The following is a 461,373-nucleotide window of genomic DNA, read 5'->3' on the forward strand; positions in this document are numbered from 1 at the left end:
GCCTACGACGCGGCCCGAGCGGCGTCGAGCCAGGCGTCGACCGTGGTGCGGTTGTCTGCAATCCACGCTGTTGCCAGGTCGGCAGCTGCGGTGCCCTCGTCTTGTGCCACGTTGGCCAATGACACCTCGATCACCGACAGCGTCACAGCCTCGAAGAGTGCCTCGGCTGCAGGGTTGGCCTCGAGGAACTCGGTGTTGGCCGTGACGAGAATGTCTGCCGCGACCCATCCGATCGGGCACAAACCCTCAGCGTGGTCTGCGGCGGCGGGGCACAGGTCTGACCCGATGACGGCATAGCCACCGGTTCCGTCGGCACCCCGCTGATCGTGTGCCTCGCCGCCCTCGAAGCCGGTCGGATTCGAGTCGTCGAGAATCTGCTCCACGCCCAGCCAGTACACGTTGTCGCCGGGCCGAAGCAGGGTGATGTACGCCGACGGGGTCCACATGTAGATCACCATCGGAACACCCTCATCCGCGGCATCCACCGCCTGGGCGAACATCGCGTCGTAGCCGGCGATCGTCTGCGAAATGTTGTCCCAGCCCGAGAACGCGATCTGCGACTCGATGATGTTGTCGCAGGTCCACGACTCGGTACACCCGAAAATATCGGCAATGCCGTTGCCGGGCACCGGATCAGTCGCGTCGAACGCCGCGAGCGCGTCGGCGTTGCGGTTGAGCTCGTCCATCGTGTACACGCCGAACTCATCCGCGAAGGACTTGGTGATCAGGAAGCCTTGGATGCCGCCGGCGATCATCTGCTCGCCGACAACAGTCAGATAATCGCCGACAAGCGAACTGTCGGGCAGCTCGCCCGCGAGCCACGACAGGTGCAGCGGGTACCAGCTGTTCGTCCAGAAATCCATCTGGCCTTCTGCCATTGCGACATAGGCGAGGTTGGGACCGAGCTCCAGCTCGGCGGGATCGGACACGTGGTAGCCGAGTTCTCCGAGCAACTGGCGGAATATCTCGGCCTGGAAGTAACCGCTGTTCCAGTTGGCCCGGCCCAGGGTGACCGACACGCCCTCGCCCGGCGTCAGCGTGACCTCATCGGGCATGGCGGCCTCTGTCGGCGCAGGTTCCGCGGGAGCCGCTGGCGGTTGGCCGTCGCTGGAATCTCCGCACGACGCAACGAAAAGTGCTGCGGCTGCGATGAGCACCGCAACCCTGAAGATCCGCAAGTTCGTCACAGCGAAGCGCCTCCTCGAAGGTGAGGTTGCGACGCCTCGACTCGCGTATACGCCACCGCGGCGCCACACCCGACTCTAGGTCATGCCCTGACAGTGCCTCACTGCGATCCCTGGACCATCGCTTCGGCCGCTGCGTCGGCGGCGATGACATCGAAGGTCATGTTGACAAAGCGCCAGTCGAGCGCCGGCGCAGCAGCCGACACGGGAGCCGGCACGGCCGCAAAGCTTGGCCGCGCACGGCGTGGCAGTCCAAGCGACGCAAACATGCCGACCACGCCAAGCGCCGCCGACAGCAGGAAGACGGGCGTGAATGACCCGGCCGCGTCGGCAATGAACCCGCCGAGCTGCGGCGAGATCATCTGGGCGACGCCGAAGCAGAAGGTGGTGGCGGAGAACGCGGGTCCGTAGTCGTCGGTGGTGGTGTTGTTGACGACATAGACGGTCAGCACCGTGGGCATGGCAGCGAACAAGACGCCGATAGCCACCGACAGGACGATCGTCGGCACGAACCAGCCCGGCAGGATCAGCGTGGTGACGACGGCCCACCCCGCGAACGACATCGCCAGTGTCGGCCTGGGTCCGATGCGTTCAGAGATCGCGATGAACAGCGGTCCGCCGAAGATCATCGCCAAGCCGACGAGCGTGAACGCCAGTGCTGCCTGCGAGCTGGTCCAACCGCTGTCGTCCTCAAGCCGCGTGGTCAAGAACGCGATGACCATCAGGTACAGCAATCCGAAGGTGACGAATGCCCCTACGAGCGGAACCCAGCCGGGCATCCGCCGCAGTGCGCTGAATCCGCCGAGGCCTGTCCGTGACGCAAGCCGCTCTTGGCGATGGCCGATGAACAACAGCACGCCGGCCGCCACGATGGCGCCGATGATGAGCTGCACGAAGTACACGTTGCGCCAGGACGCATCGCCCATAGTGGAGCGAACGAAGCTTGCGAGCTGACCGGCGAAGACAACACCGAAACCCATCCCTGCGCCGAGGAATCCCACGGCTAGGCCGCGCCGCTCAGGAGCTATCGCATCGGCGGTGACCACCGGCGCGCGGATCCAGGTCAAGGCACCGCCCAGACCCTGCGTGAACAATCCGATGCCCAGAACCGCCGCCCCTGGGGCGATGGTCGCGAGCGCCTGACCGATGATGGCCAGCACCAGGCCGACCCGCATCACGGACAACAGTCGATAACGGCTGGAGGCCGCGGCGACGACCAGGGTGCCCAGCAGGTATGCCGCCATGTTGACGGTTGCGAGCGACCCGGCGACGGTGTTCGACAGGCCGAGATCGTCACGCACTGCGGGAAGCAGCACTCCGTAGGTGAATCGCCCGAACGACTGAGCGATGGCAGCGAGCAGCGCCATGAGGATCACGGCGGCCGCTCCCATCAGCCGGCGCCGATGGGATGTCGCGTCGCTGCCGAGGGCGGTCACGAGTGTCCATGCAACAGGCAATCGCTCTCTTCTGCACATGTCGCCCGTAGTCCGGGAGCCCGCGCCGGATGCGGGAGTCGCAAGATGGCGAAGGCGCACGCAGCCAACTGCGGGGATTCAGCCAGGCGGCGGTCTTCGAAGTACTCGGGTGCGACACTCTCGGGATGGACGCGATGCGCCCCGCCCGGCGGACAGGGCCATCACGGTTGGTCGTCGTGCGAGATCGGCGGCGCGTGCCGTGAGCCAGGAACAATTCGCCAACCTGGTGGCCGTCGTTGCCACGGCGGTGACGTTCATGCAAGTCGTTCCCCAGATCGTGCGGCTGGTGCGCCTGAAGCGGACCGAAGGCGCCTCGCCCGCCTGGGCAGCCATCGGCATGGTGATCAACATCGGCTGGACCGCGTACGTGATCGCCGAGGAATTCTGGGTCACCATTCCGGCGGTACTCGCCGCCGTCATCAGCTTCGGCCTCGTGCTGTACCTGCTCTGGCGCAACGGCGCCGACGTGCGTGTCGCCGTCATTGCCGGCATCGCCGTGGGGGTGGCATCAGTGGGCTTGCAGCTGGTCGCGGGCTGGACCGTCCTGGGCACGGTGCTGGGTTTGTCGAACGGCCTCTACCTCGGACCGTCTGTGTGGGCCGCATGGCGTTCGTACGCGCCGGTCGGCGTGGCCCCGCTCACCTGGGTGCTCACCGCCGGCGAAGGCATCTTGTGGGGCTACTACGGGGTGCTCGTGGAAGCGCTACCGATCATGGTGTACGGAAGCACGGCGTTCCTGCTTGCAGCGCTCATACTGCTGCGGCTGTGGATCACCCGCCACCGGATCCAGGCGGAACTCACCTCGCCCGACTGACGGGCAGGCATTCGCCTGCCCCGCTCTCGATGCCCGACTACGACGCAGGGATCGGGCAGGCGACGGCTCCGTAGGTACGTAGCCGCTTGCGCAGCGTCCACACCAGGAGTGCGACGGCAGCCAGCCCGACGAAGGGTTGCACCGGCGCCCACCACGACAGCGCCCCCGATATGCCCACGAGCGCAACGACCGCCTGGTTGCACACCGGACAGCCGACCGCAAGGAACGAGACCAGCCCGCCCCACAAGGTGGTGGTGCCCTGCCGTTCAACGGCCTCTTCGGTGCCTGTCTCAGCGCTCGGCGGCGGACGGATTGCCAGGATCAGCCCGATCAACGCCGAGGTCGTCGCCAAGATCACCCAGTCGAGCCACCGAGCGTCGATCGGTCGGCCGAAGATCGGTGTGTCGATCAGATCCGACGGAATCCCTATGAGCACGGCGGCCACTACGCCGTACACCACCGTCCTCGGCCACACCGCCCTCGGCAGCTCCCGCAGTTCGCTCAGCACCGAGGCGACGCTACCTCGCCCCCAGTCCCGCCCATCCGCGCCCCACCTGGCGATCGCAACAGGCCGCCGAGAAGTGCAAGGATCGCCGTCGTGACTGAGCACGCGTCACTGGATCCCCAGCAAACCTTCCTGCACCTCGCGCCCGACGGCGACGCCGTCCGGCTCGATGCCAGCGCGCCCGACTTCTGGCAGTCGCTCGCCGAGCGCAACCTCGTCGGACGCCTGACCGGAGTAGTTCACCTAGGACAGGACAGCCACTGGGAGATGCACCCGGGAGGCGATGAGATTCTGGTGGGGCTGTCCGGCTCGATCGAGATCATCCTTGATCACGGCAACGAGACCGAGTCCGCGACCCTCGAGCACGGCCGCATGTGTGTCGTGCCCCGCGGCACATGGCACCGCCTCGTCGTGAACGAACCCGGACGCCTCCTGTTCGCAACTCCAGGGCCAACAACCCAGCACAGAAGCCTCACCGAACACCACCAGCTCCGAACCCTCGACTGAGGTACGGACGTCTGATCAGCGGCATCGAAACACAGCGTCATCGGGCCAAGCGCTCAAGCAGCTCCTGATCACGCTCGATCTAGTCAGCGTTCGAGTTCTCGGAGGGTTTCGAGGAGGGTGGCGGTGTCGCGCATCCAGCTCACGACCCGGTCGATGCAATCCGGGCGGGTGACATCGAGCAGCAGCGTGGCGACGGCGACCGTGGCGCCCGACTCGTCATCGGCGACCATCGTGGTCGTCGGCCGGAGGCGTGCATCGGCGGCAACCAACACCCCAGCCGCACGGAGTTGACGGCGCTGCAGCTCACCGCCATCATCGTTCATGAGCTCATCTTCCATCTATTTCAAGCTATTTCATTATTTTCCAATTATCCAAGTAATTTTTGTGCGGGCGCAACGGGCAATAGCAGCGGCCCAATCTGAGGGCCGACGTGACGGGCGGCGGCGTAGAGTCGCTGGTCGATCAAGCCAACTCGCGGAATGAAATCGTCGTATGGCTGCAGACAATCCCGCTGACGACACCGAACCGGGCTCGGTCGCGGTTGGGCACCGGTTTGCGGCCGCGCTGCGGGAAGCTGGACTGTCGGTCATCGCTGAGATCAAACGGCGCTCGCCGTCTCGCGGGGCACTGAACGCCGATGCCGACGCTGCCGATCTGGCATCGGAATACAAGGCGGGCGGGGCGGCCTGCCTGTCGGTGCTGACCGAGAGCGAGCGATTCAGCGGCTCCCCCGAGGACTTGCAAGCTGCCAAGGCAGTGACCGGCTTGCCGGTGCTGCGCAAAGACTTCCTGCGCACGCTCGATGATGTGCGCGACAGCCACGCCATGGGCGCCGACGCAATGCTCGTCATCCTTGCCGACATAGACCCGGCACACCTGCCGTCCATGCAAGAACTGGCGCTGTCGCTGGGTGTCGACGTGCTCACGGAGGTACGCGACGAAGCCGAACTGGAGACGGCTGTCGGTCTCGGTGCCTACATGATTGCCATCAACCAGCGCGACAACCCCGAGTCGACCAAGTTCACCGTCGACTACGACAAGGCAGTCCGTGTCAGCCGCAGTTTCGCAGCGATCGACGACAGCATCCTGCTGATTGCGGCCTCAGGCATCGGCGTGCCCGGCGGCACGTCCATGCGAGCAATTGCCGAAGCCGGCTACGACGCCGCTTTGATCGGCGAAGCACTCGTGGTGGCCGACGACCCGCCCGAACTGCTCCGCGAGCTGCTCGCCGATTCCCGCAGCGAATAGCCGCTCCCCGATTAGCCGGGGGTGAGGGCGTCGGTCACGACGGCGTCGGGGATCGTGCCGCCTCCTGCTTGCTCTGTGCCATCTGCGCGAATCAGCAGCCATCGCGGGTGATAGATGACGCCAAGTGCTCTGGCGAGCTCGTTGTCCGGATCGGGCAAGTTCGGCATGTGGCCGAGTCCGTAGGAGTTCACAAAGCGTGAGATGGCCGACGCAGTGTCATGGCCCCCGACGCTGACGAGGGCCAAGTTGTTTCCGTGTTGTGTCTTCAGCGCTGCGACCGCAGGCGCCTCTCGCCGGCAGTTCGGTCACCAAGGCGCCCAGAACCACACCAGCACGTCGCGGCCAGCGAATGCACTGACGTCGAGCGTCGTGCCGTCGACTTGCGCGACGGCCAGCACCAGCACCTTGGGCCGATCCTCGGTGGGCTCGGGATCGGTGACAGCCTCTTCGGCGTCCTCTCCCTCTGGGTCTTGCTCGACCTCCTCGGCATCGCCCTCGTCGTCGGTGCTCGCAGAATCGTCTGCCTCGGCATCCTCGGCGTCGTCCTCCTCTTCAGATACCTCACTGCCGTCGGTCTCGTCCTCACCCTCGTCGGACTCATCGTCAGCCTCGTCGTCGGCTGGATCATCAGTGACGTCCTCAGTCGCTCCATCGTCGACATCGGCGCTCTCGTCGGCCTCGTCCTCACCCTCGTCGGACTCGTCCTCACCCTCGTCGTCGGCTGGATCATCAGTGACGTCCTCAAGCGGCCTCTCGTCGACATCGGCGCTCTCGTCGGTCTCGTCCTCACCCTCGTCGTCGGCCGGCTGTCCTGCGGTCTCGCTGGATTCGCTGTCGGCCGGTTCCGCCTGGTCCGCGGCGTCGCTTTCGTCGCTGTCAGTCTGGGCCTGGTCGTCGCTTGCGTCGTCGGGCTGCGAGGCAGCGGCCTGATCCGTGCCGTCGCCGACAGCCTCGTCGGCGGTTCCGGCGTCCTCTGCAGCGCCTTCGGAATCTGCTGACTCAGCAGACACGGGCTCCGTGGTCGGGCTCGCTGGCGGCTCGGTCGTCGCGACCGCTGGTGCGGCCGTGCTGGCGGCCACCGTCTGGGGTGTCTCGTCGCTGTCGCTGCTGCAGCCGGCCAGCAGGCCAGCACCCACGACGCACGCGACAGCCACCAAGGCCGTTCGGCGCAGTACCAGCATCACGCTGGCGAGCGTAACCCTCCCCTACACCGGCTCAGAAGCAGCACCAATCCCTGGGCCGAGTGTCTCCGGCACGCAGGCTCAGAGGCGGCATCGAGCCGGGGGCTGAGTGTCTCCTGCATGGCAGGAACACACCGCTAGGTTCGCGCCGTGCCGCGCCTGTTCGTCGCCGTGTGGCCGCCCCCCTCCGTCGTCGACGAACTGGCTGGGCTGCCAAGACCGTCGGCGTCGGGTGTCAGCTGGACCAAGCCACACCGCTTGCACATCACGCTCCGGTTTCTCGGCGAATGCGACACCGGTGAAGCGCTCAGCACCCTCGGTGCGCAGTCACTCGGCGAGACATCGGTAACGCTCGGCCCAGCGCCGGAGCGCCTCGGTCGAGGCGTGCTCATGCTCCCGGCCACCGGCGTCGACGAACTCGCCGCGTCGGTCATCGACTGCACCCGCTACATCGGCGACCCGCCGCCGGATCACCCCTTCGTAGGGCACCTGACCATCGCCCGCTTCCGCAAACGACGGCCGTCGGTCGACTGGCCGCGCCTCAGCGAGACGTTCGAGGTCACCGAGATCAGCCTGGTCGAGTCTGCTCCGTGGGGCGAATACCTGAACGTGGCGAGCTTCCGGCTCAACTAGCGCTGCTCGCCTAGCCGCCCGGGCGAATCGGCCTGCCGGAATGTGAGAGCCTTGCTGTGAATTCCGCAGCAGGGGGAGCCATGGGACTTCACCACGTCGCCTACGCAACACGGGACCTCGAGGCGACACACCGCTTCTACGAGGACCTGATGGGGTTCCCGCTGGTGCACGCCGAGCAAGCCGAGCGGCCGCACCCCGACGGCGGGCCGACAGGCCATATCAAGCACGTCTTCTACGACATCGGCGACGGCGAGTGCATTGCCTTCTTCTACATCCAGAACATGGGCGAGCAGGCCGACTACAGCACCGACCTCAGCGCGACGGTGGGGCTGCCGGTGTGGGTCAATCACGTCGCCGTCCGGGCCACGCCAGAGCAGCAAGAGGCTGCCCGCGAGCGCATGGCTGCCGCCGACATCGAACCGCTCATGGAGGTCGATCACGGCTGGTGCCACTCGCTCTATTTCGTGGACCCCAACGGGATCATGGTGGAGCTCTGCCGGGACACCACCGGCATCGAGCCCGATCCGGCCGAGGCGCTGGAAGTGATGCGCTCCCCCATCCCCACCGACGCAACGGCCTGAGCTCCGGGCTGGCCGACAGATGGGCATCACCCGCGAGTTCGTCGCGCTGCCGAGTGCCAGCGCCCCCCGGTCCGGCGTGGGCGGGCATCCTTGCCAAGGCGTCTACCACCGTCCCGAAGGACGCGAGCCGCGCACGGCGCTGATCGCGACCCATTACAACATCGATTTCAGCGAGCACTACCTGGCCAGCTACATCGCCGAGCGGGGCATGGGCTTTCTCGGCTGGAACACCCGCTTCCGGGGTGCGGAGCCCTACTTCCTGGCCGATCTGGCGCTCGCCGACATCGACGTCGGCGTCCGTTGGCTGCGCGACCAAGGCGTCGACTGCGTGGTGCTGCTGGGCAACAGCGGCGGCGGCTCGCTCATGGCCACCTACCAGGCACAGGCCACGGCGCCCAACCTGGTTCCGGAGTACAGCCGGCGAGGCCTGCACCCGGCGATCGAGGACTTGGCGGGAGGCGACCTGTACGTCTCGATCGTGGCGCACACCGGGCGCGCCGAGGTGCTGACCAACTGGATGGATCCGTCGGTGACCGATGAGAATGATCCGCTCAGCGTTGACCCGGCCCTCGACCCGTTCGGCGCCGACCGGCAGCCACCGTTCGACGATGAGTTCATCGCCACATACCGCAGCGCACAGCGGGCGCGCAACGAGCGCATCACCGCTTGGTGCAAGAACGAGCTGGACCGGCTCGCAGCAGCAGGGCACCGCGAGCGTCTGTTCGTGGTGCCGCGACTCTGGGCGGACCTGCGCATGCTCGACGGTTCGATCGACCCCAGCCAACGCACCGTGCCCGGCTGCTACCTCGGCGATCCGCGCCGGGCCAACTACGGAATTTTCGGCGTCGGGACGGTGAGTTCGCTGCGGACTTGGCTGTCGATGTGGAGCCTCGCCGACTCGCAGTGCAGCACCGATCAGGCGCAGCACATCGATCTGCCGGCGATCGTCATCGACGCCGATGCCGATACCGGCATCTTCTCCTCCGACACCGCCAAGATCGTCAACGCGCTGCGCGGCCGGCCTGGTGCGCCGGACGTCCCAGCGCACTCCATCTCTGGCGACCACTACCTGACGGAGCCCGCCGGTGCACGAGCCGAAGCCGCCGACCTCATCGCCGACTGGGTCCGCACCCACACCGGCTAGAGAACGCGATCGATGCCCGACTTCTTGGACACCGAGCACGCCGAGGTGCGGAGCGCTGCCGAGCGTCTGGCTGACGAGCTCGCGGCGCTGCCGGGCCGGGTCGCCGAGAGCGATATCGGGGCTGCGGTCCGGCAGGCGTCCAAGTCAGCCGGAGTCTTCGGCATGACTCAGCCGATGTCGGTTGGCGGCACCGAGGCCGGCGCGCTGGCGCTGGCCGTCGTGCGTGACACGCTCGGCAGCCGCAACGTGGGTCACCTGCCGGGCGTCTTCGGACCGTCGCCGGGAGTGCTCGCCGACGTCGGCGAGCCGCTGCGCAGCCAGTTCCTGCTGCCGTATCTCGCTGGGGACATGCGCAGCGGTTTCGGGTTCACCGAACCTGCGGATGCCCCGCGCCACACCTGGGCACGGCGTGACGGCGACGACTTGGTGGTGAACGGAGCGAAGTCATACGTGACCGGCGGCGCAGACGCCGACTTCATCAACGCTCTGGTCGAGGTGGACGGGACCGGGTCGGCGATGGTGCTCATCGAGACCGACCGCGCCGGCGTGACGCTCAAGCAGCGATTCGGCACTCTCGACGGCAGCCACCATGCCGCGTTCACGTTCACCGATGTGCGCGTGCCGGCCACCCACGTCATCGGCGAGGCCGGGCGCGGCCTGCGACGAGCGCTGGGCCAGATCAACGCCACGCGCATGGCCATTGCAGCCGATTGCGTCGGCCAGTGCCGATTTGCGATCGACCTCGTGGAGCAGACGCTGGTGGAGCGAGCGGGGCGGCACAGTTCGACCGAAGGGCCGGCACAGGTTGGCACCGACCTGGAGCGGGTGGCACTGGGAGACATGCGGATCGCCGCCTATGCGGCTCGCAGCGCGCTCTACCGGACGGCACGCCTGCTCGATGCCGGCGAGAACGCCGTCAACGAGGTAATGGCCGCAAAGTCGCTGGCCACCGAGACTTTGAGCCGGATCTGCGACGACGCCGTGCAACTCGTCGGAGGAACCGCACTCGTAGACGGCCATCCCCTAGCCGACATCTTGCGACGCGTGCGCGCCCTGCGGCTCGCAGAGGGGCCGACAGAGGTGCTGGCCGCGAATGTGGCCCGCGGTCGACTCGACCTCGGCCTCGGCCGCGTCTGACTACCGAGGACTCGAAGCTGCAGGCACCGATGCCATAGCTGCGGCGGTGGCAGGAGACTCTGCGACGTTGCGACCTGCTGGATCGCTGGTCGCTGAGGATTCTGTCGCCGCCGCAGCGGGCGCGCATGTGCACCCAACTGCTCGGCCGGGTCAGTCCCAGCCGAGCTCGTGCAGCCGGTCGTCGTCGATGCCGAAGTGGTGCGCGATCTCATGCACCACTGTCACCAGCACTTCTTCGACGACATCGTCGGCCGTCTCGCACATCTCCAGGATCGGCAGCCGGTAGATGACAATGCTGTCGGGCATCGCCAGGCCGCCGTAGTCATGGCGCTCGGTCAGCGGGATGCCCTCATAGACACCGAGCAGGTCCGGATCCTCCCCTCGGTCCTCCACGAAGATGGCCACGTTGTCCATCAGCGAGCGCAGCGCGTCGGGAATGTCTTCGAGCGCCTGTTCCACCAGGTTGGCAAAGCGGGCCTCGTCCATCTCGAGCACGCCCCCATCCTGCCGGGCCAGCCGGCCCGCGTCAGCGGCAAGGCACTGTCGGGGGGTCGGGCGCTGTGCTGGGGCCAGCAGTAAGTTGCAGGCATGTACGAGCTCGTCGTCACGGGAAATGATCCGGATGCTGCTGCGGACGTAGCGGCCAGCGTCGGGGGCGTGTGTTACGCGGCTGACCCCGACGATCGCCGCGAGTTCCCCTTCCGCACGCTCGTGCGCGCCATGACCGATTCCCCGGACCTGCTGACGCCCGCCGCAACGGTCGGCACCTACCTGGCGTTCTCACGCGTCATCCGCGAGCGCCCGCTGGGGTCCGACCCGGGCACTGCCTCGCCGGGCCTGACTGCCATCTTCCCGATGGTCCACCACCCACGGCTGACGCACGCGCAGGGAGACAGCCACTGGCGTGACACCCACGTGCCGCTAGCGCTGCAGCATCACCCCGGCATGTGGGACTACACCCAGCTCAGCGTGGTGGCCACACTCAACGGACCGTCCTATGACGGTTTTGCCATGGTCGCGTTCGCCTCGCTCGACGACATGCGTGAGCGCTTCTTCGGCGATGACCACGACCGCGACGTCATCCGTGCCGACGTGGCGAAATTCGCCGACACCGAGCGCTCGCCCCGGCGCGTGATCGCTACGGAGACCATCTACCGCCAGCGTCCCCCGCTTCCGGCAGTGACCTGGCCGCACGACTAGCTTGCGCGCCCCCAAGCGAGCCTCAGTCCGCCGCGCGCCATGAGCCAGCCAGCGAGTTCATCGTGACTGCCGCGCACCACGCCGAGGCGTTCAGCCCTGCGCGCCGGATCGGCACGCTGCTGACGCTGGCCGGGGCAGCGGCGGTGTCGCAATCGTTCGGCCGCTTCACCTATTCGCTGCTCTATGCCGACATGCGAGATGGGTTCGGCCTGTCCAACACCGTGGCCGGTGCTCTCGGCTCGCTGAACCTGCTGCTGTACGTGGTTGGCTCGCTGGTGGTGGCGCTGACTGTGGGACGCACCGGCCTGAGCGGTGCCGTGCGGATCGGCCTCGCGGGCAACGTGGCAGGCCTGGCGCTGCTGTCGTGGAGCCCGAACGTGGGCGTTGCGGCCTTCGCGCTCGCGTTGACGGGCTTCTGTGCGGCCGGCGTGTGGGTGGGCACTCCCGGGCTCGCCGCGGAGCTGCTGGGGCCCGAGCGGCGAGGCGCCGCTGCCGGCTGGATGACCGGCGGTGTCGGCAGCGGCATGGTCGCGGCGGCGGCCATCGACGCGCTGCTGAGCCGTACCGACGGCACCGAGCCTGATGAGGCGGTGCTGGTCGCGGCCGACCTCAGCCATCCGCGCAACGTGTACCGGGTCGAGCTCGTCATCGGCGCGGTGATACTGATCACTCTCGCCGTCGCCGTGCGCAGATGGGTGCGCACGCCTGGTCGCACGGGCTTCGGAGGTGCCCGCGCCGCACTCGCCAAGATTCCCCGGGCGGGCCAGCTCATCACCGCCTACACGCTGCACGCCTTCGTCGTCACGACAGTGATCACGTTCATCGTGGACCACCTCGAGGGCTACGCCGACCTCTTCAACGCTCGGGACGCCACGATCGCCTTTTCGTTGATCGGCGTCGGCAGCATCGCCGGCGGGCCGATCTTCGGACGCTCAGCCGACCGTCTTGGCCGGCGGCGCACCGTCACCATCGGGTTCTGCGTGTCGATGATCTCCATGGTCTTCATGACCGCGTACCCCCTGCTCGAAGTGGGCGGGCAGGCACTGGCGTGGACTGCGGCGTTCGTCTTCGGCACAGCGTTCACCGGCATCATCGCCTCGATAGCGGCCAGGGTCAGCGACAACCTCTCCGGCGACGAGTTCGGCGCGGCCTACGGGGTTGCCACGATCTTGTTCGGCCTCGGCTTGGCAGCAGGGCCGTGGCTCGGCGGCGTGACGGCCGACTGGTTCGACAGCTTCGGTCCCGCCTTCGGGCTCGCCGTCGCTGCGTGCGTGGCGGGCATCCTGCTCACCGGCTGGGGCGACGACCCAGTGCCCGCGGAGGGTTCCTAGGACTGAACCGGCTGACCCGAGCCAGCCGATCTGGGGTTAGCTGAATTCGGGTTCGTCCCACCAGGGGAAGTACTCGGGCAGGTCCTGCGTCGGCCGCAGCGAGAATTCCGGCGGCCGCTTCTCGAGGAACGACGCAACGCCCTCGTGGGCATCTGCACCACGGCCCAGGTGGAAGATCCCCCGGGAATCGATCTTGTGGGCCTCCATCGGGTGATCGGCAGCGAGCATGCGCCACAGCATGTGGCGGATCACCGTCACCGAGATGGCCGACGTGTTCTGGGCGATCTCGGCTGCGATGGCCCGGGCCGCCGGCAGCAGGTCGTCGGGCTCGTGCAGGCTGCGCACCAGCCCGCCTTCGAGGGCCTCGTCGGCGTCAAAGACACGGCCGCTGAAGCACCATTCGAGCGCCCGCGACAGCCCCACTACGCGCGGCAGGAAGTACGACGAGCAGGCCTCGGGCACCACTCCCCGGCGGGCGAACACGAACCCGATACGGGCCTTGGTGGACGCCAGCCGGATGTCCATCGGAAGCGTCATCGTGACGCCCACGCCGACTGCGGGGCCGTTGATCGCGGCGATCAGCGGCTTGTTGCACTCGTACAAGCGCAGCGTGAGCAGCCCGCCGCCGTCGCGCATCCATGCCAGGTCGCCGCCCTCGCCCCGCTCAGAGGCTCGCTCGGCCTTGCGCTCATCGGATTGGCTGTCGAAGTCGAAGGTGTCGGCGCCTCCGCTCAGATCGGCCCCGGCGCAGTAGCCACGGCCGGCGCCGGTGAAGATCACCGCCCTGACGTCGTCGTCGGCATCGACCAGGTCGATGGCGTCCATCACATCACGCAGCATCTGGCTGTTGAACGCGTTCAGGCGCTCGGGGCGATTCAGCGTGATGGTGGCGACGCGGTCGTCAACCTCGTACAGGATCGTCTCGAACTCCGGCACAGCGCCCCCTCAAGCAATGGCCGTCCGGGTGGCGGACGGCGGTGTCGGCGGCTTTTCTACACGCCCGGCCGCTGCCTACGTCGAGCGGCCAGTGGAGATCGGGCCCAGCTACACGTCGAGGAACCGGCTGGCTGCGAACGCCGAGCCGATCATTCCCACCAGCACACCGGCGATCACCGTGACGATCACCACGGTCGTGAACTGATCGGACGTGACCACGAACGACCGGAAGAACGCCAGGATGTCGGAGCGCGAGAACAGGCCCTCCACGTGACCTCGCAGCGCTCCTGCGGCAATCGCCCCGATGACGCCGCCGATGAGGCCGTGCAACATGCCTTCGAGCATGAACGGGAACCGGATGAAGCTGTTCGTGGCGCCGACCAGCTTCATGACCTCGATCTCGCGCCGGCGGGCGAACATCGCCACGCGGATCGAGTTGAAGATGAGCATCACGCTGGCGCCCGACAGCACGATCGACAGCAGCAGCACGATGCCCTGGAACGACGTGAACCAGGTACGAATGGCGTCGACCTCTTCTCGGCCTGTCTGGACTGACATCACGCCTGGCCGTTGTCGGAATTGGGCGGCCAGCGACTCGATCAGCTCTGCCTCGACCGACCGGGGCACCACGCGGTACGACGCCGGCAGCGCCTCGGGCGACACCTGGGCGAGCAGCTCGGGCTGATCGGCCATCTGCTGAGAAACCAGCGCGTAGGCCTCCTCGGCGCTGAAGAACTCGATGCGGTCGATCTCGGGGTGGGTCTGCAGCTCGATGCCGAGCGCATCGAGTTGGCTGGGATCGATCTGGGGGTTCAGAAACACCTCGAACTGGACGCCGCCCTCCCAGCGATCGAGAGCGTTCCCGCTGGCGTAGCCCGCCATCAGTCCCATGCCCACCAGCATCACGCCGACAGCCACGGTGAGGATCGCAGCAAACGTGAGCGTGAGATTGCGCCGGATGTTGGTCCAGGTCTCCCGCGCGAAGTAGCGGATCCGGCTCACGGACTCGCCCCATCCACAGGATGGACCCCGAGCGCCTCTGGCGAATCGGTCTCGCTGCCGTACGCGCCGCGCTGCTCGTCACGCACGAGCTCACCGTGACGCAGCGCGATCACCCGGCGCCGCATGCGGTCCACGATCGTGCGGTCATGCGTGGCCATGACCACGGTGGTGCCCGTGCGGTTGATCCGGTCGAGCAGCGAGGTGAGCTCTTCTGAGGTGTCGGGGTCGAGGTTGCCGGTGGGCTCGTCGGCGAGCAGGATCAGGGGCCGGTTCACGAATGCCCGGGCGATGCTCACACGCTGCTGCTCGCCGCCCGACAGCTCGTCGGGAAACCGCCGGTGCTTGTCCTCCAGGCCCACCAGCTCCAAGATGGCCGGCACCTGCGTGCGGATGACGTTCTCGGGGCGGCCGATGACCTCGAGCGCGAAGGCCACGTTCTGGTAGACGGTCTTGTTCGGCAGCAGCTTGAAGTCTTGGAAGACCGAGCCGATGTTCCGCCGCAGGTAGGGCACGCGCCAGCTGTTCAGCTTGGACAAATCCTTGCCGGCCACGTGGATCTCGCCGGCGGTGACCTTCTCCTCGCAGGTCATGAGGCGCAGCATCGTGGACTTGCCCGAGCCCGAGGGTCCCACCAGGAAGACGAACTCACCCTTCTCGATGTTGAGCGTCACGCCATTGACCGCCCGCGTCTCGCCCTTGTAGATCTTCGTGACGTTGTCGAAGCGGATCATGCGCGCCCCAGAGGCAGAGCCGAACGGTCATCAGTTGTGCGGCCGGTTCGCCCGCGCCGACATCACCAAATCGCTTCCCAAGGTACGCCAGCGACCCGCCGCAACCCGGTCACCAATCGGCTCAGTTGCCTAGGTCTCGGCGGCCGCGGGTTGCTGCGAGCGCTGCCAGCGCAGGTAGGCCTCCATCAGGCCGCTGAGGTCGCCGTCGAGCACGGCGTCGACGTTGCCGATCTCCAAGCCAGTCCGCAAGTCCTTGACCTGCTGGTACGGGTGCAGCACGTACGAGCGGATCTGGCTGCCCCACGCGACGTCGCGCTGCTCGCCGGCGAGGGCCGCTACTTCGGCCTCCCGCTCCTGCCGTTGCAGGTCGGCCAGCTTGGCCGCCAGCATCTGCATGGCCCGGTCCTTGTTCTGGTGCTGGCTCCGCTCGTTCTGGCAGGCAACGACGATCCCGGTGGGCAGGTGCGTGATGCGCACGGCGGAGTCGGTGACGTTCACATGCTGGCCGCCCGCGCCCGACGAGCGGTAGGTGTCGATGCGCAGATCGCTCTCGTCGATGGGCACCTCGTCTGACACCTCGTCGAAGAACGGCACCACCGACAGCGACGCGAACGCTGTGTGCCGGCGCGACTGCGAGTCGAATGGCGAGATGCGTACTAACCGGTGCACGCCCCGTTCCGCCGCAAGGAACCCGAACGCGTGCCGCCCCTTGATCAGGAACGTTGCGGAGCTGATCCCGGCTTCCCCGCCGTCGGTCGCCTCGGTCAGCTCCACGGTGAAGTCGTTGCGCTCGGCCCATCGCTGGTACATGCGCAGCAGCATCTCTGCCCAGTCGCAGGCGTCGGTGCCTCCGGCCCCCGAGTTGATCTCGCAGACGGCATCGTTCTCGTCGTGCTCGCCGCCGAACAGCGCCATCAGCTCGATGTCCGCGAGCCGGCCCTCGGCTGCAGTGACCACCTCGTCGATCTCGGGCAGTAGCTCTGGGTCGTCTTCTTCGGCGGCCAGCTCCACCAGCGCTGTCGCATCGTCGACTTCGGCGCGTGCCCGCTCCCAGCGCCCGATGTCGTCACGCACACGCGACAGGCGTGTGGTGACCGCCCGGGCCCTATCGGGCTCGTCCCACAGCGACGGCTCCGATGCCTCGGTTTCCAGCCCGTTCGCCACCGCACGCGCCTCGTCGATCCCGAGGTACTGATGCGCCTCGCTGACACGGCGATCCAAGTCGGTCAACGCGTCGGCAAGGTCGCTGAGAGATCGGCTCATCGCAGTGTCCCCGCAGCAGGATCTACTCGTCGCGTCACTTGTTGCTTTCCGCTCTTGTTCCGGTACTTCATGCGATTGGGCTCACGGGCCGTTCGGGCCACGGCTTCGCCATTCGGCTCAGCCTCCTAGCGGCCGCAGCAGTGCTTGAACTTGCGGCCCGATCCGCAATGGCAGGGATCGTTGCGGCCCAGCTTCTGCTGGGCCGACTTGACCACGGTGCCGGTCGACGCGGCGGCAATCCGGCGCGACTGCGACGGCCCACTGGGACCCCGCTGCGCCGACGGCGCGGTGCCGGCAGCCGTGGCGCCGTTGCCGGATCCGACAGTGGACGGTGTGAGATCCGGTGCCGAGTACTGCACGTCGGTCGCCCCGGCTGCGCCGTCGGCCGCCCTCGACCGTGACGGTCCAGCCGGCGGGGCCGCGCCTGCGGTGGCTGTCTCGCCGTCAGGCGACGCCGAGGTGACCTGCACGTGCATCACGTAGGTCACGAAATCGCGGTAGACGCGCTCGAGCATGGCGCCGAACATGTCGAAGCCCTCGCGCTGCCATTCCGCCACGGGATCCTTCTGACCGATGCCGCGCAGGTGGATGCCCTCGCGCAGGTGGTCCATGTCAGCGAGATGCTCGCGCCAGCGCTGGTCGATGAGGCGCAGCATCACCTGGCGCTCCACCTCGCGCATCGCCTCGGGGCCGATCTCGGCCTCCCGAGCCTCGTAGTGACGCTCGCCGTCGGCGCACACCAATTCGACTGCGTCGTCGACATCCCAATCCCGCTCGCCATCTCCCGACAGCTCTGCAACCGTGAGCTCGGTGGGCCAGTAGGTGCCGATCGTGGCGAGCAGGCCGTCGAGATCCCACTCGGCGGGGACCTCGCTCGCGCAGTGATCCAGCACCGCAGCTTCGGCGGCATCGCGCAGGTACCCCAGCGATTCGGTGCGCAGATCGTCGCCGCCAAGGATCTGCTCGCGCCGCGCGTAGATCACCTTGCGCTGCTCGTTCATCACCTCGTCGTACTTGAGGACGTTCTTGCGGACCTCGGCGTTCTTCTGCTCGACAGTGTTCTGCGCCCGCTCGATGGCCTTGGTGACCATCTTCGCCTCGAGCGGCACCTCATCGGGCAGCGTGCGGTCCATCACCCAGTTCACGGCACCCGTCGCGAACAGGCGCATCAGGTCGTCTTCCAGCGAGAGATAGAAACGGCTCGCGCCGGGGTCGCCCTGCCGGCCCGCACGGCCACGCAGCTGGTTGTCGATGCGCCGTGACTCGTGCCGCTCGGTGCCCAGCACGTACAGGCCGCCCAGCTTGCGCACCTCGTCGCCCTCGGCACGGCACTCGGGCTCGTAGCGCTCGGCCCGGGCCACCAGGTCCGCGGTGTTGTCGGGATCGTCGGGGTCGAGCTTCTCGCGCAGCATGTCGCGGCGCGCCAAGCCCTCGGGGTTGCCGCCGAGCAGGATGTCGACGCCGCGGCCGGCCATGTTCGTGGCCACCGTGACCGATCCCAGCCGGCCCGCCTGGGCGATGATCTCGGCCTCTCGCGTGTGCTCCTTGGCGTTGAGCACGCTGTGATCGATTCCCCGGCGTTCGAGCGCCGCCGACAGCTTCTCGGAATTCTCCACGCTGACCGTGCCGACCAGCGTGGGCTGCCCGGAGCGGATCCGCTCGGAGATGTCGTCGACGACCGCCTCGTGCTTGGCCGCCTCGGTCTTGTAGATCAGGTCGCCCTGGTCGTCGCGCGCCACGGGCAGGTGGGTCGGCACCGGCACCACGTCGAGCCCGTAGGTGCCGTTGAACTCGGCGGCCTCGGTGGTGGCCGTGCCGGTCATGCCGGCGAGCTTGTCGTAGAGGCGGAAGTAGTTCTGCAGCGTGATGGTGGCGAGCGTCTGGTTCTCCTCCTTGATCGCCACCCCCTCCTTGGCCTCGACCGCCTGGTGGAGGCCCTCGCTCCAGCGCCGCCCCTCGAGGATTCGGCCGGTGAACTCGTCGACGATCTTCACCTCGCCGTGTGAGACCACGTAGTCCTTGTCGCGCCGGTACAGCTCCTTGGCCCGCAGCGCTGCGTTCATCTGGTGGACGAGATTGGCCGAGACTTGGTCGTAGAGGTTGTCGATATTGAGCGCTCGCTCGACCTTGGAGATGCCCGGTTCGAGCACGGCCACGTTGCGCTTGTCTTCTTCCACCTCGTAGTCGACGTCGCGGGTCATCGTGGCAGCGATGCGCGCGAACTGCTGGTAGAGCTTGGCGGCGTCCGCAATCCGGCCGCTGATGATGAGCGGCGTGCGGGCCTCGTCGATCAGGATCGAGTCGACCTCGTCCACGATGCAGTAGTTGTGGCCGCGCTGGACCTGAGCGCCCCGGGCCGGCGCCATGTTGTCTCGCAGGTAGTCGAAGCCGAGCTCGTTGTTGGTGCCGTAGGTGATGTCGGCGTCGTACTGGCGGCGCTTGTGGGCCGCGTCGTAGGGGCCGGGCACCACAAGCCCCACGTCGAGCCCGAGGAATCGGTGGATGCGTCCCATCCACTCGGCGTCGCGAGCGGCCAGATAGTCGTTGACGGTGACCACGTGGACGCCCTTGCCGCTCAGCGCATTGAGGTACACCGGCAGGGTCGACACCAGCGTCTTTCCCTCGCCGGTGCGCATCTCGGCCACCCAGCCGAAGTGCAGCGCCGCTCCGCCAATGAGCTGCACGTCGTAGTGACGCTGGCCGATGACCCGGCGTGCGGCCTCGCGGGTGACCGCGAAGGCATCGACGAGGACGTCGTTGAGGTCGGCGCCACGTTCCAGCTCAGCGCGGAACTCGCCCGTACGAGCTCGCAGACCGTCGTCGGAGAGGCGCTCGATTTCCGGCTCGACGGCGTTGATCTCGGGCACCAACTCGGTCAGCAGGCGCAGCTTCTTGCCTTCCCCGGCACGGAGCACGCGCTGAAACAGAGCCACAAACGCAGGCTACCGCTGCCCCCCGACGCCAGAGCCGAGGATTATTCGCCTGCCGGCTCAGCCTCTCAGGAGTCGATCTCGATGAGGCCGGCGTCGCCGTCGGAGCGGAGGTACACCACGCTGGGCTTGCTGGTGTCTGCGTTCACAAAGAGGAAGAAATCGTGATCCAGCAGCTGCATGCGGGTCACGGCTTCGGCGGGATCCATCAGCTCCAGGTCAAAACTCTTGCGCCGCACGATGCGCGGCGCCCATTCGGGGTCGTCAGGTCCTGCTGTTGTCTCGGGGCCCGGAGCGCCGTTGACGAGGTCGTTCTCGAGGCGTGCGAGCGGATGATGCGCCTCGTCGCGGTGCAGATTGGGACGATGCCGGCGCACGACGCGGGTCTTGAGCTTGCGGAGCTGCTTGCCCAGTTTGCCGACCGCCAGATCGACCGCCTGGTGCTGATCCACGCCGGCGACCGAGGCCCGCACATGATGGCCATGGCCGAGCAGCGTTACCTCCACCTGCTCCCGCTCGGCGATGCGCGGATTCTTCTCTTCACGGAACACCACCTCGGCACGATCCAACCCGTTGACGAATCGATCCAGTGCCCCGATCTTCCGCTCCACCGCAGCCCGCACATCGTCGGGAACCTGAACTTTGCGACCCGTAATGGTGATCTGCATTGCCTCGGCTTTCTGAGCAGGTGCACAGCGGTTGCAGCCTTGCTCCAACTGAAGGGAGTGCCATGTTAGGCAGCCGCGGAGTTGCGGTCGCGACCCCGTCGAGCACACGCTGCCACATGGACGGCCGCTGCACCGGCATCCGTCAGCACGGCCGTTGCCGCCCGCAGCGTTGCCCCGGTAGTGACCACGTCGTCCACCAGCAGGATCCGGCGTCCCGCTGCGACGCGGCGGCAGTCGAAGCGAGGACCGGCCAACCGCTCTTCCCGGCTGGCGCCTGACTGTGCAGTGCCGCCAATCCGCCGCAACAATCGCATCGGACGTGCTCGCAAGGCCTTGGCAGTGGCCCTCGCCAGTGTCTCCGCCTGATCAAACCCCCGTGCTCGCCGGTGCGCCGCAGTAGTCGGCGCCCAAGTCACTGTGTCAATGGGCGCCAGCCCAGCCGCCGCCGTGTCAATAGGCGCCAGCCCAGCCGCCGCCGTGTCAATAGGCGCCAGCCCAGCCGCCGCCGTGTCAATGGGCGCGATCGAACGCAGCGCGGCGAGATGAGCAAGCGCCAACGACTCGCCCAGCCACCCGGCAATGGCCCGCTCGCCCCGGTACTTGAGAGCATGAATGAACTCGCGCCCGACGTCTGAATGCGAGAACAGCAGAGCTACTGACCGTGCGCCCGGAACCAATGCCGGCTCGGGATCAACAAGCGCCTCGATGCACGCCGAACAAGGGCACCAGCCCAACACCCCACACCCAGCACACCGAACCTCAAACAACACCCGCCCGACCGTACGCGCGCCGATTTCGACCACCAACGGCATTTCGACGCGGTCAGGTGAACGCGCAGACAGCCGAGCGGCGAGGGCGGCAGGGAACTCGGCGACGTTGCGACCAGCCGGATCGCTGGTCGCAGAGGGCGCTGCCGCCCTCGCAGCGGGCCCGCCAACAACGCGTCAGTAGCGGTAGCGATCCGCCTTATATGGACCGTCCACATCCAAACCGAGATACGAAGCCTGCCCCGGCGTCAACCGCGTGAGCTTCGCGCCCAGCCGATCAAGATGCAGCCGAGCCACTTCCTCATCCAGCCGCTTGGGCAGCACGTGAACATCGGCCTCCAGCTCCTCTGCATGCGCATGCAGCTCAAGCTGGGCAAGCACCTGGTTGGTGAAGCTCATCGACATGACGAAACTCGGATGCCCGGTCGCGCAGCCGAGATTCACCAAGCGGCCTTCGGCCAGCACGATCACCGACTTCCCGCTCGGGAACACGAACTCGTCCACCTGCGGCTTGATCGAACGGCGCTGGACATCGGACATCGCCGCCAGCCCCGCCATGTCGATCTCATTGTCGAAGTGTCCGATGTTGGCCACCACCGCCTGGTGCTTCATGCCCGACATGTGCTCAGCCGAGATGATGTCGCGGTTGCCCGTCGCGGTCACGTAGATGTCGGCGATGTCGAGCACGTTCTCGAGCCGATCCACCTCGAAACCTTCCATGGCGGCCTGCAGCGCATTGATCGGGTCGATCTCGGAGACGATGACCCGGCAGCCTTGGCCACGCAGCGCCTGCGCGCATCCCTTGCCGACGTCGCCGTAGCCCGCCACGAAGGCCACCTTGCCGCCCAGCATCACGTCGGTCGCCCGGTTGATGCCGTCAATCAGGGAGTGCCGGCAGCCGTAGAGATTGTCGAACTTGGACTTGGTGACCGAGTCGTTGACGCTGTAGGCCGGGAAGGTCAGCTCCCCACGTGCTGCCATCTCGTACAGCCGGTTCACGCCGGTCGTGGTCTCCTCAGAGACACCTCGCAGACCAGCCGAGATCTCAGTCCACAGGCTGGGCTCGGTGCGCTGGGTCTCGTTGAGCAGCTCGTGCACCGCCACCTCGTCGGGCGATGCCGCATCGGGGCCGTCGGCAGGCAGGCTCGGCACGCCGCCCTGGGACTCATAGCGAGCTCCGAGGTGAACCATCAGCGTGGCGTCCCCGCCGTCGTCGACGATCAGCGTCGGGCCTGGGCCGTCGGGCCAGCGAAGCGCGCGGAAGTTACAACGCCAGTATTCGGCGAGCGTCTCGCCCTTCCATGCGAACACGGGCACGCCTTGCGGGCTGTCCATTGTCCCCTCGCGCCCCACCACAACGGCAGCCGCGGCCTCGTCCTGTGTGGAGAAGATGTTGCAGGACGCCCAGCGCACCTGCGCGCCCAGGTCGACCAAAGTCTCGATCAGCACCGCTGTCTGCACGGTCATGTGCAGCGAGCCCGTGATGCGCGCGCCTGCCAGCGGTCGGGAGTCCATGTGCTGAGCGCGCAGCGCCATGAGCCCTGGCATCTCGGTCTCGGCCAACTCGATCTGGAGCCGTCCTGCAATCGCCAGACTCAGATCGGCTACGTCGAAATCATCGATCAGGCTCGACGTGCTGGAGCGTGCGCTAACTGGCGCACCTTCTCGTCGTACTGCCATTATCCCCCGCTCTTGTTCGCTGCGCTCACGGGCCGCTCGGGCCACGGCTTCGCCATTCGGCTCAGCCTCTTGCTCATGGGATCACCTCGTTCTTAGAGCGACAGCCTGCCGCCTCAGGCAAGGAATGCCTTCAGCTCTTCGAGCAGGGGGATCGGGCCGGGGTCGCGCAGGGCCGCTGCTGCGACACGAAGGCTCAGCACGTCGACCTGGTAGATGAGGTCGAACAGCTGCGCCATGGCGCCGTCGCCCGCCGCGTGCAGTTCGGCATGCGGCACGGCGATGCGAGCACGGTCGAGCACACCGTGGGTGAAGTCGTAGCGACGACCGAGCTGCGGATGCTCGAAACCGTGGCGCAGCGCGATCACCGCCAGCGGCGAGCCGTCGGCTAAGCGACCGGCTTGGTCCCATCCGGCCAATTCGTTGTGGCACAGCTCGGGCATGAAGCTGGCGAAGGCAGGGATCTTGGCGTTCTCGTTGATCTGGGCCTTGGCACGACCCGCAGCCACCGCACCGAGCGCACCTCCGCCGTAGAAGACGGGAGTCATCTCGCCGTTGCCCACCGCGCTCACGATGCCCTCAAGCGAATCTGCAGCAGTGCCGGTGCCGGCCTGACGTGAGCGCAGCTGGGCTACAGCTGCGTCGACCCAACCGGCGATGCCGGACAGCAGACCGGCTCGCTCAAGTGCGACGAGCGGAGCAACGCAGATCGCGCCCACCGCGGCCCGCGGCATCGGGATCGCCGTATCCACCTCGTAGAGCGGTGCAGCCCACTCGCCAGCCAGCTCGGCCAAGCGCCCGCCTGATGTGACGGCTACCACCGGGGCGCCCGCATCGTGGGCTGCCGTAGCGGCGGTGAGCGTCTCTTCGGTGTTGCCGCTGAATGAGACGGCGATGGCGAGTGTGGTCGGGCCGATGAATGCCGGACACTCGTAGCCCTTGGCAACCGTGACCGGCACCGGCATCAGGGGGGCTGCAAGCGCCGAGACGATGTCACCGGCGACGCCGGAGCCGCCCATGCCCATGACCACGACGTTGGCGATGCGGCTGCCGTCGACTGCTCCCGGTGTGGCTTGAGACGAGGTGAGTGCAGCCTCCATCTGCTCGGGCAGGCCAGCAACCGCACGCGCCAAATCGAGGGAATCGGGAACAGCCTCAGCAGCGGTCGTCGCCGAGACGTCATCGTGCGGTGATGTCATGGCTCGAACGTCGGGGTGAGCTCGCCGCTCGCAATGCGAGCGTCGAGCGCTGCGGCGGAGGCCGGTTCGGCATCGGTTGCCTCGTCGATCAACAGCACCGGAATGCCGCCGTCGACGGCGTACGTCTTCCCCAGGCGCGGGTTGTACAGCAGGTCGTCGTCGGGCACGAAGTAGAGGGGACCCTTGTCCTGCGGGCACGCCAACACTTCCGCCAAGACCGGATCAAGACCCACGCGTGCCTCCCGGGCGCGGCGCCGAGGGGCTGCGCCGGCGAGCGAGGCCGTGGCCCGAGCGGCCCGTGAGCGGATCCATGCGGCGATCATGCCAGCAACGCCCTGATCTCGCTCACACGCTCCGCGACGGCCTCGCTGTCAGGCGCCTCGAGATTCAGCCGCAGCAGCGGCTCGGTATTGGACGGCCGCAGGTTGAACCACCAGTCGCCGCCGTCGACCGTGAGGCCGTCGAGATGGTCCTGGGGGAACGGCGCGAAGTGTGCACCGACCCGGGGCAGCACCAGCTCGACATCGGCGACACGGGTGTTGATCTCGCCCGAGGATGCGTACCGGTCGAGCGGAGCCAGCAGCTCCGAGAGCGACATCTGCGCGGCGCTCAACTGCTCGAGTGCGATGAGCGCCGCGATGAGGCCGGAATCGGCCCGGTAGTTGTCGGCGAAGTAGTAGTGGCCGCTGTGCTCGCCGCCGAAGACGGCCCGGGTGCGTGCCATCTCTGCCTTGATGAAGCTGTGACCCACCCGGGTGCGTACGGGCTGGCCGCCCGCTTCGACGATCGCCTCGGGCACAGCGCGTGAGCAGATCAAATTGTGCAGGATCGGACCCGGCCCGTTGCGGCGCAGCATGGCTTGGGCCACCAGCGCAGTGAGCAACGACCCGCTGACTGCGCTGCCTCGCTCGTCCACGAGAAACACCCGGTCGGCATCACCGTCGAATGCCAGGCCCACATCAGCCCCGGTGCTGCGCACGCGCTCGCTCAGATCGACCAGGTTCTCCGGCTGGATCGGATCGGCCGGATGATTGGGAAAGGTGCCGTCGAGCTCGCCGTACATCAGCTCGCACTCGAATGGCAGCGGGTCAAAGACCGCCGGCACCACGAGGCCCCCCATGCCGTTCGCAGTATCCGCCACGACGCGCAGGGAACTGAGCCCCGAGACATCGACGAACGAGCGCACGTGGGCGGCGAACGTGTCGAGCAGATCGCGGCGCCTGCGCCGGCCGCCGCCAGGCGGCGACGAAGCACCCCGTGCCGCCCGCTCAGCGATCTCATCGAGCCCGCTGCCCGCACCCACTGGCGCAGCACCCGGCCCGCACAGCTTGATGCCGTTGTAGGACGCCGGATTGTGCGACGCCGTCAGCATCGCGCCCGGCAGGCCCAGGTGGCCTGAGGCGAAGTAGAGCAGATCCGTGGACGCCAGCCCGATGTCGATGACGTCCACGCCGGCGGCTTGAGCGCCATCAGCAAATGCCTCAGCCAGCGAAACACCGCTTGGGCGCATGTCGCGCGCCATGACGATCTGCGGCGCTGTGGACCACGCCGCAAAGGCGTAACCGATGCCGCGCGCCACTGTCGGGTCGAGCTCCTCAGGGCAAATACCACGTATGTCATATGCCTTGACAATGCCTGCCAAAATGCCAGCAGATACAGGGTCGATGCGGGCCGCCATACGCCTTCAAAGCCTAAAAGACCGCGCAGCAGTGCGCGGCCATCGCGCACAACCCCCTTGCAATCTGTACCCACTTTTCCCTAGGGTGGGAGCAGAGAGTGGGATGCGACCCTGCCTGAAGCATGCGAGAGAGGCGATGACGAAGAGCAAATACCAGCCAACAGAACGGGAACAATTGGTGCTTGGCGAGGTCGAGAACCCCAGGTACGACCGTCAAATTGTCAATGGTCTCGAACCTTTCATGAGTGGCTCCGCGCCTGAGGATTTCCGAACTTTCTATAGCGAGAAGGAACTCAGCGACTTAGGCAAACTACGCGGGACTGATCGTGATGTAGAAGACAGAATGCCCGTCAAACTGACACGGCATTACTTTGAAATGGCTAAGTTGAGCCCAGCACTTCAAAAGCTGGTCAAAGCATCGCCTGATGAAACTGTGGATCTTGAGGGCGATCCGGACCCGGCGAACCAACTCGACTACAGCCCCATCGAAGGACTGTTACACAAATATGAGATGGCGCTGCTGTATGTCATTTCAACCTGTTCCGCCCATTGCAGATTCTGCTATCGCGAGGAGTTGATCGGGCGCAAAGAGATTGAACGTTCGGATGGCTCGGTCAAGAAAAAGGGCCTTGCGCACGTCGGCGAGATTGTCGAGTACATCCAGTCACACAATGACGCCGTCGCGACGAACGGCGGTACCCATCCGGAGACCGGCAGGCCGAAACTGCGCGAGATTCTCTTGTCGGGCGGCGATCCCATGGTGCTGCCGAATTCCAAGCTGGCAGGATGGTTCACAGCATTGGCCGAAGCGGGCGCCGAAGCCATCCGCGTCGGCACCAAGGAGCTGGCGTTCTACCCCGACCGCTTCGATGACGCCTTCTTTGCAATGATCGACCGCTTCCATGAGGTGTATCCAAACGTCTCGATGCGGTTCATGGTCCACTTCAACCATCCGGACGAATTCCTGTTGAAGGATGCCGACGGGCGGTATATCGCCGATGAGAAGGGATTCCTTCAGTGGCGTCCGAACACGCGGCGCGCCGTCGACGCGCTGGTTGAACGCGGTTGGATCAGCGTCGAGAACCAGACTCCCATCATCGCTGGTGTCAACGACGACGCTGGTGCACTGCGAATCCTCCAGCGCACGCTCAAGGGCGTCGGCGTCGAGAACCACTACTTCTTCTGTGGACGGAACATCGTTGCCTACAAGGCATTCAATGTGCCCATCGAGACCGCGTGGCAGCTCCTCAACGATTCGCAGCGCGGGCTGTCGGGAGTGGAGTCACACGCCCGACTCACCATCGTGCACTACAAGGGCAAGACAGAGGTCTCTGCGGTGACCGATGAGCCGATTGCGGGCCTGCCGGGCGCCGAGAACGGCGTGGTGATCTTCAAGGTGCTGCGAAATCCGGCCCATGCGCCGGACCGAGGCAAGGTCACGATCGTCGGGCGGAACCCCGAAGCGCTGTGGTTCGACGAGTACGAGGACCGGGTGCTGCTCGACGAAGCGGGCCTGTTCTCCCAGACGCGTCCCAGCGGCGTGACCATTCCGCGCTCGCGCTCACGGCACCATGCGTCGCCGAAGGGGCGCACACCGGGTCAGGCACGGCCTGCTCCGCTCATGGCCGTCGTTGCGAGCAACGAGCGCCGGCCGCACCCCAAGAGCCCGGTCAGCGATCCCGCACCTGCAGTTCAGGACGCTCAAGCCTGAGGGACCGGGCCGGCAGGCATGTCGGCCGGGGTTACTCGAGGGGCGTCGTAGGCACCGGCAGCGGCGCGGTGACGGATGCGGCCGATGTCGGCCACCACTTTGAGCAATTGGGCCGCCAGCCGGACGGTGGTATCGGCTGAGTGATCCACGGTGACGGGCACTTCGGCGGCGGTCAGCTCGAGGTGCTCGACCAAGTAGAGCACCTCGACGTCGAAGGCGAACCCGTCAGTGACTGCGCGGCCGAAGATCTCCTCTGCAGCCTCGGCGGTGAAGCCCTTGAAGCCGCACTGCGTGTCTCGGTAGCGGCGCAGGAGCACGAGACGCGTGAAGGTGTTGAACATGCGGCTCGCGAACGCCCTGGCGGGCCGCGCCGGGCTGATCGTGCGTGCTTCGACGTGACGCCGGTTGCCCAGCGCGACATCGGCCCCGTCACGGAGCGCATCGATGAGCGAGGTGAGTTGCCCCGGCGGGTAGGCGAGATCGACATCGGTGAACAGGCGCAGACGGCCACTCGCTGCCAGCATCCCGGCGCGCACCGCCGCACCCTTGCCCCGGTTGGCCTCCAGCGACACCACCACATCCGCCCCTGCTCGCCGAGCCGCTTCTGCTGTGCCGTCGGTCGAACCGTCATCAACCACCACGATCTCGAGCGGGCCATCGAGCGCTTCGTGGCCACTCAGGGCAGCGTTGATCTCTGTGACGGCGGCGCCAACGAGGTGCGCTGCTTGGTACGCCGGCAGCACCACCGAGACTGCCGGCTCGATGCCGGTGGGAGGGTGCAGACGGGCCGGTCGGGGTGGAAGCTCAGCCTCCGGGCGGCGGCGGTCGAAGCGCACCGGGGGCCGTACGGCGACGAGCGCGAGCGCGGCCACGCCGAGCAGCGTCGCCAACCAGGCCAGATACTCCACCGCGGTGGCGCCATAGGTCAATTCGACATGCTCGTCGGTGGGGATCACCACCATCCAATTGGGTGTCACCCGGTACGGACCCTCAGCACCGCGCACCGACCAGTTTGGGAAGTACGACACCTTCACCAGCACCGGGACACCGGGTCGATCCACAGTGAACGACAGCCGATCCCGTTCCACCTCGGGGGGGCTGACGTTAACCGGGGGCAGGGCGCGCCTCGGTGCCGCACTGAATCGCGTCAACGAAGCGGGCGGCGCTCCGTCAGGGCTGGGGGGCCCCAGCAGCGACACCCTGGACCAGTGCTCGGGCCCGTCCGCAGCAATCGGCACAGCCCACGCCGCAGGGTCGTTCCACCAGATGGCAGCCGGATCGGTCCACGCCCGTCCAGCCTGCGACACCTCCTCCGCCACGGCCGGCTCGAACCTCAGCGGTGACACCAGATCGCTGTCAGCGACAAGGAAGATCGACCACGGTCCCGCCGTGGCAATGTGCCGCAGGTCGGCCGAGCCCAGTGCGGCGGCGGTGGCCTCGGAGCTGAAGGCCGCGTAGTAGCGCACGCCCGACATCTGCAGGTGGGGAACGCCCAGATCGAAGTTCAGGGCGTTGTAGGGCAGGCCGCGCATCGGACGCGACGGCGATGCCGACAGCTCCGACTGCATGAGGAAGTGGAACGGCACCGTGGGCGACGACTCGAAGTAGAGACCCTCCATGGAGGCGATGCAGCCATCCGTCCAGTGCGGCAGCAGCATCGGGGCCATCGGCGTGCCGTACGCGCCCACGATCTCCCGGTCGTACTCCCACAGCAGGCGCCCGCAGTCGTATTCAGGTGTCTCGCCGATATCGCTCATCGCAGTGACGAATTCGTGGTACTCGGGATACGCCGGGCGACCCTCGTAGCCGCGGAAATTCCAGCGGGCCCAGCCGGAGACGAAATTGCGGTCCTCTGCGGACACCGTGAACGGGCCCCAGCGATATGCGCCGTCGGCGTTGAGTGTCGCGCCGGGCGCGTTGCCGAGTTGCAGTGACAGCAGGCTTGCCACCACTACCAGCGCCACGACCGGAACGAGCATCCGCACCCAGTGCGATATGGGGGCGAGCTGGGCGCCTACGCCCCGGGGTCGAGCCGAGTCGTCCTGGGCCGAGTCTTCCTGGGCCGAGTCTTCCTGGGCCGAGTTTCTCTGGGTTGAACTCCTCTGGGTCAGAGCCTCAACGAGCAGCCAGAGGCCGATCGCCGCCAGCACGTACACCGCCAAGTACCAGAAGGGCAGGATACGTGCGTTCCACAGCCGATGCTGAGGCCAGTGGACAAACCCCATGGCCATCGTGAAGGCGATGACCGTCCACGTCAGGGCCGGGCGGTACCAGCGTGCGAGGCCGACGACGGCGCCGACGCCTGCGAGCACGAGCAGCCAGGTGATGCTGTGGTGCGCCCCGTCGCCGCTGATCTCGTCGGTGAAGAACAGATGCTCCCGGACCTCCGTGAGCCGCTCCCAGCCCATGTCGTTGAGATACGCCCGCCGGGCGATGAACGGCGCCGTCCAGAACGCCGACAGCGCGCCGCCGATGATGCCGATGACCAGCGCATGCCACGATCGACGCCACTCCATCACCACGAGCGCCGCAACGGCCGCCGCAGGCACCGCCAGACGAGCCAGCGGAGACTCGGAGAGGTTCCAGACGGCGGCCCACAGCATGGTCGCTGCGATGGCTGCACCCAGCGACGGAGCCCGGCCGATGCGGCCAGGCAGCACATGGAGGCCGCGCACCGCCACCATCAGAATGCTGGCGGCGACCGCGAATGCCAGCGGAATGGGATGGCACAGGGCGACGAACGCCAGCACCAGGCTCGCGCGGGCCCGCCCGGTCCCCCGCTCAAGCGAACGCCAAAGCATTCCCAGGTAGACGAGCGTCGCCGACAGCGCGATCGAGAATGCGAACTCGCCTGCCAACGTCGAGGCTGCGTTCCCGCCGTAGATCGTGAAGTTGACGTCGAAGACGAACAGCAGCAGCGCAGCGGGCAGCAGCATCCGCAGCGGCTGTGCCCAGCCCGCCAGCCGACCCATAAGCCAGGCCGCGGCCGGCATCGACACGACGCCGCTGATCGCCACGAGCTTGAAGGCCACGCCGAAAGGCAGCACCAGGTCCGCCGCCACAATCATCAGATACGGCAGCACCATGTAGAAGTGCATGGCGGGCATTCCCGCGTACCACTCGGGCGACCAGCCGCGCAGCGAGCCCGCAGGCAGCAATTCGTCGCGCAAGAACGCCGGGCCCCAGACGTGGGCACCCATGTCGCCGCCGGTCGGCGTCGACGCCGACACGATGCCACCAGGGTCGAGCCACGCCACCACGGCCACGCAGCTCGCCACGACCACCGCAGCTTCGACCCACGCTCGCAGCACCGACCCCGTACGAGGGTGGCGCGTGGTCAGTGCGGCCACCTGCGCAGGCTAGAGGCCGAGCGGAGAGGCGACGACACGAGCCGTTCGGCGGCGCGCGGCTACTGGTCGACGGACGGTCGCCATAGCATGAACCCATGGCATCTGAGGTGCCCTCGGGAGGGCGGCACTCGCGGGCTCGCAAGCCACGGGCGAGCGAGCCTCCAGACGCGCCGGCCGACGGCGACAGCGGTGCAGACGGCAGCTCGACTGAGCACTCCCGTCACAGTGGCCCGTCTCCGGCCGACTCCGGGCCCCGCCGGCGCAGCGAGCGCTGGCCGCGCTGGTCGATCTGGCTGCTCGCCATGGTGCTGCTGTCGGTGATGTTCCTGTCCGGTCTGCTGCGCAACGACGGCGGCGAGCCCATCGACTACAGCGCACTCATCGCCAAGGTGTCGTCGGGGACGGTGAGCAGCGTCACGGTCACCAACGGCACCGGCGCGATCACCGGCGAGTACATCAACGGCACCAAGTTCTCCTCCGAGGGGCCGGTGGAGCTTCCCGCGACCGATCTGGACTTGCTGCGAGAGCGCGAGGTGACCATCGAGTTCCATACCGACCGGCCCAACCTGCTCGTCAGCCTGCTGCCCTTCCTGCTGCCGTTCGGCTTGATCTTCCTGCTGTTCTGGTGGATGCAGCGGCGGGCGCAGGGCCAGATGTCGGGGATCATGTCGATCGGCCGGAGCAAGGCCAAGACCTACACCACCGAGCGGCCCTCCACGAAGTTCGAGGACATCGCGGGCTACGACGGCGTCAAGCAGGAGATCACCGAAGTCGTCGACTTCCTGCGAACGCCCGAACGCTTCACGGCGATCGGCGCGAAGGTCCCCAAGGGGGTGCTGCTGGTAGGCCCGCCGGGCACCGGCAAGACGCTCATTGCCAGGGCGGTTGCGGGAGAGGCCGGCGTGCCTTTCCTGTCGGTGACCGGTTCGGACTTCATGGAGATGTTCGTGGGCGTCGGCGCCAGCCGCGTGCGAGACCTCTTCCAGAGCGCCCGCAAACTGGGGCGGGCGATCATCTTCATCGACGAGATCGACTCGATCGGCCGCAAGCGAGGTGCAGGTCTCGGCGGCGGCCACGACGAGCGCGAGCAAACGCTCAACCAGATGCTGGCCGAGATGGACGGCTTCGAGGAGAGCGGCGGCATCGTCATGATGGCGGCGACCAACCGACCCGACATCTTGGATCCCGCCCTGCTGCGGCCCGGCCGGTTCGACCGCCAGGTGGTGGTGCCGCTGCCGGAGTTCTCCGAGCGGCTCGCCATCCTGGAGGTGCACTCGAAGGACAAGAAAACCGACTCCGACGTGCAGTTCGAGGCCTTGGCGAAGGGCACGCCCGGCATGAGCGGCGCCGACCTGGCGAACCTGGTGAACGAGGCGGCCCTGCACGCCGTCCGGCGCGACTCGGAGTCGATCGCCCAGGCAGACTTCGAAGCGGCGCGCGACCGGGTGCTGATGGGCCAGCGTCGCGAGTCGGTGGCGCTGACAGAACGAGAGCGAGAAGTCACCGCCTACCACGAAGGCGGGCATGCGCTGATTGCCACCCTGTTCCCGCACGCCGACCCTGTCCACAAGGTGACGATCCTGCCGACCGGTCAGGCGCTGGGTGTCACCATGCAGCTGCCCGAGGAACGCCACGCCTACAGCCAGGAGTACATCGAGGATCGGCTGGCAGTGCTGTTCGGCGGCCGCATGGCGGAGGAAACCGTGTTCGGCGTGACCTCGACCGGGGCGGCAAACGACCTCGTGCAGGGCACAGAGCTAGCGCGCAAGATGGTCTCCGAGTGGGGCATGAGCGACCGGGTGGGGCCCATGGCCTGGGGGTCGCACGCGCAGGTCTTTCTCGGCGAGGATCTCGTGTCGGGACGGGATTACTCCGACGAGACCGCCCGGGTCATCGACGAGGAAGTCGAGCGGATCCTGCGGACACAGCAGGACCGGGCACGCAATGCGCTCGTCGAGCACCGGGCGGCCCTTGACCGCATCGCTGCGGCCCTGCTCGAGCACGAGACCATCACGGGCGAGCAGATCACCGCGCTCGTGGCTGGCTAATCCTGAGAATCGGCGGGGCGCACAACCTGCGCTAGCGCCGCAGCCAGGCCCGACAGGTCGACGCTGCCGACCCAGCCATCGACTACGCGACCGTCGACGTCGGCCACCACCGTCGTCGGCACAGTGTCGATGCCGTGCTGACGATGCAGTTCCCGCCCGTCTCCGAACGGCACTTCAGCGACGGGCAGCCCCGCGCCAGCGGGACCCCGCACCACGGCGATCGCTGATTGACAGGTGCGGCAGGTCTCTTCGGTGAAAACCACTAGCGCCGGGCCTTCCGGGATGCCCACCGCCACAAGATCGACTGCAGGGGGCAGCTCCGACCTCGGCACCGCCGTGGCCGATGCGCCGCGGCGGTGCTGGGCGAGCGACGCGATCGCGATCGCGACCACGATCAGGACTGCGGCAATGACGAGACGCTCCATCAGCCGTTCACCAGGCCACCGGATGCGCCACGCTCAGGCCTGCATCGGACACTCGTGCCTGCCACAGCAGCACTGCGAACGGCGTGTCGGACACGAGGAGGCGCGCCGTGCCGCTGGCTAACCGGTGAGTAATCACACCCGATGCCGGCACGTCGATGACAGCCACTGTCTCGCGGCTCAGCGTCGCGACGACCACGCGGCCGTCGCCGCCTGCCAACGCAGCTGAAGCGCCGTCACCGGGGGCATCGGTTTCGGACGGCGCGGACGGATCCGTCATGATCGTCACAAACGCCTCGCCACCGGATTGCGGCGCAATGACGACCAGCCACCGGTCGCCCGTCTGGACAACACCTGGCACAAAAGCCAAGCCCGACCGCGCCCGCAGTACTGGCGGGCGGGCCTCGACTGCCGGCTCGTCGACAGCTTCGCCAGCGGCGCCAGGCTCGGTGGCGCCGTTTGCACCGCCAGTCTGGGCAACCACCGTGACGGACTCGTCCTCCGGCTCGGCTTCAGAGGTTGCATCCGGATCGGCCCTGAGGTCGGTGAGCGGGCTCGCCGCACTGCCCACCAGCGTTTCCGCCCACACGACAATGGGAACGTCATTCTGCGAGACAACCGACACCCCGAAGGGGGCGCCGGGCGTGGCGAGAAGCGTTTCCAGTCCCGGTGCCAGCTCACTGGGCGGGGCGACTGTCAACTCCACCACGTCGTGCGACGCCACGGCGAAGGCCAGATGGTCGCTGAGCGGGTCGTCGGACACGATGGACGCAGCGACTTCCGCCACATCGCCGGACGGGTTGAAGATCCGCACCCACAACCGCGTGCCGTCATCGATGCCGGCCACCGGCACAAGCCACCGCCGGTCGGCAGCCACGGACGCAAGCTCGGCAGCCAGGCCGCGGCGGCCAACGCTCCCGTCATAGGCCACGAGCGAGTCCACTGCAATTCGACCGGCGCGGGCCCGTATCGATGCGGCCACAACATCTCGACGGCGCGCATGCTCACCGATATCGACGGCGACAGTGCTCCACGCAGGTACTACGACCCCCGTCAGCGCCGGCGCCACAAACGGTCCGAATTCTGCTTCCGAAGCAAACGTGACATCGACGATCGCGTCCCGGGGCAGCGGATTCATGATGGCCAGCACCGCCAGCGCGTCGTTCTGCGTATCGCCGACGGGCACGTACCAATCCGGAGCCAGCACGCTCGAACAGCGAGCCTCGTCGATCCCGAGCGGCGAGACGAACCTGCGCGTCACTGCCAGCCCGCCCGACGAAGCCTCCACCAGTGCGCCGGTGACCTCGTCACGCACATAGTCAGACGTGCTGACCACTCCGGTGCTATGCGGCGCAACGTCGGCCATCACATACTGCCGTCCCGTTGTGCGTCCTCGGAACTCGACCGACACCGACGCCACCTCGGCCGTCATGTTCGTGAGCAGCACCTCAGTGGTGACCTCTCCGAAACGCTGGACTGGTCCCCGCATGCCGACGAGAGGGCAGAACCAGCTCGAAGTCAGCGCATCAGGGGGCGGCACTGCGACCTGCGTCTGCGCCTGCGGGCCTTCGGCCGCAACGGAGGCCGGCTCCCGGTCGTCGCGGGCGTCGATCACCAGCGCTGCCGCAAGCGCCAGCGGAATCAGCAGCCGCGGCAGCCACCGGATGACGCCCATCACCGCGCTGTCCTCATTGGTCCACCGCCGTACCGCCAGGAACGCCACGCCTCGCTGACAGCCTCGCCGTCCTCATTGGTCCACCGCCGTACCGCCAGGAACGCCACGCCTCGCTGACAGCCTCGCCGTCCTCATTGGTCCACCGCCGTACCGCCAGGAACGCCACGCCGCTGCGACCCCCGTGCCGCCCTTCTCATGAGCGCAGTGAGCCGGTCGGCAAGGGGCGTGGGCTGGCCGATCGCCACCCAGATCAGCGCCAGCCAGATCAGCACCTGCGCAGCGATCCGGTTGGACACCAAGACAGAACGCTCAAAGCGCAGCTCAGCCTGGCCGACTTGAGGCGGATCGAAGCGCATCGCCCAGCCCAGCGCCGGTGCCGGCTCGACTGCTGCAGCGCCCGCATTGTCCGCATTGTCGATGTGAAGTCGCCAGCCCGGATCGTAGGAATCAGCGACCAGCACGGTGCCGGCACCCACCGGTCCGAACTGACTGGTCGCCGACCGGTAATCGGTGAGCACGCCGATGCCGTCGGTCAAGTCGCTCACGACGAGATCCACTGGGTCCGCGGCGAAGCCGGCCGGGATCGGCCGGGAGAACTGTGACCGCGACGACCACCACGCCTCGTTGCGGAACACTTGCACCGAGGGATCTGCCGCCAGCGGGCGCAGATCGATCTGCGAGGCGAGCGCTTCGGAGACCGCTGCGGATACCGGTCGATCCCAGCCGTCGGTGTACGACGGTCCAGAGCGTTCCACCACCACGACGTATCTGATGCCGAAGGAACCCAGCAGCCGCCCTAACCGCAACGTGTCGCCCGCCAGCGCCACCCGTACGGCGTTTGCCAGGCGTTCATCGCCGGGTGACTGCGGCGTGGCCCACGAGTGCCGGATGTCGGGATACCCCCGCACCGACATCCCCGCAGCGAGCCCTTCGACGCCGAGGTCGGAGCCGCGCAACGGCAAGACCTCAGGGGCGCCGAGCCAGAGCACCCGGTAGTCCGGTCCGACGCCGCGATCGTCGACCAGTCCCAGCGGCACCCGGTGATCGAAGCTCGGGGCCGACCAATCGCCGTCGATCGACGCCCACGCAGTCGGGAGCACCATGGCACCCACCGCGATGCCGCTCAGCAAGACCATGGCACTGCGGATCCGGGGCGGTGCGTCTGCATCTGCGGTCGCCAGCGCTGCGGGTCCTGCTGCGGCGGCCCAGCACAGGCCGACTGCCCCGAACGCCAAGGACACTTCGGCGAGAGAGAGCCCCGGTGTTGCGCTGCTGACCAGCTGGTCAGCCCAGCCAGCCACGATGACCCATGCGAGTGCGAAGCCGGCCAGCGCTACCAGCCAGCCGCGCACCGCCAGCCACAGCCGGCTTCCGCTGCCGACCAGGAGCGGCACTGCCGCAGCAGCCAGCAGACCCCAACTGAGCGGCAGGTCGCCGAGCGGGCCGGTCTGGAACCGCAACAGCTCCCCCAGCGACGACGGCGTCGACGAGGTGCGGCCGCCGAGCGAGACATCAACAAAAGCGCGCAATGAACCGAACTCGAACAGCCAGGGAAGATGCGCCACCGCCGCGAGCGCCACGGCCACAGCAACCCGCAGCAGTCCAGCGACCGGCGCACCGAGCGGTTCGCGGCGCGCCATACGGCGCACCAGCTCGACAATGGTCAGGGCGACCCCCGCCGCGGCGGCCAGCACAACGATGAACGGCTCGAACGCTGCCGCAACAGCAAGGAGCAAGGCGAGCGAGGCCAGTCTGGCTGCGGTGCCACGCCGAGAGCCGTCGCGTGGCGGCCGAGCAGCCGAGGTGCCCACCAGGCGGCTGGTGAGCAGCACGATCGCAGGCGCAGTTCCGTATGCCAGCAGTACGTCCCAGCGGCCGGCCGCCAGCGCGTTGTACGGCAACGGGCACACGGCGTACAGCACGAGAGCCACCAGCCGGCCATTGCGGCTCGGCCCGTCGCCGCTCGACCCTGTGGCGCACAACCGCCACATACCGACGGGGCCCGCGAGCACCAGGCCCCAGATGGCGATGTTCCTCAGGAGCCCGACAGCACCCAGCAGCACAGCGCCAGCGAGGCCCAGCAGGCCCAGCGCGGGAGGGCCGATCCCGGCTGCACCGACCCCGCTGTCACGCCAGCCATCCAGGTACGCCCCGAGCATCGTGCCGGCATCGGGGAAGTGTGCCAACTGGCCGTATGCCCCGATGCCCCCCGTGAGCAGTTGGCGTGAGCCGAAGGCGATCAGCCCGAGCACCGCCAGCCAGACCACCCACACAGTCCGGTGCGCATTGCGTCGCCAGGTGCCCAGGATGCTCTCGTCGATCGTGGTCCGTGCCGCCAGCCCGCCTTCTGGACTCAGGCGATAGCGGAACCAGTCCGCGACACGCACCGAACCGCCCTGCTGCAATCGGCGCAGATCGGCATCTCGCACCCGCCGGTAGCGCTTGGCAGCGCCGCGTAGTGCGAACGTGCCGCCGAGGTGGCGGGCGTTCCACAGCCATGCCAGCGCCACGTCCGAGGCCTGGGCGAACCGCCCGCGCAGCGCGGCCAGCAGCACCTCGCCCGCAGCCAGCACTGCCGCAAGAAGCACTGCAGGCAGCAGGTGCACCCACCCGTAGCACTTCGCCATGGTGCGCAGCCGGGCTCGATGCTCATGCTGGCGCGCCGAGGGCCCGTGAGCGGCCGGCGCCGTATCTGACTGCACCGTCCCGGTTGCAGACGGCACCACCCGGACCCGCGCACCTGAGAGCTGGATCCGCCAGCAGAGATCGACGACGGCGCCGTCGCCTTCGAGCGCTGGATCGAAGCCGCCGACGATGCGGAAGATGTCCTCGCGCACCAGCATCGCCTCGGTGGGAGCCACGAACAGATCGCGGGCCTCATCGTGCTGTTCTTGGTCGAGTTCGTTCTGACCGGCGACGGGAATCCGGACCCCGAGGCGGTCAGCGGTGCCGCCAAGATCGCGCAGCGTCAAACCGTCGCCGGCGTCGAGCAGCTTGGGACCGGCGACACCGACGATCCGGCCCGGGACGTTCTCGGCATCGTCGACGAGCAGGCTGATGGCATCGGGCGCCAGCGCGACGCGATCGGTCAGGAAGAGGAGGTAGTCGGCTCCCCGGACCAGCGATGCTCCCCGATTGTTGACAGCACCCATCCGCCCGCGCTGCGCCCCGCGGATTCGACCCCGACGGGATGACGTGGGGTCGGCCACTGCGGCAGTGGGAAACAGCTCACGGACCCGGTGGCCCTGCTCGCCTTCTGCATCGCACAGCACCAGCACCGCGAGCCGCGGGTAGTCCTGCGCGGCGAGCGCCCGCAGGGTGAACTCGGTATCGGACCACTGCGAGCCTGTCGTGACGATGGCGGCAACCGCAGGCGGAGGTGCCAGCGGCTCCCCCGGGCTCGGCGAGTTCACTGCCAGCTCACTTCTCGCACGGCCGTCTAGCCCACCGATTCGGCAGCGACGACGCCGAGTCCCGCCCGGGAGGTGCGGTAATCCGGCGCGTCCCCGTAGTTGAAGCTGGTGCCGTCGCTCCACACCAGCCAGTAGCCGTTGCCGCTGGCGGTGGCGGCGAATCCGACCGCGCGTAGCCGGTTTTGGCGGTCGGCGCGATCGCCATGGTGGTCTGCCGCGCCAATGGCGTGCACTGCTGTATCGGCTCCGGCGAGCCAGTAGCCGCCGCCGCCCGGCGAGGCTGCAAGACCGATGCCGGCCATGCCCGAGCGCAGCAGCGGTCCGCATCCGAGATCGCGTGCGTCGCCGAATGCCAGCACGCGCCCGTCGTCGAGCGCCAACCAGTAGCCGTCGCCAGTCGGCGAGGCCTCGATGTCGACGACCTCCGCAGCCAGCCAGAGGTGCGCGACGGCGCCCCAGTGTCCGGCAGCTCCGAAGGCGAGCACGCTGCCCTGGCTGGTCGCGAGCCAGTAACCGTTCCCATCCGGATGGGCCGCCATCGCCACCACGGATTCGGCGCCTCGGGCACCGACCGCGTTCCCGTGATAGGTGGCGTCGCCGAAGGACTGGACATCGCCGCCGGAGGTCGCGAGCCAGTAACCGTCACCGTCCGGATGGGCCGCCATGGCCGTGAACCTGCCCGACGACGACACGGTTCCATTGCCGAGATGCTCTGCGGAGCCGTCGGCGAAGACGGTGCCGTCGGATTTCAGCACCCACAAGCCAGGGCTGTCTGTGTCTGACGGCGGATCCGGGGTGCCAGAGGCAGGCCGCTCGCAGGCCTGGCCGTCGGGGAACTGCGGGAAGCGGTACCAGTCCGACCGCAGGGAGAACCTCTTGCGGAACGGATCGCGTGCCCAGCGGTTCCACTGACCGTTCTCAACGCCGGAGTGCCCCTCGAATTCCTCGACGCCGTCGGTTCCCACGATGCGCATGCCGCGGGTCCGCCCGCCCCATGCGCCATTGCCATTGCGGTGGGTGATCTGGATGCAGACGAGGCTGCCGATGCTCGGATAGGCCGCCTCGATGTCCGATCTGCTGATGCGGAACTCCCATGCATGGTTGGAATTGCCAGCGGTCGAGTCGCCGAGATCCTGGACGCCAGGGAATCGGGAACCCTCGTCTAACCCGGCCGTCCAGCCGCCGCTCGACGCGTGAAATTCGGCGAAGGCAATCGATCCGTCGTCATGGACGCGAACATGGCCCGCCGTGTTCCGGATTGCGGTGTTGGTGTGGATGTACCGGGTTCCGTGATCGAGCGCGTTCCCGTCGCGGGCAGCGCCGCCGTACACCTGACAATTCCACCAGTCGCAGGTGTCGGTGAACCTCCCCTGGCTTCCGCTGCGTGCGCGCGAAGCTGCCAGCGAGAGCACATACGAGCGTGCCGCGATGGCCTGCGCTTCGAGCGCGGCGATGCCACGTCCGCCGCCCGCCGCGCCCCACTCGGGAATGCTCTCGCGGGGCACGACGCCGCGCAGATACTGCTCCAGCGGGACGCGGTTGAACGAGAACGGGCCGTTCTGGTCCACCACGCCGAGGGTGCCCCGGTAGGCGGTTCGCCTCGACTCCACCGCCGGGTCCCGGCTGTCGCAGTAGATCATCACCAAGAGCTGCGACTGGTCGTCCACGGTGTAGTCGCTGCCCGACGGGACAGCTTCGATGTACCGATCGCCGCGGCGGCTCGACGCGGACAGCCCATCGGCGGCGAGGTCGCCACGACGCCCGCAGCCGGCGTTTGAGCGCACCCAGAAAGCGCCGGAGCTGACGCCGATCCGCACGACGTCGCCGCCGTCGAACTGCTCGTCTGCCACGCTGAACGCCGAGGCAGACGTGACCAGCAGGTCGTTGCGGTCATTGCCCGTGAGATGCACCCAGACATCGGGATTGCTCGCGGAGGACCGGGTGGTGTTGCTGTAGTAGTGCTCGACGATCTGGTCGCTGGTCCAGCGATGGTCGACGGCATAGCCCAGCGCGCCCCACTGGCTGAGCCCGTTGCCATGCCCGAAACCCCGTCCCTCCACGACGATCACGCTTGGGGCCAGCTCCGCGGTCTGTGCACCTGCCGGCGGCACCGCGAACGCCATGGATCCAGCCGTCACGGCACACGCCACGGCGATGCCGGCGAGCCGGCGCCGCCTGGTCGCGGCGCGCCGCGACATCGGGAGTTCCCGCACCCCTGTAGTGGTACCGGCCTGCAGGTGCTGCCGGTCGGATATTGCGCCGGATGCCGCCCGCGCTCGCGCCCGAGCGCGCCGATGCCATTTGCTGCCCCTAGGGCAGGAATCCTGCAGTGGAACCGTCACTTCAGCTTGCGCCGCTCGATCTCGATGTCGTTTGTGACCATCGACGTCACCAGATCTTCGAATGACATCTGCGGCACCCACCCCAGTTCCCTCGCAGCCTTGGAGGCGTCGCCAACCAGCAGGTCGACTTCCGCAGGCCGGAAGAACCGGGCGTCGATCCGCACGTGACGCTCCCAATCGTCGATGCCGGCTGCGGCGAAGGCGAGCTGCACGAAATCGCGCACGGCGTGCGTTTGGCCCGTTGCGATGACGTAGTCATCGGGTTCGGGCTGGGAAAGCATGAGATGCATCGCTCGCACGTAGTCGCCAGCGAATCCCCAATCGCGCTTGGCGTCGAGGTTGCCGAGGGCCACCTCGTCCTGCAGCCCGAGCTTGATGCGTGCGACGGCGTTGGTGACCTTGCGCGTCACGAATTCGAGGCCGCGCCGGGGGGATTCGTGATTGAACAGGATGCCGCTGCAGGCGTACAGCCCATAGCTCTCCCGGTAGTTCACGGTGGTGTTGTGCCCGAACACCTTGGCCGAGCCGTAGGGGCTGCGCGGGTGCAGCGGCGTCAGCTCGTTCTGGGGTGTCTCGCGTACCTTGCCGAACATCTCGCTGGAGGAGGCCTGGTAGAAGCGGATCGGATTGTCTACACCGCCCACGAGCCGGATGGCCTCCAGCAGTCGCAGCACACCCAATCCGGTGACGTTGGCCGTCAGCTCGGGCTGCTTGAACGACAGCGCCACGAAGCTGATGGCACCGAGGTTGTACACCTCGTCGGGTTGGGTGTACTCGAGTGCCGCGATGAGCGACGCGAGATCGGCGAGGTCGCCGGGCACGAGCTCCACGTAGGGCAGCTCGGCCGCCATCGTCTCCGAGCGCGGATTGCGCTGGCCCGTGATCAGCCCGACCACCCGGTAGCCCTCGCTGTGCAGGTACTCGGCCAGGTACTGGCCGTCCTGGCCGGTGATTCCGGTGATGAGGGCCGTCGGCACGGGTCGGCTCCGGTTCTGCGATGGCAGGGCAGGCGTGTAGGGGCGCAGTTCAGGGTACGGGTCACCGCCGATGGTGTGAAGTCAGCATGAGATTCCCTGAAGGCCTCACCCGCAGTGTCGACGGGTTCCGGTACGGTGCCGCGGATGGCGCACCGCCCGCATCTCAGCTGGTTTCGCCCGTTGCGGGCGGCGGCGGCAGTGTTGCTGGCGGCTACAGCGATCGTCGGGACCGGAAACGCAACGGGAGCTGCGTCACGTGTCGATTCGGACCGGCTGTGGGGCGCCGACCGCTACGAGACCGCGGCGGAGATCGCCGAGGAATACGCAGCCGCGGCTGGACCCATCGACACAGCCATCGTGGCCTCCGGCGAATCCTTCGCCGACGCGCTGGCAGCCACCCCGCTGGCACGTGTGCGCAATGCACCGATCTTGCTGTCGCCGCCCGATGAGCTGCACCCGGCGACCCGCAGCTTCATCCAGCGGCACCGGATCGACGACATCATCATCGCTGGCGGCACCACTGCCATCTCCGACGACGTCGAAGATGCTCTGGCCGCCTTGATCAGCGGCAGACCCGAGCGGCTGGAGGGTTCCGACCGCTACCGGACCGTGGTCAACATCGCCCGCGAGATCGAAGTCCGCGAGATCGGTGACTACTGCGGGGACGGGCGCCGTACCGCCCTGCTGGCAACTGGGGAGAAGTTCGCCGACGCCCTGGCACTGTCGCCGCTTGCCTTCTCGGGCCCGCATCCCGTGCTGCTCACCGAGCCCGACCGGCTCCCGGCGTCGGTGAGGAACTACTTCGTCGATTACACGATCGAACAGGTGGTAATTGCCGGTGGAACTGCAGCGATCGCGGACTCGGTCGAGGCGGAGATTTCCGACCTCGGCATCAGGGTCGAACGCCTGTGGGGACGCGACCGCTTCGAGACCGCCGTGGAGATCGCCGATGCGCTGGCTGACCGCTGCTTCGGGTCCGATGAGTTCGGCCTCGCTGACGGCCGGAAGTTCCCCGACGCGCTGGTCGGCGGCCCACTGCTGGGTCTGCGACGGGCACCGCTGTTGCTGTCTGAGCCGGCTCTGCCAGATGCAACACGCAGGTTCCTGGCCGGCCCGGTTCCCGATGCGAGCACCGTACAGCTCACGATCTTCGGCGGGCCCGCCGCGGTGTCCGATTCCGCAGCGGCGGCGGCAACCGACGCACTGAGAGGCCTGGACCGCGAGTGCGATCCCCGCACCGACGCACCCGGAGTGCCGCGTGATGTGACAGTGCAGCCGCTCAACGGTGCCCTCCAAATCCGCTGGGATGCCCCGGCGGCAGTCGGCAGCAGCGGCCCGGACGGCTTCCGGATCAGGTACCGGCCTGTCGGGGGGCAGTGGATCACGATGCGCAATGTCAGCTCGCCCGCAACCATCTCGGGACTCCAGAACACTGCTCTCTATGAGGTGCAGGTACGCGCCGACGGCAGCGGCTATGAGGTGTGGAGCCCGAGCAGCTACGCAACGCCGTCGGATGCGGCGGGTGTCGCAGCACAGTCAGCCCCGGGCAGCACGAGCCGCAGCCTGCGTGCCGCCGCTGTGTCGCCGGCCGCCGGCCAGCAGGCCAACACGGCTGCACCAGACTGCCCACCCGGACCAGCCTCGGCATGATCGCCTCGAACTCTCGAGCCGTCGCCGTGCTAGCCGGCGGCGTCGGCGCCGCCCGGTTCCTCAGCGGACTGCTTCGCGTCTGCCGGCCCACCGATGTCACCGCAATCGTGAACGTCGGCGACGACTTCACGCTGCACGGCCTCGACATCAGCCCCGATCTCGACACGGTCACCTACACGCTTGCCGGCCAGATCAACCCCGAGACCGGCTGGGGCCGGGCCGGCGAGACCTGGCGCGTGCTCACCGAGCTGGGACGGCTCGGCGGGCAGGACTGGTTCAAGCTCGGCGACCTGGATCTTGCGCTGCACCTGTTCCGCACGCAGCGACGCAGCGAGGGCGCATCGCTGTCGCAGGTGACGGGCGAGATTGCTGCCAGCTTCGGGCTCGAGCTGACGCTGCTGCCGGTCAGCGACGATCTCATCGCTACCCGCATCACGCCGGCTGAACCCGACGGAGCAACCGAGATCGACTTCCAGGAGTACTTCGTGGCTCACCAGCACGGCATCGCCGTGCGATCGGTTCGCTTCGCTGGCATCGAGGGGGCCAAGCCGGCGCCGGGCGTGCTGGATGCCCTGAGCAGCGCCGGCACCGTGGTGGTCGCGCCGTCGAACCCGTTCGTCTCGATCGGCCCGGTCGTCGACGTGCCGCAGGTGCGCGAGACGCTGCGCGGCCGGCGCGACAGTGTCGTGGCCGTGTCGCCCATCGTGGGCGGCGCATCGATCAAGGGGCCTGCCGGCGCCATGATGCACGAGCTGGGCCACGAGCCCAGCGTCGTCGGCGTGGCGCGGCTCTACACCGGTTTCGCCGGCACGCTGTTGATCGACCACGCCGACGCCGAACTCGCTCCCGCCGTGGCCCAGGAAGGGATGACACCGGTGGTGACCGACACGATCATGGCCGACCCGGACCGTGCGGCCCGGCTGGCCACTGCAGCGCTGGAAGCCGCAGGCGCAAAGGAAAGCACATGACCATCGAACTGCACCCGCTCGAAGGCATCGGCGAGATCACGCTCGGTGCCGATCTCGGAGCCGTCATCGCGAGTGCCTGCGAGGCGTCACCCGCCGGCCTGCATGACGGCGATGTGCTCGTCGTGACGCAGAAGATCGTCTCCAAGGCTGAGGGCGCCATGGAGCAGATCGACCCCGACGATCCGCTGTCGCACAAGCCCCTCGTCGAGCGTGAGTCAGTCCGCATCCTGCGCCGGCGCGGCGACCTCATCATCAGCGAGACCAAGCACGGATTCATCTGCGCAAACGCAGGCATCGATCTGTCCAACGTCGAGCGGGGTAACGCCGCGCTGCTGCCCGACGACAGCGACCGCTCCGCCAACAAGATCCGAGACCGAATACGGGCGCTGTCGGGCCGGACCGTCGGGGTGATCATCTCCGACACCTTCGGGCGCCCGTGGCGGCGCGGCGTCACCGATGTGGCCATCGGCTGCGCGGGCATCGCCGCCGTCGTCGACCTGAAGGGCACTGCCGACGCGCTGGGGCGGGAGCTGATGGTCACCGAGGTGTGTGTGGCAGATGAGATCGCCTCCGCTGCCGACTTGGTGTGCGGCAAGGCGCGGGGCGTTCCGGTCGCGATCGTGCGCGGTGTCGACCCGAGTTGGCTGCGGCGTGCCTCGGTGCGCTCGGAGATCATCAGGGATCCCGCCGAGGACCTGTTCCGCTAGAGCCGCCGCGGCGTTGCTGCCGCTCATACGCGGCTCGGCCCACAAGTGCCGGGAGCTCGGCTCAGCCGCTCGGCCTGATCGCTCAGTCGGGGGGCGGTTGGCGCTGCGCACGCAGCACGGCCCCCGGTGCGACCTGCTCTCCGCTGCCGACCACCGAGAAGTCGCAGAGCGCTGCCCCCGCGCCCACGGCAACGCCCGGGCCGAGCACCGAGTCGATCACGATGGCGCCGGCGGCGAGGCGGCAGCCGTCCCCCACGACTGATCGCTGCACGACTGCGCCAGGTCCGATCTGGCACCCGCGGCCGACCACCGATGTGCGGATCTGTGCCTCGGGATGAACTCCTCCGGCCGGTTTCTCCAGTGGCGGTACGCCGGGAACGGCCCCACCGTCGACGACATGGGCGAGCGGCCGGCGCCCTTCGAGGACGTCGAGATTGGCAGCCAGATACTGCTGCGGCGTGCCCGTGTCGAGCCAGTATGTGTCGGCAACCAGCGCTGCCAGCGCCCCGTCCGCGACGATCTGGGGGAAGATCTCGCGCTCGATGGAAACGGGCCGGTCAGGCGCGATGCGAGCGAGCACTGCTGAGGTCAGCACGTAGGTACCGGCGCTGATCGTGGGCCGTTCGCCTGGCGGCAGCGCCGCGGGGGCAGAGCCCGGATCCGGCTTTTCCGAGAACGACAGCACCCGACCCGACGGATCGGCCACCACGAGGCCGTATGGCGATGGATCGGCGACCGGCTGCAGTGCGATGGCGGCTTCCGCCCCCGAGCTCGCATGACGGCTCGCAAGGGCGCCTACGTCGAGGTCGGTCAGCACATCGCCATTGAGAACCAGGAATGTGCCCGTGATACCGCAGGCCTCCGCGGCAAACCGCACAGCTCCCGCGGTGCCGCGCGGGTCGGGCTCAACTGCTACCTGGTATGCGAGCTGCCCGATGCGGCCGTGTGGGTAGGCCGCGGTGAACACCTCGGCCCGGTAGCCCAGCGAGAGCACGATCTCATCGACGCCGTGCCGGTGCAGGTGCTCGCAGACCCACTCGATCATCGGCCGCCCGCACACTGGCAGCATCTGCTTGGGGGTGTCGTTGGTCAGCGGGCGCAGCCGGGTGCCGAAGCCACCCAGCAGCAGGATCGCCTTCACTCAGCGGGCTCGGATGTCTCCGATGGCTCAGACGTGGCAGGAAGGTCGCCCTCGACCGGCTCGCTCTCGCCGCCGTCGTCAAGCACCGGTCCTTCTTCGGTCGAGCCGTCGATCAGCGGCTGATCCTCGGGCGGCAGATTGAGGTAGGCCCGCAGGAATGCGTCGTCGGGTCGTGGAACGTCCGCGTTCTCCACGCTCGGGTGGACGAATGCGAACACGAAGATCTGACCGTCGTCGAGGAAGCGCACATCGCGCAGGTCTTCATTGAACGCCAGCGCCTTCTCTGCCTGCAAGGTCTCCCAGCGCATGATGCGCAGCTCTGCCCCCGGTTCGGAGATGTCGGGATCGTCGCTGTCGGGATCGGGGGAGGCACAGCCTTCGTCGGACTCGTCGAGGATGGTCCCGTCGGGCAGCTCGAACCTCGAGTCGGTTAACTCGAACTCGATCTCGCGCATGAACGCACCGACTGTTGCGAACTGGCCCGTCACACCGGTGTGGAACGGGTGGATGTGGATGAGCCCGTCGCCATGCGTGTGGATGCCCGACTGGTCGTCGACATCGTTGGGGTACAGGTCGAGGATGAACTCGTCGCAGTCGTAGATCGCGTAGAGCGAGTGCCAGTGATCGCCGAGGCGCGGCGGGCCTGCCGGGGCATTCGAGGACCGCTCGTTGCGGGCCACCAGGATCAGCACCACGCCCAACAAGACGACGAGCAGCATCGCCGCCGGGAACAGGATGTCGCGCCGGGGGCGAAAGCTCCTGCCGCTTCCGCCGGCGCTCGCTGCTTTGGCAACTTTTTTGGCAGCGGCTGATCTCGCCATACGGGGCGACAAGCTACCGGCGCTCGCGGCTGATGGGTGCGCCCGCTGCGGGGGCGGCAGGTCCCTCTGCTCCCAGCGATCTAGCAGGTCGCAACGTCGCAGTGTTCCCTGCCGCCCCCGCAGCTATGGCATCAGTGCGTTCTCGTGTGCTCAGCGGCGACCGAGGCCCTCGTAGGTGAAGCCCGCGGCGCGTAGCTGGTCCGCGTCGAGCAGGTTGCGTGCATCCACGACGCGAGCTGCGGCCATCTCCGACGCGGCCCGCTCCCAGTCAAGGGCCGCGAACTCAGGCCACTCGGTCAGAACGACGGTTACATCGGCACCATGCAGGGCCTCGAACGCCGAACTTCGGACGTGCAAGGCCGCTGGCAGTTGCGAGGCGATGTCGGGACGGTCGTCGAGACTGCCCAGCGCCGGGTCGTACGCCACGAGGCGCGCGCCCGTCGCGCTCAGCCGCTCGGCAACCCGAAGAGCGGGAGAGCCGCGCAGGTCGTCGGTGCCGGCTTTGAAGGTGAGGCCCAGCATCGCCACCGTGACACCGTCAAGGTCGACAGTTCCCGCGGCTCCATCGCCGGCATCCGGATCCGTTACCTCGTCTGGCTCGCCCACGACCATCCGGGCGACCTTCGCGACCACCCGGTCGAGCTGCTGCTCGTTGACCGCGATGACGCCTTCGAGCAGGTCGAAGACGTAGCCGGCGTCGTTGGCGACCGACACCAGTGCACGGGTGTCCTTCGGCAGGCACGAGCCGCCCCAGCCGGGACCGGGCTGCAGGTAGGCCGAACCGATGCGGTGATCGGTGCCGACCCCGGCAAGAACTGTGTCGACGTCAGCGCCGACCGCCTCGCAGACGGCTGCGAGCGCATTCACGAACGAGACCTTGGCGGCCAGAAATGCGTTTGCTGCGTACTTGACAGTCTCGGCCGATGTGGGATCGCTGAGGATCACCGGCGCTGCCACGCCGGCATACAGCGCCGCAACCCGGCGTGCCACCGAGGGATCCTCAGCCCCGATGACGATCCGATCAGGTGACAGGAAATCGGCAACCGCCGAGCCTTCCCGCAGGAACTCGGGATTCGATGCCAGCGCCACATCGGTGCGCCCGAGCGCCGCGGCAATCTTGGGCGCGGTTCCCACCGGCACGGTCGACTTCGTCACCACGACCGAGCCTGGCTGCAGGCAAGACGCCACCGAATCGAGTGCCGCCAGCAAGTAGCTGAGCTCGGTCTCGCCGTCAGCACGCAGCGGCGTCGGCACGCAGACGAAGACGAAATCGCACGTGGATGCAACGGCTTCGGCCGAGATCACAAACCGGAGGCGACGCTCGGCAATGCCATCGGCGACGAGCCGATCCAGATCGGCTTCGCGAATATGCACCACGCCGGCCGACAAGGACGCCACCTTGGCCCGGTCGATGTCTGCGCAGATGACGTCGTGGCCGAGGTGGGCGAAACACGCGGCTGTCGTCAGTCCGACGTAGCCCGCACCGACGACGAGGATGCGGTGCTCGGGCGATGTGCCGCTCATGGCGCCAGCTGGTCGGCGGAGGGCACATCGACCCTCCGGTAGCCGGGATCGATGCGAAGAGGTTCGTCGCCGATGTGCAGGATCACCGTGGTTGCATCAAGCTCGGCATGGCCGGCGAATTCTGGCACAGGCAACAGATGACTGGCCAGCAGGCCGGCCGCGAGCCGTCCCTGCGGGGCCAGATAGACGACGGTGCCCTCGGGAACGCCCGAGATGCCATCGGGCATGGGCCCCGCCGCCTCCGCGTCGAACCCGAGTTCGCTCAGCCCTGCAGCCACCTGGTGTCGCGCCGTGCCGGTGACCTGCACCCGCACGCGCGACTCGACGATGTCGTCCCAGCCGATGCCCCGGAACACATCCAGCACCCGCTGATTGTGCTCAGCGCGCTGCGGATCGAGCCCGAGCGACCATCGCACCGGGTCGTGAATATCCACAACCCGCAGCTCGTAGTCCTCGACATCGGCGCCGACATCAACACCGACGAATCTGCCGGCGAGTCTCCGGCCATCGTTCACCACGCTCAGCGTGTCGGAGGTGGACAGGTGGTCGGCTGCAATGTCCAATACCGCGAGCAGGCGGATCGGGTTGGCCAACAACGCGGGTGCGACTTGGGCAACGGCAGTGCGCAAGAATGCCCGCTGCCGGTCGGTGCGGGCGAGATCGTTCCAGGCTCCGTGCCGCTGCCAAGTCCCGTCAGGCAGCTGCGCTTCGAGATGGCGACTGCGAACGAACGCGAGCGCCTGCCGGCCGTCGAGGAGATGGGTACCCGCCCCGGTAACGAACCCGCTGCGGCTGTCGGTCGGGTCGGTCGCATCCTCCTTCGGTTCGTCGCGCAACGGCCGGTCGAATGTCATCTCGACACCCCCGATGGCGTCAACCAGCCTCAGGAATGCCTCGAAATCCACCTCCACGAAATGCTGCAGGGTGATGTCGAGGTTCTCCTCGACGGTGTCGATCATGCGGGCGGCGCGTCCCGCCGTGGTGCGGTCGCGGTTGTAGGCGCTGTTGATCTTGGCGATGACGCCGGTACCTGCGATATCGCTCGTGCCGGCGATTTCGGCTGCCAAGTCCCGCGGGATGGACATCATCGCCGCGGTGCCATCGTCGCGCAGCCGGATCACCATGATGACGTCCGCCAGCCGGTTGTGGTCCGAGTGGCCGGCACGCAGCGGATCGTCGGCAGCGAGTCCCAGAGTGCTGTCCGTGCCGACAAGCAAGTAGTTCTCTCCGGTCGGGCCGCTCGGCAGGACAGGCTGACCAGCAGGCGGGTCAGCGGCACGTGACGGGTCCGACAAGGAGTCCGACCCGTCACCTGATACGACGCCATCACCTGCGATTCCCGCTTCGTCACTGCTGGCGCTGTCTGCGCCGGCAGCACTGTCAGTCTTCGCCGCGACTGCGGCCGACTGCCCAATCAGCACGTCGGCTGCTGTTACCGGCTGCTGGGGAGCAGGTGTCAGCACACCCGCCAGCTCATGTCGTTCGATCCGTCCGAGCTGCACCAGCACGTAGGCGGATACGCCGGTGGCAGCTGCGGTGACCAGGGTCAGTACCGCCAGCGCGACAAGAATGAGGCGAGTGCGCCAGCTGCGGTGGCTCACTCAGCTGCCTCGGAGAGGGCCTCGCTCAACGACGGATACACGAACAGGCTCTCGGCGATGTCTTGAACCCGCAGGTTCGCGCTGACAGCGAGAGCCACCACCGAGATCAGCTCGGCTGCATGCCGGCCCACGATGGAGCCGCCCAGCACCTGGCCGGTCAGCGGGTCGGAGACGATCTTCACAAAGCCGCGGGGGTTCTCCTCGATGAGTGCCTTGGCGTTCGCGCCGAACGGCACCTTCGTGACGCGGATCTTGCGACCGGTAGCGAATGCCTCCGCCTCGGCCAATCCGACATCGGCGATCTCGGGCTCGGTGAAGATGGCCGATGCCGCCTTGTCGTAGTCGAGATGGCGGTGCGGGCGGGTCTCGTGCAGGCCCATGGCATGCTCGACGATCTTGCGTCCCTGCATTGCCGCCACCGACGAGAGCGGCAGCTTGCCCGACAGGTCGCCTGCCGCATAGATGCTCGGCACCGACGAGCACAGGTTGTGGTCGACATCCACATAGCCCTCGCCGTCGACTCGCACCTCGGTGTTCTCCAGCCCCAAGCCGTCGCTGTTGGGAATCGAGCCGATGGCGAGCAAGGCGTGCGTTGCCCGTACCGTGCGACCGTCGCTGCACACGACCTCGACCGCGTCGCCGTCACGCACGATGTTCACCGCACGTGCGCCTTTCAGCATGGCGACACCGAGATCACTGAAGGTCTGCTCCAGCACCGCAGCGGCTTCGGGGTCTTTGTGGGGCAGCACTTGCTGACGGCTCACGATCAGCGTGACTTGGGAGCCCAGCGAGGTGAACATGTGCACGAATTCGACGCCGGTCACCCCCGAGCCCACCACCACGAGGTGTTCGGGCAGCTCTGCGGGCGGGTAAGCGTCGCGGGTGGTCAAGACCCGCTCGCCGTCGATGGGCGCCCACTCGGGGATGCGAGGCCGGCTGCCGGTCGACAGCACGACGACATCGGCTGACAGCTCCACGGCCCCGTCGGCGGTATCTGCGCAGACTTCGTTGGGCCCGAGCAGGCGGCCCGAGCCCGACAGGATCCGCACACCTTGGCTGACCAGCATCTGCCGGGCGACCTCAGCGAGACGGTCTTCGATGTCGCCGATGCGCTGGCGAAGGTGCGGGGTGTCCACCGATGTGGACACGTTGGCAAGGCCCAGCTCGTCGAGATGGCCCGCAAAGCTGAGCGCCGAGCCGGTGGCGATCATGGTCTTGGACGGCACGCAATCCCGCAGGTGCGCGGAGCCGCCCACGATGTCGCGCTCGATGAGCGTCACGTCTGCGCCGTAGCGCGCCGCATAGGTAGCCGCCGAGTGACCCGCCGGGCCACCGCCGATCACGACGAACCGCTTCTGGGCCATGGACCCGCAGCGTACCGGTGCCCCTCAGCCCGACTGTCGTCGCGGCGCTGTGCTGAGTTAGCTCAGCTCAGCGTGGGGCTGCAGAGGCCGTCGAGCTCGCTGACGGTGATGCGCTCGCGATTGGCATAGGTGACCTCGTTGGAGGGATCCGGCCGCAGCCGGAATTCGCGGAACGTCATCTCCAGCGAGTCGAAAGCGACGATGCGGCCCGACAGCGAATCACCGACGCCGAGGATCAGCTTGATGGTCTCGAGCGCCTGGATCGAGCCCACGATTCCCGGCAGCACGCCGAGCACGCCGGCCTCCGCACACGACGGGGCAAGCTCCGCCGGCGGGGGCTCGGGCAGATAGTCGCGATAAGTCGGCCCCTGCTGCGGGTCGAACACGGTGACCTGGCCCTCGAAGCGGAAGATCGAGCCGTGCACCACCGGTATGCCCAGCTTCACGGAGGCATCGTTGAGCAGGTATCGGCTCGGGAAGTTGTCGGCGCCGTCCACGATCACGTCCCAGCCAGGCAGGATCTCCAGCACATTGTCGGCGCCGAGCCGGGTGTCGTAGGTGACCACGTTGACGTCGGGGTTCAGCGCAGTCAGGGTCTTCTTGGCCGAGTCGACCTTGCGGTCGCCGACACGGTCGACGTTGTGGAGAATCTGGCGCTGCAGGTTGGACTCGTCGACCACGTCCATGTCGATGATCCCGAGCGTGCCGACACCGGCGGCCGCTAGGTAGAGCGCAGCGGGCGAGCCGAGGCCGCCTGCGCCGAGCATGAGCACCTTGGCGTCGAGCAGCTTGAGCTGGCCTGCCTCGCCCACCTCGGGAAGCAGCAGGTGTCGCTGGTACCGGTTGCGCTGCTCGGCACCGAGCGAGGCCGGCGTCGACCATGGCCGGCCCTCGTCCTTCCACTGACCGAAGCCGCCGTCCATGGACACCGCGTTCGGGTATCCCAGCTCAGCAAGCGTCTTCGCAGCAAAGGCCGAGCGCACGCCGCCGGCGCAGTAGACGATGACCTCGGCGTCGTGGTCGGGCAGCCGGTTCTCGATCTGTGCCTCGAGGTGCCCGCGCGGGATGTGGATCGCATCGGCGAGCGCACCCTGCTCGTACTCGTCGGGCTCTCGCACGTCGAGCACCACCGGTGCACGCTCGGAGATCCACTCGGCCGCCGTGGCCGTGGTGATCTCAGTGATCTCGCGCTTGGTCGCTGTCAGCAGTTCGCGGAACGAGGGCATCGGGGCCTCCCTGTTCGTCGCCCGGTGTCTGGAACGATGGTGTCGCGTTCGATGACGCCCAGTCCCCAGACCAGGCTCAGGCCCTAAATCCTACTCAACAGGTCGGGTTTTAGTGCCGCCGCCGATCACCGCAGATCTGGGGGAGGACCTCGGAGATGGATCGGCGGAGCACCATGTCGGCGAGATGGTCCATCTCGGTGGGCTCCGCATTGACGATCACGACACGCGCGCCTGCCGACTTCGCCGTCGGCACCACCGCAGCGATGGGATACACCGCCAGCGTCGTTCCCACGGCCAGCATCAGGTCGCAATTCTCAGCAGCAATCTGGGCACGCAGCAGGTCCCGCGCCACGAGCTGCTGGCCGAAACTGATCGTGGCGCTCTTGAGAATCCCGCCGCACACCGGACACGGCGGATCATCCTCGCCGAGCCGCACCCGATCGAGCACCACCCCCATGTCAGCGCGGTAGTCGCACTCCAGGCACGCAACCTCCCGGATGGTGCCGTGGACCTCCACGATCTTGTCGGGATCCGAGCCGGCGTCGTGGTGCAGCCCGTCCACGTTCTGCGTGAGCAGCGACACCAGCTTGCGGCGGCGCTCGAGCTGCACCAGGGCTCGGTGCCCGTCGTTGGGCTCGGCACCCCACGCACGGTGATCCATGCGCGCCCGCCAAGCCAGCACGCGCACCTCGGGATCAGCCAGGTAGTTCTGCAGCGTCGCCTGCTTCTCAGCAGCGGGGTTCTTGGTCCATACGCCATTGGGGCCGCGGAAGTCCGGGATTCCGGAGTCGGTGGAGATCCCGGCGCCGGTCAGCACCGTGATGGCGTTTGCCTCATCGATCCACCCGGCCACCGTTCGAACGTCGTCATCGGTGTCGGAACCCGCATCAGGCCCCCGGTCCGTCTCGGCTGGGCTCATGCCTCACAGTCTGACTGATCGCCGGGTACCGGGTTTGACGAAATGTGTGTAATTAAAAATATATTTCATGTTGTATAAATATTTTTTGATATACAACAGCTCAACCGCACACGAACGCCGGTCCCGGCCGGACGCGACACGACACGCTGAAGGAGACCTCGATGCGAACCGACCACATGCCGACGACTGCCCCGCCCCTGACTGCCAGCAGCGACGCTGCAGCGGCCAACCTGCAGCTCGTCGGCGGCACGGCGACGGTGCCGATCAAGCCGCTGGCCCCAGCAGCCACAAGCGAGCCTCTGCGTGTGCTCTTGGCGCGGCCGTGGGATGACCCCAGCTTGCGGCGCCGTGGCCACGATCCGCGTTCGGCCTACGTGGAACGCTTCTGGGTCGCCATCCTGGGCCCGAGCGCCGTCTGGTTTCTGCGTCTGCTCGCACGGGAGTTCGACGAACTGGCCCCAGGAGAAGACCTGCGACTCGATCTCGACTCCACCGCCCGGCGACTCGGGCTCCAGCACCGCGGCGGCCGCACAAGCAGCTTCATGCGCACTATCGACCGCTGCGCCATGTTCCACCTGGCGCAGTTCGCCGATGACGCCGTGCTAATGGTTCGCCGCCTGCTGCCGCCCGTGCCACGCCGGCTGCACGACCGGATGCCCCAAGAGCTGCGTGAGGAGGTCGGACGCTGGTCGCGTACCGACGGGCGTGCGGATTTCTCGGTCGGCGAGACCCGCCTGCTCGCGTCGTGCATGCTGATGCTCGGCCACGGCCTGCACGAGTCAGCCGAGCGCCTGGTGACGCTGGGGCTCGCGCCCAATGCCGCCAACGAGGCAACGGCATGGGCATGGGCGCAGCGATGCACGCGGCCTGATATGCGCCGCGGCTAGCGCCCGGTCACCAACCGCAGATCAGCTCCACCAGCGTGCGCACACCGAAGCCGGACGCTCCCTTGGACAGCTCGCCGGTGTCGGCGTCGGTACGCACCGGTCCCGCGATGTCGAAGTGCACCCACGGTGTCTCGCCCACGAACTCTGACAGGAACAGGCCTGCGTGGAGCGTGCCTCCGTAGCGGTTCTTGCCGATGTTGCGCAGGTCGGCGATCGGCGAGTCGAGCTGCTCGCGGTACTCCGGCGGCAGCGGCAGATGCCAGAGCAGCTCGCCGGCGGCGCTCGCCGCAGCCTGGGCACGCCCGATCGCTGCGGGGTCGTTACCCATGAGCCCGCCGTACTTGTCGCCGAGCGCCACCATGCAGGCACCCGTCAGCGTGGCGAGGTCGACAACCAGGTCTGGCTCCTCTTCGACCGAGAGCGACAAACCGTCAGCGAGCACGAGCCGACCCTCGGCGTCGGTGTTCAGCACTTCCACGGTCTTGCCGTTGCGGATGCGCAGCACATCGCCAGGCTTGGTGGCCGTGGGTCCGGGCTGGTTGTCGGTGCAGCAGCAGATGCCCGTGACCGCGACATCGGGCGCCAGCCGGATGATCGCGCTCATCGCGCCGATGACCGCTGCAGCGCCGCCCATGTCGATCTTCATCCACTCCATGCCCTCGAAGGTCTTGAGGTTGAGCCCGCCCGTGTCGAATGTGATGCCCTTGCCGACGAGGTGCACAGTGGCGCGCGGTTCAGCGGTCGGCTGCCAGCGCATGCGGATGAGCGCCGGCGGTTCTGTCGAGCCAGCGTTGACACCCAGGAGCCCACCGCATCGTTCCGCCTCCAGTCGTTCGCGGTCCCACACCTCCACCGATGCAGTGCCTGCCGCGGGATCGCCGTCTGCGGAGGCCGCCTCGATCGCCTCGGTTGCGGCGTCGGCCAGGCCGCTTGCGGTGAGCGCGCCGGCTGGCTGGTTGACGAGGTCGCGGGCCAGGGCAATGCCGCCGGCCACAGCAGCGGCACGGGCGACGGCTGCTGTCGTGTCGGTGCCGTCGGGCGCTGCGAGCACAACGTGGCCGAGCGCATGGGCTTCGGGCGGTTCGCCTTTGTGCTCGTTGAACCCGTAGGAGGCCAGGAGCATGCCTTCGACCACTGCCGCTAGTGCGACATCGGCACCGAGATCGTCAGCCGCAGCGGCCGCCAGTGCCGAGGTCAGCGAGTCAACCTTCGCTGCCGCCCGCCAAAGGTTCGCCGCCGCCTTGCGAACGTCCGCCGCAGTGAGATCGTCCGAACCGAGCCCGACGGCGATGGGCATGGTGTCCTCGGCAGTGTCGGCGATGCCAGCCATCAGCGCAGTGCTGCCGGCGGCACCATCGAAGCCGCTGGCTGCCAGGTAGTTTGGCGTGGCTCCCAGCGTGTCCAGCGCATCGCTGCGCACCGGCCTGTCCGCGGCGGCCGTGGGCGGCGCAGCGGCGGGGTCGGTCACCACCTCGAAGGCGTCGATCGAAACAGTCAGCGGCACAGCGTCCTCACTCTGTCGGGGGTGATACGAGCGACGGCAAGCGCGGCCCGCACTGCGGTTCTACCCGACGCCGACGCTCAACGCAGCAGATGTTTGTTCTGCGCTGATCGGGGCCCGTATTTCGCCTCACGCCGGGCGCAGGTGCACCACGTCGCCGACTGCCACCGTATGGACCGCCCCGGCATCGTCGGTGATCAGCAACCTGCCCTCAGCATCGAGATCGCTCGCCACACCTTCGAGGCTGCGCTCATCGTTTGCAGGCGCGTCTGTTGTGGCGTCAAGTGAGACGCGCACGCGATGACCGAGCGTGGCGGAATTCCGGCGAGCCTCGTCCAGCACGATGGCTGCTCCGGCGCCGTCAGCGGCCCGGCACAGCAGCTCGTAGCGAGCCTCCAGACCCTCGAGCACCCGGCGTGCCAGCAGCGTCCGGTCCACCGGAGCTCCCGATTCCAGGTTCAGGCTGGTCGCGACGCCTTCCAGTTCCGCGGGCACCTCCGGCCAGCCGGTATTGAGGCCCATGCCCACGACCACCGCAGACAGCAGTCCCTGCGTGCTGATGGACTCGGCCAGGATGCCCGCCAGCTTGCGATCGCGGCGGGCGGCGCCGTGACCGTCCGCGTCGTGGCCAGCCGATTCGCCGCCGGCAGAGTCACGGTCAGCAGGGCCAGCAATCACGAGATCGTTGGGCCACTTCAGCAGCGGCCGGACGCCGCTTACCTGCTTGCACGCGTTTGCGGCGGCCAGCCCGACGGCAAGCGTCACCAAGGCCGCCCGAGTCGGAGGCAGCGGGCCCGGCGGCGGGCGCAGCAGCACCGACATCATGAGCGAGGTGCCCGGCGGCGCCGTCCAGCGGCGGCCGCGACGGCCGCGGCCGGCGGTCTGCAGGTCGGCGATCAGCACCATCCCTTCGGGTGCCCCCCGGCGGGCCCGATCGAGCAGCTCAGTGTTGGTCGAGCCGATCTCGTCGTGCCACTCGACCTCGGCGAAGCGGGTGCCAGCGACCAACCCGAAGTGTGGTGAGTCGAATTGCGCCGGGTCGTCGGTGACAGGCACGCAGCGACAGTACCGGTAGCGAACATGAGCAGGGAGCAATAGCGTCGCCTGACCAGAGGCTGAGCCGAAGGGCGAAGCCGGGGCCCGAGCGGCCCGTGAGCGCAGCGAACAAGAGCGGGAAGCAACTGGTGACGCAACGAGAAATCTCTCATGTCCGCGCATTCGAGTCCCACGGCAATCTGGGGACCTGATCCGTGTTCAGCAAGCTCCTCATCGCCAACCGGGGCGAGATTGCCGTGCGTGTCATCCGGGCGTGCCGCGAGCTGGGCATTCCGTCGGTAGCGGTGTACAGCGAACTGGACCGTGACGCCATGCATGTGCGGCTCGCGGACGAGGCGTTCGCCCTTGGCGGTCAGACTGCGGCCGAGAGCTACCTCAACACCGAGGCAATTCTCGATGTCATCGCCCGGTGCGGCGCCGATGCGGTCCATCCCGGCTACGGCTTCTATTCCGAGAACGCCGATTTTGCCCGCGCCATTACCGAGCGCGGCGTGACGTTCGTGGGGCCGCCGCCCGAAGCCATCGAGGTGATGGGCGACAAGATCTCGGCGCGCCTGGCCGCCGAACGGTCCGGCGTCGCAGGCGTGCCCGGCACCACCGAGGTGATCACTTCCACCGACGAAGTCGCCGCGTTCGGCGATGAGCACGGCTACCCCATCGCCATCAAGGCGGCGTACGGGGGCGGCGGTCGCGGCATGAAGGTTGTCGACAGCCCTGAGGAGATCGAAGCCGCCTTGGCGTCGGCGCAGCGGGAGGCCGAAGCGTTCTTCGGGCGGGGCGAGTGCTACATGGAGCGCTACCTCACCTGGCCCCGCCACATCGAGATGCAGATCATCGCCGATCACCACGGCAATGCCGTATGGCTGGGCGAGCGTGACTGCTCTGCCCAGCGCCGACACCAGAAGCTGGTGGAGGAGAGCCCCGCGCCGCTGCTCGACGATGCCGTTCGCAAGGCGATGGGCGACGCGGCGGTGGCGGTGGCCCGTGGCTGCAACTACACGAATGCCGGCACGGTGGAGTTCCTCTACCAGGACGGCGAGTTCTTCTACCTGGAGATGAACACCCGGCTGCAGGTGGAGCACCCGGTCACCGAGATGGTGACCGGCATCGATCTGGTACGCGAGCAGATCCGCGTGGCCGCCGGTGAGCCACTGTCGTTCACGCAGTCGGAGGTGACATCGGTCGGTCACGCAATCGAGGCGCGCATCAACGCCGAGGATCCCGCGGGCGGTCGCTTCTTGCCGTCGCCTGGCGCTCTGACTTCACTGGTGGTGCCAGACGGTTTCGGCGTTCGCTGGGACGGCGGATATGAGGCAGGCGACACCGTCAGCCAGTACTACGACAACCTCATCGGCAAGCTTGTCGTGTGGGGCTCTGATCGCCCGACGGCCATAGGTCGCATGCAGCGGGCCCTCAGCGAGCTGAGCGTCGGCGGTGTCGCGACAACCGCCGCAGCACACGCACGGATCATGGCCTCAGAGGACTTCCAGGCCGGCATCCACAGCACCAAGTGGGTGGAGGAGCGGCTCGATCTGAGCGGTGTGACCGGCAAGACCGATTCGGAACCCCCCGCTGCGCCTGACAGCGACGACATGCCGCGCGTGCGACGCGATGTCGTGGTGGAAGTGGACGGCAAGCGGTTCTCGGTGAGCGCGTGGGTGCCCGAATCTGCACCAGCCGCCAGCTCAGCCAACACGGCTGCTCGCCCCCGTCGAGCGAGCGGCGGCACTTCAGCGGGCGCCGGTACGGGTCAGGTGACCGTCCCCATGCAGGGGACGATCGTCAAGATCCTGGTGGAGATCGGCCAGGAGGTCACTGCCGGAGAGGGGGTGGTGGTGCTCGAAGCCATGAAGATGGAGAACAGCATCAACGCCGACCGCTCCGGGACCGTCAGCGAGATCAAGGTCGAACCGGGCGACACCGTGGGCGCCGGCGACGTGGTGGTCGTTATCTCCTGAGCGCGCCCGCGATGAGGGCGCTCAGTGATGTGTGTCTTCGCCCTGCTGATGCTTCTTGAGTGCGCCGAGATCGAGTTCTATGGCGCGGACGCGGCGCAGTGTTCGTTCTGCGATGACACGGTTGGCGCGCAGCAGGTCAGCCAGAACGCCGAGCATCACGAGCTGCATGGCCACGAGCAGCGCGACGGCGCCGATGATGAGCGACTGCACATGACCTGAGCCGTCCGAGGTCACCAGGAACCACCCGAATCGGGCGAACAGGAAGACGCCGATCGCAGCGAACAGTGCCGCAGGCACGGCGAAGACCCGCAACGGTTCGTGCATCGCATAGACGCGGGCGATGGTGCCTGCCGCCCTGCGCACGTACTGGCGCTTCGACTTGAACAGGCGCGACGGCCGGGTGGTGGGATTCACCCGCACCGGCACATCAGTGACCGCAAGGTCTGACTTGCCGGCCTGGATCACCGTCTCGAGCGTGTAGGTGAAGCGAGATACGACGTTTGCTGCAAGTGCAGCCTCCCGGCTGTAGGCGCGGAACCCCGAAGTGACATCGGCAACGTCGGTCGCCGATGCCTGGCGAACCGTCCACGAGCCCAGCCGCTGCAGCCGCTTCTTCAGCGGCGAGAACTCGGGATGGTTGCGGATGTCCCGCGAGCCGATCACCAGGTCGGCACGGCCAGTAACGATCGGATCAGTCAGCTTGCTGATGTCGCCCGCGTCGTACTGGTTGTCGCCATCGGTGTTCACGATGACGTCGGCGCCCATGCGCAGTGCCGCATCGATGCCGCTGGCAAAGGCCACGGCGAGCCCCTTGTTCTGCGTGAGGCTCACGACGGCGTCGGCGCCGTGGTCGCGGGCCACCTTGACCGTGTCATCGGTGGAGCCGTCGTCGATGACCAGCCACAGCACCTCGCTGAAGCCGTCCACCTGGCGCGGCAGTGCGCTCAGGGTTGCTCCCAGTGTCTCCGCCTCGTTGAGGCAGGGGATCTGGATGACCAGCCGCACCAGCCCATTGTGTCGGGTGTGTCCGCTGCGGAGGCGACAGAACCCTCTGCGACCAGCGATCCAGCAGGTCGCAATGTCGCAGAGTCTCCTGCCCCCTCCGCAGCTATGGCAACCGGTTACCGGCGAAAGGTCAGTCGACGTTGAGACGGCCGAGGCGTACGGTGGCGAGGGCGAGGCTGACGGCTGAGACGCAGGCCAGCACGACGACCGCAGTGATGAGCCCGTAGGTGGTGAAGCCGAGATCGACGTCAGCGATCCGCGCGAGCAGCGCGCGGGCGTACCCGCGCAACGACAGGCGCTCGGCGAAGTCGCCGAGACCCACCGCCAGGCCCTCCCACAGCAGCACGTAGGCGATCCCCCACAGAACGGCTTTGCGGAACAGCAAGCCCAGCAGCACGAACAGGCACGAATAGGCGACGGTGCCCAGCGCCGCCGCAGTCAGCGCTCCCAACGCGACGCCGCCTGAGTCTGCAACAAAGTCAGTGGCGAACCAGCCGCCCAACGCGGTCGGAATGACGCACAGCGGCAGCGAAACCGTGACGGCCGCCGCGGCAGCAGCCACCACCAGCGGAGCGCGGCCCATGGGGCGCAGCCATAGGTACACGAGCGTGCCGTCATCGCGGACATCGCCCAGCGAGGCTGCGGCGAACACCAAGGAGACGATGGGAACGATGATGATCAGGCCGAAACCGTCGGCATAGCTGGCACCGTCGAACAGCGCCCCTTCATTGGCGGGAGCGCCGCCATTCGTCGAGTTGCCCACCACCCAGCCGACCACAATCATGACGGCGCCGAGCGCACCGAGCGCCGCCAGGCGACCGATGGAGACGATCTGGCGAATGAGTACCCGGTAGCACAGCGTCGTCGCCCGTACAGCGCCGACGCGGCGCCGCTGCTCTACGGGCCGTTGGGTGTCGGGCTCGGCGATCATCGTCGTTCCACCAAATAGCGGAAGACCGATTCGAGGTCTTCGTCGAGCGGGATGACCTGCCGCAGACGGGCGCCCAGATCTTTCGCCAGCGGCGCAATCTCGCGTCCTAGGCGGTCCACCTCCAGCGTGTCCGCCACCACCACATCGCCGTCGATGCGCACCCCCACCACGGCGCCCGAAGTGACCAGCGCGGCCGCGAGATGGCGAGGCTTGTCGGCCTCGATGCTGATGCGGTGCGGGCGGTCGTCCATCAGCTCGCGGAGCTCTCGATAGTCACCGCTGGCGACAAGGCGGCCTTGGGCGATCACCAGGATTCGCGATCCGAGCCGGGCGACTTCCTCGAGCACATGGGACGACACGAGCACGCAGCGCCCTTGCGCGCCCAGGTCCTCGAGCAACTCGATCATGCGGCGTCGCTGAACGGGGTCGAGGCCGTTGAGCGGCTCATCCAGGATCAGCACCTCCGGATCGTGAACGAGCGCGGCTGCCAGCTTCGTGCGCTGCCGCATGCCCTTGGAATAGCCCGATACCGGCCGACCATCGTCGGGGTCGAGTTCGACGATGCCCAGCGCGTGTCTCCCCGCCGCTTCGGGGTTCGCCACACCCTGCGTGGCGGCTGCGATCGTCACGAATTCGAGCGCGTCGAGCCGGTCGAACAGAGCGTCCTGCTGCGGTGACAACCCGATCCGGCCTCGTACATCGCGGTCGCTGCGGGCATCAGCTCCCAGCACGCGCACCGTTCCCCGCGACGGCGGGGTGAGCCCGCACATCATGCGGAACAGCGTCGACTTGCCTGCACCGTTGGGTCCCAGCAGTGCCGTGACGCCGGCACGGACGGCGAAAGTCACGTCGGACACGGCCACCACATCGCCGAAGAACTTCGACACACCGTGCACCTCGACCATGCCTGCGGGCGGCACCGCCGGCGCGGCGGCCCCAGCTGCCGACTCGGGCACCGGCTCGTCACCGGCAACGTCGGGTGTGGGTGCAGGCACAGGGCGAGGTCGGGCGTTCATCAACCCGCCTCGATGCGGCGATAACGCCACCACACGACTGCCGCTCCTGCCGCGACCCATGCGGCATTCACAGCGATGACGAACAGCGTCGACAGCTCGCTGATGCGCAGCCCCGGAGGCCCGTCGTCTTCACCCAATGGCGACGGCGGGCCGACGCCGAAGATCCGATCCTTGAGTGCGTCGCCGATCTCGCCCAAGTTGAACGCGTAGATGCGAGGATCCATCTCGGCCACTTCGACGAGCAGGCCGGTGACGATCTGTGAGCCCAGCAAGAGCAGGATGACGCCGATCACGGCGAATGCCCGCCGATCGGTCAAGCTCGAAATCGCCAGACTGGCCGCGGTGATGGTGGCAGCGATGACGATGCCCGAACCCAGTATCCGCACCAGCACGGTCAGCCAGTCGCCAATGCCGTCAGGACCTGAACCCTCCACGGTGTAGGCGACGAGCAGGAACAGCAACGGCCCCATGGTGATGACTGCCAGCGTCACCGTCACCGCGACAGCCTTCGACGCCAGGTAGCTCCACAAGCGCAACGGTGTGGACAGGTACAGCGACAGCATGCCGTTGCGGCGATCGGCCACCAGGATCTCGGGCACCACGATCCCGCAGTAGAAGAACAGCGCCACCTCGATGAAGCCGTAGTACTGGTGGTACTCGGGCAGGATGTTCTCAGAGATCAGATCGATATCGAGCACGATCGCAATGCCCACGAAAACGATGGCGGGAACCAGGGCGATGACCACGGCCAGCCACGGCAGGAACTTGTGGCGGGCCGGACGCCCGAAGCCGAGCGTGAATCTCACCGACGAGGCGACTACCGCGCGCATGGCGCCGGCGAGCCCGTGGCGGGCGCCGCTGTAGGACCGGTAGCGCTGGTCGAGAATCTGCGCGGCGCCGTCGTCAACTTCGGGCGCCTGTTCGCGAACGTCGACGGTTCCGGATGCGTCGCTCATGTCGCCGACACCTCGAACAAGTCGGCCAGCGTGCGCTGGCGCGCCTCGAGACGCCGGATGCGCGCCCCTGATTCGGCGACTGCATCACGCGCCCGATCGCTGAGCTCATCTCGCCCGGCTCCGCCGAGTCGCAACGTGGTGCCAGTGCGCTCCACTTCGATGCCGGCGCCGCGCAGCATGCGCTCGACAGCGTCAACCGTCCCAGCGGGCTTGACGATGTCGACCAGCTCCAGCGTGATGCCCTCACCGTCGCCGACAAGTTCGGCGATCGGCCCGTCGGCGACCAAGCGGCCCGCGTCGAGGGCGACGATGTGGTCGCAGACCCGCTCGACCTCTTCCAGCAAATGCGACGACAAGACCACGCTGACCGAGTGCTCATTGCTGATCTCGCCGATGAGCGTGAGCATCTCAGTGCGCTGCGTGGGGTCGAGCCCCGAGGTGGGCTCGTCGAGCAGCACCATCTCGGGGTCTGACGCGACGGCCTGCGCCAGCTTGACGCGCTGGCGCTGACCGGTGGACATGGTGCCGAGCGTGCGTGTGCGCTCCTCGCCGAGCCCGACCAGCCACAGGCTGTCCGATGCTCGGGTGCGGGCTTCGCTGCGAGGCAGGCCGCGTACCTGTGCCAGATGGCGCACGAAGTCGACGGCCCGCATCTCGTCGGGAAGCACGTCGCGTTCGGGGGCGAATCCCACCTTGGCCCGCAATGCGGCACCCTGGCTGCGGGGGTCGAGCCCCAGCACCGTGGCCGAACCAGAGGTCGGCGGGCGCAAGCCGAGCAGCGCGTTGAGCAGCGTGGTCTTGCCGGCGCCGTTCGCCCCGACGAGTCCGGTCACTCCGGGCCGCATCTGAATGTCGAGCGCGTCGAGCGCCACCGTCGATCCGAACCGCTGTGTCAACGCTGCCGTCGAGACGAGCACCGTCTCGGCAGCGGCAGCGTCGCTCACGCGCTCAACCTAAACCCGTTGGGCGGCTGCTAGCCGTCAAGCGGAGAGAACGACAGCTAGTGATCCGATTCGGCGAGACCCGCGACGGCCAGCGCCTTCTGCTTGGCGGCGTCGAGGTCGTAGTGCTTGCGCGTCACGATGCGCTGGGCATAGAGGCCACCGCCGGCCTGCAGATTGGTCACGAACTTCCAGCCGCCGTAGGAGTCGGCGGTGAGGTCCCGGATGGTGTGCATCAGGCGTGCCCGGTATTCGCCGTCGACGTCGTGGCGGGTGGACATGTACTTCCGTGCCAGCGCACCGACGTCGGGATTCTCGAAATCGGCCGGCACCGGCGAGGTGAGCACGGCGCCGCCGGCGATGTCGTGCAGGTGGCGCACCATGGCGCTGTAGTTCGCCGCCGCCTGGAACTTGCCGGCGTTGGTGTAGAGCTCGTTGGGGAACGCCGCGCCCTCGGGCCCGATCGAGCAGTGGGCGATGGCCGCTTCCAGCGCAGCTCGAATCAGCGTGGCGTGGATGATCAACTCGGAGATCTTCTCCTTGACGTGACCGATCCCCGCCGTGCCGTTGGCCTCGGCCACGAGCTGGGCCAACCCGACGAGCTGGTCGGCTTCCTCCACGAACGCCGACAGCCCGCCGAGGCGTTCCCACAGTCCCAGCGCATGGGCGAATACGGCGGCATAGTGCGTCTCGCCGTCGAGGAAGACGCGCTCGTGGGGCACGAACACGTCGTCGAAGATCACGAAGCCCTCGGGATAGTGGTGCTCGCCCGACACGGGGAAAGCCCGGGGATCCTCGTGGCGGGGCGCGTAGGTGGTGTTGATGATCTTGACGCCAGGGGCATTCACCGGCACCGAGCAGCCGATCGACCAGTCCTCCTCGCCGGGCTTCATGGCCTTGGTGGGAATCGTGAGCAGTTCATGGCCGAACGAAGCACCGGTGATGTGCAGCTTCGCGCCGCGGATCACCACGCCGTCCCGCTGGCGATCCACCACGCGCACATACGAATCCAGGTCGTCCTGGCGGGCCGGCGGCCGGCTGCGGTCGCCCTTGGCGTCGGTGATGCACTGCGTGATCCGCACGTCGTCGCGCTGCGCCTCGCTGATGAAGGCGTCCATCCGCTCGATGTAGTCGGGCTTGGACTATGTTGTACGTAGTATCTGCCTATTTGAGAGGGGTTTGAGCAGCAATGGACTTGATCCGGTCAAACCGTGGTTATAATGAAGGTCAGTCTAAAGGTCAGACATACAGGGGAGGAACAATGAGCCTGACTGACACGCAGATAGGGAAGCTCCGACGGGCGGGGAGGCACGGCGCTGGCAAGTACGGGCTGGCAGTGAACGTCCACCATGCCAAGAGCGGCGACATCACCCGGTCTTGGGTTCAGAGGGTCACTGTGAACGGCAAGCGGGTGAACCTTGGGCTTGGCCGCTGGCCGATTGTTGACGTGGCGCGGGCCGAGAGAATGGCGCTCGACAATCTGAGGATGGCGCTCGACGGCATAGACCCTCGCAAGCGCACGGGCACCCCGGCGCTGCCTGCTCCGGCTGCGCCTGCTGTGCCTGCCCCGGTCGTGCCCGCTGCCCCGCAGCAGACGCCTTCTGAGGATCGCTGGCAGTTTGTCAGCGGGCCGACGCTGGCAGGCGAGTGGGCTTCGTTCGTGGCGATGAAAGAGGCTGACGGGGACGTGAGCGCCAAGGTCGCCAAAGACTGGGGATCAACCTTCGACGCCTACCTGAGAGACGCGCTGGGCGGCAGGCAGGTCGCCAGCATCGAGAGCGGGGACGTGGTTGCCGCTATCAACGCCATCGAGTCGCCTTCCCGCAGGAAGCGCACGCTGAGCAGGCTCAAGTCTGTTCTGGCGTCATGCGCTGCCCGCGGGCTTGTGGGCACCAACGTTGCCGCCGATGTCGGGGCAGCCATCCGCAACGGCGACAAGGGAGGGCATCACGCAGCCGTTTCTATCGAGACGGCTCACGACGAATACGTGAAGGTTCTCGATGCCGAAGTGAACGAGAGCAGGCTTGTCCTGTTTCAGCTTGTGGCGCTCACCGGCTGCCGAGTCTCAGAGGCACAGCAGGCACGCTGGGCAGACTTCGACATCGAGGCAGGCACTTGGACAATCGACGCCAGCAGGACCAAGACAGAAACGGAGTACGTGTTCGCTCTGTCGGCTGAGGCAGTCAGGGTCCTGCGCTTCGCCAAGAGCCTGCAAGAGCGCCAAGGCATCGCTTCCGACTTCGCGGCAGTGCAAGCCAAGACCGGCAAGCCTCTGCCCGACTCATGGCCGCAGAGGCAAAGGCAGCGAGTCGAGGGCATCGAGTGGACTCACCACGGCTGGCGCACCTGCTTCGCAGGATGGGCGAGCCGGGAGGGCTACCCGCGCGAAGTCATCGAGCGCCAGCTTCAGCACGCAGAGAAAGGCGTGCAGGCGTGCTACTACCGAGACGACCTGATCGAGCGCAGGCGCGAGATGGTCGAGCGCTGGGCCGAGTACCTGACTGGCGGCTAGAGCGCCCGCAGGCGGCTTGTGCGCCTTCCCGCTGGGGCAGGCGCGTGCTCCCCTCAGAACCCCTCAGAACGTCTCCTAGAGGCTGCTGAGGGGTTCTGTCGATGTCGGGCGGGAGGGTCGTAGAGGGAGGCACGCGTCAGAAAGAAACCCGTCTCGGGAGTCGTGCTGCAACAGACAGCCGCGGGAACCCCTGCCCCGTCTCCTGCCTGCATGGCAAGGGTCGTAGAGGGAGGCACGCGGTCACACACTCTTGCGCGTCAGGCGAGGTTGTCGGGGTTGTGAGACGGCAGGGGTTCGGCAGGCTCGCAACTACTCGGCGGAGGGCCGGGAAAGGCACGAACGGAAGCGGCAGGCGAACTTGTTGGGGTTGCGAGACCGTAGGGGTTCTGCAACTTCGCAACTACGCGGGAGGGCAGCGAAGGCACAAACGGGAAAGGCGCAGATTGGCTTGTCTTGGTGCGGCTTGCTGGGGTTTCGGCTGCTCGGCGGGTGCGGCGGGGTGCTGGCAGGGTACAAACGAGTCACAAACGGGTTGGCGGGCGGCAGTGTCGTGGCGGGCGGGTTGCTGGGCTGTGTATCGTGATGTGCGTTCATCCTCTTGCCTGTTGTGATGACATTCGTTTCATGGTTCTGAACCCCGCTGGCTTCGGTCGGCGGGGTTCGCCATTTCCCGCCTTGGTGCTGCGGGCAGTAATCTGGCAGGCGAAGCAAAGCCGGGCCGTCGTGAAACAGCGGCCCGCACAACAGGCAAGGGAAAGAGGATGGCGACCAAGCCGAGACAGCAGCCGCGTCGGGCGCAGCCGAGACGTGCGCCGGAGTTCATGGATGGCTGGGCTATCCACAATCAGCGCAAGGGCGCGGGGCAGGTGAAGGCGCTCATATCCGCTGACGACGGGACGCCGTTGCTGCCGCGTTGCAGCATGGTTCTGGCAGGTCCGCCGAAGTGGGGCAAGAGCGCTCTTTGCTATGAGATAGCGCGCCGGGAGATGGAAGCGGGCGGACGCGTGCTGGTGCTTCATGGCGACGGCGACTCTGACCTGTTCCGCTGGCGCGACGGCATCGAGGCTGTCGGCGATGTCGCCTACAGCGACCCTTTGGACCATCCCTTGCGGGTGGGCCGCTATGGCGACTTCCGCGAGCTTGAACAGCGGGAGCAACGCAAGGCTGCAAGGTGGGCAACGCTGGTCATCGTTGACAGCGCCATGAGCGTTGCTCAGGCGCTCGGGCTGTCAGGCGTCAACGACGACAAGACAGCCGCCCACGTCAAGCAGGAGCTTGGGCCGCTGGTCAGGAGCGCCAAGAGCCTCATTCTGGTTCACCATGTCGCCAAGGGCAGCGGCAGCACGCCGTTGGGTTCTGTGGGCTGGAGCGCTCTTGCCGACGCGACAGTGATGCTCACGGGCGAGTCTCTTGGCGAAGCCGACACGACCGCGAGGCAGGAGCTTCGCAGCCGGGACCGCTTTGCTGGCAACTGGGGCGCATCGTTGACCATCACCAAGGGAACCAACGCCGACGGCGGGCCGACGCTGGCCTACCAATGGGCCGCGCTGAGCGCTGCGGCCAGCACGGCAGGCGCTCAGGACAAGAGAGACTTGGCAGCTATCCGCAGCGTCGTAGACGGCGCGGGAGGCAAGTACGACGCTGGCGAGTCGGGAATGAGCAACGCAACAGGGCTCAGCCGAGACCGTCTCAGAAGCCTGCGCGACAAGCTGGGCAGCGTCGGCATTCGATACCTGGGCAAGGGCAAAGGCTCGAAGGGCATCTACGAAACAGCCGACGACCAACCCGACCAACCCGACCAACCCGACCAACCCGACCAACCCGACCAACCCCATAGGTGGCACTTGGTGACTCCTAGAAGCGTGATGGCCGAGCACAAGCGCGGGCAGGTGATAACCCGACTCGGCTACGACCCTGCGGACATGGCCCGCACAGCGTGAGCGTTCGTCTCGGCTCAGACAGTCAGGCAGCCGACGCGGGCGCAACCCGGCTCGAAAGACAGCTCATCGAGTCCCGCAACAGCGGCGGCTAGGCGCGCCGCAGCCGCGCCGACAAGAGCCGAACGTCGCGCCGAGCCTGCGGGCAAGGGCTGAGCAACAGGCGCAAGACGACGCCGAGCCTGCCTCGATTGCCAACGCTGACCAACGGCGGCAGCAGACAGAAGCCGCGCGCCAACGGCGCTCAGAAACGGGCCGACCCTGCCAGCAGCCAACCCGCAGCCGTGAGCCTCAGCCGCCGACGAAGCGCCCACGGGCAGGAGCGCTGCCCACGACGCGCCAGAACGCAACAGCGGCGACCCTGCGGGCGCTGAGGGCAACCCTGTAGGCGGGCCAGCAGGGACGTGAGACGAACGCCGAGCTAGTCGATTCCGCAGTGAGCCGCTACACATCGAGCAAGCTCGGAGACGGTCGGCGCCAAGCACGAACAGCACGCCATCGAGCCGACATCGACAACGCTGCTGAGGCTCGGCGCTCCCCAAGGCGCAAGGCCGACCGTATGCGCGAGGAACTTGCCTCTGCCGTAGTGCTCAATCGAGACCGTCTCGGCTCGAGCGCTCTTGCTCGAATCACCGGCGTGAGCCGGGCCGCGTTGCTGCGGATGGCATCACCCGCCTACGAGCGCAGGCAAGCCGTCAGCATCGAGCTTGCCCGCGGGAGCACTCAGGCGCTCATCGACACAAGCGCTCACAAGGTCAGGGTCCGCCAGCCGGACTCCCGCAACCCGAAGCCTCACTGCCCCACGGAAACCCCTGCCCCGACCCTGCCGCCGACACAGAGGGTCGTAGGGGCAAGGCACGAGGTCACACACTTCTAGTCTCGATGCCATGCCCACGACTCAGGCCAAGCCGACACAGCGAGGCACGCTGCGGGCCGACAGCGCACGCCTAGCGCTGCCGATGCCCCGCTAGCCACAACCGGGCACAACAGGCCGCAGGCACGCTCAGACGGCTTCCTGAGGGCCGCAGGCGAGCCTCAGCGCCCACGCTCGGCGGGCACTCGAAACAGGCAGGGGAAAGACGCGCTTGCACGCGTCCGCGAAACGCGCGAGAGTCGCGCCCGTCACACACCACCACGGCCCTTTTCGGGCCGTGCGGGCCGCTCGGGCGGCATCAGTTGCATGGGTCCCTCCTTGCGGTCCGCGCGGTGGTGTGTGACGCCCACATTCGCTGATTCCGCTCGGAGGGACCCTCCATGTCCAAACGATCCTTGGCGGCGCTGTGCGCGCTGCTGGCGTTCATCGCCGTTCTTGTCGCTGTTCCGCTCGCCACGGCCGAGACGGCCGAGGCGCACACCAAGACCGTCAAGCGCTGCTCATATGACCCGTTCACCAACGTTCAGCAGTGCTGGTACGAGAAAGTCGCGCACACGCACCGCGTGATCCCCGACAACCCCCCGCCGGACACGTCGCCCACCACCACGACAGCGCCGCCGCCGAAGTCGTGCCCGGCGGGCCAGCACTCAAACGGCGGGGCCGGCAAGAACTGCCACAGCCACAGCTTCACGCCGCCGTGCGGTACGGGCACATGGTCGCCCGGACACGGCCACTCGGCCATTCAGCGGCCCCCGTGCCCGCCGCCGCCCAAATGCGCCGACGGCTACAGCGGCACCCCGCCCAACTGCAAGAAGATCGAGCCGCCCAAATGCGCCGACGGCTACTCGGGCACGCCGCCGAACTGCGTCAAGGACAAGCCCAAGACGACCACGCCGCCGGACTGCGCCCCGGTGACGCGCGGGCGCGGCGTTCGCCATCAGCACCGGCACGCGCTGGGCACCGGCTCAGCGGCCACCACGTCGGCCTGTCACCCGGTCAATGACTCGCACTGCTCGACGGGCGAGCACGAGCACGCTCACGGATCGCAGCAGTGCCACACGCTCGGCCAGAAGACCGACAACAGCGACGGGGACCACAAGGGGTGGACCGACCACTGCCCCGCCGGCGAGCACTCTCACGAGCACACGGGCGGCTGCCACCTTGAGAAACAGCAGGCGTGGCGGTTTCCCCAGGCGTGCCGCGGCCCCGACGCGAGCGTGCGCTATCACAACCACGGCCAAGGGCTGGCCTGCCATCCCGTGGGCGCCGATCTGTGCCCCGCGGGCCAGCACGAGCACAAGCCCGGCATCTATCGCAACGTGCGCGGCTGCCACGACGAAGACACCCAGCACGGCAGCGGCGAACTCAAACAATCAGAGGGACACCTCTACGACGCCGCCGGCAAAATCGTCTGCTACGGGGCCGCCGGTGTTGGTGCCGCGGCTGCGGGGAAACTCATTGTCAAAGGTGCTTCTTGGATCGCGCAGTTTGTGGCCGGTTCCCCTGTTGGCATTGGCGTAGATATTGGCTGCGAGAAGTTGTTTGACAAACTCGAAGAAGCCGAGAAGAACAAGCGCGAGCAAGAAAAGAAAGACCACGACGACGACAGCGGCTCCGGCTCGGGCAGCGGCTCCAGCCAGCAGCCGACGCCAGATCAAAACGACCCCGACGGCGACTACGACGGCAACGGCACGACCACGGCCGAGGAAGCGCACGAGGCATCCCTCAGATACGAGGCCGGGGAACTCACCGACGCGGAGTACTACCGGATCATCTACAAGTCCTGGTGCGACCGCGGCGACAGCTACTACTGCGGCAAGAAACCACCACAATGAACACCCCGAGACACGCGACCACCACACGGCCCGCCGCACAGGGCCGAGTACGATCCGAAACGGAGACCCCAACCATGACCACCCCCAAACGATCCACAAAACGAAGCACGCGACAGGCTTGGGCCGTCGGGTTGGTGGTCGTGGTGTTCCTAGCGATACGCGACATCGTTGGCTGGATCCCGGCATTGGTCTTTTTCGGTGTAGCCCTCGGAGTGTTTGCCCTGTTGGACGTGCGCGAGCGCCAGCAGCGTCGCGGGGCTGAGGCGGTTTCGTCGGGCTGACGTTCGGCGCTGCCCGCCCGGCACTGACGACGACGACAGCGGCGACGGCTCCGACGCTGACCCTGAGCCGGAGGCCGATCCGAACGATCCCGACGGCGACTACGACGGCGACGGCAAGACCACGGGCGAGGAAGCGCACGAGGCAAGCAACAAATGGCTGGCCGGCGAGATCACCGACGCGGAGTATTACCGGATCATCTACAAGTTCTTCTGCGACAGCGGCGACACGTCCTACTGCGGCAAGTGAGGCGGGAAACGACGATGAGCACCCCGAGCTACCCTGACACCATGAGCGACAGCGTTGAGCGAGCAACGGTGCGCCGAGCGCGACGCTCGGCCGAAAAGCCCGGCCGAAAATGGCAAGGCGATTCGTTCCGGGACAAGACTGAGAAAGCAGCCGGTTCGCTCGCATTGCTGCCGATGTTTGCGACCATCGCGCTGTGGCGCGTGCTGTTCCCGGAGAGCGTCTGGCTTGGCGTGCTCGTGGCGCTGGCCGTCGGCGTCGCGACCGTAGCGGCATTCGAGGCATGGCAGCGTCGGCGAACCCCGGATGTCGCCGATTCAATCGGCGACGGGTACGAGTACGACCCTCGCCATTGACCGCAACTGCGCTAGCGCTGTCGGTGGGCTAGGCGAGTGCCCTAGAGAGCTTGCAGGACCCTTCAGGGTCGGCTCAGGTCGGCTCTGAGGGGTCCTGCGCGTGTGTGCGGGGTACGGTGCCTGTGGGGACCCCTGCCCCGCCCGGCGGGGCCATTTCGAGGGTCGTAGGGGAGTCCAGCCGTGCTACCAAACCCGATTTGAGGCAGAAATGGCGTCTCTGGCGTCGAGAGTCGTAGCCGAGTACCGGAATATCAGCCCGGATCGGCTGCTGAAGGTGCATGAGCAATGGATTCGGGCCACATTTCAGCCCGATATTGAAGTCTCGGCGCTGTCTCTGCCCCGTGGAAGCGCCAAGAGCGCTGTTACCGGGCGGTTGGTGGCGCTCGGCATGATTCCCGGCTCTTGTCTGTGGCGTGACGGTCTCGAAACCGTCGTGGTCGCGGCGTCTCTTCGTCAGGCTCGGATCATGTGGCGGTTTGCGAAGGCGTTGCTGCCGGGTGATGAGTACCGCTGGCAGGATTCAGACCAACGCATTGCAGTCACTCACAAGCCGACGGGCCAAACGGCCTATTGCATCTCATCTTCTGGCCGGGCCGCTATGGGCCTGAGTCAGTTCGGCTCGATCTTCTTCGACGAACCCGCTGCGCTGGAACAGCGCAATGGCGCAATGCTCTTCGACGCTGTTCGCCAGTCACTCGGCAAAGTGGAAGGTCAGCGGCTGATCCTGCTGGGCACCCGTGCGCCCGCAGAGCCGGGTTCTTGGTGGCCTGACTTGCTCGATGGCGGCTCAGGCAATGGCACGCATGTAACGATGCTGAGCGCCCCGCCGGAAGCGCCGTGGGATGACTGGAACACGATCAGACGGGTGAACCCGGTTGCGAATGTTCACGCTCCGCTGAGACGAACGATTCTCAGGGAACGCGACGAAGCACGAAAGAAGCCGACCCTGCGAAGGTCATTCGAGGCATACCGGCTGAACCGGAGCGTGCTTGCATACGAAGACGTTCTCATTGAGGCAGAAGACTGGCTTCGTGTCGAGAGTCGTGATGTCCTGCCGCGTGAAGGTGCTTGTGTGGTCGGCATCGACTTGGGCGGGGAGCGCTCATGGTCGGCTGCTTGGTGCCTCTGGGAGAATGGGCGGAGCGAGTGCTTCGCAGTGTGCCCAGGCATTCCATCGCTTGAAGAGCGTGAGCGGCAAGACGCCATGCCTGCCGGTCTGTACCGCCAGCTTGCTGCCGACGGCGTTCTAGTGGTCGATGAGGGTCGGAGAGTGTCCAAGCCGACCACGCTGCTGCAAGTGCTCGAAGCGAACGGCATACGGCCAGCGGTGGGCTATCACGACCGTTTCCTGCGGGGCGATCTGAGAGACGCTGTAGACGGCAGATTCCCGTTAGTCGAGCGTGTCACCCGTTGGTCTGAGGCAACCGAAGACATCTCGGCTTTCCGCCAGCTTGTGAAAGACGGGCCGCTGTCGATTGCTCCCCAGTGTCGGGCGCTGGCCCGTATTGCGCTGTCTCAGGCCGTGGCGGTATCCGACGATCAGGGAAACGTGAGGCTGTCCAAGAAGCGGCATGACAGAAGCCGTGATGACGTGGCAGTAGCGGCCACCTTGGCCGCGGGTCACTTGGTGCGCTGGCTTCGTGCTCCGACTCCGACGCTGCGGGTCTGGTGAGCCGGTCGCCTTCGGGTGCGCTGTCATCGAGACGGCAGGCGCGTTGGCGAGACGAAGTGCTGAGCCGCGACGGCTTCCGCTGTGCGAAGTGCGGGCGGGCCGGGAAGCTGGAGGCGCATCACATCGAGCCGGTGCACATTGCGCCCGAACTGGCCTATGACGTGGGCAACGGTTTGACCCTTTGTCGAGCGTGCCATATCGACAAGTCGACGGCAGCGAACACCAACCCGCAGAACGAAGCCGCGGCGAGTGCCAGCAGCGAGCCGAGACGGGCGCTCACAAGCCTGTCTGAGCGCTCGGGCCACGTCTCCCGCCTTGTTGCCTCTGCGGGCGCTCAGGAGGCTTCCTGCGCTGTCTGAGGGCAGGCAGAGGGCTTGCCTCCCGCAACGCTCAGGAGCGCTTCTGCGGGCCAAGGCGGCAGGCTGCCCCAGCGAGCCTCAGACACGGACAAGCAGGCACGCAGAGAACGCAGGCCGAGCAGGTCGCGGCCCCCGTACCTATGCCGTGCGTAGGATGGCGGCATGGAGAACGGCAACAGCGAGATAGAGGAACTGCGAGAGCATCTGGACAAGCGGCTTGACCACCAAGACCGCAAGCTCGACCGGATCGAGAGCGATCTGCACCAAGTGAAGGTGACAGTCGGCTCAATCAAGATGGAAACGAGCGCTCTCATCGACACTGTGGCCGACATCAACCGCCGCTCCGACGCCTAGCCGACCAACAAGCTCAGAGGGTGCAGGATTCTGCCCCAGCGCACTCGCGTACCGACGCTGCGCGGGCCGCTGGCAGACTGCCCCGCCATGAGGCTCGACGATGAGGATTCAACGAAGCCGACAGCGCAGGCAGCTGCGCACGGCTTGAAGCTCGCCAGCGGCTTGCACCTGCTTGCTGGCGACCTGCCTTCCATCGTCGGCAGCACGGGTGCACGGCAGGCGTTCGGCTGCGCTGTCGTGGTCACAGAGACGACGGCTGCCCAGCAGGTCGTTTCGTTCCTGCCTGCTGTCGCGAGACGTTGCAGCCGCAGCCGAGCAGCACGCGAAGCCGGGTTGTGGAGTTGTGAGCGCCTAGGGGTTCCCCAACCCCAACAAGTTCGCTTGTGCCTTCCCGCAGCATGACGGCGCTGGCCGCTGAACAGGCTCTAGCTCGAAGTTGTGAAGTTGCGGCTTCCTAGGGTTTCGCAACCCCAACAACTTGCTGAGCGCGCGTGCTGCCCCGTGGTCAAACAGGGACAAACGACGAACCAAAGAGAACCACGCAGAAGGTCAAATACTGGGCCGATAGGGCATAACCGCAGGTCAGACGGGGTTTCCCTAGTCGGGCTTGGAGTCGACCATGCGGCCTGCGGCGGTCTTCAGGGTTTGGATGGACGTGTAGGTGACGTGAGCCATCATCCCCGCCGAATGCAGCATCGGGATCATCTCGCGCAGATCGTCCGCGCTGCGCGGCACGGTCATCAGCGGCGACATGGCCTCGGGTGCCGGGTCGTAGAAGCGGTCATAGCCCGCGGCCGTGGCGTCGACCGTCTGGCCCAGGATCGGGTGGGTCTCCAGGTCGTCGATCTGCTTGCCCTCGAAGTACGTCAGGCGTCCGTCTGCGAGCGATTCCTTGTACTGCTGGCCGGTGCGCATCGTGAGCTCCCCATTTGTCACAGTTGCCGTGCGAGCGGCAGTCACGCTAGTGGCGCGCGGTGGAACCGGCCGGCGTCGGAGGTGACTGCAGGGGCCGGTGCGCTAGAACGGCACCCATGACGGATCCCTCCTACAAGGGCCCTGTGCCCGACATCTCCGACCCCGACGCAGCGGCGAGGTACCAGCTCGACGGGCACGTCGCCACGATCACCTACAACCGGCCCGAGGCAATGAACGCCATCAACGGCGACATGCGACAGTGCCTGAACGCCGCGTGGATGGAGTTCTACAACAACCCCGACGCGTGGGTGGCCATCATGACCGGGGAGGGCCGGGCGTTCTGCGCCGGCGCCGACCTGCGCGATCCCACCCGGGGCTCGGCGGGAATCTGGTCGGGGTCGTACTTCGAGATTCCCACCATCAACAGCCTCGAGAGCGGTCTCGAGCTGTACAAGCCGATCATTGCGGCCATCAACGGCGCGTGCATCGGCTACGGGCTCACCGGGGCCCTGGTGGCGGACTTTCTCATTGCATCTGACCGCGCCATCTTCGGCATGCCCGAGGTGAGGATCGGTGTGCCGACCATCGTGGGCTCCATGCGGATGCCGCACAAGATCGGCTGGGCGAACGCCATGGAGATCCTGCTGACCGGTGAGAACTTCGACGCCGAGCAAGCGCACGAGATGGGGCTCGCGTGGAAGGTTGTGCCGCACGACACGCTCATGGACGAAGCTCGCACCCTGGCCGAGCGCCTGTGCCAGGGAGCGCCCCTTGCCGTGCGGGCCGTGAAGGAAGTGGCGTGGCGCAGCCAGCGCATGGGCTGGACCGAGGCCCTGCGCATGGGCGAGTCGATCCGCAAGATCGTGGGCGACAGCGAAGACGCCAAGGAAGGCGGGCGGGCCTTCGCCGAGAAACGCCCGCCCGAGTGGACGGGCACCTGACTGTCCAACCCCTGAACAGAGCTAGCCGGCCAGGGTGAGTCGAGCCACGAGGTCGGTGCCGAAGCCGGTCAGGATCGCTAGGTAGAGCAGCCCGGTGGCCGCCATGACGGCCGCGTACTGGCGCTCGCGCAGCGCCGCCATGGCCACAGCGGCCAACGCCACGGTGGTGACCGCGCACGCAATCCAGAACCAGCCCAGCAGCCCGCCGTAGCCGTCGTCAATGCTGCCGGTCAGTACCGCAATCATGCCGGTGGGCAGCAGCAGCAATCCCACCTCGATCGGCCAGATGCCGCCGAGATGGCGCACCAGCTCCCGCAGCGGCTCCCGGCGCAGACCGGGCTGCACGAGATACCAGTGGCCCAGCAGCATCGAGTTGCTCACGACTCCGAGGAACGCAGCGCCGACCACGACACGGGCGAGGTGAAGCGCCGGTGCGATGTCACCGCTCGCGCCGAGCCCTGCAGCGATGACGCCGACCAGTCCGACAAGAGGCGCCGCGAGGTCCCAGCGCGGGTCGAATCCCTCGATTGTCCTTCTCGGGGAGGAATCAACGGTTGTCCCGCCGTCGCTGCCGGCATCTCCGAGTTGCACCTGGAGATCCGCCCCGGGCAGGTTGGGCATTGCCGAACGCACGAGTGTCGCACCGGCGCACAGCGCCATCGCTAGGCAGGCCACGTCGCGCACGGTGTTCGGCTGGAACACGAATCCGGTGACGGCCGCGACGGCAGCGATCACCGCGTAGAGCGACCGCAGCAGCCATCCGTAGCCGAGCCCTACTTCCCGCCGACGCGTGGTCACCCACAGGTACGCCAGCCCCCCAGTGGCCCACTGGCACATCACCGTCGCCACATCCACCGGTGCACCCTCAGCCATCGCCGTGCTGCCTCTCGCTGACCGAGGTGCGCTAGGCCGGGACGGGACGGGCCCGGGGGCTGAGCTCTACGGCTGCGGCGGATTCGGCGGCGTGATAGCTCGAACGGGTCAGCGGGCTCGACTCGACATGGTCGATGCCGAGCGCGGTGCCTGCCTCCCGCCAACGTTCGAAGGACTCGGGCGGCACCCAGCGAGCGACCGGAATGTGATGGCTCGTCGGTCGCAGGTACTGGCCGATCGTGACAATGCTCACGCCGACAGCCGCCAGGTCGGCCAGCGTGAGATCGACTTCTGCGTCGTCCTCGCCCATGCCGACGATGATGCCCGACTTGGTGATGTGTCCCGCCGAGGCGCTGCGCGCCAGCAGAGCGAGGCTGCGGGCGTAGCCCGCCGAGGGCCGTACCGCCCGCTGCAACCGGGCGACGGTCTCGATGTTGTGATTCAGAGTGTCGGGGCTCGCATCGAGAACTGTCTGCAGCGAGGAGGCATCGCCGGCGAAGTCGGGCACCAGCACCTCGACGGTCGTGCCGGGCGACCGATCCCGGATGGCGGCGATGGTCTCGGCGAAGGCAGCGGCCCCGCCGTCGGGAAGATCGTCCCGGGCCACGGCGGTGACCACCGCATGATCCAGCCCCATTTCGGCCACCGCATCGGCGACGCGGCGGGGCTCGCCGGGATCGAGCGGCGCAGGCTGGCGAGTGTCCACGAGACAGAAGCCGCATGCACGCGTGCACCGCTCGCCGTTGAGCATGAACGTGGCCGTGCCTGCCCCCCAGCACTCGAAGATGTTCGGGCAGCCGGCTTCCTCGCACACCGTCACCAGCTCGTGCTGTCGCATCACCCGGCGCAGCCGGAGATAGCCGTCGTTCAGGTCCATCCCGGCACGCAGCCACGACGGCTTCCGCTCGCCGAGACCCAATCCGCCGTCTACCCCAGCTTCGGCCAAGCGCGCTCTGCTACGAGGCGGCGAGACCTCGACCGGTCTGGAGGGTTGCCCTGGACCCTGGCCCCGGCTGAATGCACTGAGGTCGGAAGGGCGGTGGCGCCACGCCACGTCTGCGCGCTCGCAGCCGGTTGCGCTCCATCTCTCGGCTGCACGCCCGACCACGGCGTCGGCCACCTCGCGCATGGTTGCTGCGCAGCCCTCGGCTCGCAACGACGTCGGCCGGAAGTCGCGGATGCCGCACGGGATGATCCGTTCGAACCACGACAGATCCGTCTCGACGTTCAGCGCGAAGCCGTGCATCGTGCGGCCGCGGCTCAGGCGCACGCCGATGGCGGCAATCTTGCGCGGTGTGCCCTCGAGATCCAGCCACACCCCCGGATACCCGCGGAAACGGCCGCAGCCGGGCAGCCCCAGGTCGGCCAGCGCATCGATGAGCACCTGTTCCAGATCGCACACGTACGCCGAAGTCTCCGCCAATCCCCCGCCGCGGCGACCGGGCAGCGTCAGGATCGGGTAGCCGACGAGCTGGCCGGGACCGTGGTAGGTGAAGTCGCCGCCGCGGTCGATGCGGACGCAGTCGGCGCCAACGTCGCCGGGATCGACGAGCAGGTTGGCCTCGTCTGCGCTCGGGCCCGCAGTGAAGACGTGGTGGTGTTCGAGCAGCAGCAGGTAGTTCTCCGCGCTGTGCGCCCACAGGCGCCGCTGCAAGTCGAGCGCTTCGCGGAAGCCGACCCTCCCGAGCCAGCGCACCTGCAGCACGGAGCGCACAGCTAGAACTCCGCTCCCCAGTCGTGCTGTTCGAGCATCTGGCGGATGTGGCCCAGGAACCCTGCGGCGTAGCTGCCGTCGAATGCACGGTGATCCCAGCCCATCGCCAGGTGGCCCACCGAATGCACCACAATGCTCTCGTTGCCGAACCGGTCCGTGACCACGACTGGGCGCCGGGCCACGCCGTCGGTGGAGAGCACAGCCACCTGGGGCTGGTTGATGATGGCTGCCGTGGTGTAGGTGCCGAAGGATCCGTTGTTGGAGATGGTGAATGTGCCACCGCTGATGTCGTCGGGCGTCAGGCGCCGTTCCCGGGCACGCGCCGCGAGCTCGTTCATCGTGCGGGCCACGCCTCGCAGGCTGAACGAGTCGGCGTCTCGCAGCACCGGCACGATCAGCCCGTCGTAGTCGAGGTCCACGGCGACGCCGATGTTGCGACGACGCCAGATGCGCAGGCCGCCGTCCTCCACCGAGGCGTTCAGCCGTGGCCATTGGGCCAGGGCGTCAGCGACGGCAACCACGATGAACGGCAGGTAGGTGAGGCTGAATCCCTCCGCAGCCCGCCACGCCTCGCGGTGGGCCCGGCGCACCTGCTCCACATTCTCGTAGTCGACCTCGACGACGGTGAGGGCGTGCGGCGACGTGGCCATGGAGTTCACCATGTGCTCGCCGGTTCGGCGGCGGATGTTGTTGAACGACTCGTAGCGCGAGTCGCCGTCGGTCCATTCAGCCGCAGCAGCGGCGGCGACCGGTGCTGGCACGGGCGGCGGACCGGGCGCCGAAGTGCGTTCGCCGGCAGCCGGTCTGGCCGGAGACGTCGTGGGGCCCGCACTCGCAGCTGCGGCACGTTGCCGCTCGTCGATGGCGTTGAGCACATCGGACCGGGTGATACGACCGCCGACGCCCGTGCCCACGAGGGCGGCAGGGTCGAGGCCATGCTCTCGTACCAGGCGCCGGACGACGGGCGAGAGCAAGTGGCTGCCATGGTCGGTTGCAGGCCCGTTCGCTGCGCCGTTGGCCCGTCCAGCAGCCGCACTCGCAGCGACAGGTGCAGCGGCGGGCACCGCTGGCGGCTCAGCCGGTGCAGCCGTCGGAGCGGCAGCCGGTTCTGCTGGCGCGCCACTGGGCACGGGGATTGCCGCATCGGGCGGCGGCGCGACAGCGCCTTCGGGCAGCTCGACGATCGCCAGCACCGTCCCGACGTCCACGGTCTCGCCCTCGGGGACGCGTATCTCGGTGAGTACCCCCTCCATCGGCGAGGGCACTTCGCTGTCGACCTTGTCGGTCGACACCTCGTAGAGCATCTCGCCCACCGAGATCGCATCACCCGGGTTCTTGAACCAGCGAGTGATGGTGCCCTCGGTGACGGTCTCGCCGAGCTGGGGCAGCACCAAGTCAGCCATATGGCACCCCAGAACGGCGCACGGCGGCTGCCGCCGAGCTCATCCGTGCAGACCTCGCCCGGTGAGCGAGAGCATCGTCTCGCCGAAGAGCTCTGACAGCGTGGGGTGGGGCTGCACCAGCGCCGCCACTTCGGCGACCGTGGCCTCCCAGTTCACCGCCAGGTAACCCTGACCGAGCTGCTCGGTGACCCACGGCCCCATCATGTGAACGCCGAGCACGCGCCCGGCAGTGCCGTCGGCCTCGCGCTCGGCCACGATCTTGACGAGGCCCTCGGTGTCGTTGACGATCATCGCCCGAGAGTTGCCGGTGAAGCGGTGCTTGGACGTCACCACCTCGTAACCGGCTTCGCGAGCCGTCGCCTCGGTGAGCCCCGCAAACGCCACCTCGGGATGGCAGTAGATCGCCCAGGGCACGTTCGCGTAGTCGACCGGCGCCGGTTCTTCGCCGAGCATGTCTTTCGTGGCCACGATCGCCTCGGCGAACCCGACATGGGCGAGCTGCGGCGTATTGATGAGATCGCCGATGGCATAGACGCCGGCCATGGTGGTGCGGCACATCTCGTCGGCCACTACGAAACCCCGCTCGTCGAGCTTGACCTCGGTGCCGTCGAGGCCGAGATGATCTGCGTACGGTCGGCGTCCCACCGACACCACCACGGCATCGACCTCGAGGGACGCTTCGGTCATGTCGCCGTCGCCGGAGCGGGGAGCGATCTCGTACTGCACGGTGGTTCCGCTGCCATCGGGAGTGTGGCCGGTGACCCGGCAGCCGGTCAGCACCGTGATCCCCCGCTTGGAGAACGCCCGAGCGAGGGCCTTGGCGATGTCGGCGTCGACGCCGGGGATGATCTGCGGCGCGTATTCGAGGACGGTGACTTCGGCGCCGAGATCGGCCAGCATCGAAGCGAACTCGCAACCGATGGCGCCCCCGCCGATCACGGCCACACGGCTCGGCACCTCGTCGAGTGCCAAGACCTCGTCGGAGGTCATCACCAGCGTGCCGTCGCGATCGAATCCCGGCAGCGTGATCGGCACCGAACCCGCTGCGAGGAGCACCTGATCGCCCTGCAGCGTCTGGATGCCGGACTCGCCTGCGTCGACCTCGACTGAACGGTCGGCACGCAGCCGTCCCGTGCCCTCGTAGGTCGCGACCTTGCGGCGACGCAGGAGCCCCTTCACCCCGGTCTCGAGGCCGTCGACGATGCGCTGCTTGCGGCCCTGCGAAACGGCGAAGTCCAGCTCAGGCGGCTCGACATTGACGCCGAATTCGGCGGCCTCGCCGACGGTGCGCCAGACCGCTGCTGTCTCGAGCAGTTCCTTGGCGGGAATGCAGCCTCGATGCAGGCACGTGCCGCCGAGCCGGTCGCGTTCCACGAGGGCGACGCTCATGCCTGCGGCGCCGGCGTACAGGGCTGCCCCGTAGCCCGCAGGGCCTCCGCCGATCACCACGAGGTCGTACCGAACCGGGCTGCCTGTCTCGCCGGAGTTCGTGTCATCTGCCATCGCGCGACGAGGGTACGCCGCGTTTCCGACCGGTTCGCACCGCGGCCCCGCAGCATGCACTTCGCCCGAGCACGGCAGTGCTACAGCGCGATGAGCACCTGGACTGCGAACGCCATCAGGATGACCATCCCGGTCACGAGTGCCAAAGCAATCAATGCCCGGGTGCTCACCGGGCTGAATGTATCCCGCGCTATTGCATCCTGGACCCAGGGATAGGCTCGGCAAGGTGACGCATCCGCGGTACCGAGCGGTCATCGTGCTGCTGGCCGGGCTGGCAGGTCTCGGCGTTCTGGCCAGCTGCGGGAGCGTTGAGGTCAGCGTGTCCCGGGATACGGCGGCCACGGCATCTGCTGCCGAGGTGCCCACGACCACCTCCGGCGGCACCGACACCGGTGCGGCTGTCGAGCCAGCAGCGACGACTGCCCCGGTCACCCAGGAGACCCGGGCCGAGATCCTGCTGCTGGAAGGCGCGCTGCTCGACGGGCAGCAGTTCGATCTGGCTGCAGCGGCTGGCAACGATGTCCTGCTGTGGTTCTGGGCGCCTTGGTGACCGGCGTGCAATCGTGAAGCGCCTGCGGTCGCAGCGCTGAAGGCAGAGCACGGCGACAGCTTGGTCCTGGTGGGCGTTCCGGGCGGCGACTCCCAGGATTCCTACCGGAAGTTCGTGGCCAAGCACCAGCTCGGCGACGTCCCGCAGCTCAGCAACGAGGACGGCGATCTGTGGGACCAGCTCGGCAACAGCTACCAGCCGAGGTGGATGCTGGTGCGGGCCGACGGAAGCATCGAGCGCGGCGGCGGCACGCCCCCGCCCGACATCGTTCACGACGCGCTCACGCCCGCCTGAGAACAGCCATGGCCAAGCCGAAGCAGCGGAGCGTGAGTGTGGAACGGCTCATTGTCGCTCCCGCGGAGAAGATCTTCGCGGTGCTGACCGATCCCGGCCGTCATTGCGAGATCGACGGCTCGGGAACACTGGCTCGCCTGACCACCAGCGCTGCCCCGCTGACGCTGGGCAGCACGTTCTCGATGCGCATCAAAGTCGGCGTTTCCTACACCGTGAAGAATCGGGTGTTGGAGTTCGAGGAGAACCGCCTGATCACCTGGGCGCACTGGCAGGGCCAGCGCTGGAGCTACCGGCTCGAACCACAGCCCGACGGCAGCACGCTGGTGCGCGAGACCTTCGACTGGTCCACTGCGAAGCTGCCGCGGAGCGTCGAGCTCATCGGAGCTCACAAGAAGAACGTGGCCAACATGGAAAAGACGCTCGAGCGGCTCGCCGCACTCGTCGAGACCCCCGTCGACGGCGACTAGTCGCCGGGTTCGATCACCCAGACATCGTCCAGCGCATCCTCCAGGCGCCGGTTCAGATCGCCCAGCGTGCGGTCGTCAGCGCGGCGAACCAGCACGGCTTCGTCGCAGTTGTGCATGAACCAGGTGTCCCGGCGACGCATCGCCTTGCCGAATGCCTCGGTGTCCGCCGGCACGCGGTTCGCGAGCACGAATTCCTGCTCTGCACGCTGGCGCAGCTCTGCAAAGCGCTGGCGTGACGGCCCCGGCCACCGCCGCTCGACGCCCTCGAATGCCAGCACCACCACATAGGGCACACCGGCCGCGAGCGCAGCCTCAGCACCCAGGGTCTCGGCGCCGAGCCCCAGGCCCGTCGCTACGACGAGATCGGCATGCAGCTCGCGCTTGGCCGCAATGACGTCGCTCAGCTGCCGGAGCACCTTGCGCGAGACCGGGTTCTCGTTGTAGCCGCCGAGTTCCGGCGGCCGGTGGCCCAGCACGGCCACCGAGTGACCGGTGATCTCTCGGTTCCCCGACGTCGGTTCGTCGGTGCTCACGGCACCCTTCGCCGGGCGGTTCGGTGTCGAACGCGGGTCGCTCAGCCGATCGAGCACGTCATCGTCGAACCGGTTGCCGCTCTGGCCGGCACCTGCCCCCGCAGCATGCACAGCCAGCGCGTCGGCAGCGGAGTTCAGCCGCTGGCCGGCATGACCCTTCACCCACTCGAACGTCACCTCGCTCCGCGCCAGCACGGCCTCGATGAATGGCTCCCACAAATCCCGGTTGGCCACCGGCTTCTTCGCAGTGTTCAGCCAGTTGCGCCGGTGCCAGCCCTTCCACCACTCGTCGGTGAAGCACTTCACCACGTAGGTGGAGTCGCTGACGATCCGCAGCGGTCCGTCCAAGTCCTCAACGGCTTGCGCCGCGGCCGCGACCTCCATGCGCTGGTTGGTGGTGGAGGGCTCGAAGCCGCAGGCCCACGGCCCGCCGTCGACCACGTAGGCCCAGCCGCCCGGACCTGGATTGCCCAGGCATGACCCGTCGGTGAAGACCTCTCGCGCTGCCGCGTTCGATTTCTGGCTCATCCAAGTGCGACACTAGAACCCATGCTCTTCGACGGGTTGCATGAGCAGATTCCCGATATCGACCCCGACGAGACCGACGATTGGCTGCAGTCGTTCGCAGCAGTCGTCGAGGAACGGGGCAAGAACCGCGCACGTTTCCTGATCCGGCGGCTCATGTCCAAGGCCCGTGAGATGCAGGTCGACTTCCCCGCCACCGTCTCGACGCCATACATCAACACGATCGCCCCCGAAGACGAGCCGTGGTTCCCCGGCGACGAGGAGATCGAGAAGCGCCTGCGGGCCTTCATCCGCTGGAACGCCGTGGCCATGGTGACCCATGCGAACTCGTGGGCCGACGGCATCGGCGGCCACCTGTCAACCTTCGCCAGCTCCGCGGCGCTCTACGACGTGGGCTTCAACCACTTCTGGCACGGCAAGGACGACGGCGAGCCCGGCGACCACATCTACATCCAGGGCCATGCGGCGCCGGGCATCTACGCCCGGGCCTACCTCGAAGGCCGCCTCGACGACACCGATCTCGAGCACTTCCGGCGCGAGATCGGCCGCACCGGCCTGTCGTCGTACCCCCATCCCCGCCTGATGCCCGAATTCTGGGAGTTCCCGACGGTGTCGATGGGCCTCGGGCCGATCACCGCCATCTATCACGCCCGCTTCAACCGCTACCTCCACAACCGCCGAATCGACAACACGTCGGAGTCGAAGGTGTGGTGCTTCGTGGGCGACGGCGAGACCGACGAGCCCGAGACGCTCGGCGCGCTGCACCTCGCCGCCCGGGAGCGGCTCGACAACCTGATCTTCGTGGTGAACTGCAACCTGCAGCGGCTCGACGGTCCCGTACGCGGCAACGGGAAGATCATCCAGGAGCTGGAGGCCAACTTCCGCGGTTCGGGCTGGAACGTGATCAAGGTGATCTGGGGCGGTCGCTGGGACGAGCTGCTCGCGCGCGACCGCGACGGCGTGCTGCTCAACAAGATGAACGAGACCATCGACGGCGAGTACCAGCGCTATTCGGTGGAGAGCGGGCAGTACATCCGTGAGCGGTTCTTCGGCCCCGATCCGCGGCTGCGCGAGATGGTGCAGCACCTCTCCGATGAAGACCTCCAGACCCTGCCCCGCGGCGGCCACGACTACAAGAAGCTGTACGCGGCCTACCAGGCGGCCGTCGAGCACGAGGGCAGTCCCACGGTCATCCTGACCAAGACGGTCAAGGGATGGTCATTGGGGCCCGACCTCGAAGCCCGCAACGCCACCCACCAGATCAAGAAGCTGAACCGCACGCAGCTCATGACGATCCGCGAGCGACTGCGGCTGCACAACGAGATCGACGCCGAGTTCGATCCCGATGACCCGCCCTACTGCCGGCCGGCACCCGGCAGCGCCGAGCACGAGTACCTGATGGCACGCCGCAAGGCGCTCAACGGCCCGCTGCCCAAGCGCATCGGCAACTGGTGCCGCAAGGCGCTGCCGATGCCCAGCTCCAAACCCTTCGAGGAATTCTCGGCGGGGTCGGGCGAGATGGCGGTGTCGACCACCATGGCGTTCACCCGGATGCTGCGGGCGATGACGCGTGAGCCGGGTTTCGGCGACCGGGTGGTGCCGATCATTCCCGACGAGGCCCGCACGTTCGGCATGGACTCGCTGTTCCGCGAGCTGGGCATCTACGCCAGCCAGGGGCAGCTGTACGAGCCGGTCGATCACGACCTGCTGCTGTCGTACACCGAGCACATCGACGGCCAGATCCTCGAGGAGGGCATCACCGAGGCGGGTGCGCTGGCCAGCTTCACCGCCGCGGCCACGTCGTATGCCACTCGCGGCGTGGCGATGGTGCCCTTCTACACCTTCTATTCGATGTTCGGCTTCCAGCGGGTCGGCGACATGATCTGGGCGCTGGCCGACATGCGGGGGCGCGGTTTCCTCATGGGGGCCACGGCGGGTCGCACCACCCTGATGGGCGAGGGTCTCCAGCACCAGGACGGCCACTCGCCGCTGCTGGCCTCGGTGGTGCCGCCATGCCAGGCCTACGACCCTGCGTTCGCCTACGAGCTGGCTGCCATCGTGCAGGACGGCATCCGGCGCATGTACGGCGTGGGCGAGGACATCTTCTACTACCTGACCATCTACAACGAGAACTACGTCCAGCCGCCTGAGCCCGACGATCTCGCTGTGGAAGATCTTCTGGCCGGGCTCTACCGCTACGCCCCGTCGCCGCTCGGACGAGCCCACTCCGGCACAATTCTGTTCTCGGGCTCGGCGCAGGGGGCTGCGCGAGCGGCCGCCGACCTGCTGGCGGCCGAGCACGACGTGGGCGTCGACCTGTGGAGCGCCACGTCCTACAAGGCGCTGCGCGAGGAGGCGCTGTCGTGCGAGCGGTGGAACACGCTCCATCCCGACGATCCCCAGCAGGTGCCCTTCGTGACCCGGCAGCTGGCCGACGGCATGGGGCCGGTGATCGCCGTGACCGACTTCATGCGGGCCGTGCCCGACCAGGTGTCGCGCTGGATCGGCCGCGACTACACGTCGCTGGGTACCGACGGCTTCGGCCACAGCGACACCCGCAGCCGGCTGCGGGAGCACTTCGAGATCACCGCCGAGCACATCACCGTGGCCGTGCTGTGGCGCCTCGCCGAACTGGGCGAGATCGACTCGAGCGCGGCGGCGGAGGCCATCAAGCGCTACGGCCTGGCCACCGACAGCGCCGACCCCTGGTCCGCCTCCGCACACTGAACGACCTGCTCCGCCAGCATCCGGCTCAGCAGGCCAAGTCGGGACACCAACGGACAGATCCGAGATTCGTGGCCGCTTGGGCGGTCGCAGTGAGCAGACTGTCCCGGTGCCCAGCGACATCCCGTGCCCGCAGCGGTGGTTCGACGACTACGAGGCCGGCGAGCGTTTCACCTTCGGCTCCACGACGATCGACGAGGCCGAGATCATCGAATTCGGCCGCAAGTTCGACCCCCAGCCCTTCCACATCGATCCCGAAGCCGCCCGTGACACGGTGTACGGCCGGCTGATCGCCTCGGGATGGCACACCGGCTCGATCATGATGAAGCTGCTGGGCGAGCACCTGCTGGGGCCGTCCAGCATGGGCTCGCCCGGTCTCGACGAGCTGCGGTGGCTGGCGCCGGTGCATCCGGGCGACCGTCTCACGCTCGTGGTGGACGTGCTGGAGCTGCGCCCGAGCCGCTCCAAGCCCGACCGGGGCATCGTCAAGATGGCCCATGAACTCGTCAACCAGCACGGCATCACAGTGGTGCGCTCAGTGGCGAACATGATGATCGCCCGCCGCCCCTGAAACAGCCCGATCCACGAGCGCTTCGCTCGGCTAGGCGTACTGGGCGGCTGCTTGGCGCTCCAGCCAGCCCAGCAGGATGGCCACCGCTCGCGGATCGTGACGGATGCGGTGGTCGGCACCCTCGATGAGACGCAACTCTGCACTGGGATGCCCCGAAGCCAGATGTCGGGCCTCTTCGTAGGGCACCTGCCGGTCGTTGATGCCGTGCAGGATCAGCAGCGGCCGGTCGGCCAGCTGTCCCACAGCGTCCATCGCCCGGTTCTGCTTCAGTTCACGATTCCAAGCGCCCGTCGACTTCGGAAAACCGTCAGTTCGGATCACACCCACGTTGCGACAGTGCTGCAGGAACGCCTTGGGGTCGCTCGCCCAGTCGTCAAAATCCGCCCTGGGCGCCATTGCGGCCACGCCGCGAATCCGGGCGTCGCGCGCCGCCGCCAGGATCGCCACAGAGCCGCCGGTAGTCGAGCCCACGAGCCATACACCCCGGCAACCCTCGGAGAGCACACGGGTGACCGAGCGGCCGATGTCGTCAATCCAGCCGAGCAATGAGAAATCGCCGTCAGACTCGCCGCAGCCGCGCATGCTCACCGCAAGCACTGTCCAGCCTTGGGCCTCGGCGATGCGCTCGGCGAAGAGCTGGTAGGTGCGGTTCGGCACGCCGGGCCGCTGCATCGACGGGAAGCCGTGGCAGAGCACCACTGCGGGCCCGCTGCGGACAGGTCGTTTCGGGCGCACCAGGATCGCTGCGAGGCCCGGGCTGCCCTCGATGGTGGTCTCGGTGACGTCGGTGCTCACGTCGCTGCGGGCTGTCGGCCGAATACCGCATGCGCGGCCGTTGCAAGGCGCACCGTCATGTCCTAGCGGCAGAGCCGCGACAGGCGGTAGCCGCGGTTGCGCGCTTCTGGCAGCTCGTCGGGGCCGAAGGTGGCGTAGGACTGCGCTGCCACGATGTCAGCGACGGCTGCGGCGAGCTGTTCGGTGACCGCCGGATCATCAGTCTCGAGTTCCATGTCGTAGACGATCTGGTTGCGCTTGTCGCCGACGAATCGGCAGCCGGCGAGCTCCCTCGGGATGTCCATGGGAACATTCTGCCGTCCTGCTGCGGGCTCAGCGTGCGTTAGAGGATGCGCGGACAGGTGAGCCCTCTGCTGTTTGCACCTGACGCTCCCCGCTCTTGTTCGCTGGCGCTCACGGGCCGCTCGGGCCACGGCTTTGCCTATCGGCTCAGCCTCAATCGGGGTCCACGACGGCAAGCGCGCCGATCAGGCGGAGGTACTCCAAGTGCGCATCAGCGACCGCGGTGACCTGCTCCAGCGACACCTCAAGCCCGTCTCGGCGGACGCTGCGATACAGATCGGCTGCCGAGGATTGGTCCTCGGTGACCGTCGTGCCCGTTTCGCCCTCGGCATCAGGATCAGCGTCGTCCGACGTAGGTGGTGGCGCGAACTGCAGCTGGTTGAGGTGTGCCCGCAGCAACGTCTCGAGCTCGCTGGGCTCCAGTGCCGCAGCAATGTCGAACGGCACGAGATCGGCGACAACTTCGGCCGCCTCGGCGAGACGCCACACCGGCTCGCGTCGCTGGCGGCCCAGCCGCTGCGCCTGCGTGCCGACCACGCCCGCGGCAACGACGAAGCCGATCACCAATGAGATGACGATGACCGCGACAATCACCGGTGCCTCCCCGGCAGCTCAGATGTCCGTGCGGCGCGCCTCAGTCTGACTTGTCCTGGCCTACAGGCCGATGCGCTGGGCCAGCTGCTCCCGGTGGTAGGCGGGATCGCCGAAGATCAGCTCGGAGCTCTTGGCACGCTTGAAGTACAGGTGCGCAGGGTGCTCCCAGGTGAAGCCGATGCCGCCGTGGATCTGGATGTTCTCCGCGGCGCAATGGAAGTACGCCTCTGAGCAGTAGGCCTTGGCGAGCGACGCCACCGACGGCAGCTCGTCGTTCATCTCCGCAGCGCACCAAGCCGCGTAGTAGGCAGCCGACTTGGCCGACTCGACCTCGAGCAGCATGTCGGCGCACTTGTGCTTGATGGCCTGGAACGAGCCGATCGGGCGCCCGAACTGCACACGGTCCTTCGCGTACTGCACGGCCATGTCGAGCACGAACTGCGCACCGCCGACCTGCTCGTTGGCCAGCGCCACCGCAGCCAAGTCGAGCACCTGATCGATGTAGGCGAAGTTGTCGGTGTCGCACAGGTGCTTGGCCGGCGTGTTGTCGAAGGTGATGCGGGCCTGCTTGCGGGTCTGGTCCATGGTGGCGAGGTTCTCGCGGCTGAGTCCCGCAGCATCGCCCTCGACGGTGAACAGGTGAATCCCGCCGTCGCAGCGCGCCGCCACCACGAACAGGTTCGCCGTGCCGCCGTCGGTCACGAACATCTTCTCGCCCGAGATCGTCGCCGAGTCGCCCGTGTCGGTGGCCTCCACCTCGACGCCCTCGGCATCCCAGCGGCCGCTGGCCTCAGCCAGCGCCAGCGTGGCGATGATCTCGCCCGAGGCAATGCCTTCGAGCAGCTCTTCTTTGGCCTTCTCATTACCCGAGTGCAAGATGGCGTTGCCGGCCAGCACCACAGTGGAGAAGTAGGGCGAGCACAGCAGGCTGCGGCCCATCTCCTCGAGCACGATTCCGAGCTCCACGTAGCTGGCGCCCTGGCCGCCGTACTCCTCGGGAATGATCAGCGCCTGCAAGCCGAGCTGCTCAGCCATCTGCGACCACACGGCGGGGTCGTAGCCGTCGTCGGTCTCCATCAGCTCCCGAACGGTGGTCTCCGGGGACTTCTCCTCGAGGAACGAACGGACGAAGTTGCGGAGCTCTTCCTGCTCCTCGGTGAATGCGAAGTTCACGGACGCGCCTCCGGGCTGGTGCGGCCAGCACAGCTTGAGCACTGGCGCATGAGTCAGGCGAAGTTCTATCACCCAGCGGCCCGATCGACTCAGGGACGGCTCATCAACTCCGGCACCAACGGTGGAACCTCCGGCACACGTCGAGCGTTAGCTTTCGTGACGGGCGCCCCCCAGCGGGGTACGCCGGTTCGGCCCCCCGACCGGTGCCCGTCCAACTCGACCCGGAGGCTGAGCCGGCCTCCTCCAGCGAAACGGGCAGACATGAGCGACAGTTCCCACGAGGCCGCGGCCGATGCGCCCTCCGGTTCCGAGGCGCCGGGCGGCCGGGGCATCGGCCGGCTCATCCGCCGGCCCGGCTCGGTTGCCGGATTGCTGGCCGGCGTTGCCGGTGCCGCGGTCGCGCTGGCGTTCGGCGAGTTCATCGACGGATTGGTGGACACGATCCCGTCGCTCGTGGTGGCCGTCGGCGAGGCACTGGTGGACTACTCGCCCGACTGGGCAGTGAAGCTGAGCATCGAGCTGTTCGGCGAGAAGGACAAGGCCGTGCTGGCGATCGGCATCGTCGGAGTGTCGCTGATCATCGGCGGACTGCTGGGCGCCTGCGCCATGGCGCCACGGCGCCGGTGGGTACCCTTCGCTGGATTCGCTGCGTTCGGCGTAATCGGCGGCTGGACTGCTGCGCGCAACCCGATGAGCCCGTTCGTGGGCTCCTGGGTGGTCGCGTTGGCTGCTGCCGCACTCGGTTACCTCACGCTACGGCTGCTGTTGCGAGTCGCTCCGGCCCGCGGTGCGGTACCGGGAGACGATGACGCGCCCCCTGAGCCTGCTGGCACGGCGATGCCCGAGGCAGCCCCCGACGCCAGTCGCAGGGCCTTCCTGCTCGGCATCGGCGGCGCCGGTGTGGCCGCCGTCGGTCTCGTCGCGCTGGGTCGGGGCGTGCGCGGTCCCTCAGCGGCTGAGACGGCCCGCGCTGGCATCGACTTGAGTGCGGCGAGGCCTCCGTCGACAACCGCTGCCGCGGGCACGGCGACCGCTGCCCAGCCCACCGCCACCACGGCGGCAGGACCCTCGGTCGCCACCCAGGTCGCCGCGCTCGACACGCTCGACGAGGTCGTCGGCATCTCCAGCTACGTCACCCCCAACAGCGACTTCTACCGGATCGACACGGCGCTGACGGTGCCGCAGGTCGACCCCGCCAACTGGAAGCTCAGCTTCACCGGCATGGTCGACAATCCCTATGAGCTGACCTTCGACGAGATCCTGGCGATGGACCTCCAAGAGCACGTGGTCACGCTGTCGTGCGTGTCGAATCGAGTCGGCGGCAGCCTCGTCGGCAACGCCGTCTGGACCGGTGTGCCGCTGGTGGACCTGCTGGAGCGAGCCGGTGTGCAGGCGGGTGCCGATCAGGTGGTGGGCCGCTCGGTCGACGACTGGACCGCCGGCTTTCCCACCCCGCTGCTGTACGACGGCCGCAACGCATTGCTCGCCGTCGGCATGAACGGCGAGCCGCTGCCCACCCGCCACGGCTTTCCTGCCCGCCTGATCGTGGCAGGACTCTATGGCTATGTGTCGGCGGTGAAGTGGATCGAAGAAATCCACCTCACCACGTGGGATGCCTTCGACGGCTACTGGGTGCCGCGGGGATGGTCCAAGCGCGGCCCGATGAAGACGCAGAGCCGGATCGATGTGCCCGGCAGCGGCGACCGCCCCGTCGCGGGCACAGAAACGGCCATTGCCGGCATTGCCTGGGCGCCGACGCGGGGCATCAGCGCCGTCGAGGTTCGCGTCGACGACGGGCCCTGGCAGCAGTGCGATCTGGGCGAGGCGCTGGGCGATGAGAGCTGGGTGCAGTGGCACCTGCCCTGGACGCCCACCGCTGGCACGCACTCACTGCAGGTGCGGGCGATCGACGGCACCGGCATGACCCAGCCCGAAGGTCCCAAGGACGTCCGCCCCGACGGCGCCGAGGGCTGGCACCGCGTCGCCGTGCGGGTAGACGCCGCCTGAGCAGCAGTAGCTGCGTCTTAGGATGCGGCCATGGCTCTGCACTGGTCCGCCACCGGTATCGAAGTCCACAAGCACGTCGTGCGCCCGCTCGAGGGCAACCTGCCCCACGGCTTTCCCGACGACTTCGACAACAACGTCTTCACCATCCGTTGCACCGAAACCGGCGAGGCGATGCTGATCGACGCTTCGAACGAGCACGAACGGCTGCTGGAGGTGTGCCAGAAGCTCGGCGTCGTCACGGTGGTGGAAACCCACGGCCACTGGGACCACATCCAGGCCGTGCCTGCGGTGCGCGATGCCGGCATCGAGGTGGGCATCACCGCCGAGGACGCGACGATGCTGCCCAGCTACGACTACATCCTCGAAGACGACTCAGTGATCGAAGTGGGCCGCCTGCGGATCCGCACCATCCACAATCCCGGTCACACCGCCGGCTCCATGAGCTTTCACGTGGAGGGCACGCCGCTGCTGTTCACCGGCGACACGCTGTTCCCGGGAGGGCCCGGCGCCACCAGCGGCGGCGGCGACTTCGACCAGATCATCCGCAGCATCGAGGACCGGATGTTCTCGGCGTTCCCCGCGGACACGATGGTGCTGCCCGGCCACGGCCTCGACACCACGATCGGCAACGAGACGCCCCACCTGCAGGAGTGGATCGACCGCCGCTGGTAGCGCCTGCCTGAGATCTGGGCTCAGCCCGTAGCAACTCGACGCGCCAGCGACCTGAACGCCATGAAGAACGTCACCACGGCGAGGCCGAGGATTGCCGCCGCGCCCTTGGCGAGCGCAACGCCGTCCCAGCCCGTCGACAGGATCGTGCGCATGCCTTCGAGCAGGTAGGTGACCGGGTTCCAGGCTGCAACAGCGCGCATCCAGCCCGACATCAGCTCCCGGGGCAGGAACGCCGGCGTCAGGAACGCAAACGGGAAGAAGATCAGGAACGCGGAGTTCACCGCAGCAGGGTTCCCGGTGCGCAGCGCCACGGTGTACGGGAAGCCGGTGAACGCAAGGCTCCACGCAATCGACAGCAGCAAGAACACGGCCAGTCCCAAGACTCCGGTCTCGAACCACACGCCGAAGGCCAGCCCCATCACGATCACGAACAGCGCCAGCCCCAGCGCCATCACGATGTCGGCCACCATGAGGCCGAGCAGCAGGGTGGACCGTCGAATCGGCGTCACCAGCATGCGGTCGAGATAGCCGGACTGGATGTCGATCACCAGCACGCTGGCGCGTGAGATGCCGGTCACGGCGAAGATGATCGCCACTGGCAGCTGGAACGCCCGGTAGTCGGCCACGCCGCCCGACATCGGGCCAGCCCCTGCGCCGGCCGCTGCACCCGCTTCCACGAACGGCTCGAGCGCACCGACGTTCACTACGAAGAAGAAGACCGGGATGATGAGCGCCGGTCCTACGAACTCGGGTTCGCGCAGCACGCTGCGAACCGCCCGCCGGGCGATGGTGGCGATGTCGGTCACAAAGCCGACCCGTCGGGTGAGTCCGCCGCCCGTCAGCGCAGGGGCCGTGGTGTCGGTCATAGCGTGCCCTTCGTCGCTTCGTCTGCAGCCGCTTCTTCGGCAACGGCCATGCGGTAGCCGGTGGCCTGCAGGAATACGTCGTCGAGCGTGGGCGTGCGTACCGTCAGCGCGGTGGGATGCACGTCGGCGTTCGCCAACGCCACGGCGGCCGCGCCGATGAGCCCGGCACCGTCGGATGTCGCGATGGTGACGCCGAGCCGGCCCGCCGTCACGCCGTCTGCGCCCGGCACTGACGACGCCACTTCGGCTGCCCGGCTGATGTCGCTGGGCTCGAGATCCACCACGATGACGTCGGCGCCGACACCCCGCTTCAGCTCGACCGGCGTTCCCTGCTCCACGATCCGGCCGTCGGCCAGGATCGCGATCCGATCCGCCAGCGCATCGGCTTCCTCCAGGTACTGGGTAGTGAGGAACACCGTGACGCCCAGCTCACTGTTGAGACGTCGCACCTCCTCCCAGACCTGCGCACGGCTCACGGGGTCGAGGCCGGTGGTGGGCTCGTCCAGGAAGATCACCTCTGGTGCATGGATCAGCGACGCCGCCAGGTCGAGGCGTCGCTTCATGCCGCCGCTGTAGGTGCTGACACGGTCGTCGATGGCATCGCCGATATCCGCGAGGTCGATGGCCTGGGAGATGGACGAGGCCCGGTCGGCCGGGCGCAGCCCGTACAGGCGGGCCTGCAGGTCGAGGATCTCGCGGCCGGTCTGCTTCTCGTCGAGGGCCGCCTCCTGCATAGCCACACCGATGCGGACGCGGACCTCGCCGGGGTTCTTGGCCACGTCGTAGCCGGCAACACGTGCTGAGCCCGCCGTCGGAGCCAGCAGCGTGCACAGCATGCGCACCGTCGTGCTCTTGCCCGCGCCGTTCGGACCCAGGAAACCGAAGATCTCGCCCTGATGAACGAGCAAGTCCACGCCGTCCACCGCCCGCTTGGCCCCGAACTCACGCACCAGCCCGTGGGCTTCGATCGCCGTTACCGGCGCTAAGGAATTCGATTCGGACACCGGCGGCAGGCTACCGAGCGGCCTGCGCTGGAGACCCGGGAATTTAAGGCAACTTGCTCGCTAGCCGGGAAGCTGTGGCAGGACGTCGATGTGGCGGGTGGCCGACTCCCACGCGTGGGCCAGCTCGAGCACCGAGCGGTCGGCGCGGTGGCGGCCGACGAGCTGCAGGCCTACCGGCAGCCCGTCGGGGGTGAATCCGGCCGGCACCGAGATGGCGGGATGCGTGGTGACGGTGATGTCGCTGCATGAGCGCATCCAGTCGATGTAGGTCTCGAACTCGACGCCGTCGATCTCAGTGGGGTACTCGACCTCGACGTCGAACGGCGGCACCTGGGTGGTGGGACACGCCAAGAAATCGAAGCCGCCGCTGGGCGACATGAATTCGTTCATGCGGGCGAAGAGCTGGGTGTGCCGTCGGGCGACGTCGGTGTACTCGTGGATCGACATCTCGAAACCCTTCTGGATGTTCCAGGCGAGCGTTTCCTTGAACTGGTCCCGGTGCTGTTCGAGAAGCGGGCCGAAGCCGACGGCAAACAACCAAGCTCGGCGAGCCTGGAAGATCTGCGGGGCGTCGGACAGGTCGGGCCAGGCTTCGACGACCTCACAGCCCAGGTCGGCGAGCACATCGGGCACGTTCGACGTCGCGGCCCGGACCGCCGGGTCAACCGGGAGACCGCCGGCGTCAGGCGACCATGCCACGCGTACGCCGTGCAGGTCGCGGTCCAGCGAGCCGGCGAAGACTTCCGGCAACTCTTGATTCGACACCGGCGAACGGTCATCGGGGCCGGCGAGCGCCCGCAGGAAGAACGCCACGTCGCCGACCGTCCGCCCCATCGGGCCCTCGACGGCCAGCGGAAACCAGGCATCCATCGCCGTGGTCGACGGCACCCGTCCAGGCGAGGGCCGGAAGCCCACGATGTTGCAGAACGCCGCCGGGTTGCGCAGCGAGCCGCCCAGGTCTGACCCGTCGCACAGCGGCAGCATCCGGGCGGCCAGCGCCACTGCTGCGCCCCCGCTGGAGCCGCCGCAGGTCTTGCTGACGTCGTAGGGGTTGCGGGTGATGCCGAACACCGGGTTGAACGTGTGCGAGCCGGCGCCGAACTCGGGCGTGTTGGTCTTGCCCACCATCACAGCGCCAGCCTCTCGCTGACGCTCCACCACCAGCGCATCGATGTCGGGGACGAACTCGGCGAACAGCGGCGAGCCCATGGTGGTGCGCACGCCGGCGGTCAGCGCCAGGTCTTTGTGGGCCACGGGCAGCCCGTGCAGCAGTCCCAGCGACTCGCCTCGGGTCCGCGCGTCGTCGGCAGCGGCCGCACGTTCGGCCGCCAGCTCAGGCGTGAACGTGACAATGGCGTTGAGGGCAGGGTTGACCTGCTCGATGCGCTCGAGATGTGCCGCCAGCAGCTCTCGCGCCGAGATCTCTCCGTCGGCCAGCATGGCCGCCATCTGTGTGGCAGGCAGCCCGCAGACGCCCGCATCATTCCCAGAGCCCGAGTTCATCGGGTCATTCGACCACAGTCGCACGCCCGCCGCCGCGTAAGTTTCAGGCCATGAGCCAGTCATTCACTGCTGGGACCAGCGACGAGAACCGTCGCACCGGTCAGACCGTCGAGCTGCTGCAAACGCTGATCCGCAACGAGTGCGTCAACTACGGCACGGCCGAATCCGGCGGCGAAGTCCGCAACTCCGACACCATCCAGGCCTACCTCGAAGGCGCCGGACTGGATCTCGAGGTGTTCGACGCGGCGCCTGGCCGGCGATCGCTGGTGACCCGCATCGAAGGCAGCGACCCGAACGCTCCCACCCTGTGCCTCATGGGCCACACCGACGTGGTGCCGGTGAATCGTGACGGCTGGAGCCGCGACCCCTTCGGCGGGGAGCTCATCGACGGCGAAGTCTGGGGCCGCGGCGCCGTCGACATGCTCAACCTCACGTCCTCGATGGCGGTGGCGATGCGGCACCTGGCCCTGACCGGCTACCGGCCCAAGGGCGACCTCATCTATTTCGCCTGTGCCGACGAGGAAGCCGGCTCTGCTTATGGCGCTCGCTGGATGGCCGAGAACCACTGGGATGTCATCGGGGCCGACTACGTGCTGACCGAGAACGGCGGCCTGCACTCGGGGTCGCCCGACGCCCCGTTCATCGGCATGAACATCGGCGAGAAGGGCGTGGCGTGGCGGCGACTGCGAGTGCGAGGCGTGCCCGGCCACGGCTCACGTCCGTTCCGGCAGGACAACGCGCTGGTGAAGGCCGCCGCAGTAGTGCACCGGATCTCGGAGTACCGGCCACCGCCGAAGTTCCACGAGCTGTGGCGCGAGCAGGTCGACACGCTCGGCGTCGACGACGAAACCAAGGCCATCATGCTCGACGAGAACCTCATCGAGGATTGGCTCGACGCCCATCCGAGCGCGTCGGCGGCCGCTCACCTGTACTCGTGCACCCACACATCGTTCTCACCGAATGTCCTCGGGGCGCCCACCGCCATGAAGACGAACGTCATCCCTGATCACGTCGACATCGAGGTGGACGTGCGGACGCTGCCCGGCGAGGGCGCTGCGGAGGTGCAGGCGCATCTCGACGAGGCGCTCGGTGATCTCGCCGACCAGGTCGAGGTGGAGATCATCATGAACGACCCGGCATCGCTGAGCCGGGTCGAGACGCCGCTGTGGGACGCGCTGGAGGTGGCGGTAGGGCGCCGCTTCCCGACTGCCCGGCTGACGCCCCAGCTCATCATCGGGTTCACCGACTCCCGGGTGTATCGCGACATGGGGGCAGTCGCATACGGCGCCGGCCTGTTCAGCCCCGAGCTCGACGGCGCCGACTTCGGCGCCCGGTTCCATGGGAACGACGAGCGCATCGACATCGAGTCGCTAGCGCTTACCACCCAGCTGTGGCTCGACGTGGTCGACAGCCTCTGGGGCTAAGGGCGGGGCCTACGGGCTGACCGGGAGGGGTCCGGCGCCGGTTGGGGCATTTGGGGCCAGCCATACACTGCGGTTGATGGCATTGGCCAACACAGGGCCGGACGCCGCATCCGGTACACCGCTCTTCGAGATCGACGACTTGGGGGTGCGGGCCGTCGACGGCCCGCAGATCCTGCGCGGCGTGGATCTGGTGGTCAACGCGGGCGAGTGCCACGCCATCATGGGCCCCAACGGGTCGGGCAAATCGACCCTGGCCACCACGATCCTGGGCTCGCCGGAGTACGAGGTGACCGGCGGGGAGATCCGCTACCGGGGCGACGACGTGGCCGAGTGGGATCCCGATGCCCGCTCGAAGGCCGGGCTGTTCCTGGCGTTCCAGTACCCGCAGCACATCCCAGGCGTGTCGGTGCGCAATTTCCTGCGCCAAGCGGTCTCGGCACGGCGGGGCGAAGACGTGTCGGCCATCGAGATCTACGTCGCCATGGGCGAGTGGATGTCGCGGCTGGGCATGGACGAGTCGTTCATGGACCGCTACCTCAACGAGGGCTTCAGCGGCGGCGAGCGCAAGCGCAATGAGATCCTGCAGCTTGCCCTGCTCGAACCTGACGTAGCCGTGCTCGACGAGACAGATTCGGGCCTCGACATCGACGCGCTGCGGGTGGTGGCCACCGGACTGCAGCAGGTCCGCGCCGAGCGGCCGCACATGGGCGTGGTGCTCATCACGCACTACGAACGCCTGCTGGGCGAGATCGAACCCGACTACGTCCACGTGCTGGTCGACGGGCAGATCGTGGCCTCGGGCGGCCCGGAGCTCGCCGCCGAGCTGGAACGAGACGGCTACGAGCCCTTCGAGCAGAAGGCGGCGGCGTGAGCGCCCGGGTCAGCCCCGAGATCGACGGGGCAGTGAAGGCGCAGTTCCCGCTGCTCGAGCGCAGCGTCCACGGCCGTCCGATCGTCTATCTCGACTCTGCGGCGTCGTCGCAGAAGCCGATGGCGGTGCTCGACGCCATGGACGACTACTACCGCACCGTCAATGCCAACGTCCATCGCGGCGCGTACGAGATCGCCGCGGCCGCGACAGAGCAGATGGAACAGGCACGGGCCGACGTTGCCCGGTTCATCTCGGCCCCGAGCGCGGACGAGATCGTGTTCACCAAGAACGCCACCGAGGCCATGAACCTGGTGGCCCGCTCGTGGGGCGGCTCGAACCTCGGTCCGGCCGATGCGATCGTGCTCACCGAGATGGAGCACCACGCCAACATCGTGCCGTGGCACATCCTGGCCGCCGAGCGGGGCTTCGAGATCCGCTGGATTCCCATCACCCACGACGGCTGCTTGGACCTCACCGACCTCGACCGCCTGCTCGACGGGGCGAAGCTGCTGTCGGTGACCGCCATGAGCAACGTGCTCGGCACGCTCAACCCGATCCCCCGCCTCGCCGCCGCGGCTCACGACGCCGGTGCGCTGCTCAGCGTGGACGCCAGCCAGTACGTGCCGCACCTGCCCACTGATGTGGGGGAACTGGGCGCCGACTTCATGGTGTTCACCGGGCACAAGATGTGCGGGCCGACCGGTGTGGGCGTGCTGTGGGCTCGCATGGAGCTGCTCGACGCCATGCCGCCGTTCCTGGGCGGCGGCGAGATGATCCTCGACGTCACCAAGGAAGGCTTCCGGCCCAACACGGTGCCGCACAAGTTCGAGGCGGGCACCCCGCCCATCGCCGAGATCGTGGGCCTCGGGGCCGCGGTGAGATACCTCGAGGGGCTGGGCATGGATGCCGTGCGAGCCCACGAGGTCAGCCTCACCGGCTACGCCCTGCGGACGCTGACCGACCGCCACGGCGACGACATCACCGTGCACGGGCCTTCGGAGCCGGCGCAGCGCGGTGGCGTGCTGTCGTTCGTGTACCGCGACGTGCACCCGCACGACATCTCCCAAGTGCTCGACCAGAGCGGCGTGTGCGTGCGCGCCGGCCACCACTGCGCCAAGCCGCTCATGCGATGCCTCGGCGTCTCTGCCACCACACGGGCCTCGCTGTACGTGTACAACGACACTTCCGACATAGATTCGCTGGCCGATGCGCTTGACGAGGTCGGCGCACTGTTCGGCCACTAGAGGCGACGGACCGGGACGAAGCAGGATCCGATGGCTGGGCTCGAAGACCTGTACCGGGAGATCATCCTCGATCACTACCGGAACCCGCGCAATCGCGGCGAGCTGGAATGCCCGCCGGCGCATCGCAGCGAGGGCTTCAACCCGCTGTGCGGGGACGAGGTGGTGCTGACCTTCGAGATGGACGGCGATGTGGTGACCGATCTTCGTGTCGGCGGCTACGGCTGCTCCATCAGCCAGGCATCCGCGTCGATGATGTCGGCTGCGGTGATCGGCAAGACCATCGATGAGATCCGCGACCTGACTCGGTCCTTCAAGGCCATGATGTCGATTCACGAGGAGTCGATCGGCGGCGACGGGACCGAAGCGCTCGACGGAGCTGGTGAGTCAGACGGCTCGACAGACGGCGCTCTGCGGCTGGGCGATCTGGAGGCCTTGCGGGGCGTGGTGAAGTTCCCCGTGCGCATCAAGTGCGCCACCCTCGGCTGGAACGCGCTCGCCACCGGCCTCGACGAGACGGTCGGTGCAAGTTGAGGGCTCAAACGCATCGGCTCGCCGGGTCGCGCCGCTAGTCCTGCGCCGAATCTGCGGAGCCTGCTTCTATGGGGACTGTGTCTGAGGAGGCCGAGCGACGCGGCGAACTCGTCGAGCGAGCACGGCAGCTCGCGCCGAAACTGGCTGCCCGGGCAGCGGCCGACCCCTGGGCTCGCCGGGTCGAAGCCGATGTCATCGACGAGTTGCGCGGCGCGGAGCTGCTGACGATCGGCCAACCGAGCGCCAACGGCGGCCAGGAGCTCGACTGGATCACCTACCTCGAAGTGAATGCGGCGCTGGCGGAGGGCTGCCCGTCAACCGCGTGGCACTCATGCGTCGGCAACGCGCACGCCTGGCTGGTGGGCCATTGGCCTGATGCGTGCCAAGAAGAGATCTATGGCGACGGGCGCGACATCTACGTGGCCGGCGTGCTGGTCGACCGGGGCGACGCTGTGCCCGTCGACGGCGGCTGGACGCTGAGCGGTTTCTGGACGTTCGGCTCGGGCATCGATCACGCCGGCTGGGTGATCCTGGGCGGCCACTTCCCATCACCAGATGGCGACGGACTGGTCTCGGGCATGTTCGTGCTTCCCGCCGACGATGTCTCGGCACTCGACGACTGGCACTCCAGCGGGTTGCGGGCCACCGGCAGCAGCAGCATCGTGGTGAAGGACGCATTTGTACCCGAGCACCGCTTCATTCGCGGCGATGTGCTGGCGTCAGGCCAGACGCCGGGCATGGCCCGCAATCGCGGCTGGATCCAGCGCAGCTCGCTCATGCCGACGCTGGCATACGCGCTGGTGCCGCCAGCTCTGGGCGCCGCTCGGGCGTCACTGTCCGCATTCGCCGAAGAAGTTGAAGGCAAGATCATCAGCCACGTCGACGTGCCGCAGACCGACTGGCCGCTGACGCACCGCCAGTTCGCCGAAGCCCACGCACTCGTCGACCAAGGCGAACTGCTGATGCGGCGCACCGCCGAGCTGCTGATCGACACCGCACGCAACGATGAGGCCCTGGAGCTCGCGCTGCGGGCGAGGGTCCGGCTCGACTGCGCATACGCCGTCCGCCGCTGCCTCGAAGCCGTCCAGACGCTCTACCTGGCCACCGGCGGTCGCGGCGTGCGCGATTCCAACCGCATCGGCCGCCTACAAGCCGACCTGCAGGCCATCAACATGCACGCCATCACAGCGCTCGACCCAGCTCTGGAGGCCTACGGCCGCATCCTCATGGGCCACCCCCCTCGCACCCCCCGCCTCTAGCCTCGCTTCATGGCATCATGCGCTCGCTGCACAGCACCGAGCGCCCGCAATCAGCGGCGGTACAGCCACAAGCTGCTGGCTCTGGCGCTCGCAGCCGCCGTGGCACTCGCCGCATGCACCTCTTCATCGACTGAATCGCCCGCCGCTGAAACCGGCGTCGGCGACGTCCCATCGGCTGCAACGGCCCCCGGGACCTCATCGCCCGATGCGGTCGCAGTAGCCGACGAGAACGCCTCAGCGCCGACCACCGGCACTGTCGCAGCACATGACAGCGCGGCAGGTACCGAAGCAGGCGACGCTCAACATCTGCCGACCGATGCGCCGTCGACCGGCTACATCGCCGTCAGCGTCGGTACTTCCCATGCGTGCGCCATCACCGTCACGGGCGAGATCGAGTGCTGGGGCGATCGGACCGACCGGCGGACGGAGGCACCGTCGGGTACCTACACCGCTGTCTCGGCGGGCCGACGCCACTCATGCGCCATCGATACAGCAGGCGGCCTCACGTGCTGGGGGCGCTACAGCTTTCATCGTCCACCGCCCATCCTCTTCAACGACGGCATCAACCCTTTTGTCGCGATCGATGTCGGCGAGGACCGCGCATGCGCCGTCAAGGCCACCAGCCATGTGAGGTGCTGGGACGGCGCGATGGAGTCGTCCTCGAAGAGCATGTCGACGTACACCGTCCGTGCCCTAAAGCCGCACCAGGACGTCGCCGTGGGCTCGGCGAGCACCTGCGCTCTCACTCAAGACAACCAGGTGGACTGCTGGAGCACGTGGTCCGATGAACCACCTACGCCGCAGCGGCTGCGCGGCGGAACCTACGAGTCCATCGAAGGAGATGCTCAGCACGGTTGTGCGCTCTCGCATGAGGGGCACCTCACATGCTGGCCCTTCTCCGTCGAGCAAGAACTCAAGCAGGCCGATGGCAGCGAGACGACGTTCATCGACGTGTCTGCCGTCGAGGGGCATGCGTGCGCGGTGACGTCTGAACGGGAACTCGCATGCTGGCGTCAATACGGCGGCGCTCATACACGCTCTGGCGAGTACGAGTCTGTCTCCGTGGGCCCCCAGAATGCATGCGCGATCAGAGTGGACCACCGCCTCGTCTGCTGGGGCTACGCGTACACCGTCGCCGAGAACCCGCCCGCTGACTCATTCACTGCAGTTTCTGCAGGCCGCGGGCGCACGTGCGGATTGACCGTAGGCGGCATGGTGCGCTGTTGGGGCTCAGCAGAGTGGGACAGCTCGGATGCCGGTTCCTCGGAATTCACATCAATCAGCGCCTCGTGGGATCATCACTGCGCAATCAACAAGAAGGCCGAACTCCGTTGCTGGGGACTCAGCTACGCCGGTCGGTTCGACGTCCCATCGGGTAGCTACATCACTGTTGCCACCAACGAACACCACACCTGCGCCATCACGACACAGGATGAGCTCCGGTGCTGGGGCTTCGACGAGCACGGCCAGACCGACAACCCTCCGGGTCGATACTCGGCTGTCGCCACCGGACGGAGGTTCACCTGCGCCATCGGGATCGACGGTCACGCCGCGTGCTGGGGCGACAGCCGGCACGGACGCACCGACCCCCCGCCTGGCACCTACACCTCCATCGCGGCGGGCTGGTGGCATGCCTGCGGCATCCGAGACGGCGGCGCTGCTGTGTGTTGGGGCCGCAACGACTACGGCCAGATGGACATCCCCGAGGGCACGTACTCGCGCATTGCCACGAACGAACGCCACACCTGCGCGATCACAACCGAGGGAGAACTTCGCTGCTGGGGTTTCAACGACATGGGCCAGCTCGATGCACCCCCGGGGCGCTACCTCGAGGTCACTGCGGGCCAAGATCACACCTGCGCTCTCACCGCCGACAAGCGGGCCGTCTGCTGGGGCCACGGAGGTCGCAGCAAGTTTCGAGCAGATCGGACTGGCTAGAGACGTGGCCGACACCACCTTCACCAGCTGCGATGAACGCTGCGCCTTCGGTCGAACGCCTCGGAGACTGTCGCCAGCTGCACGGCACCTGCTTTGGTCTGCCGCGGTGTTGATCGCTGCGTGCCAGCCCAGTGCTGAAGACTCCACGTTGGCAGACACCGCTCAAGGCCCGCAATCATCCCTAACCAGCCCTTCCGCCAGCACGGAAGCGACGACGGTGGCACCTGGCTCGACTGCCCCTGTCCAAGTGGAGCTTGGGACCTCGCCACCTCCCGATTGGTTACGCAGGGCAGCGTCACGATGGCCCTCCACCCCGCCCGTGTCAGTGGCTGACGCCGTCGATAGCGATACCGATGATCAGGCCGAGGTGCCTTCCTGCAACGAAGTCGACTTTCCCGTCGGCTCGGGAGAGGAACTCGTCTGGGGGTCTCGCGCCGGAGTGCCGGATCCTGCACCTGCCAGTACTGATCGGCACAAGATCGCCGCGTTGCGCTTACCCCGACATCCCGGTGATCCACAGGAACTGTTAGTCGTCCACACTGACGATGGGGGCACAGCCGCCATGCACAGCGTCGAGCTGAGTCCTACGGGAGCCATGCACCCATTGCTCCGCACACACTCGAGCGTCGGCGACATCGTCGTCACCTCCGAACGCTGGTTCATTCCGGTAACCGTCACGCCGTTTCTGGATCCGAGCCAGCTCATTCCAGGAGATGTCGCTCGCCAGGTGATCGACGTCTACGACATCTACGAATACGGACGCGGGCCGCAACAACTCCCTGGAATCGCACTCGGCGGTGAGTACTACGACGCGGACGGCGAGCTTGCGCCGTTCAAGTGCTCTGTCCTGTGGTCGCAGATCGGTGTGACCTCGGAGCAGTTTTCTGAGTTGTTCTCCGAGTACGCGTACAACATCCAATTGCACGGGACCGACTTCCCGACGTACGTCGGGTATCCCAACATCGATCAGACATCCGGGTACATCTTGACGGCGACTTGGGGCGAGGAACCCGCCCGCGCTCAACTGCCAGACAACCGCGGGCATTGCTGCAGCATCGAAGTTCTAGATACGGGATTCGTCGCCATATCGAACGTCGTGCCACCTGGGCGGTACCGGTGGCCCGAATATGCGCCGCCGGTGCACTACTCCTCGGACGGCTTGACGTGGGAAGTCGTCGACGTTCCCACGCACTATGTCGGCCATCAACCAGGAGAACCACGATGGGAGGTCCCCATTTGGGTGTGCTCTGCCGAGTCCACCGATTCCGGCAGCGCCATCATTCGTGAAGCACTTCACTCATTTGACGGCTGTAGCGATTTCGCGTACTGGACAGCCGACGGGGATCTCACGAACTGGCGGAAACTGCTCGCGCCGCCGCCCGGATACGACTAGGGGCTGAACGGTCAGTCTTGAGGAGAGACCCAGCGCCATGCGCCACGCCCCGCCTCTAGCCTCGCTTCATGGCATCAACACCGCCCCGCGGTGCTGAACCGGTCCGCAACGGCCTGCGGTCCAGCGACAACGGCGCGAGCAGCGATGAGGATTGGGTGGAACTCGTCACCCACGCAATGCAGCTCGCGGCCAAGCAGGCTCATCTGGTGGCGTACCAGACCGGCACGGGGGTGCTGTACCGGCGTGCCGACGGAGCAGTGGGCGTCTTCAAGCCTGATCCGGCGATGTACGAAGACCTGATCCCGCCGCCATTCGAAGACGAGCAGATCCTGCGCGTCGAGTCTTGAGACGGGTGCGCTCGCAGCGACACCTGCAACGAGTGCAGACGCCGCAACCGCAGATGCCGTCACTGGGGCCGCTCCCGCCACGACTGCGGTGGCCGATCCAAGCACCCGTCAGCTTGGACTATCCACGTTCCGGCGCCTGCTTGTCGAGCAATCGATAGTCCGCGCCGATGCCGGCCATCGCAGCGCCGATACGCGGCCCGTGATCGCCGGACCACACGCAGAGCGGCGCGGCGAGGAATTCTGCCGCCGCCACAGCTTCCGCGCCGAGGCTGGAGAGCCCGAATGTCGCAGCCAATTCGGCCATGCGAAAGGCGATCGATCGCATCGGCACGATCTGGACATCCTCATCGAGGATGACAAGGCGATCGCCGAGAGCGCGTTGGGCAGCCCGCGGCCATGCACCCGTGAGCGCCCCGCCGCTTGATCGGACAACCGAGCGACACAGTCGCACCAGATAGAGATTGGTGGTTGCCGGCGAGTTGTCGGCGAGCGTCTGGCTGAGCGCCGGATCTGCCTCGTCTGCGAGCAGGTCGCGTAAGAGATGATCGTCCAGAATGACTCGGCTCATGTGGTGGCGAGATCAGGATCGTCGTCAAGGGAACGGACGAACTCCGCGTGCTGCTCGTGACTCAGCAGATCACCGAGGAGCCGCCGGGCCTGACCTGCAGGCACAGTCAGCACGCAGAATCCCAGATCCAAGACGTCGACCTGACCGCCATCGTCCAGTTGCCAGCGGTGACGCACCCCAGCGGGCAGCGACATCTGCCCCGACGACGACACCTTGTACTGCTGCACGGCGCTCATGGCAGTATTTTACTTGGTGAAGAGCACTGTATTACCAAGTTTTTGCAGCGACGCCCCGTACCGGGCAAGTCGAGCTTCCTCGGGCTACCAGCGGTGGCCGGGGGGGACGCCGGTCATCCATTCGGAGATGCGGCGTGAGGTGCCCGGTGTGGTGCCTGGGGGGAGTTCGCCGGGGGGGAAGAAGGCCACCTCGGCGATCTCCGGGGAAACCGACTCCTCGACACGCCAGTCGGTCACCACGAATACGACGATGTGGTCGCTGCGGTTGCCGTGGCGTGAGGAGTACACGCCGAGCACGTTCTGGGGCGTCTCGGCGACCACGACACCGGTTTCCTCGCGCAGCTCCCGCGCCACCGCCTCCACCAGCGCCTCGCGGGTCTTGACGCCGCCGCCGGGCAGGAACCAGCCGTCCCGGTAGGTGTGCCGCACCAAGCAGACACGGCCCTTGTGGTCCACGACCAGACCGCGCACACCGAGCGTGACTCTCGCAGGTCGCAGCCGCACCCAGAACTCGAAGAGCTGGTGCAGCATCCGGCGCACGCCCGGTTTCGACTCGACCGTGCCCTCCACGACGGGCGCGGGCGCAGCACGCTCGGGGCGCTCCGGCTTGGCGCGCCGCTTCAGGCGTGGCAGTCGCATCGGGAGGCGGTCAGCCCGCGGCGCCCGCTAGGCCGTCCATGGCACGCGCGAGCTCGGCGTCCAGTTCGGTCACGCCGCCGCGGTCATGGGTGTTCAACGCCACCTCCACCGTGCTGTACACGTTCGACCAGTTGGGATGGTGGTCCATCTTCTCGGCCACCAAGGCGGCAGCGGCCATGAAGCCGAATGCCTCCACGAAGTTCCCGAAGCGGAAGGTGCGGCGCAGCTCGCTCCCCGACACCTCCCAGGTTCCGAGCTCGGCGGCGAGTTCGCTCAGTTCGTCCTGCGTCAACAGCTCTCGTGCCATCGGATGACCCTCCCCAGGTTTCCCCTTGCCCAGTCAACACCAACCGGCGCGTACATCGAAAGGTCAATATGCGCGGGCGTCGAGGGCAGGCGCCAAGCGATGCTCAGCTGCGCTCAGCCCAACTCGTCGAGCGGGTCTGCCCAGGGATCGGCGAAAGGATCGTCGGCAGGGGTCGATCCGACCCCACCGGAGAGAGGGCTGCCGAGCCCTCCGATGGACACTGCCACGCCGGCATCGGGCTCTTCGGGCAGGTAGGGCGTGTAGCCGTCGGCTTCGAGTGCCTCGGCAAGCTCGGGACCGCCTGAGTCGACGATGCGGCCGTCCACGATCACGTGGACCTCGTCGGGCCGGAGGTACTCCAGCACGCGGGTGAAGTGCGTGATGGCCAGCACGCCCAGGCCCGCCTCGGTGAGCGCTTCGATGCGGTTGGCGCAGGCGCGCAACGCGTCGATGTCGAGGCCGCTGTCGATCTCGTCGAGGATGGCGATGCGGGGCTGCAGCACGGCGAGCTGGACGGTCTCGTTGCGCTTCTTCTCGCCGCCCGACATGTCGACATTCAGCGGCCGCGCCACCAGCTCAGCCTTCAGCCCGACAGCGGCCGCCTCGGCTTCGAGCAGGCTGCGGGTGCGCTCAAGCTGGTCATCGCTCGGGCCGTCATCGCCGGCCCGCAGCGCAAGCGCCTCGGCCAGTGCTTGGGCGGCCGAGACGCCCGGCACCTCGGTCGGATGCTGCATGGCCAGGAACAGCCCGGCCTGCGCCCGCTCCCACGGCGCCAGGCTCAGCACGTCGACGCCGTCGAGGGTGACCGATCCGGCAGTGACCTCGTAGCCCGGGCGGCCCATGACAACGTGCGCCAGCGTGCTCTTGCCGGAGCCGTTGGGCCCCATGACTGCGTGAACTCGCCCGGAGGACACTTCGAGATCCACGCCCTGGAGGATCTCGGTGTCGCCCGCCGATGCGTGCAGTCCCTCGATACGAAGCGTGTGCGCGGCCTCGGCGGTCGGAGCGCTCATGGCAGCACCACCGCCACGCCGTCGTCGCCAGTGCGAATCTCGTACACCGGGACCGGCTGGGTGGCGGGGAAGCAGTTCGGACGGCCCGTTCGCAGGTCGAAGCTCGACGAGTGCTGGGGGCATTCCAGCGCGCACTCATCGGGCCACACCCAGCCGTCGGCCAGCGAGTAGTTCTGGTGACTGCACTGGTCGCCGATGGCGTAGAAGTCGTCGCCGATGCGTGCGAGCGCGATGCGGTGACCCTCGACGTCGAAGCGTCGGGCCTCGCCGTCGGGCACGTCGTCGTGCTGGCACAGCACGACAGTGCGGGCATCGTCAGCTGTGCTCATCGCACCGCCTCCATGGCGGTCGAACTCATTGCACCGCCTCCGTGGCGGTCGAACTCGTCACAGCGCCGCCGTGAAGTCGGCGTCTGACACCAGCTCGTCGATGCGCTGGCGCACCGATGCCGAGATCTGCTCAGACGGCAGCGCATCGAGGACTTCGTCGAAGAACCCGCGCACCACGAGCGCCTCGGCAACGTCAGTCGGCACGCCCCGGCTCTCGAGGTAGAAGCGCTGGTCGGCGTCGACCGGGCCGATCGACGAGGCGTGACTGCACTGCACGTCGCTGTTCTCGATCTCGAGGTTCGGCACCGACTCGGCCCATGCGTTCGGCGACAGCTTCAGGTTCCGGTTGGTCTGATCGGCCTGGACGTTCGAGGCGTCGGCCTCGATGCGGATCAGCCCGGTGTAGACGGCCCGGGCGTAGTCGTCGACCGCCCCCTTGAACAGCAGGTCAGATGTGGTGTGCGGTGCGACGTGGGTCTGGAACGTGCGGAAGTCGAGCGTGGAGGTGCCACGGCCGAAGTACACGGCGTCGATCTCGCTGTGGCCGCCGCGGCCGGTCATGTCGATGCCGATGCGGGCCCGGGCGTAGTCGCCGCCCATCGCCACATGACCGATCCTCAGGTTGGCATCGCGGCCCGCGTCTGCGCAGAGGTTGGCGATCTGCCAGGCGGCCTCGCCCAGTTCCTGCACGGTGACGTGGCCGAGATGTGCGCCGTCGCCCACGCTCAGCTCGGTGAGCGGGCAGATGAGCGCGGGCGTGTTCCCGCCGGTGTGGTGCTCGATCACGGTGGCCTGGCTGGTGCGGCCAGCCATCACGACGAGTCGAGGGAACCATGCCAGCCCGTCGACGTCGGTGTGGACGTGCACCACGATGGGATCGGTCAGCACCGCCTTCGGATCGATGCTGACCACCACCGGAGCCGAGGCGAGTGCGAGGTTCCAGTCGCCGAAGACATCCGGCCCCTCGGGCGCCACCGTGCCGATCAAGTCGTCGGCTCCGCTGCCGAGCGTGTCGACGCGGACACAGTCGGCTCGCACCGACACGTCGAGGACTGCACCGTTGGCGATGTGAACGACCGCTGCGGCGCCGTCGTCGACACCGCTCATCAGGCCCGCCGGCCCCGCCGCTCCCCCGGGCGCTGCGAAGGCATACCGCGCCGGGTCGAGATCGTCGATCGGGGTGTAGCGCCACACCTCTTCGGTGAATGACGGCTGGCCCGCCGCAACCGCCCGATCTGCTGCGGCGCGACGCCGCTTGGCCAACGCGTCGGAGCCGTCGAGCGCGTCGACGAGGTCGGGGCTGAACACGCTGCGGAGGCTACCGGCGCGCCCGTCAGGGCCTAGCGGGCCGGAGCGGCCCGCTCCGAGCCGTGATCAAACCTCGCCGTCCTTGCGATCGTCGCGGTCCGAACGACGCTTCACACGCTTTGCCTTGCGGGCAGCCTTGCGATTCTTGGACCTGATGCGGATGCCCTTGCGCCGGGACTGCTCCGCTGCAACCTCTTCGAGGATGCGCGGACCGGCCTCGTTCAGGATGTCCTCGGCAGCGTCGAGGAGGTCGCCGATGGACTCATCCACGCCGATGCTCTCGGGCTCGGTGGCGAAGTTGCGTACACCCAGCGAGCCGTGCTGCCAGCCGGCGTCAAGCCGTCGGGGCGAATACGACGGACAGTCCTCGGGGCAGCGCCACGGGGCCTCGGGGGCCAAGTCGAGGTTGCACTTCCGCACGGTGTCGCCGTTGGGGTAGGACCGGCTCTCGTAGTGGCGACAGTTGGTCCGCATCGGCATGGCAGTCGCCTCCTTCAGCGCTGCGAAATCGCCTCGGCCAGCGCTATGGCCCGCCGAGCCTCGTCAACATGAAGATTCTCGACCATCTTGCCGTCTACGGTCACCACTCCACGGCCATCTGCCACCGCCGCCTCGAATGCCTCGATCACCTGGCGGTGGAAGTCGAGCTCGTCGAGGCTCGGCGAGAAGGCCTCGTTGGCGGGATCGACCTGGCTGGGGTGGATGAGCGTCTTGCCGTCGAAGCCCAGGTCGGCGCCTTGGCGGCACACAGCCGCGAATCCGTCGGCATCGCGGATGTCGTTGTAGACGCCGTCGAGGGCGGTGACGCCGGCCTCCCGGGCAGCCACCAAGCAGGTTGCGAGGTGCGGCACCAGAGCAGCCCGGTCGGGCGTGATGGTGGCGTGCAGTTCCTTGGCCATGTCGTTGGTGCCCATGACTACCGCTTCGGTTCGCTCGAAGCCGGCGATCTCGCGGGCATGGGCAATGCCCGCCGGTGTCTCGATCATTGCCCAGATGCGCACCGAATCGGGGGCGCCCGCGGTGTCGAGCAGGTCGGACACGGCAGCGAGATGTGCGGCGCTCGACACCTTGGGAATGACGACGGCCGAGGGAGCTGCTGCACCCGCGGCCCTGATGTCGTCGCGACCCCACGGGGTGTCGAGACCGTTGCAGCGGATGGTCAGCTCGCGGTAGCCGTACTCGCCTGACGATGCGGCGGCGCACGCGCCCTCGCGGGCGGCTTCCTTGGCATCGGGCGCGACCGCATCCTCGAGATCGAAGATGAGCGCGTCGGCGCCGATGGTCTTGGCCTTCTCCAGCGCCCGGGCGTTGGCCGCCGGCATGTAGAGCACCGATCGGCGCGGGCGGGGGCTGGCGGCGGCAGCGCTCATATGGAGTCCAGACTCTCTCAGGCAGTCTCGAGCCCGTAGGCGGCGGCCAGCTCAGGGTCGGCCGCCGACAGGTCACGAGCGAGCTGCAGCACCACCCGGCACTGCTTCACCGTGGCATCGTCCTGCATCTTGCCGTCGATCATCACGGCGCCGGTGCCGTCGCCCATCTCGGTCACCACCCGCTGCGCCCACGCCACCTCGGCGGGCTCGGGGCTGAAGACCCGCTTGGCGATGGCGATCTGGCTGGGATGCAGGCTCCACGCGCCCACGCAGCCCAGCAGGTAGGCGTTGCGGAACTGGTCCTCGCAGCCGATGGGGTCGGCGATGTCGCCGAACGGCCCGTAGTAGGGCAGGATCCCTGCGGTGCCGCAGGCGTCCACCATGCGGGCCAGCGTGTAGTGCCACAGATCCTGCTGGAAGGCAGTGCGAGCATCGTTGCCCGCGTCGCCGTCGCTCTCGGGCACCGGGTCGGTGCGCACCAGGTAGCCGGGGTGCCCGCCGCCCACCCGGGTGGTCTTCATGCGGCGGTCGGCCGCCAGGTCGGCCGGTCCCAGCGACAGGCCCTGCATGCGGGGGCTGGCCAGGCAGATCGACTCCACGTTGGCCACGCCGCGGGCGGTCTCGAGGATTGCGTGCACCAGCAGCGGCTGCTCGATGCCCACCCGGGCTTCAAGCTGAGCCAGCAGCCGGTCCACGTAGTGAATGTCTTCGGGGCCTTCCACCTTAGGCACCATGATCACGTCGAGCTTGTCGCCGATCTCGTGGCACAGCGCCCAGACATCGTCGAGGAACCATGGCGAGTCGAGGCTGTTCACCCGAGTCCACAGCTGCGTGTGACCGCGCTCCCACGCCTTGCCCACCTCGATCAGCCCGGCCCGGGCGGCGTCCTTGCTGTCGGCCGACACGGCGTCTTCGAGGTTGCCGAGCAGCACGTCCACCGTGGGGGCGATGTCGGGCACCTTGGCCCGCATCCGCTCATTCGACGGGTCGAAGAAGTGGATCATGCGAGACGGCCGGAAGGGGATCTCGCGCAGCGGAGCAGGCGCCCCGAGCGCCAGCGGGGCGAAGAAGTCTTTTGGACTGCGCATCAGCCGATCGATCCCTCCATCTGAAGCTCGATCAGCCGGCTCCATTCCACGGCGTACTCCATCGGCAGCGTGCGCGTCACGGGCTCGATGAATCCGTTCACCACCATGCCCATGGCCTGCTCGGCCGACAGGCCGCGGCTCATCAGGTAGAAGAGCTGCTCGTCGGCCACCTTCGACACCGTGGCCTCGTGGCCGATCTCGGCGTCACGTGAACCGATCTCCTGGTACGGGTAGGTGTCCGAGCGGCTGTCCTGGTCGAGCAGCAGCGCATCGCACTGCACGTGGCTGCGGCAGCCGCTCATGCCGTCTTCCACCCGCACGAGGCCGCGGTAGGTGGTGCGCCCGCCGTCCTTCGAGATCGACTTCGACACGATCTTCGAGGTGGTCTCGGGCGCTGCGTGCACCATCTTGGCCCCGGCATCCTGGTGCTGGCCGTTGCCGGCATACGCCACCGACAGCACCTCGCCCGAGGCCTTGGGCCCCATCAGGTACACGGCCGGGTACTTCATGGTGAGCCGGGAGCCGATGTTGCCGTCGATCCATTCCACGTGGGCCTCGTCGTAGGCGGCGGCCCGCTTGGTGACCAGGTTGAACACGTTGTTCGACCAGTTCTGGATGGTGGTGTAGGTGATGCGCCCGCCGGGCAGCGCCACCAGCTCGACCACGGCCGAGTGCAGCGAGTCGGTGGTGTACACCGGTGCCGAGCAGCCCTCGATGTAGTGCACCGTGGCACCTTCGTCGGCGATGATCAGCGTCCGCTCGAACTGGCCCATGTTCTCGGCGTTGATGCGGAAGTAGGCCTGCAGCGGCATCTCGACCTCGACGCCGGGCGGCACGTAGATGAACGACCCGCCCGACCACACGGCCGAGTTGAGTGCAGCGAACTTGTTGTCGCCCGGGGGAATGATCGTGCCGAAGTAGCGCTGCACGATGTCGGGGTACTCCTTGACGGCGGAGTCCATGTCGCTGAACAGCACGCCCTGGGCTTCGAGGTCTTCCCGGTTGCGGTGGTACACCACTTCCGACTCGTACTGGGCGGTGACCCCGGCGAGGTACTTGCGCTCGGCCTCGGGGATGCCCAGCTTCTCGTAGGTGTCCTTGACCGAGTCGGGCAGCTCTTCCCAGGCGTCGACCTGGCCCTCGGTGGGCTTGATGTAGTAGTAGATGTCGTCGAAGTAGATCTCCGACATGTCGCCGCCCCAGTTGGGCATGGGCTTGCGCAGGAAGGTCTTGTAGGCCCGCAGGCGGAAGTCGAGCATCCACTGCGGCTCGTTCTTGAGACTCGACATCTCGCGGATGATCTCTTCGTCCAAGCCCTTGCGCGGCTTGAAGACGTAGTCCTCCTCGTCGCTCCACCCCAGCTTGTATTTGCCGAGGTCGATTCCGACGGTTGGCTCGGCGATGTCAGTCACAACCTCAGCCTAACGCCGCCCCCGTCGGGGTCCGAGTGCAGGGCGCGGCGCGGAGCGGTCAGCTGATCAAGACGGGGGCGAGGCGGCGCCAGCCGTCGAATGCGGCTGGGGGGTCGTCGGCCAGAACCTGCACACAGACGTGGTCGGCGCCGGCGTCGAAGTGGGCGTCCACACGGGCCTTGACGTCGTCTTCGGTGCCCCAAGCCACGATGGCGTCGACCAGCTTGTCGGACGGTCCCCCGTCGGGGCCGCCGTCGATGTCGGCTTGTGTGAAGCCCAGCCGCAGCAGGTTGTTGGCGTAGTTCGGCAGACCCAGATAGATGGCCATGTTCTTGCGGGCCAGCGCACGGGCCGAGTCGGCATTCGTGTCGAGAATGGCCATCTGCTCGGGATACAGCGCCGCGTCGGGGCCCATGGTGTCGCGGGCCACTGCCGTGTGCTCGGGCGGTACGAAATAGGGGTGGGCGCCGGCAGTTGCGGTGGCCGACAGCTTTAGCATCTTCGGGCCGAGCGCAGCCAGCACGATCTCGGGCAGCTCCTGGGGGCCATGGGCCATGAATCGGGCCTTGCCCATGCGCTCGAGGTACTCGCGCATGTAGCTGAGCGGTTTGGAGTAGTCGTGCTTGCGGATGTACTCCACCAGGTGGTGATGGCTCACACCGAGGCCCAGCAGGAACCGTCCCGGGTGGGCTTCGTCGATGGTGCGCAGCGTGTTGGCCATGGTCATGGGGTCGCGGGCGTAGATGTTGGCGATGCCAGTGGCGATCTTGATCGTGCTGGTGCCCTCCAGCAGCCGGGCGGCGGCCACGAACGGGTCACGCCCGACGGCCTCGGGGATCCAGAACGCCCCGTAGCCCAGCTCCTCGGCTTCGGCCACGAACTCCACGCCCTGCGCGGACGGCAGTGCGTCGAGCACCCCCGTCCAGATGCCGATGCGTCCCAAGTCGATGCTTCCCATGCTCATGGGCCGTGACGCTACCGCCGCCGGATTGGCAGCGCCGAGGGCAGCCCTGGGATGCCAGCACTCGACTCTGGGGTGTTAGAGATTTCAGTATGTTCTATTAATTCTCGTGCTTCGCCCGGCAATGCCGAATATGGTGCCGTGGTAACTTCTAGGACGTGGGGAGCGTGAGTGCGATGGACATTGCACAATTCGTCACATTGGTCGTCGGCATCGTGGCACTCATCTGGCACCAGCAACGCTCCATCAACAACCTGCGCAAGGAGCTCAAGGGAGAGATCGCCGAGCTGCGCGCCGACGTGACCGACGTCAAAGAACGGCTCGCACGCATCGAGGGCTTCCTCGGCATCGGTATGCCCGCTGAGGCCGCTGCCGCAGCGCCCGGCGCCGGGCTCGCAACGGCCGACTGAGGGTCTGCGAACCGGATTGATGCGTGAAACATCGGACCGGCGACTTGCTCGGCCCACTTCCGTGCAGGAGGCCCAGCGATACACGACGCAGCCTGTGACTGCGGCCGAGGCATCGCTCGCACTCATTGCCGATTGGGGACCCACCGAAGACTGGTCCGACTGGATTGAGGCAATGGAGCGAAACTCGGCGAATGCGCACGTAGGCGAATGCGAGACGCTGCCGGCGGCCAGCGACAAATCCTCCAGCTAAGGGCCGGTCAGTCGAGGCGGCGGAGTTCGCCCATGTAGCGGACTCGGCGGTCGAGGTAGTTCTGCACGCCGGGCAGGATGAGCGGGGCGGTGTCGACGCCCTCGCGGATCTTGGCGGGTGTGCCCACTGCGATGGTGCCCGGCGGGACTTTCATGCCGCCTGGCACCACGGCGCCGGCACCGACCAGCGCTCGCTCGCCGATCTCGGCGTCGTGCAGCACGATTGCGCCGGTGCCCACCAGGGCCTCGTCGTGCACCACACCGCCCTCGATGTGCGCCAGGTGGCCGATGGTGCAGCGCTCCCCCACGGTGGTTGACCATTCCTCTGTGACGTGCAGCACGGCATTGTCCTGCACCGAACTGCCGGCCCCCACGACGATGTCGTTGTCATCGCCACGCAGCACCGCGCCCGACCAGATGGACGCCTCCGGGCCGATCGTCACCCGCCCGATGATGATCGCCTCGGGCATCACGAAGGCATCGGGGTGGATGTCGGGCACATGGTCGCCAAGCGCATATATCGGCACGCCGCCACGCTAGTGGTCAGCCTCCGAATTGACGGAGTGATCGACGCAGCTCGGGCGGTACGGTGCGGGCTCCATGACGCAGGCTCCGGTGGCACCGCAGCGGCCGCACGTGCGGCGCATTCACGGCACTGAGACCGACGACCCCTGGCACTGGCTGCGCGACCGGGACGACCCCTCGGTGCGGGAGTACCTCGAGGCCGAGAATGCCTATACGGAAGCCGCGACTGTCCACCTGGCGGATCTTCGGGAGCAGATCTTCGGCGAGATCAAGGCTCGCACCAAGGAGACCCACCAGTCGTTGCCGACGCCGAAGGACGACTGGGAATACCGGGCTCGCACCGTGGAGGGGTTGCAGTACGTCATCCATGTGAGGCGCCCCCGGGGCGGCACCGACGATGACGAGGTGGTGCTGCTCGACGAGAACGAGTTGGCCGAGGGCCACGAGTACTTCGCCGTCGGCGACCTGGCCGTCAGCCCCGATCACCGCCTGCTCGCCTACACCACCGACACCGAGGGCGACGAGAAGTACACGCTGACGGTGGTCGACATCGCGACCGGTGAGGTGCTGGACGGCCCCGACGTGCCCGCAGCGGGGTGCGGACTCGCCGAACTCAGCTACGGGCTGGTGTGGGCCAACGACAACTCGACGCTGTTCGCCGTGCGCACCGACGACGCCCAGCGCCCAAACCGGGTCATCCGCCATGCCGTAGGCACCGACCCCGCCGGTGACGTCGAGGCCTACCGGGAGGACGACGAGCGGTTCTGGGTGGGCGTCGGGGCCACCCGCAGCGAGCGGTTCGTGGTGATCGGCTCGCAGTCGAAGATCACCTCCGAGCACCGCTTGGTGGATGCCGACCGGCCCGATGCTGAGCCGCTGGTAGTGCGGGCACGCGGTGAGGGCATCGAGTACGGCGTCGACCACCAGGGCGACCGGCTGCTGATCGTCACCAACGACGGCGCGCAGGACTTCCGCCTGGTCGAAGCGCCGGTGCCGAGCGAAGGCGACGCCCCAGCCAACGGCGATGGCCCCGGCGAAAGCAGCAACCCTGCTAGCGGTGATGGCCCCGACGACGGCAGCACGTGGAGCGAGCTCATCGGCGACCGGCCCGGCATCCGGCTCGACGACGTGGACTGCTTCGGCGACTTCGTCGTCGTTCACGACCGGCAGGACGGGCTGACCACCCTGAGGGTGCACGACACACGCGACGCTGCAGCGGGCGAGCTTGGCACTGCGTTCGAGATCGAGATGCCGGAGCCGGTCTATGAGGCGGGCGGCGGGGCGAATGCCGAATTCGACACCCGCCGCTACCGATTCGGCTACACGTCGATGGTGACGCCGCCGTCGATCTTCGAGCTCGACTTAGACAGCGGCGAGCGAGAACTGCTCGACCAGCTGCCGGTGCTCGGCGATGTCGACCTGACGGCGTACACCACCGAGCGCATCACCGCCACGGCGCCCGACGGCACGGCGGTGCCGATCAGCCTGGTGTGGAAGCCCAGCGCAGTGAGCTGGCCAGCGCCCTGCCTGCTCTACGGCTACGGGGCCTACGAGATCGGCATGCCGGCGTCGTTCTCGACGGCCCGGCTGTCGCTGCTGGATCGGGGCGTGCTGTTCGCCATGGCCCACGTGCGCGGCGGCGGCGAGTTGGGACGGGCCTGGTACGAGGGCGGCAAGCTCGCCAACAAGCAAAACACCTTCGACGACTTCGCGGCCTGCGCCCGACACTTGGCTGCGGCCCGATGGGCGAACCCCCACCGGATCTGCGCCCGGGGCGGCAGCGCCGGCGGCCTGCTCATGGGGGCGATGGTGAACCGCCACCCGGAGCTGTTCTGCGGGGTGGTAGCCGAGGTGCCCTTCGTCGACGTGTTGAACACGATGCTCGACCCGGCCATCCCCTTGACTGTCACCGAGTACGACGAGTGGGGCGACCCGACCGACCCGGCGGCGTTCGAGACGATCCGGTCATATGCGCCCTACGAGAATGTCGAGCCGGCCGACCACCCAGCTCTGCTGGTCACCGCTGGGCTGACTGATCCGCGGGTGCAGTACTGGGAGCCTGCCAAGTGGGTGGCCAAACTGCGGGCGAGGACCACTTCGACGGAGCCGATCCTGTTGCGCACCGAGATGGGCGCCGGCCACGGCGGACCCTCAGGCCGCTACGACGCCTGGCGCGATGAGGCGTTCATCCTGGCGTTCATCTGTGATGTGCTCGGCGTGGCGTAAGCCACGCGCAGACAGCACGGGTGGCGTAAGCCACGCGCAGACAGCACGGGTGGCAGAGACGGCCTAGATCAGCGCAAGCACAGCGAGTGCGGCCAGCAGGCCGTTGCGCAGCAGCGAACCGGCGCCGACGGGTTTGGAGGACCAGCGGCCGAAGCACGCGCAGGCGGGGCGCTCGTCACGCGGGCGCTGCAGCACCCGCGCCAAGGCTGCGGTGAACACAACCAGCAGCCCGAGCGCCAGCCACGCCGGCCATGGCTCGGCAACTCCCGCCGCCAACCCCGCCCCCAGCACGATCTCGACCGGAGCGATGAACGGAACGGTCCAACGGGGTGCGCCCATTGCACGGGCGGCGCCCGGCCATGACGGGTCGCGCAGCTTCAGCGCGCCCGACACCAGGAACAGCACGCCGAGCGCGACGCGGGCGATGGCGCTGATCACCGGAGCAGCACACCTAGTGCGGTGCAGACGACGGCGCTGATCACCCCTGCCCGCCTATCAGCCGGCCGTCACGCGAAGGTGCCGTAGCCACCCTTCCAGAACAGCAGGGGGTCCTTAGCATCGAGCACTTCGAGCTCGACGACGCGCCCCACGACGATGTCGTGATCGCCGCCGTCGTGCACGGCTTCGATGGTGCAGTCGATGTAACCGATCGAGCCCTCGATGATCGGCGCACCGGTGGGCCCGGGCCGCCACCCGACATCGGCGAACTTGTCGTCGGCCCGGCTGGCCATCACGCCACAGGTGGCCATCTGGTCCTGGGCCATGATGTTCACGCAGAAGCTGCCCGCGGCACGGATGTCGTTCCACGTCGTCGAGTCCTTGGTGGGCAGAAACGCGACGAGCGGCGGGTCGAGCGACACCGAGGTGAACGAGCCGATGGCCATGCCGACCGGCCGACCCTCGTTCACGGCGGTGACGGCGGTGACGCCCGTCGGAAAGTGCCCCAGCACATCCCGGAAGAGCCTGCTGTCGATGGAGGGCTGGTCGCTCGAGTCAGTCACGGCGCCAACCCTAGACAGCCGAACCTCGCCCGGGCCGCCCCCGGCGAGCCACATATAGCCTCCGGCTATGGCTTCGAGCGCTGACGGGAACACGGCCGACGACGCGGCAGCGAAGGTGCCGCGGAACGGCTTGGTCGCCGTGGTGAAACGGGACTGTCCGACGTGCGAGCTGATCGAGCCGGTGCTCGCGGACATCGAGGCCCGGGGCTCGCTGACCGTGTTCACCCAGGATGACCCCGCCTTCCCCGAGGCGGTCTCAGCCCGGTTGCACGACGACGACCTTGGCTTTTCGTGGCATCACGACATCGAGACGGTGCCGACGCTGATGCGGTTCGCCGACGGCGGCGAGGCCGGCCGCATCGTGGGGTGGTCCCGACTCGAATGGGAATCATTCACCGGGCTCGGCAGCCTGGGCGACGGCCTGCCCGAACACCGGCCCGGCTGCGGTTCGCTCTCGGTCGACCCAGCTCACGTCGACGCCTTGGAGGCCCGCTTCGGCAGCTCGGGCCTGAGCGCTCGTCGGGTCGAATTCGGCAGTCAGGAAGACGCCCACGAGGCGATGTTCGACCGGGGCTGGTCGGACGGTTTGCCGCTGGTTCCACCCACAGCTGAGCGAGTCGCAGCGATGCTGGCAGGCACGTCGCGTGCAGCCGACGAGGTGGTGGCCAATGTCGCACCCGATCTCGCCGACTGCACGGTCGAGAAGGCCGCGGTCAACGCCGTGATGGCCGGCTGCCGGCCCGAGTACTTCCCGGTGGTGCTGGCTGGCCTGACCGCCGTGTGCAATGACACGTTCAACATGCACGGAATGCTGGCCACCACTATGCCGGTCGGGCCTGTGTTCATCGTGAACGGGCCGATCGCCCGCCAGATCGGCATGAACAACGGGATCAACGTGTTCGGCCAGGGCAACCGGGCCAACAGCACGATCGGGCGGGCGGTGCAGCTCATCGTGCGCAACGTGGGCGGCGGGCGTCCCGGCGAAGTGGACCGGGCGGCGCTCGGCCAGCCCGGCAAGGTGGGCTTCTGCTTTGCCGAGATCGAAGGGGCCGAGGCAGCCACCGGCGCAGGCTGGGACCCGCTGTGCACCGACTTCGGCTTCGAGGCCGGCACCAACACCGTGACAGCCTTCCCCGGCGAAGGGCCTCGCTCCGTGGTCGACCAGCTCTCTCGTGATCCCGAGTCGCTGGCGCGCACCATGGCAGCCACGCTGAATGCGATCCACCACCCGAAGCTGGTGCTGGGTTTCGATGCGATCCTCGCGGTGGCGCCCGACCATTCCCGCGTGTTCATCGACAGTGGCTGGACACGCCAGCAGACTGCCGAGCGCATCAACGAGCTGACTACCCGGTCAGGCTCCGAGCTGGTGCGCGGCGCTGGCGGCATCGCCGAGGGCGTGCCGGAGTTCCTCGCCGAGGCGGACCTGCCGAAGTTCCGTGAGGGAGGCCTGCACCTGGTGCACTGCGGCGGCGGTGCGGGGCTCTTCTCGGCGGTCATCGGCGGCTGGGTGAACGGCGAGGTCGGCGCTCAGCCCGTCTGCGTCGAGATCGATTCCTGGCGATAGCAAGGCCAAGCTCGCGGGCCGCTTGGGCCTGCGTTTCCCGCTCTTGTTCGCTCCGCTCACGGGCCGCTCGGGCCTGCGTTTCCCGCTCTTGTTCGCTCCGCTCACGGGCCGCTTGGGCCCGGGGCGGCTACAGTCGATCAGGACGTGCCCACCGGATCCAACACAGGGGGGACCACATGAGCACTGTCGTCTTGGACCCGACCAACGAAGCGGCACCCGCCCATCGTGAGCGGGTCACCCGGCCCGATTCGCTGGACGGCCTCACCGTGGGCCTGCTGGACATCAGCAAGCCCCGCGGCGACCGCTTCCTGAACCGGCTCGAGGAACGGCTGACCGAGCGGGGCCTGCGCGTCGAGCGCTACTCCAAGCCCACGTTCACCAAGCCGGCCCCGGTCGACCTGCGCCACGAGATCGCCACCAAGTGCGACGTGGTGATCGAAGCGCTAGCCGATTGAGGCAGCTGCACGTCGTGCAGTGTGCACGACATCGCTGATCTGGAACGCCGCGGCATCCCGTCGGTGTTCGTCGCCACCGTCCAGTTCGTCGACGGGGCCGAGGTACAGGGCAAGGCGCTCGGCTTCGACCCGGCGGCCGTATGGGTGGAGCATCCCATCCAGGACCGCACCGACGACGAGATGGTCGCCATCGCTGACAAGGCCTTCGACGAGCTGATCGAACAGCTCGTAGCTGCTTGAGCTACGAGCCCAACCAGCACAGCGTGGCTGCCTGAGTTAACCGAGACGGAGTTGGTCGCCGACTGCGGTGATCAAGCCCTCGGCGGTCAGTTCTTCGACAAGACGTTGAGCGCGTGCTTCGTCGTGCTCGAGTCTCATCGCCGCGGCAGCCTGTTCCGTCGGGAGCGAACCACCTGACAGCGCTGCGAGCAGGCGGCCCCTGGCCTGGCGGTCGCTGCCTTCGAACGGTGCCTGCCGCGCACTGACCCCGGCGCTGCGGTCGGCTGGATCTGGTTGACCCGAAGGCTCCGGGCCCAATACCTCAACCGCCCACGCACACCACCGCTGTGCAGGGCACTGGCCGCAGCTCGGATCTCGCTTGGTGCAGACCTGTGCGCCGAGATCCATCATCGCCTGGTTCCATGCCCAGCTCTCCCCCGCAGGCACCAATTCATCGGCGATGCGCTGGGCCTCCCGGGGGCTCAGCCGACGGCCCTGCCAGCGGGCCAGGATGCGACCCACGTTGGTATCGACCACGCCGGTATCGATGCCGAAGGCGAAGGCTTGCACTGCCCGAGCGGTGTAGGGACCCACGCCCGGCAGCGCCAGCAGGCCGTCCAGATCGGCGGGCACCCGGCCGCCGTGGCGCTCGCTGATGATCGCCGCCGTCCGCCAGAGGTTGCGAGCGCGCCGGGGGTAGCCCAGTCCCTGCCACACAGCCAGCACTTCGGCCAGCTTCGCTGCCGCGCACTGCTCCGGTATCGGCCAGCACTCGGCAAACGTCTCGAAGTACGGCAGCACCCGCTCCACCTGGGTCTGCTGCAGCATGACCTCCGAGACCAGCACGAGCCACGGGTCGCGGGTGCGCCGCCACGGCAGATCTCGCCGCTCGGCCGCCCACCAGCCGATCAGTTCGGCGTGGCGCGAGCTACGCGCATCCGACCCAGCGTGGCGCAAGCGATCAGCCCTCGCCGACGGCTGCCTCGTCGCTGTAGGGGAAGCGGCGCTCGGGCCCTGCTTCCCGCTTCCAGATCATGACCTTGCGGCGGAAGTAGCACACCTCTTCGGAGCGCTGGTTGAACGCCCGGGTCTCCACGGTCACCACGCCCCGGTCGGGCCGCGAGCCAGACTCACGCTTGTCGAGCACCTTGGTGACGGCGTAGATCGTGTCGCCGTGGAACGTCGGACGGGAGTGGGTCAGCGTCTCGACCTCGAGGTTCGCAATGGCCGCACCGCTCACGTCGGGCACGCTCATGCCCAGCACCAGCGAGTACACGAGATTGCCCACCACCACGTTCTTGCCGTGCACGGTCTCGTGCTGGGCGAACCACTCGTTGGTGTGCAGCGGGTGGTGGTTCATCGTGATCATGCAGAACAGGTGATCGTCTGCCTCGGTGATGGTCTTGCCCGGCCAGTGCTGGTACACGTCGCCGATGTCGAAGTCCTCGAAGTAGCGCCCGAACGGGCGGTCATGGACGGTCACAGGAACCTCCGTGCAATGGTCTGGAGCAGTGGTGCTGGTGCGTGGACCGAGTCATCGTACGGCGCAGCATCCCCGCTGACCGGGTCAAGCCGAGTCGTAGCCCGGGCCGCGCGCTGGAGCGGGCTTTAGCCTGTGCGGCTGTGACGACGACGGGGACGACATGACTGCGAACGCCGAGGCCACGGTGACTGAACCGGACATGTCCGCCGCAGCGGATGCGCTCGCTGCGGGCAACGCGGCGTTGAGCCGTGCGTGCAGCCATGCGGTCGGCATGGGCGACGACCACCAGTGCTTCCTGTACGACCTGGCGCACACCGCCTCGGCGCTGCGCATCTGCGATTCGCTGGTCGCATGGGGTGCGCTGGGCGACGCCGAGGCCCGCCTCGCCTGCGGTTTCATCGCCGACGCCCTCGGGGAGTTCCACGCCCGGCTGTTCGCCCGTGAGGCCCAGTGGGGCCTCGAGCCCGGTGCTCTCGACGGCGCTCGCGACTTCGTAGCCGCCTACCGCAATCCCCCCTACATCGCCACGCTGGCCGGCCTCGATGCACCCAGCCACCTCGACGAAGACTTCGAGCTCGTGGCGGAGACCTTCCGCCGCTTCGGCGAGGACAAGATCGCCCCCGCTGCCGAGCACATCCACCGGGGCGACACCGACATCCCCGAAGACATCATCGGCGGGCTGGCCGAGCTGGGCTGCTTCGGCCTTTCGGTGCCCGAGGAATACGGCGGGTTCGCCTCCGGCTCCGAGAGCGACTACCTCGGCATGGTCATCGCCACCGAGGAGCTGTCGCGGGCATCGCTGGGCGCGGGCGGCTCGCTCATCACCCGGCCCGAGATCCTCACCCGGGCGCTGGAGCGGGGCGGCACCGAGGAGCAGAAGAAGCACTGGTTCCCCCAGATCGCCACCGGCGAAACCATGGTGGCGGTCGCCGTCACCGAGCCCGACTACGGCAGTGACGTGGCCAACCTGGTCGTGTCGGCATCGCCCACCGAAGGCGGCTGGCTGATCTCGGGCACCAAGACGTGGTGCACGTTCGCCGGCCGGGCCGATGTGCTGATGCTGCTGGCCCGCACCGATCCTGACCGGCGCAAAGCGCACCGGGGCCTCAGCCTGTTCATCGTGCCCAAGCCCCAGTCGGAGGGCCACGACTTCCAGTTCACCGACGATCGTGGCGGCACCATCGAGGGGCGGGCCATCGCCACGCTGGGCTACCGGGGCATGCACAGCTTCGAGATCGCCTTTGACGACTGGTTCGTGCCCGCAGAGAACCTCATCGGCGGCGACGACGGCGTCGGGCAGGGCTTCTACCTGCAGATGGCCGGCTTCGAGAACGGGCGGCTGCAGACTGCGGCTCGTGCCGTTGGCGTCATGCAGGCGGCCTACGACGAGGCCCGCACCTACGCCGACGAGCGCAAGGTGTTCGGCCAGCCGATCGCCGACTACCAGCTGACGCAGGCGAAGCTGGGCCGTATGGCGGCGATCATCGCCGCCGCCCGCCAGTACAGCTACGAGGTGGCCCGCATGATGGCTCGGGGCGGCGGAGCGCTCGAGGCGTCGATGATCAAGGCATATGTGTGCAAGGCCGCCGAGTGGGTGACCCGCGAGGCGCAGCAGCTCCACGGCGGGTTCGGCTTCGCCGAGGAATACACGGTGAGCCGGCTGTTCGTGGACGCCCGGGTGCTGTCGATCTTCGAGGGCGCCGACGAAACGCTGTGCCTGAAGGTGATCGCGCGCCGGCTGCAGACACAGAGCGCCTGAGCACCCTGACGAACCGACGCCAGCGACGTCGGATTCATCCTGTGCGCGGAAGCGCCGCCGCGACGGCTCGACGCGGGAAGACACGACCGGGCACGGGATAGCGTCGGCGCGTGCATCCGATGGAGCACCTGCGCTATGTGGCGCGTGCGGGCGACCTGTCGCAGGATGTGCTGGTGCGCGAGGCTGCATCGGCATTGGGCGCGCTCGCCTCGGACCCGCTGGAGCTGGTCACGGTGTGCCGCCGCATCCTCGACAAGTACCCGGTCGCCGGCGCGCTGTGGTCGATGGCGGCCGTGGTGTGCGCCTCGGCCCAGCCGTACCGGGATGCACGCGAGTTCGCGGCCGAGCTGCGAGCCGATGCCACTGCCGACCGCGCCGCTGACGCGCTGCCCGAGGGAGCCACGGTGTGCCTGCTGGGCTGGCCCGACCTTGCCGCTGAGGGACTGGGGCGGCGCGCCGACATCGAGGTGCGCATCATCGACGCCTACGGCGAGGGCGCTGGCCTGGCTCGGCGGCTTGCGGGCGACGGTTGCGAGGTGACCGACGTGCCGCTGGCGGGTTTGGCGGCTGCATGCTCAACCGCTGAGGTGATCCTGGTGGAGGCTGCTGCCGCCGGGCCCGAAGCCGTAATCGCAGCCGGCGGCTCCCATGCCGCTGCGGCGGTCGGGTACGTGTCGGGGGTGGAGGTGTGGTGCCTCATCGGGCAGGGACGGGCGCTGCCGCAGCCGCTCTTCGAGGCCGCTTCAAGCGCCGTGGCCGACGAGCCGTGGGAATACGACGAGGAGATCGTGCCGATCGGCCTGTTCAGCCATGTTGTGGGGCCCGGCGGCATCGAGCCGGCTGCCGGCTGGCAACGGGCCGACTGCCCTCTGGCCGCCGAGCTGCTGCGTCCGCCGATCTGACAACCGGCGCATCGGCGCATGAACCGTGGCCGCGCTCACCGGGAGCGCTAGTTTGCCTGCCGTGCTTGACGCGCCGTCCACCGACATCAAGCTCGAGACGCTCTCCGGCCACACTCACACGCTGGCCGAATGGCTGGTGGTGTTCAACCTCATGGGCGTTGTCATCGACCCCTACACGCACCAGAGCGGCTGGATCCTGCCCACTGCATCGCGGCTGTTCCTGGTGTACGAGGAGGCCGACGTGCGCTGCGCATTCGTGGTGTGCAGCGATGCGCAGGGCGCCCGCAGCTTCCTGGGCCGCTTTGCCGACGAGCATCTCGTGCTGCTCGACCCCGAGCGCGAGTTCGTTCGATCGCTGGGCCTGGAACGGCTGCCCGCCCTCGTGCACCTCGCCCAAGACGCCAGCGTGCTCGGCTCGGCCCAGGGCTGGAACGCCGCCGAATGGTCTGACGTGATCGACGGCGTCGAAGAGGCCATGGACTGGCGGGCGCGCCCGGTGCTGCCCACAGCCGACGACCCGGGCAACTTCGAAGGCACACCAGCACTCGGCTAGCGCGACAACGGAACCGAACGCTTAGGACCGCCAGCCCTTCTGTCGGTACATCGAGCGGTCGGCGGCGTGGAGCAGTGCGCCGGGTGAGACCTCGCCGCCGCGTCCGGTGGCGCTGCCGATGCTGACGGTGACGCCCATCTCGGCCAAGGGGTCGCCAGTGTCACTCTGCGCAGGCGCCTGGGTGAGCGACGCGTGCAGACGTCCGGTGATGATCTCCATGTCGCTTGCGCTGCGCAGCCCGCCGCACACCACTACGAACTCGTCGCCGCCGACGCGGGCAACCACGTCAGACGGCCGCACGGCGTCGCGCAGGCACTGTGCCACGGTGACGAGCACCAGGTCGCCTACCAGGTGGCCGTGCTGATCGTTGACCTGCTTGAAGGCATCGACGTCGCAGAATGCCACGCCGACCATCCGGCCGGTACGCGTCGAGCGCACCAGCTCGGCCTGCAGGTGGCGCAGTGCCCCGTCTCGGGTGGCAATGCCGGTCAACGAATCGGCGCGCCACGTTCGCCGCCAGCGGCCCGATGCCAGCCACCAGCCGCCGCCGAGCGCTGCAGCCAGTGCGGCTGCGCCCACGCGCAGCCTGGATGCGACCGACCGGCTCACCAATCTCCCCCGCAAGGCACAAGCGGATCGGGGTGGCGGGCAGCACTCACCGGGCGGTCCAGCCCCCGTCCACCATCAGCGAGCTGCCGGTCACGTAGCTGCTGGCGTCGCTGGCCAAGAACAGCAGCGCACCATCCAGCTCGTGCTCGTGCCCAGGTCGCCGCATCGGGGCGTTCCGGCTGATCCACGCCATCGAGCGATCATCGTCGAACATCGGTGCCGTCAGCTCAGTCTCGAAGTAGCCGGGGCACAGGGCGTTGACCCGCACGCCCCGGGTGGCCCACTGCACGGCAAGGTCGCGTGTCAGGTTCACCAGGCCCGCTTTGGACGCCGCGTACGCGGGCTGCAGGTTGGGCGCCGAGGCCACGTGACCGTGCACCGAGGCCACGTTGATGATGCTGCCCGTGGCCTCCCGGCCGATGATGTCGGCAGCTGCGAGCCCTGCCAGCAGGAAGCACGCATTCAGGTTGATGTCGACCACATGCCGGAAGCTCTCCACGTCGGCCTGCTCGCCGGGATTGATGGCGTCGCTCACCCCGGCGTTGTTGACCAGCACGTCGACCTTGCCGTAACGGTCCACCACCTGGGCCACTAGGTCTCGGCAGGCGTCGTCGTCGCCCACATCGCACGGCACGGCGAGTGCGTCGGGCAGCTCGGCCGCCAGCGCTTCCAGCCGGTCGGCCCGGCGGGCGGCCACCGCCACCTTGGCGCCGGCCGCTGCGAACACCCGGGCGAAGCGCACCCCGAAGCCGCTCGACGCACCGGTCACCAGGCACACCTGCCCGTCGAGCCGGAATGGCGAGGTCAGGTCGATCTGCCCGTTCGCTGCGGTTTTACTCATCGACTGTCCTTCATCGCGGTCGGTGTTCGCCCATCAGCGCACGAGGGTACGGCGCGCAGCAGCACCGTTCATGCCGAAGCGCCAGTCACACAGCAGCGACGACCTCGCAGCGGTAGGTGTCGTGCAGGCCACTACCGCGAGCGCGACCCGGGCCGACCCCGCAGCGGCGCGCGTCGCGCCGGCCGGCCCAGCGGCACCCGGGTCGAGCTGGCTGCGGTGCCCTAGCGTGGACTCTATGAAGATCCGGATCGGCTTCGGGCTGGGCACGCGCAGCTTCACCAACGACCACGCCACCTTCGACCCGTTCGTGGATGCGCTGGAGGACAACGGCTTCGACTCGTTGTGGCTGAGCGAGCGGCTCGGCGGCGAATGCCCCGACCCGATCGTGGGTCTCGCCTACGCAGCAGGCCGCACCAAGCGCATGAAGTTCGGCATGTCGGTGCTGGTGCTGCCCGGCCGCAACCTCGCCGTGCTCGCCAAGGAACTGGCCAGCCTCGACCGCCTCTCCGACGGCCGGCTGCTGCCGGCGTTCGGGCTGGGCGTGGCCGATGTGCACGAGCAGGCGGCCTTCGGCGTCGAGCGCCGCGAGCGGGCGAAGATGTTCAACGAAGCCCTGCCGCTGCTGAAGCGCTTCTGGGAGGACGAGCCCGTCACCCATCACGGCGACTGGTACCACTACGACGATGTGTCGCTGCTGCCGAAGCCTGCGCAGAAGCCGATGGACATCTGGCTCGGCGGGGCAGCCGAGGTGGAGCTGCGCCGCTGCGGGCGCTTCGGCGACGGGTGGCTGCCATCGTTCTGCACGCCCGACATCGCCGCAGCCGGCTGGAAGATCGTGAACGAGGCCGCCGACGAGCACGAGCGCTGGATCGACCCCGAGCACTTCGGCGTGCTCATCCCCTACACGCACGGCGAGATCAGCCCCGGCTACAAGGCCATCCTCGAACGGCGCGCTCCCGATGCCGACCCGGGCGACATCATCCCGACCGGCTGGGACGGCTTGCGCGACCAGATCCAGCGATTCACTGACGTGGGCGCGTCGAAGTTCGTGCCCGTGCTGGTGGGCGAGCCCGACGATTGGTTCGCAGAGCTCGAAGGCGTCGCCAACGCAGTCCTGCCACTGCAGAACTAGCCAGCCGAGCGGCCGGGCCGTTCAAGGGCTGGGCCGTCCGGCGTCAACCGGCGGCGGTGTCGTCTGCTCCAGAGCGGCCGTCGCTGTCGCGCTTGCCGCCGCCCAGGTAGGACGTGCGCAGGGCTGGGTTGGCCAGCAGCGCCTCGGCGGTGTCGTCGAGCACGACGCGGCCCGTCTGCAGCACCCAGCCCCGGTCGGCGATGCCGAGCGCCATGTTGGCGTTCTGCTCCACCATGAACACCGTCATGCCGGCCTCGTGGATCTGGCCGATCAGCTCGAAGTTCTGCTGCACCAGTGCCGGTGCCAAGCCCATCGAGGGCTCGTCCATCAGCAGCACCCGAGGCTGGGACATCAGCGCTCGGCCGATGGCCACCATCTGCTGCTCACCGCCCGACAGCGTGCCCGCCTTCTGACCCAGCCGCTCCTTGACGCGCGGAAACAGCTCGTAGACATGCTCCATGTCGGCAGCGATGCCGTCGCTGTCTTTGCGGAGATAGGCGCCGAGCTGGAGGTTCTCGCGCACCGTGAGCCGCTTGAACAGGCGCCGGTTCTCGGGAACCATGGTGATGCCCCTGGCCACCCGGTAGCTGATCGGCCGGTCGTTCACGACCTCGCCGTCGAGCACGACCTCGCCGGAGGTGGGTGTCAGCATGCCGAGCAGTGTCTTGAGCGTCGTGGACTTGCCGCTGGCGTTGCCGCCCAGCAGGCACACCAGCTCGCCTTGGTAGATCGACAGGTCGACATCGCGCAGCGCGTGCACCGCCCCGTAGTGCGCGTTCACCCTGCGCATCTCCAGCAGCGGCGCGCGCTCGGCGGTGCTTGCGGCGCCGCTGCCGCGGTCTTGACTGGCGCTGCCCGCCGCGCCGCTTGCGGCGCTGCTCATGCCGTCGCCCCGTGGCCGAGGTACGCCTCGATGACCTGAGGGTCCACCGAGACGTCGGCGTAGTCGCCCTCGGCGATCTTCACGCCGTGGTCCAGCACCACCACCCGGTCGGAAACCTCGCGCACCACCTCCATGTCGTGCTCGATCACCACGATGGCGAAGCCCCACTCGTCGCGCAGTCGCCCGATCAGGCCGGTCAGCTCGGCCGACTCGGTGGGGTTCATGCCGGCAACAGGCTCGTCGAGCAGGATGAGCTTGGGCTGGGTGGCCATGGCCCGCGCGATCTCCAGCCGCCGCCGGTTGGCATACGACAGGGTGTAGGCGGGCTGGTCGAACCGGTAGCCCGTCAGACGGCTGCCGAAGAACGACAGCACTTCCTTGCCCCGCTCGGTGATCTCGGCCTCTTCGTTGCGGAACGCCTTGGTGAACAGCAGCGCCCCGAACACGCTCTGGCGGGTGCGACAGTGCTGGGAGACCATCACGTTCTCGAGCACGGTCATGTTGGCGAACAGGCGGACGTTCTGGAAGGTGCGGGCGATGCCCCGGGAGGTGACCCGGTTGGGGTCGAGACCGATGAGCGACTCGCCCTCGAAACAGATGTCGCCCTCGCTGGCGGCGACCGTGGCCGTGATGGCGTTGAACAGCGTGGTCTTGCCGGCACCGTTGGGGCCGATGACCGAGACGATCTCGCCCGGATACACGGCTAGATCCAGCCCGTCGAGCGCCTTCAGCCCGCCGAAGTCAACACCGAGGCCCCGGGTTTCGAGAATGGGCACCTGCGCAGCTTGGGCGGCGGAATCCTGGGGGGTGCCGGACGGCGTCGTGACGCTCATGACGACTCGCCCGATGGCTGGCGAACATCGTCGCCGCCGTTGTCGTCTTCGGTCTGGCCGCGCAGCCAGGCGTCTTGAGCCAGCTCTTCCTGGTGCAGCTCACGGGTGCGGCGCACGCTGGGGATCAGGCCCTCGGGCCGGGCCAGCATCATCCACACCAGCAGCGCCCCGTAGATGAGCAGCTTGAACTCGGAGAACTCCGCCAGCAGGCCCGGCTGCTTCGGCCCGCCGAGCACGCCGATCAGCACCGCCGAGCCGGCGATGACGCCGACGATGTTGCCCATTCCGCCGAAGATGACCACCACCAAGATCACGATCGACACCAGGATCAGGAAGCTGGCGGGGAACACCGAGCCCACCTTCGCCGAGAAGATCGCCCCGCTGAACGACCCCAGCACAGCACCCACCACGAACGCCAGCAGCTTGACGTTGACCGTGTTGATGCCCATGGCCTCGGCCACGGTTTCGTCCTCGCGCACCGCCATCCACGCACGGCCGATGCGCGACCGCTCCAACCGCCACGAGACGTAGATGGCGATCGCGCAGAACGCGAGCACCAGGTAGAAGACGCTGCGCGGATCGGTGCCGGCCACCTCGGCCAGGCCGAAGATCTCCGCACCCGGGATGTTGGTGATTCCCTGGGAGCCGCCGAACCATCCCGACAGCCAGTCCGACAGGAACAGCAGGCGGATGATCTCGCCGAAGCCGAGCGTGACGATGGCGAGGTAGTCGCCACGCATGCGGATGACTGGGGCGCCGATGAACAGCCCCACCAACCCGGTCAGGAGCACGACGCCGATGAGCGCCACGAACCACGGCAGCTCGGGGTGGATCTTCGGCGATGTGGCGGCGGTGAGCACCGCTGCGCTGTAGCTGCCCACGGCGAAGAACGCCACGTAGCCTAGGTCGAGGATGCCGGCGAGGCCAACCACGATGTTCAGCCCCAGCGCCAGCAGCACGAACAGGCCGACGTTGGCGAGCAGCTCGTTGGTGAGCTTGCCGGCGAACATCGGCAGGATGACGAGCACTGCAGCGGTGGCCAGGATCAAGCCCAGATGCGCCCGGTTGCGGGCGGGGCCTTCGAGCGCGTCGATGCGGGCCTTAGCCCCCTTGATGCGGCCCCGGGCCACGAACGCCAGCACTCCCGATCCGGCGGCGAGAGCGATGGCACCGGTGATGGTGAGCCCGCCCCGGGGGGCATAGAACCAGTCGATCAGCCCCTCGATGCCCATGCCCTCGGCCAGGTCGGTGGTCAGCGATTCGAGCACCGCCGAGCCGAACAGGGTGAGCACCATGGTCCACAGCACGCGCCGCATCACCGGCGGCACCACTCGCAGCAGGCCGCCCGCAGCGCCCACGGCTGTGCCGATGGCGAGCCAGATGAGCACTGCGAACGCCGTGCCGCGGTTGAAGCCCAGCAGGTCGGCCAGGATCGGGCTCCAGTTGACCAGCGGCTCGCGCAAGTCGAAGTTGGCAATGAGCACCGCCAGCAGCGACAGTCCCCCGCCGACGAGCGCGCCGCATGCGGCCCCGCCGATGACTTCGTGGGCGCCGGCGCGGTGGTATGGCACGCCTTCTCGGCGGATCTGGTGGCCGACTCGGCTGCCTGCCGCCAGTGGCAGCACCACCAGCGAGAGATAGCCGAGGCTGAGAATCCCTTCGATGATCGCCCGGCCGTCGAGCTTGACCGGCATGTTGGACAGCGAGATGAAGATCTGCCCGATGGCGCCGATGGCACCCATGCGAGCGATGCGACGCCAGTCCTGCGCGAACGGCGGGCGCGGCGGCGCATCGTCGCTGGTGCCGTCACCGCCGGAACTGGCGGTGGGGCTCGGCCCGGGCGCGGCCGGCGGCTCAGCCAAGCTCATACCCGATCCTCCGCCCGCAGCCGCCCGCCGAGCAAGCCAGCCCGCAACCACAGCTCCGCCGAGCTCATGCCCGATCCTCCGCGGGCAGCCGCTCGCCGAACAGTCCGGCCGGCCTCACCAGCAGCACGATGATCAGCATCGAGAACGCCACGGCGTCACGAAGCTGCGACACCCCGCTCACGCCCAGCGGCTCCAGGATCAGCAGTGGCCCCACCGACTCGGCTACCCCGATCGACAGCCCGCCCGCCATCGCACCGCCCAAGTGGCCGATGCCGCCCACCACCGCCGCGCTGAACGCCTTGATGCCCGGCAGAAAACCGGTGGTGTGGATGACGCTGCGGAACAGGATGCCCCAGAGAATCCCCGCCATGCCCGCCATCGCCCCGCCCACCGCGAACACCTTCACGATGGTGCGGTTCACGTCGATGCCCATGAGCGAGGCAATCTCGGCGTCCTCGGCCACGGCCCGCATCGCCTTGCCGGTCTTGGTGCGGTCGACGTAGTACCACAGCGCCGCCATCGACAGCGCAGCCACCACGATCACCAGGATCTTGGCGCCCTCGATCTGCAGGAAGGTGTGCTTGGCCTTCACCCAGTCCGGCACGTTCGGGTACGACTTGCTGGCCGGCCCCAGCAGCACCACCGACGCGTTCTGCAAGAAGAACGACACGCCGATGGAGGTGATCAGCGGGATCAGCCGCGGCGCCCCGCGCAGCGGCCGGTAGGCCACCCGTTCCATGACCACTGCCGTCAGCGACGACACGATGATCGACACCACCACGATGAACACCAGCGAGCCGATGAAGTTCGACTCCCACAACCCAGCGTCGGCCAGCTTGTTGGAGGTGATCATGCCGGTCATGGCGCCCACCATGAACACCTCGCCGTGGGCGAAGTTGATGAACCCCAGCACGCCGTAGACCATCGAGTAGCCAAGCGCGATCAGCCCGTACATCGAGCCTTGGGCGACGCCCGAGATCACCAGCCCGCGGAACTGCGCCCCGGTGAGGCCGGTGGCATCTGGGTTCGCCCAGCGGGCGAACGGGTTGTCGGGGTTGATCTCCTGGGCGATGAAGGCCGTGAAGCCGACGGCCAGGACGATCAGCACCGCCACTCGGATGACCGTGAGGAACCAGTCGACCCGGGTGCGGGGCCGCAAGAGCCGGGCGCGGGCCCGCGGGAGCCGGGGGCGGGGCGCCCCGTTGGGGGGCGCCCCTTCATCCATCACCGAATCGACCCTAGAAGGCCGTGACCGACCGACCTAGAGCGTGCGCGAATTAGCGCAGCTTCTCGTGGTACTGCCATTGTTTCCCGCTCTTGTTCGCTGCGCTCACGGGCCGCTCGGGCCACGGCTTCGCCATTCGGTTCAGCCTCTTGGGACCCGCCCCCGTGTGCTCACGGAACGAAGGAGAACACGACGTTGTCCATGCTGGCCACCGCGTTCTCCTCGCCGCCGATGTTCTGAACCACGGTGATGCGGGCCGCGCCGCAGTCGCCGAAGTCGTCGCAGTTGATGGTGCCGATCAGGCCGCTGAAGCCCTCGATGCTGTTGAGGTAGTCACGGATGCCTTGGCGGTCGACGTTCAGGTTGCCGTCGGCGTTGACGTACGACGCAGCAGCAATGGCGTCGAGCAGCATCGTGGTGGCGTCGTAACCGTGGGCCCAGAACGGGGCAGCAGGCGCCTCGCCCCAGCGCTCCTCGTAGGCGGCCAGGAAGTCCTGTGCCGTCTTGCCGGTGCTCTGGTTCACGTTCTCGCCGAAACGAGAGTCGGGACCCGAGAAATACATGCCCGCGGTCTGCGGAAGCGCCAGGTAGTTGGTGTTCAGCAAACCGTCGGCCGCGAGCAGCACCGTGTCCTCCAATCCCGACACTCCCGGTGCCTGATCGGCGACGAAGTCGCCGGCGGGCTGGAAGATCGGGAAGAACAGCGCTGCGGGGCCGCCCGCCGCGATCTCGGTCAGCACCGGCACCATGTCGGTGTCTTCCTTGTTGACCGCCGAGAACCCGGTGATCGTGCCGCCTTCGGCCTCGAAGGCGTCGGCGAAGGCTTGCGCGAGGCCCTGCGTGTACGGGTCTCCATCGTGGATCGTTGCGGCAGTGGTCAAACCGAGCTCGCCGAAGACGAACTTGGCCACTGCAGCACCCTGGAAGAGGTCGTTGTGTGCCGTGCGGTAGTAGCCGACGTTGTAGTTCTCGCCCGGCGTGCCCGCCAGGTCCGACGTGAGCGCAGGCGACGTGTTGCCGCCTGAGATCATCACCATGCCGGCATCGGTGATGAGCGGTGCTGCGGCTACCGCTGCACCCGAGCATGACGTGCCGATCACGCCGAGCACGTCCTCATCGGCTACGACGATCTGGGCTGCTGCCTGGCCGCCGTCGTTGGAGCAAAGGTCGTCGAGCGTGGTGCCCAAGTCGACGTCGAAGCCGTGAATGGGGCCGTAGTCCTCGATTGCGAGTATGACCGCACGTTCGAGCGGCAGGCCGAAGAAGGCGACGTCGCCGGTGATGGCATTGAGCGAGCGGATCTGCACCGCGCCGCCGGCGTCGACGGTGACCTCGCCGAGCGAGCCGTCGCCGAGATGGTCCATCATCTCGTCGACGGGTTCGTCGGCCGGCTCGTCGGGCGCTTCGGTTGCCGCTGGTGCCGTTGCTGTGTCGGCGGCCTCGCCGTCGCCGTCGTCACCGCATGCAGCGGCGAACAGCGACAGCGCAAAGAGTGCCGCCAACAGCGTCATCAGTTTCTTGTTCATACGCATATTCCTCCCTGAATTCGCCTAGCGAGTCCTCGCGAAATCACCTCGTGCGCCTGTCGCACACGGCCGCAGCCACCTGAATCGTGCACGAGCGTCAGCATGGTTCGCCAAGCTGTATGCGTCTGGCCCTCACCCTAGATGACCACTGTCACGGGAAGGTACCTAGTTGAGCGCACCTGTCGAACGCATCTGGAGCGCAGGCAGGGTGTCGCCCGAAGCGCTGTTCACCGTTGGCGCCGTGTCGCAATACCTCGGCGCTGCCACGGCGTTCGAGCTGTTCGACGAGCTGGGGCCGGGCACGGTCGCACTGCTGCGGGTGGCCGGTGCCGGAGCGGTGGTAGTGCTGCTGCGCCGGTCGTGGCGACGGAGCTGGTCACGCAACGAACTGGCCTGGACGGCCGCCTTCGGGGCGGCGCTGGCATCGATGAACCTGTTCTTCTACCTGGCCATCGAGCGGGTGCCGCTCGGCAACTCGGTGGCGATCGAGTTCATCGGGCCGATCGCCGTGGCGGCATTTGGCACCCGGACGCTGCGCTCGAGCGGGGCGCTGGCGCTTGCCGTCGGCGGGGTGGTGGCGTTGGCGGGACTCGCGCCGCCAGAGGCCCAGCTCGGTGCACTGTTCTCGCTGATCGCCGGTGCGCTGTGGGCGGGGTACATCGTGTTGGGGCACCGGGTGGCGCGGGCCGGGATGGCGGTGGACGGGCTGGGCGTGGGCATGCTCATCGGGGCGCTGGTGATCAGCCCGGTGGGCATCATCGACGGCACCGCTGGCGCCGGCGGCCTCGGCGCGGCGGCGGGGGCGCCGCTGCTGCTGGCAGGCGGCGTGGCGGCAGGTGTGCTGTCGAACGTCATCCCTTACGGCATCGATCAGCTCGTGATGCAGCGGCTGGCCCGGGCGAGATTCGCACTGCTGCAAGCATTGCTGCCGGTGACGGCGACGCTGATCGGTTTGGTGTGGCTGTCGCAGGTGCCCAGCATGCGCGAGGCGGTGGGCATCGTGGCGGTGATTGCGGCGATCGTGATCAACCGCGAGTCGGATCCGGCGCCGACCGACGTGGTCCCCTGAGCGTCTGGTGCTCACGCTCCGGCGCTAGAAGAGCGGGTCGCGCCACGTGGTCGCTGCTGCCAGTGCGATGACGAACGCTGCGGCCCCAATCAATGCCAGCAGAGCCCACACCGCGACCGGTGAGCGGCGCATCCGTGTGTCGATGGGCTCGTTCGACAGCCGCTCGGCAAGCGTCGGCGGGTGCCGCCGCCTGCTGGTGTCGCCGATGGCGAAACCGGCCAGCACACCTGCCGCCAGCCCCCCGAGATGCCCGCCGACGGAAATGTTGGGGATGAGGAACGAGATGACGACGTTGATGATGATCAAGCTGCCGAGCCCGTCTCGCCACGGGTTGCCGCCCCGCAGGTATTCGACGACAAATGCTGCGCCCATCACGCCGTACACCGCGCCTGATGCCCCCACGACGGCGCTCTCGGGACGGTGCAGCATCGCCCCAGCAGAACCGCCGACAAGTGACACGGCATAGATGCCCGCCAGCACGTATGGACCCACGAAACGCTCAAGCCGTCGTCCGAGCAAGAACAGCACCGCCATGTTGAACAGCAGGTGGCGCAGGTCGATGTGCAGGAACGCGCCTGTGAAGATTCGCCACCAGTCTGTCTGCAGGAACGCACCGGTGAGGAGCTCTCTGGCCCCGTAGAAGTCGGCGATATAGGGACCGAACGTGCTGTAACCCTCGAGCGCGGAGAATCGCAGCGAACCCTGGGTGAACGCCAAGGCGCGGGTGAGACGGTGCGTCAGGAGGAAGACCGCCACCGAGACAGTGCCAAGCGCCATCGTCGCCACCGGCTGCCCGCCGTGTCGAATGCCAAGCCCGCGCACGGCCCTGCACCCTACGAGTTGTCTGCCTGGCGCCCGCAGCAGATCTCCGCAGGGGCGGGCGTATGCAGGCACACGCCGTCCGATGTAGCTTCCAGTTACCCGGCGGAGGTGCGATGATGTGTGATCGCAGCGACATTCCGCCAGCCGGTGCGGTTTTCCACATATCCAACAGAGACGCCTCAGAAGGCTTGGTGCTATGTCGACGCTGCAGGATGTGATGGCGCAGTTGCAGCTCGCCGGCACGGCGCAGAATCGCAAGGTGTACGCGCGCCATGGCGCCGCCGAGCCGATGTTCGGCGTCAGCTACAAAGACCTCGGCCGTATCGCGAAGCCGCTCAAGACAGATCATGCGCTCGCGGCGGAACTGTGGGATTCAGGCAATCACGACGCCCGAGTGCTGGCGCTGCGCATCGCCGATGCGTCTGCGATGACCAAGACCCGCGCCCGGCGATGGCTTCGTGATGTCGACAACTACGTCCTCGCCGAGGCGCTCGGCGGGAAGCTCTCCGAGTCGCCGCACGCACGTGAGCTCAGCGACGAGTGGCGGGATTCGCCCGCCGAGTGGCCTGCATCGGTGGGCTGGTTCATCGTGGCCTGCACCGCCGAGCAGGCCGACATCTGGTCCGCCAGCGAATTGCGCGGCCTGGTGGCGCAGATCGATGCCGAGATCGCCGAGCGGCCGAACCGGGTGCGTCACGAGATGAACGGCGTGCTCATCGCGATCGGGCTGAAAGACGAGAGCCTGCGGCGCACGGTGCTCGAGGTCGACGCCCGCATCGGGCCCATACAGGTCGACCACGGCGAAACCGGCTGCAAGACGCCCGCGATCGCGCCCTACATCGACCGCACGCTTGCACACCGAGAGCAAATGGCAGCACGCCGAGCAGCCAAGGCGGCTGCGAAGGCCGGCGTTTAGCCGTCGTCTCCCTCGCCAGCCTCGTCGCCCTCGGGGCTATCGAGGAGCCGGCGGGCCACAACCCGGGCGCCCTCGAGATCGTCGACGAAGTTCTCCGCGGGAACGCTGCGCAGCACGTTCAGCTCCCTGACGCTCGTTGCCTGCGACTCCTCGAGTCCCATCACGATGCACTTGGCGCCCGAGTCCAGCGCCACGTCGATGAGCTGGCCCATCATGAACGCAGCGCTGTCGTCCATGTGCCGGGTCTCGCTGAAATCGAAAATCACCACCTCGTGCTCTTCGACATCGTGGTTGATCGAGTTGAACAGCCTGATCGACGACGACGCCGTATAGGAACCGCGCAGCGAGAGCAGTCCGGTACGCGCCGCGAACGGGTCGGGACCGTCGAGATCGAGGTTCGCCAGGCTGATGCCGCCGGGTTCGTCGCCCTCAGCGTCGTCGCTGCCGGGGGCGTACAGGAACGTCATGTCCAGCAACGGGGTCGACACCACGCCCTCGTCGAGTTCGAGGCGCTCGAACTGCCGGGCGCCGGTCATCGCTGCGGCAATCAGACCCGCACCCACCGCCACCACGAGATCCGCCACGATCGACAGGGTCAGCGTGAGCGCCATCACGCCGTACTGGTCGAGCCGGGTGCGACGCACCCGAGCGATGTAGTCCCAGTCGACGATGTCGAAGCCGATCTTGATGAGAATGCCGGCGAGCACCGCATGTGGGATGACTTCGGCGAGCCGTCCCAATCCGAGCACCAGCGCACCCAGCACCACCGCGCAGAGCACCCCGGACACCCGCGTGCGGCCGCCTGCCTTGACATTGGCCACGGTCGCCGATGTCGCACCCGCCCCGGGCACCGCACCGATGAACGCGATGAGCACGTTGGCGGCACCGACCCCGAGCAGCTCACGATTGGGGTGATGCTGATCGCGAGTCATCGAATCGGCGACCATCGCAGTGAGCAGGCTGTTGACCGAGCCGAGCAATGCGAGCGTGACCGCAGGCGCTATAGCCCCGCCGACGTCACCCCAGCTGAACGACGGCATCCGCACTTCGGGCAGTCCTGAGGGCACATCGCCGATAACCGCCACGTCGCTGATCCACAGCACGCTGAGCACCGTGCAGACGAGCAGCGCAGCGACCGACGGCGGCAACGCCTGGCGCAAGCGGCGGGGCCAGAGCAGGCAGACGGCGACGCTGAGCACGCCGAGCGCGAAGGCGCCGATGTCGACGTTGCCCACGGCATCAGGGAGCGCTCGTATGGATGCCGACACGCCGCCGAGCGCCACCTCGTGCCCCAGCAGCGGGATCAGCTGCACCACGATGATGATCAACCCGACTGCGGAAGTGAATCCCGACACCACCGGGTAGGGCGTGTACGACACATAGCTGCCGAGACGCAGTGCTCCCAGCAATACCTGCACGATCCCCGCGAGCACCACGATCGCCAGGGCTTTTTCGATGTCGCCGCCGGCGTAGTCGATCACCACCACCGACATCGCCACCGACAGCGGCGCGGTGGGCCCGGAGATCTGTGTCCGCGTGCCGCCGAAGATCGCCGCCAGCAACCCGACTGCGACGGCGCCGTAGAGGCCGGCGATCGCGCCGAGGCCCGAGGCCACGCCGAACGCCAGCGACAGCGGCAGCATGACGACCGCCGCAGTGAGGCCTCCGAAAACGTCGCCGCGCAGCTGCTCCGCGCTGTAGTTCAGCGTCGGCGCTTTCAGCGTTGGCATCTCAACGCCGAGTCAGGCCGACCGATCGTCTACTGGCCGAGGAAGGTGTTGAGCGCCTCGAACACGGTGGCTTTGTCGGGATCCACGAAGACGTGGGTGGCACCCGAGCTGTAGATGGAGTCGCCGATGCGTACGAGCACGCCGTAGCGGTTGACCGGCAGCCCCTGGAAGGTGGCCGTGTAGTCGGTGCCGAACGACTCGTCGCCCAAGCCGGGGTTCTCGCCTTCGCTGAACGCACCCACCGCACCGGTGGACGGCTCGGGGAACTCACCGCAGGCGATGACCTCCACGATGTAGTTGTTGAAGGCTTGCGAAGCCACGTCGGGCGACTCGAACCGGGAGATGGAGACATCGAGGAACGGACCCGTGAGCGGATCCGCCGCCCAGACCGACTCGGAGTACGCCACCGGCACGATCCCGCCGTAGGCCGGTGTGCCGGGACAGGTCTCAGCCCGCGGAATGTTGGTGGCGGTCTGCAGGGTGTCGAAGCCCTCGGGTGTCTGGCCTTCCAGCAGGGCGCCTTCCACCGCCGGCGGCAATGCGTTGGCCTCCGCGGCGGCTTCGGTGGTGGTGGGAGGCGGAGCCTCAGTGGTGGTGGGAGGCGGAGCCGCTGTGGTTGGCGGCGGGGCCTCCGTGGTCGGGGGCGGCGGTGCTTCGGTGGTGGTGGGCGGCGGAGCCTCAGTAGTGGCAACTGTGGTCGGCGCAGCGGTGGTGGGCGCGGCGGCCTCGGTGGCGGGAGGCGGATCGTCACCGCCGCCGCACGCGGCGGCTGCGAGGGCAAGCACAACGAACAGAGCAGAGATGCGTCGCATAGGGGCAGACTACGACCTACGGCGACGTGGGGAGAGATACACAGTGAAGTTCGGCATGACACTGGCCAATACGGGTCCGCAGGTTGATGGTGAGACGGCCATCGCGTATGCGCAGGAGGCGGAGCGAGCGGGCTTCGAATCGCTCTGGACCGTCGAGCATGTGGTGGTACCGGAGGGCTACCAGACGCCCTACCCGTACGCCGAAGACGGCAAGATGCCCGGCAAGCGTGACGACATCGACATTCCCGATCCGCTGATGTGGATGGCCTTCGTGGCCTCGGTGACGTCGGAGATCAAGCTGGGCACGGGCGTTCTGATCGTGCCGCAGCGCAACTTCGCCGTCACGGCGAAGGCAGTTGCGACGCTCGATCGCCTCTCACGGGGTCGCGTGCTGCTTGGCGTGGGCGCCGGATGGCTGGAAGAGGAGTTCGATGCGCTGGGCGTGCCGTTCGCAGACCGCGGCGACATCACTGATGAGCATCTGCACGCCTACCGAGCGCTGTGGCAGCAGGACGTCTGCTCATTTGACGGCGAGCACGTTTCATTCGACCGCGTGTACTGCCGCCCCCAGCCGTCGGGCCATATCCCGATCATCGTGGGCGGCGACAGCAAGCGTGCCGCCCGCCGCGCAGGCGAGCACGGCGACGGGTTCTTCCCCGTCTCAGGCGACCTCGCCGAGATGGCGATGCTCTTCGACCATGCGAAGCGCTGCGCAGAGAAGGCAGGGCGCGACCCCGACAAGCTCGACTTCACGACAATCGGGATGGCTACTCCCGAGTGGGTGGAGAAATACGCAGCGATCGGCATCACCCGGCTCATCACCAATCCGATGTCGCGTTCCCGCTTCGATGACTTCAGCCGCGACATCATCACCGCCTACGCCGACGCGTAAGGGCCACATGCTCGACTCGCTGTTCGAGTTCATCGAGGCGTCGCCGTCGCCGTTTCATGCGGCTGCGGCGGCGGTCGAACGCTTGGCGACGGCCGGCTATGTCGAGGCCGGCCGCAGCGAGTCATGGAGCGAACTCGACGTTGCACAGGGATTCGTGGTGCGCGACGGTGGCAGCGTGCTGGCGGTGCGAGCCGGCGCCCAGGTCGACCCTGAGCGGCTGCGCTTCAGTGTGATCGGCGCGCACACCGACAGCCCCAACCTGCGCATCCGCCCCCGGCCCGACAGCGGCACGCTGGGCTACCGCCAGCTTGGCGTGGAGGTGTACGGCGGCGTGCTGCTGAATTCGTGGCTTGACCGCGACCTCGGCCTGTCGGGACGCGTCGAGGTGCAGCACGGGGACGGCGACGACCCAGCGGCCGGGTCCCGAACCGTGCTGTGGCGCTGCGACCGGGCGCTGCTGCGCGTCCCGCAGCTCGCGATTCACCTCGACCGCGACGTGAACGACGGGCTGAAGCTCGACCGCCAGCAGCACATGACCCCGGTGTGGGGGCTCGGCGAGCCGAGCTCTGCGGGATTCCGCGAGTTTCTGGCGGACGAGCTTGAGGTCGACCCCCACGCCGTGCTGGCGTGGGATGTCATGGCGCACGACCTCACGCCGCCGGCCCAGCTGGGACGCATCGGGGAGATGTACGCCGCCAGTCGCATCGACAATCTCGCATCGTGCCATGCAGCCCTCGAAGCGCTGGCCAGCCTGAGTTCGCTTCCCGACGACGCGGCAGCGGTCGTCGTGCTGTTCGACCATGAGGAGATCGGCAGCGACTCCGCCACCGGAGCCGGCAGCCCGATCTTGGCCGATGCCCTCGAGCGCATCGCGGCCGCGCTGGGCGCCAGCCGTGAGCAGTACTTGCGGGCGGTGACTCGTTCGCTGTGCGTCTCAGCCGACGGGGCCCACGCGGTGCATCCGAACTATCCCGAGCGCCACGAGCCCCAGCACCTGCCGCTGCTGAACGGCGGCCCGGTCGTCAAGACCAACGTCAACGTGCGCTACGCCACCGATGCGCGCACGCACGCCCGCTTCGTAGCGGCGTGCGACGCGGCCGGTGTGCCCCACCAGCTCTATTCGCACCGCGGCAACCTGCCGTGCGGCTCGACCATCGGACCGATCACGGCTTCGCGGCTGGGCATGAGCGTCGTCGACGTGGGCTCGCCCCAGCTCTCGATGCACTCGGCTCGCGAACTCGGCGGCAGCGATGACCCCGCCATGCTCACTGCCGCACTCGGTGCCTTCCTCGCAGGCCCCTAGATGATTGGTTCCAAGGGGTGGGCGGGGGTCCACCGCTGGTGGGGTGAGGGTGTCCAAGCTCGGGGTGTGTATTCACGCTTCGATGTTGGAGGTTCTCAGCATGGGCCCGGACTTGGACACCCTCGCGACTGCACTGTATGTGCGGATAGACGACTTGTTGGCCGATAATCCGCATTGGGCGCCGCGGCGGCCCGAGGTGGGGTTCGCCCCGAGGCTGTCCGACGCGGAGCTGGTCACCCTGGCGGTGATCTCGGCGCTTTTGGGGTTCGACTCCGAGCGCCGCTTCGTGCGCTTCGCGCAGGAGCATCTGGTGCCGTGGTTCCCCTATGTGCCCAATCACGACGGCTTCAACAAGCGGCTGCGCCGCTGCGGGGACATGATCGGCCGTGTCATCGCGGCGCTGGCCCGTGACTGCCCGGACTGGCACGACGACGTGTGGCTGGCCGATTCCACGCCGGTGCCGTGCGGCGCCAGCCGCCAGACCGCCCAGCGTTCCGGTCTCGCCGAATGGGCGGAGTACGGCTGGTGCGCGGCCCATTCGCGCTGGTTCTGGGGGCTGCGGCTGCACATGATCGCCACCCCCGCAGGGCTGCCGGTCGCGTTCGCGCTCGCCGGCGCCAAAGCCGACGAACGCGACATCTGCGCTGCCATGATCGACCGGGCAGGCCTGACACGGCCCGGCCAGACCCTCATCGTCGACAAGGGCTACCGCAGCAAAGCGTTCGAAGCCGACCTCAACAGCGCCGCGATCACCGTCGTGCGGCCCGCTGCCCGCAACGAGCCCGACCGCCCCCACCAGCGGTTCCTGCGGCCCTTCCGCCAGATCATCGAATCGGTCTATGACACCCTCAAAGGCCAGCTCAGCCTCGAACGCCACAACGGCCGCACCCGCGCCGGCGTCGCCGTGCGCGTCCTGACCCGCATCCTCGCCCTCACCGCCGCCATCTGGCACAACAGAGCCCACCACCCCGAACGATCCCCACGATCACTAACCCCCTACGACCACTAACCCCTTGGAACCAATCATCTAGAGGCCGAGGATGGCGTTGAGTGTGTGCATCACGGCAGCGACGTCCGGCTCGGTGAACAGGGCCGCAAGGCCCGAGCCGTACAGCGTGTCGCCAATGCGCACCACGGCGCTGTAGCGATTGACCGGGAAGCCGGCCACGTTGCCCGCGTAGTCGACGCCGAACGACTCGTCGCCCAGGCCGGGATCTGCTCCGGGACTGAACGATCCCAGCGCTGTCGTGCCCGGGTCCACGAATTCGCCGCAGGCAATCAGCTCGGCTTGGAAGTCGGCAAGCGCCATCGACGCCACCTCGGGCGATTCGAAGCGAGCGATCCAGGCGTCGAGGAACGGTCCCGTCGTGGCGTCTTGGACCCAGACGGATCCCGAATAGGCCGTCGGCTCAGCACCGCCGAACGCAGCCGTGCCGGGGCAGGTCTCTGCGATCGGCGTCGTGGTCTCGCTGAAGAGATTGTCGATGCCCTCGGGCGCTGACCCTTCGAGCAGCGTGCCGGCGAAGGCGGCGGGGGTCTGCGCAGCCGCCTCGATCTCAGCCAGATCAGGATCGACGTAGTCACAGCCATGCGGCTCGGCAACGCCGTTGAGTCGATCCGCCACCCAGCCGAGCGTGTCTTCCATGGACGTGAACGTGGTGTCGACGTGTCCCCCGTTGGGATACACCTCAAGCGTCACCTGGGTGCCCTGCGAGCAGTACACACCCTGCAGGTCACGGACCAGCTCGGGCAGCACGACGGCATCGGCCCAGCCCTGCACGAACAGCACCGGCACATCGGCGATCGGCGCTCCGCCGGCCTGATTGGCGGCGAGCACCTCGGCCAGCGGGCCGACCGGCTTGATGCCGTCCCAGCCGTCGGGGTTGCGCATCGCGCTGTCGTCGAGCCCGAAGAAGGCCTCGAACACAGCGCCGAGGCAGGCTTCCTCGACGATTCCCATCTGGTCGATGGCCGCGGCAGAGAAATAGTCCTCAAGGTCGAGGTCGTCATAGGCAGCCGCCATGGCGAACGCCGCCATGACGGCGAAGCCCTGCGCCGTGGTGCCGACAGTGTCCATCAAACCGCTCATGTCAGCAGCAGGCGCAGCGGCGACGACCCCGGCGAGATCCAGCTCGGGTGCGTATGACGCCGCGAGCTGCCCGGCCCACAAGGCAGCGTGACCGCCTTGCGACAGGCCCCAGACGACGTAGCGGTCGCTGGCGCCCAGCTCCATCTGGCGCACGGCCCGCACGATGTCAAGGGTGCTTCGGCCTTCGCTGGGGCCCACCAGGTACGGATGGACGCCCGGCGTGCCGAGGCCCTCGTAGTCGGTGGCCGCGACAATGTGGTCTGCAGCAGCAATCGCCATGGGAATCTCAGAGCCGACCGGATGGGTCGCTGATGGTGCGCAGACATCCGCCACGCCCGTCGTTCCGTGGGCCCACGAGACGACGGGCGAGTTCGCGGGCATGCCGGGCGGCGCGAAGACCAGCCCGCTCACTTCCACTAGGTCGCCCTGCACGCCGGTGGACAGGTATGTGATGCGCCAACCGTTCAGCTCGCCGGCATCGACCGGCTCTGCCGACACCAAGTCGCCTGCGGCCGGCTCGGCAGGCGGCGCCTCGGTCGTTGTCGGAGCAGGGGCCTCGGTCGTGGCCGGCGCCGGGGCAGTGGCGACGGCAGGTGACGTCGTGGCGGGTGCGGTTTCGCTGATGGTCGTCGTGGTGACGGCCGCCGTGGCGGTGGTGTCCGGAGATGAGTCCGTTGCGCTGTCACTGCACGCGGCAGCCACGAGTGCAAACGCCATCAGCGGCCCGATGAGGCGTTTCATCTTCGAACCCTACGGCTTGGGCCGTTGCCCCCCCCGACACGCCGCACAGCAGGTGCATCGGGCGATTTCAGGGTGGCTGGGTGAAGCTTCAGCCGTGGTGCAGGTGGTTGTCGAGGTGTGAGCAGTCGTTGAACCGGCGCAGCACCCAGTCGCCGTCGCACCGAACTACCTGGGTGATCGAGCAATTCTCGGAACCGCCGAAGGAGAACGGCGTGGACTCGGTGATGTGCGCCAGTACGGCGCCGATCACGCCGCCGTGCACGCATGCAGCCACCAGCTGGTCGGGATGTGCGTCGGCGATGCGCCCGAGTGCCGCCATGCACCGGCCGATGAGCTGCTCGTTCGACTCGGCGCCAGGGATGACGTCCCAGCGCCGCTCAATGTGCAGGCGTTCGTACAGAGGGTGATTGTCGGCCGCGAACTGGCGGATGCGCCCCCCGTCCCACTCGCCCAGCGCCACCTCGCGCAGATCGTGCTCGATCGTCGGGGTCATGCCCAGCCGTTCGGCAAGGGGCGCGAACGTCTGCTGGGTGCGCTGCAGCGACGACACGTACAGCGCGTCGATCGGCTCGTGCGCCAGGCGGCTGGCCATCGCCTCAGCCTGCTCGTGCCCCTTCGGGGCCAACGCCGGGTCGCCTTGGTCGCCGAGCATGGGGAACGGCTCGCCGGGGATGAAGGCCTGGGATGCACCGTGGCGCACCAGCAGCACCTCGGTCGCGCCCGGCGGCCGGATCCACCGCTCCTGCTCGAACTGGCGGACTTCGGTATCGGACGGCGCGAGGTCGTAGTCGTCGTAGACGGGCTCCGCGTCTGCGGCGGTCTCGGCCGTCTCGTGGGGTTGTGTCACGGCGGGCAACCTAGCGGCGGCACGAATAGGCCCGCCGTCACCCGTAGGGCTACTCGATCTGGTAAGCGGCCTCGCCATGGTCGCTCACGTCGATTCCGGCCATCTCGACCTCGGCCGAGACCCGGATGCCCATGGTGGCCTTGATCACGCTGGCGATGATCCACGTGGCAGCGAACGAGTACACGGTGACCACCGCAATCGACAGGATCTGGTTCCACAGCAGCACGCCGCCACCGAAGAACACGCCGTCGATGAAGTCGCCCCCAGGCACCGCGGAAGCATCGGCGAAGAAGCCGAGCAGCACGCCGCCGACCGCGCCGCCGACCCAGTGGATGCCGACCACGTCGAGGCTGTCGTCGAAGCCCACCCGGAACTTAGCCTCGATGGCGAAGAAGCAGACCACGCCGGCGATGGCGCCGAACGCCAGTGAGTGCATGGAGCCCACGAAGCCCGCCGCCGGTGTGATGGCCACGAGCGCCGCCACGACACCGGAGGCGATGCCAATGGTGGACACCCGCTGGTGCCGTGCGTACTCGGCGAAGGCCCAGCCCACCATGCCGGCGGCCGCAGCGATGAACGTGTTGACGAAGGCCTGCGCCGCCGCACCGTCGGCCGCCAGGGCCGAACCGGCGTTGAAGCCGAACCAGCCGAACCACAGGATGCCCGCGCCCAGCATCACGAACGGCACGTTGTGGGGAACCGGCCGGTTGTCGGGCCAGCCGGAGCGACGGCCGACCACCAGTGCCAGGGCCATGGCGGCCGCGCCGGCGTTCACGTGGATGGCGGTGCCGCCCGCAAAGTCGTGGGCGGGCAGGTTGAAGATCCAGCCGTCAGCGCCGTACACCCAGTACACGACCGGCGCGTACACCAGCAGCGACCACACAGGCACGAACACCATCCAGGCCGAGAACTTCATGCGGTCGGCGACGGCGCCCGAGATGAGTGCAGGCGTGATGGCTGCGAATGTCATCAGGAAGGCGAACGTGGCCAGTCCCTCGGCATCGTGAATGCCGGCCATGCCCATCAGCGAGAAATCGCCGATGATCGGCAGGCCGCTCTCGCCCGCTGCGAGGCTGTAGCCGACCAGCACCCAGATCACCGGCACGATGCCGAGGCACCACATGTTCATGTTGAGCATGTTCAGCGCGTTCTTGGCGCGCACCATGCCGCCGTAGAACAGCGCAAGCCCCGGCACCATGAACAGCACCAAGGCCGCTGAAGTCAGTATCCAGGCAATGTTGCCTTCCATCGCTTCTCTCCTCGTCGCGCGCGGGCGCGCCAGCGGGCAATACGGCGGCTGATGCGCACATCATTGCAGGCCAGCCGCTTATGGGCCGTATTTCATACGGCGTCGAGCGCGGCGCCGAGATCGTCCAGCAGGTCCGAGACTGTTTCGAGGCCCACCGACAGCCGCACGAGGTCGTCAGGCACCTCCAAGGCCGAACCAGCCGCCGACGCGTGGGTCATCGCTCCGGGATGCTCGATCAACGATTCAACTGCACCCAGCGACTCCGCCAGCGTGAAGACCTTGGTCGAAACTGCGACCTGCTCCGCCGCAGATCGCCCGCCGTGCAACCGGAACGACACCATTCCTCCGAAGCCGCTCATCTGGCCGCAGGCGATGTCGTGCCCGAGATGATCAACAAGCCCGGGGTACAGCACAGACCGCACCGCCGGGTGCTCCTCCAGTAGTTCGACCACTGCATGAGCGGTTGCACAGTGGCGGTCCATTCGCACGCCGAGCGTCTTGATGCCCCGCAGCGTCAGGTAGCAGTCGAACGGGCTGGGCACGGCGCCCACGGCATTCTGCGTGTACACGAGGTGGTCGGCCAGTTCGTCGTCGTTGGTGGCCACGAAACCGCCGACCACATCGCTGTGTCCGCCGAGGTACTTGGTGGCCGAGTGCACGACAGCATCGGCGCCGAGCGCGAGCGGCTGCTGCAAGTACGGCGTGGCGAACGTGTTGTCCACCACCACGATGCCTCCCAGATCGTGAGTGACGGCGCAGATGGCTTCGATATCGAACACCGTGAGCAGCGGGTTGGTGGGCGTCTCCAGCCACACCATGCGGGTGCTCGGCGTCCAGGCGTCGCGGATCTTGTCGGGAGCGGTGAGATCGACGGCAGCCATGCTGACGCCCGCGTTGCCGAACACCTTGTCGATCAGGCGGAACGTGCCGCCGTAGGCGTCATCGCCGAGCAGCAGGCTGTCGGCCGGGCGCAGCACCCGCAGAAGCGCATCCGACGCCGCCAGCCCGCTGGCGAATGCGAACCCGTGCCGGGCTCCTTCCAGCGACGCCACGCAGACCTGATAGGCGTGACGGGTCGGGTTTCCCGTTCGGCCGTACTCGTAGCCGTGCCGGGGCTGGCCGACGGCTTCCTGGGCGAAAGTGGTGGCCAGTGAGATCGGCGTGACCACCGCACCCGTGTAGGGGTCGTGGGGCTGGCCTGCCCGGATCGCCCGCGTCTCGAAGCCGAACTCGTCGGGGTCCTCGAAGCCCGACACCTGCGGATCGCCACCCAGCATCAACTGCCTCCAATTGCGTCCGCGCCGAGCGTCGCGACGGGCCTGCCCCGGTCATAGACCACGACCGCCTCGGGTCCTGCGAGCATGTCGGCGCGGGCCAGCAGCTCAGCGATTCGACCGACTGGTTCTCCGATGCCGACGGCAGGCAGAGGCGGTTCGATCGCCGCAGACACCTTTCTGCTGCCCTCCACCGCCAGCAGCCCGTCTTGGGCAACCGAGCCCACCACCTGAGCAGCAGCCAGGGGCATCTCGCCCTCGCATACCGGAACGGCACGCAATCCCGTCCGATCCATGCATCGCCGCGCAGCAGCCACGGTGTCGTCGGGCCGTACGAACACGAACTCGCCATGGACGAGGCTGCTCACCGTTCCGGGCCCAGGCTCCTGCGGCAGGAACCCCATCTGTGCCATCCACTCGTCGTCGAACACCCGGCTGAGGTAGCCCCGGCCCGAATCCGGGATGAGCGTGACCACCAGCGACTCCTCCGAGCGGCCGGCGGCATCGAGTTCCGCGGCAACGGCGAATGCGCCCGTCACGGCCGTACCGCCGGAACCGCCGATCAGCAGACCCTCGCGCTGGGCAACCCGACGTGCCATCGCGAACGACTCGGCATCGGTCACGGGGATTCCACGGTCGACGACGCCGGGATCGTAGGTGGATGGCCAGAAGTCCTCGCCGATGCCTTCCACCAAGTAGGGCCGCCCGTCCCCGCCGACATACACCGACTCCGGCGGGTCGGCGATCACGACCTGTATGCCGGGATCCTGTTCTTTGAGGTAGCGACCTACGCCGGTGACGGTGCCGCCTGTGCCTGCACCCGCCACGAAGTGGGTGATGCGGCCTTCGGTCTGTGCCCAGATCTCTGGTCCGGTGGTTTCGTAGTGCGCCTGGGGGTTTGTCGGGTTGCCGTACTGGTTCGGCGAGTAGGCGCCCGGCGTCTCGCTCCTCAGGCGCTCCGCGGTCGAGTAGTACGAGCGTGGATCGTCAGGTGCAACGGCCACCGGGCAGACCACCACCTCTGCGCCATAGGCCCGCAGCAGCGCCACCTTCTCGGGCGCCACCTTGTCGGTGCATACGAAGATGCACCGGTAGCCGCGCTGCGCAGCGACCACGGCGAGGCCCACGCCGGTGTTTCCCGAAGTGGGCTCCACGAGCACGCCGCCCGGCTGCAGCAAACCGTCAGCTTCGGCGGCGTCGATCATCGCCACCGCGGCGCGGTCTTTCACCGAGCCGCCGGGGTTGGTGGTTTCCAGCTTGGCGACGACCGGCGTTGCGATGTGCGGCTCGACCTTCCTCAGCCGGACCATCGGCGTGCGGCCCACAAGGTCCAGCACCGATGGCGCAATGTCGAGGCCCTTCAGGGCCTCGGGCATCGGCGAAGGCCCTGGGTGGGCGTCAGTCACGACATCACAGCCTACGAACGCCACGCGGCCGTGCCGAAGCCCCTGCCCTGGTGTCAGGCGATCAACTCGGCCGGTTGGCCACCATGCCGCCCCGCTCAGGCGTTGAGTTCGGCGGCGCGGGCCCGGAACAGCTCGACGTTGTTCTCTTTGATCTCCTCGTAGCCGCGGATCATGTCGGGAAGCTCGGCGATCTCGACCGCGCGGGCGTAGGCGGCATCGTCGCCTGCACTCAACGTGTCGAGTGCCCGTTCGATCATCCCGCGGTACTCGTCGATCAGCTCCCGCTCCATCTTGCGGTGAGCGGTCTTGCCGAAGACGTCCAGCGCTCCGCCGCGCAGGCCTTTCATCCGCGCCAGCAGGGCGAACGCCATGTCGCCCGACCGGCCGAGGCCGATCTTCTTTTCGACACCCATGCGCCGCATGATCGGCGGGTGCAGCTTGTAGGTGACATCGGTCTTGTCGCCGAACTGGTCGCGCACGGCCTGCTGGAACGCCCCCGAACGGTGCAGCCGGGCCACCTCGTACTCGTCCTTGTAGGCCATCAGCTTGTACAGGTACGTCGCCACGGCCTCGCTGAGCGCCGTCTCGCTGCCCGCTGCAGCCTCGGCCTCACGCACCTTGGCAATGAAGCTGGCGTACGCCGCTGCGTACGCGTGATTCTGGTAGGCCACCAGGTCGGGCACCCGGATGCGCAGCAGCCGTGCCAGCTCCTCGGACTGGCTGGGCACCGTGTCGATGAGATCCTGCTCACGGCCTGACGGGCCGATGTCACGCTTCACCTTGCCGACCCGCTCGACCTCGAGCGTTCCCAAGAAGTCGGGGTCGAGCACGATCTTGCGGCCGATGCGGAACGCCTGGGTGTTCATCTCCACCGCAACGCCGTTCAGCTCGATGGCCCGCTCGATCGCCGAAGCGCTGATCGGCACCACGCCCGCCTGATAGGCGGCGCCCACCACCAGCACGTTGGCCGGCATGTGCGAGCGGAACAGGCTGTCAGACAGCGTGCCCGCATCGAAGTAGACGTTGCGCTCGGGACTGGTGGACTCGTCGATGACCCGCTGGAAGGCGGTCCACTCGGGGAACTCGGCGGACGTGTCACGCACCATCGAAGTGGTGGGCACCTTCGACGACGACACGACGGCAACGGTCTTGCCCGCCAGCGCCTTGTCGAGGTTCGCCGGATTGGTGCCGGTCAGCAGGTCGAACACGATGTAAGCATCGGCCTCGCCGAGCCCGACCTTGTTGGCCTCGTCGCCCCCGTCGTGATCCGCCGCCGAGGTGTCATCGCCGTTCGCACCCATTTTCCGGACCTTGAGGTTCGACAGCACCGGGCCGCCCTTCTGGGCAAGACCGGTCTGGTCGAGGCCGTTGGCTGTCTTGCCGTCGAGCAGGGCCGCCGTCGCCAGCATCTGGTTCACCGTGACGACGCCTGTGCCGCCGATGCCCATCATCAAGATGTTGCCCTCATCGATCCGGTCGGGCTCGGGCAGGTCGTCGCCGATGTGCTCGATCGCCACCGTGGCCTTGGTGGGGATCTTCCCCGCAGGGACCACCTCGATGAACGCCGGGCAGTCGCCGTCGAGGCAGGTGAAGTCTTTGTTGCACGACGACTGGTGAATCTGCGTCTTGCGGCCGAACTCGGTCTCGATGGGCTGCACGCTCAAGCAGCTCGACTTCTCGCCGCAGTCGCCGCAGCCCTCGCAGACGGCCTCGTTGATGAACACCCGCGTGTCGGGCTCGGCCACCTTGCCGCGCTTGCGGTCGCGCCGCAGCTCGGCTGCGCATGCCTGGTCGTAGATCAGCACCGTGCAGCCCTCGATGTCACGCAGCAGGCGCTGTGCTTCGTCCATGCGGTCGCGATGCCAAACGTCGGTGCCTGGGGCGAACTCGGCATCGGCGGGGTACTTGTCAGGGTCGTCGGTGACCACCATCACCTTGGCCACGCCTTCGGCAAGCACCGAGCGGGTCAGCTCCGGCACGGCCATGCCGCCGTCGATGTCCTGACCGCCCGTCATGGCGACCGCACCGTTGTAGAGGATCTTGTAGGTGACGTTGGTGCCGGCGGCCACAGCCTGGCGCAGCGCCAGCGAACCGGAGTGGTGGTAGGTGCCGTCGCCGATGTTCTGGAACCGGTGCTCCATCGTCACGAACGGCGCGGCGCCGACCCACTGGCAGCCCTCGCCGCCCATCTGGGTGGTGCCGCGCACGTTGCGGGTGGGTGTCATGGCCGCCATGCCGTGGCAGCCGATGCCGCCGCCAGCCTCGGAGCCCTCGGGCACCCAGGTCGAGCGGTTGTGGGGGCAGCCCGAGCAGAACCCCGGCGTGCGGCCGGCGGCCTTCTCGCCTTTGGAGGTGGTGACTGCGAGCGGGATCGTGATGCGCTCGGGCACAGCGGGCCCGATGCCCTCGGGACCGAGCCGGTCCACCAGGAACGGCCGGATCTTGCGCGCGATGAGATCGGCGTCCATCTCGCCGTGGCCCGGGAACCAGAAGCCGCCCTGCTGGTCGCGCTTGCCGAGCACGACGGGCGCGCCGGCCACGCCGTAGAGATTCTCCTTCATGAGCGTCTCGATGATCGAGCGCTTCTCCTCGACGGCGACGATCACGTCGAGCCCGTCGGCGAACTCGCGCAAGCTGGTGGGCTCAAGCGGCCACACCACGGCCGGCTTCCAGATGCGGACGCCGCGGCGCTCCAGCTCGATGTCGTCGAGGCCCATGCGGTCGAGCGCCTCGCGCAGGTCGTAGTAGGTCTTGCCTGCGGCGACGAGGCCGATCCGGGCGTCGCGGGTGGGAACGGTCTGGCGGTTCAGCTTGTTGGCCGCCACGAACTCGTCGACTGCGACCATGCGGCCCTCGTGGATCTCGAGCTCCATGCGCACCGCGTTGGGGCCGAAAAGGGCGTCCTGCTGGGTGTGCGCCCAGGGATTGCCCTCCCACTCGAATTCGGGACGGGTGACCGACACACGGCCGGGGCCGACCTGCACGGTTGCGTAGCCGTCGGCCACGTTGGTGACGATCTTGAGCGCCGACCAGAACCCGCTGTAGCGGGACAGCTCGTAGCCCCAGCGCCCGTAGTCGATGACCTCCTGGACCGAGCCGGGGTACAGGATCGGCGTCTGGAAGTGGATCAGCACCGGCTCGGACTCCGAAGCCAGCGTCGAGGATTTCGAAGCGGGGTCGTCGCCCGCAACGAGCAGCACACCGCCCTTGGGGTCGACACCGCAGACGTTGGCGTGCTTGATGGCGTCGCCGGAGCGATCGACCCCCGGCGCCTTGCCGTACCACATGCCCAGCACACCGTCGAAGCGGCCCTCGAAGTTGCGATTCGAGAGCTGGCTGCCCCACACGATCGTGGCGCCCAGATCCTCATTGAGGCCGGGCTCGAAGATGATGTTGTTCTGCTCAAGCTCGGTGGCGTTGGTGGTCATGAGCGAGTCGATGCCGCCCAGCGGCGACCCGCGATAACCCGACACCATGGCCGCGTTGTTCAGCCCGTCGCGGCGGTCTGCCCGAAGCTGATCCAGCAGCACGCGCAGCAAGGCCTGCACGCCTGACATGGCGACATCGCCCTCGACGCGGTCGAAGCGATCCTCGAGCTTGAAGTCTGCGAGTGCCATCGAATCCCCCTCATGCGCCGCGGCGGCGGGTGTAGCGGCCATCTGCGAGGCTACCCGTCAGCCCAAAGTGCTGCCCGGGACGCAAGAGGCTGAGCCACGGGCCCGAGCGGCCCGTGAACGCAGTGCACAAGCGCGGGCAACACAGAGCGAACCCGTGGTCCCAGCGGCCGTTCAGCTCTTGGGCAGCAGACCGGGCCGGGGCAGCGTGAATGCGAGCCCCAGTGCACACGCATTGGCAACTGCCGCCATGGTGAAGGTCCAGCCATAGCCCCCCGTTGCATTCAGCAGCAGCTGAGCCACGTACGGCCCGATCGCTGCACACGATCCTGCGGTCGCGAAGAAGCGACCGACAATCGCTCCGGCATGGGTACGGCCGAAGTAGTCGGCGACCAGCGCCGGGAAGACCGCCACGCTCCCGCCGTAGGACAGCCCGAACGCGATCGCCGAGGCGTACAACAGCACCAGGTTGTCGGCCACGGCAAAGCCGACGAACGACAGTGTCTCGACCGCCAGCGCCAGCCCCACGGCCCGGCGGCGGTCGATGCGGTCCGACAGCGGGCCTGTCACGATGCGCCCCACGAGGCCTCCGACGCCCACCGAGCTGATCACTCCCGACGCCCACTGCAAGGAAAAACCGAGGCTGCGGGCGTACTGGACGCCATGCGCGAACGGCACGAACACCACCACGAACGTCAGCGCGAACATGCCGAAGATGCGCCAGAACACCGAGGTGCGCCACGCAGCGGAGGCCGTCCACGCCGTGCGGGGATTCTCGGCGTCGGGGGCGCTGCTGCGGGTGGCTTCCACCACGAATCCCGCCGGCCTCGACACGACCCGCGAACGGGCGAGCGGGCGGTCAGCGGGATCCGGCGCGCGACCGTCGGGATACTGGCCGATCGACTCGGGATCGCGCACGAACAGCATGGCGGTGGCCGCCATGAATACGCCGCCCACCACGGCCATCACGGCGATCGCCGTGCGCCAGCCGAACTGGGAGACGAGCCACGCAGCGATCGGCGGTGCCACGATCCCGCCGGCACTGCCGCCCGAGCCCACGATGCCCGTCGCCAAGCCGCGCCGAGCGGTGAACCAGCGCACGACGGTGGCATTCGCGGGCACCCACGACGACGACATGCCGAGCGGCGCGATCACCGCCAGCCCGATGAAGACCAGCACCAAGCTCGGCGCAGACGACAGCACCAGGTAGCCGGCAGCCAGCAGCAGGGCGCCCACTGCGATGACCTGACGGGGGCCGATCCGGTCGGTGAGCTGCCCGCTCCAGACGCTGATGGCGCTGTAGTTGAGGATGTACAGCGCGTACGCGAGCTGCAGCCAGTTGGTCGACCAGCCGGTGTCTGCGCTGATGGCGCCCTCGAAGGTGCCGTAGCTGAATTGCAGGCCGTACACGATGAACAGCACCCAGAAGCCGGCCCACGCCACGCGCCAGCCATGGAAGGGCCGGCCGATCAGCACGAAACGCCGCCGGGCTGCCGTCTCATGGGCACAGTCACGAGATGAGCTTCATCTGTGCGGTTTGCCGCCCGAGGCGGCATCCGCTACATGTCGCCTGGTGCCAGGAAGAACCAGATGGGCTGCTTCTCGCCGGCGTCGGCCATGGCCTTGCGGGCGGCCATGATCGTGCGGCCCGCCTCAGTGGAAGTGAAGAACCAGCGAGCGCCGGCCCACGGGGCCGGTGCGTGCTCGGCCAACGCCAGCGCGGCGGTTTCGTAGTAGCCGCGGATGTCTTGTGCCACCCGTGCCGGAATGCCCGGTATGCCGGCTTCCTTCCACGGTGTGCCCTCGGCCACCCGCACGAATGACTGCACGGCCGCACCGATGTCGTCGGCGGCCACGACTCGCCCCGCGCCGGTGCGGTTCCCCAGCTTGGCCACGGCCCGGTCGTAGGCCTGACGCAGCCCGTTGGCCTCGTCGACTGCGGGATGCAGGCTGGGGTCGTGCCGCGGCGGCAGCTCGCACGACATGGTGGCGGTGCCGTCGTCGTCGATCGACTCCGCGAACTTCTCCACAACCGGCTCGGGCGAGGTGAGCAGCCCGAAGGCGTGGGCCAGCACCCGGTGCTGGAAGTCGGCATCGTTGGGCTTGCCGAGCGGGCGCCCCAGCGGGAAGTCGCACCAGAGGCCTCGCGGCGGGGCGGTTCCCTGGATGTGGGCGCCGATGGAGCCCAGCGCCACGGTGGCGATACCGGCTTCCTCGAAAACGTGGGCGAGCGTACTGACCGTACGCGTGCACAGCGGTCAGACGGGCGTGAACAAGACCACGTCCACCTCGTGGTCACGCAGGAACTTGGCCCCCGCCGGCCCGGAGTCCATCCGAACGCCGGACAGGTCGAACTGGTTGCCGGCATAGGACAGGTGGATGTCGGAGACCTCGCCGATGGTGCCGTCGGCGGCGAGCTCATCGAGACGGTCGATCGGGAACACCGTGTTGAGGTCGAGGGCAATCCCGGTGGCGTCGAAGTTGGGGCTCCAGTGACCGCACATGTAATCGCGACGGCTGCCGTCGAGCACCCGGTAGCCGGTATCGATCGGCTCGAAATCGTCCTGGTCGGGATGGTGCAGCGACGCCGAGGTCACGATGGCGACCTTGGCCTCCGCCAAGGGCGGGGGCGTGGTGAACGCTGTGGTCTCGAAGTCGGGGAGCTCGAGCCCCCCCGTCAGTGCCTTGACATCGGAATCAGCCATGGCGGCAACGCTACGACGTGCCGCACTGCCTTGCTCGGCACTGGGAGCTAAGCGGATTCCTCGACGTCGAGGGAGCGTTGGCGGAGCCGGCGCATGCCTCTGAGCCAGCGATCGGGGTCGGAGGCTTTGCGTTCTACGTAGGTCTGGGCCTCGGGGTGGGACAGGATCAGGAACCGCTCCTCGGCCATCGCCTCGGTGATGACCTGCGCCACGAACTCGGGCTCGACGATGCCGTCGGTGCCGCCATCGGCGAGTCGCTGCGGGGCCATGGCGGTGTTCACGCCCTGCGGGCACAGCACCGAGACCCGGATGCCGTCGTCGCCGTGCAGGATCGCCTCCATCTCGGCCAGCTTGATGCAAGCTGCCTTGGTGACCGAGTAGGGCGCCGAGCCCATGGCCGCCAGCAATCCGGCGGCGCTGGCGGTGTGCACGAGATAGCCCTCGCCCCGGGCGAGCATGGAAGGCAGCACGGCACGGGCTGCGTACACGTGGCTCATCACGTGCAGCTCCCATTGAGACTGCCATGCGTCGTTGGAGGCATCCACGCCGCCGTCGGCGCCGGCGCCGGCGTTGGAGAAGAAGACATCGATCGGGCCGTGCGCCTCGAGCGTGCGTTCGACGAGATCGGCAACGGCCGCTTCGTCGGTGACGTCGAGCCCGACGCCCTCACAGCCGATCTCGTCCGCAACCGCCTGGGCGGTTTCGGCGTTGTAGTCGGCGACGACGACGTGGCGAGCACCTTCGGCCATCCAGTGCCGAGCGGTAGCTCCGCCGATGCCGCCTCCGCCGCCTGTGATGATCGCAACCCGATCGCGCAGTTCCATGATGGCATCCCTTCTGCCTTCGTGACCTAGGCCGTTTCAGCGGTGCCGATGCCGCCGATCTCTTCGCCTTCGTCGATGGCCTTGATCCGCGCCGCGTATGCGGTCTCGGCCAGGCCCTCAGCGCCCAGGAACCGGCCGGGGCTGGCACCGTCGATGTGGCCCATGATCCCCCGGTAGAGACTGAACCCGCACAGCGCCGCCAGCTCGTCGGGCATGTCGCGGACGTCTTCGGGAGCGAGGCTGTAGTACTGGTTCTGCTGCTGGCGCATCCAGCCCCGGCAGTACTGCACGCTGATGCCCAGGCGCCAGTCGTCCTCGGACGTGTTGGCGCCGCCGCAGTGCCAGGTGCCGCCGTTCACGATCAGCACCGAGCCGGCCGGCATCTCGGCTGCGATGTACTCCGGCTTCTCGCCCGGCTGGGGCTCGTGGTCGTAGCGGTGCGAGCCGGGCACCAGACGGGTGGCACCGTTCTCGTCGGTGAAGTCGGTGAACGCCCAGATGGTCGTGACCATGAACGGCGGGCGGGGCCGCGGCACGTCGATCTGATCGACGAGGCCGTCGTCGGAGTGCAGGCCCTGGTGCACCTCGCCGGGACCGATGTGCATGCACGTGGTGCCCGACAGGATCGCCCCGGGCTCCATCAGGTGCTGCGGGAACGGCAGCACATTGCGGTGGATCGGCAACTTCCAGAACGACCGGTCCTTGTGGAGCAGGTTGTACATGCGCTTGGTGGCGAATCCCTCGATGCGGTTGCCCTTCGGCTGCACGTTCAGCTCGTCCTCGACTCTGGCGACGGTCTCGCGGATCTCGGTGACCAGCTCGGGCTCGATGGCGCCTTCGACGATGCAGTAGCCGTTCTCGTCGACTTCGTCGAGATAGCGCTGGAGTTCGGTTTCGTTCGCTGTGAGGTCCACGGTGCCGCTCATGGCCCCAGTCTCGCAGGACGGGAGCGGTCAGGCCTCTTCGACTCCCGCGAAGGACAGATCGCAACCCTCACGCACTTCGCTGGCGCGGCCCAAGAAGTGGCTGTCCTCGACGTTCCAGGTGTGCTCGTCGCCGTGGCGCACCCGCAAGTAGCCGGCGCCGTGGGTCCAATAGATACGCCCGCCGGCCAGCGTGACGTCGTGGGCCAGGGCGATGTCGACCCGCCGGGGCACCCGCCGCCATCCTCCGGCGGCTTCGAGGTCGTGGCGGGAGATCATCAGCACGCCGCCCGAGACGCCCACGAAGGGGATGTAGCGCTCCGAGAACTTCTGGCGGTTCTGGTCGCGCACGGTCGTGTTGAGCCGTTCGAGGTACACGTACTCAGCGGACTTGCCGATCAACTCGGCTCCGGAGTACTCGTGCGCGAGCACCAGGTCCCAGAGGTGCTCGGCGCCGTAGTAGTCGTCGTCGTCCATCTTGGTGAGCAGCGATCCGCCGGCTGCCTCTGCGGCAGCTCGCAGCACCCCTCCCAGGTTCTCCGTGCTGTCGACTCGAACGATCCGGAGAGGGTGGCCGAGGTCGCCTGCCAGCGATTCGATCTCCGCGTCGCTGTCGAAGCCATCGCCGTGCAGGGCGAGCACCAGCTCGAGGCGAGGGTAGGTCTGGCGGGCGGCGGTCGTGATGACATCGGCGACGCGGTCCGGCCGCCGGGTCGGCGCCAAGATGGACACCTCGGGCGGCTGGGCGCTGATGCCCGTGGCCGAGAGGATCTGGCGGGCCCGGCTGCGCAGCGAGTGGTCGCGCAGCGCGCAGCGCCGCATCTCGATGCTGAGCTGCTCGCGGCGGTGCGCATCGGCACCGGCGACATCATCCGACGCCATCAGGTCGTGCAATGCCGGCCCGAGCGTCGCTGCGAGCTGCGGATCGGGTGCGTCGATGTGCACGACAACGCCGGCGCCAGCCAACGCCGCCAGCGCTCCTGCCCGCTGCACCGCGTCTCGGTGGTCGGCGGCGCAGTCGGTGAGATGGTGCGGGGCGCGCAGGTCGGTGAGCAGCTCGCCGCCGAGGTAGAGACTGAAGATCGAGCCACGCGCCAGTGACAGCAGCGATCGCACCGACACCGGTTCCGGCTCGGACCCGGCCGACCAGCCGATCGGGTTGACCGCCTCGGGATTGAAGGCCTGCACCCTGGCCAGCGGGGCCATGTCCACCAGTACGGCGACTGCCGGCCGCCGCTCGCCCGGAGCACCTCGAAGCGCCGCCTCGCCGGCTTTGGCCGAATCGGCCACAACGACGTCGACGTGATGATCGCCGTCGTCGCCGACGTGGGTTGCCACCCTGGTGGAGGCAGCGAAGACCGCCGATGCCTCGCGGCCGGCGGCCACGATCTCGGCTCCGAGCGGGTAGCGGGCGAGGCGCTGCACGTATCGCTGGCTGCGGGGCTGGAGACCCAGCCAGATGCGCAGGCGCTTCTTCGCGCTGCGGCGAGCCCGTCGCAATGTCCACCACAGACTGCGGAACTTCCAGCGGAGGTTCTTGACGCGCCACCACACTGCCCGAGCGACCATCGCGATGAGGCGGGCTACATCCGCCGGCCGCCTGATGCGTCGAACCGCAACAGACAACGTCCCCAAGTGCCGACGCATCCGGGCCCACAACCGCAAGAATCGCTTGGCGGGCCCATGGAGCTTGCCGGCAAGCCATCCCTTTGGCTTGGCCTCTTGGGTGACCTGGAGGCTGTCCACGTCGAGCTCGACAACAGCACCGAACTCAGCCACGGTCCGCCCTGAGCGGCGGGCACGGTGGACCGCCCAGCCGCGGGTGATGCCGACCCGGTGACCTGAGGCCAGATCAGACTCGCCCGCAGCGGCCGTGCCGAGCTGGTTCTGGAGCCGGTCGAGCATTCGTGGCCGGATGTCCGCGCCAGCGGGAACCAGCACGTGGAATGCCGCTGCGGGATGCGCGAGCGCCGAGCCTCCAGCTTCGCCCACGCTCACCCGCGGGTCGGGGTCGAGCAGGCGACTGAGCCGTTCGAATGGCTCGCCCGGTCGCTCGTCCACCCACACCACGAGGTCGTGGAGGTTGCTGGCCAGCACCTGCTCGACTGTGTCGAGCACCTCGGGTTCGTCGACGTGCCCCGGCTGCACGGTCACCGCGAACTGCGGCACGGTGTAGGAGCGGCCGGGGGGCGAGGTTCGCAACCGCCGGTCGGGAATGAGGTGCGACAGTTTGTCGCGCTGCTGCGCCAGGCTGACCGTCTCGTCCTCGCTGAGCACTGCGCCTTCGCCCTGATGCCAGCACAGCGCCGAGCGTTCGGGCACGAGCACCGCTCCCAGCGCGTACGCACGCCAGCCGAACTCGATGTCCTCCGAACCCCATTGGGTGAAGGACTCGTCGAACGTCCCTGCAGTCTCGAAGAATGCCTTCGACACAGCAAAGTTCCCGCCAGTCACCGCTCGGAAGATGTCATCGGCATCGGAGGCCAGATCGTCGGTGGCCTCCATGCGACGCTCGATCCACTCGGGGCGCTGGATCGGCCGTCCCTCGAAGAGATCGGCGAGTGTCCCGTGCCGGTCGCGCACGTCGGCCACCCCGATGCCGTCCACGTCGACGTGGTGGCGGAATCCCAGCGTGAGCAGGTCGCTGGCGGCGTGGTGCCAGCGGGCGTGGGCGGCCAACCAGTCGGCCTCGGGCACCATGTCGCAGTCCAGGAAGATCAGCACATCGCCTTGGGCTGCACGGGCGCCGTTGTTGCGAGCCCGGGCCAAGCCGAACCCGAGGTCTTCCTGGTGCACGACACGCAGGCTCAGCGCGCTCGGCCCCGTGCCGTCGAGCGCAGCTAGCTCGAGCTCAGCGAGGTCGAGCGGCGGGTCGGAGCCATCGTCCACCACGATGACTTCGAAGAGATCCCGGGGATAGGTCTGGCGCTCTAGCCCCGCCAGCGTCAGCGCCAGCGCATCCGGCGCCTCGTAGTAGGGAACAACCACGGTCACCGGCAGCAGCGGCTCGAACACGTCGAGCGGGGCCACCCCCAGCGAGCGCCAGTCATTGCCCCGCACGGCGGCGGGCGGCGGCGTGGGACGGTGTGCAGGCGGTGTGAACACGGGCGTTCCGTTGCGGTCAGACATCCGATGCCGGACATCACTCGGCCGCGTGAGTATGCCCCTGCTGAGGGTCGCCACCCTGCAACGAGGCCCTTCGGCTCACCCTGCGGGGCCTTCGTAGGATGACCATCGTGAGTACTGAAGCCGCCGACGGCTCCGGCAGCTCCAGTTCGGGGGATGCGGCGGTCCGGCCGCTCATCGACCTGACATCGAGGCCGACGGCGCGGACCTACTTGCGCGAGGCGTGGCGTCGGCGCGAGTTCGCCATCGTGGTGCCAGCGCAGGACCTGCGGGCCCAGAACATGGACACCACGCTCGGCCAGCTCTGGCACCTGGTGAATCCGGCCCTGCTGGTCGGGGTCTATTTCCTGGTGTTCGGCGTCATCATCGACACCCGGCGCGGGGTCGACAACTTCCTGGGATTCCTCATCGTCGGCGTGGTGCTGTTCCATCTCACCCAACGGGTCACCTTGGAGGCATCCACCTCGATCACCCAGAACATGGGATTGATCCGCTCGATCCAGTTCCCGCGCATCCTGCTGCCCGCAGCGTCGGTCAACGGCCAGACCGCTGCGTTCGTGCCCGCACTGGCGCTGGCAATCCTGGCGGTGCTGGCGACCGGTGAGCTGCCGACGCTTCGCTGGCTGGTGCTGCCGGCGGTGCTGATAGCGCAGTTCGCCTTCAATTTCGGCACTGCGCTGCTCGTGGCCCGCATCGGCACCACGCTGCCCGACCTGCGCCAGATCCTGCCGCACCTGTTCCGGCTGCTGTTCTACGGCTCGGGCGTGATCTTCAGCGTCGACGCGTTCGTGCAGAGCACGGCGTGGCGGCGTGCGTTCGCGCTCAACCCGCTCTACGACGTCATCACGTGCGCGCGCTGGTGCCTGCTGGGCGAACCCGTGGACCCCTGGGTGGTGGCCGGTCTCGTGATGTGGTGCATCGTGATGCCCGCAATCGGATTCTGGGTGTTCCACCGGTCCGAGCAGAGGCTCGGCGCGTGAGCGACTCCGCCGTCACGGTCGAGGTGCGAGACGCCCACGTCAGCTACCGGGTGTTCGAGGAGCCTGCCATGGGCCTCAAGCAGGGCTTCGCCCGGGGCCGGATGCGTCGCCAGTACCGCATGATCCCCGCCGTGCAGGGCGTGACGCTGGATCTGTTCGAGCGCGAGACGCTGGGGCTGATCGGGCCGAACGGTGCGGGCAAGTCGACGCTCCTCGCAGCGATGACCGGGTTGCTGCCGCTGCGCTCGGGCAGCATCCGGGGACGGTCGCGGCCGTCGCTGCTGGGGGTGTCGTCGGTGCTGCGACCGGCGCTGTCGGGGCGGCGCAACATCCTGATCGGCGGCCTGGCGCTGGGCTTCACCCGTTCCGAGGTGGAGCGCCGGATGGACGAGATCATCGACTTCGCCGGGCTGCGCGCCGATATTGATCGGCCGATGCGCACGTACTCCTCGGGCATGCGCGCCCGGCTGCGCTTCGCCATCGCCACGGCCCGGATTCCCGAGATCCTGTTGATCGACGAGGCGCTGACGGTGGGCGACGAGGAGTTTCGGCGGCTGGCTGCCGAGCGCATCGACGACGTGCGCTCGGCGTCGGGCTCGGTGGTGCTGGTCACACACAACATGAACGAGATCCGGCGCTTCTGCGACCGGGTGGTCTGGCTGGACGAGGGCCGCATCCGCGCCGTCGGCGACCCAGCCGAGATTGTCGACAGCTACCTCGCAGCCCCCAGCCCCAACTCCCGCTGACAGGGCGGGACGGCTCGCAGCCAGTGGTGCGAGACTGACTCCCGTGGCGGCGGCAGCGGGGGCAGACGGTCAAGGCCGGCGCATCATCCTGAACGCGTTCACGATGAACTGCGTGGGCCACATCCAGCAGGGGCTGTGGGTGCGCGACGACACCCGCCAGCGGGAATACACCTCGCTCGAGCCTTGGCTGGAGCTGGCCCGGATCTGCGAGGCCGGATGCTTCGACGCCATCTTCCTGGCGGACGTCATCGGGCTGTACGACACCTACCGGGGCAGCGCCGACACCTCGCTGCGCGAGGCGATACAGGTGCCCGTGAACGACCCGATGCTGCTGATCCCGGCAATGGCCACGGTCACCGAGCACCTAGGGTTCGCCTTCACCAGCAACGTGCTGCAGGCGCACCCGTTCACCTTCTCCCGCCAGATCTCCACGCTCGACCACCTCACGGGCGGGCGGGTGGCCTGGAATGTCGTCACCTCGTACCTGCAGAACGGTGCGCAGAGCCTCGGCTACCCGCGGCTGCCCAAGCACGACACGCGCTACGAGCGAGCCGAGGACTACCTGGACGTCTGCTACAAGCTCTGGGAGGGCAGCTGGTCTGACGATGCGGTGGTGGCTGACACCGAGCGCGGCGTCTATACCGACCCTGACCGGGTGCGGCCGATCGACCACGAGGGCCCGTACTACTCGGTGGCCGGACCGCACCTCGCGGAGCCGTCTCCGCAGCGCACGCCGGTGATCTACCAGGCGGGCTCGTCGGATCGTGGGCGCGATTTCGCGGCCAAACACGCCGAATGCGTGTTTGTCGTAGCGGCCTCGCGGGGCCTGACACGCATAGCCGAGGACATCCGGCGCCGGGTGAGTGCGGTCGGTCGCCACCCCGATGACGTGAAGGTCATCGCCGGCCTGTCCCCCATCGTGGGCGGCACGGAGGCCGAGGCGAAAGCCAAGCACGCCGACTATCTCGAGACGCTCTCGCTGGAGGCAGGTCTGGCACACCTGAGCGGAAACCTCAACATCGATCTGAGCCACATCGACCCCGACCAGCCGCTCGAGACGCTGAATACCGAGGGCGTGCGCGGCCCGGTGAAGTCGCTGCTGGATTCGGCGCGGCCGGGCACCCGCACCTTCGGCGACCTCATCAAGCTGAACATGGCCGGGCAATTCCTGGTGGGTTCGCCCGAGCAGATCGCAGACGGGATGCAGCGCCGGCTGGACCAGGGCGTGGACGGCTTCAACCTGGTGTATGCCACCACCCCCGGCACGTTCGTGGACTTCATCGAAGGTGTCGTGCCGGTGCTGCGCGAGCGAGGTCTCGTGCAGCGGGAGTACCAGCCGGGAACGCTGCGCGAGAAGCTGTTTGGCAGCAGACGCCTGCCCGAAACGCATTACGCCAGCGGCTTCCGCCAGCAGCGGGTATAGCCGATCGGCGCGGCGGCGCGACGGCGGCTAGCCAGCTCAGCCAGCGCGAATAGTGACGGCGGCGTCCGGTTCAGCCCCGCGGCGAGGCCCGAGTCGGTCCTCGCAGCGTCACACCGCCGTCGACGACCAGCGTGTGGCCGGTGATGTAGCGGGCCTCGTCGGTGCACAGGAACCTGACCGCCGCGCCGACATCCCAGCCATTTCCCTCGATCTTCAGCACGCTGGCCCGTCGACGGGCTTCGGCGAGCTCGTCGGGCATCTCGTCGCCGCCGACGAGCGGTGTGCGCACGGGTCCGGGGGCCACGCAGTTCACCCGCACACCATCGGTGCCGTGATCGACGGCCATGGCGGCCGTGAGCGCCATGATCGCCCCCTTGGAGGTCGAGTACGCGGTCATGCCGCGGGGCCGCAGCGCCGAGATGGACGAGATGTTGACCACCGCTCCCCCGCCCGAGTGCTCGATCATCGCCGGGATCGCATACCGAGACGCCAGCACCATCGACGTCAGGTTCACATCCATCACCCGCTCCCAGCGGTCCACCTCTTCGGTCACCACCGTCCCTCTGCTGCCGATGCCGACGTTGTTCACCAAAATGTCCAGCCGGCCCCAGTTATCCAGCGCAGCTTGGGTCATCGCCTTGCAGTCGGCTTCGACGGTCACATCGGCACCGACGGCGACGGCGCTGCCCCCCTCGGCGGCGATCATCCCCACCGTCGCTTCGGCGAGCTCGGGCTTGCGGTCCACCGCCACCACATGCGCGCCGGCCTCGGCCAGCAGGATCGTCGCTGCGCGGCCGTTGCCGATGCCGTCGCCACGTGCCCCGGCGCCGGTGACGATCGCCACCCGGCCGCCCAGATCCGCACTCGCTCGTGTCGCAGCCATCAGCCGACGCTCCACTGCAACAAGCGCTCAGCCGTCGCCGTTGCGGCGGAGGGCGCTGCGGTCATCCAGCGGCGTCCATGCGTCGGCGTAGTCGCTCTGCAGCTCAGGCAACTGGGCAGCCCACGCCGTGGGGATCCAAGCATAGCGCGACTCAAACATGAAGGCGAGCATGTCGGCCATCCGGCGGGGTTCGAGCTCGGCCGTGGTGCCGGCGTCGTAGGCCTCGATGTCGGGACCGTGGGGCAGGAAGGCGTTGTGGATGCTGACGCCGCCGGGCAGGAATCCGCCCTCGGGCTTGGCGTCGTAGGTGCCCTCGATGAGCCCCATCAGCTCGCTCATCACGTTGGAGTGGTACCAGGGCGGCCGGAACGTGTGCTCCTGCACGGCCCAGCGCTCGCGGAACAGCACGAAGTCGACGTTGGCAGTGCCCGTCGTGTCTGACGGGGACGTCAGCAATGTCCAGATGGACGGCGCCGGATGGTCGAACAACAGCGGCCCCAGGGGGCAGTAGTTGCGCAGGTCGTATTTGTAGGGGGCGAAGTTGCCGTGCCAGGCCACCACGTCGAGCGGCGAATGGGGCAGGTGCGTTTCGAGCAGGCGGCCGCCGTGCTTGAAGACCAGCCGGGTGGGTCGATCGTCAGCCTCGTAGCCAGCCATTGGGAACAGGAAGTCGCGGGGCATGGCGAGCGCATCCACGCCGATCAGCCCCGGGTCGGGCAGCCGGAACGGGGCGCCGTAGTTCTCGCACACGTAGCCCCGGGCGGACTCCTCCATCAGCTCGACGCGGAACTTGACGCCACGCGGCACCGTGGCCAGTTCCGCAGGCCCAACGGCGAGGGTGCCGAGCTCGGTCACCAGTCGCAGCGCGCCCTGCTGGGGCAGGATCAGCATCTCGCCGTCGGCGTTGGCGAAGACCTCGTCGTCCATGGAGCGATTGGCGACGTAGAGGTGCGTTGCGGCACCCGTGCCGAGGTGGGCGTCGCCGTTGGCCGCAAGGGTGCACAGGCCCTCGAGCCAGCTCAGGGGCTCGTCGGGAACCCCGATCGGGCTCCAGCGCAGCTGCGCCACCGGTGGCGTGCCCTCACGGCAGGGCGAGGTGCGCAGGTTGCCCGCCTCAATGTCGCGCAGCGCGGTGACGTGGCGTACCGACGGGCGGATCCGGTACATCCAGGTACGCAGCGCGTCCGCCCTTGGCGCGGTGAACGCGCTGCCGGTCAGCTGCTCTGTGTACAGGTCGTGGGTGACACGCTGAGGGCTGTTCTGGCCGATCGGCAGCACGCCGGGTTCTGCCTCGGTGACGTGCTCATTGCCGAAACCGCTCTGGTACTCGATGCCGAAGTCGTCCCCCATGGCCGTCAGCCTAGGTCGCGTCGGCAAACCCCTTTGGAGGCTCGGCACCCCGGAGTTGGGGGGCACCGCGACCCTGGCGGCGCATGATCAGCGCCAGCAGGGTCGCGCCGGCAGCAAGCACTGCGAAACCCGACCAGACCAAGTTGAAGCTGCCCGTCCACTCCGCGACGTAGCCCGTGACGAGACCTCCGATGCTGAGTCCGGACATGAAGCCGAGCATCACAATGCCCGACGCCCGGCCTGCCAGCGCGACGGGAATGCCGGTGATGATGGCCAGCATCGCAACGGCATTCCACGACATCATCGTGAACCCGGCGAGCAGCGACATCACCCATATGAGGCTGCTGTGGACAGTTGCCGCGCCGAGCAGCAGCGCCATCGCCACCACCGTGAACGCGGATTGGATGGCCAACGCGCTCGCGGGGTGCACCCGCCGCTCGGTGAGCCGGGCCCACCAGATGCGCGATCCGATTGCAGTCACGCCGGCTAGGGCGCTGGCCCATCCGGCCCAGAAGTTGGTCCAGCCCAGCGATTCCTCCGCAAAGAGGATCTGGAAGCGGCCGACGCCGCCCACGACGCTGCCCATCAGCAGCGAGAACCACGTGATCGTGATGATGAATCGGCGCTCCGCGAGCCCCATGCGCACCACCCTGGGCTGCGCGGGCGCGACGGCGAACACCGCACCCGGCGGCGCCTCGTAGGCGAAGACCGGCTCGCTGCCGGTCTTGGCGTCGGGCCGCAACCACAGCGCGATGCCCAGCGCGCACACCAGCGTCACCACGCCGTAGATGCCGGTCGCCCAGCGCCAGCCGTACAGGGTGGCGAGTGTCGGCAGCGTGGCACCCGACAGGAACGTGCCGAACATGACGCCGGACTGCTTCAGGCCGGTGATGGTGCCGCGACGACCCTCCGGGACGCGCTCGGCAATGAGCTTGTTGGTGGCCGGATTGCACCAGCCTTGACCGAGGCCTGAGAACGCCGCTGCCGCCATGAGCAGCCACACGTTCGGCGCGAATGCCATGCCGAACAGGCCCACCCCGGCAGTGCCGATCGTGAGCACCGTGGACACCTTCGGCCCGATCTGATCGGTGATACGGCCTGACAGCGGCGCGAAGAGTGCTGCGACGACCGTGTTGGCGGTGAGGGCGACGCTGAACGCACCGGTCGTGATGCCGAGATCGCCGATGAGGTCGACCGCCACCACGGCTGGCGCCATGATCGGGAACGGTCCGAGCACCATCGTCGCGACCAGAACGAAGTTCAGGCCGAAACGCTGCATCGGGCCGTCTTCGGTCGCAGCGACCTCGTCAGGCGCGCCCGCCGTCGCGCTCGGGGCGTCGCCGGTCCGCATCGCAGCGCACCCTATGGCTGTCACCAGTCGATTGTGCGGCCAGCGCACCGCAGCGGCGCAGATCAGCGGCGATCACATCGTGGGCGGCATGGCACCGGCCGCAGAGATCCGTGAAGGCAGCGGCCGTTGGGAGTGCCTAGCGTGCCTGCGTGGACTCTCCCCAAGTGCTGCTGCCCGCCGACGATTACGGGCGACTGGCCGATCGGCTGTCGGCGCTTGATCACGTGATCACGCCGCTGCTGTGGAGCCGTGAGGGCGTGACGCTCAACGACGGCTCGGTCATCGCCGATGCGGGCGGCGTGCCGACCGGCGACGCCGGCTACGCACCGGTCGCCGCTTGGGTCTCGATCGGGCTGCTCTTCGGCGGCAACCTGGCGCCCTTCGTCGATGCGGCACTGGCCCCGGGAACACTCCGTTGGACGCAGGCTTGCTTGGCGGGAACTGATGCACCGCCGTTCCAGCAGCTTCTTGCCGCGGGCGTTCAGCTGAGCCGCAGCGACGCGCCCAACGATGCCACCGCCGAGCACACGATGTCGCTGGTGCTGAGCACGTTTCATGACTGGGCGGGACGGATCGACCGGCGCCGGGCTGGCGATTGGCTGCAGGTTCCCTGGCGGGAGGTGCGCGGCAGCCGCTGGCTCATCGTCGGCTTCGGCTCGATCGGCCGCAAGGTGGCCACGCTGGCCCGCGCATTCGGCGCAGCCGTCGTGGGCGCTCGCCGCAGCGTGGCCGACGATGCCGATCTCAAGGCCACGGACGCCATGGTGACGATGGAGGCCATCGCGGATGAACTGCCGCTCGCCGATGTGGTGGTGCTGACCTGCCCGCTCACGGAGGAGACCCGCGGGCTGGTCGACGCTGACTTCCTGTCGGCTCTGCGTGACGACGTGGTGCTGGTGAACGTGGCCCGGGGCCCAGTCATCGACACCGACGCTCTCCTGGAGTGGCTGGATGGCGACCGTGCGGCGACCGCAGTGCTCGATGTCTTCGATGTCGAGCCGCTGCCCGGCGACAGCCCGCTGTGGCAGCACCCCAAGGTCGTGATGACCACCCACATCGGCGGTGCCGGCAGCGGGATGACAGCCCGCAACGACGACCTGTTCCTGGCACAGCTGGACAGGTTCGTGGCAGGCGGCACACCGAGCCTGCTCGTGGAGGGCTGAATCATGAAAGCCGAGACGCTGCTGCCGCTGGGCAAGCTCGACCCCGGGCTGCGCGCACCCGATGTCCCGCTCGACGTGACGAGCATCGGCGAAGCCGCTGCACAGGTCGAGGCACTGGGCTATGACGCTCTCGTCGTGGAGGAGACCAAGGACGACCCGTACCAGCTGCTCGCCATGGCGGCAGTGGCAACCACCACGCTCGGGCTCGGCACCTCGGTGGCGATGGCATTTCCGCGGTCGCCGACCGTCACCGCTCTGTCGGCATGGACGTTGCAGAAGGCATCTGGGGGACGGTCGATCCTGGGACTGGGCTCACAGGTGCGCGGCCATATCCGGCGCCGCTACGGCATGGAGTGGTCAGCACCGGGGCCGTGGATGCGCGACTACGTCGGCGCTGTACGCGCAGTGTGGCGCTGCTGGCAGGACCGCACGCCGCTGGAGTATGAGAGCGAGCATTACAGCCTGAACCTCATGGTGCCGCTGTTCGATCCCGGCCCGATCGACCACCCCGGTGTCCCGGTGCACATCGCCGCGATCAACCCCAACATGTGCGCTGTCGCCGGCGAGGTTGCCGACGGTGTGCGGCTGCACCCGGTGTGCTCGCCTCGCTACATCACCGAGGTGATGGCGCCCGCGGTCGCTCGCGGCGCCGAGCGGGCCGGGCGCAATGCCGATGAAGTCGAATGGTGCATGAAACCCCTCGTCGCCACGGCGCCGGACGAGGCAACCCTGGCCGCCGTGGCCCGTACGGTGCGCGAGCGCGTCGGCTTCTACCTCTCGACACCCGCCTACCGGGCGGCCTTCGATGTGCACGACTGGATGGACGAGGCAGAGCGAGCGGCGGTCCTCTCCAAGGCTCAACGCTGGGACGAGATCTCGGCGATCGTGTCGGACGAGATGCTGCATACCATCGCCACCGTCGGCACCTACGACCGGATCGGCGGGCTGCTCGCTGAGCGGTACGGCCCCCACATCGACCGCATCGAGTTCTCGATTCCCGTCAACACGCCGGACGACGGCGAGCAGCTCACCGGCATCCTCCGGGAGCTGCAGGCCGCCAGCCGTCACTGAGCGATCCCGACTGGTTCGCCGACAGCAACGGCACCCGTGTCCGTCGAGGTCTAGGGTCTCGCCGTCACTCGCGCGCAGGTGTGGCGCGAGGCCGACCGTATTTGACATAGGGGGACAGCAGATGGGTGTTCTGGACGGACGGGTTGCGATCATCACCGGCGGTGCACGAGGGCAGGGCGCAATCGAAGGCCAGCTCTTTGCCGACGAGGGAGCGACGGTGGTGCTCACCGACGTGCTCGACGACGAAGGCGAGCGCACTGCGGGCGAGCTGGGGTGCGACTACTTGCACCACGACGTTGCCGATGACGCGGCGTGGGACTCGGTGGTGGCCGACGTGGTCGGTCGCCACGGCCGCATCGACGTGCTGGTGAACAACGCCGGCATCTTTCAGGGCGCGGGTCTGATGAAGACCTCCACTGCCGACTTCGACCGCATGCTGGCGATCAATGCCCGCGGTGTGTTCCTGGGCATGCAGAAGGCCGGCGCGGCAATGGCAGAGGCCGAGTCGGGCTCGATCATCAACATCAGCTCGGTCGCGGGACTGATGGGCACCGCCGGGTCGTTCGCCTACAGCGCCAGCAAGTGGGCGGTTCGCGGCATGACGAAGTCGGCCGCAAAGGAACTTGGGCGTCGCGGCGTGCGGGTGAACTCTGTGCACCCCGGCTACATCGACACCGAGATGCTGGCGCAGACCAACGTGTTCACCGAGGACAGCGACCGCACCCGGCGCATTCTGCGCGGTGTGCCTCTCGGGCGCGTCGCCGAGCCAGCAGAGGTGGGCCGGGTGGTCTTGTTCCTCGCCTCCGACGCCAGCAGCTACTGCACCGGCCAGGAATTCACGGTGGATGGGGGCATGTTCGGCTGAGCTTGCGACATGATCCGAGGTGTTCGGATTCGTAGGTAGCCGCTAGGGCCTGAACTACTGTGGCCCGCGGGTGCATTGCACGCGGTGAGGTCTGACATGAACTACGACATCGGGAACCTCCGTGCCGATCTTCGAGCCGGGATCGTCTCGGCCATTGTCGTCTTGCCCTTGGCCCTGGCGTTCGGCGTGGTGTCGGGCTTGGGCCCGATCGCCGGCCTGTGGGGTGCAGTCGCCGTCGGGCTGCTTGCTGCTGTCGCGGGCGGCACGCGAGTGCAGATATCCGCTGCGACGGCGCCGGTGGCGCTTGCCGTGTCGTTCGTCCTCGTCAGGTACGCCGACTCGGCTACCGAAGCGCTCGCCATCATCTTCATCGCGGGGATCATCCAGGTGCTCTTCGGGCTGCTGCGGATCGGCAGCCTGTTCCAGTACACGCCCCACTCGGTGACGTCGGGCTTCGTCAGCGGTGTCGGGGTCATGGTGGTGCTGCTGCAGGTGCTGCCGTTCTTCGGCGCCGACCCCCTCCTGGGCAACCCGATCGATTCGATCCGTCACTGGGACGACGCCGCCCGCGACATGGACTTCCATGCGTTCGGCGTGGCGGTTGCCACCTTCGTGATCTGCGCCGGATGGCCGAAGCGGTGGCGCAAGTACGTGCCGGCGGCGGCCGGCGCCTTGGTATGCGGAACCATCCTCGGCGCATGGATCTTCGAGGGAGCGCCGCGAATCGCAGACGTGATCGAGGCACCGTCGTTCTGGGCTATGGAGATGCCAGGTGCCGGCTTCTGGGGAGCCGTCGGGGCCGCCATGACCATCGCTCTCATCGGCTCGCTGAGCAGCCTGCTGAGCGCCTCGGCCGCCGATTCGCTGACCGGGCACCAGCACGATCCGAACCGAGAGCTCCTCGGCGTGGGACTCGGCAATGCCATCGCCGCGATGTTCGGCGGTCTGCCGGGCGCGGGCGCGCCCGGTGCCACTCAGTCCAATATCCGGGCCGGAGCACAGACTCGTGTCTCAGGCGTCGTCTCCGCGGTGGCGGCGCTCGTGCTGATCATCGTGCTCTCGGGCCTCATCGACAGCATTCCCTATGGCGTGCTGGCCGGCATCTTGCTGTGGCTCGGGCTCAGCCTCATCGACTGGAGATTGATCACGCACCTGTACCGGGTACAGCCGGAACACGTGCTGGTGATGCTGCTGACCCTGGGTCTGACCGTGTTCGTCGACCTGCTGGTGGCCATCGCCGCGGGCATCGTCGCCGCCGCCCTTGCAGCCAGCCGTCGCTTCGAGCGTCTGGAGCTCGACAGCGTGCTGTCGGTGCCGATGCTCGACGCCGTGTTCTTCGCCGACAGCGACCGGGTCGACGTCAGCCAATTCGATGCGTTCTCCGCACGGGTCGGCATGGTCAAGATGCGCGGCAGCTTCACCGTCGCCTCCTCGAACCGGCTGCGGATCGCCATCAGCAAGGACATCCAGGAGCACGAGGTGGTGATCCTGGACTTCACTGAGACCAGCTACATGGACGACAGCGCTGCGCTCGTGGTGGAGCAACTCATCGACGCCGCGATGGAGCACGACACCGAGTGCATCGTCATCGGTGTCGACAGCCTGCCGGAGGGCAGCCTGCAGTCGCTGGACGTGCTGCATCGGGTGCCGGGCGACCACTTCGTGGCCGGCTTCGACGACGCCCGGGTGATTGCCGCGCGACTGCTCGAGATCAACATGGAGTCCAGCGCGCAGTCCTGAGCGACCTCGCCCAGTCCGCCCGGGCCACAGCTTCGCCGTTCGGCTCAGGCCATCGGCCGAGATTCACGACGCCTCGGCTGGCCGCGACGGCGGCTCAGTACAGCTCGGGCACGAAGGTCTGGTCTGACATCGGCGGCCGCACGTACCCGCCTGCCGATTCGCGCTCAGGCAGCTCGACGTGCTCCCACGGCACCGCTTCGTAGGGGATCTGCGACAGCAGGTGAGCGATGCAGTTCAGCCGCGCGGCCCGCTTGTCGTCGGCATCGACGACATACCACGGTGCCTGCTTGATGTCGGTGTGGGCAAACAGCGTGTCCTTGGCGCGTGAGAAATCCACCCAGCGGGCACGGGCCTCAAGATCCATCGGGGAGAGCTTCCAACGCCGGGCCGGGTCGGCGATCCGGCTCCGAAAGCGACGCTCCTGCTCCTCGTCGCTGACCGAGAACCAGTACTTGATGAGGATGATCCCCGAGCGGACCAGCATCCGTTCGAACTCGGGGCATGACCGCAGGAACTCCTCGTACTCCTCCTCGGTGCAGAAGCCCATGACCGGCTCGACGAGGCCGCGGTTGTACCAGCTGCGGTCGAAGATCACCATCTCGCCCGCCGCCGGCAGCTCCTCGACGTAACGCTGGAACCACCATTGGGTCTTCTCGCGGTCGCTGGGTGTGCCGAGCGCGACGACCCGCACCACGCGGTGGTTCAGCCGCTCCATGATGCGCTTGATCGTGCTGCCCTTGCCGGCCGCGTCGCGGCCTTCGAAGATGACGACCACCTTCAGCCCGTTGTGACGGATCCAGCGCTGCAGGCGGGCGAGTTCCTGCTGCAAGAGCTTGAGCTCGCGCTCGTAGGCGCGGCGGGAAAGACGGCTGGGTCGCTTCGGCGGGAGCTCAGGGAATTCCTCGAACTCGGATGCAGCCGCGTCCGTCTCGGTTTCCGACGCCATGTGTTCGGACAGTATCCGAGCCCACTGTGGGGCGAAGACCCGAAGGCCCGGCAGCACGAAGACCCGAACGGCTCCCAGGGCGAGCACCCGAGGGCCCGGCAGGGCGTGAAGCCGAGGCAGAACGGCCGCGACCGCGGGCGCAACCGCTCAGTCGGTGCCGAATGCGACTGCGCCCTTCCGGTCGAGCACCGTGGCGTACAGCATGCCGAAGATCACCACGACGGCACCTGCTGCCACCAACAGTGTCGGGTACTCGCTCAGGAACACCGCCGCCCACACGATGCCGGCCACGGTCTCCACCGGAGCGAACAGGGTGACTTCGCTGGCGGGCGCGTACCTGGGCGCATTGCTGTAGGAGAGGCGGCCGAGCGGATTGCAGACCAGGCCCATGGCCAGGATGGCCGCCCAGGCAGGGGCGTCGAGCCCGCCCGGATCGGCGACGAACGCAGTGGGGATCACCACAAGCAACGCAGCCAGGGCAAGTCCCATGAGACGGCTCATGTCGCGATGGCGGCGCCAGATGACGGTGCTGGCGGCGAAGCAGATCACGGCGATGAGAGCGAGGAAGTCGCCCCAGAGGTTGGGCGAACCGATTGACGTCGACACCACCATGCCGATGCCCACCACGGTGAGCGCTATGCCCGCGCCGACCCGAGGTGACGTCCGCTCTCGCAGGGTCACCCACGCGAACGCCGCGGCCAGCACCGGCGCGGACGCCACGATCGCCACCACGTTGGGCACCTCGGTGTGGGTGATGGCCGAGATGAACGTGAGCTGGCTGATCGCGCCGAGCACGCCGATGGCCAGCAGCGGCCACCTATCGGCCCGCAGCGACGCCCACGAGACCGCTGCCTGGCGCAGGGCCATGGCGCCGTAGAGCAACAGCGACAGCACGCCCACGATGAAGGCGATGTCGAGCGCATCGGCGCCAGAGACACGAACCCACAGCGAATCGGTGGACACCAGCAGCATGCCGAGCGCTGCGAGGCCCCAGCCGAGGCGACGGCTGCCGGTTCGGACCATCACCAGCGTGATGCGTCCGCATCTGGTGCGCCCGCCGACCCGGTTGCGATCCGTCGATGCACGAGCCTGGCGGCGGCCAGATCGGACAGCGCGAAGCCGACCGACTTGAACAGGGTGATCTCGCTGTCGGAGGTGCGGCCCGGGTGGCGCAGGGCGGCGAGCGACGCCAGGTCGGCAGCGATGTCGCCGGCGGAGATCACCCCGGCGTCGAGCGGCTGTGCCAGGTCTCCCGCCCCGAGCGCGCCGTCGAGCGTGTCGACGAACAGCGTCGCCCGCTTGACGGTCTCGTCGTCGGCCTCTCGCATGTCGGCCCGGAAGGCCCCCACCAGATCGATGTGCGTGCCCGGCCGCACGAGGGCACCGCGCAACAGGGGGCTGGTGGCACCCGTGGCGCAGGAGATGACGTCAGCTCGCCCGACTGCCTCGTCGAGCGAATCGGCCGGCTGTGCCGGCAGACCATGCTCGACGAGCTGCTGCGCTGTTGCGGCGGCGCGCTGCGGGCTTCGACCCCAGACCTCGACGGCGTCGAAATCGCGGACTGCGGCATGGGCGAGCGCCAGGTTCGGCGCCAACTTGCCGGTGCCCGCCACGAGCAGGCGACGGGCGTCTGGGCGAGCCAGACGGTCGGCGGCGAGAGCGGAGACCGCCGCGGTGCGTCGCAGCGTGAGCTCATCGCCGTCGAGCACGGCGCTGAGCTGGCCGGTCTGGCCGTCGAACAGCAGGTAGCCGGCGCTGATGGTGGGCAGATCGGTGCCGGCGTTGGACGGGTAGTAGGTCACCGCCTTTACCCCGAGCACCTCGCAGTCGACCCAGGCGGGCATGACCAGCAGCGAACCTGTGCCGCCGTCGGGCAAGCCGACATCATGGATTTCTCGTTGCGGCACCGAGGCGTTGCGGTCGATCAGCAGGCGTTCGATTGCCTCCATCAGCTCGTTCCACGGCGTGGACTGTCGCACCGCCGCCGCGTCGAGCGTCAACATCAGCCGGCGGCTGCGGCCGGGCCGCCCCAAGCGGCGCGCGGCAACTGTTTTTCCTTGTCGACGAATGGCAGCGTGTCGACCGTCGCCGTGTGCCGCGTGCCGTCATGGTCGTGCAGGTGAACGGTCTTGGCGAGCCAGTCGTCGCCGGGGAGCGATCGGTCGAAGCGCACGTAGCCGACGCCGGTATCGAGCGTGGGCGACCAGGTGCCGATGGTCACGTGTCCGACGTGGCGATCTTCATAGCCCACCGCCATGCCGGGCTCGGGCATTGCCGTGGGGCAGATCAAGCCGAACAGCAGCTGGCTGCGGTCGGCTCGCTCCAGCGCTGCCTTGCCGATGAACCCCTCCTTGTCGAGCCGGACGAATTGGCCGAGGCCAGCGCCGAAGGGCGTCAGGTCTGATTCGATGTCGCTGCCGTTGTCCAGGATTCCAGCCTCGATGCGTCGGATCCCCATGGACGACCCGGTGCTGAATTCCATGCCGAAGCGCTCGCCGCAGGCGAACAGGCCGTCCCACAATGCGTCGTGGTCGGTGGGCTCAGGCCCGCTGCTGCAGTAGATCTCGATGCCGGCCTCGCCCGTCCAGCCGGTTCGTGACACCCACAGTGTCTGACCGCACACCTCGAAGAAGCCGGCGCGGAAGTAGCGAAAATCGGCTGGCAGCCCGCCGCGGATCGCCGCATCGGCCACATCGAGCGACGTGGGTCCCTGGATCTGCAACACCCGCGAGCGCGGGTCGAAGACCTGCACATCGAGCCCGATGGCGTGCGCCTTCAGCCAGCTCAGGAACTCGCCGTTGGCGATGACGTACCAGAAGCGGTCCTCGGCGAGGCGCATCAGCACGCCATCCATCAGGATCGCGCCGTCGTCGTTGCACGCGAGCCCGTACCGGCACCGGCCGATGCCGAGATCGGCGACCCTGCACGCCAGGACGCGCTCGAGCAGCCGCGCGGCGTCGGGACCTTCGATTGCCAGTGGCATCTCAGGTACGTCGTACAGCAGAACGCCCTGGCGCAGCTTCCAGTAGGCGGCAATGGGGTTCTCGTCGAAGCTCGACTTCATCGGGTACAGCCGGTTGCAGTACACCGCGTGGACGGTCTCGGGGGTGGTGTAGCGGTGCGCGAACGGTGATCTGCTGATCCGGTACGGCGCCAGCGAGACGGTGTCGAACGACTCGACGTAGTAGTGCCGGCTCGCCCTCACGTCAGATCCTCCAATCGAGCACCGAGACTTCGAGGGGAGCGGTAGACGCCATGGCTGACGGTGCCGCCGACGACATGCAGTTCCCACACCGACGCCTTCTTGCAGCGTGTGGGATTCACGTCGATGTCACGGTAAGACAGGCGCCAGAGCACCTCGGGTATGACATCGCCGTGGCTGCACAGCACGCTGTCGCCCGCCTCGCCGCACAGGCGCTCCACCAACGCTTCGGTTCGCCAGCCGTCGGCGCCCTCGGCCAGCTCGGCCGAGATCTCGATGTCCATGCCGAGTTTTGCCGCAAGCGGCTCGATCGTCTGGACGCAGCGAACACTGGGACTCGACAGCACTCGCAGGATCGGTGCCGAGGCGAGTGCTGCTGCGATCGCCTCCGCCTGGGCATGGCCCATCGGGTCCAGCGGTCGCGCGCTGTCGTCGCCGCGCCAGGCACGCCGGTCGCCTGCGGAAGCGTGACGCACGAGGTACAGCACGCCGGAAACGCTAGAGCCGCGCAGAGGTGTCTGGCGTCGCTTCGCGACTACGGGTGTTCCTGCGCAGTGTGCGACGATGAGCGCGAGTCGAACAGGGGTGAACGATGAGCGACACATCCCAGCATCCGGCGCCCAGCACTGCAGCGCCGGAGCTGCCCGCCAGCGAGTTCGCCTGGCACCGGCTCATCGGCGTCGACGAACTCGACGTGGGCCGTGTCACGACGGTCACGGTCGAGCGTGAGAGCTTGTGCGTCACTCGAACCGAGTCGGGCTTCGGGTGTCTCGCGAACGCATGCCCCCATCAGGGCGGTCCCTTGGGCGAGGGCAGCATCGAGGGGGGCTGGCTGCGCTGCCCGTGGCACGGCTACGACTATTCGCCACGTGACGGCACACCGCCGCCGCCGTTCGACGACGCACCGGCTGCATACCGCACCGAGATCAGGTCCGACGGCGTGTACGTCGCTCTGCCGATCGCCCCCAGCCGGTCCCGCACCGTGTCTGACCAGCTCGTCGAGACGATGACGGCGTGGGGCGTGGCGTGGGTGTTCGGCATGGTCGGGCACTCCAACTTGGGATTCGCAGACGCGCTGCGCGAGGCCGAGGCCGACGGCGCGCTGCGATTCATCGGGGTACGGCACGAAGGTGCCGCCTCGTTCGCCGCCACCGCCTACGGAAAGCTGACGGGGGGCCTTGCAGCGTGTTTCGCTATCGCCGGACCCGGCAGCACCAACCTGCTCACGGGGCTGTACGACGCAAAGATGGACCGTGCGCCAGTGCTCGCGCTGTCGGGCCAAGTGCCGTCGAGCGTCCGGGGCCGGGGCGCCTTCCAGGACACCGACCTCTCCGCGGCCTTCGCCGACGTATCCCGGTACTCGGCGACGGTCCAAGCAGGCTCCGACGCAGCCGAGCTGATGAACCTGGCCTGCAAGACCGCCTTGGTGGAGCGCGACGTGGCGCACCTCGTGCTGCCGGATGAAGTGCAGGTGTTGCCGGCGGCTGCGCCCGAGCGACCGGCCGGCTCGCCGCAGGGCCGCACCGGTGACCGCGGCGTGTCGCCTGCCGCCGGTGCGCTTGATGCGGCGGCAGAGGTGCTGTCGGGTTCGAAGCGGCCGATGATCGTCGTGGGTCACGGTGCCCGCAGCGGCATCGACGACATCGTGGCGCTAGCCGAGGCCATCGATGCGCCGGTGGCCACGACCTTCAAGGGCAAGGGACTGATTGCCGACCAGCACCCGCTGGCCTGTGGCGTGCTCGGCCGCTCGGGCACCCCGATCGCGAGCTGGTTCATGAACGAGGCCGACGCACTGGTGACCTTCGGCGTGTCATTCGCCAACCACACCGGCATCGCGTCGTACAAGCCGATCGTGCAGGTGGATTTCGACCCGATGGCGCTGGGCAGGTTCCATGCGGTGACCGTGCCCATGCTGGCCGATGTAGGTGTGGCAGCCCGGGCGCTGGCCGTGGCGCTCGCAGGCAGGGCCGGCAGCCCTTCGGCCGCCGCCGAGGTGGCGGCGCGCTGGGACATCTGGCGTGAAGAGAAGCAGCGCCGGCAGGTCGACGACCGCGGCAGCGGCGTGAACTCTGCGGTCGTGTTCGAGGCCCTGAGTCGCCTCGTGCCGGCTGATGCCGTCATGACTGTGGACGTCGGCAATCACGCCTACTCGTTCGGCCGCTACTTCGAGCCGTGCGGTCAAACCGTGCTGATGTCGGGATACCTGGGGTCGATCGGCTTCGCGTTCCCGGCGGCAATGGGCTGCTGGGCGGCGACCCAGCGCGCACCTGGCTCTCAATGGGCCGGCCGTCCGGCGGTCTCGGTGTCGGGTGACGGCGGCTTCGGCCAGTACGCCATGGAGCTGACCACGGCCGTCAAGTACGGGATGGACATCACCCACGTGCTGCTCAACAACGGCGAGCTGGGCAAGATCTCCAAGGAGCAGCGAGCAGCCGAGTTCGACGTGTGGCAGACCTCGCTGCACAACCCGGGCTTCGCCGAGTTCGCAGAGCTGTGCGGAGCGATGGGCCGCGAAGTGACGGCGGCAGACGATCTGGACGACGCGCTCAGCGAGGCCCTGGCACACCCGGGTCCCGCCTTGGTGGAAGTGCTGACCGATCCGCTGCTCGTCTGAGGGATCGACTCGTTTCTCTGCGCAACACCGCCGCCCCCAAGAACGGCACCCCTGCGCCGAGAACGGCAGCACTAGCGTCTCGCAACGGGGATTATGTAGGATAGTTGCCAGCAGGGAAGCAGCCACTACGACTCCACCCGACGGCGCAGCAACGCCTTGGCCACCAGTTCCGGCGTCGCCCCGTCACGCTGCTGCCTGACGGGCGGATAGATGCGAGGCCGCTTCACCCGCCGATCACGCTTCCGCTTGCTCATGTCGCCTCCTAGCGGGCCATGTAGCCCAGTTTGCGGTTCTGCCGTCGCAGCCCCGAGAGCGTGTAGATGTTCGATTTGAGGCCGTTGCACGGGCCGCACAGCAGCACTCTGTTGGTGATGTGATTGATGCCGCCGTCAGCGCGTGGCGTGTTGTGGTCTAACTGCAAGTAGCGGGCATCGTCGAAGGTGCGGTCGCAGCCTTGGCAGACCATGCCGTGCTGGGTAATCAGGTGCTCGACCATCTGCGCCCGCGACATCTTCGGCCCGTCAGGTTCGGCGTATCGCTCGGTGACTTGCAGGAACGGCGCGGCGGTCTCCCCGTCGTCAGTGCGCACAGGCGGCGCGGCGTGGTAGGCGATGTCCCCGAAGGTGAACAGCCGGTCGTCGCCGTCGAAGTCACGCGGCGCTGTCAGCGCTTCGTCTCGCAGCCGCTCGATCACGACCTCATGCGCCTTGTCCCAGATGTCGATGCCGACCCAGTGTCGGCCCAACCGCTCCGCTGCGACCGGCGTGGTCGCGCAGCCGCAGAATGGATCGAGCACCACGTCGCCCTTGTTGGAGCTGGCCGCGATGATGCGCTCGTACAGCGGCAGCGGTTTCTGTGTCGGGTAGCCGGTGCGCTCGGGCGACCACGTTTGCAGCGAGTTGATGTCCGTCCACCAGTCCGGCATAGCCGCGCCGCGCTCCAAGTCTCGCTCGCGTCCGTCGATGCTGACCCCGCCGCGGCCTCGCACCAGCGCTTGCGACGCTGCCGAGTAGGGGACGTGCTGCCGATTGAAGGTATTGACGCGGCCCTTGGCGTAGAACAGCAGCAGGTCGTGCTTGCGAGCGAACGCGTTGCGCGGAACCCCCCCCGCGGTAACACCAGACGATCTCGTTTCGGAACTGCTTGCGCCCGAAGATGGCGTCCAACAGCGCCTTGAGGTGGTGGCTCGCGGTGGGGTCGCAATGCAGGTACAGGCTGCCGTCAGGTCGCAGCACACGCTGCATCTCGACAAGCCGGACGGCCATGTAGCACAGGAACGCCCCGAGGTCGTCGCCCCATGCCACGCGTGCTGCGTCGATGACCTCCCACACGGCGGGCCAGTCGTCTTGCATCTGGTCGATCCACTCGCCTTCGATGTCGTCAGCCCACGACCAGCGGTCTTGGAACTTCGCGCCCGAAGCGAGCGAGTCCGGCGTGGCGTGGAAGTCGCGGCCCTTGTTGAACGGCGGGTCGGTCGCGACCAAGTGGACTGTCTCGGAGTCCATGCCTCGCAGCACGGCGAGGTTGTCGCCGTGGAACAGCGACCGGTTCGGCCAGTTCGGTTCGGCCATCACCACGGCTCCGACACGGTGCCCGCAGGACCGGCAGCAACGAGGTCGCAGTACCGGACGCGCTGCCCGATGAGACCGCGGACTGTGGCTCGCATCTGGTCGATGGTGTCCATCTCCCGGAAGTTGTGCCTGCCCGCGTATTCGTTGACGTAGCGGTGCAGATGCTTCGGGGAAAGGTTGTGATACACGCCCTGATAGCCCCGCTTGAGCATCGCCCAGAACGACTCGATGCCGTTCGTGTGCGCTTGCCCGCGGACGTACTCACCGACGCTGTGAGCGACCGTCTCGTGGTCCCGAGCGAGGCCGCTGTAGGCGGTAGCGCCGTCGGTGAACACCAGCGCGTCGGGCATCGTCGCGCCTTCGACGAACGGCACCAGCGTGCCTGCGTCGGTGCTGGCGACGACCCGGGCAGTGACCTTGCCGCTGTCACGATCCTTGACGCCGACAACGGCGGTCTTGTCCGCCCCGCCGCGGCCGGTGAGCTTCGCCCGCTGACTGGCGTGCATGTTCTTCGCCTTGCCGCCCACATAGGTCTCGTCGGCTTCGACCGGGCCGGTGAACGGGCCTGCCTCGCACTCTGCCCACGACTCGCGGATGCGATGAAGCATGAACCACGCCGTCTTCTGAGTCACCCCGAGGTCGCGGTGCAGCTTCATGCTGGACACGCCTTTCAGGTTCGTGAGTTCGAGGTAGATCGCGAACACCCACTTGCGCAGAGGAACGTTCGACGCTGCCAGCGCGGTGCCGGTCTTCACGCTGAAGTACTTGCGGCAGTCACGGCACCGGTACGGCATCGTCTTGTGCGTTGCCTCAGCCGTGTTCGTGCTGCCGCAGTGCCCGCAGCAACGCTGGCCGGTCCATACCTGGGCCTCGAACCAGACGCGTGCGCTGTTCTCGTCGGGAAACATCTCGGTGAGTTCCAGCAGCGTGATGCCCTTGCGGTGATGCTTGCCGGGAGCTTTCGTGGTCATGCTGTCATTATATCGACTAGTTCACACGCTGGCAACTATCCTACATAATCCCCCTCGCAACGATGGCCGAGCAATCTGCGACAGATTCCGCAGCGACGAGCATTGGGCTCGACGACGCATACGCCGTCGACGGTCCCGAAGACAACCGCAAGCTGTACGCCTCGTGGGCGGAGACCTACGAGTCGGTCTTCCTTGCCGAGAACGACTACGAGTACCATCAGCACGTGGTTGCAGCGTTCTGCGGCGGCGAGGGTGGTGTCGACCAGCTGGACGGGCCAGTGCTCGATGTCGGCTGCGGAACGGGTGTGGTTGGAGCCGAGCTGGCACGGCTTGGTGTGCCGGTGATCGACGGCATCGACATCTCGCCTGAGATGCTGGCGAAGGCCGCCGCCAAGACCCACGAGGGGCGCGCGACCTACCGGCAGCTCTTCGAGGCCGACCTCACTGGCCATCTCGATCTCGGCAGCGACGCTTACGCCGGCATCGTGAGCGCAGGCGCGTTCACTCATGGCCATCTCGGCCCGGAACCGATCATCGAGTTGCTGCGGGTAGCGCGACCCGGTGCGCGCTGCAGCGTGGGCATCAACTCGGCACACTTCGCCGAGGTCGGTTTCGGCAACTGGCTAGCGCAACGCGAATCGGCGGGGCAGATCAGCGGGCTCGACTTCGAGTTGCGTCCCATCTACGGTGGCGCGGATCCCGACGACCCCGACCGCTGGACACGCATCGCCGTCTTCACCGTGACGTGAGCCAGACTGCCCAGCGGCGATGCGCCTGAGGCCCGACGGCGGCTACTGGCGGTAGGCGAAGGTCTCGTCGAATCGCGACTGCAGGTACGCGCCCGAAGTGGTCGTGGGGTACTTCGGCTGCTCGCCCTCGCCGAGACAGCTCGGCAGGCACTCCACGATGGTGTCGTAGGACGGGTTGACGAACGTCGGCACCGAATAGCGATCGGCCGTCGTGGGCGACTGCACCCGGTGAACGGTGGCGCGGTACCGGTCGTTGGTCCAGCGAGCCAGCATGTCGCCCAGGTTCACGATGAAGCTGCCTGGCGGGGCGATGACGTCGTGCCATCTGCCCTCGATTTCCGCCAGCTGCAGACCGGCGGTGCCGTCGATGTGCAGCAGGGTGACGCAGCCGTAGTCGCTATGCGCGCCACAGCCGAGCTGGTCGGGCCGTGGTTCGGCCACCGCCGGGTAGCGGATCAGCCGTGTGCCCACCAGCGGCCGCTCGAAGCGCTGGTCGAAGAACGACCGCTCCTGGCCGAGCGCTTGCGCGATCAGGCGCAGCAAACGCTTCGCTGCTCCGAGCACAGCAGCCTGGTAGGCCTCGACGGTGTCACGGAAGCCGGGCAGGTCGGGCCACTGGTTCGGTCCTTCCAGCGGTGAGCGGAGCGGGTCATCGGCCGGCACTTCGGGGCCGAAGTCCATCGTCTCCTTGTAGTCGGCTCGCAGGCCCGGCTCGAGCAGCTCGCCTTCCACGCCGGCGTAGCCCCGGTGATGGTCCGACAGCTCGATCGCCAGCGCGTTCTTGTCAGCGAGCGGCTGGGCGAAGAACATCTGGGTCACGTCGAGCACTCCGTCGAGCAGCTCGCCCGAAACGCCGTGGCCGGTGATGGCAAAGAAGCCGATACCCCGGCAGGCCGCGTCGATCTGGGCGCAGGCGCTCTCAGCAGGGGCGCTCGCCGAGATGTCGATGACGGGAATCGCCGTGCTGCCAGCGGCCACGGAGGAAAGGTACCGGGTGCCCAGACGCGCCGAAGCGGGCCGGCGGAGAGGGAACCGGCCCGCTTCGTGAGCCTGCGACGCCAAGCGCAGCTTGGTTCTAGGTCGAGGTTGACCACGCTCCGGCATTGCTGCCGTGGCCATGGCCGCCGAAGCCTCTGTCGCCGAAGCGCTTGCCGCCGTGCCGACGACCCTCGCCGGACCATCCTTCGGCCCGCGCGGGCTTCTCGCCGTTGACCCATGCGGTGATTCGCTCGGTCACGGCGTCGACATCGATCTCACGGTCGTGCTCGGCCGCCCTGTCGGTGACCGCTGTCACGAGGGCGTCGATCACGTCGGACACCGCAACGCCTTGCTCAGCAGCGATATCGGCGAGCGTCGAGCCGTCCTTGAGCTTGGCGCGCAGTGCCTCGGCCTCGATGCCAAGCACCCCGGAGAGCGTGTCACTCGCTTCGGCCCGCCAGTGGCCGCCGTCCCGGCGTGCGCCGTGCCTGTCGCAAGTGCCCCCGGAGTCGTCCGCGTCGTCGTCAGCTTGCTGCTGGTCGGCGTTGCCGTTGTCGTTCTGGGTCTGCGCGCTCGCGCTGCCGGCACTGAACGCAAGAACCGCAGTCGTTGCCAGCAGTAGTGCAGTCAGCAGCGCCAACAATCGGCTGCGCCCTGACTTGCACCTCGGTGCGTCGGTGGGCTCGTCGGTCTCGCCGGATTCGGTCATATCGCCGGTCCTTTCGCCGGGGTGTGTGCAACGACCCAGACGATGGCGAATGAACCTGAAGGGTCCCTGAAACCAACCTGAGAGCGGGATGAGATTGTGATCGCCGCGCAGCCGCCGGCGCGCAGCAGCCCTGTTCGGCGCTCGTCAGCCGGCCTCGGAGTGGGTGACCGGCTCCTCGCCCATCCACTCGCGCAGGGTGTTCTTCAGCTTGGTTTGCTGGATAAACAGGTCGTGCTCGGGCCCTGCCGGATCGGCCGACTGGGGAGCCTTGAGGTAGAACGACAGCCACTCCTGCACGCCGCCTTGGCCGGCACGCTGGGCAAGATCCAAGAACAACGCCAGGTCGAGCACGATTGGTGCCGCCAGGATCGAGTCGCGGCACAGGAAGTCGATCTTGATCTGCATCGGGTAGCCGAGCCAGCCGAAGATGTCGATGTTGTCCCAGCCCTCTTTGTTGTCGCCGCGGGGCGGGTAGTAGTTGATCCGGACTACGTGGTCGATCTCGCTGTAGAGCTCGGGATAGGTCTCTGGCTGCAGGATCGTGCCGAGCACGCCCAGCTTGGACGTCTCCTTGGTCTTGAAGTTCTCAGGGTCGTCCAGCACCTCGCCGTCGCGATTGCCCAGGATGTTGGTGGAGTACCAGCCGCGAAGGCCCAGCATCCGCGCCTTCAGGCCGGGTGCCACGAGCGTCTTCATCAGCGTCTGGCCGGTCTTGAAGTCCTTGCCCGCAATGGGCACGCCGCGGCGCACAGCCAGCTCGGTCATGGCCGGCATGTCGACGGACAGGTTCGGCGCGCCGTTGGCGAAGGGCACGTCGCTCATCAGCGCTGCGTATGCGTAGATCTGGCTGGGCGAGATGTTGTCATCGTCGGCTGCCAAGCCGGCTTCGAACGCCTCGACACTCGCGTGCACCCCTGTCGGCTCCTGGTACGCCTCGGTGGAGCCGCACCACACCATCACCAGCCGCTCGCACTCGTTCTCGGCCCGGAAACGCTCGATGTCATCCATCAACGCCTGGGCAGCTTCGAGCTTGCCCATCGGGGGCTTGGTACGGGTGCCTTCGAGCCGGCTCACCCAGCGGCTGTCGAACACGGCGTCCATCGCGACGATGCCCTCCAGCTCGCGGGAGATCACACCGAGGTCACGGTCTTCCAGCACGCCCGCGGTGCGGGCGCCTTCGAGCGCATTGGGCGTGATCGGATCCCAGCCGCCGAACACCAAGTCGTCGAGTGAGGCCAACGGCACGAAGTCGCGGATGAGCGGGTTGCGGCCCTCCGCCCGGCCGCCGAGCCGGATGTGGGCCAACTGACTGACCGACCCGATCGGTTCTGCCAGCCCGGCACGCGCCGCGAGCACTCCGGCGATGAACGTGGTGGCCACAGCTCCCATGCCAGGCGTGAGCACGCCCAGCTTCCCGGTCGCAGGTGCGATCTGCGGTTGGTTCATGACCCCAACGCTACGGGCAGCCAGAGCGAAGAGGTCCCCGCAGCAGCCAGGGAACGTTCAGGCGGCCAGCGGTGCGGTCGGCGTGAACTCCACGTCGAGGTGCTTGACGCCGTGGATGAACGCTGCCTGCAGCGTGTCGGGCTCGTTGACCGCAACAATGTCGGGCAGCCGGTTGAACAGCTCGCGGTACATCACGCTCATCTCCCGGCGGGCGAGGTGCGCGCCCAGGCAGTAGTGCGGGCCAGGGCCGCCGAAGCCGTACTGCGGGTTCGGTTCGCGCAGCACGTCGAACTTGAACGGGTCGTCGAACACCGCCGGGTCGCGATTCGCAGCCACATAGAACATCGCGACCTTCTCGCCCTCTTTCATCTCTCGGTCTTGGAAGACAAAATCGCGGGTGAGCGTCCGGCGCATGTAGCCGACCGGGCTGGACAGCCGCACGATCTCCTCGATCGCAGTGGGCGCGACACCCTCGAAGTCGGCGGCCCAGATGGCGCGCTGGTCGGGATGATCGGTGAGGTACTTGAGCCCCCACGAGATGGCGTTGCGGGTGGTCTCGTTGCCGGCCACCACCAGCAGCACGAAAAAGCTGGCCAAGTCGGAATCGCTCAGCCGATCATCGGGCAGCTCTGCGTTGACCAGCACGCTGGTCAGGTCCTTGCCGTCGCCGCCACGCTTCGCCTCGGCGACCTCCTTCATCAGCTCGGCGAGTTGGGCGCCTGCGCCCAGCAGCGCCGTCACGAAGTCGACGCCTTCAGGCTGGTACTCGGGATCTCCGATGCCCAAGATGATGTTCGTGGCTTCGAACACGCCGTCGTATTCCGACCGGGGAATGCCCATGAGATCGCAGACGATCTTGAGCGGCAGCGCGGCGGCAACCTCCGTCACGAAGTCGCAACTGCCCTTCTCGCAGACTGAGTCCACGATGTCGGACGCCGAGGCCTGGACGCTGCCGTCGAGGTCGGCCAGCATCTTCGGCGTAAAGCCCTTGGCCACGAGACGGCGCAGCCGTGCGTGGCGCGGGTCGTCCATGGCGATCATGGAGCTGAAGAACTCAAGGAACTCCGGCGGTGCGTCCAGCATGGTGATGCCCGCCGCCGAGCTGAACACTTCGGTGTTGCGGGAGACGGCCGCGACATCGGCATGCCGGGTGACGCACCAGTAACCGGGTCCCACCGGAATCAAACCGTCGTAGCCGGGTTCTTCGAACCAGTCCAGCGGGGCCTCGGCATGGTGCCGGGCGATCACCGCGTCGATGACATCGGCCGGTTGGACCCAGAACTCCGCCTCCATCATGTTGGGCACGTCGGTGTTCCACTCGCGCATGGCAGCACGGTAGCGCTGCGCTGCGAGCAGCAAGCACCGCCTGCGCGCTCGCAGGCGGCAACGCCGGCCGCGCGCAGGTCCATCTGGCACGATGTACCGCCGTGGCAGCGGACCATGCACCAGATCGCGATCCGGCGGAGTCCCCCGACGGCGACGCTGAGCTGAACTACATGGTGCACGGTGCCGGGGCCATCGGCTGCGTGCTGGGCGCTCGGCTGACCCAAGCGGGCCGCCGCGTGGCCCTCATCGCCCGCGGGGAGCATCTCGAAGCCCTCCAGCGAGACGGCCTCAGCATCTCGGGTTACACCGAGGGCCATTTCCGGCTGCCGGCCGTGCGCACCTCGCACGAGCTCGATCTCGACGAGCGCACCGTGGTGCTGTTGGCCATGAAAACCCAGCACACGTTCGAGGCGATCGAACAGCACCGCGAGCTCTACGACGATGTGCCGTTGTTCTGCTTCCAGAACAGCGTCACCAACGAGGAGTGGCTGACCGAGCAGGGCTTCCGGGCCTATGGAGTCATGGTGCGCATCGGTGCCCGCATCGACAAGCCGGGCGTGGTCACCCACACAGGCGCGCGCCGGGCTCAGATCGGATGCTGGCCCACCGGCTCCGACGAGCTGTGCGAGCGGGTCGTCAACGACCTAGTTGCCGCCGATATGCGCGCTTCGGTCGACAACCACGTGGCCGAGGCCAAGTGGGGAAAGCTGGTGCTCAACCTCACGAACGCGTTCTCGGCGCTGATCGACCTGCCTGTGCAGGAGTGGTTCTGCGACGAGGAAACCCGCTTCTTCATGGCCGATCTGCAGGAAGAAGCGGCCGACGTGCTGGACGCGGCCGGGATCTCGCCGGTCATGGACGACGGCCGGGATTTGCGTGCATGGATCGATCGGATGCGGGTGCCGGGCCAGCGCGAGCCGCGGAGTGATTCAGATCCGGTGATGCACAGCTACCCGTCCACCTGGCAAGACCTGCACTTCCGGCGTCCCACGGTCGAAGTGGAGCATTTCAACGGCCGGATCTGCGAACTCGGCGAGCGGCACGGCATCGCCACGCCGCTCAACCGGACGCTGAACGATCTGTGCCACGACGCTGCGGCCCGCCGGCTGGGGCCAGGCACCGAGACCGTGGCATCGCTGCGCGCCGCGGCCGGCCGCTGATCGTCACAGCGACGCGTTGGCGGGTGCCCGGGGCGGGATTCGAACCCGCACACTCCCGTGGGAGCCGAGGGGTTTAAGCCCTCTGCGTCTGCCAGTTCCGCCACCCGGGCCACTCTGCGCGTTCATTGCCTCCTCGGTGCTCATCATGCTCGCACGCCCGCCCCGACACGATGCACTGGATTTCTAGGCGGCTTCATCCAGGCCGATGGGCTCTTCGTAGGTACCGGGCTCGCGATGCCCGCTCGCGGATGCCGCAGTGCAGGGCCCCGCTGGGCCGGAGGCAGGAGCGGTGGCATTGTGGCTGCCCTCGATCTCGCGCCACAGCTCGTCTCTCACCGCGGCCGCTGCAGAGGCAGCCAACCGGTTGCACACCACGATGCCTTCGATGGCGTCGGCCACAACAGCTGCGAAGGGGCGACCGCGCACACGCACCGCGACCACGCAATCGCCGTGAACGCTGCGCTGGATGGAGCGATCGAGCTGATCCGATCGTGGCGGGCTCTGGAAGCTGGGCACGTCGAGGCCCAATTCGCGTGAGGCCGCAGCCAGGGCTCGCGCCGTCAGCACGAAGCGGCCCGACGGGTCGGCACTCGAATCGCTGAACACGCCGGCGGCCGCCGCCGATGAGCTGCCGGCTCGGTGCGATCGTCCGCGAGCCGGCGAGGCATCGACCAGCCGGAGCGCTGCGGGAGGGTGGGTGCGGGGTGTTGCTGGCATGTGCCCATCATCACTGGGGGGTGTGACACCAAAGGGCGGGTGCCGCAGCGGGTGCGGGGACGGCAACAATGAGCACACATGGCTGAGACCGCTCCGGGATTGCTGCCGGCCCAGCAGGCCACGCTGGACGCAATCCGCACGCCCGCAGAGCACCGTCCCACGTACCCGGCCGGCTTTGCCAACGAGCTGCGCAACGACGCGGAAGCAGCGCTGACCGAGCTCGTCGATGCGGCTCGCGGCATCGACGGCCGCGGCCTGTGGGTGTCCAAACGAGACCTCGCCGGTGTATTCGGTTGCGAAGCCCGACATCTCGCCGATGCAGACACCCCGTTCGAATGGACAGTGCCGACTGCGCGCGGAACGGTGCTGCACAAGGCCGTCGAACTCTCCACCCATCGGCGCTTCGAACCTGAAGGCGCGGTGGATGCCGCGGTCGAACGCCTCGTCGCCGATGACGACAACCTCGGCAGCTTCCTAGCCGAGGCATCGGACGGCGAGCGCGCCGATCTGACGGCCAACTGCGTTGCGCTGCTCGCCCGCTTCGGCGAGACCTTCCCGCCGATGCAGCGCGCCTGGCGACCCGCCTCCGAGGTCCGTGCCCGCGCACGGCTGTGCGGCGGTGCCTTCGTGCTCAGCGGCAAGTACGACCTCACGCTCGGATCGCCCGCGCCGCTGGGCGGACCCGACCGTCTCCAGCGCGCCGGCAAGGTCATCATCGACCTCAAGACCGGATCACGCACACCGACCGACCCGGAGGACCTGCGGTTCTACGCCCTCGTCGAGACGCTTTCGGTGGGTGTTCCGCCGCTGGGCATCGGCTCGTTCTACGTCGCCGAGGGCCGCATCGAGCACGAGGCAGTGACTGCCGAGGTGCTCGACAGTGCACTGCGTCGCACCGTCGACGGCATCGGCCGACTCATCACCTTGCGAACGGACAGACGTGAACCGCGGCGAGTGCCCGGACCGCCCTGCCGTTGGTGCCCGATCTCGGCCGATTGCGAACCGGGTCAGGCCTGGCTGTCAGACCCCGACGACTGAGCCGGGCTGCTCGGTCCGCTGCCGGCAGGCTCTATCGCGGCATCCGCCTACCCGTCCGTTGGCATCGAAGCGCGACCCAGCCGCGCAGCTCGCAGTCGCGCCGCCATCTCGTCGCGGCGAGCCTGCCATTCCTCGAGCGTCAGGCCGAAGCGCTGGTGGTCTTCCCAGACGCCGGCGATCTGGATGTATCCCTGTGCGATTCCCTCCGAGCGCAATCCCAGCTTCTCCACTACCCGCAGGCTGGCAGCGTTGCGCGGCATGATCGACACCTGCACCCGGTGCAAGCCAACCTGATCGAAGGCGAACCCGAACACCGCCAGCAGCCCTTCGGCGACCAGTCCCTTGCCGGCCAGCCGCTCGTCGATCCAGTAGCCCACATGGGCGCTCTGGAATGCCCCACGTGCCACATGTGAGACATTGATCTCGCCGCAGAACCAGCCTTCGTGCCACAGGCCGAAGTCGAACGCCGTGCCCAATGAGCGCTCGCGTTCACGGACGCGGCAGCGATTGGCGAACGCCTGCGGATCGCGCGACGGATCGGGCGCGCTCGCGGGCGGGCGAGGCTCCCACTTTGCCAGCCAGTCGCGGCACCGTTCCCGGACTTCGTTCCACTGGGCGAAGTCTGACGACACGAGCGGGCGAAGCTCGAGCCGCTCGGTGCGCAGTCGACTCACGCTGCGCACAGTACTGGCGCGTCGTCGGCGCTCACCGAGCGGCATCGGTGCCTTCGCGTAGCTCGGCCGCTGGGCTTGCCTGCGCCTCACGCAGCTCGGCCGCTGGGCTTGCCTGCGCCTCACGCAGCTCGGCCGCTATGCCGTCGAGGAGATCGCGCTCGCGCACGATGCACTCGTCGATGTTCCAATGGCGCATGACCGCAACCAGGATGCAGCAGCCGCCCACGATCACTGGCGCCCGATCGACGTGCAAGCCCGGATTGTGGATGCGGTCGGCCAGCCGCTCGGTAGCCAACGTGCGGAAGACATCCTCGGCTGCGGCCCTGGTAAGCACGAACCCGTCAATGACCTCGGGCTCGTAGGGATCGAGGCCGATCTCGACCGCGGCCACAGTCGTGACCGTCCCGGCGACACCCACGAGCCGTGCCGCCGCGGCACCCCGCCCGATGACGGGATGATCACGGTCGATGTCGTCGAGGTGCAGGCGCGCGACCGAGATAGCTGAGCTCAATTCCTCGGGCCGGGGAGGATCCGATGCCAGGAACCTCTCCGTCCACCGCACCGAACCCATGTCGACGGAGACTGCCGCATCCGGTCGGCCGCCAGCCGATGGCGTGCCGTAGGCGAACTCCGTCGATCCCCCGCCGATGTCGAGCACCAGCGCCGCGGGCCCGGCCGCCGGAGCCGGGGTTGTGGGCGCGCCGGGATCGGACGGTGTGCCGCGGCCGGCAACTTCGGCCAAGCCGGTGGTGGCGCCTGCAAATCCATACGCGGCCTCGGTGTCGCCATCCAGCAGCTCGACGTCGGTGCCGAGCGCATCGCTCGCCCTCTGCAGGAATTCCGCTCCGTTTGCGGCATCTCGCGCAGCACTGGTCGCGACGGCCCGCACCGCGGTCGCCTGGCGGTCTTCGATGATCTGGCGGTATTCCCCCAGCACGTCGACGACACGGCCGATGGCATCGTCTCGCAGTCGACCTCCGGCGTCGACGCCCCTACCGAGCCCGGTGATGCGCAGCAGCCGCTGTCCGAGCCCCGTGCCGTCGTCGATGAGCAGGCGCGTGGTGTTCGTGCCGCAGTCCACGACCGCAACCGGATCCGCCCCTGGTTCACTACGCATCAGAGGCCGCCACGGATGCCGATGCAGCGGGCGCAGATTCGGTCGCAGCGCCTTCGATGGCCGATGACACGCCGATGTCGCCGAGCCGTGCCATTACCCATTCGCCGACGGGGTCATCGCCGCCCGCCAGCCGGTACGCCAGATGCGCGTGCAGGCACTTCACGCCTCGCGCCGTCCCCCCGACGCCGTCCGTCGGGCGCGGTCCGCGGTGATCGGGGGGCACCAGCGCATCTCGTTCGGAGGCGTAGCGATCATGCGCCGCGGCCAGCGCCTCGGGATCGACAGCCGCTTCAGCCGCCCGGACCCCGCCGTCGCCCTCGAGCTGGGACACCCGCCGCCGCAGGTCGACATCGACCAACCAATAGCGGGTGGGCATCGGGCGCCCGTCATCGAGCAGTGGAGCATTGGCAATCACCACCGGCCGCCCGTCGGCGTGGGCCACGGCCACATCGAAGGCGCACTGGGGCGGGCGGCCGAGCGAGGCAGCCACCACGTCGATTTGAGCGGGCGTCAGGGGTGCGCCCGGGGCGCAACGAACGAGCAACGCCCTACGAGGCTGAGCCGGTAGGCAAGCCCTCAGCCTTGGCGACGCTTGCGCCTGCGGCGGCGATTGAACAGGAAGAACACCACCACCGCGAGCGGCGCCAAGATGCGCTTGAGCATGGGCCGGCCCGCTGTCTCGAGCAGGTCGACCGGTTCCGGCTCGGCCATCTCGATCTGGCGCGGACCAGACGAATCTGACGCCTCGCCGGTCTCGTCTGACGCCTCAGCGTCATCCGCCGGAGCATCGTCCGCTGCGGCGTCGGCATCACTTTGGTCGCCGATCTCGGACAGCTTCTGTTCGAGCGAATCCACAAACTGACCTATGAGCTTCTCGGTGACGTCGGCCATCACGCCGCGGCCGAATTGCGCCACCTTGCCGGTGACTTTCAGGTCGGTGGCGATCGACACGACCGTGCCATCGCCGTCGGGCGTCATCTCGGCGGTCACCTCTGCGGCTGCGTTGCCCGCGCCGCGAGAGTCCCGTCCTGAGGCTTCCAGCACGATCCGGCGATTGGCCTCGTCGAGCTCGACGAACTTCGCGGCGCCCTTGTATTGCGCCGTGATCGGACCCACCTTGATCTTCACACCGCCCTTGAATTCATCGCCGTCAACCTCGGTGAGCTGCGCGCCTGGCATGCACGGCGCGATGAACTCGACATCGGTCAGCGTGCTCCACGCCTGCTCGACAGGTATGCCGACACGGAATTCACTCTTCAGCTCCATCGGCGCAGATCCTCCACGGTGTCGATGTCGTCGGGTGACCCTTCGCAGGCTACCGGCACCACGATTTCCGGAAATCGCCGCATCACCGTCCGGGCGCCTTCGTCTCCGCCGTACGGCAACAACGGCCAGACCTCGCGTGCCAGCCGGACCGGGTTGCCCCGCCGGCCGTCGTAGGTGCCGACGGCGATCGGGGCCACGCTGGCGGCCACGGACCGCCACGCCGCCGACGTCACGAAGGGCTGATCAGCCAGTCCCACCACGATGGCGCCGTGGCCCCGCCGGGCCGCCCACGACGCAGCGCAGCGAACCGATGACGCAATCCCCGATTCCCAGCGATCGTTGTCGATCACGGATATGTCGCCGCCGGTCGCTGCAAGCACTCCGAAGACATCCACCGCTCCCGTGACCACCACGACGGCCTCCAGCGACGCCCCGAGCAGCGACCCCAAGGCACGACTCATCACGCTCTGGCCGTCGAGGTCTGCCAGCAGCTTGTGCTGCGGGCCTGCGTACCGGGTCCCCGCCCCCGCTGCCAGCAGCACTCCCGCCGTGGACACTGGCAGATGACCTACGAGGCTGAGCTCGGCTAGTACGAGCGAGGCAGGCCGAGCACCTTCGACGACACGAAGTTCATGACCATCTCCTGGCTGACCGGCGCAATCTTCATCAGCCGCGCCTCGCGCCAGTAACGCTCCACGTCGTATTCCTTGGCGTAGCCGAAGCCGCCATGGGTCTGCATGGCCCGGTCGGCGCACTCAAACGCCGCCTCCGACGCCAGGTACTTGGCCAGATTGGCTTGCTCGCCGCAGGACAGACCGTTGTCGTAGCGCCACGATGCGTCGCGCACCACCAATTCGGCCGCGTGCAGGCGGGCATGGCTGTCGGCCAGCGGGAAGGCGATGCCCTGGTTCTGGCCGATAGGGCGGCCGAAGATCACCCGGCTCTTCGCATACTCGGCGGCGCGACGCAAGGCGACCCGGCCGATCCCCAGCGCCTCAGCCGAGATCAGGATCCGCTCGGGATTCAGGCCGTCGAGGATGTAGCGGAATCCCTCACCCTCCTCGCCGACCCGGCGGTCTACCGGCACCCGCAGCCCGTCGTAGCGCACCTCGCACGAGACCACGGCGTTGCGGCCCACCTTGGGGATCGGGGTGATGTCGACGGCGGGGTCCTGCAAGTCGACCAGCAGCAGGGTCATGCCCTGAGTGGGGCCGTCACACAGCTCCTTGGGCGTGGTGCGCACTAGCAGCAGGCACACGTCGCAGTACGGCGCCTTGGTAGTCCACACCTTGGCGCCAGTGATCACGTACTCGTCGCCGTCACGCTCGGCCCGGGTGCGGATCGACGTGGTGTCGGTGCCGGCGTCGGGCTCGGTGACGCCGAACGCGGCGTGGAGGGAGCCGTCGGCAACGCCGGGCAGGATCTCCTTGGCCAGTGCTTCCGAGCCATATTTGCGCACCGGTTCCATGCCGAAGATAGACAGGTGCAGTGCTGAGCAGCCGTTCATGGCGGCCCCACTGGCAGCCACCTCCTCCAGCACGATCGATGCCTCGGTGATGCCTTGGCCGCCGCCGCCGTACTCCTCCGGAATGGCGATGCCGACCCAGCCGCCATCGGCCATCGCGTTGTAGAAGTCCCAGGGGAACTCGTGCTTCTCGTCGCGCTCGCGCCAGTACTCGTCGGGGAAGTCTGCGCAGACGCGCCGCACGCCCTCGCGGATCGCCTCGTGGTCCTCGTTTTGGGTGAAGTCCATCGCGCCGACGCTACCGGGCCATTGCCGCCTGATTCCGAGCCCGGGCCAGGCGGGGACCGGCGCGGCTAGTGGATGCGACCCTCGCCATCTTTGAGACGGGGGGCTTGGCGGCCGGTGTGCGAGGCGATGATCTCGGCCACGATCGACACGGCCGTTTCCTCGGGCGTGCGGCCGCCGATGTCGAGGCCGATCGGGGCCATGACCCGTTCGAGATCGTCGTCGGTGACGCCGGCCTCGCGGAGGCGCTCGGTTCGCTTCTCGTGGGTTGTGCGGGAACCCATCGCCCCGAGGTAGCCGACCCGAGTGGGCAGGGCGCCGACGATGGCGGGCACGTCGAATTTGTGGTCGTGGGTGAGCACGCACACCGCATCGCGGGGGCCCAGCTCGTCGCCAATGCGGTCGAGCAGGCGATTGGGCCAGTCGACGACGACCTCGTCGGCCATCGGGAAGCGGCGCTTCGTCGCGAAGACCTCTCTTGCGTCGCACACCGTGACGCGGTAGCCGAGCAGCTTGGCTTGGGAGGCGAGCGCCCGGGTGAAGTCGACGGCGCCGAAGATGACCATGTGCGGGCGCCGGGCGTGGCACTCGACGAAGACGCTGAGGTCCATCTGGCGAGCTTCGCCGTGCTGGCCGTAGTGGCGCACCTCGCTGATGCCCGCATCCAGCATTCCCAAGGCGTCGCGCTCCACCACCCGGTCGAGATCGGGGTCGCCGAGGGTGCCGAGGGCTGCCTCGCCAGGCTGCACGAGCAGTTTGGCGCCCGCTCGCGGGCGCACATCAGACACAGCGCCGGCGTCTGGGCCGTCGATGATCGTGGCGAGCGCGACGGGCTCCTCGGCGCGGATGGCGTCCCGGAATGCCTCGTAGATGCCCGCGGCCTCGCTCACCAGTCGAGTTCCTCCACGAACAGGTGGATCGTGCCGCCGCAGGTCAGCCCGACGGCGAATGCCTCGTCGTCGCTGTAGCCGAAGGTGGTGATCCCTGGACCCCGCCGTCCGCCCAGCAGTTCGAGTGCCTCGCCGACCACAGCGCCCTCGACGCAGCCGCCCGAGACCGAGCCGGCGACTTCGCCCTCTTGGTTCACGGCCATCGCAGCACCTGGGTCGCGTGGCCCCGAGCCTTCGATATCCACCACCCGCGCCACAGCCACTCGCTGGCCTGCAGCCCGCCACCGGTCGATGTCATCCAAGATCTCGTCCATGTCCCCAGTCTCCCAATTGACATTGTTGCGGCATCGGAGGGTCGTGCGTCGGGTGATCGTGCGGTTCGGCCGGTCTCAGGCCGCGATGGCAGCAGCTAGATGTTCGAGCGAATCGAAGGAATGGCCTTCGATGAACTCGTCGACGTGCGGCAACGCCGCAGCCATACCACGAGCCAGCGGCGCGTAGCCAGGGGTGTGCTTCAGCGGGTTGACCCAGACCAGCCGGTGGGTCACCAGGTGCAGGCGGGCCATCTGCTCGGCCAGCTCGTCAGGTGCACCGCGGTCCCAGCCGTCCGAGCAGATCACCACGATGGCCCCGCGCGCATGGCCCCGAACTCCCCAGCGATCGTTGAACTCGTGCAGCGTCGCGCCCAGCCGGGTGCCGCCCGACCAGTCCTGCACCGAGTCGGCAGCGGCGGCCAAGCCGGCGTCAGGATCGCGGGAGGACAGCTCGCGGGTGACCCGGGTGAGCCGGGTGCCGATCGTGAACGCCTCCACCCGGGTGCGGCCGATCACCGCAGCGTGAGCGAACCGCACCAGCGCCCGCGCGTAGGGCTCCATGGATCCCGAGACGTCGAGCAGCAGGACCAGGCGGCGCGGCTTGCGGTCGCCGATCAGGAACTCGCGGCGGATGGCCTCACCGCCCGTGCGCAACGCACGGCGAATGGTGCGACGCAGATCGGGTCGCCGGGAGATGCGCTTGGCCCGCACAGCGCGCCGCGAGCGGCGGGTAACTGCCTGGAACCGCAGCTCGCCCATCAGCGAATGCAGCTCAGTCAGCTCGCCATCGCTGCAATCGGCGAAATCCTTGTGGCGCAACGTCTCGACATCGCTGTAGCGGACGCGCAGCGTGGGGCCAGCATCGGGCTCATCGCCGTCACCCGGAGGCGCCGAATCGCTGTCGTCGTCAGTATCGGTGGCCAGGGTCACCGAGATCGGCGGCAGCTCCACGACGATCCCGCTGGGCGCACGGCCCTCCCAGAAAACCGCGAAGGCACGGTCGTAGACACTGATGTCGGCCGGACTGCCCACCAGCGTCGCACGGCCTGCCCAGTACACGTCCTCACGGCCCCCAACCCCCAGCAGCCGCAGCGCATCGGTGAATGCCATGACACGGCGGATGGTGACAACCAGCCCCGCGCCACGCAGGATCGACGAGAAGGCCGAAGCCAAGCGCTCAGGTTCATTGACGTGCCCGTCGGGCGCCGGCATCGGAGCATCGAGATCCAGGCCGCTGGCGCCCACGGCTGGCCCGGCCCTAGGCCTCGGCAACGGCGGCCATGATCATCTCCATCCCGACCGACGTAACACGTTGCTGGTCCTCGCGATACTTCAGCACCGTTCCCAGCGTGGCTTCAAGCATCGGGGCGTCGAGCTCGGCCGCGCCGAGACGCCCCAGCGCCGTGGCCCAGTCGATGGTCTCGGCCACGCCGGGGGGCTTATACAGCCGCATCTCGCGCATCACCGACACGGCAGAGGCCACTTGCCGTGCGAGCGCGCCGTCGACATCGGGCAGCTTGAGCTTGACGATCTCGACCTCACGGTCGACCGACGGGTGCGAGACCCAGTGGTACAGGCAGCGGCGCTTGAGCGCGTCGTGCACGTCGCGGGTCCGATTGGAGGTGACCACCACGAGCGGCGGCCGGGCCGCGGTGATCGTGCCCAGCTCGGGCACGGTGACCGTGAAGTCGGACAGCACCTCGAGCAGGAACGCCTCGAACTCGTCGTCGGCCCGATCCACTTCGTCGATCAGCAGCACTGCGGGCGTGGCGTCGTCGTGGTCGATGGCCCGCAGCAGCGGCCGACGGATCAGGAAGCGTTCCGAATACAGCTCGTCCTCGATGGCCTCGGCGTCGGCTGCAGCGCGTCCCGCAGCCTCTGCGGTGCGCAGGTGGAGGAGCTGGCGGGTGTAGTCCCATTCGTAGAGCGCCTGAGCGGCGTCGATGCCCTCGTAGCACTGCAGGCGGATGAACTCCCCGCCGATCCAGGCCGCCAGCACCTTGGCCAGCTCGGTCTTGCCCACGCCCGCATCGCCCTCGAGGAACAACGGCCGACCCATCGTGACCGAGAGGTACACCACCGTCGACAGCCCCTCGTCGGGCAGGTAGCCGTGCTCGGTCAGCGCCGCCGAGACATCAGCAGTGGTGCCGGGCGCTGTGAACACAGCGGTCAAGGCTACGGCTTGGCGTTCATCCGGACGCAGTGGATTCCAACCGGCAGAAGCAGGACGCAGTGATGGGCACATCTGCCCGTGCGATGGCGAGATCGAGGCGCTGACGGATCAGGGGTTCCTCCACCGTTTCCCCCCGGCGCACGAGGCACTCGTGCAGGCCGTGCAGGCTCCAGACGTTGTCGGGGTGCTGGCAGGGCCGGCGCAGCTGGTCGTCCAAGCCCAAGTCGGACCGGTACAGCGCCTCGGCCTCGTCAAACTGGCCTTGTTCCGACAGCAACGCGGCCAGCGCATGGCGTGTCGGCTGCATCCAGCCCCAGGGCTCGTCGTAGGGCAGGTTGTCGTCGAGCTCCACCGCGTGGCGCAGATGATCGAAGGCGACGTCGAAGTTGCCGCACCGGTACTCCACCTCGCCGTTCAGCATGGCCTCGGCCACGGCCAGGATGTCGAGGCCGGTGTTGTTGAACAGCGTGCGGCTGGGCAGCACCTGGGCCTTGGCGGCCAGGAATGCCTCGCGTTCAGCCAGAGCATCATCAACCCGGCTCAGCGAGGCGTAGGCAACCGTGCGTGCGTAGCACATCATCGCGGTGGTGACGCAATAGAACTGTTGGTCGAAGGGGAGGTGCTGGTCGAGGATCTCGTGCCACTTGCCGAAGCGCACGAACACGTGCTGCTTGATCGCCACGAACCCCTCCAGCCAGTCGGCCATGGGCGGCGAGCCAGTTCGCAGCAGTTCCTCCGGCAGCGTGCGGTTCATCTCTTCGGCCGCCTCGAGCGCTGGGGCGTACTGACCGGCCAGCATCGCCCCGTACACCTTGAAGTGATAGTCGTGGCAGCGGTAGGCGGAATAGAAGTTCATCGGACCCTTGAGGTCCAGGTACTTCCGATCAGCCACGATCGCGGCCGAGTTGCGGGTGACGACGTTGTGGTAGTGGCCGCACAGCACGTCGATATGGGTCGGCATATGGACTAGGTGCCCTGCGTCGGGCGCCAGATCGACGAGCCGGTCGCCGGCGGCCAGGGCCCGCTCCGGATGCGGCGACATCTCCATGAGATGGATGTACATGTGCAGCAAGCCGAGGTGGCTGTTGGCGCCCTCGGCATCAAGCGTCTCGAAGGCAGTCTCCAGCACATCGACTGCTTCGAGCGTGCCCGCGCCCTCCGCAGGATGGCCAGTGACCAAGTCCCACAGTTCCCAAGGGGTGCGGTTCATGATCGCCTCGGCGAACAGGGAGCAGACATCCAGGTCGTCGCGGTAGGACTGGTAGACCTCGCGCATCGCGTCCGCGTAGGCGTCGTTCCACCGCCCGAAGTCGCCTTCGTCGGGCACCTCGGGGTGCGACGGGTAGCGGTACGCCAGCGCCCCAATCAGCGCTCGTTCGAGATCGCCGGTGCCTGCTGAGGCAGACGCGGCTGCCGCAACCTCGGTCCGGGCCCGGTCCAGCGAGGTGCGCAGATCGTCCTCGTCGAACTCTTCCCACGGCTTGTTGTAGTTCGGCCCGATGGCGTACGCGATGCCCCAGTGCGCCATGGCGAAGTTGACGTCGTGCAGCAGCGCTCGTTCGAAGCAGGCGATCGCCTCTTCGTGATGGAAGCCATAGCACCACGCCATGCCGCGGTCGAACCAGAGCTGGGCCTCAGCGTCGGATGTCGTGACCGGCCACCGGTACGAGCCCAGATCGAAGTACGCCATCGCCGCTTCCCGAGTCCTCCTGGCCGTCTGCCTGCTCCCCGATTGCACAGTATCTCTCACGAAACCGGCGAAAGCCATGAAAGCTGTTCAATTCTGAAATGCGGGCAAGTTCAGGACTCAACCAACCGTTGCGCTCAGCCCACAGCGATCATCGACGTGCCAGCCAGTGCCGCAGCGATGCCGATGCCCTGCCACCAGCGCAGCGTGTCGTCATCGAAGAGCACCGCCAGGGCGATCGTCACCACCGGATACAGCGACGCTGCGACGGCGACTTCGCTGAGCGGACCTCGTTGCAGTCCAGCAATGAATGCACCCATGCCTGCCCCGCCTGCAACGCCGCCCGCGAATCCGGCGAGGCGGAGCGAGGGAGGCAGTATCTGCGGTATCCGCCGGATCCTGGTCACCGCCAGCATGCATGCCAGCGCCGCCATCCGCTGCGTGACCGCCGGCCACATGCCGCTGTCGAGACTGGTCTCGCCCAACAGCACGGTGGCTGTAGCGAACGAGACCCCCGCCAGCAGTGCGAACGCGATGCCGCGCCCGATGTCTCCGCGCAAGTCCGGCACGATGACCGCCGCTAGCAGCCCTGCGATAGTCACGGCGATGCCCGCGGCCACCACCCGCGAGGGCCGCTCACCGGCCGCGAGCCCGTATGCCAGCGGCCCCAGCGCGGTGGAGGCAGCGACCACCGGCGAGGCGATCGCGGCCGAGGACACGGCCATGCTGTGCCACATCGCCGAGAGCGCTAGCGCCATCAGAACTCCCGAAGCAGCCCCGAGCGCGAGGGCCGCGCCGCCGGGTGAGCCCGGCACCAGCAACAGCAGCACCACCGTCACGACCAGCCCGCCCATGAACGCGGTGCCGACCGCGGTCATGGCCCGCGCGCGTCGGCTGCAGTAACGACCGAAGTAGTCGGATACGCCGATCAAGACCGACGCCGCAGCGCCCAGCAGCACCGGCATGCGTTTCGCACGCTAGTGGTGCGCCCAGCTGCGCCTAGCGGCCGCAACGCCGCGACACCGCAGCCGAACTCGAAGGCGGTTTCCGCGGCAAACGGTTCAGGCGCGAATGACCTCGCCGGTGGCCTTGTCGAAGAAGTGCAGCGCCGACACGTCGACGGCAACCTCCATCCGCTGCCCCACATGCGCATCACTCTGTTGAGCGAACCGTCCCAAGAACGCGCTGCCGAGACCTTCGGAGTCATCTGTGTCGGCTGCCGGTCCACCGATTTCCACTCGCTGCACACCGATGTCGAGGTGGGCCACGATTTCTGAGCCAAGCTCCTCGAGCAACTGCACATTCGCGGCGATCCGCTGGCCTAGGTCCGGCGCGAGGGCAGCGTCATAGACGTCGTCCGGGCGGATGCCGCAGACCAGCCGTTCACCTTGATGGGAGCGCAACGCTGGACACTCATCGAGGAACGACAAGGGCAACTCGACGTGTTGGTCACCCATCTCCACGTCGATGCCGGCGTCGCCGACAGTGATCGTCGACTCGAAGAGGTTCATCGCCGGCGAACCGACGAATCCGGCGACGAACATGTTCGCCGGCCTGCGATAGAGCACCGAGGGCTTGTCGACCTGCTGCAGCACCCCGCCGTTCAGCACGGCTACCCGATCGCCCATGGTCATCGCCTCGACCTGATCGTGCGTGACGTAAATGGTTGTGACACCAAGATCTTGCTGGATGCGCGAGATCTCGCTGCGCATGTAGACGCGGAGCTTGGCATCCAAATTCGACAGCGGCTCGTCCATCAGGAAGACCGCCGGCTCACGCACGATCGCTCGGCCCATGGCAACTCTTTGGCGCTGCCCGCCGGACAAAGCGGCCGGCTTGCGGTCAAGAAACTCGGTGAGATGCAACACCTCGGCGGTTCGCTCCACACGCCGGTCCATCTCCGACTTGCCGACCTTGGCGAGCTTGAGGGGGTAGGCGATGTTCTTGCGCACCGTGAGATGCGGGTACAGCGCATAGTTCTGGAAGACCATGGCTATGTCCCTGTCTCGGGGATGCACCTTGGTCATTTCGGCGTCCCCGATGCGCAGCGTGCCGCTGGAGATCTCTTCGAGTCCAGCAACCATGCGCAACGCCGTCGACTTGCCGCATCCCGACGGACCGACGAATACAACGAATTCGCCGTCGGAGATGCTCAAGCTCATGGCGTTCACTGCCGTAACGCCTCCGGGGTACACCTTGGTCAGCTCTTCGAGCTCAACTGTCGCCATCGGAATCCTCCTCTGTCGTTTCCTGTGGGCCGCCTCGCTCGCACCAGCGTGCGAAAGGGATGACCCACGGCGGGGAGAACAACTCCCCGTACCTAGCCCGACTCGCGGCGATCGCGATCATCAGCAGCCAGTTCAGCCACAGCAATGCGAGCAACAGCGCGCCGACAGGCACCAGAACGCCAGCCGGCTCAAAACGAGCTCCCACTTCCAGCAGTCCCCACAAGGCCAAGGCCACCAGCGCAACCGAAGCATTGAAGTCGACCGCTCGCCGTCGATGGCTCCGACCGACGTCCCGTCCTCGAGCCAGCAGCCCACCAAGCAACAGCGGTCCGAGCACCAATGCCGGGGCCGCCCACACCGCAGGCCGACCGATCAACGCCACCGCCATCGCCGCCGGTGCCAGCGGTGTCAGGTGCACGGCCGCGTCTCGGCGGCGCCCACCTCGCGTACCTGGCTGGACGAGGTACTCGGGACTCATGGCCGCGCCGCCTCACCCGTCCGGGTGATCGTGACGTGCCGGTTCACGTCGAGGTCGTCGACCGTCGCGACGCGACCGTCAGGCCACGTCACCTCGACCTCGACAGGCCCGGATGCCTCCCCCACGCCGAAGTGCACCGTCGCCGATGCGCCCGAGAGATAGCCGCGTGCCGCCTCGATGGTGCGTACCAGCGCGCCGCCCCGCGATTGGCGCAGCCGTACCCGCGCGCCGATGGCGTGCGGGTTGCCGGTGTCGGGCCAGCGCAGCGCGACAGTCACGGCATCGCCCCCGCACAGCCGGTTCTCGTACAGCCGTGATGGCGCATTGAGATTGTTCACGACGATGTCCAGGTCGCCGTCGAAGTCGAGGTCGGCCATGGCCATCCCCCGCCCGCCGGTCGTGTCGTCCAGATCCCAGCCGGCGGTGGGCGCGAAGCGCTCGCCTTCGACGTTGCGGAACACCTGATTCGTCTCGACCAGGCTGGCATCGGGCAGATGCTCGAACAGGTTGTCTGCGACCATGCCGTTGACGACGTACAAATCCACGAACCCGTCATTGTCGAGATCGCCGAACAGCCCAGACCAGCTCCATCCCGTGGCCTCCACGCCGAACGACGGTGCTCCGCTGGCGAAACCGTCGCCGGTTGACACCAGCAGCACGTTTTCGGGTCGCTGGATGTCGTCGGTGGGCGACGCGTCGATGTCCGCCTGCACGTTCGCGTAGGCATCGACGGTCTCGGGACGGTCATCCATGGGCTTCATGTCGGTCGCGAACAGGTCCAGGTCACCGTCGTTGTCAATGTCGCCGGAGTCGATGCCCATCGTGCTGAACGCGGTCTGGGCAAACGGTGCCGCCTCGATCCAGGAGCCATCGGAGCCGGCGAACCACACGTAGTCGGGTGTGGCGAGATCGTTGCCGACGTAGATGTCGTCGCGGCCGTCGCCGTCGATGTCGCCGATGCGGGCGGCGAGTGCTTGCGACTCGGGCGCTAGCTGCGTGTGCGCGAACGTGCCGCCGTCATGCTCGAAGAGGCCCACGCCTCCCTTGTTCCCGAGGTTGAGACGCCGCTCGGCGGTGAGCTCGGCGTTATAGGCACCCGTCACGGCATCGAGGTCGCCGTCGCCGCCCAGGTCTCCCCAGGCCATGGAGTAGGTGTAGGCGTCGAGCCCGTCGATCTCGTCTCGTTCGAAACGCTCGCCAGCCGTCGAGCCGCTCCCGGTGTTGCGCATGAGCAGCGGGCGGCCGACGCCGGTGGTGAGCACGATGTCGTTGCTGCCGTCGCCGTCGCTGTCAACGACGATGACCTGGCGGAAACGACCCTCGATGAGCGCTTCCCGGCGGAATTGCAGGCCGCCGTCGTTCCACAGCAGCGACGTGTCCCCGCTGAGGTTCGCCAAGACGACATCATCGTCGCCGTCCTGGTCCACATCCCCGACCGCGAGCCCCGCACCCATGCCGTCGAACATGGATCGGCTCGCGCCGGGGCCGCGGGTGTGATGCTCGAGATCAATCGCCGCAAACCGCCCGTCGCAGGCACCGCGGTCGGCATGTGGCGTGATCTCCACGCTCACCTCGACGGTTCCCGGGGGAGTCGCGGATGTACCGCAGGCACTGAGCGCCAAGGCGGCCAGTGCGATCAGGATGCCTGCGATGCGACGGGCCCGCCCGTGGCGGACAGCGGCCACGAGTGCCCGGACCGGAGACAGCCGGCGGGTCGAAGGTGCGGAGAGGCGTTCCCTCGACATCGTCAGTGCCTCCGGTCCAGTACACCCGGGAGGGCGATCCCGGCTAGGAGCCGAGGACCGCGTTGACCTCGCCCGCCACCTGGGCGAGGCGCTCAGCAGCGTCGGCCTGTCCGCGCAGGATCTCCTGCATGGCCGGCCCGACGATGGCCTCAACCTGGCTCGCGCTGTCCGTGATCGGGAAGAGGAACGTGGTGCCGTCGTCGACGTGAACGGTGAACGCTGTCACGTCGACACCGTTGCCCTCATGCGCAGCGATCGCGATCTCGGCGGCTGACGGAATGGCCGGGAACACGACTGCTCCCTCGCCGATGATGTTCTGGCACGCGGGCGACGCCAGGTGCTTGACCCACAGCCACGCCTCTTCGGGATGCTCAGAGTTCTTGTTGATCGAGTCAGCGAGACCGTTGAACATCGAGGCACGCGAGCCGCTCGGGCCGGCGGGCAGCGGAGCGAATTCGACATCGAACGGCGTATCCGCACCGGTGTACGTTCCGATCTTCCACGAACCGTCTGCCATCACTGCTGCCGAACCGTTCTGGAACACCGTTGTGCCGCCGAGCGACTCCACGTCTTCGATCGGCACGACGTAGCCGGCTTCGATCATGCGAGCAAACCAATCGATGGTGGCTGCGAGCCGCGGATCGTCATAGTTGGCGGAGTCGCCGAACGGATTCACGTCGAGGAACTCGAACCCGGTGGAGCCGGCGAACGCCGAGAAGGTCGTCTGACCGAAGGCACCGAAGTTGCCTTCAAGGCCGAGGCCATACACCTCCACGTTGGAGGGATCGAAGTCGGGCGAATCGCCGCTGTTGCCGTTGGCATCGACGCTCAGCTTGCGGATGAGCTCGCCGAATGAGCCACCGTCATCGGGGTTCCACTCCGCGGCAGCGAAATCGTCGGCCGTCACGCCAGCGTCGGCGATGTGAGCAGAGTTCATCACCAGAGCGATCGTGTCGAAGTCCTTGGGCAGGCCGTAGCGGTTGCCGTGGTTGTCTACCCACAGCTCTGCGAGACCCGGGAAGTAGATGCTCGTGTCGACGTTGTCGCGCTCGACAAAGTCGTTGAGCGGGACCAGCACATCGCTGGCCACGAACTCGGGATAGCGAGCGAGGTGATCAGTGAAGACGTCAGGTCCCGAGCCGGAGGCAAAGCCCGCCGTCACGTTGGTCCAGTAGTCGCCCCAGCCGAATTGGGTGATCTCGATGTCGATACCGGAATTGGCAGCCTCGAAATCAGCAGCGCACTGCTCGTAGTACGGCTGTTGATTGCCGTCCCACAGCCAGTACTCAATGCTGACCGCCTCCGCCATGTCATCGGACATGTCGTCGCCGTCGTCGGACGACGATGCCTGCGTCGCCGCAGGGGCGTCGTCGGCATCGTCGCCATCGTCGCTGCCGCACGCGGCGGCAACGATCGAGAAAGCGAAGAGGACTGCGAGCAGCCTCCAGAGTGCTTTGTTCATCAGGTTCTCCCTCCCAGGAGTGAGCGGCGACCCACAGCAGGCCCCCGGTTGTCGGTGGGGATCACTTGATCCCCGAGAAGCCGATCGAGTCGACGACCTTCCGGCCGAAGGCCAGGAAGATCACGATGATCGGCAGGGCTGCGAGCAAGGTGCCCGCCATCAGGCCCGACCAGTCCGGGGAGGTCCCCGGCTGCTGGGCCGTGAACTGTCCCAGCGCGACCGTCAGCGGCTGTCGCGCCGGATCTCGGGCCACCACCAGCGGCCAGAGGAACTCGTTCCATGCAGTGATGTAGGTGAGAATCGACAGCGTCGCGAGCGGGGCAGCGCTCATCGGCACGATGATCCCGAAGAACGTCCGGAAGTGACCTGCGCCGTCGAGCAGCGCCGCTTCCTCCACTTCGCGGCTGATGCCGAGGAAGAACTGGCGCAAGAAGAACACCGCGAACGGCGTCATGAAGAAGAACGGAGCGATGATCCCCGGGTAGCTGTTCAGCCAGCCCAAGTTCTTGACCAGGACCAGGTTGGGAATGAGCGTGAAGATGGGCGGGATCATCAACCCGCTGAGAAACAGGAAGAACAGCTTGTCGCGGCCCCGGAACCTGAGTCGAGCGAACGCATACGCGGCCATCGCCGAGAACGCCACTTGCCCAATCGTCACCGCGGTGGACACGATGACGCTGACCTTCAGCGACTGCAGGAAGTCGAAGGAACCGGTGTTCTGGCGCCCCAGGCTCTCGAGGATCTCCTCCTCGCTGGCGGTGCCCAGCACCCGCTCGAAGTTGTTGTCGGTGTAGCCGACAGGAAGCAGGCTCTGCTCGCCGGCGAAGAGCTGGCCGTTGGTCGACAAGCCGGTGCGCAGCGCCCACCAGAACGGGAAGACGCTGATGACGAGGATCGCGATCATGAAGGCCCACGCTGCGGCGCGCCCGATCCCCCGCTTGCGCAGCCGGGCCGAAGGCGGCGGGGCCGCGGCTGACGGCGGCGCGAGCCCGTCGTCGAGCGCGGTGGCGCTCATGCCAGGTCGCTCTCGCCGGCCCGCAGGAGCTTGAGCTGCAGGAAGGTGACCGTCAGCAGGATCGCGACCAGCAGCACCGAGATCGTGGCCGCGTAGCCGAGCTGGTTGAAGTCGAACGCGTTCTGGTAGATGTACAGGTAGATCACCCGGCTGGCGTTGGCCGGTCCGCCCGGCTGGCCGCCGAACCCGCCGGTGGCGACGAAGACGGTGTCGAACACCTGCAACGAGCCGACGATCGTGATCACCAGCACCAGCGCCAGGATCGGGCGCAGCAGCGGGATGGTGATGTCCCGGAACATCTGGCGCTCGGTGGCGCCGTCAACGGCTGCCGCCTCGTAGAGACTGCGGGGGATCGTCTGCAGTCCGGCGAAGATCAGCAGGGCCGTGTAGCCCATGTGCCGCCAGGTATTGATGCCGGCCAGGCTGGGGATGACCTTGCCGGTGTCGGTGAAGAACCTCACCGGGTCCATGCCGAACAGGCCCAGGAAGTCGTTGACGATGCCCAGATTCCCGTCGAGCATCCAGACCCACAGCAGCGCCACGATCACGTTGGGGATCAGCCAGGGCAGCAGCAGGATGCCGCGGATGGTCACCGACTTGGTGAGCCGGTCCATGAGCACGGCGATGGCGATCGCCAGGACGGTCTGCGATGCGATGTTGATCACCGTGTACTTGAACGTGATCTTCAGCGATTCCCAGACCTGGCGATCGTTGAACAGCCGGTCGTAGTTGTCGGTACCGACCCAACTCCCCCTGTTGGCGATCAGGTTCCAATCGGTGAAGCTGATGTACAGGCCTCGCAGCGCGGGGTAGAGATAGAACGCAACGAATCCCACCAGCGCGGGCAGCAGGAACCAGAACGCGGATCGCCAACCGCCGTGCAGGCTGGCCGACCCGAACAGCGAGCGTCGGCGCGGCACCTGCGCGGGTGCCGCTGTCGACGTCACGCAACCTCTCCTGCGGCTCGGCCCGGCTGGCGCAGCGATTCCGGGATGTAGGTGCCGTGCGCCGCGATCAGGTCATCGACCAGCGACCAGATCTGGTCGAGATCGAGTTCGGCCGCGGTGTGGGGATCCAGCATGGCGGCGTGGTACACGTGCTCACGGCAGCCGGTCCGCAGCGCTTCCACGGTGAGCTGCTGCGGACCGATGTTGGTTCGCATGAGTGCCGCCAATTGCGGCGGCAGCGGTCCGATTGCGTGGGGCATCACGCCTCGGCCCCCCACGGTGGCCGGCACTTCCACAGTGCAGCCCGCCGGAAGATTGTCAATCAGGCCGTCGTTCGGAACATTGACGTAGACGACTCGTTCCGTGCCCGTCGCGAGGCTGTGGATGATCCGCGGCGCATACTCGTCGCTCGCGGGTATCTCCAGCGGATGCTCGGGGTCTTCGAGGCGCTGACGGAGCTCTTCCCATTCGGCGATCTGTTCCTCGCAGCGCCGTATGTACTCCCGCACGGGAATCTTGAACCGCTCGACGAGGTCCGGTCGCCCCTCCTTCAGGAAGTAGGGCGTGTACTCGGCGAAGTGCTCGCTCGACTCGGTCACGAAGTAGCCGAGCCGTCTCAGCATCTCGTACCGGACCGCGTCGTGGAGTCCCCACTCGCCGCGTCTTGGCGCATGCTGCGGATCGCGATGGAGCTGCTCAAGCCTCGGATACAGGTCCGCGCCGTGATGCTCCAGCTTCAAGAAGAAGCACATGTGGTTGATGCCGGCAGCGAGATAGTCCATCTCGGTGGCCGGGATGCCCAGGTCTTCAGCCAAATGCTGCGCTGTGATCGGGACGCTGTGGCAGAGCCCGTACGCCTCGACGTCTGCCAGAGCTGACAGGCCCCACATGTTGATCGCCATCGGGTTCGCGTAATTCAGCATTCGTGCGCCGGCGCCGAACTCGTGCATGGCCTCGGCGACCTCCACCAGCGCGGGCACCGTCCGCAGCCCGCGCATGATGCCGCCGATGCCGATGGTGTCTGCGATCGTCTGGGTCAGCCCGTATCGCTCCGGCAGGTCGAAGTCGTGGACGGTCGCCGGCTCGAACCCGCCGATCTGGAACATCGTGATGACGAAGTCGGCGTCCTCGACCGCAGCATGCAGATCCGTCGTGGCCATGAGCTTGGCGCGTGCGCCCCGCGCCGCCACCAACCGGTGCCCGACGATCTCCGACGTTCGCAGTCGCTCGCGATCGATGTCGTGGAGTCGGATGTCTAGTTCGTCGCGCAGGTCGTCATACGCGAGGAGATCACTCATCAGATTGCGGGAGAACACTGTGCTCCCCGCTCCGACGAATGCGACTGCGACCATCTGCCCCCCTGGTCGTTCGCTGGCCAAAATAGCATACGTCAACGTTGGCGTCAACGTTGACGTCAACGATGGCGCAAGACTGGGGCTGAATCAGCTCAGCCAGTAGGTTCGTGCGGGGAGCGCGCACCGCCAGTTGCGGCGCACGAACCGAGAGCCAACGCCAGCCGGCGGATGGCGATCGGGAGGGTCATGGACAGGGAAGCAACTCTTCACGACGTGGCCGGCAAGGTCGGCGTCTCGCCGCGGACCGTCTCGCGCGTGGTCAATGACGAAGGGGGCTACAGCCCCGAGACCCGCAAGAAGGTGCTGGCGGCCATCGAAGAACTCCGCTACCGGCCCAACATGGTCGCCAGGGCGCTGATCACGAAGCGGAGCGGCACCGTCGGCCTGGTAGGCGGCGACATGACCGACCCGTTCTTTCCCGCGCTCGCCGAAGGAATCCAGCACCGTGCGCGCGAAGCGGGCCAAACGATGTTCTTCGCCAGCACCGGCAGCGATCCTGATCGGCAGGCAGAGGTGCTCCGATCGTTCTGGGCCCGCGCCGTGGACGGCGTCATTGTCTTTCCCGCGCTGGACTCGATCGATCAGCTCACCGACTACGGGCGGCGCGGGCTGCCGATCGTGGTCGTGGACGACCTGGTCGAGGCGCCCAACGTGGCCTGCGTGCTGTTCGACCTCGAGGAAGGCGGGCGTTTGGCAGCACGGCACCTGCTCAGCGCCGGCCGCCGTCGCATGGGCGTCATCAGTGCCACGGTCTCGCCTCCGCGGCGGCGCCATCGAGAACGCGGATTCCTCGCGGCCTTGACCGAGGCCCGTGGCGATCATCTGCCTGCCGTAACCGCGGAGGCCGACCCGACGGTGAGGGGTGGCGAAACGGGCTTTGCAGAGCTGCTGTCGCTGATGCCCGACCTCGACGGCATATTCGCCTACAACGACCTCGTGGCCATCGGTGCGATGCGTGCCGCCGCCGCGAGCGGCCGACGCGTGCCAGACGACATCGCCGTGGTGGGCTGTGACGACATCGAGATGAGCACCTACATCACGCCGGCGCTCACCACTATCCGGCTCGACCGCGGCCGACTCAGCAACGAAGCCGTCACCGCACTCGGTGACTTGATCGATGCGCCGGCGCAGCGGCGGCCGCCCGTGGTGCTGCCCGTCGAATTGGTGGCCCGCGAGTCGGCGTGACAAATCGCGCACCAGCGGCTGAGCGCGCCGTTGCGCTGCATCGCGAAAGGTGGGGCGCGCCCGCTGTGGTCAGCAGGGCACCAGGACGGGTCAATCTGATCGGCGAGCACACCGACTACAACGACGGGTTCGTGCTGCCGATGGCGATCGAATTCGACACGGTTGTTGTATTGAGCCGAGCGCAGCGTGACCGTGCCGGCAGTGACGTCGTCAGCACCGTCGTGTCTGAGCAGTTCGGCGAAGCATCGCTCGATCACCAGCGAGATCAGATTGATACGACGCACTGGTCGGCCTACGTCTTCGGCGTGAGCCGACTGCTCGACGGTTGCGGAATCGCGACCGAACCGTGGCGATGCTCGGTTGCCACCGATGTTCCGATCGGTGCGAGCTTGTCTTCTTCGGCGGCACTGGAGGTCGCCATGGCGGCTGCACTGCTGCACCTTGCAGGCGAGAGCTGGGATGCCGTGGCGACGGCTCAGATCTGCCAGCGCGTCGAGAACGAAGTGGTCGGCATGCCGTGCGGGATCATGGACCCGCTCATCTGCGCGAGCGCAGTAGAGGGGCACGCCTCGTTGATCGACTGCCGGTCGCTCGACATCGAGCCGCGGCGACTTGTCGACGGGTCCGTCATCGCGATCCTGGACACGATGACGCGCCGGGAACTGGTCGATTCCGCGTACGCCGACCGGCGTGCCGCCTGCGCTCGGGCGGCGGACTGGCTCGCCACCGATGCGCTGCGAGACGCTCAGCTGGATGCGATCGAACGCATGCCCGCCGACCTCAGAACCGAGCGCCGACGGGCGCGGCACGTCATCACCGAGAACGAGCGGACGCAGGCAGCCGCGCGTGCAATGGACTCAGGCGACGCCGACGCCCTCGGCGCACTCATGAACGCAAGCCATGCCAGCCTGCGCGACGACTACGAGGTCTCGGGCCCGGCGCTCGATGCCATGGTGGGGATCGCACAGTCCAGCCCTGGGTGCAGGGGCGCTCGCATGACCGGTGGCGGTTTCGCCGGCTGCGCCGTGGCGCTCGTGGAAGCTGAGGCGGCAGAAGCCTTTACGCGCACTGTGCGCGACCGATACCGGGCTGCGTGCGGGCTCGACGCAGATATCTGGCTGTCGCAGCCAGCGGCGGGCGCTTCGCTCATCGGCGGCGGTGAGTGAGGCCGGGGACGGCTCTGGCGGTCAGTCGGCGTGGGCTGCCGCCGAGGCCACGATCTCTTCCAAGGTCGACTGCGACGGCTCCCAATCAAGTACACGACGGGCTCGCTGCGGCGAGGCGACCAGCTCGGCGGGATCGCCGGCACGGCGAGGCCCGGCCTCATAGGGCACTGCCCGACCCAGCTCGTGCTCGACTGCAGCGATCACTTCCAGCACCGAATGACCTCGACCCGCTCCGAGGTTCAGCACCGTCGTGTCGCCGCCGTCGCGCAGGTAGCCGAGCGCCAGCAGATGCGCGTGCGCCAGGTCGGATACATGGATGTAGTCGCGCACGGCGGTGCCGTCGGGGGTGGGATAGTCGGTGCCAAACAGCTTCAGTGGCGCGCCTGGATTCGTTGCAGCGCGTATCGCGAGAGGCACCAGGTGCGTCTCTGGTTCGTGGCGTTCCATCCGGCGGGAGGTCGCACCCGCGGCGTTGAAGTACCGCAGCGAGACTGAGCGCAACCTGTTGGCTGAGTCGTACGCAGCCAACATCTGCTCGACCACCATCTTCGTCCAGCCGTACGGGCTGGTTGGCTGCAGCGGCGCATCCTCGCTGATCGGCACCGACGAGGCGTTGCCGTACACCGCTGCTGACGAGGAGAACACCACCTGGCGGACGTGGTGGTCGGCGAGGGCCTCGAACAGCCGGGCCGAGCCGACGATGTTGTTCTCGACATAGGTGCCCGGGTCATGGACTGACTCGGCCACGGAGATCAGGCCAGCGAGATGGATGCACGCGTCGACGCCATGGTCGTCGATGAGCTGCCCGATGTGCCCCGTGTCGCAGATATCTGCGGTCTCGAAGGACCCACCCGAGGAGAACTCCGGCTGCACCGAGCGAGTCAGATTGTCGACGACGAGGACGCTCTCGCCGCGCTCGATGAGAGCGTCGACCACGACTGATCCGATGTAGCCGGCCCCGCCCGTGACAAGCACCGTCATGGGGACCCCGCCGCCATCATCCCGATCAGCTGGTGCCGAGCGAGAGCAGGTTCTCGACGGGCTGGTAGAGCTCTTCCAGGTAGGCCGTGTCGTCGGCGCTGAGCTCGATGGTCGTGGCCTCGACGAGCTGATCGAGCTGGCTGATCTTGGACACGCCGACCACGGGCGCGGTGATCTCGGGTTTGTTGCTGAGCCATGCCAAGGCGATCTGGGCGGGGCGCACATCGAGCCGCTCGGCCACCTCGGACACCCGCGCGGCGATGTCGAAGTCGCGCTCACCCAAATAAAGACTCTCAGTGCGGGCACGATCCTGGCCCTTGGAGCGGTCGGTTGTGCCGGCGTCAAGACTGCCCTGGTAGGACCCGGTGAGAATGCCCCGCGCCAGCGGCGACCACGGCGTGAGCGCCACGCCGGTGGCTGCGCAGTACGGGTTCATCTCGCGCTCTTCCTCTCGGTAGATGAGGTTGTAGTGGTTCTGCATCGACACGAACTTGGTCCAGCCGCGCATCTCGGCAGTGAGCTGCAGCTCGGCGAATTGCCAGGCGAACATGGACGAACCGCCGAGGTACAGCGCCTTGCCCGCCTTGACGACATCGTGCAGCGCTTCCAGCGACTCGGCGATGGGCGTCTGCGCGCTGCCGGGGATGCCGTGCGGGTGGCGGTGGATGATCAGCTGGTCCACGTAGTCGACACCGAGGCGGCGCAGCGAATTGTCGACCCCCTCCATGATGTGCTTGCGGCTCAGGCCGTTCTCGTTGGGGTTGCGCCCCATGGGCATCGAGACCTTGGTGGTCAGCACGTACTTCTCGCGCGGCAGCAGCTCGCGCAGGATCTGCCCCACCACCTCTTCGGACGCACCCACCCCGTAGATGTCGGCACAGTCGAAGTAGTACAGGCCGCGCTCGATGGCGGCCTCAAAGATGGGACGGGCCTCCTCGACGCCCAGGGTCCAGTCGCCCTGGTGGCCCCGTCCGGGCACGCCGAAGTTCATGGTTCCCAAGCAGAGCTCCGACACCTGGAGACCGCAGTTCGAACCGAGCTGGGCGGATTTCAGTCGCGACATGGCCACGAAACGTATTCGACGGCGGCCCCGGTCCGTCGGCCTGCCCCGCCGGTGTTTCAGGATTGCTGTGCTGCGGGTTCCGGCGACCCTGCGGCGAGCGCCCGCCAGAGCGAGCGATACGTGGGCCATGCGGCTTCGGGCGGCAGGTAGCCATCTTCTTCCAGCACCCGCTGCAGCCGCTTCAGGTTGCGGGCCGGAACACCCGAATCGACGTGGTGAGCCAGGTGATATCCGACGTGATACGGCACGAACAGCACCCGGGCCAGCCAGCTCTGGCAGATGTGATGCGTCGTGTTTCGACGGTCGGCGGTGCGGGTCATACCGCCGTGCTCGGCAATGGCCCGCAGCCGGTTGATGATCTGGTACCAGGTGAAGAAAGGCACCGTCCACAAGAACAGGTACAGCCACGGGTGCCCTGCGAGCCAGAATGCCGCGAACACGATGGCCTGGCCTGCGAAGAACCGCAGGCTGAGCGGCAGGAACTTGAGCTTGGCCAAGCCGGTGAACCGGGGCTTGACGATGCGCCATGCCGACACGCCCACCGCATCCCGCACGAACTTCCGACGGAGCGACCGCCAGGCAATCGGGTAGAACGAATACAGCAGGAAGTCGGGCTCCCGGGGGCCGAACTCGTCACGGTGATGGTTGGCGTGGCCCCGGCGGTAGTGGTGAGCGCCGGTGCCGAACGGGAGCCAACCCACCAGGTTGATCCCGATCCGGTCGTTCAGCCAGCGGTTCGAGAACAGCAGCCGGTGCGCCGCCTCGTGGTGCAGCACGAACATCCGCAGCTGCAGCGTGCCGATAACGGGCACCGCAGCGACCAGAGCAAGCCAGTGCCCGATGGCAACCACCAGAGCGATGACCGCCACCGGCGCCGCCATCGTGGCGATGACCTCGATCGCATTGATGAAGTTGGGGATGCGACGCAGCTCCGCCCGAAGGGCCGGTTTGGGCCGGCCGTCTGCGCGCAGGCGGTCCGACCCCTCGAACCGGGGCAGATCCGGCCGCGTCATACCACCGGTCATCTTCGCGACGAGCTCGTCGTGCGTCGGCGGCGCGGCGGTCACGCTCACACTTCGATGCTACGGCGCACGAGGGCTGCGCAGGGGCGGTCGGCTGTTGGCTACGGTTCCGGGCGACCACAAACCAGTCGGGAACTGTCGCGGCCGGTTGAGACAAGGGAATCGACGATGGACTTGGGAATCTCAGGACGGACCGCGGCAGTAGCTGCCGGCTCAGCAGGGCTGGGACTCGGATCGGCCAAGGCGCTTGCGGCCGAGGGAGTGCGGGTGGCCATCTGCGGCCGCGACCCCGAGCGCTTGGCGGCAGCCGCCGCGCAGATCGACGGCGAGGTGCTCTCGATCACTGCCGATCTGGGCAACCCCGATGAGGGTCGCAGCTTCGTCGAGCAGGCCATCGAAGGTCTCGGCTCGGTCGACATTCTTGTCACCAACGCAGGCGGCCCGCCTCCGGGCATGTTCGAGAGCACCGAGATCGACGCCTACCAGATGGCCTTCGACATGAACTGCAAGGCCATGATCGAGATGTGCCGGGTGGCCGTTCCGCCGATGCGCGAACGCGGCTGGGGCCGGGTGTGCGCCATCACCAGCGTCGGCGTCAAGCAGCCGATCCCGTTCCTGCTTGCCAGCTCCGTTGCACGGGCCGGTCTCACCAGCTTCCTCAAGATCACGGCCCGCGAGGTCGCAGGCGATGGCGTGACCGTCAACTCCGCCCAGCCCGGCACCCACTGGACCGACCGGGTCGCGAAGATGATGGACCGCGAGCAGGCCGGTCAGAGCAACCCGATGGGCATCTGCGGCGAATCCGACGACTTCGGCGCTGCAGTGGCATTCCTGTGCAGCGAGCAGGCCAGGTTCATCACCGGCACCGGTCTGCTCATCGACGGCGGCCAAGCCACCGGCCTGCTGGACTGACTTCCCTGCCCGAACGTGACAACAAACCTAAAAGTGAGAACTTAGCAAAAAGTGATAATCTCACAAAAGCATGACGGCTGCGGCGGCTGACAACCCTTTTCTGCCGACGTTCGGAACGACACCGCCGACGCTGGCCGGCCGCGACGATGTCGTCGCCCGATTTGCACGCGCCTTCGAACGGGGTCCGCAGCATCCCGACTACACCATGCTGATCACCGGGGTACGCGGCTCGGGCAAGACCGTGCTGCTGAACGAAGCCGAGGATGCGGCACTGCGACTCGGCTGGCGCGTGATCTCGATGTCGGCGTCGGTGCGCGACCTGTGCCGTCTCATCACCAACGCAGCCCACCGACATCTCCACGAAGCCGTCGACGGTGCATCGCCCCGGCGAATCTCGTCGGTGAAGGTGATGGGCGTCGGCGTCGGATTCGAGCCCAGCGAGGAAACCGACGCAGCGCGCAGCGACATCGACCTGCGTTCCGTTCTTACCTCGCTTGCGGAGCGCCTCGCATGCGACTCGACCGGGCTGCTGCTCACCGTCGACGAACTGCACGCCGTGTCGCTGCCCGAGGCCACGGAACTCGCGGTCACCATTCAGCACGTCACGCGACGAGAACTGCTGCCTGTCGCCTTCATCGGCGCAGCCCTGCCCGAAATAGACGAGACACTGCTAGCTGATCGTGGCATGACCTTCTTCCAGCGCTGTGCTCGTGCCCGGCTGGAAGCGCTCGGACACGATGACACGGCGGATGCGATCAGACTCCCGATCCGCGAAGCCCACGGACACATCGACGATGATGCACTCGAACACTTGGTGAGGGACTCAGGCGGCCATCCGTTCACCATTCAGCTCGTCGGCTACCACAGCTGGGAGATGGCGGCGCCCACCGCCCGCATTAGCGCCACGCATGCAGCCGCGGGGGCCTTGGAAGCCGATCATGCAGTACTGGAGCAGATCGTCAAGCCGATCTGGAGTGGACTGTCGAGCATGGATCGCACATTCCTATGGGCGATGTCACTCGACGAAGCCGACTCGGAGATGAGCCGCATTGCAGAACGCATCGAACGCTCCCCGAACTTCGCACAGACCTACCGGCGGCGACTCATCGACGCGGGCGCCATCGAAACGGCCGGGCGAGGCAGAGTCAGGTTCAGCTACCAGCAGATAGGACCCTGGCTACGCTCCCAGCGATAGCAACCCCGTCGCATTGCTGTGCAACCGATAGAGCAAGTTCATCACGCCGGCACGGGAATGCTAATCGACGATGGCCAGGCCACCAGTCTGCTGGATTGAGTCAGATCCGCTCAATAGGCCAGCGTGGGATCGTGCTCAACTCCACCGCGTCACCACCACTCGCGTCTGATGGTGATGGAGAGTGGGTCGTCGTCGGGGCGCGGAGCCAGAGGGCGAAGACTCTCAGGATCAGATGAATCAAGTGCGCTCAGCGCGTTTTCTGCGTCCGCACGCAGCCAGTCCGATTCTTCACCTCGAAGCTCATCCACGAACGCCTCCGGGCGCTCGGCCATCGCCCACAACATCGCCTTCACGTCTTCTCTCTGTTCATGCGGGCCTGCCGCCTGCACAAGCGTATCAACCACAGACCCGCCGAGATCAGGTATCAAAATGGCATCGTCATATTCGGGTTGTTCAGTCGCAAGCCCGCTGGATTCGCGTGCAAAGTCAACGTACCGCGGCATGCCGCGATTTCGTCCAGCAGATGGCTCAACCGCGGTATCGTTCGTATAGCAATGCTCCATCACGAGAATAGAGCGACTTCCATCGGCAGGATCAACGTCGTCAAACATGATCGTGTGATCATTTATTACAGCCCACCGGCGCAGAGCGTCTCTGACACCAAGAGAACGCGGATGGACATCGTCAAGTTCGCGATAGCTGATGCTCAGGTGGGCACATGTGTTTCCGGCACTGTGGTCTGTCCATTCAAGTGCATCCTCCACCACTGACGAGGACACTACGTCCGAATTCTGCCAATCTAGGCCAGACCAAATCAGCATTTCCCGCATCAACAATGCGCCGAGCGATCTACATCTACCTTCGCACTGCGACAAATCCTCATACTTGAGAAGTTCCGCCGTGCTAGATGGCCATTCCGAAATCGCCATACTTCCAAGTGCAGTTGGCTGAGTCGTATCCATTACCTCTGAAAAATAGCGACCACCCAATCCATATGTCCATTGCTGAGTACGGCGATGGAATCTTGACAATGACGAGAAATCTTCTGCCTGCGTCGCTAGACGCCAAGCCTCGTCAAATTCATCAAATACATATTCGCCTATGTCGTTTCGCTCAGTCCCGCCATCTAGGCGGAACTTGTGCCATGCGTTCATGCATGCCGCGGCAAAGCCCTCGGCAACTGCCAATCCTGTCAGATAGCGATCTGGCTCAGTCTGTAAGTCTGCCGCTAGTGATTCAGCGACTTCGGGATATCTTTGCAAATGCCATGAATGCACCAATTCATGCATGAGTGTCACGCGAGCAAGATCTGTTGACGCGCCCCGAAGCTTTGGGTGGAGATATATTGTCTCAGTTGCAACATCATAGCTACCCAATCGCTGATCGGCAACGGCCGCCGAGAACATGTCATACCGATCAAAGTCTTCCGTCACAAAACCCAAAAACTTAAACAGCAAATAGTCCGACTTGCTGTGCAGCGGATTAACGCTCTGCGAATCAAACCGCGCTTCGGGTAGTTGAAGGCCCTCAAATCGAATGCCACAAGATTCCTCGGCAAGGGCGACTGTCGACTCCACTAGCTCAGTGTCGATGACGGCATCAGCTGAAGCGCTCTCGTCGATCAACGTCGGTTGACCGACACATCCGCTCACCAGTACCACAAGCGCCAGCAATATGTTCGTGCAACCAGAGTGCAAATTGGATCGCTTGTCATCTAGTCAAAAGTGCAGCGGTAGACTCGATCGTCGTCACATGTATACCGATCACTCTGGCCCGCCCACAATGTGTGGTAGAGCGAGGTATGCCCAGCTATGCGGTATCGCAGGTCATGGCCGAATTCAAAGAATTTGCGTTGTTCGCTCGAATCGTACACAGACTCATAACCGAATGCTGGCTGCTCAAGAGAGCTCAACCATTGTGAATAGCCGTTACTGGGACGTGGATGTGCAGCGCAATCCCGGTCACGCTTGCGAGATAGATCAATTCGACAGCGACTGACGTTGTCGGCCACCACAAATTGACTACCTGAAGGATTCGCGTGGAATTCTTGCGAAAACCGTACCTCGTATCCGTTCAAGCCCATGCGATAGGTAACGTCAATGGACCCCACATACCGTGAAAATGATGCTGTGCCCCGCGTCACGATGATATATCGAAACGAGTGCGTAGCACGCCAATTGAATTGATTGGTGAGATAGGATTCAAGCCCCAAGCTGCCGCTGTTCATCAGGCCGGGGCTATCCGACAAGGAGTCGAGTGGATCCTGTGGATCTTCCGCATCAGTCGTGGCAAGTCCGCGGTGGCGCAGGCCGCTACCCGGTTCCCTGGTTTCGGCTAGCAGTGATGCCTGGGCATTTTCGACATCCGCCCTGAAACTTGCTTCGGACTCTCCTGGCAGCATTGCCGCATACCGGTCAACGTTCGCAGCCAAGTCCTGAAGGATCTCGGCAGCCGCGGTTCGAGATTCGAGATCATCGATCGCTCTGCGAACCAACGCGTCGATTGCCGATTCGCCGTCATCCAGAAACAGCAAGAGACACTCGCTGCTCTCGCAGTGCTCTTCTAGTTGCCTGATCTCCCCGGTCGTCGCTATCGCGCCGGACGTGTAACGACCAATGAACGGAGGCGAGTTCCCATCAATCCCATTCTGCCCGCCTATGCCTTGACCGGTCTCGGAAGATGGGAATTCACCAGCTAATGCGGCGGCAGCCGATGCTGATGGATCTGCGCCCGCTGTTGCCACGGGAAGCACGGTCGCCACCAATACGAATGCGGCAATCGCCAATAGGCGACGGCCGTAAGCGGCAGCAGTTCGGAGATGGTGCTTCATGCCGAGACGCCGGCTGCCTCGAGTGCCCGGCGGGTGAGCACCCGGGCGAGGTGGTTGCGGTAGTCGGGCGTGGCGTTCAGGTCCGTGGGGGCGTTTGTGCCCTCGGCAGCCTGTTCAGCGGCATCAGCCGCTGACGCTCCGCCTGCCAGCGCCGCCTCGACCGCACTGGCCCGCAGCGGCACTGAGCCCATGTTCACGAGCGCCACGTTCGTGCCGCCGTTGACGGTCACCGCAGCAGCGCCGACGATCGCCCAGTCCTGGGCCCGCCGGTTGAACTTCTGGTAGTTCCAGCCGGCGCCGGGGGCCTTCGGGACCCGGATCTCGGTCAGCATCTCGTCGTCGGCCAGCGCCGATTCGAAGTAGCCGGTGAAGAAATCGCCAGCAGCTATCTCACGGCTTCCGTTGGGCCCCTGAGCGACGAGCGTGCCGCCCAGCGCCAGCACTGCCGCCGGCAGGTCGGATGCCGGGTCGGAGTGGGCCAGCGAGCCGCCGATGGTGCCGCGGTGCCGCACCTGCGGGTCGCCCACCTCGCCTGCCACATGACCTAGCAGGGGGCACTCGGCAGCCAGCAGGTCGCTGGTCTCCAGCGCACGGTGGCGGGTAAGCGCACCGACGGCGATGTGGTCGCCGCCGTCAGTGATGTAGCTGAGATCGCCGACGCGGCCGATGTCCACGAGCACGCTCGGCACCGCCAAGCGCAGCTTCATCATCGGCAGCAGCGAATGGCCGCCGGCCAGCAGCTTGGCTTCGTCGCCATGCTCGCCGAGCAGCGCTATGGCCTCCTCCGCGGAGCCGGCCCGTACGTAATCGAATGCTGCAGGAATCATTGCTGCGCTCCCCTCAAGCCGCTGTCTCGCCGGCCGCGCAGGCCAGCACCGACTTGACGATGTTGTGGTACCCCGTGCAGCGGCACAGGTTCCCTTCCAGTCCCAAGCGGACGTCTCGCTCGGACGGGTCGGGGTTCTCATCGAGCAGCGATACCGCCGCCATGACCATGCCGGGAGTGCAGTAGCCGCACTGCAAGCCGTGGTTCTGGCGGAAGGCCTCCTGCATCGGGTGAAGCTCGTCTTCCGACGGCGCCAAACCCTCAATGGTCAGGATGTCCTCGCCGTCAGCCTGCACCGCCAACATCGTGCACGACTTCACCGATTCGCCGTTCACATGCACTGTGCAGGCGCCGCACGAGGACGTATCGCAGCCGATGTTCGTGCCTGTCAGCCGCAGATCGTCCCGCAGCCAGTACACGAGCAGCGTGCGCGGTTCGACATCGCCGGTACGAGTCTCGCCGTTCACCGTGACGCTGATCTCCACTATGACCTCTCCCGTCTCGTCGGCCTCCGGGCCGAGCATATTGTTCCGCGGCCGTGAGGCCGGGCGGCGTAGCACGCGGCCGCGAGGGCCGAGCGCGCACCATCATGCACCATGCGGCGGTCACGCGCAGACACGAGGACAAGCCCCCCGCAAGCGCAGCAGTAGTTTAGCGATGTGGCCGGCGAAGGGGCCAGAGCGGGTACTGGCGGCACGCCGGAACGCGCAAGCGAACCGGCACCGCCGGACACGCATGACTCGATCCTGCGGCGGGCCCGTGACCTGTTCGCCCGGCAGGGCTACCGCGGTACGTCGATACGGCAGCTCACCTCAGGACTCGGCCTCACGCCGGCAGCGCTCTACTACCACTTCACCGGCAAGGAAGACGTGCTCGCCGGGGTCTTGGCGCCGATGGAGCGCGACGGCGAGACGATCATCGCCAGGATGGCCCAACTTGAGCCGACGCCGGAAGCCCTGCGGGAGGTGCTCGATCGCTACTTCGACCTGCTGGCCCGTGACATCGTGGCGTTCCGGCTCGTCGCCGACGACGTCGACGTTCAGCAGAGCGCGGTCGGTCAACGGCTCCGAGCCCAAGCCAGAGACCTCTTTGCCTGGCTCACCGGATCTTCTCCCGAAGTCGAGGATCGGATCCGTGCGGCAGCCGCTGTGGGCACGATCCGCCTGTCGCTCGAGCAGAGCGGTGTGGAGCCCGACACTCACCGCGATGCGATCATCGGGCGGGCCCTGCAGATCATGACCGACTGACGAACGTCAACCCTCGCCATCGCCGAGCAGGTGGGCCACGCCCGGCAGCGGCCACGAGGTCGGCAGCGTGATCACGTCGGCAGGATCCACATTGAGGCGATACAGGGTGTCGCCTTCGCGCACCAAGGAGAGCTGCTCACGCGCAATCCGCTCCACCACCACCGGATCCTTGGCCTCGGCCACTCGGACGGTCAGGTGGGACGTCTCCGCCTGCAGCCGCTCGAGCGTGTCGGCGGCGTGGTCGATGCTGCGCCGCTGAGACGTCAGCGACTGCCAGGGGAACAGCAGCACCGCCAGTAGGCCGACGGCGCTCACCACGATGACCAAGCTGATGAGCACCGCCAGGGGCCGGGGTCGACCGTCCCGACGGCGAGCCTGCGTCGGCAGGTCCGCCGGCGCTGCAGTCATGGGCTCGAGGGCTTCATGGGCGCTGTGCCTCTGGGAAACGGGGTCTATGGGTCACGGGCAAGCGAGCTGCCGCCCCGGTACGCAGCATCTTCGCCGAGCTCTTCCTCGATGCGCAGCAGCCGGTTGTACTTGGCGACCCGATCGGACCGTGCCGGCGCGCCGGTCTTGATCTGCCCGCAGTTGGTGGCTACAGCCAAGTCGGCAATGGTGGTGTCCTCGGTCTCGCCCGAGCGGTGCGACATGACCGCGGTGTAGCCGGACCGTCCTGCCAACTCGACAGCATCGAGCGTCTCGGTGAGCGTGCCGATCTGGTTGACCTTCACCAGCACGCTGTTGGCGACGCCAGCAGCGATGCCACGCCCCAGCCGCTCGATATTCGTGACGAAGAGGTCATCGCCGACGAGCTGGACTCGCTCGCCGACCAAGTCGCCGAGCGTCGACCAGCCGTCCCAGTCGTCCTCGGCCATGCCGTCCTCGACTGAGCAGATCGGATAGCGCTCACACAGGTCGGCCAGATAGCCGGCAAATCCGGCAGCGTCGAGCTGGCGACCCTCACCGGCAAGGGTGTACACGCCGTCGGCGTGGAACTCCGTAGATGCCACGTCGAGTGCGAGTGCCATGTCGGCGCCAGGCTCGAAGCCGGCTTCGCTGATCGCTTCGATCAGCAGCGCGAGCGCCGCCTCGTTGGACTCCAGGTCGGGAGCGAACCCGCCTTCGTCGCCGACGGCCGTCGAGAGCCCGCGCGAGCGCAGCACGCCGCTCAGCACGTGATACGTCTCGGTGCCCCACCGCAGCGCCTCGGAATATGACGCCGCGCCGACCGGGACGATCATGAACTCCTGCAAATCAACGTTGTTGTCGGCATGCTCACCGCCGTTGATGACATTCATCATCGGCGTGGGCAGCACATGTGCATTGGCGCCGCCGACGTGGCGGTAGAGCGGCAACCCCAGCGTCGCTGCCGCCGCATGTGCGGTCGCAAGGGAGGCGGCCAGCACGGCGTTCGCACCCAAGCGAGCCTTGTTCATCGTCGCATCGAGCTCGATCAGCGTGTGATCGACCGATCGCTGATCGACAGCATCGAGACCTACCAGCGCCTCGGCGATCTCGCCGTTCACATGCCCTACGGCGACGGCGACCCCCTTGCCGCCATATCGCTGGCCGCCGTCCCGCAGCTCGACGGCCTCGAATTGCCCCGTCGAGGCACCTGAGGGCACGATGGCGCGGCCCACGGCGCCGCCTGCGGTCCGCACCTCAGCCTCGGTCGTGGGATTGCCGCGGGAATCGAGGACTTCGCGACCGGTCACTTGGACGATCTGCGTAGGCGCGCGCTCTGTCACGCATAGCGAGAGTACCGAAGGGCGGGCGCCGGCTAGCTCGTGCGCGCTTCGCGCCGGCTAGCTCGTGCGCGCTTCGCGCGCGGCAATCCGCCGAGCCCGGGCCTCACGCTCGGCGGCCTTGATCGCCTCCCATTGGATCGACAGCTCATCATCAGTGGGCTCGGGCGCACTCGGGTCGCGCTCGAACACGTGGGGATGGCGGCGCAGCATCTTGGCCTCAACGGTTTCGAGCACCTCAGCCAAGGTGAATGTTCCCGCCTGCTCGCCTATCGCGGCATTCATCAGCACCTGCAGCAGCACATCGCCCAATTCCTCGACGAGATCCTCGATCGCCGTGGCCGATTCGACCGTGTGGCCGGACAGCGCGTCTTCAGCTGCCTGCAACGCCTCGGCCAGCTCCGAAGCTTCGTCGAGTGCGTACGGAGCGAGCGTGGCGTGCGTCTGCGCCCGGTCCCACGGGCACTCCTGCCGCAGTCTGGTGATGACCTCATGAAGCGAAACGAGCCGGTGCCCCAGATCTGGTTCGGGGCCGGCGCACCGCTCAGTGGCCACGATTGCCCCCCCGCACGCAGCGGCTCACGGCAGGATCGGCAACGACACCCGCAGGTTGCCGGCGTTCCATGCGCCGAGCGCCGGGGCGACGTTCACCTCGTAGGTAGACATGGCCTCCGTCAGCACATGGCCCGCAAACGGCCCGATCGACGAGAGATCGGTGGCATCGGTGCGCAGCGAGTCCACACGCAGCACCACCCACAGCTCACCGGTCGGGCTCGCTGCAGACGGCAGCAGCAGCGGCGCTGTCAGTTCGCCGGGCTCCAGTTCGAGCAGAGCCAGCGCGAGCTCGCCGCCGCCGAACAGATCGAAGGGCTGGCCGCAGCCGATAGTGCCGTCAGTCTCGGTGAGTCCGGGCAGATTGACCGCGGCAGCGACATCGCCGAGGGGCTCACCAGCCTGTACGCGGTCGGAAGCCGCGACGGCGTCGGCCTCGGATGTCACGGCCAGCGCACTCACACAGTGAGGCGTCGCCAGCCGCTCGATGCTGGGATCGTCTTCGATAGCGCGCTGCTGAGCGAACTCCTCGAAGGGGCCCTCGAGGTGGGCCTGCACCTGCGCATTGATCTCTGCGTCAGGGAGGCCGATGTCGACCGGGAAGCCCGATTCGTCCAGCGCGATGCCGGCGAGGCGCAGCTGGATCATCGACGTGAGCCGGGACACGAATTCCTCGTGCGTCGGGTTCTCCGGGTCGTCCATGAGGGTGACAGGTGACTCGACGATGTTGGCTCGCACATCACCGATGAGGATCTGACCGCCTGGGAAGCTCGCCGCAACGGCGTCAGCGTCGGCGAGCAGCGCTTGATATGCGGTTTCTTGAGCTGCGCGCGCCGCGTCACGCTCGGCGCGATCGGCGTCCTCTTGCGCTTGTCGCTCGGCTTCGGTGGCGGCAGCTTGCGCCGCCTCTCGTGACACGACGCCGTCGCCGTCGGTGTCGAGCTCGGCAATGAGCTCGGCGTCGGGCTCAGGTTCGAGCCCAGTGTGAATGGTGACGACGTCGCCATCGTCCGCACATGCGAACGTCAGCAGTGCCACCAGCACCAGCGGAGCCAGCAGCGCAGCTCGTCGAGACATGGAACTCCCCCTGGCACGCACTGCGGGCAGGCTAGGTGCTGGCCGCGCCGGCAGTGCTTCACCCCGATGCAGCCGAGGGCCGCAGCTGCTGGCAGAAGGCGAACAGGTGCCCGACCGTGGCCGGCTTCAGCGCACGGACCGACAGCTGCACCTCGCGGTCGTCAGCCTTGTACCGGGCAGCGCTGAACGGCGTGCCAGCACAGATGCGCCGCATACGCAACTCCTCGCTCGCTGTGAGCACGAGCGGCCCGAAGCGCACCCTGCCGCCGTCGTGGCCCGGAGCGAACGCCACGGTTCGCATGCCGAGCCGGTGACACTCAGTGCGCAGCAGCGCGATGTGCAGCAGCGTCTGCGCTGCGTCGGGGACAGGTCCGTAACGGTCGATCCATTCGGCTTCGATGTCTGCCACCTCGACCAGCTCGGTCACGGCCCCGAGACGGCGATACGCCTCGAGGCGGCCCGTAGCGTCAGCCACGTAGTCGTCGGGCAGGTGTGCCGCCAGGGGCAGGTCGATCACGATCTCCGCAGGCTGGTCAGGTGTCTCGCCGTTCAAGGAGGCGACCGCCTCGCTGACGAGCTCGCAGTAGAGGTCGTAACCGACAGCCGCGATGTGCCCCGACTGCACGCCGCTGAGCAGGTTGCCCGCGCCGCGCAGCTGAAGGTCGCGCATGGCAATCCGGTACCCCGAGCCCAATTCGGTGGACTCGCCGATCGTGCGGAGGCGCTCATGGGCCTCTTCGGACAGCGAACGGCCCTCAGGGTGGAACAGGTATGCGTAGGCACGCTGGCCGGACCGGCCCACACGCCCGCGGATCTGGTGCAACTGCCCGAGCCCCAGCAGATCCGCGCGATCCACGACCAGCGTGTTGACGCTCGGCATGTCGATGCCCGATTCGATGATGGTCGTACAGACCAGCACGTCGTAGGCGCCGGCCCAGAAATCGATGACGATCTGCTCCAGCGTGCCCTCGTCCATCTGGCCGTGCGCCACAGCGATCCGCGCCTCGGGCACCAGTTCTGCCAAGCCCGCCGCCACCACATCGATGTCGGCAACCCGGTTGTGCACGAAGAACACCTGGCCCTCGCGCAGCAGCTCCCGACGAATGGCCTCACTGACGGCGCGCTCGTCGTACGTGCCGACGTGGGTGAGAATGGGCTGGCGCTCGGCGGGCGGCGTTTGCAGCAGCGACAGGTCCCGGATGCCGGTGAGTGCCATCTCGAGCGTGCGCGGAATGGGCGTGGCAGTCAGCGTCAGCACATCGACTTCGGCACGCAGGTGCTTGATGGACTCCTTGTGGCTCACGCCAAAACGCTGCTCCTCGTCGACCACCAGCAGACCCAAGTTCTTGAACTTGACGTCGTCCGACAGCAGCCGGTGCGTGCCGATCACCACATCTACGGTTCCGTCCGCGACCCCGCCGACCACTGCGCGCTGTTCGGCGGGCGTGAGAAAGCGGCTCAGCACCTCGACCCGGACGGGATGATCGGCATAACGCTCAGCGAACGTCTGGTGGTGCTGTTGGGCCAGCAGAGTGGTCGGCACCAGCACCGCCGCCTGTTTCCCGGCGCTCACCGCGCAGAACGCGGCCCGTACCGCCACCTCCGTCTTGCCGAAGCCGACATCGCCGCACACCAGTCGATCCATGGGCACAGGCTCTGCCATGTCCGTCAGCACCTCGTCGATCGTGCGGCGCTGATCGGGCGTAGGCGTGTAGATGAAACTGTCGGCCAGCTCTGCCATGCCCAGGCCGTGCGGATCGAATGCGTTGCCCGATGTGGTGATCCGTCGCTGGTACAGCACCACCAGCTCTTGGGCGATCTCGGCCACCGCGGCACGCACCTTGGCCTTCTGGCGCTGGAAATCGCTGCCACCCATGCGGCTGAGCCGGGGCGTCTCCCCGCCGATATACGGGCGGATGAAATCGATCTGCTCGGTGGGCAGGTAGAGACGGTCGGTTCCCCGGAACTCCAGCTCGAGGTAATCGCGCTCGTCGTCGCCGAAGGCTCGCCGGACGAGCCCTGCATAACGGGCGATGCCGTGATGGTGATGCACGACAAAATCACCGACGCTCAGATCCTCGAACGACGGCACCACGCCGGTCCGGCGTCGGGCTGCGCGATGGGCACGGCGGCGTCCGGTGAACTCCGCCTCCGGCAGCACTGCCACTCCGGCTGCAGGCGCAATGAAGCCGCCTTCGACGGGCGCCACCACAACGTGACCGCCGGGCGTCGGGGCGAAGCTGCCCGGTTCACGGTGCAGGCGCAGCGGCACCTCCTCCGCGCTCAGCGCATCAGCGAGACGGACCGCCGAGCTGTCGCCCTCGGCCGCCACGACGACAATTGGTCGCGCCGTACCTCCGCCCTCGTGATGCTGTGCACTGCTGGCCTCGTGATGCTGCGCCCCGGTCACGAGCCGGCGGAGCTGCCCCACGAGGCGCTTCGGATCGCCCGCGGCGGGCAGCCACAGCTCGGTGGCGATGTGCGGCCCCGGCAGGCCGTCCGCCGTGGGTGCCGCCGTGGAGTCGACCGACCACACCGCTGCGGGGCAGTGCGCCAGCAACCGATCGAATGCAACATGCAGCGGCGGAAACGGAGCCGGGGCATCGTCAGGGGCACTATCGCAGCCCTCATGGCCACGGCCAGGACTCCGCAGACCCCACGTCACTGCCAGCGACTGCGTGAGGTCATCGGTCTCTGCCTTGATGTCGGCGGCACGATCAGCGAGCCGCCGCGGCTCGCAGAGCAACACCAGCGAGTCGGGCGCCAGCAGGTCCGGCAGCACGATCTCGTCTGGGGCGAGCCACGGCAGCCACGACTCCATCCCGTCGAAGAGCTCGCCCCGGCTCAGGCGCTCCATGTGCTCGGCGCACCACGGCTCGCTGACGGCCAAGGCTGCGGCGCGCTCTCGCATAACAGCGTCAGGCCGCATCTCTCGTGCCGGGTAGATCTGCATCTGCGCAAGCTCCGCCACCGAACGCTGATCGGCAACCGAGAACTGTGTGAGACGGTCCACCTCGTCGCCCCACAGATCGATGCGCGCCGGCGCGTCGGCCGTGGGGCAGAAGACATCCACGATCCCGCCGCGCACCGCAATCTCGCCTCGATGCTCCACCTGATGTTCCCGCCGGTAGCCCCACGCCACCAGCTGCGACACCAGCTCGCCCAAGTCGCACCGGTCGCCCCGTGCGACGCGCAGCGATGCTGCCTCGTTGCCGAGAGCGTTCGGGCTGAGCCGCTGCAACAACGCCCGAATGGGCGCCACGATCACCTCGGCCCTCGGCTGTGGATCAGGCAAGGTGCCTGCTGTGGACGTGCTTCGCAGCGCCTCCAGCACCGCCAGCCGGCGACCCATCGTCTCGGTTGCCGGGCTCACGCGCTCGAACGGCAGCGTCTCCCACGCCGCAAACAGCGCTACCTGTCCTTCCCCCAGCCAGGTGCGGAGATCCTCCGCGTAGCGCTCGGCTTCGTTGGCGGTAGCGGTGACGACAAGGATCGGTGTGCGCGATCCCAGCGTCGCCAATCCGGCGGCGACGAAGGGGCGGGCTCCCTCGGCCACGGCAATCGAGCCGGACGCCCGGCCCAGCATCGACACGAAGCCGTGGTCGTTGCCGAGGCGCTCGGTCAGCCCCCGCAACGGTGCGTCGCTGACTGGGCTTGCCGGGCTCACTGGGCTTGGGGATCCCGTCCCCGCCGCCGAGCGTTCGTGACGGTCATCGCCGCCTCCATGCCCTCGCGCACCAGCACCTCAAGCCCTGCTACCGCGAGGTCTACGGCTGTTTCGATCAATGGCTCTTCGTGACCCCTCGGCCGCTGCAGCACCCACTTCTTGCCGGCTTCGGGCCGGGGCGGCTTGCCAATGCCGATGCGCAGTCGCGCGAAGTCCCGAGTGCCGAGCTGGTTGGCGATCGACGCCAAGCCGTTGTGACCGGCGGTCCCGCCGCCCGACTTGAAACGCACCTGGCCGGGCTCGAGGTCGAGCTCATCATGGACGACGACAAGGCGTGACGGCTCGACGATGCCGTGGCGCTTCACCAGCACGCCTACGCTGCGGCCGCTCTCGTTCATGAACGTGGTCGGGCATGCGAGCGTGAGGCGACGCTCGCCCAGCGTGGCCTGTGCCACTCGAGCGTGCTCGCGTCGCTGCACCGCGAAGTCGCACCGGAGCTTCGAGGCCCAGCGTTCGGTGGCCTCGGCTCCCACGTTGTGACGGCTTCCGGCATAGCGCTCGCCAGGATTGCCGAGACCCACCACCAGCCAGTCTGCGGCTGTTCCCCGCCGCGCGGCCGCCCGGCGGAACACGGACACCGGGGCGTTCAGTCCTCGTCGTCGGCTTCGTCAGCGTCGTCGAGGGCGTCAGCGTCGGCCGGCTCGCCTTCCTCGTCGACCTGCTCGGCGGCGACGGCAGCGCGCGTCCGCTGTGCGATCGCTACCAGCGTGTCGTCATCGAGCAAGCTCTCCATGCCCTCCGGCAGGGTGAGATCGCTGACGCGGATCGGGTTATCCAGCGAGAGCGACTCCACGTCGACGTCGAAGGCCGGGGGGATCACCCCCGCGGGCGATTCGACGTGCAGCGACATGAGCTGCTGCTGCACCACTGCGCCCTCACGGCCCGCCTGCGCCGCCTCGCCGACCAGCCGGATTGGCACATCCACCACTAGGCGCTCGTCGAGCGAGATCAGCAGGAAATCGACATGCGTAACGCGGTTGGCGATCGTGTCGCGTTGCATGTCCTTGACGATGGTGAGGTGGTTCTTGCCCTCGACCTCAAGGGTGATGATCGCGTTCGGGCCCGCTGCGTTCAGCGCAGCCCGAAACCGCAGCCGGTCCAGCGTGATCGACACAGGCTCGCTGCCGTGGCCGTACATCACTGCCGGGATCTTGTCTTCGGCGCGCAGACGCCGCGATGGACCCGAGCCGGTGGCATGACGGGTCTCGGCGATGAGCTTCAGCTGTTCCATGCTGGCCCTTTCGAGCACTGGGCGCCTAGTCGATAGCGACGAGACAGCCTACGAGTCTCAGAACAGGTTCTGGCCGTCGAATATCTCCGACACCGATGCGTCCTCGAACACCGATTCCAGGGCATCGGCGAACACGCCAGCGACGCTCAGCACCACCAGCTTGTCGAACTGCTTTGAGCTGGGGATCGGCACGGTGTTGGTGACGATGACCTGGCTCAGCGAGGAGTTCTTCAAGCGGTCCACCGCCGGCTCGGAAAACAGGCCGTGCGTGCTCGCACACATCACGTCGGCGGCGCCGTTGGCGACCAGCGTCTCGGTGGCCGAGCAGATGGTGCCCGCGGTGTCGATCATGTCGTCGATGATCACGCAGGTGCGGCCCGCCACCTCGCCCATGATGCCGAGCGCCTCTGACTCGTTGGCGTTGTCGGTGGCACGACGCTTGTAGATCGACGCGACGTCACAGCCCAGCCGTGTCGCGTAACGCTCCGCCACCTTCACTCGGCCGGTGTCTGGCGACACGATCACAGAGTCGGGGCCCATGACGCCGGACAAGTAGTCGATGAGCACCGGCGCGGCCGTCAGATGATCCACCGGGCCGTCGAAGAAACCTTGGATCTGACCGCTGTGCAGGTCGATCGACACGAGACGCTCAGCCCCGGCGACGGTGAACAGGTCGGCCAGCAGGCGTGCGGTGATCGGCTCGCGGCCGGCTGCCTTGCGATCCTGGCGGGCGTACCCATACAGCGGCGCCACTGCGGTGATGCGCTTGGCCGAAGCGCGCCGGGCGGCGTCGACCATGATGAGCTGCTCCATGATCGCGTCGTTGGGGCTCATGGTCTCGCAGGCGGCATGGCTCTGGATGATGAACACATCGCCGCCGCGGATCGACTCGGCAAACTTGCACTTGATCTCGCCGTTGGCGAAATCGATGAGCCCAGGGTCACCGAGTTCTACGCCGAGCTGCTCGGCAATCTCGGTCGCCAACTCCGGATTCGCCCTGCCGCTGAACAAGTGCAGGCGCTTCTTGGTGACCAGCTCCATTGCGTGTTCCTTTCGCAGCAGTCCCCTGGGCGCCGCGCTCAGCGCAGACGCCTTCACAACAGCACTAGCTGGGGATTGGGCAGAACGCTCGGCAATGGGTTTTGGCGGCATGTTCAGCAGTCCGGCGACAGTTGTGAGACTACCCGACCGCACCGCCGGAACCCCGGAGATTCAGGCATTATTGGCTGTGCAGCGGATGCTCAGCGGCTTGTGCGCGCAGCCAGCGCCGCTTCGCAGGCCGCGAGCTGATCGGCGTCGTTCACGCCCATCGCTTCAGATGCGTCGTCGAGAGCCACCGCGGTGATCGATTCGCCGCTGCGGGCGAGCAGGCCGATGGCGTCGGGGAGGTAGTACTCAGAGGCGGCGTTTGCGAGACGCAGCTGCGGCAGCACCTGGCGCAGCTTGGCCGCGTCGAAGCAGTACACGCCGGCATTGATCTCGTTGATCTGCGCCACCGATGGCGTCGCATCGCGTTGCTCGACGACCGTCAGGCCGGCCGCGTCACGCACGATGCGTCCATAGCCGGTGGGATCGCTGACGTGAGCCGTCAGCAAGCTGGCGGCGGCACCGGCGCGGCGTCGCTCAGCGACGACGTGCCGCAGCGTCGTCGCTCGCAGCAACGGCGTGTCGCCTGGCAACACCAAGACATCACTGGCGTCTGAGTGCCGATCCAACGCGGACAGACCCACGCGTGCTGCGTCGCCGGTGCCGAGCTGGGCCGGTTGTGTCGCGAACATCAGCCGGTCGGCTTGGGGCGCTTCGGCCCCGACGGCCTCGCGGACCTGAGCTGCGCCGTGCCCGACCACCACTACGACCGGCGCCGCGTCGACTGCAGCCAAGGCATCAAGCACTCGCAGCACCATGGCACGGCCACCGATCAGATGGAGCGGCTTCGGCAGGTCCGAGCCCATGCGGGTACCGGCGCCCGCTGCGAGCACGACGGCCGCGCACGGCGGCGTCATGGGGCCTGACGTCATCGGGTCAGGCGGCATCGTGCTGGTTCGCCGCATGAAACCAAGTGTTCGGGGAGGAGGACTCGAACCTCCATTGCCGGGACCAAAACCCGATGTCCTACCAATTGAACGATCCCCGATAGCGCCGGTCTCAGCAGGCGGGCTGCCTGTGGATCGAGGGTAGCGACCCGCTTCGGCGCCATCGTCACGAATTCGGCTCGTGGCAGTGCCCCTCGGAGGCGCTAGCGTTCGGCTCTCCATGGGATCGCTGGTCAAGAAGCGCCGCAAGCGGATGCGCAAGAAGAAGCACCGCAAGATGCTGCGGCGGACGCGCTACCAGCGTCGCAACCGCTGACCTGCGTCCATCTGGGCAACCACCAACTAGTGGAGCCGCCCGATGGCGCGTGCTTCTGCTGTGCGGGCACCATCGCCAGCCGGCTTCTGCGCGCCTGCGCCGAATGGTGCGGGGACGAACCAGGTGCCGCCGCTTCCGGCCAGCTGTGGCGTACGCCCGGTGACTGCCTCGAGGTCGTCGCGCCAGGCCGAAAGCTCGGGATAGGCGGCGAGCGCGGCCGGTTCAAGGTCATTGGCGTTCGGACCGGACGGGCCGCCGAGCTCGTCCCATGCGCCGTACACCGCCGCCGTGTCGACCTGGACCGGCGGCATCCACAACAGGAACGACTGGTCCCGGAATGGGAGCGGCTCGATGATGTCGCCGATTCCAGCGACGCGAGCACGCCCGCCGACAAGGCAGAACGCCACGTCGGCACCGAGGGTCGCCGCCTGCTGCGGTGTGACGACGGCGCGCGTCTGTGGACGAGACATCGAGCCCGTGGCTGCTGCGTCGGCTGTCTCGACGGCAGTCATCCGATTGGCCCAACGGAGCACGGCGGCTGCGTCGGCCGATCCCCCGCCGAGGCCCGCACCGGGCGGGATGCGCTTGCGAACCTCGACGTGGGCGGTCCTGCCAGCAAGCTCGAGCGCCCGGATCACCAGGTTCGACCTGTCAGCAGGGATGTCCCAGTCGGTCGTTGCGCTGGCGGTGCCATTCGCCGCGAGATCCGGAACGATCTCGACCGACTGCTGCGAACTGGGATGCACGATGACCTCGTCACACAGATCGAGCGTCACCATCTCAGCATCGATGAAGTGATAGCCGTCATCCCGGATGCCGGTGATCCGCAGCCGCTGCGTCAGTTTCGCCGGGGCGAGCAGCCGGACCGCCTGGGTATGCGCCTCCACAGCCAGCTCAGCCTTGCACCGGCGTCCCCAGCGAGGCCTCGGCGAGACGCACCCATTCGGCGAGCCCGAGACGCTCGGGGCGGTCGGTCCCCTCGATGCCTGCTCTCGCAAGTGTCCCGTCCGCGTCGTCGAGGACACCGCGCAAGGTGCGCCGCAGCATCTGACGACGGTGCGCGAATGCTGTGGTCACGAGCCGATTGACCTCTGCGCGCAGATCGGGCTCCATGGACGGGGCGCGGCGGGTGATGCGCACCAGCGCGGATTCCACTTCAGGCCGGGGGTAGAAAACCGTGGCCGGCACCGCTCCGGCCAACTCGGCGTCAGCGTGGACCGCGACCCGAACGGAGACTGCGCCGTAAACACCGTTGCCAGGCGCTGCCGCCAATCGCTCCGCGGCCTCCCGCTGGCACATCACCAGCAGCCGGGTGACGGCCGGCACCTCATCGAGCACGGTCAGCACCAGCGAGGTCGCGATGTTGTACGGCAGGTTGGCAACGACGTGCCACCCGCTGCCCGGCAGCAGCGCGCTCCAGTCCATGCGTCGCGCGTCGGCATGCACGATCTCGACGGGACCCGGCCTCGACCCACCCGGCTCGGCAGGACCTGACTCACCGTCCGTGGTGAACGCGCTTACTACCTCACGCAGGAGCGGTACGAGGCGGCCGTCGGTCTCCACTGCCACCACCGCGGCACCCGTCTCGGCCAATGCCAGCGTCAGCGAGCCCAGGCCGGCGCCGATCTCTACGACGCGGTCGTCCGGGCCGACACCTGCAAGGCGTGCGATCCGGCGCACGGTGTTGGGATCGACCACGAAGTTCTGCCCGAGGCTTCGCCGCGGCGCCGCTCCGACCTGCTCCAAGAGTTCCTTGACGGCAGGCAAGGTCAGCATTCGGTCCGTCATAGGGCAGCGGGCTCATCCAGTTCGAAGATCCGCCGAGCATTGGCCGTGGTCTCGGCAGCGACCTGGGCGGTGGATACGCCACGGGCGGCCGCGACGGCTTCGCCCACGAATCGCACCCAACTCGGCCGGTTCTGCTTCCCCCGCTTGGGCACCGGCGCCAGGTACGGCGCGTCAGTCTCGACCAGGTAGCGGTCGGCGGGAACGAGCGCTGCGGCGTCGCGGATCTCGGCCGCGTTGCGGAATGACACAATCCCGCTGAACGACACCGATGCACCTCGTTCGAGCGCTGCACGAGCCTCGTCGGGCCCGCCCGTGAAGCAGTGGAACACCGTGCCGGGAGGCACTCCCTCGGCATCGAGCACGTCGAAGGTGTCCTCCCAGGCCTCCCGGCTGTGAATGACCAAGGCCAGCTCATAGCGGTGGGCCATGGCGATCTGGGCAGCGAAGGCCTCGCGCTGGGCGTCCCGGTCGGAGTGCTCGTAGTAGTAGTCGAGCCCGCATTCGCCGACGGCGACGAGCCGGGTACTGCCATCGTCGCTGCCGGCTGCGCCAGCGGCGCTCGCGTCGGCGATGAGCCGTTCGAGCACGTCGAGGGCAGCCGGGCCTTCGTCTGCGTCGTGAGGGTGCAGCCCGATCGTGGCGGCGACACCCGGCAGGGTCCGGGCCCGCTCCAATGCCGCAATGCTGCGCTCGACGTCGGTGCCGATGTCGACCACCCAGGCCACGCCGTCCCGGCGTGCCTCGGCGACGAGCTCTGCGCCGTTGTCCCACAGGTGGCAGTGACTGTCGATCCAGACGTCGGCTTCGGACACTGTGTTCATCGACCTGGGCTCATGGAACGGGGTTCATGGTGCTGGGATCATCGCAAGCGCGGGTACAGCGGCTCGCCGGTCGACACCGGCAAGCCGCCTGGATAACCACCCCAGGTCGCAGCTTCCGGCAGGCGCTGATCGGCGACCGAGCCCTCCATGCCGATGCGCCGCCACACCTCGTCGCAGCCCCTCGGCGTGGCTACCGATGCGAGCACCGCCACGATGCGCAGTGCTTCCAGCGCATCGCCGAGCACGGCATCCACCTCCGGGCCCGGATCGGACTTCCACGGCTCGGCTGCCTCGAGCATCGCGTTGGTCTCACGGATGATGCGCCAGGTGGCGTCGAGGGCTTCCGACGGCGCCAAGCGCTCCCAGGCGTCAGCGGTCTCGGCAACGCACTCAGCCACCGCCTCAGCCAGCGGGCTGTCGGCACGGGGTGCCGGCCCGATGCCTTCGCACTTGCGGCTGACCACGGTGGCGACCCGGCTCATGAGGTTGCCCAGGTTGTTGGCCAGGTCGGCGTTGTAGCGGGCAACCATCCCCTCATAGGAGAAGTCGCCGTCGGGGCCGAAGGGCTGATCGTGCAAGAAGTGGTGCCGCACGCCGTCGCTGCCGAAGTCGTCCACCAGGTCGCCTGGGGCGATCTGGTTGAGCGCTGACTTCGCCATCTTCTCGCCACCGACGAGCAGGAAGCCATGCACATGGACCCGGCGTGGCGGCAGCACACCAGCGCTCATCAGCATCGCCGGCCAGTACACGCAATGGAAGCGGAGAATGTCCTTGCCGATCAGGTGCACACCCGGCCAGCGATGCGCAAACAGGGCCTCGTCGCTGCCGTACCCGGCAGCGGTGATGTAGTTGGTGAGCGCGTCGAACCAGACATAAGTGACATGGCTCGGGTCCCACGGAATCGGGATGCCCCAGTCCAGCGACGTGCGGCTGATCGAGAAGTCCTGCAGCCCGCTGCGGATGAACCCCAATGCCTCGTTGCGCTTGGTCGCCGGAACGACGAAATCGGGATGTGCTTCGTACCAGTCAAGCAGGGGCTGCTCATAGCGGCTGAGCGAGAAGAAGTAGTTCTCCTCCGAGACGTGCTCGACCGGCCGGCGGTGGATGGGGCACATGCCGTCGTCGAGATCGTCCTCGGTGAAGTAGGCCTCGCAGCTCACGCAGTACAGACCCTCGTAGGTCTGCAGCGTGATATCGCCGTTGTCGTAGCAAGCCTGCAGCAGTTGCTGGACCGAGTGGTGGTGGCGGGGCTCGCTGGTGCGGATGAAGTCGTCGTTGGCGATGTCGAGTTGCTGCCACGCTTCCTGGAAGCGCACCACGGTGCGATCGGCCCACTCGATGGGAGTGCAGCCGTTCTGCTCGGCAGCCCGCTGCACCTTGAGGCCGTGCTCATCGGTGCCGGTCAGGAACATGACGTCGCAACCGCACAGCCGATTCCAGCGAGCGATCGCGTCAGCGGTGATTGTCGTGTACGCGTGCCCGATGTGGGGGGCGTCGTTGACGTAGTAGATCGGCGTCGTGACGTAGTAAGAGGTCACCGGTTCAGGGTACTGACGAGCACCAATGCCGCTCGCAGGATTTCGCCGCCCGCTCGCCGCTATGGCATCGGGGGTTCGAGGGAGCGAGCTAACTCTGTGGACAAGCGGTAGGCGCGGTTGCGGGCCACGCCGAGACGTTCTGCGACGACTGCTGCGGCGTCGCGGGCGCTGGAACCGGCTTTCAGCTCAGCGGTCAGCTCGGCGCTTATCTGCTCGTCGGACGGGGATTGCCAGATCGCTGGGCCGAGCACTACGACGATCTCGCCTCGTGGCGGTTCCGTGAATCGTGCCGCCAGCTCGGCGACCGTGCCGCGCGCCACTTCTTCGTGAAGCTTGGTGAGTTCGCGGACGACGACCGCTGGACGGTCGGCGCCGCAGGCCTCGGCCAGGTCGTCGAGCGTGGTGCCGAGGCGCTTGGGCGATTCCAGCAGTACGACGGTTCGCTGCTCGGAGGCGATTCCATCGAGTCGTTGACGGCGGGCCTTTCCCTTGCGGGGCAGGAACCCTTCCATGACCCAGCGATCGGTCGGCAGGCCCGAGATGGCCAATGCCGTCACCGGTGCCGACGGCCCCGGAACGGCGCTGACCTCGATGCCTGCTGCTGCTGCCGCGGCGACCAGTCGCTGCCCGGGATCGGAGATGGCGGGCATGCCCGCGTCCGTGATGTACGCGGCGGTCTCCCCAGCTGTCAGGCGCCCCACGATCTCGGCGGCCACGGCGGCCTCGTTGTGCTCGTGCATGGCCACCAGTTGCCGCCCGCTGACACCCAGCCGTTGCAGCAGCAGGCCGGTACGGCGAGTGTCCTCGCAGGCCACGAAAGACACCGCCGACAGCACCTCGACCGCCCGCGGGGCGATGTCAGCAAGGTTGCCGATGGGTGTGGCCACCAGCCACAGCCGGGGTTCGCTGTCGCTCATGCTTCCAGCCGGACGTCGAGCGTGTCTCCCACGGTCAGGCCCCAGCGTTCGCATGCGCCCGCTTGGGTCTCGATGACCGATCGAGCGCTCAGTCTCGGCCGCCCGATCCGGCCCGGCGGCATCTGCACCAGGTCCACCACCCGCCACTGCCGATCCAGGAACAGCACGTCGATGTCGAAGCTCATCCCGATGGTGTGCACACACCGGCACCGCTCGATCAGCAGCGCTCCGGTCAAGTCGTCGCGCCCGAGCAGGCCACGCCGGCGCTCGGAACGGGTGCGAGCAACCTCAAGGCTTGCCACCACTCGATCCCCGCACGCCAGCCAGGGCATGGCTACACGTTGAAGCGGAACTCCACGACGTCGCCATCGCGCATCGGATAGTCCTTCCCCTCGACTCGCAGGCGGCCCGCATCCCGCGCGGCAGACCACGAGCCTAAATCCAGCAGCTCAGCCCAGTCGATCACCTCGGCCCGGATGAAGCCGCGCTCAAAATCGGTGTGGATCCGCCCGGCGCATTGCGGCGCTCGCCAGCCGGCCCGGAAGGTCCAAGCCCGAGACTCCTTCTCGCCTGTGGTGAGGAACGTGCACAGGCCCAGCAGAGCGTGCGCTGCCGCGACGAACCGCTCCAGCGCGCCCTCCCCCAGACCGAGTCCTTCGAGCAGCTCGGTTCGCTCAGCGCCGGCAAGCTGCGCAGCTTCCGCTTCGAGCTGCACGCACAGCGGCAGCACCGTCGCGCCCGGCAGCTCGGCCTCAATGGGCGCTGCCAGTTCCGTCGCTGCATCGAGCTGGTCCTCGCCGAGATTCAGCACTGCCATGACCGGCTTGTCGGTCAGCAGGAAGTGGCTCCGCAGCGCCGTTCGGTGCAGGTATTCGTCGGGCCCATCGAACACTGCGCCGAGCGGCCATGCCCGGTACAGCGGCGTGCCGGCCGCCAGATGCTCGAGCGCGGCCTCGAGCGCTGCGACCTCCTTGGCCAGCGCAGTGTCGGACGGCTGGCTGCGGGAGGCCTTGCGGCGGCGGTCGATGCGGGATTCCACCGACTCCAGATCCGCCAGCGTGAGCTCGGTCTCGACGATGCGAAGGTGTTCGAGCGGGTCGGCGGGACCCGGCACATCGGCATCAGAGAAGGCACGCAGGACGAAGACGATGGCGTCCACCTCGCGGATCCCCGCCAGGAAGCGGTTGCCAAGACCCTCGCCCTTGCTGGCCCCCTCGACGAGTCCGCCGATATCGATGAACTCTGTGGTGGTCGGCACCACTTTCTTGCTGCCGCTCATCTCGGCGAGCGCATCGAGCCGGGGGTCGGGCACCCGGGCCACTCCGACATTCGGATCGGTGGTGGCAAAGGCGTACGGCGCCGCCAGTGCCCCGCCGCCGGCGAGCGAATTGAACAGCGACGACTTCCCAGCGTTGGGCAGGCCCACGAACCCAAAGCGCTCCATCGCCGGGCGAGGCTAATGAGTGCAACGCTGGGTGCTCACAGCCCTCCCGGGCGGTACGAAGCGCTGCGTGCAAGACTTCGCCGGGTCGGGTACGCGCCCGAGACATCCATTGACGGGGAGGAACCCATGGGACCGCTGCAGGGACTCAAGGTGATCGAGCTGGCCGGTATCGGCCCTGGACCGTTCTGCGCCATGCTGCTCGCTGATCTGGGCGCGGACGTGATCCGCATCGACCGCATGACACCTGAAGACCTCGGCATCGACCGGGGGCGCAGGTTCAACGTGCTCAACCGGGGCCGGCGTTCGGTGGCGGTCGACCTCAAGTCGCCAGACGGTGTCGAGACCATCCTCAAGCTGGTTGAGCAGGCCGACGCGCTCATCGAAGGCTTCCGCCCCGGCGTCACCGAGCGACTGGGTCTCGGACCAGACGAGTGCTTCGCTCGCAACCCGAAGCTGGTCTACGGGCGCATGACCGGGTGGGGCCAGGAAGGGCCCATGTCACACGCCGCCGGGCACGACATCAACTACATCGCCCTGACCGGAGCGCTGCATGCCATCGGACCTGCTGAGGCGCCGAGCCCGCCGCTCAACCTGGTGGGCGACTTCGGAGGCGGCGGCATGTACCTGGCCTTCGGCGTGTGCGCCGCACTGCTCGAGGCGCGTGACTCCGGGCAGGGCCAAGTCGTGGATGCCGCCATGACCGAGGGTGCCGCTTCTCTGATGGCCGCGATCTACGGCATCTACGGCTCGGGCGGCTGGGCCGACGAGCGGGAGTCCAACTTCCTCGACGGCGGCGCCTACTACTACGGCGTGTACGAGACCTCTGACGGCAAGTTCGTCTCGGTCGGTTCGATCGAGGGCAAGTTCCACGACGAATTGCTCGAGAAGACCGGTCTGGCCGACGCTCCGACGGTGGACCGCAACGACCGTGATGCGTGGGCCGGCAAGCGGGCTCGCTTGGCGGAGGTCATCAAGACCAAGACCCGCGACGAGTGGGACGAGATCATGGCCGGCTCCGATGTCTGCTACGCGCCGGTACTGGATCTGTCAGAGGCGCCGCACCACCCGCACAATGCGGCCCGCGGCAGCTTTGTGGAGGTCGAGGGCGTGATGCAGCCGGCACCGGCGCCTCGCTTCAGCCGTACCCCGGGCGCCGTCGCCCGACCGCCGGCGTCGCCGGGTGAGAACACCGATGAGGTACTGGCCGACTGGGGCTTCGACGCCGACGACATTGAGAAACTCCACGAAGTCGGTGCCGTCGGCTGAGTCCCAGAGGCGAAGCCGAACGGCGTCGGTAGCCTGAGACGCCTATGTCGAAGCGCACCAACAAGCGAAAGCTCCGGGCGCGGCGCAGCAAAGCCAATCACGGCAAGCGCCCCAACTGCGGCCGCGGCTAGGCGGCTGGCGTCGGCCGCGGGTGCGGCCAATGTGACTAGGTGCGGCTGCCGCTGCGCGCCTCTCTAGACCGGCCATCATCATGGGGTGCGCAGGCGCGGCACCCCAAGGTTGGTCAGTCTGCTGATCCTGACTGCCGTGCTGAGCGGCGCATGCCAGGTTCAACAGGGCCCCGACGCTGCGCCGGTCGCAACTGAGTCCGGCGTTGCCGAGCGATCTGAGATCTCGAGCGACGCGACGGCGGCGGCCCCCTCGTCAACCTTGCCCCCGCCCGCACCCGGCACTGCGGATGAACCGGCCTCAAGCGAACCGACGTCCAACGAGCCGTCCGGCGATCCTGAGCCGCCGGATGATGCCTCAGCGTCCGACGCAGGCACCGACGACCAACCCATCGTTCAGCAGGATCGCGAGCCGGATGCCGCTGAAGCCGATGCTGTCGAACCCGAGCCGCTGCCTGCGGGTCTCGAGGCTGCGCTGCGCACATCGTTCCCGGATTCCGCATTCGTGCTCCACCGCGAGGTGGCCCGGGGTGATTTGAATGGCGATGGCGTCGAGGACTTCGCGGTGTACATCGAGGCCCGATTCGCTGACTTGCCGGAAGGAAACCTGCTGGTGCCCGTCTTCGATACCGGCGAGGCATTTGATGTGCAGCCGCCCGTGGAATTGGGCCGTCACATCATCATCGACACCATCGACATCCGGGATGACGCGGTCGAGGTGTCCTTCTTCGATCGCTCGCCCGGCGAGCCGCTGACGGCGATCACACGACGCACCACGCTGTCCATCAGCCCCGACAGCGCGGGCCCAGCAGCACCGCCGGCAGCGTGGATCGCCACTGCCACCCGCGTCGAGCCAATCGACAATGTGCCGGCGCTACAGATCACCAGGCCGGCGACGCCGGTGGTGTTCGAGCTCGATGGCATAGGTGCCGTCATGTCGGATCGGATCGAGCTGCGCGAGCGGCACGGGTATGTCGTTCACGCCGCTGAGCAAGACGTCATGGTGGCGACGCTCACCGCCCCGGCCGGAGTCTGGCTGGAGGCCCGTCTCGGCGACGGCGCAGCGCTCGTGCCCATCGCCGAGCGGACCCAGAGATTCGCAACCCGCATACCAGCGAGCGGCGCGTGGACTGTCACGGTCGCGTCGTCGCTCCCCGAGCCGGCGGACTACCGGCTTTCCGTTGATGTATTCCCGCCGGCGCTCGGCGAGCGCATCGCTACCCGTGGCCCCACCAGCTTCTGGTCGAGCACCCACATCTCCCCGCCGGCGCTGCCAGACGACGGTCCGGTTGTTTACCTGACCTTCGACGACGGGCCGCACCCGACGTACACACCGCAGGTGCTCGACGTGCTGGCACGCCACGGGGCTCGAGCGACCTTCTTCGTCGTCGGCTACCTCGCAGAGCGATATCCACTGCTCATCCAGCGCATCGCACACGAGGGCCACACCCTCGCCAACCACTCCTGGCAACACGAGTCGCTCGCACGTGTCTCGAAGGCGGCCTTCGACCGCTCCGTCGGGCGCACCCAGGAGATCCTGGGGCCGCTCGCCACCCCGTGCCTCAGGCCGCCCTACTACGCCATCGGCAGATTTACCGAAGAATGGTCCAACGAGTTAGGCCTGAGACTGGTCGGCTGGAGCTACTCCCCGCGCGATTGGGAACAGCGCCCGGCCCAGGCGATTGCCAACGGCCTCGTTGCCCGGTCCTATCCCGGTGCCATCATCTTGCTGCACGACGGTGGCGGCCCTCGTTCGGCGACGGTGCGAGGACTCGACATGGCACTCGAACGGCTCTCAGACCGCGGATTCGAATTCAAGCCACTGTGCCGCTAGTGCACTCCTCCGCGGTTGCGCGCGGTGATGTCGCCGCAACGGGCGGCGCGTCATGACCGGGCTCCAGACGACAGGTCGACGAAGAGTCCGAGTTCGTCCAAGAGCACCTGCGACAGCCAGCGTCCGCCGACGGTGCTGAGGTGGACGCCGTCGGTGAGACGCACATCGGCGAGCTGCCCATCGGCGTCGGCCACGTAGCGGCTGAAGCCGCCATTGGGCCCCCGGAACAGGTCCCTGGTATCCACATAGTGCACCCGCTCGCGCTTGGCGGCTTCGGCCTCGAAGACCTCGTTGAGCCGCTGCATGCGGGCGTCGTACTCGGGATCCTCCATGATCGGCTGGCCAACCCAGATCAACACCCGGTCGGGGTCAGTTGTCACCAGGTCCATGACGTGGCCGACGCGCGCCGAGTATTCCTGCACCCAGGCATCCGAGAAGCGGCGCGCGATCTGGCCATCCACGACGATTGCCTGCGCGTCGTTGCCGCCGAACATCAACACGACGGCGTCGGGGTCCTCAGCGGCTAGGACCGCCACGATGCGTGTCGGCCAGTCGTAGAAGTCGGGTCGGCTCAAGCCGCTGGAGAGCTGATGCTCCGTGGAGGCCTCGATGACGCCCGTGTCGTTGGCCAGGCCCACCATGACGTGGCCGAAGAACTGCACCATGGAATCGCCCATGACGTGCAGCCGCAGCGGATCGGCCGGCGTAGGGAACCACGGCATGGTGGTGGCGGGCGCTCCCGTCGCCGCGCCGTCATCGGAGCTCCCGGCACCAGCGATCGCTGGCGTCGCCGGATCGGCAACTACGACCCCAGCACGCGCCGGATCGGGAGCCGCGGCGCCGCCGGCTTCATCCACCGCCTCGCCGGCTGCGACGGCACTGAGCGGATCGGCCGTCGCGCCGGGATCGGCCACGTCGCGACTGAACGCCTCGTCGGCCCACAGGCGCGGCAGGTGCACTCCGGCAGCACTGGCCGCGCCCTCGACCGGTTCCCACACCGCCACCGAGACATCGCGCTCCCAGCCGAACGGCTTCTGCTGGGCCTCGCGCAGCAGCTGCTGCGAGTTGAGCACGATCGCCAGGGCCAGTCCGAGCGCGCCTGCCAGCAACACCTTGCCGGCAGGCATGCCGATGCGGCGGTCGCTGGCATGCAGGCGCGGCTGGGCTCCGGACGGAGCGGTCGGAGGGCTGGGCGGAGCGTGCGAGATCTGCATTGCTCAGAACTGGAAGTAGATGAACGGGGCGACGCCCGTGGGACCGAGCACGTCAATGGCCACCAGCGAGACACCCACCACGGCGCCTTGGCCCACCCAGCCGAGACCGGCAAAGCCATCTCGCAGCACCTCGAACCAGTCGGCGGGCATGAACTGGAAGGCGAGAGCGCCGAACGTCACCGCGATCACCAGCGGCGTTGCGGTGCCGGCGTAGTTGTCGAAGTTGGCCAATGCGCCCAGCATCTCGACCGCGGCGGACAGCGATTCGGAACGGAAGAACACCCATGCCAGGCACACCACATGGAAGGTGACGAGCCATCGCACGACCTCGCCCCAGCTCCCCGGCAGGATCGGCGGCGCACCGCTGCGCTCCCGCTGCTCGCGCACCAGCCGCTCCACCGCCAGGACGACACCGTGGATCCCGCCCCAGATGACGAAGTTCCAAGTGCTGCCGTGCCACAGCCCGCCCAGCAGCATGACGATCATGAGGTTGCGGTAGGTGTTGGCCCGGCCCTTCCTGTTGCCGCCCAGCGGCACGTACAAGTAGTCGCGCAGCCAGCGCGACAGGGTCATGTGCCAACGACGCCAGAAGTCCTGCAACGTGAGCGCCCGGTAGGGATTGTCGAAGTTCTGCGGGAAGCGGAACCCGAGCAGGAGCGCCACGCCGATGGCGATGTCGGTGTAGCCCGAGAAGTCTGCATAGATCTGGACCGCGTAGGCGTACACCGCCAGCACGACTTCGGGTCCGCTGTGCGCCCCCGGATCGGCGAACACGCCATCCACGATCTCGCTCGCCAGGAAGCTGGAAATGACAACTTTCTTGAACAGGCCGTTCAAGATCAGCCCGAATGCCTCGGCAGCCGGCACGTGCCGGGGGTCGGGCCGGGCAGCGAGCTGCGGCGCCATCTCCGATGCCCGCACGATGGGCCCGGCCACGAGCTGGGGGAAGAACGACAGGTACACCGCGAAGTCCAGCGGCGCCATCTCGCGGACATTCCCGCGGCCGATGTCGATGATGTAGCTCATCGCCTGGAACGTGTAGAAGGAGATGCCGACCGGCAGCGTGTACTCCAGCACTGGCAAGGCGTTCGAGATGCCGAAGCGCTCCAGCAGGTTGGACATCTCGACGGCGAAGAAGTCCCAGTACTTGAAGATGCCGAGGATGGTGAGATTGGCAGCGACGCCGAGCCCCACCCACCAGCGCCTCCTCTGGTCGGAGCCCATAACCGCGAAGTGCCCGACGACCCAGTTGATGACGATGGTGGCGAGCAGCAGGAAGACGAACCGCCAGCTCCACCAGCCGTAGAACACGATGCTGGCCGCCAGCATGAGCGGCCTCCACACGGCCGGATGCGGCCGCGTGAGCCAGTTGACAACGAAGACGACAACGAAGAATGCTCCGAAGACGAACGTCGGGAACAACATGCCGGGCCGAACATACTTGCGCGCGCATTGCCACGGGCTGAGCCGTGGGGCCCGGGCGGCCCAGGAGCCCGTTTCACATGGAGCATGGCAACCAGGGCGGAAGGCGACATGCTGAGCCAGATGCTGTGCCAGCAGGCGAGACCGTGACGACTCCCGCAGAGCTGCTCGATTCCTGGCTGGAGATCGACCCCGATCCGCCAACGCGCCAAGCAATCGAAGCCGAGCGCCATCGCTCCGAGTGGGTGCAGGCGCACTTCGGCGGCGTGCTTCGCTTCGGAACCGCTGGCATGCGTGCCCCCGTGGGGCCGGGACCAGAGCGGATGAACCGCGTCATGGTCCGCATCGCCGCACGAGCCGTCGGCGCCGAGCTGATCGCAGCCGGTTTCGGCAGTCGTGGCGCCGTAGTGGGGTTCGACGCACGGCCAGGCTCGGCGGACATGGCCTTCGACGCCGCCCGGCTGCTCGCCGCCATGGGCATCCCTGTCGCGATCATCGACGGCCCTGCGCCGACACCGTTGCTGGCCCGCCAACTGCTCGCTCGCTCAGCGGGGGCCGGATTGATGGTGACAGCGAGCCACAACCCCCGCGATGACAACGGCCTGAAGGTGTACTGGGCCGACGGAACACAGATCCGGCCGCCGCTCGACCAGCGCATCGAAGCGCGCATGGACCTGTCGTCACTCCCTTCCGACGCTGATCTGGCAGCCCGACACGAGGTCGAGAGCCTCGATGTGCGATCAGTGATCGCTGAGTACGTGGGCGCAGCCGTCCGCCGTCCGGTCTTTGACGCGGATGGCCAGCCGGTCGATCCGAACGATGTGCCGCCGATTGTGTACACGGCGTTGTGCGGTGTCGGTTCGCAGACCCTGGCCCATGCGTTTGCCACCGCCGGTCTGCCTCCCCCGATCTACGTGGAGCACCAGCGGCAACCCGATGGCGCGTTTCCTGGGCTGCCATTCCCGAATCCGGAGGAGCCAGGCACCCTCGACGATGCAATGGCTCTCGCCGAGGATCGCGATGTCGATCTCGTGCTCGCGAATGACCCCGACGCGGACCGGCTGGCGGTAGCAGTTCGCGATCGGGACAGCACATGGTGCCGACTGAGCGGCGACGAGCTGGGCGTGCTGCTGTGCGACTGGCTGATCCGTCTGGCGGGTGAGCAGCGGCCGGCGCGGCAGTCGATCTCGGCATCGTCGGTGGTGTCGGGACGGATGGTCGAGGCCCTGTGCACTGCCCGCGGTGTGGCCCACCACCGCACCTTGACTGGCTTCAAGTGGATCATGGAGCCTCGCCTCCAACACCCCGCAGCGCATTGGCTGTTCGGCTACGAGGAGGCGCTCGGCTACTCGGTCACCGACGCCGTGCTGGACAAGGACGGCATCTCGGCGGCAGTGGAGTTTGCGCGCCTGGCCGGCTCCTTGGCTGCTCGTGGGATCAGCCCGCTTGAACGTCTCGACGAACTGACCGCCGAAATCGGACTGCACGTCACCGGCGCAGCATCAGTACGCGCCGACACTGAGGACATCGCTGCTGCCATGGCGGCGTTGCGGGCCGATCCGCCCCGCACGATCGCCGAGCTCTCGGTCACGAAGGTCACGGACTGGCTCGATCCAAGTGCGCCCCACCCGGCCGATCTCGTGGAACTGGAGCTGGCTCCGGCCACTGCGGGCGATTCGCACCGAGATCTCGAGGCGCAGGTGCGCATCTGCATCCGCCCGAGCGGCACCGAGCCCAAGGCGAAGATCTACCTCGAAGCCGTCAGTCCGAACCCTGATGACCTTCCCGCAGACCGCCACCGCCTGCAGGCAGTGCTGGACGCCATAGCTGCGGAGGTCAGCGTGTGGTTCAAGCGCGCCTAGAGCAGTTCGGCGGCCAGCTCGTCGAGCGGCACGAGCGGCCGGGTGCCCACGTGAGAGATGACCTCTGCGGCAGCCACGGAGCCCAGCCGGCCGCACAGTTCAAGGTCATAGCCGCGGGCAAGTCCGTAGAGCACCCCGGCGGCATACAGGTCACCGGCGCCGGTCCGGTCGACCACTTCGTCGACTGGCTCGACGGCGACCTGCACCATCTCATCAGGCGTCACGAGAACAGCGCCCGCGGCCGAGAGCGTCACCGATGCGATGTCCACCTGGCCCTGCACCGCCGCCAACGCCTCATCGAGATCATCGGTCTGGTACAAGGCCTTGAGCTCGGCGGCGTTCGCAAACAGGATGTTCGTGCACCGATCGACCATGTCGATGAACTCGCGCCGGTGGCGGTCCACGCAGAATGAGTCCGAGAGGCTGAGTGCCACCTGGCAGTCGTTGCCGGGCGCGGCACAGTGCTCCGCTACCTCGCGCAGTGCTGCCCGGGCAGCGGTCGGATCCCAGAGGTAGCCCTCGAGCAGCACGGTGCGGGCCCGGCCCACCATGTCCCAGTCGACATCTGCGGGGGCGAAGCCGGCAGACGCACCCAGGTAGGTGCTCATGGTCCGCTCGCCGTCAGGGGTGATGACGACGGTGCAGCGTCCCGTGGGATCGTCACGCGGCGCTCTTGCAGTTGCCTGAGTGACCCCATGTGCCGACATGTCGGCCACAAACAGATCGCCGAGCCCGTCTGCGCAGACTCGCCCCATGTAACCGGCGCGGGCGCCGAGCGCAGCGATGCCCAGCATGGTGTTGGCCACCGATCCGCCGGGTGTCATCTCGTCGGCGCCGCCGAGCAGTTCCACCATGGCGGCAAGCTCAGTCGCTCGCTGGGTGTCCACCAGCGTCATCGCTCCCTTGACGATGCCCAGACCGTCGACGACGGCGTCATCGGCCCGCAGCAGCACATCCACCATTGCATTCCCGATGCCAACCACATCAAGCGAATCCGCCGATTCCACGCATGTGGGCTTAGCACCTCAACTCGCCAGCTCGCACGGCGTCGGTAGTGTGCGCGCCGTGACGCTCCTGACTGACGGCTCGCCAAACGCCAACCCGTACCGGCTGCCAAGAGATGTACGGCCCGATCGCTATGACATCGTCATCGAACCCGACCTTGGCGCTGCACGATTCGTGGGCGAGGTCCGCATCGAAGCAACTGTGCATGCCCCCATCGACAGCGTCACTCTGAACGCTGCCGAACTCGAATGCTCAGACGCCGCACTCAGCCAGGGCAGCACGACGTCAGACGCCGAGATCTCGTTCGACCCCGAGACCGAGCGGATGACGCTGCGTCCTGCCGATGGCCGCCAGCTCGAACCCGGCGACCTCAGGATCAGCTGCACGTTCGCCGGCGAGCTGAACGACCAGCTCCGCGGCTTCTACCGCTCCACGTTCGTCGACGAAGCCGGCGAGACCCGCACCATCGCGACGACCCAGTTCGAGTCCACCAACGCCCGGCGGGCATTCCCGTGCTTCGACGAGCCGGACCTCAAGGCGGTCTTCGGCGTGACGATGATCGTGCCTGCCGACCTGATGGCGGTGAGCTGCGGCGAGGTGGTGTCGTCAGAGATCCTGGCCGACGGCCGCCGCCGCGACACGTTCGCCGACACGATGCAGATGTCGACCTACCTGATGGCGTTCATCGTCGGCGACCTCGAAGCCACCGAGCCGATCGACGTCGGCGGCGTGCCGCTGCGGATCGTTCACGTACGCGGCAAGTCGGCGCTGACCGGGTTCGGCCTGGAAGCCGGAGCGTTCGCGCTCGCCTGGCTGGTCGACTACTACGGCATTCCCTACCCCGGCACCAAGGTCGACCTCATTGCCGTGCCCGACTTCGCGTTCGGCGCGATGGAGAACATGGGTGCCATCACCTTTCGGGAAACGCTGCTGCTTGCCGACCCGCAGAAGGCCACCACCGCCGAGCTGCTGCGCATCGTGGACGTCGTGGCGCACGAGCTGGCGCACATGTGGTTCGGCAATCTCGTCACCATGGACTGGTGGAACGGCATCTGGCTGAAGGAAGCATTTGCCACCTTCATGCAGGTGGCCACCACCGATGCCTTCCGACCCGAGTGGAAGCGCTGGGACGAGTTCTCGATCGAGCGGGGAGCCGCGTTCGATGTGGATGCGCTGAGCACCACCCGACCCATCGAGTACGAGGTGGTCTCCCCCGCTGACGCCGAGGGCATGTACGACGTGCTGACCTACGAGAAGGGTGCGGCGGTCGTGCGCATGCTCGAGCAGTACCTCGGCCCTGACCGGTTCGCGGCTGGAGTGCAGCACTACCTCGAACGCCACAGCTACGCCAACACCACCACGACCGACCTGTGGGACGCCTTGGAGACTTCCAGCGGCGAGCCGGTGCGGTCGGTCATGGATGGCTGGATCTTCACCGGCGGTTACCCGATCGTGTCCGTTGAGCCGCACCCGTCTGGGCTCACGCTGTCGCAGCACCGCTTCGTGTACGGCACCGAATCGGAGGGCCTCTGGAGCGTGCCGGTCATGGTGCGTGCCCGCCTGGTCGACGGCAGCACCGCCGAACGGCGACTCCTGCTCACCGACACCGCCGCGACAGTGGACCTCGGCGGTGGCGTCGAGTGGGCGGTGGTGAACGCGGGCGGGCACGGCTACTACCGGGTGCGCTACGGCACTGATCTGCTGGCCGCGGTGGCGCGTCAAGCCCTGGAAGTGCTGGAACCCATCGAGCGGTACGGGCTCGTGGACGACACCTATGCGGCTGTCGTGGCTGGCGACGCCAGCGCAGCCGAGTTCATCGGGCTCGTCACCGATCTGGGCTCAGAGACCGACCTGCACGTCTGGCAGCGGATGATCGGGGGACTCAAGGGATTGCACGCGATCGCTGAGCCGGACGGGCGAGAAACCCTGGCCGTGCTGATACGGGATCTGGCGACCACGGCGCTGGGCGTGCTGGGATTCGAACCCCAGCCTGGCGAGCCCGATCTCGACCGCGAGCTGCGCGGCGTGCTGTTCGAGGCGGCAGGCGGCCGCGGCCGCGACGAGTTGGTCCGGGCACGTGCGCGGGAGCTCTTCGAGACAGCAGTCGACAGCAGAGCTGCTGTCGAGCCGAACCTGGCCGCAGCCGCAGTGCAGGTCGCGGCGGCGGCCGGCGACGAGACCGACTACGAACGAATGCTGGAGCTCTACCGGTCGGCTGACACACCTCAGAGCGAGTTGCGCTACGTGCAATCGTTGCTGCTGTTCGAAGACCCCACGCTGTTCAAGCGGACGCTCGAGCTGTTCGCAGCCGAAGTCCGCACGCAGAACGCCCCGTACCTGCTCGGCGCCGCGATGACGCATCTCGACCACGGTCCGATGGCGTGGGCTTTCGTCCGGGACCGCTGGGACGAGCTGACCGACCGGTTCCCCCAGAACTCGATCTCGCGGATGGTCGGCGGGATACGCGGGCTGCACACCCGTGCGCTGGCTGCTGAGGTGGAAGCCTTCTTCTCGGAGCACGAGGTGCCGCAGGGGGCGCTCACGGTTGCCCAGCACCTCGAGAAGATGTGGGTGAATGTGCGGCTACGCGAGCGCGAGGGCGCCCGCATCGGCTGATGTTCGGCCGCCCGCCTCGACGGCCGATGCGGCCGGGCGACGAGGTGTGGCTGTCATTGCGCGCACTCGCCGCCGCAGCGGCTCTGATCACCGTGGTGGTCTATTGGGCCCTGGTCATCGTGGACTGAGAGGCTGAACCGGACTGGCCGTTTTGGACTCGTCGGCCCATCGCATCATCATCGCGATGATGGTTCCCCACACGATGGGTATGCCGCCCAGTTTCATGATGAGCCCCGCCATCTGCTGGTCCGTCGCAGCATCGAGGCCATAGAAGCGCGGCGCCAGCTCGTAGGTGGCGTAGAGAGGGAAGCCTGCGAACGTCAAGAAGCCCGCAGGCACCGCCGGAACCACCCCCAGAGCCAAGAACAGGTACACCATCTTGCCGGGGTAGGCGCGCAGCCGGTGCTCGCTGAGCGGCGAGCAGATCGGCAGCCACACCAGCACGCCCGACGCCAGCCACACCGCGTCCATCACGAACGAGCCGAACTGGTTCGCCCGCAGTGTGTCCACCGCCCATGGCGAGTGCGTCGCGACCAGGCAGCCGTTGAACACCAGTCCGGCGGTGACCGGCTGGGTGAGCCGGGTCATGAGCCGGTAGAGCCGCAGCCTCGCCAGGATCCGCCGAGCCATCGGCTCGGGAATGCCGAGCACCAGCAGCGGTGCCGCAACCAGCGTGTACAGCATGAACTGCGCCATGTGGGCCGACGCAAGGTATCCGGCACCGAGGACGCCGAGCGGCCAGTCCGACGCCAGCCAGAACGCCGCCACCCCAGCCACGAAGAACCACATCTGCCGGCGCTGCGCCGCTGCTTCGGCGGGATCGGGCGGCTGTGGGCGCAAGGTGCGGGCCCGCCGACACGCCACCAAGTACGGGACTGCGATCGCAAGTGATGCCGCCCAGACACCCGGATAGGCACGCCATGACCAACTCCACGGCTCTTCGAGCGCCGAGCACCAGAAACGCATCGCTACAAGCCTGCCTCAGCCGGCGCATTGGGCTCGATACCGGCGAGGATCGGCAGGTCGTGGTCGAACTGGGTCTGGCGTGTGGGATGCGGGTACTGCGCGTAGCCGTATCCGTTCGGGGCGTAGGCGAACACCCTGGCATCGTGAGCGATGTCGTAGTCGACATCGCTGTGATCCATGGCGCTCATGTCGTCGTGATCCATGCCGGTCATGCCGTGAGCGCCGGTGGTGGTGGTGTCGAAGATCTTGATCGACGCCAGCGCACCCAGCTCGTTCTGCAGGTCGGTCAGCTGCTGCTCGCTATGGGGGATGAGGCCCACGAAATCATCGCTGAACTGGTCGAGGTAGGCACGCAGCACGTCGGGCGAGTCGCGATCCGGGTCGACAGTGACGGCCAGCACAGCCACGTTCGTGGGGGCACCGGGACGGTTCAGCACGCTCGCAAGCTGCGCGAGCTGTACACCGCAGACATCGGGGCAGTTGGTAAACATCTGATACACGAGCCGGACCTGCCCCTGGGTATCAGCCGCCAAGTGCATCTCGTTGCCGTCGGTGTCGGCAAACGCCATGTCGGGCACCTGTCGCAGCTGAGACGCGGGCACGGCCAAGCCCTCGTATCGCGACTCGCTCGCGCTGCCGCTCCCGCACGCAGCCAGCGCGAGCACAGCGGCCACGGCCAAGACAACACCACAGCAACGATGACATGCCGCCCGGACCTGACCGTGAGACCTCATGGCCGCCGTGACCTCCCTGGTGAGCACGGAGTTCGGACTCTCCGTCACCATCCGGCCGGACGCGATGTCCTGCGTACCGCCGGACGCTAGCGCCAAGTCATTCTCGGCATACAGCGCACTCGGCTGCAAAGCCGCCGCTCCATAGAGATGGCACCGACGGTCGCACCTGTTTCCACAAGCCGGTGTAAGACCTGTGGACAACTTCGCGGGCAGTCATCAACCCGGCGTTCGTAGCGCTGCGCCCCGCTCGTGCCTTCTGCGCTCATGGACTTCCGGGACCGGGGTTCGGACCTCGGCATCGAAAGGGTCGAGTTTCGAACAACCGTCCCTGTCGAGTGGAACGCCTACGCTGCGGACGCCGTCAAGACTGGGCATCGCGTGGCTGATGTGCCCAGGACTGCTTCAATGGAGGGCTGATCAACTGATCGGCCAAAGCCCGAAGTCGAACGGATCGTCACCGACGATCAGGCGCCTTCAATGAAGGGCGGGGACTATTCCCCGCCAAACCACCGCTTCGTCGTCTCAGCCACTGGCGGCCTCACCGCCGAGTCATACCCGCCATGTCATCGTCGGGCACGGCGACGGCCTGAGCGCCCCGACCGGCAGCGCTGTCGCGCCAACACTATGCCCATGACGAGCGTGAGATACCTCAAAAACCATTCGAGTGCGCCGAACCGATGACAGTACGTTTCGGGGCGCATCGGCGAGACGAGCGGCGGGAAAGCGCATGGCTACCATTCAGACCGTGCCGGAGCAGTCCGCGACAGCAGGCGCGACCAGCGAGGCAGAGAACGCGCGCGGCGAGGCTGAGTCCCGGGGGCCAGCAGGCGAGCACGACGATGGCACGAACAGCACACAACCGCCGCCGATTTCAGGTTCGCGCGCCCGTCAGCGCCGGGCTCTCTTCGGCCCGACGGCGGCTGTCACGATCATCGCCGCGCTGATCGCGTCCATGACGCTCGCTGCGGTCACGGCGTTCAACACGCTCCGCTCCGACATCATCTCCGTGCGGACCGAACTGCGAGACGAGATCAGGTCGGTGGAAACCGGTCTGCGAGACGAGATTGCAGCGGTGCGGACCGAACTGCGAGACGAGATCGGGTCGCTGCGGACCGAACTGCATGACTTCCGAACCGAGGTCGGTGCGGTGCTGCTCGATCATGCCGAACGTCTCGCGCTCATCGAAGCCCTGCTCTTGAACGGCACCATCGACTCGAGCCAGCAGTCCTGAGCACTGGCCCCAACCCTGCTCCGCGGGATGGACATCCCGCGGAGGACAGCGTCTCCGGAGCTGCGCTCGATCCTGTTGCATACCGTCGGCGTGCTGGGGCGCCTCGGCTAGGTGATCAGCAGGCTGGAAGGCGCCGATGAAGCGCTTGTGTTCGGGTCGTGGGCCGCTCGCTTCGAGGGCGAGCCAGGTCGCTTTCCGAACGATGTCGATGTCGTCGTGGTCGGCGACGTGCCGCTGCGGTCGGTTCGCGAAAAATGCCGCGAGGTCGAACAGCACCTGCGAGTAGACATCAATCCTGTTGTGATCGACACAGGTGCTTGGAGCGCTCCAGAAGCGGAGCCGTTCGTTGCTCACATCCGCGAGCAGCCGCTGGTGCCGATCTCACTCGACGCAGACCCTGATGGCTGACTGGCTCGCGGAGGCCATCATAATCGGAGACGTGGAGCGAGTGCCGGCGAACATGGGTGCCGCCGGCGAGCCCATCAACGGCGCCAGGCGACACGCCCACTCAGCCCGCAGCATCGCCGAGAGCGACACGACGCTTGCCATAGCAGCCTGCCACGACGCCATCCGCAAAGCCCCGACCGCCGACCCCAAGATCATGACTGTGACACCATCTTCGTACGGTTGTTCTCATGGAAAAGAACGGCGACCGGGCTGGTGGCGGCGACTCCCTGCCGCAAATGTCGCACAGGAGGCGCCTGCCGGTATCGAGGTGCGGGCCGACGCTGTGGCGGTGCCCGAGCTGTCCGATGCGGCGTTACATCGCCGGCTGGACGAGATCGGCCGGGCAACGTCGACGTTGGCGGCGCCTCGCTGCTGGTGGTGGCCGACTACGACGCGGTGAACCACCAACTCACGAACGCCCGCCTGTCAGACGGCACACCCATTCCCATCGGTGAGATCGGCCGCATCGCCGACGGCGGCATGCTGCTAGCTGAAGGGGTCGCAGTCGATCTCGGAGGCCACGAGCCGTTGTGTCCAGTTGCTCAGGGGTCCGTTGTCGTTGTTGGTGGCCCAGCGATCGGGGCTGTGCCAGCCGATCGCGTACGGTGTGTGAGGGTTGCCGACCCAGCTCGGGGCGCGGTCCGCCGAGGCGGTGAAGTCCTCGAGAAAGCCTTTGACGCGCTGGCACTCGTCGGCCACGGCCCCCCAAGCCATGATCTCCTCGTACAGCTCGTCCACCATCGTGTTGGACGCCTCGGCAAGCACGGCCGCCCACGCGTCGGCCTCTTGGACGCGTCTCGCGGTGCGCTGCGCGTTCTTCTTGGCATTGGCCAACGGCTCGTCCACCAGTGCACGCAGGTCAGCGGCTGCGGCATCGTCGAGATCGTGGGCCGCGATCACCTGCCGGACGCCTTGGCGGGCCTTGGTGATCTGGTTCACCGCTTTCTCGGCCGACATGGCGGCGCGGTCCAGCGCCGTGTCGCCCGAAGCGTTCGCCGGCGCGGCGACGGCGACGAGCGCGGCGGCTGCCAGCACCCCTGCGATGCCGAGCACAACTCGGCGGCTCCTACGGCTCGGCATCACGTTTCTTCCGCTGTGGGCTCAGATGAAGACGCAATCGTTACCAGATGCCCCGACACCGGACAAGACCTGCCCAGCTTGCCGCGCCGAACCGCCGCCACGCGCATTCGGGCCGCCCGGCATGCCGTAGGGTCCGCGCCGTGGCCGACCGCGTGCTGATCCGCGCCGACGTCGACGCCGCCCGGCCGCTGCTGGGCCAGCTCGCCGGCCGCTGCGTGCACCCCCTCACAGCCGACGCCTCCGCCGAGTGCATGGCCCGCTGGCTCCTGCGAGACGCCCCCGCCGCCGCGGACCCGATCCCCGGCTGCTGGGCGCTCACCGCCGCCTACGGGATCGCCGCAGCGCTCGCCGCGCGCCACCCCGCAGCCGCCGGCACCCTCGCAGCCGTCGGCCCGCTGGACCGCGCCCTGGTCCGCTAGATCATCGACAGCTCCCCCGCCGGCGCCCTCGCCGCCGACGCGGACGCGCTCATCGGCCACGGTGCCGCGCTGATGCGCACCGCCCACGTCGCCACCCAAGCCACAGCGCCGTGAACGGCCCCAGCGAGACCGTCGCAGCCGCAGCAGCCGACATACGCGCAGCCCTCGACAGCGGCGAGCTGTGGCCCCTCGGCGTGCTGCGCGCCCGCGAACTCGACCCCGACAGCCCCCACAGCCACGAACCCGGCGCCGCCGTGCTCGCAGCACCCCGCCGCCCGACACAGCCGCCGCCCTCGCCGCATGGCTGCGCGCCGTCGCCGCAGCCCTCGACGAGACCGACCGCCCCTGACACGCCGACCCGACCCGGACCGGCCCGGACCGTGCCGCTGTCACGGCATATCGAGCCGCCCGGCACGCCGCCCCGACCATCACACCCCCCCGCCGCTTCCGTGGCACCCTGAGCGGCCATGCTTAACCGCCCCGCTCGCTCCCTCGCAGCGCTGCTCGCAGCAGCCCTCGCAGCCGCGACGCTCACCCTCACGGCCGCAGCGCAGCCCGCAGCCGCCCAAGCCGCACAGCACGGCGCGTATCTCGCCGGCTCCGAGCCGTGGACAGAATCCGACTGCGCCGGCCAGACAGCCGTGGTCGCCGCCTCCGACACAGCAGCCCAGTCCGACCTCTACTCAGCTGTCACCCTCGCCGGCGCATTGGGCACCCGCTGCGTCGTACTCGCCGGCGCCCGCACCGAGCCGATCCCCACCGCTCAGCTGCTGCGCCTCGACGCCGCGGCGGGCACCGTGCACGTCGTGGGCGGCCTCGCCGCCGTGCCCGCAGCCAAGATGGCCGGCTACCGCACCGAGCGCACCGCGGGCGCTGACCGCTGGGCCACAGCCGCCCAGGTAGGAGCAGCCGCCTCCGGCACCCGACCGCCGGCCATCACGCCCGGGCCGCCCTGGAACGCCGACTGCGGCGGCCAGACCGCCGTGGTCGCAGCCTCCGACACAGCAGCCCAGTCCGATCTCTACAGCGCTGTCACCCTGGCGGGCGCGCTGGGCAGCCCCTGCGTCGTGCTCGCCGGCGCCCGCACCGAGCCGATGCCCCCAGATCAGCTGGCACGCCTGCGCGCCGCCGTGGGCACCGTGCACGTCGTGGGCGGCCTCGCCGCCGTGCCCGCAGCCAAGATCGCCGGCTACCGCACCGAGCGCACCGCGGGCGCGGACCGCTGGCAGACCGCCGCCCGCGTCGGCGCCACGGCCGCCGGCACCGAACCCCCCGCACCGCCGCCCGCCACCGGCGACCACCCCGAACCGCCCACCGGCACCGCAGCAGGCATCACCCCCGAGCAGCGCATCGTCCACGTCACCAACTGGTTCACCCGGATCGGCCTCGGCCAACCCATCCCCGTCAGCTTCGCAACCGGCCAATGCCACGCCGCAGCCGCCGCCTGCGCCGACGACGACACGATCTACTACACCGACAGCCCGAGCCAGATCGTCGGCGCGCTGATGGCCCACGAATACGCCCACATCTGGCAGCACGACCGCACCGCCGACGTCGGCCTGGGAAGTCTTCCGGCGTGGGTCGTGGAAGGCTTCGCCCAATACATCAGCCACCGCTACAGCCCCGCCGAAGCCCGCACAGAACGGGACCTGTGCGGCGCGCCATTGGGCGAGGACAACGAGCTCGCCCGCATGGGACCCGGCCAATACTCGGCCAGCGTCTACCGGGCCGGCGAGCTCGCCTTCACCCACCTCGTCGACCAATACGGCTGGCAGGCTGTCATCGACTACTGGAACACCCCCGGCACCCACCAACAACGATTCCAAACCGCATACGGCACCCACCCCGACGCCTGGGAAACACGATTCCACAAAGACGCCTGCCGCAACGCCATCTACCTCCGCGCCGTTGCCCCCAACACCGATCCGATCCCTGCCTGGCCGTGGATCACCGCCGAGAACTGCTGCATGAGCTTCGTCAACGACGATTTGTGGGGTTGGAGCAACGGTGCCTATCCCATCGACGCCATCCGCTTCTCGCCCGACCACGTTTTCGACGAATTCCTGATCACAGACACAGATCATCGAATAGTTCGCTCCGACACAGCACCGGTTCGCGGCGCAACCGTGTATGTCTTCGGCGACGGCATGCCGGCAGTCATCGCCTGCTACCGAGACATCTACAAGGTCCCGGCGGATGCTCTGCCGCCGGGGTGGCGGGGCGACTTCATCTACGCGTTGCGCGTCGAACTCAAGATCTTCGGCGAATGGCACCCCGGCTACCTCGGCCCCGGGGGGGACTACTGGCCTGAGCGTTACCGTCTGCCAGCCCAGGACTTTGCAACCTGCCTCAAGGAATAGCCCCGCCGTGGGTTGGCCGCCGTGCCGTGCCGATGCCGTGGGTATCCGTGCCGGGTTGTACGGTCGGGGGTGATGCCGGGCGGACCTGCCCGTGGCGGCTCTGCGTCCATGTCGGCGTTTGGGCTCTAGCCAGGTCTATCGTCGTGACGTTTCGCCCCGAGTACGCATCGATTCTCGATGGTGCTGTAGAGGAGGCTCCATGGGCACCGAAGACCAACCGCAGCCTGCATCCGCTCCGCTTCGAGCGGACGCATCCTCCGAAAACAACGAAATCCAAGACCTGCTCCGTCATGTGCATGCCGAACTGTGGGAGCTTCGTCGTCGGCGCTCGCCAGCGGTGCCGCTCTGGTTCGCCGCCGCCGCGGTGTGGCTGCTGCTGCTGCTGCTTCAGGTGCTGGTTCCCGTGGTGTACATATTCGCGGACTAGGGACGTCTGTGGAGGTGAGGGGAATCGAACCCCTGGCCTCTTCGATGCGACCGAAGCGCTCTACCAACTGAGCTACACCCCCAAACGGGCGACTGCCGAATATACCTGCGGCGCTGTGCCTACTCGTTCGCCTGACGGCGAATCATCTTGACCGTCGAAGCAGAGTCAGCGTCTCGCAGCGGCAGGTAGTGGACCTCGGCCGTCGGCGCTGCCCGGTGTCGGCGCACGACGAGCGCGGCAAATCCGGCCGTCGCCGCAAGCAGCAGGACACTGGTGGCGAGTGCCCACAGCGATCCCGTGGTGGCGGCACCGGCAAGAGCCACCGCGGTGCACAGCGCCAGCAGCGTGCCGATGTCACGCCGACGGGTTGCGGCCTGGGCCGGCGTGGCCGGCATTGATGTGGACGGGCTGGTCCATCGTCGCTGCGGTGCGCCGAATCGTCTCTGCGCGTATTCGCGCGAGATCTGCGTCGCGGCGGGCGCGGATCGGCCGAGCGAATCGAGCTGCTGGCGGAACCGGTCGACCGACGACGCCCTCCGGCGGGGCCGGAACAGGCGTGCGACATCGGGCGCCAAGACGACCAGCCAAGCGACGGCCAGCAAGACCAAGACCAGTTGTGTCACGCATCACCTGCCTCGCTGGCGGGCCTGCCCGTCTAGGTTGCCACGTCGCGGCGGTAGGTGCCCGACTTGCCGCCCGTTTTCTCCCACAGGGCCAGATCGCCTATGACCATGGAACGATCGGCCGACTTGCACATGTCGTAGATCGTGAGCGCGGCGACCGAGCATGCCGTCATCGCCTCCATCTCCACGCCGGTTCGGTCCACCGTCTCAACTTGGGCCTCGATCTCGATCCACGTATCGGCGATCTCGAAGTTCACGTATACCGCGCCCACGAGCAGCGGGTGGCAGAGCGGGATGAGATCCGGCGTGCGCTTGGCGGCTTGGATGCCGGCCACCCGAGCGACCGCGATGACGTCCCCCTTTGCGATCGCTCCGCGGGCTACCAGCGACGCTGTCTCTGCTGCCATGTGCACACGGCAGCGAGCGATCGCCCGGCGATGGGATGCCTCCTTGGGCGTCACATCGACCATGCGTGCCCGGCCGAGCGGGTCCAAGTGGGTGAAGGGTGACTCGGTCATGTCCTAGCCGCCTCTGTGCTTGATGGATCGGCGGCTCCCTAGCCGCCGATCTGACTCATCGTCCGTTTGGGTTTGATGAAGTTGACCTGGCCGATCGAGTGACCGGCCCACTTTGTGCCGACTGCATCGCGGATGGCAGTGGCCAGCAGATCGTCGAGTTCGGCACCCGTTGCACCTCCACGCAGGATCGAGCGCATGTCGAATTCGTCGAGCGCGAACAGGCAAGTGCGGAACTGGCCCTCGGCGGTGAGCCGCACCCGGTCGCAGTTCCCGCAGAACGGCTTGGTGACGCTGGCGATGACGCCAACCTGGCCGCCGCCGTCGAGATAGCGGTAGCGCTCGGCGGGCTCGTTGGCACGCACGACGGGCTCCGTCGGAAACTCAGCCGAGATTGCCGCCAAGATCTCCTCGGCGGGCACGACCACACCTGCGTTCCACACATCTCCGGCTTCGAGCGGCATGAACTCGATGAAGCGCACCTCGATGCCCCGCTCGCGTCCGTAGCGGGCGAAGTCCCCCACTTCGTCGTCGTTGATCCCTCGCATCATGACCGTGTTGATTTTCACCGGCGCGAGCCCTGCGTCGATGGCGGCGTCGATGCCGTCGAGCACCCGGTCAAGCTCGTCGCGGCGGGTCAGCTCCAGGAACCGGTCGCGCTGGAGCGAATCGAGGCTGATATTGATGCGCGACAGGCCAGCAGAGGCCAGCGGCTTGGCGTGCAGGCGCAACGTGGCGCCATTGGTGGTCAATGCAACATCGACGCCCAGCCCGGCGAGGCGCTCGACCAAGCGCGGCAGGTGTGCACGCACCAGGGGCTCGCCGCCCGTCAGGCGGATGCTCTCGAAGCCGAAGCGGTCCACGCATACCTTGGCGAAGCGCTCGATTTCCTCGAAGCTCAGGATCTCCGATCGCGGCAGCCACGTCATGCCTTCGGCCGGCATGCAGTACTGGCAGCGGAAGTTGCACCGGTCGGTGACCGAGATGCGCAGATCGCCCACGATCCGGCCAAACGGATCGATGAGATCGGCTGCCCGCGCTGGAGCAACGACACCTGCTGCGCCATTCATTGGCCTGAGCGTACCCAGCGGCGCGCAGGCTGATCCTTTGGCTGCTCTGGGCGGTGTTCCCCGCTCTTGTTCCCCATTCTCATGCGATTGGGCTCACGGGCCGCTTGTGCCCCGGCGACGGGGCCGCTCAGTCGAGCAGCAGCACATCGACCGGCTCGCCGGCGCGCACGCCGCCGCCGTCGGGCACCACCGCCAGCGCATTGGCCTTCGCCATGGCCCACAGCATGTGCGAGCCCTGCCCGCCGGCGGAGCGCACTTCGACGCCGCCATCGCGCGGCGTGGCCAGCACCCGCATGAAGTGGGTCTTGCCGTCGGCGCGCCGCGGCAGGTCTTCCGCGGCGGTGGCCATGACCGTCGGCCGGACGGGATCAGGATGACCCATCATCGAGCGCAGACCCGGCCGGGCGAAGAGTTCGAATGACACCATCGACGAGACAGGATTTCCCGGCAGGCCGAAGACCGGCACATCGCCCACCGTGCCGAAGGCCAATGGCTTTGCCGGCTTGATGGCCACCTGCATCCAGCGCATGTCGCCGATGCGGCCGAGCACGGCCTTCACGTAGTCGAAGTCGCCCATGCTCACGCCGCCCGAGGTGACGATGGCGTCGCATGTCTGGACTCCTGTGGTGATCGCAGTCTCGATCTTGCCGGGATGGTCGGGCGACAGTCCCAGGTCGACCGGGACCACATCGGCCCGGTGCGCCAATGCCAGCAGGGTGCGACGATTCGAATCACGGATCTGACCGGGCCGCAGCGGGCTGCCGTCGTCGACGAGCTCGTCGCCTGTCGACAGCACGCCGACCCGCAGCCGCGGGAAGACCTCCACTTCGGTCATTCCGAGGCTGCACAGCACGCCGAGATGTCCCGCAGTGAGTTCCGTGCCGACGGCGAACACATGGGTTCCGGCATGCAGGTCGTCGCCGACGGGCCGCACATGGTTGCCCGGCGGAACGCTCACCTCCACGCGCACGATCTCGGCCGCGCCGTCGCCGCAAGCGGGCCCGTCGCTCACGATGCTGGTCCGTTCCACCATGACCACCGCGTCCGCGCCCGGGGGGATCGTTGCGCCCGTCATGATGCGGCTGGCCTCGCCTGGTCCCACCGTCACCTGCGGCGCGTGACCCGCAGCGATCGTCTCGACAACCCGCAGATCGCATGGGGCCTCGACCACGTCGGCAGACCTGACAGCGAATCCGTCCATAGCCGTGTTTGCGAACTGCGGGATGGCTTCAGACGAGATGATCTCGCTCGCCGTCACCAAGCCGAGTGCGTCGGCAACCGGCACCGTCACCGGCGTACGCGCGGGGCACCGGTCAAGCACGAATTCGCGCACGGTGTCGAGGGGCAACATCGGACGCAATGTACTGGGCACAGCGATCTCGAAGCGGGTGTACCTCAGTCGGCGATCTCGATGCCTCGTCCGGCGAGGATCCGAGCGATCTCGGGGCGACGCGCTTTGAGCTCCGCAGGATCCTTGACGGGCTGAAAGCGACCGTCGGGCCCATCGCGTTCGACGAGCAGCATCGCCGTGTCCGCAAAGGCAGACAGCTCGCCGATCAGCCGCTCGAACTGCACCACCTCAACCCCGTCGACCTGCTTGTGAACCTCGAACCAGGTCAACGGCCAGCCGGCAGCAAACACCTCGAGGTCAGCGACGAGGGAGTTCGTGTTCACTGCGCCAGACGCCAACGGGTCGACGCCGGGCGGCAGACGGAACGACTCCACGATCTGGAGCCGGCCGTCGACGCGCCACGGAGAGCCTCCCGAAGCATCGCCCTCGACGACTTCGCAGGTGAGCGGTCTCGCCCGGGCAAGGTGCGCGCCGATGACCGCTGGGTCCAGTGTTGCCGCAGCGTTGTCGACGTTGGTGACGAACAGGCAGCGCCCGCCGCCATCTGCGAACCGGTCCAAGTGGCCGCTCCGCTGCATGGCCCATGGTGCGTCGCCATGCCCCGGGGCGTGCAGCGAGACGGCACCGTCAGCGCCGCGAAACACGTCGCCGCTGGGTGTGAGGCGCATCGACACGCCCTGAGGGGCGATGTCGATGGGAACGTCGGGCGTCGCCGCCGCAGCCGCCCAGTTGCGCAGCACGCCGTCGGACTGGAAGCTGGTCATCAGCCACAAGGGAACGACGCAATCCAGCTCACCGGTGACGCGACGCAGGTCGGCCAGCTTGGCAGCCGCGAACGTCAGGCCCGGGAGTGCCTCAGCCAGCGCTTTCACTCCGCCCCCGAAGCGAGTAGCCATGCCTCCGGCCAGGAGCAGCACACCCACCTGCCCGCCGGCGATCGCGGCCCGACCGGCACGGGCGAGCTGCTCGCGCTCAGCGGAGCCCGGCGGGGGCAGCGGCACCAGGTCGTCCTGCTGCGCGCGCTCAATGCTGCCGCGCACCCAGTTGGCGTCGGTGCTGCCGGGTGCTGTCGGCTGTCGAGCGGTCAGCCGGCTGCGCAAGCCGTCGAACGTCTCGGGCTCGAAGCCGTAGGCCACGAGCGTCTCGGCAGCCGCGAGGTCGATGCCGTACCGGTCTGCCACGTCCGAGGCGAGCACGGTGCCAGAACCTAGAGGCTGGGTGGACTATCGACTGCGGTCGGGAATTCGAGGCCGCCGGCTGCGGCCCAGGGCTACACTGCTCGGCGGCTCGGGCACTGCGCGTGACCGCAGCCATTGGCCCCAAGGGACACCGGACGGGACTTCATGCCGACCTACGAGTATCGCTGTACCGATTGCGGTCAAACCTTCGAGCGGTACCAGAGCTTCTCCGACGATCCGATCACCGTGTGCCCGCTGCCGGCAGACGACACAGCAATCAACGGGTCGGCGCCGGAGTGCGGCGGTGAGGTCCGGAAGGTGTTCTCCAACGTCGGGATCAGCTTCAAGGGCAGCGGCTTCTACCGCAACGACAGCAGGTCCGAGGGCCGGAGCACGTCGAAGGCTTCCGGCAATGACTCGTCGGACTCATCGAGTTCAAGCACAACCAGCGATTCGACAAGCAAGAAATCGGCCTCTTCGGACAGCAGCTCGTCGAACGGCACGTCGAGCACCGCCGTGGGGGCCGCCTCGGCGTCAGGCTGACGCCTCCAGCAACGAGACAAGCCCGCAGCGGCCCAGCCGCTGCGATGGCTTCGCGACGGAGGCTCTCATGGCGTTCATCTCACAGCTCAGCGACCTCTGGCGGCGGCGCCCCAACGTGGTGCACTGGGCGGCGGTCGGTGTGGTCGCGCTCGTGGCGCTCCTGCTGGTCGCCGGGATGGGCGGCCGAGCGCGTTCCGCTGCAGCCGCCTGGGGAACTTCGGTGCGCGTGCTGGCCGCGCAGACCCCGCTGGCAGTGGGAAGCTCGCCGACCGAGCATGTCGATCTCGTCGACGTGCCGGTCCACCTCGTTCCCGCCGGGGCGCTCACCAGTGCGTTCGGCCTCGGCGAGCTGACCCGGGCAGTGCCACAGGGCGCGTTGCTGACCGAGCTCGACTTCCACCCCGCCTCAGGAGTGAGCCCGGGGCGCCGGGGCATCGGCATCAGCGTGGTGCCCCATGCACCCGACGTGAAGCCCGGCACCCCCGTCGAGCTGATGCTGTTCGCCGACCTCGATCCGTTCGATCCCGGCGCCGGCCATGCCGATGCCGATCGCGTGCCTGCCTTCGTGCTCGCCGCATCGCGGGATCGATGGCTTGTCGAGATCGAGCCGACGCACCTCGACTCGGTGGCCCGAGCCAGTGCCACAGGCGTCGTGGTGCCCGTAGTGCTCAGCGCAGGCCGCTGATCGCCACTAGGGCCACGGCGGCTGCAAGTGCCAGACGGTAGCCGGCGAACAGCGCGAAGGGGCTGCGCTGCGGGCGGCGGCCGGTTCGATCCAACAGCCACACCATGGCGGCAACGCCTGCCCACGACGACACCGCCGCGGCCAGGCCCCCCACGATGAACAGCTGCAGCTCTGCGGAACTGGGTGCGGCATCGCCGAGTGTGGCGAAGCGATACACGCCCGCACCCCCGATGAGCAGCAGGCTCATGAGAAACGCCAGGCGCGCCGCCGCAGCGCGGTCGAAGCCGAGCCACCGGCCTGCGGTGATGGTCACTCCCGAGCGGCTGACGCCTGGCAGCAGCGCTGCTGCCTGCACGAGTCCCATGCCGAGGGCGTCGCGCACCCGGTAGGAGTGCTGCAACCGCTGCGCACCCCGGCGGTGCGCCGCCACGTCGGACCACCACAACAGCCAGCCAAAGCCGGCCAGCAATGCCGCGATCAGCAGCGGCTGCTCGGCGAGATCGAGCAGGCGATCTTCGAGGGCAACGCCCACCACGGCCGCAGGAAGCGCCGACAGCGCCAGGCTCACGGCGATCAGGGTGTCGCGCTCGGCATGGCCGCGAATGCCGCGCCAAAGCGCTGCGGCATAGCGGGCGATGTCGGCACGCAGGTACAGCACCGCCCCGGCGAGCGTGCCCACGTGCAAGGCGACGTCGAAGGCGTTCTCCAGCTCGTTGTCACCATTGAAGAGATCCCAGCCGGCCAGCCAGGGCACCACTTCGAGATGGGCGCTCGACGAAACGGGGAAGAACTCGGTCAGTCCCTGCAGCAGGCCAAGCAGGATCGCGACGGCAGGGTCCGGCACTGCAGGCCTAGGACGTGCCCCGACTGAGGAACCATCGCATCACGTCACCTCTTGCTTCCCGCTCTTGTTCGCTTCGCTCACGGGCCGCTCGGGCCACGGCTTCGCCATACGGCTCAGCCTCTCAGTCGTCGCTCCCCACCGAAGGAACGATGCGCGGCCTCCAGCGACGGGGTGGGTCGTAGTGATGGCCGACGGCCCAGCCCTGGCGCATCGATGCCAGGAAGCCGGCGGGATCGTCGTCGCCGAAGTCGGGCATCTCGAGGTACGCGCCCCCGAGCGCCTCGGCGACGTGAGCATCGCTGCCCGCACCCGGCGCCAGCCCGTGCTCACTGGCATAGCGAGATGCCCGCGAGTTGAGGCTCGACAGGCTCGTCTTGGAGTTGATCACCTCGATGCCGTCCACCAGGCCCTCGCCGACCAGCTCGTCGAGCACGTCGTGACGCAGGTTGTTGCGGAGCGGGTCGAACGGGTGCGGGATGTAGACGAGCCCGCCCTGCGACTTCACCGCTCGTGCGGCCGCGGTCGGCGCCAAGCCCTGCGGCACGCGTTCGGTCAGGAACAACCCGATGATCTCTCCCGCGTGGGTCTTCATCTCCTCGCCGACCACGACGCGCGCATCCAGCTCGCCCTGCAACTGCTGGGCGCCTCGCACGGCGTTGTGGTCGGTGATGCAAACCACGTCGATGCCGCTCTCGGACAGGCACTGCGCGAACTCTTCAGGCGTCGTCGTCGAGTCGCCCGACCACATGGTGTGGGTGTGGAAGTCGACGCGCACCCAGCCCGCCGGGCAGCTGTCCGCGAGATGAGGGTGCCGTTCGACGGCTGCTGGTGCGGGCGGGCGAGGCATCGTCACACCCCCGACAGTGCAACATCGGCGATGACCAGCGGCGGCATCGACATTCCCCCGGCAAGCGGCTCGGCGGTCGCGCCGATGCCGCAGATCCCGAGCAGCATCCGCTGCAGGGTGGAAGCGATGGTCGCCTCACGAAACGGTCCAGCGAGCTGACCGCCTGCGATCCGGTGCCCCCAGGCACCCACCGAGAAATCGCCGCTGGTGGGGTTGACGCCGCTGTGCAAGCCGCTGACGCCTCGCACCAGCACGCCGTCGCCGACCGATGCGTACAGCTCGTCGGCGGCGACATTGCCGGTGGCGACGACGGGTGCGTGAGTGCCGACGCCAGGAACTGATCGCGTGCCGCGAACTGCAGACCCCGTTGACACCGTGTCTGATCGGCGCGCGGTGTAGGCGTTGTGCAGGAATCCGCTCAGCACGCCGGCTGAGATCAGCTCATTGCGGCGTGCTGCAAGCCCTTCACCGTCGAAGTTCGCGGCCCCGAGCGTCGTCGGGTCGGTGGGGTCGTCGACGAGGTGGAGCCGCTCGTCGGCAATCTGCTCACCCACACGATCAGCGAACGGCGAGCGGCCCTTGAGCACGCTGTCGGCCGCAAGCACGCTCGCGACTACTCCGATGAACGCTGCCGCGACCGGCGGGGCCAGCACGACGATGACGCGTTCGCTCGGCGGCTTGGTGGCGCCGAGCTGGCCGGTGGCCTGCGATGTCGATTCCGTGACGACCCGGTCGATGTCGAGTTCGTCAGGCCGCCATGCAGCGTCGCCGGCGTAGCCGATCTGCGTCTCGTCACCGTCGGTGGCCAGCGATTGAGCGCCGACCGAGCAGCTCCCGTGCTCGGACTGCACGCAGATGCCGGTGCTCGACGCCAGCGCCGACTGCGACCACCCGTCGCTCCAGGCTGCAACGCGCACGCCCGAGATACGGGGGTCCGCGGACAGGCAACGGCGTTCGAGGTCGATGGCCGCCGCGATCTTGTCGGCGTCGGGCACGCTGAGCACGGCCGGGTCGCTGAGGTCCAAGCCGGGAGGGGCCACGTCGTCGGGCTCAGCAAGTGCCTGATGAGGATCGGGCTCGCCGAACTTCACGTTGCTCCGGGCGGCTGCGAGCGTGTCAGCAACGACGTCAGCGTCGAGCGAGCCGGCTGATGCGAAGCCCTGACGGCCGTGGCTGATGACACGCACGCCGATGGCTGCGCTGTGGCCCGAACGCAACGATTCGACATCGCCGTTGTAGGCGCGCACCGTGGTGGAGCGTCCTGTCGACACGCAGACCTCGATCTGCTCGCTGCCCTGGGCGTGCTCGCACACCTGCCGCGCGAGCTGGGCCAACTCCTCAGTGTCGTACTGGCGCCGCTCACTCACGCGCGATCACATCTTGTCGGTGCGCTGTAGGGCGGGATTGCCTCGGTCGGGTTCATCGGAGCGGCGTCAATTGAGTGCTTCATGGTGCCGCCTAGCTGGCAGTACCGCCCACGGTGAGCGCACGTACGCGCAGTGTGGGCTGGCCGTCGCCGACAGGCACGCCTTGGCCGTCCTTGCCGCAGGTACCGGGACTCCCCATGGCGAAATCGTTCCCGAGGGCGTCGATGTCGAGCAGTACTTGGGGGCCGTTGCCAATCAGGTTGCCCTCGCGGAGCGGTTCGGTGATCACGCCGTCCTCAATGAGGTACGACTCGGTCATGCCGAATACGAAGTCGCCGGTGGCGGTGTTGACCTGACCGCCGCCGAGATGGGCCACATACACGCCCCACGGCGTGTCAGCGATGATGTCGGCCGGGTCGACGTCACCATTGGTGACGAACGTGTTGGTCATGCGGACCATCGGCAGGTGCGTGTAGCTCTGACGCCGACCATTGCCTGACGGCACCCGGCCTTCATCGCGGCTGCGCAGCCAATCCCACATGTAGTCGGTGAGAACACCGTCGCTGATCAGCTCATTGCGCTGGGTGGGGTGGCCTTCGTCGTCGATGGCCAGTGCACCCCACTCGGGTCCCATCGTGCCGTCATCCACCAGCGTCACGCCGCTGGCCGCCACCTGCGAGCCCACCCGTCCGGCGAACACCGATGCTCCCTTGCGCACCAGATCGGCTTCGAGCCCATGCCCGCATGCCTCATGAAACAGGACCCCGCCCCCGCCACGGGCGATCACCACGGGCACCTCGCCGCTCGGCGCGGGACGGGCCGCGAGCTTGGTGACAGCGCGCTGAGCGGCACGCTCGGCAAGCTCAGCAGGGTCGTGGTCGTCGAACAGTTCCCAGCCCACCGTGTAGCCCACGGTCTCGCGCCCGGTTTGCAAGCCGCCGTCGCCGCTCGCGACGCATCCCACCGAGAACAGCGTCCGCACCTGATCATCGGCCGCGCAGACGCCATGGGTGTTGGCCACCAGGATCCGGCGGCGGCTCTCGCCGTAGCGGGCCGTGACCTGGGTGATGGCCTCGTGAGTGGAGCGGGCGGCATCGTCTGCGGCACGCAGCAGCGCCACCTTGCGCTCGGCGCCGATGGAAGCCGGCAACACGGCAACCCGTGGCTCAGCGAGAGCGACCCGGCCGAGCGGCGTCATGTCGACCGTGCCGCCGTGCGACTGACGTGTCGCCACCGCGGCAGCCGTACGAGCGGCATCTGCCAGCCCTTGGGCGCTCAGGTCTGAGGTGTGCGCGTAGCCCGTGACCTCACCGGCAGTGACCCGGATGCCCACACCGCGGTCGCGGCCCGAGTTCATCTCCTCAACCCGGCCCTCGTCAAAGACCACGCTGGCCGATTCGCGGTCTTCGGCGAACAGCTCTGCCCACTCGCCGCCGGCGTCGAGCGCCGCACGCAAGGTCGCATCGACGACATCGAGATCGACGAGCGGCTCCGCTGCAGTCGCTGCGGCGGCCATCGTGTCGGAAGTGCCTGTCATGAAGCCGCCAAGAGTCTCAGATTTCGGCGCGGACACGAGATGAGGCCGCGGCACGGCTGTATGTGGTCCGCGCCGTCGCCACACTATTGTGCGAAGCCACGTGAAACGCTTCGGAATCGATGTGCGTCGCCGTGCCCCCGGGGGCGACGCGCTGGGCGAGCGCTGCGGAGTGCGGCCTCGGCGTGACTCCCGCTCGGCGGGCTGACGGCAATGCGCGGCGCCACAGCACCAGTCCCGCCATCGCAGCGGCGGGTGCGCATCCCGCACGGCCTCGTCACGGCGCTGCGCGTCGGCGCGAGCGCAGGTCTCTTGGCCCTGCTCATCATCATCAGCCGCGATGAACTGTCGGCACTCGACGTCGGATCCAAGAGCGCTGCAGCTGCTTGGCTGACTGGTGCCGCCCTCGTCATCGCGGCAGCGTTCGTCATGGCCGCAGTGCGCTGGTGGCAGGTAGCCGACACGCTCGACGTCCGGGTGTCGGGGCGCTCGACACTGTCCATCTATCTCGCCGCGCTGTTCGTCGGCAACTTCCTGCCCACCACCATCGGCGGCGATGTGCTGCGCGTCAACCGGCTGGCTCGCATCTGCGGCAGCCAGGCCAACGCTTTCGCCACGGTCATCATCGAACGCCTAACGGGCTGGGTCGTATTGCCGCTGCTGACGTTGGCGGCGCTGATGTCGCAGCCGAGCCTGCTGCGACATTCCGGAGGCCAGATCACTGGCGGGCTCGCGCTGGGGACGCTGGTCGTGCTCGCGTTGATCGTCTGGGTGGCAGAACATCCCCGCGGACTCGGCCGACTTGCGGGCGGTACCCGCATCCGGGAAGCGCTCGGCGCAGTGCACACAGGCCTGAGCGTGTTCCGGCGACATCCGGGGGCCGCGGGCCGACTGCTCACGGTTGGACTGGCGTATCAATTCCTGCTCGTGGTGGCGACGGCTTTGGCGGGGGCCGCGATCGGCGTGAATCCAGGTCTTCGAGCCTGGCTGGCCTTCGCGCCGATGGTGTTGATCGTTCAGAATCTGAGTGCCATCGGCGGTCTCGGAGTGCGTGAGGGGGCGCTCGTGCTGTTCCTCGATGCTCATGGTGTCAACGAGGGCGAGGCCGTGCTGCTGGGCCTCCTGGTGTATGCGCTGACGCTGCTGGTGAGCCTGACCGGAGCCCCAGCGCTGGCGCTCGGCGGGCGTCGCAGGGGTGGCAAGGTGCCTGCGGAAGTGCCGCTCGGGCGCTGAGTACCCTTGGGCGACGAATGCACCTCGCCAAGCTCACCAGTCCGGCTGACCTGCGAGCGCTCAGCCCGTCCCAGCTCGATGAGCTCTGTGCGGAGATCAGGGACTTCGTGGTGCAGGCTGTCTCGCAGACCGGCGGGCATCTCGGTTCGAACCTCGGCGCGGTGGAGCTCAGCGTGGCGCTGCACCGGGTGTTCGAATCGCCCCGCGACGTCATCATCTGGGACACCGGCCATCAGGCCTACGTGCACAAGCTCATCACCGGTCGGCGGGACGGCTTCGAGAAGCTGCGCCAGCGACACGGTCTGTCGGGGTACCCGAGCACCTCCGAGTCACCCCATGACGTCGTCGAGAACAGCCACGCTTCCACCTCGCTGAGCTGGGCGTCGGGGCTCGCCACCGGGTTCCAGCTCACCGGTCACGAGCACCGACGTGTCGTCGCGGTTATCGGCGACGGCTCCATGACCGGCGGGATGGCCTTCGAAGCACTGAACAACCTGGGGCACTACGCCCAGCGCGCATTGATCGTGCTGAACGACAACGGCCGCTCCTACGCCCCCACTGTCAGCCGGCTGTCCACGGTGATGTCGCGACTGCGACAGTCGCCCCACTACGTGCAGGGCCGCCGAGCGGTCGACCACTTGCTTGAGCGCGTGCCGCTGGGCGACGGCGTGCGCCGGAGCCTCGACAGCGCCGCGGCTGCGATGCGCGAAATGTGGGAGCCGCCGGCCTTCTTCGAGACGCTCGGCGTGCGCTATGTCGGCCCGGTTGACGGGCACGACATTTCGGCCATGGAATCAGCCTTCCGCGACGCCGCCGCCTACGCAGACGGGCCCATCGTCGTCCATGTCGTTACACAGAAGGGGCGCGGCTACGCCCCCGCCGAGCACGACACCGAGAAGCACCTGCACGACATCGGCCTGTTCGACCCCGCCACCGGCAGCGCCCCGGCGCCCGGCACAGACAAGCTGCCTCCGGCGCCGACGGTGCCCGATGAAGCGGTTCGCCGAGCCGAGCCGACTGCGCCGGCCGTGCCGACCGAACCGGCTCGCCAAGCCGAGCCGGTCTTGCGCGACTACACGGCCGTGTTCACCGAAACGCTCGTGGCAGCAGCACGACGCGACCGCAGCATCGTCGCGATTACTGCCGCCATGCCCGGCTCCACCGGGTTGCTGCCCTTCCAGCGGGAGTTCCCTGATCGTTTCTATGACGTGGGCATCGCCGAGCAGCATGCACTCACATCGGCCGCCGGCATGGCACGCGCCGATCTCCGACCGGTCGTGGCGGTGTACTCGACGTTCCTGGCGCGGGCCTTCGATCAGGCGCTCTACGACATCGGCCTGCACCGGCTGCCGGTCATCCTCTGCGTGGACCGCGCCGGCGTCACCGGCCCCGACGGCGCGTCCCACCACGGCCTCTACGACATTGCCATGTTCACGCGCATCCCCGGCATGACGGTGTTCGCCCCATCGGGGCCCGATGAGCTTCCGGCAGCGTTCGCCCAAGCCCTTGAGATCACTGACGGTCCCGTAGCAATCCGATGGCCCCGCGGCAAAGGCCCGGTGAGCGGGACGGTCCAGCAACCAGATGTCGTGACGAGCGGCATGCGCGCAGAGGCCCGCCAACACCGGTCAGGCCCCGACGCCTGCATCCTGGCCGCCGGCCAGACATTCAGCGCAGCCATCGAAGCCGCCGAATTGCTCAGCGCCGATGGCGTAGAAGTCTCACTGTGGGACCCGAGAGTCCTGAAACCGCTCGACCGCGCCATGCTGCTCGACGCTGCGGCGCACCCACTCGTGGTGACCGTGGAGGACGGTGTGCGCGTGGGCGGCTTCGGCAGCCTCGTCAACGATGCGCTCCAGCAACTCGACTCCCCATCAGTGCCACGCGTTGTCCAGCTCGGAACCCCCGACGCCTACCTCCCCCACGGCACAGCCGCCGAGCTGCACGCCGAACTCGGCCTAGACGCCAAGGGCATCGCGGCCGCAGTCACCAAGACTCTCGCTCGCATCACCGCCTAACGACCGAGAACGCGAGGGGTGTGAGGGGGTGGGGGTGCCCACGCGCAGTTCGCAGCGCCACAGCCCGTCCACCGTGCAACGGGCGGCGCTGCGCTTGTCTGAGCATGGGTGCGCCCGCCCCTCGCACCCCGGGCACACGCGAAACGGCCCGGAGCAGATGCCCCGGGCCGCTACGCGTTGAATTGTGCAGCGAGGGTTAGCCCAGCTCGGAACCGACGACCGAGACGAAGCTCACCGCTGCCCCGGGCTGCCCGCCGAGGTTGTGCGTGAGCCCCAGCGTCTTGCCCTGCTCGGTGACTGAGGGGATCTGCCGCTCAGGCGGGGCCTGACCGCGCAGCTGCAGCCAGCACTCGAAGAGCATCCGCAGGCCGGATGCACCAATCGGGTGGCCGAAGCTCTTCAGACCGCCATCGGGATTGACCGGGAGGTCGCCGTCGAGGTCGAACGTGCCGGCCATGGCTTCCTTCCAGCCCAGGCCACGCTCGGCGAACCCGAGGTCCTCCATCAGGACCAACTCGGTGGGCGTGAAGCAGTCGTGCACCTCGGCCATCGCGATCTGCGAACGCGGGTCGGTGATGCCGGCCTGCTTGTAGGCCTCGGTGGCCGACGCTACGACCTCACGGAAGGTGGTGTAGTCGTAGGTGCTGTCGAGCGCGCCGGTCGCAGGACCGGACGCAAAGCTGAGGGCCTTGATGTACAGCGGGTTGTCGCAGTACTTGTGGGCGTCCTCGGCCCGCACCAGGACTGCAGCAGCCGAGCCGTCGCTGACACCCGAGCAGTCGAAGATGCCCAGCGGACCAGCGATCAGCGGCGAGCCGGCGATGGTCTCCTTGGCGACTTCCTTGCGGAACTGCGCCCGAGGATTCAGCGCACCGTTGCGGTGGTTCTTCCAGGCGATCCGGGTGAGGACTTCCTTCATGGTGTCCTCGTCGAGCCCGTACTTGTGGGCGTAGGCCGGTGCCAGCAAGCTGAACGTGGCCGGTGCGGTGATCGTGGAATCGGTGCCGTCGCTGGGCGGGCGAGCGCCCGTCAGACCCGAGTAGCCGGAGTCCTTCAGCTTCTCCACGCCGATCGCCATCACCATGTCGTAGGCGCCCGAAGCGACTGCATAGGCAGCGTTGCGGAATGCCTCAGAACCGGTGGCGCACATGTTCTCGAGCCGGGTTACCGGCTTGTAGTCGAGCTGCAGGGGCTTCGACAGCGTCAGGCCGGAGACTCCCGAGCCCATCGTGCCGAGCCAGAAGGCGTCGATGTCGTCTTGGGTGACGCCGGCGGATGCGTACGCATCGTGTGCTGCGTCGGTGAGCATGTCATCGACGCTGCGGTCCCAGTGCTCGCCGAACTGGGTGCAACCCATTCCGACGATCGCGACCTTGTCGCGAATGCCATGTGAACTCATGTGTGCCTGCCTTGTGGTGAGTTGGGTATTGACATTATGGCCGCTGGGCGCTGTGCTTGCCTGCTGCTGCTCCCGCAGCACGACGTATTGCTGCGTCACCCCGCAGCCGGGCGAGCCTTCCAGAAGTAGTTGTGGATTCCCTCCGCGCTGTACAGGCGCCGGAAGGTCATCTCGACTCGGTCGCCGATGCGCACCTCATCGGGTTCGACATCGGTCATCTCGGCCTGGAAGCGTCCGCCGCCGTCGTAGTCGATGACCACGGCAACCATGGGCGGCGACAGCGAGAACGCCAGCCGGTCCACCGTGAAGGTGGCGATCGTGGCAGGCACATCAGCCATGCGGACACGCTCCATGTCGTCGACAGCGCCGCCTTCCATCGACACGCGCATCGGCGGCAGATGAATGGCACCCGAACTGCGGTCGCGTGAGCCGACGAACGCGTACTTCCAGTCTTCGGAGCGGAATGCCGGCGGCGCACCAGGACGCTCGGGGTCCGGGCGGCGGGGCGGTTCGCGGTCGAGGAATCCGCGCCACGTCAGGAACTTGTTGTAATCCAGCGCGTCGTTGCCCCGATCGATCTGGGCGCGCACCGGTGCATACGGCGCATGGTCGGCAATGGCGTCGGTCGTCCTCAGCACATCGGCCGTGGCGCCGTCGGCGAGATGCACCAGCAGGATCGTCTCGCCCGGCGCCGCGTCGTCGAGCACGGCTGCCAGCACGATCGCCGCATGCGCCGTGCCGGTGTTGCCGATATCGCCGGTCAAGTCCGGGACCAGTTTGTCGCCGGCCACCCGGGACAGGCCACGCACCGCACGTGCGTGCAGACCGACGATCGCGATCTTGTCAATGCCGTCGAGGCCGACACCGGCGTCTGCCAGTGCTCGCTCGATGGCATCGTTGGCGAGCGGCAGGTACACCTGCTCGCCGAATCGCTCCTCCCAGATGCGCGAGTAGGCATCGCCGGGCTGGCGGTAGCGATCAGTGAACTCAGCAGTCGCAACGGCTCCCCCGAGCCACTCGCACAGCACCGGTGACACTGCGTCATCGCCGAAGACGAAGGCGGCTGCGCCGTCGCCGCCGCCTGCCTCGTCGCCACTGGTCGGGCGACCGGTGCGCAGATCCGAAGCCACCGCCAGGTTGGTGCCCCGATTGGCCGCGGCGAGCGCCCAGATGGCCTCTGATGAACGCGGCGCGCCGCCGGCGTCGACCGCCCAAGACGATTGGGGCAGATCCAGCGCAGCGTGGATGGCGGAAGCGTTCGTCTTGTCCATGTATGCAGGATTCGCCGTCGAGAACAGCACGGAGTCGGGCACGATGTCGCTCCTGCGCAGCGCGTTGCGCGCGGCCTCCACACCCATCGTGGTGGTGTCCTCGTCGTAGCTGGCCACAGCTCGGTGTCCGCGGCCGCCGCCCGAGCCCATCGCCGCGGTGATCTTGGAGCGGTCCAGCCGCCAATACGGCACGTACGCCCCGTACGCAATGATCCCTCGTCCCATCGTCGGTTCTCCCGTCGCTGCGGTTGCAATCGTGGCCGCGGTCTTCGGCCGTCAAGCGGTCCGGTTCGGTTGTCCTCGGCGCACACCGGCCAGCGCAGGAGCCTACGGCGTGGAGCGTCGGTGTCGCCTAGCCCGCGGGCACTACGCGGTAGGCCTCGGCGAGCCGATCGCTGGGAAGGCTGCCCGCGGCTGCGGTATCGGCAGCCCACTCGCGCAGGCGGCCTTCGAGATCGTCCATCTCCGCGGTCTGGCTGCGATGTGCACGAAGCGCTTCGACCTTGCGGCCGAAGCTGTCGGTGATGTCGATCCACCGGTTGGGCTCGGTGCCGATCAGCCAGATTTCGCTGACGTTGTGGGGCTTGTGACCCTCGTCCAGTAGTTCCGGGAAGGCCCGTGGATTGCGGGAGTCGGGGTACACAGCGGCCATCGCGGCAGTAGCAGTGGCCAGGTGGTCCGGGTGGGAGATGTAGATGTGGTCCCAGTTGGGGATCGTGGTCTGGCAGAGCACGGCATCGGGACGGACGATCCGGATCACGCGCGCGATGTCACGTCGCAATCCCAAGTCGGCCACGACCATGCCATCAGGGTGGCCCAGCCAGTGCAGCTCGCTCACACCCACTGTGGCTGCCGCCGCAGTCTGCTCGGCCTGCCGCATTGCGGCCAGCTCGTCAGGTGTATGGGACATGTCGTCGTCGCCGGCTTCCCCGCTCGTCGCCAGGCAGTACGCCACGTGGCATCCGGCTGATGTCAGCGCGGCAACGGTTCCCGCCATGCCGAAGTCGATGTCGTCGGGATGCGCCACGATGATCAGCGCCCGTGCAGGCGCTTCGATCTCTCCCTGATCGGTGAGGATCACGCCCACTGCCACAACCTCCGTCGCTTGGGCGACGGCGTCGCCATTCGGCTCAACCGTTAGGTGAAGTAGGGGTTCTCGCCCGAGGCGTGGTCGGTGAGGTCGACGACCCGCTCGACTTCAGGGATCAGCTCGCGCAGTGTGCGCTCGATGCCCGCGGTGACCGTGGCGTTCGCCATGCCGCAGCCTTGGCAGCCGCCGCCCAGCTTGACGACGACCGTGTCGCCTTCCACCGACACCAGCTCGGCGAACCCGCCGTGCGCGGCAATCGAGGGGTTGATCCGCTTGGTGAGCACCTCGCGGACGTTGTCCTCCACCGTGCCGTCGAGGTCGAGCTGTGCGTTGGGGCCGAGGTCGGGGCGGTTGGGGTTGCGCAGCACGAGGCCCGGCTGGTTCGGGTTGGACGGCAGGTCCAGCGAAGCGCCGTCGAGCTTGGGGACATCGCGATCGGGAATCAGCACCGTCAGACCGCCCCCGACTGCGAACGGCACGTCGGCAGCGTCGGCCTCGGCCAGCAACTCGAAGGCGAGGTCGTAGGTGTAGTCGACGCCTTGGGCGCCGGTCACCTCGATGCGAAGCGCCAGCTGATCGCCGTCGACTTCGCTGTCGCGCAGTTCGACCACCTTCTCGAGTGCAGCCGGCGTGACGTCGAAGGTCTCGCGCCGCGTCTCCATCATCGATTCGCGCACTGCGTCAGCGGGAGCCATCGGATCGCTCAGGGCCATATCGGCAGCCTACTGACGACGCCCTGCGGGTCCGTGGGCGGCCGCGAAAGGCGTTGCCCCACAGCCTTGGCGGTAGTGTCCCGCGCGCTCGCTGCGCCTCTCAGACCGAGGGCGACCCGCAACAAAGGGGATCTTCATGGCCTTCCGCGCATTGATGCTGCACGAACAGGACCGAGCCGTCTCGGCCGAGCTGGCCGACATCGACGACAGCCAACTGCCCGACGGCAATGTCACCGTGGCCGTGGAATACAGCACGCTGAACTACAAGGACGGGATGATCCTGGGCGGGATTGGGCGACTTGTCCGCACGTACCCGCACGTGGGAGGGATCGACTTCGCGGGCGTCGTCGAGTCATCCGACGACGGCCGCTTCGCTCCGGGAGATCGGGTTGTGCTGACCGGCTGGCGAGTCGGCGAGACCCACTGGGGCGGCTACGCGGAGCGCGCACGCGTGAGCGGCGACTGGCTGGTGCGGCTGCCCGATGGGCTGTCGACGTTCGACGCAATGACGATCGGCACGGCCGGGTTCACCTCGATGCTGGCCGCGCAAGCGCTGGAGCGGCACGGCCTCGGATCGGGTCCGGTGCTGGTGACCGGTGCTGCCGGCGGCGTCGGCAGCGTGGCGGTGCACCTGCTGTCGGCGGCCGGCCATGAGGTCGCGGCCTCGACTGGCAGGCCGCAGACCGCCGACTACCTGCGCAACCTCGGCGCTTCGGAGATCATCGACCGGACGGAGTTGTCGGAGCCGCCAGGGCGGCCGCTCGGCAGTGAGAGATTCGGCGGCTGCGTAGACGCAGTCGGGGGGACCACGCTTGCGAACGTGCTGACCCAGATGTCATACGGGTCGAGTGTGGCGGCGTGCGGCCTCGCCGGCGGCAATGGGCTCGACACCACCGTCATCCCCTTCCTGCTGCGCGGCGTCAACCTGCTCGGCATCGATTCGGTGATGTGCCCCTACGAGCCGCGCGCTGCCGCATGGCAACGACTCGACGAGCTGGTGGATCGGGATCTGCTGGCATCGATGGCGACAACGGTGGGTCTGGGCGATCTGGCTGCGCTGGGGCCGAAGATCCTGGCGGGCGAAGTGCAAGGGCGCACTGTTGTCAATGTGCGCGCCTGACGGCGCGTCCCTGGATGTGCGCGCCTGACGCTGCGCAGGTGGCTACAGCACAGAAGCGATTGCGGCGAAACCGGTCAGCAGCATCGCAGCAACCACAAGGACTGCCGTCCACCACAGCCCCGGCTGGCGCTGGCGCAGCGGGCGCAGGTTGCCCATCGCGTCATAACGGTGACGTGGCATGCGCTGGGCCTAGCCCTTCAGCCTCCACTCGATGGCGCCGATCTCGTTCTGCACCTCGACCTCGATGTCCTGTGTGGCCCCTGTATCGGAACGCTCGAGCGTGCACAGGAACGTATGGCCGACCGAAACCACCAGGTACTGGTCGTCGCCGCAATTGGCTTGGACACCGAATCCCAATGCGGCTGCCGCTTCGGCACCAAGCGCCGTCTCGGTGGCATTGGTCTGCATCACTGCCTGGCGAGGTCGGATCTCGCGGCGGCCCTGCTCGTCGATGATCGTCACCTGCGCCTCGTAGAACGCTCCCTCAACGAGTCCGTCGCACAGGAACGTTGATCCCGGCCTGATGGGTGCGTCCTCGGGGCAGTCGATGTCGGCGATCTCGGCGGGTGCGACCACGCTCTGCAAGTAATCCTGCACTTCGCGCTCCACCTGCGACTGGTCGGCACCGCCGCCGCAGGCCGCGAGCACCGTCGCCGTCAACACCGCCGAAACAGCGATCCAGCCCCATCGGCCAATGCGATGCACACCTGTCCACCGCCCCCGCGCACAGGCTGTCTCCGGCGCGAGCGGTCTGGTCAAGTTGAGGGCCTCCGGCTAGGAATGACGGGACAATAGCCCAACGCCACGCCGCAACCTGTACTTCTCACAGCCGGCAAAATCACAGGTCATCCGTGTCCTCTGCAGAGCCTTGCGCTGCACGCGAATTCGGATGCCGATCAGATGAAGGGCCGCTCGGTGTATCGCCCAAAAACGTCGGCCAAGGCGTTGGTCACCTCGCCCACGGTGGCCCGGGTCCGCACGGTGTCGATGAGGTGCGGCATGAGATTGGCGTCGGTCTCCGCCGCCCGGCGAAGCGACATCAGGGCCTCATCGACGGCGGCCTGGCTCCGGTCGGCCCGCACCTGGGCCAGCCGCTTGATCTGGCGCTGCTCGTCGTCGTTGGTGATCTTCAGCAGGTCGATCTCGTCGTCTTCGCTGCCCTCGGTGAAAGCACTGGCGCCCACCACGACCCTGCGGCCGGCGTTTACCTTCTTCTCGAACTCATATGCCGCATCGGCGATGCCGGACTGGTACCAGCCCTCGTCGATCAGGCGGAAGGCCCCCTCGAGCATCGAGCCGTCACCGGCCGCGTCGATGTGAGCGAACATCTCCTCAGCTTCGGCTTCGAGCTTGTCGGTCAGCTCCTCGATGAACCAGCTGCCCCCGAGCGGATCGATGACATTGGCAGCGCCGGTCTCGTGGGCGATGATCTGCTGCGTCCGCAGCGCGATGCGGGCGGCCTTGTCCGTCGGCAGCGCCAGCGCCTCGTCCATCGAGTTGGTGTGCAGGCTCTGGGTGCCTCCCAGCACTCCGGCGAGCGCTTCGATGGCAGTGCGAGCGATGTTGATCTCCGGCTGCTGCGCAGTGAGCGAGACCCCGGCTGTCTGGGTGTGAAAGCGAAGCATCATCGACCGCTCGCTCTGCGCGCCGTACCGGTCGCGTATCCAGCGGGCCCAGATGCGGCGGGCGGCCCGGTATTTGGCGATCTCTTCGAAGAAGTCGATGTGGGCGTTGAAGAAGAAGCTCAGGCGGGGCGCGAACTCGTCGGTGGACAGTCCCCGCCCCGCAGCAGCCTCGACATACGCGAATCCGTTGGCCAGGGTGAACGCGAGCTCCTGTGCCGCCGTCGAACCCGCCTCGCGGATGTGGTAGCCGCTAATCGACACCGAGTTCCACCGGGGCATTTCCTCGGTGGCGAACTCGATGGTGTCGGCGACGATGCGCATCGAGGGCCGCGGCGGGTACACCCATTCCTTTTGGGCTTGGTACTCCTTGAGAATGTCGTTCTGCAGCGTGCCGCCGAGCTTGCTGCGATGCGCACCGTGCTCCTCGGCGTTTGCGACGAACATCGCCCAGATGGTGGCGGCCGGTGCGTTGATCGTCATCGACGTGGTGGTTGCCTCGAGGTCGATGCCGTCGTACAGCGTCGACATGTCCTCGATCGAGTCGACCGCCACGCCGCAGCGGCCCACCTCGCCCAGCGACATGACGTCGTCGGAGTCGAGACCCATGAGCGTGGGCATGTCGAACGCAGTCGACAACCCGCCTCCGCCCGCTTCGAGGATCTCGTGGAAGCGCTTGTTGGTGTCTTCGGGCGTTCCGAAGCCAGCGAACATGCGCATCGTCCACAACCGGCCGCGGTAGCCGCTGGCGTGCACGCCGCGCGTGTAGGGGTACTGGCCGGGCCAGCTGACGTCGGCGCCGGGTTGGCCGTCGTCGGGCGCGTAGAGCGGCTCCAGCTCGAGGCCGCTCATCGTTTCGAAGTCGGCGTCGCGCGCCGGGGTGGCCTCGAACTCTGCTTGCCAGCGCTCGCGTGTCACCCGGGGCCTCCTGAGATTCGCCGCCTCGTCACTGCCCAGATGCGTTCGCATCAACGTCACCTGCGGCGCTTGAAGTGTATGCAGGAGCCCGCAGGCCGGCCCAGCCTCTGGTCTCAGAGGGCGAGCGGGTCGACCGGACCGCGGCCGCTGCCCAGCAGGCGATCTGCTCCGGCCGAGATAGCGCGTGCCGTCAGGTCGTGAGCACGATCAATCGCTGAGTCCACGTCCGTACCAGTGGCGAACTCGGCGCATATGGCTGCCGAGAAGACATCGCCCGACCCCCGGACGTTGCGGGTGTCGATGCGCGGCGCCGAGAGCAGCCGGACGCTGCCGTCCCGGACGACGACATCGGTGATCGTCTTGCCGGTCCGGAGCCGGCCGCCGGTGACGACCACGGCCTCCGGGCCTGTAGCTGCGAGCTCGTGGGCCGCTTCGATCCACGCCTCGATCTCGTCGCCGAGGTCTCTGCCCACGAGTCGACCTGCCTCGAGGTGGTTGGGCGTCACGACTCGGGCGTTCGGCAGCAGGCGCGTCGCGACCGATCGCTCTGCCTCGGCGCTGAGCAGGGGCTCGCCGGCGCCGTCGACCAGCACCGGGTCCACCACCAACTGGGGAAGTCGGCGGGCAGCAATAGAGGCCACTGCTGCGACGGTCTCAGCCGTGAGCAGCAGGCCCGTCTTGGAGGCCGCAATAGGCATGTCGTCGAGCACTGCGTGAATCTGTGCGGTCACCAGCTCGACGTCCACGGGCTGCGCGGCCCGGAACTCGGCGGTGTTCTGTGCCGACACCAGCGTCAGTGCGAATGCCCCGTGCACGCCGGATGCCGCGAATGCCCGCAAGTCCGCCGCGAGTCCGGCTCCACCAGAGGAATCCGCACCCGCGATGGTCAACGCCGCGGGCGACCAAGCGTGCTGCGCTGGTGAACGAGGCTTCTCGCTCGCTATCCCACCTGCCATGTCTCAAGTACAACAGTTGGGCGAGCCACGCGGCAGTCACCCCCGCCTGTGGTTAGCGTCGGCGGGCGATGGCCGGATCCGCGTCGAGACCGAGCGACTCCCGCACCGGCCGCAACTCCCCCGACGGCACCGTCGGGATTATCGCCAACCCGGTCTCGGGGCGCGATGTGCGCCGGGTGGCGGCGCGAGGCGCGGTGTCCACCACCGAGGACAAACGCAACAGGATCGCCCGAGCCGTCATCGGCGCAGTCACCGCGGGGGCCACGCGGATCGTGGCCATGGCTGAACCGTTCGGCATCGCCACGGGGGCGCTCACCGACCTTCGCATCGACGCGGAAATCGAGATCGTGGACGTGGGAGCGACCGTGTCACCCGCCGACACGATCCGGGCGGTCGAGGCCATGCGGGCCCGGGATGTCAGCGTGCTCGTGACGCTGGGCGGCGACGGAACCAACCGCACGATCTCCGGGGTTTGGCCCGAAGCGACACTCGTGCCCATGTCCACCGGCACCAACAACGTGTTCCCCAGCCTCACCGAGCCCACCGTGGCCGGTGCCGCGGCGGGGCTGGTGGCAACCGGTGTGGTGGACCCTGAAGCGTGTGCCCCCCAGTCGAAGCTGATCACTGTTACATCAGGAAGCGGCACATCACAAGATGGGGAGCCGGCGAGGGGCTGGACCGAGATCGCACTGGTCGATGCGGTCACGCTGGCCGATGACTTCGTCGGCAATCGCATGCCGGCGGACGGGGCGCGGCTGCGGCAGGTGCTCGTGTCGCGTGCCCATCCCGCCAGCATCGGGCTCAGCTCGCTCGCGGGGCTGCTGCAGCCATGCTCATTCGAAGACGATGCGGGAGTGCTGGTGGAGTGCGGGCCAGGCGGGCGCCCGATGCGCGTGGCGCTGGCGCCCGGGCTCTACCGGACGGTGCCGGTGATAGATCACCGCAGCGTTGAGCTGGGAGAGACCGTCGAGCTCTGGGGTCCGGCGGTGCTGTCGCTCGACGGCGACCGGGAACGCACGATCGGCCCCGACGAAGCAGTGATTGCCGATGTGCAGCGCTGCGGACCCCGGGTGGTGGACGTGGATCGGGCACTGGAATTGGGCGCTGCCGCCGGGGTGTTCGAGACTTCTCGAGCGCCGACTGGCGACCGTGCGCTCAACGAAGCCTCCAATGTCCACTACCACCACGCCGACGGCACCCCGATCCGCGATTGCTGCTGACGCTGTCCAGCTGACCAATTCCTGACTAATCCGGTCGGATTTATCGTCATATACGGCTATCCTCCGCTGCACGGGCGGTGCCAGCTCGCACACCACGGCACCGGCCGCATCGCAAGGAGGACGACCATGGCACTGCGTCTCAATGACACCGCTCCCGATTTCACTGCCGACACCACCGAGGGCGAGATCAGCTTCCACGATTGGATCGGCGACGGCTGGGCGCTGCTCTTCTCTCATCCGAAGGATTTCACGCCGGTCTGCACTACCGAGTTGGGCGCCGTTGCCGCGCTGGCCGATGACTTCGCCGCACGCAACTGCAAGATCATCGGCATCAGCGTCGACGGCGTGAGTGACCACGTGAGCTGGAAGGCCGACATCGCCTCTGCGACCGGGCACGAGGCCAACTACCCGCTCATCGGCGACCCGGAGCTGGCCGTTGTGAAGCTCTACGACATGCTGCCAGCCGACGCCGGCGACACCTCGCAGGGCCGCACCGCGGCCGACAACGCCACGGCCCGCACCGTGTTCATCATCGGCCCGGACAAGAAGATCAAGGCGTCGCTGACCTACCCGATGACGACCGGCCGCAACTTCGCCGAGATCCTGCGCCTGCTCGACTCGTGCCAGCTCACCGCTGCCGAGCAGGTCGCCACGCCGGCCAACTGGCAGCAGGGCGAGAACGTCATCATCGTGCCCGCAGTCTCGAACGAGGCTGCCGCCGAGAAGTACCCCGACGGCTGGGAATCACCGCTGCCCTACCTGCGCCTGGTGCCGCAGCCGGGCAAGTAAACGCGGGCCGCGGCTCGACATAAGGCTGCGGCACCCTCAGCAGCACAGGCCGCAGCCGGGCGCTTAGCTCAGGCTGGATTCTCCGACCACTTCAGCCTCGAATGCCGGGGCGCCGTCGAGGCGGCGCATCGATTCGGGCAACTCGGCGCGGACGCGCTGGTGGAAGACACGGTCCTGGGCCAGCGTGTAGGGATAGGCGTTCTGGCCGGATCGCAGCAGCGGAACGTGCAGCGGCCGGCTGTTGGTGGGCCCGGGGCGGTCCTGCTCGACGAGCGTTTCCGAGTTGGCCTCGCCGTCGCGTACCACCCTGTACGGCCGCACCACACCGCCACGGGTGGCCTTGCCCTCTGATTCTTTGTAGACGGGCACCACCGGCTCGAACGTGCCGGAGTGTCGCGCGATGGCAACCGCCTTGTACACCATGCCGGCGGTCGCATGGCCGGAGCCCACCACGAGCTGGGTGCCCACGCCGTAGCCGTCGACCGGCAGATCCGCCAGGTCGGCGATGCGGTATTCGTCGAGATCGCCAGACACCACGATGCGGGTCGCCTCAGCGCCCGCGTCGTCCAGCCATTGCCGGACCCGGGGCACCTCCACCGTGAGATCTCCCGAGTCGATGCGGACTGCACCCGGCACCCCGCCGAGACGCTTCGCCGCGGCGAGACCCCGTTCGAGTCCTGTTCTCAGGTCGAACGTGTCGATCAGCAGCGTGGTCTCGAGGCCGTGCGCTCGCATCTGCGCCTCGAAAGCCGCTTCCTCGTCGTGGTGCGCCAGCGTGAAGGCGTGGGCAGCCGTGCCAGCCGTCGGGATGCCGTATTGCTCGCCGGCCAGCAGGTTCGACGTCGCGTCGAAACCCACCAGCCAGGCGGCACGCGCAGCGGCAACGGCAGCCAGCTCGTGGGTGCGACGGCCGCCCATCTCGATGAGATGACGTCCCTCGGCGACATCGTGCATCCGCGCGGCCGCAGACGCCACCGCGCAATCGTGGTTGAGCACGGAGAGAACCAACGTTTCCACGAGCAGCGCAGTGCCGACCGAAGCATCGACGCGCAGCACCGGGCTGCCGGGCACGTAGAAGTCGCCCTCGCGGTAGCTCCAGGCATCGCCGTCGAATCGGAACGTCGCCAAGTGATCGAGCAGGCCGTCGCTGAAGCGGCCGAGCCCGGCCAGGTAGTCGAGATCGTCGGCCTCGAACCGGTAGTCAGCCAGCAGCCCTGCCAGCCGGCCTGGACCCGCCACCACCCCGTAGCCCCGTCCCGGCGGCAGCCGCCGGGCGAACACCTCGAAGCACGAACGCCGCGACGCCACCCCCGACTGCAGGGCCGCATCGAGCATGGTGAGCTCGTACAGGTCGGTCATCATGGCCGTGCCCACACCACAAGTCTGCCCGCGTCAGACACGGCCTCGCTCGCGGCGGTCATCTGGATGCACGTCGAGCCACGACGCCCGAAGGTGGTTCGAACTCTGTGCTACCAGGGTGCAAGTACGCGGGCTCGGCGGGTACGCCAATCCCCCTGTTGTGCTATGCGATTCTTATAATCGCGATTTCGTGGCGGAAGTACCAGCATGGACAGCGTAAATTCGCAGAATCAGGGATCTCTTTGGCGGCGATGGGATCCACATGTCCATCTGCCCGGAACGCTAGCCAACGACCAATTCGGCACGATGAGCATCGAAGAAGCGCTGGGGCAGCTTTCCCGTGCTCAGCCTCAAATCGAAGCGATCGGTGTCACCGACTATTTTACTTCGGCTAGCTATCGCGCAGCCGCGGATGCGCTATCAAAGGGAGTAGCCCCAAGTATTCGCTTCGCGTTTCCGAATGTTGAACTCCGGCTCGACAACGCTACGTCATCGAACCACGGGGTCAATATCCACCTCCTCTGCCCTCCCGAAGCGGTAGATCAGCTAGATCAGTTCATCGGTGGCCTCGAATTCAGCTGGAGTGAAAAGACCTTCAGGGCTGATCGCAGTGGCCTAATTCAACTCGGACGAGAGTTCTCTGGCGATCCCAATCTCGCGGAGTTCGCAGCGCTACAAACTGGCGCAGCGCAATTCAAAGTGAACTTCGAACAACTGCGCCGGCATATGCGGGCTGATCAATGGGCTGCAGAGAACGTGCTTGTTGCGGTAGCCGGTGGAGGACGCGACGGCACGTCAGGTCTCCGTGACCAAACAGGTAGCTTCGCCGCCCGGCGACAAGCAATAGAGCGATTCGCACACATTGTCTTCAGTGGCAGTCCTCAACAAGCGAAATTCTGGGCCGGAGAAGGCAATCTGAGCGAGGCACAACTCGAACAGACTTACGGCGGCGTGAAACTATGCCTACATGGCAGCGATGCCCATGATCCTTCGAGGCTCGGCCGACCTGACAATGATAGGTATTGCTGGCTCAATGGCGACCCAATTTTCGACACTCTACGTCTCGCATGCTTGTCACCCTCGACGAGAAGCTTCATCGGCCAAGAGTCACCGGCGGTATCCAGTACCTATGGCAGAGTAATCAAGATCGCCGTACCGGATGAAAATTGGTTCACTAATGGTGACATTGCGATAAATCCCGGCTTAGTTGCGATTATCGGACCCCGTGGTTCAGGCAAGACAGCTCTTGCGGACTTGATAGCCGCCGGCGCAGGGTCAAGGGAACCGTTTGACAATGATTCTTCCTTTATTCGACGCGCTGGAAGGCTTCTCACAAACGCTAGTGTGAGGGCCGAGTGGAGCCATGATGAGACTATGGAGCATCGCCTCTCTGGCACAGACATCGATGAAGGATATCTGCGGCCAGTTCGGTACTTGAGTCAACAGTTCGTAGAACGATTGTGCGCCTCCGATGGCGTGTCGGACCAGCTCCTGAAAGAGATTGAGCGGGTAATCTTTGAGGCGTGGCCGGGCGAAGAACGCCAGGGCGCCACGAACTTTCGGCAGCTACTTGAGATACAACTGACGTCGGCACGAGCGCGTCAATCTGCGAAGCTCCAGGAACTGCTTGAATGCAATGACCGCATTTCGGAGCTAAGGCTCGCTCAGCGGCAAGTTGAATCCAAACGTTCCGAAAGAGCGCAACACGAAAAGCAACTCGAGAGGCTCGAGGGTCAGATGACTTCCCTGACAGCAAATGCAGACCAGGAAAGCGCTAACCGACTTGCTGTCGTCTCAGAAGTGTTCGTCCAGCGGCAAGGGATAGCCCAGGCTCTTGATCGTCGACGGACCGCGTTGAACGGATTACTGAGCGCAGTTAGCACTGCCCGATCAACCACATTTCCACAGTACCACAGGCGCCTCCGCAGTGAGTACTCGGAGTCAGGCCTAACCAACGAGCAATGGGACTATTTTACTGTCGACTTCGAGGGGCATATAGATGGCCTAATTGAAGGAGTCTTACGTGAGGTTGATCAACAACTCCACAACCTCAAGGGAGCGCCGGTAGATGACCAAACCCAAACGATACTCGATGAACTCACACACGACGAGCTATCTTCGCTGCCTCTTTCCCAACTCAGTAGCGACATAGGTCGATTGCAGGAGCTCGTTGGGCTCGATGCTGCAAGACGCAAGCGGCTTACGAAGCTCAACGAGTCGACAGCAGCTGCACGCACTCATATATCAAGACTCTCAGATGAAATCGAACGTGTGCAGAGTGTGGATGTCGATGAGCTCGTATCAAATCGTCGCGGCCATTATGAGTCATACTTTCAAGCATTGATTGAAGAAGAAGAGGCATTGCGCACGCTCTATGAGCCCCTTAGCGCGGTACTCCAAGACATAGGTTCATCAGTATCGAAACTTCGATTCAGTGTTCGGCGAGTAGTTGACATTGGAGCATGGACAAGGAAGGGCGAAGAACTACTCGACCTGAGGAAGGAAGGTCGATTTCGCGGCGAGGGCGCCTTGCAAGATATCGCACAAACCGAACTAGTCGAGGCTTGGGAGAATGGCAATGCAAAGGAAGCAGCAGATGCGATAAGCAACTTTGTCCAAGAGTATAGCAGGGACATTCGTAGCCAGCAGCCGACTAGAGCAACCGACACTTCGTCCATAGCTGATTGGGAACGAAGCGTCTCACGCTGGTTATTCAGGACTGATCACATCCGGCTACAATATAGCCTTGATTACGACGGATTGAACATTGAACGTCTCTCGCCCGGCACGAGAGGCATCGTGCTCTTGCTCCTATATCTGGCGGTGGACCAGCAAGAAAGCGACCCCCTGATCATCGACCAACCGGAAGAAAATCTTGATCCGGAGTCGATACATTCGGAATTGGTGCGACTATTTCGACTCGCAAGCCAACGGAGACAGATCATAATGGTCACACACAACGCAAACTTGGTTGTCAACACTGACGTCGACCAGGTCATCGTCGCTCGCTGTGGGCCGCTAGCAGAAGGACGGTTGCCGGAGATCGAATACCGATGTGGGGGTCTCGAGAACTCCGAGATCCGCCGTCTCGTATGTGAGATACTTGAGGGTGGCGAGGAGGCGTTCCGCCAGCGTGCTCGTCGGCTTGGCCTTGAAAGGTCCGTCGGGACTTCGGTGTTGGTACCGCAATAGGGTTGCCGGATTGACTACGCGTGTCTCAGGCGTCGGTGCATACCGCTAGACGGTGGCCCAGTCGACTGAGAGGGCTTCGGCTTGTTCGAGAACGGTTTGGGTTGCTTGCTCTTGTTTGTCGGGCGGGTAGCCGTGTCGCTTGAGGATTCGCCGCACCTTGACGCGGATGCCTGCTCGGACGTTCTCGCGCAGGGTCCAGTCGATGGCCACGCTGTTGCGGACTGACTCCACGAGTTCGCGAGCGATTTTCTGGAGCGTCTCGTCGCCCAGCACAGCGACGGCGCTGTCGTTCGTTTCCAAGGCGTCGTAGAACGCCAGTTCGTCGTCGGTGAGGCCGAGTTGCTCGCCGCGCTCGTCAGCTGCGCGGAGCTCGCGCGCCAACTCGATCAGCTCTTCGATGACCTGCGCTGCCTCGATGCCTCGGTTCTGGTAGCGGCGAATGGTCTCGGCGAGCATTGCTGCGAATGATCGGCCTTGCGTGACGTTGCGGCGCTGACGCTGTCGGACTTCCCCGTGCAGGAGCTTCTGCAGCAGTTCCACGGCCAGGTTTCGGTGTGGCATATCGCGCACTTCGGCAAGAAACTCCTCGGACAGGATGGAGATGTCGGGCTTGTCGAGGCCAGCAGCCTCGAAGATGTCGGTCACCTCACCGGAGGACACTGCCCTCGAAATGATCTGACGAACGGCATGATCGAGATCGTCCTGTGCTCGTTCCTCGTCGGGCGACCGCTGCATCAGCCTGCTGCGAACAGCCTGGAAGAAGCCCACGTCATCCCGGATGGCGATCGCCGCCTCATCGGGCACGGCGAGCGCGAACGCCTGGGACAGCTCCCGAACGGCTTGAACGAAGCGATCCTTGCCGTCCTCCTGTGCCAGCACATGTTCTTGGGCGGCGGGCAAGAGCGCGAGCCGTTCGGCAGGAGTCCCGTCGACCCACTTCGACCAGTCGAAACCGTGCATGAGTCCTGAGCACACGTCGTGCTTCTCAAGCATCGCTGCAACCGCGTCGTCACGGTTGAGGACTGCGTCACCCCTGCCACCGCTCTGCGTGTAGGTCCGAAGCGCCTGACGCAACTCGTGCGCGAGCCCCAAGTAGTCGACGACAAGGCCGCCTGGCTTGTCCCGAAAAACTCTGTTGACGCGCGCGATGGCCTGCATCAGCCCGTGGCCCCGCATCGGCTTGTCGACATACATCGTGTGCAAGCTGGGTGCATCGAAGCCCGTGAGCCACATGTCTCGCACGAGCACGATCTGCAGCGGGTCAGCGGCGTCGCGAAAGCGGTTCGCCAGCATCTCGCGGCGCGACTTCTTGCGAATGTGCTGCTGCCACTCCGTTGGGTCCTCGGCTGAGCCGGTCATCACGACCTTGATGGCGCCGTCGGAGTCGTCGTCGCTGTGCCATGACGGCCTCAACCGCACCAATTCGTCGTAGAGATCGACGCAGATACGCCGGCTCATGCAGACGACCATGGCCTTGCCGTCCATCACGTCAAGCCGGTTCTCGAAGTGCTCGACGATGTCGGCAGCGACGAGCGCAGTCCGGCCGGGCGTGCCGACCACCGCTTCAAGCGCGGCCCACTTCGTCTTCAGCTTCTCGGTTTGCTCGAGCTCTTCAGCCTCCGTCGCCTCGTCGAAGTCAGCGTCGATGCTCGGATGTTCGTCGGGATCGAGGCTGAGCTCAGCCAGCCGGCTCTCGTAGTAGATGGGAACCGTGGCCTCGTCTTCAACGGCGCGCTGAATGTCGTAGACGCTGATGTAGTCACCGAACACTGCTCGGGTGTTGGCGTCCACCTGCTCGATCGGCGTACCGGTGAAGCCGATGAACGAAGCGTTCGGCAGCGCATCACGCATGTGCCTGGCGAAGCCGTCGATGAAGTCGTACTGGCTTCGATGCGCTTCATCGGCAATCACAACGATGTTCCGCCGGTCGGAGAGCACCGGGTGCCGATCACCCTGCTCCTCGGGAAAGAACTTCTGAATCGTCGTGAAAACCACCCCACCTGACGCGACTGCCAACTTGCTTCGCAAGTCCTTCCGACTCTCGGCTTGGGTCGGCGGCTGCCGCAGCAAGTCCGAGCATCGAGAGAAGGTGGCGAACAGCTGGTTGTCGAGATCGTTCCGGTCAGTCAGCACGACGAGCGTTGGGTTTCCCATGGCGGGCTCACGGATGATCCGCCCCGCGTAGAACGCCATCGTCAGCGACTTGCCCGACCCCTGGGTGTGCCACACAACGCCGATGCGGCGATCATCGACACTCGACTGTTCACTGCGCAGTGCTTCGGCATCATCGGGTCGCCTGCCGTCGGGGCCCAACCCGGCGGCACGCAACGTCTCACCGACGGCGACGTTGACCGCGTGGAACTGGTGGTATCCCGCCATCTTCTTGACGAGCCGGCCGCTGCCGTCGTCATCGAACACGATGAAGTCGCGAACCAGCGAGAGCAAGCGAGATGGCGCGCACGCTCCTCGTAGGAGAACTTCAAGTTGCGGTGCTGTGGCCTCTGCGATGTCGTCGCCGTCGATAGTGCGCCAAGACTTGAACCACTCGCGCCCGGCGGTGAGCGTGCCGAATCGCGCTTCAACGCCGTCAGAAACGACCAGTGCCGCGTTGTAGGCGAAGAAGCTGGGCAGTTCGTTCTTGTACGTCTGGAGCTGCTGCCACGCTGTCCACACCGTGGCGTCTGGGTCAGTCGGACTCTTAAGCTCAATGACCCCGAGCGGCAGCCCGTTGACGTACAGCGCGACGTCGAACCGCCGGTGATGGTCGCCCTCAGTCACCGTGAGCTGGTTCACCGCCAGCCAGTCGTTGGCCAACGGGTCATCGAAGCCGAGCACCTGCGCTTGCGCGCCCCGGAGTTCGCCGCGCTCGTTGCGGTACTCCACCGCAGTCCCACCGACGAGCATCCGATGAAGACCACGATTTCGGCCCTCCAGCGTCGACTCCGCCAGCGTGGTCAGCCGCCGAAACGCATTGTCATGAGCATCGCCTGGCAGTTCGGGGTTCAGCCGCTCCAGTGCCGCCCGCAGCCGCCCCTCCAGCACGACCTCAGAGGAATCTGCGCGCTCCGCGGTGCCCTCGTCTCCAAACAGGTTCGAACCCTTGGTGACGGTCCATCCAAGGCCTCTGAGCCAGTCGAGCGCAGCCTGCTCGACGGTGGATTCGTCCAGACCAGTCACACACTGCCCTTCGTTGTGACCCAAGAGGTTGCCGATCCCCTCCTCGGCCCTTGCTTCGACCGCCGCAGCCCCCTCGACTGCCGGGAGCCTACGCATACCACCCCGCAAGCCTGCTCGACCCGGCCAATGCTGCTGCTCCAGGGACCGCCTGCAAGCGACGCGACGCGCCGACAAATCGAGGTGGTGGTATATTTTCTGGTATGAATTCGCTCAATAATGCCACTGTATCGGCAAGTTTGCGATGATCGGCATCCGCGACAAGGCAAGGGTGCTCGACGAGCTCGGCGACAAGGTGCTGGAAGCGCTCGCTGCGAGCGTCACAGGCGCCTGTAAGGACTTCCTCCGCTACCAAGCCGCGCTTCCAGACTTCGCTGCTCAGGCGAGTTCACGAGGATCGGCAAACTGGATCCACGACCGGCTCTGGCACCATGTGCGGGCTCTCTTGGACGATATTGACGATGTGCTCCTCATCGATCTCGGCGTAACGCGAGAGGTCGTGCTCGGAGGCCGGTACCGGATCCGGATGAAGCGCCACCATCTGCCGGCGCAGGTCGCGACGTACCCCACGCAGACAGCGATGCACTTCATGAGCCAAGCACCGGAGCAGCTCGTCCTTGAGGGACTCGAGCAAGTCAACCTCATTGCCGGCTATGTATGGTTCGGCGACAGCGCCGAGATCGGAACAGCTGTGCTGTCCTTGCGTGACGGGCAGGACAACGTGCTGTGGGTCCATGAACTGCCCGAGACCGACCTTGACAGGTCCGCGAACGTCGCAACGCCACTGCCGCCCCGCGACGAGCACGAGAACACGCAGGTCCGCCTGCGGCTCGAACGGCTTCGAAGCGACGATCCGAGGTCTCAAGAACTGTGAGCTTGGGTGAGGCAATCGTCACGCTTCGGCGGGCGAATGGCCTGACGCAAGAGGAACTGGCAGAAAGCGCTGGAGTCACCCAGGCAGCGCTTTCGCGTTATGAGAACGCGCTGCGAACGCCCGATGCCGAGGCGATTACCGCGCTCGCTGGTGCCCTTGGTGTTACGACGGCCTTCCTGCAGCGCGCCGAGGGAGCGGTGGGGGCGTTCATGATCGATGCGCACATGCGACGCAGGGCCACTGCGAAGCCCACCGTGTGGCGCCGACTCGAGGCCAAGCTGAATGTGTACCGGCAACACCTCGACGCCATCACCGACGCAGTCGAGATGGTGCCAAAGCTGGCGCTTCCGTGTTTCGATCCCATGGAGTATTCGCCAGATGAAGCAGCCCGCGTGGTTCGCATGCAATGGCGCATGCCCGCGGGTCCTGTCCGCGATCTCGCCGGTTGGCTCGAAGCGGCTGGCTGTCTAGTCGTTGCCGAAGACTTCGAAACGACGGCCGGCGGCAGCCGCGTCGACGGCCTCTCACAGTGGTCGCACGACTACCCAGTCATGCTCGTGAACAAGCGGGCACCTACCGATCGTCTCCGCCTGACCCTGGCCCACGAACTGGGACACATCTGTCTGCACAGCACAGAGCTGTTCGGTGATCCCGAAGACGAAGCGAATGCCTTCGCCGCGGAATTTCTCATGCCCGCTGCAACCATTCGGCCCGACCTGCACAACTTGGATCTGGGGCGACTGCACCTACTCAAGCGTCACTGGGGCGTCTCGATGCAAGCGCTGATCGAACGTGCCTATCGCTTGGAGACCCTGTCCGCGGCTCGTCGGGCGTACCTATACAAGGCCCTCAGCAAACGAGGCTGGCGAACCAGAGAACCCTTGAGCGACGAACTCCCGCCGGAGACGCCTCACTTGGTGACTCGTTTGGTGACCTCGCTCCGCGACGCAGGCCTGTCGGCCGCCGAGACCGCGACGATTGCTGGCGTTGTGCCCGGCACCCCGCGGCAGCCGGTATTCCTACCCCCCGCGATTGGACCAGCGACACATCTCAAGATCGTCGATCAGTGACGTAACGATCAACGCTGGGCGATGACGACCGATCTAGCTGTCGGGGCGCCGATCCGTCGCTCTGGCCGACACGCCGCCGGTCAATTCACGTGCCTCTGCTGGCACCCCGCGAAGCGATGAGCCTTGACACAACGACTCAAGCCATTCGACGAGTTCATCGATTTGCCACTCCGTGAGGTCGGCTACCCGGTGGCCACGAATGCCAACAAAGTACTTGTCGTCCCAGTTCATGCACTCTGCCGGAAGGTCACAAGCCGAGGATCCGAAGTAGGCGAACCGCGTGCCGATCAGCACCCGATTCACCTTCAAGTCGCGGCGCATATCCTCGGCGCAGTGGTGACATGGCAGTTGTATCCAATCGCCTGTTCTGTCGTCACGGCGGTACACATTGTCGCCGCACTCGAGCCGCATATCGCTGCTGACTCGAGGCTTTTTGCATTCAAACCGCGGGTCGTCCCAATATTCCTCGAAACTCAAGGTTTCTGAGATCTGCATCGCGTAAATCAGTTGCCTGCCCAGACCCGCGCCCACACTGCCCAAGCCCATGATCCAGTCGCCCACCGATGCCATCCGTCGGATCTCTGGCTTGCAAGTCGCAAGCGTGCAGTGTTCGTGGAATGGATTCGGTGCAAACCCCGTATCGTGGGTCACGATATAGCGATACAATTCCACTACAACTCCGCGGCAGCGATGTGTGGGTGCTCAGATGCAGACGTTGCGCCGCGCGCGACATCGTCGGCCACCGAGAACAATCGAAGCTTGCCTGAAATCAGTTCCGGCAGCAGCGTGTCGCGCGCGTCAGCTAGTAGCCGGCTCTGATCAGTCAACTCCATGAGAGATTTCCAGATCGGTGATACAATGTCGTCAAAGGCCCTGTGAACCTCACTGTCAGCAATAACTGACCTCAGTTCTCGTACAATCCGTTGACTTATGTTCTGCTGCGCCGAGCCCACGGCCACACTCTGCAGCCATTCACGCGCGTGATATAGGGTGCCATATACATAGTACGGCCCGAACGCAGGCTTAGCTTGCAAACCACAACAGGCCTGATTTGCCGTCGCGTCGATTGTGAGTAGTCCTAAACGCCCTACCGTGGGCGACGCATACAACGCAATTAAGATTGTGCCCGCGGGCCATAATTTGCACGAAGATGCCTCAAGCCCCAATTGCGTAATGCACTCTCCTGAGTGTGCCAATGGCCCATCTTGCAACTCGGCCGTCACAAACCAAGGGATGCGGCCATCCCAATAGCGATCATCATTGCGCTTGGGAGTTCCGCCGTTATCAATCTGGACACATAGTTCGGACACCGTACCGATCCTCCAGCCGGCGGGGATCAGACCCAGTTCCGAATCGGCAAGATCATCTGGGAAGAGATCATAGAGATGGGCGGGCAGGCCCGGTAGCGATTGGCCCCGACGCCAGCGGCGTTTCATCTTGGATAAGACGGGCTCAAAATCCACAAACCAGGCCCTGAACAACGCTTGGACCGTCTCCTCCAGTGTTTCACACATCCGCTGATTCAATTCGATCCGATCGTCCAAGACTCCCAAGATATCAGCGACGCGTCGCTGTTCGTCAAGCGGCGGCAACGCGACCTCTAGCCGAGCAAGATCCGTTGGGCGGATCGAAGGATATGCCGATTTGCTGTGCTCTGCTAGAGCATGGAGGAAGTCAACAATGTGGTCCTGCGTCAGATAACGGTATATGTAACCTGTGTCAGCGATCGCCTCTTTGGCCCGGACTACGGCGAAACCGGTAGACACTAGTAGGTTCTCAGGCGGCTGTTTGATTATGCCGTAGTGACGCTGGTTGGGCCGTACAGTCGAATAGACAATGTCACCGACAGAGCATTTCCGTCGTGCCCGGCTCGGAATCTTATCTATCCCCGGGGCCAATCGCTGGATGCGATCAATCTTGCCTTCCGTGATGCTTCCCGTATCCAGATAATTTATGAACGGCCAGTCTTCATTTGCAGAATACTGGTCGCTGTTGATTGCAGCACACTCCTCTAGGGACAGTACGCGCCGCTCATATTTTCGATTGTCTGAACCTTGGGCTAAGTGACAACAATCGGCACTTGTGTTGCGAGCCCGCGCGTCTGACATAGATTCAATGTGACTTTCGTGCTATACATATGGCGGATAGCTCATTCGTACCGGGATTCAACCAAGCTTCTTCATTCTCGCCTTCCCATTCTGCATGGTCGGGCTTCGGCCGAATGCTTATGGTATTCAGGCTATCGACATAAAGATTGTCAAAACCGGCTTCATAGCCGTTGACAACGACTCTGATGTCCGGTGGGTACTTGGCTAGTTCCTCGATCAGGTCGCTGACGGTGAGCGGTCGGTACTGCTCTTCGGGAGTGTCGGCCGTGCTGTTGATCATCCCATCTCCTTCGATGCTCAAGCCATCCACAGCAGTCAGCTCCACCGTGGTTCTCAGAAGCCCAAGGATTGCAGGTTGGCTTCGATCTGAGTGTCTAGGTTTTCTGCTTCAGCTTGCTGGGCGCGCCATTGGGCGGCGAGACGGGTCATCTTGTCGGCGAAGGGCTCACCATCATCGGGCTCGGGGGCGACACCGACGTAGCGGCCGGGGGTGAGCACGTAGTCGTAGCCGCGGATTTCCTTCGTGGTGGCGCTCTTGCAAAAGCCCGCTATGTCGTCATAGCCTGCAGCGTGCTCGTCAGCGCTCGGCCCGCCGTGGGGACTGCTGTCGCTGTCGCTTCTGTCGCGGGCACGCTCGGAGCGCCAGGCGTGATAGGTGCCGGCGATCTGGGCGATGTCGTCGTCCGTGAGTTCGCGGTGAGTGCGGTCCACCATGTGACCCCGGCTGCGGGCGTCGATGAACAGGACTTCGCCACTGCGGTCACGCAGGCCATCTCCACCCGAGCGGTCTTTGGCTAGGAACCACAGGCACGCCGGGATCGCTGTGGAGAAGAACAACTGGCTGGGCAGCGCCACCATGCAGTCAACTAGATCGGCCTCGACGAGATTCTTGCGGATACCGCCCTCTCCTGACTGCTGCGACGACATCGAGCCGTTCGCGAGCACGAAGCCCGCTACACCCTTTGGCGCGAGGTGGTGGACCATGTGCTGCACCCAGGCGAAATTGGCGTTGCCCTTCGGGGGCGAGCCGTGGACCCAACGCTTGTCGTCGGTCAGGCGCTCACCGCCCCAGTCCGAGACGTTGAACGGCGGGTTGGCCAAGATGAAGTCGGCTCGCAGGTCGGGGTGGCGGTCGTCGTGGAACGTATCGCCGTGAGTGATCTGGCCTTCGATGCCACGGATTGCCAGGTTCATGCGCGCCAAGCGCCATGTGGTGTAGTTCGATTCCTGACCGTAGATGGAGATAGCCGTCCGCGTGCCGGGCGGACGTGAACCGCTGTTGCCGTTTCCAGAGGCGTGAGCCTCGATGAACTCCACTGACTGCACGAACATGCCCGATGAGCCACAGCAGGGGTCGTACACCCGGCCCTCGAACGGCTCGATCATCTCCACCAGCAGGCGCACCACGCAGCGAGGCGTGTAGAACTCGCCGCCGCGCTTGCCTTCCGCGTCGGCGAACATCGACAAGAAGTACTCGTAGACACGCCCGAGCACATCACGCGAGCGGGCGGCGGCATCGCCCACGGTGACGTTGCCCAGCAGGTCGATCAGCTGGCCGAGCCGCTCCTGATCGAGCGCAGGGCGGGCATAGTCCTTGGGCAGCACGCCGTCGAGTGCCGGGTTCATGGCCTCCAGCTCGTCCATGGCCCGGTCGATGATCGACCCGATGTGCGGCTGGCGGGCCTGTGCAGCGAGCACATCCCAACGCGCCGGTGCGGGCACCCAGAAGACGTTACGCCAGCGGTACTCGTCCACATCCTCGGGGTCGGCGCCCTCGTCGATCTCGGTCTCGAGCTGTGCCCGGAGCTCCGAGAACGCGTCCGAGACGTACTTCAGGAAGATCAGCCCGAGGACGACGTGCTTGTACTCGGCAGCGTCCATGCTGCCGCGGAGCTTGTCGGCAGCAGCCCACAGCGTCCGCTGGATGTCTGTCAGGTCGCCGCCCGCCACATCGCTCTCGCGCGTTCCGCTCGTGGGCATCGTTCGTCTCCGCAATGCGCCGGGTCCCGCGAGCCGGGACCCATCCGCTGTGGCTTGTTTCTACCTGACGCTCGCAGTGCGCGATGCGACCCGCCGGGGACGGCATGTCGATGCTCGCCAGTAGCGTCGCGGCGATGGTTGCTGTCGGGCTCGCTCGCCTCGTGGCGGCGTCGCACCTGAGCTACATCGTGTTTCTGCTGGTCGGCGGCTTCATGGCGAAGCGCTGGCCCCAGCTGATGAAGTGGCACCTCGGGGCCATCGGCGCTGCAGGCGTGGTGAATATCACTGGGTCCGACTGCCCACTGACGGTGTGTGAGACATGGCTGCTGCGCCAAGCCGGGAGAGAGCCGTACGAGACCGGCTTCATCTCCAACTACTTGGTGGAGCCGGTGTACCCGCCGGGCATCACCGGTCGGGTGAACTTCGTGATCTTGGTCACTCTGACGGTGCCGATCACAGTCAGCTACTGGCGCATGCGCCGCAGTCGCTTGACGACTGCTCCCCGCTAGGCGGCGAGGCCGCCGGGCGGCTTCTAGACTCACACCCGGTTGTCGTGAGCGAAGCCGGTGAGATCCCGGCACTGTCCCGCAACGGTGATGCCCCTTCGGGGGACGAGTCCGGTCGCCTCCCGGCCGCCATCACGCGAACCGATTCCTCGAGGTAAGGAGCGGCTCGTGCGGTGGGTGCTCCCGCTGCTCGGCCCTGAACTCGAGCAGAAGGGAGAACACCATGAACCGCACTGCCTCCAAGCGAGCTGCCCTGCCACTGCGGGTGCTGTGGGCACTGGCAGCCGTGCTCTTGCTCGTCTCGGCCTGTGGAAGCGACGACACCGCCAGCAGTCCAACGCCTGCGCCGGCGACGGAGGCTGCTCCTGCCACTGAGGCACCGGCGGCAACACAAGCGCCGACGACCACGACCGAGGCCGCTGCTGAAGCGGCCGAGGGGACCGACGAAGCAGCAGGGTCGGCCGAACAGACCGAAGACACCGAACCGGCTCCCGCCGAACCGGAGTACCGCTACCAGCGAATCGTCTCCATCTCCCCCACCGGTACCGAGATTTTGTTCGCCATCGGTGCGGGCGATCGGGTGGTCGCCGTCGATGAATTCTCGTACTACCCGCCCGAGGCGCCTGTCACCGACCTGAGCGGCTGGCAGCCGAACGTCGAGGCCATCGCGTCATACGACCCCGATCTTGTCGTCATGGGCAGCGACGGTGACATCGAGGCCAACCTCGAGTCGCTGGGGATCGCGGTGCTGGCCATCAACGCCCCCACCACCTTCGACGAGGTGTATGTGCAGATCGCACAATTCGGCGAGACCACCGAGCAGATCGACGAAGCGGCTGCGTTGATCTCGGAAATGCGCAGCGAGATCGGCGCCCTCATCGACGCAGCACCCGACGCTTCGGGGCTCAGCTACTACCACGAGCTCACCGACGGCCTGTACTCGGTGACGAGCAGCACCTTCATCGGACAGGTGTATGCGCTCTTCGGGCTCGACAACATCGCCGATCCTGCCGATTCCGACGGAAGCTCCTACGGCTACCCGCAACTCGGCAACGAGTACATCGTCGACGCCGATCCCGACCTGGTGTTCCTGGCCGACACGCTGTGCTGCGGCCAGAACGCCGAGACGGTTGCTGCCCGTCCAGGCTGGGACCTGCTGAGCGCGGTCCAGCACGGCCGGGTCGTCGAGCTCAATGACGACATCGTGTCGCGCTGGGGGCCACGCCTCGTGGAGTTCATCGCGGCAATCTCCGATGCGATCATTTCGATCGGCGCAGCGAGCTGATCGGTGCCCGCAGCGCTGCGTTGCAGCGTTGTGTACGGCGCTGGTGACTGGGGGCTGAGGTTGTGATGCGCGCCAACGGCGCATCCGGCGCCGCCAGTGCCAGCGGCATCCAGCTTCAGGCATCGGCACTGCGCGCCCGCGCGCTTGTTGCCGGCATCGTTGCCGTCGTCATCGCTGTCGTCGCCGGGCTGACGATTGGTCCGGCCGGCATTCCGGCGCACCGGGTACTGATGGAGCTGGCCGACCTGCTGCCTGGCATTGCGGTCGAGTCGGGCCTCAACGACTCGCACAAGGCGATCGTGACCGATATCCGGCTGCCCCGAGTGGTACTCGGGCTGCTGGTGGGCGCGACGCTCGCCACGAGCGGGGCCACCTATCAAGCGGCATTTCGAAACCCCCTCGCCGACCCCTACCTACTCGGCATCGCCGCCGGCGCGGGACTCGGCGCGACCATCGCCATCGTCAACGACATCGGCGACGGCGCCGGCGTGTTCGACCTCGTTCCGATCGCGGCCTTCGGAGGGGCGCTCGGCGCCGTGACCGTGGCCTACCTCGCAGGACACATCGGCGGGCGGTCGACTGCATCGCTGATACTCGCCGGGATCGCAGTGGCGAGCTTTCTCGCGGCCTGCCAGACGTACCTGCTGCAGGCGAACGCGGATGCGTTCCGCAGAATCCTCGCCTGGCTCCTCGGCCGAATTGCCACATCGGGCTGGGCCGAGCCAGCACTGCTGCTGCCGTATTTCTTGGTGACGACGGCCATCATGCTGCGCTACCGGCGGGCACTCGACGTGCTCGCCGTCGGCGACGAGGAAGCTGCGGCACTCGGCCTCGAGCCCCGCCGGATCCGGCTGATCGTCCTGCTTGCGGCGTCGCTCGGCGCGGCCGCTGCGGTGTCGGTCAGCGGGCTGATCAGCTTCGTCGGCATCATCGTGCCGCACGCAATCCGGCTGGTCTTCGGCACCAGCAACCGCATCCTGCTGCCGCTGTCGGTGCTCTTCGGCGCAGCTTTCCTGGTGCTTGCCGACCTGACTGCGCGCACTGTGCTCTCCCCCGCCGAGCTGCCGATCGGTGTGGTCACCGCCTTCTTGGGAGCGCCCTTCTTTGTGTTCGTGCTGCGAACGAGCCGGCGGGAGATCTGGTGAGCGCCGCCGTCGAAGTGGAGGCGCTCGAGGTCAGCCTCGACCGGACGCCGATCCTGACGGGGGTCGACCTCAGCGTCTCGGCGGGCGAATGGGTGAACGTGGTGGGTCCCAACGGCGCAGGCAAGACGACTCTGTTGCGGGCACTTCTCGGGCTCGTCGCCTACGACGGCAAGGTGCACATCGACGGCCTGTCCAGCCAGCGGCGCTCCGTCAGAGCCCAGCACCTCGCATACGTGCCTCAATCGCCCGTCATTCCTCAGGGAATGCTGGTGGGCGACTATGTGCTGCTGGGCCGGACCCCGCACCGGGGCATCTTCGCCGCCGAGACCGCCACCGACACTCGCATCGCCACAGAAGTGCTCGAACGGCTTGATCTGGGCGGCTTCGGGGAGCGGGCTGTGCAGTCGCTCTCGGGCGGTGAACGTCAGCGAGCCGTACTGGCCCGCGCGCTTGCGCAGCAAACACCGATCCTGTTGCTCGATGAGCCGACGACCGCCCTCGATCTCGGCCACCAGCAGGATGTGCTCGATCTTGTCGACGGGCTGCGTCGCGAGCGCGGCCTGACGGTCATTGCCACGCTGCATGACCTGACGCTCGCAGCCCGCTATGGCGACCGGGTCGCCATCCTGTCTGAGGGGCGCGTGGCGGCGTGCGGGCTGCCCGACGGCGTGCTCACCGTCGACAGCATCGCCCAGCACTTCGGCGCCCACGTCAGGGTGCTCCGCGATTCGGACGGTCCCGTCATCGTCCCCACAGCAACGACATCGGCACATGCGACCAGCGCGGCACCGGCAGGGCGCGCCGCCACACAGAATGGAGATCACTCATGAATGCATCACAACCAGACGGATCGACGCCCACCGACGCGCCGCCCACCGACGACCCTCGCCCCGACGGGCTGCGCACGGCGCGCAGCCTCGTGGTGGTGAACACCGGCGACGGCAAAGGGAAGTCCTCCGCTGCGTTCGGCACGGCGATGCGGGCGCGAGCCCGCGACTGGCCCGTAGCGGTGGTGCAGTTCCTCAAGTCGGACAACTGGGTGACCGGCGAGCAGATGATGGCCGAGCCGCTCGGCATCGATTTCTGGTCGCTGGGCGAAGGCTTCACCTGGGACAGCGACGATCTCACCCGGGACGAGGCAGAGGCCCGCGAGGCATGGCGACACGGCAAGGCGCTGGTGGAGGCCGGCGAGCACCGGTTGGTCGTGTTCGACGAGATCACCTACCCGCTCAACTGGGGCTGGATCGACGCCGCCGAGGTGGAAGCCACGTTCCGCAACCGCCCCGATCAGGTGTCGCTGGTGCTGACGGGCCGCGACGCGCCGGGGTGGATGATCGAACTCGCCGACACGGTGACCGAGATGGTCAAGACCAAGCACGCCTACGACGACGGCATCCGGGCCAAGAAGGGCATCGACTACTAGCTAGGTGCGCCCGCTGCTCAGGCGGTGATCTTCATGATCTCGAAGAGTGTGCCGAGGTCGACATGGGCCTCGAGGGCGTCGGCGACGCGGTCGAACTGCGCTTCGCGGCGAGCGGCGAACGAACCTGAGTCCGGCGTGTAGGGACAGGCGCACTCCGCCGCCACGCGAGCCAAGTACGCGCGCCGGAAGTCATCGCTCTCGAAGACGCCGTGAAGCGTTGTGCCCATCGTTCGGCCGCTGCACCGGCCCTCGGGCTCGTCGTCCAGCCACAACCAGGGCTCGCTGGTGCTGCCGACGGTGGGCTCAACCCGTCCGTGATGGATCTGGTAGCCCCACAGCGGCGCGCCGCAGGCTTCGCCCCGGCGCTGGGCAAGCACCTTGTCCTCGTCGAAGACAGTCTCGACGTCGAGCAAGCCCAGACCGGGCACCGTCCCTTGCCGCGACTCGACGTCGTCGTGAATGACTCGGCCGAGCATCTGGTAGCCGGCGCAGATGCCGAGCACGGATGCCCCGCCGTCGGTGGCCGCCGCCGTCACGGCATCAGCGAGGCCTCGGGACCGCATCCATGCCAGATCGTCCACGGTGGCCTTGGAACCTCCGAGCACGATCAGGTCGGGCTGGCCTAGCTCGCGGACCGAGCGGACGAAGCGGACGCCGACATCGGATTCCCCGAGAAGAGGATCGAGATCGGTGAAGTTGGACAGGCGTGGGAAGGCGATGACGGCCACGTCGAGGTGAGCGTCGGCACGCGGCGGGGGCATCTGTGCGAGCGCGACCGAGTCCTCGGCGTCGATGTGCACGCCGTCGAGCATCGGGATCACACCGAGCGTCGGCACTGCGCAATGTCGTTCCAAGTCGAGGAGCCCGTCGCCGAGCAGGGCCGGGTCGCCGCGGAATTTGTTGATGACGAAGCCGCGTACGAGGCGTTGGTGTGCAGGCGGGAGCAGTGAGACCGTCCCCGCCAGCGAAGCGAAGACTCCGCCGAGATCGATGTCGCCGACCACGACGGCCGGCACGCCTGCTCGTTCGGCGATGCGCAGGTTGACGATGTCGCTGTCGACAAGGTTGATCTCCGCAGGACTGCCCGCTCCCTCCAGCACGACCGCATCGAAGTCGCACCGCAGCTGACGCAGTGATTCCAGGACGAGCTCCAGCAACTCAGGCTTGTAGCGGTGATATTCCGCGGCGCTCATCGAGCCCACAGGCCTGCCCTCCACGACGACCTGGGCATCGGTGTCGCCGGTGGGCTTGAGCAGGACCGGGTTCATGCTCACCGTGGCCTCGACGCCCGCAGCCTGCGCCTGCGCGTACTGGGCCCGGCCGATCTCGTGTCCAGACGCGGTGACCGCCGAGTTCAGCGCCATGTTCTGCGCCTTGAACGGTGCGACACGCAGGCCCCGCCGAGCCAACAGCCGGCACAGGCCCGCCACGAGCGTCGACTTGCCCGCGTTCGAGGCCGTTCCACACACCATGAGGCCAGGCGCCAGTGCGTCAGGAGTGCGGCCGGCCACCGCGGCAGCGTACAAATGCCCCGCGCTGGTCTCAGGCGAGGACGCAGTCGACGACAGTCTCGGGTCGCAGACCTGCACTCGTGACGGAGCGTTCGGCTCCCGCGGAGCGACTGACTGCCCACCGGTACGATTCGCGCCCGTGGACGCAGCATCCCAGCGGCTGTCCCAGGCTCTCTCAGAATCGCGGGGCCCCGACTCGGCAACCCGGCCGCTGCGTCGTCTGAGCAACGGTTCCGACTCTTGAGCATCCGGGTCCAGCCGTCCCGAGTCGCCGCCGCCGCAGGTCATCGGGGCGTGCTCGTATGGCAGTGGACGGCACCCGTGCTTGCCTTGTCGTCGGCACCGGTGGGCGGCGGTTTCGGCCCAGTGGACTGGGCGCTCAACATCGGTGTGGGTTCGGACTACGGCCGCACCGACTTGACCGAGCACGCCGCCGAGATCACGGCGGATCTGGGCCTGAGCGGTACCGGGGCGGCGATGTTCACTGCGGTCGACCTGGACCGGCTGGTCAGCGCGGACGGCGACGGCGTGTCCGTCGACGCCACGGTGGGAATCAGCCATCCGACTTGGGCTGTCGATCCCACTGCGACGGAAACTGCGCAGGGCAGCCCGGGCACGATCAATCTGGTCGTGCAGGTACCGGTGGCGTTGGACCCTGGGGCTGCGGTCAACGCTGTGATCACCGCCACCGAGGCCAAGGCGCAGGCTCTGGCAGACCGTGGCGTGCCGGGAACGGGGACAGCCACCGACGCCGTGGTCGTGGTATGGCCAGATGGCGGCTCTGCCGAGCGGTTCGCCGGACCCCGCTCACAGTGGGGCTCGCGCATCGCTCGGGCGGTGCACCAAGCAATCTGGGCCGGGACCCGGGAATGGAGCATGTCGCCGCAGACGACCGGCTCGACACCGGGGGTCGTGTCCTGAGCAGGCTGGGACCGCGCTGTCTGGCGGTCGCTGCGGGATTGGTGCTGGACCGCCTTGTCGGCGAGCCGCCTGCGGCCGTGCATCCGGTGGCAGCCTTCGGCCGCACGATGGAACGCATCGAACAAAGGCTGTGGGCCGACCGCCGATCGAACGGTGCGATCTACGCGGCGACAGGCGTAGCTCTGGGCGCGGCGGCAGGTGCGGCAGCCGGGTCGACGGCGGTTGCCGTGTGGTCAGTGACCGCGGGTCGGGAGCTGCGTCGAGTGGCTTCCCAGGTCGGCGAATTGATCGCGGCGGGAGACTTGGCCACGGCGCGGGCGGAGCTGCCTGCGCTGGTAGGCCGTGACCCATCTGGGTTGGATGCCTCGCAGATCGCGGCCGCGGTGATCGAGTCGGTAGCCGAAAACAGCGTCGACGCCGTGATTGCTCCAGCATTCTGGGCCGTCGTTGCCGGTGCCCCCGGCGCGGCTGCCTACCGGGCCATCAACACGATGGATGCGATGGTCGGAAGGCGCAACGAGAGGTACGCAAACTTCGGCTGGGCTGCCGCCCGCCTCGATGACGCTGCGAACTACGTTCCCGCTCGGATCTTCGCCGGACTCTTGGCCGTGCTGCATCTCCAACGAGCAGGCAAGCTCCTTGCCACTGTGCGCCGCGACGCACCGGCACATCCGTCACCCAACGCGGGTGTGGCCGAAGCGGCGATGGGCGCCGCTCTCAGCCGTCAGCTCGGAGGGACCCTGCGTTACGGAACTGTCGAGGAGAACCGTCCTGTGCTAGGCGACGGCCCCCGACCTGATCCCCCCGACGTGCCAGCCGCAGTCCGACTCGCCGACCGGGTGGAGTGTCTCGGCATCGCGCTGCTGTGCCTGGTCGGATTGTCCAGCATCGTTTCGGAGCGCCGCCGAAGAACAGCGTGAGCCAGGCGGGCGCGGGTCGCTCTGCCCAGGGCTCTGTCTCTTAGCCTCTGACGCCATGCAACGGCACGGCGGCGCTTCGTGAGCGGCTTGAAGGTCTCCGAGCGGGCGGACATTGCGCCGTTCTTTGTGATGGAGATGATGCGGGCTGCCGCCGACCGGGAAGCCGCAGGCGGCGATGTCGTGCACATGGAGGTCGGCCAGCCGTCCACTCCCGCGCCGGCCGGGGCGCGCGCTGCTGCCAAAGCGGCGATCGACAGCGACGTGCTGGGTTACACGTCGGCCGTGGGCATCGAACCGCTGCGCACGAGGCTGGTCCAGCACTACGCCGACTGGTACCGCTACGACACCGATGCCGGTCGCATCGTCGTTACCCAGGGTGCCAGCGGGGCATTCACGCTCGCGTTCCTGGCGTGCTTCGAGGCCGGCGACCGGGTGGCGGTGACTGCGCCCGGCTATCCCTGCTACCGCAACACGCTCGAAGCACTGGACATCGAGGTCGTCGAGATTGCCGTCACGCCCGAGTCGGGCTTCCGGTTGAGCGCAGACATGGTCACGAGCGCCGGCCCGCTCGATGGGCTGGTGGTGGCTAGTCCCGCCAACCCGACCGGCACCATGCTCATGGCAGACGAACTCGGCCGGCTAGCCCGCTGGTGCCATGACGCCGGCGTGCGGCTGATCTCCGACGAGATCTACCACGGCATCGCCTACGGAACCGAAGCCGCTACCGCTGCGGCGCACAGCCCGAGCGCGGTCGTGGTGAACAGCTTCTCCAAGTACTTCTCGATGACCGGTTGGCGGTTGGGCTGGCTGGTGCTGCCGCCCGATCTGGTCTCACCCGTCGAGCGCCTCGCCCAGAACGCCACCATCGCCGCTTCCACGGTGAGCCAGCACGCCGCACTCGGCGCCTTCGACAGCATCGACGAGCTGGAAGCCAACGTCGCCCGCTACCGGGCGAACCGCCAGATCCTGCTCGACGGCCTGCCCGCAGCAGGGATCGATCGCATCGCCCCGCCTGACGGGGCGTTCTACATCTTTGCCAACGTCGATCACCTCACCGACGACAGCGCTGAGCTGGCCGCGACCTGGCTCGCGGAACTCGGCATCGCCACCACGCCCGGCATCGACTTCGACCCCGCAGAGGGACATCGCTACATCCGGTTCTCGTTCGCAGGCAGCAACGACGACATGATCCAGACCGTCGAACGCCTCACCGCGTGGGCAAAGCATCGAGGTTGAGCCCTCGGGCGCAACCCGCGGCCCACCACTAGCGTCGCCACTCATGGAATCGGCAGAACTGGAAACGCTCATCATCGACGCCGCGGACAACGGCGTCGTCACCATCACGATGAACCGGCCCAAGCGCCTCAACGCGGCGAGCCCGCAGATGTTCACCGAGCTGCGCGAGACGTGGAATGAGATCGGCGGTGATCCCACGGTGCGCTGCGTGGTGATGACCGGTGCTGGCGACGCCTTCTGCAGCGGCGCTGACCTGGCCGCCGATGGAGGCGACGGCCCACGGCGGCATGCGCTGCAGGGGCTGAACGTGATCCACCAGACCGTGTCGGCGCTGTACTCGATCATGGTGCCAGTCATCGCCAAGGTGAACGGGGTGGCAGCCGGCGCCGGCATGAACCTCGCCCTCGCCTGCGACCTGATCGTGGCCTCCGACCAGGCTCGCTTCAGCGAGATCTTCGCCCGTCGTGGCCTGTCAGTCGACTTCGGCGGCACCTGGATCCTGCCTCGGCTCATCGGCCTGCACCGCGCCAAGGAGCTGGCGTTCTTCGCTGACGTCATCGATGCCAAGCAGGCCGAAGACTTCGGCATCGTCAACAAGGTGGTGCCCCACGGCGAGCTCGACGCATTCGTCGACGACTGGGCCGATCGTCTCGCGGCCGGGCCGCCCATCGCCGTTGCGATGACCAAGCGCCTGCTCACCCTCAACGCCTCGGCCGACTTCGCCACTGCGCTCGAAGGCGAGGGCATGGCTCAGTCGCTCAACTTCACCACCGAGGACACTAAGGAAGCCGTCCAGGCATTCCTCGAGAAGCGCCCGCCAACGTTCACTGGCCGCTAACCGAGGGCCGATCCCGATCTGATCAGCCCGATCTGATCAGCGACGTTCAGGCGAGGGAGGCTCGGGCCTCCGACCAGGACTTGCCGGACTCCACGTCGACGTCGTGGGGCAGGCCCAGCACCCGCTCGGCGATGATGTTGCGCTGCACTTCCGAAGTACCGCCGCCGATCGTGAGAGCCGGGCTGAACAGGTAGCCGCCGTGCCAGCCGTTCCAGCCCTCCACCACGGCCTGGGTCTTGGGGAACTCCGGCGATGTGCCCAGCGGGCCCGTGTTGGCGAGCAGTCCGTGAGCGCCGGCCAAGTCCTTGGCCAGCCCCATGACATGCTGGCCGTGATCGTCTGCCAACGCCTTGCGCACGCTGGCCTCGGGCCCGGGCTGGCGGCCGTGCAGGCGGGCGCTCAGCGTTCGCAGCCGGATGAGCCGCAGCACCTCGCCTTCGATATGCAGTCGCGCTGCCCGGTCGCGCATCACCGGATCTGACACGCCCCCGGCCGACCGCACCACGTCGAGCAGGTCGGCAGCGCTGGGGCCGCTGCCCCACAACGCTCCTTCGCCCGAGAGCGACACTCGCTCGTTGCCCAGCGTGATCTTGGCCAGCCGCCAGCCGTCGTTCTCGTCGCCGATCCGGTTCTCCACCGGCAGCTCCATATCGGTGAAGAAGGTCTGGTTGAACGAGTAGGCCGTGGTCATGTCGATGATCGGGCGCAACTCCAAGCCGGGCGTGTCCATCGGGCAGATGAAGTACGACACGCCACGGTGCTTGGGCACATCGGGATCAGTGCGGGCGATGAGGATGCCGAACTTGCTGCGGTGCGCTCCTGACGACCAGATCTTCGAGCCGTTCACGATGTACCGCTCGCCGTCTCGCACCGCTCGTGTGGCCAGGTTCGCCAGGTCTGAGCCGCTGTCGGGCTCGGAGAACAGCTGGCACCACACCTCCTCGCCGGTGAGGATCGGCCACAGGTAGCGCTCCTTCTGAGCGTCGGTGCCGCCGTAGATGATCGTCGGACCCGCCCAGCCCAGTCCGATGCCGCCCGCCAGGCGCTTCACGCCGGCGACGGCCAGCTCCTCGTCGATCAGCAGCTGGGTGATGGGGTCGGCGTCCAGCCCGTAGGGCTTCGGCCAGTGCGGTGCCACGTATCCGGCGTGTGCGAGCGCCTCTTGGCTCGGATTGCCGTCGTGATCGTCGAGCCAGTCGCGCACTGCGACGCGGCGAGGATCGTCATCGTCCGGCCAGTCGAAATCCATGTGCGGACCCTAGTGGTATGCCCTCAAACGCGAACAGGCCCCCGCTCGACTGAGCAGGGGCCTGCTGCTACCCGAAGATCGTGTTCGCGCCTCCGCCGGTTGGCGGGGCAGCGGCCGCGTGAGGACCAGCACGCGGATCTTGTGGGGTTCGGTGGTCCGGGTTGGAGTCGCCACCTGATGGAGACGTCCCCTTCTCGGAAGCGGGTCGCCTCAGCGCCCGGCCACCTCCAGAGTCCTGTTGCGTTTCGGCATTGCTTGGACCACCCCCTTTCTCTGGTGCGTCCAGATTGCCACAACTGCAACCGGATTAGGAAACGATTTCCGAGCGGATCGCTCGGGCGACCGCCGCAGCCCCCAGCATCGCCACTAGGTCCGGCTGGGTGTCGACCTCGCCTGTGGCAAGCAGGAACAGCGCGTCACCGTCGAAATTCGTGTGCGGGGGCTCGATCGCGCGGGCAATGCCCGTGTGCGCGAGATCGACCGCTCGGCAGGCCTCTGGCTTGGTGAGCCGGGCGTTGGTGACCAGGCAGCCGATCGTCGTGTTGCCACGCTCGGGTGACTCGGGCTCTTCGGCGCCGCGCCCAGTGAACCCGGGTATCGCCTCAACCGGGTCATGCGGATAGCGCTCGGCCCCCGGCGGCGCCGTGCAGCCGGCCAGCACGGTCCCGTCGGTGTCGATGACATCGCCCAGGGCATTCACCGCCACTAGCGCGCCCACGACCACATCGCCCGAACGCTCCACAGCAGCGCCCAGCCAGCCGGGCACGGCGAAGTCCCGACCAGCGACCTTGCCGATCGTGCAGCCCCGCCCGACGCCGACCCGTCCCGTGGCAGGCTCGTCCGCGCTCGCGGCCTCGCAGGCAGCCCATCCCGCGGCCGCTGTGGGACGCTCGCTGTCCGGGGACTGGATGTCGTACACGACTGCCGCGCCCACGACCGGCACGATGCTGTCGCGAATGTCGAGCCCGCGGCCCTGGCTGGCGCACCAGCGAACAACGCCGTCCGCCGCAGAGAGTCCGAAGACGCTGTTGCCGCACAGTACGACTCCATGGCACTCGACGCCGGCGCCCGTCGAACTGAGCGCAGCGGCCTCGCGAGTCCCCGGTGCACCGCCGCGCACGGCCATGGCACCCAGAGTGCCTGGCGGCGGGAGCACCACAGTCACCCCGGTGGCGGCGTCGTCATCGGTCCACGAGCCGACCAGCACCGACGGCAATCCCAACGCCATGGCCGCGCACCCTACGCGTTGGACCGCTCGCCGGCCGCGCCGGTTCGGAGGCAGAGCCCGGCCGCCGGGAGCAATGGCGGGCTACTCCTCGGCGGCCCCGATCGGGGAAGCGGCGTCGGCTGTGCGCTCGCGGAACATCTCGCCCATTGCGGCCACTGCGCCGAGCACGCCGCTGGTGTCGAGCGGCAGGAAGATCTTGGTGGCCTGGCCGTTCGCAACGCCTTGCAGCGCTTCGAGGTACTTGATGGCGATCAGGTCGTCGGTGGGGTCGCCGTTGTGGATCGCCAAGAACACTCGCTCGATGGCCTGGCCCTCGCCCTCGGCCACCGTGAGCTTCTGGTACTTGTCGGCATCTGCCACCCGCTTGATGGCCTCAGCCTCGCCCTCGGCCCGCAGGATCTGCGACTGCTTCACGCCCTCTGCCTGGAGGATTGCCGCACGCTTCTCGCCCTCGGCCTCGGTGACTGCGGCACGCCGGTCGCGCTCGGCCTTCATCTGGCGGTGCATGGCAGTGGTCACATCGGCGGGCGGCTCGATCCGCTGGATCTCCACGCGGACCACGCGTGTGCCCCACTTGTCGGTGGCGTCGTCGAGGATCTGCCGCAGCTTGGAGTTGATGACCTCGCGCGACACCAGCGCGTCGTCGAGCTGCAGGTCGCCGACCACGTTGCGGAGGTTGGTCTGCGCCAGCTTCGTCACGGCGATGATGAAATTGCCGACCGCGTACTTCAGCTTCACCGGATCGGTGGGCTCGTAGTAGATGACGGCGTCAACCGTGACCGCCACGTTGTCCTTGGTGATGACCTCCTGGGGAGGCACGTCCACAACCTGCTCGCGCATGTCCACCTTCAAGATGCGCTGCACGAACGGGATCACGAAGCGCAGGCCCGGTTCGACCGTCATGCGGTACTTGCCCAGGAACTCGATGAGGCCCTGCTCGAAGGGGCGCACGATGCGCAGGCCCTTCGCCGCGATCACGAAGATCGCGAGTGCGATGATTGCCAGGAGGATCACTCCGGGGTTGATGCTGTCCATCAGTCGCTCCTTGGGGTGGCGGTCTCGTCGTCAGGGGCAGACGGCTGGTCTGCGTCGCTGCCGCCGTCACCAGCGTCGTGGTCGGCCTGCGACTCTGAAGCATCTTGACTCGGCGCTGCTGCGGTCGGGTCCTCATGGGGCACGTAATCGTCAGGGGGTCCCTCGACGAATTCGACTTGCAGCTTGGTACCGGCGAGTGCCACCACCCGCACCAGCGATCCCTCCTCGATGCGGCCCGCTTCGCACACCGCCCGCCACTCGTCGGATTCCACGCGCACCCGGCCCGTGTTGTTCACCGGGTCAATGACCTCGACGGCGCGACCCGACATGCCGATGTAGCGGTTGGCGCCGACGGGAAGGTCGTCGGGACGGTCTTGTCGGCCCATGAACCGGCGCAGGATCACCATGGACACCGCAGTGCCCCCGAAGAAGAGCAGCCATTGGACAGCGCCATGGAGATCCAGCCAGGCTGCTGCCGCCGCCAGCACGGCGCCCAGGGCGAACGGCAGCAGGAAGAACCCGGCGGTGAAGATCTCGCCGAGACCCATGACCATCGCTACCGCGACCCAGACCCATCGCCACAGTTCGTTGTCCACCCGAACCTCCGCGTGAATCGTCCGACGTGGTGCAAGTATGCCCCGCCCCACGGAGCCCGTTGCCGCGTCAATAGGCGCGCTGCTACTTCAACGGCGCTGGCAGTGGGGGCACCAAGTGCTGGAGCGCTGGTCGAGCACGCGGCGGCGCAGTTCGGTGCCGCAGCGCACGCACGGCTCGCCGGCGCGGCCGTAGCAGACGAAGTACTTCTGATTGTCGCCCGCGCCTTCGAGGCTGTAGTAGTCGCGCAGCGTGCTGCCGCCCCGTTCGATACTGGCAACCAGCACATCCCGCAGCGCTTCCAGCAGCCGTTCGGCTCGCGGCTTCGAGATAGCCCGGGCCGACGGGTTGATGCGCGCCAGGAACAGCGCCTCGTCGGCGTAGATGTTGCCGATGCCCGCAATCAGCCGCTGGTTTAGCAACTGGGTCTTGATGCGCTGGCTGGACCGCCTGCTCGCCCGCCAGAACGTGGCCGCGTCCAGGTCGGAATCGAGCGGCTCGGGACCCATGGCAGCAAGCGTGGGCAGATCCCGGTAGTCGCCCCGGTCGCAGACGGCGATGCGGCCGAACCGGCGTACATCGTGAAAGCAGAGCGTCTCACCGTTGTCGAGGCGCCACCACGCACGCACATACGGGTCGGAGGCACCGACCACGCCCGGGGTCATGACTTCCGCCGCTGGTCCGTCAGTTAGGTGAGGAGGCGGCACGGCGCCGCGCGCTGCGCCAGCGTCGGCTGCCCCGGCGAAGCACAACCGCCCAGTCATGCCGAGATGCACGATCAGCTCGCGCCCGCAGTCCAGCTCGCCGATCAGATACTTGCCGCGCCGGCGCAGCGCCTCGATCTCGGTGCCCACCGCATCCACCGCGGACGCGAACTTGTGCGACGGGTGAGCCCAAGCCTCGGTGATGCGACGTCCGACCAGCGGCCCGGCCAACTGACGCCGGACCACTTCTACCTCCGGCAGCTCAGGCATCGACGGGTCGCTTGCGACCAGGAGGCACGGAGCGACGCCGCTGCGGCCGGATCCGGCTTGCGCAGGTGCGGCCTAGCGGAACTTCGGCGGGCGCTTCTCCAAGAATGCGGCAACAGCCTCACGGTGATCGTCCGAAGCACGCGCGACGTTCAGCGCCTCGAGCTCGCGGCGTTGTACCGCACCCAGATCGGTGTCGGATCCGTTGGCGGACAGCAACTGCTTCGTGAGCTGCAGCATGGTGGGCGGGTTCTCCGCATAGCTGCTCGCCCGCGCCAGCGCCGCCTCAAGCACGTCGCCGTCGGTGACCTCGTCGACGAGGCCCATCTCGCCCGCTTCGGCGCCCATGACGATCCGGCCAGACAGCGCAAGGTCGGACGCCGCGCCCCAACCGCAGCGCTGAATGAGGATGTGCGACGAGGCCAGCTCCGGCGTGACGCCCATCTTCACGAAACGGCACGACAGCTTGGCGTCGCTGTGGGCGATGAGGAAGTCCATCGACAGGATCATGGTGAGGCCGACGCCGATCGAGGCGCCGTTGATGGCCGCCACCATGGGCTTGGAGCTGCGCACGAGCTCCACCCAGTCGTCTGCGGCGGAGTCGTCGTGGGCCGCCGCTTCGCCCACGCTGCCGCCCGCTTCGTCGGCTGCGTCGATACGGGCCGCGAAGACCTCGGCAATGTCGGCGCCGGCGCAGAAGCCGCGACCCGCACCGGTAATGACGAACGCCCCGATCGACGGATCGTCGTTGCCGGCCCGTACCGCGTGCGTCAGCTCCGACTGCATGCGCGGCGTCCACGCGTTCAGCTTCTCCGGCCGGTTCAGCGTCAGCACCCGCACGTCGTCGCGGTCGGTCACGGTGATCTGCTCGTAGTCCATCTCGATGCTCCCAGGTTCGCAGGATCGGGCTACAGCATGGCCGCTGAGCGCGCAGCATTGCTCACGCAGCGATCAGTGCTCAATGCGGCATCGCTCACGCAGCGATGCCCGTCCTCCGCTGGTGCTCGAGTTGGCCTTCAGGGCAGTCGTCGCGGTAGGGACACCAGCTGCACAGTGGTCCGGTGGTCGGTTCGAAGCTTCCCGTTGCAGCGGCCTCAGCGATCCGACCCCACGTGTCGCAATGTTCGTTGACCGCCGCCGTGACAGCGTCGGCATCGAATGGACGAGCGATCTCGGTGGGCCGGCGGTCGTCGCGGCCAGCACCCGTCTCGCCCAGATACAGCAGCCGCACTTCGCTCACATCATCACCGACCGACTCCAGCGCAGCTGCATACAGCCAGACCTGCGACAGGCGGCTGTCGACGAAGCGTTGCGAGGGCGGGCGGCCGGTCTTGTAGTCGGTGACGCGCACACCCTCCGACACCCGGTCGACCAGGTCGACGATGCCCCGGAACGGCACGCCATCCAACGACGTGTGCACATCGCGCTCGCGGTCCACCACGTCAACCTCGGCGGGATCCACCAGTTGGAAATAGCCCTCGATGTCGGTCCATGCGTTCCATCGGAAGGCCCGTTCTTGGGCTTCAGGCAGTTCCAGCGCCACAAAATCGGGGTTCTCCGCAAGCTGCGGCCACAGATCCCGGCAGATGGCACGAGCTCGCTCGAGCGTTCGCTGAGCGGGCGCGACCGCCAGCAGCTCCTCCAGCACGTGGTGCACGAATGTGCCGCGCAGCGCCGGCTCGCCGGGAGGATCCGGCAGCTTGTCGACATAGCGGAACTTCCAACGCCTCGCGCATTGCCGGAAAGTCGATGCGCCCGAAGGACTCAGGCTCCGCGGAAGCTCAACCTTGGGCGCATCGTCGGCAGCGACGCTGCCGGTGCGGGGTTCCACCTTCACAGCGTGGCCCATCCAGTCATCGGGCGCGTGGATGGTTTTCTAGCGACGTCGCCAGCGCCGCCACAGCCACCACGCCACGACTGCCGCGATCAGCCATCCGACGGCGACTGCACCGCCGAACGCTGCAAGCAGGCGGCGGTCGACCGGCTCGGCCTGTCGCGGCAGGAGGTGCGATGCAGGCGCGGGCGCCGGGTCTGCATCGGTGTCGGCGACCGGAGCACCCGCGGCGGGCGGGGATGCTGGTGTCTCGGAGCCCTGTTCGGCCGGCAAGTCGCCCGGGAGCGCAGCCGTCCCGTCGACGCTCGGCCGTGGACGGTTCGGGTCGTAGTTGGCCATAGTCAAACCCTGCAGCGGCGAGCAATCCGAGCGTACCGCCGACCTGTCAGAGGCGAAGCCGTGGCCCGAGCGGCCCGTGAGCCCAATCGCATGAGAATGGGGAACAAGAGCGGGAAACAACAGGCAGCGCGACGAGGAGGTTCGCCTGTCCGCGCACGGGATCAGGCCAATCGGCTCTGCAAGTCGGCCCACAGCTCGTCGAAGGCCTGCACTGCTTCGGGCGCACCAGGCCGGCGACCGAGCGCCCGCAACGGCTGCGACTGCCCAGAGGCCTCGGCGATGGCGGCCCGCTGCGGGACGGGCGGCAACAACTCTGTGCCGAAGCGCTCAGCGAGCTGCTGGGCCCAATAGGCGTTGTCACGCGTGCGTCCTACACGATTCAGCACGACACCGGCAATCGTGGGCGTGCCTTGGCGCTGCGCGACTCGACTGACCGTGGATCGCATGAGATCGACGCCGTCGGCTGCCCAAGCCGCCGGTTCGGTCACCACCAGCGCACGGTCGGCTGCGAACAGCCCATTGATGCACAGCAGGCCCAACGACGGCGGGCAGTCGATGAGCACGAGATCGTGGTTCGCGCCCGCGAGCGCGATGCGCAGACGATCCTGCGCACCCACCAGGTCAGCGGCCATCTGCGGTTCCCGACTCGCCAGCGCATAGCTGCCCGGGACGAGTTGCGGACACGGCCCGTCGGGCGGCCAGCGAGCGTCGGTGACCGCCGAGAGCACAGCTCCCGGGGTCGGATCGGCAAGTGCGTCGTCGACGTTCGGCGACCCGTTCCACACTCCGAGGCCAGCCGACGCATTGGACTGCGGGTCGAGATCCACGACGAGCACGCTCAGCCCCGAAGCGCACGCTGCTTCGGCGATGCCGAGTGCGACCGTGGTCTTGCCCACGCCGCCCTTCTGGTTGACCACGGCCAGCGTCGTCATGGCGAGTGCCTTACGAGCCTGCGCGCCGCGTCACGGCGCTGCGGTCGCCGGCGGTGACGACAAGTCGATACCGCAGAGGGCTGCAGCTGCCACCAGCTCGCCTCGCAGCGCGCCACCGGCGGCCCCGCGCTCGACGGCAGCGGCGGCGTCGAGCAGCGCGGTGCGGGCCATCGGCGCATTGAGGTCGTCATCCAGCACAGCCTGCACCTCGGCGAGCAGGCCAGATGACCCCTCGCCCGATCCGGTCGCGGGCGAGGCACCGGCGGCGGCTGACGCCAGGATGTCCAGCTCGCGTTGTGCGGCGAAGCCCTCCGAATCGAACCACTCCCATTCCGTGCGGTAGTGGTGCGCCATGAGCGCCAGCCGGATGGCCCTGGGGTCGACGCGAGCACGCAGATCGGAGATGAAGACCAGGTTGCCGAGCGACTTCGACATCTTGTGCCCCTGGTACGAGACGAGCCCCGCGTGCACCCAGTAGCGGGCCAGCGGAGCACCGTGCACAGCCTCGCTCTGGGCGATCTCGCACTCGTGGTGCGGGAACACGAGATCACCGCCCCCGCCATGGATGTCGATGGTCTCGCCGAGCGCCGCGTAGCCCATGGCCGAGCACTCGATGTGCCAGCCAGGCCGTCCCGGGCCGAACGGCGACGGCCACGAGGGCTCGCCGTCGGCGCTGGCCTGCCACAGCACGAAGTCGAGCGGGTTGCGCTGCCGGGGGTCGTCGGGGGTGCCACCGCGCTCCGCGGCGAGCTCGGTCATGCGATCGGCGCTGTAACCGGACAGCTTCCCGAAGTCTGGGAACGTCGTGACGTCGAAGAAGACCCGGTCGGCTGATACGTAGGCATGCCCAGCCTCGAGCAGCTTGGAAATCATGGCGATCATGGCGTCGATGGACCGGGTGGCCCGTGGCTCATGCGCTGCAGGCCGTGCCCGCAACGCCTCCATGTCAGCTTCGAAGCGATCGATCTCCCGCTCGGCCAGCGACAGGTAGTGCTCGCCCAGCTCGGCCGCCTTGGGCAGGATGCTGTCGTCGACATCGGTGTAGTTGCGCACCAGCGTGACGGTGTGACCCATGTCTTCGAGCCGGCGGATCAGCAGGTCATAGGCCAGATACGTCGCGGCGTGCCCCAGATGGGTGGCGTCGTAGGGCGTGATGCCGCACACGTACATGCCGACGTGATCGTCGAGTTCCAGCTCGACGACGGTCTTCTGCGCGGTGTCGTAGATGCGCATTCCCACGGCCCGACACGGTACTGTCGGAGCGGGTGGACAGGCGTGGAAGCGACCGTGCGCTGCTCGAGCGGATCGCCCTCTACCGGCATCGCCGTGAGCTGCCGCCGCTGCAACCCGCGGTCATCGATGAGCTGGCCGAATGGCTGAAAAGCCACGGCTCAGACCCGCTGACGTACGTGTGCAATCTCTTCGAGCGTCACCAAGTGGTCTTCGTGGGCCACCACACCCCCACACGCCGCGCCGGGCTGTTCCTGCAGGATCTCGTGGCAGCGGCGTACCGGTCGGGCGTGGGCATCGTGGCCATGGAGTACGCCTGCGTCGATGACCAGGCCCGGCTTGACGCGGTGGTCACCGGCGCGACATTCGACGAGCAGCTTGCGCGAGACGCATTGCTCCGCTGGGGCATACGCCACAACTTCGCCTACCGCGAATACCTCAACGTGCTGAGCGCGGTCTGGGAGGTGAACCGTCGCTTCGCCAGTGGCGGGCCGCCCATGCGTGTCCTGGCGCTCGACTACGACCTCGACCTCGATGCCGTCACCGACACAGCCGACCTGCGCACCTCGTACGCGTGGCCGCACCTGCGCAGCCGCGGCCCGGTGTCGGCGCACATGTGCGACGTGCTGCTCGCCGAGGTCGTCGAGCCGGGTCATCGCGCGCTCGTGCTCGCCCGCACAGCTCACGCGCTGACTCGGGCAAGGCGTCTGCCTCACCGGGTGTGGGATGCGATCGATGCCGAGATCGTCGGCGGTCACGTGGTGGGTGCAGCCAACCGCGTGTACGAGGTGGTGGCCGACCGAGCCGTCACCGTGCTGATCCACGAGCCGCTGCCGGCCGATGGCGAGCTGTGCGACTACGCGCTGGTTGCCGACGGCGTGCTCGACGCGGCATTTGCCATGCACGACGACTTGGCCGTGCCGCTCGCCTTCGACGTGGATCAGGGGCCCGCAGCCCGGCTCGGCTGCACGACGAGCCTCGATCGCGGGCCGCTCGGCAGCCTCGCCACCGGCTGGATCTACCTCGAACCCGACTACGAGCGCCGGGCGCCGACCCCGCTGCCCGAGCCGGTGCCTGCGGTGTACGTGGAACACGCCCGGCGGTATGCCCTCGATCCGGCGCTGCGAGACGAGAAATCGACCCCTGGCGACTTCGCAGCGGCCGTGTCCGAATCAGCAGCGGCAGCGGAACTGGCCTGGACACAGGTGCTCTGAGAGCGAGCGCAGACGGCTGAGCCCTGCCGTTGCTCACGCGTTGCTTCCCGCTCTTGTTCGCTGCGCTCACGGGCCGCTCGGGCCACGGCTTCGCCTGTCGGCTCAGCCTCTGCTGAGGGCTGTTGCGGCTCGCTGTCAGATTCCGGGCCGCCAGCGGGCAGACTCATGGCGGTGCCGCCCGAAGACCCCACCGACGACGAGCGGCCCACGCCCGCGCTCCTGTCGCCTGAGGAATATCTGGGCGATCTCTGCGGGCGCCACCAGATCGTGCTGCTCGGCGACCAGGTCGGGGTTCGACAGCACTTGGGATTCCTGGCGGGCACGCTCGCCGAGTTGGCCGACAACGGCGTGGAGAATCTCGCTTGGGAGTTCACCAACTCACGCCGTCAAGCCGAGCTTGATGCCCTGATCGACGCTCCCGAGTGGGACAGCCGAGCCTGCGCCGACCTGTTCGTCGATCTGCTCGGTGCCGGGTTCGGATACCAGGAATACGCCGATGTGCTGCACGCGGTCTGGAGGCACAACACAGCGGAACGCCGTCGCGATGACGACCGGCGGCCCATCCGCGTGATCGCGCTCGGCCTGCCCACCTACGTGGAAGACCCCGATCTGCTGGACGGTCGCTCTGCCGCCGAACTGGGGCTGCGGAACTGGTCGCTCGGCGGGCACTACCGGGACATGTCCGCGTTTCACGCCGCCAGCGTGCTCACCGCCGAGGTACTCCGCCAGGGACAGCGTGCGCTCGTATACATGAACGTCGCCGCCACTACCACCGGCCTCGTGGAGTGGGTCGACGGCTCGCCGACAACCTCGGCGGGAAACCTCCTGTGGCGCTGGATGAGCGACGGCTGCCGACGAGTCGTGTTCCACGGCGCAGTGGCCGACACCGCCGCCACCGAACGGGTCGAGGAACTGATCTCACGCTCGCCCGAGGGTCGTGGCGGCACCGACATCCGCTTCGGCTTGGACTTGGCAGCCTCGACGCTCGGCAGTGTCGCGATGACGGAGGTGCGTGGCTCGCTCGACGGTGCCGATACCTCGCTGCGACTGCGCGAGGTGACCGACGGCTACGTCTATCTGGGGCCGCGCGCCGACTGGGAACCGTGCACGCTGATCGGCGACCTGATCACCGACGAGAACTTCGCGAGTGCCGAAGCTCGTTACCGGGCACTCGATCCCCGACCGGACCCCTACACCCGCGACGAGCTCGACGAGGTGCGCCGTACCGGGCAGCAGGAGCTGTCGGGAGCCTGGCCGCCGCTGCCAGAACCGCCCGAGGAGCCGAAGCGGCGTTTCGCGCGGTTCCGCACGGGCGACCAGTAGCGAATACCGTGCTGCACCGCATCGACGAGATCCCGCTTCGGGCTGCTGAGGTGGCCGGTCGCCTGTTCGTGACCAACTTCTCAGCAGTCGGTCCCGATCCGGAGGGCGCACTGGATCGTGTGAATGCTTCCGTCGTGGCGTGCATGCTGACTCGCCACGAGATCGAGCTGCGCTATCCCGACTACGGCGAGTGGCTCGATTCCCACAGCGACGCGGCCAGCAGCCCCCGTGCGCTGTGGCTGCCTACGCCTGACGGCAGTGTCACGACGGACGGGCCGGTGCTCGAACTCGTGGAGGTTGTCGTTTCAGCGCTGGATCGCGGCGACAGCGTCCTCGTGCACTGCGGTGCTGGCATGGCGCGCACGGCGGTGATCGGGATCCTGACGATGGTGGCCTTCGGCGCCGACCCTGCCGCGGCTGCCGTTGACTTCCGGGCAGCCCGTCCCGGCGGAGGTCCCGACGGCCCTCCCCAAGAACGCCAGATCGCCCGCCTCGTCCCCAAGGCCAGACGGCTGCGCGCCAGCGAATGATGCGGCCTAGCCCGCGTCCGCGTCGGTGCCGTCGTGTTCCTCCCAGCGCCAGCCGGAGCGGACCATGATGCAGCGGCGGCGAGGGCCGGGGGCATCGAGATCGCCGTCTGGGTAGGCAGCGTCGCCGACATACACGGCAATGTGGCCCGGGTCAGTATCCGGCGAAGGGATGATCTGGGTGTGGAAGCACGTGTGGCCGTCGATCGAGGCCAGCACATCGGCGGTGCGGGTGAAGCCTGACAGCCAGGTGAGCGTCACGAACGTGGGTGTGACGAACTCGACTTCGCCTGCTGCTCGCCGATCCAACGCCGCCGCGGGCGACACCCAGGCATGGTCGAGGATCTCGCTGCCGTCGACACGTACCGCATCGAGGTCGGCTGGCGCTTCGCAGATGAAGAAGTGGGTCGAGAACCGCTTGGGGCGAATCGGCGGCGGCAGCCAATGGGCGAAGTGGGTCAGCTCGGCACCAGACAAATCGATGCCGGCCTCTTCGTGAGCTTCCCGAACTGCTGCCGTGCGAAAGCCGCGCCGGTCGCCGTCATGCAGGCCATTGGCGCCAGCGGTGCGGGAGTCGCACGCGGCCACCACATCGCCGGGCGTGTCACGATCGGGCGGGTCCACCCGACCGCCGGGGAATACCCACATGCCGCCGAAGAACCCCCGCGAGTTGCGCCGGAGCATGAGCACCTCGATGTGCGCTCCTGCGTCGCTTTCTGCGGCGTCGAAACCGTGACCTGGCGCAGCCGCAGGCGTGCCGTCTCGCAGCACGACGACGGTCGCCGCGTCGATCGGCGCCGGCGGTGTTGTGGGGGAATCACTCATACGCCCGGCCTACGCGGTATCCCGGGTTCGCAACTCCAAGCGATCGGAGCCGGCGTCCATGCCGGGCAGCGGGCGCGAGACGTAGCCGCTGTGCTTCGCCAGCAGCTCCACCACCATCTCTTCGGCTTCGGCCCAGTCGTGGGCCCGTGGTCCTTCCACCTGGGCGTTGTAGGGCTGGTCGAAGGTGATCGCGTACCCGCCCGCGGCACGGATGTCGATCACGTTGTGCGGCGCGTCTTCGATATAGGCGTCAGCGTTCACCATCGCCTTGTCGGCCACGAAGCAGATGTCGCGATAGGGAATGCGCTCGCGGTCGAGCCACTCGACCGTGTCGCTCACGGTGACACGGTGGCCCCAGCTCACATACAGGCGGTGGGTGACGATCCGTATCCACACGCCAGCGTCAGACAGCCGCCACAGCGCTTCAGAGCACCCTTCCATCGGCTTCATCTCACGGAACATGCGGTAGTCGATGACGGCGATGCGATGGAGCTCTTCGAACTCGCCGTCGGCGAGGCCCCACTCGGTGAAGTTCCAGCCACGCACCAGCGGCAGCGAGTCCTCTGGAACGCCGCGCTCGGCCGCCACCACGCGACGGAAGGCCTCGGTATGCATCCCGCACACACCGTCGAGGTCCACTGCAAGCACGAACGCTGGCACTCCAGCAACCTAACAACCGGCGCTCGATCAGCCCGGTTGGGCGGGACGGCGTCTCGACGTCGGTCGGAGCGGCCGCCATGGTCGCGGCCGTCAGCGCCCGAAGTGCAAAGCTGTTCCGCGATGCGTCCCGATGCCGGCGAGCCCAGTGCCGCCGACCCCAACTCCATCAAACCGAATTCCACGTGGCCTGGGGTTCACGATCTCGGGGGAGCTCGCGGATGGGGCAGTGTGCCCTACGAGTCGGACGAGCCGTCGTTCCACGCCGCTTGGGAGCGGCGTGTCTTCGGCCTTCTCGGTGCTGTCACAGCGGCCTCAGCGCAGCGCCCTGGTGAGTTCCGGTATGCGCTCGAGCGCCTCCACCCCGACGACTACTTCGATCACGGCTATTACGGCCGCTGGCTCGCGGGCTTCGAGCTCTTGTTAGCCGAGTACGGCGTGATCAGCCCCGACGAGATGGCCTCTGCACTGAACCGTGGAGCGAACCGCGAACTTCAGCACCGGTCGTCGCCCATCGGTCGGGCGGCCCCGACGTTCGCTAGAGATCCAGCACTGCTCCCGCCAGATGTCCCAGTGCCGCCGCCTCAGCACCGCGGTGTCCGCCGCGATCTGGCCCCGGAACCACGATTCGCAGTGGGTGACCGGGTGGCAGCACCTGCCGCCCCTCAGCCTGGCCACACACGACTGCCTGCGTACGTCGTGGACAAGCCGGGCACTGTGGTCAAGCTGCATCCCGCAGAGGTGCTCCCAGACAGCACGGCCCACGACCTAGGCGAGCGACCGCAGCACGTCTACTGCGTCGGCTACGACGCCCAGACGCTGTGGGGCGACAACGCCGAGCCGAACACATCGGTCTATGTCGACCTCTATGAGTGCTATCTGAACCCGACGAACGGCGCGGGTTGACCCGCAGCGAGTGGGAGAACGAATTCATGCACGATGACCACGGGCACGGACACCCGCATCATGACCTCGACGCCTCGTCGCCCGAGATCCGCGTCGAAGCGCTCGAAGACCTGCTCGTGGAGAAGGGACTTGCCGACCGCGCCCGCATTGACGCGACGATCCAGCGTTACGAGCACGACATCGGCCCGATGATCGGGGCCGAGTTGGTAGCACACGCGTGGACCGACCCCGCGCTCGCCAGTCGCCTGCTGGCCGACGCCGACGGCGTTGTAGCCGAGCTCGGCATTCGGGGGGCAGAGATCCAGCACATTGAGGTCAAGGCCAACACGCCAGGCGTTCACAACGTGGTCGTGTGCACGCTGTGCTCGTGCTACCCGTGGGCGCTGCTGGGCCTGCCGCCCAACTGGTACAAGAGCCCCGAGTACCGGGCACGCATGGTGCGCGAGCCCCGGGCCGTACTGGCCGAGATGGGCCTGGAACTCGAACCCGACACCGAAGTGCACATCTGGGATTCCAGCTCCGAGACCCGATTCCTGGTGCTGCCCGAGCGGCCAGCGGGCACCGACGGATGGCCCGTCGAACGCCTGGCCGAGCTAGTGACGCGCGATTCGATGATCGGCGTGGCTCGGGCTGCCGATCCTGCTGGCGAGTAGCCGGGCGGCGCAGACTCCATGAGCATCGACCTGCTCGAGGGCACCACTGCTGCTCCCCCGAGGGACAACGGCGAGTTGGTTTTTTCTGAGCCATGGCAGGCGCGTGCGTTCGGTGTGGCGGCCGATCTCGTCGATGGCAGTCACTTCACCTGGGACCAGTTCCGCGAGCACCTGATCGAAGCGATCGCCGAGGCCGAGACGCCCGTCGATAGCGGCGATGCGGCTGAGCCGTGGGATTACTACCGGTGCTGGCTGACGGCGCTCGAGCACGCCGTTGGCGAGCGCGGCCTGCTGAGCGGCGATGCCGTTGCCGATCGGGCCGCCGCATACGCCTCCCGTCCCGCCGGCCACGATCACTGAGCCGAGGGCTCGCCGAGCCGGTGCCGCCGCACAGCACGCGCGGCTGCGGCGCGGGTGTCAGACTGGACCCATGAGCACCCTCACCTTCCACGATCCGCGAGGCGAGGCCAAGACTGCACCTGAGCCATACGCGCTCAGCACACCGCTCGATCAGCCGATCACGATCGGCTTGGTCGCCAATGGCTTCCCCGACAGCGTCCGCTTCCTCGACCACGTCGAGAAGGCGCTCGCCGAACGGCTGCCGTCGGCGTCGTTCAACCGTTACGACAAGGGCGACGCTTCGTCGGTGGTCGGCGAGGGGATGCTTGCCGACATCAGCGCCGAGTGCGGCGCGGTGATCGCCGCGTACGGCCATTGAGGCAGCTGCACATCTGGCACCGTGCGTGACAGCATCACCACCGCCCGAGCGGGCATTCCCTCCATCGCACTCGTCACCGATGCGTTCTGGCCTCAGGGCGACTTCGTGGCCAACGCCACCGGCATGCCGTCCGTCCCTCGCGTCCGCCTGCCGCACCCGGTAGCGGGCAGCGGCGAGGACAACATGGCCAAGGTTGCAGCTGACATCGCGCCGCAGATCATCTCGATCCTGACCGGCGCTGGTTCCAACTAAGCCAGCCGTGACACTGCTGGAGGCCCGCAGCGAGGCCGACGCGCTCGAGCAGCTTCACGCGCTCGGGCTCACCGACGGCCTGCCAGTGGTCATCCCCACCCCGGAGCGGGTGGCCATGACGGCGCTCGCCACAGGGCTCGACCCCGATCTCGAACTCGGCGTCATGGGACCCGCGCATGGCGTGGCGAGCGTGGAGAAGGTGGCTACAGCCGCGGTGATGGCCGGCTGCCTGCCTGACCACATCCCCGTCGTCGTGGCCGCCGTTCGGGCCGTGTGCCAGCCCGAGTTCGACCTCACCGAGATGCAGAGCACCACCCACTGCACCGCGCCGCTCATCGTGGTGTGCGGGCCGGCACGGCACCAGTGCGGTGAAGTGGCGTCGGGATTCGGGGCGCTCGGGCCCGGCCATCGAGCCAATGCCACCATCGGCCGGGCGTTGAGGCTGGCCATGATGAACATCGGCGGCGCCCGCCCCGGCGTGTCCGACATGGCGCTGCACGGCCATCCCGGCAAGTTCACCTACTGCATCGGCGAAGACTCCGAGAACAGCCCGTTCGCGCCGCTGCACACCAGCTATGGCTACGGCGAAGACGACAGTGCTGTGGTCGTCGTCGGTGCCGAGGCGCCGCATTCGGTGATCTTCACCGGCGATGCCGACGATCCCGAATCGGCCAGCCGGCTGCTGAACGTGATCGCTGCGGTCATGGCCAACCCGGGCAGCAACAACGCCCACCTGCGACACGGCGCCCTCACCGTGATCATGAACCCCGACCACACGACGGTGCTGGCTCGCGCGGGGCTGACCCGCGAGGACATTCAGGCCGAGCTGGCTGCCCGTGCAGCCAATACCGCAGCCACGCTCGCCCGTGTCGGGTCGGCTTTCTATCTCGACCGGGATGGCCCGCCCGATGAGCTGATCCCGATCCTGAAAGACCCCAGCAGGATCGTGGTGTTCCAGGCGGGCGGCTCGGGTCTCTACACGATGGTGATGCCCTCGTGGTGCGCCGGCCCGCACCAGAACCCGGTGGTCCACGCCGAGATCGATCTTGACCAAGCGTGCGAGGTGCCCTGGGCCGACACTCTCGGTGTCGGCCAATCAGACTCAGCCGACACCCCTGGGGTCGGCCAATCAGACACAGCCGAAGTTGAAGGAGGAGCTGCCTGATGAGCGATGCGCCCCGCCCGCACGGCGGCCGATGGTTCGAGGAACTGACGCCGGGTCTGGTGATCCATCACCGGCTGCGCCGCACGATCACCGAAGCCGACAACGTCATGTTCACCACCATGACGATGAACCCCGCTGCTCTGCATCTCGACTTCGAGTACGCGCGCACCGAGACCCAGTTCGGCAAGCCGCTCGTGAACTCGATGTTCACGGCCGCAGTCGTGGTCGGCATCTCCGTCCACGAGACCACCCACGGCACCACCGTGGCCAACCTCGGATTCGAACGGATGGATTTCCCTGCACCCGTCTTCCACGGCGACACGCTGCGGGTAGAGAGCGAAGTGATCTCGGCCCGAGGATCCAAGAGCAAGCCCGACCAGGGCATCATCCTGTTCGAGCACCGCGCCTACAACCAGGACGACACGCTGGTCGCCATCATGCGCCGCAACGCCCTCATGTGGCGCACGCCGGCGGCGGCCGACACCGGCACCTAAACGCCCTGGGGCGTGGCGACGTCACCGCGCGTGCATCCTTGATCGCCGTGAGCTCTGGTCCCCCGCCCGATCCCATCGCGCTACGGCGCGACGCTCAGCAGCTAGCGGATGAGGTGCTGTTCGAGCGCGCTTTGGACGTGGACGAAGCGGGCGAGGTTCCCGAGCACAACCTGGATCTGTTTCGTGATGCTGGGCTGTATGGGCTGTGGACGCCGACCGAGGTGGGCGGCTGCGACTTCGACGAGCTTGAGCGGCTGCCGATTCTCGAAGCGCTGGCCGGCGGCTGTCTCACGACTGCGTTCGTGTGGGCTCAGCACGGGGGCGGCTCGGCGAATGCCACGCGGATGCCAGCCGGATCGCCGCTGCATGAGCGCTGGGCCCGCGCGCTAGCCACCGGCGAGCGGCGCAGCGGTGTCGCGTTCGCGCATGTGCTGCGTCCCGAGCCGTGCCTGTTCGCGGAGCGTTCCGGCGACGGCTGGGTGCTGCGTGGCGTGGCGCCGTTCGTCACCGGGTGGGGTCACATCGACGCGGTACTGGTTGCTGCTCACGAGGCGGATCGGCTGGTGTGGATGCTCATCCCGGCCACCGAGGCCCGCACGTTGACGTCGCGCCGGTTGCGGCTCGCCGCGGTGGACTCGTCGGTGACAGTCGAGCTGCACTTCGACGGGCACGCCGTCGGCGACGACGAGGTGGTGGAGGTCATCGACTACGACGACTGGCTGTCGTTCTATCGCCAGGGCCTGCGGACCAACGGCGCCCTCATGCTGGGTGTTGCATCCCGCGCACTCGAGCTGCTCGGGCCCTCGCCACTGGACGCCGAGCTGGACGCGGCGCGCGGAGCGCTCTACGCAGCCGAGGTCAATGAGATGCCGGATCGCCGTGCTCAGGTCGGATATGTGGGCATCCGGGCGACTAGCGCTCTCGTCTCATCGGTCGGCGGCAGAGCCATCACGCTCGCCCATCACGGGCAGCGCCTGGCCCGCGAAGCGCTGTTCCTGCTGGTTCAGGGCCAGACCGCCGACATACGTGCAGGTCACCTGCGCCGCCTCGGCGCCACCGACCCGGACGGCTGAGGGCTCAGAGGCTGAGCCGCATGGCGAAGCCGTGGCCCGAGCGGCCCGTGAGCGCAGCGAACAAGAGCGGGAGACAAGAGGTGACGCGCTGGCAGGCTCACCTCTCGACGCGGCAGCTACGGCAGGCCGGCGCCGGGAATTTCGACCCGGACGGTCTCGATACGGCCGAGGGCCGGGGCGTCGTCGGGTGGGCGCGATGTGGGTGCGGTGACCATGTAGAGGGTGCGGCGATCATCGTCGCCGAGCATGCAGGCGAAGCAGTTCAGCTCCAGATCGACGACATCGGTGACCTCGCCGCCATCGACCACCCGGAAACAGCTCGCGTTGAGGGGATCGGCCACCCAGATGCCGCCGGCTTCGTCCAAGCAGATGCCGTCGGGCACGCGCTCTCCCAGATCGGCAAACGTCCGCCGGCCGCTCAGCGAGCCGTCAGCTTCGATGTCGAACGCCGTCATCCGTCGGCCGTAGCTCTCCGCGATGACCATGTGGCGCCCGCTGGGGTCGATCACGGTGCCGTTGGGGAAGTCGAAGCCCTCGGGCCCCGGTCGAGCAGTGCCGTCCGGACTCACGATGGCCAAGGTTGCCTGCGCGAACGTCTCCCCAGCGCTGTCGTCGAAACCGAAGTTGCCGACGTATGCCGTGCCGTCGGCGGCAACCACCATGTCGTTGCACGGACCGCCGGCGATGCCCGACAGGTCGGCGTGCAGCGACTCGTTGCCGTCGGCGTCGAGCCGGCGAAGCTGCCGGTCCAGCATCGACACGAACAGCAGGTCTCCGTCGGGCAGCCAGCCCAGCCCCGACGGCTGGGTGGGCACCGTATGGATCAGCTCCTCGCTGCCGTCGGGCGTGACCGTGAAGATGCCGTGCCGGTAGAAGTCGGAGTACCAGAGCCGGTCGCCGCGCCAGCGCGGCCCCTCCCCGAATCGCAGCCCCGTCACCACCACATCAGTTGTCGTCATGGCCGCCGACGCTAGTCCTGCACCCAGCTCGCATTTGAGGGCACCGGTCGTGTCCAGATACCCGACGCTGCGGGCGGATCAGGCCCGCGGGACCACCATCTGGTGCTTGATGGGGCCGACGTGCAGGTGGCCGATGCGCGACTGCTCCCCGTCGAGCTGCAGGCTGTCCAGCAGCGGGGCAACCACCCGGAAGAACGCTCGCAGCTCCCAGCGGGCCAGATGCACGCCGAGACAGAAGTGGGCGCCGTGGCCGAAGGCGAGGTGGTCGTTGGGCGTGCGCCCGATGTCGAAGCGGTAGGGCTCGGGGAATTGGCGTTCGTCGCGGTTGGCCGAGGGGTACCACACCCCGACGTGCTCGCCGGCTTTGATCGTGTGGCCTCGAAGCTCGGTGTCTTTGGTGCAGGTGCGGGCGAACTGGATGACCGGGGAGGTCCAGCGCAGGATCTCCTCGACGGCCGATTCCACGGCATCGGGGTCGTCGATGCGCTCGTTGAGCAGGTCAAGTTGGTCGCGGTGCTCAAGCAGGGCGATCACCCCGCCGCTCGCTGCGTTGCGAGTGGTCTCGTTGCCCGCAGCGATCATCAGGCGCAAGTAGCCCACGAGCTGCTGCGGCGTGAGCGGCCCCGACTCGATCTCCGAGCGCAACAGGATGCTCACCAGGTCGCGGCCGTCGGTGCCGTCACGGCGGCGCTGGGTGATCAGCTCGCCGATCCACGTGTCGAACTCGCGGATCATGCGCGACCGCATCTCGTCGCGGGGCTCGCCGGGCCGGCAGAACCTCTCCAGATCGGGATCGTCGAACAGCACCGACGTCCAAGCGTGCACCTGCTCCCAGTCGTCGGCCGACACGCCGACCATCTCGCAGATGGCAGCCAGCGGCAGCTTCACCGCCAGGTCTTCCACGACATCGGCGGTGCCTTCGTCGGCGACCTTGGTGATGAACTCGTCCGCGAAGCGCTGGGCGTGCAGCTCCAGCGATTCGGATCTGCTGCGCATCGCCTTCGGCGTGAACTCCGGCACCACCAACCGGCGCAGGTCCCAGTGGTCGGGACGGTCCTTGAAGATGAAGTCCGGCGGTTCGTCCGGATCCCAGCCGATCTCGATGGCGCGCTGGCGGTACTTGGTCCAGAAGCGGGCATCCCGGTCGGCGTCAGCCAGACGCAGCCGGCCGCCGCCGTTGATGAACGTCTTGTTCTGGCCCGAGATCCACTTCACGTCCTCGTAGCGGGTGACGGCCCAGAACGGCACGATGTTGTCGCGCACATACCAGTAGACGGGCGCCTCGTCGCGCAGCAGATCCCATTCGGCCCACGGGTAGCCCTCGGCGGCATACCGATCAGTGTCGTGGATGACCGCCTCGTCGACCTGCATCAACCCGTACCCCTGCTCGCCAATGACCGCCACCGTCGGCGTCAACGGTAGCCATGCGCCCGGTGCCGGTGCCGGGGTGTTGCCGTGCCCGAATCGACAACCGGGGCGCGCTCGACGCAATACTGACCGCGTGGCCGACGCAGCCACGAAAGGCTGGGGCATCACATGAGCACGGGTTCTGACACTGCGGATGGTTCAGGCGCCTTGCCGGTTGTCTGGTTTGATCGGCCTGCCGGCCGGCTGCAGCGCGAGCTGCTGGACGGCCGGACCGAGATCGTCGATGTGCGCGGCGATGATCCGCTCGAAGGGATCGAACGGGCTCATGGCGCCATCGTGGGCGCCGCGATTCGCTACGACCGCACCGTGTACGAGCGAGCTCCGCGGCTGAAAGTGATCGCCCGGGCCGGCATCGGGTTCGACAATCTCGACCTCGACGACGCCACCGAGTTCGGCATCGCCGCCTGCAACACGCCCGACGGCCCGACGATCTCCACCGCCGAGCAAGCCGTCGCACTCATTTTCGCCATCACCAAAGGACTGAAGGAATCGGCCCTCCGGCTCGAGGCTGCCGAAGGCGACTACTGGGCACGCCACGGGCATCTTGAACTGGCCGGCTCGACGCTCGCATTAGTAGGGCTCGGACGCATCGGCGGCTACGTCGCCCGGGTGATGTCGGCCGTCGGCATGGAGATCGTGGCGTATGACCCCTATGCGGGCGACGAGCGATTTGCGGAACTGGGGGCGCAGCGGGCGGCGACGCCCAATGACGCAGTGGCTGACGCGCATGTCGTGTCGGTGCACGCGCCGCTCAGCGACGCGACGCACCATCTGGTGAACGCCGAGCTCCTCGCTGCGATGCGCGACGGCGTGTACCTGGTCAACACGTCTCGTGGCGGACTTGTCGACCAAGACGCCCTGCTGGCGGCGCTCGACGCAGGCAAGGTGCGAGGCGCCGGGCTGGACGTGACCGAGCCGGAGCCGCTGCCATCGGGCCACCCGCTGCTGGGCCGCCCAGACGTGGTGGTGACCCCGCACGTGGCCTCCGCCACAGTCGCCGGCCGCCGCCGCATCTTCACCCATGCAGTGTCGGAGGTCATGACCGCACTCGACGGCAGCCAACCGCCCAACATGCTCAACCCCCAGGCTTGGCCCGGCCGCAACGCCTGACTCCTAGCCTCCGGTGGTGATGGCGGTTGAGCGATCGGCGGCGGGGCGGCTGACGGCGTTCCTGCCCCGCGAGCCTGATGGCGACTCGCTGCTGGAGGGCTTCCTGAACTACACGGCCGAGATCGGCCTGGAGCTCTACGAGGCCCAAGAAGACGCCGTCTTGGAGATCTTCGGCGGCAACCACGTCATCATCACCACGCCGACCGGCTCGGGCAAATCGCTGGTGGGCCTCGCGGCGCACTTCGAGGCGGTGGCCCGAGGCCAACGCAGCTACTACACCGCGCCGGTCAAGGCCCTCGTGTCGGAGAAGTTCTTCGCGCTCTGCGAGGAACTGGGCGCTGCCAACGTCGGCATGGTGACCGGCGACGGCGCCGTCAACCCCGATGCGCCGGTGGTGTGCTGCACGCAGGAGATCCTGGCCAACCTGGCGCTGCGCTCAGGTGCCGGCGCCCCGGTCGACAGTGTCGTCATGGACGAGTTCCATTTCTATGCCGACCGCGACCGGGGATGGGCCTGGCAGGTGCCGCTGCTCGAGCTGACCCGCACCCAGATGATCCTGATGAGCGCCACGCTCGGCCCCACCCAGCGCTTCGCCGACGACCTGCGGCGGCGGTCGGGCCGCGAGGTCGCCACCGTGACGGGGGCGGAACGGCCGGTGCCGCTCACGTTCACCTACCGCGAGACCACGCTGCACCAGTCGCTCGAAGAGCTGCTGGAGCTGCGCCGGGTGCCCGCCTACATCGTTCACTTCACCCAGAGGGCGGCCACCGAACGGGCGCAAGCGCTCACCAGCCTCAACGTGCTCTCCAAGGATGAAAAGGCGCAGGTGGCCGCAGAGATCGTCGACTTCCGCTTCGACTCGCCGTTCGGCCGCGACATCTCGCGCTTCGTCAAGGCCGGCATCGGCGTGCACCACGCCGGGATGCTGCCCAAGTACCGGCTGCTGGTCGAGCGGTTGGCAGGGGCGGGCCTGCTCAAGCTCATCTGCGGCACCGACACGCTCGGCGTCGGCGTGAATGTGCCCATCCGCACGGTGGTGTTCACCCAGCTCTGCAAGTACGACGGCCGCGACACCCGGGTGCTGTCGGTGCGCGACTTCCAGCAGATCGCCGGCCGGGCGGGGCGCCGCGGCTTCGACCACGAGGGCTTCGTGTGGTGCCAGGCGCCCGAGCACGAAGTCGAGTACGCGATGGCGCTCGAGAAGGCCCGCGAGAAATTCGGCGACGACCCGGCCAAGCTGCGCAAGGTGCGCCGGCCGTCGCCGCCCAAACGGGGCTACGCGCCGTGGAACGCCGACACGTTCGAGCGGCTGGCGTCAGGCGAACCTGAACTGCTGCGCTCGCAGTTCGATGTGTCGCACTCGATGCTGATGAACGTGCTCGACCGCCCCGGCGACGGCTGCGCGGCGATGCGCCGGCTGCTCACCGACAACCACGAGACGCGGGCCGCCAACCGCACCCACATCCGCCGCGCCATCGCCATCTACCGCTCGCTGACCGAGACGCAGGTGGTTGAACGGCTCGCCGAACCCGACGAGCTCGACCGCCTGGTGCGGGTGAACGTGGACCTGCAGGCCGAGTTCGACCTGACCCAGCCGCTGTCGCCATTTGCGCTCGACGCCATCGAGTTCGTCGACGCCGACGAGCCGACCTACCCGCTCGATGTGCTCAGCGTGCTGGAGGCAACGCTCGAGAACCCGACCGTGGTGCTCGAACGGCAGCGAGACCTTGCCCGCACCGACCTGCTGGTCGAGATGAAGGCCGAGGGCGTGGAGTACGAGGAGCGGATGGAGCGCCTCGAAGAGGTCGAGTGGCCCAAGCCGCTGCGCGACTGGCTGTATGACAGCTTCAACGCCTGGTCGACCCATCACCCCTGGCTGCGCAACGACAACATCCGCCCCAAGTCAGTGGCACGTGACTTACGGGAGCGAGCGATGACCTTCCACGAGTACGTCAACCACTACGGCATCAAGGGCTCCGAGGGCGTGCTGCTGCGCTACCTCAGCGATGCCTACAAAGCCCTGGTGCGCAACGTGCCTGAGGATCGCCGCAGCAACGACATCGTGGAGTTGACGCGGTGGCTCGGCGAGCTCGTGCGCGACACCGACAGCAGCCTCATCGACGAATGGGAACGGCTGGAGCAGCTCAGCAAGGACGAAGATCAGGTCGGCGCCCGGTAGTTGGGCGCCTCCTTGGTGATCATGATGTCGTGGGGGTGGCTCTCGCGCAGTGCGGCTGCGGTGACGCGCACGAACCGGGTGCGCAGCCGCATGTCGTCGATGCTGGTGGCGCCGCAGTAGCCCATCGCCTGGCGCAGCCCGCCGACGAGCTGGTGCAGCACACCGGCCAGCGGACCCTTGTAGGCAACCCGTCCCTCAATCCCTTCGGGCACCAGCTCTTCCACCTCGCGCCCGTCCTGGAAGTATCGATCCTTGGAGTAGCTGCGGCCCTTCATGGCGCCCACCGAGCCCATGCCGCGGTACTCCTTGAAGCGCTCGCCCTGGTACAGCACCACCTCACCGGGCGACTCGTCGGTGCCCGCCAGCAGGCTGCCCACCATGGCGCTGTGCGCTCCTGCGGCGATCGCCTTGGCGAGGTCGCCCGAGAACTGCATGCCGCCGTCGGCGATTACCGGTACGCCGGCGGCTGCGGCCTCCGATGCACAGTCGAACACCGCCGAGATCTGCGGCACCCCCACCCCGGCTACCACCCGGGTCGTGCAGATCGAGCCGGGGCCGATGCCGACCTTGATCGCATCGGCACCAGCGTCGATGAGCGCTCGAGCCGCATCGGCGGTGGCCACGTTGCCCGCCACCACCTCGGCAGCGTGATTGGCTTTGATCTTCGCGACGGTCTCGATGACATCGCGGCTGTGGCCGTGTGCCGTGTCGACCACGATGGCATCCACGTCGCGCTCCACCAGCGCTGCGGCGCGCTCCATCGTGTCGGGACCGGTGCCGACTGCGGCGGCGACCAGCAGCCGGCCGTGCTCGTCCTTGGAGGCGTTCGGGAACTGGATGCGCTTCTGGATGTCCTTCACCGTGATCAGACCAACGAGCCGGAAGTCGTCATCGACGATCGGCAGCTTCTCGATGCGGTGGCGGGCCAGCACCACCTGAGCCTCTTCCAGAGTGGTCGGGGCACTCGCAGTCACCAGCCCTTCCGACGTCATCACCTCGTGGATCGGACGGCTCCAATCGGTCTCGAAGCGCAGGTCGCGATTGGTGAGTATCCCGACCAGCCGACCCGCTGGATCGGTGATCGGCACCCCGCTGATCTTGAAGCGGGCCATGAGGTCCTCGGCTTCGGACACCAGGTTGTCGGGGCCGAGCGTGAAGGGCTCGTTGATCATCCCCGACTCGGAGCGTTTCACCTTGTCGACCTCGGCAGCCTGATCGGCGACCGACAGGTTGCGGTGAATCACGCCGATGCCGCCGTGGCGGGCCATTGCAATGGCCAGACGCGCCTCGGTGACGGTGTCCATGGCCGCGCTCACCAGCGGAACGGCGAGCGTGATGCCCCGCGTGAACCGCGACGACGTGTCGACCGCATCGGGCAGCACGTCGGACGCGTCAGGCACCAACAGCACGTCGTCGAAGGTCAACCCATCCGCGGTGAACTTGCTGTCCAGCGAGGGAAATCGGCCCCGCTCAGGGGGTTGAGATCGGGCCATGGCGCACCCTACCGCGCGCCCTCGCACGGGCCGATGAAGCCGGTCGGGGTAGCTTCACCATCAGCAAGCGAGCCAAGCGAGCCGTCGTGGCCGATTTCCAGCAGCACGAGTCGATCGCGACGCTCCATCGCCTTGGCGACCGATCCGTCGAGAGCTTCGAGAGCGAGCTGTTCGACTACTCGCGCCGCCGGCCGATCGCGCTCATCATCCCGGCCCTGTACAGCGAGCTGCAGGGGCCCGCGCTCGGGAACATCGTCGACGAGATTGCCAAGGTCGCCTACATCGACGAGATCATCGTGGGCATCGACCGGGCCGACGAGGCCCAGTTCGCCGACGCCAGGCGGTTCTTCGCCCGGCTGCCGCAGCGCACTCGCCTGCTGTGGAACGACGGCCCGCGGCTGCGCAAGATCGACGAAGTCCTCGCCGACCGGGTGCTGGCACCGACGGAGCCGGGCAAGGGCCGCAACGTCTGGTACTGCTTGGGCTACTTCCTGGCCTCGGGACGCTGCGAGAACGTCGCCCTGCACGATGCCGACATCCTGACCTACGACCGCGGCCTGCTGGCACGACTGCTGTACCCGATCCTGCATCCCACGTTCGGGTACTCATTCTCGAAGGGCTACTACTACCGGGCCGGCGAAGGCACCTCGGCGCGGCTGAACGGCCGCGTCGTGCGCCTGCTGGTGACACCGCTGCTGCGGGCGCTGCGGGCAACGATCGGCGAGCACGACTACCTGCGCTACCTCGGCGCCTTCCGCTACCCGCTGGCCGGCGAGTTCGCGATGAAACTGGACATGACCCGCAGCATCCGCATCCCCAGCGACTGGGGCCTCGAGATCGGCGTGCTGTCGGAGGTGTACCGCATCTACCAGGGGCGCAGGATCTGCCAGGTCGACCTGTGCGGGCGCTACGACCACAAGCACCAGGACCTTTCGCTCGAAGACGCCAACGCGGGCCTGCACAAGATGAGCCGCGACATCGCCAAGGCCATCTACCGCAAGCTGGCCATCGACGGCACCACGCTGGGAACCGAGATCTTCCGCACCGTGAAGGCCGTCTACTACCGCAACGCGCTCGACCTCGTCAGCCACTACCGCAACGACGCCACGTTCAACGGCTTCGACTTCGACCTGCACGCCGAGGAGACCGCCGTGGAGCTGTTCGCCTCAGCGATCATGGAAGCGGGCGACGAGTTCCTGAACGACCCGATGGGCACGCCGTTCATCCCGAACTGGTCACGCGTGCAGAGCGCTGTGCCCGACGTGCTCGGCCAGCTCTACGACGCCGTCGAGCTCGACAACGCCTGAGCCCCGCGACGGCTAGCCGTGCCGGGCGGCTCGCCAGCGCGGAGCTACAGGTTCGTCGGCCGGTGCGCGTGCGCCGGCTCCCGGCGCTCGCTCTCCAGGCACAGCCACATCGTCTGTCCGGCCGCCAGATCCACGCGGTCGCCCGGGCCATGCAACGCACCGTCCAGCAAGTCCACGCAGCCGGCCTCGCCGAATTGCCTGCCTGCGCTGCCCGCCGGGCAGAGCGACGACAGCACGTCGAGATCGACGGTGAGATGGGTGTGACCCACGTTGGTCACCGACACCACTGTCTGGCCGACCTGTGCGTCGCCGCGCATCACACCCAGGGCCTGCGGGCCCGAATCCAGCGACACCTGTGGGCTGTCGGGATGGAATGCCGGCTGCGCACGGCGGATGAGCATGCGGTGCACGAGCTCCACGAGGGTCCTGCGCCGGATCCCATCCTGCGCGCCGAGCAAGTCGACGGCCTCATCCAAAGTGACCTTGCGCCGGTTGATCGTGCGCTTGTTCTGCTCCACCGGCGGCAGGCCGTGCTCGGTGACGATGCGCGGCGGCTCGCTGATCGGCGTCCAGTAGCTGGGGGTGCCCAGAAGTGCGTGCACGTACAGCGCAGGGACGCCGGCGAGGCTCAGCATGATCGTGTGCGCGGCAAGGAATTGCGCCACGCCCAGCGGGTCACCATCGCCGGCGAAGAGGTCCCACAGCGAGACATTCAGCTCGTACGCCTTGGGACCTTCGGACGTGTCGAACTCCGAGTGTGTGCCACCCGCGCTGTGCGCCGCGGCGACGAGCCGGTTGATCTCGGCGGCGCTCAGCAGCCCTTCTACCGGGCGCAGCCCGATGCCATCGTGGCTGGCGATGAAGTTGAATAACGACGTTCCCGCCGGCGGCGTCTCCAGCTTCGCCAGCCATTGCTGCATCGCCACCGATGAGCCCGACAGCATCGTGTGAGCTACCAGCGGCGGCAGGCTGAAGTTGTAGACGAGATGGGCTTCGTCGCCGTCGCCCCAATACGCCACGTTCTGGTCGTGCGGCACGTTGGTCTCGGTGATGATGACCGAGTCGGGACAGCGTGCGTCCAGCAGCGTCCGCAGCAGCTTCACGAACTCGTGGGTCTGGGGCAGATTCACACAGGAGGTTCCGAGCTCCTTCCACAGGTATGCGATGGCGTCGAGCCTGAACCACCGAACGCCCGCGTCGACGAGGCGGGCCACGGTGCGCAGCAAATCAAGCAGGACCTCAGGCTCAGCGAAGTTCAGATCGATCTGGTCAAAGCTGAACGTGCACCACAGCAGCCGGGGGCCGTCGGGGGTCTCGACTTCGCGCAGCAGCGGCGTGGTGCGGGGACGCACCACGCTCGACAGTTCGTCTTCGGGCTCGGCGGTGAGCAGGAAGCGGCTGCCCGGCTCGTGGCCGTTGCAGAACTGTTCCATCCACGGGTGATCGGCGCTGACATGGTTCACAACCAGGTCGGCCATGACCGTGTAGGTCTCGCTGAGATCGCTGATGTCGTCCCAGGCGCCCAGCCGCGGGTCCACAGCACGGTGGTCGGTAATGGCGAAACCCCCGTCGGAACTCGCCGGGTAGAAGGGCAGCACGTGCACGACCGATACGACGTCGCCCGTCAGGTCGTCGAGCAGGTCGTGCATCGTCTGCATCGGCACCTTGCCCGCCTCGGTGATCGAGTCGGCGTAGGTGATCACCGCCACGTCGTGTTCATCCCACCGCGGGCCGCCTGCGGCAGCGCCCTCAGTGCCGTCGAGCCCGAGCGTGGAGAGCACCTCGTCGACGAGACGATCGGTATGCATCGCCGGATAGATGAACTCGAGGTGGCGCCGGACGCGGCCGCGGAGAACCCCCTCGGTCACGACGTTCGGACCCCAGTCATCAGGCCAGCTCTGGGCCAATCGGGTGCGGAACCGTAATCAGAACGTGCGCCGATTGGCGGAGCTTCCCACTGATGCACCCTGAGTTTCCCGCTCTTGTTCCCCATACCCATGCGATTGGGCTCACGGGCCGCTTGGGCCCCGGCTCCGCCTCTGGGCGAGATTAGTGACGTTCATCGCGCCGACCGCGTATGCGCGGTGCACCGCGTAGCGTGAAGCCATGGCCGACACACTGCTGGAAACAACAGTCGAGGGAACGGACGCACCCTCGATTCACCCGCTGTCGATGATGACCGAAGCGGAGGCTCACGCCGCCATCGAGGTGTTGCGTCGCAGCGGGCGCATCGGCGCGGACGCGCGCTTTCACGGCTTCTGCATCTGGGAACCGCCCAAGGCCGAAGTGGCAGCGTGGACGCCCGGCACCGTCACGGATCGGCGATTCGAGGTAGTGGTGCACGAGAACGGCCAAGTGCACGTTGCCGTGGTGTCGGTGACCCGCGGCGAGGTGGACTCGTGGACGCACCACCCCGGCGTGGTGCCCCGGGTGGGCATGGCGGAGCTGTTCGCCGTGATGGACGCCTGCCGGAAGGACCCGGGCTTCGCCGCTGCGCTGGCCAAGCGCGGCATCACCGATACCTCGCAAGTGCAGATCGACCCCTGGCCCACCGGTGACTACGACTTCGACTTCGAAATCGGCCGGCGCGTGCAGCGCTGCATCGCCTTCTGGCGCCCCAACCCTGCCGACAACGGCTACGCGTACCCGCTCGACGGATTGATGGTGCACATCAATGTCGACACGCTGGAAGTGCTGCACGTCACCGATTTCGACCAATGGCCGGTGGCCTCTGAGCGTGGCAACTACGACGTCGACTCGGTCACCGAGGACTTCGGGCCCATGCGCACCGATCTGCGCCCGATCGAGATCACCCAACCCGAGGGCACCAGCTTCACCCTCGCAGACAACGAGCTGTGCTGGCAGAAGTGGTCGATGCGCGTCGTCATGGACGACACCGAGGGCTTGGTGCTGCACCGCATTGCGTACAACGACGGGGGCCGGGTACGACCCATCATCGACCGGGCGTCGCTGGCCGAGATGGTGGTGCCCTACGGCGACACCCGGCCATCGCAAACGTTCAAGCACGCGCTCGACTCGGGCGAGTTCGGCCTCGGCCTGATGAACAACTCGTTGCAGCTCGGCTGCGACTGCCTAGGCGAGATCGTCTACCTCGACTCGACGCAGGTGTTCGACGACGGCTCGGTGGTGACCACGCCGAATGCCATCTGCATCCACGAGGAGGACTTCGGCATCGGCTGGAAGCACTTCGACTGGAACGCCGACACCACCGAGGTGCGCCGCTCGCGCCGCCTGGTGGTGAGCGCCATCCACACCGTCGGCAACTACGAGTACGGGTTCTTCTGGTACTTCTACCTCGACGGCACAATCCGCTACGAGGTGAAGCTGACCGGCATCCTCACCACGCGGTCACACCGTGATGGCGATGATCTGACATTCGCCCGCCAGGTGGCACCGCACGTGTCAGCCCCGATCCACCAGCACATCTTCTGCGTGCGGCTCGACATGGCGGTCGACGGCAATGCCAACCGGGTGGTGGAGGTGAACACCGAGGCGCTGCCTTCGGGGCCGGACAACCCGTACGGCACGGCGTTCGCCGCACGGGAAACCGTGCTCGAGAGCGAGCTGGCAGCCCGGCGAAACGCCAACTCGGGGTCGAGCCGGTACTGGCGCATCCAGAGCGCGGACCACATCAACCGGCTCGGCCATCCGACCGCCTTCCGGCTGCTGCCGCCGCCCACGGCCACCATGTTCGCCTCGCACGACAGCCCGCATTCCGAGCGCGCCACGTTCGCCCGGCACAACCTGTGGGTGTCGCCCACCCGGCCCGACGAGCGCTATGGCGCCGGACGGTTCCCGACTCAGCGCAACGCCGGCGACGGCCTGGAGCGCTACACGGCAGGCGACCGGTCGGTGGTCGACACCGACATCACGGTGTGGCACACGTTCGGCATCACGCACGATGCGCGGCCCGAGGATTTCCCGGTGATGCCCACCGAGTACGTCGGCTTCGGGCTGGTGCCCGACGGCTTCTTCGACCGCAACCCGATGCTGGACGTGCCGCCGTCATCCAACGGCCACTGCAGCTAGACGGGCGCGCCGCCTACTGTGGCCGGATGGCGGGAGCACCCGAGGCCGACGAAGCCACTCCGACGTCCGCAGCAGGCGAACCCGATGATCTCGGGCTGACAGGCCTTGAACTGGTCGAGCACTTCTCCCCGGCGCCGGCCGAGGGCCTGCGGATAGCACCGTTCCTGGACGCGATCGAGGCGCAGGCCGAGAGTGCAGACCAGACCCGGTCGGTCTCGTCGGAGGTCATCGAGGCCATCCGCGGCACCGACTTCATGCGCATGTCGGCGACGCGCAACATCGGCGGCGTCGAGGAGACCATGCTGCACATGGGCCGCGAACTCGAAGCGGTGGCAGCCCGCTGCCCGAGCCTGGCGTGGTGCCTGTGGAACCACCTGTGCGTCTTCCACCTATTCGTCGGCTCCGTAGGACCCGACCAGCAAGACTTCCTCACCCACATCGTGACCAACGGCCAATGGGTGTCGTTCCCTGGTGGCGCGCGCAGTTCGGTCTACGGACGCATCGAAGGCGATCAGGCGATCCTGAACGGCACCGGCCGGTGGGGCACCGGCGCTCGCTACGCCGACTACTGCGGGGTGGCCTTCGCCATCACCGGCGACGACGGCAAGCCGGTGAGGCCGATGGACATCCGCTTCACCATCCTGCCCACCAAGGCAGAGGGCGTGAAGATCGACCCCTCGTGGGACGGCGCCGGGCTGCGGGCATCGGCCACCGACGATGTCCACTACACCGACGTGCCCGTCAATCTCAGCGACTGCGTGGCCTGGTTCGGCGCCAACCGCGCTGAGTCGCTGCGCACGGTGCCGGTGGTGCATCACCGCTACCGCGAGGACTGGGTGGGCATCTCCGACCTGTGGCTCTCGTTCATGGCGGTGGGCCTCGTGCGCCGGGCGCTTGCCGAGGCTGCTGACGCGGCCGGCGGCCGGCGGGTGATCATCGGCGGCAAGATGGTCGATCGGCCCACCGTGCAGGTCAACTTCGGTCGGGCGGCATCACTGCTGGCAGCCGCCGCCGCGGCAACCGAAGCAGCGTGCAATGACGTCGACCGCCGCATCGCCGCCGGTGTCGTGCCCGACGAAGCCGACTACCTGCGGCAGATGGCGGTCACGACGATGGCCGTGGAGCAGCTCGACGAGGCCATGTCCTTGCTGCACCGCACCCAAGGCGGCACCGCGCTGCGAGAAGGCGGCGCTTTCGACCGCCGCTACCGCGACTTCCGGGCCATGCCGGTGCACATCAACGTGCACCAAGACCGGGTGACCCACCAGCTCGGCCGCCACCTCCTCGGTCTCGAACTCAACCCCTTCTGAACCAGCTCGGAGTGCCTGCGGGCGGTGGCAGCGGGCCCAGATGGGCAAGATTAGGCTCGATGGCGACCGCCCCGAGGTTGCCTCGCGGGCGCGAACGGAGAGGGAGATCATGCGTTCGAGGACTCTGACACGACTTGCCATTGCGGTGGCCGGCGTGGCGCTGCTGGGAGCAGCGTGCGGCGGCGACAGCAGCGACCCCGAGGACGTCACGGCGGCATTCGTGCTGGTGGGCCCAGTCGGCGACGCCGGCTGGAACTGGGCACACGACCAAGGCCGCCAGTACGCGGAAGACCAGACGGGCGCCACAACGCTGTTCGTCGAGAGCGTCCCGGAGAACGCCGAGGACTTCAAGGCAGTCGCTGTCGACTTCATCGAGAACGAGGATGCCGACGTCATCTTCGGCACGTCGTTCGGCTACATGGACCCGATGCTCGAGCTCGCCGACGAATATCCCGACGTCGTGTTCGAGCACGCCTCGGGCTTCAAGATGAACGACACCAACTTCGGCAACTTCTTCGGCCGCATGTACCAGCCCCGCTACCTGTCGGGCATGGCGGCCGGCGCGATGACCGAGACCGGGCAACTGGGCTATGTGGCCGCATTCCCGATCCCCGAGGTGATCCGAGGCATCAACGCCTTCACCCTCGGCGTACGCGAGACCAACCCGTCGGCCGAAGTCCACGTCATCTGGACCTTCACCTGGTTCGACCCGGCGGTTGAGGGCGACTCGGCCAAGGCCTTGCTTGAAGCCGGCGCCGACGTCATCGCCATGCACCAGGACTCAACGGCTGCGGGCGTGGCTGCGCAGGATGCCGGTGCCCGCTGGGTTGCCTACAACTCCGACATGCGCGATTTCGCACCTGACGCATTCATCACTGCTCCGGTGTGGAACTGGGGCCCGCGCTACTCCGAGATCATCGAGGCGGTCGCAGCCGGCACTTACGCACCGGGTGCGTACTGGGGCGGTATGGACGACGGCATCGTCGACCTGGCGCCCCTGGCCGATGACGTGCCGGGCGATGTCGCCAGCCAGATCAGCGACGTAGCAGAGCAGATCCGTGAAGGCGAGTGGGACGTCTTCACTGGCCCGATCAACGATCAGGACGGCACCGAGCGTGTCGCCGCAGGCGAGACCATGGACGACGGCTCGATGCTCGGCATGGACTGGTTCGTCGAAGGCGTCGTGGGTGACGCCAGCCCCTGATCCGACTGGCCGAACCGAACTGAAACTGATGTCGGAGCCGGGGGACGCCGCGGTGTCCCCCGGCTCCGGCGACGGTCGCGTCGTCGTCGACCTGCGGGGCATCCGCAAGGAGTTCCCCGGCGTCGTCGCGTGCGACGGCGCAAACCTCACTGTCCGGGCGGGCACGATCCACGCGCTGCTCGGCGAGAACGGCGCCGGCAAGACCTCGCTAGTGAATGTGCTCGGCGGCGTCTACCTGCCCGACGACGGCGAGATCTGGGTGCACGGCCAGCAGCGCCAATTCCATTCCCCGGCCGACGCCATCGCCGCCGGCATCGGCATGGTCCACCAAGAGTTCCGCCTGGTGCCCACGCTCACCGTCTTCGAGAACGTGGTGCTGGGCTCGGCGCCCCGCTATCTGGACATGGGTCAGATCATCGAGCGGGTTGCCCATCTGGCGGCGACGTACTCGCTCCAGACCGACCCGTCCCGGCCCGTGTGGCAGCTCTCGGTGGGCGAGCGCCAGCGCGTCGAGATTCTGAAGGCGCTGTGGCGCGACGCGGACGTGCTGGTGCTGGATGAGCCCACGGCGGTGCTGACTCCTGCCGAGGCAGCCGATCTGGGCCTGACGCTGCGCTCGATGGCCGACCGGGGCCGCTCGGTTGTCTACATCAGCCACAAGCTGGACGAGGTGCTGTCGGTGTGCGACGAGGCGACCGTGCTTCGCGGCGGGGTCACGGTGGCACGGCCCCGCAGCCTCGCGGGCGTCGATCGCTCCGAACTCGCCGAGATGATGGTGGGCGAGGCGGCAACGCAGATCCAGCGGCCCGCCGAGCGGCCCAGCGGCGACATCGTGCTGGAGCTGGCAGGCGTCTCGGCGCTGAGCGACCGTGGGCTGCCGGCTCTGCACTCGGTGGATATCGACGTACGCGCCGGTGAGATCGTCGGCGTCGCCGGCGTCTCGGGCAATGGGCAGCGGGAATTGGCCGAAGCCATCGCCGGACTGCGCCCGACCACGGCGGGCACGATGCTGCTCGCGGGGGTCGACATCACAGGAGCTTCGCCCCGGGGTCGTTCCCGTGCCGGTCTTGCGTACGTGCCTGAGGACCGGCTCGGCATGGGGCTGGCACCCGCGATGTCGGTGGTCGACAACGCAGTCGTGCGGTCGTACCGATCGATGCGGCGCCGGATGATGCTCGACCTGCGCGGTTGCGAGGATTTCTGCCGGCGTCTCATCGAGCGCTTCGGCGTGCAGGTGGGACGCGTTCACGAGCCGGTGAGCGCCCTGTCGGGGGGGAATCTCCAGCGCCTGCTGCTCGGGCGCGAGCTGACCGGCGAGCCCAAGATGCTCGTGGCAGCTCAGCCCACCCGTGGCCTCGACGTGGCAGGCATCGCCGCCATCCAAGAGCAGATCGTGGCCCAGCGGGCGGCGGGAGTGGGCGTGCTGCTGATCTCCGAAGACCTCGACGAACTGCTCGCCCTGTCGGATCGGCTGATCGTTATGTACGAAGGTCAGGTTGCCGCGCTCATGGATCCGACGCAGGTCACCCGAGCCGAAGTGGGCGCTGCGATGGCCGGGAGCGCGGCCACCGCCTCAGGCGGCAACTCGTGACCGACCCGGGCGCAGCGCCTGAACCGACGCACGCCCCGCTGCACACCGTGTCGCGTGGCCGGGCCCGCTGGCATCGCGGCCTGGTGCGGCCCGTCCTGCAGCGGCGTGCCGATGTCGTGCCTGCCGCCCAGGCTGTCGCCTTCGTCATCGGCATCGTCGTAGCGCTGATCGCGGGGGCACTCCTGCTGCTCGCTGCGGGCAACGACCCAGCCCAGGTGTACGGCCGGATGGTCGACTCGTCGCTGGGCGGCATCAATTCGATCTCGCGGACACTGCTGCGAGCCACGCCGCTGGCGCTGGCCGGCCTGGCCGTTGCCGTGGCCGGCTCCATGGGCCTGTGGAACATCGGGGCCGAGGGCCAGATGATGGCCGGCGCAACCGTTGCAGCGGGCTTTGCCATGTCGGCCGGCGACCTGCCGGGGCCCCTCCTCATCGTGCTGATGCTGATCGCAGGTGCAGTGGGCGGCGTCATTCTCATGGTGGGACCGGCGCTGGCGCGGGCATACCTCGGCGTCAGCGAGATCATCACGACGTTGATGCTCGTCGAGGTCTCGATCCGGGTAGTGGAGTGGCTCGAGACCGGCCCGTGGAAAGACCCTGAGTCGCAGGGTTTCGCGCTCATCGAGCCGTTGCCCGACCAGGCGTCGCTGCCGGGGTTGTTCGGTCGCGCCCACGTCGGCGCACTGTTCGCCGTCGCGCTGCTGGTCGCGTTCTGGCTGGCGGTCTCGCGCACTGCATGGGGATACGAGCTGCGCATGGCGGGTTCATCGCCTGCCACCGCTCGCTATGCCGGCATCTCGCTGCAACGCAAGGTGCTCGCTGCTCTGTTGCTGTCGGGTGCGCTGGCCGGTCTCGCCGGCGCCATCGAGCTCACCGGAACGGCGACGAGACTCGATCCTGGCTTGTCCAACGGCTACGGCTTCGCGGGGATCATCGTGGCCGCGCTCGCCCTGATGCGACCGTCGGGCGTGGCGGCGGTGGCCTTCGTGTTCGGCGCGGTGCAGGTGGGAGGCCAGTCCATCCAGACGCTCGGTGTCACGAGTTCGATCGCAACGATCCTGCAGGCCATGATCCTCATCGGAGCGCTGGTGGCGGCCGTGCTGCTGAACTACCGCATCCGCTGGGTGCGACCAGTCGGCCACGAGGCCGACACCCTTCCTCCGGCTGGCAGCACCGCTTCCCCGGGGGCATCGGGTGTCTGAGGCGGCAGTCGTCGGGCTGCTCGTGGCAACCGTTCAGTTCGCCACGCTCGTATATCTGGCCGGCCTGGGCGAGCTCATCGCCGAGCGTTCCGGCGTGCTGAACCTCGGTGTCGAGGGGATGATGGCGATGGGCGCCGTGAGCGGGTTCATGATGGCACTCGCCACCGACCGGCCCTGGATCGGCTTCGCATTCGCAGCGCTCGTCGGCATGGCGGTCGCGGGCGTTCATGCACTGGTGAGCGTGGTCATGGGCGCCGGCCAGGTGGTGTCCGGCCTGGCGATCACCATCGGTGGGCTCGGGTTCGCCGCCTTCATCGGCCAGGATGCGGTCCGCGAGCGTGCCGATGCCGTATTCACCGACCTCGGCATCGTCGGGCTCGCCGACATCCGCTGGGTCGGTCCGATCCTGTTCAACCAGCCGCCGGTGGTCTACCTCGCGGGCATCCTGGGCGTTGCGGCCTGGTTCGTCCTGAACCGGACCCGGCTGGGTCTGGCATTGCGAGCGGTCGGCGAATCTGCCTCCACGACAGACTCCGTGGGCCACTCGGTGATCCTCTTGCGCTCAGGGGCGGTGCTGATCGGAGGCGCCTTCGCAGGCGCAGCCGGCGCCTTCCTGTCGCTGTACATGGCTGCCGGTTGGACCGAAGGCCTCATCGCCGGGCGCGGCTGGATCGCCGTGGCGCTGGTCATCTTCGGAGCGTGGCGGCCCGGACGTCTGGCCGCCGGCTCACTGCTGTTCGGCTTCACGCTGGCGCTGCAGCCCCGAGTCCAGACTTTCGATCTGTCGATCTTCGGATTGGAGGTCAACACGATCTCGCCGGCGCTGCTCGGCATCCTGCCGTTCCTGCTGACGGTGGTGGTGCTGATCGCGATCAGCTTCCGGGCCCGGCACCGGCCGAGCCCCGCACCGGCTGCGCTGACCCTGCCCTACCGCCGCGAGGAGCGCTGAGAACGCAGTCCGCACCCGTGCGCAAGTGCCCTGACACAGCCGCCAAGTAGGTTTCGGCAGGTGACAGACGGCAACACCCATGAAGCCCTGCCCGACGGCACGAAACTGCAGATCCGGCTGCCGCCGGATCTCGAGGCCGGTGTCTGGTCCAACTTTGCCGTGGTGCGCCACTCGCCCTATGAGTTCACGCTCGACTTCATCCGGCTGGACTTCAGCGGCAAGCAGTCGCCGCGACGGGGCGTCGTGGTACAGCGGGTCAATATGTCGCCGCAGTTCGTGGAGCAGCTCATCAGCGCCCTGACCGACAACATGTCCAAATTCGCGTCGAATCTCGCTCCGTCCAGTCTCGAAACACTGAACGAGCCGCAGGACGATACGGACGGTTGACCGCGCTCAGCGCTGCGACGCGCGTTGGCGGCCCTTGGACCTCGAACGGTTGTTGTTTCGACGGTGCCGCGATTGGTGCTTGGCCGCCGGGTGCTTCGTCGCCGAACGCTTCGCCGCCGGGTGCTCGGCCGCCGGACGCTCAAGCGTGCGACGTCGAGTCTGCGGGCGTGAGGGCTGCCGGATCGCAGCGACGTCAGCGTCGGTGATGGGCTGTTCCAATCCCATCTTGCGTTGCATGGACCTGAGCTCTTTGACCTGCTCGGGCTGAACAAGCGAGATCACCACCCCACCTTGGCCGGCACGGGCAGTGCGGCCCGACCGGTGAAGGTAGGTCTTATGGTCGGCAGCGATGTCGTAGTGGACGACGGCGCCGACACCTTCGACATGAATGCCTCGCGCAGCAACGTCAGTCGCGACCAGCGCCTGCACCTCGCCGGCGGCGAACTCGGCCAGCGCTCTCGTGCGCTGGGGTTGGCTGCGCCCGCCGTGAAGCGCTGCCGCTCGGATGCCCCGGCTCTTCAGCTGCTTGGCCACGCGGTCGCAGCCGTGCCGGGTCCGGCAGAACACGACCGTCGAACCTGCAGCATCGACCGCCTCGGCGCAGATTCCGGTTCGATCAGTCTTGGCCACGCTCCAGAACATGTGGTCGGCAGCCCTGATATCGGGAGTCTCGTCGCCGACCTCGTGGCGCACGGGATCGCGCTGATAATCGCGCGTCAGCGTTGCCACATCTCCGTCGAGCGTGGCGGAGAACAACATGGTCTGGCGCCGTGTGGCGGTCTGGTCGAGCAGGCGCCTGACGGCCGGGATGAATCCCATGTCGGCCATGCGGTCGGCTTCGTCGATCACGACCTTGTCGACAGCGGACAGGTTGGCCTCACCCTGGGAGATCAGGTCCTCAAGGCGACCCGGGCACGCCACGAGAATGTCGACCCCGCGGCGCAACGACCCGATCTGGGCGCCGTAGCCCACGCCGCCGTAGGCGACGCCGACGCGGCGCTCGCCTGCAAACGTTCGCAGCTCTGTCTTGATCTGATCGGCAAGTTCGCGGGTCGGCGCGAGCACGAGTGCTCGCGGCTTGTGCGGCTCGGCATTGCCGACGCCGGCCACGAGCGGAATCCCGAAAGCCAGCGTCTTGCCGGATCCGGTGGGTGCGCGGCCGCAAACGTCGCGTCCGTCCAAGGCGTCGGCCACGGTGGCCGCCTGAATGGCAAACGGCTGGCTGATGCCTCGTTGAGCGAGCGCGCTGACGATGAAGTCGGGCGCGCCCAGCTGGGCAAAGGTGGGGGGCATATGTCTCCTCGCGCGTGATGCGCGGGCTCCTGAGGGTTCGGTTGCGCCTCAACAGGGGAGGAAGAGGTCGGAGAAAACAGGGTTTGGTCCACGTCGACAGGAAGAACCAAGACCAGCCTGCGAACCCGTCGGCCGAACATGTCGGCCGGACGCCGGGAGGGTACCGGCGCGCGCTGCTCAATGCTCACAGAGCACTCTGCAGCCGATCAGCCCCAGATGTGTTGAAGACGCAGACGGCGTGAGACGCCGCCGGGGCTCAGACAGGCTTGACGTTCTGAGCTTCGTCGCCCTTGCGGCCGGGTCCGATATCGAACTCGACCTCCTGCCCTGCCTCCAGCGTCCGGTAGTTCTCACCGACGATGTTGGAGAAATGGACAAAGACGTCATCGGCTCCTTCACGGGAGATAAAGCCGAAGCCCTTCTCGTTGTTGAAGAACTTGACTGTTCCACGCATGTTGTGCCTCTCGAAGCTCGGCCGGGCCGGCCACAGGCCGCAAGGGTAGGGCCGAAAGGCCGCGATCAGGCCCGCTCGCGCGCACTAGGTACAAATTCGGCCAAGAACTTGAGCGTCGCCTCCACGAATATGTCATTGCGGTCACCGGCCACCATGTGGGCCGCGCCGCCCACATTGGCGTAGTGCGCGTGCGGCACCGCCTCGAGGAATGACTGGGCGCCTTCCTCCGACAGCACATCGCTGAGGCCGCCCCGTACCAGCAGCGTCGGCAGCGTCAGATTCTCGGCGGCGGCTTGCTGGCGCGGAATGCGCTCGGCGAAGCTGCGCGGACGGTGCATGAAGGCCGGATCCCAGTGCCAGCGGTAGCGGCCGTCGGGCCAGAGGCGGACATTCTTGGCAAGTCCGTCCAGATTCCTGGGCCGCTTGCGGTGCGGCTGGTAGTTCGCAATGGCCTCGGCGACCTCTTCGAGCGAAGCGAACCCGTCAGCACCTTGGGCCATGAACTCCCGAATCTTGCGCACGCCGGCCGCTTCGATCTGCGGCGCGGTGTCGACGAGCACGAGTGCCAGCGCGTCCACGGCACCCTCGCCGACCGCGGTCAACGAGGTTCCCCCGCCCATCGAGGCGCCGACGAGCACCGGCCGTTCGCCGAAGTACTCCACGACGGCCACCAAGTCGGCCACCGATGCCTCGGTGGTGTAGTCGCCGTCGGGCGCCCAGTCCGAGTCGCCGTGGCCGCGGGCATCCAGGCACACCGCCCGGTAACCGCCGTCGGCAAGCGCTTGGCCCGCTCCCTTCCACGCGTGGCGGGTCTGGCCGCCGCCGTGCTGCAGCAGTACCAGCGGGCCATCGTCGCCGTAGATGTCAGCGGCGACCGTCACGCCTCCCGACGCTTCGATCATGAGATCGGGGATGAGCGTGTCGGTGATGCGCTCGCCGTGCTCGGAGGGGTGCGAATAGACATCGGCACCCGCGGGTTCCGACGGCACGAAGTCGGGCGCGTCAGCGTCTGCGGGATCGAACAGCGGCTTGCGCCGATCATCGGTCATGTGCGGCCTTTCGTTCGGTCAGGCGCTACGCGCGGCATCGCCGGCTGGCCCTGCCACCGGTGCCCGGGTTGTTCAAGTGGTCCGGGCGCGGCCGTCGGCCTTGGCGGCTGCCTGATCGCGTCGACGGGCCTCGCCGGCTGCGGCGAGAGCGGCACGATTCGAGTCGTCCACGCGCATGAAGTGGTTACGCCAACCGTCGTTGTCGTCGGCGTCCCATACGTAGGGCGTCTGCACGGTCGTGCGCGGCAACCACGCGCGCTCCAGCAGGTCGAGCGCGGTGCCCACGATGGCGCGTTGCATGCCGACGTCGCCGGGCTTGCCCGTCGGGTTCCCCAAGGGGAAGTCGGTGAACACGAACCGGGCGACGCCGCATTCCTCCACGATGTCGCGGGCGCTTCCGGCAACCACGGTGGGAATGCCTGCTTCTTCCAGGTGTCGAGCGATCAGACCGATCGTCTGGTGGCACACCGGTCAGAGAGGCACCAGGAACGCAACGTCCACGCCGTCTTCGCGCATCCACTCCTCGATACGGGGCGAATCGTTGCGCTGGGTGCGGCGATGGCTGTAGTCGGTGGGGATTCCGTAGAAGCGCTCAGACAGCGCACCGATGCGCCCATCGGCCTCGAGCTCGCGCAGCCGGTTGATGGGCAGGTAGGTGTCGAGATCCTCGGTGTGGGTGTTGTCCTTGTCCCAGAAGAGATCGCTGTTGTAGAGGCCTGCGAGGGCATCGTCGCAGCGAGCCGCATACGGCTGCTTGGGCCGGGCCACCGGCACTCCGACAGGCTCGCGGCCCTTCTCGAAGAACGAGGTGGTGACCAGCCCGACGGTGCTCTCGGACAGCGGCTTGGCCAACGGCGTGAACGCCACCTCATGGTTGTACGCCCACTGGTACGGCTGCGGGTAGCCGTGCGCCCCGTAGTACTCGCGCGACTTGTCGATATAGCTCAGGTACGACCGGTGTGCGCGCCGCCCATCCGGCTTCCGCCCGTTGGTCCCCCGCTGGGTCCGCTCTGTCAACGCCATCGTGTCTCCCATACTGGTCGCGCCCCACGACTGTACGCGCCCCGCCCTGCGGGATGCCCGCTGCCACTCTGAGGAGCAGCGCGGGCAGATGCGCCCGCTGCGGAGGCGGCATGACCTTCTGCTCCCGCGATCCAGCAGGTCGCAACGTCGCAGAATCTCCTGCCGCCTCCTCCGCTATGGCGTCTGTGCCTACTGGCCCGAATCCTTAGCCTGAGCGCCGTGACCGAGGCCGACGCCACCCCAGCGGGCGAACACTCCCCGCCACGCGAGGAAGCCGCGTGGGGTGCGGGTGGCCTAACGCTGGGTGGCAGCCTGGCCGAGGCCGTCGAGCAGCCGCCGACGGTGTATGCGGCCGTGGGCGGGCAACAGTTCTTCGACGAGTTGGTAGATCGCTTCTACGACGCAGTCGAGCAGGATGAGCTGCTCCGACCGATGTATCCCGCCGACATGGGTCCCTCCCGGCACCGTTTGGCGGGTTTCCTCGCCCAGTACTGGGGCGGCCCTGCCGACTACAGCTCCGAGCGCGGCCACCCGCGCCTGCGCATGCGACACATGCCCTTCGCCATCGGGCCAGCTGAACGCGATGCTTGGATGCGCCACATGCTGGCGTCGCTCGAAGCGGCAACCCTGCCAGACGGGTCACCGCTCGACCTCGACATCGCTCAGGCCATGTTCGCCCACTTCGACAACGCCGCCACCCACCTCATCAACCAGCCCAGCTAGCGGAACGCGGAGTAAGCCATGCGACGAGCGCGTCAGATGTGGGAGTGCGTGGAGCGGTATCACCAGCTCTGCTACTGGGCGCCGGAGGTCCGAGAGACCGCCACGGCTGCGGGGTTGAAGGGCTTCTGGATGAGCTACTTCGCGACCCGCTCGGCGCCGTTGGGACCCGTGCCAGCGAGCGTTGTGGAATCGCTGTTCTTCTACTTCGCACCTGCGCGGGTTCGGCGGGCGATCCCCGATGCGTGGACGTTCTCGACTCCGGCACAGGTGCTCGCCGCGCGCTACGAGGGCATGGACGCCGCGTTGAGACGCGAACTGGGCGAGTTGGTCAGCAGCGATTCGATTCGCCGCAACGCCGAAACCGTGCGGGCTGCCTGCGATGCTGCCAACCCCGTGGGGCGGGTGCTGTTCGCCGGCTGGGCGTCGCTGGACTGGCCAGACGAGCCCCACTTGGCGCTGTGGCACGGCTGCACTCTGCTGCGGGAATACCGCAGCGGATGCCACTTGATCGCCTTGGCAGCGGCCGGACTGGACGGCTGCGAATCGGTGGTGTCCCAGGTCGCCGTCGATGAGGCACCCGGCGAGTGGATTCAAGAAGAAGCCGGCTGGACCGAGACCGAGGCAGCGGCCGCGTACGAGCGCCTTCGCAACCGCGGCTGGGTGGATGCCGACGGGCGAGCCACCGCTGCAGGCTCCGCCGGGCGCGCTGAGGTCGAGGCCATGACCGACCGCCTCGACGGCGCTCACTGGGCAGCGATCGGCGACGATGCTGCCGACACCCTGCTCGCGGACATGGCGCCGCTCAACGCCGTGCTGCCGAAAGACGACCAGATTGACTGGCGAGAGCTCTACACCGCCAACGCCACTTCTGTCACCGAATAGACCCTGAGTCGCCTCAGTCTGCGCCGCGACAACGCGGAGCTCTCGGCGCAGCGCGCGCCCTGACGGCATCTGCAAGGCTGCGGCCCATGAGCGAGCAGTTACCCGGGCACGTTGATGACCCGGTGATGTCCCATAGCGAGTCGGTCGACATCGACGCCCCGCCGCACGTGGTGTGGGGGATGGTGACGGCGCTGGATCGCTACGGCGAGTGGAGCAACGAGAACACCGGCGGGTACTGGCGCAAGGGGCCTGATGGCGTGCCCGGCACCGGGCAGGTCGGCGACATGTTCGTCGGCATCAACCGGCTCGACGGCGAGGAGTGGAAGGCCCCCGTCGAGATCATCCGCCGCGTCGAAGACGAGGACTTCGCCTTCGTGACGGGCGGCCTCGAATACAACATCGTCCTGTGGCGCTACCAGCTGGCGCCGAACGGCGCGGGCACCACGTTGACCGAGACCTGGACGCTGCGCCAACTGTCCCCCCGCATGATCGAGAACGGGCAGAAGGAACTCGACTACCGGGCCGGCAATGCCCGCGCTGGCATCCGCACCACGCTCGCAGCGATGAAGGCAGCCGCAGAGGCCTAGCGCCTCAGAGGCTGAGCGATCAGCCGGGGATGCCGACCATCTGTGCGGTTGCGTGCATGTTCACCAGGCCGTCAAAGTCGACGAATTCGCTGAAGCCGTCTTCGGTGATGGTGGCCCGGTAGTCGTCCCAGCCCTGCGGATCGCGGAAGTACAGCTCCGCCATGCCCAGGTAGGCCTCATTCGCGGGATCCTGGCTGTGGTTCACCACGTAGCGCAGCCCGCCGATCTCGCCCAAGACGCCTCGCACGTTGGGCGCATGCACTTCGAGCCAGTGCCGGAACGCCTCGTCGTAGTCGATGCCGTCCCGGGCGGGCACCAGGAACGACACCTTGAAGAAGCCTGACCGCGTCGCCGGGAACGGCTCGTTCAGAGTGTTCGGCACGACGGGCAGCTCGCCGTCGATCACCACGTACTCCGTGGTTGCCCACCCCACGTACGGCTGAGCCTTCTGCTGGAACGTGTCTCGGGGCACCGTGCCGTGCGGCTCGGTTGGATTCGGGATTGCCCGGTCGAACCAGAGCTGCGCCATACCGTCCCAAGGCACGTCTTTGCCGGGCCGCTGATCGAACAGCGTCGCGATGTACTTCGTGGCGTGGACCTTGCCCTCGGCGGCTGCCTGCGCCTGGCCGGCAATCACGTCGGGCATGTGATTCTTGAACCAGTTCGCGACCAGCTCGTCGCGGGTGGCCTCCGGCCGGCGCTTGATGAGGAAGATCATCTTGGCGCCGGGTGTTGCTGCAATGGCCGATGACATCGGTGCCTCCTGGGCTGCGAACCTCGGGCGGGTCTCGCCCTGCGTGCCGCGATCCTGCCACCTGGCCCCGGGCTGCCGCAGCGCTGCGTCGCCGCGACGCCTCCGTCACCCGATCTGGCAGCCCCTAGTCGGCCAGTTCGGTTGTGAGCGCCTTGGCCAGCAGCTCGTAGTCGTCGGACCGGTTGTAGAGGTGGGCCGAGATGCGCAGGACGCGGTCGGGCGGCACCGGCCAGGTGAACACCGGCACCTCGATGCGGTGGCGATCGCGCAGCGCCGCCATGAGCGGGTCGAAGATCGCCGAGCCCGCGTTGCCGGCCGGCGGCAGCGGAACGCTGGCAATGGCGCCGATCATGTCCGCTGGTGCCGGCGGCTCGATGCCGAGCGCCTCGATGAGCACGTCGCGACCGGTCAGGCAGAGCTCGCGGATTGCCGCCTTCACCCCCGGCCAGCCTTCGGGGTGCATGGCCTCGACCGCGGCCAGGGCATCGGCGATGGTCAGCCAGGCCGCCGGATCATGGGTGCCTGTCCAGTCGAACTGGGCATGCAGATGCCCACCTTCGGACGGCCAGCCGCCGTTGTAACCGTGGCTGACAACCGCGTGGTGCATGCCGTCACGCCGGTCGGGTCGCACCCACAGGAACGCGGCGCCCTTTGCCGAGCACATCCACTTGTGGCAGTTCGCGGTGACGTACGACGCGCCCAACGCCGTCACATCGAAGTCGATCATGCCGGGCGCATGGGCCGCGTCGACGAGCACCCGAACATCGGGCTCCAACCGCGCCACCAGCTCGTCCACCGGCATGACCAGGCCCGTCGCCGAGGTGACTGCGTCGATGAGCAGGATGCGCGTGCGTTCGGTGACGGCACTGAGCACGGCGTCGACCACCTCGCTGCGGTCGCCGAGCGGGAACGGCACTGCTGCGGTAGTGACCACGGCGCCGGCACGGGACGCCGACACGACCGCCGCATTGGCGCACGCGTTGTACTCGTGATCGGTGACGAGGATCTCGTCGCCGGGCGACAGGCTCGGCTCCAGCGAGCGGAGCACCGAGTTCACGCCCGTCGTCGCGTTCGTGACGAACACGAGTCCTGCGGGGTCGGCACCGACGAACTGCGCCACAGCCCGCCGCGTGTCGTCGAGCCGCTCCTGGTACTCGCCCTCGAGGAAGAACCGGGTCGGGTTGGCCTCCATGCGGGTGCGGATGGCCTGCTGCGCGTCGAGAACTCCCGCAGGAGTCGCGCCGAACGAGCCGTGATTGAGATGCAGCACTTCTGGGTCCAATAGCCATGCAGTCACGCAGCGCACGCTACGGCGCGCTCCGGGCCGATTTCCACACGGTCTGGACATCGCCGGTAACTTCCGCAGCGACATGCTGCAGCCGATCACCGTTGCCGACGGCGTCGCCACCAACGCCCGGTCCTTTCCGGACCGGTGTGCGATCGAGGTGCTCGATCCCCGCACGACGGGAGACGTAGAGCCGGTCGAGTCGTGGACGTACGGCGCGCTCTGGGGCCGCACCGAGGCCTTGGCAGATGCGCTGGGTTCCGTGTCCGCAGGCGCGCACGGGCCGATGGCCGGACTCCTGCTGCCGAACGGCGCCGACCACGCTGCCGCCTACCTCGCCTGCCAGCTCGTCGGCGCTGCTGCAGTGCCGGTCAACAGCCGGCTCGCCGAGCCGGAGATCCGCTACGTGCTGGAGGACTCGGGTGCCTCGGTGCTGCTCTCGGCCGAGCCATTCATCGACATCGCTCGCCGGGTCACTGCCGACCTCGGCATCAAGCTGATCGACACTGCCGAGATTCCCGCCTCAGCACCGATGAGGTGGTCACGGCCGATCGGTCCGTACGCCGACAGTGATCGCCGCAGTGGCCGGCTGGTGCCGAGCACTGCGCCCACCGAGGTCACCACCGACCAACGCGCAGCGATGATTGCCTACACCTCGGGCACGACCGGTTTTCCCAAGGGAAGCATCAACACCAACGCGGGGTTCCTGGCACGCCTGATGCACTGGAGCTGGACATTTGGGTTGACTGCCCGCGAGGTCGTGTCGACGCCGGGTCCGATGTTCCATCTGTCCTACGGCGGACTGACATTGGCGCAGCTCGTGGCCGGTGGGCGTGCCCGGGTGATGACTGCATTCGAGCCGCAGGCCGCACTTGCCGAATACTCCCGCCATAGCTCGTGGGCATTCCTCGTGCCCTCGATGACCGCCGCAATTGCCGAGGTATGGCGGGGAGCTGGGCGACCGCCGCTGAAAGCGTTGCGGTACCTGCTGTCTGCAGGTGCACCCGGACCGATGTCCCTGCTCGACGAGGCGTTCGACATATTCCCGAATGCGGAGATCACTGACGGCTATGGGTGGACCGAAGCCGGCTGGGTGACCTACGACATCAAGGACCGCTCGGCGCTCGTGCCCCATTGTGTGGGAGGGCCGACGCCGGGCTCAGTGATCAAGGTGGTTGACCCCGAGACCTGCGAGGAGGTTGCCGACGGCGTTGCCGGGGAAGTGGTCGCCTTGTCGGTGGTGCCCTTCGAGGGCTACCTGGGACGGCCCGAGGCCACGGAGGCGGCGCACACCCCCGATGGATTCGCCCGCTCGGGCGACATGGGCATCATGGCCTCCGACGGCCGGCTGGCGATTGTGGACAGGGTCAAGGACATGATCATCAGCGGCGGCGAGAACGTGTACTGCGCCGAGGTTGAGCGAGTGCTCGTCGAGCATCGGGACATTGCCGAAGCGGCCGTGGTCGGACTGCCCGACGAACGCTGGGGCGAGCGCGTCGTCGCGGCCGTGGTGCCTCACGAGGGCAGCCGGCCCGAACCGGTTGAGGTGATTGCCTTCGTGCGCGACCGGCTCGCCCACTACAAGTGCCCACGGGAGTTGATGGTCGTCGGCGATCTGCCCCGCAATGCCATGGGCAAGGTGCTCAAGCCGCTTCTCGCCCAGCAATTCGGCCCGAACGCCCAGACATCGTCCAGCAGCGCCTGATACTCGCCGCCGAGGTTGGCCATCCCACCGCGGCGCTGCTGTATTCCATTTGCGTTATATGCCAAGATAGTCATACATTGCGCCGGTGCCTTGGGAGGTCGAGTTCACCGATGAGTTCGAAACTTGGTGGAACACGCTCGCAGAGACTGTTCAAGATGCGGTTGCTGCCAGGGTCAAGCTGCTCGAGGCCCACGGCCCTCAGCTGCCCTTCCCCTACTCGTCGGATGTGCGCAGCTCACGTCATGGAGCGATGCGCGAACTCAGGGTGCAGAGCGCCGGTCGGCCGATACGGATCTTCTACGCCTTTGATCCGCGACGCACGTCGATCCTCCTGCTCGGAGGCGACAAGTCCGGCGACGACCGGTTCTACGAGACCTTGGTGCCGTTGGCGGACCGTCTCTACGACGCATACCTGCATGAGCTACGCCAAGAAGGGCTGATCGAATGACGGGGCACAGACCATTCCGGGAGCTCACCGAGCACCTCCCTCGCGAACGGCGCGACCGCATCGAGAAGCTCAGCCGAGAGCTGGCCGCCGAGATGCCCCTGCACGAGCTTCGCCGGGCCCGTTCGCTGACGCAGCAGGACGTGGCCGAGGTACTGGACGTGCAGCAGCCTGCTGTGGCGAAGCTGGAGCGCCGCGCCGACATCTACGTCTCGAGTCTCCGTTCCTACATCGAGGCCGTCGGCGGCCGGCTGCGCATCGTCGCCGAGTTCCCTGACGGCGACGTGTCCATCACGAGCTTCTCCAAACTAGGCGAGGGCGAGCGGCCTCTTCGATCGTGAGATTCCCGAACATCACCTCCGGGAAGTGGAGGACGGCATGAAGAAGCTGCTCGTAGCGAACCGGGGTGAGATCGCCATCCGTGCCTTTCGCGCTGCGACCCAGCTCGGCATCCGGACTGTGGCGATCCTTCCCGTCGAGGAGGAGCGCAGCGGGGCGTTGCACCGGATCAAGGCCGACGAGGCATACGTCATCGGCACCGAGGGCCGGCCGGTGCGGGCCTACCTCGACCACGAGGCCATCGTGGCCAAGGCGGTCGAAGTCGGCGCCGACGCCATCTACCCCGGCTACGGGTTCCTCTCCGAGAGCCCAGATCTCGCCGACGCATGCGCGGCGGCCGGCATCACCTTCGTGGGACCGAGCGCAGGAGCGCTGCGGCTGACCGGCAACAAGATGCGGGCGCGGGAGGCGGCTGAAGCAGCCGGCTTGCCGGTGCTGCGACAGTCGCCGCCCGTCGACGATGACGCTGCCGAGGTCGACATCGCAAGCGCTGCGTCGGCAATCGGCTTTCCGCTGTTCGTGAAGGCCGCATCGGGGGGCGGCGGGCGCGGCATGCGCCGCGTGGAGCGCACCGAGAACTTGGCCGAGGCGGTCGACGCCGCCCGCCGGGAGGCCCACAGCGCCTTCGGCGACAGCACCGTCTTCCTCGAAGAGGCCATGACCGACGTGCGCCACATCGAGGCGCAGGTGCTGGCCGACGCCAGCGGCCGCGTCGTGCACCTCTACGAGCGGGACTGCTCGGTGCAGCGACGCTTCCAAAAGGTGGTCGAGATGGCGCCCGCCCGCGACCTCGATCCGGCGGTGCGGCGGCAGCTGCTCGCAGATGCGGTGCGCTTCGCGGAGGCCATCGGCTACGTCAACGCGGGCACGGTGGAGTTTTTGGTGGAGCCCAGCGGTCGGCACGTCTTCATCGAGATGAACCCCCGCATCCAGGTGGAGCACACGGTGACCGAAGAAGTCACCGACATCGATCTCGTCGAGTCGCAGCTGCGCATCGCCGCCGGTGCCACGCTCGACGATCTGGGGCTGTCCCAGGACCGCATCAGCGTGCGCGGCTTCGCGATGCAGTGCCGCGTGACCGCCGAGAACCCCGCCAACGACTTCCGACCCGACACCGGGCGCATCGTGGCCTACCGGCCCGCCAGCGGTGCGGGCGTGCGGCTCGACGGCTGCGTGTACCAGGGGGTGGAGATCACCCCGCACTTCGACTCGATGATCGAGAAGATCACCTGCCGCGGCCCCGATTTCGACACCGTGGTCCGGCGCATGCAGCGCACCCTGGCCGAGTACCGGGTACGGGGCGTATCGACCAATCAGCCGTACCTGCAAGCGATCTTGGCTGACGCCCAGTTCCAGTCCGAACCCGTCACCACGACGTTCATCGACGACAGGCCTGAACTCACCGCGGCGTCGGTCGGCGCCGACCGGGCCACACGGCTGCTGCGCTACCTGGCCGACGTGACCGTCCACCAGCCCCACGGCCCGGCTCCGACCCATGTCGATCCCGCCACCAAACTCGCACCGACGCCACGCACGCCGCCGGATGGGTCCAAGCAGCGACTCGACGAACTCGGGCCCAGGGGCTTCGCAGCCGGCCTGCGGGCCGCCGGCACCGTGGCCGTCACCGACACCACGCTGCGCGATGCCCACCAATCGATCCTCGCCACCCGGCTGCGCACCATCGACCTGGTGGCGGGCGCCCGCCAGATGGCCCATTACATGCCGCAGCTGCTCAGCATGGAGTGCTGGGGAGGCGCCACCTTCGACGTGGCGCTGCGGTTCCTGCACGAGGACCCGTGGGAACGGCTGCGGCGCATACGTGCGGCGGCTCCCAACATCTGCACCCAGATGCTGCTTCGGGGGCGCAACACGGTGGGCTACTCGCCATATCCCGACACGGTCGCCCACGAGTTCGTGGCCGAGGCGGCTGCATGCGGGATGGACATCTTCCGGGTCTTTGACGCGTTCAACTCCATCGACCAGATGCGGCCCGCTATCGAAGCCGTCATCGAGGCCGGCGCGGTAGCCGAGGGCACCATCTGCTACTCGGGCAACCTGTCCAGCCCCGATGAGGACCTCTACACCCTCGACTACTACTTGAGCGTCGCCGAGCATCTCGACGCCGCCGGGGTCCACATCCTGTGCATCAAGGACATGGCGGGGCTGCTGCGCCCGCCCGCCGCGGAGACGCTCGTCAGTGCCTTGCGTGAGCGGTATGCCCAGCCAGTGCACCTGCACACCCACGACACCGGCGGCGGGCAGCTCGCCACCTACCTTGCAGCTATCGACGCCGGGGTGGATGCCATCGACGGGGCTGCCCCGCCCCTGTCGGGGATGACATCCCAGCCGTCCATCGCCTCGATCGTGGCGATGACCGACGACACCGACCGGGCTACCGGGCTCAGCCTCGATGCGATCGGCGACATGGAGCCCTACTGGGAAGCAGTGCGGCACGTATACGCGCCGTTCGAAGCCGGCCTGCCGTCGCCCACGGGCACCGTCTACCGCCACGAGATTCCCGGCGGGCAGCTCTCGAACCTGCGGGCGCAGGCACGGGCGCTGGGCCTCGGTCACCGTTTCGAGGAAGTCGAGCGTCTGTATGCGGCGTGCAGCGACCTGCTCGGCCGCCCCATCAAGGTCACCCCGTCGTCGAAGGTTGTCGGCGATCTCGCCCTGCACCTCGTGGCCTCGGGCGTCTCACCCGAAGAGCTGGCTGGCGATCCGGCCGGGGCCGACCTGCCCGACAGCGTCATCGGCTTCTTGCATGGCGAGCTCGGCACCCCGCCGGGCGGATTCCCCGAACCCTTCCGGACCCACGCCACCGAGGGCCGCGACTGGGCGCCCAAGACCAAGGACCTCACCGACGACGACGTGGCGGGCTTAGCGGCCGATCGCGCCGCCACGCTGAATCGGCTGCTGTTTCCCACGCCCTCAGCAGCCCACAGCGAGAACACCCACCGCTACGGCGACCTGTCGGTACTGCCGTCGCTGCTGTTCTGGTACGGGCTGGACCCTCACGACGATGACACCGCCGTGGTGCTCGGCCCGGGCGTACGGCTGCTGCTGGGCCTGCGGTCCATCGGCGAGCCGAACGACGAGGGCATCCGACTGGTGAGCTTCCGGGTGAACGGCCAGCCCCGCGATATCGACACGCTCGATCGCACGGTGGCCGTCGATCGGCCCGAACACGCCAGGGCAGACGCCAGCGTCCCGGGTCACGTGGCGGCGCCGTTCAGGGGCTCGGTGAACGTGTCGGTGTCCGAGGGCGATCAGGTGGAAGCCGGGGACACGGTTGCGGTCATCGAGGCCATGAAGATGGAATCGTCGATCTCTGCGCCCGTCACCGGCACGGTCATCTCGGTCGCTGCAGCCTCGGGGTCGCTGCTCGAGCCCGGCGACCTGATCGCGGAGATCCGCCCGGCCGGTCGCTCGGGCAGTCCGGAAAGCGAACACGACGGCTAGGGCTTCTCGGCCGCCGCCGGACGATGGCGTGCCGAGGGGTGTCAGTCGTTGTCGGTGATGGTGCCGGTGCCTTCGCGGTCGGCGACTGCTGCTTGGACCTCGGCGTACAGCACGACCACGAACGTCTCGTCGCCTTCGGTTCGGCTGTCGTCGACCGCTGCTACGGTGACGGTCTTGGCGGTCTCGCCGGGTCTGAAGGTCAGCATCCCGTAGGCCTGCGCGAAGTCCGCGAACGTCGCAGACAACCCAGCCCCGTGCCCGGGCCGCGCATAGTAATGCACCCACACATAACGGCCGCTGGCAGGGCTGAGCGTCACCGTGAACGCCAGCGTGCCGCCCTCGCCCGCCGACGCATCACTGATCGACAACGACGGCGTCGCGTTCGGCGGCGGGTCGTCGTCATCTGCCACCGCCACCGACGCAGTGCCCGCCGACTGGGACACCGTGTAGCCGCTGCGGGCGTCGACCGTGACGGTCACCGACCCGTCGGCCTCGTCGGTGCTGTCGTTTGTTGTCGCCACCGTGAGGGCGGCGCTGCCCGAGGCGGGGACCGTGACCGACTGCGAACCAGTCGCAGCGCCGAAGTCGCCCGACTGGGACACGGTCACGGTCACTGTCAGCGGCGAAGACGGTGCGGGGTCCGCGGTGATCGTGAACGTCGCGTCGCCGCCCTCAGTGACATCAGCGCCGCCTGTGATGCTCACCTCAGGGTCCACCGCAGGCGGCGGGGCCGGGTCGTCGTCGGCCACCGCCACCGAGGCCGTGCCCGCGGTCGCGGACACGGTGTAGCCGCTGCCGCCGTCGACCGTGACAGTGACCGACCCGTCGGCCTCGTCAGTGCCGTCATTGGCGGTGGCCACCGTGAGCGTGACTGCCCCCGATGTCGGGACGGTCACCTGACGCGACCCGGTCGCAGCGCCGAAGTCGCCCGACTGGGCCACCGTGACGCTTACTGCCAGCGGCGACGACGGCGCCGGATCAGCCGTGACCGTGAACACAGCGTCGCCGCCCTCAGTGACGTTGCCGCCGCCTGCCGCGATGCCGACTTCGGGAGTGACGGGCGGGGGCGGGCCGTCGCACTGCCCGAGCGCTTCGAGCGTGCGGGTGACACGGTCCCAGCGGCTGAACATGAACTCGCTCTCATTGACGCGGGACTGCTCCACGGTCATCGCCGTCTCGCCGGTGTCGGCCCCCAAAGCGGCCAGCACCCGGTTCCACCGCAGCACATGCGCCGCCCCCGAATGACCATCACGCCAAACCGTCACCTCAAACACCGACACCGCATCCCACGGCAAGCTCGGCACACACACCGACGGCAGCGGAGCAGGACCGTCGTCATCGGCCACCGCCACCGACGCCGAACCCGCAGTCGCCGAGACCGTGTAGCCGACCCCGGTGCCGACCGTCGCAGTCACCGAACCGTCAGGCTCGTCGGTGCTGTCGCCGACGGTGGCGACGGTGAGCGTGGCCGTGCCCGACGTCGGGACGGTGACAGTGCGCGATCCCGGCGTCACGCCGAAATCACCCGACTGGGCCACCGCCACTTCCACAGTCAGCGGCGAAGACGGCGCCGGAACCGCAGACACCGTGAAAGTCGCATCACCGCCCTCGGTGACCCCGCCGCGTGCCGCGATGCTCACCACAGGCGGCGGGGTGTAGCAGCTCATGGCCGCGTTGATGGGCACCCAGCCGGGCCATGTCTTGCCGTCGCTGAACGCCCTCACCGCCTCAGGAGTGGTCGACGCAGGAACAGTGCCGCCCGGCGGCGCGGGCATCGGCTCCGCGCCGAGATACGCCAGGATCTGCCAGAACAGAACCTCGTTGCCGCCGTTGTTGTCGGTGTGCCACACGAACGCAGCACGAGCCCGCGCTACGGCATCGGCAGTGTCACACAGCGCATCATCGTCATCAGCCACCGCCACCGACGCCGAACCCGCAGCAGCCGAGACGGTGTAGCCGCCGACGGCGCGAAGCGTCGCGGTGACCGACCCGTCAGCCTCGTCTGCGCTGTCGTCCGTCGTGGCCATAATGAGTGCGGCTGTCCCGGTCGTGGGGATCGTGACGGTGTGCGATCCCGGCAGCACGCCGAAATCGCCCGCCGCCGTGACCGACAGGGTCACGTCCAACGCCTCCGACGGCGCGGGATCAGCGGTGATGGTGAACGTCACGTCGTCGCCTTCAGTGATGTCGGCGCCGGCGGCTATCGATACCTGCGGCCACGGCCCGAAGGTGGGCGAGGGGGTGAGGTTCGGGGTCGGGTCCGAGGACTTGTGGCCGAAGAATCGCAGCGACCACGACTCCAGCGTGTTGGCGCCGCCGTTGGGCCGCCGGTCGGCCAGTCGCAGCGTCCAGGTGCCGGCGGGGTCCTCGCCCAGATGGGCCGCTGTGCCGAACCGGAAGCTGCCCGAGATGCCGCACTCCGACGCCTGCTTGCAGTCATACTTGGCCAAGGCCGGGTTGGTGATGTCGCCGACCGGGACACTCAGCGTCGACACGGTGCCCGACGGGGACTCCAGCTCCACCTCGAGATCGCGGAACCACGGCGCGTCCAGCACGAGATGGGCTTCGACGTACTCCACGAAATCGATCTCAGGATCAACAGCGAGATCGGCAGCGACCGTGCTGCCGTCGTCAGGGACGGCCGGCGCCGGTGACAGCATCGGCGCCGATATGTGCTCGCTGCGGTACTCGGGCAGGTACCGCCAGTTCTGCGCAAGCTGCACCGCGGCGCCCGCGTCGACGACACCGAACCCGTAGCTGTGGTGATAGCGGTAGTTCTGCTGGGCCGCACCGTACACCGCAGCGCCCTGCTGCCAGCCCGCGTCGCCGGGGTCGTTGTGCTGCGCGGATGCGGCCAATATCAGCTTCACGTCGCGCCATGACAGGCTGGCGTCGATGCTGCGCACCAGCGCAGCCACGCCCGACACCAAAGCCGTCGCCGGACTCGACGGAGTGCCCGTGCTCAGGTAGTAGCGGTCACCCAAGATCGCATACACCATGCCGCCGACCGGCGCGCACACCCACAGATTCGGACCCTCGATGCTCGTGTTGGACCGAGCGTCCCGCCGGCCGTTCCGGTCGGTGGCGCACGCCGCGACCACCGCGGGATGGCTGCGCTCCTCGGCCAGCGTCGACCAGAACACCAGCCCCGGCACAGGAAACGTCTTGCCGCCCGACACCACATTCAGCGTGCCCCGACCGTCGAAGCCGAACTCGGCCATCGTGTCGTAGACCTCATAGTCAGAAAGGCGACCAAGACCATCGTCGTCAGGCACATCCCTGAACGGGCGGGTGCGGTTGGCAGCGCCGTAGCTACGGTTCACCACAGCAGCTTCCAGCAGCGAGTCCCACACCGGCGCCCACCTGCGCCCCGACTCGATGGCCTCAGGCGCAGACGCGCCGTCCAGGCCGGCGATCTGCAGCGTGAACGAGCCCGAACGGCGCTCACGCTCGTACGTCGTCGCCTCGATCGTGTACACCCCCGCAGGCAACGTACGGCTGAACCGCGCGTTGCGTCCTTCGCCGCTGTCGTCGTCTCGGGCTGTCCACCCCCCTGACAGACCGCTGTACTTGCGAAGATACAGATACGAGTCGACGCTCGACCGCAGGTCAATCGTCACCCTCGACGGAGCGTCCAACGAGAAGGTGTAGTACTGCGCAGGCGCCGACTTTCGAACCCATGACTCGCAACTCGGCACCCACGTACCAGCCACCGAACCGTCCGCGTCGATCACCTCGACACACGTGTCCCAAGTGTTCGCGTCGTCTACAGCGAGATAGCTGTGAATCTCGACTGAGTTGATGCTCCTCCAGGTCAGCGCAGCCCGCGGAGCGACGCCCCGAAAGCCGACAGCGTTGTCACGCGCCGCGATGATGCTCGCCATGGAGGTGCCGTGACTCGTGTCGGAGCCCACCACCGCGGCCTCGGTCAGCCCCGGCGAGTCGGCCGGATCCATGTTGTCGCGCAGATCCTCATGGCGATAATCGACCGGATAATCCACCACCAGCACCGTCACACCCTCGCCCAGCGTCGCCCCCCACGCCGAATCGACGTCGATGTCGAACACCCCAGCAGTGCTGTTGCTCAGATACCACTGACAGCCCGACAAACGATCTCGCCACTTGGCAGGCCTGCCCGTGCATCGGGAGACGGCGTCGGCATGGTGGCGGTCGAGCTGCCCCTCGTCCTGCTGGGTCAGCTCATACGGGTGTGATACCGGCCCAACGTCGGGGGGGGGGGGATCGCCCAACAGCACAGCCGCAGCCGCGCAGCACACCAACAACACTGCTCCGCCGATCCATCTTGCGCCACTCACCGCCGCCATTCCACCACACCCGGCTCCGGCACCCAAGCAGCCGCCGATGGCACCAAGGCATGAGTGGCATGAGTCTTGTGCATCCGGCAGTGATGGCGTTCATCGGACATGGTCGGAAAGCGGAATGCCCATTGCTCCAGCAGCGGCGTTCATTCGCCGGTCGTAGCTGGCAAGCGAGATCATCTGGCCGTGGTCCGCCAGATAGGCGCACGATGCCAGATGCAGCGCATCAAGTGTTCTCAGAGGGCCGGCGCCGGGAAAGGGTTCCACTGCCTTGGCCAGCACATCCGGGGTCAGCTCGAGCATCGCAATTCTCCCGAGCAGCAAGCGCGCTGCCTCGCCGTGCGACTTCGAGAGTCCGCGGGCGTGCAGCGGCGTCCACAGCTCGTACTCGAGCAGCCGGCTCGACACCAAGGTGTCGTCCCACAGCGCCTCTGGCGGACGTCGGTCCTCGGCTAGAAGGTGCGCGAGCGCGACCGATGTGTCGAGATATATCAACGGTCGCTGCGGCTCTCATGCAGGTCGGCCAGCACCTCCTCAAGCCGGGCGACCGGCCGCGGCGCCGGCGGCGACCCCGAGCCTGTCAGCACAGGCGGCGTCAAGGCGCCGGAGCGGACGGCCTCGGCCAGGAACGCGTCGGCGAGCATGGGGCTGCGGCTCTCACGAAGCGGGCCGAGTTCGGCTACCACGCGGTCGCGGTCGGTAACCAGGATCGTCTCGCCGGAAGCTGCTAGCCGGACGTACTCGCTCAGACTGCTGTTCAGGGCCTTGATGCCCACCGACCTCATGCACCTAAGGTAGCCACTAGTAGCCACCTCGTCAACGAAGCCTTCCCGTGCTGATGGTGCATCTGTCAGTCGTTGTCGGTGATGGTGCCGATGCCTTCGGCGTCGGCGACTGCTGCTTGGACTGCGGCGTACAGCACGACCTTGAACGTCTCGTCGCCTTCAGGGCTGCTGTCGTCGACCGCTGTCACGGTGACGGTCTTGGCTGTCTCGCCGGGTCTGAAGGTCAGCATCCCGTAGGCCTGCGCGAAGTCCGCGAAGGTCGCAGACAGCCCAGCCCCGTACCTGGGCCGCGCGTAGTAGTGCACCCACACATACCGGTCGCTGGCGGGGCTGAGCGTCACCGTGAACGTCAGCGTGCCGCCCTCGCCCGCCGACGCGTCGCTGATCGACAACGACGGCGTCGCGTTCACCACCGGAGGCGGCGGGGGCGGCGGGTCGTCATCATCGGCCACCGCCACCGAGGCTGCACCCGCGGTCGCGGACACCGTGTAGCCGCTGCCGCCGTCGACCGTGACGGTCACCGACCCGTCGGCCTCGTCGGTGCTGTCGTTTGTTGTCGCCACCGTGAGGGTGGCGCTGCCCGAGGCGGGGACCGTGACCGACCGAGAACCAGTCGTGACGCCGAAGTCGCCCGACTGGGACACGGTCACGGTCACTGTCAGCGGCGAAGACGGTGCGGGGTCCGCGGTGATCGTGAATGCCGCGTCGCCGCCCTCAGCGATGTTGCCGCCGGCCGTGACGCTCACCGCAGGGTCCACCGCAGGCGGCGCAGGCGGGTCGTCGTCATCGGCCACCCCGACCGACGCTGTGCCCGCGGCGGACGACACGGTGTAGCCGCTGCCGCCGTCGGCCGTGACGGTGACCGACCCGTCGGGCTCGTCGGTGCTGTCGTTTGTTGTCGCCACCGTGAGGGTGGCGCTGCCCGAAGTGGGGACCGTGACCGACTGCGAACCGGTCGCGACGCCGAAGTCGCCCGACTGTGCCACTGCGACATTCACTGTCAGCGGCACTGTCGGCGCGGGGTCCGCGGTGACCGTGAACACAGCGTCGCCGCCCTCAGCGACCCCGCCGCCGGCCGTGACGCTCACCACAGGATCCACCGCAGGCCCGGGCAGCGGAGTGTGACACTGCATCGCCGCGTTGATCGGCACCCAGCCAGGCCACGGCTTGCCGACGCTGAACGCCCTCACCGTCTCAGGAGTGGTCGACACAGGAACAGTGCCGCCCGGCGGCGCAGGCATCGGATCCGCGCCCAGATAGGCCAGGATCTGCCAGAACAGAACCTCGTTGCCGCCGTTGTTGCCGGTGTGCCACACGAACGCAGCACGCGCCCGACTGACAGCCGTCGCAGTGTCACACGGCGCATCATCGTCATCAGCCACCGCGACGGTCGCCGAACCCGCAGTCGCTGACACCATGTAGCCCTGACCGCTGCCGACCGTGGCGGTGACTGACCCGTCAGCCTCATCAGCGCTGTCGTTGGCCGTCGCCACCGTCAGCGTGGCAGACCCGGTCGTGGGAACCGTCACCGTGTACGAACCCGGCAACACACCGACATCGCCCGACTGCGACACCGTCACTTCCACATCCAACCCCGCCGACGGCGCCGGAACCGCAGACACCGTAAAAGTCGCGTCACTGCCCTCGTCGACATCAGCACCCGCCGCGATGCTGATCTCGGGCACATCGTCATCTTGGACAGCAACCGTCGCTGCGCCCGTTGTCGCGGAGACGGTGTAGTCGCTGCCTGCGCTGACCGTCGCGGTGACTGACCCGTCCACATCATCGGCGCTGTCGTTGGCCGTCGCCACCGTCAGCGTGGCACTGCCCGACGTGGGGATCGTGACCGTCCGCGAACCCGGCGAGACACCGAAATCGCCCGTCGCGGTGACCGCCACGGTCACATCCAACGCCGCCACTGGCACCGGATCGGCAGTCACCGTGAACACCGCATCACTGCCCTCGTCGATGTCGGCACCCGCGACAATGCTGATCTCCGGCTTGGGCTGCACCGCCGTCTGTGTCGGAATGCCGTCCAGCTTCAGCGTGAACGATCCAGCCGTCGATGCGCGAAAGGTCGTTGCCTCGATCGTGTAGTCCCCCGCCCCCAGCGACCTGCGGATACGCGAGTTGTACCCGTCACCGCCGTCGTCGTTGAGCGCCAGCGCAGCACCCGACTTCTGACCCAAGCCGCGGCGCAGATACAGGTACGTGTCAGCAGACGACATCAGATCGATGGTCACTTCGCTCGAACCGCCCAACGAGAACACATAGAACCACGCATATCGGCCGCTGCGATCCTCCGAACCGCACTCGGACACCCACGTCCCGCTGACGTTCCCATCACCCGACAGCACCGACGTACACAGGTCGTCACCTAGGTCATCATCCCTTACGAGGGTGGATGCCGAACTGGCGCTGTCGATGTCGTAGGCATCGTCGGCAACAAGACTGACGGTGACGAGACTGTGGGGTTCATCTTCTTGATCTGCCTCGGTCGGCACAGAGAATGTCACCCTTGCCTGGCCAGACGGGATGGTCACAGAGGTCGGACCGCCGTTGGCCAACATCTCGCCAGTCTCGCTCCATCGCAGATTGACGCTGAGAGGCAGTGGCAAAATTCCGCCGCGACGAGTGACGGCGACCTTCACGCTTGCTCCCTCGGTCACGCCGCTGTTGAGGATGTCAACGGCCACGGTTGGAGCAGCCACATACAGCGGCTCGGCGAAAATCCAAGGGCGGGCTTGCTTGATGGCCAGCCGGTCGTCTGATGTGATCTTGAATTCGACTTCAATCGCGAAGTCTTCGCCCTCCTCCACCCCATACAATGTCTCGAATCGATCATGGACAGTCTTGAGATTGCTGCGCAGCTGTCGCATGTGAGCGTCGCTCATGAGAGGCTGATCAGATGCCGACAAACTGGAGTATTGCAGCACCGCAGCGGTTCCAGCGGAATCCAATAACAGCTGTTCGGGCTGGGAGTACGCTTCAGGGTTCGTGACGAGATCCTCGCCCACCTGCGAATTGACGTAATAGACATCGTCTTGGAACGTGATTGGATCATGGCTGACCGCGACACCGTTGACGACTTCGTCGGAGTAGTTGGGGTGCACAAGCACCCCCATGGCAGCCGTGGTGTGGTCGACACGGTGAAAATCGCGTTCGAGAAAGGCGCGAAAGTTCCACAAGCTCGCCCACACACTCTTGATCGACTTGTCGATACCGTCTGCGGCTGTCTCGTCGGGGTCTTGAGTCTTCGAGCTATAGAGACCGGCACCGCTGAACGATGGGAGATCTTCGTTGTTGGTACTCGAACGGTATCTCAATGACTGGCCATCAGGGTATTCGGCATGCATTGCGGTGAGTGCATCTATGATGAACTGAGGCGTAGCGGCATCCTTGATGGCATCTCGCAAGTCATCCAGCATCTCCTCCTGAATGTCATAGTCAGACTGGAAGTACGGGTGCGCCAGCATGAGTGTCACGGCCTCGGCCAGCTTCGTCCCAGCTGCCAGCGTGATCTTCTCCTCTTCTGGGGCCTTCTTCTTTCCGAGAATGGTCTTCTTCCCGACCGCTGCCTGCTTCATGAATTCGTCATAGAAGTAAAACGGAACGGCAAAACCCGTCGGGGTTGTGCCATCAGGCAGAGACAGCTTGTTCAGCTCTGCGACGTTGGCTGCCTTGACCCCGAAAGCAGTCCAGTCGGCAAAGCTCACGTCTGCCAAGGCTGTGATCGACGTGACACTCAGATCGCGTTGAAGAGTTTGCGTACCTTGAGGACGCAAACTATCGAAATGCGTGTCTACTTCGGCTTTTGTTACTTCCCGGATAGTGTAACCGCCCGCAGCGACCTCATAGTACACATGCGCACCGATCAAGTCGACAACGGACTCATCGTCGAGCACATCGCGAATGAACGCGTTCGGGATCCCATTCTGAATGGCACGCAGGTTCACATGTGACAGCGGCGTCTGCGGGACTGTTGTAATCGTCCCGGCGACACGAGGCAAGTCGTTGGGCAACGTCCGGTAGATGGCTACATCGCGCGGACCGGGGCGTTCGCCCTCCTCCATCAATCGCAACCGTCCGTATCCCTGTGCCCCGTTGAGCGGGACATAGTCTACGTCAGGATGCAATTGATGATCAAGCAGAACGCTGACCCTGGTCGCATCAATACGGGCACGATTCGTCTTATAGAGGTTGACCTCGATCGGAGTCGAGGCATAGAGACTCAGATTGTTGTCGACGAATGGCATCGCCGACGCAAGTATCTCGTGGTAACGCTCGAGAATCCAGAAACTGGACATGTGAGCTATCCATTGACGGAGACGATAGCGATACACACCGAGCGTTCCGTCAGGTGCAACTACATTTGGTTCCCAGATCAACTCTCCCATCACGGTATTTCCGTATCCCTCATTCTGAACGCCAACCGCTCTAGCGAAACTTCCATGAGCTTGATGTTTGTGCGTGTTCTGGAAATATACGGCCGGTTGATTGGTATCGAGGTCTGTAATCCAAAATTTCACGATGCTGCGGCCGTATAGATCGGGCAGCGTCAGTCCCAGCAGATCATCGCTCCAGTCGCCCCGATATGACAGTTCCAAAAAAGTCTCATGAGAGTCAATGGCAACACGGCCATCTTCTGCGTCAATCACTTTGCCAGCATTGAGCGGATGATATGCACCCGAATCCGCTAACTCCGTGAGGTCATCTATGCAGTCGCCGTCGATATCTGCAGGACGCGAAACCGAGTACTTCTCGACGCGGTACTGGTCGGCACTCAATGGCCGGAGAGAATCATTGAGAGTGGTGGTGCCAGCAACTCCCTGCGTAACGGAGATGGGGACGCTGACGATCCCACTGTTGCCACGCGCTATCAGACGGTAGAGCACAAAATAGTCGTCAGCGGTGGAAGCCACCTGAATGGGCACATCGGTCACGGCGACTGATGTCGGAATGGGCGCGACGTAACCGATTTCGCACGGTCCCGGAGACTGGCTGCCGGTCGCCGAAGTGGGGGGGGGAGGGGGTATCAGCACCAAGCTGGATGCCAACACCAGGACCGGCAGCAGCCATGCAAAGCAGCGACGGGAGGCAATCGGCATGAGCATGGTTTCGGCCCCGTCCAGCGATAGCGAGCAGCGCAGGGTAGCGGCGACTGGCCGCTCCACAGCGCTGGCATTCGACGGCGTCTGATCGAACGCCCGGTGTCCGCGCACTAGTGTTCGGAGCAGGAGCCCAAGGGGTAGAACGGCGACATGGCGGCAGATGGGACACAGCCGGTACCTGACTGGACACAAGCGGAGGCTGAGTTCTGGGCTCCCCAACGCAACGCCGTCGACGCGTCCTTCGCCATGCAGCCGGCGGTGTACGCCGACGAGGACTACTTCGCTGCTGAGCAGGAGCGACTGTTCGGCCGAGCGTGGGTTGCGGTGGCCCTGGCTGAACAGGTTGCGCAGCCGGGCCGGCTGCTCGTGCGCTCCGTGGGCGGACGTTCGGTGCTGCTGACCCGATCCGACGCCGGGCTGGGTGGCTTTCTGAATTCCTGCCGCCACCGCGGCACCGAGCTGGCCGAACGCGATTGCGACATCGCGAACACGATTCGCTGCCCGTACCACCGGTGGCATTACAGCGCTGACGGGCGGCTCGTAGCGGCACCCCTGTTCGACGAAGTGCCCCGAGACGACTTCGACATGGCCGACTATGGGCTGATTCGGGTGCGCACCGAAACCTGGGGCCCGCTCGTATTCGTCTGCCTCAACGATGACACGCCGCCGCTCATGGAGTGGCTTGGCGATCTGCCCGAACGGCTCGCCGCCTACGGATTCTCCGAGTGGCGCTCGACCGGGCTCGACGGGTCGGCACGCACGTTTGACGTGGCGGCCAACTGGAAGCTCATCGTGGAGAACTTCGCGGAGTACTACCACCTTCCCTGGGTGCACCCGGAGCTGGCCAAGGTGTCCCGAGTGCCCGACCACTACCGCTACCAGGGTCCGGGGATGTACTGCGGCCAGACCACCACACCCATCTCAGGTGACGAGCGTGACGACTGGTTGACGTTGCCCGCCGCTGCGGGCCTTGACGCCTCGGATGCCGCCAGCGGCAGGTTCGTGGCGCTGTTCCCCAACGTGACGCTTGCAGTGCTGCCGAGCCACATGTTCCTGATGGTGCTGCAGCCGCTCGCCGCAGGCCGCACGCTCGAGCACTGCACGTTCCTGTTCCCGCCTGGCCCGATGACCGCAAGCGAGCCTTCGGCCGAGCTGCGGGAGTCGTTCAAGATCACACGACGCTTCTGGATCGAGGTGAACGACGAGGACATCGACATCTGCGAGCGGGCCCAGCGCGGCATCTCGCTGGGCGGCGCACCTCCCGGACCGCTGGCCCCCCGCTTCGAGGAACCGCTCAACCGCTTCCACAAGATGATCGCCGACCTGATGACGCTCCCTTCCGCCGCCGACCTGACGGTGCCGGCGGGCGACCGTCCCGGAGGCATTGACCTCTACGGCAGCGAGCCGAATCCCCTGCCGCCGGCCGTCGAACTTGACCCTGTGACGCGCTAGATGCAGGCTGCAGCGGCCTGCGAGACTGCACGGCCGTGACTGATCGCGTGCAAGCCGTCGTCATCGGCGGCGGCGTCGTGGGCGCTTCGGTGCTGTTTCACCTGACCCGCGCCGGCTGGACCGATGTGGTGCTGCTCGAACGCTCCGAGCTCACCGCGGGTTCGACCTGGCATGCCGCCGGCGGCATGCATCCCATCAACTCCGACCCCACGGTCGCCAAGCTGCAGAAGTACACGATCGAGCTGTACCGCGAGATCGAAGAGCTCTCAGGCCAGGACTGCGGCATCCACCTCACCGGCGCGGTCTTCCTGGCCGACACGGCCGAGCGCCTCGACTGGCTGCGGATGACCGACGCACGCGGCAAGTACCTCGGCATCACGTCCGAGATGATTTCCGCCGAAGAAGCCGCCCGGGTCATGCCGATCATCGATCCCAGCCAATTCGCCGGAGCGATGTACGACTACGAGCACGGCCACGTCGATCCGACCGGCGTGACCTACGCGTACGCCAGGGCGGCGATGGCAGCGGGCGCACAGGTCCGTCGCCACACCTGGGCGCGCCGCATCGAGCGGACGCCGCACGGCACCTGGCGTGTCGGGTTGTACGACACGTCCAGAGGCGATCTCGCCGGCGCATCGGACCCAGCCGCCGAGTGCAACGACTGGCTGGAAGCGACCCATGTCGTGAACGCCGGAGGGCTGTGGGCACGCGAGGTAGGCCGCATGGTCGGCCTCGAGCTGCCGGTGCTGGCGATGGAGCACACCTACGTCATCACCGAGCCCATCGACGAGATCGTCGCCCACAACGAGCGCTCCGGCGCCGAGCTGATGGGTTCCATCGACTTCGGCGGCGAGATCTACACGCGCCAGGAGGGTCAAGGCCTGCTGGTGGGCACCTACGAGCAGGCGGCTGTGGCGTGGCAGCGCCAGCAGACGCCATGGGACTTCGACAAGCGCCTGCTGACCCCCGACCTGGAACGGATCGCACCGTCGCTGGACACTGCGTTCAGGCACTTCCCCGTACTGGCCGACGCCGGCATCGCCCGGGTGGTCAATGGACCGTTCACGTTCGCCCCCGACGGCAACCCCCTCGTCGGCCCCATCCGCGGGCTGCCGGGCCTGTGGTCGGCCTGCGGTGTCATGGCGGGATTGTCTCAAGGCGGGGGCGTCGGGCTCGCACTGTCCAACTGGATGACCGCGGGAGACCCCGGATTCGACGTGTGGGCCATGGACATCGCCAGATTCGGCGACTGGGCAACTCGCGCCTACACGGCCACCAAGGTGCGAGAGAACTACCGGCGGCGCTTCAGCATCAGCTTCCCCAACGAGTTCCTGCCCGAAGGCCGACCGCTGTCCACGACCTCCATCTACGAACCGCAGCGGGGGGCGGGCGCCGTCTTCGGCGATGCCTACGGCCTCGAGGTGCCGCTCTGGTTCGCTCCAGAACCCGGGGCCGTCGAGGACGTCACGTTCGGTCGCTCCAACGCATGGCCCCATGTGCGCACCGAGGTGCTCGCCGTCCGCAACAGCGTCGGCCTCATGGAGACATCGGGCTTCGCCAAGTTCCTGGTGGAAGGACCGGGAGCGCGGGCGTGGCTCACACACCTCACCGCGGGCAGGCTGCCGGGACCGGGGCGGATCGCGCTCGCACCGATGTGCAACGAGCAGGGCAACCTCACCGGCGACCTCACGATCGCCTGCCTGCCGACGGCCGGAGGTGCGCCTGACGGTCCGGTCGGATCAGTGACCGGCGGTGCTACGGCCAACGCTGCATCACGTGAGCGCTTCATCGTGTTCGGTTCGGGCATTGCCGAGCGCTACTACGAGCGCTGGTTCGACGCACATCTCGCGCGTTGGGATGGCGGGCCGGTGGGGTACCGAACGCTCGGTACACAGATGTGCGGCGTAGCCATTGCCGGGCCGAACTCGAGAGCGCTGCTGTCGGAGGTGACCGACGCAGACGTCTCGAACGAAGCGATGCGCTTCGGCAGCTTCACCGGCATCGACGTCGGCTGGTCGCGGGTGTGGTGCGGACGGCTGAGCTATTCCGGCGATCTCGGTTACGAGTTGTGGATGGATGCAGGTCAGCTTCGCTACGTGTTCGACTTGCTCGTTACCCACGGTGCGGATCACGGACTGCGGCTGTTCGGTCTGCATGCGTTGGACTCGCTGCGCCTGGACAAGAGCTTCGGCAGCTGGGCGCGTGAGTACCGGCCCGTCTACGACCCGTTCGAGGCGAATCTGGGCCGTTTCGCGAGAATGTCCAGAGCCAGCGACGACGGGACGGACTTTGTGGGGCGCGCAGCTCTGGTCGCCAAGTACGGGCCTCGGGGTCCCCAACCGGAGAAGGATCTGCCGCCCGGTTCGATGGCGCTGCGCGCGTGGACGGTGCCCGGACCGGCTGATCGAACCGGTTTCGATGCGTTGGCAGACGAACCGATCTTCTGCAATGGCGAACCGGTCGGCTGGGTGACTTCGGGCGGTTATGCCCACTTCAGTGGAGTGTCCGTCGCCTTGGGCTACGTGCCGAGCGAATTGGCGCACGAAGGCGTCGACTTTGGGATCGAAATCGTGGGCAAGCGACGTACAGCTCACCTCATCGATGACTGTCTCTGGGATCCAGAAGGCATGGCGATGCGTCGCTGAGCCCAGCTTGCCGCGTTTTCCAGCCCGGATGCACACGATTCCAAGCACTGAAGCTGGTCGAATAACTCGATAGCAGTATGAGTTTCTCCAAATAATACGGCGAAGAATATAGACAGCTGCACCTCAAAATATCGGCGATTTTTGGCCGCATTTCATGAGCAATCCGGGCTGATTGTCTCCGGCTTGAAGTACCCTTACGCTCTTCCAATTCTTGTAAGCACCGGGAAGAGATACAGATCAAATGTCGGTGATGTCATAGATATGTCCTCACGCTTGGAAATGCATCACTACGAGACCATCGTCGCGGTCTCGGAAACCGGATCAGTGACCGCTGCGGCCGGTCGACTTCATGTCAGCCAGTCTGCGGTGAGTCACCGGCTGGCCGAAGCTGAGCGACGCCTCGGCGGACGCCTGTTCGAACGCCGGCCATCTCGCGGCATGCAGCCCACACCTGCGGCGCTGGCGCTGTGCCAAGCCGCCCATCGTGCAATGCCGGATCTGGCACGGGCGGAGCAGGACTTCATGCGCAGCGTCGGCGGTACGACGGCCACGGTCCGGATCGGCGTCGGGTCCTACGACTGCTACCACTGGCTTGCGCCGTTTGCGGCAGCGTGCAGTGACCGGCTGGAAGGACTGCTCCTCGAGCTGGTGGTCGTGGGCGACATGCCGGTGCCACGACTCGCCGACGGGACGGCCGACCTCGTGCTTGCTCCGGGACCGGCGCCGGGGGCGCGCGACGCAATCCACCTGTTCACCGATGAGCTGGTGCTGATCACGCACCCCGAGCACCGGCTTGCCGGCCGGACCTGGATCGGGCCCGAGGCGATTGCCGAAGAGAACTACTTCACGTACAACCGGCAGCCATCGCCTGGATTCGAGTACGAGCGCTTCGTCCGCCCAGCGGGCCTGTCACCCCGAACGATCACCGTGCTCGAGCAGACCGGTGCCATCGCCGAGATGATTGCGGCTGACTTCGGAGTGTCCATTCTCAGCCGGTGGGCGATGTCGCCGTGGCTCGACTCCGGGCGGCTCGTCGCTGTGCGCTGTGGCCGTTCCGGACTTGACCTGGAGTGGTCGGCACTCACGCGAATCGAAACAGACGACGACGCACCAGAGCGGCAGGTCGCCAATGCCATCGTCGACTGGCTCGGCGATTCGAGCAACAGCTGAGCCCGGCCGGTCGGCCTGACCGCCTGGCTCAGTCGAGCAGCGACCTGCTGATCACGACGTCCTGGATCTCGGTGGCCCCGTCGACGTAATGCGTCAGGCGCGAGGCGGCGAGGTGCCGGGGCAGCGGATGGTCGCGCCGGCCGCCCACGGCGCCCATCACCTGCATGCAGTCCGCGAGGCCTCGCTCGGCGACGCGAGTGGCGAACTTCTTGGCGTGTGCTGCGTGGACTGCCGCGGGCCGGCCTTCGGCTACCGCCAGCGCCGCCCGGTAGGCGAGCAGACGGGCAGCCTCCAAGTCGGTTGCCACGTCGGCCAGTTTGAAGCGCACGCCCTGCAGGTCGGCGATGCGGCCGCCGAACGCCTGCCGCTTGCGGACGTAGTCGATGGCGGTTGCGAGGCCGGTGCGCATCATGCCGCAGCACATGGCCGCGACCAGCACTCGAGCGATGTCGATGCCTTCCATCGCGGCAACGAACCCCTCGCCGAGGGGCACCATCACATCAGCGTCGGGCACGCGGCACTCATTGAAGCGCACCTCATTGGTGCCGATGCCGTGGGCGCCGATGAGCTCGTAGCCGTCCGTTCGCTCGATGCCGTCAGTGCTGCCGTCGATGAGAAACGTCATGATGCCCCGGTGTCCCGCTGCGGGATCTGCCTGCGCGTACACGGACATCACGTCGGCTGCCGTGCCATTGCTGACCCACGCCTTGCGACCGTCGATGACCCACTCGTCGCCGTCTCGACGCGCGGCCGTGGTGATCTTGGCGGCATCGCTGCCGACGCCCGGTTCCGTCAGCAGGAACGCGCCGAGCCGCTCACCGGAGACCAGCGGCCCCAGTGCTCGCTCCCGCATTTCGGCCGGAGCACGCCTGCTCACCGCACCCGCCAGATTGTTGTGACAGACGAGCACGAAAGCGATGGCGAAGTCGGCCGCGGCCACCTCTTCGAGCACCCGTGCCAGCCCGACCTGGCTCAGGCCCGAGCCGCCGTCGGCTACGGGCACGAGCAGCCCGCACAGCCGCTCGTCGCCGGCGCTCGCGAACGCCTCAGCCGCGAAGCGACGTTCACGCTCCCAGGACTCGGCGTGCGGCGCCACCGCCGAGCTGGCCCACGCCGCCGCCCGGTTCACCACTGCTTGGTCTGCCGCTCCCACGGCAGCGTCCGCCACCTCCGGCATGAGTTCGTCGGCCAGCTCCGATGGGGGCATGACGTCGAGATCGATCGCAGCAGAGGTCATGACCCGAATCTTGCCATCCGCAGGTCACGCCCATCTGGGAGCGGATTGCGGAGCCCCGAATTGAGGCCACTGGCCCGCGACGCCACACCGGGCCGTCGTACAGTTCGCCAACCGGTTGGCTACCGGGCCGCCGAGTGCCACCAAGGGCTGCCGCGATGAACTCAGACCGACCCTCCGCACGCCAAGGCAATCGTGCCGGTGTCCAGCTCGGCGTCGACGAGGCGATCGGGCGCATCGGGCGCAGTGCATGCGTCTATGTCGCACAGGGCTCAGCCACGCCGTTCGGCTTGCTCGCGGCCATCGACGACGCTCACGACCGCTTCGATCATCTCGAGTTCGTCAGCGCGTTCCTGCTGGAAAGGCCGCAGCCGCTGGACCACCTTGGCAACCCGTTCGGTTGGACCTCGCTGCAGCCCAGCGGGGCTCTGCGCGATGCCCTCGACAGCCCGCACTTCGGCGTGGTCCCGGCTCGCTACTCGGACATCACCGGGCTTGTAGGACCGGGCGGCGGGTTGGAAGCCGATGTCCTGCTGTGCCAGGCCAGCCCACCTGACACCGACGGCCGCATGAGCCTCGGCACGGGCGTCGGAGGTCACGTCGAGCTCTTGCGATCCACGCCGCAGGTCATCGCCCAGGTGAACCCCCAGATGCCCTACGTGCACGGCGAGGGCGAATGCCACCGCGCTGATTTTGATGGGCTCGTCGAGATTGACGAGCCGCTCGCGACCTTGGCCCCAGCCGTTGTCGATGAGACCGCGGAGGCGATCGCAGCGCACGTCGGCGAGTTCATCGGCGACGGCACGACGCTGCAGTTCGGAATCGGTTCGATTCCCGACGCGGTGCTCTCGAGCCTCGCCGACCGCCGGCACCTCGGCCTGCACGGCGGCATGATCAACGACGCCTGTGTCGACCTCATCGACAGCGGCGCAGTGGACAACCGCCACAAGGGATCGCTGGGCGACGGCGTGAGCGTCGCTGCGGAAGTGATGGGAACACGGCGTCTGTATGACTGGGTCGATCGCAACCCAGCGGTACATCTCACCAACGGTTCGCTGAGTCACGGCATCGAAGGCATCGCGCAGATTCGCAACTTCGTCGCGCTGCAGTCGACCGTGCAGATGGCACTCGACGGATCAGCCAACTCCGAGATGATCGGGGGCCGCTACATCTCTGGACCCGGCGGTGCACCCGACTTCGCATTCGGCGCCTGCGTGGCGACGGGCGGCCGGGCCATCGTGGCGATGCCGTCAACCGCCGCCGGCGGACGCATCTCGCGCATCGTCGCCAAGCTTGAGCCGGGCGCTCCCACGACGCTGCCGGCCTACACCGCAGACATCGTGGCGACCGAGTTCGGTGCCGTGGAACTGCGAGGCCGCTCGCTCGGGGAGCGAGCCGAGCTGCTCATCTCGATCGCCCATCCCGACTTCCGCGACGAGCTCAGCGACACCCAGCGCGGTTAAAGGCGGCGGACAGTGGCGGCCTTGCCGGTGGTGCCGTAGGCCATGCCGGACATGCGGTGGATGTTGCGGGTGTTGTGCATCCTGCCGTGGACGCGAGGCCCGGCCGCCAGTATCGCCCCGTCCACCACCAGCTCTTGGCCGCTCACGAACTTGCTGTCGTCGCTCGCCAGGAAGAGCGCCATGCCGGCGATGTCGGTGCCCTCGCCACGGTCGGGCCACGGCTGCAGTTCCGACATGATCTCCTCGGCCTGTTCCTCGTTGCCGCTGTGCATCAATGGAGTGAAGATGAGGCCCGGGCAGATGGCGTTCACGCGAATGCGGTGCGGCGCCAGCTCCAGCGCCGTGGTCTTGGCCAGGCTGATGACCGCAGCCTTCGCCGCCGAGTACGCCTGCGGGCCGGCGCCCCCGCCCATTCCAGCAATCGACCCGGTGTTGATGATCGAGCCGCCGGTGCCCTGAGGGATCATGACCCGGGCAGCGTGCTTCGTGCCCAACATCACCGAGCGCACCAAGATCGCGAATGTCTCGTCCCAGGCGTCGACTTCCAGCTCCGTGATAGGTCCGAACGCTCCGCCGATGCCGGCATTGTTGAACACCACGTCCAGCCGGCCGAACGCCTCGACCGCCAGATCGGTCATCGCCGCCACGTCGTCCTCCACCGCCACGTCGGTGCGGGTGAAGCGAGCGCGATCGCCGAGGCCAGCGCCGGTCAGCTCTTCCATGAATGCATGCCCAGCGTCGGCGTTGAGGTCACCGATCACCACCGAGGCGCCCTCGGCCAGGAATCGCTCCACCGTCGACCGTCCCATGCCGCTGGCCCCGCCGGTGATGACCGCGGCCTTGCCGGCCAGCCGTCCCCCGGAGTCACCGCTGCCCTCGCTCATCGTGCTGTCCTCCCCTGCTGTCGAATAGGACGCCGCGATTGTCGCCTATATGGCGCCGCCGTGCCCCGGCTTGCACAGATGCCAGAGCTTCGGAGGCGCACCGATCCGCGCCGTGCGAGAATACGGGCCGGGATTCGGGGGAACCCGCGGACATCGGGGAAAGACATGACGACGACCGTTCAACGACAGCTCACCGCCGAGGGCGGGCAGCGCCACATGCACGAAGTGCACAAGATCGCGCATGCCGGCGCCGTGGACGCCGACGGCCACATTCTCGAGCCGCCCGACCTGTGGGAGGAGTACCTCGAGGATCGCTACAAGGACCGGGCGCTGCGCATCGAGATCGAGCCCGAGCGCGGCCTCGAAGTGCTCATGATCGACAACCAGCGGAGCAAGCTGGCCCGTCCCGGCATGGTCTCGACGCTCGGCGCCATGGGCGCACCCGACCTGCCCGACATCATGTTCAACCCGGATCGCACCTACGTGGGCGAGATCCCCTACGGGGCGATGGACCCTCACCAGCGGATCGAGCTGCTCGATGCCGAAGGCCTCGACATCGCGGTGTTGCTGCCGACCATGGGGCTGCTGTGGGAGGCCGAACTCGAAGACGCCGAGCTGAGCCAGGCCTACACGCGGGCCTACAACCGCTGGATCTGCGAGTTCTGCCGAGATCACTCTGACCGGCTCATTCCCGTCGCACACATCTCCATGATCGACCCGGTTGCCGCGGCAGCCGAGCTGCGGCGCTCGGTGGCTGATGGCGCGCGCGGCTGCTTCGTGGCGCCGTTCACCCATTCGACGCGTCCGCTGGGCCACGCAGACCACGACCCGGTGTTCGAAGCAGCGCAGGACTTGGGCGTGCCATTCGCCATTCACCCCACGTTCGAACCGCAGTGGACCAAGGGCACCCGAATGGGCACGTGGGAGCACGTGCGCGAACTGCGCCTCACGGCTTCGATGACCGCATCGGATGGGGTGCGCCACCAGTTCGTGTCGCTGTTCGACTACGGCGTCTTCGAGCGCTTTCCGGAGCTGAAGGTGCTGGTGCTCGAGTCGGGCGGCGGTTGGCTCGGCTACTGCTTGGACCGCATCGATGCAGTGTTCGGACACACCTACACCGGCACCCGCGTGCCGCTGCAGATGAAGCCCAGCGAGTACTTCATGCGGCAGGTGTGGATCTCCTGCGACCCCGACGAGCGCTCGATCCCCGCGCTGGCCGAGCGTTACGGGCACGACCGGTTCATGTGGGCCAGCGACTTCCCCCACGCCGACCACACGCCGGAATACGTGCTCGACCTCGACGAGCTCGTCGACATGTTCCCCGCGGAGTGGCAGCGTGCCTTCGTCGGCGACAACGCCCGCGCCGTCTTCGACCTCTAGACGCCGGGCCGCTCCAGGCCCCATGGCCGAGGCTGCGGTTCAGCAGTTCATGATGGGCGGGAGTTTCCCAGCGCGGCCAGCGCTCGGGTCGCAGCGTTCAGGCCGCAGAGGCCGTGTGCTCCCGCTCCTGGCGGCGTCGACGCTGAGCACAGGTAGGTGCCCGGAATACCGGTGAAGTAGGGATCCCGGGCGAGTCGGGGCCTGAACAGGAGCTGGAGGGGCGACGACGCGCCGCTCAGGATGTCGCCGCCGATGAAGTTCGGGTTGTAGACGGACATCTGGGTGGTGGAGCGCACCGCCGTGCCTACCACTCGCTCGGAGAATCCGGGAGCGAAACGCTCGATCTGGGCGATGATCGACTCGGTGGCGTCGCCGGTGTAGCCGTGCGGGACATGGGCGTAGGCCCACAGTGGGTGAACATTGCCGACCGAGCGGAAAGGATCGGCGAGATGCTGCTGGCCGACAAGGACGAACGGCAGCTCAGGCATCTGACCGCGATGGACTGCCAGTTCGTTGGCGAACACCTCGCGTGCATCCCCGCCAAGATGCACCGTTCCGGCGTCACCGGCAGCAGGTGCTCGCCACGGCACGTCGCCCTCGATGGCGAAGTCGACCTTGAACGCTCCGGGTCCGTGACGGAACCGGCGGTAGGCACGGGCGACCCGGGGCGGCAACCGGTCGCCCAGGATGTCGGCCGCGATCGACGGTGAGACGTCGAGCAGCAGCAGGTCGGTCGGCGGCAGTTCGGCTGCGGACCGAACGCGAATTCCGGTCTCGGTCCGGCCACCGTGTGCCGTCAAGTCGGCAACGAGCGCGTCCGCGATCGCCTGCGAACCGCCTTCGGCTACGACCCAGCCGTACTGGTGTCCCGCTGCCAGGATCATGAGGCCCACCGCGCTGGTCATGGGGCGGTCCAGGCGCCAGAACGCATGGGCAGCGACGCCTGCCCACAGAGCCCGAGCGGGCTCGTCGCGCCACAGGCGGCCTAAGACGGTGGCGGGGGTCATGGCGGCCGCGCCGAACCGCGCCGTCAGCACCGGGTGACGGGGCAGCCGCAGCAGCGGCTGAGTGATGTCTTCGAACAAGCTGTCGAGATCGGCCGTCAGCGCCCCGAACAGCCGGCGCCAGCGCGCTCCGTCGTCGCCGAGCCCGTCAGCCGTGTCGTCAATGGATTGGTACAGGACGCTGGCAGAACCGTCGTCGAGGGGATGCGCGCAATCAACGATCGGCGAGCGCCACCGCAGGCCGAGCCGTTCGAGGTCGAGCGAGCGCAGGAACGGCGACGCCGCGGCCACCGGGTGCACGGCAGAGCACTGGTCGTGAATCAGGCCCGGCACGATGGCCTCGGCGCTGCGCGTGCCTCCCCCGATGGTGTCCGCCGCCTCCAGCACCGTCACGTCCACGCCTGCTTGCGCCAGGTGGACCGCAGCGGCCAATCCATTCGGCCCGCTGCCGACGACAATCGCCGTCGTCACCGCATTAGCCGGTGTCAGCTTCGGGCATCACGACGCCGTCGGCCGTCTGGCGGGGGATCAGCCAGTTTCCGTCGTGATCGATGGACGGCACCTTGCGTGCATTGCCGGGATGGGGCACGCCCTGGGGCTCGTAGCCCTCCTTCCGCCACGTCACCGTGTGCGGAATCGGACCGTCAGGCAGCCACGGCTGGGAGTTGTAGGCGTCGTCGTGGCGATACCAGCCCTTCTCGACAGTCCCCAATGCTGCGTCGATCACCCGGTACTGCACGCGGTTGGTGTATGCCGGCCGCGATTCGGTGAACACTGCAATCACATCGCCGGGCTCGTACTGGCACCGCTCCTGCCACGCCGCGATCAGCCGCTCGTCGAGGCAGTGCCCGTCGCCGAAGTTCCACCCCGTCAGCACGTTGCTCAAGAACTCGCCTTCGCGCTGAATGCGCTTGTCGAGATCGTCGACGTGGCACATCAGGCCCGAGATGTGCATGCGGCCCATCGGGTGCATCATGCGGAACGCCACCGCCTTCTGAATGAAGATCTCCGAGATCTCAGGGCCGAACAGCGGCTCGAGCTGGTCGATCTGGTTGTCGGCGGACTTCACGATCTTGTCGTTGATCCGGTCTTCCATCTCTTTGTTGCGAAGCGAGAACGTCGCCGCCGCCCAGTTGCCGGCGTACTGCTTCATGCCCACCAAGAAGCTCACGTACTGCGGGCGGAAGGCTCCGAGCACGATGGGCGACAGCGCCGCAACCAGCACCACGACCAGCAGCACCGGCTCCATGTCCCACACCGCGTAGCCGTTTCCGGCGTGGAAGTTCGAGAACAGGAACGCTGAGCAGAAGATGAAGAACACGTTCCACTCGAGCGGAACCGCCAGCGGGAACGTCGAGATGATGAACGTGTGCAGCATCCAGATGGACACGATGGCAATCCACGTCGCCCATCCCCACGGAGAGAACAGCAGCACCAACGGCATGATGAGCTCGCAGGTGGTGCCGCCGATATGGGCCAGCAGGTGCGTCGTTCGAGCCGGCCGGATGTCGCGGGGATAGTCCTTGACTGTCGCCTTGCGGAAGCGGTCCCACACCACCCACGGCGTGTTCTGCACCATGATCGACACCGTCGAAGAGAACCCGTGCTGCAGCTTCGAGAAGCCGGCGCCCATCCAGATGATGACGATGAAGACCTTGGCGGCGATGATCATGTCGACGAAGTTGCTGAACAGCGAGAAGCACAGCAGCGTGGGCACGTACTGCTCGGCCCGTGACGACAGGAAGATGATCTTGTCGCGCATGGCCATCAGCAAGATCAAGCCGCAGTAGATCAGCGTCGCCCACTGCGGCAGGATGCCGGTGCGGCCGTCGGGCAGCCCGTCCACCTGCTCCGGCGACAGCACCAGCAGCAGGATCAGGCTGGCCAGGATCAGCTTGTACAGCCCGGTGTCCCAGGGCGTGCGGCGATTGCCCTTGGTGAACGGCACATGGTTGGGGTACGGCGGCACACGCAGGGTGTCGTTCTGCCACCAGTAGAGGATTCCCCCGATGGGCGGGTCGAAGTGGAACGCCAGCGGGCCGCAGGTGGCCGCCAGACCCGTGATCTCGAGCAGGATCGTCCAGATCATCAGCTTCTGGTAGAGGATCGGCTCGTCCCACCAGCCGCCGATGTCGTTGAACTCGAGTCCGGCAGTGAACGCTCCGGCCACGATCAGCCCGAACAGCGCGTACAGGAAGATCTTCCACGCGTAGAACGTGCCGGTCTGCTTGGGCGTCCCGAAGCCGTGCTCGACCCAGTGCAACTGCAGCAACTTCATCCGTTCGAAGAACGGAATCTTCGCAAACTCGTCGAGATCGACATCGGGCAGCTCAGCTGTGCGATACCCCATGGTGATTACCTCTTTCGGCGGACCATCGCCGCGTGTCGTCGTCGTCGTTCGCGTTCGAAATAGAAGTCGTCTTCGGCGGCGGTGCGGGTCGAGGCGAGCTTGCCGGACAGCCGTGTCAGCTCGCGCTCGCGCACCCGCAGGCGCCTCCAAGCCTTCCTCTTGTTCTTGCGCCGCAAACGCTCGATGTGGTCTTCCTCGGTCTCAGACGTGCCGGTCAGGTACGTCTCTTCGATTTCGTCGAGACGGTTGAGGGCTTCGACAGCCGGCAGTTCCAGCAGGATCTGGCCGCGGGCCATCAGGTACATCCGATCTGACACCGCCAGCGCCTTGCGGGCGTGCTGCTCGACGATCAAGGCGCCGGTGCCCGTGGTGTCGGCCACCTTGCGGACCGCTCCCAGCAGCCGATCGACGATGATCGGCGCCAGCCCGAGCGACAGCTCGTCGGCCAGCAGAATCGACGGTTGACGGCTGAGCGCTCGTGCCAGCGCAAGCATCTGCTGCTCGCCGCCCGAGAGCATGCCGCCGCGCACCCCCAGCCGAGGCTCGAGCTCGGGGAACAGTTCCAGCGCTGCTTCCACCGAACCGCCGCCCACTCGCAGATTGTCCCGAGCCGACAGCTTGGTGAACACCAGGCGCTCCTCGGTCACCAGCCCGATTCCCCCTCGCCGGATGCGCTGGTACATGGGCGTGAAGGTCGGCGTGTTGCCGAACATCACGATTCCGTCGACGGGCGTCAGCTCACCGGCGATGGTCAGCAGCGTGGTGGTCTTTCCGGCGCCATTGGGCCCGAGCAGGCAGACCACCTCGCCCTGGTGGACCTTCAGGTTCACACCTTGGACGACGGCCCGGTTGAGGTACCCGCACTTGAGACTTCGCGTTTGCAGCAGCGGCCTCATGCGCCACCTCCCGCAACTTGCGTCGTGCGGGGCTCGGGTTTGCTGTCGTGCTCGTCGGCCTCGGACCCCAGATATGCGGCCACAACGGCTGGGTCAAGACGGATTTCCTCAGGGCTCCCGACTGCGATCTTGTTGCCGAAGTCCAGCACCACCACGTCGTCGCACACCTCGTTGACAAAGTTCATATCGTGCTCGACCACCAGCACTGCCATGCCCCAGTCCTGGGCCAGGCGGCGGACCACCTCGGCCAGCTCTTCGCTTTCGGCGGTGCTGAGACCAGCGGCTGGCTCGTCGAGCAACAGCACGCTCGGGTGCATCGCAACCGCCCGGGCAATCGCCAGCAGCCGGTGCTTTCCGTAGGAGAGATCCTTCACGTCGCGGTGCAGGTCGCCGTCGAGCTGGAACTCGATGATCGCCCGCACGACCTCAGGCGGGAACGGGGGGCTCCTCGGCGCTACCAGATCGCGCAGGTACGACCGCATGTCTTGAGGGTCCGCGGCAACGCTGATGTTCTCGAACACCGTCGCGTCTTCGAACAGCTCGAGCGTCTGGAACGAACGAGCAATGCCGTTGCGCGCACGTTTGGAGGGCGACACGCGCGAGATGTCCTCGCCGTCGAGCACCACTCGACCCTCCGCGGGTGCGAAGCCGCACACGGCGTCAATCAGCGATGTCTTGCCGGCGCCGTTCGGGCCGATCAGCCCTGTGATGGTGCCCGGAGTGAGGTTGAAGCTGACATCGTTGACCGCGACGACGGCCCCGTAGCGCACGGTCATGTTCTCGATGCTCAGCACGCGAGCCGGGACCTTCGACTGTTCGCTCCCTGAGGAATTCGAGTCGGCGGCGTTCGGATCGGAAACGTCTTCCAGCTCGATGAAGTATGAGCGGCCCCACTTGCGGGCTCGCTTCACCAGCCGGAAGATCTTCACCCACTCGGCGGCGACACCGTCCTTGTACCCGAGGACCATGAGCAAGATGGCGATGCCGCTGATGAGCTGGGTCCAGCGGCCCACCCCATCCCACGTCGATTCGAGCACTTCCTGGCTGAAGGCTGCGGTCGCCATGGTGGCGCCCACGAACGCACCGAGCAGGTGACCGACGCCGCCCACGATTGCGAGGCCCACAAACAGGATCGAGGTGAGGTTGGTGAACGACGTGTAGCTGACCGAGGTCAGCCGGAATGCCAGCACTATCCCGCCCAGCGCCGCGATAGCCGAGCTCAGCGAGAAGGCGAACAGCTTCGCCTTGGGCACGTCGATGCCGAGCGCCGTAGCGGCCCGCTCGTTGGTCCGAATGGCGAGCAACCGCCGCCCGCTGCGCCCACGACGCACGTTCGACACCACCCACACCGCCAGCAGCGCCATCGCCAGCACGAAGAGGCCGTATCGCTCCGGGTAGCGAATGGAGCCGATGTCGAGGCCGAACAGCTCAGGGCTGCCGACCTGCGTGCCTTGCACGCCGCCGGTGTATTCGCGGTTGCGGAACAGCATCAGCTCGATGGTGGTGCCGAGTCCCAACGTGACAATTGCCAGATTGATCCCGCGGGTTCGTGCAGCCGGCAAGGCGAAGATGAATCCCAGCGGCACGGCGGCCAGCACGCCGGCGACCAGCGCCAACAGGAACGGGATGTCGAACACCGCAACGAGGCGTCCTGACACGTACGCGCCGAATCCCGCGATGGTGTACTGCGCCAGCGATAGCTGGCCCGCGTAGCCGGTCAGCAGCACGATCGACAGCAGCACAATCGAAACGCCCATGGTGACGGTCAGGGCGTCGATCCACTTGGCCTGCTTGGTGAGCATCAGGAACGCCACCGTGCCGATGCCGAAGATCGTCCAGTCCCACGACATGCGTCCGTTGCCGATCATCGGCAGCTCGCGCAAGAAGTAGTCCCGGAGCGGCAGCGACCGGCCCTTGAACACCAACACAGCCACAATCACCAGGAAGGGCAGCGACTGCCCCAATCCTTGCTGATCTACGTAGCGGCCCACGAGTGTCTGACCGATGCCCAACGCCAGGCCGGCGGCGGTAGCGATGGGGAACGACCGGAAGTCCCCGACCAGCGCCGCGGCCAAGGCCGCGAGCACCAGCGATGTCATGGCTGTGACCTGCAACGTGATGATGGGCACCACCAAGATGCCCGCAATGGCAGCGATGGCCGAGCCCAGCGCCCAGTTCTTGATGGCGATCGCATTCGGCGACAACCCGATGGCCGAGGCGGCTCGCTCGCTCTCGGATACTGCCTCGGTGGCGAGGCCGAAGTGGCTCCGTCGGTACATCGACCACAGCAGCACGGCGAACACGCATGCCACTCCGAACAGAATCAGCCGGTCGACGGTGATCGCAACCTCGCCCCACAGCGTCACCCGGTTGGTGGGCAGCCAACTGGCCACCTGGCGTGCGTTGGAGCCGTACCGGATGACCACGCCGGCCTGGATCAAGATGAGCACGCCGAGAGTCGCGATGACGCGGATCAGCGTGCTGGCGCGTCGCAGCGGCCGCATGATCACCCAGTGCGTCAGGGCGCCGAGCAGCGCTGACAGCGCGACGCCCGTCAGCGCCGAGAGCAGGAACGGCCAGTTGGCCCGGTTCTGCAGTTCCCACTGCAGGAACACACCCGCTATTGCGGTTGCGCCAAGGGAGAAGTTCAGGACGCCGGTGCCGCGGTAGACAACGATCAAGCCTTGGGAGGCCAGCGCGTACAAGGCACCGACCCCGAAACCCAGCAGAGCGAAGCGGATGACTTCGTCCAATGGTTCTCCCGTCGCAGCGGCGCTAGGCCGGTTCGCGCCTGCGCCGGGGTGGCTGGTGATCGCTCACTCGGGCCACCCCGGCACGGGCGCCAGTACTCAGATGACGGTCAGCCGGCGTTGCCGGTGGCCAGGTCGCCGACGTCTTCGAACTCGGTGGTCAGCGGCACCACCTTGCCGTTCTCCAGCTTGCTGAACACCACGCTGCGGTTGAACAGGCGCTGGTAGCCCGGCAGGCCATCGGTCCACTCCTGGGTGAAGTCCAGCACCGGGACCATGCCGCCGAGATCGAGGTGGTTGGTGGCCGACGCAGCCTCGAAGAATGAGGTCGCGTTGATCTCGCCGTCGATGGTCTCGGCGATCTGCGTAAAGGCTGCGAACGCCGCCCACGTGCCCATGCCGCCCAGGCTGTTGTAGTCGTGCTCGGTGGTGTCCCAGCCGCCTTCTTCGAGGGCCAGCCGGTACTCGTCCCACGGCGCAGTCGAGATGTCGGGGTACATGCCGCCGATGATGTCGCCGTCGGTGGACTCCTCGTTGCCTGCGGCGGAGATCTCGTTCAGGTTGCCCTGCGGGCCGTACTGGCGAGCGTCGGTGCCCGACTGGGTCCACGCCGTGTTCCAGGTGATGTACGGCGTCTCAGAGACGATGCCGATCACGCAGTCGGCGTCGGTCGTCGCCTGCGCGACCTCTGAGGAGTAGTCCTGCGCTGTCGGCGGCAGGATGATGATGTCGCCGAAGCTCTGGCCGAGCGCCGCGATCGCGTTCTCCATCGGCGGGAGGAAGATCTGGGCGCCGTCGATGATCACGGCGTTGATCGCCTGGCACCCGTCGTCGATGGCTCGTTTGATGATGCCGACGGCGTACATCGGCTGGTTGCCGATGGGGAACGAGTGCGGGCTCGTCAGCTCAGACGGCGTGATCGGGCAGCACGGGCCGAACCAGGTGATGTCGGATTCGGCGATCACCGGCACGATGCTCTCCGCGAAGAACGTGAACGAGCCGACGACCGACACCATGTTCTCCTCGACCGCCTCGCGGGCACACGCCGCGGCAACAGCGGGGTCGAACATCTCGTCGCAGACCGTGACCTCCAGCGGCCGGCCGCCGATGCCGCCTCGGGCGTTGATGTAGTCGGCGTAGGCCATCGCCGTGTTCGCGATGTTGTGATACGTCGGGCCCGCAGCGTTCAGGGTCGTGACCGTCATGACCTTGATGGGCTCGCCGCTCGGCGCCTCGTCGACAGGCGCTTGCGTGGTCTCGGGGGCTGCCGCCTCGGTGGTTGTGGGCGCGGGTTCGGTTGCACTCGCTCCATCGTCTTCACCGTCGTCGCCGCCGCATGCGGCAGCAATCAGTGCGAAGACAGCGAGCAGTGCCGCCACCGTCCGCCACGCTCGCCGCCTCGAATGGCGCGTCACAGCACGTTCACTGGTCGTCATGTAGTTCCCCTCCCTAGGGACACGGCAGACCCGATGGCGGGCCGATGCGACCGCCGCCTGCCAAGTGGGTCATTCAAGCACAGCCGTCGACCGGCTGCCGGGGGTTCAGGCACCCGCCATGGGCAGCAATCTGTGCCACAGCTTGCCACCTCGCGCCGCATTTCGACGCAGCGCTAGGCAATCGCGAACACGATGATCGCAACGATGAACACGATGGTCATGGCCAAGATGGCCATCGCAGCAAATCCGTCGCTATTCGTTCTGTCCTCTGATGATGGTTCGGTCGGTTTGCGCATCTGCAGGCTGCTCATTCGGACCGGAGGGCGGGCTGTTCGGTGAGGACTCTAGATCCAGAACCAGCTGAAGTCGTCGAGCAGCCGCGACACCGCCACCAGCGCGGCCATCTGGCTGACTTGGGCGATGGCGCCCAGAACGTCGCCGGTCATGCCGCCGAATCGACGGTAGGCAACCAGACCGACGACCAATGCTCCGCCTGTGGCTGCGCCGACGGCGAACACACCCACTGGCCCGAGTGCGAACGCAGCGCCGTAGCTGACCAGCAGGGAGAGCGCGCACGGCAGTCCCCGCAGATGAGCGGTGTAGGAATGACCCAAACCCGAGCCGGCGGCTGCCGGCGCCAAGGACATCGCCGCAACCGCGAGCACACGGCCGACCCCGTGCGCAAGGACCATGGCGATGATCGCATCTCGTGCGGCCAGTGGCATGACAGCGAAGACCTGCACCAGCGTTGCCAGCACCAGCGCCAGCGTTCCGAACGTCCCGAGGCGGGAGTCCTTCATGATCTCGCGGCGTTCCTCGGGCGTCGTACCGCCGAGGGCGTCTGCCGTGTCGGCCAGGCCGTCCTCGTGGAAGGCGCCGGTGATGACGGCACCAGTGGCGACGGCCAGAATCGCCGCGAGCGGAGCGCCCAGCGGCTGCCACACGGCCCAGAACACCGCTCCGCTCAAGGCGCCCACAACTGCTCCGACGAGCGGGAACCAGGGGACGCTGCGCCCCAGGTCGCGTTCGGTCGGCGGGTGCGCTCCGCCGGGAAGCCGGGTCAGGAAGGCCCACGCATAACGCAAGCTCACGCTGGATCCCCTACGTTTCGCAAGCTCACGCCAGGCCCCACTCGGCGAAGGTGGCGACGTCGGTGACTGCCGCTGCGGCGACCTGCACGATCGGCACGGCGACGAGCGCACCCGTGCCCTCTCCCAGCCGCAGATCCAAACGCACGAGCGGCTCCAGCCCGAGCTTGTCTAGGAGCGCTCCATGGCCTGGCTCAGCCGAGCAATGCCCGGCGATGCAGTGGTCGAGGCTGCCCGGCGCAGCCAGTGCCAACGGTGCCGCGGCGGCCGTTCCGATGAAGCCGTCGAGGATGACCGGAATCGAGCGGTGCCGCGCCGCCGCCAGCGCCCCGGCGATAGCTGCTAGCTCACGCCCGCCTGCTCGGCGCAGCGCCTCCAGCGGGGCAACGCTGCCCACCCGTTCCAGCACATCGCGCACCACAGCCCGCTTGTGATCGAGCGCTCCTGCCTGAACACCGGTGCCTGGCCCCGTCCATCGTGCTGCGGTCTCGGCCGGCGACATCGCGTCGTCGGCGAAGAGCAGCCCGCAGACGGCAGCCGCGGCTGTGGTGTTGCCGATTCCCAGTTCTCCCAGCAGCAGCAGGTCGGTCTGGTCGTCGGTGACGGCACGGTCAACGGCGAGAACGCCCGCCTCGACGGCTGCGTCGAACTCGTCGGCGCTCATCGCATCGTGCGTGCGGATGTTGCCCGTCGGCTTGCCGACGCCAACGTCGGCGCATCGCACGACCGCACCCACCTGACGGGCGACAGCCGTCACGGTGGCGACACCGCTGTCAACCGCAGACACCATCGCAGCAGTGACCTCTGGCGGGTACGCACTCACACCCTCGGCGGCGACCCCGTGGTCAGCTGCAAAGACAAGCACGGCCGGCTGCCCGACGGTGGGCTCAGGCGTGTGCTGCCAGCCGGCGAGCCACGCGGCGACCCGATCGAGCCGTTCGAACGCACCAGCGGGACGCAGCACCTGCGACGCCCGTTCAGCCACCGCCCGCTGCGCAGCCTCGTCGGGACCTGGCAAATCGTCGAGCATCCGTCCCAGCGCGCTGCCGTCGCCTGAGCGAGCACGTGAATGAGGCACGGTCTCAGGCGCCATCGCTGGGGTCCTGCAGTTCCAGCAGGCGGCCGGCCACCACCAGATACGCCCGTTCGGCCGCCGCGAAGATGGCTTGGTTCACCGACCCGAGCACATCCCTGTATGCCCTTCCCAGCGGCGTGGCCGGAACGACGCCCGAGCCGACCTCGTTGGTGACCACGATGGCCGTGCCGCTGCGCTGTCGAAGGCGCTCGCCCAAGTCGGCGGCCTCTGCGACGATCGCGCGGGCGGAGTCGGTGCCCTCAGCCAGCATCCGGTTCGAGACCCACATCGACAGGCAATCGATGACGATGGTCGTCTCGGCATCTACCTGCTCCACGGCGTGCGCCAGGTGGATCGGGGCCTCGACCGTGGTCCATGCGGCAGGCCGATCGGCCCGATGCCTCTTGATGCGTTCAGTCATCTCATCGTCACCGGCTTCGGCCGTGGCGATGAACGTCACCGGCGCCCCGGCCGACGTCGCGGCGCTCAGCGCGGCAGTGGACTTCCCGCTGCGAGCACCCCCAGTGAACGCGATCAGCACGAGCGAAACAGCATCTGCACCGGATCAGCAGCGAACCAGCAGCAACCCGGAGCGAGCCTTTGGCAGGAAGTAGGTCGTCTTCGGCGGCATCACACCGCCGAAGTCGGCAACTTCGAACACCGAATCGAGCGGCACCGGCGCCAACAGGATCGTGATCGGCGCTGGGGCGGCTTCCACGGTCGTAGGCCGGTAGGTGAGCCGCGGATCCGAAGCACTCTCCACGCCGAAGATGTCGCCGAGTATGAACTCGTGAACGAATGCGGCATCCAGCCGGGTCGCCGGGTTCTGGACGGGAGACGTGTCGTCGGCGGGTCCGGCGTGGCGCAGACGTGCGCGGAACCAGTGGCCTGCCACGCCCACGCCGACCCATCCCGGCGCCCCCGGGCGCGCTGCGACCGCGTCGGACACCTCTTCGACATCGCACCGAGCTCTCATCAAGTCCATGACGCGCCGGGGCATCATGTCGAGTTCGCTCAGTTCGCGGTCGAAGCTGCCGAGGTGCAGCTCGTCGGTGGGTGCGCACGCCACGAGCACGTGCGAGAAGCCGGCCTGCCTGGCAGCCGCGACGCGATGGTGCCCGTCCACGATGTACAGCGGGCCGTCGAGGCCGACGCTGGCACCCTCGCCACCCCCGACAACGGCCGGCCACAGCGTGACCCGCGCACCGTCGGCGGTCTTGGTGTCGAGCAGCGGCTCCAGCGGTGTGGACGCCGCGGCTGCGGCAAGGGTGGCTTCGATGACGTCGGAGACCATCGTCAGTCGCGGCGCGGTGACAACCACGGGGCTCGACATGCGGCCGACCTCGGTGAAGTGCACGGCCAGGCCGTGCACCCGGCCCGGCTGGGTGTCCTCGTGCGGGCGCAGTTCATGGGATGCGAGGCGCACGCCGCCCAGCAATGCGTGCTGCGCGTGGCCGTCGGCCTCCACGCATTGCACGTACAGGCTCGGCTCCCGCGTGGCACCGAATACGCCCAGGCCGATGAGTCGTTCGAGTGCCTGCGTGCTGCGCGTGGCGTGCTGCAGGTGCTCGCTGGGATGGCCGAAGCTCTCCGGCGGCAGTCCTGCCACATGGGCAAAGGAGTCGGGATTGTCGGCGAGGTGCTGGGCGTGCTCGTCGGGGGTGAGCGAGTCATACGGCGCGGGGATCACCGTCGGCGCCCATTCAGGCGTCAACACACGAGCGCTGACCGGCTCGATCATCCGCTCTCCCTCCCCGCCGCCCCATCTCGCACACCCGGGTTGTCGAGCCCCAGCCTGATGAGCTCTGGGCGCACGGCGACGCGGCGGATCGAAGTTATCTCACGCCCAGCAGCAGGTTCGACGCGCGATGTTCACGTGGCCGGTGTCAGGGGATCACGCCCGCCTGCTTCAGCTGCTCGATGTCATCCCAGTCGTAGCCGTGTTCGAGCAGGATCAGCTCGGTGTGCTGGCCGAGCTCGGGCGGCGGACCGCCGGGAGCCCACGCACTCTCGGAGAAATCCACCGGCGTCGCGACCATCTCAGTCGTACGGCCATCATGCGTCGGCACCTTTACCCAGCAGCCCGCAGCGTGGGCCTGAGGGTCGGACCGCATCTCCAAGGTGGACTGCACGGGGGCCCACCAGACGTTGTTTGCATCGAAGATCTCGCCCCACTCGGCGCGCGTGCGCGTCGCCATGACGGCGTCCATCTCCGCGGTGAGGGCAGCCGTGTTCTCGAGGCGGAGCACGATGCCGGCGAAACGGGGATCGTCCTCCCACTCCGGCCGTTCCAGCGCGCTCACGACATACGGCCAATGTCGATCGCCCTCGAGACCCAGCATCCAGAGCCATTCGCCGTCGCCACAGCGGTAGCAGTTGATGAGCGGGTTGGGCGGGCTGTCGCGGCCCCAGGCCTCGGTATCGGTGCCCGTCATGGCAGTGACGTTGTGGTCCCAGCCCAGCAGGTAGGTGCCCAGGCGCAACAGCGACGACTCCACGAGCTGACCCTTGCCCGTACTGGTGCGGTGGAACAGGGCAGCCGCGACCCCGGCCGCTGCCGCCAGACCGGTCATGTGGTCGCCCATGCCACCGCGCTGGTACGGCAGGTCGGCGTCTTCGGGGGTCAACGACCGGACGATGCCTGCCCGCGACCAGAAGGCACCCACGTCATAGGTCTGGCGATCCCGTTCGTCGCCTCGCAGCGAGAGTCCCGTGACGCTGGCGTAGATCAGGCGCGGGTAACGCTGCGCGAGCGACGGGTAGTCGAGACCCATGCGTTCGAGCCCGCCGGGCCGGATGTTGGACAGGAAGACATCGGCGTCAGCCAGCAGGGAGTGCAGGGCGGCGAGCCCGTCCGGCTGCCGCAAGTCGAGAGCGATGCTGCGCTTGCCGCGGTTGTCGAGATCGAACGGCGGGTTGCCGTCGCCCTGATACAGCCAGTCCAGCGAACGGAACGGGTCGCCGTCCGGCGTCTCCACCTTGAGGACGTCTGCACCCCAGTCGGCCAGGATCGCGCCACAGGCGGGTCCGGCGATCCACACGCCCAACTCGACGACGCGGATGCCCTCCATCGGCCCGGCCATCGGTCCTCCCCCTGCTCGCAACAGCGAAGCGGCAGGTTACTCACCGCTCGGCGAGACAGAGCCGGCGAGCGGTCTGAGCGTCAATTCGTTCGTTGGGCGCGAGATCCCGATCGGTGGCCGCTGCTATCCACTCGGCGGGATCGGGGGGAACCGTCGGAGCGTCGGAAGACAGCGTGACGCGGATGCCGCGACGCAGCAGGCTCGCCAGCGGCCAGAGCCACGCCTGCTCCGTCGGAGTGAGCTGTTCTCGGTACTTCTGCGCCCGCCGGGTCACGAAGCTGGGCTGGGTCACGACCGCGACGCCGAGCCGGGCGATGCGGTCGAGCTGTTCGGGCAGTGCGAGCGCGCAATGTTCGATGCGGTCGGGTTCTATGCGGTCGGGCACTGTGCGGCGCGCGTCGCTCGTCGCCATGCCGGCCGGCATTGGCGGGTGCGCTTCCAGCGCGTCGAGGGTCGCTTGCAGCGTGTCAATGTCCATGACGTGGATTGCGACCGGGAATCGATGAGAGCGCGCCGTCGCCACCAGGTCGGCGATCGCGCTGTCGTCATCGTGAGGCGGCATGACCTTGGCGTGTCCGACTCGCACCGCGCCAGCACCGGCCACGCCGCCAGACGACAGAACCGTCTCGCCAAAGTCAAGATCTCCCAACGAGTCGAGTCGGTCGGCACCCACCATCGCCGTGACCGACACCGACGGCACGGCCGCGGCTGCGTCCGCGAGCAGCTCCAGCGCCTCGAGATCGTTGGTGTGGGTCGCATCCGTGCATGCGGTGATGCCCGCTGCACCAAGGTCGGCCAGAACCTCGGTGACCTCCGCCACCGTTGCGCTGCGATCGGCGCGGGGCACCGCCGCCAGCAGGTCCTGACGCTCGACAAGCACGTTGCCTGATGTCAGGCCCAAGGCGCGGCCCGCGGCCGTGTTCACCACCGCCACATGACCGGTGAGATGGTGCAGCACGGTCGGAACATCGTGCGTGACAGCGTCGAGCTCAGCGGCGGTCGGGTGGCGGCGCTCGGCGAGCAACGCGTCGTCGTAACCCCAAACCCGGAGCCACCGGCGCGAATTGCCACTGTCGCGTGCGGCGCTGTGCTTGCGGCGTTGCGGCATCGTCTGCGAAACATTGCTGCGCGCCGCGTGCCCGACGATGTCCAGCAGCTCCCTCACCGACGCCGCAGCCTGGACATCAACTGATCGGCGTACAGCGGCACACGCCAGCAGATGCAGATGATCGTCCCGATACCCCAGCGCCGGGATGGTGGTCACGGCCGCGATTGCGATCCCGGCAAGCCCAACGGCGCCGAGCCGAGCCCCGGGACCGGCCTTAGATGCCCAGCTCGTCGAGCATGGGGATGAGGTCGCGGCGCAGCAGCTTGCCAGTGGAGGTCCGCGGCAACTCGTCCATCAGATGCACGAACTCGGGGCGCTTGAACGGGGCGAGGCGCTCTCGGGCGTGCGCAACCAGATCGTCGCCGGATGTGGCGCCGCCGGGTCGCACGACGGCCGCTGCTGCCACGCGCTCGCCCCATTCCTCGCTGGGGAGGCCCACCACGGCAGCATCGAGTACATCGGGATGGTCGTACAGGACGGCCTCGACCTCATCGGGCAGCACGTTCTCGCCGCCCCTGATGATCATGTCGCCGGTACGACCGTGGAGGAACAGGTAGTCGTCGTCGTCGAGGTAGCCGAGGTCGCCCGTATGCACCCAGCCCTCGTCGTCGATGGTGACGCGGGTCTTCTCCTCGTTGCCCCAGTAACCGTCCATGGCGCGGAATGTCTGCAGCTGCACCTCGCCGATCACGCCGGGCGCAACGACTTCGCCGCTGTCAGCATCGACGACGCGCACCTGCACGTCCTCGAGCACCTGGCCCACCGACGACAGCCGGTGCAGCTTGCGCTCCTTTTCCTCATCGGTTCCCTCGATGCGGTGATCGTCGGGGTCGAGGACTGCCACGGTGGATGTCGTCTCGGTCTGGCCGTAGGCGCCGGCGAACGCCACGTTCGGCGGGAACATGTCGATGGCCCTGCGTATGACCGACGGCGGCATCGGCGCAGCGCCGTACGTGACCGCTTCCAGTCCGCTGAATGCCCCGTGGCCGAAGTTGGGGGCTTCGAGCACCCGGGCGAGCATGGTAGGCACCAGGAAGGCGTGCGTCACCGAGTGCGCCTGCACGCAGTCGATCCATGACGATGCCTCGAACTGGGGCAGCAGTACCACCACTCGCCCGCTGTAGAGAGCATTCAGCATCGAAGTCAGCCCGGCAATGTGGTACAGCGGCGCTGCGACGGCCATGCGGCCCATGTCCTCGCCGGTGGCGGCGTCGTTGGTGCCCATGACGTAGCCGGTGATGGCGCCGTTGGTGAGCTTGACGCCCTTGGGCATGGCCGTGGTGCCGCTCGTGTACAGCAGCGCGCACAGACCGTCGGGGTCGACGTCTTCGGGCACCGGGAGCTCGAACGCCTCGTCGCGGGCGGCGGCATACGACGACGGATCGTCGAGCACCAGGACGTGCTCAAGGTCGTCGGGCTTGTTCTGCTCGATCAGGTCGCTGTAGCGAGACTCGGTGAACAAGACGCTGATCTCGCTGTCGCTCAGCAGGTGGGCTGTTTCCTCCGCACCGGCGCGGAAGTTCATGGGAACGACGGTGGCGCCCACGAACGCACCTCCGAAGATGGCCTCGACACACTCCACGCTGTTGGTGGCGAAGACGCCGACCCGGTCGCCGACCCCGACGCCGAGCATCGTCAGCATCCCGGCCGTGCGGGCCACGTTGTCGAGGAGTTCCTGGTAGGTGACCTCGCGTGCGGTGCCGCCGCCGGCTTCGCTCGAGGTGTCGATCAGGATGACCTGTTCGCCGGCAATCGTCGCCGGCATAAAGAGCAGCATTCCCAGATTCACGTCGATCCCCTATTCCGTGAGGCCTCGCGGCCCGTCTCCGCAGAGTCAACGGCGGATATTCGCAGAATGTCGCTGCCAGCGCACTCGCAGGGGCGCAAGCGGCGACACAGTCTGCCCACGACGGGCGCCCGATGACTCGCTCGGATGCGGGATCCTGGCTCAGAATCGCCTGCTTCGGGCCATACGCTGCGCGCATGAAGCGACTCGCATCGGCCTTGCTGTGCTTCGGTCTGCTGGCGGCCGCCTGCAGCCGCGCCGACGAAGCAGCGCCGACTAGCACCGCCCCGCCTCCAGCCACCACCGCTGCACCGCCGGTCACCACCGCTGCGCCACCGACGACCGCCGCGCAGCAGGACGAGCCGGATGGCGAGGCCGCCGACGGCGAGCAGCTCGATCCGCTCGACGCCGCGATTGGGGACTGGATGGAGCGCACTGGTGCGCCCGGCCTCGTGCTGGCTATGACGCAAGGCGGTGCCGAACCCATGACCCTCGCTTGGGGTGTGAGCGACCTCGCGACGGGCGCTCCCATGACCGTCGATCACCACGTGCGTATCGGCTCGGTCACCAAGTCGGTCACCGCAGCCGTGGTGCTGCAGCTCGTCGCGGAAGGCCTGGTGGAGCTCGACGCGCCGGTTGCGCAGTACCTGGGCGACGACTGGGCACCGGGATACGAGCACGCCGCCGCGGTCACCGTGCGTGACCTGCTGGGGCACACCTCGGGCTTCGTCGAGTACGCGTTCGACGTCAGCTTCTACCAACTCGCAGCGCCCCGGTTGGCCGAGCAGATCTCACCCGAGGAGATCTTGGAGTTCGCTTCCCAGTACGGACCCGTGGCTGAGCTGGGCACCGAATTCCACTACAACACCACCGGCTATCTCGCTGCGGGCCTGCTCATCGAAGCGGTGACCGGCAACACGGCAGCCGCAGAACTGCGGGCTCGCGTGTTCGAACCGCTCGGCCTCAAGCACACCTACCTCACGCCCGACGAGTTTCCGCCCGAGCCCACGGCGAACGGGTACGTCGGCGGCACGATCGGCTACCTGATGGGGCCGCTGCTGGGACTCACCACCGACAACCAGATCACTCACAACGACGCCATCTTCGTGGACATCGGCACCGTGCCGAGCGACTTCGCCCGTTCCGCGGGATGGACCGGCGGCGGCATCGAAGCACAGATCGGTGACGTGGCGCTGCTGATCCGGGGCCTCTTCGCGACCGACATCCTCGATGAAGACCAGGTCGCCCTCATGACAGCAGGTCACCCGGATCCCGCCAACAGCTACGGCCTGGGCATCTCGACCGACGAGATGCTCGGCCTGACGATCTACACCCATGGCGGCGGTGTGCCCGGCTTCCGCACCATCGCGGCGTACGCGCCCGGGTTCGATCTCGGCGTCGCGCTGACGACCAACCTGCTGGGTCTCGAGGGTGACGACGATGTTGGGGGCCTGCTGGAAGCGCTGGCCCCGATCCTGGCTGCAATGAACTGAGGGGGCGGCAGGCCGGCGAGCCTCTCGAAGCGATCGGCCATACTTTCCCCGTCCGACCGGTCCTTGGAGCCGGGCAAGGGGGCAGCAGTGAGTCAGTTGTTGGCCGGTATCCGGGTGCTGGAGCTCGCATCGGGAATCTCGGGTCCGTACCTGGGGAAGCTCTTCGCCGACCACGGCGCCGACGTCATCAAGGTGGAGCCGCCCAGCGGGGACCCGTCCCGCCGTCATGGACCATGGGGCGAGGCTGCAACGACGCCGCACGGTGCTGACAGCCTGGAGCAGTCGCCGCTCTTCCTGCACCTGAACACCAACAAGCGCAGCGTGATCGCCGACATCGGCTGCGATGCGCCCAACGCAGGCGACGTCGAGTTGGTCCGGGCCCTGGCAGCGAGCTCAGACATCGTGATCGAAGCCTTCCCGCCAGGCCATCTGGACCACGTCGGCCTTGGTTACGAGGTCCTGTGCAGTCTGCGGCCGGGCATCGTGCTCACGTCGATCACACCGTTCGGACAGACCGGTCCCTATGCCGAGGCCGGCTATCGCGGCAGCGACATCGTCACCTATGCCATGGGCGGCCCCATGTGGGGCACCGGCATCAACGAACGCGAGCCGGTCAAGCTGAGCGGCGACGTCACGACCTATCAGGTCGGCAATCTGGCGGCGGTGCCGACACTGGCGGCGCTCATGATGAGCCAGCGGATGGGACGGTCCACGCATATCGACATCTCAGCCTTCGAAGCCCAAGCAGGCACGATTGACCGCCGCGCCTCATACCTGCTCTATGAGGCATATACCGGTTCGGATGTCGGGCGCGAGGCTCGGCAGCCTCAGCGGGCGTCTCCGGTTGGCTTCTATCCCACCGCAAACGGATGGGCGTTGGTATTCACGTTGCCGTCGTGGGCGCCGCGCATGGTGAAGACACTCATCGATGCCGGTCTGGGAGGCGATGAAGGCAGCGGCGACTCGCTGGCCGAGCGTTTCGCCAATCCGGCATGGATCGCTGATCCGGACCTGCCCGACATCGTCGAGACCTCGCTGTTCATGTGGCTGGCGGGGCACACCCAGGACACGGTGGCAGCCGCGGCACAAGTCAACAAGTGGGGCGTCACACCCCTGAACGCACCCCTCGATCTGCTCGACGATCCGCACTTCGCAGCTCGTGGCTTCTTCGTGCCGGTCGAGCACGCGGCAGCTGGCACCGTCACCCAGCTCGACGCGCCGTTTCGGGTACATGCGGCACCCCAAGCCGATCCTGCGGTGTCCGAACGTGTCGCTCCGCGCCCGGCGCCGTTGCTGGGCGAACACGATGCCGACGTTCGGGCCGGCATCGCCGAATCGACGCCCCCCGAAACCGCCGGCGGCGACGATCGGACAGCGGACGCTGCGACCGCGAAGCCGCCGGCTCGACTGCCGCTCGAGGGCATACGCGTCCTGGACTTGACAGTGGTCTGGGCGGGACCCGCCTGCACCATGTACCTGGGGGATCTCGGCGCACAGGTCATCAGGGTGGACAATCCGTTCGTGTTCCCGACGGCCACCCGGGGACTGATGCCCCGCCCGCCCCGGGAGATCAACCCCGAACTTGGACCGCTGTCTGGTTACCCCGATCACGACCCAGGGCGCCGGCCCTGGAACCGCCAGAACCTCTTCAGCGCGCATGCTCGCGGCAAGCTCAGCTGCACCCTCGATCCCCGGACCGAGCTCGGGCGCGCCACGCTGCATCGCCTGCTGCGCGAGTGCGACGTGATCGTTGAGAACAATTCGCTGGGCGTGCTGCCGAAGCTGGGTCTCGACTGGGAGACGGTGCACGCCGTCAACCCCCGCACCATCGTGCTGCGGATGCCGCCGATGGGACTCGAAGGTCCGTATGCCGACTGGGTCGGATTCGGCGCCAATTTCGAGTCACTGTGCGGGTTGACCGGGCTGCGCGGGTACGCCGACGAGGACCCCACCAGCCTCACCTCGGTCTTCCACATGGATCCCGCGAGTGCTGCGACTGCGGCGTTCGCCCTGCTCGCAGTGCTTCGACGCCGCGACGGCATCGACGGAGCTGGCGGCACCGGCAGAGGCGAACTGATCGAGTTCTCCCAGTCGGAGAACGTCATGCAGCACATCGGCGAGTACTTCATCGACGCTGCGGCCTCCCGAACCCGCCATCAACCCGTCGGCAACCGCTCGATCGCTCGTGCCCCGCAAGGCTGCTATCGCTGCGCTGTGGACCCCGCCCGGCCTGATCACGACGACGAGTGGGCGGTCATCGCGTGCGAGACAGATGACGACTGGCAATCGTTGGCCCGGCTGATCGATCAGGACCTCGCCGACACGGCTGCACCGCTGGCCGACGACGACCGGCTCGCGACGCTGAGCGGGCGCTTGGAACACTATGCCGACATCGACACACGCATCAGCGCCTGGACCGCAACCCGCACCTCCGCTGAAGTGTTCCACCGGTGCCAGCAGGCAGGTGTGCCCGCCGGCCCGGTGCTGCGAGAGTCGCAGCTGCGAGCCGACCCGCAGATGGGCGACCGAGCGTGGTTCCGCGAGAACGGCTCCGTCGAGCAGGGCTGGCACAGCTTCCCCGGACGGCAATGGCGCTGGGACGGCCCCGAGATGCCGTGGCGGCCCATCGGCATCCTCGGCGACGCCAACGAGTACGTGTACCGCGATCTGCTGGGCCTCGACGAGGCCGAATGGCAGGCGTTGTGCGACGAGGGCCATATCACCCGCGACTACAAGCACCCCGACGGCACGTCGATGTAGCCGCGCAGCCCGGGCCCGAGCGGCCCGCGAGCGCAGCGAACAAGAGCGGGGAGCGCAGACGCCCCTGATGGGGGCCGCGCAGCACGGGTAGATTGCCCGCATGGCAACTGACACGGGAACCGAAGCCGCCGAGATCGAGTTCTGGGTAGACCCCATCTGACCTTGGTGCTGGGTGACGGCCAGGTGGGTCGTCGATGACGTTGCTTCCGAACGCAACCTGAAGGTGAAGTGGCAGCCGATCAGCCTGCTCTTCAAGAACGAGCCCCCGACAGACAGCCCCTACTACGACGCCGTCGTGGTGACGCACGGCCAGCTGCGGGTGATGGAATCGATCCGGGCCGCCGAGGGCGACGAAGCCGTGTTCGGCGTCTACTGGGACTTTGCCAGCCGCATCCACCACGACGGTGACCGCGACTTCGACATCGCGCAAGCGCTTGAGGCGCTGGGCATCGACCCCGAACACGCCAAGGCAGCCACGGACGAGAAGTGGGATGCCGAGATCCGCACCCGCATGGACGAGGGCTTGGCGCTCGTGGGCACCGATGTCGGCACGCCGATCATCGCCCTCAACCGCAGCGACGGGGAGCGCGTGGGAATCTTCGGCCCGGTCATCACGCGGGCGCCCAAGGGCGAAGACGCCCTGAAGCTGTGGGACGGCATGGTGGCCATGATGGACATCGACGGCTTCTGGGAGCTGAAAAAGACCCGCACTGAGCGGCCCGAGTTCGGCGAGCGCCCGGTCACCGTCCCGCCAGTCGGCTGAGGATCCCTGCAGAGGTTCTAGGTCGATGAGCGGCACGATCCTCGACGATCTCAAGATCATCGACACCGACAGCCACTGGTCGGAGCCATACGACCTGTGGACGTCGCGGGCACCCGCGAAGTACCGCGACCGTGTGCCGCGCATGACCGAACGCGACGGCAAGCGCCGCTGGTGGTTCGATGACTCCATCCCGATCGGGCTGCCGATCGCCTCGTCAGTGGTCGATCCCGACGGCCAGAAGGTCACCGGCACGGTGTTCTTCGACTTCGACAACGAGATGGTGCACCGTGCCAGCTACGACGCCGAGGCTCGGGTTGCCATGCTCGACGAGCTCGGCCTCGATGCGCAGATCATGTACCCGAACGTGGCCGGCTTCGGCAACCAGAACTTCCTGAAGTCGCCCGACGACGCCCTGCGGCTCATCTCGGTCGAGATCTACAACGACGCCCTCGCCGAGTTCCAGGAAGCCAGCGGCCAGCGGGTGTTCGGCATGGCGTTGCTGCCGTGGTGGGATCTCGAAGCTGCAGTGCGCGAGATCGAGCGCTGCCACGCCAATGGCCTGCGCGGCATCGTGACCTGCTCCAATCCCGAGGAAGCGGGGTTGCCCGATATGGCGACATCGCACTGGGATCCGGTATGGCAGGTGTGCTCAGACCTCGCGATGCCGGTCAACTTCCACATCGGCTCGTCGAAGGGGAATCTCGACTACTACGGCAAGGCGCCGTGGCCGTCGTTCGGGCCCGAGCGGAGGCTGGCAGTCGGCTCGGCGAACCTGTTCATGGGCAACGCCCGGATTGTCGGCAACATGATCTACTCCGGCGTGCCCGAGCGCTTCCCGGACGTGAAGTTCGTCTCGGTCGAGAGCGGCGTGGGCTGGCTGCCCTTCTTCCTCGAAGTGCTCGACCACCAGATGCACGAGACGGCGCCCAACGAGCTGGCCGAACTGTCGATGCTGCCCTCCGACTACTTCCGCCGCCAGTTCTACGGTTGCTTCTGGTTCGAGCGTTCAACGGTTAGGCCCACGCTTGAGTACGTAGGCGCCCAGTCACTCATGTTCGAGACCGACTTCCCCCACCCCACCTGCCTCTACCCCCGCGACGACCACGACCTGGTCAAAGCACTCGAGGGAATCCCCCGCGACGACGTCGAGCGCATCATGTCGCTCAACGCCGCCGAGCTCTACCGCATCGACATCTGATTCAGCTCGGCCCGGTCATCGGCCGCCCTCCCGACAGCGGCAGACCCCGCTGGGCTAGAACAGCGTGATGAAGTTTGGGATCTTCTACGAGCTGTCGGTGCCGCGGCCGTTCAGCCGGGCCAACGAATGGCTGACATACCACAATGCGCTCGAACAGTGCCGGGTGGCCGACGAGCTGGGGTTCGACCACGTCTGGGCGGTGGAGCATCACTTCTTGGAGGAGTACTCGCACTGCCCCGCGCCCGAGGTGTTCCTCACGGCCGTCGCGGCGCAGACTCAGCGCATCCGGGTGGGCCACGGTGCGGTGGTGTGCGTGCCCGAGATGAACAACCCCATCCGGGTTGCCGAGCGGGCGGCCGCGCTCGACATCATCTCGAATGGCCGCCTGGAGCTGGGCACAGCCAGGTCGAGCACGTGGACCGAGCTCGGCGGATTCTGCGCCGATCCCGACGACACGAAGAAGACGTGGGACGAGTTCTGTCGGGTGATCCCGCAGATGTGGACCGACGATGACTTCGGCTGGGAGGGCGCCCGTTTCGAGATGCCGGCCCGCAACGTCATCCCCAAGCCGTTCCAGGAGCCGCACCCGCCCATGTGGGTGACGGTGACTACGCCGGGCACCGAGCTGGACGCTGCCGAGCGAGGGCTGGGGTGCCTGGGGGTGAGCGCCGCCCCGTTCGCCGAGCAGGAACGCCGTACGAAGGAGTACTACCGCCGCGTGGCGAACTGTGATCCGGTCGGCAGCTTCGTGAACGACCAGGTCCACACGCTCAACTTCTTGTACTGCCACGAGGACTACCGCCAGGCGGCGGCGCTGGGCCTGCCGATGGTGGGCGCATTCAGCATGTCGAACGCGCACCTGTACTTCACCCGCGAGGCGTACCCGACCCGGGCGTACCAGACGCTCGGCAATGCCGGTGCTGCACTGCGCAGCCGCGGGACGCCGAACGGCAGCACACCTGCTGATGACCCGAGCGTGGCCAAGGGCTTGCCCGAAGGCGTCGGCATCGGCGACCCCGACCATCTCGTGCGGACTATCCGCAAGTGGGAGGACGTCGGCGTGACCGGCATCAACTTCCTGCTCAACGCCATGGAGATGATCCCCCAGCAGCAGGTGCTCGACAGCCTGCGGCTGTTCGCGACCGAGGTCATCCCGCAGTTCCAGACGGCGGACGAGCGGGCTGCCCGCGTGCAGGCACCGACCACCGTTCCCGAGGTCAGTTCACCTGATGGGTCTGCGCACTCGACGATGCCCGCTGGAGCGAGCCGATGATCTCGGGAACGGCAGCGGTCGACGAGCTGGCCGCCGGTGCACCCGAGATCGCTGCCTTCGGCACAGAGTCGGTGCGGCTCGGCGGGGTGACGGGCCTGTCACTGGTTGCCGAGCTGCGGCGCCCAGCGCGTGAAGCAGTACTGCCGCCGGGACTGCACCCCATCGTGCCGCCCGCTATGTCCCTGCTGGCGTGGGATGTGTCTGAGAGCCCATGGGGAGCATTCAGCGCAGCATTCGTCCGCGTGGTGTGCCGCAGCGGCGCCCGCGCCCGGACGTTCTGCGTCGGCGCAGCCGCCTCCACCGACGACGCCGTTGCTGGCTTGCGGTCGCAGTTCGGCTTTCCTGCGCAGCGGACCCATGTGGCGTTGCGCCGCCACTACGACGGCGTCGATCTGACCGTCGCCCCGGCCGGTGAATCCGATAACGGTGCATCGGTAGGGCATGGCGCCGGGCCGATGCTCGAGCTGAGTGCCCTCGATCCCGATCCGCTGTCGGTAGGCGACCTCCAGCACGTCGGCTCGATGAACCTGGCGCACACACCGCTGGGACTCCGTCTCGTCCAGGTCGAGACGCACCACGAGCCGTCGCGCGTCGAGCGGCTGGCGGCCCGGATCGACGCGTTCGACGCCGCCGCCTGGGGGCAGCCCCTGCTGGATCCGTACTGGGTCGTGAGCTGCTCGGTGTCGCTGGAGGACGTCGAGATACCCGCTATCCGCTTCGTCTGCGATCCCGCGTTGCCCGCCGCGGAGGGCACCGAACGGGTGCAGTAATTTTCACTGCCATGAGCGAGACGGCCGCAGCGACATCTGACACGACCGATGACATGGCCGACGCACCGCAATTGCGGGCGGTGGGAGTGACGATCGATTGCTCCGACCCGGAGCGCATCGCCGACTTCTGGCAGGCCGCCATCGGCTTCAACACGCGGGTCGGCAACGGGCGTCCCTACATCACGCTGTCGGAAGCCGACGGCGGCCGGATGCTGAACCACCTGACCATCCAGCGCGTGCCCGAGGCCAAGACGGCCAAGCTGCGTGCACACCTCGATCTGTTCACCCGCGACATGGATACCGAAGTGGCTCGGCTCGTGGCGCTCGGCGCATCGGTGCTGGTTCCGGCCGCAGAGGAGGTCGCCGGTCACCTCGGCTTCCGGGCCACCGTCATGGCCGATCCCGAGGGCTCGGAGTTCTGCGTCGTCTCTCGCTGACAGGCCGCCCGAAAGGCGCTCCCGCAGCTATGGCGACGGAGATTTGCCGCCCGAACCGGCGGCGACGAGCCGGGCCGAGCGCCTCTCGACGGCCAGGCCGTCGCTGAGCGGGAGGTCGTTCGCGGCTCGCAGACAGCGGCGCAGCGCCCGGGCCACCGGTTGATCGATCCGGGCGAGCTGACCCGCCAATTCCGCTGTGCGGCTGTCGAGATCGTCGGGCGGCACGACCTCGGCGACGATGCCGAGCCGGAGAGCCTCGGCTGCGTCGATGTTTCTGCCGCTGAGCACCAGCGGCAAGGCAGCCACAGGTCCGATGGCCGCGGTGAGGCTCTGGGTGCCGCCGGCAGCGGGAAGCATGCCGAGCTTGGCTTCTGGCAGGCCCATCACCGAGTCCTCGCTGGCGATGCGCAAGTCGCACAGCAGCGACATCTCCAGGCCCGAGCCGAGCGCGTAGCCGTGCAGCGCGCACAGGGTGGGCACTGGCAAGTTCACCAGCGGCAACCACGGGTCGCGGTCCCAGCGAATTCGCCGTGCATCGAAGATCGACTCGGCGGTGCCGAACTCGGAAAGGTCAGCGCCTGCGCTGAAGTGCTTGCCCTCGGCGGCGAGAACCACGCAGCGCACGTCGGGCACGTCGCGCACGGCAGTGATCGCCTCGATGAGCCCGTCGCGCATGTCCAGGTCGTAGATGTTCAGCGGAGGGTGACACAGCGTGATCGTGGCCACGCCGTCATGGCCGAACACCAGTCGCACGCGCTCAGCCATGCCGATCACCGCCCGACTCGGCTAGGGAAGCCGGAGCGTGAGCGACATTGCTGCAGGAAACCCGGCTCGCCAGCGGCGTCACTGCGCCCGCCAGCGACACACGTGTGTGCTGGGGTGCGACGCCCGCGAGCTGATCCACCGCGATGCCTGCCGCCAGCAGTCCGGCAAGCGGATCGGGGTAGGAAAACGCGGGCGTCCGCGGCTCGTCGCCCAGCAAACCGAGGCCCGAGGCGGCGTGGACGCCGGTGCCGTAGGCAATCCAGTCGCGCTCCGGCGAGTCCGGTTCGAACGCAGTGATCGCCAAGGTGCGCAGCCGCGGATGGCGGGCACACAGTTGCGAGGGCAGCAGGTCCAGGTTGCCGAGCGCCCGCGGAGAGAGGGAGGTAACCAGAAGGTCTGCCGTCGCCAAGAGCTCGTCGAGGCTCCGGCGGCCTGCCGGGTGCCGGGGGTCAAGCTCGACTGCGGTCTTGTGCGCGTTCAGCTCGTCGTACATCGCCGTGCCCGCCAGGCCGTCAGGCCGTGCCGCAGAGCTGACCTTGCGCACGTCTGCGCCCGCGCGGCCCAGCAGCTCAGTGCACAGCGGCCCGGCCCACATCGAGGTCAGGTCCACCACGTTGACACTGCCAATGCCGGATGAGGCCCGTGCCGCGCCGGACGCGCCGAGGTCGATGCCGGATGCTGTCGGCGGCGTGCCGGATGCTGAGATCGCACCCCGGCGGGTGGACGCAACCGGAAGCCGGCGGTAAGGCGTCACCGGCAAGCGCCACTCCTGGGCCGCAACCGCGACGGCTTCTGGATTGGACTCGCCGCGGTGCACATCGGCGAAACGTTCCCAGGTTTCCGCGTCGTCGGGTCCGAGGTCGACGCACAGCGCGCCATCACCCCACGCAACTGGTCGGCTCGGCACGTCGGTAGTCCCGACCCGACGGGGCATCTCGATCCAGCTCTGGGAATCGCCCACCACGCCAGTGCCCAGTCGTCGATCGACGGCAGCTGCCAGCTCGGTGCCATATTCGAACAGGCCCGGCGGCAGCCAATCGCTCACGGCTAACGCCCTGAACTGTGTCTGATGCTTCTCATGGCTAACGCCCTGAGAAGTCGGGCGGGCGCTTGTCGAAGAAGGCGGCGAGACCCTCGGCGCGGTCTTCGGTAGCTGCGAGCTGGTGATTCAGGTCGCCTTCGAGTCGCAGGCCGTCAGCCAGCGGCAGCTCGGAGCCCCGGTGCACGGCCTCCTTGGCGAACTCCAGCGCCAGCGGCCCCGCGCCAGCCAGCTCGTCCAGCCAGCGATCCACCGCCTCGTCCAGATCATCCTCGACGGCGTGTGCCAGCCCCCACTCCAGCGCAGTCGCCGCATCCAATTCGGTTCCGAGCAGCAGCATCGAACTCGCTCGCGAGGCACCGACCGCACGGGGCAGCCGCTGGGTGCCGCCCCAGGCCGGCAGCCGCCCCTCCAGCGCATCGCGCATCGCGAATCGAGCGCTCGAATCGCACAGACGGACATCGCAGGCCAGCGCTATCTCGAGTCCCGCACCAGCGCATACGCCCGAAATGGCGCAGACCACCGGGCTCCGAACCGCGGCCAATGCCGACGCCGGGTCGGGCTGCAGCTCCAGTGGGTCAAAGCCGATGCCCGAGCAGAAGTCGCTGCCGGGCTCGTTGCGCAGCACCAGCACCGCCGGCTCGCGCGCCTCACGCACCGACGCGCACAGATCAGCCAGTGCACGCGCCGCGGCGCGGTCCAGCGCGCCGCCTCGCAGTGTGTGCTCGATGCGTTTCAGGGTGCCACCACCCCCTCGGGTGGCCGGCGCAGGTTTCCCCTAATCGGCCGACTTGGTCTTCTTGGGCTCCTGCAGCGCCATGTCCTTGCCGTTGCACTGCAAGGTCACTGCGCCCGGCTTGGTGACGAGCACCTCGATGCCGGAATCCTCGTCCTGGTAGCGCTTGCCGACCTTCAGTCCCTCGCCGCCAGACGACGCGGAGATGTCAGCCTCACCGCCCTTGGTGACGATGACCTGTACGCCGCCGTCGAAGTCCAGACGCTCTCCAGCCTTGGTCGCCACAGCATCCCCCTGGTCTCATCGTGTCAATGCGAAATGTGGTCCGTATGAAGCTACACGCCGCGCCGCGGCATTACCTCGCCTTGAGCACACTCGAACCGGCGGCTCAGAATCGTTCCAGACGAGACGGCACAATGATCCGGTGACGTCGCACCGCGCAGCGCTGGTGGTCGGGGGAACCGGCCCGACCGGGCCGCTCGTCGTCAACGGGCTGATCGAACGCGGCTACGACGTGACCATCCTGCACACCGGACGGCACCAGACCGACCTGATCGGCCCCGAAGTCCGCCGCATCTACACCGACCCCTTCGACGGCGAGGCCACCGCCGCAGCGCTCGGCGACGAGTCGTTTGACCTGGTCGTGGCCATGTACGGGCGGCTGCGGATGCTGGCGCCGCTGCTGGCGGGACGCTGCGGCCATTTCGTGTCGATCGGCGGTGTCGGCGTGTACCGGGGCTTCGGCAGCCCCGACGACCTGTTCCCGCTCGGCATGCCGGTGCCGCTGCCGTACGGCGCGCCGCTGGTCGGCGACGGCGAGGAGTTCCGCAAGCTGCGGATGATCCGGGTCACTGAAGAGGCCGTCTTCGAGCACCACCCCAGCGCGATCCACCTGCGCTATCCCCAGCTCTACGGACCACGCCAGCCGTTGCCACGTGAGTGGCCGCTGGTGCGCAGGGCACTCGACCGGCGGCCTCACCTCGTGGTGGCCGACGGGGGCTTGACGGTGAAGAGCCAGGGATGGATCGGCAACGCCGCGCACGCCACGCTGCTGGCGTGCGATGCGCCTGCCGCCGCGCTCGGCGGCATCTACAACGTGGCCGATTCGTCAGCGCTGTCGATCGCCCAGATCGCCGAGGTCATCGCGGACGAGCTTGGCCACCGCTGGGAGTTGGTGTCGCTGCCCTACGAGCTGGCAGCACCGGCACGCCCGCTGGTGGGCAGCTGGTCCACCACGCACCGGGTGCTCGACATCGGTCCGACGGTGCGGGATCTCGGCTACCACGACGTGCTGGCGCCCGTCGATGCGTGGCGGGCGGCCACTCGCTGGCTGGTTGAGAACCCGCCGGAACGCGGCGGGGCGCTCGAGCAGCGGCTGGGCGATCCCTTCGACTACGACGCCGAGGACCGCCTGATCGCGGCATGGAAGGACGCTCGTCGCGGTCTTGCGACCGCGTTGGACGGCATCGAGTGGTCCAGCGAGCCCAACTACGGCAGCGCGTACGTCGGCAACCGCCCGAACCCGGGCGTCACCGAGAAACGCGAGAACCTGAACGCAACCGAGTCCTAGGCAAGTCCAGTCGCCAGCTCGCCCAATCGGCGAGAACGCCCAGCAGGACTGCTCAGCGCGCCAGCGGGCCCCGCAGGAGCTGACCCGGCACGGCGCCGGTCACCTTGCCGTGCTCGGTGATGACTTCGCCATTCACAATGGTGGCCGCGAAGCCGGTGGCCGTTTGGCGCAGGCGCGGAGCGCCCGCCGGCAGGTCGTGCACCAGCACAGGCATGTCTGGTGACACCGTGTCGGGATCGAACACATTCACGTCAGCCGCCTTGCCCACTTCCAGCACGCCACGATCGTCGAAACCCCATGCCGTCGCGGGCAGCTGCGTGATGCGGTGCACGGCGTCTTCCAGCGTGAACTCCTGACGATCGCGTACCCAGTGGCCCAGCAGGTGCGTCTGCAGCGACGAGTCCATGATCTGTGTGACGTGCGCACCGCTGTCGGAAAACGTCGGGATCGCCCGGGGGTGCTTCAACAAGTGCAGCACCAGATCCTGGTCCTGATTGGCGAGGGCCTGGACGAAGAACATCTCCAAATCGCTGTCGAGCGCAAGATCGACGAACGCTTCCATCGGCGTCGTACCACGCTCGGCAGCGATCACGTCCATCGTGCGGAACGGCGGCAGCGGCTGCGTCAACGGGTAGATGTGCGACCAGATCGGCTTGCGGGCTTCGGGCCCGAGGGCCCTGCCGTAGTCGCCATTCTCAGCCTCGTCCACCAGCCGAGCCCGGATCTCGGGGTCTCGGAGCGCCGACCACTGCTCGCCCCGAGAGTCGGCGCGCAGCTCGCGCCACAGCGGCAGAGCATCGAACGGCAGCGAGGTCTTGAACGACAGCAGCGTGCCCAGGCAACGGGAATGCGCCTGCCCCCACGAAGTGCCGCCGGCGGCGTTGATGCCGTCGAGCAGCTTGATCACCGGCTTCCAGTGGTGGTCCTCGCTGGAGGGGGCGAGCATGCCGTAGGTGATCGGCACCCGGGTACGGGCGCCCAGCTCGACGATCTTGGCCACATAGGCGTCGTTCCGTTCGGTGTCGCGTGAGCGCAGATCGCCGTGATTGGCCAGCTCGAAGATGCCAGCGCCCATGACGCCCATCTCACTGACCAACGCATCGATCTCCGACCATTCCGCCAGGCGCGAGGCCACCGGGCGGTCGTCGGCGGTCTCATGGTTGTACGAGATGGAAGTGGTGAAGCCGATGGCGCCGGCGTAAAGCGAATCGCGCAGCTGCTGCAGCATCAGCGCCAGCTCGTCATCGTTGGCGCCGCGGTCGAAGGCGGCCTCGCCCATGGCCCACGTGCGCAGCGCCGAATGGCCGAGGTAGCCGGCGTAGTTGATGCCCTTGGGCGTGGCGTCCACGAAGTCGAGGTATTCGGGAAAGGTCTCCCATGTCCAGTCGATGCCTGCAGACATGGCTTCGGCGGAGATGTCCTCGGCCCGCTCGAGGTTGCGCACCACGAGGTGGCGGGCATCGGCGCGGGCGGGCGCCAGCGTGAAGCCGCAGTTGCCCATCACGGCGGTGGTCACACCGTGGAAGCACGAGCTCTCGCCCATCGGATCCCAAGCGATCTGGGCATCCATGTGGGTGTGCACGTCGATGAACCCGGGCGTCACGACGTGGCCCTCGGCGTCGATGGTGCGATCGACCCTGCGGCCTGCGAGATCGCCGGGCGACTCGCCAATCTCAGCCACGACGCCATCGGAGATGAGCACGTCGGCGCGGCGCGGCTCAGCGCCCGTGCCGTCGATCAAACTCCCGCCTGAAATCAGCAGATCACCCATGTCGTGCCCCCGTCATCGCCGCCGCTTCCGCACGCGGCCGTGCCCGCATCAGCGTACGGCAGCGGGAGGTCGGGCACCGGCGGAAGCGCGGCCCCAAACGGCCCCGCGAGGCTCCCGTCCCGCCTCATATGCTGCGCGCCGTGACACTTGAAGCAGAAGCATCCCAAGTCATCGACCAGTTGAACGCCCTGGGCCGACCGTCATTCCAAGATGTCGGCTTCGAGCGTGCCCGAGCGGGCTTCGAGGAAATGCCGCCCGCTGGCGAGTTCGTCGAGGTTGCCTCCACGGAGGACCGGACGATTCCCGGCCCCGACGGAAATGAGATCGCCGTGCGCATCTACCGGCCCGGCGACGGCGCGGCCACTGCCGATGCAAGCGGCGTGCTCGGCTGCCTCGTGTATTTCCACGGCGGCGGCTGGGTGGTCGGCAGCATCGAGACCCACGACCGCACGTGCCGGGCGCTCACGATGCTGGCCGGAGTCGTGACGGTGTCGGTGGACTACCGGCTCGCACCCGAGTTTCCGTTCCCAGCGCCGGCTGATGACTGCTGTGCCGCCACCCAGTGGGTGATCGACAATGCCAGCGAGCTGGGCATCGACCCGGCTCGTGTGGCGATCGGCGGCGACAGTGCAGGTGGCAATCTCGCCGCCGCCGTTGCGCTCATGTGCCGCGACGGCGCAGCGAATGGCGACGCTTGCGGCCAGCCGGCCCTGCAGGTGCTCATCTACCCGGTCACAGATTTCGACCGCGACACCCATTCGATGATCGCCAACGCCGAGGGCTACCTGCTGACCCGCGACACGATGGCCTGGTTCGACGATCACTACTGCGCGCCGTCCGAGCGAGCCAATCCCTATGCGGCCCCGCTCGCGGTGGACGATCCCTCGGGCGCCGCGCCTGCCTTCGTCATCGTGGCCGGTCACGATCCGCTGCGCGACGAGGGCGTCGAATACGCACAGAAGCTTGCCGATGCCGGAGTGCCCACCACGCTCATCGAGTACCCGGGCCAGTTCCACGGTTTCTTCGGCATGACCCGCTTCCTGGATCAAGCACACGAGGCGCAGGAATTCACCGCCATTGCGATGCGGCGTGCCCTCGCGGCCCCCGAGGCCGACTGACCGAAACCGGCCGACGAGCACGACGCGGCGACATCAGCGAGGAGAGACGGAAGACATGCCATTGCGAGAGAGCCATCGGGCCGGGACACCCTCGTGGGTCGACTTGGCGACCACCGACGTGGAGGGCGCCATCGACTTCTACGGCGCGGTCATGGGCTGGGAGTACGAGCGCGACCCCACCGGCGAGATCAATTACGTCATGGCTGTTGTGGACGGGCACCCGGCCGCCGGAGTGTTCGACATGCCCCCCGAGATGCTCAGCGAAGGCGTGCCGCCCTGCTGGAACGTTTACGTCACCGTGGACGATGCCGACGAGTTCGCCGGTCAGGTGGCGGCGGCCGGCGGAGCGGTCATGCGACCGGCCATCGACGTGCCCGAGCCGGGTCCAGCCGCCGCCGGCCGCATGGTCATCGCTGCCGACCCGACGGGCGCCGTGTTCTGCACGTGGACGCCGATTACCGCGATCGGTGCAGGCATCGTGAATGCCCCCGGTGCATTCACCTGGGCCGAGGTCGCCACGCACGACAACGACGCCGCAGAAGCCTTCTACTGCAAGCTGTTCGGCTGGGAAGCGGGGACGATGGAAGGTGTGCCCGACTCTCCGACAGTGTTCACGCTCGACGGGGAACCGGTGGCGAGCACGTCGGTGGCACCGCCTCCCGGTGTGCCGCCGCACTGGCGGGTGAGCTTCGGGGTGAACGACGTCGACGCCGCCTGCGCTGCGGCGACGGCCAACGGCGGCAACGTGATCGTGCCACCCTTCGACTGGGGCCCGGGCCGCATGGCCACGATCGCCGACCCCGTCGGCGCAACATTCGACGTGGTCACCCTCACCGACTGGCCCGAGTAGGGCTCAGCAGAGAGCGCCTGCCGCCTCGAGCGCTGCGATCTCGTCGGGGTTGAGCCCGAGCAGGCCGGTGAGCACCTCGTGCGTGTGCTGGCCGAGCATGGGAGCGGGCGAGCGCACGCCATTGGTGCCGTCGGAGAGGAGCCACGGGATGCCGACGTGGCTCATCTGGCCCACGACCGGGTGATCCAGGCGCTCGATCAGCCCGCGCTCGGCGAGGTGCGGGTTGACTTCGAGTGAGCGTGAGCTGAGCGAGGGGAAGGCGGGCACGCCGGCAGCTTGCAGCAGCTCGGTGATGTCCCACTGGTCACGCTCACGGGTCCACGCGCCGATGAGCTTGTCGAGCTCGGCCTCATTGGCCTTGCGGTCGGCGGCGGTGGCGAATCGCTCATCATCGGGATCGATGCCGGTGATCCTCGCCAGCGCAGCCCACTCGGCTTCGTCGACGCAGCAGACGGCTATCCAGTCATCGTTACCGGCACAGCGATACAGGTTGTGCGGAGACCACAGGGGGTCGAGGTTGCCCATCGGATCCGGCTGCGTGCCCCGCATCACCCATTCCATCCAACCCTCAACGGTGCACGCCGTGGTGGCCTCCCACATCGACGTGTCGATGAACTGACCCTCGCCGGTGCGTCGCCGCGCCACGAGCGCGGCGACCAGCGCGTACGCCGTGGCAATCCCGGCCGCCGGGTCGCCGAGCGACACACCGAGCTCGTCTGCGTCTGCTCCGGGGTAGCCGGTCATCGATGCGAGGCCCGACAGCGGCCCGGTGGTGGGTCCGTAGCCCATGTAGGACTGGTACGGCCCATGGTGGCCGTAGCCGCTGATGGCGCCCACGATCACGTCGGGACGCTCTGCGGCCAGGGCCTCGTAGCCGAGACCCCATCCGTCCATGACGCCGGTGGCGTAGTTGGACACCACCAGGTCGCACGACAGCGCCAAGCGCTTCGCCAGTGCACGCCCTTCGGGAATGCCCAGGTCGATGGTGATGCTCTGCTTGCCTTGGCCGTATTGGTTGAAGTAGCCGTTGGTGTCGAGCGTCGGCGTGTGACGGCCCGACTGCGTCGGCAGACGGCGGCCGAGATCGGGCCGGGCCGACGATTCCACCTTGATCACCGTGGCGCCGAGGTGCGCCAGGTGCAGCGTGCAGTAGGGACCCGCCCAGACCCAGGTGAAGTCCGCCACCGTGACGCCGTCGAGCGGGCGGCTCGACGGTGTGTTCGAAGATGCAGGCGAAGGTGCTGGCAGTGATGCCGTCGCTGTGTCAGTTGCGGCAAATGAAGCGCCGCTGTGCTCGCCCAGCGACGGTGCCGGTCGGCGGATGGACCACCACGAATTCGTGAGCCGCGACGGCGCGCCCGGCACGGTGATGTCTCCCAGCCCCGGCTGTTCGTAGGTGACGAGGAAGTCGCGGGCTGCCAGGTGCGGGTCGGCGGCCATCTGCGCCACCGTGTTCACCGGGGCAAACGCCAGGCGCTCTGCCTGGCCCCGATGAAACAGCTCCGTCACCGGCTGCGCAGCGATCCACTCGCCGAGCCACATGCGCAGCAGGTCTTCGTTCTCGAAGCGACCCTCGAGCGTGTCGAAGATGTCCATGTCGGCCCACTCCGGCCGGCCCATGAAGTCCTTCAGCCGCTCCCACTGATCGGCCTCGACGCACACCAGGAAGATGTGCCCGTCGCTGGTCGGGAAGATCCCCCACGGGTTGAGAATGCGAGCACCGAGGCGGCTGGGGTTCTCGCCCCGGTACGACCAGCTGATGAACGCTGCTTCCAGCATGCCGACGACGTAGGACATCTGGGCGAAGTCGATGTGCTCGCCGCGACCGGTGCGCTGTGCACGGTCGACGGCGGCGAGCGATGCGCATGCAGCCGCGAAGCCCGACTGGAAGGCAGCTTGGTGGCCGTGGGGCTTCAGCGGGGGCAGCTCGGGATCGGCCACGCAGCCGGGGGTAAGCCAGCCCCAGCCGCCGCCGTGAACGACCTGCAGCTCGGTCGCTCGCCAGTCCGCATACGGACCGGTCTGCCCGAATGGCGTGATCGACATCGTGACCAGCGACGGATGCTGCGCCCGCAGCGGTTCTGCTGTGAGGCCGTGCGCAGCCGCTGTTGCCGGCGCCAGATCGTGGATGAACAGGTCTGCGTCGGCGAGCAGCTGTTGCAATGTTGCGCGGCCGTCTGGCCGGGCGAGGTCCACCACGATGCCGCGCTTGTTCGTGTTGATGGCAGCGAACAGTCCACCCGTCAGCTCAGAGCCGGCATCGGGGACGATCTGGGAAGCAGGACGCTCACGGTCAGCAGCGAATGGCCCGCGACGGCGCGCAGCGTCGCCCTGCGGCGGCTCGACCTTGATGACGTCGGCGCCAAGGTCGGCGAGCAGCTTGGCCGTCCACGGAGCCGCCACCATCTGTCCCAGCTCGACGACACGGATGCCGTCAAGACCGCGCGCGGTCATCGAAGCGTGCGGCCTTCGCGGGCTCGGTTCCCGGGCGTGCCTGATGACCGCCCGCTAGCGCTGCGGCGGCTCAAGGCGACTCGTGCTTGAACGACAGCCGCACCTTGGTACGGAAGGCTGCGATCGCGCCGCCCTCGATCACGACGTCCTGCTCGACAACCTCGGCTACCCGCAGATCTCGCAGGGTCTTCGAGGCCTCGGTGATGGCGTTCTGCGTCGCCTTCTCCCACGACTCCTCGCTGGTGCCGATCAGCTCGATCACGTTGTAGACGCTGCTCATTGGATTCTCCCCCGGCGGCGCGCTGTGTGCCGCACGAACGTGGTGTGCCCTACAGTCTGCCCCACCGGAGCACACTGGATCGCTCGCAGGAACGAGCCCCACACCGAACAGGTCGGCACCTTGAACGAATCACCTCAGCGCAACCGCAACGCTGTCGAGAAAGTCATCACGCTGGTCGCGGCAAGCCGGATTTCTTGGGAGGATGCGGCACGTCGAGGAGTTGCCGAGGCCACCAAGACGATCCGCGATCTGTCGGTGGCCCACGTCGAAGAGCGCGACGTGATGATCGTGGAAGGCGAGATCGCCCTCTACCGCATCAAGCTGCGGGTGGCGTTCCGCGTCGACCGGATGCGGCCTGGCCTGACGCCGGGCGCGCCCGATGTGGAGGTGACGCGCTGGCTCATCGTGGCCAACCAGACGCTGGGCACCGGCGAGGTCGTTGCCGAGATCGACCGGCTGAATTCCCACGGCCCGTGCGAGTTCCACCTGCTGGTGCCGATGACGCATTCGAAGAGCTATGCGCGGGCGCGCCGGCTCTCGATGCTCGCTGCCGACCCCGTGACGGGGATCCCGTCCGAGCACGTGCCTGCTGCGGATTACCTGGGACCCGACACGTTGGGCATGGAGCAGGCGCAGAAGCGTCTCGACGCCCAGCTTGCCAAGATCGCAGCCGCGTCCTACGCCGCGACCGGTGAGCTCGGCGACCCTGATCCGCTGCGGGCGATCCAGGCGGTGCTGTCACGCTCCAGCTTCGACGGCATCATCCTGTCGACCCTGCCGGCAGGGGCCTCACGACTGGTCGGCGCCGACCTGCCGTCACGGGTGCGGCGCCTCACGAACCTGCCGGTGACGTACCTGCCCGGTAAAGAGCCCGGCGAGCTCTAGTAGCGCGATCGGCTCACTTCGAACAGCGGGCCGGCTGCAGAATTTCCGCAAGTCAGGCACGACGGGCGCGATCGCGGCGATGATGACGGGCGCTGGCACGAAGACGATCAGGCGCAGGGAGACGACGATGTCGACAACCGGATCACGCACGCACGCCGAACGACGGGCGGCGGCATTCGAGGTGTACGAGCGATTCACCAACGGGGAAGTCGACCCCGAGCGAGCGCAGCGGTCGATGACCCGGCGCCTCGGCGCTCTGGGCACATTTGCCTTCGACGTGGTGATGGGCGACGTGTGGTCGCGGCCCGAGCTGTCGCGCCGTGACCGCAGCCTGATCGTGATCACGGTGCTCGCCACGATCGGTTCAAGCGAGGAGCTGTCTCTGCACACGGAGGTCGGCCTGAACCACGGCCTGACGCGCGCTGAGATCGAAGAGGTCCTGATCCAGGTGGCCGCCTACGCCGGCTTCCCGATGGCAATGGCGGCATCCCGGGTGGTCGACGAACGGTTCCGCACACTCGACGAGGTCGATCGGCTGCCTGAGCGTTCGGGCGCCGCTGAGCTCGATGACGATGAGCGGGAGCGCCGCGCGGCCGAGGTACGCAGCACGCTCACGGCCGGCCGCGCCGCGAGCGATCCCTCCGAGGACATGTCACGCCTGGTCGAGCACCTCGGTGAGGTTGGGCGCATCGCCTATCACTGGGCGTTCGGCGACCTCTGGTCACGGGACGAGCTGTCTCGGCGAGACCGCAGCATCGTGGTCATCGCGATCCTGACTGTGCTGAGCCGCACCGACGAGCTGGCGTTCCACGTGCCGGCGGGCCTCAACCACGGGCTGACACGCACCGAGATCGAAGAGATCATGGTGCAGATGACCATCTACGGCGGCATCCCCCGCGCCGTCGAGGGCTACCAGGCGATGAAGAAGGCCTACGGGAAGATCGACGCCCGCAGCTAGAACGTGCCGAAGCGGGCTTTGGCGTCCTCGCTGGTGATGGACCTGGCGGAGGCGTCGCCGTCGAACTCGGAGAGGTCGCCCAACCGGGTGATCTGGGCGTAACCCCGCAACTGATGCTTGGCCATCTGCACCGACAGTGAGGGCAGATCCAGCAAGCGTGCAACCCAGCGGTCGACGGCCGCATCCAGCTCGTCATCGCCCTCGCACACCTCATGCGCCAATCCCCACTCGGCGGCCCGCCGCCCGTCGATGCGCTCGCTGGTCATCACGAACTGGCGCGCACGTGACATGCCGAGCTCGGCGATCAGCCGCGGCGTGGCGCCCCATGGCAGCGGCACACCCAGCTCCACCTCGGGCACGTACCACATCGCATCGGCCTCGCTGATGCGGAAATCGCAGCTCGTAGCAAAGCAGCATCCGCCGCCGATGGCATGCCCGTGCACCCGAGCGATCGTGACCGCTTCGCAATCCTCGATGGCTCGGGCCGCCCGCCGCCCCAGCTGGTTGATGTAACGGGCCTCGCGGTCGTTCGCGGCAGAAGGCGGCTGCTCCTTGCGATCAGCACCGGCGCAGAACGACTTCCCCCGCCCGCCGAGCACGACGACCCGAAACTGTGTTTGCCCGTTCAACGCCAGAAACAGATCCCCCACCTCACGGATCATCAGCTGGTTGTGCGCATTACGCGACTCCGGCCGGTTCAACCAAACCCGAAGCGTCTCCCCATCAGGCTCCAGCTCGATCGTCTTCAACGACGGCATCTCAAACGACAACAAACTCATCCCGCCATCCTTGCCGACGACGATGAAGCCCGCAGCGGGACTAGTCCGGGTCAGTTACGGACCCGGCAGCCTGATCGGCTCTCCCGGCTTCCTCACCTGCGCCAACAGCCAGCTAGCTCGTCTCGCCACTCTCAAGAGCCTGAATAATGATGTCGCGGACACGCTCCACCTGTTCAACGACGTCTTCGAGAACATCGGCGTACTCGATACCGGTCAGCAACCGCAGCGCTATCCATAGGTGATCGCCTGGGGTCCAGGAGTGTTCGACTTCGGGTTCTGCACTGCGAATGGCGTCGATTTCCTTGTCCCTGTTGCGCCAGACCCGCAGCCAGAGTGGAGTGGTACTCGTCTTCGCCCACTGGTGGCAGCTGAAGTACAGCGCAAGATCTGATGACCGGAGACTGCCGTCGCTTGTGCAGAACCTGAAGAACCGCAGATAACCGTCGTATTGAGGCGTCGCCCTCAGCCCCTCCGTCGTCATCCAGCCTTGCCGTCGACCGTGCGCATCCACGACGTCATCGACGATCCGGCAGAAATCCAAGTGTCGGCGAGGTATTGCCGGATTGAAGTCCTCTGCGTGCAGGGGCGCGATCGCCTTGTCATCCTCGGCGTTCGCCAGGCTCCTCAGCTGCCGAATGTTGGACGTCATCGACAAATCAACGGGCTCAAGGTGGTTGAGCAGCGCGTACCAACTGGTTAGCGCCACGCGCCATTGGGCATCGGTCCGCTGGGAGTCGCTGACATCCGCCACCTTCAACGGGCCGACGGCGCGATCCGACCCGAGACTCAGATCTGGTGCATCGTCGAATTGCCCTCTGATCTTGGCCCAGAGCGTCTCACGTCGAACCTCGGGTGCTACGAACAACAAGGTCGCGCCGGCTTTGTCGGCTGCCAGGTGCTTGACATATCCGCTTGCCTGGCCGCTCAGCAACGCTGCCCAGAACTTCGATTCAATGATCAGCCGAATCGCGCCGTCGGCGTCGTAGCCGACGAGATCTAGCCGTCCCCCATCGAAGACGGTCACCTGGGTACTTGCCCGGTGCATGGACCGCATCTGATATCCGCTCTCGCTCACGAGTGAGCCAAGCGCCGCTCGGCACAACTCCGACTGGTTCAGGATGTATGCGAGCGCATCGGTCGCGGCGTCTTCCACCTGGGGAGTCAGTTTGGAAACTAGGTGCGCCAGCAGCGAGTGATCGTCTTCCACGGTGATGCTCTCTCAGTCGATGAGCGGTGCCGCAGAATCTATTTCGCGCAAGTATTCATTAGCGCAGTGCAGTGCGACGTTCTCTCTCAGTCGATGGGCTGCGTCGCCGGCGATGTCGGGTAGTCGTCGTGGCGGCCGGTGTCGCCGGGCTGGATCACGAAGTCTCGCCGGTCGCGGTACAGGCGGGCTCGGTTGATGACGTAGTTGTCTTCGCCGGCGAGCGGGCTGATCTTGCGGTAGTCGGTCATCAGCCAGTACTTGTGATCGCCGACGAACAGGTACGTATTCGACATGCGGAAGAAGCGCCCCGTGACGCCCTCGCTGGCGTGGAACCGGGCGCAGACCGCCGCGAGCAGGTCCCGCTGGTCGTCCTTCTCGCTCAGCACGTACTCGTGCGGCCACGTGTCCCGATAGGTCACGGCCTCGCGCCACGGCGCGGCCTCGATGAGTTCAGTCAGTTGCCTGCCCATGGTCGCCAGCCTCGCGCTGGGGTGTGACAAGTCGCGAACGCGCTGCGCCCGGGTCGTGCAAGCCGGTTGGAAACGGGGCCTCCCAGCTTCCGCTGTCAGGCAGCCGGTTCGGGCCACGGCGGGACCCGGAATTCGCAGCGCGATCCGCTGGCTCTTGCTGCCTTGCGGTCGAGCGTGACGAGGGGCCAGTCGAGCCTCTCCGCGAGGGCGACGTACCACGCGTCGTAGGCGGTGAAATTGAAGCGAAGCTCCCAGACGCGATCGGCGAACGGGCCAAACGGGTAGAGGTCGAGGCCGAATCGGGTGAGCTCACGCTGGGATGCCGTTGCTTCGAGTCGTGTTATCTCGTGCGAGAGTTCCAGACGGCGCAGGATGTTCGACGACTCGGCGGGCAGCAGCTCAGGTGCGGCCATCGGTTTCTGTGCGAGCTGCTCAAGCGCCCACCGGCCGTCATCGCCGTCGTCGATGAGCGCAGCCAACAGAGTCGAAGCATCAATGACTGCGCCCACTTCGCTCACTTCCTGTCTGCGTCGCGTGCCGCGAGGATCGTGGCGGCCGAGACCCGAGTGCCCGCAGCTTCCTTGCGCCGTCGGATCTCCTCCAGCAACGACGCCACCGACGGCTTCGCAACGAGGTGCTCGAGTTCCCCCCGCAGGTATTCCTGCATCGACTGGCGCTGCTCGGCAGCCCTAGCAGCGAGCTCGTCGCAAACGTCATCGGGCACGTTCCGGATGGTGATCTGCTTAGCCATGCCCGCATTCTGCCAGCATTGCCCGCATTCTGCAAGCACTGCATATTGACCAGCGCACATCTGCTGAACCTCGCGCAACGCGTCGATCTCACGCAACTCAATTTCGATTGCCACGCGCCGACCAACGCATTCGGGGGCCAGAATGTCGGCCATGAGTGAGAGCAATGGCACATCCACCCCTGACCTGTCCGGTGTGAAGCACTACGACGTGGATGCGCTGGGTACGCGGATTCATGTGGCGGAGGTGGGCGAGGGGCCGATGGTGCTGTTCGTCCATGGCTTCCCGGAGTCGTGGTATTCGTGGCGCCACCAACTGCCTGCGGTGGCAGCGGCTGGATATCGGGCGGTGGCGATCGACGTGCGCGGCTACGGCCGCTCGTCGGCGCCCGCTGCGGTCGACGACTACCGCATGGTTCGCCACGTCGCCGACAATGTGGGGGTCGTGCGGGCCCTCGGCGAGGACACGGCCGTGATCGTCGGCCACGACTGGGGCGCACCCATCGCTTGGAGCTCAGCCCTGCTGCGGCCCGACATCTTCACCGCGCTCGGCTTGGTGAGCGTGCCGTACAACGCCCGCAGCGACTTCAAGCCCAGCGCCGCCTTCCGCATGATGGGCGGCGACAAGGAGTTCTACATCGAGTACTTCCAGGAGCCTGGCCGTGCCGAGGCTGAAATGGAGGTCGACCTTCCCCACTGGCTGCTGGGCATGTACTACGCCGCCTCGGGCGACGGCGTACGGGCCCGGCAGGCATCGGGCGACTCGTCAGGCGGCGGCTTCGGCGTCGCCCCCGGCGGCAAGCTGTCGGACAACTTCATCTGGCCCGAAGCAGGCTCCTGGCCCCACTGGATGTCGGAGGCCGATTTCGCCTACTACACCTCGGAGTTCACCCGCACCGGCATGTCGGGCGGCCTGAACCGATACCGCAACGTGGACCGCGACTGGGAGGACATGGCCGCCTTCGACGGCGCAGCCATCACCCAGCCGAGCCTGTTCGTGGGCGGCGAGGTCGACGGCCCGACCGTGTGGGGCGCCGGCTCCATCGCCAAGTTCGGCGAGACCATGCCCAACCTGCACAAGTCGGTGATCCTCGACGGCATCGGCCACTGGGTGCAGCAGGAAGCCGCTGACGAGCTCAACGCCGAACTGCTCGACTTCCTCGCCGCCCTCTAGATGATTGGTTCCAAGGGGTTAGTGGTCGTAGGGGGTTAGTGATCGTGGGGATCGTTCGGGGTGGTGGGCTCTGTTGTGCCAGATGGCGGCGGTGAGGGCGAGGATGCGGGTCAGGACGCGCACGGCGACGCCGGCGCGGGTGCGGCCGTTGTGGCGTTCGAGGCTGAGCTGGCCTTTGAGGGTGTCATAGACCGATTCGATGATCTGGCGGAAGGGCCGCAGGAACCGCTGGTGGGGGCGGTCGGGCTCGTTGCGGGCAGCGGGCCGCACGACGGTGATCGCGGCGCTGTTGAGGTCGGCTTCGAACGCTTTGCTGCGGTAGCCCTTGTCGACGATGAGGGTCTGGCCGGGCCGTGTCAGGCCTGCCCGGTCGATCATGGCAGCGCAGATGTCGCGTTCGTCGGCTTTGGCGCCGGCGAGCGCGAACGCGACCGGCAGCCCTGCGGGGGTGGCGATCATGTGCAGCCGCAGCCCCCAGAACCAGCGCGAATGGGCCGCGCACCAGCCGTACTCCGCCCATTCGGCGAGACCGGAACGCTGGGCGGTCTGGCGGCTGGCGCCGCACGGCACCGGCGTGGAATCGGCCAGCCACACGTCGTCGTGCCAGTCCGGGCAGTCACGGGCCAGCGCCGCGATGACACGGCCGATCATGTCCCCGCAGCGGCGCAGCCGCTTGTTGAAGCCGTCGTGATTGGGCACATAGGGGAACCACGGCACCAGATGCTCCTGCGCGAAGCGCACGAAGCGGCGCTCGGAGTCGAACCCCAAAAGCGCCGAGATCACCGCCAGGGTGACCAGCTCCGCGTCGGACAGCCTCGGGGCGAACCCCACCTCGGGCCGCCGCGGCGCCCAATGCGGATTATCGGCCAACAAGTCGTCTATCCGCACATACAGTGCAGTCGCGAGGGTGTCCAAGTCCGGGCCCATGCTGAGAACCTCCAACATCGAAGCGTGAATACACACCCCGAGCTTGGACACCCTCACCCCACCAGCGGTGGACCCCCGCCCACCCCTTGGAACCAATCATCTAGGTCCGAGTCTCAGCCTTCCGTACGGTTTTTGCGAGGCTAAGACTCGGGAAAACTAGGGTTAAGACTCCCGAGAATTCCCGACGCACGAACATGCGCGGATGAGCGGGTCGCTAGGCCAAGCGAGTGGATCGGCGGGTGGCGAACAGCGGGGCCACGTAACCGATCGCGGCGACTGCGGCGCCGAACAGGAACGTGGCTCGCAGCCGGCCGAGCGACGGATCCTCACCGGTGAAGGCCAGCATCGACTGGATCCCCAGGATGATGCCCATCCACATGACCGTCTGGTTCATGCCGTTGGCCATGCCGAGGTCCTTGTCTTCGACCGAGTTGGCGACCAGCACCTGGTAAGCGGGTGAGCCGACGCCTGCGGAAACACCCGACAGCACCAGCCCCACCATGATCGCCGCGAGGCCCCAGCCCACCGGCTTGGCGCCCAGGGCGAAGGCGATCATCGAGCCGATCATCGCGGAGGTGCCGAAGAACATCGGGATCCGGGCGCCGATCTTGGTCACCAGCGTGCCGCCCAGCGGCGAGGCCACGGCGAACGCGCCGGGCCGGGGCACCATGAGCATCGCAGCGATGCCCACCGAGAAGCCATACCGCTCCTGCAGCACCCAGGGCACCACCATGAAGCCGCCCATGTACGCGAACTGGTTGGCCGGCGCCGACAGCAGCGGCAAGGTGAAGCTGGCTCGGCGGAACAGGCGCAGGTCCAAGAAGGGGGCGGGTGCGCGGCGTTCCCACAGCACGAACAGCGCGAAGCAGACCACCGCCCCGCCGAGCATCAGCATGAGCGTCTGGTCTGACAGCAGCCCATCGCCCGCCCGCAGGAGCATCGGCAGCCGGGTGATCGCCCACAGCACCAGCAGCGTGCCGCCGGCCAGCAGCAGTGCCCCCAGCACGTCGATCGGTACCCGAGCGCCCCGCGGAATCGGCTTGACGACGACGGCGGCAAAGATCAACGACACGAGGCTGATCACGCCGAACAGCAAGAAGATGCCGCGCCAGCCGAACACGTTCAGCAGCGGCCCGCCGACGACGACGCCGATCGTCGGCGCACCGGTCATAGCGAACTGGAACCAACCGACGGCCCGTGCCCGCTCGGCCGGGCCGAACGCGTGCATGAGCAGCGCCATGCCCGAGGGCATCAGCAGCCCGCCGCACAGCCCGAACACCACTCTTACGGCGATGAAGGTGCCGATGTCGGGCACCCAGTAGTTGGCGATCATCGACGCGGTCATCCCGACGATGCCGATGAGGAAGATACGGCGGTGCCCGAACCGGTCGGCCAGCTTGCCGCCGGCGGGCGTCGAGACAGCCATGGCCAGCATGAGGCCGGTGATGACCCAGCCGGCCGTGGGCAGTGAGGTTCCCAGGTCTTCGGCGATCGGCGTCAGCGAAACCCCCACCAAGGTCATCAACGAACCGAACCCGAGCACTGCCAGCCCGATCACGCCGAGCAGCCGCCACCGGTAGCTGTCTGACGGGGGCGCATCGGCAGCAGTCGCAGGACGATCGGTGGGAGCAATGGGCGACGGCGACGGCCGCGGGGCGGGGGGTGCCACCGCTGGAGCGAGCGGCCGACCGGCCGCATCGAGAATCTGCGGCACGACGGTGAAAACCGACGGCCGCCTCGCAGCCAGCCGTGCTTGCGCGCGCACGCTCCGTCCTGCGGGCTTCACGTGCTCAGAACCGACAGGGCAGCGCTTCGGGCGAGCCTTTTGCTCTTCGCGGCGCGGTCGGTGTCACGGGCTCAGTAAACGCCCTCGTGCAGCGTTTGCCTCAACGTCGCCATGCGTGACGGCGAACGTGACAGGCGCTCAGCGCGTGAGGTGACCGTCCTCGAGCATGGCGTCGGCCTGGTAGCGGGCGATCTTGCCCATCTCGGGATGCGTCAGCACCCAGAATCGGTCGGTCCGCACGGCGTCCAGCACCATCGGCCCCACCTCGGCGGGGTCCATGCCCTCGGACAGGTAGCCCTTGAGCATGTCCCAGAACTTGTCGCCCTGATCGGTGCGCACGTGATGAGCGGCATCTTCGGGGTCACGATTGCGCTGGCTGTACACGATGTTGGTATTGATCGGCCCCGGGCACAGCACCGAGGCATGCACGTTCGAGTTCCGCAGCCGCAGATCTCGCTCCAGCGTGGCCATCAGCGCCACCACACCGTGCTTGGACACGTTGTACGCGCCCAGCGAGGCACCGCCGTACAGCCCGGCCACCGAAGCAGTCGAGTTGATGTGGCCCTCGCCGGTCGCTTCGATGATCGGCAGGAACACGTGGCAGCCGTAGATCGGCCCCCACAGATTGATGTCGAGCGTCCAGCGCCAGTCCTCGAGCGACATGTCCCCCACCGGTCCGGGGATGCCGACGCCAGCGTTGTTGCACAGCACATGCACCGCTCCGAACTGCTCCACGGCAGCCTCGGCGAGCGCCTCGATCTGCGCCAGCTGCGAGACGTCGGTGCGCACCGCGATGGCCTCTGCACCGGCCTCGCGAACCTCGGCGGCGGCATCGTTCAGCGGGGCTTCCTCGATATCGGCCAGCACTATCTTCATGCCTGCTGCCGCGAACGTATCGGCCATGGCGCGGCCCATGCCGCTCGCCGCGCCTGTCACTACAGCAACTCTGCCCTCGACCTCCATGGCCCCTCTCTTGCTGGTTGTTGGATTGGCGGGTTAGTCGAAGTCGATGACAGTGCGGGTGCCGACGCGCTGGCGCATCTGCTCGTAGCCCACGTTGATGTCCTCCAGCGGCATGTGCGCCGAGATCATCTCGTCGAGCATGAGGCGGCCGTCGAGGTACATGTCGACGTAGCGCGGCATGTCCACCCGGAATGCGTTCGAGCCCATCATCGAGCCCTGCAGCCGCTTCTCGAGCATGAACACCTCATAGCCCGGGATCTCGATCTTCTCGCCGAACGGCATCATGCCCACGATGACGGTGGTGCCGCCGGGCCGCGACGACGACCACGCCTGCTCGCAGGTCTGCTTCAGCCCGATGCACTCGAAGGCGTAGTCCACGCCGCCGCCGGTCATCTCCTTGATGGCTTCGACCGGGTCGCCGTCGGAGGCGTTGACCGTGTCGGTGGCGCCCACTTGGCGGGCTGTTTCCAGCTTGTCGTTCTCGACATCCACCGAGATGACCCGACCGGCCCCGGCGATGCGGGCGCCCTGCACAGCCGACAGGCCGATGCCGCCAGCGCCGTACACAGCTACGGTCGCACCGGGCTCGATGCGGGCCGTCTTGAACACTGCACCTAGCCCCGTGGTGACGCCGCAGCCGATGAGCGCCGCACGGTCGAGCGGCATGTCGTCACGGATCTTCACGACAGCGTTCTGGTGGATCAGCATCTCCTCGGCGAATCCGCCGAGACGGGCGAACTGGCCCACCTCGGTGCCATCTGGCTTGGCCAGCCGTGGTGCGGTACCGGAAGGCCGTGCAACGGCAGCGGGATTGGCGCAGATATTCGGACGACCGGTCAGGCAACGCTCGCAGTGGCCGCAGAAGACCGACAGGCAGGAGATGACATGGTCGCCGGGCTTCACGTATGCGACGTTCTCGCCTACTGCTTCGACCACGCCCGCGCTCTCATGGCCCATGACAGCCGGGAGCTGGTACGGCCAGTGGGCATCCATGAAGTGCAGGTCGCTGTGACACAGGCCCGCGTGCACCACCCGCAACAGGACCTCGTCGGGAGCGGGCGCATCAACAGAAATGTCCTCGATGTCGAGTTCGCCCGGAATCTCGTTGAGCACTGCAGCTTTCATGGTCGGCGTCCTCTCCCGTCACGCACTTCGGCGGCGCGATCTAGCCACGCGGCAGCGTACTCACCCTCAGAATGCCGCAGGAAACCTCACGGCGTGGGACCTCCGCGCCGGAGCACCTCCGGTCGGATCAGCAGCCACAGCGTCATGCCGGCGAGCCCCAATGAGGCCATCAAGATGACCGCGGTACGGGCGCCGAGCTGCTGCGCTACCTCGCCGAGCACGTAGGTACCTACCGGCAGTGCGCCGATCGCCATGCTCAGCAAGCCCATCGCACGGCCCCGCATCTCCTCCGACACGGTGGTGAGCACCAGGGTCGACTGCGTTGCAGCGAAGAGCCCGCTGCCGCAGCTTGCGACGTACAGCGTGATCACGGCGATCAGCACATTCGGCGACAGCGCCCACACAATGAGCATCGCCATCGCCACGAACACGCCTAGTGAGTAGGCGATCCCCCAGCGACCATCGCCCCACTTGGCGGTGACCAACGATCCGGTGATCATGCCGAAGCCGGTCATCGAGCCGATGATCCCGATCTGCGATGCCGTGGCGTTGACCTGGTCGCCGATGAGCTGGACGGCCGGGAAGTAGGCGAACATGAAGAAGTTCGCCATCACGGTGACACCCAGGATGCTGAGCAGACTGCGATTGGTCCGAGCCAGGCGCAAACCAGCCCGCAGCTCCGCGAGCGTCGAGGTGCGGTCTCGGCTGTGTTGCTGCGCCTCGCCGGCTCGGCCGTGTTGCTGCGCCTCGCCGGCTCGGCCGGGGGGCACAACCTCGAAGATCCGGTCCCGGAGCGCGTCGGACCATCGATCAGTCGCTGTGGTCACAGGCCGGGCCGGGGGCACGTGCGGTACCCACATGAGGAGCACCAAGCCGAGGCCCAGCATGGCGGCCACCCCCAGGAAGGCAGCCCCTACCCCAGCCCGGTCAGCAACTGCGCCACCCAGCAGCTGCCCCGCCGCTACGCCTGAGGCGAGCGCCATCGTCTCCCACGCCATTGCCTTGTGCAGCCGATGCGGCCCCACGATGTCGAGCACCAGAGCTCGACGGCTGGTCATGTCCACCACCCAGCCGATGCCCGCGAACAACAAGAACGGATACAGCAGCGCGATGCCCAGTTGCCCAGCCCGCTCGGCCAGCCCTACCACGGCCACGAACGGCACCAGAAGCGCTGTCTGCAATCGCACGGTGCGCCGCCGGTCGAAGCGATCCGAGATCACCCCGCCGATGGCCCCGCCGAGCAGCAGAGGCGCCCACATGATGGCCCCAGTCAGCTGCACCATCCGTGGCGAGCCGGTGATCTGGTTGACGTGATAGCTCGCAAGGAACGCGATCGCCCAGCGTCCCCAGTGCCAGCACAGCCCGCTGAACCACAGCGGGGCGAAGCCGCGGGCCGAGAATGCACCGCCGCCGCGGACCTCGGGCTCAAGGCGCGGCGCCTCAGCGGCCACCGCCCCCCTGCGCATCAGCGCGGCATCCTACGAGGGCGCGCTGGTCGGCGTATCTTCCTCTGACCGCTGACAGATCAGGCGGGAACCCCGGATGCCGGGGCGACGGTCACCGGCACGCCATTGACGGCGGCGTTGCCAGACGGAACGTCGACGAAATCGGGCGGGACGAGCACGTTGTAGTTGACACCGGCGTACCTGCTCGCCACTGATTGGCGGGTGCCCGGCTTGTCGTGCCCCCAGCCGTGGGGCAGCGACACGACGCCCGGGTACATCTGATCGCTGACTTCCACAGGCACCTCGACGGCACCGCTGGACGACGAGACCCGGGCCAGCTCTCCGTCGGTCACGCCTGCGTTCGCGGCATCGTCGGGATGGATGAGCAGCGTGCAGCGATCCTTGCCGCGCACCAAAACCTCGACGTTGTGCATCCACGAGTTGTTCGAGCGCACATGGCGCCGGCTGGTGAGTACCAGCGATGCGTCGGACCGTTCAAGGCTCGCCTCCAAGCGCTCGACATCGGAGGTGATGCGCCCAGGCGCCAGGTCGATCTTGCCGTCGGGGTTCACCACGATGTCGTCGACTTGGGGGACCATCGGACCCATGTCGAGCCCGTTCGGCAGCTCCTTGAGCTTGTCGAGGTTCAAGCCGTCGGGATTCTCGCCGTAGCGATCGCCCCACGGACCGGTGCGGATGGCCAGATCGTTCAGCCGCTCGGGCCCGGGTTCGGGCGATGCCTCCAGCGCCATCGCCGGGTCTACGCCCGCCAGCTCAGCGAGCGCCGAGAAGTAGAGGTCGTCGAACTCGGCCGCATTCACGTCTCCCATGCCGGCACACATTGCTCCGAGCCGGGTGAGGATCTCCCATTCGTCGGGTCGGTCGTCGGCAGGCGGGAACAGCGGGGGCGCATATTTCGCCGCAGAGCGCTTGGCCCAGCCCCACAGCATCTCGGAGTAGAAGTGCTGTTCCAGCGCGGCCAGGCCCGGCAAGACGACGTGGGCGTGGCGGGAGGTCTCGTTCAGCGCATTGTCCACGGAGATCATCGCCTCCAGCAGCGGCAGTGCCTTGTCGAGGCGCTCGGAATTGGGGGCCGACAGCACCGGGTTGCCGCCCACCACGATCAACCCTTTGAGCTGCCCCTCGCCGGGCGTGTCGATCTCCTCTGCGAGGCACCCCATCGGGAACTGGCCGAGCACCTCGGGAATGTCGCGAACCCTGCTCCGCCAGCGGTCGAACCCGCCCTCGAAGCCCCAGTCCTGCTGCAGCATCGACCACGCCACCGGCTTCGCCCACATCATCCCGCCGACCGCGTCCAGGTTGCCGGTGAGCGCGCAGATGACATCAGGCAGCCACGACGCCAGCGTGCCGAACTCCTGATTGCAGGTGCCGATGCGGGCGTACCACACAGCGCGCTCGGCGGCGGCGAACTCGCGCGCGAGGGTGCGGATCGCGCCGGCGTCGGCACCGCACGCGTCGGCCACCCGCTCCGGCGGGAACTCAGCAGCAATGGCCCGCACCTCGTCCACACCCTTGAGCCGATCAGCCAGGTGCCCCAGCTGCACGAGCCCTTCGTCGAACAGCACGTTCACCACGGCGAGCTGCAGCAGCGCATCGGTGCCCGGCCGCACCGGCAGCCACTGGTCGGCATGCGCGCAGGTCTCGCTGCGGCGCGGGTCGATCACCACCACCTTGCCTCGCTCGCGCACCAAGTCCAGCGCACCCGGAACGTCGGGGCAGCCCATGAAGCTGCCCTGGCTGGCGGACGGGTTGGCGCCCTGCACCACCATGAAGTCGGTGCGGTCGATGTCGGGCACCGGGATGCGCCACGAGTGCCCGTACATCAGCTGACACGCCACGTTCTTGGACCACGTGTCGACGGTGCCAGACGAATACACCGTGGGTATCCCGGCGAGCTGCAGGAACATGCCGGCATAGCGGCTGATGGAGTAGTTGAAGCCGGTGGCGTTGCCGAGGTAGGCGGTGATCGCCTCGACGCCGTACCTGTCGCGCACGCCGCCGAGCAGCTCGGCGCAGCGCTCCAAGGCGGCATCCCAGCTGGCCTCTGCCAGATCGCCAGCTGCGTCGCGGACCAGCGGCCTGCGTACTCGATCGGGATCGGCGTACATGTGCCCGAGCACGGTGCCCTTGGGGCAGATGTAGCCCTTCGACCAGACATCGTCGCGATTCGGCCTGATCAGCTTCACTTCGCCGTCGGCGTGATGCACCTCGAGCCCGCACATCGCCTCACACAATGAGCAGCTTCGGATATGAATCTGGCGATCGGTCATACGGGCCCTTTTCTCGCGGCGTGCCCGAGGTGCCCCGGGGTCTCCCGAGATTACGTCCCAAGCACGGGCAACCGCCCGCTCCCGCTGTTGACTGGCAAGCAGTCGGCGGTAGTTCTGGCGGAGGCGCTGATCGGGATTTTGCGCCTGCGGCTACTATCGAGGCGGTGACATCGACTGATCCGGCGCCTGTGCAGGCAGACGCCGGCGCCGAGCCGCAGCCCGTCCTGACAGATGTCTGGCAGGGAGACGACGGCGCCGGCTTCGACGCTGAGCGCAGCAACGTCAAGATCTGCCGCAACGCGCGCCACTTCACCTTCGACGGCTTTGCTGAAGGCGACGAGGACATCGCCACGTCGTGGCGGAAGCTGCTCGAACGCGAGGGCAAGTCATCCCCCGACGGCACCTCAGTGCGCGACCTGGTCCTCGGTCCCACATCGAGCGACTGAAGCCAGCGGCGTCCCGGGCTCCAACGGTGAGCGACCAGCCCCGCAACGAGACACCGGCGAGCGTTGCCGACCTCCAGGCACAGCTTCGCTCCGCCGGCTACCTCGCGAGCCGAGGCCTGGCCACCGCAACGCTCATCGGGATGCGGTTGGGCCGGCCGATCCTGCTCGAAGGCGAGGTCGGAGTCGGCAAGACCGAGATGGCCAAGTGCCTCGCGCAGATCGGCGGGCGGGAGCTGATCCGCCTGCAGTGCTACGAGGGCATCGACACCTACCAAGCGCTCTACGAGTGGGACTACGCGCGGCAGATGCTGCACGTCAGGGCGCTGTCGGAGAGCGAGCTGACCGACGCCGAGGCCGTCAGCGGGCTGTACGGCCCTGAATTCCTCATCGAGAGGCCGCTGCTGTCGGCGATCAAGGCCGGCATCAGTGCGGTGCTGCTGATCGACGAGGTCGATCGTGCCGACGACGAATTCGAGGCCTTCCTGCTAGAGCTGCTGTCGGACTTCCAGATCACGATTCCCGAGATCGGCACCGTCACCGCGGCCAGCCGGCCGATGGTGGTGCTGACCTCGAATCGCACCCGGGAACTGCACGACGCCCTCAAGCGCCGATGCCTCTACCACTGGATCGGTTACCCCAGCTTCGAGGAGGAAATCGAGATCGTGCGCTTGCGTGCGCCCGATGCCGTCGCGACCCTCGCCCACAAGGTGGTTGCCGCCGTTCAGCGCCTGCGTGACATGGATCTCGCCAAGCCGCCGGGTATCGCCGAGACGCTGGACTGGGTGGATGCGCTCGGCGTGCTGGGCACCGACGATCTCGATGCGGCGGCCGCAGCCGACACGATCGGCGCGGTCATCAAGGACCGCGACGACCTCGAACTGGTCGAAGCCGAACTCGACAGGGTTGTTGCCGATGCCTGACCGCGGCGCCGCTGATGCCTGACGTGGGCCGGGCCTTCGAAGCCGTGGCCAGCACGCCGCCAATGGAATTCGTAGCGAGACTCGTCGGCTTTGGCCATGCGTTGCGAGACGCAGGTCTGCCGGTGGGCTCCGACGACGTAGTCACGTTCTGCTCTGCGGTCTCGGAGCTCACACCGAGCGATCTCGAAGACGTCTACTGGAGCGGCCGCACGACGCTGGTCCATCGCCGGGACCACCTGCCGCTCTACGACGAGGTATTCCGCCAGTACTTCTTGGGACACCGGGCCCCGGCCGACCCCGAACCTTCCGAATCCGAACCGATCGCGCAGGGCCAGAGCGGCACGCTGAACGTGCCGGACAGCGAGCCCGGCACTCAAACGGGTGACGACCGGCCGATGGTGCTCGGGCGTCAGGCCTCCGGGGTCGAGATCCAGCGCGACAAGCGCTTCGCCGAGTGCACGCCCACCGAGCTGGCTGCGCTGCGGCGCATCATGGCGCAGGTTCGACTCGAACCGCCCCGCCGTCGCACCCGGCGGCGTCGCACCGACCCGTCGGGGGCACGCCTCGACATCCGACGCATAGCCCGCGACGCCATGCGTCTCAGCCACGCCGCCCCGGTCCTGCATCGCGTGACGCGAGCCGAGCGGGCTCGCCCGCTCGTGCTGATCCTCGACATATCGGGGTCGATGGCCGACTACTCCCGGAACCTGCTGCAGTTCGCATACTCGATGCGCAGGGCGGCCCAGAAGGTGGAGGTGTTCTGCTTCGGCACCCGGTTGACGCGCATCACCCCAGCGCTCGACCGACGCAACCCCGACGACGCGATGAAGCTGGCGGCTGCCCGCGTTCTGGACTGGGACGGAGGCACCCGGATCGGAGCATCGCTGGACAGCTTCATCCGCAGGTGGGGCCGCAAGGGGCTCAGCCGTGGCGCCACCGTCGTCATCTGCTCCGACGGGCTGGATCGGGGCGAGCCTGCCGCCCTGGCGAGCGCAATGGAACGCCTGAGCCGGCTCTGCCACCGGATCATCTGGATGAACCCGCTGGTCGGCGACCACTCGGACACCCCGCCCAGCACACTGGGCATGATGGCCGCCGGCCCGTTCATCGACACGCTTGAATCGGGCCACGACTTGGCGAGCCTGGAACAGTTCGCCGCCAAGCTGGCCCACGTCGGGTGATCCTGGGGTGCTGATGAGCCGCGAACGATGAGCCGATGGAGCGTTTCCATCCAGGCCGAAGGCGACCGCCCCATCGAACTGGATGAGGTAGTCGCGCTGGCCGATGCTGTCGCACCGCTCGAAGGCATCGCATCCGGCGTCGGTGCGATGGCCTACGGCGCCCAGATCGTTGTGGAGGCTGAGAGCTCCGACCAAGCCGTCGAAGCGGCCATGGCAGCGTTCGCTGCTGCCGTCGAGACAGCAGACCTCCCCGCCTGGCCGATGACCCGAGCCGAAGTGATCGGCGAGGACGAGTTGGAGTTCGACGAATGACGCGGCCCCAATGATTCGGCCCCAATGATCCGGCTCGGCTCGCTTGCCGGTTACCCCTTCGAGGGGCCACGAGTGCTCGGCGGCTGGACGCCGACGACGGGTGCAGCCGTGTTCGCGGTCCTGTACCGGGCCGACCCCGACGGCAAGCCGTACGACTATGCCGTGCTCGACGTCGACCACGCGGACAACCTGGCAGCGGCTGGGCTGCCGTTCGGCCACCCCCGCGCCAAGTGCTGGGAACGGCGCGCCGGCAACAAGTGGAACCTCCACATCTGCACCTACGAGGTACCGGGCGGGCTGCGCTCACATCGCGAGCAGATCGTCCAGGAGCTCGTCGCCATCTACCGGCCCGGCTGCGCGCCCGACCAGTTCGACCGGGTGTGGGAGGACGAATGGATCGGCAGCTACCGGGCCCCCACTGCGGGCCCGCTCACGACCACGCGAGACCCCAGCGGTTCGACCGGACCAACCTCTGAGTCAGGCTCGAGCTGATTGCTGACGGCTATTCGGGGTGATAGCCGACTGCGTCGTGAAGCCGGCTGCGGCGCGTGCCCATCGCGGGCCGGGCCGGCGACGGCTCGCGCGGCTCTGGATCAGGCTCGTAGGTGGCGCCGGTCACGATGCCTTCGGCCATGCCGTACAGCAGTGGCAGAGCGCCGGCGATGACGCCGGCCGTGTTGTTGATGCGTTCGACGCCCGGCTCGACGGCCTCAGCGTCGGACTTGATCTTCCACACGATCTGCGAGCACTCCTCGAGCAGGCCGGCGATCCGGGTGAGCTGGCTGCCCACCACGAACAGGTAGAACGCGAGCCCGGCAATGAACAGGCCGATCAGGATGACGGAGAGAACTACGAGTGTCGTCATGAGCGCACCTTGTCGAGTACTCGGCCGAGGAACAGGTGGTGTTCGAGGCCTTCGGTCAGCACCGCGTCGACCCCGTCGGCTGTCTCGGCGATCAGGGCGGTATCAGACGTATTGGCAGCGGCTCGCTCGAGCGTGCCTTTGATGGTCTCCACCCGGCGCTCGATCGTGCGCACCAGAAGCACCAGCATGGTGAGCAGCACCACCACGGCCACGATCACCACGAAACCGCCGATGATGACCCCCCACCAGAGGTTCTCTTGGGTGTCGGTGAGAGCCAGCAGGTTCATGTCAGCCTCCTAACCGGTTCCGGCCACGCTTGAGGCCGTCGACGATCACCGTTGCCGCTGCGATCGTGGTGTTCAGTTCCCCGAGCGCCGCCGTGTTGGTGACGGCGTCCTCCAGCCCGTCGTTGATCTCGGTGGCCCGATTGCCGATCGAGCGGGCCAGCATCAGGATCGGCACGACGAGGGCGACCACCGCGATCACCACGACGATGCCGATGACGTAGCCGATGACCCATCCGGTGGTGGATCCGGCGTCCGAACTCTGGGCGAGTAACTGCAGCATGGCGGTGCCTCCCTCAGATCGATTCGCAGAAGTCGTGGACGGGCATGAGCGTCGAATTGACCGACGGCAGCACCGTGGGCACCGTCGAGGTCTGTTCGGCGATGACGCGAACACCGCCGGCTACTTGGGTGAGCGTGCGGTGCACCGCCACCAAGTGCAGCACCACCCGCAGCAGGCCCACCGCGGCCGCCAGGATGATCAAGCCGCCGATGATGACAGTGACCCAGGCAACAACAGGCATCACGTCCCCTTTCAGCCCAGGAGCTTCCCGACCGAACCGGCGTAGCGGACAGCACCGTCCGCCACTTCTTCGATCGTCTCGTCAGTAGTTGCGAGCAAGTCCTGCGTGGGGTCGAGCTCACCGATGATCCCCACGCCGCCAGCCAGGATGTCGTCGCTGGCCTTGCGAATGCGCTCGATCGCGGCGAGCACCCGGTTCAGCAGCGCAAGCGCGACCGGCACGACCACCAGGAGCAGTATCAGGTTTCCTATCCACCAGAGCACGAGCGCCTCCTCACACGGCCTCGGGTCGGTACGGAAGGGCAAGCCGGCGCACGACGCGGGCGAGGCCCATGCCCGCGGCACGCAGACCGATGGCGAGGCCACCGGCGGCTTGAACCTGTTCGACTTGGTCTGGATCGCGGCCCTCTGCCATCGCGGCGAGCCGGTTCTGGACGTTGGCGGCGAAGTCGTTCAGCAGTACAGCGGTGATGTCGCTCACCAGGCCGCGCCCGTACTGTGCTGCGGGCCCGGAGAGCTGTAGGTCCATGGCCACCTCCACGCTCGTGCCGCCCGCAGCGTCAGCGAGGCTGGCGTTGAGTTCGAGCGTGGCTTGGCCCCGGCCCTTGCGATCGGCGCCGCTGGCAGCGACAGAGATCGTCCGGTTCTCCTCGTCCCGCTGCGTGATCTCGGCACCGCCGTCGAAGTCGAGCTTGATGGGGCCGAGACCGATGGACACGGTGCCGCCGTAGCGGTCGTCGCCCAGCTCGGTGGTCAGCTCGGTGCCCGGCAGGCATGCCGCCACCTGCGGCACGTCGCCGAAGAAGCTCCACACAGCCTCCAGCGGCTGCGCGACCTGGAACTGGTTGGTGATCTGCATCAAGCGACTCCCCGCTCACGTGCGAAGGTTGTGCGGCACCCCGCACAGCAGAAGTAGAAGACCTCGTCGCCGATCTCCAGCGACGGCGTCGCCGGATCGATCTGGACGGTCATGCCGCAGACAGGGTCGACGGCCGCCGGCATCGCCGACGCTTGGGCGCTGGCTGTCGCTGCGAACACACCCTGGGCACGGAGCTGCACCAGCTCGGCCAGGATCGACACGGCAACCTCTTTGTGCGAGGTGCTGCCGAGATCCAGGCCGGCAGGAGCCCTGAGTGCGCCGAGCTGGGTCTCTTCCACGCCTTGATCGGCAAGCAGGGCCCGGACGCTGCGGCCTCGTCGAGCCGATGAGACCAGGCCCACGTACGCCGGATCGGCCTTGAACGCAGCGGTCAGCACGTCCTCATCGCCGTGCCCTTGGGTGGCAACCACCACCATCGACTGCGGCGTGAGCAGCCCTTCGCTGAACTCGGCGCGGTCGATCAGCTCGACACGCCAGTCGAGCTGGGCGGCCAGAACCGACAGGGTGGTCGCCATGGGCGAGCTTCCGACGATCACGAGGTGGGGTGCGGCCACGACGGGCTCCAAGTAGATCTGCAGGGCGCCTTCGCTCTGGCACGACATGGGCACCGCAGTGGTGCCCTGGGGCAGGTCGCCGAATCGGTCGCTCGCGCCGAGCGCCAGCAAGCGCGGCGTGCCCGCCTCGAGCGTCGCGATGGCCTCCCGGACGAACACCGGCTCGGCGCACGCGCCGCCGATCCATCCGTACATCTCGCCTGCGGCCGTGTAGATGGCGCGAGAACCGCGCTGCCCCGATGTCGGACCCTCGCGCCAGACAACCGTGGCCAGCACGAATGCCTCACCGCTGCGAGCGAGCTCGGTGGCGCGCTCGAGCACACCCCAGCCCTCGACCGCCCCTTGTCCGACCGGTTCGGACCCGACGAGTCCGGAGCTGCTCATGGCTCGGTGCGCACCGGCGGAGCGCCGGAGACGTCGTGGCCCTGCGTGATGGCCTCATGGACCCGATCAGGCAGCAGCGGCATGTCGATATTGCGCACGCCGGTGTCGCCGATGGCATCGATCACCGCATTGACGAACGCCGCCGGACCGCCGACGGTGGCGCACTCGCCGATGCCCTTCGCACCGATGGGATGGTGGGGGCACGGCGTCACCACTTCGTGGAGTTCGAAGCCCGGTGTCTCCCATGCGGTCGGCAGCAGGTAGTCCATGTAGTTGGAGCCGATGCAATTGCCGTCCTCGTCGAAGGTGATGAACTGCATGTTGGCCATGGCGTAGGCCTCGGTGAGCCCGCCCATGATCTGGCCCTCGACGATCATCGGGTTGATGCGCACGCCGCAGTCGTCCACCGCCACCACCCGCAGCACGTCCCACACCCCGGTCTCGGGATCGACCTCGACGGTCGCGATGTAGCAAGCGAACGGCCACGTCAGGTTCGGCGGGTCGTAGTAGGCGTTGTTCTCCAGGCCCGGCTCCATTCCGTCGGGCATGTTGCTGTAGGCGGCGATCGCGCATTCCTGGATGGTCACGCCCCGGTCAGGTGCGCCACGCACCGAGAACCTGCCGAGTTCCCATTCGATGTCCTCTTCGGACACCTCGAGCAGGTGCGCGGCGATCTTGCGGGCCTTGGCCCGGATCTTGCGCGACACCATGGCCACCGCCGCCCCGGCCACGGGGGTGCTGCGTGACGCGTACGTACCCATACCGAATGGGGCCGTGTCGGTATCGCCCTCTTCGACCAGGACATCCTCGGCCGGTATGCCCAGCTCGTGGGCGACGATCTGCGCCCAGGTGGTCTCGTGGCCTTGGCCCTGTGTCTTGGCGCCGGTGCGCAGCAGCGCCTTGCCGGTCATGTGGACCTTCAGCTCGGCGGAGTCGAACATCTTGATGCCCAAGATGTCGTACTCCCGGCTGTTGCCCGCCCCGAGGGGCTCGGTCATGGTCGAGATGCCGATGCCCAGCAGCCGGCCCCGCTGGCGCGCCTCCTCCTTCTGGCGCAGGAAGTCCTCGTAGCCGATCGCTTCGAGCCCGAGGTCGAGGCACTTGCCGTACTGGCCGGAATCGGTGAGGAACCCCCAGGGCGTGCGATGGGGGAAGTCGTCGTCGCGCACCAGGTTGATGCGGCGGAACTCGGCCTGGTCCATGCCCAGGTCGGCGGCGGCCGCCTGCACCATGCGCTCCTGGAAGTACATGGCCTCGGTGACCCGGAATGAGCAGCGATACGCGACGCCGCCGGGTGCCTTGTTGGTGTAGACGCCTTGGGCTGTGAGATGCGCGGCGGGAATGTCGTAACAGCTGAAGGCCGAGTGCATCAGGCCGATCTTGAACTTGCTCGGCTGGGCATCGGAGAAGAAGGCGCCGTGGTCGGAGTCGGTGTGCATGCGCACGCCGAGAATGCGGCCGTCGTTGCGCAGCGCCATCTCGCCCTTGAGGTAGATGTCGCGGCCGAACCCCGTCGAGATGAGGTTGCCGCTCTTGTCCTCGATCCACTTGACGGGGCACTCGAGCAGGATCGACGCCAGGATCGACACGACATAGCCCGGGTACACCGGCACCTTGTTCCCGAATCCGCCGCCGAGGTCGGGGGACACGATGCGGATCATGTGCTCGGGCAGCTCGGCTACCAAGGCCACCGCGGCGCGGATGATGTGCGGCGCCTGGGTGGTCATGTACACGGTGAGCTTCGAGGTCGCCCGGTTGAAATCGGCGATCGAGCCGCACGCCTCGATGGGCGACGGGTGCGAGCGCGGGTAGTGCATGTCGATGGTCGAGACCACATCGGCCTGCGCGAAGGCCCGGTCGGTGCCCTCACGGTCGCCGACCTCCCAGTCGAAGACAACGTTGGAGTCTTGGCCGGTCTTGTCGTCGCGGATCAGCGGCGCGCCGGGTGCCGTTGCCTGGATCGGGTTGACGATGGGCGGCAGCGGCTCGTAGTCGACCACGATCGCCTCGCAGCCGTCCTTTGCGATGTAGGGGTCGTCGGCGACGACGCAGGCCACTTCCTGGCCCTGGAACCGGACCTTGTCGGTGGCGAGGACGGCTTGGGTGTCGTATGACAGCGTCGGCATCCAGGCCAGGTTCCGGGCGGCCAGCATGTCGCCGGTGAGCACCATGCGAACGCCGGGAATGGCCCAGGCAGCACTGACGTCAATGGAGCGGATGCGGGCGTGAGCCAGCGGGCTGCGCAGGATCTCCATGTGCAGCATCCCGGGCAGGGCGATGTCGTCGATGTAGTTGCCCTTGCCGCGGATGAAGCGGTTGTCCTCCACCCTGCGCCGGCTGGCGCCGAGGCCGCCGATCTTGATCTCGTCGAGCGCCATCTCAGCCCTCCCCGCCTGCGTCATCGCCGGCATCGTCCGCACCGTCGCTCTCAACGTTGGCGCCTAGCTTCTCGGCCGCCCACATCACGGCCTTGACGATGTTCTGGTAGCCCGTGCAGCGGCAGAGATTCCCCGACAGCGCCCAGCGGATCTCGTCCTCGCTGGGGTTCGGGTTCTCTTCCAGCAACGCCTTCGCGGCGAGCATCATGCCCGGGGTGCAGAAACCGCACTGCAGGCCGTGCTCGTCCTTGAAGCCCTCCTGGATCGGATGCAGCTCGCTCGCCGTCGCCAGGCCTTCGACGGTGAGCACCTCGTGGCCGTCGGCCTGGACGGCGAACATCGTGCAGCTCTTGACGGGCACACCGTCGTACAGCACGGTGCATGCGCCGCAGTTGGTCGTGTCGCAACCGGTGTGAGTCCCCGTCAGCCGGAAGCCGTTGCGCAGCAGGTGCGCCAGCAACAGCCGCGGCTCCACGTCGGCCGCACGCCGCTCGCCGTTGACGGTCAGCTCCACACGGCGAACCGGCACTGCGTCACCGGCGCCGCCGTCGCTCGGACGGACCTCTTCGAACAATGTGCTCATGTCAGGCCGCCTCTTGTTCTGATCGCTGGATCTGAGCGCCGATGCGCCGCACGAAGGTGGCGACGACGTGGCGCTTGTAATCGGCGCTTCCCCGGTGGTCAGAGCGTGGCTGAGCCGCCTCGGCCGCGAGCTGGGCTGCCGCGTCGACGGCATCCGAATCGAGCGCCGTGCCGACCAGCGCCGCTGCGGCGTCGGAGGCGTTGATGGTCGCAGGCCCGACAGCGGTGAGCCCAATGCCCGCACGCGCAACGCTGCCGCCCGACATCTCCACCGAGACCGCGACGCCGACGGTGGCGAAGTCACCGACCCGACGTTCGAGCTTGAGATAGCCACCCGCCCGGGCGCCGCGTGCTGCGGGAATCACTGCCTCGACGGCGATCTCGTCGGGAGCGAGCACCGTCTGGAACGGGCCGTCGATGAGATCGGCCACCTGAATGCTCCGGCGCCCATTCGGGCCTTGAGCCACGATGGCGCCTTCCAGCGACACCATGACCGAGGCCCAGTCGCCTTGCGGGTCGGCGTGACACACCGAGCCCACGAGCGTCCCCCGTGTGCGCACCAACGGGTCGGCCACGACGGGGGCCGCCGCAGCGATGGTCGGTTGGGCATCGGCGAGCGCAGCGGATTTCTCGAGATCAGCGTGCCGGCACAGCGCCCCGATGCGATAGGTGCCGTCGGGATCGGACCGGTGGTAGTCGAGGCCGCCGATGCCGTTGATGTCCACGATCATCGCGGGCGCCGCGAATCGCAGCTTCATCATCGGAATGAGGCTCTGGCCGCCCGCCAGGATCTTGGCCTCGCCGTCTGCGGCGGCGAGCATCGCGACTGCCTCGGCGACGGTCGAGGGCGCTTCGTAGCGGAAGCGAGATGGATACATGCGTCAGCCCCCTGTCGACGGCCCGCCGGGACCTTGCGGATCCGGCACAGCTCGCGGCATCGCGTCGGCGTCGGGATCAGGCCGTCGCCCCTGGTGTGGCGGCCATGGCCCCTGAACTGGCTGACCAGCGACTTTGAGATAGTCGATGAGCTGCGGCCAGGCCCAGATCGTCGGGCTGGCGCCTTCCTTGGGCGCACCCTCGATGACCTCGTACATCCTCGGGTTGCCGGCGCTATGGCCTGATGACTCGATCGGCATGGATACCCCTTCCCCCGGAGATCCGGCCGTGTCTCTGCGGCACAGCGAACTTACCACTGCCCGTCGCGGTACTCCGAACGAGCTCACTCGTCGCGCCGGTACATGCGACCGCTATGGCATCGGTGCCTTTGGCGGCGATACTCACGGGCATGGTGCTCGGCTTCAGCGGTTCGCTTGTGGCAGCCAGCTTCAACTCCGGCTGGTACCAGGCTGTGCTCGTCGTTCACTTGGTGAGTGCGGTGGTGGGATTCGGCGGCAGCGCGTTGGGCACCGTCGTGCTGAGACGGGCATGGGCTGATGGTCCTGACGCTGCTGCTGCTGTGCGGCGGGCGTTGGAGTTGGCGTCGAACCGGCTGACGGATATGGCTGCGTACCTCGCCGGCGTCGCCGGCGTGGTGGCGGTGCTCATCGATGACCGCTGGACGTTCCGGCAAGGCTGGGTGACGACTGCGTTCATCCTGTACTTCGTCTGGTTAGGCATCGCCCACGGCGGGCTGCGGCCGACCAGCGCCAAGCTGACCGAGGCCATGGACACGGGTGCCGGGCTTTCCGGTGAAGCTCAGCGCTTGCGCCGACGCACCGAGCTCTGGTCGATGGCGAGCAACCTGGTCATCGTGGCCGCCATAGCCGTGATGGTCACCAAGCCGGGCCTGTAGATCCTGGGGATCGCGCAGCCCGAGCAGGGGAGGCGTCAGGCGGCGATCTGCGATTCGCACCGGGCGCGCCAGCTCTCCGGCACGCGGTCGCAGAAGCCCCGGCGGCCCGACGGCTCGGTGTACACGTCGCCGGCGCGGTCGATGATCGTCCACCAGCACGCCCCGGCTTCGTCGGCGTCGCTCAGCAGCGAGCACATCACGATCGCCTCGTCGGAACCTGAGGTCTCCCAGAAGCGGTCCTGCGCGGCGCCGGAGAGGCATTCCACGCGATCTGCCCCGGCGGGCGCATGGCCGCAGAGCTCGACGGCCGCCGCGGGATCGCCGCGGGTCAGGTTCCCGACGTCGCGGCCGTACGATGAGAAGCACAGTTCCTTGGACCTGTCGCCGAGCGTGGCACACACAGCAGCAACGGCAGACATGTCGCCGTCGAAGACCCGCCACATGTGGGTGGTCTGGTAGTAGTAGCAGTCGGCCCGGTACCGCTCGCCGACCACATCGCAGGGGTAGTGGGGGTCGTCGTCGAGCAGGTACTCGGTGGTGTGCCCCATCAGGCCCGAGAGCCCTCCCACCACGTTCTCCATGAACACGCCCGAATAGCACGACGGTGCGTCGTCTTCGTGCACTTGGTCGCAGAGCCCCAGCGCCTCGTGGATCTCATACGACGTCCACGCCATCAGGCCGTGCCCCACGCCGTGGAAGCACTGGTGGCGCACGAACTTGTTCTCCGCGAGCCCGCAGAGGGCGTTGGTGTCCTCGGCGAGCCGTGCTGTGCCGCGATCGGCGAACATGGCCTCGGTCGCACCGTGAAGTGCCCCCGACTGGCAGTCGTGACCGGCGATGGAGAAAGCGATCGGCCCGAAGATCTCATAGGCGAGCCGGCCGACATCGTGGGCTGTGTCGTGGCAATAGCGTCCGGTGCGCTGCTCGGCTTCCGTGAGCGCTGCTGCGGTGCCCGCCGGTCCGAAGCGCTCCACGAACTCCGCGAGCATGACGGTGTCGTCGAACAGCGCTTCGCCGTCGACTTCAGCCGGGAACGGCGGGAACTCCGGCACCGTCATGTCGGCAAGCAGCGGCGCAACGCCGGCGCCGGTGTCCGTGGCACCGGTCGCGACCACGGTGCCGGTCTGGGACGCGTCGATGTGGTTGTGGTAGCGCCACCAGCCGTTCTCGGTGAACGTGAACGACCAGCTCTCCCCAGGCGGGATCGCCTCGAGCGGGTCGAACTCGGGCAGGATCTCGTGCGTGGGATGGATGTTCGACGCCGGCCACACCGGCACCGCCGACTCGTTCACGAACCTCACTGTGTCGCCGGTCGTGATCTCCACACGCTCCGGCGCGAACGCGCCGTCGTCGCCGTAGACCACCGTCCACACCCGGCTCGACGGCCCGCCGGCGGCGACCGGCGCGGCACCGCCTTCCGCAGTACCGGCGCCCGTGACAGCGTCGGCGCCGGTGGCAGCATCGGCGTTCGTCCTCGCGGGCGCTGCTGCGGGCACCGAACCCGGCGCCGACGCTGTGTCCGGCGACGGAATGCTGTAGACGTGCGCATGAGGATGGCTGTGGGTCACCCCGTCAGCATGGCGGTGAGCATGGCTGTGGCTGTAGGCGATGTCGAGCGATTCGGGCGACGCCACGAGGTCCGTCGCCGCATCGTCATCGGCACGGGTCCCCCACCACAAGATCGCAGCCACGCCGCCGACAACCGCTGCGGCGAACAGCCCGTACGCGAGCCAGCCCGCCGCCGCATTCCTGCCCTGCCGTGCGGTGGGCTGGTCATTCTGCGGTTCGGGCCGAGGCCGCCGCCCGATGCCGAGGCGTCCGAAGCCGGAGCGCCTCACGCATCCGCCTTCCCATGGCAGGCCTGACGGCGCCTGGCGATGTCGATGGTGTCGCAGAACTCCCGCAGTCCTGGCTCGTCGGGGAAGATGTGCGGTGCGTCTCGCAGCAGCATCTCCCAGCAGCTGTCCGCGACGAACTCACCGTCGGCCCTGTCGGCCAGCGTGCAGAGCTGCGCTGAGAACGGTGCATTGGCCGGCTCGGTGAAGCGGCTCAGCGCCGCGCCCTGGAAGCACCAGGCGATCCGTTCCTCGGTCGCTGCGAGGCGGCAGTCGGCGGCGGCCACGGCCGGGTCGTCGCGGTGTATCGAGCCCAGGTCGCGCCCGGTGGACATGTAGCACGCCTGCGTCGAGTTCCATGCGGCCTCGCCGCAGACCTCCATGACGGCATCGGTGCTCCAGCCGAAATAGAACAGATTGCTCGACTGCCAGAAGTAGCAGCCCGGCCAGTACTGCTCAGCGAGCACGTTGCAGGGGAAATGCGGGTCTGTCGTGCTGATGTACTCGGTCGTATGGCCCATGCGGCCCGACACGCCGCCGATCCCGTTCTCCATGTACACCCCGCCGTAGCAGGAGTCGCGGTTCTGCGCCGTGGGCAGGAGGTCGCAGAGCCCGAGCGCTTCGGGCAGTTCGTACGACGTCCACGCCATCAGGCCGTGGCCCACGCCGTGCAGGCACTGATGCACGAGAAACGGGTTGGGGCCGGCGCACACAGCCGACACGTCCTGGGCGAGCCTCGCCGTGCCGCGCTGCGCGAACATCAATTCGATCGTGCCGTGGAGCGCTCCCGCATGACAGTCGTGGCCGACAGTCGCGAAGGCCGCCGCTCCGAAATGCTCCCAGGCGATGTGCCCCACCTCATGCGCCGTGTCGTGGCAATCGCGCCCGGTCGCCAGTTCGACCTCCTTGAGCGCCACAACCGTCGCCGTCGGCCCGTGGGCCAGGACGAAGCGCTCCAGTTCTGCCCGGTCGTCCATCAGCGTTTCGCCGTCGACGTCTGCGGGCACTGGCGCGAATGCCGGCACGTCGACTGCCAGCAGCAGCGGTGCAGTGCCGGTGTCGGCGGCATCGGCGGCTCCCGCAGGGGCACGCTCGTCGGCAGGCGGAGCAGCGGCGTCGGGCGCTGTCCGCGGCGCTGCCGGCGCCTCAGCACGCGCGACCGTGCCGCTCGCCGCGGAGTCCACGGCATCTGCGCCGGCGAGTGCTTGCAGTGCAGCGTCGATCTCGGGGTGCCGATGAGTGTGAAGGGGCTCGGCCAGCAACGCGGTGAGGCTCTCAGCAGACGCCTGGCCCTCGAGGGCTGCGCCTGCGCCGGCCAGCGGAGCGCTGGTCGTCGACTCGCCGCCCGAGGCGCTGCACGCCGACACCAGCAGCAGCATCGCGGCGGCCCACCGCAAGTGTCGTGCCACTACAGCAGGCCCAGTGCCGCAGGCCCCCAGTTGCGGACGGTCACGGGCACCGCCGCTGCACGCGGCGCGTTGATCACGTCGCAGTCGAGCACGCCCCATAGCGCCCATTGCGAGCCGGTGTAGAGATAGATCTTGCAGTCGCCCGAACTGCCTGCACCAGTGATCGAGAAGTAGACGGCGCCGATGCGAGCGGTGTCAGCCGGCGGATCAGCAGCGCCGATGCGAACGTCCTTGTGCATCTCTGCTCGATCCGAGGCCGGCGTGGCGACGGCAGAGAACGTGCGGCGCGCGCGTTGCGCTGGGATCGACAGCGCAACGACAGCCGAGCCGCTCGAGCCGAAGCTGATCGAGGTGGACATGGCGGGCGGACCGGGCAGGCCGGGCGGGCCGGGCGGGCCGAACGGGCCGGGCGGACCGGGCGGACCGGGCGGACCGGGCGGACCTTGCTGAGAGCCGGTCGGGCCGGGAGGGCCCTTGGGGCCGAGAGGGCCAGGCGGGCCGGGAGGGCCCGAATCGCCCGTCGGACCCTGCAAGCCGGGAGGACCGCTCGGGCCAGGGGGCGCAGTGACGCCGGGAGGACCCGCGGGACCGGGAGGACCGGGTGGGCCGCTGCCGGACGGACCCGTAGGGCCGGGCGGGCCGTTGGGACCGGGCGGGCCTGGGGGGCCTTGTTGAGCGGCCGGCGGGCCAGTCGGGCCGGGTGGACCTTCTGGACCGGGCGGACCGGGCGCGCCGACGCCGCCGGAACCCTGCGAGCCGGGTGGACCTTGTGGACCGGGAGGACCAGGCGGGCCGTTGCCGGACGGACCGGGAGGACCAGGCGGACCGGGCACACCGCTGCCGGCCGGGCCGGGCGGACCGGGAGGACCTGCCTGGGCACCCGCTGGACCGGCGTCGCCCACCTGTCCCTGCGGACCTCGCGGGCCGGGGGGGCCTGCACCGCCGCCCGTGCCGGACGGGCCGGGCGGGCCGGGCGGACCAGGCGCGCCGAAGCCATCCGGGCCTCGCGCACCGGGGGGGCCAGGCGGACCGGGCGTGCCGACGCCATCCGGGCCGGGCGGACCGGGCGTGCCGGGCTCGCCCGGGTTACCAGGCGAGCCGGACGCTCCTGGAGCACCTGGCAGGCCGCGTGGCCCTCGTGGGCCGTCAGGCCCGGGATAGCCCGGGTCGCCTCGATCGCCTTCTGGCCCCTGATCGCCCGGCGGGCCGGACGGGCCTGGCGGGCCTGGCGGGCCTGCAGCGTCATCTTGGCCAGTCTGCGCTGTCGCGATGCCGACAGCGCCGTAGAACCACACTCCGCTTGCGAGCAGCGCCAGCACTGCTGCCGACGCGATCATCCCCACAGGCCGCCGGCGCAGGCGGGCGAGCCTCAGTCGGCGCATGCGAACGATGCCCGCGGCACCCAAGCCCCGTCGCTGTGCTCATAGAGCTTGCACACGGTGCCTTGGCGGGAGATGTACACCATGCCTTCAGCGAAGCTGCCCGTCGAGGGCGGCGGACCTTCGCCGAAGTGGATTTCCAGCGCGTCGTCCGAAGGGCGCTGATTCACCCATTGCGGCGCCGACCAACTGTCGCTCTGACCAGTACCGTCACTTGTGCCCTGCGGGCCGGGGGGGCCGGGTGGACCAGTCAAGCCAGGCGGGCCGGTCGGACCGGGCGGACCGGGCGGACCGGGACCGCCGAGGCTGCCGCCTGGGCCGGGCAGACCGGGCGGACCGGGCGGACCGGTCGGACCGGTATCGCCCTTGGGACCCGACGGACCGGGCGGTCCGCCCGTCGAGGCACCCGGAGGACCCGGAGGACCGGTCGGACCAGGAGGACCGGAACTGCCCGAACCCTGCGGACCCGGAGGACCCGGAGGACCGGTCGGACCAGGAGGACCGGAACTGCCCGAACCCTGCGGACCCGGAGGACCCGGAGGACCGGTCGGACCAGGAGGACCTTGTGTCGAAGCGGTACCCGGAGGACCGGTCGGACCAGGAGGACCGGCCGGACCAGGAGGACCGGAACTGCCCGAACCCTGCGGACCCGGAGGACCGGGCGGACCGGTGCTGCCCGAACCCTGCGGACCCGGAGGACCGGTCGGACCAGGAGGACCTTGCGGACCGGTGTCGCCCTTCACACCCCGGGGACCCGGAGGTCCTTGGGTGCCGTCGCCTCCGCCGCCGCCCGAACCAGGAGGACCGGGGGGACCGGGCGGCCCTGACCCCGAGAAACCGCGAGGGCCGCGAGGACCCGGCGGGCCGGGAGGGCCTGTGTCGTCTGAACCCGCTGGACCCGGCGGGCCTGCTGCGCCGATGACGCCCTGCTCTCCCTGCGGGCCCGCCGGTCCCGCCTCGCCGGTCTGCCCGCGGGCGCCGCGCGAACCAGGCGGGCCGGTCAGTCCGTTCGGACCGGGCGGACCGGGCGGGCCGACCTCGCCCTTGGGACCCGGCGGACCCGGCGGTCCTGGCACCACAGATGAGTCTGAACTGCCCGACACGCCGGCACTGTCGGAAGCGTCAGCGTCCTGCTGCGAGGTCGAAGGCCCTGACTCTTCGGCAGAACCCGACATGTCAGTTTGGCCGTCGTCACTGCCCGACACGCCGGCACTGTCGGAAGCGTCAGCGTCCTGCTGCGAGGTCGAAGGCCCTGACTCTTCGGCAGAACCCGACATGTCAGTTTGGCCGTCGTCGCGAGCGGCACCCCTGTCGGTGTCGGCCCGGCTGGCTGACACCGACAGGGGTGCCGTCGTTGCATCAGTGTCAGCGGCTGGAGTTGTCGTAGTCGCAGGAGCCTCGTCGGCCAGCGACGAGGCCGGGGGCAGCCCAGTGTCAGTTGTTTCCTCGCTGTCGCCGCATCCTGACAGGACGGCGAGCAACGCCAGCGCACCGCCGAGGATCCAGACGCGTCTGCGCAGACACGTCACCGACCCCCCCCCCCCCCCGCAGTTCGGAGTTCGGAATGTGTCCGCCGTCGTATCTCATGAATGCCAACACCCCAACGTCTTGGCTCCGCTTTTCGGCGCGCCATTGCGGCCGATAGGTGCAATCGGCCCACATTATGGCATCTGGTCCCGCCGATGAGATGCACATCGTCGGCACCGCTGCGGCGTAGCGTCGGCGTGCATGACCGAGCAGCGGCAGCACCGGGTGTGCGTGATTCCGGGCGACGACGCGGCGCCCGAAGCGATGGCTGCGTCGCTGCGCGTGCTGGATGCGCTGGACCTGCCTATCGACTGGGACCACGTGCCGGTGGGCGACGAGCTCGCGGCGCTCACGCCCGACGAGCGGGAAGCGCTGGTCGGCGAGCGCATCGATGCCGCCGACACGGTGCTTTTCGGATCGTCGAATGGCACAACGCCGGGGGCGTTTCACATGCGCTGGGGCAAGCGCACCTACGCCAACGTGCGACCGGTGCGGTGGCGGCCGGGTTACGCCTCGCCGCTGGCCCGGCCCGAGGGGATCGACTACGTGATCGTCCGGGAGAACCTCGAGGACATGTATGTCGGCGTCATGGGCCCGGCGCAACGGCTGCTCGATGCGGGACTGACCGAGGGCCGTTCTCGCGTCCCGCCCGATGCCGCCAACGGGCGCTTCGCGGCGAAGATCATCACCCGGCTCGGCACCGAACAGGTCACCCGCTTCGCCGCCGAGCTGGCCTTGAGCCGAGGCGGCAAGCTGACCGTCTCGGCCAAGACCAACATGCTGCCCGCCACCGATCGCTGGTTCTGCGACATCGCACGGGAGGTGGCCCAGGAGTACCCCGGCCTGGAATACGAGCAGTTCATCATCGACGACATGGCGCACCGCCTGGTGGTGCGGCCCCACGAACTCGATGTGCTGCTGCTGCCGAACCTGTACGGCGACATCCTGTCCGACCAGGGCGCCGGCACGATCGGCGGCATGGGCCTGGCGCCGTCGGGCTGCTACGGCGACGACTGGGCGTACTTCGAATCGGCCCACGGCACGGCACCCGACATCGCCGGCCAAGGCATCATCAACCCGACCGCCACGCTGGAATCGGCCGAGATGATGCTGCGCTACCTGGGGCTGGGCGCTCCGGCTGACCGCCTCGACCGAGCCTTGGCGACCGTGTACGAAGCAGGCGGGCACCTGACCCCCGACCAAGGCGGCACCGGCAGCACCGAAGGCTTCGCCACCGCCGTCATCGACAATCTGTCAAGCCACTAATCGGCAATCTGCAACTGCCCTCGTCACTGCTCCAGCTTTCCCATCTCGCACTCGTGCTGGCGACGATAGGAGGTGCTGGCACCATATATGGCATGCGGAAGACGACCGTCTGCCTGCCCGATGAGATCAAGTCCGGCGTCGAGCGCGAAGCCCGGCTCCGGTTCTGCTCGGAGGCCGAGTTCATCCGGCAGGCCATCGCACAGGCTGTGGCACGTCCGGCACCACGCGCTGGCATCATCGCGGGCGACAGCGCGTGGGCTCGTGGGGTCGATGATCTCCTCGCTGGCTTCGGCGAGTGAGCGTCATCGCCGACACCAGCGCCTTGATCGCGTTCTGCAGCGAATCGGGAGACGAGCACGACGACGTCACAGCGTGGCTCGCCGCCCGCTACCGAACCGACACCATCCTCACGCTGGAAGGGCGGTATTTCGGCGCGCTGCGTTCACTCACCGGCGAGCCGTTTGTCGTCGCACCGCACTCGCCCTGATTTGGGTTGGCGCTGGAAGTCATTGAAAACTCGTTCTCGATTACGAGATCAGATGTCACACAATATGCAATGCGCCGTACAGCATATAAACGTTCGTTTGTCACACGGGCTCGGTAGCGTGAACGCATGTTCTCTCAGGTGCGGCAGGAGCTCGACTCGCTGGAAGCGGCCCTCGACGGCATCCTCACTCACTCTGGCTCCGCGCCCACGGCCGCCGACGAACCCCCTCAAGGTGGCACCGCTGCGGGCAACGAGACGACCGGCTGCGGGCACGCGGCCGGCGACAGCACGGGTTCTGCAAGTCACAGAGCCCAAACGACCCAGATCATCGTGCGAGCCGACCTCGCAGACCTGCTCGACGATCACGACGGCATCGGAGAGATCGCTGGCACCGGCCCGGTGCCCGCCAGCGTCATCGACCGGCTCTGCTGCAACGCCGACATCTCCGTCGTGCTGTTCGGCAAAGAACTCACACCCCTCTACGAGGCAGTCGCTGCACGAGCGCCCACCGCAGCCCAGCGCCGCGCCCTGATCGCCCGCGACGGCGCCTGCATCGGCTGCGGCGCCCCGCCCGGCGACTGCGAAGCGCACCACATCATCCCCTGGCTCTGTGGCGGTCCCACCAAGATCGACAACCTCGTGCTGGTGTGCTGGTCCTGCCACGACAAGGTCCTCGACCACAACTGGCAGGTCATCAAGCGCAACAACCGCTACCGGCTCATGCCGCCCGACGCGGAGTCGGCGCCCAACCCCGCCACTCCAATTCTCATGAACAATCAGGGTGAGAGCGGGCTCTGCCTCAGCCCGTGGGTTGCCAAAGTGTGTCGAGGGGGACGGACAGCAGACGGTCTCCCTGAGGAAGTGTGTTGACGCCGGCGTGCAGCAGGACACCTGCGCGGAATGCGCCGGGCTCGACGGCGTCGAGACGGTCGCGGAAGCGGGCCAGGTGACGCAGGTCTTCGGCCCTCGGCGACGACGTTGCCTTGATCTCGATGGCCACGACTGCGCCATCGGATCGTTCTGCGACCAGATCGACTTCGTGTCCGGTGTTGTCGCGATAGTGGTGCAGGGTGACCGGCGTCTCCCCAGCGGCGCAGAGCCGGACGATCTCATTGACGGCGAACGTCTCGAAGATCGAGCCGGTCATCGGGTGGTTCAGAGCCGCCAGGGCATCGTGATCGAGTCCGAACAGTCCGGCGGCGAGTCCGCTGTCGGCGATGTGGAGCTTCGGGCGCCGAACCGCCCGAGACGTGCGGTTGCGATGCCAGGACGGCAGTTCGTGCACCAGAAAGACCGTGCGCAGCCAGCCGAGGTACGACTGGACAGTTGCCCGGTCGGCGCCGAGCTGATCAGCCCAGCGCGACACGTTGAGCTCCGACGCAGTCTGCGCGGCCGCCAGTCGCAGCATCTGGGGCAACATGGCGGCCCGGCGGATGTCGCCGAGTTCGGCGATGTCCCGGCTCACCACTGTCTCGACGTAGCTGCCGAACCATCGGCGGCGCCCGCGTGGGCTGAGCCGCTGCACCTCGGGAAAGCCACCTGCGCAGACCTTCTCCAGGTAGTCGCCGCGGCTCAGCGGCGAGCGAGGTGACTGAGCTGCTGTGAGTTCGCCGCTCAGCCACTGCTCGACCGGGTTGACAGGATGTTCTGCGCCGATGTGGGCCGCGGAACTCACAGACGCCTGCCGCAGCTCGGCTTGGCTGAACGGCCACAGCGTCAAGATCGACACGCGACCCGCGAGCGACTCGCTGATCGTCGGCACTGTCAAGAAGTTTGTCGAACCGGTCAGCAGGAAACGCCCGGTGGCGGTGGACCCGTCGTCGACGGCCGTCTTCACTGCCCGTACCAGTCGATCGCCTGCGCGCTGCACCTCGTCGATGACGGTGGGTGGGCGGAACGCAGCCGCGAAGGCGTGAGGATCGTCGAGCGCCGCCGCCAAAGCGTCATCGTCGTCGAGCGACACGTAGTCGCCGCCGCGTTCGGCCGCGATCCGCCGCGCCAGCGTCGTCTTGCCGCTCTGGCGCGGACCGTGAAGCACTACCGCCCGCGATGCATCCAGCGCATCGATGAGGTTGGCGCTCAGGTGCCGCCGATGCTCCTCCACGCCGCCGGAGCCTACCCCTTCATCGACAATCTGTCAGCCAGCTAATCAACAATCTGTCAGACTTCTCATCAACAATTTGCATGAGGCTCAAGAACACCACAACAGACAATGCTGCGCCAGCCCGAGCAGGCCGGACGCGTACACCACCAACTGTGCATGGCCTCAATAGCACGCGGCAATACCATGGATGGCGACTAGGAGAGGCCACAGTGTCAGTGATTTCCTCGAACCTTCCCGATGTGAAAGCAGACAGCCTCTCGCTGGATTCTTGGATTTCGGCCGCGCTCGCTTCATCGACCACCGAGCCGGTATACGGCGATGACGATCCGGAGCACTTCGAAGGATGGTGGACCGAAGTTCCGGGGTGCCGAGGAGCATGGGGGTTTGGCGAGACGCCCGACCTGTCGCGACAGATGCTCAGGGAAACACTCGAGGATTGGGTGGTGATGGAGGTCGACGCTGGGCACTCCGTCCCCGTTTTCTGCGGGATGCGTGTCGTCGCCGCCCGGTGAGTCAGCATCTGGGTCCCGCATCGCGTCGCCAGCTCATCCGGTGGCTGCGTGACCGCGGCTGGGACGGTCCCGTGTCCGAGGCCAATCATGCTCACATGATTCGTGGTTCCCGGCATGTCGTCCTTCCGACACAATCCGAGATCGGATCGGGCTTGTTGCTGCGGATTCTGAAACAGGCCGGCTACACACGCGCGGACTGGCTGAGCCGCTAGTTGCCGACACTCGCAGACAGCCCTCTGGGCGGTCGCCTAGCCAACCTCAAGGGGCCCGCGGGTGCGAGTCGGCATTTGACGGTCGACGCGGCCGAGTCTGCGAGAGGTCTCGCAGGGCTTGGGTACGATGCCGCGACTATGTCGCTCGACGACCAACGTCATGATGCCGTGCGCACGGCGGCAGAGGGGTGGCGGCACGAACTCTTGGACACGAGCGGGCGCAACCGACTGCGCAACTATCGAGACCTGAAGACGGGCACGCTCGATCTCACGCCAGGCGGGCAAGAAGGATTGAGTGCTTCTGCATTGGACCGGCTGTTGGCCGGTCGCAAGGCGCGCCTCAGTGAATTCTTCACGGCGGCGGCCGACGCTGCGACGCCATTGGATGATGCCCGACGGCGCATGATCGCTATCCACAAGACGGCGCTGACCAATCTGGAAGAGAAGGGCATCGGCACCTGCTTCGCGGGAATCGGCCTCGCGACGTGGAATGTCGATCAGGGCACGGAACCAAATGCGCCGGTGATCCTCGTGCCACTGCACACGGCACCGACGGGAGCCGCAACGCGCGACTACGAAGTCTCCGTAGCCGGCGACGCGCACCTGAACCCGGTGCTCGCACACATCTTGCGAAGCGAGCACAGCATCGACACCGACGACACAGAAGCTGACCTTGCCGAAGATCCTCCCGCTTCGCTCGAAGCCTTCGATGAACTGTTCGACCAGCTGGCCGGTGCGTGGAGCGAACTCCCGGGATTCGCAATCACGCCACGGGTCGTGTGCGGCAACTTCTCGTATTCGACGATGCCGCTCGTTCACGACCTCGAACAGAACACCGAAGCGCTCGCACAGAACGATCTCGTGGCGGCAATTGCAGGAGTCGCACACGCTCGTGCTGCGCTCAGCGCTCAGGTGTGCGACCCGAGTCCCAGCCAGCCTGATGCCGATCCTCTCGAATCGGAGTTCCTGATCCTCGACGCCGACTCCAGTCAGCATCGGGCCATCAATCAGGTGCTCGGCGGCGAGTCACTGGTCATCCAAGGACCACCCGGAACCGGCAAGTCGCAGACCATCTCCAACCTCATCGCAGCGCTCGCTGCCCGCGGCAAACGAGTGCTCTTCGTCGCCGAGAAGCGAGCCGCCATCGAGGCTGTCACCAAGCGGCTGAATCAGGCCGCACTGGGCGACTTGATTATGGACTTGCACGGCGGTGTCACGTCTCGCCGCGACTTCGCATCCAACTTGGCAGCATCGCTCGACAACGTCAGCAGAATCCCTGCTCAGGACTATGCCGACTTGCATGGCCAGTTGGCGACCCGAAGGGGCGAGTTGCTCGCGATGTCGGCGGCGCTCCACGAAGCCCGCGAGCCGTGGGGCCTCAGCGTGCGGGAGATCTATGAACGGCTGCTAACGCATGACCCGCCAGCCCGCTCAGAGCAGCGCCTGAAGGGCGACGCCGCTCGGCGAATCGATCGCGACGACTGGCGCACTCTCGAGAGTCGAATAACCGAGTGGGTCGAACTCGGCGGCCCCTTGTTCCCCAAACAGCACTCGCGCTGGCACAACAGCACGGTCACATCGCCGTCCGAAGCCCAGGCAGCGCTCGAGACGCTGCGGAGCGCCGCACACACTCTGCTCCCCACTGCCGACCGCGAGATCCGCTCGTGTCTCGAGAGCGTCGGGATAGCCGTGTCGGGAGAACCATCCGATCGGGCCAGCGTCATGAGTCTCTTCGGCGAGATTCGGTCGCTGCTCGAACGGTGCAGCCCCGACGTGTATCTCCTTGATCTGGTTGCGCTGAAAGCCCAATTCGCACGGGCCCGCGGATCGTGGAAGCTCACCCAGGCGTTCTCGCGCAAGCTGCGGCAGTGCCGCAGGACTGTCGAGGACACGTTGCTCGACGGCGACAGCAAGCGCCTGGGGGCAGACGAGGCAGCCGAGATTGTGGAACAGGCACTGCGTCATCAGTCGACGTGGTCCGAGCTCGGCGCCGATGGCCTGCCCCGACCACCCGTTGACCTCGATGCTGCGCTCGCAGCAGCAGCCGAAGCCCTGTCGGCGCTGGTCCAGCTCGCGGAGACCGGGTTGATCGACCAGGCCTCTGCCGAGTCTCGGTCGTGGGCAGAGCTGTCGGCCGACATCAGCGAGCTCGCCACAGACGCGCACGCTGCCCAGCGTCTGCCTCGGCTGCGTGAACTGGAATCAGACCTGCACGCATTCGGCGTCACAGACGTTCTCGCCTCGCTTGACGATGAGTGTTCCCCGAGCAAGGCCGCGGAGGCGGTCGAGCGCGCTTGGCTGAGCCAAGTCCTCGAGGAGATCCAGTTCGCCGACCCTCGAATCTCGAACTTCGACAGCGACCGCGCAACTCGCTTGCTGAGCGAATTCGCCGAGTTCGATCGGGATCACCTCGCTGCCAATCCGATGCGCCTCCGGCGCGAGGTCGCACAGAATGTCGTCGCTGCAATGGACGCACACCCGAGCGAGGCTGACATCCTTCGCAAGGAAGCTGCGAAGCGGCGCCGTCATCGCAGCATCCGCCGTCTGCTTGCTGACGCGCCGCATGTACTGACCGCGCTGCGCCCATGCTGGACGATGTCACCGGTGCTCGTCGCCGAGATGATCCCGATGCAATCGAGTCTCTTCGACGTGGTCATCTTCGACGAGGCGTCGCAGATCCCGCCGGCTGAGGCCATCAGCAGCCTCGCGCGTGCCCGTCAAGCCGTCATCGCCGGCGACAGCCGTCAGCTGCCGCCCACGACGTTCTTCGGACGAGAGTCCTACGAACATGAAGGCGTCGAAGATGACACCGATTTCTCGACGGGGGACGTGGAGTCTCTGCTCGATCTCGCGGATGTCTTCCTTCGCGACGCCATGCTGACGTGGCACTACCGCAGCCGCGACGACCGCCTCATCGCCTTCTCGAACAAGCACATCTACAGCGGCTCGCTGACCACGTTCCCCGGCACAGCCGCAACGCCGCCAGTGACGCACCATGAGGTCGAGTTCCGAGCGCTTGCCGCTGCGAACGGCACGCGTTCCAATCCCGACGAAGCCCGCTATGTGGCAGAGCGCGTGCTGGAACACGCACGCACCTCGCCGCACGAGACGCTCGGCGTGATCGCGTTCGGTCAAGCCCACGCCGACGCCATACAAGGCGAACTCAGCCGGCTCATGCGAAACCTCGAAGATCAGTCCTTGGATGCCTTCTTCTCCGAAGCCAATGAGGAGCGCTTCTTCGTGAAGAACATCGAACGGGTTCAGGGCGACGAACGGGATGCCATCGTGCTGAGCGTCGGCTACCACAAGGACGCCAACGGGCGGCTGCAGTACCGGTTCGGTCCTTTGAATCAGGAAGGCGGCGAGCGGCGTCTCAACGTCGCCGTGACTAGGGCCCGCTCACGTCTGGCACTCGTCTCTTCGTTCAGTCATCGCGACATGGCACCGGATCGTTCGTCGGCGCGGGGTGTAGAGCTCTTGCGTCAGTATCTGGAGTACGCCGACTCCCGATGCGAGGTGCTCGGATCGGCCGCACATGATGTACCGCTCAACCCTTTCGAACTCTCGGTACAGCGCGGCCTGCAACGTCGCGGCATTCCCGCCGCGCCGCAATTCGCAGTCGCCGGCTACCGGGTCGACTTCGCATGCGCCCATCCCGACAAGCCGGGCCTGATGGTGCTCCTTCTTGAGGCCGACGGTGCCAGCTACCACTCCGGCGCGACCGCCAGGGATCGAGACCGCATCCGCCAGCAGGTGCTTGAAGACAAGGGCTGGAGCGTTCACCGCATCTGGTCGACCTCATGGTTCAACGACTCCGAAGCCGAACTCGACAAGGCAGAAGAAGCTTGGCGCGAGGCGGTTTCTGCTGCGGACGCTCCGTGAAAGCCACAGCGATCGGCGAGTTCGTCGGCAGTACGGCCTGTCACCTCGCCCGCATCTCGCGGTGCCAGGCCGAACGTCCCCCGTGTCGGCTCACCGGGCAGGCGGAACATCGGCGACTACACGCACGTCGAACTGGCGGCCCTTGCCCGTTGGATCAAGCGGGACACGCTGCTTCGTACCCAAGCCGATCTGATCTCGGAACTTGCCGCCGAGTTGGGTTTCAAGCGACTCGGCAGGCGAATAGTCGAGGCCCTCACGGCAGCGGCCAAGGCCGTCGGAGAGTCGCTGACGGACTAACCGGAACTGCATCGGGCGCATGCTGGCAGACCTGTCGATACAGGTTGCGCGGCGCTGCACGGGGCAGGTCACTTCAGATTGAGCAAAGGATGCCGACATGAGCGAGCAAAGCGGACGCGGCGGGACGCTGCCTCGGGGAATTCCCGACGACCGGCCCGCAGACGGCGACGACAGCGCGCCGGTGTCGTTTCGCCTGGACGAGCTTCGGCCATGGGGCATTGCGGCGTACGTAGCGGCCGGCATGGCTGCCGACGACGCGGCGACTGTCGTCGACAACCAGCTCTGGTCGGACCGGCGCGGTGTCGACACGCACGGCTTCCAGCGGGTGAGCTGGTATGTCAACTGGTTCCGCGACGGCACCACCGATCCGACTGCACAGTGCGAGATCGTCACCCGCACGCCGTCAGTGCTGGTCGCCGACGGTCATCACGGGCTCGGGCAGCTGGTGATCACCCGGTTCATGGAGCAGCTCATTGAGGCCGCCCGCGAGAGCGGTCTGGTGGTTGGCGTGATCCGCAATTCCAACGACTGGGGCTGCGGCGCGAACTACCCGTACCAGGCCGCAGAAGCCGGCTTTGTCTGCTACGGCACCACCACGTCGGTGCCGAACCTGGCACCGTTCGGCAGCCGCCGGAAGCTGTTCGGCAACAACCCGATCGTGTGGACGTTCCCCCGCCGCGCCCAGCCGCCGATCGTGCTCGACATGGCCATCACGCCCGTCGCGCTCGGCAAGGTGCTGCGGGCCCGCTCCGAGGGCTCGGAGATCCCGGTGGAATGGGGATTCCTGGACCGCGACGGCAACCCCACAGTCGATCCCGACGTGGCGATGCGCGGCATCGTGCCGGCGATCGGCGGCTACAAGGGCATCGGCATGATCACGGCCTCGAACATCGCCGCGGGGATTCTGGGCGGCTCGGCCCACACCGGCGATGTGGCCGTGGGTCGGCGGGGGCAGTTCTTCCTGCTGATGGATCCGGGCGTGTTCCGCGACCGTGAGGGTTACTACGACGACATCGAGGACATGGTCGCCCAGATCCGCGCGGCCGGCGAAGAGGACGTGCTGCCGGGCCAGACCGTGTACCTGCCGGGCGAGCTCGAACAACTTGAGATGGACCGGCGGACTGCGGCTGGCACTGTCAGCTACCCCGCGTCGGTCGTCAGATCGCTTGGCCGTGTCGGCGACGAGCTGGGCGTGCCGTTCGAATGCGAGGCGGTGACGTCGAGATGAGCGACAAGATGCTGGCGCTGGCGGCAGAGTGGATTCCGACGCTGCGGGAGCGCAGCGTCGAGATCGACTCGTTGCGGCAGCTGCCGCAGGATCTGGCCGAGGCGCTGGCGGCCGACGGCTTCTACCGGACGCTGGTGCCGCCCGAGCTGGGCGGGTTGGGGCTTCCACCGGCGGTGGTCGCTGAGATCGGCGAAGTGCTGGCCAGGGGCAACGCCTCGGCAGCGTGGTGCACGTTCATCGGCGCAACCTCGCAAATCATGTTCGCCGCGCTCGAGCCGGCCCAGCTCGCAGAGTTGCTGGAGAACCCCGATGTCATCACGGCCGGCGTTTTCGCACACTCGGGGACAGCCACGGCTGCACCCGGGCCTGACGGCGCCGACGGGTACATGGTGAGCGGGCGCTGGGCATGGGCCTCGGGTTCGCACAACGCGGCGTGGATCTCCGCAGGCGTGCAGATCATCGATGGCAATGCAGCTGATCGCGGTGGCGACGGCCCCCAGCCGGCGCTCGGCCGGGCGTTCTTCCGGCCCGACGACATCGAGCTGCACGACGACTGGTACACCAGCGGGCTGCGCGGTTCGGGTTCGAGCACGTTCGAGGCTCACAATGTCTGGCTGCCTGCATCGCGCATCGCATACGAGCGCTCGATCCTGAAGTCGTCGTACGCCGCCGAGCCGCTGTACCGCATGCCGCTGTTCGGCCTGCTGGCGCTGCCCATCGGCGCGATCGCGCTGGGGATGGCCCGGGCGAGCGTGGACGAAGTGATTGACGTCGCCAGGTCGAAGGTGCCCCAAGGGTCGCGTCGCACCCTGGGTGAGCGGCCCGCACTGCACTCCGCAGTAGCGGTGGCAGACACTGAGGTGCGGGCGGCTCGGACGCTGCTGTACACGTGCATCGATGCCGCGTGGGAGCGCGCGCAGCACGGCTTGTCCGATTTGGAACTGCGCCGTGACCTGCGCACAGCAACCACCCATGCAATGCAGACCAGCCTGCGAGTGATCAGCTCGATGAACTCGGCCGTCGGCGGCACGGCGGTGTTCGAAGCATCGCCATTGCAGCGTCACCTGCGCGACGCCCAGACGGCCTCGGCTCACTTCATGGTCGCGATGCCGGTGATGGAATTGGCCGGCCGCACCTTCTTCGACCCCGACGCCGACACCTCCGGCCTGTAGAACGTCGGCCAGCAGCGCTCAGTCGTCGCGGCGGCGCTGGTGCGCGGGAAGCGGGAACGTGATGGGAATGAGCGCGGTTTGGTCGATGTCGATCAGCGACGGTCCCACCGGGCCTGATTCGCCGCTGGCACGGGCAACCGCATCGCCGAACGCGGCTTCGAACTCGGCGACGCTGCGCACGCGCCGGGCCGGCACGCTCATGGCCTCAGCCACAGCGACGAAGTCGATGCCGCCGATCTCGGTGCCGTGGTGCTCGTCCCACAGGGCGTCCTGGATGATGCGCAGCACGCCGTAGCCGCCGTCGTTGAACACGCACACGATGACGGGCAGGCCGTGCTCGGCGAGCGTCGAGATCTCCCCCACCGACAGCATCAGCCCGCCGTCGCCCTGGATCACGACGGTCGGCTGGCCGGTGGCGAGCGCCGCACCCACGGCCATCGGCACGCCGGGGCCGATGGCGGCATTGGCGGCCCGAATCGACGTGCGCGGCGCCACGATCGGCAGCAGCCGGTTGCCCCACATGTAGCCGGGCACAGTGGTGTCACGGACGATGCGGGCCTCATCGGGAAGCATCCGGCGGATCGCGTCGCAGATCGCCGCGTGGTCCGTCCCGATCTCGTCGCGCATCGCCTCCATGTCGGACGAGCGATGCTTGCGGGCCCGCTCGACGTAGCCGTCGTCGATGGCGGGCGCGCCGTCGCCCAGCCGTTCGAGCAGTCCGGCCAGGCTGAGCTTCGCGTCGCCCACAACGGCCAGCGACGCCGGGTAGTTCAGGCCGATCACGCCGGGGTCGGCGTCGAGGTGGATCAGCTCGTCGGGCAAGCGCAGCGCCCAGACCCGGGTGGCGTAGTTCTGGAACCGGGTGCCCACGGCCAGCAGCAGATCGGCTTCAGCGAAGACGTCGGCCATCTGGGGACGGTCCGAGCGGAAGCCCAGCGACAGCGGGTGCAGTTCGCTCAGTGCGCTGCGGCCCTCGATGGTGGTGACCACCGGCGCACCGAGCCGCTCGGCCAGCGCAGTGAGCTCAGCCGAGGCGTCGGCGCTGATGACGCCACCGCCCGCCCAGATGAGAGGCCGCTGCGCCGCAGCCAATCGCTCGGCCGCATCGTCGAGCAGCGCAGCGTCAGGCCGCAGACGTGACACCTCGGGAGATCCCGAGATCGGCCCATCGCCGACCTTGGCGTACTGGAAGTCGATCGGGATCTCCACGGCGCCCGGCTGCGGGCGACCGGTGCGGATGTCGTCGGCCACGCGGGCGATGTCGGCAGAGATCTCGCTGGGATGCCGCACGGAGGCCACGCTGCGACACACCGAGCGCAGCATGTCGACCTGCTGATCGTTCTCGTGCAGGAAACCTTTCCCCTTGCCGTAGAACCGTGATTCGGTCTGGCCCGTCACCATCAGCACGGCCGAGCTGGTGAACGACGCCTCGTAGAGGCCGGGCACAGCGTTGGCGGCGCCGGGGCCGGTGGAGGTGAGCAGCACGCCCATCTCGCCGGTAGCGCGGTAGTAGGCATCCGCAGCGTGTGCAGCCGCCTGCTCGTGGCGGACCTTGACGACCTCGATGTCGTCGCGCACCGACAGCGCCTCATACATCGGCAGGTTGTGGACGCTGACGATCCCGAACACGTGCCGCACGCCCAGGCGCGCCAGCGTGGCCGCGACGGCCTCGCCCCCGGTCATTTCACTCATGGCAGTCACTCACCTCGGGCCTCGCTCATCGCCCGCACGGTAGCCCTGCGGTGGCGCCGGCCGCCCGACATGCAGGAGGACCCGAGTTCGGCGCCGCCGCGGTCCGCCGCCCAACTGACGGATCAGGCGTCGAGGCTGAACGGCGGGTACTGATCGGTCAGCAGGTGCAGGTACGCGTTCATGCGCAGGTTCACGCCGAACCACGAGGCGACCCACCCGCGCATGCCGACGGGCCAGCGGCCGGTGAACAGCACTGCGAAGAAGCCGAGCACGACCAGCACCGCGGTGATGAGACCGGTGATCACGGTGAACACCAGGGCCGGAATCACCAGGATCAACCGGAATGCAACCGTGAGCCGGTTGCGTTCGGTGAGCTGAGGCTCGATGTCGACAGCGACCGGAGTGCCTCCGGGCTCGGGTGCAGACATGTCGAACTCGAACGGCGGGTAGCGCTCGTGCAGAAAGTCGAAGTAGGCGTACAGCCGGATGCTGTAGCGCAGGTACATCGACTGGAAGTCCGCCAAGCCTTTGGGCATCTTGCCGGTGAACACGATGGCGATCCAGCCGAACAGGTTCAGCAGCCACGCGATGTGCTGCAGGATCTCGAAGATGATCAGGTGCGGGATCAGCAGCAGCCAGTGCACCAAGGGTCGCCAGTTGGCGATCCGCTCCGGTGACTCGACGGTGACGGAAGCCGGGTAAGCCATGCCGCCGAACCTACTTGGAAGCCCGGAACGCTCGATGCATGGTCGAGCGGCGGGCGAGAACGGGTTCTATTCGGCGGTGCTGAAGGGCGGGTACTTGTCGGTCAGCATGTAGATGAAGGTCAGGTAGCGCGCGTGGGCCCGGTAGAACCCGATCACGAAGCCGCGCATGCCTGCGGGCCAGCGGCCGGTGAACAGGATTATGAAGTAGGCGATCGTCACCACTGCGACGACGAGATAGGAGTAGACGGTGACGAAGACGATCTGCGGCAGCCCGTAGATCGGACGGAACAGTGCTGCCAGACGATTGCGATTCCCCGGTTCCACTGCGACATTCACCGCCACCGGCGAACCGCCCGGATCCTCTTCCGACGAAGGGAATTCAAATGGCGGATACTGGTCGTGGATGATGTGCACGTACGACAGCACACGGGTGTAGTAGCGGATGTACATCACTTGGAAGCTCGCGATGCCTGTCGGCAGCTTGCCGGCGAAGAGCACCACGAGCATGGTCAGGAGCGCGAGCGCCCAAGCCACGACGTGGAACACGGCAAGGATCACGAAGTGCGGGATCAGCATGATCCAGTGGACCAGCGGACGCCAGTTCGCCACGCGCTCTGAGGGTTCGACGGTAACGGAGGCGGGGTAATCCATGCCCTGAAACTACACCCACCACCGCCGACGCCCGTGACCCATCCGGACAGGTCGCCGTGCCGATTGAATGGGCAGCTCATGCTCGTCTCGCTGACCTCGACGACACCTGATGCGACCGATCTGGGATTCCTGCTGCACAAGCATCCCGATCGGGTGCGATCGGTCGATGTCGGCTTCGGGCGCGCCCATGTCTTCTACCCCGAAGCGACGCCCGACC

Annotated in this window: 423 protein-coding genes, 3 tRNA genes, 3 pseudogenes and 1 riboswitch (1 of these 430 cut by a window edge); of the genes and pseudogenes, 164 read left to right on the forward strand and 265 right to left on the reverse strand. The window is 67.4% G+C overall.

Translation table 11 applies throughout. The annotated features are described in order from the left end of the window. Positions 1-2 precede the first annotated feature (2 nt). Both ACOQPE_RS00180 and ACOQPE_RS00185 read right to left on the reverse strand, forming a co-directional pair. Positions 3-1,055, reverse strand: a complete 1,053-nt coding sequence (locus ACOQPE_RS00180; protein WP_420609938.1) for a glycine betaine ABC transporter substrate-binding protein — start codon at positions 1,053-1,055, stop codon at positions 3-5. Positions 1,056-1,285: 230 nt separating this feature from the next. Beyond that, positions 1,286-2,620: a CynX/NimT family MFS transporter gene (locus ACOQPE_RS00185; protein ID WP_420609939.1), complete on the reverse strand. Its 1,335-nt coding sequence runs from the start codon at positions 2,618-2,620 to the stop codon at positions 1,286-1,288. 238 nt (positions 2,621-2,858) lie between these two features. On the opposite strand from ACOQPE_RS00185, the gene ACOQPE_RS00190 reads away from it, so the two are divergent. Then, the gene (locus ACOQPE_RS00190; protein ID WP_420609940.1) at positions 2,859-3,473 is read left to right on the forward strand and encodes a PQ-loop domain-containing transporter; all 615 of its coding nucleotides are present in this window, start codon (positions 2,859-2,861) and stop codon (positions 3,471-3,473) included. 37 nt (positions 3,474-3,510) lie between these two features. On the opposite strand, the gene ACOQPE_RS00195 is transcribed toward ACOQPE_RS00190, so the two are convergent. Continuing rightward, positions 3,511-3,981: a hypothetical protein gene (locus ACOQPE_RS00195; RefSeq protein WP_420609941.1), complete on the reverse strand. Its 471-nt coding sequence runs from the start codon at positions 3,979-3,981 to the stop codon at positions 3,511-3,513. A 90-nt stretch (positions 3,982-4,071) separates the two neighbouring features. On the opposite strand from ACOQPE_RS00195, the gene ACOQPE_RS00200 reads away from it, so the two are divergent. Beyond that, on the forward strand, positions 4,072-4,485 hold the full coding sequence (locus tag ACOQPE_RS00200) for a cupin domain-containing protein (RefSeq protein WP_420609942.1): 414 nt from the start codon (positions 4,072-4,074) through the stop codon (positions 4,483-4,485). An 83-nt stretch (positions 4,486-4,568) separates the two neighbouring features. Here the strand turns inward: ACOQPE_RS00200 and ACOQPE_RS00205 are convergent, their stop codons facing one another. Further along, on the reverse strand, positions 4,569-4,823 hold the full coding sequence (locus tag ACOQPE_RS00205; RefSeq protein WP_420609943.1) for a hypothetical protein: 255 nt from the start codon (positions 4,821-4,823) through the stop codon (positions 4,569-4,571). 154 nt (positions 4,824-4,977) lie between these two features. Here ACOQPE_RS00205 and ACOQPE_RS00210 point away from each other — a divergent pair, with 154 nt between their 5' ends. Then, on the forward strand, positions 4,978-5,733 hold the full coding sequence (locus tag ACOQPE_RS00210) for an indole-3-glycerol-phosphate synthase (protein ID WP_420609944.1): 756 nt from the start codon (positions 4,978-4,980) through the stop codon (positions 5,731-5,733). Positions 5,734-5,744: 11 nt separating this feature from the next. On the opposite strand, the gene ACOQPE_RS00215 is transcribed toward ACOQPE_RS00210, so the two are convergent. Beyond that, positions 5,745-5,978, reverse strand: coding sequence for a TlpA family protein disulfide reductase (locus ACOQPE_RS00215; protein WP_420609945.1), 234 nt, complete (start codon positions 5,976-5,978; stop codon positions 5,745-5,747). A gap of 60 nt (positions 5,979-6,038) precedes the next feature. Beyond that, a complete protein-coding gene (locus ACOQPE_RS00220) occupies positions 6,039-6,917 on the reverse strand; it encodes a hypothetical protein (RefSeq protein ID WP_420609946.1) in 879 nt (292 codons plus the stop codon). A 147-nt stretch (positions 6,918-7,064) separates the two neighbouring features. On the opposite strand from ACOQPE_RS00220, the gene ACOQPE_RS00225 reads away from it, so the two are divergent. From ACOQPE_RS00225 to ACOQPE_RS00240, 4 genes are all read left to right on the forward strand, one after another. Further along, positions 7,065-7,547, forward strand: coding sequence for a 2'-5' RNA ligase family protein (locus ACOQPE_RS00225; RefSeq protein WP_420609947.1), 483 nt, complete (start codon positions 7,065-7,067; stop codon positions 7,545-7,547). A gap of 80 nt (positions 7,548-7,627) precedes the next feature. Continuing rightward, positions 7,628-8,128, forward strand: a complete 501-nt coding sequence (locus ACOQPE_RS00230) for a VOC family protein (protein ID WP_420609948.1) — start codon at positions 7,628-7,630, stop codon at positions 8,126-8,128. 19 nt (positions 8,129-8,147) lie between these two features. Further along, positions 8,148-9,272, forward strand: a complete 1,125-nt coding sequence (locus ACOQPE_RS00235; protein WP_420609949.1) for an alpha/beta hydrolase family protein — start codon at positions 8,148-8,150, stop codon at positions 9,270-9,272. A 12-nt stretch (positions 9,273-9,284) separates the two neighbouring features. Next, positions 9,285-10,409: an acyl-CoA dehydrogenase family protein gene (locus ACOQPE_RS00240; protein ID WP_420609950.1), complete on the forward strand. Its 1,125-nt coding sequence runs from the start codon at positions 9,285-9,287 to the stop codon at positions 10,407-10,409. Between the two features lie 150 nt (positions 10,410-10,559). Here ACOQPE_RS00240 and ACOQPE_RS00245 read toward each other — a convergent pair whose 3' ends face one another. Further along, on the reverse strand, positions 10,560-10,904 hold the full coding sequence (locus ACOQPE_RS00245) for a metallopeptidase family protein (RefSeq protein ID WP_420609951.1): 345 nt from the start codon (positions 10,902-10,904) through the stop codon (positions 10,560-10,562). Positions 10,905-10,997: 93 nt separating this feature from the next. Between ACOQPE_RS00245 and ACOQPE_RS00250 the strand changes: the two genes are divergently transcribed. Continuing rightward, positions 10,998-11,609: an EthD domain-containing protein gene (locus ACOQPE_RS00250; RefSeq protein WP_420609952.1), complete on the forward strand. Its 612-nt coding sequence runs from the start codon at positions 10,998-11,000 to the stop codon at positions 11,607-11,609. Positions 11,610-11,671: 62 nt separating this feature from the next. Beyond that, positions 11,672-12,940, forward strand: coding sequence for an MFS transporter (locus ACOQPE_RS00255; protein WP_420609953.1), 1,269 nt, complete (start codon positions 11,672-11,674; stop codon positions 12,938-12,940). Positions 12,941-12,976: 36 nt separating this feature from the next. On the opposite strand, the gene ACOQPE_RS00260 is transcribed toward ACOQPE_RS00255, so the two are convergent. From ACOQPE_RS00260 to manB, 11 genes are all read right to left on the reverse strand, one after another. Beyond that, positions 12,977-13,876 (reverse strand): crotonase/enoyl-CoA hydratase family protein, encoded by a 900-nt coding sequence (locus tag ACOQPE_RS00260; protein WP_420609954.1) that lies wholly within the window; start codon positions 13,874-13,876, stop codon positions 12,977-12,979. Positions 13,877-13,984: 108 nt separating this feature from the next. Further along, positions 13,985-14,878 (reverse strand): cell division protein FtsX, encoded by an 894-nt coding sequence (locus ACOQPE_RS00265; protein WP_420609955.1) that lies wholly within the window; start codon positions 14,876-14,878, stop codon positions 13,985-13,987. Beyond that, complete coding sequence (gene ftsE, locus ACOQPE_RS00270; RefSeq protein ID WP_420609956.1) at positions 14,875-15,609, reverse strand: cell division ATP-binding protein FtsE; 735 nt, start codon at positions 15,607-15,609, stop codon at positions 14,875-14,877. The genes ACOQPE_RS00265 and ftsE overlap by 4 nt, the downstream gene beginning before the upstream one ends. 129 nt (positions 15,610-15,738) lie before the next feature. Next, the gene (gene prfB / locus ACOQPE_RS00275; protein ID WP_420609957.1) at positions 15,739-16,872 is read right to left on the reverse strand and encodes a peptide chain release factor 2; all 1,134 of its coding nucleotides are present in this window, start codon (positions 16,870-16,872) and stop codon (positions 15,739-15,741) included. Between the two features lie 125 nt (positions 16,873-16,997). Continuing rightward, the gene (gene secA / locus ACOQPE_RS00280; protein ID WP_420609958.1) at positions 16,998-19,805 is read right to left on the reverse strand and encodes a preprotein translocase subunit SecA; all 2,808 of its coding nucleotides are present in this window, start codon (positions 19,803-19,805) and stop codon (positions 16,998-17,000) included. A gap of 65 nt (positions 19,806-19,870) precedes the next feature. Continuing rightward, positions 19,871-20,470 carry a ribosome hibernation-promoting factor, HPF/YfiA family gene (gene hpf, locus ACOQPE_RS00285; RefSeq protein WP_420609959.1) on the reverse strand — a complete coding sequence of 200 codons (600 nt, stop codon included), beginning with the start codon at positions 20,468-20,470 and terminating at the stop codon, positions 19,871-19,873. 65 nt (positions 20,471-20,535) lie between these two features. Further along, the gene (locus ACOQPE_RS00290) at positions 20,536-21,240 is read right to left on the reverse strand and encodes a ComF family protein (protein WP_420609960.1); all 705 of its coding nucleotides are present in this window, start codon (positions 21,238-21,240) and stop codon (positions 20,536-20,538) included. A gap of 174 nt (positions 21,241-21,414) precedes the next feature. Beyond that, positions 21,415-22,917: an adenosylhomocysteinase gene (gene ahcY / locus ACOQPE_RS00295; RefSeq protein ID WP_420609961.1), complete on the reverse strand. Its 1,503-nt coding sequence runs from the start codon at positions 22,915-22,917 to the stop codon at positions 21,415-21,417. A gap of 113 nt (positions 22,918-23,030) precedes the next feature. Further along, complete coding sequence (locus ACOQPE_RS00300; protein ID WP_420609962.1) at positions 23,031-24,113, reverse strand: SIS domain-containing protein; 1,083 nt, start codon at positions 24,111-24,113, stop codon at positions 23,031-23,033. After that, positions 24,110-24,436, reverse strand: a complete 327-nt coding sequence (locus tag ACOQPE_RS00305) for a Trm112 family protein (RefSeq protein ID WP_420609963.1) — start codon at positions 24,434-24,436, stop codon at positions 24,110-24,112. The genes ACOQPE_RS00300 and ACOQPE_RS00305 overlap by 4 nt, the downstream gene beginning before the upstream one ends. Beyond that, on the reverse strand, positions 24,433-25,791 hold the full coding sequence (gene manB / locus ACOQPE_RS00310) for a phosphomannomutase/phosphoglucomutase (RefSeq protein WP_420609964.1): 1,359 nt from the start codon (positions 25,789-25,791) through the stop codon (positions 24,433-24,435). Before manB ends, ACOQPE_RS00305 begins: the two co-directional genes overlap by 4 nt. A gap of 136 nt (positions 25,792-25,927) precedes the next feature. On the opposite strand from manB, the gene ACOQPE_RS00315 reads away from it, so the two are divergent. Further along, positions 25,928-27,502: a KamA family radical SAM protein gene (locus ACOQPE_RS00315; RefSeq protein ID WP_420609965.1), complete on the forward strand. Its 1,575-nt coding sequence runs from the start codon at positions 25,928-25,930 to the stop codon at positions 27,500-27,502. Here ACOQPE_RS00315 and ACOQPE_RS00320 read toward each other — a convergent pair. Then, positions 27,493-30,852, reverse strand: a complete 3,360-nt coding sequence (locus ACOQPE_RS00320) for a glycosyltransferase (RefSeq protein ID WP_420609966.1) — start codon at positions 30,850-30,852, stop codon at positions 27,493-27,495. The two genes, ACOQPE_RS00315 and ACOQPE_RS00320, sit on opposite strands and share 10 nt — an antisense overlap. A gap of 95 nt (positions 30,853-30,947) precedes the next feature. On the opposite strand from ACOQPE_RS00320, the gene ftsH reads away from it, so the two are divergent. Continuing rightward, a complete protein-coding gene (gene ftsH / locus ACOQPE_RS00325) occupies positions 30,948-32,900 on the forward strand; it encodes an ATP-dependent zinc metalloprotease FtsH (RefSeq protein ID WP_420609967.1) in 1,953 nt (650 codons plus the stop codon). Here ftsH and ACOQPE_RS00330 read toward each other — a convergent pair. From ACOQPE_RS00330 to gmd, 5 genes are all read right to left on the reverse strand, one after another. After that, complete coding sequence (locus ACOQPE_RS00330; protein WP_420609968.1) at positions 32,897-33,325, reverse strand: thioredoxin family protein; 429 nt, start codon at positions 33,323-33,325, stop codon at positions 32,897-32,899. The genes ftsH and ACOQPE_RS00330 overlap by 4 nt on opposite strands. Before the next feature lie 7 nt (positions 33,326-33,332). After that, positions 33,333-35,045, reverse strand: a complete 1,713-nt coding sequence (locus tag ACOQPE_RS00335; protein WP_420609969.1) for a hypothetical protein — start codon at positions 35,043-35,045, stop codon at positions 33,333-33,335. Between the two features lie 83 nt (positions 35,046-35,128). Beyond that, positions 35,129-38,410: a hypothetical protein gene (locus ACOQPE_RS00340; RefSeq protein ID WP_420609970.1), complete on the reverse strand. Its 3,282-nt coding sequence runs from the start codon at positions 38,408-38,410 to the stop codon at positions 35,129-35,131. A gap of 26 nt (positions 38,411-38,436) precedes the next feature. Beyond that, entirely contained in the window at positions 38,437-40,548 is a 2,112-nt protein-coding gene (locus ACOQPE_RS00345; RefSeq protein ID WP_420609971.1) for a SpoIID/LytB domain-containing protein, read from the reverse strand. A gap of 200 nt (positions 40,549-40,748) precedes the next feature. Continuing rightward, positions 40,749-41,729, reverse strand: a complete 981-nt coding sequence (gmd, locus tag ACOQPE_RS00350; RefSeq protein WP_420609972.1) for a GDP-mannose 4,6-dehydratase — start codon at positions 41,727-41,729, stop codon at positions 40,749-40,751. A 144-nt stretch (positions 41,730-41,873) separates the two neighbouring features. Between gmd and ACOQPE_RS00355 the strand changes: the two genes are divergently transcribed. Genes ACOQPE_RS00355 through cofE form a run of 3 tightly spaced genes read left to right on the forward strand, consistent with a single transcriptional unit; the run spans position 41,874 to position 45,054 of the window. Beyond that, positions 41,874-43,379 (forward strand): cell wall-binding repeat-containing protein, encoded by a 1,506-nt coding sequence (locus ACOQPE_RS00355; RefSeq protein WP_420609973.1) that lies wholly within the window; start codon positions 41,874-41,876, stop codon positions 43,377-43,379. Further along, a complete protein-coding gene (cofD, locus tag ACOQPE_RS00360) occupies positions 43,376-44,347 on the forward strand; it encodes a 2-phospho-L-lactate transferase (protein ID WP_420609974.1) in 972 nt (323 codons plus the stop codon). The genes ACOQPE_RS00355 and cofD overlap by 4 nt, the downstream gene beginning before the upstream one ends. After that, entirely contained in the window at positions 44,344-45,054 is a 711-nt protein-coding gene (gene cofE / locus ACOQPE_RS00365; RefSeq protein ID WP_420609975.1) for a coenzyme F420-0:L-glutamate ligase, read from the forward strand. The genes cofD and cofE overlap by 4 nt, the downstream gene beginning before the upstream one ends. Positions 45,055-45,136: 82 nt before the next feature. Here the strand turns inward: cofE and ACOQPE_RS00370 are convergent, their stop codons facing one another. The 7 genes from ACOQPE_RS00370 to ACOQPE_RS00400 all read right to left on the reverse strand — a co-directional run bounded on the left by ACOQPE_RS00370 (position 45,137) and on the right by ACOQPE_RS00400 (position 53,650). After that, positions 45,137-46,195, reverse strand: coding sequence for a sugar phosphate nucleotidyltransferase (locus ACOQPE_RS00370; protein ID WP_420609976.1), 1,059 nt, complete (start codon positions 46,193-46,195; stop codon positions 45,137-45,139). Further along, positions 46,192-47,016, reverse strand: coding sequence for a hypothetical protein (locus ACOQPE_RS00375; protein ID WP_420609977.1), 825 nt, complete (start codon positions 47,014-47,016; stop codon positions 46,192-46,194). Before ACOQPE_RS00375 ends, ACOQPE_RS00370 begins: the two co-directional genes overlap by 4 nt. Positions 47,017-47,166: 150 nt before the next feature. After that, positions 47,167-48,540: a UDP-glucose dehydrogenase family protein gene (locus ACOQPE_RS00380; RefSeq protein WP_420609978.1), complete on the reverse strand. Its 1,374-nt coding sequence runs from the start codon at positions 48,538-48,540 to the stop codon at positions 47,167-47,169. Further along, entirely contained in the window at positions 48,537-50,141 is a 1,605-nt protein-coding gene (locus tag ACOQPE_RS00385; protein WP_420609979.1) for an LCP family protein, read from the reverse strand. Before ACOQPE_RS00385 ends, ACOQPE_RS00380 begins: the two co-directional genes overlap by 4 nt. Then, on the reverse strand, positions 50,138-51,505 hold the full coding sequence (locus ACOQPE_RS00390; protein WP_419916233.1) for an FAD-dependent oxidoreductase: 1,368 nt from the start codon (positions 51,503-51,505) through the stop codon (positions 50,138-50,140). Before ACOQPE_RS00390 ends, ACOQPE_RS00385 begins: the two co-directional genes overlap by 4 nt. 62 nt (positions 51,506-51,567) lie before the next feature. Continuing rightward, complete coding sequence (gene moeB, locus ACOQPE_RS00395) at positions 51,568-52,731, reverse strand: molybdopterin-synthase adenylyltransferase MoeB (RefSeq protein ID WP_420609980.1); 1,164 nt, start codon at positions 52,729-52,731, stop codon at positions 51,568-51,570. Between the two features lie 109 nt (positions 52,732-52,840). Next, on the reverse strand, positions 52,841-53,650 hold the full coding sequence (locus tag ACOQPE_RS00400) for an SIR2 family NAD-dependent protein deacylase (RefSeq protein WP_420609981.1): 810 nt from the start codon (positions 53,648-53,650) through the stop codon (positions 52,841-52,843). Between the two features lie 161 nt (positions 53,651-53,811). Here ACOQPE_RS00400 and ACOQPE_RS00405 point away from each other — a divergent pair, with 161 nt between their 5' ends. Further along, a complete protein-coding gene (locus ACOQPE_RS00405; protein WP_420609982.1) occupies positions 53,812-54,537 on the forward strand; it encodes a hypothetical protein in 726 nt (241 codons plus the stop codon). 7 nt (positions 54,538-54,544) lie between these two features. Here the strand turns inward: ACOQPE_RS00405 and ACOQPE_RS00410 are convergent, their stop codons facing one another. Further along, the gene (locus ACOQPE_RS00410) at positions 54,545-56,041 is read right to left on the reverse strand and encodes a leucyl aminopeptidase (protein ID WP_420609983.1); all 1,497 of its coding nucleotides are present in this window, start codon (positions 56,039-56,041) and stop codon (positions 54,545-54,547) included. 126 nt (positions 56,042-56,167) lie between these two features. Continuing rightward, positions 56,168-57,094: a biotin--[acetyl-CoA-carboxylase] ligase gene (locus ACOQPE_RS00415; protein WP_420609984.1), complete on the reverse strand. Its 927-nt coding sequence runs from the start codon at positions 57,092-57,094 to the stop codon at positions 56,168-56,170. 194 nt (positions 57,095-57,288) lie between these two features. Between ACOQPE_RS00415 and ACOQPE_RS00420 the strand changes: the two genes are divergently transcribed. After that, a complete protein-coding gene (locus ACOQPE_RS00420; protein WP_420609985.1) occupies positions 57,289-59,052 on the forward strand; it encodes an acetyl/propionyl/methylcrotonyl-CoA carboxylase subunit alpha in 1,764 nt (587 codons plus the stop codon). A gap of 21 nt (positions 59,053-59,073) precedes the next feature. On the opposite strand, the gene ACOQPE_RS00425 is transcribed toward ACOQPE_RS00420, so the two are convergent. The 6 genes from ACOQPE_RS00425 to ACOQPE_RS00450 form a co-directional block, all read right to left on the reverse strand. Beyond that, the gene (locus ACOQPE_RS00425) at positions 59,074-60,057 is read right to left on the reverse strand and encodes a glycosyltransferase family 2 protein (RefSeq protein ID WP_420609986.1); all 984 of its coding nucleotides are present in this window, start codon (positions 60,055-60,057) and stop codon (positions 59,074-59,076) included. Positions 60,058-60,187: 130 nt separating this feature from the next. Next, entirely contained in the window at positions 60,188-60,988 is an 801-nt protein-coding gene (locus ACOQPE_RS00430) for an ABC transporter permease (protein WP_420609987.1), read from the reverse strand. Further along, positions 60,985-62,004, reverse strand: coding sequence for an ABC transporter ATP-binding protein (locus tag ACOQPE_RS00435; protein WP_420609988.1), 1,020 nt, complete (start codon positions 62,002-62,004; stop codon positions 60,985-60,987). The genes ACOQPE_RS00430 and ACOQPE_RS00435 overlap by 4 nt, the downstream gene beginning before the upstream one ends. After that, entirely contained in the window at positions 62,004-62,960 is a 957-nt protein-coding gene (locus ACOQPE_RS00440; RefSeq protein ID WP_420609989.1) for an ABC transporter permease, read from the reverse strand. Before ACOQPE_RS00440 ends, ACOQPE_RS00435 begins: the two co-directional genes overlap by 1 nt. Continuing rightward, entirely contained in the window at positions 62,957-63,904 is a 948-nt protein-coding gene (locus ACOQPE_RS00445) for an ABC transporter ATP-binding protein (protein ID WP_420609990.1), read from the reverse strand. Before ACOQPE_RS00445 ends, ACOQPE_RS00440 begins: the two co-directional genes overlap by 4 nt. Before the next feature lie 56 nt (positions 63,905-63,960). Next, positions 63,961-65,028 carry a 4-hydroxyphenylacetate 3-hydroxylase C-terminal domain-containing protein gene (locus ACOQPE_RS00450; protein ID WP_420611329.1) on the reverse strand — a complete coding sequence of 356 codons (1,068 nt, stop codon included), beginning with the start codon at positions 65,026-65,028 and terminating at the stop codon, positions 63,961-63,963. A 134-nt stretch (positions 65,029-65,162) separates the two neighbouring features. Here ACOQPE_RS00450 and ACOQPE_RS00455 point away from each other — a divergent pair, with 134 nt between their 5' ends. The 8 genes from ACOQPE_RS00455 (at position 65,163) to ACOQPE_RS00490 (ending at position 74,325) form a co-directional block, all read left to right on the forward strand. Then, positions 65,163-66,413, forward strand: coding sequence for a tyrosine-type recombinase/integrase (locus tag ACOQPE_RS00455; RefSeq protein ID WP_420609991.1), 1,251 nt, complete (start codon positions 65,163-65,165; stop codon positions 66,411-66,413). 821 nt (positions 66,414-67,234) lie between these two features. Further along, entirely contained in the window at positions 67,235-68,353 is a 1,119-nt protein-coding gene (locus ACOQPE_RS00460) for a hypothetical protein (protein ID WP_420609992.1), read from the forward strand. A 1,251-nt stretch (positions 68,354-69,604) separates the two neighbouring features. Next, complete coding sequence (locus ACOQPE_RS00465) at positions 69,605-71,059, forward strand: hypothetical protein (protein WP_420609993.1); 1,455 nt, start codon at positions 69,605-69,607, stop codon at positions 71,057-71,059. 216 nt (positions 71,060-71,275) lie between these two features. Then, on the forward strand, positions 71,276-71,587 hold the full coding sequence (locus tag ACOQPE_RS00470) for a hypothetical protein (RefSeq protein ID WP_420609994.1): 312 nt from the start codon (positions 71,276-71,278) through the stop codon (positions 71,585-71,587). Between the two features lie 41 nt (positions 71,588-71,628). Continuing rightward, positions 71,629-71,940, forward strand: coding sequence for a hypothetical protein (locus ACOQPE_RS00475; protein ID WP_420609995.1), 312 nt, complete (start codon positions 71,629-71,631; stop codon positions 71,938-71,940). Positions 71,941-72,406: 466 nt separating this feature from the next. Next, the gene (locus tag ACOQPE_RS00480; protein WP_420609996.1) at positions 72,407-73,612 is read left to right on the forward strand and encodes a hypothetical protein; all 1,206 of its coding nucleotides are present in this window, start codon (positions 72,407-72,409) and stop codon (positions 73,610-73,612) included. A gap of 56 nt (positions 73,613-73,668) precedes the next feature. Next, a complete protein-coding gene (locus ACOQPE_RS00485; protein ID WP_420609997.1) occupies positions 73,669-73,971 on the forward strand; it encodes an HNH endonuclease in 303 nt (100 codons plus the stop codon). 162 nt (positions 73,972-74,133) lie between these two features. Continuing rightward, on the forward strand, positions 74,134-74,325 hold the full coding sequence (locus tag ACOQPE_RS00490) for a hypothetical protein (protein ID WP_420609998.1): 192 nt from the start codon (positions 74,134-74,136) through the stop codon (positions 74,323-74,325). A 597-nt stretch (positions 74,326-74,922) separates the two neighbouring features. Here the strand turns inward: ACOQPE_RS00490 and ACOQPE_RS00495 are convergent. Further along, positions 74,923-75,240, reverse strand: coding sequence for a 4-hydroxyphenylacetate 3-hydroxylase N-terminal domain-containing protein (locus ACOQPE_RS00495; protein WP_420609999.1), 318 nt, complete (start codon positions 75,238-75,240; stop codon positions 74,923-74,925). A gap of 116 nt (positions 75,241-75,356) precedes the next feature. On the opposite strand from ACOQPE_RS00495, the gene ACOQPE_RS00500 reads away from it, so the two are divergent. Beyond that, positions 75,357-76,181: an enoyl-CoA hydratase/isomerase family protein gene (locus ACOQPE_RS00500; protein WP_420610000.1), complete on the forward strand. Its 825-nt coding sequence runs from the start codon at positions 75,357-75,359 to the stop codon at positions 76,179-76,181. 21 nt (positions 76,182-76,202) lie between these two features. Here ACOQPE_RS00500 and ACOQPE_RS00505 read toward each other — a convergent pair whose 3' ends face one another. The 4 genes from ACOQPE_RS00505 to lpdA are packed head-to-tail and all read right to left on the reverse strand — an operon-like array spanning position 76,203 to position 81,674. Continuing rightward, positions 76,203-77,054 (reverse strand): hypothetical protein, encoded by an 852-nt coding sequence (locus tag ACOQPE_RS00505; RefSeq protein ID WP_420610001.1) that lies wholly within the window; start codon positions 77,052-77,054, stop codon positions 76,203-76,205. A 31-nt stretch (positions 77,055-77,085) separates the two neighbouring features. Beyond that, on the reverse strand, positions 77,086-78,759 hold the full coding sequence (gene lipA / locus ACOQPE_RS00510; RefSeq protein WP_420610002.1) for a lipoyl synthase: 1,674 nt from the start codon (positions 78,757-78,759) through the stop codon (positions 77,086-77,088). An 11-nt stretch (positions 78,760-78,770) separates the two neighbouring features. Next, positions 78,771-80,171, reverse strand: coding sequence for a dihydrolipoamide acetyltransferase family protein (locus tag ACOQPE_RS00515; protein WP_420610003.1), 1,401 nt, complete (start codon positions 80,169-80,171; stop codon positions 78,771-78,773). A 39-nt stretch (positions 80,172-80,210) separates the two neighbouring features. Continuing rightward, entirely contained in the window at positions 80,211-81,674 is a 1,464-nt protein-coding gene (gene lpdA / locus ACOQPE_RS00520) for a dihydrolipoyl dehydrogenase (protein ID WP_420610004.1), read from the reverse strand. A gap of 226 nt (positions 81,675-81,900) precedes the next feature. On the opposite strand from lpdA, the gene ACOQPE_RS00525 reads away from it, so the two are divergent. The 3 genes from ACOQPE_RS00525 to ACOQPE_RS00535 all read left to right on the forward strand — a co-directional run bounded on the left by ACOQPE_RS00525 (position 81,901) and on the right by ACOQPE_RS00535 (position 82,985). Further along, a complete protein-coding gene (locus ACOQPE_RS00525; protein WP_420610005.1) occupies positions 81,901-82,224 on the forward strand; it encodes a hypothetical protein in 324 nt (107 codons plus the stop codon). A gap of 69 nt (positions 82,225-82,293) precedes the next feature. Further along, complete coding sequence (locus ACOQPE_RS00530) at positions 82,294-82,518, forward strand: hypothetical protein (protein ID WP_420610006.1); 225 nt, start codon at positions 82,294-82,296, stop codon at positions 82,516-82,518. A 32-nt stretch (positions 82,519-82,550) separates the two neighbouring features. Then, positions 82,551-82,985 carry an SRPBCC family protein gene (locus ACOQPE_RS00535; RefSeq protein ID WP_420610007.1) on the forward strand — a complete coding sequence of 145 codons (435 nt, stop codon included), beginning with the start codon at positions 82,551-82,553 and terminating at the stop codon, positions 82,983-82,985. Here ACOQPE_RS00535 and ACOQPE_RS00540 read toward each other — a convergent pair. Further along, positions 82,982-84,046 (reverse strand): ribonuclease H family protein, encoded by a 1,065-nt coding sequence (locus ACOQPE_RS00540; RefSeq protein ID WP_420610008.1) that lies wholly within the window; start codon positions 84,044-84,046, stop codon positions 82,982-82,984. The genes ACOQPE_RS00535 and ACOQPE_RS00540 overlap by 4 nt on opposite strands. A gap of 21 nt (positions 84,047-84,067) precedes the next feature. Here ACOQPE_RS00540 and aceE point away from each other — a divergent pair, with 21 nt between their 5' ends. Both aceE and ACOQPE_RS00550 read left to right on the forward strand, forming a co-directional pair. Beyond that, the gene (gene aceE / locus ACOQPE_RS00545) at positions 84,068-86,770 is read left to right on the forward strand and encodes a pyruvate dehydrogenase (acetyl-transferring), homodimeric type (protein ID WP_420610009.1); all 2,703 of its coding nucleotides are present in this window, start codon (positions 84,068-84,070) and stop codon (positions 86,768-86,770) included. Between the two features lie 106 nt (positions 86,771-86,876). Continuing rightward, positions 86,877-87,338, forward strand: coding sequence for a MaoC family dehydratase (locus ACOQPE_RS00550; RefSeq protein ID WP_420610010.1), 462 nt, complete (start codon positions 86,877-86,879; stop codon positions 87,336-87,338). Positions 87,339-87,368: 30 nt separating this feature from the next. Here ACOQPE_RS00550 and ACOQPE_RS00555 read toward each other — a convergent pair whose 3' ends face one another. The 4 genes from ACOQPE_RS00555 to ACOQPE_RS00570 all read right to left on the reverse strand — a co-directional run bounded on the left by ACOQPE_RS00555 (position 87,369) and on the right by ACOQPE_RS00570 (position 90,182). Beyond that, positions 87,369-88,133 (reverse strand): alpha/beta hydrolase family protein, encoded by a 765-nt coding sequence (locus ACOQPE_RS00555; RefSeq protein ID WP_419916257.1) that lies wholly within the window; start codon positions 88,131-88,133, stop codon positions 87,369-87,371. A 62-nt stretch (positions 88,134-88,195) separates the two neighbouring features. Further along, positions 88,196-88,417 (reverse strand): hypothetical protein, encoded by a 222-nt coding sequence (locus ACOQPE_RS00560; protein WP_419916258.1) that lies wholly within the window; start codon positions 88,415-88,417, stop codon positions 88,196-88,198. 151 nt (positions 88,418-88,568) lie between these two features. After that, positions 88,569-89,009 (reverse strand): hypothetical protein, encoded by a 441-nt coding sequence (locus ACOQPE_RS00565; protein ID WP_420610011.1) that lies wholly within the window; start codon positions 89,007-89,009, stop codon positions 88,569-88,571. A 60-nt stretch (positions 89,010-89,069) separates the two neighbouring features. Then, entirely contained in the window at positions 89,070-90,182 is a 1,113-nt protein-coding gene (locus tag ACOQPE_RS00570) for an acyl-CoA dehydrogenase family protein (RefSeq protein WP_420610012.1), read from the reverse strand. 261 nt (positions 90,183-90,443) lie between these two features. Between ACOQPE_RS00570 and ACOQPE_RS00575 the strand changes: the two genes are divergently transcribed. Together ACOQPE_RS00575 and ACOQPE_RS00580 are read left to right on the forward strand one after the other, a co-directional pair. Beyond that, positions 90,444-92,189: a molybdopterin-dependent oxidoreductase gene (locus ACOQPE_RS00575; protein ID WP_420610013.1), complete on the forward strand. Its 1,746-nt coding sequence runs from the start codon at positions 90,444-90,446 to the stop codon at positions 92,187-92,189. 30 nt (positions 92,190-92,219) lie between these two features. Continuing rightward, entirely contained in the window at positions 92,220-92,861 is a 642-nt protein-coding gene (locus ACOQPE_RS00580; RefSeq protein ID WP_420610014.1) for an MBL fold metallo-hydrolase, read from the forward strand. A gap of 20 nt (positions 92,862-92,881) precedes the next feature. Here ACOQPE_RS00580 and ACOQPE_RS00585 read toward each other — a convergent pair whose 3' ends face one another. From ACOQPE_RS00585 to ACOQPE_RS00595, 3 genes are read right to left on the reverse strand one after another with little or no spacing between them, the layout of a single operon-like run. Then, positions 92,882-93,727: an ABC transporter permease gene (locus ACOQPE_RS00585; RefSeq protein WP_420610015.1), complete on the reverse strand. Its 846-nt coding sequence runs from the start codon at positions 93,725-93,727 to the stop codon at positions 92,882-92,884. Next, positions 93,724-94,731, reverse strand: coding sequence for an ABC transporter ATP-binding protein (locus ACOQPE_RS00590; protein WP_420610016.1), 1,008 nt, complete (start codon positions 94,729-94,731; stop codon positions 93,724-93,726). Before ACOQPE_RS00590 ends, ACOQPE_RS00585 begins: the two co-directional genes overlap by 4 nt. Before the next feature lie 60 nt (positions 94,732-94,791). Next, positions 94,792-96,234 carry an amidase gene (locus ACOQPE_RS00595; protein WP_420610017.1) on the reverse strand — a complete coding sequence of 481 codons (1,443 nt, stop codon included), beginning with the start codon at positions 96,232-96,234 and terminating at the stop codon, positions 94,792-94,794. A gap of 50 nt (positions 96,235-96,284) precedes the next feature. Here ACOQPE_RS00595 and ACOQPE_RS00600 point away from each other — a divergent pair, with 50 nt between their 5' ends. The 8 genes from ACOQPE_RS00600 (at position 96,285) to ACOQPE_RS00635 (ending at position 105,241) form a co-directional block, all read left to right on the forward strand. Beyond that, positions 96,285-97,658 carry a M20/M25/M40 family metallo-hydrolase gene (locus ACOQPE_RS00600; protein ID WP_420610018.1) on the forward strand — a complete coding sequence of 458 codons (1,374 nt, stop codon included), beginning with the start codon at positions 96,285-96,287 and terminating at the stop codon, positions 97,656-97,658. Between the two features lie 76 nt (positions 97,659-97,734). Beyond that, positions 97,735-98,529, forward strand: coding sequence for a Fe-S cluster assembly ATPase SufC (gene sufC / locus ACOQPE_RS00605; protein ID WP_420610019.1), 795 nt, complete (start codon positions 97,735-97,737; stop codon positions 98,527-98,529). Further along, positions 98,526-99,773 carry a SufS family cysteine desulfurase gene (locus tag ACOQPE_RS00610; RefSeq protein WP_420610020.1) on the forward strand — a complete coding sequence of 416 codons (1,248 nt, stop codon included), beginning with the start codon at positions 98,526-98,528 and terminating at the stop codon, positions 99,771-99,773. Before sufC (ACOQPE_RS00605) ends, ACOQPE_RS00610 begins: the two co-directional genes overlap by 4 nt. A gap of 30 nt (positions 99,774-99,803) precedes the next feature. Continuing rightward, positions 99,804-100,304, forward strand: a complete 501-nt coding sequence (sufU, locus tag ACOQPE_RS00615; protein WP_420610021.1) for a Fe-S cluster assembly sulfur transfer protein SufU — start codon at positions 99,804-99,806, stop codon at positions 100,302-100,304. 68 nt (positions 100,305-100,372) lie between these two features. Continuing rightward, the gene (locus tag ACOQPE_RS00620; protein WP_420610022.1) at positions 100,373-101,563 is read left to right on the forward strand and encodes an acyl-CoA dehydrogenase family protein; all 1,191 of its coding nucleotides are present in this window, start codon (positions 100,373-100,375) and stop codon (positions 101,561-101,563) included. Positions 101,564-101,572: 9 nt separating this feature from the next. After that, on the forward strand, positions 101,573-103,501 hold the full coding sequence (locus ACOQPE_RS00625; protein ID WP_420610023.1) for a hypothetical protein: 1,929 nt from the start codon (positions 101,573-101,575) through the stop codon (positions 103,499-103,501). A 325-nt stretch (positions 103,502-103,826) separates the two neighbouring features. Beyond that, the gene (locus ACOQPE_RS00630) at positions 103,827-104,894 is read left to right on the forward strand and encodes a hypothetical protein (RefSeq protein WP_420610024.1); all 1,068 of its coding nucleotides are present in this window, start codon (positions 103,827-103,829) and stop codon (positions 104,892-104,894) included. Between the two features lie 68 nt (positions 104,895-104,962). After that, the gene (locus tag ACOQPE_RS00635) at positions 104,963-105,241 is read left to right on the forward strand and encodes a hypothetical protein (protein ID WP_420610025.1); all 279 of its coding nucleotides are present in this window, start codon (positions 104,963-104,965) and stop codon (positions 105,239-105,241) included. A 118-nt stretch (positions 105,242-105,359) separates the two neighbouring features. Here the strand turns inward: ACOQPE_RS00635 and ACOQPE_RS00640 are convergent, their stop codons facing one another. The 12 genes from ACOQPE_RS00640 to ACOQPE_RS00695 form a co-directional block, all read right to left on the reverse strand. Continuing rightward, a complete protein-coding gene (locus ACOQPE_RS00640; protein ID WP_420610026.1) occupies positions 105,360-105,809 on the reverse strand; it encodes a hypothetical protein in 450 nt (149 codons plus the stop codon). Then, complete coding sequence (locus ACOQPE_RS00645) at positions 105,806-106,045, reverse strand: hypothetical protein (RefSeq protein ID WP_419855745.1); 240 nt, start codon at positions 106,043-106,045, stop codon at positions 105,806-105,808. The genes ACOQPE_RS00640 and ACOQPE_RS00645 overlap by 4 nt, the downstream gene beginning before the upstream one ends. An 84-nt stretch (positions 106,046-106,129) precedes the next feature. After that, entirely contained in the window at positions 106,130-106,684 is a 555-nt protein-coding gene (locus ACOQPE_RS00650; RefSeq protein WP_419855743.1) for an NUDIX domain-containing protein, read from the reverse strand. A 10-nt stretch (positions 106,685-106,694) separates the two neighbouring features. Then, positions 106,695-106,991 (reverse strand): 4a-hydroxytetrahydrobiopterin dehydratase, encoded by a 297-nt coding sequence (locus ACOQPE_RS00655; RefSeq protein WP_420610027.1) that lies wholly within the window; start codon positions 106,989-106,991, stop codon positions 106,695-106,697. Between the two features lie 113 nt (positions 106,992-107,104). Continuing rightward, on the reverse strand, positions 107,105-108,004 hold the full coding sequence (sufC, locus tag ACOQPE_RS00660) for a Fe-S cluster assembly ATPase SufC (RefSeq protein ID WP_420610028.1): 900 nt from the start codon (positions 108,002-108,004) through the stop codon (positions 107,105-107,107). Then, complete coding sequence (locus ACOQPE_RS00665; RefSeq protein WP_420610029.1) at positions 108,001-108,333, reverse strand: non-heme iron oxygenase ferredoxin subunit; 333 nt, start codon at positions 108,331-108,333, stop codon at positions 108,001-108,003. Before ACOQPE_RS00665 ends, sufC (ACOQPE_RS00660) begins: the two co-directional genes overlap by 4 nt. A gap of 57 nt (positions 108,334-108,390) precedes the next feature. Next, complete coding sequence (sufD, locus tag ACOQPE_RS00670) at positions 108,391-109,641, reverse strand: Fe-S cluster assembly protein SufD (protein WP_420610030.1); 1,251 nt, start codon at positions 109,639-109,641, stop codon at positions 108,391-108,393. 66 nt (positions 109,642-109,707) lie between these two features. Next, entirely contained in the window at positions 109,708-110,121 is a 414-nt protein-coding gene (locus ACOQPE_RS00675) for a hypothetical protein (protein ID WP_420610031.1), read from the reverse strand. A gap of 14 nt (positions 110,122-110,135) precedes the next feature. Further along, on the reverse strand, positions 110,136-111,011 hold the full coding sequence (locus ACOQPE_RS00680) for an HpcH/HpaI aldolase/citrate lyase family protein (protein WP_420610032.1): 876 nt from the start codon (positions 111,009-111,011) through the stop codon (positions 110,136-110,138). Positions 111,012-111,028: 17 nt separating this feature from the next. Beyond that, complete coding sequence (locus ACOQPE_RS00685; RefSeq protein ID WP_420610033.1) at positions 111,029-112,099, reverse strand: HpcH/HpaI aldolase/citrate lyase family protein; 1,071 nt, start codon at positions 112,097-112,099, stop codon at positions 111,029-111,031. Then, a complete protein-coding gene (gene sufB / locus ACOQPE_RS00690) occupies positions 112,099-113,511 on the reverse strand; it encodes a Fe-S cluster assembly protein SufB (RefSeq protein WP_419916277.1) in 1,413 nt (470 codons plus the stop codon). The genes ACOQPE_RS00685 and sufB overlap by 1 nt, the downstream gene beginning before the upstream one ends. Before the next feature lie 58 nt (positions 113,512-113,569). Then, complete coding sequence (locus ACOQPE_RS00695) at positions 113,570-114,475, reverse strand: LLM class F420-dependent oxidoreductase (protein ID WP_420610034.1); 906 nt, start codon at positions 114,473-114,475, stop codon at positions 113,570-113,572. A 173-nt stretch (positions 114,476-114,648) separates the two neighbouring features. Between ACOQPE_RS00695 and ACOQPE_RS00700 the strand changes: the two genes are divergently transcribed. After that, positions 114,649-114,882 carry a hypothetical protein gene (locus ACOQPE_RS00700; protein ID WP_419855726.1) on the forward strand — a complete coding sequence of 78 codons (234 nt, stop codon included), beginning with the start codon at positions 114,649-114,651 and terminating at the stop codon, positions 114,880-114,882. Positions 114,883-114,901: 19 nt separating this feature from the next. Continuing rightward, the gene (locus tag ACOQPE_RS00705) at positions 114,902-115,132 is read left to right on the forward strand and encodes a hypothetical protein (RefSeq protein ID WP_420610035.1); all 231 of its coding nucleotides are present in this window, start codon (positions 114,902-114,904) and stop codon (positions 115,130-115,132) included. Positions 115,133-115,139: 7 nt separating this feature from the next. Here the strand turns inward: ACOQPE_RS00705 and ACOQPE_RS00710 are convergent, their stop codons facing one another. After that, the gene (locus ACOQPE_RS00710) at positions 115,140-115,658 is read right to left on the reverse strand and encodes a gamma carbonic anhydrase family protein (RefSeq protein ID WP_419916279.1); all 519 of its coding nucleotides are present in this window, start codon (positions 115,656-115,658) and stop codon (positions 115,140-115,142) included. A gap of 73 nt (positions 115,659-115,731) precedes the next feature. Here ACOQPE_RS00710 and ACOQPE_RS00715 point away from each other — a divergent pair, with 73 nt between their 5' ends. Next, positions 115,732-117,882: a S9 family peptidase gene (locus ACOQPE_RS00715; RefSeq protein WP_420610036.1), complete on the forward strand. Its 2,151-nt coding sequence runs from the start codon at positions 115,732-115,734 to the stop codon at positions 117,880-117,882. A gap of 63 nt (positions 117,883-117,945) precedes the next feature. Here the strand turns inward: ACOQPE_RS00715 and ACOQPE_RS00720 are convergent, their stop codons facing one another. Together ACOQPE_RS00720 and ACOQPE_RS00725 are read right to left on the reverse strand one after the other, a co-directional pair. Further along, positions 117,946-118,320, reverse strand: coding sequence for a MauE/DoxX family redox-associated membrane protein (locus tag ACOQPE_RS00720; RefSeq protein ID WP_420610037.1), 375 nt, complete (start codon positions 118,318-118,320; stop codon positions 117,946-117,948). 68 nt (positions 118,321-118,388) lie between these two features. Next, positions 118,389-118,883: a flavin reductase family protein gene (locus ACOQPE_RS00725; RefSeq protein WP_420610038.1), complete on the reverse strand. Its 495-nt coding sequence runs from the start codon at positions 118,881-118,883 to the stop codon at positions 118,389-118,391. A gap of 67 nt (positions 118,884-118,950) precedes the next feature. Here ACOQPE_RS00725 and ACOQPE_RS00730 point away from each other — a divergent pair, with 67 nt between their 5' ends. Together ACOQPE_RS00730 and ACOQPE_RS00735 are read left to right on the forward strand one after the other, a co-directional pair. Then, on the forward strand, positions 118,951-120,447 hold the full coding sequence (locus tag ACOQPE_RS00730; RefSeq protein WP_420610039.1) for a thioredoxin family protein: 1,497 nt from the start codon (positions 118,951-118,953) through the stop codon (positions 120,445-120,447). A gap of 176 nt (positions 120,448-120,623) precedes the next feature. Next, positions 120,624-121,142 (forward strand): UGSC family (seleno)protein, encoded by a 519-nt coding sequence (locus ACOQPE_RS00735; RefSeq protein WP_323672043.1) that lies wholly within the window; start codon positions 120,624-120,626, stop codon positions 121,140-121,142. A gap of 36 nt (positions 121,143-121,178) precedes the next feature. Here the strand turns inward: ACOQPE_RS00735 and ACOQPE_RS00740 are convergent, their stop codons facing one another. Continuing rightward, positions 121,179-122,078: an A/G-specific adenine glycosylase gene (locus tag ACOQPE_RS00740; RefSeq protein ID WP_420610040.1), complete on the reverse strand. Its 900-nt coding sequence runs from the start codon at positions 122,076-122,078 to the stop codon at positions 121,179-121,181. A gap of 4 nt (positions 122,079-122,082) precedes the next feature. Further along, complete coding sequence (locus ACOQPE_RS00745) at positions 122,083-122,604, reverse strand: MaoC family dehydratase (RefSeq protein WP_420610041.1); 522 nt, start codon at positions 122,602-122,604, stop codon at positions 122,083-122,085. Positions 122,605-122,764: 160 nt separating this feature from the next. On the opposite strand from ACOQPE_RS00745, the gene ACOQPE_RS00750 reads away from it, so the two are divergent. From ACOQPE_RS00750 to ACOQPE_RS00760, 3 genes are all read left to right on the forward strand, one after another. After that, the gene (locus ACOQPE_RS00750) at positions 122,765-124,363 is read left to right on the forward strand and encodes an acyl-CoA dehydrogenase family protein (RefSeq protein ID WP_420610042.1); all 1,599 of its coding nucleotides are present in this window, start codon (positions 122,765-122,767) and stop codon (positions 124,361-124,363) included. A 110-nt stretch (positions 124,364-124,473) separates the two neighbouring features. Then, positions 124,474-125,265: a hypothetical protein gene (locus ACOQPE_RS00755; protein WP_420610043.1), complete on the forward strand. Its 792-nt coding sequence runs from the start codon at positions 124,474-124,476 to the stop codon at positions 125,263-125,265. Between the two features lie 61 nt (positions 125,266-125,326). Further along, positions 125,327-125,818: a hypothetical protein gene (locus ACOQPE_RS00760; protein WP_419916289.1), complete on the forward strand. Its 492-nt coding sequence runs from the start codon at positions 125,327-125,329 to the stop codon at positions 125,816-125,818. 21 nt (positions 125,819-125,839) lie between these two features. On the opposite strand, the gene ACOQPE_RS00765 is transcribed toward ACOQPE_RS00760, so the two are convergent. Together ACOQPE_RS00765 and ACOQPE_RS00770 are read right to left on the reverse strand one after the other, a co-directional pair. Then, positions 125,840-126,397, reverse strand: a complete 558-nt coding sequence (locus tag ACOQPE_RS00765) for a GGDEF domain-containing protein (RefSeq protein ID WP_420610044.1) — start codon at positions 126,395-126,397, stop codon at positions 125,840-125,842. Between the two features lie 76 nt (positions 126,398-126,473). Further along, positions 126,474-127,268 (reverse strand): SDR family NAD(P)-dependent oxidoreductase, encoded by a 795-nt coding sequence (locus ACOQPE_RS00770; RefSeq protein ID WP_420610045.1) that lies wholly within the window; start codon positions 127,266-127,268, stop codon positions 126,474-126,476. Between the two features lie 235 nt (positions 127,269-127,503). On the opposite strand from ACOQPE_RS00770, the gene ACOQPE_RS00775 reads away from it, so the two are divergent. Beyond that, positions 127,504-128,400 carry an LLM class flavin-dependent oxidoreductase gene (locus tag ACOQPE_RS00775; RefSeq protein ID WP_420610046.1) on the forward strand — a complete coding sequence of 299 codons (897 nt, stop codon included), beginning with the start codon at positions 127,504-127,506 and terminating at the stop codon, positions 128,398-128,400. Positions 128,401-128,443: 43 nt separating this feature from the next. Here the strand turns inward: ACOQPE_RS00775 and ACOQPE_RS00780 are convergent, their stop codons facing one another. The 5 genes from ACOQPE_RS00780 to ACOQPE_RS00800 form a co-directional block, all read right to left on the reverse strand. Next, entirely contained in the window at positions 128,444-129,190 is a 747-nt protein-coding gene (locus ACOQPE_RS00780) for an ABC transporter ATP-binding protein (RefSeq protein WP_420611330.1), read from the reverse strand. A gap of 89 nt (positions 129,191-129,279) precedes the next feature. Beyond that, positions 129,280-130,116 (reverse strand): ABC transporter ATP-binding protein, encoded by an 837-nt coding sequence (locus ACOQPE_RS00785; RefSeq protein WP_420610047.1) that lies wholly within the window; start codon positions 130,114-130,116, stop codon positions 129,280-129,282. Next, positions 130,113-131,984 carry a branched-chain amino acid ABC transporter permease gene (locus tag ACOQPE_RS00790; protein ID WP_420610048.1) on the reverse strand — a complete coding sequence of 624 codons (1,872 nt, stop codon included), beginning with the start codon at positions 131,982-131,984 and terminating at the stop codon, positions 130,113-130,115. Before ACOQPE_RS00790 ends, ACOQPE_RS00785 begins: the two co-directional genes overlap by 4 nt. Before the next feature lie 64 nt (positions 131,985-132,048). Beyond that, positions 132,049-133,209, reverse strand: a complete 1,161-nt coding sequence (locus tag ACOQPE_RS00795) for a branched-chain amino acid ABC transporter permease (RefSeq protein WP_420611331.1) — start codon at positions 133,207-133,209, stop codon at positions 132,049-132,051. A gap of 170 nt (positions 133,210-133,379) precedes the next feature. After that, on the reverse strand, positions 133,380-134,735 hold the full coding sequence (locus ACOQPE_RS00800; RefSeq protein WP_420610049.1) for a branched-chain amino acid ABC transporter substrate-binding protein: 1,356 nt from the start codon (positions 134,733-134,735) through the stop codon (positions 133,380-133,382). A gap of 169 nt (positions 134,736-134,904) precedes the next feature. Between ACOQPE_RS00800 and ACOQPE_RS00805 the strand changes: the two genes are divergently transcribed. Then, the gene (locus ACOQPE_RS00805; protein ID WP_420610050.1) at positions 134,905-135,804 is read left to right on the forward strand and encodes an EamA family transporter; all 900 of its coding nucleotides are present in this window, start codon (positions 134,905-134,907) and stop codon (positions 135,802-135,804) included. A 24-nt stretch (positions 135,805-135,828) separates the two neighbouring features. On the opposite strand, the gene ACOQPE_RS00810 is transcribed toward ACOQPE_RS00805, so the two are convergent. Next, on the reverse strand, positions 135,829-136,626 hold the full coding sequence (locus tag ACOQPE_RS00810; RefSeq protein WP_420610051.1) for a rhomboid family intramembrane serine protease: 798 nt from the start codon (positions 136,624-136,626) through the stop codon (positions 135,829-135,831). A 196-nt stretch (positions 136,627-136,822) separates the two neighbouring features. On the opposite strand from ACOQPE_RS00810, the gene ACOQPE_RS00815 reads away from it, so the two are divergent. Continuing rightward, entirely contained in the window at positions 136,823-137,542 is a 720-nt protein-coding gene (locus ACOQPE_RS00815; RefSeq protein ID WP_420610052.1) for a DNA alkylation repair protein, read from the forward strand. On the opposite strand, the gene ACOQPE_RS00820 is transcribed toward ACOQPE_RS00815, so the two are convergent. Both ACOQPE_RS00820 and ACOQPE_RS00825 read right to left on the reverse strand, forming a co-directional pair. Beyond that, entirely contained in the window at positions 137,539-139,272 is a 1,734-nt protein-coding gene (locus tag ACOQPE_RS00820; RefSeq protein WP_420610053.1) for a SulP family inorganic anion transporter, read from the reverse strand. The two genes, ACOQPE_RS00815 and ACOQPE_RS00820, sit on opposite strands and share 4 nt — an antisense overlap. A 29-nt stretch (positions 139,273-139,301) precedes the next feature. Beyond that, positions 139,302-140,084 carry a hypothetical protein gene (locus tag ACOQPE_RS00825; RefSeq protein ID WP_420610054.1) on the reverse strand — a complete coding sequence of 261 codons (783 nt, stop codon included), beginning with the start codon at positions 140,082-140,084 and terminating at the stop codon, positions 139,302-139,304. Positions 140,085-140,139: 55 nt separating this feature from the next. Here ACOQPE_RS00825 and ACOQPE_RS00830 point away from each other — a divergent pair, with 55 nt between their 5' ends. From ACOQPE_RS00830 to ACOQPE_RS00840, 3 genes are all read left to right on the forward strand, one after another. Further along, the gene (locus ACOQPE_RS00830) at positions 140,140-140,976 is read left to right on the forward strand and encodes an LLM class F420-dependent oxidoreductase (RefSeq protein ID WP_419855700.1); all 837 of its coding nucleotides are present in this window, start codon (positions 140,140-140,142) and stop codon (positions 140,974-140,976) included. After that, the gene (locus ACOQPE_RS00835; RefSeq protein ID WP_420610055.1) at positions 140,933-142,279 is read left to right on the forward strand and encodes a M18 family aminopeptidase; all 1,347 of its coding nucleotides are present in this window, start codon (positions 140,933-140,935) and stop codon (positions 142,277-142,279) included. The genes ACOQPE_RS00830 and ACOQPE_RS00835 overlap by 44 nt, the downstream gene beginning before the upstream one ends. Before the next feature lie 100 nt (positions 142,280-142,379). Continuing rightward, positions 142,380-143,288: an IS982 family transposase gene (locus ACOQPE_RS00840; protein ID WP_420610056.1), complete on the forward strand. Its 909-nt coding sequence runs from the start codon at positions 142,380-142,382 to the stop codon at positions 143,286-143,288. Between the two features lie 18 nt (positions 143,289-143,306). Here ACOQPE_RS00840 and ACOQPE_RS00845 read toward each other — a convergent pair whose 3' ends face one another. The 12 genes from ACOQPE_RS00845 to ACOQPE_RS00900 form a co-directional block, all read right to left on the reverse strand. Then, positions 143,307-145,109, reverse strand: coding sequence for a lipase family protein (locus ACOQPE_RS00845; RefSeq protein ID WP_420610057.1), 1,803 nt, complete (start codon positions 145,107-145,109; stop codon positions 143,307-143,309). Between the two features lie 88 nt (positions 145,110-145,197). After that, positions 145,198-145,956: a histidine phosphatase family protein gene (locus tag ACOQPE_RS00850; RefSeq protein ID WP_420610058.1), complete on the reverse strand. Its 759-nt coding sequence runs from the start codon at positions 145,954-145,956 to the stop codon at positions 145,198-145,200. Between the two features lie 49 nt (positions 145,957-146,005). After that, entirely contained in the window at positions 146,006-147,205 is a 1,200-nt protein-coding gene (locus tag ACOQPE_RS00855) for an ammonium transporter (protein WP_420610059.1), read from the reverse strand. Between the two features lie 92 nt (positions 147,206-147,297). After that, a complete protein-coding gene (locus tag ACOQPE_RS00860) occupies positions 147,298-148,482 on the reverse strand; it encodes a cystathionine gamma-synthase (protein ID WP_420610060.1) in 1,185 nt (394 codons plus the stop codon). Continuing rightward, on the reverse strand, positions 148,482-149,855 hold the full coding sequence (locus tag ACOQPE_RS00865) for a pyridoxal-phosphate dependent enzyme (RefSeq protein WP_420611332.1): 1,374 nt from the start codon (positions 149,853-149,855) through the stop codon (positions 148,482-148,484). Before ACOQPE_RS00865 ends, ACOQPE_RS00860 begins: the two co-directional genes overlap by 1 nt. 125 nt (positions 149,856-149,980) lie before the next feature. Continuing rightward, entirely contained in the window at positions 149,981-153,544 is a 3,564-nt protein-coding gene (locus tag ACOQPE_RS00870; protein WP_420610061.1) for an indolepyruvate ferredoxin oxidoreductase family protein, read from the reverse strand. A gap of 129 nt (positions 153,545-153,673) precedes the next feature. Next, positions 153,674-154,975 carry an MFS transporter gene (locus ACOQPE_RS00875; protein ID WP_420610062.1) on the reverse strand — a complete coding sequence of 434 codons (1,302 nt, stop codon included), beginning with the start codon at positions 154,973-154,975 and terminating at the stop codon, positions 153,674-153,676. An 83-nt stretch (positions 154,976-155,058) separates the two neighbouring features. Beyond that, the gene (locus ACOQPE_RS00880; RefSeq protein ID WP_420610063.1) at positions 155,059-155,694 is read right to left on the reverse strand and encodes a hypothetical protein; all 636 of its coding nucleotides are present in this window, start codon (positions 155,692-155,694) and stop codon (positions 155,059-155,061) included. A gap of 63 nt (positions 155,695-155,757) precedes the next feature. Further along, the gene (locus ACOQPE_RS00885; RefSeq protein ID WP_420611333.1) at positions 155,758-156,312 is read right to left on the reverse strand and encodes a glycine/sarcosine/betaine reductase selenoprotein B family protein; all 555 of its coding nucleotides are present in this window, start codon (positions 156,310-156,312) and stop codon (positions 155,758-155,760) included. After that, positions 156,252-157,028 (reverse strand): SDR family NAD(P)-dependent oxidoreductase, encoded by a 777-nt coding sequence (locus ACOQPE_RS00890; RefSeq protein WP_420610064.1) that lies wholly within the window; start codon positions 157,026-157,028, stop codon positions 156,252-156,254. Before ACOQPE_RS00890 ends, ACOQPE_RS00885 begins: the two co-directional genes overlap by 61 nt. 26 nt (positions 157,029-157,054) lie before the next feature. Continuing rightward, a complete protein-coding gene (locus tag ACOQPE_RS00895) occupies positions 157,055-157,954 on the reverse strand; it encodes a phytanoyl-CoA dioxygenase family protein (protein ID WP_420610065.1) in 900 nt (299 codons plus the stop codon). Between the two features lie 27 nt (positions 157,955-157,981). Then, positions 157,982-161,080, reverse strand: a complete 3,099-nt coding sequence (locus tag ACOQPE_RS00900) for a glycosyltransferase (protein WP_420610066.1) — start codon at positions 161,078-161,080, stop codon at positions 157,982-157,984. A gap of 107 nt (positions 161,081-161,187) precedes the next feature. Here ACOQPE_RS00900 and ACOQPE_RS00905 point away from each other — a divergent pair, with 107 nt between their 5' ends. The 3 genes from ACOQPE_RS00905 to ACOQPE_RS00915 are packed head-to-tail and all read left to right on the forward strand — an operon-like array spanning position 161,188 to position 164,226. Next, entirely contained in the window at positions 161,188-162,057 is an 870-nt protein-coding gene (locus ACOQPE_RS00905; RefSeq protein ID WP_419916325.1) for an ABC transporter permease, read from the forward strand. Beyond that, positions 162,054-162,803, forward strand: coding sequence for an ABC transporter ATP-binding protein (locus tag ACOQPE_RS00910; protein ID WP_420610067.1), 750 nt, complete (start codon positions 162,054-162,056; stop codon positions 162,801-162,803). Before ACOQPE_RS00905 ends, ACOQPE_RS00910 begins: the two co-directional genes overlap by 4 nt. A gap of 43 nt (positions 162,804-162,846) precedes the next feature. Continuing rightward, complete coding sequence (locus ACOQPE_RS00915; protein ID WP_420610068.1) at positions 162,847-164,226, forward strand: LLM class flavin-dependent oxidoreductase; 1,380 nt, start codon at positions 162,847-162,849, stop codon at positions 164,224-164,226. Positions 164,227-164,296: 70 nt separating this feature from the next. On the opposite strand, the gene ACOQPE_RS00920 is transcribed toward ACOQPE_RS00915, so the two are convergent. Genes ACOQPE_RS00920 through ACOQPE_RS00930 form a run of 3 tightly spaced genes read right to left on the reverse strand, consistent with a single transcriptional unit; the run spans position 164,297 to position 167,834 of the window. Further along, complete coding sequence (locus ACOQPE_RS00920) at positions 164,297-165,109, reverse strand: SDR family NAD(P)-dependent oxidoreductase (RefSeq protein WP_420610069.1); 813 nt, start codon at positions 165,107-165,109, stop codon at positions 164,297-164,299. Positions 165,110-165,136: 27 nt separating this feature from the next. Then, positions 165,137-166,459: a homogentisate 1,2-dioxygenase gene (gene hmgA / locus ACOQPE_RS00925; RefSeq protein WP_420610070.1), complete on the reverse strand. Its 1,323-nt coding sequence runs from the start codon at positions 166,457-166,459 to the stop codon at positions 165,137-165,139. 10 nt (positions 166,460-166,469) lie between these two features. After that, the gene (locus ACOQPE_RS00930) at positions 166,470-167,834 is read right to left on the reverse strand and encodes an MFS transporter (RefSeq protein ID WP_420610071.1); all 1,365 of its coding nucleotides are present in this window, start codon (positions 167,832-167,834) and stop codon (positions 166,470-166,472) included. A 125-nt stretch (positions 167,835-167,959) separates the two neighbouring features. Here ACOQPE_RS00930 and ACOQPE_RS00935 point away from each other — a divergent pair, with 125 nt between their 5' ends. The 4 genes from ACOQPE_RS00935 (at position 167,960) to ACOQPE_RS00950 (ending at position 172,649) form a co-directional block, all read left to right on the forward strand. Then, a complete protein-coding gene (locus ACOQPE_RS00935; protein ID WP_420610072.1) occupies positions 167,960-168,973 on the forward strand; it encodes an NAD(P)-dependent oxidoreductase in 1,014 nt (337 codons plus the stop codon). Positions 168,974-168,976: 3 nt separating this feature from the next. After that, positions 168,977-170,044 carry a TIGR03617 family F420-dependent LLM class oxidoreductase gene (locus ACOQPE_RS00940; RefSeq protein ID WP_420610073.1) on the forward strand — a complete coding sequence of 356 codons (1,068 nt, stop codon included), beginning with the start codon at positions 168,977-168,979 and terminating at the stop codon, positions 170,042-170,044. Between the two features lie 121 nt (positions 170,045-170,165). Next, complete coding sequence (locus tag ACOQPE_RS00945) at positions 170,166-170,909, forward strand: SDR family NAD(P)-dependent oxidoreductase (RefSeq protein WP_419916333.1); 744 nt, start codon at positions 170,166-170,168, stop codon at positions 170,907-170,909. A gap of 84 nt (positions 170,910-170,993) precedes the next feature. After that, on the forward strand, positions 170,994-172,649 hold the full coding sequence (locus ACOQPE_RS00950) for a SulP family inorganic anion transporter (protein WP_420610074.1): 1,656 nt from the start codon (positions 170,994-170,996) through the stop codon (positions 172,647-172,649). Between the two features lie 94 nt (positions 172,650-172,743). Here the strand turns inward: ACOQPE_RS00950 and ppk2 are convergent, their stop codons facing one another. The 5 genes from ppk2 to ACOQPE_RS00975 form a co-directional block, all read right to left on the reverse strand. After that, positions 172,744-173,595, reverse strand: coding sequence for a polyphosphate kinase 2 (gene ppk2, locus ACOQPE_RS00955; RefSeq protein WP_420610075.1), 852 nt, complete (start codon positions 173,593-173,595; stop codon positions 172,744-172,746). Between the two features lie 147 nt (positions 173,596-173,742). Then, a complete protein-coding gene (locus ACOQPE_RS00960; protein WP_420611334.1) occupies positions 173,743-174,618 on the reverse strand; it encodes a DMT family transporter in 876 nt (291 codons plus the stop codon). Then, positions 174,618-175,598 (reverse strand): ornithine cyclodeaminase family protein, encoded by a 981-nt coding sequence (locus tag ACOQPE_RS00965; protein ID WP_420610076.1) that lies wholly within the window; start codon positions 175,596-175,598, stop codon positions 174,618-174,620. The genes ACOQPE_RS00960 and ACOQPE_RS00965 overlap by 1 nt, the downstream gene beginning before the upstream one ends. After that, entirely contained in the window at positions 175,598-176,800 is a 1,203-nt protein-coding gene (locus ACOQPE_RS00970; protein ID WP_420610077.1) for an aminomethyltransferase family protein, read from the reverse strand. Before ACOQPE_RS00970 ends, ACOQPE_RS00965 begins: the two co-directional genes overlap by 1 nt. Continuing rightward, positions 176,797-177,285, reverse strand: a complete 489-nt coding sequence (locus ACOQPE_RS00975) for a SixA phosphatase family protein (RefSeq protein WP_420610078.1) — start codon at positions 177,283-177,285, stop codon at positions 176,797-176,799. The genes ACOQPE_RS00970 and ACOQPE_RS00975 overlap by 4 nt, the downstream gene beginning before the upstream one ends. Before the next feature lie 104 nt (positions 177,286-177,389). On the opposite strand from ACOQPE_RS00975, the gene ACOQPE_RS00980 reads away from it, so the two are divergent. Continuing rightward, complete coding sequence (locus tag ACOQPE_RS00980; protein WP_420610079.1) at positions 177,390-179,411, forward strand: thiamine pyrophosphate-binding protein; 2,022 nt, start codon at positions 177,390-177,392, stop codon at positions 179,409-179,411. Between the two features lie 125 nt (positions 179,412-179,536). Here the strand turns inward: ACOQPE_RS00980 and ACOQPE_RS00985 are convergent, their stop codons facing one another. The 4 genes and pseudogenes from ACOQPE_RS00985 to ACOQPE_RS01000 form a co-directional block, all read right to left on the reverse strand. Then, a complete protein-coding gene (locus tag ACOQPE_RS00985) occupies positions 179,537-179,665 on the reverse strand; it encodes a hypothetical protein (protein WP_420610080.1) in 129 nt (42 codons plus the stop codon). A gap of 8 nt (positions 179,666-179,673) precedes the next feature. Continuing rightward, on the reverse strand, positions 179,674-179,922 hold the full coding sequence (locus tag ACOQPE_RS00990; RefSeq protein ID WP_420611335.1) for an HNH endonuclease: 249 nt from the start codon (positions 179,920-179,922) through the stop codon (positions 179,674-179,676). Positions 179,923-180,162: 240 nt separating this feature from the next. Further along, positions 180,163-180,982 (reverse strand): annotated as a pseudogene (locus ACOQPE_RS00995) (DNA-methyltransferase); the annotation flags it as partial. Beyond that, complete coding sequence (locus ACOQPE_RS01000; RefSeq protein ID WP_420610081.1) at positions 180,982-181,953, reverse strand: IS1595 family transposase; 972 nt, start codon at positions 181,951-181,953, stop codon at positions 180,982-180,984. The gene ACOQPE_RS01000 and the pseudogene ACOQPE_RS00995, both read right to left, overlap by 1 nt. A gap of 62 nt (positions 181,954-182,015) precedes the next feature. Between ACOQPE_RS01000 and ACOQPE_RS01005 the strand changes: the two genes are divergently transcribed. Continuing rightward, positions 182,016-182,702, forward strand: coding sequence for a class I SAM-dependent DNA methyltransferase (locus ACOQPE_RS01005; RefSeq protein WP_420610082.1), 687 nt, complete (start codon positions 182,016-182,018; stop codon positions 182,700-182,702). Positions 182,703-182,744: 42 nt separating this feature from the next. Here ACOQPE_RS01005 and ACOQPE_RS01010 read toward each other — a convergent pair whose 3' ends face one another. The 4 genes from ACOQPE_RS01010 to ACOQPE_RS01025 form a co-directional block, all read right to left on the reverse strand. Then, positions 182,745-183,680, reverse strand: a complete 936-nt coding sequence (locus ACOQPE_RS01010; RefSeq protein WP_420610083.1) for an isopenicillin N synthase family dioxygenase — start codon at positions 183,678-183,680, stop codon at positions 182,745-182,747. Positions 183,681-183,777: 97 nt separating this feature from the next. Then, entirely contained in the window at positions 183,778-184,389 is a 612-nt protein-coding gene (locus tag ACOQPE_RS01015; protein WP_420610084.1) for a hypothetical protein, read from the reverse strand. Positions 184,390-184,533: 144 nt separating this feature from the next. Further along, the gene (locus ACOQPE_RS01020; protein WP_420610085.1) at positions 184,534-185,835 is read right to left on the reverse strand and encodes an inositol-3-phosphate synthase; all 1,302 of its coding nucleotides are present in this window, start codon (positions 185,833-185,835) and stop codon (positions 184,534-184,536) included. Positions 185,836-185,892: 57 nt separating this feature from the next. Next, complete coding sequence (locus tag ACOQPE_RS01025; protein ID WP_420610086.1) at positions 185,893-187,161, reverse strand: cytochrome P450; 1,269 nt, start codon at positions 187,159-187,161, stop codon at positions 185,893-185,895. Between the two features lie 101 nt (positions 187,162-187,262). Between ACOQPE_RS01025 and ACOQPE_RS01030 the strand changes: the two genes are divergently transcribed. Further along, a complete protein-coding gene (locus tag ACOQPE_RS01030; RefSeq protein WP_420610087.1) occupies positions 187,263-188,321 on the forward strand; it encodes a ketopantoate reductase family protein in 1,059 nt (352 codons plus the stop codon). A 24-nt stretch (positions 188,322-188,345) separates the two neighbouring features. Here the strand turns inward: ACOQPE_RS01030 and ACOQPE_RS01035 are convergent. Together ACOQPE_RS01035 and ACOQPE_RS01040 are read right to left on the reverse strand one after the other, a co-directional pair. Further along, positions 188,346-188,431, reverse strand: a tRNA-Leu gene (locus ACOQPE_RS01035). A 73-nt stretch (positions 188,432-188,504) separates the two neighbouring features. Then, positions 188,505-189,038, reverse strand: coding sequence for a hypothetical protein (locus ACOQPE_RS01040; protein ID WP_420610088.1), 534 nt, complete (start codon positions 189,036-189,038; stop codon positions 188,505-188,507). A gap of 78 nt (positions 189,039-189,116) precedes the next feature. Between ACOQPE_RS01040 and ACOQPE_RS01045 the strand changes: the two genes are divergently transcribed. Continuing rightward, positions 189,117-190,076, forward strand: coding sequence for a PD-(D/E)XK nuclease family protein (locus ACOQPE_RS01045; RefSeq protein ID WP_420610089.1), 960 nt, complete (start codon positions 189,117-189,119; stop codon positions 190,074-190,076). 47 nt (positions 190,077-190,123) lie between these two features. On the opposite strand, the gene ACOQPE_RS01050 is transcribed toward ACOQPE_RS01045, so the two are convergent. From ACOQPE_RS01050 to ACOQPE_RS01140, 19 genes are all read right to left on the reverse strand, one after another. After that, positions 190,124-190,750: a GNAT family N-acetyltransferase gene (locus tag ACOQPE_RS01050; protein WP_420610090.1), complete on the reverse strand. Its 627-nt coding sequence runs from the start codon at positions 190,748-190,750 to the stop codon at positions 190,124-190,126. Between the two features lie 31 nt (positions 190,751-190,781). Further along, positions 190,782-191,867 (reverse strand): exopolyphosphatase, encoded by a 1,086-nt coding sequence (locus tag ACOQPE_RS01055; RefSeq protein WP_420610091.1) that lies wholly within the window; start codon positions 191,865-191,867, stop codon positions 190,782-190,784. Next, the gene (locus ACOQPE_RS01060; RefSeq protein ID WP_420610092.1) at positions 191,860-192,357 is read right to left on the reverse strand and encodes a DUF501 domain-containing protein; all 498 of its coding nucleotides are present in this window, start codon (positions 192,355-192,357) and stop codon (positions 191,860-191,862) included. The genes ACOQPE_RS01055 and ACOQPE_RS01060 overlap by 8 nt, the downstream gene beginning before the upstream one ends. Before the next feature lie 86 nt (positions 192,358-192,443). Beyond that, positions 192,444-193,133: an SRPBCC family protein gene (locus ACOQPE_RS01065; RefSeq protein WP_419916352.1), complete on the reverse strand. Its 690-nt coding sequence runs from the start codon at positions 193,131-193,133 to the stop codon at positions 192,444-192,446. Continuing rightward, complete coding sequence (locus tag ACOQPE_RS01070) at positions 193,124-193,690, reverse strand: nucleotidyltransferase family protein (RefSeq protein ID WP_420610093.1); 567 nt, start codon at positions 193,688-193,690, stop codon at positions 193,124-193,126. The genes ACOQPE_RS01065 and ACOQPE_RS01070 overlap by 10 nt, the downstream gene beginning before the upstream one ends. 29 nt (positions 193,691-193,719) lie before the next feature. After that, a complete protein-coding gene (locus ACOQPE_RS01075; protein WP_420610094.1) occupies positions 193,720-194,886 on the reverse strand; it encodes an acyl-CoA dehydrogenase family protein in 1,167 nt (388 codons plus the stop codon). 65 nt (positions 194,887-194,951) lie between these two features. After that, positions 194,952-195,773: an XdhC family protein gene (locus ACOQPE_RS01080; protein ID WP_420610095.1), complete on the reverse strand. Its 822-nt coding sequence runs from the start codon at positions 195,771-195,773 to the stop codon at positions 194,952-194,954. Continuing rightward, entirely contained in the window at positions 195,770-196,087 is a 318-nt protein-coding gene (locus ACOQPE_RS01085; protein ID WP_323671132.1) for an XdhC family protein, read from the reverse strand. The genes ACOQPE_RS01080 and ACOQPE_RS01085 overlap by 4 nt, the downstream gene beginning before the upstream one ends. A gap of 75 nt (positions 196,088-196,162) precedes the next feature. Further along, complete coding sequence (locus ACOQPE_RS01090; protein ID WP_420610096.1) at positions 196,163-197,332, reverse strand: vWA domain-containing protein; 1,170 nt, start codon at positions 197,330-197,332, stop codon at positions 196,163-196,165. A 13-nt stretch (positions 197,333-197,345) separates the two neighbouring features. Next, the gene (locus ACOQPE_RS01095; protein ID WP_420610097.1) at positions 197,346-198,251 is read right to left on the reverse strand and encodes an AAA family ATPase; all 906 of its coding nucleotides are present in this window, start codon (positions 198,249-198,251) and stop codon (positions 197,346-197,348) included. A 25-nt stretch (positions 198,252-198,276) separates the two neighbouring features. Further along, positions 198,277-199,950: a hypothetical protein gene (locus tag ACOQPE_RS01100; RefSeq protein WP_420610098.1), complete on the reverse strand. Its 1,674-nt coding sequence runs from the start codon at positions 199,948-199,950 to the stop codon at positions 198,277-198,279. A gap of 134 nt (positions 199,951-200,084) precedes the next feature. Beyond that, positions 200,085-200,912, reverse strand: coding sequence for an EamA family transporter (locus ACOQPE_RS01105; protein WP_420610099.1), 828 nt, complete (start codon positions 200,910-200,912; stop codon positions 200,085-200,087). Positions 200,913-201,008: 96 nt separating this feature from the next. Next, complete coding sequence (locus ACOQPE_RS01110; RefSeq protein WP_420610100.1) at positions 201,009-202,175, reverse strand: ABC transporter ATP-binding protein; 1,167 nt, start codon at positions 202,173-202,175, stop codon at positions 201,009-201,011. Next, positions 202,162-202,653, reverse strand: coding sequence for a DUF4870 domain-containing protein (locus tag ACOQPE_RS01115; RefSeq protein WP_420610101.1), 492 nt, complete (start codon positions 202,651-202,653; stop codon positions 202,162-202,164). Before ACOQPE_RS01115 ends, ACOQPE_RS01110 begins: the two co-directional genes overlap by 14 nt. After that, on the reverse strand, positions 202,650-204,398 hold the full coding sequence (locus ACOQPE_RS01120; protein ID WP_420610102.1) for a CRTAC1 family protein: 1,749 nt from the start codon (positions 204,396-204,398) through the stop codon (positions 202,650-202,652). The genes ACOQPE_RS01115 and ACOQPE_RS01120 overlap by 4 nt, the downstream gene beginning before the upstream one ends. A 43-nt stretch (positions 204,399-204,441) precedes the next feature. After that, a complete protein-coding gene (locus tag ACOQPE_RS01125; protein ID WP_420610103.1) occupies positions 204,442-205,860 on the reverse strand; it encodes an ABC transporter substrate-binding protein in 1,419 nt (472 codons plus the stop codon). A gap of 61 nt (positions 205,861-205,921) precedes the next feature. Beyond that, positions 205,922-206,875, reverse strand: a complete 954-nt coding sequence (locus tag ACOQPE_RS01130) for a carbohydrate ABC transporter permease (protein ID WP_420610104.1) — start codon at positions 206,873-206,875, stop codon at positions 205,922-205,924. Next, on the reverse strand, positions 206,872-207,822 hold the full coding sequence (locus ACOQPE_RS01135; RefSeq protein ID WP_420610105.1) for a carbohydrate ABC transporter permease: 951 nt from the start codon (positions 207,820-207,822) through the stop codon (positions 206,872-206,874). The genes ACOQPE_RS01130 and ACOQPE_RS01135 overlap by 4 nt, the downstream gene beginning before the upstream one ends. Further along, positions 207,819-209,174, reverse strand: a complete 1,356-nt coding sequence (locus ACOQPE_RS01140) for an alpha-glucosidase/alpha-galactosidase (RefSeq protein ID WP_420610106.1) — start codon at positions 209,172-209,174, stop codon at positions 207,819-207,821. The genes ACOQPE_RS01135 and ACOQPE_RS01140 overlap by 4 nt, the downstream gene beginning before the upstream one ends. A 216-nt stretch (positions 209,175-209,390) precedes the next feature. Here ACOQPE_RS01140 and ACOQPE_RS01145 point away from each other — a divergent pair, with 216 nt between their 5' ends. Together ACOQPE_RS01145 and galK are read left to right on the forward strand one after the other, a co-directional pair. Further along, entirely contained in the window at positions 209,391-210,362 is a 972-nt protein-coding gene (locus ACOQPE_RS01145; protein WP_420610107.1) for a LacI family DNA-binding transcriptional regulator, read from the forward strand. After that, a complete protein-coding gene (gene galK / locus ACOQPE_RS01150; RefSeq protein WP_420610108.1) occupies positions 210,359-211,528 on the forward strand; it encodes a galactokinase in 1,170 nt (389 codons plus the stop codon). The genes ACOQPE_RS01145 and galK overlap by 4 nt, the downstream gene beginning before the upstream one ends. Positions 211,529-211,549: 21 nt before the next feature. On the opposite strand, the gene galE is transcribed toward galK, so the two are convergent. The 3 genes from galE to ACOQPE_RS01165 are packed head-to-tail and all read right to left on the reverse strand — an operon-like array spanning position 211,550 to position 214,645. Beyond that, positions 211,550-212,509, reverse strand: a complete 960-nt coding sequence (galE, locus tag ACOQPE_RS01155) for a UDP-glucose 4-epimerase GalE (protein ID WP_420610109.1) — start codon at positions 212,507-212,509, stop codon at positions 211,550-211,552. 25 nt (positions 212,510-212,534) lie between these two features. Further along, positions 212,535-213,572, reverse strand: coding sequence for an aldo/keto reductase (locus ACOQPE_RS01160; protein WP_420610110.1), 1,038 nt, complete (start codon positions 213,570-213,572; stop codon positions 212,535-212,537). Between the two features lie 56 nt (positions 213,573-213,628). Next, the gene (locus tag ACOQPE_RS01165) at positions 213,629-214,645 is read right to left on the reverse strand and encodes a fatty acid desaturase (RefSeq protein ID WP_420610111.1); all 1,017 of its coding nucleotides are present in this window, start codon (positions 214,643-214,645) and stop codon (positions 213,629-213,631) included. Between the two features lie 117 nt (positions 214,646-214,762). Here ACOQPE_RS01165 and ACOQPE_RS01170 point away from each other — a divergent pair, with 117 nt between their 5' ends. Beyond that, entirely contained in the window at positions 214,763-215,506 is a 744-nt protein-coding gene (locus ACOQPE_RS01170; RefSeq protein WP_420610112.1) for an SDR family oxidoreductase, read from the forward strand. A gap of 70 nt (positions 215,507-215,576) precedes the next feature. After that, positions 215,577-216,701 carry an ATP-binding protein gene (locus ACOQPE_RS01175; protein WP_420610113.1) on the forward strand — a complete coding sequence of 375 codons (1,125 nt, stop codon included), beginning with the start codon at positions 215,577-215,579 and terminating at the stop codon, positions 216,699-216,701. A 149-nt stretch (positions 216,702-216,850) separates the two neighbouring features. On the opposite strand, the gene ACOQPE_RS01180 is transcribed toward ACOQPE_RS01175, so the two are convergent. From ACOQPE_RS01180 to ACOQPE_RS01195, 4 genes are read right to left on the reverse strand one after another with little or no spacing between them, the layout of a single operon-like run. Continuing rightward, on the reverse strand, positions 216,851-218,374 hold the full coding sequence (locus tag ACOQPE_RS01180) for a hypothetical protein (RefSeq protein ID WP_420610114.1): 1,524 nt from the start codon (positions 218,372-218,374) through the stop codon (positions 216,851-216,853). A gap of 41 nt (positions 218,375-218,415) precedes the next feature. Further along, positions 218,416-219,531 carry a hypothetical protein gene (locus ACOQPE_RS01185; protein WP_420610115.1) on the reverse strand — a complete coding sequence of 372 codons (1,116 nt, stop codon included), beginning with the start codon at positions 219,529-219,531 and terminating at the stop codon, positions 218,416-218,418. Beyond that, entirely contained in the window at positions 219,528-220,358 is an 831-nt protein-coding gene (locus tag ACOQPE_RS01190) for an FAD binding domain-containing protein (RefSeq protein ID WP_420610116.1), read from the reverse strand. The genes ACOQPE_RS01185 and ACOQPE_RS01190 overlap by 4 nt, the downstream gene beginning before the upstream one ends. Before the next feature lie 13 nt (positions 220,359-220,371). Next, on the reverse strand, positions 220,372-220,881 hold the full coding sequence (locus ACOQPE_RS01195) for a (2Fe-2S)-binding protein (protein WP_420610117.1): 510 nt from the start codon (positions 220,879-220,881) through the stop codon (positions 220,372-220,374). 135 nt (positions 220,882-221,016) lie between these two features. Between ACOQPE_RS01195 and ACOQPE_RS01200 the strand changes: the two genes are divergently transcribed. Continuing rightward, entirely contained in the window at positions 221,017-221,604 is a 588-nt protein-coding gene (locus ACOQPE_RS01200) for a TetR/AcrR family transcriptional regulator (protein ID WP_420610118.1), read from the forward strand. A 6-nt stretch (positions 221,605-221,610) separates the two neighbouring features. On the opposite strand, the gene ACOQPE_RS01205 is transcribed toward ACOQPE_RS01200, so the two are convergent. The 10 genes from ACOQPE_RS01205 to ACOQPE_RS01250 form a co-directional block, all read right to left on the reverse strand. Next, the gene (locus tag ACOQPE_RS01205; protein ID WP_420610119.1) at positions 221,611-222,012 is read right to left on the reverse strand and encodes an FtsB family cell division protein; all 402 of its coding nucleotides are present in this window, start codon (positions 222,010-222,012) and stop codon (positions 221,611-221,613) included. A 44-nt stretch (positions 222,013-222,056) separates the two neighbouring features. After that, the gene (gene eno, locus ACOQPE_RS01210) at positions 222,057-223,352 is read right to left on the reverse strand and encodes a phosphopyruvate hydratase (protein WP_420610120.1); all 1,296 of its coding nucleotides are present in this window, start codon (positions 223,350-223,352) and stop codon (positions 222,057-222,059) included. A gap of 57 nt (positions 223,353-223,409) precedes the next feature. Continuing rightward, the gene (locus ACOQPE_RS01215; RefSeq protein WP_420610121.1) at positions 223,410-223,904 is read right to left on the reverse strand and encodes a MazG nucleotide pyrophosphohydrolase domain-containing protein; all 495 of its coding nucleotides are present in this window, start codon (positions 223,902-223,904) and stop codon (positions 223,410-223,412) included. A gap of 24 nt (positions 223,905-223,928) precedes the next feature. Further along, positions 223,929-224,978, reverse strand: a complete 1,050-nt coding sequence (locus ACOQPE_RS01220) for a hypothetical protein (protein ID WP_420610122.1) — start codon at positions 224,976-224,978, stop codon at positions 223,929-223,931. A gap of 58 nt (positions 224,979-225,036) precedes the next feature. Continuing rightward, positions 225,037-228,645, reverse strand: coding sequence for a transcription-repair coupling factor (gene mfd, locus ACOQPE_RS01225; RefSeq protein ID WP_420610123.1), 3,609 nt, complete (start codon positions 228,643-228,645; stop codon positions 225,037-225,039). Beyond that, positions 228,642-229,226: an aminoacyl-tRNA hydrolase gene (gene pth / locus ACOQPE_RS01230; RefSeq protein ID WP_420610124.1), complete on the reverse strand. Its 585-nt coding sequence runs from the start codon at positions 229,224-229,226 to the stop codon at positions 228,642-228,644. The genes mfd and pth overlap by 4 nt, the downstream gene beginning before the upstream one ends. 65 nt (positions 229,227-229,291) lie before the next feature. Then, entirely contained in the window at positions 229,292-229,936 is a 645-nt protein-coding gene (locus ACOQPE_RS01235; RefSeq protein WP_420610125.1) for a 50S ribosomal protein L25, read from the reverse strand. Positions 229,937-229,993: 57 nt separating this feature from the next. Then, a complete protein-coding gene (locus ACOQPE_RS01240) occupies positions 229,994-230,977 on the reverse strand; it encodes a ribose-phosphate diphosphokinase (protein ID WP_419855637.1) in 984 nt (327 codons plus the stop codon). Positions 230,978-231,177: 200 nt separating this feature from the next. After that, entirely contained in the window at positions 231,178-231,987 is an 810-nt protein-coding gene (locus ACOQPE_RS01245) for an NTP transferase domain-containing protein (RefSeq protein ID WP_420610126.1), read from the reverse strand. 11 nt (positions 231,988-231,998) lie between these two features. Next, positions 231,999-232,070 (reverse strand) — tRNA-Gln (locus ACOQPE_RS01250). A 119-nt stretch (positions 232,071-232,189) separates the two neighbouring features. On the opposite strand from ACOQPE_RS01250, the gene ACOQPE_RS01255 reads away from it, so the two are divergent. Next, positions 232,190-232,285, forward strand: coding sequence for a 30S ribosomal protein bS22 (locus ACOQPE_RS01255; RefSeq protein WP_323671112.1), 96 nt, complete (start codon positions 232,190-232,192; stop codon positions 232,283-232,285). Positions 232,286-232,311: 26 nt separating this feature from the next. Here ACOQPE_RS01255 and ACOQPE_RS01260 read toward each other — a convergent pair whose 3' ends face one another. From ACOQPE_RS01260 to ychF, 7 genes are read right to left on the reverse strand one after another with little or no spacing between them, the layout of a single operon-like run. Continuing rightward, positions 232,312-233,172, reverse strand: coding sequence for a 4-(cytidine 5'-diphospho)-2-C-methyl-D-erythritol kinase (locus ACOQPE_RS01260; RefSeq protein WP_420610127.1), 861 nt, complete (start codon positions 233,170-233,172; stop codon positions 232,312-232,314). Between the two features lie 7 nt (positions 233,173-233,179). Continuing rightward, positions 233,180-234,061 (reverse strand): 16S rRNA (adenine(1518)-N(6)/adenine(1519)-N(6))-dimethyltransferase RsmA, encoded by an 882-nt coding sequence (rsmA, locus tag ACOQPE_RS01265; RefSeq protein WP_420610128.1) that lies wholly within the window; start codon positions 234,059-234,061, stop codon positions 233,180-233,182. Between the two features lie 8 nt (positions 234,062-234,069). Beyond that, the gene (locus ACOQPE_RS01270) at positions 234,070-234,894 is read right to left on the reverse strand and encodes a TatD family hydrolase (RefSeq protein ID WP_420610129.1); all 825 of its coding nucleotides are present in this window, start codon (positions 234,892-234,894) and stop codon (positions 234,070-234,072) included. 38 nt (positions 234,895-234,932) lie between these two features. Next, on the reverse strand, positions 234,933-236,432 hold the full coding sequence (locus ACOQPE_RS01275; protein ID WP_420610130.1) for a class I tRNA ligase family protein: 1,500 nt from the start codon (positions 236,430-236,432) through the stop codon (positions 234,933-234,935). Between the two features lie 59 nt (positions 236,433-236,491). After that, positions 236,492-237,349: a 16S rRNA (cytidine(1402)-2'-O)-methyltransferase gene (gene rsmI, locus ACOQPE_RS01280; RefSeq protein WP_420610131.1), complete on the reverse strand. Its 858-nt coding sequence runs from the start codon at positions 237,347-237,349 to the stop codon at positions 236,492-236,494. After that, positions 237,346-237,651, reverse strand: coding sequence for a DUF192 domain-containing protein (locus ACOQPE_RS01285; RefSeq protein ID WP_420610132.1), 306 nt, complete (start codon positions 237,649-237,651; stop codon positions 237,346-237,348). The genes rsmI and ACOQPE_RS01285 overlap by 4 nt, the downstream gene beginning before the upstream one ends. A 32-nt stretch (positions 237,652-237,683) precedes the next feature. Further along, complete coding sequence (gene ychF, locus ACOQPE_RS01290; RefSeq protein WP_420610133.1) at positions 237,684-238,793, reverse strand: redox-regulated ATPase YchF; 1,110 nt, start codon at positions 238,791-238,793, stop codon at positions 237,684-237,686. A 126-nt stretch (positions 238,794-238,919) separates the two neighbouring features. On the opposite strand from ychF, the gene ACOQPE_RS01295 reads away from it, so the two are divergent. The 3 genes from ACOQPE_RS01295 (at position 238,920) to ACOQPE_RS01305 (ending at position 242,021) form a co-directional block, all read left to right on the forward strand. After that, a complete protein-coding gene (locus ACOQPE_RS01295; RefSeq protein WP_420610134.1) occupies positions 238,920-240,059 on the forward strand; it encodes a CaiB/BaiF CoA transferase family protein in 1,140 nt (379 codons plus the stop codon). 44 nt (positions 240,060-240,103) lie between these two features. Continuing rightward, entirely contained in the window at positions 240,104-240,190 is an 87-nt protein-coding gene (locus ACOQPE_RS01300; protein ID WP_416246623.1) for a 50S ribosomal protein bL37, read from the forward strand. 136 nt (positions 240,191-240,326) lie between these two features. Continuing rightward, a complete protein-coding gene (locus tag ACOQPE_RS01305) occupies positions 240,327-242,021 on the forward strand; it encodes a polysaccharide deacetylase family protein (RefSeq protein WP_420610135.1) in 1,695 nt (564 codons plus the stop codon). Positions 242,022-242,071: 50 nt separating this feature from the next. Here ACOQPE_RS01305 and ACOQPE_RS01310 read toward each other — a convergent pair whose 3' ends face one another. Beyond that, positions 242,072-243,235, reverse strand: coding sequence for a DUF459 domain-containing protein (locus ACOQPE_RS01310; RefSeq protein ID WP_420610136.1), 1,164 nt, complete (start codon positions 243,233-243,235; stop codon positions 242,072-242,074). Positions 243,236-243,238: 3 nt separating this feature from the next. Then, positions 243,239-244,660 carry an MBOAT family O-acyltransferase gene (locus ACOQPE_RS01315; RefSeq protein ID WP_420610137.1) on the reverse strand — a complete coding sequence of 474 codons (1,422 nt, stop codon included), beginning with the start codon at positions 244,658-244,660 and terminating at the stop codon, positions 243,239-243,241. Between the two features lie 143 nt (positions 244,661-244,803). Here ACOQPE_RS01315 and ACOQPE_RS01320 point away from each other — a divergent pair, with 143 nt between their 5' ends. Beyond that, positions 244,804-246,519, forward strand: a complete 1,716-nt coding sequence (locus tag ACOQPE_RS01320; RefSeq protein WP_420610138.1) for a phospho-sugar mutase — start codon at positions 244,804-244,806, stop codon at positions 246,517-246,519. On the opposite strand, the gene ACOQPE_RS01325 is transcribed toward ACOQPE_RS01320, so the two are convergent. Then, positions 246,516-247,526, reverse strand: a complete 1,011-nt coding sequence (locus ACOQPE_RS01325; protein ID WP_420610139.1) for an adenosine kinase — start codon at positions 247,524-247,526, stop codon at positions 246,516-246,518. The genes ACOQPE_RS01320 and ACOQPE_RS01325 overlap by 4 nt on opposite strands. A 58-nt stretch (positions 247,527-247,584) precedes the next feature. On the opposite strand from ACOQPE_RS01325, the gene ACOQPE_RS01330 reads away from it, so the two are divergent. Beyond that, positions 247,585-250,140: a M1 family metallopeptidase gene (locus ACOQPE_RS01330; RefSeq protein WP_420610140.1), complete on the forward strand. Its 2,556-nt coding sequence runs from the start codon at positions 247,585-247,587 to the stop codon at positions 250,138-250,140. Beyond that, positions 250,140-250,268 (forward strand): hypothetical protein, encoded by a 129-nt coding sequence (locus ACOQPE_RS01335; RefSeq protein ID WP_420610141.1) that lies wholly within the window; start codon positions 250,140-250,142, stop codon positions 250,266-250,268. Before ACOQPE_RS01330 ends, ACOQPE_RS01335 begins: the two co-directional genes overlap by 1 nt. On the opposite strand, the gene ACOQPE_RS01340 is transcribed toward ACOQPE_RS01335, so the two are convergent. Together ACOQPE_RS01340 and ACOQPE_RS01345 are read right to left on the reverse strand one after the other, a co-directional pair. After that, positions 250,255-251,106: a cytochrome c oxidase assembly protein gene (locus tag ACOQPE_RS01340; RefSeq protein ID WP_420610142.1), complete on the reverse strand. Its 852-nt coding sequence runs from the start codon at positions 251,104-251,106 to the stop codon at positions 250,255-250,257. The two genes, ACOQPE_RS01335 and ACOQPE_RS01340, sit on opposite strands and share 14 nt — an antisense overlap. Before the next feature lie 2 nt (positions 251,107-251,108). Beyond that, the gene (locus ACOQPE_RS01345) at positions 251,109-251,780 is read right to left on the reverse strand and encodes an SCO family protein (RefSeq protein WP_420610143.1); all 672 of its coding nucleotides are present in this window, start codon (positions 251,778-251,780) and stop codon (positions 251,109-251,111) included. An 805-nt stretch (positions 251,781-252,585) separates the two neighbouring features. Here ACOQPE_RS01345 and ACOQPE_RS01350 point away from each other — a divergent pair. The 3 genes from ACOQPE_RS01350 (at position 252,586) to ACOQPE_RS01360 (ending at position 253,918) form a co-directional block, all read left to right on the forward strand. Continuing rightward, positions 252,586-253,071, forward strand: coding sequence for a hypothetical protein (locus tag ACOQPE_RS01350; protein ID WP_420610144.1), 486 nt, complete (start codon positions 252,586-252,588; stop codon positions 253,069-253,071). A gap of 111 nt (positions 253,072-253,182) precedes the next feature. Beyond that, positions 253,183-253,479: a hypothetical protein gene (locus ACOQPE_RS01355; RefSeq protein ID WP_420610145.1), complete on the forward strand. Its 297-nt coding sequence runs from the start codon at positions 253,183-253,185 to the stop codon at positions 253,477-253,479. A gap of 31 nt (positions 253,480-253,510) precedes the next feature. Further along, positions 253,511-253,918: a hypothetical protein gene (locus ACOQPE_RS01360; protein ID WP_420610146.1), complete on the forward strand. Its 408-nt coding sequence runs from the start codon at positions 253,511-253,513 to the stop codon at positions 253,916-253,918. A gap of 86 nt (positions 253,919-254,004) precedes the next feature. On the opposite strand, the gene ACOQPE_RS01365 is transcribed toward ACOQPE_RS01360, so the two are convergent. Then, the gene (locus ACOQPE_RS01365; RefSeq protein ID WP_420610147.1) at positions 254,005-254,571 is read right to left on the reverse strand and encodes a hypothetical protein; all 567 of its coding nucleotides are present in this window, start codon (positions 254,569-254,571) and stop codon (positions 254,005-254,007) included. A 167-nt stretch (positions 254,572-254,738) separates the two neighbouring features. Between ACOQPE_RS01365 and ACOQPE_RS01370 the strand changes: the two genes are divergently transcribed. The 4 genes from ACOQPE_RS01370 to ACOQPE_RS01385 all read left to right on the forward strand — a co-directional run bounded on the left by ACOQPE_RS01370 (position 254,739) and on the right by ACOQPE_RS01385 (position 257,804). After that, complete coding sequence (locus ACOQPE_RS01370; RefSeq protein WP_420610148.1) at positions 254,739-255,017, forward strand: hypothetical protein; 279 nt, start codon at positions 254,739-254,741, stop codon at positions 255,015-255,017. A 110-nt stretch (positions 255,018-255,127) separates the two neighbouring features. Next, positions 255,128-255,478 carry a hypothetical protein gene (locus ACOQPE_RS01375; RefSeq protein WP_420610149.1) on the forward strand — a complete coding sequence of 117 codons (351 nt, stop codon included), beginning with the start codon at positions 255,128-255,130 and terminating at the stop codon, positions 255,476-255,478. 6 nt (positions 255,479-255,484) lie between these two features. After that, positions 255,485-257,377, forward strand: coding sequence for a hypothetical protein (locus ACOQPE_RS01380; RefSeq protein ID WP_420610150.1), 1,893 nt, complete (start codon positions 255,485-255,487; stop codon positions 257,375-257,377). 199 nt (positions 257,378-257,576) lie between these two features. Continuing rightward, a complete protein-coding gene (locus ACOQPE_RS01385; RefSeq protein WP_420610151.1) occupies positions 257,577-257,804 on the forward strand; it encodes a hypothetical protein in 228 nt (75 codons plus the stop codon). A 9-nt stretch (positions 257,805-257,813) separates the two neighbouring features. On the opposite strand, the gene ACOQPE_RS01390 is transcribed toward ACOQPE_RS01385, so the two are convergent. The 6 genes from ACOQPE_RS01390 to ACOQPE_RS01415 all read right to left on the reverse strand — a co-directional run bounded on the left by ACOQPE_RS01390 (position 257,814) and on the right by ACOQPE_RS01415 (position 262,559). Continuing rightward, positions 257,814-257,886 (reverse strand) — tRNA-Ala (locus ACOQPE_RS01390). 37 nt (positions 257,887-257,923) lie between these two features. Next, on the reverse strand, positions 257,924-258,427 hold the full coding sequence (locus ACOQPE_RS01395; RefSeq protein WP_420610152.1) for a hypothetical protein: 504 nt from the start codon (positions 258,425-258,427) through the stop codon (positions 257,924-257,926). Between the two features lie 32 nt (positions 258,428-258,459). Further along, complete coding sequence (moaC, locus tag ACOQPE_RS01400; RefSeq protein WP_419916396.1) at positions 258,460-258,945, reverse strand: cyclic pyranopterin monophosphate synthase MoaC; 486 nt, start codon at positions 258,943-258,945, stop codon at positions 258,460-258,462. Between the two features lie 38 nt (positions 258,946-258,983). Then, entirely contained in the window at positions 258,984-260,012 is a 1,029-nt protein-coding gene (gene moaA / locus ACOQPE_RS01405; RefSeq protein WP_420610153.1) for a GTP 3',8-cyclase MoaA, read from the reverse strand. Positions 260,013-260,139: 127 nt separating this feature from the next. Next, entirely contained in the window at positions 260,140-261,363 is a 1,224-nt protein-coding gene (gene glp / locus ACOQPE_RS01410) for a gephyrin-like molybdotransferase Glp (RefSeq protein ID WP_420610154.1), read from the reverse strand. 44 nt (positions 261,364-261,407) lie between these two features. Next, complete coding sequence (locus ACOQPE_RS01415; RefSeq protein WP_420610155.1) at positions 261,408-262,559, reverse strand: UTP--glucose-1-phosphate uridylyltransferase; 1,152 nt, start codon at positions 262,557-262,559, stop codon at positions 261,408-261,410. Positions 262,560-262,706: 147 nt separating this feature from the next. Here ACOQPE_RS01415 and ACOQPE_RS01420 point away from each other — a divergent pair. Beyond that, positions 262,707-262,754, forward strand: a pseudogene (locus ACOQPE_RS01420) (FmdB family zinc ribbon protein); the annotation flags it as partial. Here ACOQPE_RS01420 and ACOQPE_RS01425 read toward each other — a convergent pair. Both ACOQPE_RS01425 and ACOQPE_RS01430 read right to left on the reverse strand, forming a co-directional pair. Continuing rightward, positions 262,742-262,888: a hypothetical protein gene (locus tag ACOQPE_RS01425; protein WP_420611417.1), complete on the reverse strand. Its 147-nt coding sequence runs from the start codon at positions 262,886-262,888 to the stop codon at positions 262,742-262,744. The pseudogene ACOQPE_RS01420 and the gene ACOQPE_RS01425 sit on opposite strands and share 13 nt — an antisense overlap. A 12-nt stretch (positions 262,889-262,900) precedes the next feature. Beyond that, positions 262,901-263,053 carry a hypothetical protein gene (locus ACOQPE_RS01430; RefSeq protein ID WP_420611418.1) on the reverse strand — a complete coding sequence of 51 codons (153 nt, stop codon included), beginning with the start codon at positions 263,051-263,053 and terminating at the stop codon, positions 262,901-262,903. Positions 263,054-263,151: 98 nt separating this feature from the next. Here ACOQPE_RS01430 and ACOQPE_RS01435 point away from each other — a divergent pair, with 98 nt between their 5' ends. Then, positions 263,152-263,769: a hypothetical protein gene (locus ACOQPE_RS01435; protein ID WP_420610156.1), complete on the forward strand. Its 618-nt coding sequence runs from the start codon at positions 263,152-263,154 to the stop codon at positions 263,767-263,769. Here the strand turns inward: ACOQPE_RS01435 and ACOQPE_RS01440 are convergent. The 4 genes from ACOQPE_RS01440 to ACOQPE_RS01455 form a co-directional block, all read right to left on the reverse strand. Further along, entirely contained in the window at positions 263,753-264,613 is an 861-nt protein-coding gene (locus ACOQPE_RS01440) for an undecaprenyl-diphosphate phosphatase (RefSeq protein WP_420610157.1), read from the reverse strand. The two genes, ACOQPE_RS01435 and ACOQPE_RS01440, sit on opposite strands and share 17 nt — an antisense overlap. 121 nt (positions 264,614-264,734) lie before the next feature. After that, positions 264,735-265,460 (reverse strand): PHP-associated domain-containing protein, encoded by a 726-nt coding sequence (locus tag ACOQPE_RS01445; protein ID WP_420610158.1) that lies wholly within the window; start codon positions 265,458-265,460, stop codon positions 264,735-264,737. A gap of 2 nt (positions 265,461-265,462) precedes the next feature. Further along, a complete protein-coding gene (locus tag ACOQPE_RS01450; protein WP_420610159.1) occupies positions 265,463-266,827 on the reverse strand; it encodes a TldD/PmbA family protein in 1,365 nt (454 codons plus the stop codon). Between the two features lie 91 nt (positions 266,828-266,918). Further along, the gene (locus ACOQPE_RS01455; protein WP_420610160.1) at positions 266,919-268,364 is read right to left on the reverse strand and encodes a TldD/PmbA family protein; all 1,446 of its coding nucleotides are present in this window, start codon (positions 268,362-268,364) and stop codon (positions 266,919-266,921) included. 210 nt (positions 268,365-268,574) lie between these two features. Between ACOQPE_RS01455 and ACOQPE_RS01460 the strand changes: the two genes are divergently transcribed. Both ACOQPE_RS01460 and ACOQPE_RS01465 read left to right on the forward strand, forming a co-directional pair. After that, positions 268,575-269,594: a lysylphosphatidylglycerol synthase transmembrane domain-containing protein gene (locus ACOQPE_RS01460; protein ID WP_420610161.1), complete on the forward strand. Its 1,020-nt coding sequence runs from the start codon at positions 268,575-268,577 to the stop codon at positions 269,592-269,594. Between the two features lie 17 nt (positions 269,595-269,611). Beyond that, positions 269,612-271,612, forward strand: coding sequence for a 1-deoxy-D-xylulose-5-phosphate synthase (locus ACOQPE_RS01465; RefSeq protein WP_420610162.1), 2,001 nt, complete (start codon positions 269,612-269,614; stop codon positions 271,610-271,612). A gap of 196 nt (positions 271,613-271,808) precedes the next feature. Here ACOQPE_RS01465 and ACOQPE_RS01470 read toward each other — a convergent pair whose 3' ends face one another. The 4 genes from ACOQPE_RS01470 to ACOQPE_RS01485 form a co-directional block, all read right to left on the reverse strand. Then, the gene (locus tag ACOQPE_RS01470) at positions 271,809-273,011 is read right to left on the reverse strand and encodes an acetyl-CoA acetyltransferase (RefSeq protein ID WP_420610163.1); all 1,203 of its coding nucleotides are present in this window, start codon (positions 273,009-273,011) and stop codon (positions 271,809-271,811) included. Positions 273,012-273,106: 95 nt separating this feature from the next. Then, complete coding sequence (locus ACOQPE_RS01475; RefSeq protein WP_420610164.1) at positions 273,107-274,507, reverse strand: OB-fold domain-containing protein; 1,401 nt, start codon at positions 274,505-274,507, stop codon at positions 273,107-273,109. Between the two features lie 127 nt (positions 274,508-274,634). Beyond that, the gene (locus ACOQPE_RS01480) at positions 274,635-275,369 is read right to left on the reverse strand and encodes a PIG-L deacetylase family protein (RefSeq protein WP_420610165.1); all 735 of its coding nucleotides are present in this window, start codon (positions 275,367-275,369) and stop codon (positions 274,635-274,637) included. Positions 275,370-275,419: 50 nt separating this feature from the next. After that, positions 275,420-276,085, reverse strand: a complete 666-nt coding sequence (locus ACOQPE_RS01485; RefSeq protein ID WP_420610166.1) for a NifU family protein — start codon at positions 276,083-276,085, stop codon at positions 275,420-275,422. Positions 276,086-276,221: 136 nt separating this feature from the next. Between ACOQPE_RS01485 and ACOQPE_RS01490 the strand changes: the two genes are divergently transcribed. Then, positions 276,222-277,205, forward strand: coding sequence for an MDR family oxidoreductase (locus ACOQPE_RS01490; protein WP_420610167.1), 984 nt, complete (start codon positions 276,222-276,224; stop codon positions 277,203-277,205). A 42-nt stretch (positions 277,206-277,247) separates the two neighbouring features. On the opposite strand, the gene ACOQPE_RS01495 is transcribed toward ACOQPE_RS01490, so the two are convergent. The 4 genes from ACOQPE_RS01495 to thiD form a co-directional block, all read right to left on the reverse strand. Beyond that, complete coding sequence (locus ACOQPE_RS01495; RefSeq protein ID WP_419855597.1) at positions 277,248-277,385, reverse strand: hypothetical protein; 138 nt, start codon at positions 277,383-277,385, stop codon at positions 277,248-277,250. A 9-nt stretch (positions 277,386-277,394) separates the two neighbouring features. Then, positions 277,395-277,910, reverse strand: coding sequence for a DUF4333 domain-containing protein (locus ACOQPE_RS01500; protein ID WP_420610168.1), 516 nt, complete (start codon positions 277,908-277,910; stop codon positions 277,395-277,397). 191 nt (positions 277,911-278,101) lie between these two features. Next, positions 278,102-279,796: an acyl-CoA mutase large subunit family protein gene (locus tag ACOQPE_RS01505; RefSeq protein ID WP_420610169.1), complete on the reverse strand. Its 1,695-nt coding sequence runs from the start codon at positions 279,794-279,796 to the stop codon at positions 278,102-278,104. A gap of 62 nt (positions 279,797-279,858) precedes the next feature. After that, on the reverse strand, positions 279,859-280,701 hold the full coding sequence (gene thiD, locus ACOQPE_RS01510) for a bifunctional hydroxymethylpyrimidine kinase/phosphomethylpyrimidine kinase (RefSeq protein WP_420610170.1): 843 nt from the start codon (positions 280,699-280,701) through the stop codon (positions 279,859-279,861). Positions 280,702-280,769: 68 nt separating this feature from the next. Between thiD and ACOQPE_RS01515 the strand changes: the two genes are divergently transcribed. Both ACOQPE_RS01515 and ACOQPE_RS01520 read left to right on the forward strand, forming a co-directional pair. After that, positions 280,770-281,921 (forward strand): NAD(+)/NADH kinase, encoded by a 1,152-nt coding sequence (locus ACOQPE_RS01515; RefSeq protein ID WP_420610171.1) that lies wholly within the window; start codon positions 280,770-280,772, stop codon positions 281,919-281,921. A 126-nt stretch (positions 281,922-282,047) separates the two neighbouring features. Further along, a complete protein-coding gene (locus ACOQPE_RS01520) occupies positions 282,048-282,710 on the forward strand; it encodes a peroxiredoxin (protein ID WP_419855592.1) in 663 nt (220 codons plus the stop codon). Between the two features lie 63 nt (positions 282,711-282,773). Here the strand turns inward: ACOQPE_RS01520 and pncB are convergent, their stop codons facing one another. Next, on the reverse strand, positions 282,774-284,084 hold the full coding sequence (gene pncB / locus ACOQPE_RS01525; protein WP_420610172.1) for a nicotinate phosphoribosyltransferase: 1,311 nt from the start codon (positions 284,082-284,084) through the stop codon (positions 282,774-282,776). Positions 284,085-284,276: 192 nt separating this feature from the next. On the opposite strand from pncB, the gene ACOQPE_RS01530 reads away from it, so the two are divergent. Beyond that, positions 284,277-287,261: a TrlF family AAA-like ATPase gene (locus ACOQPE_RS01530; RefSeq protein ID WP_420610173.1), complete on the forward strand. Its 2,985-nt coding sequence runs from the start codon at positions 284,277-284,279 to the stop codon at positions 287,259-287,261. Between the two features lie 45 nt (positions 287,262-287,306). On the opposite strand, the gene ACOQPE_RS01535 is transcribed toward ACOQPE_RS01530, so the two are convergent. Continuing rightward, positions 287,307-290,438, reverse strand: coding sequence for a type I restriction endonuclease subunit R (locus ACOQPE_RS01535; protein WP_420610174.1), 3,132 nt, complete (start codon positions 290,436-290,438; stop codon positions 287,307-287,309). A 241-nt stretch (positions 290,439-290,679) separates the two neighbouring features. On the opposite strand from ACOQPE_RS01535, the gene ACOQPE_RS01540 reads away from it, so the two are divergent. Both ACOQPE_RS01540 and ACOQPE_RS01545 read left to right on the forward strand, forming a co-directional pair. Continuing rightward, positions 290,680-291,309, forward strand: a complete 630-nt coding sequence (locus ACOQPE_RS01540; protein ID WP_420610175.1) for a hypothetical protein — start codon at positions 290,680-290,682, stop codon at positions 291,307-291,309. A gap of 2 nt (positions 291,310-291,311) precedes the next feature. Next, positions 291,312-292,379, forward strand: coding sequence for a helix-turn-helix domain-containing protein (locus tag ACOQPE_RS01545; RefSeq protein WP_420610176.1), 1,068 nt, complete (start codon positions 291,312-291,314; stop codon positions 292,377-292,379). Positions 292,380-292,412: 33 nt separating this feature from the next. On the opposite strand, the gene ACOQPE_RS01550 is transcribed toward ACOQPE_RS01545, so the two are convergent. Genes ACOQPE_RS01550 through ACOQPE_RS01565 form a run of 4 tightly spaced genes read right to left on the reverse strand, consistent with a single transcriptional unit; the run spans position 292,413 to position 296,467 of the window. Beyond that, the gene (locus ACOQPE_RS01550) at positions 292,413-293,051 is read right to left on the reverse strand and encodes a hypothetical protein (RefSeq protein WP_420610177.1); all 639 of its coding nucleotides are present in this window, start codon (positions 293,049-293,051) and stop codon (positions 292,413-292,415) included. Beyond that, the gene (locus ACOQPE_RS01555) at positions 293,051-294,487 is read right to left on the reverse strand and encodes a restriction endonuclease subunit S (RefSeq protein ID WP_420610178.1); all 1,437 of its coding nucleotides are present in this window, start codon (positions 294,485-294,487) and stop codon (positions 293,051-293,053) included. Before ACOQPE_RS01555 ends, ACOQPE_RS01550 begins: the two co-directional genes overlap by 1 nt. A gap of 4 nt (positions 294,488-294,491) precedes the next feature. After that, entirely contained in the window at positions 294,492-294,812 is a 321-nt protein-coding gene (locus tag ACOQPE_RS01560) for a hypothetical protein (RefSeq protein ID WP_420610179.1), read from the reverse strand. An 8-nt stretch (positions 294,813-294,820) separates the two neighbouring features. Next, positions 294,821-296,467 carry a type I restriction-modification system subunit M gene (locus ACOQPE_RS01565; RefSeq protein WP_420610180.1) on the reverse strand — a complete coding sequence of 549 codons (1,647 nt, stop codon included), beginning with the start codon at positions 296,465-296,467 and terminating at the stop codon, positions 294,821-294,823. A 134-nt stretch (positions 296,468-296,601) separates the two neighbouring features. Between ACOQPE_RS01565 and ACOQPE_RS01570 the strand changes: the two genes are divergently transcribed. From ACOQPE_RS01570 to cobO, 5 genes are all read left to right on the forward strand, one after another. After that, positions 296,602-296,976, forward strand: a complete 375-nt coding sequence (locus ACOQPE_RS01570) for a DUF2784 domain-containing protein (protein WP_420610181.1) — start codon at positions 296,602-296,604, stop codon at positions 296,974-296,976. 23 nt (positions 296,977-296,999) lie between these two features. Beyond that, a riboswitch (adenosylcobalamin (AdoCbl) riboswitch) is annotated at positions 297,000-297,144 on the forward strand. A 52-nt stretch (positions 297,145-297,196) separates the two neighbouring features. Next, complete coding sequence (locus ACOQPE_RS01575; protein ID WP_420610182.1) at positions 297,197-298,258, forward strand: ABC transporter substrate-binding protein; 1,062 nt, start codon at positions 297,197-297,199, stop codon at positions 298,256-298,258. A 65-nt stretch (positions 298,259-298,323) separates the two neighbouring features. Beyond that, the gene (locus ACOQPE_RS01580) at positions 298,324-299,403 is read left to right on the forward strand and encodes a FecCD family ABC transporter permease (RefSeq protein ID WP_420611336.1); all 1,080 of its coding nucleotides are present in this window, start codon (positions 298,324-298,326) and stop codon (positions 299,401-299,403) included. After that, the gene (locus tag ACOQPE_RS01585) at positions 299,397-300,233 is read left to right on the forward strand and encodes an ABC transporter ATP-binding protein (protein WP_420611337.1); all 837 of its coding nucleotides are present in this window, start codon (positions 299,397-299,399) and stop codon (positions 300,231-300,233) included. The genes ACOQPE_RS01580 and ACOQPE_RS01585 overlap by 7 nt, the downstream gene beginning before the upstream one ends. Then, a complete protein-coding gene (gene cobO / locus ACOQPE_RS01590; RefSeq protein WP_420610183.1) occupies positions 300,230-300,826 on the forward strand; it encodes a cob(I)yrinic acid a,c-diamide adenosyltransferase in 597 nt (198 codons plus the stop codon). Before ACOQPE_RS01585 ends, cobO begins: the two co-directional genes overlap by 4 nt. Before the next feature lie 17 nt (positions 300,827-300,843). On the opposite strand, the gene ACOQPE_RS01595 is transcribed toward cobO, so the two are convergent. Continuing rightward, positions 300,844-302,337: a cobyric acid synthase gene (locus ACOQPE_RS01595; RefSeq protein WP_420610184.1), complete on the reverse strand. Its 1,494-nt coding sequence runs from the start codon at positions 302,335-302,337 to the stop codon at positions 300,844-300,846. A 240-nt stretch (positions 302,338-302,577) separates the two neighbouring features. Between ACOQPE_RS01595 and ACOQPE_RS01600 the strand changes: the two genes are divergently transcribed. The 4 genes from ACOQPE_RS01600 (at position 302,578) to ACOQPE_RS01615 (ending at position 306,252) form a co-directional block, all read left to right on the forward strand. Further along, positions 302,578-303,258, forward strand: coding sequence for an adenosylcobinamide amidohydrolase (locus tag ACOQPE_RS01600; protein WP_420610185.1), 681 nt, complete (start codon positions 302,578-302,580; stop codon positions 303,256-303,258). Continuing rightward, the gene (cbiB, locus tag ACOQPE_RS01605) at positions 303,207-304,178 is read left to right on the forward strand and encodes an adenosylcobinamide-phosphate synthase CbiB (RefSeq protein WP_420610186.1); all 972 of its coding nucleotides are present in this window, start codon (positions 303,207-303,209) and stop codon (positions 304,176-304,178) included. The genes ACOQPE_RS01600 and cbiB overlap by 52 nt, the downstream gene beginning before the upstream one ends. 78 nt (positions 304,179-304,256) lie before the next feature. Next, positions 304,257-305,414: a pyridoxal phosphate-dependent aminotransferase gene (locus tag ACOQPE_RS01610; RefSeq protein WP_420610187.1), complete on the forward strand. Its 1,158-nt coding sequence runs from the start codon at positions 304,257-304,259 to the stop codon at positions 305,412-305,414. A gap of 43 nt (positions 305,415-305,457) precedes the next feature. Further along, complete coding sequence (locus ACOQPE_RS01615) at positions 305,458-306,252, forward strand: enoyl-CoA hydratase/isomerase family protein (protein WP_419912085.1); 795 nt, start codon at positions 305,458-305,460, stop codon at positions 306,250-306,252. 46 nt (positions 306,253-306,298) lie between these two features. On the opposite strand, the gene ACOQPE_RS01620 is transcribed toward ACOQPE_RS01615, so the two are convergent. The 10 genes from ACOQPE_RS01620 to cysS form a co-directional block, all read right to left on the reverse strand. After that, positions 306,299-307,501 (reverse strand): acyl-CoA dehydrogenase family protein, encoded by a 1,203-nt coding sequence (locus ACOQPE_RS01620; RefSeq protein WP_419912083.1) that lies wholly within the window; start codon positions 307,499-307,501, stop codon positions 306,299-306,301. A 307-nt stretch (positions 307,502-307,808) separates the two neighbouring features. Beyond that, positions 307,809-308,729, reverse strand: a complete 921-nt coding sequence (locus tag ACOQPE_RS01625) for a P1 family peptidase (RefSeq protein ID WP_420610188.1) — start codon at positions 308,727-308,729, stop codon at positions 307,809-307,811. 81 nt (positions 308,730-308,810) lie between these two features. After that, positions 308,811-309,764, reverse strand: coding sequence for an SPFH domain-containing protein (locus tag ACOQPE_RS01630; protein WP_420610189.1), 954 nt, complete (start codon positions 309,762-309,764; stop codon positions 308,811-308,813). Next, on the reverse strand, positions 309,764-310,360 hold the full coding sequence (locus tag ACOQPE_RS01635; RefSeq protein WP_420610190.1) for an NfeD family protein: 597 nt from the start codon (positions 310,358-310,360) through the stop codon (positions 309,764-309,766). The genes ACOQPE_RS01630 and ACOQPE_RS01635 overlap by 1 nt, the downstream gene beginning before the upstream one ends. Before the next feature lie 87 nt (positions 310,361-310,447). Then, on the reverse strand, positions 310,448-311,332 hold the full coding sequence (mutM, locus tag ACOQPE_RS01640) for a bifunctional DNA-formamidopyrimidine glycosylase/DNA-(apurinic or apyrimidinic site) lyase (protein ID WP_420610191.1): 885 nt from the start codon (positions 311,330-311,332) through the stop codon (positions 310,448-310,450). A gap of 72 nt (positions 311,333-311,404) precedes the next feature. Continuing rightward, positions 311,405-312,208 (reverse strand): enoyl-CoA hydratase/isomerase family protein, encoded by an 804-nt coding sequence (locus tag ACOQPE_RS01645; protein WP_420610192.1) that lies wholly within the window; start codon positions 312,206-312,208, stop codon positions 311,405-311,407. A gap of 94 nt (positions 312,209-312,302) precedes the next feature. Beyond that, entirely contained in the window at positions 312,303-313,160 is an 858-nt protein-coding gene (locus ACOQPE_RS01650) for a RecB family exonuclease (protein WP_420610193.1), read from the reverse strand. A 45-nt stretch (positions 313,161-313,205) separates the two neighbouring features. Then, entirely contained in the window at positions 313,206-313,502 is a 297-nt protein-coding gene (locus ACOQPE_RS01655) for a hypothetical protein (protein WP_420610194.1), read from the reverse strand. Between the two features lie 161 nt (positions 313,503-313,663). Further along, on the reverse strand, positions 313,664-314,434 hold the full coding sequence (locus ACOQPE_RS01660) for a ParA family protein (RefSeq protein WP_420610195.1): 771 nt from the start codon (positions 314,432-314,434) through the stop codon (positions 313,664-313,666). Between the two features lie 30 nt (positions 314,435-314,464). Next, positions 314,465-315,667: a cysteine--tRNA ligase gene (cysS, locus tag ACOQPE_RS01665; RefSeq protein ID WP_420611338.1), complete on the reverse strand. Its 1,203-nt coding sequence runs from the start codon at positions 315,665-315,667 to the stop codon at positions 314,465-314,467. Between the two features lie 32 nt (positions 315,668-315,699). Between cysS and ACOQPE_RS01670 the strand changes: the two genes are divergently transcribed. From ACOQPE_RS01670 to ACOQPE_RS01680, 3 genes are all read left to right on the forward strand, one after another. Continuing rightward, a complete protein-coding gene (locus ACOQPE_RS01670) occupies positions 315,700-316,878 on the forward strand; it encodes a hypothetical protein (RefSeq protein WP_420610196.1) in 1,179 nt (392 codons plus the stop codon). Between the two features lie 171 nt (positions 316,879-317,049). Then, entirely contained in the window at positions 317,050-318,201 is a 1,152-nt protein-coding gene (locus tag ACOQPE_RS01675; protein ID WP_420610197.1) for a hypothetical protein, read from the forward strand. An 8-nt stretch (positions 318,202-318,209) separates the two neighbouring features. Beyond that, on the forward strand, positions 318,210-318,731 hold the full coding sequence (locus ACOQPE_RS01680) for a hypothetical protein (protein ID WP_420610198.1): 522 nt from the start codon (positions 318,210-318,212) through the stop codon (positions 318,729-318,731). 6 nt (positions 318,732-318,737) lie between these two features. Here the strand turns inward: ACOQPE_RS01680 and ACOQPE_RS01685 are convergent, their stop codons facing one another. Together ACOQPE_RS01685 and ACOQPE_RS01690 are read right to left on the reverse strand one after the other, a co-directional pair. Further along, on the reverse strand, positions 318,738-319,553 hold the full coding sequence (locus tag ACOQPE_RS01685) for an NUDIX hydrolase (RefSeq protein WP_420610199.1): 816 nt from the start codon (positions 319,551-319,553) through the stop codon (positions 318,738-318,740). Positions 319,554-319,562: 9 nt separating this feature from the next. Next, positions 319,563-320,213, reverse strand: a complete 651-nt coding sequence (locus ACOQPE_RS01690) for a 5' nucleotidase, NT5C type (protein WP_420610200.1) — start codon at positions 320,211-320,213, stop codon at positions 319,563-319,565. Positions 320,214-320,333: 120 nt separating this feature from the next. On the opposite strand from ACOQPE_RS01690, the gene nthB reads away from it, so the two are divergent. From nthB to ACOQPE_RS01725, 7 genes are all read left to right on the forward strand, one after another. Next, entirely contained in the window at positions 320,334-321,116 is a 783-nt protein-coding gene (gene nthB, locus ACOQPE_RS01695; RefSeq protein ID WP_420610201.1) for a nitrile hydratase subunit beta, read from the forward strand. 26 nt (positions 321,117-321,142) lie between these two features. Beyond that, a complete protein-coding gene (gene nthA, locus ACOQPE_RS01700) occupies positions 321,143-321,769 on the forward strand; it encodes a nitrile hydratase subunit alpha (protein ID WP_420610202.1) in 627 nt (208 codons plus the stop codon). Between the two features lie 18 nt (positions 321,770-321,787). Beyond that, complete coding sequence (locus tag ACOQPE_RS01705; protein ID WP_420610203.1) at positions 321,788-322,129, forward strand: nitrile hydratase accessory protein; 342 nt, start codon at positions 321,788-321,790, stop codon at positions 322,127-322,129. Between the two features lie 70 nt (positions 322,130-322,199). After that, positions 322,200-322,739, forward strand: coding sequence for a UGSC family (seleno)protein (locus ACOQPE_RS01710; RefSeq protein WP_420610204.1), 540 nt, complete (start codon positions 322,200-322,202; stop codon positions 322,737-322,739). Between the two features lie 7 nt (positions 322,740-322,746). After that, the gene (locus ACOQPE_RS01715; protein ID WP_420610205.1) at positions 322,747-323,904 is read left to right on the forward strand and encodes a hypothetical protein; all 1,158 of its coding nucleotides are present in this window, start codon (positions 322,747-322,749) and stop codon (positions 323,902-323,904) included. Next, positions 323,904-324,398 (forward strand): MaoC family dehydratase, encoded by a 495-nt coding sequence (locus tag ACOQPE_RS01720; RefSeq protein WP_420610206.1) that lies wholly within the window; start codon positions 323,904-323,906, stop codon positions 324,396-324,398. Before ACOQPE_RS01715 ends, ACOQPE_RS01720 begins: the two co-directional genes overlap by 1 nt. Before the next feature lie 47 nt (positions 324,399-324,445). Beyond that, a complete protein-coding gene (locus ACOQPE_RS01725) occupies positions 324,446-325,471 on the forward strand; it encodes an acyl-CoA dehydrogenase family protein (protein WP_420610207.1) in 1,026 nt (341 codons plus the stop codon). Between the two features lie 116 nt (positions 325,472-325,587). Here ACOQPE_RS01725 and ACOQPE_RS01730 read toward each other — a convergent pair whose 3' ends face one another. Next, positions 325,588-326,430 carry an SMP-30/gluconolactonase/LRE family protein gene (locus ACOQPE_RS01730; protein ID WP_420610208.1) on the reverse strand — a complete coding sequence of 281 codons (843 nt, stop codon included), beginning with the start codon at positions 326,428-326,430 and terminating at the stop codon, positions 325,588-325,590. 78 nt (positions 326,431-326,508) lie between these two features. Further along, on the reverse strand, positions 326,509-327,834 hold the full coding sequence (locus ACOQPE_RS01735) for a cytochrome P450 (RefSeq protein ID WP_420610209.1): 1,326 nt from the start codon (positions 327,832-327,834) through the stop codon (positions 326,509-326,511). Between the two features lie 132 nt (positions 327,835-327,966). On the opposite strand from ACOQPE_RS01735, the gene ACOQPE_RS01740 reads away from it, so the two are divergent. Together ACOQPE_RS01740 and ACOQPE_RS01745 are read left to right on the forward strand one after the other, a co-directional pair. Then, entirely contained in the window at positions 327,967-328,968 is a 1,002-nt protein-coding gene (locus ACOQPE_RS01740) for an NAD(P)-dependent oxidoreductase (protein ID WP_420610210.1), read from the forward strand. A gap of 19 nt (positions 328,969-328,987) precedes the next feature. Further along, positions 328,988-331,135: pseudogene (locus ACOQPE_RS01745) on the forward strand (DEAD/DEAH box helicase); the annotation flags it as partial. Here ACOQPE_RS01745 and guaB read toward each other — a convergent pair. Continuing rightward, positions 331,129-332,640 carry an IMP dehydrogenase gene (gene guaB / locus ACOQPE_RS01750; protein ID WP_420610211.1) on the reverse strand — a complete coding sequence of 504 codons (1,512 nt, stop codon included), beginning with the start codon at positions 332,638-332,640 and terminating at the stop codon, positions 331,129-331,131. The pseudogene ACOQPE_RS01745 and the gene guaB overlap by 7 nt on opposite strands. An 86-nt stretch (positions 332,641-332,726) precedes the next feature. On the opposite strand from guaB, the gene ACOQPE_RS01755 reads away from it, so the two are divergent. Beyond that, on the forward strand, positions 332,727-333,947 hold the full coding sequence (locus tag ACOQPE_RS01755) for a glycosyl transferase (protein WP_420610212.1): 1,221 nt from the start codon (positions 332,727-332,729) through the stop codon (positions 333,945-333,947). A 44-nt stretch (positions 333,948-333,991) separates the two neighbouring features. Here the strand turns inward: ACOQPE_RS01755 and ACOQPE_RS01760 are convergent, their stop codons facing one another. Further along, a complete protein-coding gene (locus ACOQPE_RS01760; protein ID WP_420610213.1) occupies positions 333,992-335,815 on the reverse strand; it encodes an alpha-amylase family glycosyl hydrolase in 1,824 nt (607 codons plus the stop codon). Between the two features lie 238 nt (positions 335,816-336,053). On the opposite strand from ACOQPE_RS01760, the gene ACOQPE_RS01765 reads away from it, so the two are divergent. From ACOQPE_RS01765 to ACOQPE_RS01795, 7 genes are all read left to right on the forward strand, one after another. Then, positions 336,054-337,997, forward strand: a complete 1,944-nt coding sequence (locus ACOQPE_RS01765; RefSeq protein WP_420610214.1) for a primary-amine oxidase — start codon at positions 336,054-336,056, stop codon at positions 337,995-337,997. 26 nt (positions 337,998-338,023) lie between these two features. Beyond that, positions 338,024-339,307 (forward strand): acyl-CoA dehydrogenase family protein, encoded by a 1,284-nt coding sequence (locus ACOQPE_RS01770; protein ID WP_420610215.1) that lies wholly within the window; start codon positions 338,024-338,026, stop codon positions 339,305-339,307. A 109-nt stretch (positions 339,308-339,416) separates the two neighbouring features. Then, positions 339,417-340,511 (forward strand): BMP family ABC transporter substrate-binding protein, encoded by a 1,095-nt coding sequence (locus tag ACOQPE_RS01775; RefSeq protein WP_420610216.1) that lies wholly within the window; start codon positions 339,417-339,419, stop codon positions 340,509-340,511. 28 nt (positions 340,512-340,539) lie between these two features. Further along, the gene (locus ACOQPE_RS01780; protein ID WP_420610217.1) at positions 340,540-342,102 is read left to right on the forward strand and encodes an ABC transporter ATP-binding protein; all 1,563 of its coding nucleotides are present in this window, start codon (positions 340,540-340,542) and stop codon (positions 342,100-342,102) included. Continuing rightward, positions 342,099-343,304 carry an ABC transporter permease gene (locus ACOQPE_RS01785; RefSeq protein ID WP_420610218.1) on the forward strand — a complete coding sequence of 402 codons (1,206 nt, stop codon included), beginning with the start codon at positions 342,099-342,101 and terminating at the stop codon, positions 343,302-343,304. The genes ACOQPE_RS01780 and ACOQPE_RS01785 overlap by 4 nt, the downstream gene beginning before the upstream one ends. Then, positions 343,297-344,253, forward strand: a complete 957-nt coding sequence (locus ACOQPE_RS01790; RefSeq protein WP_420610219.1) for an ABC transporter permease — start codon at positions 343,297-343,299, stop codon at positions 344,251-344,253. Before ACOQPE_RS01785 ends, ACOQPE_RS01790 begins: the two co-directional genes overlap by 8 nt. 60 nt (positions 344,254-344,313) lie before the next feature. Beyond that, positions 344,314-344,640 (forward strand): DUF3467 domain-containing protein, encoded by a 327-nt coding sequence (locus ACOQPE_RS01795; RefSeq protein WP_420610220.1) that lies wholly within the window; start codon positions 344,314-344,316, stop codon positions 344,638-344,640. Between the two features lie 6 nt (positions 344,641-344,646). Here ACOQPE_RS01795 and ACOQPE_RS01800 read toward each other — a convergent pair whose 3' ends face one another. From ACOQPE_RS01800 to ACOQPE_RS01820, 5 genes are all read right to left on the reverse strand, one after another. Next, on the reverse strand, positions 344,647-345,933 hold the full coding sequence (locus tag ACOQPE_RS01800; RefSeq protein ID WP_420610221.1) for a DEAD/DEAH box helicase: 1,287 nt from the start codon (positions 345,931-345,933) through the stop codon (positions 344,647-344,649). A gap of 256 nt (positions 345,934-346,189) precedes the next feature. Further along, a complete protein-coding gene (locus tag ACOQPE_RS01805) occupies positions 346,190-346,387 on the reverse strand; it encodes a cold-shock protein (protein WP_323671260.1) in 198 nt (65 codons plus the stop codon). Positions 346,388-346,452: 65 nt separating this feature from the next. Next, positions 346,453-347,436: an alpha/beta fold hydrolase gene (locus tag ACOQPE_RS01810; RefSeq protein ID WP_420610222.1), complete on the reverse strand. Its 984-nt coding sequence runs from the start codon at positions 347,434-347,436 to the stop codon at positions 346,453-346,455. A gap of 72 nt (positions 347,437-347,508) precedes the next feature. Beyond that, entirely contained in the window at positions 347,509-347,904 is a 396-nt protein-coding gene (locus ACOQPE_RS01815; RefSeq protein WP_420610223.1) for a hypothetical protein, read from the reverse strand. A 3-nt stretch (positions 347,905-347,907) separates the two neighbouring features. Next, the gene (locus tag ACOQPE_RS01820) at positions 347,908-348,459 is read right to left on the reverse strand and encodes a hypothetical protein (RefSeq protein WP_420610224.1); all 552 of its coding nucleotides are present in this window, start codon (positions 348,457-348,459) and stop codon (positions 347,908-347,910) included. Between the two features lie 312 nt (positions 348,460-348,771). Between ACOQPE_RS01820 and ACOQPE_RS01825 the strand changes: the two genes are divergently transcribed. The 3 genes from ACOQPE_RS01825 to ACOQPE_RS01835 all read left to right on the forward strand — a co-directional run bounded on the left by ACOQPE_RS01825 (position 348,772) and on the right by ACOQPE_RS01835 (position 350,651). Continuing rightward, positions 348,772-349,182: a globin gene (locus tag ACOQPE_RS01825; RefSeq protein ID WP_420611339.1), complete on the forward strand. Its 411-nt coding sequence runs from the start codon at positions 348,772-348,774 to the stop codon at positions 349,180-349,182. 18 nt (positions 349,183-349,200) lie between these two features. Then, entirely contained in the window at positions 349,201-350,064 is an 864-nt protein-coding gene (locus ACOQPE_RS01830) for an SCO6745 family protein (RefSeq protein ID WP_420610225.1), read from the forward strand. 86 nt (positions 350,065-350,150) lie between these two features. Continuing rightward, positions 350,151-350,651: an SRPBCC family protein gene (locus tag ACOQPE_RS01835; RefSeq protein WP_420610226.1), complete on the forward strand. Its 501-nt coding sequence runs from the start codon at positions 350,151-350,153 to the stop codon at positions 350,649-350,651. A 19-nt stretch (positions 350,652-350,670) separates the two neighbouring features. Here the strand turns inward: ACOQPE_RS01835 and ACOQPE_RS01840 are convergent, their stop codons facing one another. Further along, positions 350,671-351,405 (reverse strand): EthD domain-containing protein, encoded by a 735-nt coding sequence (locus ACOQPE_RS01840; RefSeq protein WP_420610227.1) that lies wholly within the window; start codon positions 351,403-351,405, stop codon positions 350,671-350,673. 124 nt (positions 351,406-351,529) lie between these two features. Continuing rightward, a complete protein-coding gene (locus tag ACOQPE_RS01845; RefSeq protein ID WP_420610228.1) occupies positions 351,530-352,702 on the reverse strand; it encodes an aminotransferase class V-fold PLP-dependent enzyme in 1,173 nt (390 codons plus the stop codon). A gap of 73 nt (positions 352,703-352,775) precedes the next feature. On the opposite strand from ACOQPE_RS01845, the gene ACOQPE_RS01850 reads away from it, so the two are divergent. The 4 genes from ACOQPE_RS01850 to ACOQPE_RS01865 all read left to right on the forward strand — a co-directional run bounded on the left by ACOQPE_RS01850 (position 352,776) and on the right by ACOQPE_RS01865 (position 358,641). Then, the gene (locus ACOQPE_RS01850; protein ID WP_420610229.1) at positions 352,776-354,395 is read left to right on the forward strand and encodes a class I adenylate-forming enzyme family protein; all 1,620 of its coding nucleotides are present in this window, start codon (positions 352,776-352,778) and stop codon (positions 354,393-354,395) included. 85 nt (positions 354,396-354,480) lie between these two features. Beyond that, a complete protein-coding gene (locus tag ACOQPE_RS01855) occupies positions 354,481-354,843 on the forward strand; it encodes a type II toxin-antitoxin system RelE/ParE family toxin (RefSeq protein WP_420610230.1) in 363 nt (120 codons plus the stop codon). Then, complete coding sequence (locus ACOQPE_RS01860) at positions 354,840-355,181, forward strand: XRE family transcriptional regulator (protein ID WP_420610231.1); 342 nt, start codon at positions 354,840-354,842, stop codon at positions 355,179-355,181. The genes ACOQPE_RS01855 and ACOQPE_RS01860 overlap by 4 nt, the downstream gene beginning before the upstream one ends. Positions 355,182-355,218: 37 nt before the next feature. Next, complete coding sequence (locus ACOQPE_RS01865) at positions 355,219-358,641, forward strand: pyruvate carboxylase (RefSeq protein ID WP_420610232.1); 3,423 nt, start codon at positions 355,219-355,221, stop codon at positions 358,639-358,641. A 41-nt stretch (positions 358,642-358,682) separates the two neighbouring features. Here the strand turns inward: ACOQPE_RS01865 and ACOQPE_RS01870 are convergent, their stop codons facing one another. From ACOQPE_RS01870 to ACOQPE_RS01885, 4 genes are all read right to left on the reverse strand, one after another. Continuing rightward, positions 358,683-362,708: a S8 family serine peptidase gene (locus ACOQPE_RS01870; protein ID WP_420610233.1), complete on the reverse strand. Its 4,026-nt coding sequence runs from the start codon at positions 362,706-362,708 to the stop codon at positions 358,683-358,685. A 348-nt stretch (positions 362,709-363,056) separates the two neighbouring features. After that, positions 363,057-363,455 carry a PIN domain-containing protein gene (locus tag ACOQPE_RS01875; RefSeq protein WP_420610234.1) on the reverse strand — a complete coding sequence of 133 codons (399 nt, stop codon included), beginning with the start codon at positions 363,453-363,455 and terminating at the stop codon, positions 363,057-363,059. After that, positions 363,452-363,745 carry a type II toxin-antitoxin system Phd/YefM family antitoxin gene (locus ACOQPE_RS01880; protein ID WP_420610235.1) on the reverse strand — a complete coding sequence of 98 codons (294 nt, stop codon included), beginning with the start codon at positions 363,743-363,745 and terminating at the stop codon, positions 363,452-363,454. The genes ACOQPE_RS01875 and ACOQPE_RS01880 overlap by 4 nt, the downstream gene beginning before the upstream one ends. Before the next feature lie 65 nt (positions 363,746-363,810). Continuing rightward, the gene (locus ACOQPE_RS01885) at positions 363,811-368,688 is read right to left on the reverse strand and encodes a PEP/pyruvate-binding domain-containing protein (protein ID WP_420610236.1); all 4,878 of its coding nucleotides are present in this window, start codon (positions 368,686-368,688) and stop codon (positions 363,811-363,813) included. 318 nt (positions 368,689-369,006) lie between these two features. Between ACOQPE_RS01885 and ACOQPE_RS01890 the strand changes: the two genes are divergently transcribed. From ACOQPE_RS01890 to ACOQPE_RS01900, 3 genes are all read left to right on the forward strand, one after another. After that, a complete protein-coding gene (locus ACOQPE_RS01890) occupies positions 369,007-370,308 on the forward strand; it encodes an aromatic ring-hydroxylating oxygenase subunit alpha (RefSeq protein WP_420610237.1) in 1,302 nt (433 codons plus the stop codon). Positions 370,309-370,343: 35 nt separating this feature from the next. After that, the gene (locus ACOQPE_RS01895; RefSeq protein WP_420610238.1) at positions 370,344-372,953 is read left to right on the forward strand and encodes a GcvT family protein; all 2,610 of its coding nucleotides are present in this window, start codon (positions 370,344-370,346) and stop codon (positions 372,951-372,953) included. Positions 372,954-373,214: 261 nt separating this feature from the next. Further along, positions 373,215-374,123, forward strand: a complete 909-nt coding sequence (locus ACOQPE_RS01900; protein ID WP_420610239.1) for a LysR family transcriptional regulator — start codon at positions 373,215-373,217, stop codon at positions 374,121-374,123. Positions 374,124-374,151: 28 nt separating this feature from the next. Here the strand turns inward: ACOQPE_RS01900 and ACOQPE_RS01905 are convergent, their stop codons facing one another. Continuing rightward, entirely contained in the window at positions 374,152-375,360 is a 1,209-nt protein-coding gene (locus tag ACOQPE_RS01905; protein WP_420610240.1) for an acyl-CoA dehydrogenase family protein, read from the reverse strand. 155 nt (positions 375,361-375,515) lie between these two features. On the opposite strand from ACOQPE_RS01905, the gene ACOQPE_RS01910 reads away from it, so the two are divergent. Further along, positions 375,516-376,820, forward strand: coding sequence for an acetyl-CoA hydrolase/transferase family protein (locus ACOQPE_RS01910; protein ID WP_420610241.1), 1,305 nt, complete (start codon positions 375,516-375,518; stop codon positions 376,818-376,820). On the opposite strand, the gene ACOQPE_RS01915 is transcribed toward ACOQPE_RS01910, so the two are convergent. After that, on the reverse strand, positions 376,817-377,704 hold the full coding sequence (locus ACOQPE_RS01915; RefSeq protein ID WP_420610242.1) for an SDR family NAD(P)-dependent oxidoreductase: 888 nt from the start codon (positions 377,702-377,704) through the stop codon (positions 376,817-376,819). The genes ACOQPE_RS01910 and ACOQPE_RS01915 overlap by 4 nt on opposite strands. A gap of 165 nt (positions 377,705-377,869) precedes the next feature. Here ACOQPE_RS01915 and ACOQPE_RS01920 point away from each other — a divergent pair, with 165 nt between their 5' ends. Continuing rightward, positions 377,870-379,084 carry an amidohydrolase family protein gene (locus tag ACOQPE_RS01920; protein WP_420610243.1) on the forward strand — a complete coding sequence of 405 codons (1,215 nt, stop codon included), beginning with the start codon at positions 377,870-377,872 and terminating at the stop codon, positions 379,082-379,084. Positions 379,085-379,131: 47 nt separating this feature from the next. On the opposite strand, the gene ACOQPE_RS01925 is transcribed toward ACOQPE_RS01920, so the two are convergent. The 13 genes from ACOQPE_RS01925 to ACOQPE_RS01985 form a co-directional block, all read right to left on the reverse strand. Beyond that, the gene (locus tag ACOQPE_RS01925) at positions 379,132-380,559 is read right to left on the reverse strand and encodes a phytoene desaturase family protein (protein WP_420610244.1); all 1,428 of its coding nucleotides are present in this window, start codon (positions 380,557-380,559) and stop codon (positions 379,132-379,134) included. A gap of 4 nt (positions 380,560-380,563) precedes the next feature. Further along, positions 380,564-382,438, reverse strand: a complete 1,875-nt coding sequence (locus ACOQPE_RS01930; RefSeq protein ID WP_420610245.1) for a DUF3556 domain-containing protein — start codon at positions 382,436-382,438, stop codon at positions 380,564-380,566. A 5-nt stretch (positions 382,439-382,443) separates the two neighbouring features. Next, entirely contained in the window at positions 382,444-383,334 is an 891-nt protein-coding gene (locus ACOQPE_RS01935) for an ABC transporter ATP-binding protein (protein WP_420610246.1), read from the reverse strand. Further along, positions 383,331-386,087, reverse strand: a complete 2,757-nt coding sequence (locus ACOQPE_RS01940) for an ABC transporter permease subunit (RefSeq protein ID WP_420610247.1) — start codon at positions 386,085-386,087, stop codon at positions 383,331-383,333. The genes ACOQPE_RS01935 and ACOQPE_RS01940 overlap by 4 nt, the downstream gene beginning before the upstream one ends. A 107-nt stretch (positions 386,088-386,194) precedes the next feature. Beyond that, positions 386,195-387,520 (reverse strand): ABC transporter substrate-binding protein, encoded by a 1,326-nt coding sequence (locus ACOQPE_RS01945; RefSeq protein WP_420610248.1) that lies wholly within the window; start codon positions 387,518-387,520, stop codon positions 386,195-386,197. A gap of 173 nt (positions 387,521-387,693) precedes the next feature. Continuing rightward, complete coding sequence (locus tag ACOQPE_RS01950; protein ID WP_420610249.1) at positions 387,694-387,816, reverse strand: hypothetical protein; 123 nt, start codon at positions 387,814-387,816, stop codon at positions 387,694-387,696. 48 nt (positions 387,817-387,864) lie between these two features. Beyond that, complete coding sequence (gene cobS, locus ACOQPE_RS01955) at positions 387,865-388,611, reverse strand: adenosylcobinamide-GDP ribazoletransferase (RefSeq protein WP_420610250.1); 747 nt, start codon at positions 388,609-388,611, stop codon at positions 387,865-387,867. A gap of 25 nt (positions 388,612-388,636) precedes the next feature. After that, complete coding sequence (locus ACOQPE_RS01960; RefSeq protein WP_420610251.1) at positions 388,637-389,701, reverse strand: nicotinate-nucleotide--dimethylbenzimidazole phosphoribosyltransferase; 1,065 nt, start codon at positions 389,699-389,701, stop codon at positions 388,637-388,639. Then, complete coding sequence (gene cobU / locus ACOQPE_RS01965; protein ID WP_420610252.1) at positions 389,691-390,224, reverse strand: bifunctional adenosylcobinamide kinase/adenosylcobinamide-phosphate guanylyltransferase; 534 nt, start codon at positions 390,222-390,224, stop codon at positions 389,691-389,693. The genes ACOQPE_RS01960 and cobU overlap by 11 nt, the downstream gene beginning before the upstream one ends. 24 nt (positions 390,225-390,248) lie before the next feature. Next, positions 390,249-391,424: a DUF1015 family protein gene (locus tag ACOQPE_RS01970; RefSeq protein WP_420610253.1), complete on the reverse strand. Its 1,176-nt coding sequence runs from the start codon at positions 391,422-391,424 to the stop codon at positions 390,249-390,251. Positions 391,425-391,569: 145 nt separating this feature from the next. Next, on the reverse strand, positions 391,570-392,766 hold the full coding sequence (locus ACOQPE_RS01975) for a CaiB/BaiF CoA transferase family protein (protein ID WP_420610254.1): 1,197 nt from the start codon (positions 392,764-392,766) through the stop codon (positions 391,570-391,572). Between the two features lie 40 nt (positions 392,767-392,806). After that, entirely contained in the window at positions 392,807-394,030 is a 1,224-nt protein-coding gene (locus ACOQPE_RS01980; protein WP_420610255.1) for an amidohydrolase family protein, read from the reverse strand. Between the two features lie 58 nt (positions 394,031-394,088). Next, positions 394,089-395,663 (reverse strand): class I adenylate-forming enzyme family protein, encoded by a 1,575-nt coding sequence (locus ACOQPE_RS01985; protein WP_420610256.1) that lies wholly within the window; start codon positions 395,661-395,663, stop codon positions 394,089-394,091. A 194-nt stretch (positions 395,664-395,857) separates the two neighbouring features. Between ACOQPE_RS01985 and ACOQPE_RS01990 the strand changes: the two genes are divergently transcribed. From ACOQPE_RS01990 to ACOQPE_RS02020, 7 genes are all read left to right on the forward strand, one after another. Beyond that, the gene (locus tag ACOQPE_RS01990) at positions 395,858-397,153 is read left to right on the forward strand and encodes a serine hydrolase domain-containing protein (protein ID WP_420610257.1); all 1,296 of its coding nucleotides are present in this window, start codon (positions 395,858-395,860) and stop codon (positions 397,151-397,153) included. An 87-nt stretch (positions 397,154-397,240) separates the two neighbouring features. Continuing rightward, positions 397,241-399,913, forward strand: a complete 2,673-nt coding sequence (locus ACOQPE_RS01995) for a CaiB/BaiF CoA transferase family protein (RefSeq protein WP_420610258.1) — start codon at positions 397,241-397,243, stop codon at positions 399,911-399,913. A 172-nt stretch (positions 399,914-400,085) separates the two neighbouring features. Beyond that, a complete protein-coding gene (locus ACOQPE_RS02000) occupies positions 400,086-400,676 on the forward strand; it encodes a disulfide bond formation protein DsbA (RefSeq protein ID WP_420610259.1) in 591 nt (196 codons plus the stop codon). 25 nt (positions 400,677-400,701) lie between these two features. Beyond that, the gene (locus tag ACOQPE_RS02005) at positions 400,702-401,874 is read left to right on the forward strand and encodes an amidohydrolase family protein (RefSeq protein ID WP_420610260.1); all 1,173 of its coding nucleotides are present in this window, start codon (positions 400,702-400,704) and stop codon (positions 401,872-401,874) included. Between the two features lie 67 nt (positions 401,875-401,941). Next, the gene (locus ACOQPE_RS02010) at positions 401,942-403,147 is read left to right on the forward strand and encodes an LLM class flavin-dependent oxidoreductase (protein WP_420610261.1); all 1,206 of its coding nucleotides are present in this window, start codon (positions 401,942-401,944) and stop codon (positions 403,145-403,147) included. Further along, positions 403,144-403,917, forward strand: coding sequence for a hypothetical protein (locus ACOQPE_RS02015; protein ID WP_420610262.1), 774 nt, complete (start codon positions 403,144-403,146; stop codon positions 403,915-403,917). Before ACOQPE_RS02010 ends, ACOQPE_RS02015 begins: the two co-directional genes overlap by 4 nt. An 11-nt stretch (positions 403,918-403,928) precedes the next feature. Beyond that, positions 403,929-404,354, forward strand: coding sequence for a VOC family protein (locus tag ACOQPE_RS02020; RefSeq protein WP_420610263.1), 426 nt, complete (start codon positions 403,929-403,931; stop codon positions 404,352-404,354). Positions 404,355-404,381: 27 nt separating this feature from the next. Here the strand turns inward: ACOQPE_RS02020 and ACOQPE_RS02025 are convergent, their stop codons facing one another. The 4 genes from ACOQPE_RS02025 to ACOQPE_RS02040 form a co-directional block, all read right to left on the reverse strand. Beyond that, on the reverse strand, positions 404,382-405,119 hold the full coding sequence (locus tag ACOQPE_RS02025; RefSeq protein ID WP_420610264.1) for an enoyl-CoA hydratase/isomerase family protein: 738 nt from the start codon (positions 405,117-405,119) through the stop codon (positions 404,382-404,384). Beyond that, entirely contained in the window at positions 405,112-406,164 is a 1,053-nt protein-coding gene (locus tag ACOQPE_RS02030) for a CoA transferase (RefSeq protein ID WP_420610265.1), read from the reverse strand. The genes ACOQPE_RS02025 and ACOQPE_RS02030 overlap by 8 nt, the downstream gene beginning before the upstream one ends. A 37-nt stretch (positions 406,165-406,201) precedes the next feature. After that, on the reverse strand, positions 406,202-406,816 hold the full coding sequence (locus ACOQPE_RS02035) for an enoyl-CoA hydratase/isomerase family protein (protein ID WP_420610266.1): 615 nt from the start codon (positions 406,814-406,816) through the stop codon (positions 406,202-406,204). A 120-nt stretch (positions 406,817-406,936) separates the two neighbouring features. Next, complete coding sequence (locus ACOQPE_RS02040; RefSeq protein ID WP_419855495.1) at positions 406,937-407,179, reverse strand: hypothetical protein; 243 nt, start codon at positions 407,177-407,179, stop codon at positions 406,937-406,939. A gap of 139 nt (positions 407,180-407,318) precedes the next feature. On the opposite strand from ACOQPE_RS02040, the gene ACOQPE_RS02045 reads away from it, so the two are divergent. After that, positions 407,319-408,464: a hypothetical protein gene (locus ACOQPE_RS02045; RefSeq protein WP_420610267.1), complete on the forward strand. Its 1,146-nt coding sequence runs from the start codon at positions 407,319-407,321 to the stop codon at positions 408,462-408,464. A 52-nt stretch (positions 408,465-408,516) separates the two neighbouring features. Here the strand turns inward: ACOQPE_RS02045 and ACOQPE_RS02050 are convergent, their stop codons facing one another. Next, entirely contained in the window at positions 408,517-410,235 is a 1,719-nt protein-coding gene (locus ACOQPE_RS02050) for an N-acyl-D-amino-acid deacylase family protein (protein WP_420610268.1), read from the reverse strand. A 140-nt stretch (positions 410,236-410,375) separates the two neighbouring features. Here ACOQPE_RS02050 and ACOQPE_RS02055 point away from each other — a divergent pair, with 140 nt between their 5' ends. Then, positions 410,376-411,353, forward strand: a complete 978-nt coding sequence (locus ACOQPE_RS02055; RefSeq protein WP_420610269.1) for an alpha/beta hydrolase — start codon at positions 410,376-410,378, stop codon at positions 411,351-411,353. A gap of 55 nt (positions 411,354-411,408) precedes the next feature. Next, on the forward strand, positions 411,409-412,203 hold the full coding sequence (locus tag ACOQPE_RS02060; RefSeq protein WP_420610270.1) for a VOC family protein: 795 nt from the start codon (positions 411,409-411,411) through the stop codon (positions 412,201-412,203). A 3-nt stretch (positions 412,204-412,206) separates the two neighbouring features. Here ACOQPE_RS02060 and ACOQPE_RS02065 read toward each other — a convergent pair whose 3' ends face one another. Further along, positions 412,207-414,657, reverse strand: coding sequence for a CaiB/BaiF CoA transferase family protein (locus tag ACOQPE_RS02065; protein WP_420610271.1), 2,451 nt, complete (start codon positions 414,655-414,657; stop codon positions 412,207-412,209). A 70-nt stretch (positions 414,658-414,727) separates the two neighbouring features. Further along, positions 414,728-414,937 carry a dodecin family protein gene (locus ACOQPE_RS02070; protein ID WP_419855489.1) on the reverse strand — a complete coding sequence of 70 codons (210 nt, stop codon included), beginning with the start codon at positions 414,935-414,937 and terminating at the stop codon, positions 414,728-414,730. 120 nt (positions 414,938-415,057) lie between these two features. On the opposite strand from ACOQPE_RS02070, the gene ACOQPE_RS02075 reads away from it, so the two are divergent. Together ACOQPE_RS02075 and ACOQPE_RS02080 are read left to right on the forward strand one after the other, a co-directional pair. Beyond that, a complete protein-coding gene (locus ACOQPE_RS02075) occupies positions 415,058-415,822 on the forward strand; it encodes a dodecin family protein (protein ID WP_419855488.1) in 765 nt (254 codons plus the stop codon). Positions 415,823-415,949: 127 nt separating this feature from the next. Next, positions 415,950-416,780 carry a carboxymuconolactone decarboxylase family protein gene (locus ACOQPE_RS02080; protein WP_420610272.1) on the forward strand — a complete coding sequence of 277 codons (831 nt, stop codon included), beginning with the start codon at positions 415,950-415,952 and terminating at the stop codon, positions 416,778-416,780. On the opposite strand, the gene ACOQPE_RS02085 is transcribed toward ACOQPE_RS02080, so the two are convergent. From ACOQPE_RS02085 to ACOQPE_RS02105, 5 genes are all read right to left on the reverse strand, one after another. Continuing rightward, a complete protein-coding gene (locus tag ACOQPE_RS02085) occupies positions 416,777-417,559 on the reverse strand; it encodes an enoyl-CoA hydratase/isomerase family protein (RefSeq protein ID WP_420610273.1) in 783 nt (260 codons plus the stop codon). The two genes, ACOQPE_RS02080 and ACOQPE_RS02085, sit on opposite strands and share 4 nt — an antisense overlap. Before the next feature lie 112 nt (positions 417,560-417,671). Continuing rightward, complete coding sequence (locus ACOQPE_RS02090) at positions 417,672-418,766, reverse strand: hypothetical protein (RefSeq protein WP_420610274.1); 1,095 nt, start codon at positions 418,764-418,766, stop codon at positions 417,672-417,674. A gap of 86 nt (positions 418,767-418,852) precedes the next feature. Then, positions 418,853-419,236, reverse strand: coding sequence for a hypothetical protein (locus tag ACOQPE_RS02095; RefSeq protein ID WP_420610275.1), 384 nt, complete (start codon positions 419,234-419,236; stop codon positions 418,853-418,855). 95 nt (positions 419,237-419,331) lie between these two features. Next, on the reverse strand, positions 419,332-419,754 hold the full coding sequence (locus ACOQPE_RS02100; RefSeq protein ID WP_420610276.1) for a type II toxin-antitoxin system VapC family toxin: 423 nt from the start codon (positions 419,752-419,754) through the stop codon (positions 419,332-419,334). Next, positions 419,751-419,987 (reverse strand): FitA-like ribbon-helix-helix domain-containing protein, encoded by a 237-nt coding sequence (locus ACOQPE_RS02105; RefSeq protein WP_419916515.1) that lies wholly within the window; start codon positions 419,985-419,987, stop codon positions 419,751-419,753. The genes ACOQPE_RS02100 and ACOQPE_RS02105 overlap by 4 nt, the downstream gene beginning before the upstream one ends. A 151-nt stretch (positions 419,988-420,138) precedes the next feature. Between ACOQPE_RS02105 and ACOQPE_RS02110 the strand changes: the two genes are divergently transcribed. Next, positions 420,139-421,158 (forward strand): alpha/beta fold hydrolase, encoded by a 1,020-nt coding sequence (locus ACOQPE_RS02110; RefSeq protein WP_420610277.1) that lies wholly within the window; start codon positions 420,139-420,141, stop codon positions 421,156-421,158. 18 nt (positions 421,159-421,176) lie between these two features. On the opposite strand, the gene ACOQPE_RS02115 is transcribed toward ACOQPE_RS02110, so the two are convergent. The 6 genes from ACOQPE_RS02115 to ACOQPE_RS02140 all read right to left on the reverse strand — a co-directional run bounded on the left by ACOQPE_RS02115 (position 421,177) and on the right by ACOQPE_RS02140 (position 429,695). Continuing rightward, a complete protein-coding gene (locus ACOQPE_RS02115; RefSeq protein WP_420610056.1) occupies positions 421,177-422,085 on the reverse strand; it encodes an IS982 family transposase in 909 nt (302 codons plus the stop codon). A 214-nt stretch (positions 422,086-422,299) separates the two neighbouring features. Continuing rightward, complete coding sequence (locus tag ACOQPE_RS02120) at positions 422,300-423,850, reverse strand: MFS transporter (RefSeq protein ID WP_420610278.1); 1,551 nt, start codon at positions 423,848-423,850, stop codon at positions 422,300-422,302. 159 nt (positions 423,851-424,009) lie between these two features. After that, positions 424,010-424,807, reverse strand: coding sequence for an SDR family NAD(P)-dependent oxidoreductase (locus tag ACOQPE_RS02125; RefSeq protein ID WP_420610279.1), 798 nt, complete (start codon positions 424,805-424,807; stop codon positions 424,010-424,012). A 60-nt stretch (positions 424,808-424,867) separates the two neighbouring features. Continuing rightward, entirely contained in the window at positions 424,868-425,959 is a 1,092-nt protein-coding gene (locus ACOQPE_RS02130) for a Zn-dependent alcohol dehydrogenase (RefSeq protein WP_419916519.1), read from the reverse strand. An 86-nt stretch (positions 425,960-426,045) separates the two neighbouring features. Then, entirely contained in the window at positions 426,046-427,425 is a 1,380-nt protein-coding gene (locus ACOQPE_RS02135; RefSeq protein ID WP_420610280.1) for an MFS transporter, read from the reverse strand. A 59-nt stretch (positions 427,426-427,484) separates the two neighbouring features. Further along, entirely contained in the window at positions 427,485-429,695 is a 2,211-nt protein-coding gene (locus tag ACOQPE_RS02140) for a molybdopterin-dependent oxidoreductase (RefSeq protein WP_420610281.1), read from the reverse strand. Positions 429,696-429,859: 164 nt separating this feature from the next. On the opposite strand from ACOQPE_RS02140, the gene ACOQPE_RS02145 reads away from it, so the two are divergent. The 5 genes from ACOQPE_RS02145 to ACOQPE_RS02165 are packed head-to-tail and all read left to right on the forward strand — an operon-like array spanning position 429,860 to position 433,046. Next, on the forward strand, positions 429,860-430,141 hold the full coding sequence (locus ACOQPE_RS02145; RefSeq protein ID WP_420610282.1) for a hypothetical protein: 282 nt from the start codon (positions 429,860-429,862) through the stop codon (positions 430,139-430,141). Positions 430,142-430,167: 26 nt separating this feature from the next. Beyond that, the gene (locus ACOQPE_RS02150; protein ID WP_420610283.1) at positions 430,168-431,061 is read left to right on the forward strand and encodes an AAA family ATPase; all 894 of its coding nucleotides are present in this window, start codon (positions 430,168-430,170) and stop codon (positions 431,059-431,061) included. A 14-nt stretch (positions 431,062-431,075) separates the two neighbouring features. Continuing rightward, positions 431,076-432,242 (forward strand): vWA domain-containing protein, encoded by a 1,167-nt coding sequence (locus ACOQPE_RS02155; RefSeq protein WP_420610284.1) that lies wholly within the window; start codon positions 431,076-431,078, stop codon positions 432,240-432,242. A 27-nt stretch (positions 432,243-432,269) separates the two neighbouring features. After that, positions 432,270-432,554 carry a hypothetical protein gene (locus ACOQPE_RS02160; protein ID WP_420610285.1) on the forward strand — a complete coding sequence of 95 codons (285 nt, stop codon included), beginning with the start codon at positions 432,270-432,272 and terminating at the stop codon, positions 432,552-432,554. 24 nt (positions 432,555-432,578) lie between these two features. After that, positions 432,579-433,046, forward strand: coding sequence for a hypothetical protein (locus ACOQPE_RS02165; RefSeq protein ID WP_420610286.1), 468 nt, complete (start codon positions 432,579-432,581; stop codon positions 433,044-433,046). 10 nt (positions 433,047-433,056) lie between these two features. Here the strand turns inward: ACOQPE_RS02165 and ACOQPE_RS02170 are convergent, their stop codons facing one another. Genes ACOQPE_RS02170 through ACOQPE_RS02220 form a run of 11 tightly spaced genes read right to left on the reverse strand, consistent with a single transcriptional unit; the run spans position 433,057 to position 440,140 of the window. Beyond that, positions 433,057-433,419 carry a hypothetical protein gene (locus ACOQPE_RS02170; protein ID WP_420610287.1) on the reverse strand — a complete coding sequence of 121 codons (363 nt, stop codon included), beginning with the start codon at positions 433,417-433,419 and terminating at the stop codon, positions 433,057-433,059. Continuing rightward, positions 433,416-433,706 carry a hypothetical protein gene (locus ACOQPE_RS02175; protein WP_323672530.1) on the reverse strand — a complete coding sequence of 97 codons (291 nt, stop codon included), beginning with the start codon at positions 433,704-433,706 and terminating at the stop codon, positions 433,416-433,418. The genes ACOQPE_RS02170 and ACOQPE_RS02175 overlap by 4 nt, the downstream gene beginning before the upstream one ends. Position 433,707: 1 nt before the next feature. Continuing rightward, positions 433,708-433,986, reverse strand: a complete 279-nt coding sequence (locus ACOQPE_RS02180; protein WP_420610288.1) for a hypothetical protein — start codon at positions 433,984-433,986, stop codon at positions 433,708-433,710. A gap of 13 nt (positions 433,987-433,999) precedes the next feature. Continuing rightward, complete coding sequence (locus ACOQPE_RS02185) at positions 434,000-434,227, reverse strand: hypothetical protein (protein ID WP_419855468.1); 228 nt, start codon at positions 434,225-434,227, stop codon at positions 434,000-434,002. 11 nt (positions 434,228-434,238) lie between these two features. Beyond that, positions 434,239-434,490 (reverse strand): hypothetical protein, encoded by a 252-nt coding sequence (locus ACOQPE_RS02190; protein ID WP_420610289.1) that lies wholly within the window; start codon positions 434,488-434,490, stop codon positions 434,239-434,241. A gap of 10 nt (positions 434,491-434,500) precedes the next feature. Continuing rightward, a complete protein-coding gene (locus ACOQPE_RS02195) occupies positions 434,501-435,085 on the reverse strand; it encodes an SRPBCC family protein (protein WP_420610290.1) in 585 nt (194 codons plus the stop codon). Continuing rightward, positions 435,085-436,044, reverse strand: a complete 960-nt coding sequence (locus tag ACOQPE_RS02200; protein WP_420610291.1) for an XdhC family protein — start codon at positions 436,042-436,044, stop codon at positions 435,085-435,087. Before ACOQPE_RS02200 ends, ACOQPE_RS02195 begins: the two co-directional genes overlap by 1 nt. Further along, complete coding sequence (locus tag ACOQPE_RS02205) at positions 436,041-438,422, reverse strand: aerobic carbon-monoxide dehydrogenase large subunit (protein ID WP_420611340.1); 2,382 nt, start codon at positions 438,420-438,422, stop codon at positions 436,041-436,043. Before ACOQPE_RS02205 ends, ACOQPE_RS02200 begins: the two co-directional genes overlap by 4 nt. 1 nt (position 438,423) lies before the next feature. Further along, positions 438,424-439,005, reverse strand: a complete 582-nt coding sequence (locus ACOQPE_RS02210) for a (2Fe-2S)-binding protein (protein WP_419916531.1) — start codon at positions 439,003-439,005, stop codon at positions 438,424-438,426. 1 nt (position 439,006) lies between these two features. After that, positions 439,007-439,882 carry an FAD binding domain-containing protein gene (locus ACOQPE_RS02215; protein ID WP_420610292.1) on the reverse strand — a complete coding sequence of 292 codons (876 nt, stop codon included), beginning with the start codon at positions 439,880-439,882 and terminating at the stop codon, positions 439,007-439,009. A 3-nt stretch (positions 439,883-439,885) separates the two neighbouring features. Then, a complete protein-coding gene (locus tag ACOQPE_RS02220) occupies positions 439,886-440,140 on the reverse strand; it encodes a hypothetical protein (protein WP_420610293.1) in 255 nt (84 codons plus the stop codon). A gap of 113 nt (positions 440,141-440,253) precedes the next feature. Here ACOQPE_RS02220 and ACOQPE_RS02225 point away from each other — a divergent pair, with 113 nt between their 5' ends. Next, positions 440,254-440,796 (forward strand): DUF2269 family protein, encoded by a 543-nt coding sequence (locus ACOQPE_RS02225; protein WP_420610294.1) that lies wholly within the window; start codon positions 440,254-440,256, stop codon positions 440,794-440,796. A 35-nt stretch (positions 440,797-440,831) separates the two neighbouring features. On the opposite strand, the gene ACOQPE_RS02230 is transcribed toward ACOQPE_RS02225, so the two are convergent. The 4 genes from ACOQPE_RS02230 to ACOQPE_RS02245 form a co-directional block, all read right to left on the reverse strand. Continuing rightward, positions 440,832-442,634 (reverse strand): cupredoxin domain-containing protein, encoded by a 1,803-nt coding sequence (locus ACOQPE_RS02230; protein ID WP_420610295.1) that lies wholly within the window; start codon positions 442,632-442,634, stop codon positions 440,832-440,834. Next, entirely contained in the window at positions 442,631-444,028 is a 1,398-nt protein-coding gene (locus ACOQPE_RS02235) for a hypothetical protein (protein WP_420610296.1), read from the reverse strand. Before ACOQPE_RS02235 ends, ACOQPE_RS02230 begins: the two co-directional genes overlap by 4 nt. An 11-nt stretch (positions 444,029-444,039) precedes the next feature. Further along, entirely contained in the window at positions 444,040-444,399 is a 360-nt protein-coding gene (locus ACOQPE_RS02240; RefSeq protein WP_420610297.1) for a hypothetical protein, read from the reverse strand. 1,010 nt (positions 444,400-445,409) lie between these two features. Then, complete coding sequence (locus ACOQPE_RS02245; protein ID WP_420610298.1) at positions 445,410-445,589, reverse strand: hypothetical protein; 180 nt, start codon at positions 445,587-445,589, stop codon at positions 445,410-445,412. A gap of 1,558 nt (positions 445,590-447,147) precedes the next feature. On the opposite strand from ACOQPE_RS02245, the gene ACOQPE_RS02250 reads away from it, so the two are divergent. The 4 genes from ACOQPE_RS02250 to ACOQPE_RS02265 all read left to right on the forward strand — a co-directional run bounded on the left by ACOQPE_RS02250 (position 447,148) and on the right by ACOQPE_RS02265 (position 449,569). Beyond that, on the forward strand, positions 447,148-448,212 hold the full coding sequence (locus ACOQPE_RS02250; protein WP_420610299.1) for an isocitrate/isopropylmalate dehydrogenase family protein: 1,065 nt from the start codon (positions 447,148-447,150) through the stop codon (positions 448,210-448,212). Positions 448,213-448,304: 92 nt separating this feature from the next. Then, entirely contained in the window at positions 448,305-448,511 is a 207-nt protein-coding gene (locus tag ACOQPE_RS02255) for a CopG family transcriptional regulator (RefSeq protein ID WP_420610300.1), read from the forward strand. Next, a complete protein-coding gene (locus tag ACOQPE_RS02260) occupies positions 448,508-448,699 on the forward strand; it encodes a hypothetical protein (protein ID WP_420610301.1) in 192 nt (63 codons plus the stop codon). Before ACOQPE_RS02255 ends, ACOQPE_RS02260 begins: the two co-directional genes overlap by 4 nt. Positions 448,700-448,825: 126 nt before the next feature. Then, on the forward strand, positions 448,826-449,569 hold the full coding sequence (locus ACOQPE_RS02265; RefSeq protein ID WP_420610302.1) for an HNH endonuclease signature motif containing protein: 744 nt from the start codon (positions 448,826-448,828) through the stop codon (positions 449,567-449,569). Here ACOQPE_RS02265 and ACOQPE_RS02270 read toward each other — a convergent pair. Continuing rightward, positions 449,499-450,803 carry an ATP-binding protein gene (locus ACOQPE_RS02270; protein WP_420610303.1) on the reverse strand — a complete coding sequence of 435 codons (1,305 nt, stop codon included), beginning with the start codon at positions 450,801-450,803 and terminating at the stop codon, positions 449,499-449,501. The two genes, ACOQPE_RS02265 and ACOQPE_RS02270, sit on opposite strands and share 71 nt — an antisense overlap. 209 nt (positions 450,804-451,012) lie before the next feature. Between ACOQPE_RS02270 and ACOQPE_RS02275 the strand changes: the two genes are divergently transcribed. The 3 genes from ACOQPE_RS02275 (at position 451,013) to ACOQPE_RS02285 (ending at position 455,409) form a co-directional block, all read left to right on the forward strand. Then, positions 451,013-451,315, forward strand: coding sequence for a type II toxin-antitoxin system HicB family antitoxin (locus tag ACOQPE_RS02275; protein ID WP_420610304.1), 303 nt, complete (start codon positions 451,013-451,015; stop codon positions 451,313-451,315). Further along, entirely contained in the window at positions 451,312-451,527 is a 216-nt protein-coding gene (locus ACOQPE_RS02280; RefSeq protein WP_420610305.1) for a type II toxin-antitoxin system HicA family toxin, read from the forward strand. Before ACOQPE_RS02275 ends, ACOQPE_RS02280 begins: the two co-directional genes overlap by 4 nt. A 138-nt stretch (positions 451,528-451,665) precedes the next feature. Beyond that, positions 451,666-455,409, forward strand: a complete 3,744-nt coding sequence (locus ACOQPE_RS02285) for an AAA domain-containing protein (RefSeq protein WP_420610306.1) — start codon at positions 451,666-451,668, stop codon at positions 455,407-455,409. Positions 455,410-455,499: 90 nt separating this feature from the next. Here the strand turns inward: ACOQPE_RS02285 and ACOQPE_RS02290 are convergent, their stop codons facing one another. Beyond that, entirely contained in the window at positions 455,500-455,718 is a 219-nt protein-coding gene (locus tag ACOQPE_RS02290) for a hypothetical protein (protein ID WP_420610307.1), read from the reverse strand. Positions 455,719-455,803: 85 nt separating this feature from the next. Here ACOQPE_RS02290 and ACOQPE_RS02295 point away from each other — a divergent pair, with 85 nt between their 5' ends. Then, positions 455,804-456,934, forward strand: a complete 1,131-nt coding sequence (locus tag ACOQPE_RS02295; RefSeq protein WP_420610308.1) for an Ldh family oxidoreductase — start codon at positions 455,804-455,806, stop codon at positions 456,932-456,934. Beyond that, a complete protein-coding gene (locus tag ACOQPE_RS02300; protein ID WP_420610309.1) occupies positions 456,931-458,106 on the forward strand; it encodes an acyl-CoA dehydrogenase family protein in 1,176 nt (391 codons plus the stop codon). Before ACOQPE_RS02295 ends, ACOQPE_RS02300 begins: the two co-directional genes overlap by 4 nt. An 18-nt stretch (positions 458,107-458,124) precedes the next feature. On the opposite strand, the gene ACOQPE_RS02305 is transcribed toward ACOQPE_RS02300, so the two are convergent. The 3 genes from ACOQPE_RS02305 to ACOQPE_RS02315 all read right to left on the reverse strand — a co-directional run bounded on the left by ACOQPE_RS02305 (position 458,125) and on the right by ACOQPE_RS02315 (position 461,156). Then, the gene (locus ACOQPE_RS02305) at positions 458,125-459,798 is read right to left on the reverse strand and encodes a thiamine pyrophosphate-binding protein (protein ID WP_420610310.1); all 1,674 of its coding nucleotides are present in this window, start codon (positions 459,796-459,798) and stop codon (positions 458,125-458,127) included. 122 nt (positions 459,799-459,920) lie between these two features. Continuing rightward, positions 459,921-460,505, reverse strand: coding sequence for a DUF4389 domain-containing protein (locus tag ACOQPE_RS02310; RefSeq protein WP_420610311.1), 585 nt, complete (start codon positions 460,503-460,505; stop codon positions 459,921-459,923). Between the two features lie 66 nt (positions 460,506-460,571). Beyond that, positions 460,572-461,156: a DUF4389 domain-containing protein gene (locus tag ACOQPE_RS02315; protein WP_420610312.1), complete on the reverse strand. Its 585-nt coding sequence runs from the start codon at positions 461,154-461,156 to the stop codon at positions 460,572-460,574. 78 nt (positions 461,157-461,234) lie between these two features. Between ACOQPE_RS02315 and ACOQPE_RS02320 the strand changes: the two genes are divergently transcribed. After that, positions 461,235-461,373: the 5' portion of a 3' terminal RNA ribose 2'-O-methyltransferase Hen1 gene (locus tag ACOQPE_RS02320; RefSeq protein WP_420610313.1), read on the forward strand. It continues 1,265 nt past the right edge of the window; the window shows 139 of its 1,404 coding nt (coding positions 1-139); its start codon is at positions 461,235-461,237; its stop codon lies beyond the right edge, outside the window.

This window comes from Candidatus Poriferisodalis sp., from assembly GCF_965219595.1.
Classification (GTDB): Bacteria; Actinomycetota; Acidimicrobiia; order Acidimicrobiales; family Poriferisodalaceae; genus Poriferisodalis.

What these genes read in the sequence shown, in the direction of transcription:
- ACOQPE_RS00180 (WP_420609938.1), bottom strand. Translation starts at nt 1,055, where the DNA reads ATGCCCGATGAGGTCACGCTGACGCCGGGCGAGGGCGTGTCGGTCACC.
- ACOQPE_RS00205 (WP_420609943.1), bottom strand. Translation starts at nt 4,823, where the DNA reads ATGGAAGATGAGCTCATGAACGATGATGGCGGTGAGCTGCAGCGCCGT.
- ACOQPE_RS00210 (WP_420609944.1), top strand. Translation starts at nt 4,978, where the DNA reads ATGGCTGCAGACAATCCCGCTGACGACACCGAACCGGGCTCGGTCGCG.
- ACOQPE_RS00230 (WP_420609948.1), top strand. Translation starts at nt 7,628, where the DNA reads ATGGGACTTCACCACGTCGCCTACGCAACACGGGACCTCGAGGCGACA.
- ACOQPE_RS00235 (WP_420609949.1), top strand. Translation starts at nt 8,148, where the DNA reads ATGGGCATCACCCGCGAGTTCGTCGCGCTGCCGAGTGCCAGCGCCCCC.
- ACOQPE_RS00240 (WP_420609950.1), top strand. Translation starts at nt 9,285, where the DNA reads ATGCCCGACTTCTTGGACACCGAGCACGCCGAGGTGCGGAGCGCTGCC.
- ACOQPE_RS00250 (WP_420609952.1), top strand. Translation starts at nt 10,998, where the DNA reads ATGTACGAGCTCGTCGTCACGGGAAATGATCCGGATGCTGCTGCGGAC.
- ftsE (WP_420609956.1), bottom strand. Translation starts at nt 15,609, where the DNA reads ATGATCCGCTTCGACAACGTCACGAAGATCTACAAGGGCGAGACGCGG.
- prfB (WP_420609957.1), bottom strand. Translation starts at nt 16,872, where the DNA reads ATGAGCCGATCTCTCAGCGACCTTGCCGACGCGTTGACCGACTTGGAT.
- hpf (WP_420609959.1), bottom strand. Translation starts at nt 20,470, where the DNA reads ATGCAGATCACCATTACGGGTCGCAAAGTTCAGGTTCCCGACGATGTG.
- ahcY (WP_420609961.1), bottom strand. Translation starts at nt 22,917, where the DNA reads ATGGCAGTACGACGAGAAGGTGCGCCAGTTAGCGCACGCTCCAGCACG.
- ACOQPE_RS00300 (WP_420609962.1), bottom strand. Translation starts at nt 24,113, where the DNA reads ATGACATCACCGCACGATGACGTCTCGGCGACGACCGCTGCTGAGGCT.
- ACOQPE_RS00305 (WP_420609963.1), bottom strand. Translation starts at nt 24,436, where the DNA reads ATGATCGCCGCATGGATCCGCTCACGGGCCGCTCGGGCCACGGCCTCG.
- manB (WP_420609964.1), bottom strand. Translation starts at nt 25,791, where the DNA reads ATGGCGGCCCGCATCGACCCTGTATCTGCTGGCATTTTGGCAGGCATT.
- ACOQPE_RS00315 (WP_420609965.1), top strand. Translation starts at nt 25,928, where the DNA reads ATGACGAAGAGCAAATACCAGCCAACAGAACGGGAACAATTGGTGCTT.
- ftsH (WP_420609967.1), top strand. Translation starts at nt 30,948, where the DNA reads ATGGCATCTGAGGTGCCCTCGGGAGGGCGGCACTCGCGGGCTCGCAAG.
- ACOQPE_RS00330 (WP_420609968.1), bottom strand. Translation starts at nt 33,325, where the DNA reads ATGGAGCGTCTCGTCATTGCCGCAGTCCTGATCGTGGTCGCGATCGCG.
- ACOQPE_RS00355 (WP_420609973.1), top strand. Translation starts at nt 41,874, where the DNA reads ATGGCGCACCGCCCGCATCTCAGCTGGTTTCGCCCGTTGCGGGCGGCG.
- cofD (WP_420609974.1), top strand. Translation starts at nt 43,376, where the DNA reads ATGATCGCCTCGAACTCTCGAGCCGTCGCCGTGCTAGCCGGCGGCGTC.
- cofE (WP_420609975.1), top strand. Translation starts at nt 44,344, where the DNA reads ATGACCATCGAACTGCACCCGCTCGAAGGCATCGGCGAGATCACGCTC.
- ACOQPE_RS00375 (WP_420609977.1), bottom strand. Translation starts at nt 47,016, where the DNA reads ATGGCGAGATCAGCCGCTGCCAAAAAAGTTGCCAAAGCAGCGAGCGCC.
- ACOQPE_RS00380 (WP_420609978.1), bottom strand. Translation starts at nt 48,540, where the DNA reads ATGAGCGGCACATCGCCCGAGCACCGCATCCTCGTCGTCGGTGCGGGC.
- ACOQPE_RS00390 (WP_419916233.1), bottom strand. Translation starts at nt 51,505, where the DNA reads ATGGCCCAGAAGCGGTTCGTCGTGATCGGCGGTGGCCCGGCGGGTCAC.
- moeB (WP_420609980.1), bottom strand. Translation starts at nt 52,731, where the DNA reads ATGCCCTCGTTCCGCGAACTGCTGACAGCGACCAAGCGCGAGATCACT.
- ACOQPE_RS00400 (WP_420609981.1), bottom strand. Translation starts at nt 53,650, where the DNA reads ATGAGCCCAGCCGAGACGGACCGGGGGCCTGATGCGGGTTCCGACACC.
- ACOQPE_RS00405 (WP_420609982.1), top strand. Translation starts at nt 53,812, where the DNA reads ATGCGAACCGACCACATGCCGACGACTGCCCCGCCCCTGACTGCCAGC.
- ACOQPE_RS00430 (WP_420609987.1), bottom strand. Translation starts at nt 60,988, where the DNA reads ATGATCGCCGAGCCCGACACCCAACGGCCCGTAGAGCAGCGGCGCCGC.
- ACOQPE_RS00435 (WP_420609988.1), bottom strand. Translation starts at nt 62,004, where the DNA reads ATGAACGCCCGACCTCGCCCTGTGCCTGCACCCACACCCGACGTTGCC.
- ACOQPE_RS00440 (WP_420609989.1), bottom strand. Translation starts at nt 62,960, where the DNA reads ATGAGCGACGCATCCGGAACCGTCGACGTTCGCGAACAGGCGCCCGAA.
- ACOQPE_RS00455 (WP_420609991.1), top strand. Translation starts at nt 65,163, where the DNA reads ATGAGCCTGACTGACACGCAGATAGGGAAGCTCCGACGGGCGGGGAGG.
- ACOQPE_RS00460 (WP_420609992.1), top strand. Translation starts at nt 67,235, where the DNA reads ATGGATGGCTGGGCTATCCACAATCAGCGCAAGGGCGCGGGGCAGGTG.
- ACOQPE_RS00465 (WP_420609993.1), top strand. Translation starts at nt 69,605, where the DNA reads ATGTCCAAACGATCCTTGGCGGCGCTGTGCGCGCTGCTGGCGTTCATC.
- ACOQPE_RS00475 (WP_420609995.1), top strand. Translation starts at nt 71,629, where the DNA reads ATGAGCGACAGCGTTGAGCGAGCAACGGTGCGCCGAGCGCGACGCTCG.
- ACOQPE_RS00480 (WP_420609996.1), top strand. Translation starts at nt 72,407, where the DNA reads ATGTGGCGGTTTGCGAAGGCGTTGCTGCCGGGTGATGAGTACCGCTGG.
- ACOQPE_RS00490 (WP_420609998.1), top strand. Translation starts at nt 74,134, where the DNA reads ATGGAGAACGGCAACAGCGAGATAGAGGAACTGCGAGAGCATCTGGAC.
- ACOQPE_RS00495 (WP_420609999.1), bottom strand. Translation starts at nt 75,240, where the DNA reads ATGCGCACCGGCCAGCAGTACAAGGAATCGCTCGCAGACGGACGCCTG.
- ACOQPE_RS00500 (WP_420610000.1), top strand. Translation starts at nt 75,357, where the DNA reads ATGACGGATCCCTCCTACAAGGGCCCTGTGCCCGACATCTCCGACCCC.
- ACOQPE_RS00505 (WP_420610001.1), bottom strand. Translation starts at nt 77,054, where the DNA reads ATGGCTGAGGGTGCACCGGTGGATGTGGCGACGGTGATGTGCCAGTGG.
- ACOQPE_RS00515 (WP_420610003.1), bottom strand. Translation starts at nt 80,171, where the DNA reads ATGGCTGACTTGGTGCTGCCCCAGCTCGGCGAGACCGTCACCGAGGGC.
- lpdA (WP_420610004.1), bottom strand. Translation starts at nt 81,674, where the DNA reads ATGGCAGATGACACGAACTCCGGCGAGACAGGCAGCCCGGTTCGGTAC.
- ACOQPE_RS00540 (WP_420610008.1), bottom strand. Translation starts at nt 84,046, where the DNA reads ATGAGCCAGAAATCGAACGCGGCAGCGCGAGAGGTCTTCACCGACGGG.
- aceE (WP_420610009.1), top strand. Translation starts at nt 84,068, where the DNA reads ATGCTCTTCGACGGGTTGCATGAGCAGATTCCCGATATCGACCCCGAC.
- ACOQPE_RS00560 (WP_419916258.1), bottom strand. Translation starts at nt 88,417, where the DNA reads ATGGACATCCCGAGGGAGCTCGCCGGCTGCCGATTCGTCGGCGACAAG.
- ACOQPE_RS00575 (WP_420610013.1), top strand. Translation starts at nt 90,444, where the DNA reads ATGAGCGACAGTTCCCACGAGGCCGCGGCCGATGCGCCCTCCGGTTCC.
- ACOQPE_RS00580 (WP_420610014.1), top strand. Translation starts at nt 92,220, where the DNA reads ATGGCTCTGCACTGGTCCGCCACCGGTATCGAAGTCCACAAGCACGTC.
- ACOQPE_RS00585 (WP_420610015.1), bottom strand. Translation starts at nt 93,727, where the DNA reads ATGACCGACACCACGGCCCCTGCGCTGACGGGCGGCGGACTCACCCGA.
- ACOQPE_RS00595 (WP_420610017.1), bottom strand. Translation starts at nt 96,234, where the DNA reads ATGAACTCGGGCTCTGGGAATGATGCGGGCGTCTGCGGGCTGCCTGCC.
- ACOQPE_RS00600 (WP_420610018.1), top strand. Translation starts at nt 96,285, where the DNA reads ATGAGCCAGTCATTCACTGCTGGGACCAGCGACGAGAACCGTCGCACC.
- sufC (WP_420610019.1), top strand. Translation starts at nt 97,735, where the DNA reads ATGGCATTGGCCAACACAGGGCCGGACGCCGCATCCGGTACACCGCTC.
- sufU (WP_420610021.1), top strand. Translation starts at nt 99,804, where the DNA reads ATGGCTGGGCTCGAAGACCTGTACCGGGAGATCATCCTCGATCACTAC.
- ACOQPE_RS00620 (WP_420610022.1), top strand. Translation starts at nt 100,373, where the DNA reads ATGGGGACTGTGTCTGAGGAGGCCGAGCGACGCGGCGAACTCGTCGAG.
- ACOQPE_RS00625 (WP_420610023.1), top strand. Translation starts at nt 101,573, where the DNA reads ATGGCATCATGCGCTCGCTGCACAGCACCGAGCGCCCGCAATCAGCGG.
- ACOQPE_RS00635 (WP_420610025.1), top strand. Translation starts at nt 104,963, where the DNA reads ATGGCATCAACACCGCCCCGCGGTGCTGAACCGGTCCGCAACGGCCTG.
- ACOQPE_RS00640 (WP_420610026.1), bottom strand. Translation starts at nt 105,809, where the DNA reads ATGAGCCGAGTCATTCTGGACGATCATCTCTTACGCGACCTGCTCGCA.
- ACOQPE_RS00645 (WP_419855745.1), bottom strand. Translation starts at nt 106,045, where the DNA reads ATGAGCGCCGTGCAGCAGTACAAGGTGTCGTCGTCGGGGCAGATGTCG.
- ACOQPE_RS00650 (WP_419855743.1), bottom strand. Translation starts at nt 106,684, where the DNA reads ATGCGACTGCCACGCCTGAAGCGGCGCGCCAAGCCGGAGCGCCCCGAG.
- ACOQPE_RS00655 (WP_420610027.1), bottom strand. Translation starts at nt 106,991, where the DNA reads ATGGCACGAGAGCTGTTGACGCAGGACGAACTGAGCGAACTCGCCGCC.
- sufC (WP_420610028.1), bottom strand. Translation starts at nt 108,004, where the DNA reads ATGAGCGCTCCGACCGCCGAGGCCGCGCACACGCTTCGTATCGAGGGA.
- ACOQPE_RS00665 (WP_420610029.1), bottom strand. Translation starts at nt 108,333, where the DNA reads ATGAGCACAGCTGACGATGCCCGCACTGTCGTGCTGTGCCAGCACGAC.
- ACOQPE_RS00675 (WP_420610031.1), bottom strand. Translation starts at nt 110,121, where the DNA reads ATGCCGATGCGGACCAACTGTCGCCACTACGAGAGCCGGTCCTACCCC.
- ACOQPE_RS00680 (WP_420610032.1), bottom strand. Translation starts at nt 111,011, where the DNA reads ATGAGCGCTGCCGCCGCCAGCCCCCGCCCGCGCCGATCGGTGCTCTAC.
- ACOQPE_RS00685 (WP_420610033.1), bottom strand. Translation starts at nt 112,099, where the DNA reads ATGCGCAGTCCAAAAGACTTCTTCGCCCCGCTGGCGCTCGGGGCGCCT.
- ACOQPE_RS00695 (WP_420610034.1), bottom strand. Translation starts at nt 114,475, where the DNA reads ATGAGCATGGGAAGCATCGACTTGGGACGCATCGGCATCTGGACGGGG.
- ACOQPE_RS00700 (WP_419855726.1), top strand. Translation starts at nt 114,649, where the DNA reads ATGGACATTGCACAATTCGTCACATTGGTCGTCGGCATCGTGGCACTC.
- ACOQPE_RS00705 (WP_420610035.1), top strand. Translation starts at nt 114,902, where the DNA reads ATGCGTGAAACATCGGACCGGCGACTTGCTCGGCCCACTTCCGTGCAG.
- ACOQPE_RS00715 (WP_420610036.1), top strand. Translation starts at nt 115,732, where the DNA reads ATGACGCAGGCTCCGGTGGCACCGCAGCGGCCGCACGTGCGGCGCATT.
- ACOQPE_RS00730 (WP_420610039.1), top strand. Translation starts at nt 118,951, where the DNA reads ATGGCTTCGAGCGCTGACGGGAACACGGCCGACGACGCGGCAGCGAAG.
- ACOQPE_RS00750 (WP_420610042.1), top strand. Translation starts at nt 122,765, where the DNA reads ATGACTGCGAACGCCGAGGCCACGGTGACTGAACCGGACATGTCCGCC.
- ACOQPE_RS00770 (WP_420610045.1), bottom strand. Translation starts at nt 127,268, where the DNA reads ATGAGTAAAACCGCAGCGAACGGGCAGATCGACCTGACCTCGCCATTC.
- ACOQPE_RS00775 (WP_420610046.1), top strand. Translation starts at nt 127,504, where the DNA reads ATGAAGATCCGGATCGGCTTCGGGCTGGGCACGCGCAGCTTCACCAAC.
- ACOQPE_RS00780 (WP_420611330.1), bottom strand. Translation starts at nt 129,190, where the DNA reads ATGCGCAGGGTGAACGCGCACTACGGGGCGGTGCACGCGCTGCGCGAT.
- ACOQPE_RS00785 (WP_420610047.1), bottom strand. Translation starts at nt 130,116, where the DNA reads ATGAGCGTCACGACGCCGTCCGGCACCCCCCAGGATTCCGCCGCCCAA.
- ACOQPE_RS00790 (WP_420610048.1), bottom strand. Translation starts at nt 131,984, where the DNA reads ATGAGCTTGGCTGAGCCGCCGGCCGCGCCCGGGCCGAGCCCCACCGCC.
- ACOQPE_RS00795 (WP_420611331.1), bottom strand. Translation starts at nt 133,209, where the DNA reads ATGGATGAAGGGGCGCCCCCCAACGGGGCGCCCCGCCCCCGGCTCCCG.
- ACOQPE_RS00800 (WP_420610049.1), bottom strand. Translation starts at nt 134,735, where the DNA reads ATGAACAAGAAACTGATGACGCTGTTGGCGGCACTCTTTGCGCTGTCG.
- ACOQPE_RS00815 (WP_420610052.1), top strand. Translation starts at nt 136,823, where the DNA reads ATGTCGACGCTGCAGGATGTGATGGCGCAGTTGCAGCTCGCCGGCACG.
- ACOQPE_RS00820 (WP_420610053.1), bottom strand. Translation starts at nt 139,272, where the DNA reads ATGCCAACGCTGAAAGCGCCGACGCTGAACTACAGCGCGGAGCAGCTG.
- ACOQPE_RS00825 (WP_420610054.1), bottom strand. Translation starts at nt 140,084, where the DNA reads ATGCGACGCATCTCTGCTCTGTTCGTTGTGCTTGCCCTCGCAGCCGCC.
- ACOQPE_RS00830 (WP_419855700.1), top strand. Translation starts at nt 140,140, where the DNA reads ATGACACTGGCCAATACGGGTCCGCAGGTTGATGGTGAGACGGCCATC.
- ACOQPE_RS00835 (WP_420610055.1), top strand. Translation starts at nt 140,933, where the DNA reads ATGACTTCAGCCGCGACATCATCACCGCCTACGCCGACGCGTAAGGGC.
- ACOQPE_RS00840 (WP_420610056.1), top strand. Translation starts at nt 142,380, where the DNA reads ATGGGCCCGGACTTGGACACCCTCGCGACTGCACTGTATGTGCGGATA.
- ACOQPE_RS00845 (WP_420610057.1), bottom strand. Translation starts at nt 145,109, where the DNA reads ATGAAACGCCTCATCGGGCCGCTGATGGCGTTTGCACTCGTGGCTGCC.
- ACOQPE_RS00855 (WP_420610059.1), bottom strand. Translation starts at nt 147,205, where the DNA reads ATGGAAGGCAACATTGCCTGGATACTGACTTCAGCGGCCTTGGTGCTG.
- ACOQPE_RS00860 (WP_420610060.1), bottom strand. Translation starts at nt 148,482, where the DNA reads ATGCTGGGTGGCGATCCGCAGGTGTCGGGCTTCGAGGACCCCGACGAG.
- ACOQPE_RS00865 (WP_420611332.1), bottom strand. Translation starts at nt 149,855, where the DNA reads ATGCCCGAGGCCCTGAAGGGCCTCGACATTGCGCCATCGGTGCTGGAC.
- ACOQPE_RS00870 (WP_420610061.1), bottom strand. Translation starts at nt 153,544, where the DNA reads ATGGCCGCTACACCCGCCGCCGCGGCGCATGAGGGGGATTCGATGGCA.
- ACOQPE_RS00890 (WP_420610064.1), bottom strand. Translation starts at nt 157,028, where the DNA reads ATGGAACTGCGCGATCGGGTTGCGATCATCACAGGCGGCGGAGGCGGC.
- ACOQPE_RS00895 (WP_420610065.1), bottom strand. Translation starts at nt 157,954, where the DNA reads ATGAGCGGCACCGTGGACCTCACAGCGAACGAAACCGAACTCCAGCGC.
- ACOQPE_RS00900 (WP_420610066.1), bottom strand. Translation starts at nt 161,080, where the DNA reads ATGTCTGACCGCAACGGAACGCCCGTGTTCACACCGCCTGCACACCGT.
- ACOQPE_RS00920 (WP_420610069.1), bottom strand. Translation starts at nt 165,109, where the DNA reads ATGGCTGCGACACGAGCGAGTGCGGATCTGGGCGGCCGGGTGGCGATC.
- hmgA (WP_420610070.1), bottom strand. Translation starts at nt 166,459, where the DNA reads ATGGGGGACGACTTCGGCATCGAGTACCAGAGCGGTTTCGGCAATGAG.
- ACOQPE_RS00940 (WP_420610073.1), top strand. Translation starts at nt 168,977, where the DNA reads ATGAAAGCCGAGACGCTGCTGCCGCTGGGCAAGCTCGACCCCGGGCTG.
- ACOQPE_RS00945 (WP_419916333.1), top strand. Translation starts at nt 170,166, where the DNA reads ATGGGTGTTCTGGACGGACGGGTTGCGATCATCACCGGCGGTGCACGA.
- ppk2 (WP_420610075.1), bottom strand. Translation starts at nt 173,595, where the DNA reads ATGGCGTCGGAAACCGAGACGGACGCGGCTGCATCCGAGTTCGAGGAA.
- ACOQPE_RS00960 (WP_420611334.1), bottom strand. Translation starts at nt 174,618, where the DNA reads ATGGTCCGAACCGGCAGCCGTCGCCTCGGCTGGGGCCTCGCAGCGCTC.
- ACOQPE_RS00965 (WP_420610076.1), bottom strand. Translation starts at nt 175,598, where the DNA reads ATGTTGACGCTCGACGCGGCGGCGGTGCGACAGTCCACGCCGTGGAAC.
- ACOQPE_RS00980 (WP_420610079.1), top strand. Translation starts at nt 177,390, where the DNA reads ATGAGCGACACATCCCAGCATCCGGCGCCCAGCACTGCAGCGCCGGAG.
- ACOQPE_RS00985 (WP_420610080.1), bottom strand. Translation starts at nt 179,665, where the DNA reads ATGAGCAAGCGGAAGCGTGATCGGCGGGTGAAGCGGCCTCGCATCTAT.
- ACOQPE_RS00990 (WP_420611335.1), bottom strand. Translation starts at nt 179,922, where the DNA reads ATGTCGCGGGCGCAGATGGTCGAGCACCTGATTACCCAGCACGGCATG.
- ACOQPE_RS01000 (WP_420610081.1), bottom strand. Translation starts at nt 181,953, where the DNA reads ATGACCACGAAAGCTCCCGGCAAGCATCACCGCAAGGGCATCACGCTG.
- ACOQPE_RS01005 (WP_420610082.1), top strand. Translation starts at nt 182,016, where the DNA reads ATGGCCGAGCAATCTGCGACAGATTCCGCAGCGACGAGCATTGGGCTC.
- ACOQPE_RS01015 (WP_420610084.1), bottom strand. Translation starts at nt 184,389, where the DNA reads ATGACCGAATCCGGCGAGACCGACGAGCCCACCGACGCACCGAGGTGC.
- ACOQPE_RS01020 (WP_420610085.1), bottom strand. Translation starts at nt 185,835, where the DNA reads ATGAACCAACCGCAGATCGCACCTGCGACCGGGAAGCTGGGCGTGCTC.
- ACOQPE_RS01025 (WP_420610086.1), bottom strand. Translation starts at nt 187,161, where the DNA reads ATGCGCGAGTGGAACACCGACGTGCCCAACATGATGGAGGCGGAGTTC.
- ACOQPE_RS01040 (WP_420610088.1), bottom strand. Translation starts at nt 189,038, where the DNA reads ATGCCAGCAACACCCCGCACCCACCCTCCCGCAGCGCTCCGGCTGGTC.
- ACOQPE_RS01045 (WP_420610089.1), top strand. Translation starts at nt 189,117, where the DNA reads ATGGCTGAGACCGCTCCGGGATTGCTGCCGGCCCAGCAGGCCACGCTG.
- ACOQPE_RS01055 (WP_420610091.1), bottom strand. Translation starts at nt 191,867, where the DNA reads ATGCGTAGTGAACCAGGGGCGGATCCGGTTGCGGTCGTGGACTGCGGC.
- ACOQPE_RS01065 (WP_419916352.1), bottom strand. Translation starts at nt 193,133, where the DNA reads ATGGAGCTGAAGAGTGAATTCCGTGTCGGCATACCTGTCGAGCAGGCG.
- ACOQPE_RS01075 (WP_420610094.1), bottom strand. Translation starts at nt 194,886, where the DNA reads ATGGACTTCACCCAAAACGAGGACCACGAGGCGATCCGCGAGGGCGTG.
- ACOQPE_RS01085 (WP_323671132.1), bottom strand. Translation starts at nt 196,087, where the DNA reads ATGGACGAGATCTTGGATGACATCGACCGGTGGCGGGCTGCAGGCCAG.
- ACOQPE_RS01100 (WP_420610098.1), bottom strand. Translation starts at nt 199,950, where the DNA reads ATGGCGTACTTCGATCTGGGCTCGTACCGGTGGCCGGTCACGACATCC.
- ACOQPE_RS01105 (WP_420610099.1), bottom strand. Translation starts at nt 200,912, where the DNA reads ATGCCGGTGCTGCTGGGCGCTGCGGCGTCGGTCTTGATCGGCGTATCC.
- ACOQPE_RS01110 (WP_420610100.1), bottom strand. Translation starts at nt 202,175, where the DNA reads ATGGCGACAGTTGAGCTCGAAGAGCTGACCAAGGTGTACCCCGGAGGC.
- ACOQPE_RS01115 (WP_420610101.1), bottom strand. Translation starts at nt 202,653, where the DNA reads ATGAGTCCCGAGTACCTCGTCCAGCCAGGTACGCGAGGTGGGCGCCGC.
- ACOQPE_RS01120 (WP_420610102.1), bottom strand. Translation starts at nt 204,398, where the DNA reads ATGTCGAGGGAACGCCTCTCCGCACCTTCGACCCGCCGGCTGTCTCCG.
- ACOQPE_RS01125 (WP_420610103.1), bottom strand. Translation starts at nt 205,860, where the DNA reads ATGAACAAAGCACTCTGGAGGCTGCTCGCAGTCCTCTTCGCTTTCTCG.
- ACOQPE_RS01130 (WP_420610104.1), bottom strand. Translation starts at nt 206,875, where the DNA reads ATGAGCGCCACCGCGCTCGACGACGGGCTCGCGCCGCCGTCAGCCGCG.
- ACOQPE_RS01140 (WP_420610106.1), bottom strand. Translation starts at nt 209,174, where the DNA reads ATGGTCGCAGTCGCATTCGTCGGAGCGGGGAGCACAGTGTTCTCCCGC.
- galE (WP_420610109.1), bottom strand. Translation starts at nt 212,509, where the DNA reads ATGACGGTGCTTGTCACGGGCGGGGCCGGCTACATCGGATCAGTCGTG.
- ACOQPE_RS01160 (WP_420610110.1), bottom strand. Translation starts at nt 213,572, where the DNA reads ATGTCGCGACTGAAATCCGCCCAGCTCGGTTCGAACTGCGGTCTCCAG.
- ACOQPE_RS01170 (WP_420610112.1), top strand. Translation starts at nt 214,763, where the DNA reads ATGGACTTGGGAATCTCAGGACGGACCGCGGCAGTAGCTGCCGGCTCA.
- ACOQPE_RS01175 (WP_420610113.1), top strand. Translation starts at nt 215,577, where the DNA reads ATGACGGCTGCGGCGGCTGACAACCCTTTTCTGCCGACGTTCGGAACG.
- ACOQPE_RS01185 (WP_420610115.1), bottom strand. Translation starts at nt 219,531, where the DNA reads ATGAAGCACCATCTCCGAACTGCTGCCGCTTACGGCCGTCGCCTATTG.
- ACOQPE_RS01190 (WP_420610116.1), bottom strand. Translation starts at nt 220,358, where the DNA reads ATGATTCCTGCAGCATTCGATTACGTACGGGCCGGCTCCGCGGAGGAG.
- ACOQPE_RS01195 (WP_420610117.1), bottom strand. Translation starts at nt 220,881, where the DNA reads ATGCTCGGCCCGGAGGCCGACGAGACGGGAGAGGTCATAGTGGAGATC.
- ACOQPE_RS01205 (WP_420610119.1), bottom strand. Translation starts at nt 222,012, where the DNA reads ATGACTGCAGCGCCGGCGGACCTGCCGACGCAGGCTCGCCGTCGGGAC.
- ACOQPE_RS01220 (WP_420610122.1), bottom strand. Translation starts at nt 224,978, where the DNA reads ATGTCTCGACGAGCTGCGCTGCTGGCTCCGCTGGTGCTGGTGGCACTG.
- ACOQPE_RS01235 (WP_420610125.1), bottom strand. Translation starts at nt 229,936, where the DNA reads ATGGAACAGCTGAAGCTCATCGCCGAGACCCGTCATGCCACCGGCTCG.
- ACOQPE_RS01240 (WP_419855637.1), bottom strand. Translation starts at nt 230,977, where the DNA reads ATGGAGCTGGTCACCAAGAAGCGCCTGCACTTGTTCAGCGGCAGGGCG.
- ACOQPE_RS01245 (WP_420610126.1), bottom strand. Translation starts at nt 231,987, where the DNA reads ATGCGGCGAACCAGCACGATGCCGCCTGACCCGATGACGTCAGGCCCC.
- ACOQPE_RS01255 (WP_323671112.1), top strand. Translation starts at nt 232,190, where the DNA reads ATGGGATCGCTGGTCAAGAAGCGCCGCAAGCGGATGCGCAAGAAGAAG.
- rsmA (WP_420610128.1), bottom strand. Translation starts at nt 234,061, where the DNA reads ATGCTGACCTTGCCTGCCGTCAAGGAACTCTTGGAGCAGGTCGGAGCG.
- ACOQPE_RS01270 (WP_420610129.1), bottom strand. Translation starts at nt 234,894, where the DNA reads ATGAACACAGTGTCCGAAGCCGACGTCTGGATCGACAGTCACTGCCAC.
- rsmI (WP_420610131.1), bottom strand. Translation starts at nt 237,349, where the DNA reads ATGAGCGACAGCGAACCCCGGCTGTGGCTGGTGGCCACACCCATCGGC.
- ychF (WP_420610133.1), bottom strand. Translation starts at nt 238,793, where the DNA reads ATGGAGCGCTTTGGGTTCGTGGGCCTGCCCAACGCTGGGAAGTCGTCG.
- ACOQPE_RS01295 (WP_420610134.1), top strand. Translation starts at nt 238,920, where the DNA reads ATGGGACCGCTGCAGGGACTCAAGGTGATCGAGCTGGCCGGTATCGGC.
- ACOQPE_RS01300 (WP_416246623.1), top strand. Translation starts at nt 240,104, where the DNA reads ATGTCGAAGCGCACCAACAAGCGAAAGCTCCGGGCGCGGCGCAGCAAA.
- ACOQPE_RS01310 (WP_420610136.1), bottom strand. Translation starts at nt 243,235, where the DNA reads ATGCAGATCTCGCACGCTCCGCCCAGCCCTCCGACCGCTCCGTCCGGA.
- ACOQPE_RS01315 (WP_420610137.1), bottom strand. Translation starts at nt 244,660, where the DNA reads ATGTTGTTCCCGACGTTCGTCTTCGGAGCATTCTTCGTTGTCGTCTTC.
- ACOQPE_RS01335 (WP_420610141.1), top strand. Translation starts at nt 250,140, where the DNA reads ATGTTCGGCCGCCCGCCTCGACGGCCGATGCGGCCGGGCGACGAGGTG.
- ACOQPE_RS01340 (WP_420610142.1), bottom strand. Translation starts at nt 251,106, where the DNA reads ATGCGTTTCTGGTGCTCGGCGCTCGAAGAGCCGTGGAGTTGGTCATGG.
- ACOQPE_RS01380 (WP_420610150.1), top strand. Translation starts at nt 255,485, where the DNA reads ATGCTTAACCGCCCCGCTCGCTCCCTCGCAGCGCTGCTCGCAGCAGCC.
- ACOQPE_RS01385 (WP_420610151.1), top strand. Translation starts at nt 257,577, where the DNA reads ATGGGCACCGAAGACCAACCGCAGCCTGCATCCGCTCCGCTTCGAGCG.
- moaC (WP_419916396.1), bottom strand. Translation starts at nt 258,945, where the DNA reads ATGACCGAGTCACCCTTCACCCACTTGGACCCGCTCGGCCGGGCACGC.
- moaA (WP_420610153.1), bottom strand. Translation starts at nt 260,012, where the DNA reads ATGAATGGCGCAGCAGGTGTCGTTGCTCCAGCGCGGGCAGCCGATCTC.
- glp (WP_420610154.1), bottom strand. Translation starts at nt 261,363, where the DNA reads ATGTTGCCCCTCGACACCGTGCGCGAATTCGTGCTTGACCGGTGCCCC.
- ACOQPE_RS01435 (WP_420610156.1), top strand. Translation starts at nt 263,152, where the DNA reads ATGGCGTTCATCTCACAGCTCAGCGACCTCTGGCGGCGGCGCCCCAAC.
- ACOQPE_RS01445 (WP_420610158.1), bottom strand. Translation starts at nt 265,460, where the DNA reads ATGCCTCGCCCGCCCGCACCAGCAGCCGTCGAACGGCACCCTCATCTC.
- ACOQPE_RS01455 (WP_420610160.1), bottom strand. Translation starts at nt 268,364, where the DNA reads ATGACAGGCACTTCCGACACGATGGCCGCCGCAGCGACTGCAGCGGAG.
- ACOQPE_RS01460 (WP_420610161.1), top strand. Translation starts at nt 268,575, where the DNA reads ATGCGCGGCGCCACAGCACCAGTCCCGCCATCGCAGCGGCGGGTGCGC.
- ACOQPE_RS01465 (WP_420610162.1), top strand. Translation starts at nt 269,612, where the DNA reads ATGCACCTCGCCAAGCTCACCAGTCCGGCTGACCTGCGAGCGCTCAGC.
- ACOQPE_RS01470 (WP_420610163.1), bottom strand. Translation starts at nt 273,011, where the DNA reads ATGAGTTCACATGGCATTCGCGACAAGGTCGCGATCGTCGGAATGGGT.
- ACOQPE_RS01475 (WP_420610164.1), bottom strand. Translation starts at nt 274,507, where the DNA reads ATGGGACGAGGGATCATTGCGTACGGGGCGTACGTGCCGTATTGGCGG.
- ACOQPE_RS01485 (WP_420610166.1), bottom strand. Translation starts at nt 276,085, where the DNA reads ATGGCCCTGAGCGATCCGATGGCTCCCGCTGACGCAGTGCGCGAATCG.
- ACOQPE_RS01490 (WP_420610167.1), top strand. Translation starts at nt 276,222, where the DNA reads ATGGCCTTCCGCGCATTGATGCTGCACGAACAGGACCGAGCCGTCTCG.
- ACOQPE_RS01495 (WP_419855597.1), bottom strand. Translation starts at nt 277,385, where the DNA reads ATGCCACGTCACCGTTATGACGCGATGGGCAACCTGCGCCCGCTGCGC.
- ACOQPE_RS01505 (WP_420610169.1), bottom strand. Translation starts at nt 279,796, where the DNA reads ATGCGAACGCATCTGGGCAGTGACGAGGCGGCGAATCTCAGGAGGCCC.
- thiD (WP_420610170.1), bottom strand. Translation starts at nt 280,701, where the DNA reads ATGGCAGGTGGGATAGCGAGCGAGAAGCCTCGTTCACCAGCGCAGCAC.
- ACOQPE_RS01515 (WP_420610171.1), top strand. Translation starts at nt 280,770, where the DNA reads ATGGCCGGATCCGCGTCGAGACCGAGCGACTCCCGCACCGGCCGCAAC.
- ACOQPE_RS01520 (WP_419855592.1), top strand. Translation starts at nt 282,048, where the DNA reads ATGGCACTGCGTCTCAATGACACCGCTCCCGATTTCACTGCCGACACC.
- ACOQPE_RS01530 (WP_420610173.1), top strand. Translation starts at nt 284,277, where the DNA reads ATGGACAGCGTAAATTCGCAGAATCAGGGATCTCTTTGGCGGCGATGG.
- ACOQPE_RS01540 (WP_420610175.1), top strand. Translation starts at nt 290,680, where the DNA reads ATGATCGGCATCCGCGACAAGGCAAGGGTGCTCGACGAGCTCGGCGAC.
- ACOQPE_RS01555 (WP_420610178.1), bottom strand. Translation starts at nt 294,487, where the DNA reads ATGTCAGACGCGCGGGCTCGCAACACAAGTGCCGATTGTTGTCACTTA.
- ACOQPE_RS01565 (WP_420610180.1), bottom strand. Translation starts at nt 296,467, where the DNA reads ATGCCCACGAGCGGAACGCGCGAGAGCGATGTGGCGGGCGGCGACCTG.
- ACOQPE_RS01570 (WP_420610181.1), top strand. Translation starts at nt 296,602, where the DNA reads ATGGTTGCTGTCGGGCTCGCTCGCCTCGTGGCGGCGTCGCACCTGAGC.
- ACOQPE_RS01575 (WP_420610182.1), top strand. Translation starts at nt 297,197, where the DNA reads ATGAACCGCACTGCCTCCAAGCGAGCTGCCCTGCCACTGCGGGTGCTG.
- ACOQPE_RS01580 (WP_420611336.1), top strand. Translation starts at nt 298,324, where the DNA reads ATGCGCGCCAACGGCGCATCCGGCGCCGCCAGTGCCAGCGGCATCCAG.
- cobO (WP_420610183.1), top strand. Translation starts at nt 300,230, where the DNA reads ATGAATGCATCACAACCAGACGGATCGACGCCCACCGACGCGCCGCCC.
- cbiB (WP_420610186.1), top strand. Translation starts at nt 303,207, where the DNA reads ATGGAGCATGTCGCCGCAGACGACCGGCTCGACACCGGGGGTCGTGTC.
- ACOQPE_RS01615 (WP_419912085.1), top strand. Translation starts at nt 305,458, where the DNA reads ATGGAATCGGCAGAACTGGAAACGCTCATCATCGACGCCGCGGACAAC.
- ACOQPE_RS01620 (WP_419912083.1), bottom strand. Translation starts at nt 307,501, where the DNA reads ATGGATTTCGACTGGCCGGACGATGACGATCCTCGCCGCGTCGCAGTG.
- ACOQPE_RS01625 (WP_420610188.1), bottom strand. Translation starts at nt 308,729, where the DNA reads ATGGCGTTGGGATTGCCGTCGGTGCTGGTCGGCTCGTGGACCGATGAC.
- ACOQPE_RS01630 (WP_420610189.1), bottom strand. Translation starts at nt 309,764, where the DNA reads ATGGACAGCATCAACCCCGGAGTGATCCTCCTGGCAATCATCGCACTC.
- mutM (WP_420610191.1), bottom strand. Translation starts at nt 311,332, where the DNA reads ATGCCTGAGCTGCCGGAGGTAGAAGTGGTCCGGCGTCAGTTGGCCGGG.
- ACOQPE_RS01645 (WP_420610192.1), bottom strand. Translation starts at nt 312,208, where the DNA reads ATGGACTACGAGCAGATCACCGTGACCGACCGCGACGACGTGCGGGTG.
- ACOQPE_RS01655 (WP_420610194.1), bottom strand. Translation starts at nt 313,502, where the DNA reads ATGGCCAACTACGACCCGAACCGTCCACGGCCGAGCGTCGACGGGACG.
- ACOQPE_RS01660 (WP_420610195.1), bottom strand. Translation starts at nt 314,434, where the DNA reads ATGACGACGCTGGCCGTGGTCAACCAGAAGGGCGGCGTGGGCAAGACC.
- cysS (WP_420611338.1), bottom strand. Translation starts at nt 315,667, where the DNA reads ATGCGCATCTACGACACCGCGCAGAAGACCGTCGTCGAGCTGGAACTC.
- ACOQPE_RS01685 (WP_420610199.1), bottom strand. Translation starts at nt 319,553, where the DNA reads ATGAGTGATTCCCCCACAACACCGCCGGCGCCGATCGACGCGGCGACC.
- nthB (WP_420610201.1), top strand. Translation starts at nt 320,334, where the DNA reads ATGCGTCCCGATGCCGGCGAGCCCAGTGCCGCCGACCCCAACTCCATC.
- nthA (WP_420610202.1), top strand. Translation starts at nt 321,143, where the DNA reads ATGCACGATGACCACGGGCACGGACACCCGCATCATGACCTCGACGCC.
- ACOQPE_RS01705 (WP_420610203.1), top strand. Translation starts at nt 321,788, where the DNA reads ATGAGCATCGACCTGCTCGAGGGCACCACTGCTGCTCCCCCGAGGGAC.
- ACOQPE_RS01720 (WP_420610206.1), top strand. Translation starts at nt 323,904, where the DNA reads ATGAGCGATGCGCCCCGCCCGCACGGCGGCCGATGGTTCGAGGAACTG.
- ACOQPE_RS01730 (WP_420610208.1), bottom strand. Translation starts at nt 326,430, where the DNA reads ATGACGACAACTGATGTGGTGGTGACGGGGCTGCGATTCGGGGAGGGG.
- ACOQPE_RS01740 (WP_420610210.1), top strand. Translation starts at nt 327,967, where the DNA reads ATGAGCACGGGTTCTGACACTGCGGATGGTTCAGGCGCCTTGCCGGTT.
- guaB (WP_420610211.1), bottom strand. Translation starts at nt 332,640, where the DNA reads ATGGCCCGATCTCAACCCCCTGAGCGGGGCCGATTTCCCTCGCTGGAC.
- ACOQPE_RS01765 (WP_420610214.1), top strand. Translation starts at nt 336,054, where the DNA reads ATGGCCGACACACTGCTGGAAACAACAGTCGAGGGAACGGACGCACCC.
- ACOQPE_RS01770 (WP_420610215.1), top strand. Translation starts at nt 338,024, where the DNA reads ATGGCGGGAGCACCCGAGGCCGACGAAGCCACTCCGACGTCCGCAGCA.
- ACOQPE_RS01775 (WP_420610216.1), top strand. Translation starts at nt 339,417, where the DNA reads ATGCGTTCGAGGACTCTGACACGACTTGCCATTGCGGTGGCCGGCGTG.
- ACOQPE_RS01780 (WP_420610217.1), top strand. Translation starts at nt 340,540, where the DNA reads ATGTCGGAGCCGGGGGACGCCGCGGTGTCCCCCGGCTCCGGCGACGGT.
- ACOQPE_RS01800 (WP_420610221.1), bottom strand. Translation starts at nt 345,933, where the DNA reads ATGCCCCCCACCTTTGCCCAGCTGGGCGCGCCCGACTTCATCGTCAGC.
- ACOQPE_RS01805 (WP_323671260.1), bottom strand. Translation starts at nt 346,387, where the DNA reads ATGCGTGGAACAGTCAAGTTCTTCAACAACGAGAAGGGCTTCGGCTTT.
- ACOQPE_RS01810 (WP_420610222.1), bottom strand. Translation starts at nt 347,436, where the DNA reads ATGACCGATGATCGGCGCAAGCCGCTGTTCGATCCCGCAGACGCTGAC.
- ACOQPE_RS01820 (WP_420610224.1), bottom strand. Translation starts at nt 348,459, where the DNA reads ATGGCGTTGACAGAGCGGACCCAGCGGGGGACCAACGGGCGGAAGCCG.
- ACOQPE_RS01830 (WP_420610225.1), top strand. Translation starts at nt 349,201, where the DNA reads ATGCGACGAGCGCGTCAGATGTGGGAGTGCGTGGAGCGGTATCACCAG.
- ACOQPE_RS01835 (WP_420610226.1), top strand. Translation starts at nt 350,151, where the DNA reads ATGAGCGAGCAGTTACCCGGGCACGTTGATGACCCGGTGATGTCCCAT.
- ACOQPE_RS01840 (WP_420610227.1), bottom strand. Translation starts at nt 351,405, where the DNA reads ATGTCATCGGCCATTGCAGCAACACCCGGCGCCAAGATGATCTTCCTC.
- ACOQPE_RS01850 (WP_420610229.1), top strand. Translation starts at nt 352,776, where the DNA reads ATGCTGCAGCCGATCACCGTTGCCGACGGCGTCGCCACCAACGCCCGG.
- ACOQPE_RS01860 (WP_420610231.1), top strand. Translation starts at nt 354,840, where the DNA reads ATGACGGGGCACAGACCATTCCGGGAGCTCACCGAGCACCTCCCTCGC.
- ACOQPE_RS01865 (WP_420610232.1), top strand. Translation starts at nt 355,219, where the DNA reads ATGAAGAAGCTGCTCGTAGCGAACCGGGGTGAGATCGCCATCCGTGCC.
- ACOQPE_RS01880 (WP_420610235.1), bottom strand. Translation starts at nt 363,745, where the DNA reads ATGAGGTCGGTGGGCATCAAGGCCCTGAACAGCAGTCTGAGCGAGTAC.
- ACOQPE_RS01890 (WP_420610237.1), top strand. Translation starts at nt 369,007, where the DNA reads ATGGCGGCAGATGGGACACAGCCGGTACCTGACTGGACACAAGCGGAG.
- ACOQPE_RS01900 (WP_420610239.1), top strand. Translation starts at nt 373,215, where the DNA reads ATGTCCTCACGCTTGGAAATGCATCACTACGAGACCATCGTCGCGGTC.
- ACOQPE_RS01905 (WP_420610240.1), bottom strand. Translation starts at nt 375,360, where the DNA reads ATGACCTCTGCTGCGATCGATCTCGACGTCATGCCCCCATCGGAGCTG.
- ACOQPE_RS01910 (WP_420610241.1), top strand. Translation starts at nt 375,516, where the DNA reads ATGAACTCAGACCGACCCTCCGCACGCCAAGGCAATCGTGCCGGTGTC.
- ACOQPE_RS01915 (WP_420610242.1), bottom strand. Translation starts at nt 377,704, where the DNA reads ATGAGCGAGGGCAGCGGTGACTCCGGGGGACGGCTGGCCGGCAAGGCC.
- ACOQPE_RS01920 (WP_420610243.1), top strand. Translation starts at nt 377,870, where the DNA reads ATGACGACGACCGTTCAACGACAGCTCACCGCCGAGGGCGGGCAGCGC.
- ACOQPE_RS01930 (WP_420610245.1), bottom strand. Translation starts at nt 382,438, where the DNA reads ATGGGGTATCGCACAGCTGAGCTGCCCGATGTCGATCTCGACGAGTTT.
- ACOQPE_RS01935 (WP_420610246.1), bottom strand. Translation starts at nt 383,334, where the DNA reads ATGAGGCCGCTGCTGCAAACGCGAAGTCTCAAGTGCGGGTACCTCAAC.
- ACOQPE_RS01945 (WP_420610248.1), bottom strand. Translation starts at nt 387,520, where the DNA reads ATGACGACCAGTGAACGTGCTGTGACGCGCCATTCGAGGCGGCGAGCG.
- ACOQPE_RS01950 (WP_420610249.1), bottom strand. Translation starts at nt 387,816, where the DNA reads ATGCGCAAACCGACCGAACCATCATCAGAGGACAGAACGAATAGCGAC.
- ACOQPE_RS01960 (WP_420610251.1), bottom strand. Translation starts at nt 389,701, where the DNA reads ATGGCGCCTGAGACCGTGCCTCATTCACGTGCTCGCTCAGGCGACGGC.
- ACOQPE_RS01970 (WP_420610253.1), bottom strand. Translation starts at nt 391,424, where the DNA reads ATGATCGAGCCGGTCAGCGCTCGTGTGTTGACGCCTGAATGGGCGCCG.
- ACOQPE_RS01975 (WP_420610254.1), bottom strand. Translation starts at nt 392,766, where the DNA reads ATGGCCGGGCCGATGGAGGGCATCCGCGTCGTCGAGTTGGGCGTGTGG.
- ACOQPE_RS01990 (WP_420610257.1), top strand. Translation starts at nt 395,858, where the DNA reads ATGAAGCGACTCGCATCGGCCTTGCTGTGCTTCGGTCTGCTGGCGGCC.
- ACOQPE_RS02005 (WP_420610260.1), top strand. Translation starts at nt 400,702, where the DNA reads ATGAGCGGCACGATCCTCGACGATCTCAAGATCATCGACACCGACAGC.
- ACOQPE_RS02010 (WP_420610261.1), top strand. Translation starts at nt 401,942, where the DNA reads ATGAAGTTTGGGATCTTCTACGAGCTGTCGGTGCCGCGGCCGTTCAGC.
- ACOQPE_RS02015 (WP_420610262.1), top strand. Translation starts at nt 403,144, where the DNA reads ATGATCTCGGGAACGGCAGCGGTCGACGAGCTGGCCGCCGGTGCACCC.
- ACOQPE_RS02020 (WP_420610263.1), top strand. Translation starts at nt 403,929, where the DNA reads ATGAGCGAGACGGCCGCAGCGACATCTGACACGACCGATGACATGGCC.
- ACOQPE_RS02025 (WP_420610264.1), bottom strand. Translation starts at nt 405,119, where the DNA reads ATGGCTGAGCGCGTGCGACTGGTGTTCGGCCATGACGGCGTGGCCACG.
- ACOQPE_RS02050 (WP_420610268.1), bottom strand. Translation starts at nt 410,235, where the DNA reads ATGGGTGATCTGCTGATTTCAGGCGGGAGTTTGATCGACGGCACGGGC.
- ACOQPE_RS02060 (WP_420610270.1), top strand. Translation starts at nt 411,409, where the DNA reads ATGCCATTGCGAGAGAGCCATCGGGCCGGGACACCCTCGTGGGTCGAC.
- ACOQPE_RS02065 (WP_420610271.1), bottom strand. Translation starts at nt 414,657, where the DNA reads ATGACCGCGCGCGGTCTTGACGGCATCCGTGTCGTCGAGCTGGGACAG.
- ACOQPE_RS02070 (WP_419855489.1), bottom strand. Translation starts at nt 414,937, where the DNA reads ATGAGCAGCGTCTACAACGTGATCGAGCTGATCGGCACCAGCGAGGAG.
- ACOQPE_RS02080 (WP_420610272.1), top strand. Translation starts at nt 415,950, where the DNA reads ATGTCGACAACCGGATCACGCACGCACGCCGAACGACGGGCGGCGGCA.
- ACOQPE_RS02085 (WP_420610273.1), bottom strand. Translation starts at nt 417,559, where the DNA reads ATGAGTTTGTTGTCGTTTGAGATGCCGTCGTTGAAGACGATCGAGCTG.
- ACOQPE_RS02095 (WP_420610275.1), bottom strand. Translation starts at nt 419,236, where the DNA reads ATGGGCAGGCAACTGACTGAACTCATCGAGGCCGCGCCGTGGCGCGAG.
- ACOQPE_RS02105 (WP_419916515.1), bottom strand. Translation starts at nt 419,987, where the DNA reads ATGGCTAAGCAGATCACCATCCGGAACGTGCCCGATGACGTTTGCGAC.
- ACOQPE_RS02110 (WP_420610277.1), top strand. Translation starts at nt 420,139, where the DNA reads ATGAGTGAGAGCAATGGCACATCCACCCCTGACCTGTCCGGTGTGAAG.
- ACOQPE_RS02115 (WP_420610056.1), bottom strand. Translation starts at nt 422,085, where the DNA reads ATGGGCCCGGACTTGGACACCCTCGCGACTGCACTGTATGTGCGGATA.
- ACOQPE_RS02130 (WP_419916519.1), bottom strand. Translation starts at nt 425,959, where the DNA reads ATGAAAGCTGCAGTGCTCAACGAGATTCCGGGCGAACTCGACATCGAG.
- ACOQPE_RS02135 (WP_420610280.1), bottom strand. Translation starts at nt 427,425, where the DNA reads ATGCGCAGGGGGGCGGTGGCCGCTGAGGCGCCGCGCCTTGAGCCCGAG.
- ACOQPE_RS02140 (WP_420610281.1), bottom strand. Translation starts at nt 429,695, where the DNA reads ATGACCGATCGCCAGATTCATATCCGAAGCTGCTCATTGTGTGAGGCG.
- ACOQPE_RS02155 (WP_420610284.1), top strand. Translation starts at nt 431,076, where the DNA reads ATGCCTGACGTGGGCCGGGCCTTCGAAGCCGTGGCCAGCACGCCGCCA.
- ACOQPE_RS02160 (WP_420610285.1), top strand. Translation starts at nt 432,270, where the DNA reads ATGAGCCGATGGAGCGTTTCCATCCAGGCCGAAGGCGACCGCCCCATC.
- ACOQPE_RS02165 (WP_420610286.1), top strand. Translation starts at nt 432,579, where the DNA reads ATGATCCGGCTCGGCTCGCTTGCCGGTTACCCCTTCGAGGGGCCACGA.
- ACOQPE_RS02170 (WP_420610287.1), bottom strand. Translation starts at nt 433,419, where the DNA reads ATGACGACACTCGTAGTTCTCTCCGTCATCCTGATCGGCCTGTTCATT.
- ACOQPE_RS02175 (WP_323672530.1), bottom strand. Translation starts at nt 433,706, where the DNA reads ATGAACCTGCTGGCTCTCACCGACACCCAAGAGAACCTCTGGTGGGGG.
- ACOQPE_RS02180 (WP_420610288.1), bottom strand. Translation starts at nt 433,986, where the DNA reads ATGCTGCAGTTACTCGCCCAGAGTTCGGACGCCGGATCCACCACCGGA.
- ACOQPE_RS02185 (WP_419855468.1), bottom strand. Translation starts at nt 434,227, where the DNA reads ATGCCTGTTGTTGCCTGGGTCACTGTCATCATCGGCGGCTTGATCATC.
- ACOQPE_RS02195 (WP_420610290.1), bottom strand. Translation starts at nt 435,085, where the DNA reads ATGCAGATCACCAACCAGTTCCAGGTCGCGCAGCCGCTGGAGGCTGTG.
- ACOQPE_RS02200 (WP_420610291.1), bottom strand. Translation starts at nt 436,044, where the DNA reads ATGAGCAGCTCCGGACTCGTCGGGTCCGAACCGGTCGGACAAGGGGCG.
- ACOQPE_RS02205 (WP_420611340.1), bottom strand. Translation starts at nt 438,422, where the DNA reads ATGGCGCTCGACGAGATCAAGATCGGCGGCCTCGGCGCCAGCCGGCGC.
- ACOQPE_RS02210 (WP_419916531.1), bottom strand. Translation starts at nt 439,005, where the DNA reads ATGAGCACATTGTTCGAAGAGGTCCGTCCGAGCGACGGCGGCGCCGGT.
- ACOQPE_RS02215 (WP_420610292.1), bottom strand. Translation starts at nt 439,882, where the DNA reads ATGTATCCATCTCGCTTCCGCTACGAAGCGCCCTCGACCGTCGCCGAG.
- ACOQPE_RS02220 (WP_420610293.1), bottom strand. Translation starts at nt 440,140, where the DNA reads ATGCCGATCGAGTCATCAGGCCATAGCGCCGGCAACCCGAGGATGTAC.
- ACOQPE_RS02225 (WP_420610294.1), top strand. Translation starts at nt 440,254, where the DNA reads ATGGCATCGGTGCCTTTGGCGGCGATACTCACGGGCATGGTGCTCGGC.
- ACOQPE_RS02240 (WP_420610297.1), bottom strand. Translation starts at nt 444,399, where the DNA reads ATGTCCACCTCGATCAGCTTCGGCTCGAGCGGCTCGGCTGTCGTTGCG.
- ACOQPE_RS02250 (WP_420610299.1), top strand. Translation starts at nt 447,148, where the DNA reads ATGACCGAGCAGCGGCAGCACCGGGTGTGCGTGATTCCGGGCGACGAC.
- ACOQPE_RS02255 (WP_420610300.1), top strand. Translation starts at nt 448,305, where the DNA reads ATGCGGAAGACGACCGTCTGCCTGCCCGATGAGATCAAGTCCGGCGTC.
- ACOQPE_RS02265 (WP_420610302.1), top strand. Translation starts at nt 448,826, where the DNA reads ATGTTCTCTCAGGTGCGGCAGGAGCTCGACTCGCTGGAAGCGGCCCTC.
- ACOQPE_RS02285 (WP_420610306.1), top strand. Translation starts at nt 451,666, where the DNA reads ATGTCGCTCGACGACCAACGTCATGATGCCGTGCGCACGGCGGCAGAG.
- ACOQPE_RS02290 (WP_420610307.1), bottom strand. Translation starts at nt 455,718, where the DNA reads ATGCAGTTCCGGTTAGTCCGTCAGCGACTCTCCGACGGCCTTGGCCGC.
- ACOQPE_RS02295 (WP_420610308.1), top strand. Translation starts at nt 455,804, where the DNA reads ATGAGCGAGCAAAGCGGACGCGGCGGGACGCTGCCTCGGGGAATTCCC.
- ACOQPE_RS02300 (WP_420610309.1), top strand. Translation starts at nt 456,931, where the DNA reads ATGAGCGACAAGATGCTGGCGCTGGCGGCAGAGTGGATTCCGACGCTG.
- ACOQPE_RS02305 (WP_420610310.1), bottom strand. Translation starts at nt 459,798, where the DNA reads ATGAGTGAAATGACCGGGGGCGAGGCCGTCGCGGCCACGCTGGCGCGC.
- ACOQPE_RS02310 (WP_420610311.1), bottom strand. Translation starts at nt 460,505, where the DNA reads ATGGCTTACCCGGCTTCCGTCACCGTCGAGTCACCGGAGCGGATCGCC.
- ACOQPE_RS02315 (WP_420610312.1), bottom strand. Translation starts at nt 461,156, where the DNA reads ATGGATTACCCCGCCTCCGTTACCGTCGAACCCTCAGAGCGCGTGGCG.